The following is a 461,373-nucleotide window of genomic DNA, read 5'->3' as shown; positions in this document are numbered from 1 at the left end:
GAGCTCCTCGGGATGGAGTGCAACGTCCCCACAGACATCGTCTTTTCGTTCAACGGCCTCCGGCACCGGGGCGGCCGCACCGGTCCCCACGCTGACGGTTGGGGCCTCGCGTTCTTCGAGGGGCGCGCCGCGCGCGTGTTCCTCGATCCGAGCCCCGCCGCGGAGAGCCCGCTGGCGCGATTCCTCAGCGAGACGCCCATCAAGACGCTGCTCGCGATCGGCCACATCCGGCGCCGTACCCGCGGCGACGTGCTTCTCGCCAACACGCACCCGTTCGTGCGCGAGCTCTGGGGACGCCACTGGGTCTTCGCGCACAACGGCACGCTCCCTCGCGTCCGGCGCCGCGCGCTGGGCCGCTTCAACCCCATCGGAACGACCGACAGCGAGCACGCCTTCTGTTACCTGCTGGAGGGCCTCCGCAGCTCGTTCCCCGGCTATCCGCGCCGGCCCAGCGAGCTCTGGGAAGCGATCGCGGCGCTCGGCGGCGAGCTCGGCCAGGACGGCACGTTCAACTTCCTGCTCGGCGACGGGCGCCACCTCTTCGCCCGCTGCGCAACCCGGCTCTGTCACATCATCCGCAAGGCCCCCTTCGGCATCGCGACGCTCCTGGACGACGATGTCCGCGTCGACTTCTCGGCCGTCACGACCCCGAAGGATCGGATCGCGGTGGTCGCGACGAGCCCGCTCACCGCGAACGAGACCTGGACCACGGGACGACCGGGCGAGCTCTGGGTATTCGACGGCGGCGAGCTGCGCGCGACGCTGTCGTCGCTCGCCTGACCGACGCGCCAGCGCGGTGTCCACCCCTCGCGCGCTGTCGTGCCGCGGCCTGGAGATGGGCACGGCAGCCTGAAAAGAAAAACGCCGCGACGGACCTGGGGGGGGAAGGTCTCCGCCGCGACGCAGGTCTATCCTACGCACCCTGTGTGCCAAGTCAACTAACCGGCACGCTGGCGGGGCCGCTGCGCGGTCGCGGCGCACGTGGTTCCGCTCGGTTCCGCTCCGTTCCGCTCCGTTCCGCTCCGTTCCGCTCGGTTTCGCGCCGCTTCACGCCGTTCTGCTCGGCTTCGCTCGGTTCCGCTCCGGTGCAGCTCCGTTCCGTGCCGCTTCGCTCCGATGCAGCTCCGTTCCGTGCCGCTTCGCTCCGATGCAGCTCCGTTCCGTGCCGCTTCGCTCCGTTCCGCTTCGCACGGTTCCGGTCCGCTGCGTTCCGCTTCGCTCAGTTCAGCGTTGTGATGCGCCATGGTTTTGAGGCAGAACTCACAGAGCCTCGTCCCCGCAGAACGCGGACATGCCAGGCGAACAGACACATCGTGTTCCAGCGAACCATTCTCTCCCTTGCCGGCTCAATCGCTCGCCGGACGGGTGGCGGCGCGCTCGGGAAACGCATAGAGAGACCCGCGTCCTCGGCAGCTCGGGCTGCACAAGAGGAAAGAGATCGGGCGTCAACTGCGATAGCAGCGCACAGCGCCCCACAAGGCGCATCGGCGAGCACCGGCGGTGCGGCGCCGCGTGAGCGGCGGCAAACGGCGGCGAGGGGCGGACGGCGTGCGGGGAACAAGCCGAGAACGTGGAAGGGCGCGACGAGCGCGACGGAGCGCAGAGGGCGACGTAGGCCCTTGTCGGGTCGGGAAGGCGGAGGAAGCACTGAAGACGGCTCCGCCCGGATGGCCGTCTTGACGGGAGTCGGGGCATGTCAGTACGCTTTGACGTTGGGCGAGCTAGGGCATATCGAACCGTTGCATCGCGACCGAAGAGCCACGCCCGGGTAGGTTCCGTCTCGGGAAGAGCTCGAACAATGTCGAGGCTAGGTCGCACGACGGGTTGGGCTGAGCGCGCGTGAGTGACTTCGACGAAAAGACTCGTGTAACGCAGGTGGTCCAGCCCCCACCGGGCGGCGGCAGCAAGAACACGACCGACTGCCTGGTCGTGATCTACACGAAGGAGCCCACGCTGCTCGGCAAGCGGTTCGTGCTGGAGAACAACCCGACGAGGGTCGGTCGCGGCGCGGACAACCACATCGTGCTCGACGGCGACTCCGTGTCACGAAGGCACGCCCATTTCGAGCAGCGGCCGAACGCCTGGATGGTCGTCGACGATGGGAGCACCAACGGGACGTACTGCAACGATGAGCAGATCTCCCGCGAGGTGGTGCTGAAGAACGGAGACCGGGTGAAGATCGGTCCCACGATCTTCAAGTTCCTGTCCGGCGCCGACGTGGAGGCGCAATACCACGAAGAGATCTACCGGATGACCATCATCGATGGTCTCACGCAGATCCACAACAAGCGCTACCTCTACGAGGCGCTCGAGCGCGAGATCATCCGCGGCCGCCGCCACGAGCGGGACCTCGCGATCCTCCTGTTCGACATCGACCACTTCAAGCGCATCAACGACGTCCACGGCCACCTGGCCGGCGACTTCGTGCTGAAGGAGGTCGCGCGCATCGTGCAGAGCCGCATTCGCCGCGACGAGGTCTTCGCGCGCTACGGCGGCGAGGAGTTCGCCATCATCCTGCCGGAGACGTCCATCGAGGGCGCGGCGGCCCTCGGCGAGACCCTGCGTCAAAAGGTCGCGGAGCACCTGTTCGTGTTCCAGGCCGACAGCATCCGCGTGACGATCAGCGTCGGCGTGGCGCTCCTCCAGGAGGGTGATCGCACCGCGAACGACCTCATCAAGCGCGCGGACGAGCGCCTCTACCACGCGAAGAACAGCGGAAGAAACCGGGTGTGCGCCTGAGCAGCCGCCCGCGGGCGCGCTAGGTTCCGGCGGAGGAAGGACGATGCCGAACAGCGATCTGCCGCTGCCGGCGGCGCCGGACGCGGGCAGCGGCGCGGAGCTGCCCGCGATCCTGTCGACGCCGCCTGGTCCCCTGTCGCGGAGCGCCCTCGAGCGCCTCGAGCGCGTCGAGTGCCCGGCGTTCGGCCGGCGGCGCGAGGCGCGGGCGCAGAAGAGCGGCGCCGACATGCTGCCGATCGTGCTGTCGCACGGGCGCGGCGCGAACGTCTGCGACGTCGACGGGAACCGCTACGTCGACCTGTGCGCCGGCTTCGGCGCGCTGCTGCTCGGCCACTCGGCGGCGCCGGTGCGGCGCGCGGCGGAGGAGCAGCTGTCGCGGCTGACCCTCGCGCTCGGCGACGTGTACTCGGCCGACGTGAAGATCGCCCTGCTGGAGCGCCTCGCGGCGCTGCACCCCGGGCCCTCGCCCATGGCGCTGCTCGGCCAGAGCGGCAGCGACGCGATCACCGCGGCCGTCAAGACGGCGGCGCTCTCGACGGGACGGCCGGGGCTCGTCGCGTTCGAGGGCGCGTACCACGGGCTCGGGTACGCGCCGCTCGCGGCGTGCGGGCTGCGCGAGAGCTACCGGTCGCCCTTCGCGGAGCAGCTCAACCGGCGCGTGACGTTCGCGCCCTACCCGCGCGACGAGGCGGGCGCCGCGCGCTCGGTCGACGCCGTCGAGCTCGCGCTGCGCGGGGGCGACGTCGGCGCGGTCCTCCTCGAGCCGATCCTCGGGCGGGGCGGCTGCGTCGTCCCACCCGACGCGTTCCTGCGCGCGGTCTGCGAAGCGGCGCACCGGCACGGGGCGCTCGTGATCGCGGACGAGATCTGGACCGGCCTCGGTCGCTCGGGGGCGATGACGCGGACAGGAGAGCTCGGGGCGCCGGTCGATATCCTCTGCTTCGGCAAGGGGCTCGGCGGCGGGCTGCCCATCTCCGCGTGCGTGGCGCCCGAGCCGATCATGCGGGCGTGGGCGCGCGAGGGCGAGGTGGTCCACACGTCGACGCACTCCGGATCGCCCCTCGCGTCGAGCGCCGCGCTCGCGACGCTCGACGCCCTCGACGAAGGTCGGCTGGCCGCGCGCTCGCGCGACGTGGGCGCTCGCTTCCAGGCGATGCTGCGAGAGGCGCTCCCGCGCAGGGCAGGCGTCGTCGACGTGCGGGGCGCGGGGCTCATGGTCGGCGTCGAGCTCGAGAGCGCCGAGCTGGGGCTCCGGGCCATGCGCGGGATGCTGGCCGAAGGGTACCTGGTCCTCACGGGCGGGGTGCGCGGCGAGACGCTGACGCTGACGCCGGCGCTCACCATCCCCGAGCCGCTGCTCTCGGCCGCGGCCGGCGCGCTCGCGCGCGTGTTGACGGCCTAGCGCGCGAGCGGAGCAGGACGCGCGTGCTATCCCGGTGCCCGTGGGACCGATAGACCAGAGCGAGGCGCTGCACCGCCGCGCGCGGGCGTTCATCGAGGCGGCGGCGCTCGGCGTGGACAGGGCGGGCTCGACAGGCGCCGGCCGAGCGGCGGCCGCCTCTCCTCCGCAGGACCAGGGCGAGCGCGGGGCGCTCCCGGAGACCTTCGATGCGCTCGCGATCGCCCTCGCCCGGCACCAGGCCGCGCATTGCGCGCCGGTGGCCCGCCTCTTCGAGGCGCGCGGCGCGGACGTCGCCGCGATGGATCACGCGGCGCAGATCCCCGCTGTGCCGTGCGACGTGTTCCGGTTCGCGCGCGTCGCGGCCCACCCGCCGGAGGCGGACGAGCGCGTCTTCCGCACGAGCGGAACCTCCCTCGGCGCGGCGTCCCGCGGCGAGCACCCGTTCCGCACGACCGCCACGTACGAGCTGGCCGCGCTCGCGTGGGGGGAGCGCCTGCTGTGGCCCGACGGCGCGCGGCTCCGGGCGATCGTCCTCGCGCCGCCGCTCCACGAGGCGCCGGACTCGTCGCTCGGGTTCATGATCGACCGCTTCGCCGCGCGCCTCTCGGGGCCGGCGAGCTGGCACGTTCGTGGCGGCGAGCTCGACGCCGCGGGGTTCGCCCGCGCGTGCGCCGAGGCGCGCGCCTCGGGAGAGCCGGCGCTCGTGCTCGGCACGTCGTTCGCCTTCGTGCACCTGATCGAGCACCTGATCGGGGCGCGGCTGCCCGAGGGCGCGGCGCTGCTGCCCGAAGGGAGCCGGGTCATGCAGACCGGCGGCTACAAGGGCCGCTCGCGCGAGGTGCCCGCGGAGGAGCTGCGGGCGTCGATCGCGCGGGCGCTGGGGGTTCCGCTCTCGCACGTGGTGAGCGAGTACGGCATGACCGAGCTCTCCAGCCAGCTCTACGAGGGCACGCTCGCGGCGGCGCTCGCCGGCGCACCGGGCGCGGCGCCGGGGCTGTACCTCGCGCCTCCCTGGACGCGCGTCACCGCGGCGGACCCCGAGACGCTCACGCCGCTCCCTGCCGGGGCGATCGGGCTCGCGCGGATCGTCGATCTCGCGAATGTCGACTCGGCGGTCGCCATCCAGACCGCCGACCGCGTGCGCGTCACCGCGGAGGGCGTCGAGCTCCTGGGTCGCGCGTCCGGGGCGCCGCCGCGCGGCTGCTCGATCGCGATGGACCAGATGCTCGGCGGCGGGCCGTGATGATGGACGACGGCGCGGCGCGGCGCCTCCGGGTCGAGCGCGCGGTCGCCGCGGCGGCGCGGCTCGCGGACGCGCGCGATCCGCTGGGCGAGGAGGCGCGCCAGCGGTTGCCTTCCACGAGCGGCCTCTCGCCCGAGGGCGTGGAGCTCGCGCTCGACCGCCACCTCGAGGTCGCGCCGAGCGACGGCGAGCTCGACGCGCTCGTGGCGTCCTCGGGGCGCGCGCGCCGCTGCCACGTGGTCCTGGCGGCCAACGTCTGCACGGCGCCGCTGCGGGCCATCGCCGTCGCGACGGCCACAGCGCCGGAGGTCTTCGTGCGCCCGTCCCGCCGCGATCCCGTCGTCGCGGAGCTCCTCGTGCGCGCGCTGCAGGCCGACGAAGGCTTCCGCCGCGGCGGCGGGGCCATCGCGCTGGTCGCCGACATCACGCTCGGGGACGCCGGAGCGGCGGCCGGCGAGCGGGTTCCCGGGGATCTGCCGCACGCCGAGCTGCACGTCTACGGCTCGGACCAGACCGTGGCGACGCTGCGGGCCCAGGCCGGCCCGGGCGTGCTCGTGCGCGGGCACGGCGCCGGCCTGGGGCTCGCCGTCGTCGGCCTGGACGCGAACCTCGTCGAGGCGGCGCGGGACATCGCTGCGGACGTCGTGCCGTTCGATCAGCGCGGCTGCCTGTCGCCGCGCTTCGCGCTGGTGGAAGGCCCGGCCGAGCGCGCGGAGGCGCTCGCGCGCGGCCTGCACGAGGCGCTCGAGGAGGCGGGCGCGCGCGTCCCGCGCGGGCCGCTCGACGGCGCCGCCCGCGCGGAGGTCACCATGTACCGGGCCACGCTCGACGCCGTGGGCTCGTTCTGGGAAGGTCGAGGACACGGGGTCGGCCTGGATCCGGCGCCGCGAGCGCTTCTGCTGCCGCCGGCGGCGCGCGTCGTCCACGTGGCGGCGAGCAGCGCCGAGGCCGCTCCGGCGCTGCTCGCGCCGATCCGCGGCGCGATCACCGCGATCGGCGCGGGCGGAGGCGGGATGCTCGCGCGCGCGGCGGCCGCGGCTGCCCCGCGCGCCCGGCTCTCCGCGCTCGGGCGGATGCAGCGCCCGCCCCTCGACGGCCCCGTCGATCTGCGGACGGCCTGACGTCCAGCTGCCCGCGCTGGCGGCTCGCAGCGAGCGCGCACGTCGCGCGGCCACGCCGTCCAGACCGCGACACGATCGGGACGTGGTGGGAGCAAGGTGCGCTCGAGCGACGGTGTGTGATAGCGATCATGGCATGTCGTCGCGCACCGATCCGAAGGCGACCCATCCGCCCACGGAGCTCGAAGCGATCGCGAGCCCGTCGGCGACGCCGTCCGGCGTGGAGGGCTCACGGGACAGCCTCGTGAACCGCGCGCTGGACGAGCTCCGCCCCGACGAGGAGGACGCGTCCCTCTCGAGCGATCCGGCCGGCAGCTCGGCCCGCGTCGCGAACGCCGACGATGAGGGCGCGCCGCCGTCGGTCGCCTCCGCGAGGATCCAGGTGCGCCGCGACGAGCGCCTGGATCTCGTGATCGAGTACCTGGCCTTCGTGGCGAAGCCGATGCCGCTGTCGCTCCTCCTCGACGAGGCGCCGCAGCGGATCGCCGCGATCCTCGGCGCCGACGTGGCCTCGCTGTACCTCCTCGAGGGCGACGGCGACGAGCTGGTGCTGCGAGGCAACGTCGGCTTTCCGCGCGAGGCGCGCGGCACGGTGCGGCTCTCGGTCGGGCAGGGCATCACGGGCATGGCGGTCGAGTGCCTGCGGCCGATCTCGGTCGTCCAGGCGACCGAGCACGAGCGCTATCGAGCGTTCCCTGAGCTCCGTGAAGAGCGCTTCCCGGTCTTCCTCGCGGCGCCCATCCTCGGCAGCGGCCGCCCGCTCGGCGCCCTCGTCGTGCAACGGGCGGGCGATCGCGCCTTCACGGCGCGGGACGTCGAGCTCGTCATGGCGCTGACCGCTCCGATCGCGGCCGGCGCTCGCCACGCGCAGGTGCTCGACGAGCTGCGCGAGCGGCGGCGGCGCACGGGCGGTGGCACGCGCAAGGTCACGCTGCCGGGGTTGCCCGTCGTCGCCGGGCGCGCGCTCGGCGCCATCGCGGCCCTGCGGCGGCCGGCGACCTCATCGCTCGGCGCGCGGCAGGGCAGCGGCGATCCGAAGCTCCTGCGGCTCGCGTTCGACATCGCGGAGAAGGCGCTCCTCGACCTCAACGCCCGCGCAGCGAAGCGAGGGCTCGCGCAGGAGGCGGCGTTCCTCTCGACCTACCTCCTGATGATCGGCGACGGCCGCCTGCGCGCGCGCGCCTTCGAGCTCGCGGCCAGCGGGCGCAACGTCGCGCAGGCGCTCGGGACGGTCGCTCGCGAGGTGGCGCGGGCCGCCAACGGGATCGTCGGTGACCCGTTCCTGCAGGATCGCGCCCGTGACATCGAGGATCTCTGCGATGCGATCCTGATGCTGGCGACCCCGGATGCCCGGGCCGAGCTCCCGTCGAAGGCGGTCCTCGTGGGAGACCAGCTGACGGTCTTCGACCTCTTGATCTCCGCCCGGGCCCACCCGGTGGGCGTCGCGCTCAGCGACCGGTCCGGGCCGCGCTCGCTCGTGCTCCTCCAGCTGCTCGGCGTGCCGTCGATCGTGGATGTGGCGGGGGCGTTCCGCTGGGCGTCGCCAGGAGACGTCGCGCTCCTCGACGCGGACCACGGCTTCCTGGTGATCAACCCGTCCCGGGCCGAGGTCGCGACCGTTCGCGCGGCGCGACGCAAGGGACCCGCGTCGCCGGAACCCGACGAAGACGACGACGAAGAGGACGAGCCGGCGAACTGAGCACTGGCCGGGGCCAGTGCTCGCGGCTCAGCTGCCGGACCGCGCGGCGGCGGCCGGCTCGGCCGGCGTTCCCTGGGCGCTCTGCAGCTCCTTCTTGGCGCGCCAGTTTGCCAGGCGCTTCGTATCGCGACGCTTCTTCTTGGCTCTCACTGCGGGCTTCTGCGGCATGGCCGGCGGTATAGTCGCTCGAGCCCCTCGAGGGAACCCCGTACCTCACGCCGCCCCCTGTTCAGGCCACGGGGCGTTGACGCCCCACGGCGACCGCCCCATGACCGCTGCTCCGATGAACGTCCGTCTCATACACGAGTTCCGCTTCGAGGCCGCCCACCGCCTTCCCAAGGTGCCGCAGGGGCACAAGTGCGCGCGCCTCCACGGTCACAGCTTCAAGGTCGAGGTCGCGATCCGCGGCCCAGTGAACGAGGAGACGGGGTGGTTCATCGATTACAGCCACCTCTACGAGGCCTGGGCTCCCCTCCACGACCTGCTCGATCACCACTACCTGAACGAGGTCCCCGGGCTGGAGAACCCGACGAGCGAGGTGCTCGCACGGTGGATCTGGACCCGCCTCGCGCCGTCGCTGCCGTCCTTGAACCGGGTCACCATCTTCGAGACCTGCGACGCCCGCTGCGAGTACGAGGGCGACTAGGTCGATGAAGACGCTCGTCTGCCGCTGCGAGGACGTCACGCTGCACGAGCTCGAGGCCGCGATGGATCGCGGCTACAAGGACATCGAGTCCGTCAAGCGCTACACGGGCTTCGGCACCGGCTGGTGCCAGGGCAAGTGGTGCCTCGCGCTCTGCGCGCGGCTCATCGAGGAGCGCGGGGGCGACGCCCGGAAGCCGATCACCCCGCGGCCGCCGTACCACCCGGTCTCGCTCGCGGCGCTCGCCGGGCTCGACGAGCTCGGCCTCCGCGGCGGCGGGCGCGAGCGCTAGCCGCGCTCGCTGGCCGCGCTCCGCGCGATCCGCGCCCTGGCCCGATCGTCGACCGTGATCAGACGAGGGGGCGCCGAGCGCTCGCGCACCCGACGTTCACGGTCAGCTCGAAGACCCCTTCGGACCAGTACTTCGAGACCGCGTGGTGCAGGTACTTGAGCATCGAGTCGATGATCTGCGGCTCGACGTCGAGCATCGCCGTCGACTCCGGGATCACCATCAACCTCGAGATGGGATCCTCGAGGAACTCACGCCCGCTCTCGAACGACACGGCGATGAGCTGGACGTCGACCTCGACCTCGTCGAGCCCCGCGCCCTCGATCTCCTCGGCGATGGTCTCGATCGTGGGGCGGCTGACGGCGGCGGCGTCCACCGCGGCGCCGAGCTCCGAGAGGTCTTGCTTGAGCGCGCACTCCCGCGCGATGTCCGCGATCTCCGGGAACGAACCGCGCAACGGCAGCGCGATGAGCGCCTGGCCGCCGGGGACGAGGACCCGGCGCAGCTCGGCGAGGAGCTGCGCCCGCTCGCTCGGACGGCAGACCGGGTGCAGCGTGAACGCGTGGGAGAAGCTCGCGTCCGGCAGCGGCGTCGGAAGGGCGTCGGCGAGCACGTAGCTCGCGTTCATCCCGGAGAACAGCGCGGCCTTGTCGCGCGCGAGCTCGAGCGCGGCGGCGGAGCCGTCGACGCCCACGAGGGTCGCGCCGGGCAGCTTGTCGGCCACGATCGCGTCGGGGAAGCCGCTCCTGCAGCCGAGGTGGACGATGCGCGCCGCCTCGGAGGGCAGCAGCATCTCGACTGCCAGCGAGGCGAAGAACGAGAGGTAGCGCGGGACGACCGCGTGCTCGAACAACACGGCGTCCGCCGCGCTCAGCGGCGGGCCGATCATCAGGCGACCCCGTCCTCCTCCTCGTCGTCGTAGGGCGCGAGGAGGCTGAGCGCCTCTTCGGCGAGCTCGCCGATCGTGACCTCCGACGTCGCGTCGTCGCCGCCGTCGTCCGCGAGCTCGACCGTGCGCTTGTCGTCGAGCAGCGGCTGGATGAGCGGCGCATGCGCCGGGTCACCGATCTCGACCAGCGTCTCGATCGCCGCCGCGACCGCGTCCGGATCCTTGTGGCCCAGGAACTGGCTGAGCAGCTTCGGCACGCCCGGCTCCGGCACCTCGGCGATGAGGTACGGCAGCTCCGGGAGCGCCGACGAGCCCACCGGCAGCCGCTTCAGCGCGCGCTCGATCGCCTGCGCGACCTCCTTGAACCGATCGTAGGCCAGCGTTTCGATCTCCTCGCCCGCGGCCTGCCGCGCCTCGGGGTGCTCCGACGCGAGCACATCGATGAGCGCGTCGAGCGCGCGCGGCCCCTCGTGCTCGCCGAGCAGCGACGCGATACGCACCAGCCGGAGCGCCGCCTCGTCCTCGTCGTTCTCGCGCGTCGCGGCCGCGATCGCGTCCGTGAGGACATCCAGCAGCCCATCGCCGGGCATGGCCGTCAGGTCGTCGTGGAGCCGGCGAGCCGTGCGCTCCGCGTCGAACAGCTTGTTCAGGGTCGTCTCGATGGCTTGACGATTTTGCACGAAGAGGAGCTATCAACAGCGCGTCGCCTCCGCAAGCCGGCAGGCAACAAGGGCCTGTTCCTCGCGAATTCCCGTCCACGGCGGGCGCGGCCGCGCGTGCCCGGCGCCGCCCACGCCGGGGCCGCCGCGCGCAGGCCGGGCGGGACGAGCGCGCCGCCGCTGCATCGAGCTCGCCCGCCGCGCGCGATGCGGTAGACCGTTCATGGCATGCGTGTGTCCGGCTCATTGCAAGCCCGCCCGGCGAGGGCAGCGGTCTCCCCTTCCCCGCTGGTGCGCGGCGCCGCGGCGTCGGCGCTGGTCCTCGCGCTCGGCGGCATCGACGATCCCGAGCCGCCGCCGCCCGCGGTCGTCCCTCCGGCGGCCGCGGCGCGCGGCGCCGCGGGCGCGGCGGCGCTCTGCGGCCCGCGCACCGTGCCGGAGGGCGCCGCCTGCGTCCCGCTGCCTGCTCCGGGCGCGCCGCTCCCCGAAGGCGGCCCTGCGGCGCTTTCTGACCCTGCCGGTGCGCGCCCCGCCAGAGCGGGCACGCGCAGCCAGGCCCACGAGCACATCCCCCGCCGCCCGGAACGTCCGGCGAGCGCCGCCGCGTACACGTTCCCGATCGGCGCGCCGGACGCGCCGCCGGGGTTCCTCCTTGTCGAGGACGCTCCAGCCGGGGCGGGCGCGCTGCCTGCAGCGGGCTCCATCGCCGCGATCGGCGCGGCGCGGCCCGAGCCGCCGTCGTGGATCGGCGGGATCGACATCACCGCGACGCGCGGCGAGCGGGTGGCGGCGCTCAGGCTCGAGGGCCAGGAGGGGAAGGCCGAGGTCGTCTTCGTCGGCGCGCTGTCCGGGATCACGGTGGCCACGGCGCACGACGTGCGCGAGGCGCGCGACGTGGATCGCGTGCGCAGGTACCTCCTGCTCCATGGCCACCTCGATCGCCCTGGCCCCGGCGTCGTGGCGGGCGCGCGCCTCGACGCGGGCGACGTGGTCGGGTACGCCGGCGAGACGGGCAGCCCGGGCCTCGTCCGGCTGCGCCTCGAGGCGCGGCAGATCCGCGAGGGTGCGCGCATCGAAGAGCTCGATCCGAAGCGCATCACCGACGCCGCGGTGACGGTGCCTTGCGACCTCCGCAACGTCCTGCCGCTCCGTCAGGGAGCGAGCTTGTAACCGAAGCCGTAGACCGTGAGGATGTGCTCCGGCTTGTCGGGCGAGCGCTCGATCTTCTTGCGCAGCTTGACGATGAAGTTGTCGACCGTGCGGTTCGACGGCCCGGCCTCGATCCCCCAGATCTTCTGGAGGATCTCCTCGCGCGAGACCGGCTGGCCCACGCGCTCGTGCAGCAGGCGAAGGAGCTCGACCTCGTAGAACGACAGCTGATCCGAGCGCGAGCCCCGCGAGACCGTGTGCGCGGTCATGTTGATCTGCACGTTGCCGATGGAGAACACCTCGACGGGCGCCTCGGCCGGCCGGGCGGCGCGGCGGAAGAGGGCGCGCAGGCGGGCGATGAGCTCGCCCACGCTGAACGGCTTGGTCACGTAGTCGTCGGCGCCCGCGTCGAGGCCGCGGATCTTGTCGATCTCCTGGCCGCGGGCCGTCAGCATGATGATCGGCACGAACGCGTCCCAGCGCCGCAGATCCTCGCAGACCTTGAAGCCGTTGGTGTCGGGGAGCATGAGGTCGAGGAGGATGGCGTCCGGCTTCTCCTGCCGCGCGAGCAGCACGCCGTCCTTCCCCTTCGAGGCCGACGCCACCGAGAAGCCCTCGAACTCGAGGGCGTCCGTCAGCCCCAGCACGATGTGGGGCTCGTCCTCGATGATGAGAATCTTCTTCCGTGCCACCACGACGGAGTCCGGTCTTAGCACAAAACCGGGCAGGTCCCTCCCGGCGCTCCGCCGGCCGGCTCGCCGGAGCCGCTCTGGAGCCGCAAAGCGCCACAAAAGCGCCGCGGGGCGCGACCTCACGATCGCACCCCGCGCGCCGGGCTCAATCAGACGCTAGCTGACGCTAGCTGACGCCCGCTGACGTCGCCTACTCGCCGGAGCAGGTGATGAACAGCGTGGCCCCTTGCTGGGCTTCGCCCTTGCCCGTGAAACGGATCTTGCGCTGCTCGGTCGACGGGCAGTCGGCCACGATGGCGGCATCGCCGAGCCGGATCGACGGGTCGACGTAGCACCACCCGTGCACGTCTTCGATGTCGCCGACGTTGGTCCTGCACGCGTTGGCCCCGTCGGCCTCGAGCTGCTGGATCTCGCACACGCAGTCCCAGCCGGACGCCTTCGCGATGTCGAGCGAGAGCACCTCGTCCTTCGCCGCCGTATGAGCGCCCGTCACGTCGAGGCGCCCCGGCGTCCTCTCATCCGCGCAGTTGCACTGGCCCTGCGAGTTGCGCGCCTCGAGGATCAGGCAGGAGACCTGCTGGTCCGCGTCCGGCGTCAAGGTGCGTGGCAGGCACTGGCCGCCGAGCACCGTCTTCAGGCGATCGATGATGGCGCCGATCGCCGGCCGGTAGCCGTAGTCGGCCGCGCCGTCGTTGTTGAGCTGGCGCGGGCACACCGAGCCGACGATGCCCTGGGGGCCGAGCTCCCGGATGAGCTGCAGCTCGCGGAGGCCCGGGTAGGCCTTCGCCTTGATCTGCGTCGTCGACCTGGGCGCCGGATCCTCCTGGTTGTTCCCCGCTTCCGGCTCGCACAGCGGGTTGTCGGTCGCCTGACCCCCCACCGCTCTGCAGTCGCAGCTCTGAGCCGTCCCGTCGCAGGTCTTCACCGCGTCCACGGGGAGATCGAAGATGCAGGCATACTGGAGGTCCCCCGTGCTGTCCGGCGGGATCGTGTACTCGCGGCCGTTGATGCCGTTCCAGCCCGTCGCCTGCGGCCCGACGATCGCATCGCCCGTGATCGGGTTCATGCCCGAGCGAGGCTTCATCGACTCGATCATGAAGGGATCCTTCGGCGCCTGGTACTTCGCGGGATCGCCGAGGATGAGCTCCCAGGTGCTGGCGGCGCCGGCCACGGGCGCGCTGAGCTCGTCGGAGTTCTTGAACCCACCGACCGGCTCGCCGTCCTGGTTGAGGCCGTTCAGCAGGTCGGGCTGGCCTTCCGCGTTCTGACGCGCGATGTCCTGCCACGGCACGCCGACGATACCGGCGAAGAAGACGAGCCCGGGATCGCGGACGTTGGAGTCGAGGTCGTCCGGGTTCGGATCGCTGAAGATCGGGTTCGGGACCAGCTCGCCCCTGCGGTTCGGGATCTGCGCCTCGGTGAAGGCGCGCCGGTAGCGGTCGATCGGATAGAGGAAGTCGAAGCCGAACCGGCGCTTCTGATCCCAGCAGCGAGAGTTGACGGGGTCCTCCTCCTTGGTCAGCTGGGCGGTGTTGCCGTCCGTGCCCATGCACGCCTCATCCTTGGGGCAGTCGTCCTGTCTCTGGCTGCACGACCTGCAGCACTTGTTGCCCGGATCGGTGGCGCACTCGGTGCGCGGCCGCCACAGGCGGAAGCCTGTGGTCTCTGCCACGAGGTAGTTCTTGCCCTCCTCGCGGATCGAGCAGTCGTTCTCGTCGGTGAGCATGATGATCGCGAGGAGCGAGCTCGGCCGCAGGAAGTCGGCGCGCTGCCTCTTGACGTCGGCATCCTCGCCGGTGACGACGATGTTTTCGGTGGCCGGGTCAACGCTGATCGTCGCGTAGGGCTCCGGGTCGACGAGGAAGCGGTACACGCTCTCGAGCTGCGCCTCGAAGCCGCAGCCGGTCTGCCCCGTACCTTGGACCATCGCGGTGAGCTGCCCGACCAGCGACGTGTTGTTGAGGTCGGCGTTCGAATCGGCGGTGATATCCGCCTCGCCGTCGTTCGGATCCGGCCTCTCCGGCTCGCCGTCGAGCTTCTGATCTGGGTCCCAGGCCAGGAAGCCCAGGTTGAGGTAGGTCGGGATGTCGTTGACGTCGGAGTTCTCGTCGGTGCGCGCGAGGAGGTGCGCCATGTCCACGTTCGAGGCGCTCGTCGTCCGCTGGCAGGCGCCCGACCCGTGGCCGCCGAGGCTCGAGCTGATGATGCCGATGTGGATGTCCTTGACCGGCTCGAACTCACGCTTGTAGTCCTGCGGACAGGGCGTGTTGGGCGAGGCGACCGTGGTCGCCATCGTGCCGTCCTTGTGGATGCAGCGCGGGTTGACGAGACCCTGGACGAGGTCGGGGATCGCGGTGGCGAGGATGGCCTGCTTGTCGGCCATCGAACCCGAGTTGTCGATCGCCAGGAGGAGATCGATCTTGTCGACCGAGCTCTGCGTCAGCCGCTCGACGATCGTCGACGTCGACCGGGGCTTGTTCTCGGCGATGGGGCGGCTCAGACATCCGAAGGCGCTGCCTGTGCCCGCGATCAGCAGGCCCGCCATGGCGAACCTCACCGCGCCCCTCCACGGGCGCCTGCTCTCACGCTCTATCCGCGTCATATTCGACTTTCCTTTCGACCACCGATCCAGTTGCGCGGCGGTCAAGCCACCGAAAAGGCCCGCCGTCCACGGGCCCATGACCGACTTCCGCAGGCGATCCACGGCTCGACGGGAGCCCGATGCTAGGGACCCGACCGGAAGGCTGTCAATTCGACCCGGCCGGCCCCGCTCGACCCCGCGAAGGGGTCCCGTAGCAAACGAGATGCCGCCGCCGCAGACCCGTGCCCTCCATGCCCCGCGCGCCGCCGCGACGTCAACCTGATTGCGCGACAGCCAACGCAGTAGGCGACCCGCCCCTCAACCTGGGTCGACCTGGCTCCTCCGACCTGGTCCTCAACCTGGGTCGGCCAATAAGGAAAGTTCACTCATCACTGTATTGCAAACCACTCCTTCACGGGTCGCGGGAGCCCAGCCTCCATCGCGCGCGACCGGCGCTCGTGGGAGGCCCAACCTCGGTCGGCCGCGGCGCCGCAACCCAACCTCGGTCGATGCGGGGAGCTGGGTGGGTCGCCGGGGAGCTGGGTGGGTCGCGGGCCCGGCGCCGGTGGGGTTTGCCGCTTCCCAGCAGAGCCGAGTTGTGGTCAGTGCCCGGGCATGTTGCGCGTCGCCCTCGCCATGGTCCCGGAGGTACGGCAGCTGCTCACCGAGGATCCGGCGCAGCTCTCCGACCTGCTGGACGAGATCCACGACGAGGACCTCGCCGACCTCATCGGCCTGCTGGACGACGCCGAAGCGGCGAAGGTCCTGATGGCGCTCAGGGCCGAGGAGGCCGCGCCCATCTTCGAGCGCCTCGACGGCGAGACCCAGGAGGCGCTCGTCGAGCAGATGGGCATCGAGAGCATCGCGCCGATCGTCTCCGAGATGGCGGCCGACGACCGCACGGACCTCATCGAGGCCCTCCCGGACCAGGTCAGCGGCACGCTGCTCTCCACGCTGGAGAAGGTCGACCCCGAGGCGGCGGCCGAGGTCGAGGAGCTCGCCAAGTGGCCCGAGGACAGCGCCGGCGGCCTCATGACCACCGACTACGTGTCGGTGGGCATCCACCTCACGGTCGCCGACGTGATCGAGCGCATCCGCGCCGTCGGTGAGGACGCCGAGACGATCTACTACGTGTACATCGTCTCCGATCGCGGGCACCTCATCGGCGTCGTGTCGCTGCGCGATCTGCTGCTCGCCTCGCCGTCCGAGAAGCTCGCGGACGTGATGACCGAGAACGTCTTCGCCGTCAGCCCCGAGACCGACCAGGAAGAGGTCGCGCGGACCATGGCCAAGTACGACTTCAACGCGCTGCCCGTGCTCTCCGCGGACCGCAAGCTGCTCGGCGTCATCACCGTCGACGACGTGATGGACGTCCTCACGGAGGAGCAGTCCGAGGACATGCAGCGGCTCGGCGCGGTCGGCCCCATGGAGGACAGCTACTTCAAGACGAGCTTCTGGACGTTCATCCAGAAGCGAGCCCCGTGGCTCGCCGTGCTGTTCGTCGGCGAGTTCATGACCGGCGAGGTGCTCCGGCGTTTCGAGCACGAGCTCGAGGCCGTCGCGACGCTCGCCTACTACGTGCCCCTGCTCATCTCCACGGGCGGCAACTCCGGCTCGCAGTCGTCGTCGCTCATCATCCGCGGCCTCGCCGTCGGCGACGTGCGCGTCGGCGACTGGGCGAGCGTCCTCGTCCGCGAGCTCGGGCAGGCGGTCGTGCTCGGCCTTATCCTCTCCGCCATCGGCATGCTCCGCGTCTGGCTCTGGGGCGACGGCACCGGCTTCGTCCTGACGATCGGCGCGACGCTGATGGCGATCGTCCTCATGGGCTGCACCGTCGGCGCCATGCTCCCCCTCCTGCTCCGGCGCCTCGGCCTCGATCCGGCGACCAGCTCCACGCCGTTCATCGCGAGCCTCGTGGACGTCCTGGGGATCCTCCTCTACTTCACGATCGCCCGGCTCTTCCTGGCCGACCTCCTCGCGCAAGCCGGAGCGGGCGGGTGAGCGGAATCACGCGGAATTGCGCGGAGCCTGGCGGAATTGGACGGCCATCGGACGGCCATCGGACGGCGATCGAGCGACGCCGCGCCGCCCGTGCCGAGGCCCACGCCGGTCCCGCCGCGCGGGCGCGCCGCGTGCTTTTCGGCGCGCCACGACCCTTGACGCGTCGGCCCCCATGGGGGAGTGAAGCAGGCGACGTTCGTTCAGCGCAGCGTGCGCTGAGAGCCCCTCCTAGGGAAGGAGTGACGATGGCCGAAGGCTTGAATCGCGTAATGCTGCTCGGCAACCTGGGCGCCGACCCAGAGCTCCGGTTCACCCAGGGGGGTCAGGCCGTCTTGAACCTGCGGCTCGCGACGACCGAGTCGTACCTGGACCGCGACAAGGTCCGGAAAGAACGGACGGACTGGCACAATGTCGTGATCTGGGGCAAGCGCGCCGAGGCCTTGGGCAAGATCCTCAGCAAGGGTTCCTCGATCTTCATCGAGGGCTCGCTCCGCACGTCGAGCTACGACGACCGGGATGGCAACAAGCGCTACAAGACCGAGGTGATCGCGAACAACGTCCTGCTGACGGGCGGGGGCCGCGGTCGCGGCGCTGTCGGCGATGACGCAGGCGCGTTCGGCGCTGATCCCGGCGGTGGCTACAGCGGCGGTGGCGGTGGCTACAGCGGCGGTGGCGGCGGCGGCGGTGGTGGCGGCGGCGGCGGTTACAGCGGCGGCGCCGGCGGCGGCGGCCGCCCGGCGGGTGGCGGCTACAACCGCGGCGGCGGCGGTCGCCCCGCGCCGGCTGCGCAGGATCCCGGTCCTCCGCCCGACGATTTCGGCGGCGGCGGTTACGGCGGCGGCGGCAACGACGACGACATCCCGTTCTGATCGCTCCCCCTGCCCGGTCGAGTCATCAGCCTGGCGTACGCCTCTCTCTTCAACATCTCGCATCCACGCGATAGGCCCTCTCCGAGGGCCGGGCAGCTCTCCACGAGCCCCTCTTCCCCGTCCTAGGGCCGCGGCCGCGGCCGCCGCGCCAGCAGGATGGTCACCCCCGCCGCCGCGACCGCTCCGAGCGCCGCGGTCATGGCGAGGGGCTGCTCCGCGGCGAGGAAGATCGTCCGCACGAGCAGTCCCGGCTCAGGTGGCGCCACGAACACGCCCTCGAACGCGGTCGCGCCGAGCAGCGCGCCGCACCGAGCGCCCGTCCCCTGCGCAGGCTCCAGGCAGGCCAGGCTGCAGAGCGCCGCGTCGTGCTCGCTCCCGGCGAAGCCGAGCACGTGCTGCCCGCGGATCACCACCGCGCGCGCGCCAGCCCTCCCGGCTCCCTCGAACGCCTGCTCGAACCGATGCGACTGCGCGTGGATCGGCCCTGCCTCCCACCGCTCGATCGCTATCCCGAGGCCCCCCCGCACGAGCCCCGAGGCCCGATCGAGCACGAGCTCCTCCAGGCCGGTCACCCATTGCCGCGACGGGGCCGTCACGCACACCGCGCGCAGCGAGAGCCCGTCCGCCTCGACGCCCCGCAGGAGCGTCACCTTCGCGCCCGCGATCGCGGAGACGTCGATCGCGGGAAGCGCCTCCTCCGGCGCGCCGCTCGCCCCGGCCGGCAACACAAGGCGCAACCCGAGGCCCGGCGCCACGCCGTGGAGCTCAGACGCGCTCGAGCTCATCCATCAGCGCGATCACCTCGGTCCGGATCTCGACGAGGGCCGTGCGCATCCGCTGCACCTCCTCGTGGCTCGCGCCCGCGTCCGGCGTCGGCGGCTCGATGCCGCCCTCGCGCAGCTTGCGCCGCGCGCCCGCGATCGTGAAGCGGTGCGAGTAGAGCAGCTCCTTGACCTTGAGGAGCGTCTCGACGTCGCGCCGGCTGTAGACCCGCTGCCCCTTCGCCGACTTCTGCGGGCGGATGGAGCGGAACTCGGTCTCCCAGTACCGGAGCACGTGCGGCTCGACCCCCACGATGCCGGCCACCTCGCCGATCCGGTAGTACAGCTTCGCCGGAAGCTGCGCGCGCACCGCCAAGCAGTCTACTCCTCGGCCGCCGAGGCCGTCTCACGCGGGTTGAGGGCCTGCTTCAAGATCTGGCTCGCCTTGAAGTTCAGGACCCGGCGCTCCGTGATCAGGATGGGGTCGCCGGTCTGGGGGTTGCGACCCTGCCGCTGGCGCTTGTCGCGCAGCACGAAGTTGCCGAATCCAGAGATCTTGATCTTCTCCCCGCGACCCAGGGTTTCCTTCATGGTCTCGAACACGAGGTCCACCAGATCGGCAGATTCCTTCTTCGAGAACCCCCCAAGGCGGGAGTAGACCGCCTGAACGATTTCGGCTTTCGTCATGATACCCCCATCGCCCTTGCAGAAGGGGGGGACGCGCCGCAACCCCTGAAGACCGTTCAGGAAGCCGCGTGCGGTCCCCCGACCGGCCTGGAGGGCAGAATGCCAGCGTGCGTCGGTAAGGTCTAGGGGGTTACGCAGGCTTCGCCCGATGTGCACCAGGCACGCTTCGTGGAGCCCCCCGAGCAACGCAGCGCTCGGAGCGAACCTGCGACCCCACGAGCAGCGCCCCACACCTCGCACCCTCGATCCGGCGGCCAGGAATCCGGCAGGCTCACCGGCGCGACCACGGGCGCAGGATGGGCTCGGCGGCGACGATCCGCTCAGACGGCAAGATCGCCGAGGTGGCGTTCCTTCGTCGACTGCCGGGACCAGGCGCCGACGACGGCCGCCTCGCTCGGCCGCGCGTCGCTCCAGCCGACGACCGGCGCGCTCGATGCCACATCGCGGCGGCGCACGATCTGCTCCTGGACGACCAGGAACGCCACGTAGAGGTAGCCGACGGCGAAGAGCACCGCGAACGGCGTGGCGAAGTAGTGCCCCGTCTCCACGGACGCGACCACCGCGCCGCACGACAGCACCGCGAGCATCGCCTCGGTGATCGGCAGGTCCGTGCGGACCCTGTACCGGCCCTTGTTGTCGCCCTGCTTCGGCGTCCGGACGAACTCGCCGGACATGCTGCGGAGCCCCTCGATCACGGCCTTCGACAGGTACGGCGCGAGCCCCGTCCCGAGCGCGATGAGCATCGGCAGGCGCCTGACCGCGCCCCAGCGCGAGCGGCCCTGCGCCGTCTCGGCCAGCATGTAGAACGCCGCGAGCGACCCCGTCGTCGCCGTGCAGAGCGGCAGATCGATGGCGATCATCGTCAGCGTGTCGGCCGCGGGGAACAGGACGAGCGCCGGCAGCAAGAGGATGCTCAGCAGCACCAGCAGCGGGTAGGCGAAGTGCGGCGTGAGGTGGAAGAACGCCTCGATCCGCTGCCCGAGCGAGAGCTTGGCGCTCAGCACGGTCGCCATCAGCTTGCGCGCCGTCTGCACCGTCCCCTTGGCCCAGCGGTACTGCTGCGCGCGCAGCGCCGAGATGTCCTCGGGGAGCTCCGCGGGCGAGACGACATCCTCGCGGTAGATGAAGCGGTAGCCCGCGAGCTGCGCCCTGTACGACAGGTCGAGGTCCTCGGTCAGCGTGTCGTGCTGCCAGCCGCCCGCCTCGCGGATGGCGTCCTTGCGCCACATCCCCCCGGTGCCGGAGAAGTTGAACAGGAGGCCCGCGCCGAAGCGCGCGCGGTTCTCGACGAGGTGGTGGCCGTCGAGCATGAGCGCCTGCACCTGCGTGAGGATCGAGACGTCACGGTTCAGGTGGCCCCACCGCGTCTGCACCATGCCGACCGTCGGGTCCTCGAAGTGGCCGACGATGGACCGCACGAAGTCCGGCTGCGGGATGAAGTCGGCGTCGAAGATCGCGACCAGCTCGCCCTTCGCGATCTTGAGCCCCGCGTCGAGCGCCCCCGCCTTGTAGCCGACGCGGTCCACGCGGTGCAGGTACACCGCGTCGAGGCCCAGCGCGCGCAGCCGCTCGACGTGCGCGCGGACGAGGCCCTGCGTCTCGTCCGTCGAGTCGTCGAGCACCTGGATCTCCAGCTTGTCGCGCGGGTAGTCCATCTTCGCGACGGCATCGAGCAGCCGCGCCGCGACCGTCGACTCGTTGAAGAGCGGGAGCTGGATCGTCACCGGCGGGAGGTCGCGATCGGTCAGGGCCGCGACCTCCTGCGCGCGGGTGATCTTGGCGCGGTTCAGGCGACAGAGGACCACGAGATGCAGCCGGTGCAGGCCGTAGGCGCTGAGGCCGAGCAGCACGCCGAAGTAGAGGACACAGAGCAGCAGGGAGAGCATCGCGAGCACCTACCGCCGGCGGGTTGCCGTGCAGCCGTGGGACCGGGCGAGAACGCCGCTCTCCACCCCTGCAGGCGCCGGCAGACAACGAACGCGTACCATCCGCTGGATCCGAAGTTGTCAGGCACTTGTAATTCGTTGCAACTCTCTGTCGCGAGGTCCGCAAAGTTGACTTCGGCCCGAGTCGCTCCCCGCGGGAAATGACAATCACCGACAATCCCGCTTCGCCCGGGCGCGCGGCGCTGCCCGCAGGTGCGCCGCACGAACGCACGTACGCGAGCGGCGCGCCGACTCAGGGAGTCCCCGGATACTGGAGCTCCAAGTAAGGTGTTTTTGGTAAGGCTCCTCCGAAACCACGTTCGATGAGTAGGGTGCTCACCCGCTGGGCAGATTCACAGTACTGCGCGATTTCGGGGCCTGGGCAGGGGCCGCGCGCCGCGCGCCGCGTCGGCAGAGGCCCGGGGTCATCTGCGCCTGGCACCCGCGGGGGCTCGGGGCTATCGGTTCCCCGATGGATCGCGCCCTACTTAATGAACTGAAGGCTCGTCAGATCGCGTTCCTCGAGGCGCGGCTCATCTCGGAGGCGGCGGCGCGCGACTTCCGGGAGCGGCTGCCTGCCGGCTTCGCGGCGCTGCTCGCGACGCCGCTCGGCGAGCTCGTGGACGCGGGGGCGATCGGGCGCGCGCTCGAGGCGCTGGCGGCCGAAGAGCCGCTCCGGCGGGCGGTCCGGCCCGCGGCCGCCGCGGCGCTCGCGGCGCTCGTCGAGGCGGCGCGCGCCGAGCGGCGGAGCGCGAAGGAGCTCCTGCCGGAGGGCGCCCGCGACAAGCTCGATCGCATCCTCGAGCAGCCGAAGATCGTGCCGGAGCGGCTCGTGCGCGAGGTGCTGGAGAGCGCGGCGCTCGACGCGGTGATGCGCGACGTCCTCTACGACACGCTGATGGAGTTCACCGAGAAGGTGAACCCGTTCTTCGCCGAGTGGGGCCTGCCCGCGCTCCTCAAGCGGGTCGCCCCCTTCGGCCTCGGCGGGGTCGGAAAGACGATGGGCGCGATGCGGGGCGAGTTCGAGCGGCGGCTCGAGCCGGAGATCCGCCGGTTCTTGCAGGGGTTCTCGCGCACGGCGATGCGCCAGGTGCACGACATCCTCGTCGCCAAGGGCGACACCCCCGAGTTCGTCGGCCTGCGCAAGCAGGTCGCCGCGTGGGTGCTGGAGCAGGAGATCTGCGCGCTCGTCGGTCAGCTCGACGCGAAGAGCTCGGCGATCGCCGCGGAGCTCGGCGCCGACATCGCCGCGCAGCTGCTCCGGGATCGGCCCGTCCGGACGCGGACCAGCGAGGCGATCGCGGCGTTCGTCGCGGCGCACGCGGGCGAGCCGCTCGGCGAGGCGCTGGGGCGGCTCGGGATCGCGCCCGAGCTCGACGCCGGCGCGCTCGCGGACGCGCTCTGGCCCGTCGTGAGGAGCATGTGCGCGACCGGACCGGTGCGCGCCTGGCTCGCGTCCGTGGTGGAGGAGTTCTTCGACGGGTTGCCGGACGGGCTCGAGCCGTCCGCCTGAGGCGAGCCGATGCGAGAGGCGCCTGCCCCGGGTGGCACCCGGCCCGCGGTGAGCGCGGGCCCCCATCCGAGGCCGGCCGCGGTCAGCCCATGGCCGAGGCGTCGGCCACCGCAGACTCGATGTACGCGAGGCCGCGCGACGGGCATGCGGGCACCGTGGGCGCGAACGCCTCCATGTCCAGGATGAGCTCGGGGCCGACCGCGGGCGTGAGCACCACGACGGGCACGCGCGGCGACATGCGGCGGAGCTCCTCCATCTCGCTGTGGAGCTCCGCCTCCTCCCGGGGCACGAGCACCATCACATGAGGACGCCAGCGGGCAAGCACGTCACGCGCATGGCCGAGCCCGCAGCACGTCTCCACCGTGTAGTCCCGGGATGAGAGGAAGTGGACGAGCGGCTGGGAGTTGCTGGCGTCGTCATCGATCACCAGAACGCGGGTCGTGCGCTCAATCTCCATGGGTATCCCCCGTCAGCGGCCGGCTCTGGCCGCCGCTGTGAAAACCAGGTCTTCATGGCCTGGCTCACAGTGACCATACTCCATATTCGGCAAAGAGCGATATCAATCGCGCCTCAGCGCATCACGCGATGCGTTGATACGCGCTTGAAACACCAGCGCTCTCTGCCTGTTTCTTTTCTGATCCGCTGTGATCCGCCGTGATCCCCGATGGCCCGTCTGCGACCCGCTCGGGGCGCCGCGACGCGCAGACGAGCGCCGGCGCGGGAGCGGGATCAGCCGCCGAGGTAGGCCGCGCGGATCTCTTCGTTCGCCGCGAGATCCTTCGACTCGCCGCTCATGGCGATCTGCCCAGTACGGAGCACGTAGGCGCGCGTCGAGTACTTGAGCGCCAGTCGGGTATTCTGCTCGACGAGGAGTACGGTTGTTCCCGACGCCGCGATCTTGGCGATCGACTCGAAGATGTCCGCGACGAGCCGCGGCGCGATGCCGAGCGAGGGCTCGTCGAGGAGCAGCATGGCGGGGCGCGCCATCATGGCGCGGCCGATCGCGAGCATCTGCTGCTCGCCGCCGGAGAGCGTGCCGCCGTGCTGGTGCATGCGCTCGCCCAGCCGGGGGAAGAGCTTCACCACGTCGCCGACGGTCTCCGCCATGGTGGGGCCGTGCTTGTGGCACCACGCGCCGAGCTCGAGGTTCTCGCGGACGCTGAGGTTCGAGAAGATCGCGCGCCCCTCCGGGACGAGCGAGATGCCGGCCGCGACGAGCTCCTCCGTCGAGACGGACGCGAGGTCCTTGCCGTCGTAGCGGATGCGGCCGGAGGCGATCGGGAGGAGGCGGACGATCGTCTTCAGCGTGGTCGTCTTGCCGGCGCCGTTCGCGCCGATCATCGCCACGATCTCGCCGCGCCGCACCTCGAGGCTGACGCCCTTGAGCGCCTTGATGCCGCCGTAGCTGACCGCGAGATCGTCGACGACGAGCAGGGGGTCGCCGGGGGCCACCGAGGGGGGCTGCCGCGTCGGATGCGATGTCTTCATGCGGGCTCCTCCGCCGCCGCGCCGGCCGCCTCGTCGTCGATCTCCTCGCCGAGGTACGCGGCGAGGACCTTCGGGTCCCTGCGCACGACCTCCGGGGTGCCGTGCGAGATGGTCTCGCCGTGATCGAGGACGTGGATCTCCTCGCACACCCCCATCACGACCTGCATGTTGTGCTCGACCAGCACGACCGTGATGTCGAAGGTGTCGCGCAGCCAGCGGATCTGCTGCTTGAGCCCCTCGGCCTCGCCGTAGTTCATGCCCGCCGCCGGCTCGTCGAGCAGGAGCACCCTCGGCTTGAGCATCATCGCCCGGGCGATCTCGAGGCGGCGCTGGTTGCCGTACGAGAGCGACGTCGAGATCTCGTCGGCCATGTCCTCCAGCTTGAACACCGAGAGGAGCGAGAGGGCGCGCTCGGTCATCTCCTGCTCGTCCTTGAAGAAGAACGGCGAGCGCAGCAGGGCGGACGCGAGCGTGGATCTCCGCAGGTTCTCGCAGGCGACGAGCACGTTCTCGAGCACCGTGAGCTGACCGAAGAGGCGGATGTTCTGGAACGTGCGGGCGATGCCGAGGCGCGCGATCTGGCTCGGCCGGAGCGGCGCGAGGTCGGTCCCGCCGAAGCGGATCGCGCCCTCGTCGTGCTTGTAGACGCCGGTGATCAGGTTGAACACCGTCGTCTTGCCCGCGCCGTTCGGGCCGATGAGCCCGAAGATCGAGCGCTCGGGCACGGTGAAGGAGACGCCGCCGACGGCCCGCAGGCCGCCGAACCGCTTGGTCACGTGCTTCAGATCGAGGTTCACTCGAGCTCCCTCCCGGCCGGCTTGCCCTCGCGGCCGACGGTGATGCCGGGCGGCGGCTCATCGGGCGGCGCGCCAGGGCTCGGCAGCGCGCCCTCGTGCCCGGCGCCCGCCTCCACGCCGGTCGTGGCGGGGACGGGCTCGGCCGGGCCCACCGGGAAGCGCTTCCTGCGCGACCAGCGCCGGCCGAAGAGCTCGCGCTCGCCGAACAGCCCCTCGGGGCGGAGGACCATCAGCCCGATGAGGATGCCCGCGTAGAGCACCATCCTGAGGGCGTTCAGATCGAGCGCGGGGTAGGCCGCCTTCAGCGCGAGGACGCTGTCGAGGCCCTGCAGCTGCTCGATGAGCTTCACCGTGAAGGTCACGAACACGCCGCCGAGGATCGCCCCGGAGACGCTGCCCGAGCCGCCGAGGATCACCATCGTGATGGCGTCGAACGAGTAGTTGAACGTGAACTGGTCCGGCTGGACCGTGGGGTTGCCGTCGCGCATCGACGAGAGCAGGGCGCCGGCGATGCCGCCGCCGGCGGCGGAGATGACGAACGACGTGACCTTGTAGCGCGTCGGATCGACGCCCACCGCGGCGGAGGCGATCTCGTCCTCGCGGAGGGCGCGCAGCGCGCGGCCCCAGCCGGAGAACTTCAGCCGCCAGGCGAGGATCGTCGCGAGCACGACGGAGCCGAAGATCCAGAACGGGCCGGCGTACTGCGGCACGCCGGTGTCGTCGGGGCCGGCGTAGCCGATCGGGCCGCCGAGCGCCCCGAGGAGCTTGCCGACCGCCCCCTGGTCGGGGCCGCCGGTCGTCGCCGTCGCGATCGTCAGGCGGAAGATCTCGGCGAACCCCAGGGTCACGATGGCGAGGTAGTCGCCGCGCAGCCGGAGGCTCGGCAGGCCGACCACGAGGCCGAAGAGGGCCGCGACGAGCCCGGACGCGAGCAGCGCCGCGGGCATCACGACGAACGAGTTGCCGAAGAGCGGCTCGCCGCCGCCGAGGTGCTGGTGCAGGTTGCCGGCGACGACCGCCCCGGTGTACGCGCCGATCCCGACGAAGCCGGCGTGGCCGATCGAGAACTGGCCGGCCATTCCGTTGATGACGTTGAGCGAGAGCGCCGCGATGACGTTGACCATCGCGAACAGGGCGAGCTGACGCCAGGCAGCGTCCGGCAAGAGGGTCTCGAAGCCGAACTCGAGGGCGACGACGACGCCGAGGAGCAGGAGCGCAGTGAGGATGCGCTGCAACGGTCGAGGCATGGCCGGCCAGAGTTGGAATGGCCGAGCCGCACCGTCAAGCAGTAGCGTCAGTAGCGTTACTTGATGACCCGCAAATAGGGGGGCAGTTCGCGCTTCGGCTTGCCCGCCCCTTGGCGAGGCTTGGGCTCGGGCTCACCGGAGCCACCCGATTCGTCGTCTTCGCGCTCCTCGGTGGAGCGCACCGGCGCGAGGGCCGGCACCGGCGCGAGCGGCCTCACGGGCGCGCCGGCGTCCCGCGCCGGGGCCTCGCCCGCGCCGAGGCGCTCGCCGGCCTCCACGGACTCGAGCTGGGGGCGCGCCCTGTCGCGCGCCGGCGCCTCGTCCGCCGCCTCGTCGCTCCGCTCGTCGTCGCCGCTGGGGGGCGCGACGGCGGCGAGCCGGGGGCGCGGCCTCTTGGCGGGCTTCTGCGGCGGGGCGACGGCGGGGCGCTGCTGCTTCTGCGCGGCGAGATCGGCCGGGATGTCCTCGGGCCACACCATGCCGCGCTGGTCCTCGCTCACGAGCGCCCAGATCGCGTGCCACGGCAAGCGGCACCAGAACGGCGCGCGGTTGAACGACAGGGTGCAGCTGATCCCGTCGTCGTCCACCTTGAGGTCGGGGATGGCGATCGCCATGTTCATGCCGACCTGGAGGATCAGCTGCGGCTGTCCCGTGAACCACTTGGGGACGGAGACACCGGGCCGGCGCGGATCGAGGTGGATGAACACGCTCGGCTCTCGCTCGAGGAGGGCCAGCGCGACGTCCTTTTTCGGCGGGAGCGGTCTCTGCACGTCGGACATCGTACTGCTCTGCCCAATACCCCGGACCGCGCGGCTCCGCCAGCGCTTCGGGGAGGCCACGCGCCGAGCAGCGTGCCGGGTGAGCAGGCCGCCGCGCCCCCGCCACCAGGCGCTCCAGCAGATCTGTAGAAAACGCGCTGTGAGCGCAGCGCGCGGCGCGGCCGGCGCCGCGCGAGCTTCCCGGCAGCCCCGGCGACGCTCACGCTGCGCGCCCCCGGCCCAGCTGGACGGGGACCTCGGAGAGGGTGACCCGGTGCTTGCCGCCGCTCGTGAGGGGGATCTCGTCGACGATCTGGACGCAGACCTCCGCGCGCTCGCCCAGGTGCTGCCGGACGAGGCGCTCGATGAGCCTCGCGGTCTCGGGCTGGAAGCCCTTGCCCGGCACGAGCTTGACCGTGAGCGCGCGCCGCCGGTCCTGGTGGACCTGGTAGCGGGCGATGGTCGGCTGGTCCTTGATGAGGTGCGGGAAGAACTCCCCGGCGAGCAGCTCGCCGTCGGGGCCGACGAGCAGGTCGAGGACGCGGCCCTCGACCGAGGCGAGCATCGGCAGCCCGCGGCCGCACGCGCACGGCGCGCCGGCGGCGATCGCGACGTCCTGGTTCTTGTAGCGGATGAGCGGCATCGAGCGGCAGACGAGGTCGGTCACGACGACCTCGCCGGGCTCGCCGGGGAGGGCGTGCCGCCCGTCGCGGAGCAGCTCGACGAACACGTTCTCCATGTTGATGTGCTTGCCGGCGTGCCGCTCGCACTCGGCGGCGATCAGCATGAGCTCCCGGCAGCCGTACCGATCGAACACCGGCGCGCCGAACGCGCGCTCGATGGCCTCGCGCTGGTGCGCGAACAGCCGCTCGGCGCTGGTGACGATGCCGCGCGGCGCGGGGAGCGCGCGGCCATCCGAGAGCGCGTAGCGCGCCGCGTGGTACAGCGCGCTCGCGTACCCGACGATGAGCTGCGGCCGGTACCGCGCGATCTCGTCGAGCAACGCGGCGAGGCGCCGGTCGGACAGGTCGAAGGCGGAGATCATCTTCTTGCGGAGGATGGCCTCGTGAAGGGAGCGCTTGGCCTTCGTCGCGAGCGTCTCGCTGACCAGCACGGCGCTCCACAGGTGGAGCTCCCGGTCGCCGAGCCGGGCGCCCGCCCACCCGTCGGACCGCATGGCGGCCGCGATGCGGCGCTCGTAGGTGCGGTGGTCGAACCGGAACTGCACCGGCTCCCCCGTCGACCCGCCCGTGCCGCTCGCGTAGAGCCGGCCGACGAAGCCCTCGGCGAGGAGATCCTGCCCGTGGGCGCGGAGGTCGGCCCTCGTGAGGACGGGGAACCGCAGGAGGTCCTCCGGCGCCTTGACCGAGGCGGCGCGCACGCCGTGCTCGGCGAAGCGAGCCCGGTAGAACGGGACGTGCCGCTCGGCGAACTGGAGGGCGGCGAGCATCCGCCGGAAGCTGAGATCGCGAATCTCGTTCTCCGATCGCCACTGGGAGCGCTCTATCCGCTCCAGGTCTTTCAGGGTCTCCCTGCCCCTCAAACGGGTCTCGTAGAGCGGAAACAGGATGTTTCGAAACAGCCCACCGTACATGCGGGAGAGCGTTCTTTCGAATCATCGACCGTCAAGCGCGCGCGGGCGCCTCTCCCGTGAAATCCATGTGTTCGAGGCGCGGAGTCCGACCGGAGCGGCGCGCGCGGGCAAACTCCGTCGCAGCAGAGCCGGTGAGCGCTCGGCGCGACCGCTGCCCGGACACACGCAGTCAGGCGTTCACGCCGCGCCGGGCATCGGGCGCCAGCCGGGGGCGCGCCGGCGGGGGCGCGCGTCAGCCTGCGCTCGTGGCCGCGGACGAGCTCGACCCGAGGATCGCGACGGTGGCGCCGGCGAGGATGATCGCGGCGCCCGCGATCTCGAGCGCGGTCGGGGTGGCGTGGAGCCACAGGGCGCCGATGACGATCCCGCCGAGCGTCTCGCCGGGGGACACGAGCGCGACGATGGATGGGGACATGCGGCGCGCCGCGATCTGGACCGCGGTGTGGCCGACGACGGTGGGGACGAGCGCGAGCGCGACGATGGCGACGGCGGCGTGGGCCGGCGGCGGGGCGACGCCCTCGAGCGCGCCAGGCGCGAACGGGAGCGCCACGGCGAGGAAGACGGCGGCGCTGCCGTAGACGAGGGCGGCGTAGCTCCGCGCCGGCAGCGCGTCCCGGAGCGCGCGGGCGAAGGACACGTAGAGGCCGTAGAGGAGGGTGGCGCCGACGACCAGGAGGTCGCCCGAGAGCCGGTGATCGCCGGCGCCGGCCGAGCGCGCGACGACGAGCGCGCCGACGGTGGCGAGCAGCACGCCCGCCTGCTCGGAGCGCGTGGGGCGGACACCGAAGAACGCCCACGCGCAGAGCACGACGGCGAGCGGCTCGAGCGAGACGAGCGAGAGGGCCGCGGCGAGGGACGTGCGGTCGAGCCCCCAGAGGAAGAGCGCGAAGTGGACGGCGAGCAGGAGGCCGGCGCAGAGGACGGCGGCGCCCTGGCGCGGCGAGAGGCGGGCAGCCGAGCGGGCGATCGCGCGCAGGTCGACCAGGGAGAGCGCGATCGCGGCGAGGGCGACCCGGCCGAAGGCGATGGCGAGCGGGTGGACCGGGCGCGCATAGCGGGCGAGCGGGCCGCTCGCGGCGAAGGCGAGGCTGGCCAGGACGACGAAGAGCGCTGCGCGGCGGGCGCGACGTGCCGAGGAGCGCGGCTCGTCCGTCATGCGAGGGTGCTAGTTCAGGAGACCGGGAAAGACAACCAGCGCGGCGCGCGCGGGGTCAGCGGGGCGGGGGCGGCGGGGGCGCGATGGCGACGAGGTTGAGCCCGCCAGGGTACTGGTAGCTCGTGTAGGCGCCGTAGCCGAGCACCTGGATGCCGACGGGCGCCGAGGCGGTCAGCACGTGCGCGCCGCCGTTGCCGGGGCCGAGCCGGACACGCGCGACACCGAAGCCGGAGCCGTTGCCGATCGGGGTCGGGGCGACGTCGACCGAGCCGTCGTCGAGCGTGATCGCGGCGTCGAGCGGCTGGATGATGTCGACGTAGCTCTCATCGTAGTCGCTCGGCGCGAGGAAGACGTACTTGGAGCGGTATTGCTCGACCGCGGTGGGGTGGCTCTGCGACGGATCGCCCTTCTGGCGAGACTCGGTGTCCGCGTCGACGATCTCGGCGCCCAGCATGAACGTGCTGACCGCGAACTCGTGGTCTCCCACGACCTCGAAATCCCGCCTCACCACGTCGAGGTCGACGACCTGGCCAGCGTCGATGGTGGTCGGCGCGCCGTCCGGCTTGCCGGACGGATACGTCAGCGCCGTGCCATCGACGTTGCCGTAGAGGCGCACGATGTGGCCGATGACGCGGCCGCCCGGCGACGTCGGGAGCGTCACGAAGTACCGTTTGCCCAGCGTCTCGGCGGGGAACACGGACTCCTCGATGTGGTCGCAGGCCTGGTGGCCGACCGGCGCCTGCACGCACGGTATGCCCGTCAGCACCTGGACAGGGCGGGTCGCGGTGACGAGGCTGCCGCTGAGGTCGCTCCTCGGGTGCCCGAGGACCTCGACGACATCCCCCTCGTCGAGCTGGACGGTGAAGCTGCCGCCGCCGCTCGTCCGGGGGATGCCGTCGCCCGCGACCACCGAGCCTCCCTGGGCGACGTTCACGGTGACGCTGGTGCCGTCCTGGATCCCGCTGATGACGATGTAGCCGCCGAAGTCCGCCTCCGCCCAGCCGCGCTGGCCCGTGATGCGGTAGTTGCCTGTCATCGCGGTGCTCGGCAGGAGCAGCGACGCGTCGTTGGTGAAGGAGAAGCAGCCGAAGGGCTCCCCGTCGTTGGCCGCGCACGCCTCGTTGCCAGGGCAGGACGACCAGTCCTTCCCGGACGGGCCGCCCTCTCCCTTGTACTCGAGCGCGTTGAATTGATAGACCGTGACCGGCCGGGTCGAGACGAGGTGGTAAGCGCCGCCGTCGACGCGGACGGAGCTCGTGATCGAGTCGCCCCCGGTGCAATGGGTGGCGTCGGGCCCCTTCAGCTCGCGCACCCAGGGGAGGTAGATCTTGCTCAGGCTGTTGGGCTTGACCTCGGCGCGCGCCACCGCGGCGCCGGCGCGCGTCACCTCGACCTCGGCGATCTCGTCGCCGGCGTTCGCGACGACGACCGCGTAGTCGAAGATCGACCAGACGATGTTCGCGGTGACCGTGGGCCAGAAGTCACAGCCGATATAGGACTTGCTCGCGGCGGCCTCCGCGCACGTCTTCGGGTCGCCGACCAGCTCGGGGCCGACGTCGCCGCCCCCGGTGCCGGCGCCGATGTCGTCGCCGAAACCGCCGGAGCTCATCGACCCGACGGCGTCGCCGCCCGAGCCGCCGCCGCTGGCGGTGGTCCCAGGCCGAGGGTCGCCCGCCGACGAGCCGCTGGCGGAACACGCCGCCGCCGAGGCGGCGCCCACCCAAAGTCCTACGCCGAGAAATAGAGCATGCTTCGAGATCTGCATGGGCCCTCCCGTCAACGGATCTCGAGCGCAGGGGCCTGTACGACAGCCCCGCTGGCACGAGAACTCATGATGTTGTTCGCTGAAGGTGCTGGTCGGGTGCTCGCGCACTCCTGGACACGTTGGTGTCCATCGATCCCGGCTACGCGCTTTTGCAGCGCGGTGCAAGCCGATCGAATAAATCAGTCAAGGGCGCCACCAATGAATATCGCGCTTCTCTGAAATGGATGGTCAGCAAGAGACGCAAATCACAAACGCGTCTGTCTCAGGCGCGTCGGAGTGAGCCGTCGCAGACGTTCTCTGCCCCACTCTGCCCCAGATGATCCATCCCGCTCGGCCAGCGCCCGCACAGGACAAGAGGGCATAGGCGTTAGCCGAGCTCGTTCGGTTGCATTCAGCGCACGAGCTCGCCCCACCATCGGTCACCAACGTGAACGTGGTCGTCAACGTGAACGTCAACGTGAACGTGGTCGTCAACGTGAACGTGAACGTGAACGTGGTCGTCAACGTGAACGTGGTCGTGGTCGTTCACGGTCCAACGTTGACGACCACGACCACGACCACGACCACGTTCACGACCACGACCACGTTCGAATGTAGGAGAACGCGGCGCTAGGCTTGGTTAACGCCTAGGGGGGAGAAGGGGGCTAAGGAACTGTCCTGTGTACGAGCCCTTCACCTTCGCGACGTGCTCCGGCGTCCCCTCGGCGATGACCCGGCCGCCGCCGGCGCCGCCCTCGGGGCCGAGATCGATCACCCAGTCCGCGCACTTGATGACGTCGAGGCTGTGCTCGATCACCACCACCGTGTTCCCCGCCTCGACCAGCCGGTGGAGCACGCCGAGCAGCTTGCGGATGTCCTCGAAATGCAGGCCTGTCGTGGGCTCGTCGAGGACGTAGAGCGTTCGCCCCGTCTGGCTCTTGCCGAGCTCCCGGCTCAACTTCACGCGCTGCGCCTCGCCGCCGCTCATCGTCGGCGCGCTCTGGCCGATCTTCATGTACCCGAGGCCGACCTCGACCAGCGTCTCGAGGACGCGGCGCAGCGCGACGTGGTGCTCGAAGAGACGCAGGCAATCCTCGATGCTGGTGTCGAGGATATCCGCGATGCTCTTGCCCTTGAACCGCACCGCGAGCGTCTGCGCGCTGTACCGCTTGCCGGCGCACACCTCGCACGGGACATAGACGTCGGCGAGGAAGTGCATCTCCACCTTCACCATGCCGTCGCCGCTGCACGCCTCGCAGCGCCCGCCCTTCACGTTGAAGCTGAACCGCCCTGGACCGTAGCCGCGCGCGCGCGACTCCGGCAGCTCGGCGAAGATCTCGCGGATCTGGTCGAACGCCTTCGTGTACGTCCCCGGGTTCGAGCGCGGCGTGCGGCCGATCGGCTTCTGGTCGATCGCGATGACCTTGTCGAGCGCCTCGAGCCCCTGGATCGCGCGGTGCGCGCCGACCGGCTCGGTGCTGTGGTGAAGCGCCCGGCCCAGCGCCGGCAGGAGGATGCCGTTCACCAGCGAGCTCTTGCCGGCGCCGCTCACCCCGGTCACCGCGAGCAGCACCCCGAGCGGGAAGCGGACGTCGATGCTCCTCAGGTTGTGCTCGGCCGCGCCCAGGATCTCCAGCCATCCGCGCGGCGCGCGCCGCGCCTCGGGCACCTCGATGCGCGCGCGCCCCGCCAGGTACGCCCCGGTCACGCTCTCGGGGTCACGCGCGATCTCCTCGGGCGTCCCCGCGGCCATCACCCGGCCGCCGAGGTGCCCGGCCCCGGGGCCGAAATCCACGACGTAGTCGGCGGCCCGGATCGTCTCCTCGTCGTGCTCCACCACGAGCACCGTGTTGCCGAGATCCCTGAGGCGCCGCAGCGTCTCGATGAGGCGCTGGTTGTCCCGCTGGTGCAGGCCGATGCTCGGCTCGTCGAGCACGTACATCACCCCGGAGAGCTCGCTGCCGAGCTGGCTCGCCAGCCGGATGCGCTGCGCCTCGCCCCCGCTCAGCGTCGGCCCCGAGCGGTCGAGCGTCAGGTAGTCGAGCCCCACGTTCAGGAGAAAGCTGAGCCGGCTCGTGATCTCGCGCCGCACCCCCTCCGTGATCTTCTGCCGGTTGCCCGGCAGCTCCAGCCGGGCGAAATGCTCGTAGGCGTCCCTCACCGTCATCGCGGTGACGTCGGCGATCCCCTTGGCCGCGACGCGCACCGCGAGCGACTCGGGGCGCATCCGCCGGGAGCCGCAGGCGTCGCACGGGCGCTCGCTCATGAACTTGCGGTAAGCGTCCCGCGCCGACTCGGACGACGACTGCTGGAACCGGCGCATCAGGCTGGGGATCACGCCTTCGAACTTCATGCCCCAGGTGCCGTGCGTCTCGGTCCCCTCCTTCCCCCACGTCACCGCGATGCGCTTGCCGGAGAGGCCATGGAGCACCATCTCCTGCTTCTTCGCCCCGAGCTTGCGCCAGGGCACGTCGAGGTCGACGGAGCACGCCTTGGCCACGGCGTCGATGATGCGGAACGTCCAGCCCTCCCCGCGCGCCATGGCCGACGCCCAGGGGGCGATGGCGCCCTCCCGGATCGACAGCGCAGGATCCGGGATCACGAGGGCCGGATCGATCTCGAGGCGGGTGCCGAGGCCGTTGCAGGCGCCGCACATGCCGAGCGGGCTGTTGAAGGAGAAGCTCTGCGGCGAGAGCTCGGGGAAGCTCTGGCCGCAGCAGGAGCGCGCGGCGCTGAACAGCAGCGGAGCGTCGGGGCGACGCCGCCGCCCGGACGCCCCCTCGTCGGCCTGGAGCTCGACCCGGAGCTCGCCGCGCCCCTCCTGGAGCGCGACCTCGACCCCCTCCGTGATGCGCTGGCGCTCGTCCGCCCGCACGACCAGCCGGTCCACCACGAGCGCGATGGTGTGCTTGAGCTTCTTGTCGAGCTTCGGCAGCTCGTCGAGCCGGTGCTGCGCCCCGTCGATCTCGACCCGCACGAAGCCGCGGCCCCGGAGCTCCTCGAACAGGTCCTTGAACTCCCCCTTCCGGTGCGTCACGAGCGGCGCGAGCAGCACGAACTTCGTCCCCTCCGGCATCCCGAGGAGCTCGTCGACGATCTGCTCGGAGCTCTGCGCCTTCACCGGCTTGCCGCAGAGGTGGCAATGCTGCTCGCCGGCGCGCGCATAGAGCACGCGCAGGTAATCGTAGACCTCCGTGATCGTGCCGACCGTGGAGCGCGGGTTGCTCGACGCGCTCTTCTGCTCGATGGCAATGGTCGGCGACAGGCCGCGCAGGTGCTCGACCTGCGGGCGCTCGAGCTGACCCAAAAACTGGCGCGCGTAAGAGCTCAGCGTCTCGACGTAACGCCGCTGCCCCTCGGCGTAGAGCGTGTCGAACGCCAGGCTCGACTTGCCCGAGCCGCTCACCCCCGTGAACACCACGAGCTTCCGCTTCGGCACCTCCAGCCGATCGATGCGGAGGTTGTGCTCCCGCGATCCGAGCACCTCGATGAAATCCGGCTCGCGCGCCGCGTCGAGGAGCTTGAGCGCCGGCCGGTGGTGCTCCGCAGGATCGAGCTCCGCCGCCGCCGGGCCGGCGCGCCGCGCGCCCGATGAGCTGCCCTTCCCCGGCTTGCTCAGCGCCGCGCTCCGGGACGGGGATTCGATGGATTGCGGGTGTGTGGATCCGTTCGTTCGCGCGACCATTGGGATTCCCCACCGCCATTAACACGGTGGCGCGCTCTCTGGCACCTCCAGGCACGCCGTGTTCCATGGAAAAACTGGCGGGCTGAGCGCAATGCTCTCGCCCGCACACCGCCGGAGCGGCAGCGCGGGCGCGCGGATCAGCGCCTGGTCGGGCCGCCGGGCGAAGCGCGCCAGCGCACGACAACGCAGGTGACGTTATCGGGGCCACCGTTCTCGTTGGCGCGCTTGACGAGCCGGGACGCGATGCCGGCCAGATCGGCGTGGGTCGCCAGGATACTTGCGATATCTTGCGCCGGCACCACGCCGGACAGGCCGTCTGAGCAGAGCAGGAGGACATCCCCTCCCTCGATGGCGTCGATCCGCGTCTCGACGTCGACCGCCTCGTCGGTGCCGAGGGCGCGGGTGATCACGTGCTGGAGCGGGAACGAGCTGGCCTGCTCGGGGAGGAGGTGGCCGAGCCGGATGCACTCGTTGACCAGCGAGTGATCGCGCGTGAGCTGCTCGAGGCGATGATCGCGGAGGCGGTATACGCGGCTATCGCCCACGTGCGCGACGGCGATGAAGCCGTCGCGCGCCAGCACGGCCGCGATCGTGGTGCCCATGCCGCGCTTCTCCCGGTCGCGCCGCGCGGCGGAGAAGATGCGGCCGTTCGCGAGCTGGATGCCCGCGACGAGCAGGGGGAGCCCCTGATCGACGTAGCGCGCCTCCGAGCCCCGCGTCGTGGGCGGCCCCACGCCGACGGCGACAGGCCAGGTGGAGTCCGGGTCGTCGAAGAAATCACGCACCGTATCGATCGCCATGCGCGAGGCGACCTCCCCGGCGGCGCGCCCTCCCATGCCGTCGGCCAGGAGGAACAGCCCCCGGGGCTCGAGGATCGCGAAGCTGTCCTCGTTCGTGTCTCGGACCATGCCAGGATGGCTGATCCCGGCGGCTTCAAAAACGAGGTGACGCTGCACGGCGCTTCCCTCCAGCGTGCTCGCAGGCACGCTCTGCCGGACTGCCGGACGACGGGCGCGCGTCTTCCGTCATCGCGTCATCCACACCCTTCCGGCGCCTTCCTCGGACCGATCGCGCGACACGGGGTGCTTCGTCTGCTCATCTTGCCGCCCGCTCCGACTGCTCCTAGCGAGCCTACGCGCCAAGGATCGGTCGCGTCCACCAGATCAGGCCTCGGGGCGCGCCCGCCCGCGGCCGTCCGCGCAGGGCTCGGCACGGTGGGCGATTGCGCCTCACGCCGCGCGCCCGTCGCCGTTCCGTTTCCAACGTCTTGATTTGCCGCGGCTTCGGGGCGGCCTCCCGTCGGGCCAGCGAGCCGACCGGGCCGCCGGGACGAGCCGGGGACGCCGGCGCGCGGCGGCCTCGTCACGGGACCGCGAACCGGTCGGCGCCGCCGCCGGAGCACGCGCTCAGCGCGAAGCCGAACCGCCGGTCGTCGGTGCCCTCCTGCATGATGCGCTCGAGGTTGCGGCACTCGTGGCGGAAGACGCCCCGGAGCGCGTAGCGATCCTTGCTGTCCACGACGACCACGACGCCCGTGAGCGTGACCTCGAGGCGGTAGGTGACGGGATCGCCTTCGATGGTGTACCGCGTGGTCGTGAACTCGGACGGGTCGTGGTTCCTGTACGCCTGCCAGATGCACTCGCGCGCCGCGCCGTTGTAGCCGTCGCCGCGCTTGACCACCTCGGTGCCGCACTGCTTGAGCGGCGGCGTGAGCGGCCCGCTCTGCACCTTGTCGGGCGAGGACGAGCAGGAGCTGGCGAGCAGGAAGAGCGCGAGGGAAGCGAGCGATCGGCCTGGCGAGCAAAGCATGGGGACTACTTACCTAACGCGATCCGCGGAAAAGGGATTCTTTTTTTCGGACGGACCGGGCCGGCCGTCGGCGAGGGGCGGCGTCGCTCGTGTTCCGAGGGGCGGCTTTTTTCCGCGCTGGCTTCTCGGGCTGCGGCTCGAGCGCGGCGGCCAGGGCGCCGAGGTCCTGGAGGCCGGCCACGAGCGCGCGCAGGTAGTGCTCCGAGAGCCGCTCGGCGGCGCAGAGCGCCCGGGAGGCGAGCACCTGGGCGTTGTAGGGGCCGGCGTCCTCCGGCACGTTGTCGGCCGCGCGCGCGACGGCGAGCGTGGCGCGCGCGCTCACCAGCGACTCGTGGAACAGCGCGGTGGACAGCGCGCTGCTGAGGGCCTGGGCTTGCCGCTTCACCCGGCGCTCGACGACGTCGCCGTCGCACGGGAGCTCCGCGAGATCGCGCGCGAGCGGCCCGGGGAGGCGCACGTCGCGCGCGGCCACCTCGCCGCGAAGGCGCGCGAGCGAGGGGACGGCGGTCGTCTTCCGCTCGGCGGCGAGCGCGCGCAGGCGGCGGCGCGCGGTCCTCACGACGGCGGGGAAATCGCCGAGCGCGAGCGCCGCGGCCAGGGCGCCGTCGTGAGGGAGGCCGGCGTCGGCGAGGGCGCGGAGGTGGGCCTCGGCGTCGGCGCGGGCGCGGTGGAAGGCGGCGTCGAGCGCCGCGAGCCGCGCGGAGGCGCGGGCAGCGAGGCGCGCGCGGGCGCCGCCGTCGAGGGCGCGAGCGCGCTCGAGGAGCGCCTCGACGAGGCGGTAGCCCGCGGGGTCGAAGCGGTGGGCGCCGGCCGCCCGCAGGGCGGCGAGGCGCGCGTCGGCCGGGGGCGACCCGGGTTGAGGGGACGCGGCCGACCCAGGTTGGGGGGACGCGGCCGACCCGGGTTGGGGGCACGCGGCCGACCCAGGTTGAGGGGACGCGGCCGACCCGGGTTGGGGGCACGCGGCCGACCCAGGTTGGGGGCACGCGGCCGACCCAGGTTGGGGGGACGCCGCGGCCAACCCGGGTTGGGAGGGCATTGTTGTCGGAGAAAAATCCGACGTGGATGTCATCAGGGCGCGCCTCGCCGCGGGATCGGCGAGATCTCCACCCGGCGGTTCTTCGCCCGGTTCTCGCTCGTGTCGTTGGGCGCCACCGGGTGCCGCTCTCCGAAGCCGGCCGCGAACAGCGACGTGTCGGGGACACCCGCCGCAGCGAGCGCCCGCGTCACCGTGAGCGCTCGCTGCGCCGAGAGCTCCCAGTTGTCGGCATAACCGCGGGACGAGCTCGTGAGCGGGCGGTCGTCCGTGAAGCCGCTCACCATGATGAGCTCGTCATGATGCTCGAGGTAGGCCTTGAGCGGGTCGGCCAGCGCGCGGAGCAGCGCGATGCCCGCAGGCTGAAGCTCGGCCGAGTTGAGCTCGAACAGGATGCTGCCGCGGATCCCGATGCGCCCCTCCGTCAGGGTGATCCTTCCCTCGGCGAGCGGTCCGGCCAGGGCGCGCTCGAGCGTTTCCAGACGCGCGCGCTCCGTCGCGCGGGTGGCGCGCTCGGCGGCGAGATCGCGGGCCAGATCGACCTGAAACGAGATCGCCCAGACGAAAAAGAGCACGAAGAGGCCGAAGAGACAGGCCATGAGGTCGCCGAAGACCGGCCAGACCGCCGCCTGCTCGGGGACATCGTCTTCGGCCGGCGTCAGGGACATCGCATCGCTCTCGCGGCGGACGTCAGCAAACGCGGTGAGATCTCGCCACGATCCGCCGAGCGCACGGTCTCAGGGCGCGAGAGACCAGGGCCAGACGCACGCGAGGCGCGGCGCATCAGCTCGTCTTGCTCCTCAGCGCCCGCAGCTCGGAGAAGAGCTCGCGCTGGAACTGCAGCGAGTGATCGAAGACCTCACGGGTCTGGTCGAGGTAAGCGCCGAGGAGGTCCGTCGCCTCGCCGTGCTCCCGGCGCTCGATCGCGTCCTCGATCGCCCCCAGGCTGTTCAGCCAGCGATCGCTCGCGTCGCGGTAACGGTCAACCGCAACGGTGAACATTTCCGCCACTGACGTCATCTCGGCACCGCCGGCCCGCACGAGCTCCGAGGCCTCCCGCACCACCGCTGCGGTTGCCTCGAGGCTCTCGCCGAGGCCGCGGGCGTGGGCGCTGAGCCGCTCGGCGAGCCCGTCGGCCGCCTCCCGCCGCGCTCCGTCGAGCCGCTCCTCGAACGCCAGCAGCCGCGCCGCCTGCTCCGCCAGCTGCGCACGCGCCGCCTCGCCCAGCGCGGCCACGCGCGCCTCGGCGCGTGCCTCGCGCTCCGCGCCGCTCCGCTCCGCCGCCTCCGCAAGCGCGGCCACCCGCTCCGCCTGCTCCCGCGCGCTCCCGGCCATCCCCGCCGTCGCCTCCGACAGCTTCTCCAGCAGCGCGTCCAGCCTCACATCCCGCGCTGCGTCCGCCTCCGCACGCACCGACAGCCGCTCCGACGCCTCCCCGATCAGCCGCGACGCCGCCTCCGGCGCTGCCTGCGCCGCCCGCGCCGCCTCCGACAGCGCGCCCGACAGCGCCTCGCCCAGCGCCGTCAGGTGCGCCGCCCGCTCCGCGTCCAGCTCCGCCTGCCGCTCCGCCGCTTCCGCAGCGCGCGCCGCGTGCGCTCGCTCCAGCCGCTCGATCGCCTCTCCCACCACCGACGACAGCCGCTCCGCCTGGCCCTCCAGCCTCGACGCCGACGCCGTCTCCAGCTCGCGCCGGCGCGCGACGGCCTCCTGGTCGAGCCGCTCGAGCCGCTTCGCTGCGCCCTCTTCCATCCGCTCCAGCCGCGACGCCACGCCCCCTTCCATCCGCTCCAGCCGCGACGCCGCGCCCCCTTCCATCTGCGCCAGGCTCTCGCCGAGGCCGCGGGCGTGGGCGCTGAGCCGCTCGGCGAGCCCGTCGGCCGCCTCCCGCCGCGCTCCGTCGAGCCGCTCCTCGAACGCCAGCAGCCGCGCCGCCTGCTCCGCCAGCTGCGCCCGCGCCGCCTCGCCCAGCGCCGCCACACGCGCCTCCGCGCGCGCCTCGCGCTCCGCGCCGCTCCGCTCCGCCGCCTCCGCAAGCGCGGCCACCCGCTCCGCCTGCTCCCGCGCGCTCCCGGCCATCCCCGCCGTCGCCTCCGACAGCTTCTCCAGCAGCGCGTCCAGCCGCGCGTCCCGCGCCGCGTCCGCCTCCGCACGCACCGACAGCCGCTCCGACGCCTCCCCGATCAGCCGCGACGCCGCCTCCGGCGCTGCCTGCGCCGCCCGCGTCGCCTCCGACAGCGCGCCCGACAGCGCCTCGCCCAGCGCCGTCAGGTGCGCCGCCCGCTCCGCGTCCAGCTCCGCCTGCCGCTCCGCCGCTTCCGCAGCGCGCGCCGCGTGCGCTCGCTCCAGCCGCTCGATCGCCTCCCCCACCACCGACGACAGCCGCTCCGCCTGGCCCTCCAGCCTCGACGCCGACGCCGTCTCCAGCTCGCGCCGGCGCGCGGCGGCCTCCTGGTCGAGCCGCTCGAGCCGCTTCGCAGCGCCCTCTTCCATCCGCTCCAGCCGCGACGCCACACCCCCTTCCAGCCGCTCCAGCCGCGACGCCGCGCCCCCTTCCATCTGCGCCAGGCTCTCGCCGAGGCCGCGGGCGTGGGCGCTGAGCCGCTCGGCGAGCCCGTCGGCCGCCTCCCGCCGCGCTCCGTCGAGCCGCTCCTCGAACGCCAGCAGCCGCGCCGCCTGCTCCGCCAGCTGCGCCCGCGCCGCCTCGCCCAGCGCCACCACGCGCGCCTCCGCGCGCGCCTCGCGCTCCGCGCCGCTCCGCTCCGCCGCCTCCGCAAGCGCGGCCACCCGCTCCGCCTGCTCCCGCGCGCTCCCGGCCATCCCCGCCGTCGCCTCCGACAGCTTCTCCAGCAGCGCGTCCAGCCGCGCGTCCCGCGCTGCGTCCGCCTCCGCACGCGCCGACAGCCGCTCCGACGCCTCCCCGATCAGCCGCGACGCCGCCTCCGGCGCTGCCTGCGCCGCCCGCGTCGCCTCCGACAGCGCGCCCGACAGCGCCTCGCCCAGCGCCGTCAGGTGCGCCGCACGCTCCGCGTCCAGCTCCGCTTGCCGCTCCGCCGCTTCCGCAGCGCGCGCCGCGTGCGCTCGCTCCAGCCGCTCGATCGCCTCCCCCACCACCGACGACAGCCGCTCCGCCTGGCCCTCCAGCCTCGACGCCGACGCGACGTCCGCCTCCCGCCGCGCGCGCGCCTCCTCGTCGAGGCGCCGCTCGACCGCCTGCAGCGCGCCGCCCGCGACCGCGCCAGCGCGCTCCACCGCCTCCGCCAGGATCGGCCTGACCACGCTCGCCGCGACGTCGGCGGTCTGCCGGAGGCCCGCGGCGATGTCGCCGCGAACCTCGGCCGCGGCGGCCGCGAACGAGGCGGCGGCCTGGCGCGCGCCCTCCACCTGGACCGCGAGCAGCCGCTCCTCGAGGCGCTCGAGCCGGCCCGTCGCCTCGCGGAGCGACGCCGCCGCGGCGGGGAGCGCCTCGCCCTGCCGCGCGAGCGCCTCCAGCGCCGCGAGCTGCCGCCCCGCCACCGTGAGCGCCGCGAGCGGGCCCGACGCGTAGGCCTGGAGCGCCGCCGCGGCCCGCGCCTCGGCCCGGCGCAGGAGCACGCCGGCGAGCCCGAGCACCCCCGACGCCGCGACGCCCGCCGCCGACGTGCCGAACGCGCGCGAGAGGCCCTGCATGGGCGCGGCCAGGCTCTCCCGCAGCGCGTCGACGTCGGCGCTCAGCGTCAGCGCCTCGCGGGCCCCCCGAAGCGTCTCGAACAGGCCGAGGAACGTGCCGAGCAGCCCGATCATCACGAGCAGGCCGACGAGGTACGACGCGAACGTCGTGCTCGCCGGGGGCAGCGCCGCGCCGGCGATCCGCGCCTCGAGCATCGATCGGAGCGGGGCGCCGCTCTGGTCGATCGCCGCCCGCGTCGCCGGCCGCGGCAGCGCGCCGAGCTCGCGCTCGATCCGGGCAGCCCGCCCCGCGCGCACGAACAGCTCGAGCGTGCCGAGCGCGAGCCCCAGCGCGATGAGCTGCACGAGGCGGTACGCGAGCGGGTCCGCCCCGCGGTAGACGAGCGCCGCCCGCCCCACCAGGACGAGGCCGACCCCGCCGGTGAGGAGCACCAGGATCCGCGTCGTCCACTGCCGCGCCGTCGCGAACCGCATCGTGAAGCCCCCCGCGAGCTACGCGGGCGCGCCCGCCGCCGCCGCCCCGTCGACCAACGAGAGCAGCCGGCCCGCCTCGTGCGCGAGCACCGCCTGGACCACGAGCTCCATGCGCTGGAGCTCCCGCAGGAGCCACTGCTCCTGCCCGAACCAGCCCGCGACGTCCTCGAGCCCGGCCCCCTCCGGCAGCGCGCCCACGGCCGCGCGGAAGGCCCGCGCGAAGGCGCGCGAGAGCCCGGGGACGAGCTCGGCGAGCGCGCGCTCGCGCCGCTTCTGGGTGGCAGCGGAGATCGCGGCGTCGAGCCGCTCGAGCCGCGCCGCCTCCGGGCCGAGCGCCCGCAGCGAAGGCGCGAGCTCCTCGCGCAGCGCGCGCGTCTCGAGCCGGATGCGGCCGAGGGCGCGGCCCATGAGCTCTCCGAACGGCTCCCAGAGCTGCCCTGCCGCGGACGCGAGCGGGCGCCCCCCGCGGTCGCGGGCCGCGCGGGCAGGCAACACCCCGGTCTGCTCCAGCGTCGCGTGCACCGCCGCCGCGTCGGGGAGCTTGTTCCGCCGGTGGAACGGGGCGGCGAACACGTGGTCGAGCGCCTCCGCGAGCTCACCGAGGCGATCGGCGGCGAGCGCCCGGACCTCGGCGCGAGCGCCCTCGGACGCCGGCGGCGGCGCCGCGTGGCGGTCGAGGAGCGAGAGCTCGCGCGCGAGCGAGACGCTCCCGTGCAGGTCCATGAGCCCGGCCAGCACCGCCGCAGGATCGGCGAGGTCCGCGAGCGGCGCGCGCGGGCCCTCCGCGAGCGCCGAGACGGCGGCCGCGAGGGGGCGCGAGATCAAAGGCCCGCGGCGGGAAGCCCCGGCTACGGGGTGAAGCGTTCGCACAGCGGCGCGTTGTTAGCCGTCGCGGCGCGGAGCCGCAAGCCTGTCCGTCGCCCCGCCCGCGGCGCGCGTCCCGCGCCTCACGCGCGCCGCTCGTCGTGCGCCGCGCGCCGCGCGCCTCACGCGTCTTGCGGCGCACGAGCGTCGCCTCGACGCCTCACTGCTTGATCGCCGGCGCCTGCGCGCTCGTGGCCCACAGCGCGAACGAGATCTGGTCGGCGCCCTTCGCGACCGCCGACTTGATGAGATCCGCGCCGCCGTGCCCGGCGTTCCGCTCGATGCGGAGCAGGACGGGACCGCCCGCGCTCGCGGACTGCAGCGCGGCGGCGAACTTGCGCGCGTGCATGGGATCGACCCGATCGTCGCTGTCGGCCGAGAGCAGGAGGACCGGCGGATACCGCTTCCCCGACTGGACGTGGTGATAGGGGGAGTAGGCGTAGAGCGCCTTGAACTGCTCCGGATCGTCGGCGGAGCCATACTCGCTGATCCACGTCTTGCCGGAGCCGAACAGGTGGTATCGCACCATGTCGAGCAGGGGGACGCCGCAGAGGACGGCCCCGAACAGGTCGGGCCGCTGCGTGAGCGCGGCGCCGACGAGCAGTCCGCCGTTCGAGCCGCCCAGGATGGCGAGCCGCTCGGGCCGCGTGTACCCCTCGCCGACCAGGTGCTCGGCGGCGGCGATGAAGTCGTCGAAGACGTTCTGCTTCTTGAGCAGCATCCCGTCCCGGTGCCACGCCTCTCCGTACTCGCCGCCGCCGCGCAGGTTCGCCACCGCATACACGCCGCCCCGCTCGAGCCAGGGGTACATCGAGGAGGTGAACGCGGGGGTCTGCGACATCTGGAACCCCCCGTAGCCGTAGAGCAGCGCGCGGGAGCTCCCGTCCTTCTTCATGTCCTTGCGGCGGACGATGAACATCGAGATCTTCGTGCCGTCCTTGGAGGGGAAGAAGGCCTGCTCGACGCTGAAGGGCGACGGATCGATGGGCACCTCGATGCGCGCGTAGAGCTCGGTCCGACCCGTCTTGATCGAGGTCGCGTGGATCTCGTGAGGCGAGGTGTAGGACTCGAACGAGAAATACGCCTCGTCCTCGTCGGGCAGCCCGGAAGGGCCGCCGACGGTGCCGATGCCCGGCAGCGGGACCTCGCGGACCAGCTTGCCGTCGAGCGCGCGCACCTCGACCCGGCTCGAAGCGTCCTTGAGATAGCTCAGCGCGAGGTGCCCACCCACGATGGAGACGCTGTCCAGCGTGGCGTCGGGGCGCTCCGGGACGATCTCCTTCCATGCGGCGCGATCCGGCCTGTCCGGATCGACCTCGAAGACGCGATAATGCGGCGCGCCCTCGTCGGTGTGGACGTAGAGCCGGTCCTTGTAGACCTCGACGGTGTAGTGGGCGTCGCGCCCGACCGCGAGCGGCTTGTCCGCGGCCTGGCCGCCCGGCCTGCGGAGATCGCGAAAGTAGACGTCAGCCGAGGTCCACCCGTGAGAGACGGTGAGCACCAGGAAGCGGCCATCCTTGGAGAGGGACGCGTTAAGGAAGGTCCTTGGATCGCCCGTCCTGCCGCGCACCACGCGATCCTGCTTCGGATCCTGGCCGAGCCGGTGGAAGCGCACCTCGGCATAACCCGGCCGCTCGGCGACCGGGATGGACGGGTCCGTGGGGAGCCAGACGTAGTAGAAGCCGTCGCCGGAGGGCGTCCACGACGCATACGCGTACTTGGCCCCTTCGATGACGTCCACCTCGGAGCGCTTGCCGGACGCGACATCCATCACATAGAGCGTCGCCTCATCCGAGTTGTTCTGCTGGATCTTGTAGGCGACGTTCTTGCCGTCCCACGACACCTCCCATCCGCCCAGCGAGACGCTGCCGTCCTCGGACCAGGTATTCGGGTCGAACAGCACGCGTTCCTCGCCGCTCTTTCCCTCCTTCCAGTAGACGACCGACTTCTCCTTCGTCGCGTGCCGCCGGCTCAGGAAGTACCGGCCCCGGCGGTGGCGCGGCGCGGAGACCGCATCGATGTAGAATAGCTGCTTCAGCCTTGACGCGATCGCGTCCCGCTCGGGGAGCCGGGCGAGCTCGGCGCGCGTGAACGCGTCCTGAGCCTTCATCCACTCCTTCACCTCGGGCGCGTCGCCGTCCTCGAGCCAGCGGTACTTGTCGGTGATCTCGACCCCATGCACGGCGTTCGTCACCGGGGCCACGCGGGTGGGCGGGTACGCGGGGCGGCTGGGACCTTCGGACGCGGGCGCGGGCGCGGCGCTGGCCGCGGTGGGGAGCAGAGAGGAGCTTGCGGTCATGGTCGGACCCGATGGGTGTGCCTCGCCACCTCCGCAGGCGCCAGCGAGAAACGCCGAGAGGAGCAGGCAGGGAGAGTACTTCATGGTGCGACAAGCATACCGTGCCCCAGCCGACAGGGGCACGCGGGTTCGCGGGGCTCGCGCCGGGGCGCGAGCGGCCTGGGAGGCGGGTCGCTGGGGAGGACGGGGTCGCCGCGACGGATAGCGGGTGGGAGGTCACATGATGGGCTGGAATATCCGATAGATGCGCTTCGAGCGCGCTTCTCGTCGAGTCCTGGCCTGCTGTTCGTGGCGGGGGTGGAGGGGCGGCTGCGGCATGCCATCTCTTGATTCTCGAGGAGGCCGTAGACGGCGCGTCGATCGTTCTTCGCAGCGTTGTTCATGGCTCGATTCCTTGAGTTGAGCGTTGATGGATGCGGTGGAATGGGCCCGTGAGGCTCAGAGGACGCCGATGCCAGCCGGGCTCCCGCCGGGGCCGAAGCGCCCCTCCGGCGCCCTGTCGCCATCGATCGTCGTGGGGAGCCCGCCGTATTCGCCGATGATGGAAGCGGCCGGACTACATGTCCTGGACGACCGCGGCCCTCTGCTGCAGCGCGCGGGCATCACGCAGCGGCGAGTTGCCGAACATCCGCGAATACTCGCGGCTGAACTGCGAGGCGCTCGTGTAGCCGACGCGGAACGCCGAGACCTCGGCGCCCACGCCCTCTTCGACCATCAGGCGGCGCGCCTCGAGCAGGCGCAGGCGCTTCTGGTACTGCAGCGGGCTCATCGCGGTGGCCTCCTTGAACCGCTTGAAGAACGCCGCCCGGCTCATCCCTGCGGTGCGCGCGAGCGCGGCGATGTCGACGTCCTCGTCGAGCGACGCCTGCAGGTGATGGACCGCCTCGGCGATGCGGTGCGCCTGGCTGCCCGCGCGCACGAGCTGGCGGATCGCCGGGCCGTCGGGGCCTTTCAGCAGGTGAAAGGTCAGCTCCTTCCTCACGAGCGGCGCGAGCACGACCGCGTCGTCGGGCGTCGCGAGCAGCGCGCCCAGCCGGACCGCGGCGTCGAGCATGCGGTCGCTCGCCTTGCCGATGAAGATCACGCGCCCCGGGTTCTCGAGGCCATCCGGCCGCGCGCGGTCGAGCTGCGCCGCGACCTCGCGCAGCAGGGCCGCATCGAAGTCCATCTTCAGGCCCAGAAGCGGCTGCGCCGGCGACACGCCCATCACCCGGCTCGTCACCGGCAGGTCGATGGGGCTGACGATGTAGTGCGGCTCCCGCTCGCGAAAGACCTGCCGCTCGAGCAGGATCTCCTTCGTACCCTGGACGACGATGCAGAACGACGCGCGCCAGTGCCGCTTCGCGCGTTGCTGCTGGCGCGAGACTTTGATGCAAGAAATTCCGGGCACCGGCGAGGCGTGCACGCCGTCGCTGGGGCACCAGCGCGCGATGAGGGCCTTCAATTCGTCGCGCAATTCGTCGCGCCCAGAGCTCACGGTGGCAGCCTAGCCTCGCGTAGACGATCGGGCAAGAACCGGAGACGGCCGTGTATTTCGCGTGCGCCGCGGCGGTGACATGGTGGATCGCGAACCAAGGAGAGGTGTCCCATGCGTATCTTCCTCACGGGAGCCAGCGGCTTCATCGGATCTGCCATCGTCCCCGAGCTCGCGCGCGCCGGCCACCGCGTGCTCGGCCTCGCGCGCTCGGACGCGTCCGCCGAGAGGCTCGCCGCCGCCGGCGTCGACGTGCACCGCGGCTCGCTCACGGATCTCGATGGCCTGCGCCGCGGCGCCGCCGCCTGCGACGGGGTGATCCACTGCGCGTTCTCCCACGACGACTTCACCGACTACGCCGGCAACTGCGAGAAGGACCGCGGCGCGATCGAGGCGCTCGGCGGCGCTCTGGCCGGCTCCGAGCGCCCGCTCGTCATCGCCTCCGGCATCGCGCGCTTCACGGCGGGCCGGGTCGTCACCGAGGACGAGGCGCCCGACCCGTCGGCCGGCGGCCCGCGGGCCGCCTCCGAGCGGCTCGCCCTGTCGTTCGCGAGCCGCGGCGTGCGCGTTTCCTCGGTGCGGCTGCCGCCGTCGGTCCACGATGAGGGCGACCACGGGTTCGTCCCGATGCTGATCGAGGTCGCGCGCAAGGCCGGGCGCTCCGGGTACGTCGGAGCCGGCGAGAACCGGTGGCCCGCGGTGCATCGGCTCGACGCTGCGCGGCTGTTCGTCCTCGCGCTCGAGAAGGCGCCGGCCGGCGCGTGGCTCCACGCGGTCGGCGACGAGGGCATCCCGACCCGCGACATCGCCGGCGTGATCGGCCGCAAGCTCGGCTTGCCAGTGGAGTCGGTCCCCAAGGAGCACTTCGGCTGGCTCGGCGGGTTCTTCGCGCTCGACACCCCCGCGTCGAGCGCGATCACGCAGGCGCGGTTCGGCTGGAAGCCCGAGCAGGCGGGCCTGCTCGCCGACCTCGAGCACGGCACGTACTTCGCGCGCGCATAGCGGAGTACGCGATCCCGGCCCTCGCGGCCGAGCTCCAGGCGCGCCGAACGCCGCCCGACCTCCAGCACGAGCTCGCCGGCAGCGGCCAGGAGGAATCCGCGGAAAGACCCCCGTTTCCTCGTCCAGGCGCACGAACGCCGCGCAACGCAGCCTCCTCGGTCGTCATCTCGGAGAACGGGTGGGCCCTCCTCGGCTTGCTCCCGGCATTCCCATGGCGCGCTCCTCCGAACGGCGAAACCTCCTCATCTCGCGCGGCTGGGTCCAGGCGACGGCCCTCGTTTTCCTGCTCGGGTTCTTCGTGCTCGGCCTGCTCGCCTACCGCACCTACGCGGCACAGCCACCCATCCCCGCCCGGGTGGTCGACCCTGCGGGGCGCGTTCTGTTCACGGGCGACGACGTGCTCACGGGTCAGGAGCTGTTCCTGCGCAACGGGCTCATGGAATACGGATCCGTCTTCGGCCACGGCGCCTACCTCGGCCCGGATTTCACCGCCGATTACCTCCGCCGGGCCGCCTCCCACGCCGCCTCTCGCCACGGCGGCGCGGACTCGGCGGAGGCGCTCGCGCGCACCGTCGGCGATTTTCGTCAGAACCGCTATGATCCCGCGACAGGGACGCTGGTCTTCACCGATGCCCAGGCGGAGGCCTTCGAGCTGCTGAAGGATCACTATCGCCGCTTCTTCGCCCAGCCCAGCGCCAAGCACGGCCTGCGCACCGGCCTCTTCTCGGACGCTCGCGAGCTCTCGCAGCTCACCTCGTTCTTCGCCTGGACGGCCTGGACCGCCGCGGCGGAGCGACCCGGAGAGGCCTACTCGTACACCAACAACTGGCCTCCAGAGCCGCTCGTCCGGAACCAGCCCACGGGCGAGCTGGTGGTATGGAGCGTGCTCTCGCTCATCGCGCTCCTCGGCGGGACAGGCTTGCTCTTCGCGGCCTTCGGGCGATGGCGCTTCCTCGGTTGGCACGGGCGCGAAGGGCACCGGCTCAGCTTCCGCCAGCCGGGCGAGGTCGCCTTGACCCCAGCCCAGCGCGCGACGGCGTGGTTCTTCCTGGTCATGGCGCTGCTGTTCACCCTCCAGTCCGTGCTCGGAGGCGCCACGCAGCATTATCGCGCCGAGCTGTCCAGCTTCTTCGGCATCAACCTGGCCGGGGCCTTCCCCTTCAACCTGGTGCGCACGTGGCACCTGCAGCTCGCCATCTTCTGGGTCGCGGTCTCCTATCTCGGCGCGGGCATCTTCATCGCGCCCATGATCAGCGGGCGCGAGCCGAGAGGCCAGAGCTGGCTCGCCTATGGTCTGCTCGGGGCGCTCGTCATCGTCGTCGCGGGCAGCCTCCTCGGCGAGCTCCTCGCCATCCACGGCGCCTCGAACAGCATCTGGTTCGCGCTCCAAGGGTTCGAGTACCTCGATCTGGGCCGCTTCTGGCAGGTGCTCCTGACGCTCGGCCTGTTCTCCTGGGTGGCGCTGCTCTTCCGCGTGCTCCGGGGTCGGCTCGCCGTCGAGCACCGGGGCAACATGCCCTGGCTCTTCTTCTTCGCCGCGCTGGCCATCCCGGCCTTCTACGCCGTAGGCCTCCTCGCGCACCCGCGCGCAAACTTCACGAGCACCGACTTCTGGCGCTTCTGGGTGGTGCACCTCTGGGTGGAGGACTTCCTCGAGCTGTTCACCACGCTCATGGTGGCCTATCTCTTCGTCCTGCTCGGGGTGGTGGCCGAGGCGATCGCGCTGCGGCTCATCTACCTGGAGGTCATCCTCTATTCGGCGGGCGGGGTGATCGGCACCATGCACCATCTGTACTTCTCCGGCACGCCCGTGGAGCACATGGCGCTCGGCGCCTTCTTCTCGGCCGCGGAGGTGATCCCGTTGACCTTCCTCACGGTGGAGGCGTGGACCTTCCTCCGCCTGGGGATCGCGCAAGGCGAACAGTCGACGAAGCCCTTCCCGCATCGCTGGGCGATCATGTTCCTGGTGGCCGTGGGGTTCTGGAACTTCCTGGGGGCCGGGATCTTCGGGTTCCTGATCAACCTGCCGATCGTGTCCTATTACGAGATCGGCACCGCGCTGACCGCCAACCACGGGCACGCCTCGATGATGGGCGTCTATGGCATGCTGGCCGCCGGGCTCGCGCTCTTCGCGCTGCGCTACCTGATACCCGCCGCGCGGTGGTCCGACAGGGCGGCCAAGATCAGCTTCTGGTCGCTGAACGTCGGGCTCGCGTGGATGGTCTTTGCCACGCTGTTCCCGCTCGGGCTCATGCAGCTCCACCACGCGGTGAGCTACGGGTATTTCGAGGCTCGAGAGCTCCAGTACCTGACGAACCCCACGAACCGCCTCATGGAGTGGATGCGCCTGCCGGGCGATGTGCTCTTCATCCTCGGCGGCACCCTGCCGCTCCTCCTCCTCGCCTACCGCGGCGTCCGCCATCGCGTCCCGCAGCTCGCGGGACCAGGGGCCCAGGACAACCTCTTCACCGAGATCGAGGCGCCGCCGGACAGCGCCGGGAGGGCAGCGCCCTCGGGCGCGGGGCAGGGCGAGCTCCCGTGAGCGTCGCGCCGGAGGCGCTGCTCGGCGCCGGATATGCGGTGCTTCTCCTGGGGATCGCCGCCGGGATCCGGGCGTTCGGAGGAGCCAGGGCCGAGCCCGCGCCCGGGTGGCCGCACGACGACGCGCGCCGCTTTCACCTCGGCCTTTCGCTCGTGGTCCTTCTCGCGGGCGATTGCATCGTCGGGGCGGTCGCGCTGCGGAACCACGGCCTCGCTGATCTCGGGATCCTTGGCCTCGCCGCGGCGCTCGTGACGAGGGCGCTCGCCAGGGGCCTGGCCGCGTTCGCCCGAGGAGGCCGTCGCGCCTAGACCGGCTGTTCCAGGCGCGGTGGAGGGCGTTCTCCGAAAAGGGACCTGCTTCATAGAGAGGAAGCCGTGGAACTTTCGCCCGGCGACAGCGACCTCATCGCGCATCGCCTTTCACAACCCGTTGAGACGGCGGCGTCCGGCGCGATCCACCAGGCCGAGCGGAGACCTCCCCGCTCCGGCGGCCAGCCGTCGTTGCTGGTACGAGGCTTGCTTCGAAGCTCCTCATGAAAAAGCAGCAGAAGAATCGGTCGAGACCGCCGACGAGCCGGCAGGAGCAGGCGGACCCGGCGGCGGAGGGAGGAGCGAGGGAGTCCTCGCCGGAGGACGAGCTCGCCGGAGGCGCTGCCAAGGGGGCGCTCGCCGGAGGCCTCCTCGGAGGCGCCAGCGGCGCGGCCGTGGGCGGCGCGGCCGGCCTGATCGGCGGCGTGCTGGGCGAGGACGAGAAATCCGGCTGGTGACCGGCGTCAGCCGCCCGGTGGAATGGGCGTCAATCGGAGAGGGGGCACTGCTCGTAGCAGCGCCAGGCCTCCGTGTTGCGGTCCGTGCCGCCGGCGAAAGACGCCTTGATCTCGTCGCAGGGCGCGTCGAGCACGCACGACGCGCGACACTCCTCGTGTTCAGAGCAGCCGGTGAGGTCGTCCTCGAGCTCGAGGTCGTCGACCCCGCAGGCCTCGGCGTGCTCGACGGCATCCGCGCATGTCCCCGTTTTGCAGCCGGCCGCGAGGAGCGCGGTCGCAACGAAAATCGACGCCATGAGATAAGTCTTGCGCATGGTCCAGCCCTGCAGCTCGCAACGTGTGGATGGAGGGGAGCCGGCCGGCCCATGCAGCGCGGCGCCCCGGAAGCGGCCCGCCGTTGTCGCCGGCCCCTTCGCCCTGGGAAGAACGTGGGGGAGCCAGTCTGGGCACGGGCCGATGTCGATTTTTGAGTTCGCGTCTTGCTGGAATCCGGCGGATTTTTGAACCGGGCGCCGCACGCCGGCTCAGTAGGTCTCTGCGCACACGCCGTAGCCGCACGGATGGACCATGAAGGCGCCGGCGACGGCGCTTCGCAAGCCCGGGAAGGTCGCGAGCGCCGCCCCCGTCTCGATGTCGTAGAGGACGCCGTCGTAGCGCGAGTAGAGCGCCGTCGCCGAGACCGGCTGGATCCCGTAGTTGTCGCTCACATCCCCGGAGTCGGTGCGGATAGGGATCCTCGGCAGTGGCGGCGCGTCGACCGGGTTGCCGAGCTCGTCGTAGATCGTGGAGGCCTGATACGTCCAGGGGCTGCTTTGGAGGAAGCGGGTGTACGACTGGACGAGAACGTGGGTGTCGTCGAGCCAGCCGATCGCGCAGCCGGGCACCACGTTGACGAGCGCGCTGTCCTCGTAGAGCTGCGTGAACCCGCAGCCTTCCGAGGGGGCGGAGTCCGTGACGACAACGTGGTGACCGTCGGGGGAGACGAGCGGCGCCGGCCGGTGCCCGGTGTCCTGGAAGAGCGGCGCGCTGCCCGCCCAGTCGCTCACGACGCGCTCCGTCCTGTGCGAGTCGACGTGGTAAGTGCGGCCGACCGTGCTGCCGTCGAAGGACATCGAGAAATCTTGAATCACCTCCTCGCGCGAGAGCGAGGCGAGCTGCGCGCCGTCCGGCAGCGAGAAGAGACGGAGTGATGTGTCCGTGACCATCGGATCGAGGGCGGCGCGCGCCGCGAGCAGGCCGCCGTCCGCCGAGAGCAGCACCTTGTTGCTGTGGAACGGAACGACAGCCGAGGGTCCGGCGTCGAGCGCCGCCGTATCATAGACGAGCGTCTTCCCCGAACCCGTCGCGAGCGCCACGTGCCCCGAGGGAGCGCCTGCGACGGAGTGGAGCGCGCCGCAGCCGAGCAGCCCCGTGCTATCCGGATCGGTGAGGGTGCCCTTGTACGAGATCGCGCCGTACACGTTCGAGACCGCCAGGCGCAGCTCCTGGTCGATGTGGACGTGGGCGTTCGCGACCAGCGGCGGCACGTGTTCGCTCAGGGTCACCTCGGGGCCGTCGAGATCGATGATGTCGAGCCTCGACGCTTGCTTGTGGAGCAAGGCGAGCGCACGCTCGGTCGGCGTGAACGTGTAGCGATAGTCGGCTCGGTCAGGGTACTCGGCGACGGGGACGGCCCCGCCTCCGACGCGATAGACCATGAGCGGAGAGCCCGCTCTGTCGTCCGCGAGCATCCAGAAATAGTCGCGCGTCCCCGCGAGTTGCGTGGTCGACGGCAGGTTGACGATGCCCTCCTGGATCGCCGCCTTCGAGTACACGCGCACCGTCGTGCCGACGGTGGCTAGAAATCGCTCGCCGTCCTGGAACCAGGAGTGGAATGAGCCCGAGAGCTCGGGGGTGACCGTGGGAGGCGAGCCGTCAGCGGGGAGCACCGCGATGCTATTTTGCAGGGGAACAGGAGGCTCCGGTGCGATCCGGAGCGCATCCGGCGCCGCGTAGACGTCGCCGTGGTGGTTCACCGCTGCGGACCAGCGCTCGACCCCCGCGGTGCTCCAGAGCGTGATCGTGCTGGTGGACTGGCGGCGCGTCCAGGCGTAGCTGCCGTCGCTCGCGAGCCCCGCCTGATCGTACTCGGTGGTCACGGAGGCCAGGACGGAGCCGTCGATGGCGCTGCGCAGCTCGAAGGCGTGCTCGGGGTCCGTCTGGATCAGCACGATGTTGCCGCGGAGGACCACGCCGCCGGGCAACTCGAACGGCAGGGTCCCGAGCGTCGGGCTGCCGGGGTCGAAGCCGCCCGGCGCGTGTCCGTCGGCGATCGCAGCGCTGGAGTCGGTATCCCAGAGCATCCAGCGATCGTAGTCCCAGCTCAGCACGCGGCTTCCGGAGACGAAGAGCCGGCTGAGGCCTTTCTGGTGACCGAGATCGAGAAAGGCCTCCGGAGGGCCGAACGAGGTGCCTGCAGTGCCGCACGGCCCGAGGGCGGCACTGCCCTCTTCGCCGCCGCCGGCGCCGCCGGCTCCTTCGCCGCCGGCACCTGACGTGGAGTTCTCACCGCCCGAGCCCCCGGCGCCGCCCGAGCCCGACGTGGAGCTCTCACCGCCCGAGCCCCCGGCGCCGCCCGAGCCCGACGTGGAGCTCTCACCGCCCGAGCCCCCGGCGCCGCCGTGGCCTCCGGAGCCGGGGGTGGGATTCTCGCCGCCGGAGCCTCCGTCTCCTCCGCCTCCGCCCCCGGAGCCGCCCTCCGTGCCGGTCGTCGTTCCAGGAGCAGCTCCGCCTCCGCCGAGGTTTCCGCCCCCTGCGTCGGAGCAACCGAGGAGAGCGATGAACGACACCGCGACAATCTGGGTGGATCTCGTGTCCATGGCGCCTTCGATGCCGCCGATCCCCTGGCCATTCATTGCCAAGGCGGCTCCAGGGGGCGTCGCAGGGATCGAGTCTGCACAATCGAAGTTGTTGCGCGTCCCCTCCCCTTCTACCACCCGAGTGAGCGGGACAATGCGACCTTGAGAGTGATCTAGATACGGTCGAGCGCCTTCATCGCGTCATCGGGCAGCTCGAGATCTGCCGCCGCGAGGTTCTCGCGCAGGTGCTCGACGCTCGATGTCCCGGGAATGAGGAGGATATTGGGCGAGCGCCGCAGCAGCCACGCGAGCGCGACCTGCATCGGCGTCGCGCCGAGCTGACGCGCGACGTCGGACAGCGTCGAGGACTGGAGCGGCGAGAAGCCGCCGAGCGGGAAGAACGGCACGTACGCGATGCCCGCCGCGGCGAGGCTGTCGATCAACGCGTCGTCCTGCCGGTGCGCGAGGTTGTACAGGTTCTGCACGCACACGATCTCCGTCATCGCGCGCCCCTCTTCCACCTGCTTCGCGGTCACGTTGCTGAGACCGATGTGGCGGACCTTGCCCTCGCGCTGCAGCTTCATGAGCGCGGAGAGGGGCGCCTCGATCGAGCCTTCCGCGGGGCCCTGCGCGTCGAACAGGATGCGCAGGTTCACGACGTCGAGCGCGTCGAGGCCGAGATTCCGGAGGTTGTCGTGGACCGCGCTCGCGATGTCCTCGGCGGCGAACGCCGGCTCCCAGGATCCCTGTGGGCCGCGTCTTGCGCCGACCTTCGTGGCGATCACCAGATCCCTCGGATACGGGTGCAGCGCCTCGCGGATGATCTGATTCGTGACGTGCGGCCCGTACACGTCGCTCGTGTCGATGTGATCGACGCCGCGCTTCACCGCCTCGCGCAGCACGGCGAGCGCGGCACCGCGGTCTCTCGGCGGTCCGAACACGCCCGGCCCGGCGAGCTGCATGGCTCCGTACCCGAAGCGCTTCACCGTGCGACTGCCCATCTTGAACGTCCCGACCTTGGCTAGATCCGTCATGGCTGTCGACGGTAGGCGACGACGGGGTGTATGATAAGAGCCCCGAATCAGCACGGCCCGTGCGGAAAGGCGAACAATGGCAGTGGATCTCGACGACGTCCGGGTCTTCGCCGCGGTGGCGCGCGCCGGCGGCTTCCGCGAGGCGAGCCGCACGAGCCGCACGAGCGCGTCGAGCGCGAGCGAGGCGGTGCGCCGGCTGGAGGGCGAGCTCGGTGTTCGGCTTCTTCATCGGACGACCCGCAGCGTCGCGCCGACCGAGGCCGGCGCGCGGCTCCTCGAGCGGCTCGGTCCTGCGCTCGCCGAGATCGCAGCGGCGCTCGACGTCGTGAAGAGCTCGAGCGAAAAGCCAGCCGGCACGCTCCGGTTGAACGTCCCCGTCGTCGCCGCGCGGCTCGTGCTCCCACGGATCTTGCCGCCGTTCCTCGCCGCATATCCCGATATCCGCGTCGAGGTGACGGCGGACGACACGCTCGTCGACATCCTCGCCGCGGGCTGCGACGCAGGCATTCGTTACGAAGAGACGCTCGAGAAAGACATGATCGCGGTCCCGATCGGCCAGCGCGAGCAGCGCCTGGCGCTCGCGGCGTCGGGCGCCTACCTCGAGCGGCACGGGCGCCCGACCCATCCGCGCAAGCTCCTCGATCACGCGTGTCTGCGCGGCCGCTTCCCGAACGGCGCGCTGTGCCCGTGGGAATTCGAGCGCGACGGCGAGGTCGTGAAGGTCGACCCGACCGGCCCCCTCGTCGGCAGCCTCGGGAGCGCGACGGACCTCCTCGTGGACGCCGCGATCGCGGGCACCGGTCTCATCTACTGGTTCGAGGACTGGCTGCGCCCGCACCTCGAGAGCGGCGCCTTGAAGCCGGTCCTGGAGCGCTGGTGGTCGCGTCTCTCCGGCCCCTTTCTTTATTATCCGAGCCGCCGCCACATGCCCGCGGCGCTTCGCGCGTTCGTGGACTTCATCCGCGCGGACACCAAATAGTCATGGTGGGAGCATGGGAGATCGATTCACCGGCTATCGGGCAGGCGATGCGCTGCGGAGCTGCCTCGCGGCACCGCTCCCGACCCTCGCGGCCGAGCTCCACGTGCTCCGGGCGCCGCCTTCCGCCGCTCAGCGCGGCGTGCTGCTCGCCGCCGGCACCGCCGTGCGCTGCCCCGAGCCCGAGCGCGCGCCGCCCTTGATGCGCGCCTCCGTCACGACCTCGTCCCACTGCGCGTCGTACCCATCGAAGTGGACCCGGTAGGAGCCGGGGGCGACGACGCCGGTGATGATCGCGGGCTTGTACGAGCCCTTCCACTCGACCTCGACGCGGTCGCCGACCTTCCGCGCGCCGCCCTCGCCCGAGGCGCGCTGCTCCTCGTCGCGCAGGCGCCGGGCGCTCCCCTCGTGCAGGCATTGCTCGCGGTGGCAGGCGAGGCCTGAAGCGCAGTCGTCGTCCGCGCGGCACGGAGACCCGAGCGGCGCCTTCTTTCCGCAGGCGGCGAGCGCCGCAGGCACGGCGGCCAGGATCACGAGCGCTCTCAGGAAGGTAACGGCTCGAACGCGCACGACACGGCATCCCAGCAGAGCGGCCGCGGCCCGACAACAGGGATCGCGCGCCGGCGACCGGCGCCCCCACCGCCCCCGGCGCGCCGCGCCCCGCCACCGCCACCGGGGCCGCCCTACCCGGGCCGCCCTCTGCTATGGTCGCCCCCGCTGTGCGTCTGCTCGCCGCCCTCGCGCCCGTGGCCCTGCTCGTCGCGGCGCCGCCGCTCCTGGGCTGCGGCGGCGGCCCCGCGAAGGACGCGGGCGTGTGTGCAGGCGCGGGCGTCTGCGGCGCCGGCTACTGCGTCGCCGGGCGCTGCCGGCCGGCGAGCGCCCTCCCCGCGCCCCTCGACGCGCGCCGCGTGCTGCTCCCGCCCGAGGACCTCGCCGTCCTCGTCGAGGACGACGCCGCGGCAGCGCCGGGCGTCCCCGACGCCGTCGCGCTCGGGCGCGCCGGGGGCGGTGAAGTCGTCCTGCTGCTCCGGTTCTCGCCGACCTTCGGCGTCGGCGCCGACATCGCGAGCGCCTTCGTCGTGCTGGAGCCGGCCCCGATGGCGCCTCCCGCCGAGCGCGCGCTCACCCTGGAGGTCGCGCGCATCCTCGAGCCGTGGCGCTCCGAGACGGCGACGTGGGGGCGGCAGCCGCGGCTGTCGATCCCGGAGGCCGCCGCCATCGCGCGGCCCCGACCGGCGACGCCGCTGCGGATCGACGTCACCTCGCTCGTGCGCGACTGGGCCAGGCGGCGCAAGGACGACCACGGCATCGCCATCCTCGCGGCGGGGAGCGACGCCGTCGGGGCCGCCTACTCGATGGGCATCTCCCAGGGCGTCGGCCCCCGCCTCGAGGTGTACGTACGGTGAGCAACGGCCAGGACGACGAGGACGACGACCTCGGCGCGCGGAACTCGCTCCCGCTTCCCCTGATCCGCCACGACCTCGGCGAGAGAAGGCCGCCCGTACCCAGCGCGCCTCCCCTGCCCAGCGCCCCGGCCACACCCGACCCCTCGAGCGCGGGCGCTCTTCCCGCGCCCGCCACGCCGACCGCAGGCGCTCGTCCCGCGCCCAGCGCCTCCGCCGTCCCCCACGGCGCCCTCGCGCGCGGCCTGCTCGACGACGACGAGCCCGCCGTCACCCAGCGCTCGACGGCGAGCGGGCGCCCCCTCCCGCTGCCCCGCACCGCGCCGCCCCTCTCGCCCGAGGAGGCCCCGCCGCCCACGCTGCTCCGGGTGAGCGACCTCCGCGTCTCGTTCGCCGCCGACGGCCGCGTCACGCGCGCCCTCGACCGCGTCTCGTTCACGGTGCCGCGCGGGCGCACCGTGGCGCTCGTCGGCGAGTCGGGCTGCGGCAAGACGGTGACCGCGCTGAGCATCCTGCGGCTGCTGCCCGCGCCCTACGCGTCCATCGACGGCGGCTCGATCGAGCTCGACGGCCAGGACCTCCTCGCGCTGAGCGAGCGCGAGATGCGCGCCGTGCGCGGCGGGAAGATCGGCATGATCTTCCAGGAGCCGATGACCTCGCTGAACCCCGTGTACACGGTCAGCGCCCAGATCGCCGAGGCCATCCGGCTGCACCGGCCCATGTCCCGCGGCGACGCCCGTCTCTACGCCGTGAACCTCCTGCGCAAGGTCGGCTTCCCCGAGCCCGAGGTCCGCGCGAACAGCTACCCGCACGAGCTGTCCGGCGGGATGCGCCAGCGCGTCATGATCGCCATGGCCCTCGCGCCGGAGCCCTCGCTGCTCATCGCCGACGAGCCCACCACCGCGCTCGACACGACGACGCAGGCGCAGATCCTCGACCTCCTCGAGCGGCTCAAGGCAGAGACGTCGATGAGCCTCCTGCTCATCGCGCACGACCTCGCCGTCGTCGGCGAGCTCGCGGACGAGATCGTCGTCCTCTACGCCGGCGTCGTCGTCGAGCAAGGGCCGGCGCGCGACGTGCTCGCGGCGCCGTCGCACCCGTACACGCGCGCGCTCCTCAGGAGCATCCCGGCGCGCGGGATCCGCCCGCACCGCGTGCGCGGTGAGCGCTCGCTCCGCCTGCCGACCATCCCGGGCGCGCTGCCCGATCTGCGCGATCCTCCGCGCGGTTGCCGCTTCCAGGACCGCTGCGACGCCGTGTTCGACCGCTGCCGCGCCGAGGCGCCGGACCTGTACGCCGTCCCGCCCGGCGCGGGGCACCACGCGGCGCGCTGCTTCCTCCTCACGGGCCCGGGGCGCGCGGGCAACGAGGGCGCCTCGTGACGCGCGACAGCGGATCCCCGCCGCCCACGCAGCGCGACGAGCCCGCCGCGCCGCACCCGCACCCTGCAGCCGCGGCGCACCCGGAGGGCGTGGAGAGCGCGCCGGGCGAGCGGCCGCTCGTCCAGGCGGAGGGGCTCTCGAAGTTCTACCCGGTGCAGCGCGGCGCCTTCGCGAAGCCGTCGTTCGTGCAGGCCGTCGTCGAGGCGACCTTTCACGTCCACCGGGGCGAGACGCTCGGCCTGGTCGGCGAGTCGGGCTCCGGCAAGAGCACCCTCGGGCGCCTCGTGCTCCGGCTCATCGAGCCCACGGTCGGCCGCGTCCTCTTCGACGGCCACGACCTGAGCGCCCTGTCGAGCCGCGCGCTGAGGGCCATGCGCCGGCGGATGCAGATCGTCTTCCAGGACCCCTACGGCTCGCTCAACCCGCGCATGACGCTGCGCGAGATCGTCGGCGAGGGCATCGTCATCCACCGCCTCGCGAGGAGCCGCGACGAGGAGACCGCGATGGTCGAGGGCGCGCTCCAGAAGGTCGGCCTGCGGCCGGACATGATGGAGCGCTTCCCCCACGAGCTCTCCGGCGGCCAGCGGCAGCGGGTCGCGATCGCCCGCGCCCTCGCCGTGCGCCCGGACTTCATCGTCTGCGACGAGCCCGTGAGCGCGCTCGACCTCTCGGTGCAGGCCCAGATCGTCAACCTGCTGGAGGAGCTCCAGGACGAGCTGTCGCTCGGCCTGCTGTTCATCTCGCACGACCTCCGCGTCGTCGAGCACGTGAGCCACCGCGTCGCGGTGATGTACCTCGGCCGCATCGTGGAGATCGGCCCCACGCAGGGCGTGGCCGGGCGGCGGCACCACCCGTACACGCGCGCGCTCTTCGAGGCGACGCCGTCGCTCGAGCGGGGGAGCAAGGCGCGCCGCCTGCTGCCGGGCGCGCCCGGGAGCGCGATCAACCCGCCCGACGGCTGCGTGTTCCACCCTCGCTGCCGGAAGGCCGAAGAGGGCAAATGCGACGTCGAGATCCCGCCGCTCGAAGAGCTCGTCCCCGGCAGCGGCCACCGCGTGGCGTGCTGGTACCCCGAGATCGAGTGACGGCGGCGCGCCGGCGCGTCGCAGGATGAGCCGGGCCGGCCGCTGGTTCGTGCGCTGAGTATCGAGATGGCCTGGAACAGCTGGCCCGCCGGGAATGGCGCCCTGCGAGCGCAGCAGCTCACCTGCCCGTTACGGCTCAAATTGGCACAATCGAAGATCCGGTGTGTCACGCGCCAGAGGCGCTCCTGCGGGATCTGCGTTTGTCGCGCGAGGCATCCCTTTTGCTGCACGCCCCGCGCCGCCGCGCGCGAGGTTCGGTGGCGGAGCCACGAGGTGATGCGATGACGAGCGACGTGCTTCGCGTGCTGGCGGCAGCCCTGCTGTCCAGTGCGTGCCTGATGGGATGCAAGGACAGCGTGAATGACGGCGTTGGTGCCAGCAGCGGCAACGGCGGCAGCGGCGCCAGCAGCAGCAGCGGCGGCGAGGGCGGCACCGGCGGAAGCGGCGGCCACAACGGGGGCAGCGGCGGCGATGACAGCGGCGGCGGGGGCAACGACGACAGCGGCGAGGACGGCACCGGCGGCTGCGGCGAGGGCAGCGGCGGCGGCTGCGGCCTGTCGGACTGGCCGTGCGCGGTGCGCGACGTCGAGGGCACGATCCCCGGCGTGAAGATATCGATCGAGTCGAGCCGGTGCTCCTACCACGAACGAGAGCCGGCGGAGTTCATCTTCACGGTGACGACCGACTCGAGCGTCCCCCCGATCGACATAGCGGCCTCCACCGGCTGCGGGCGCTGCGTCGAACCGACGAGCGATCCGCTCTCGTTCGTCTCCTACAAGATCAGCGGCCTCTCGTGGGGCGCCGATCCGCAACCGCAGCTCTACTGCCTGTGCGACGTGGGCTGCTGCGCTCCCGACGAGGCGGTGACCGTGCAGGTCGACGCGACGACGGTGACGCAGACGATCCGCTGGTCCGGGCGGCAGTGGACCGGGCCGTCCGATACGAGCAACCCGGAGGGCGCCTTCTTCCAGGCGGGGAGCTACGATGTCGAGGTGACGTTCGACGGGCAGGAGCAGGGCTCCGTGACGGCGAAGCTGCCGATCGAGATCTACCCCTGAAGCACGGCTGAGGCGAAGCCGGCAGGCAGGTAGCGGCCCAGGCTGGCACAGTCGACGGCCCGGGGTGGTGCGAGCCACGGCCTGTCCCTCCGGAGCCCGCGCGCGCCTCGCGGAGCATCTCCCTTGCTGCCGATCGCGCGCCGCCGCAGACAGGCGGCGTGGCGCGAAGGAGGGAGAGGTGAGGGAATGGCAAACGACATGCTTCGAGCTCTGGCGATAGCCTTGCTGTCCGCCGCGTGCGCGACCGGATGCGGCGGCAGCAAGGAGGGCGCCGGGAGCGGCGGCGACGGCGAGAGCAGCAGCAGCAGCGGCGGCGACCGCGGGCTGCCGCCGGGGGCCGAGCCGTGCGCGGTGCGCGACGTCCAGGGCACGATCCCGGGCGTGACGATATCGATCGAGTCCAGCCGCTGCGTCTACTGGAGGGGCGAGCCAGCAGAGTTCGTCTACACGGTCACGACCGACTCGAGCGTCCCTCCGATCGAGATCGCGGCCTCGGACGGGTGCGGGCACTGCGTCGTGCCGAGCGCGGATCCGCGCTCGTTCGTCACGTACCAGATCACCGGGCTGTCGACGGCGGGGGATCCACAGCAGTACTGCCTCTGTGACACCGGATGTTGCGCTCCCGACGACGCGGCGACCGTGCAGGTCGACGCGACGGCGGCGACGCACACGATCTCCTGGTCGGGGCGGCAGTGGAGCGGGCCATCGGACACGGACAACCCGGAAGACGAGTTCTTCGCGCCGGGGACCTACGATGTCGAGGTGACGTTCGACGGGCAGGAGCAGGGCTCCGTGACGGCGAAGCTGCCGATCGAGATCGTCCGCTGATCTCGCGCGCCGGCGATCCCGCAGGGGATCCCCGGCGCGCGAGGCGGCGCCGCCGGGCCGCCCGGGCTTTCTGCTAAGGTCCGCGGGCATGCATGCCTGGCGCGGACACGCCTTCGGTCCCCCCGAGATCCTCGTCTGGGAAGAGGTCGACGACCCCCCGCTCGCCGAGGGGGAGGTCCGGATCGAGGTGGCCGCCGCCGCGATCAACTTCCCCGACGTGCTCTTCACGGCGGGCGCCCACCAGGTCAAGCCGACTCCGCCGTTCATCCCCGGCTTCGAGGTCGCCGGCCTCGTCGTCGAGAGCCGCGAGCCGTCCCTCCCGCCGGGCGCCCGCGTGGCCGCGACGCTCCCCGGCTCCGGGGGGTACGCGACGCACGCCATCGCGGGGCTGCGCACCACCTATGCGCTCCCGGACGCGATGCCGTTCGAGGACGCCGCGGCGATGACCATCACCTACCAGACAGGCTATTTCGCGCTCCACCGGCGCGCCGGCGTCCAGCCGGGCGACACGGTCCTCGTGCACGCCGGCGCGGGCGGCGTCGGCAGCGCGGCGATCCAGCTCGCCAAGGCGGCCGGCGCGACCGTCATCGCGACCGCCGGCGGCGAGGAGAAGACGGCGGTCTGCCGCGCCCTCGGGGCGGACGTCGCGATCGACTACCGGCGCGAGGACTTCGTCGCCATCGTGAAGGAGCGGACCTCGGGCCGGGGCGCCGATATCGTCTTCGACCCCGTCGGCGGCGACGTCTTCGATCAGTCGACGAAATGCGTCGCCTTCGAGGGACGCATCGTGGTGATCGGCTTCGCCTCCGGCCGCATCCCCGCGGCGCGCGCGAACCACCTGCTCGTGAAGAACTATTCGGTCGTCGGCCTCTACTGGGGCACCTACAGCCGCGCCCGGCCCGATCTCACGCGGAGGGCGCAAGACGAGCTCTACGCGCTCTACGGCCAGGGCGCGATCAAGCCGCTCGTCTCGGCTGCGCCGCCGATGGCGGAGGCGAAGGCGGCCATGACAGCGGTCGCGTCCCGCGCGACCACCGGCAAGGTCGTGCTCATGAACCGGCGATAACGGCCGGCCGCCGCCCGGGAGATCGGCAGCGGCGCAGAGCAAGGGCTCAGTTGCAGTCGGCGCCGATGGACGCCTCGGACAGCTCGCCGATCGTGTCCTGATCCGCCGTGATCAGGGCGAAGCCGTGGGGGAACAGCGCCTCCTGGCCGTCGTTGCGGTTGACGCGCTGGCGCTCGCTCCCGGGCCACTAGAACGAGAGCCTGCCCTGGAACTGCTGCTTGCCGAACAGCACGTCGGCCACGCCGCCGCCCTCGGAGCCCGGGAGCCACGCGGCCACGAAGGCGTCCGAGCGGTTCAGCTCCTTGTTGACATAGAGCGGACGGCCCGACAGAAAGACCGTCACGATCGGCAGATCCGGCTTGGCCGTGCGGATCGCCTAGAGGACCTCAAGCATGTCAGATTCTAGAGAATATGGGAAATTCCAGGTCTACGCTATAAAAACGACTGCCAACGGGGCACATGTGACAGGTCGCCTCATCGCGGGCACGTTCACACGGGGTAAATCCGTTCATTCTGCCCACCACGCCGACGAGATGGGCGTGAAACAGGGGGAGCCGGTCGAGCTCGATCTCTTGATCGATGGAATTGTCATCTACAGTAACGAGATCGACGAAATTCAGGAGGGCCTTACCGCGTTGATACGGTTCCAAGGCCACTGGCCCGGCCAGATCTCACAAGGATGGATTTTGGAGGGCGGCTGACCCTCTCACACTGCATCCGTCTGCCACGGGAAGATGCCGAAGCCGGTGGGGCTGAGAAGCCGCTCGCCGAGCCCATGCACCTTCGACCCGCCCGGTATTGTTGATGTTGAGCCTTGCCATCGACCGCTGTCCATGCGCCAGGTGAGCGGGCCGAAGATGGGGATGTCGAAGGCCCGGAGCGGATAATGGATCGGTTCCCAGCGGCGGCACCTGTTGCAAAGACCGTCGCTTTCGCCACGCCGATCGACGTCCACCCGGGGCATCGAAAGCCCCGTGATTTCCTAGCCCAGATCAGGCCACTTCCGAGGACGATTGTGGAACAGCCAGGAGGGCTCGATGGAGGGTGGTCGGGTGAACGCCGAGGGCGGCGGCGACCTCCCGGATGGATCTCCCCGCCCGTCGAAGCTCGACAGCTCGCCCGATGTCGAACTCGACCCTCGGCCTGCCGAGCTTGGCGCCACGTCTCTTCGCGGCCTGGAGCCCGGCCTTGGTCCTCTCCCGGATCAGCTCCCGTTCCAGCTCAGCCATGGCGGCGATGATGGTGAAGCTGAACCTCCCGGCCGGTGTGCTCGTGTCGATGCCGTCGTGCATGGAGATGAAGTCAATGCCCCTGGCCCGGAAGTCGTCGAGCGCGATCACGGGGTGGCGGACCGGCCGGGCGAAGCGGTCGAAGCGACAACAGGCCACGAGGTTCAGCTCGCCGTGATGGGCATCCTTCATGAGAAGGTCTGGCTCGGGCCCGCGATTCTTTGGCGCCTCTAACGCCATGGTCCACGTACTCCCCCGCGTTCGTCCAGCCTCGTTGTTCGGCTAGCCGGCGAAGGCCATCGAGCTGATCAGCAGGCGACGGCGCTGAACCTGCGCGGCAGGCCGTACCAGGTGTATGATGGCGCGGGCGTGGTGACGAGCCAGGCGTACGACTTCAAGGGCAACGTGCTGCAGGCCTCGCGCCGGCTGCGGAGCGACGTGCACGCGGACGCCGACTGGTCGGTGCTGTCGGCGCTGACGGATGTGTCCGCCATCGCGACCGCGGCCGAGCCGCTGCTGGAGGCCGAGAGCTTCGGCACGCAGACGGCGTACGATGCGCTGAACCGCCCAACCAGCCTGACCGCCCCGGACGCGAGCGAGGTCAAGCCGACGTACAACGAGGCGGGGCTGCTCGAGCGGGTCGAGGCGCGCGTTCGAGGCGCGGTGGCGTGGACGACGTTCGTCGACAACATCGATTACGACGCGAAGGGGCAGCGCGAGCGGATCGAGTATGGCAACGGCACCTCGACGGCGTACACGTATGACCCATTGACGTTCCGGCTCTCGCGCCTGAAGACGACGCGGAGCTCGGACAGCGCGGTGCTGCAGAACCTCACGTATGTGTACGACCCCGTCGGGAACATCGTGGAGATCAGGGACAGCGCGCAGCAGACGGTGTTCTTCAACAATGCCGTGGTGTCACCGAGCGCGCAGTACGTGTACGACGCGGTCTACCGGCTGATCGAAGCGACGGGGCGGGAGCATGCGGGCGGGCTGTCGGACGCGCCGCGGGACCAGAACGACGTGCCGATCCAGTCGCTGCCGCACGCGAACGACGCGCAGGCGCTGAGGAACTATACCGAGCAGTACATTTATGACGCCGTGGGCAACCTGCGGAGGATGGTGCACCAGGCGGGCACGGGGAGCTGGACGCGGTGGTATGCGTACGAGGAGACGGCGAACAACCGGCTGACGAGCACGACCGGAGACCCGGCGAACGGGCCGTTCCGCAACTATGCGCATCACGCGCACGGCAACATGACGTCGATGCCGCACATCACGGCGCTGACCTGGGACGAGAACGACCAGGTGCGGAGCACGGATCTCGACGGCGGCGGCGATGTCTATTACGACTACGACGCTGCGGGCCACCGCGTGCGCAAGGTCTGGGAGCACAACGGGCTTGTGGACGAGCGCATCTACCTCGGCGGCTACGAGGTGTACCGCAGGCGCAACAGCTCGGGGCTGGCGCTGGAGCGGCAGACGCTGCACGTGATGGATGGCGCGCGGCGGGTGGCGATGGTGGAGACCAAGACGGTCGACACGTCGGGTCCGTTCACGGTGACGCCGCGGGTGCGCTACCAGCTCGACAACCACCTCGGGTCGGCGTCGCTGGAGGTCGACGGGGCGGGGCTGGTGATCGGCTACGAGGAGTACCACTCCTTCGGGACGACGGCGTACTGGTCGACCAGCAGCGCGGTGGAGCTGAGCCGGAAGCGGTATCGCTACACGGGCAAGGAGAAGGACGAGGAGACGGGGCTGTACTACCACGGGGCGCGGTATTACGCGCCGTGGCTCGGGAGGTGGACCGCTGCGGATCCGCTTGGGCTCGTGGACGGGGTCAATTTATATGCCTATGTGTCGAACAACCCGGTCAGGTTGCGCGACCCGACGGGCACTGAGGGGCAGCCCCACGATATCCCCGTGCGCGTACGGCCGCAGGGGGCGCCGAGCAATGTGGATCGATGGGCGTACTCCCCTCATGGGGCGGGAATCGTCACCGGCAGCACCGGGGAGTTCGCCCAGAAGACGAAGGGGCTTCAGGTTTTCGTGTTCGACCCGAACGCTCCGGAGGCGAACACGGCAACAATGAAGAAGGCCGCGGCGTTGCATGAGGCGGATGTGCTGGCCGGCAAGCTGGCCGAGGCGCTGAAACCGAGCGGCGGAGCAGATGGGGGGAGCGCGCCGTCGCCGTGGGAACAGTTCGCGCAGGGCAATCAGGCGACGCAAGAGCTCGCGCTCGCGGCGGGGCTCGCGAATCTCGCGCTGGACGAGGACATCACGCCGCGCGACGGGAGCAGTCCACACGGCATCGTGGGCGGGCGCAACGAGGGGGCGGAGGCGACGCCCATCCAGCAGGCGGCAACGAGCGTTGTGCAGCTCGCTGCCGCCGTGGCGGCGCAGGCGATCGTCAAGGCGATCCGCAAGGCGACGGCGCTCAGCAAGACGCTGATGCTGCCCCCGAAGCCGGTCCCTGTCGGCACGAGCGGGCTGAGTGTCCCAAAGCTTGGACCACTGACGGCTGGGAAGAATTTCAAGGAGCATTTCGTGAACCACCGAGCGGCTGTGGAGAACGCGCTGGGGGTGAAGTTCGGGAAGCTCAAGGACGGCGGAGGTGAGGCTCTACTCAAGGCGCTGAGCGATAGAATCGAGAACGGCACTTTCAAATATGTCGGGCAGGGAACCCTAAAGAAGGGGGCTGAAGCCATGAGCATCTACCGTGGTCGTGGACTGACCATTGTCGTCAAGAGCAGCGGAGAATGGGTTACAGCGCTCAAGTCCGGCGAGGGGATGGATCTTGCGATCCGGATGCTGCCATGATGATGTCGAAGATCAAAGACGCGCTGAGCGGCGCACGGCTCACGGATGTCCTTGTGACCGGCTTTGTCGACAAGGATGAACGACCGGTGCGCTTTCACGCGCTGTGGCGTGCGGTTTACTTCGAATTCGACAATGTGCTGCTAAAGATGGCCGTCGTCGGAGATTCGGGACGGATTCGGCTGTTCCTGGCCGATGAAGTATCCAACGAGGCGGATCTGGATGACGACATGCTGCCTGCGTTGTCGTCTGTCAGGCTGCAGGTGCTTCGCGATCCCGATGGCTCAAATGTGCTCGCGACCATTCGAACCTGGAACACGATCCAGTCTTCTGAATGGATCGAATGCTCTGCGGCTCGTCTCGATTTCGTCAACGGGCAGCAGATATTCATTGACCCGCTGAATTACTTCGGCATCCAGCTCGGCGGTCGCGAGCAAGAGGAGGTCTGGAAACAAAACGCGCAGGAGTCTTGGTTGGCGAGCATGGAGATCGCGTGAAGGGGTAGTGGCCGAGCATGTCTGGGCAGGTTTTCCATCCCAGTCTGGGATCGGCCGCGAGGCGTGTGCCCTTCTCGTCGATCCACGTCAGCATCAGGTTCGCCGTGTCGTCGCGGAGCTCGAGCGGCGGCAGCTCGGCGACGGCCTGCGCCGGCGTGGTACCGTCGTCGCGCTTCTCCTTGCACGCCGGGCCGAGCGCCGCCGCAGCGAGCAGCAGTACGAGCCGTTCTTCAGCGCGACGGGGGAGTACGCGACGGCGGCCATGAAGGCAGTCGCGTCCCGCGCGACCACCGGCAAGGTGGTGCTCACGACCGCGCGAGGCGGCGGCGCGTGACGCGCTGACGCGCTGACGCGCTGATCACGAAGACCCGGCCCGCCGCGTGGCGGGCTGGGTCCTCGGCCTATCTCACGAAGGCCGCCGCCGCTGCGGAGAGCGGGGAGAGCGGCAGCGGCGCGGAGGATTTGATCAGTTGCAGCCGCTCGCGGTGGACGCCTCCGGGAGCGCCGCAGGCGTCTCCTTGTTCTCCGTCGTCAGGCCGAAGCCGTACGGGAACAGCGCGCCGTCTTCACCGCGGTTGACGCGCTGGCAATCGGTCGCAGGCCAGGAGAACGAGAGCTTGCCCTGGAACTGCTGCTTGCCGAACAGCACGTCGGCCACGCCGCCGCCCTCGGAGCCCGGGAGCCACGCGGCCACGAAGGCGTCCGAGCGGTTCAGCTCCTTGTTGACATAGAGCGGACGGCCCGACAGAAAGACCGTCACGATCGGCAGATCCGGCTTGGCCGTGCGGATCGCCTGGAGGACCTGCAGATCCTCGGGGTGGAAGACCGCGTGCTCCAGCGTCTTCGCGTGCGGGGTGTCGTCCGTCGCGAGCTGGATGTCCCCGTACATCTCGGCATAAGGCGTCTCGCCGATCACCACGATCGCCGCGTCGAAGCTCCCCGAACTGGCGGCGGAGCCGTTGGCGCTCAGCGTCGCCTGGCCGCCGCCGGCCGAAACGAGGTCCTGGATCCCCTTGAGGATCGACGTCGCGCCGGGGAAATCGGCGTTCGTCACGTCGGTGCCCTGCCACGTCCGCGACCAGCCGCCGGCCTGGTTCGGGATGCTGTCCGCGGACTTGCCCGCGACGAGCACCTTCGCCGACGCGGCGAGGGGCAGGACCCCGCCGGCGTTCTTGAGGAGGACAAGAGATTTCCGGACCGCCTCGCGCGCGAGGGCCCGGTGCTCCGCTTGCCCGAGCACCGACTGATCGCCCGCGAACATCCGCTTCGACGGCGCCTGCTTGGTCTTCTTCGGGCCGAGGAGCCCCGCCCGCATCTTGACCCGCAAGATCCTCGTCACGGCGTCGTCGACCCGCGCCATCGAGATCTGGCCCCCCTTCACCTGACTGAGCGTGTTATCGTAGAACGCCTTCCAGTCGTCCGGGACCATGATCATGTCCACACCGGCGTTGATCGAGGCGGCGCACGAGGAGTTGGTGCAGCCCGACACCTGCCCATGACCGTTCCAGTCGCCGATGACGAACCCGTCGAAGTGGAGCTTGTCCTTCAGCACCCCGGTGAGCAGATCGCCCTTCCCGTGCATCTTCTGGCCGCGGATGCTGTTGTACGACGCCATGACCGTCTGCGCGCCCGCCGGAATGGCAGACAGGTAGCCCTGCGCGTGGATCGTGCACAGCTCGGTGTCTGAGGCGAGGTTGTTCCCCTGGTCATCGCCCTTGTCGGTGCCGCCGTCACCGATGAAGTGTTTGGCTGTCGCGATGACGCGCGTCGCGCCGAGGAGATCAGGGCTGTTCGCGGCGCCCTGGATGCCCTGCACGACCCGGCCCGCATAGGCGTTCACGATCTCGGGATCCTCGGAGTAGCCCTCGTACGTGCGGCCCCAGCGGTCGTCGCGCACGGTCGCGAGCGTCGGCGCGAAGGTCCAGTCGAGCCCGGTCGCGAGGACCTCCTTGGCCGTCGCGGCGCCGATGCGCTCGAGCAGCTCGGGGTCGTGGGCGGCGCCGAGGCCGATGTTGTGCGGGAAGAGCGTGGCGCCGCGGACATTGTTGTTCCCGTGCACCGCGTCGATGCCCCAGATGATCGGGATGGCCACGCGGCCACCGCTGGTGTCCACCGAGGCGTTGTAGAAGTCGTCGGCGAGCTTCACCCAGTCCGCCGCCGTCGCGTTCTTGTTCTTCCCCGGCCAGGAGCCGCCGCCGTTCAGCACGGAGCCGATGTTGTACTGCTTCACCTCGGCCGGCGTGATCTTCTGGATCTCGGCCTGCACCATCTGGCCGACCTTCTCCTCCACCTTCATCTTGCCGAGCAGCTCGGTGATGGCCGCCTCGATCGCCGGATCCTGCGCGATCGCGCTCCGCACCTCGGGCCAGCCATTGTCGCAGGGCAGGAGGCCGACGCTGTCCCCGGCGCCGCTGCCGCCGCCTCCGGTGCTGTCGCTGCCGCCGGTGCCGCCGCCTCCGGTCCCGGAGCCGCTGCCGGAGGAGCCAGCGCCAGCGCCAGAGCCGCTTCCGGAGCCAGAGCCGCTTCCGGAGCCAGCGCCGGCGCCGGAGCCGCTTCCGGAGCCAGCGCCGGCGCCGGAGCTGGCTCCGGAGCCGGTCGCGTTGTCGGACGTGTCGTCACCGCAGGCGGCCGGCGCGAGAACGACAGCCGCCGCCATGATCCATGTTGCATACCGTGTGAGGCGCATGAGTGCTCCCCTCTCTTGTCGATGAGATGAAGGATGGGCTTTAAGGTGAACCGTGACAGTCGAGCAAAGCGTCGATCGGGACGTGTAAGAAATATAAGACAGAGAGGGAACGTTCTAATCCATGACTCCCCCCGCACGCAAGCCCCGCTCACGCTGCGGACGAGGGTTCGCTCGCGTGTTCGCGGAAGCGTCACCGCCGCGCCGTCGCCATGAGCCCGAGCCAGTCCTTCCTCGTGCCTCGTGCCTCGTGCCTCGTGCCTCGTGCCTCGTGGCGCGCCGGATGACACGGTGCGTCCTGGGCCGCCACCGGTTAACCATAGTCCGAGTCGGGCCGCAATATACAAACCCGATGGCGCGGCGCGGTAATCCACCCGTGGCATAACGCGACAACCCGTGCACGAGCGAGGACGCGACGGGCTCATCGATGAACGCGGGCTCACCGGGGTCGAGCACATCATCTCCGATCCGAGGATCGAGAGATCGCGCGAGGAGACAAGGAGGAGCGCTGGCGTCCGCGCACTGACGAGAGACGCTCGGAGCAGTTGACATTACCTGCGTTCCGTCGGTATCGCGGGAGCCGGCGCTCAACGATCCACCATGAGGAGGACGGTGAACAGCTATCATGAGCTGTGGCACCTCGGGGATACGACGCAAACGCGGCACCACGCCGTACGCGAGCGCCAGCTCGTCGAGCCCGCCCTCGCGCGGTCGTACCCCCGCAATGCTGATTCCAGCGGGGTGCGGCGCGATCGGCGCGGTCAACGGGCCAGCGGACAGAGCCATGGGCTCACGCAGCACGGGCCGACGGGCGAGCCGAAACGTCTACCGTCGCGATTCAGCGGAAGCATATTCCGTCAAGGGAACAATGATAGAATCGTGACTTCTGTGCGGCAGTATTTACCCGCGAGACTGCACGCGCTTATTCTCCGCGCATGGTCTCTATCCCGCGTACTTCCATTCGTCTCTTCATGACCACCGCTACGCTGCTCCTCGCGCTCGCCGCGTGCGGTGACGACGAGGTCGACTTTGGCGCAGGCGGCGCAGGCGGTGAGGCCGGCGGCGGCACCTCCACCAGCACCAGCGCAGGAACTGGCGGCGGCACCACCAGCGGCACCGGCGGCGAGGGCGGCAGCGGCGGCGCTCCCGGCACCGGCGGCGAGGGCGGCAGCGGCGGCGCTCCCGGCACCGGCGGCGAGGGCGGCAGCGGCGGCGCTCCCGGAACCGGCGGCGAAGGCGGCAGCGGCGGCGCTCCTGGCACGGGCGGCGAGGGCGGCACCGGCGGCGCTCCCGGCACCGGCGGCGCAGGCGGCGCAGGCGGCGCAGGCGGCGCTCCCGGCACCGGCGGCGAGGGCGGCACCGGCGGCGCTCCCGGCACCGGCGGCGCAGGCGGCGAGGGCGGCGAGGGCGGCGCAGGCGGCGAGGGCGGCGCTCCTGGCACGGGCGGCGCCGGCGGCGATGACGGCGAGCCCGTACGGTGGGCCGACGTGGAGCCGATCCTGCTGGCAAAGTGCTCGCCCTGCCACACCCGCACGGATCCCGCGCCGGCCAGCGGCTTCGCCATCACCTACGAGTCCTCGCAGCTTGCCTCGAGCTCGACCCAGTGCGCCGTGGACCCGGGTGAACCCACGAGGACGCAGGGGGAGTGCGCCACCATCCGCATCCACGACCTCGACAACGCCACCCGCATGCCGCGCAACCGCGGATGCACCGGCGACCCGGCGCTCGACGCCGCGAAGTCTGCCTGCCTGACGGCCGCGGAGCAGAAGACCCTCGAGGACTGGATCCTGGACGGCCAGCTCGACTGATCCGAGGAGGCGCGGCCCCCGCCGCGCCTCACCTCACCTCGGCTGCTCGAGGAGCGCGCCGTCCCGATACGCCTCGATGAGCCGCTCCAGGATCTCGATCTCCCGCTCGAGCTCCTCCCCCTTCTCGGTGTCTCCCACCCGGCGCTCGGCCTCGTAGACCTCCACGTCGGAGATCACGGGGATGATGTCTTCCCCCGCCTCGACGGCCTGCTCGACCGACGTGAAATGGTGGTGCTGCGCGAGCCGCGCCCCGCTCGCCTCGAGCACGAGCGTGTACCCCTTGTCGCCGTACGCCTCCGAGAACGCCCCGTCGATCGTCACCGCGCGGCGCGACGCCTTGATCGGCGACTCCCCCCGCTCGACCCGGACCGGCACGTGCCCGTTCACGATGAGCCCGCGCTCCTCGTCCACACCGAACTCGCGGCACACCCGGCCGCAGAACGCGGCGTCGTGGATCAGGTGGAAATAAGGGTTCTTCGTCTCCCTGTGCGTCCTCTCGTCGGCGACGAAATACGACTCGAACGTCGTCATCCGGTCCTTGCCGAACATGGGCGAGAGCGGCCCGGTCCAGAGGTACCAGAGCATGTCGACGTCCTCCTGCGCGCCCGCCCGGAAGGCCCGGCGCACCGTTCGCTCCAGCGCGTCGAACAGGGCCCTGCCGCGGCGAACCTCGCCGTCCACCACGAAAGGAAGGAGCTCGCCCTCGCCGTCCACCGGGACACAGCCGTGGAAGATGAGCGCCCGGTCGCGCCTGAGCCATGTCGTCCCCTGCTGCACCATCCAGCGCATCTGGCGGGACAGCGCCGGGCTCCTCAGGAAAGACTCCTTCAGAAGGGCGACGCACGCCGACTCGTCCGGCGTCAGCGCGTACGGATCGCCGGGGTCGAGCGTCGGGAAGCGCGCGTCGAGCAGCGGGAACACCTCGCCGTCGATCGCGACCGTGCCCGCGCGCGCGTCGATGCGATGGAGCAGGCAGCGGTGCTCGAGCGCGTACTCCGGGCGGCGCCGGCAGAGCTGCCCCTCCAGCTTGAACTGGAGGACGGCCGCGGCCTTCTGCATCCGCGCCATCAGGAGGGCGTCGCGCAGCCCCTCGCCCCGGACCGCGAAGCGCTCCGCCGGATCGTCGGCGTAGGCCGTGCGCGCGAGCCGATCGAGCGGCGCCACGGAGATGCCGAAGCCCTCTTCCAGCTGCGACAGGCGCCCGTACCGCAGCGAGAGCCGGACGACCGTGGCGATGAGCGCCTCCTGGCCGAGGCTCGCGCCCATCCAGCTCACGTCGTGGTTGCCCCACGCGACCCGCACGCGCGGCTGGCGCATCAGGTACTCGATCACCTTGTCGAGCCGGGGACCGCGATCGCCGAGATCGCCGGCCACCACGAGCTCGAAGACCGTCAGGTTCCGGATGGCGCGCGCCGTGGCGCGCAAGATCTCGATCTCGCGGCCGTGCTGCACGAACGGCTCGATGAGCGCGTCGAGGTAGCCGCCCTCGCCGAGGGCGGCGCGCGCCGAGACGAGCTCGCGGAGCAGGCCCCGCATGTCCTCCGGGAACGCCGCCTCGACCTGGCGGAGCGTGTAGCGCAGCGACAGCTCGCGGATGACCTCGACCTCGCGCGCGAGCGTCCAGAGCAGGAAGGCCCGCCGCTCCGCCTCGCTGCGGGACGCGACGCGGGCATACCTCTCGCGAGGGTAGTAGACGACCGAGAGCAGCGCGCGCTTCTCGGCCGCCGTGAGCCGGTCGCCGAAGACCCGCTCGACCAGCGGCCGCAGGCTCCCCGAAGCGTTGTTGATGATGTGCTTCAGCTTCCTGTGCTCGCCGTGGACGTCGCTGACCACGTGCACCGTCCCCTTCGGGAGCGACAGGATCGCCCGCAGGTGGCCGATCTCCGAGAGCGCGGCCTCGGTCGTCGGGTACCGGCCCGCGAGGGCCCGGAGGAGCGGCAACTCCCGCGTGTCAAGCATGGCGCCACAGCATAGAGCAAGGCCGCGGGTCGACGCACGCGCGCGACGTGCTCCCCGCTGAAGCGGCCGGGCAAGCGCGCAAGACGAGCACATGTGCCTGGCTCTGCCGCGTTTCTCCTTGCGGCCGCGCGGCGTCCGACTAGCAAATGCAATGGGAGCCCATGCAATGTTGTGGCAGCGAGGCAGCATCTCCGCGCCGAGCGGCCTCGACGTCGGCCCACATTCACCAGCGAACGCCCTCTTCCTACATGAGCAAGTCTGTCCTGATCATCGATGACGACGTGGATCTGGCGACGACCCTGGCCGAGACGCTGCGCGACCTCGGTTATGAGGCGACGCCTTTCTTCAGCGGGCGAGAGGCGCTCGAGCGGCTCCTCGACGGCGAGCGGCCCGGAGTGATCCTGCTCGACCTGATGATGCCGAAGATGAACGGCTGGAAGGTGTGCGACGAGCTCTGCGCGGTCCCCGCGCTGGAGGAGATCCCCGTCGTCATCATGACCGCGGCGTCGAACATCAAGCAGCCGATGCCGGCGCACGCGCGCGAGGTGCTCAGCAAGCCGTTCGAGCTCGACGCCCTGCTGAGGACGATCGACTCCGCCTGAGCGGCGCGCGCCGCCCCGAGCGTCGTGGAGGCGCGTCGCGCATCGACCGCAAGATTCTCCAAGAGCGCCAGGGCACCCCCCACTAGCGTCTCCGGCGTGGAGGCGCCCTCTCGTGGGTCCTCCTCGTGAGGAGGCAACATGTACGATCACATCGGAGTCAAGGTGAAGGACATCGAGGCGAGCGTTCGCTTCTACGCCGCAGCGCTCGGGCCGCTCGGCCACGTGCTGTGCGCCCGCGATGAGGCTTATGCGAGCTTCGGTCCCGAGGGGGCTCCGGCCCTTTATCTGCAGGTGGACCACGGCCCCCGGGGCCCCGGCGCGCACATCGCCCTGCGCGCCGCGGATCATGCCGCGGTCGATCGGTTCTACCGGGAGGGGCTTTCGGCCGGCGGCCGCGACAACGGCAAGCCCGGCGTGCGCGCGGATTACGGCCCGACGTATTATGCCGCTTTCCTGCACGACCCCGACGGCAACAACCTGGAGGCGGTCTGTATGAAATAGGGCGCAGCGCGCGGCCGTTGCGCCATCGCCGCAGAGGGCTCCGGCCGCCGCGCCGAGGCGGCCTGGGCGCCGAGCCCCGGGCTACCGCTTCTTCTTCGCCTTCGGCGGTGCGCTCGGCTTGATATCGATGCTCGTGGCCCCCTGGCACGGCACCTGCGCTGTCACACCCGCGCTGAGCCACTCGGGGAACTTCGTCTTCCCGGCCCGGCCGACGCGCACGAAGAAGCGGCCGCAGCGCACGGCCAGCGCCTGGTTCACATCCCCCGCGTACTTGCCGGTCATGTAGACGCCCCCCGGCTGCGGAAACCCCACCGTGAGCAGGCCCTGATCCTTGGGCAGCGACGCAGGATTGCCCCCCTGCCGCGCCTGGCTCGCGGCCTCCTTCGCCGCCGCGGCATCCTTTGCCGCGGCCTCCTTCGCCGCCGCGGCCTCTTTCGCGGCGGCCTCCTTCGCCGCCGCGGCCTCCTTCGCGGCAGCCTCCTTCGCCGCCGCGGCCTCCTTCGCGGCGGCCTCCCTCGCCGCCGCGGCCTCCTTCGCGGCAGCCTCCTTCGCCGCCGCGGCCTCCTTCGCGGCAGCCTCCTTCGCCGCCGCGGCCTCCTTTGCTGAAAGCGTCTTCGCCGCCTGCGCCTTCCCTGCTGGAGCCTTCTTCATGGGGGGCGACTCGCTCGCCGCGGACGCCGCCGCGGCGACGGGCTCGACGATCGCGGGCGCCAGCTCCACCGCGACAGCCGGCTCGGGCCGATCGCGCCGCGCCACGTAGATCCAGAGCCCCGCCACCACCGTCGCCGTGATCGCCGACACCGCGATCGTCCCGACAGGCGACAGCGAACGCGGCGCTTGCCATGGCAGCCCGGGCAGCCGCGGGCGCCGCGACGACGCGCCCGCTGGGGGCGACGACTCCCCGGGAGAGCCGCCGCGGCCGTCCGCGCTCGGCCTCGGGTACGGCACGCCCCCGGGCGGCGTCAGGCCCGATGAGCCATCCACTGGCACCGTCACCCCGGGCGGCGTCAGGCCCGACGCGCCCATCGGCACGGTCACGCCAGAGGGGGTCACCGGCGAGCCGGAAGGCGGCTTGGGCGGCGCACCCAGGAACGCGGGCGCGAGATCCGCCGGGAGGGCCGGCGGCGGACCGAAGCGGATCGCCTCCGGGATCACCGACGTGGTCGGCACGAAGCGGGCCGCCTCCGCGCCCGTGCCAGGCATCGTCGTGCCGTCCTCCTCGAATATCGGATCGACCTCGGTCAACGTCGGCGGCCCGCCCTCCGGCGGCCCCTCCTCGGCCGCCGCCGCGTCGCGCTCCGCCGCGCGCTTCGACGCCTCGAACAGGCGGCCGAACGTCTCGCGATCCGGCAGCGCGGGCCTTCGTCCCTCGACGCCCTTCGCGCCGTCGCCCCTCACCTCGAACGCCGCCGGCACCGGGATCGTGATCGGCTCGGGCGCGCCGATCGACGCCTTGCCGTCCTGCCGAGCCGACCCGATCAGCGCCTCGGACGCCCCCGCCGAGGGAGGCGCGGTCTTCGCCTGCGCGCCGGGAGTCCGCAGCCTCGCGGCGCCGCCGTCCCTGGCCGCCTGATCCCTGGCAAAGAGATCCTTCGCGAGCCGCTTCGCCGCGTCCGCCGCGGGCCTCGCGGTCTGACCTCCCTTGCCCTTGACCGGGATCGTCGGCCGCCGGTCCTCCTCGTGATCCGCGTCCTCGATCTCGATCGTCGCGTGCGCCGATTGCACGCGCGTCACGAGCTCGGCCTTCCCCTTCTCCGGGCGAGCGACCTTCGCGAGCGCCTGCTCGATCTCGTGAACGGTGATCTTCCGATCGTCCGGCGCCGGCGCGAGGGCCGTGTCGAGCAGCGCCACGATCGGGCGCGGGATCTCCGGCCGGATCGTGGCGATCGCCTGCGGTCGCGTGCCGTCCGCGGGCGGCCGCCGCCCCGTGAGCAACGACCAGAGCAGGAGCCCCACGCCATAGATATCGGCCTTCACCGTGACGCGCTCGGCGCGCGCCTGCTCGGGCGCCATGTAGCCCGGCGCGCCCTTGACCACGCCCGCGATCGTATCCGGCGTGCGCCCGAGGATCTTGCCGATGCCGAACCCCGTCAGCCGCACCTGCCCGTCCCACCCGATCACGATGTTCTCCGGGTGGAGGTTGCGATGGATGATCGGCGTGGGGCTGCCGTGCTCATCGACGGACCCGTGCGCGTGCGCGAGCGCCCCGGCGATGCAGTGGACCAGGTAGTAGACCGCCGCGTCGGCGAGCTTCTGCTGCCGCGCCGCGATGTGCTGGTGCAGCCGATTGAGGTTCACGCCCTCGACGTGCTCGAGCACGAGCACGAGCCGGCCGGCGTGCTCGAAGAAGTCGAACATCCGCACGATCGCCGGGTGGTTCATCGTCGCGCAGATCGACGCCTCGCGGGCGAGCTCGTCGGCGAAGCGCGGATCACCCTCGGCGGTATTCGGGACGAGCTTCAGCACGCAGACGCGGCGAAACCCGAGCGGCCCATCCAGTCGCCCGAGATAGACGCTGGTAGGCCCAGAACCGGACAGGCGCCGGAGAATCTTGTAGGCCCCAATCGTCTCGGGAGCGGGCTCCGTCGGAAACATCCGGGGCCGATCATACCCAAGCGGGGCGAAGCCCCCAAGCCAACGACCAAGACCGATCACTTCGCGGCGCCGGGAGGCGTCCCCGGGCGCCTCGGTACGAGCCCATGCTCCACGCGCCCTGTACGGCGCGTCGCTCTCCCGTTCGCCAGAGAGCGGTACAGCTGATCAGCAGATGCCCGAACAGCTGTGACGGATCACCGTGGAGAACCCTCCGGCCGCGCTCGCGCGGCCGCGCCTCTGGCCTTCGAGCGGCGCGGGGCCTGGGCTATAAGCCGCCGCGATGAAGCTCCGTGCCTGGCATCGATTGCTCGCCGTCGTGCTCCTCGCGGGCTGCGAGGCCGCCGTCCCGCCCCCTCCGCCCGCGCCGCCCCCGCCCCCGTCGCCGAACGCCGCCCCCGCCTCGGCGCCTGCGCCCGCGCCGGCCGCGCCGGCCACGCCGGCGTCGCGGTTCCCCGCCGGGTGGCCTTACCCCGAGGGCGCGCCGCCGGTGCGGGGCCCCTCGATGGTCACGAGCGACGCCGCCCTCGCCACGAAGGTGGGCGCGGAGGTCCTCGCCTCGGGCGGCAACGCCGTCGACGCGGCGGTCGCGACGGCGTTCGCGCTGGCCGTGGTGCACCCGACGGCCGGCAACCTCGGCGGCGGCGGGTTCATGGTCGCGCGCGTCGGCGACAAGGAGCACGCGCTCGACTTCCGCGAGACCGCGCCGGGCAAGGCGACCCACGACATGTACCGGGGCAAGGACGGCAAGGCCACGGAGAGCGCGCGCGTCGGCCACCTCGCGGTCGGCGTGCCCGGCAGCGTGGCGGGGCTCTGGGAAGCGTACGACAAGCTCGGCTCCAAGAAGAAGACCTGGGCCGAGCTCGTCGCGCCCGCGATCCGGCTCGCGAAGGAGGGCTTCTCGGTCGACGAGAACTTCGCGACGACGGTCAAGGCCGCGTCGAGCAAGCTCAAGCGCTTCCCGGCGTCGGTCGGGCTGTTCCTGCCGGGCGGCGCGCCCATCGAGATCGGCGCGACGTGGAAATCGCCCGAGCTCGCGGCGACGCTCGAGCGCATCGCGGAGAAGGGGCCCGCGGGCTTCTACGAGGGCAAGACCGCCGAGCTCTTCGTGGCCGAGATGCGGCGGGGCAAGGGCATCATCACGGCCGCGGACCTCAAGGGCTACAAGGCGAAGTGGCGCGAGCCCGTCGTCTTCGAGTACCGCGGGCGCCGCGTCGCCTCCATGCCGCTCCCGTCGTCGGGCGGCCTCGCCCTCGCGATGATCGCGCACCAGCTGGAGGGGCTCGACGTCGCCAAGCTCGGCTGGCACTCGCCGTCGCACGTGCACGTGGTCGCCGAGGCGATGCGGCGGGTGTTCCTCGCGCGCAACGAGGTCCTCGGGGATCCCGATTTCGTGAAGAACCCGGTGGAGGAGCTGCTCTCGGTCGCGTGGGCCGAGAAGCAGCGCGCCACGATCGCGGCGGACCGCGCGACGCCGACCGACGAGCTCGCCCGCGGCGCGGCGGTCAAGGACTCGGGCGGGCGCGGCCCGCACACGACGCATTTCTCGGTGGTCGACGCGCAGGGCAACGCCGTCGCGCTGACCACGACGCTGAACGGCTGGTACGGCTCGGGGGTGACGGTGACCGGCGCCGGATTCGTGCTGAACAACGAGATGGATGACTTCGCCGCCGTGCCCGGCACCCCGAACCAGTTCGGTCTTGTGCAGGGGGAGGCCAACTCCATCGCGCCCGGCAAGCGCATGCTCTCGTCGATGTCGCCGACGATCGTGACCGGGAAGGACGGCCGCGTGGAGCTCGTGCTCGGCGCCGCGGGCGGCCCGACGATCCTCACTGCGGTGTTCCAGATCCTCTCGAACGTTGTCGACTTCGGCTTCGACGTGACCACGGGGGTCAACGCGCCGCGCTTCCACCACCAGGACTACCCCGACAAGCTGTTCGTCGAGCAGGGCGGCTTCCCCGACGAGCTGAGGAGCGCGCTCGGCGCAATGGGCCACACCCTCGACGATCGCGGGCACATCGCCGACGCGCCGTCGATCGGCCGCGAGGGCGGCGCGTTCGCCGGCGCGCGGGAGCCTCGGCGACCCGGCTCCGAGGCGGCCGCCGGGAAGTAGCGCCGGCGGGTCGCCGCGCTCCCCACATCGGCTCACGCGACGCCCGCCCATCCCACAACGGGCGGGCTCCATGGCCTGCTCCGGACCGGCAGACCGGCGCCACGGCGCGCTCGGGAGCGCCGCCGGGTGGCGGCCCCGACAGCGAGCCACGCCCGCGTCGACCGACCCACCCGACCCACGTTGTCGCCCGCCGGGCGACGCATGTTGTCGGGACGAGATGGCAACGGTCAATCGTTCAGGCGTCTCCTTACTCCCCTGTCAGGGGCCGATCGTTGCGCATTTCAATGGCTTATCGATGAGGGAAGGCGCCGCGCGTCTCAGGCACTTCCCTAAGGAGATCCCTCTCCATCTGGCGCACCTTGGCCGTTCCCGGCACGGGCGTGTGCCCCGTGCACCGTGGCTCCTCGCCTCGTGAAGGCGTCATCGCGTGATGCACATCCGACGGCCCTCTGCGCCACGGAGCGCCGTGCATCCGGGCGGCGAGGCGACGCTGTTGTCACATTTGCTTCCGAGCGTCGGCCCAATCGTCGGAGCGAGTCGTGCGCCGCTCGCCTGACGCGCGGCGTCTCGGCGGCGGAGCCCGCCGGGAGCGCTCGATCCGCGTGCGGCGCCGCGGCGGTTCGACCTTGACACAACCCGTCCGTTTCGATTGCGTAGGGCGATGCGCCCCGCCGAGCACGTTCGCTCCCTCGGCGGAGCGCGCCACCGCCTGTCGCCGTCCTTGAGTTCAGCGCCCCGAGGAGCTGCCGTGAAGCGGGGGACTGCTGCTTGACACGGACCGAGATACCGACTGAACGCCGCGCTGGGTAAATAGCCCTGTCACTCCAGGGGGGGTCGCCGTCATGGTGGAGCTGTTGAATCACGAGTTGCTCGAGACGCTGCACGATGGTGCTCGCAGCAGCGTCTATCTCGGCCGGAAGAAGAGCACGGGCAAGATGTGCGTCATCAAGGTCGCGCGGAAGGGCGTCAATGGCACCCGCAACGTGGCGATCCTGAAGCGCCAGTACGAGATCACGAAGCACCTCGACCTCGATGGGGTCGTGCGGGTCCACGAGCTCGAGGTCCGGCTCGATTACGCCGCGCTCGTCATGGAGTACTTCGCCGGTCGTTCGCTGCGGGCGATCATCGACGGCAATGGGCAGGGCGTCGGGCTCGCGCAGGCGGTGAGGATAGCGCTCCAGCTCGCGGACACGCTCGGGGCGATCCATGAGCGGAACATCGTCCACAAGGACATCAAGCCGAGCAACATCATCGTCGACAGCGACGTGCGCACGTCGAAGCTCACGGACTTCTCCATCGCCTCGCTCCTGCGTGGGGAGCGCGCGGCGGTGGTCGACCCCTGGTCGGTCGGCGAGGGCACGCTGCAGTACATCTCGCCCGAGCAGACGGGTCGGATGAACCGGTCGATCGACTTCCGCTCGGATTATTACTCCCTCGGGGTCACGCTCTACGAGCTCACGACGCGGCGCCTCCCGTTCGAGACGACGGATCCGCTGGAGCTCGTGCACCATCACATCGCGAAGACGCCTGTCGCGCCGCACCTGATCCGGCCGGCGATCCCGGAGGCGCTCTCCCGCGTGATCATGAAGCTGCTCTCGAAGACGGCGGAAGAGCGGTATCAGAGCACCTTCGGCCTGAAGGCCGATCTGAAGGCCTGCCTCGACATGCTGGAGCAAGGAGCGCCGGCGGAGGACTTCGTGCCGGGGACGCGGGACAAGCCCACGCGGCTCCAGATCTCGCAGAAGCTGTATGGCCGGCAGGGCGAGGTCGGCGCGTTGATGGCGGCCTTCAGGGACATCAGCGGGTCTGGTCCGGAGGCGGCGGAGGGTGGCCGCTCGGAGCTCGTCCTCGTGGCCGGCTACTCCGGCGTGGGCAAGTCGGCGGTCGTCAACGAGATCCACAAGCCGATCGCGAAGGAGGCGGGCTACTTCGCCGCTGGCAAGTTCGACCAGTTCACGCGCAACGTCCCGTACGCGGCCGTGCTCGCGGCGCTGCGGGAGATCGTCCGGCAGATCCTCACCGAGAGCAGGAATGAGCTCGCCGACTGGAGGGCGAGGATCCTCGCGGCCGTCTCTCCGAACGGGCGGGTCATCGCCGAGGTGATCCCGGAGATCGAGCTCATCATCGGCGAGCAGCCGCCCGTCCCGGCGCTGGGCTCGATGGAGACGCGGAACCGCTTCAACCTGACGTTCCGGAACTTCATCGGCGCGATCGCGCTGAAGACGCGGGCGCTCGTGCTGTTCCTCGACGATCTCCAGTGGGCCGACACGGGGTCCTTGAACCTCCTCAGCGTGCTCCTGGAGGACCCGGACATCCGCCACCTCTTGCTGATCGGATCGTACCGCGACAACGAGGTCGACGACGCGCACCCGCTGACGATGATGCTGGGCGCGCTCCGGAAGAGCGAGGCCCGCGTGCGCACGATCACGCTGACGCCGCTCGGGCCCGATCACGTCAACCAGCTCGTGTCGGACACGCTCGACGCGCCTCCGGAGGAGTGTCGCGAGCTCTCGGGTGTCATCTTCGCCAAGACGCACGGGAACCCGTTCTTCACCATCCAGTACCTCGAGAGCGTCTGCCGCGAAGGCCACCTGCGCTTCAGCTCGGAGACGGGCGCCTGGCGATGGAACATCGCCGACATCCAGCGGATGAAGGTCGCGGACAACGTCGTCGACCTGATGGTCCGCCGGATACAGGGCCTGGGCGAGGCGACGCAGCGGGTCTTGAAGCTCGCCGCGTGCATCGGCAACCAGTTCGATCTGAGGATGCTCGCCCTCATCCACCAGAAGAACCGGCGCGCGACCGACGAGGACCTCTGGGGCGCGCTCGACGCAGGGCTCGTCGTGCCCGTCGACGGTGAGTACGGGATCGCGCGCTTCCTCGACGACGCGGACGAGGGCGCGGTCACGTTCAAGTTCCTCCACGACCGCGTGCAGCAGGCGGCCTACAAGCTGCTCACGGAGGGCGAGCAGGAGCGGATCCACCTGGAGCTGGGGCGGCTCATGCTCGGAGAGAGCCCTCCCGCGTCCGTCGAGGACCGGATCTACGACATCGTGATGCACCTCAACATGGGGGCAAAGAGGATCGTGGACAGGCAGGAGCGCGAGGAGGCCGCGACGCTCAACCTGAGAGCCGGACAGAAGGCGAGGCGCTCCACGGCGTACGGCCCCGGGGTGCAGTGCCTCCGCGCGGCCGCGGCGTTCTTGCCCGAGGACTCGTGGGAGACGAATTACGAGCTGTCGCTCGCCATCTACACGGATCTCGTCGAGCTGGAGTACCTGACGATCAACTTCGACCGAGCAGAGGCCTGCGCGAAGATCGTCGTGGACCATGCAAGGGACGTACTGGAGACGATCCGGGTCTACGAGACGCGTATTCAATTTTACATGTCGCAGCATCGGCTGGCGGAGGCTCTCGACATCGCCCTGGCCGTGCTCGCCATGCTCGAGGTACCGCTCTGCGAGGCGCCGCCCGCTGACATCGACATACCTCGCCTGGCGGACCTGCCGGTGCTCGTCGATCGGCGAATGCTCGCCGCGAACCGCATCCTCGTCTCTTCCTTGCCGGCCGCCCTCATGGCGAAGCCCCAGTTCGTCCCGCTGATCGCATTCACCCTGATGAACATCTGCGTACAGCACGGAATCTCACCTTCCGCGGCATACGCCTGTGCGATCTACGGCCACATCCAGTGCAGCTTCATGAACAATATAGACCAGGGGTTCGCGCTGGGACAGCTGGCGATCGATCTCATCCAGCGCTTCGGGGCGATCGAGCTCGAATCCAAGATCTATACGCTCAATTACATCGCCATTCACCACTGGAAGCGTCACCTGAAAGAGACGACCCAACCGGCGCGTCATGCGGTTCAGGTCGGACTGGAGACGGGAGACATCGAGTACGTCGGGTACAGCGCCTGTCAGCACCCCACATATTCCTTCCTTACCGGGGAAGAGCTGGGGACGACCGAGCAACGAATGACACATTCCATCGAGCTCGCGCTGAAGCTCAACCAGCAGTACCCGCTGTATTACGTGAAGATCTGGAAGCAGCTCGTGCGCAGCCTTCGAGATCCGTCCGCGGAGAAGCTGCGCCTGGTCGGCGACAGCTTCGACGAAACGACGATGATCCCTCGTCTCGAGCACAACAGTATATCGTTGTTTTCACTGCACCTCGCGAAGGGCATGCTGCTCTACCTCTTTGGCGAGCCGAAGCTCGCCTATGAGTGCCTTCGCGCCCGTGAGGAGTACCAGGACGTGGCGGGGTTCGCCACCGTCGTGCAGCAGAACTTCTACTGCTCGCTCGCCGTCCTCGCGGCCTTCGATCGACTCTCGAAGGAGGAGCAGGACGCGGCGCTCTCCAAGGTCGACGCGAACCAGCTGAAGCTCGGGATGTGGGCGCGCCACGCGCCCGAGAACAACCAGCACAAGCACGACCTGGTGAGCGCGGAGCTGGCTCGTGTGGGGCGCTCGATGATCGAGGCGATGGCCCTCTACGATCGCGCGATCGAGGGAGCCCGACAGCACGGATACATCCAGGAAGAGGCGCTGGGGTGTGAGCTTGCGTCGTCGTTCTACCGGGGAATGGGCCGGAGCGAGATCGCTCAGCACTACATGACGATGGCCTACCGGGGCTATGCGCTGTGGGGCGCTGATGCGAAGTGCCAGAGCCTCGTCGCCGCGTTCCCCCATCTGAGGCTCGAGGGGAGGCCAGACCAATCGACGTCGGTGACGGAGACGTCCACCCACGATGACGCGGTCCTGGACTTGCTCAGCGTGGTGAAGGCGTCGCAGGCCGTGGCGAGCGAGATCGTCCTGGAGAGGCTCCTGGAAAACCTCATGACGATCGTGCTCGAGAACCTCGGAGCGCAGTCCGGCATGCTGGCCCTGGCGCGTGGCGATGCCCTCTTCGTCGAGGTGGAAGGGACCTTTCAGCCAAAGCAAGTTCACGTGCTCAAGTCCGCGCCCGTCGTGTCGTTCAGCAGAGCGCCGCTCTCGATCGTGAGCTACGTGCAGCGCACCCAGAAAGGCGTCCTCCTGGACAATGCGACGGAGGAGGCCAAGTTCTCCGCCGACCCTTACATCCGGGAGAGGCGCCCGAAGTCGGTCATCTGCACCCCGATCATCCGTCAGAATCGGCTCGTCGGCGTGCTCTATCTCGAGAACAACCTGTCCACCGGCGTGTTCACGCAGAATCGCCTCGATCTCCTGAAGCTCCTCTCGACGCAGATCGCGATCTCCATCGAGAACGCAAAGCTCTATGAGAGGCTCGAGCAGGAGGTCGCCGCGCGCACGGAGGAGCTCCGGCTGTCCTACGAGCAGCTCCGCGACGTCAACGACCAGCTGCAGGTGGAGCTGGGGGAGCGGGTCCGGCTGCAGGAAGAGCGCGTCCAGATGCAGGAAGCCATCATTCAGACGCAGCGGGATCGGCTCTTCGAGCTATCAACACCCTGCATACCGATCACCGATCAGGTCATGGTGATGCCGATCATCGGGACGATCGATGAAAGACGGGCGGCGCAGATGATTGAAACCGCGATGCAAGGGGTCGCGTCCAGCGCGGCGAAGGTCGTGATCGTCGACGTCACGGGGGTCAAGAGCGTGGACACGAGCGTCGCGAGCCGGCTGATGAGCTTGGCCCAGGCGGTGGGACTGCTCGGAAGCAAGGCTATCTTGACGGGGCTCCGCCCTGCGGTGGCGCAGAGCTTGGTCGCGCTCGGCGTGGACCTCGGCTCGATAGAGACCCGCTCCAATCTCAAGGCGGGTATCGCCTACGCGATGCGGCGGACCTCGACGAGATTGCACGCCTGAGCAGCACCCTCTCTCACGGCGCCGGGCGAGGCGCCATGCAAGCGCGCGCCCGGTAGGCTCCTTCGCCTTCATCCAGCGCGCACGATCAAACTCTCTAGTCCAGAATAACGACCGGCCTCGAGCGCCCAGCGCTGATTTCCGGCGATCATGGCCTCGACCGCGTCCAGGTAGAGGCGGATCTCGTCGTCCGCCCAGAGCGCGAGCACCTTCTCCTTCACGCCTTGGTACTCCGCGACCCGGCGGTCGTGCATGTCCTTGAGCCGGTCGATCGCCTCTTCCAGCGTGCTCACGCACTCGTTCCGGAGGACGACGATCAGGTTGTGCGTCTCGCCGTTGGTCAGCTCCTTCCCGAGCGAGAAGTAGTCGTTCGTCCAGCAGAGGATGTCATTACAGATGTCTCGAACCGTCTGAATCAACGGGTGCTGGACGACCTCGAGCGGCAGCGGCCGTTCGAGCAGCAGCTCGAGCAGGTCGCAGTAGGTATAGACAGCTCCGCTGTAGCGCCGCATCATCAAATATTCTTCAAGATGCGGCACCCTCATCTGCTTCCGGTTATTCGCCTCCCACAGGTTGGCCTCGTAGTAGTACTGAAAGTGCGAGAGCCAGCGATTCAGGAAGAAGTGCGGATGACTGCGTCGGATGCGCTCACGTACATCGAGCATCCCGCGCGTCAGGGGATCGCTCATGTCCGCCTCGGTGTACCCGAAGAGCTCACCCAGGTACTTCTCATTGAGCCACTCGACGGATTCCGGGTCCGTGCTGAGCTGCCCCTCGTCGTACGCATCATCCAGGAGGAACAGCGCGGCCGTGAAGTCCGATGCCAGCTGGAGCGTCTGCGTGCTCGCGGACGGCAAGAGCCATGCCGCCAGGTGGGAGAAGTTCGTCGCCTTGAGACGCGAGAGCGACCGACCGTCTGGCACCAGCCGCAATCGACGAACCCACGCCAGGGTCCTTTGCTCAGCGATCTCTCTCCCGGGGTGACACGACGCAGAGAACGGATATTCGAATGCACCAGCATCGCGCTTGCTGACGACGACGCTAGTTCGATCGGATGACATGACGAACTCCACCACAAGACGGTTCCATGGAGTAGAGGCCTATTCGCAACGGCACATGCCCTACCAGATCCCCTGAACGACTGGCGACTCGCGTGTGGCAGGAGATGACGCTGGAACCACCTCGATGGGTAGCGCCATCGGGCAGCGGGTGTTGAGGAACACATTCCATTCAAGACGGTCAGCACCAAGCGCGACTCGGTGGCATCGGCGAAGCAGCTCCTCGAGCATCACGCGGGCCTGCGTCTTGGCCAGGAAGACCCCGAGACAGAAGTGGGCACCATGTCCGAACGCCAGGTTGGCCTGGTCGCGGCGCTCTGGGTTGAAGCGATCCGCCTCCTGGAACTTCGTCTCATCACGCAGACCGGAGCCGATGAGCAGCGCAACGACGGCGTGGGCGGGCAGACGCGTACCGCCGAGCTCCGTCTCGGCGAGGGTCAGGCGCATCGTGGCATGCACCGGCGGCTCGAAGCGCAGGACTTCGTCGATGAAGCGCGGGATGAGCGCCGGCTCCGCGCGCAGGCGATCCATCCACGTCGGGCGCTGGGCGAGGATCAGCACCATCTGGGTCATCAGCGCTATCGCCGTTTCGAGCCCTGCCACGAGGAGCAGGAAGAGGAGGGCTACGAGGTCCTGGTCCGTGGTCCCATCGTCGTCCGTCCGGGACCGGAGCAGCTCGCTGACCAGGTCGTTCTCCATCTTCCGCCGGCGGCTCGCCAGCAGGCCCAGCATGTACTGCTCCATCTCATCGATGGTCCTACGCACCTCGTCGAGCCGCGCATGATCTTCTGGAGATACGGCGCCGACGCTGACGAGGTCAGTCGTCCATCGCTTGAAGTGCCGCTCCAGCGCTGAGTCAAAGCCGATCAGCCTGGCGAGGACGCTGACCTGCGCGCGAAGCGCCAGATCGGAGAGAAAGTCGGCCGCGCGGCGCTGCACCAGCTGGTCGACGAGCTGCGCGGCCGTGGAGCGCATCTGCGGCTCCAGCGAGGCCACCGTCGCGGCGGTGAATGCGCGGTTGATGAGGCTGCGCAGCTGGCCGTGCCGCGGCGGGTCCGCGAGTAGCAACGATCTGGACAGCGGATTATCTCGCCGCAGGTAGGGCGGCTCCGACGCGACGCGCAGCCCCGCGGACGAGAACACCTGCGTGTTCTTGAACGCCGCCACGATGTCATCATACCGGGTGACCACCCACATCCCGTTGGGGTCCACCTGACACACGGGCGACTCGCGGCGCAGCGCCGCGTAGAAGGGGTACGGGTTCTCTCGGACCTCGGGGGCGAACAAATTAAGTCGAGTCATTGCGCTCTTCCTGTGGCGAAGGCAGGACGCAGCCGCAACGCCATGGCGGCACACGTCGATAAGCCTGGAGTGGGGTGCTGCGTCGGATGGCGCGCTGGGCGACGCGATGGCGTCGATTCGGTGCTGCCCTGAGACAGCTGGCCCCTAGCGCTGAAAGGAGCACGAGACGGAACCCGCAAGCCGCGTTTCCGCGATGCTCCAGCGCGTGGTCACCTGGGCGCATCTCCCGCGAGCAGGGCGCTGAACAGCCGCCACGCGGCCCGAGCCAACGCTCGGCGTCCGCAGGACACGGCTGCACTCCTCGGTCGTCGCTACGCCCGCCAGGATGCGAGCATGCGACTCACGAGCGCCTGAACTGCTTCCAGGGCATCTCCCGGTGCATCATGAGACCAGAGCAAGCGAGAGAGCCGCTAGGCTCTCTTCATGGCTGCAGGGGTCCGATGGTTCGTGGGTGCTCCTCCATCTGATGACAGCATCCTATACCATACGGACGAATGCGCAACTGTATTCTTATTTGCGGACTTCACACGACGACCTCGTCGTGCTCGAGGCACCCGGACAACGAATCTTCCAACACTTCAATCCGATGGCCGAGCCGCCACAACATGCCGCGTGAATAAAAATACATTTGAGCGTCTGCGACCCGCCGCTCCAGCAGGCGCCGAGAACATCACCTGCCCCCGAGCGACACCTCGATGGCCATCCGATAGATGATGCGTTGCGATCAATGAGCGCAACGATCTCTGGATGATCGACGTCGTCTATCGCGAGCGACTGTGCAGCAATGCAAGATGCAGTCGACTCGGGTTTCATCCGTGAAGGCATAGCGCGTGACCCGGGGCCGCCCCCGCTGCGCTCCGGATGGAGCGAGCCGTGGAGACGAGAACGCTGCAGGCGCGCGTCGGCGCGAACGCCCGCGGCGTCTGCCTGGAATGCTGACGGCGAAGGTTTTCGCCATCGATGTGACGTGCATTGCAGGAATGCACGGCCGCACGAGAGTGCGCCGGCCCGCTATGCAAAATGAACGCCTCGCTCGAGCGGAGCGCGGTCACGCTTCCCAGCGTCGTCGGCCACGATGCGGGTCGCTCGATGTCACGCTCGGCTCGATCTCGTGACCTCGAAAGAGGGGGCCTCTCCCTGGAACCACACCTCCTCCGGAGGCGCGCCGACCCACGCCGGAGGCGCGTTTGGGACGAGGCCCGTTTGGGATCGGGGTCACGCTCTGGGCACTCCCGGGTTGCGCTCAGGGATTTCCTTAGTCGTGCTCTGGGCATGCCCAGTGCTGAACCACTGAACAGCAGCCAGGGGCGCGCCCGGCCCCGCTTGACGATGCGACCGATCGGTCATATGACTGACCGGTCGCATGCCGAAGAGCACGTTCTTTGGGTTGCCCGAGGAGCGGCGGGACCGCCTCGTGCGCGAGGCGATCGCCGAGTTCGCGGATCGCCCCTACGCCGAGGCCTCGCTCTCGCAGATCGCGCGCCGCGCCCGCATCCCCAAGGGGAGCTTCTACCAGTACTTCGAGGACAAGCTCGATCTCTACCGGTGGCTCCTGACCGAGGAGGTGCCGCGACAGAAGCGCGCGTTCCTCGGCGCCGGGTGCCCGGAGGGCGACTTCTGGGCTCGCCTGGAGGTCCACATCGAGCGCGGCATGGCGTTCCTCGTGGAGCACCCGCGCCTCGCCCGCCTGTCGGCCGCGGCCACCGACCCGACCGCCACGGTCGAGGTCCGCGGCCTCCACAAGGCCATCTGCGAGGCCGGCGCCGCGGAGCTCCGGGCCCTGCTCGCGGAGGGCATCGCGAGCGGCGCCGTCCGTTCCACCGACACGAGCCTCGAGGTGGCGACCCGGCTGGTCGCCGCCGTCATCGGCCCCGGGCTCACCGAGGCGGTGCTCCAGGAGCTCGGGGCCGAGCTCCACGACGTGCTGGCCTCCGACGCGCTGCGAAAGCAGCTCGGCCCGAAGCGCCGCCGTCGCCTCGCCCAGCAGGCGGTCCAGTTCATCCAGCGCGGCCTTGGCGCGAGCACTGCGTGATTCCACCAGGAAAGGGAGCTTCATGATCACCTACGACTTCGCCGGACGGGTCGCCCTCATCACCGGGGGCACCTCGGGCATCGGCCTCGCGACCGCGCGCGCCTTCGCGCGAGGAGGGGCGCGCGTCGCCATCGCCGCGCGCGACGGCGACGCCGGACAGCGGGCCTGCGCCGCGCTCGAGCGAGAGGGCGCGCCGGCGCTGTTCGTCCAGACCGACGTGCGGGACGACGCCTCGATGAAGCGCGCCATGGAAGAGACGATGAGGCGCTTCGACCGGCTCGATTTCGCGGCGAACTGCGCGGGCATCGGCGGCGACATGGCCCGCCTCGATCGCGCCGATCAGGCGGTGTGGGACGACGTCATGGCGACCAACGCCCGCGGGATCTGGCTGGCCATGCGGCACGAGATCCCGGCCATGCTGGCGTCGGGCGGGGGCGCCATCGTCAACATGAGCTCCATCTACGGCATCGCCGGGAAGCCGGCGCACCACGCCTACGTCGCGTCCAAGCACGCGGTCCTCGGAATGACGCGCTCCGTGGCGCTCGAGGTGGCGCCGCTCGGGATCCGCGTGAACGCCCTCTGCGCCGGCGTCACCCGCACGCCCGCCATGCAACAGGCGGAGGCGTTCGCGCCCGAGCTGGTCCAGGCGCTTGTGGCGCAGCATCCGATGGCGCGGATGGCCACCGAGGACGAGATCGCCGGCGCCGCGCTGTGGCTGTGCTCCGAGGGCGCGGGCTACGTGACCGGCGGCGCGATCCCGGTCGACGGCGGCTTCCTGGCCGCGTGAGCGCGCCGAGCCGAGAGGCCGCTGGAAGAAGAAGAAGAAGGAGAGCGGAAGGGGCGACCGCGACCGCGGAGCGGCGGTTGCGTGGACCTCGACCGTCTGTTAGAGAGCACGGCTGACGCAAGAGGAGAGTGCTCCGGTGAAGATCAGCTCCTGAATCGGTCTCCGTCGCAGGTCGCGAGCGCGACAGGTGGCATCCCTGCTCCCTGGCCGCGCGAGGCAGCCTGCCCGTCCCGTGACCGGGCCATGTGGCCCTCAGGATTCAGGAGCTCCCATGTCGTTGTTGCGCGCGCAGCGCCTCTCCTTCTCTTATTCCGACGCGTCCACGATCCTCGCGGACGTCGATCTGTGCCTGACCCCGGGGTGGTACGGGATCGTCGGGCCGAACGGCGCCGGCAAGACGACGCTCCTCCGGCTCTTCGCCGGCGAGCTCGCGCCCGAGGCGGGGAGCTTGCGGCTCGAGCCGCGGGGCGCGACCGTCGCGGTTTGCCCGCAGGCCGTGGAGCACGCCGACGCGGCCATCCACGCGCTGGCCGACGCCGAGGACGGCGCCGCGCGCAGGTTGCGCGGCGAGCTCTTGCTGGATCCGGCGGAGCTCGGGCGCTGGGCCACGCTGTCGCCCGGCGAGCGCAAGCGGTGGCAGATCGGCGCGGCGCTCGCCGCGGCGCCGGACCTGCTCCTGCTCGACGAGCCGACGAACCACATCGACGCGGACGCGCGGGCGCTGCTCGCCGGCGCGCTCGCGGGGTTCCAGGGGATCGGGGCGTGCGTCTCGCACGATCGCGAGCTCCTCGACGCGCTGACCACCGGCACGATCCGGGTCGAGCGGGCCGCGGCGAGGCTCTATCCCGGCGGGTACAGCGCGGCAAAAGCGCTCTGGGAGGCCGAGGCGCGCGGGCGCGAGGAGGCGCACCAGCGGCTGCGCGCCGAGGAACGGCAGCTCCGGCGCCGCCTCGGCGACGAGCGGCGGGCGCAGGCCTCGGCCGACGCGGACCGGAGCACGAAGCGGCGGATGAAGGGCCCGCGCGACAGCGACGCCCGGGGCCTGCTCGCGGACTTCCGCGTGTCCTCGGCCGAAGCGCGGCTGTCGCGCAACGTCGGCGTGACCCGGCGCAAGCTCGAGAAGGTGTCGGCCGAGGCGGGAGAGCTCGAGCTCGAGAAGGCGGTGGGCCGCAGCGTGTTCGTCGATTACGAGCGATCGCCCGCGCCGTGGCTCTTCGTGCTCGACGCGCCCCGGATCCACGCCGGCGGCGAGAGCGAGGGGCGGATGCTGCTGCGGGACGTGCGGCTCGCGGTCGGCCGCGAGGACCGCATCCGGATCGCGGGCCCGAACGGCGCTGGCAAGACCACGCTGGTGAACGCGCTGCTCGCCGGCGCGCGCGTGCCGGCGGACAAGGTGCTCCATGTGCCGCAGGAGCTCGGCGAGGCAGAGCAGCAGGCCCTCATCGCGAGGGCGCGGCGCCTCCCTCCGGAGGAGCGCGGGCGGGTGATGTCGCTGGTGGCCGCGCTCGGGGTGGAGCCGGGGCCGCTGCTCGGGTCGGCGCGGCCGTCGCCCGGCGAGGCGCGCAAGCTGATGATCGCGCTGGGCCTCGGGCAACACGCGTGGGCGCTCGTGCTGGACGAGCCGACCAACCACCTCGACCTGCCCTCGATCGAGCGGCTGGAGCGCGCCCTCGCCGACTACCCGGGCGCGCTTCTCCTCGTCACGCACGACAGGGCGTTCGGGCGGAGCTGCACGTCGATCCTCTGGACGGTGGCCGAGGGAGAGGTGCGGGTGTCGTCCGACGACGCCGGCGCGTGACCCGCGCCGGCGTCCTCGCGATCGTGCTTTTGAGGCTGCGCCGCGCTCAGTCGATGGCCGGCTTGCCGCCCATCTCTCTCAGCACGGCGTCCGCGCCCGACACCGCGTCCATCACCCACTCCATGTAGCGGTGATCGACGTGGATGGTCCGGGTGATCGACGGCATGAACAGCCAGTCGGACGCCATCGCCTCGTAGTTGCCGTCGAAGGCGAGGCCCACGAGCTCGCCGCGCGCGTTCAGCGTGGCAGAGCCGGAGTTGCCGTTCGTGATGTCGAGATCGCTCAGGAAGCAGACCGGCACCTCGCCGAGGTCCTTGTCCACGTACGGGCCGAACCGCTCCTCGCGCGCGGCCTCGAGCAGGGTCGCCGGGGTGTTGAACGGCGCCTCGCCGGTGCTCTTCTTCACGACCTCGCTGAGCGTGGTGAACGGGCGAACCACCGCCTTGTCGGCCTCCGGGCGGTACCCCCGCACGGTGCCGTACGTGACGCGGAGCGTGCCGTTCGCGTCGGGCGCCAGGAGGCCGCCCCGGTGCGCGCGGAGCGCCTCGACGAAGCGCGGCTTCACGAGGGCCATCGCCCCGGCGTAGGCCTTGTCCCGCGCCTCGATGGCCTTGTCGACCGGCGCGAGCTCGAGCGCCAGGCGGATCATCGGATCCCGGCTCGCCTGGAGCTCCTCGAGCGTCGCCGTCTTGAGCAGCTGGATCCGGGTCGCCGCGTCCTCGAGCGCCGTCTTCTCGTAGAGCGCGTCGATCGCCGCGGCGATGCCGGCCTCCGTCTGTGCCTGCCCGCCCGCGAGGGCCCCGAGCAGCGCGGGCCTGTCCTTCGGATCGAGCTGCAGCGCGCGCCGCGTGGCCAGCTTGAAGGTGCTCCGATCGATCGCGCGGTCGTACGACTTCTGCAGCGACGCCTGCGCCTGCTCGAGGCGCTCCCAGTTGCGCTGCTGGTACTCGGCCTCGCGCTCGGCGTCGGCCTTCGGCCGCTCCTCCGCCATGCGCACGATGGTGACCGCGGCGTCGAGGAGCCTCGCCGACGAGACGATCTCCGACACGGCCGCGTCATGGTCGCGCGTCGCCCGCTGCCCGGCGTGCAGCGCGGCGATCTGCTCGATCGCGCCGCCGTAGGCCGCCTTGCGCTCCGGGTCGGCGTCGATCCAGGCCTTGAGGTCGCCCTCCTGCTTGGCCTTCTCTTTGGCCAGGCCGCCCTGGACCAGCCCGTCGAGCAGGCCGCGCGTCTTGAGCAGGTAGTTGGCGTAGCCCTGGATGGTCGGCTCCGCCTTGATCCGCAGGGCCGGGTCGTTCTTGCCGAGCTCCTCCAGGAGGGCGATCGACTCCTCGTAGAACGACACCCGCTTCGGGTACAGCCATGAGACCGCGGACTCGACCTCTGCCGCGGTCCGGAGCCGGTTCGTCGTGCCGGGGTAGCCGGCGACCATCACCAGGTCGCCCTGGCGGAGCGGCGACGACGCGAGCTTCAGGTGATGCGCCGGCCGGTAAGGCACGTTGTCCTCGGCGTGGGCGGCCGGCCGGTTGTCCTTGCCGACATAGGCCCTGAAGAAGGCGAAATCGCCGGTGTGGCGCGGCCAGCGCCAGTTGTCGATGTCCCCGCCGAAGTTGCCGATCGCCTCCTGCGGGACATAGACGATGCGAACGTCCTTGATCTCCAGCTGCTCGATCAACGAGACCTGGCCACCGCCGAAATACTCGGCGATGGAGCAGCGGATCTCGGGGCGCCCCTCCTCGCACGCGGTCACGAGCTGCTTCTTGCGCTTCTCGATCTCCTCGTAGCGCTCGAGATCGCCCTGGATCGCCTCGATGCCGCGCCGCACCTCGCCGGTGACGTCGCGGAAGGCGCGGGTCACGAGCACGCGCGCGGTGGGGCCGGCCCATCGCTCCTCGGCGCGGGATTTCGCCAGGTAGCCGTTCGTCAGGAGGTCCTGCTCCGGGGTGGAGTTGTACTGGAGCGCCCTGGTCGAACAGTGATGGTTCGTGGCGATGAGCCCATCGGGCGAGACGAACGAGGCCGAGCAGCCGCCCAGGCTCACCACCGCGCCGAGCGGGGACGCCGTGGGATCGGCGAGCGACTCGGGATCGATCTCGAGCCCGAGCGCCTTGAGCTGGTCCTTGTGCTGCCGCATCTGCTCCGGCATCCACATCCCGCCGGGGTTCTCGAAGGGCGCCCCCTGACCGGGCTCGGAGCCCGGCGGCCTGGTATCGCCCGCTTGCGGCCGCTCCGAGCCGCAACCCGGCGCGAACGCGGAGACCGCGAACAACGCCAGGAGCGTATGACTACGTAGAGAGGAGTGAGACATGCGGTGTTGTTACCATCGTCGGTAGACAGTGCAACCACACACCAACTTTCTAGTGATACGAGACACAGTAGAACGAGCCTCATGCGGGCCAGGGACGCGCGAAGATGGCGCGCGAGGCGCTCCGTGCGTGGTGATGGACACCTGAGGCATCCCCTCGAATTATTCGGAAAAATTCACAGGGAGGCGTGGAGACGAGGAGTGAAATCCCACGAATCTCCCCGTCTCCCCGTCTCCCTGTTCAATTCCCACGAAAGATGCCAACAACTGAGGGGAGTTGTCAGGGACACCAGATCTCATCAATGTTCGTAGAGGCGAGCTTCGCCTGCTTCAGCGGGCTTGTCGGGCCTTCATGGTTCTCTGCGCCTGGCGGCCGGACTGGCATCCACGGCATTCCGGACAAGGCGCGCGCGGGGGGACGCCGCGCCAGGGCGGCGCGGAGGGTCGGTCGAGCAGCGGGGGCGATGTGGCTCAGTCGACCTGGTGAGCCCGGAACCCGGCGACGGCCCCGTGGGTCTCCAGGCAGCGGTGGATCCAGGCGGCGTCACGCGCGCGCACGGCGATGAGCCGGACGTTGCCGGTGCCGTCGAGCGCCTGGAGGCCCTGGAAGCCGACCAGCGCTGCTTCCTGGAGCGTCATCACCTGCGCGCCTGTCTCGCTCAGGACCTCGTCGCTGAGCAGGCCGGCGCCGTCGGATCCCTCGGCGAGGTGCACCTCGAACACGGTCATCATGAGGCCATGGTCGCCGGGCGGCGCCGCGCCGACAAGGTCGTCGTGCGAGACAGTGCGCCCCTGCGCCCCCTGCGCCCCCTGCACCGATTGCCGCTGGCCTCGCGCTCCGTCGCGCCCGGTCAGGCCTTGCCGGCGGCCTCGCGCTTCGTCTCGAGCTCCTCCCAGCGGCTGACCAGGCGCGCCGCCTCCTGCTTGGCGCGCTCGAGCTCCGAGAGCAGCCCCGCCACGTCCGCGCCGCGGCTCGCGTAGAGCGCCGGGTCGGCGAGCTTCACCTCGAGCTCGGCGACCTTCTGCTCGGCCGCGTCGATCCGCCCCACGATGCCGTCGAGCTCCGTCCGCTCCGCGAACGTGAGCTTCGGCTTGTCGCCGGCCCGCGCGGCGGCCTTCGCCGGCGCCGCCGCCGGCCGGGCCTCCGCCGCCTGGGCCTTCGCGGCCCGCGCCTCGGCCTCCGTCTCGAGCGCGGCGTTCGCGCGCTGCTCGCGGTAGGCGTCGTAGTTGCCCGCGTACCGCACGACCCGGCCGTCGCCCTCGAACGCGAGGATCGAGGTCGCCACCCGGTTCAGGAACCAGCGGTCGTGGGTCACGACGAGCGCCGAGCCGTCGAGCTCGATGAGCATCTCCTCGAGCGCGGCGAGGGTCATCACGTCGAGATCGTTCGTGGGCTCGTCGAGGATGATCACGTTGACGCTCTGGGTGAGCATCTTCGCCAGGGCGACCCGCGCCCGCTCGCCGCCGGAGAGCGAGCCCACCGGCTGCCGCGCCTTGTTCGGATCGAACAGGAACCGCTCCAGGTAGCTGCGCACGTCCATGGATCGGCCGCCGACCTCGACGCGCGTGTGCGAGCCCGCGATGTTCTCGAAGATCGATTTGTCGAGGTCGAGCCCGCTCCTGTGCTGGTCGAAGTAGGCGACGCTCGAGTTCTTTCCGAGCACGACCTCGCCTTCCATGCGGGGCCCCTCGGCGGCCGCGCCGTCGCCTTCGGCGCCGAGCTGGCCGAGGATCGCGCGGAGCATCGTGGTCTTGCCCGTGCCGTTGCGGCCGACGACGCCGACGCGCTCGCCCTTGGTCAGGGTGAAGTCGAGGCCGCGCACGAGCCATTTGCCGTCGAGCGAGAGGCCGAGCTTCTTCAGCTCGAGGATGGTCTTGCCGGTGCGCACCGACTCCACCGAGAGCTGCGCGGTCCGCTCCGCCTTGGGCGGCGGCGCGCTCTTGGTCGTCTCGGCGCGCTGGATGCGGGCCTTCTGCTTTCCGGTGCGCGCCTTCGGCTGCCGCCGGAGCCACTCGAGCTCGGTGCGCAGGAAGTTCTGCCGGTTCGACTCGGTGCGCGCCTCGAGCGCGAGGCGCTCGGCCTTCTGCTCGAGGTACTCCTCGTAGCCGCCGTCGTAGCTGTAGACCTTGCCCTTGTCGATCTCGAGCGTGCGCTCCGCGACGCGGTCGAGCAGGTAGCGATCGTGGGTGATGAGGAGAAGCGCGCCGGGGTGCTCCTCGACGAGGTAGCGCTCGAGCCACTCGACGGTCTCGACGTCGAGGTGATTGCTGGGCTCGTCCAGCACGGCGAGGGCGGGCCGCGACACGAGCAGGCGGGCGAGCGCGACGCGTCTGCGATCGCCGCCGCTGAGCACGCTCATGGGCGCGTCGGGCCGGGTGACGCCGACGTGGCCGATGATGGCGTCGACCTGGTGCATCATGTCCCACCCGCCGAGCCGCTCGACGTCGGCCCCGGCCTCGGCCTGCTCGGCGAGGAGCGCCTCGGCATCCCCCGAGCCGGCCGCGAGCGCCCGGCTCACCTCGTCGTGGCGGGCCTTGGCGGCGTGCCACGCGGAGAGCCCGGCGAGCACCACGTCGCGCGCGGTGTCGGTCGGCTCGAAGACCGGATCCTGCGAGAGGACGCCGATCTCGGCGCCGCGGCGGCGCGCGATGGTGCCGCTGTCGGCCTGCTCGACCCCGGCGAGGATGCGGGCGAGCGTGCTCTTGCCGGAGCCGTTGACGCCGACCAGGCCCACGCGCTCGCCGGTGCGGATGTTGACCGAGACGCCGTCGAGGATCGTCTGGGGACCGAAGGATTTGTGGAGATCGTGAGCGGTGAGGACGGGCACAGGGCGCGGAGCTTAGCGCAGCCGGCGGGGCATGGGCCGGCTTTGCTGGGCCCGTGACGGATGGTCCGGGCCCCCAGGGGGCGCGGCGCCACCCCAGCCCCGATGGGGAGGGCGGGTGTGCCGTGTTCTGCGACGAGAGGCGGAAAGGCGCTCAAGGCAAGCTCTTCTGTGCTGATCCGATGAATCGTCATTTTCGGGATCGCCCGGGCGCGAGACGAAGGGTTCTCCCCGGTGGCAGAGGGCGCCCACGCGACCCATCTTCGCGATCCACGCGACCAGGCTGGCGCGATCTGTCGCGCAGCGCTGTCGCGCGGCGGAGGCGTGTTGAAGGCAGTGCTCGCAAGGAAGAAAGGAGGCGCAGGATGCGAGATCGATTCGACAGGGACACAGGCTACGGACGAAATGAGCACGGCTGGGATCGGCGCTACAGGGACGACCGGGGCCATTTCACCGAGCGCGGCTATCCTCGCGACGAGCGCCGCAGCGCGGGCCCGATCTACGATCACGGGGCCGCTCTGCGCGACGACCGCGATCGGGGCCGCGAGCACGCTCGCATGGTTGGGCCCACGACGCACCGCGACCCCATGGGCCGCGCTCTCGGCGACGGTCGCTTCGCCAACAGCGACAGTCGTCCCGGTGACCAGGAGCGCGGCTGGCCCCACGACGGCCGCGGCGGCGATTACGTCGGCGGCCGCGAGCACAGCCGCAGCTTCGGCGGCAATCCCCTTCCCGCCATGGGCAGCGCATACAACTTCAATCTCGGCGGCGCCTATTACCTCGGCATGACCCGCGTCGTGAGCCCCGATTACGGTCCCGATGCGGCCTGGCACGACGGCGCGTACCGCGGTGAGAACCACGATCTCCGCGAATCCGGCCGCTCGGCGCTCGAGGGCGTCGGCCACGCGCTCGGCGAGATCGGAGACCGCGTGCGCAGAGCGTTCGGCCGCGGACCGAAGGGCTACAAGCGCTCCGACGCGCGCATCCAGGAGGACATCTGCGAGATGCTCGCGGAGCGCGGGGACATCGACGTGAGCGACGTCACGGTCCAGGTGGAGAACAACGAGGTCATCCTCGATGGCACAGTGCCCGAGCGCTACCACAAGCGCATCATCGAGCTCGCCGCCGAGGGCGTGCGGGGCGTCGAGGACGTGCACAACAGGATCCGGGTCCAGCGAGCGATCGAGCCGGCGACCCGCTCGACCGCCACGGCGGGCACGATGGGTGACGCCGCCCTGGCGGGCACGCAGCAGGGCGCGTCACGCCCGACGGCGAGCCACACGGCCCGGATCTGAGCTCGCGCGCCGGCGCCGATCGCACGAGGAGCCGAGAGCCTCCGCGACTCCGGTAACCCACCCGTGCGCTGAGGGCTCGCTCGACGTCGCGACGTCAGTCGACTGCGATCGCGACGAACCGGACCCGCCCGAAGCGCCGCGCCCTGTGGAAGTTCCCCTCCCCCAGGATGGGCGACCACGCCGCCCCGCCGTTGTTCTGCATGGCGTAGAAGTTCATCCGCCACGCGTCCCCCGGCGCCGGCGGCGCGGCCTTCGCCTTCGTGAACGAGCTCCACGGGATCTTCGCCTCGACCACATACCCCCGGTCCTCGTCCGAGCCGTCGTCGAGCGTCCCCCGCAGCGCGACCGCGCTCGCGAGCCCCGCGCTCCACTCCTCATGGCCGAAAGGCCCGCTCGGGCCGCCCCGTGGAGCGTTGTAGTCGTCGAACTGCGAGTCGAAGACGAGGTTCTGAGGGTTGATCTGGATCTCGTAGTAGTCCTTGTTGTCCCCGTCGCCGTCCGGATCGATCATCACCTCGACGGTATCCCGCTCCCAGAGGTGCGGATCCCGCGCGCCCTCGGGGAACCCGCCGGTGATCGTCCTGTCGCTGACGTCGAATCCGACGTAGAGGAACCCGTCGTCCCAGAGCAGCCGCGCCTCGCCCTGCGTCGGCAGCGACCGATCCTCGCGGCCCGTGCCCACGTTGACGAACGGGCCTGTCGTCGCCGCCGCATGCCACGCCGGCTCGTCGAGCTGGCCGTCGATCGCGATCGCCGCGCCAGGCGCGAGCTTGCGCACCGCGAGCTCTTTCACGGAGGCGAGCTGCCTCCGCGCCTCCGCATCCGCGCCACGGCCAGCGCCCACGCCCGCGGACGCCGCCGGCGCCCGGCCGGCCGACCCGGCAGGCGCGGCCCCCTGCTCACCCCCGCCACCCCTGGAGCACGACGCCGCTGCAGCGACCGCGCCGACCATCACCAGGGCCCGCGCGACCGCGCGCGCGTCGTGCGCATCGTGCGCATCGTCGAACGAGCGCCGCCGGCAGCAGGGCCCCCGCACGCGGCCGCCGCTACTTGCGCCCCTTCTTGCGGGCGTCGCGCTCGCGCTTGCGCTGCGCCTTCTTCGCGTTGCGCTCGGAGGCGCTGAGCGTCTTCATCTTCGTCATGTTCGGGCCCCCGGCGCCGGCGCCCGGGAAGCCGCCCATGCCCGGCATCCCCATCCCGGGCATCCCCATCCCCGGGAAGCCCATCCCCGGGAAGCCCATGCCCGGCATCCCCATCCCGGGCATGCCGCCGCCGGCCATCATCTGCTTCTGCATCTCCCGCATGTTCTTGGCCATGGCCATCTGCTTCATGCCGGGGATCTTGCCCATGAGGCCCATGTTCTGGCCGAGGCCACTCATCATCTGGCGCATGAACAGGAACTTCTGGACGAGCTCGCTCACCGCCTCGGGCTTCGAGCCCGAGCCCTTCGCGATGCGCTCCACCCGCTTCGGCTCGCGGACCAGCGCGTACGGGTCGCTCTTCTCGAGGCGGGTCATCGACTGGATGATCGCCTCGATGCGGACGAGCTCCCGGTCGTCGAGGTTCACGTCCTGGGGCAGGCCGCCCGGGAACATGCCGCCGAGGGGCAGCTTGTCGACGAGATCCTTCAGCGATCCCATCTTCTGGATCATCCGCACCTGATCGAGGAAGTCCTCGAGCGTGAAGTCGCCCTGGAGCATCCGCGCGGCGTCCTTCTCGGCCTTCTTCTGGTCGACGACCTCCTCGAAGTCCTGCATGAGGCCGACGACGTCGCCCATGCCGAGGATGCGGCTCGCCATGCCGTCGGCGCGGAACGGCTCGAACTTGTCCGTCGTCTCGCCGATGCCGGTGAAGAGGACGGGCGCGCCCGTCACCTCCTTGATGCTGAGCGCCGCGCCGCCGCGGGCGTCGCCGTCGAGCTTCGTCAGCACGACGCCGCCGATCGACAGCCGCTCGTTGAAGCCGCGCGCCGTCTTCACGGCGTCCTGGCCGATCATCGCGTCGACCACGAGGAAGATGTTCTCCGGCTTGGTCGCGTCCTTGATCTGCGCGAGCTCCTGCATGAGCGGCTCGTCGATCGCGAGGCGGCCGGCGGTGTCGTAGATGATGACGTCGCGGCCGAGCCGCTTCGCCTCGCCGCGGGCCGCGGCGCAGATGGCGACCGGCGACTCGCCCGGCACGTTGAACACGGGGATCTTGAGCGACTCGCCGAGGACCTTGAGCTGCTCGACGGCCGCGGGGCGCTGCATGTCGGCCGCGACGAGCAGCGGCTTCTTCCCCTGCTTCTCGAGGTAGCGCGAGAGCTTCGCGCAGCTCGTCGTCTTCCCGGAGCCCTGGAGGCCGACCATCATGATGCCCGTGGGCCCGCCGTCGGCCCAGGCGATCTCGTCGCCCTCGTGGGTCATCATCGCCTCGAGCTCGTCGTGGCAGATCTTGATGAAGTGGTCGCTCGCCGAGACCTGGTGGACCTCGCCGGCGTGCTTCACGCGCGTCTCCAGGGTGCGGCCGACCGCGGCCTCCTTGACCCGGGCAAGGAACGCCTTGACCACCCCGATCTCGACGTCGGCCTCGAGCAGGCTGAGCCTTACCTCGCGGAGCGCGGCGTCGACGTTGCCCGCGGTGAGCTCCGTGAGCCCGGCGAGGCGGTTTCTGGCCTGACGAAAGCCCCGTGTCAGCGTGTCGAACATGGCAGGGCGGGTCTTAGCACAGGGGACCGCGAGCGCGGATCCCCTTGCCCTCTTCAACGCCGCGCGACGCGGGGCGCGGGCGCGGCCGGCGCCCCTCCCCGGGGGCGCGCGGCGCGGGCGCCACGGCCGGCGCGGACGCCGCCGGCGCGGGCGCGGACGATGCGGGCGCGGACGACGCGGGCCGTCACATCCCGCGCCGGCCCGAGCGGCGGAGGATCGCGAGCGCCTCGGCGCACCTCGGCATGACCTCGGCGCTCTCCTTGACCTTGGCGTCCGCGGCGACGAGATCCGCCAGCGCGCCGGGCCCGGCGTCCCCGTCGGGCGCCTCGAGCAGGGCGCGGACGCGCGCCTCCGCGGCCGTCGCGTCGAGCAGCAGGCGGTAGGCCCGCGCGCACGTGTCCTTGGCGCTCGCGGCGGGCGGCGTCGATGCGGGCTGGCGCTCGAGCTCCGCGAGCAGCGCCTCGCGCGCTTCGCGCGGCTCGCTCGGGGCGTCGCGGAGGACGTCGATCGCATGCAGGAGCGCGTCCGCCTCCTGCTGCTCGGCCGATCGGCCGCACCCGGGCGCCAGCTGGACCATGGCGACGGCGGCGAGCGCCGCGGCGATCCGCTTCACTGCAGCGATCCGCCGGACGGCCGTCCCTGCTGCGCCCGCCGCCCCTGCCGCCTTCGCCGCCCCTGCTGCGCCGGCCGCCCCTGCGCTGCCCGTCGCGCCGGGCCTCGTCGTCACGCTGGGCGCCCTCAGTCGGCCGGCTTCGCGGGCGGGCCCATCTGGATGCGCTCGCCGAGGTAGGAGCCGATCAGCGTGAAGAGCACGCCGATGAGCGCCATGATCACGTACATGAACAGCGGCATCGTCCGGACGGTCTGGCTGTGCAGGAGGTAGAAGACGGTCGGGATCGCGACGAGGAACGACGCGACGACCGGCTCGAGGAACGTCTTTCCGGGCGAGATCATGCCGAGGAGGACGCCGCCGATGAACCAGACGGGGATGGCGACGATCATCCCGTTCGACCCCTCGAAATCGAGCTGCTGCACGATCATGGGGAGGCCGCCGACGAGGGCCGCGGTGAGCACGCTCTGCAGGACGAGGGCGATGAGGCACCAGAGGATCGAGAAGCCCTCCTGCTGGTAGCGGCGGTGGCGGTCGAGCTCGGAGTCGCGGAAAGGCGCGAGCGAGCCCATCCTGGCGCCGCACGCGATGCAGCGCCCGCTCGCCGTCACGGAGGCGTTGTTCGCGCCGCACGACGGGCACACGATGGAGCTGTCGTTCTTCGAGGGCATCGCGGCTAGGCTAGGCAAGGCGCCGCGTGCGGGCAAGCGCGTGACGCGGCCCCCTGCACCGCGGCCGGGCGAGCGCGCGGCGAGCTCAGGGGCGGCCCGCGAGGACGGTGGGCGGGGCCGCGACCGGTCGCCCGGAGGCGGGCGGTACGAGGCTCGCGGGCCGGCGGCAGGAACACGGGCGCATGGGGGGTGCCGCCACGCGCCGCCTCCCGGCGCGCATCCGGGCGCCGGCTCGGCGATCGCGTCGCGCGGTTCCTGATGGGCGAAGGCACGGGCTAGACTCGGCGCCCCGCCGACGGACGCTCGCGCGGCGGGGATCCCGCCGGCTGCTGCGAGTTACGCAAGAGGCGCACGAATGGGCCTGGACGCGACCGTGATGTGCAGATGTTGGCTCGACGGGACGACGCGGACGCCGCCCCCGCACGCGGAGCACGTGGCGTTCGATGAAGAGGGGCAGCTCTGCCTGACGCTCCCCGAGGAGCGTCAGGACGCGCACGACGCGTTCTATGCATGGATGGAGGACTGCTGCCCGCACCCACGCATGTGGCTCGCCTCCGAGTGGATCTCGAACTGGGCAGGTCTCAGGGCGTTCCAGGCGGCGCTCGATCGGATCGGCTGGCAGCACTTCCCGACGCTTCAGGCCGAGCTGCCGGCGGTGAACGGCGGCATGATGCCGGCCGAAGCCAGCGCGCGCGCGCTGGGAGAGCTCGCGCGGTTCGCCGAGCGCGTCGCCTCCGTCCGCTCGGCCTTCCTTGTCGATTCCGAGACCGGCCATGAGCTCTATGACTTCATTCCGCAGTACGAAGGCATCTTCCCACGTGGCGCAGCGCGCGCTGGGCATCGCCGATTTCGAGCAGATCCTCGGCTCCCTGCGCCGGGTCTTCGAGGCCTCGGTGGCCACGGGCAACCCGGTGTGCTGGTGCTGAGCCCGCGTACGCACGAAGGGAGCGTGTCGCTCGCCCATGTCCTGCGCGCCCAGGTCGGCCACGCCCGAGCCCGCTCCTCCCCTCGTCCGAGGACCGGCGAGACGGCGGTGCACCGCGGCCGGCGCTCGGGCTATATACTCGATGAAGCGTGCCCACCGACCCGACCTCGACCCTGGAATCCATGACGTCCGGCCCGCGCGGCCCGGGCGGCGATGGCCTCGACGTGGCGGGGCCCGATCCGGAGCTGCTCGCGCTGCCGTCGCCGCCGAAGCAGGAGCGCACGGTCACGGTGGCGCTGATGGCGGCGACCGCGATCGCCGCGCTGTGGATGGCCGTCGCGCTCCTCGGGGAGGCGCGTTACGCGCTGTCGCCGGGCCAGCCGGCGGACGTGGGAGAGCTCGCGTCGCTGCGGCCGCAGGCGGACCTCGCGAACCGTTACGTGCGGGCCGCCGGCCTGCTCGGGACGCGCGGCGCGATCCGGTACGGGCGCGCCGCGGAGGGCGACTCGTTCCGGCTGGCGCCGGTGGCGGGCAACCCGGGGCTGTGGGTGGAGATCCGGGTGCCGGAGGGCTTCGAGGGCCCGCGCTTCGTCCCGCCGAGCACGTTCGCGGGGCGGCTCGTGCCGTTCAAGAGCGCGGGCATCCGGCACGCGCGGCTGGCCGCCGAGGTGGAGGAGCAGGCGGGGATGGCCGTGACGGACGACGCCTGGCTGCTCATCGACGGCAGCTCGCCGCGCGCGTCGCGCTGGGCGGTCGCGCTCGTGGCGCTGTTCGTGGGCTTCGCGGGCTGGAACCTGTTCGGCATCGCGCGGGTGCTCCACCGCGTGAGGGACGCGAGGGACGCGCGCCGCGCTTCTTGACGCGCTCGCGGCAGGGGAGCAGGACGCTGCCTGCCCACCGATGCCCAAGGTCACCTTCGTCAACGAGCACAGGACGGTCGAGGCCGCGCCGGGTCGTCTCCTCAGCGAGATCGCGGCCGAGCTCGGGATAGCGGTCTGCCGCGAGGCGTTCCGGGGCACCGGCATCGGCGACTACACGTGCTGGGTGAAGGGGGAGCCTGGCGCGACGTCGCCCCCGACGTTCGTGGAGAAGCTGCTCGGCGCGCGGGGCCAGCGGCGGATGGCGAACAGGACGCGCGTGCTCGGCGACGTGCAGGTGTGGACCCAGGCCGGCCCTGGCGACCGGCTGCGCGCGCCGCGGCCGATCGCGCCGCCGCCGAGCCCGGCGACGGATCCGGAGGCCCCGCGCAAGCCGATCGACGCGAGCGGCAGCGCGGCGTTCCCGTACGGCGATCCGCGCGCGGTCGGCCACGGAAAGCGCGAGCCGATCGCGGCGGGCGCGCTCGAGGCGAAGGCCGCGAAGGAGAAGAAGGCGAAGGCGGCCCCGGCGAAGGCGGCGGAGGGCGCGGCGACGGAGCCGGTGGCGAAGGCGGCGGAGGGCGCGGCGACGGAGCCGGCGGAGGCGGCCAAGGCGCCCGGGGCAGCCAAGGCGCCGAAGGCGAAGGCGCCGAAGGCGTCTGAGGCCGCACCGAAGGCGACGGAGACGGAAGCTTCGAAGAGCGCTGCGACCGAGGCAGCGACAGCACCCGAGGAAGCACCCGAGGAGACCACAGCGACCAGGGCTGCTGCGACAGCCGAGAAAACCGGTGGAGGGGAATCGCCGTAGCAGGCCCCGCGCGCTTGTACCGCTCCAGAGCACGGGCGAGCATGGGCGCGTCGAGGTCCTAATTTCTGGAACGTCCTCGCGTAGACGGGGCGACTTGCTACCAGCCGACAAGCGCGCTCGCTCGAGGTGCTCGTGCACGGTAAAGCCGGCGGCTCGGGCGTAGCCACGCGGCTGGGCAGGAATCCCGCAGGAAGGAGCTCTTCACCCTCGTCCCGGAGGATGGGAGCCCCATCTAATGGCACCATCGCCGAATCGGAGCGCGCGACGATCGGAGAAAAGCCATCGATGAGCACTTGGATCGGTCGAGCATCGTACTGCTCCTCGTCAGTCCCGACTTCAACCTCGGCCAGCTCCGGGACGAGCGATCCCTCGACGATCGTGCCGTGAGGACGTCGAGACGCCCCGCGAGCGATGGGAATCGCCTCGCGCCGATCTGCCGGGTCTCCGCTGCCCTTCCCCTCACCCCTGCCGGCAGCCGGCAGCGCCTCTCCCATTCCCTTCCGGTGCCGACGAGTGCCGGAACGCGTGGGCGAAGGCCTGGGGCGATAGATCCATGCTCACCCGCGCCGACCCAACCCTGGCGCGGAGCGGAAGTCCGGCCATCACTGGCCGACGGAGCTGGCCAGCGCTCGGCGCTCTTCAGAGATCTCCGACGTCTCCCCAGCAGCGGCCGGACCGCCCGGTTGCACGCTATAGTGGATTTCACTATCCTGTCTCCGCGAGGAGCACCGATGAGAGGGACGGGAACGGCGAAGCGTGGCCGGGATGAGGAACGCGGTCCGGCGGGACGAGGCCCGGACGAGGACAGCGGACCCGTCAGCGTGGTGCTCCCGGCCGAGCTCCGGGAGCGGGTCCAGGCCGAGGCGAAGAAGCGCGGCCTCAAGCTCTCGCCCGCGATCCGCGCGCTCCTCAGCGAGCGCGTCCAGGAGATCGACGACGCGGAGCAGCTCAGCCGGGCCGAGGAGTGGCAGCGAGCCCAGGTCTGGGCGGTCTGGGAGCGGATGAAAGCGGGAGACCACGACGAGGCCGCGCGCCAGGAGATCGACTCCATCTTCGACGAGGCGCTCCGTGACGCCCCTCGTCGCGGCGCCCGCTAGGCCAGGGCGCCGCGTGGGCCGCCGCGTCCGCTTCCGCCGGGAGTTCGCCCGCGACCTCCGCGATCAGGTGCGCTGGCTCGACGAGAACCGCGGGATCGAGCAGGTTGAGCGCCTGCGGACCGGCCTCGACGAGGCCATCGAGCTCCTCGCCCGCTTCCCCGGGATCGGTCCCGCCGAGGCAAAGGACGACGAGGACCGCGCCGTCGTCCGCAGGCTCCTCCTGCGCAAGCTCCCCTACGTCATCTGGTATCTCGTGGACGCCTCCGGCCCCGACGGTGACCTCTGGCTGCTGCGCCTCTTCCACGCGCGGCAACAGCAGCCGCTGGCCGGGGCCGGCCTCTTCTCACGGAAGCCGCGGACGAGGTGAACGGGCAATGCGTCGCGTCGCTCCTCCCGGCGCGCGCCAGCCCCCGCAGCGCTCCCGCGCAAAGCCCCCCTCGGCGCCCGGCGTGCTATGCACGCGCCGATGAGCGACGTGGTGGTGATCGGCGGCGGCGTGGCCGGGTGCGCCTCGGCGCTGGCCCTGGCGCGGCGCGGGCTGTCTGTCCGCGTCCTCGAGCGCAACCAGGGCGAGGGCGCTTCGTGGGCGGCGGCGGGGATCATCGGCCCCCAGCTCGAGGCCGCGGGCGACGGCCCCCTCGCGCGGCTCTGCCTCGCGAGCCGCGCCCTGTACGCGGAGCTCGCCGGGTCGCTCGTCGACGCGACGGGGATCGACGTCGGGTACCGGCAGAGCGGCGCCCTCCGCGTGGCGTTCACCGCGGAAGGACGCGAAGAGATCGCGCGCGAGCTCGCGTGGCAGCGGGAAGCCGGCCTCGCCGTGGAGATCTGCGACGGCGACGGGGCCCGCGCGCACGCGCCGGCGCTCTGCGACGAGGTCGCCGGCGGCGCGTGGCTCGCCGACGAGGCGCGCATCGATCCGCCGTCGCTCATGCGCGCGCTGCGCATCGCGGCGGAGCGCGCGGGCGTGCGGTTCAGCACCGGGGCGACCGTCCGGCGCATCGTGGTCGAGCGGGAGCACGCGCGCGGCGCGCAGCTCGAGGACGGCACGAAGGTCGAGGCGGGCTGGACGGTGCTCGCCGCCGGGAGCTGGTCGTCCCTGCTCGAGGCGTCGGGCCTCGCGCCCTCGGCGGTGCGCCCGGCGCGCGGGCAGATCGTCGAGCTCACGCCGGCGACGCCGGTGCTCTCGCAGGTCGTCTACGGCCCCGGCTGCTACCTGTCGCCGCGCGACGACGGGCGCGTGCTCGTCGGCGCGACCACGGAGTTCGCCGGCTACGTCACCGCGGTGACGTCGCGCGCCGTGCGCGACCTCCTGACCGCGGCGCTCCGGCTCATGCCCGCGCTCGGCGACGCGCCGATCGGCAGGACGTGGGCCGGCCTCCGGCCCCACCCGAAGGACGCGCTGCCGATCCTCGGCGAGGGGGAGATCGCGAATCTGATCTTCGCGACAGGGCACTTCCGAAACGGCGTCCTGCTCGCCCCGGTGACCGCGAAGATCGTGGCGGCGCTGATCGCCGGAGAGGAGCCGCCGGTGGATCTGTCGCCCTTCTCCGCCAGGCGGGCCGGCATCGCCGGCTGAGGGCGGCGGGTCGGCCTGCGGGTCGCCGTCTTTCGGCCACGAATATTCGATCCGGTCGAGTGCCGCGAGGCATCGCTCTCGTCGATGACGTACAAGCAGCACGGCGGCGCGCCCTTCGCGGCCGACGGGCCCCTCATCGCTAGAACATCGAGCACGTTGTTCGAACCACCCCAGGCTCGAAGGCAGTGTTCAACCGTGAATACAGGGAGTCGCACGTTTGCATGCTCACGATCACACTGAGACCGAGTAAACTCTTCTTGATGCGACCAGCATGTGGCCAATCGACAAAGAACCCCCGAACGAGGCGCGTAGCCATAGCAGCTCAGCCTTCAGGGCTGAAGAACTCCACCTCGCCGCTCCACGCAGTGGCGAAGTCGTCGCGCAACACCTGCAGGGGTTGGTGCTTCGTCGGAAAGTACGGGTCGAGAACAACGAAGAAGCTGCCGATGACGGCGATGATCACAACTGCGTGCAGGCCGTCGCCGAGATCGCCGTAGGGCGAGAGCATCTGCCGATCTCGTGCCAGAGCCATCCAGTTTGGACCGTTCACGGTCACGATCGCAAGCTCACCAAACCTCACGCGGGCCGCAAGCACGTCGAAGCTCTCTGGAAGCGACGTATCGAGCAGCTCGCCACCGAGCGCGGGGTACGTCTCCTGCTCTTCGCCTTCGCCACCGTGCCGGGCGTCGGCTATGGCGCGGCAGGCGGCCACGCACGATTCGCGCGTCTTCTGAAGACGGTGCCAGCGCTGGGCGAGCTTCCGCGCGTCCGCGCTCATGCCGAGAGCTTGGCGCGCTCGGCGGCGAGATCGAACGAGAGGACGTGCTCCCGCACGGCACGCCCCGTGGCGTCGACAACAGCCACGCACCACCCAGCGTCGCCCCGACGGACCTCCCCTGGGCGCAGGCCAGAGGCCCCGGCACGCGCGAGCGCCACGCGGACGATGTCACGCACGTCGTCGCTCACCGAGCGCAGCGGGGCGCGCAGCGACGCGGAGAGCTCAGGATGCTCGGGCAGCGGCTCGTGGAGGGCGAGGCCGAGCACGCGGTGCGCCTCCACTCGATCGATGCGACCCTGCGCGAGACCGGAGGCCACTTCGTCGAGAAGGACGCCTGCGCGAAGGCCACAACGCGTAGGTGCTAGATCGGGGTGTGTGCTGGCGTGCCGCTCCTCGTGGGGTCTGCGCAGCATCTCGAGCCGGAGAGACTCGCTGAGCCCGAACACGTGCTTGATACGCGACACGGCCGTGATGCGTCCGACACCGAAGGCCGTGCACACCATGGTGACCGAGTCCTCCGCGACGGGGTTTCGCCCGGAGAGCACGTCGCGAAGCGCGTGGTCCGGCACAAGGAAGTGCGAGGCGAACGCGCTCGCGCGTTGTTCGATCCAGGCGAAATCTTGGAACAGGCGAAGGGTACGCGCACCCGCCGCCCGGCTGCCCGCCGCCGCCTCCGCGTCGCCGGTACTCGCCGGGCTGACGAGCGCCAGGTTGCGGCGCTCGTCGGTGAAATCGCAGAGCACATGGCAGAGCTCGTGCGCCAGCGTCATCCGCGTGCGCCACCAGCACGACGAGCCCTCGACCAGGTGGACGAGCACCGTGGGCCGTGGCACGCGCAGCGAGGCGCCGTCCACGGACGGGGACATCTCCTCCTGCCGCGCCCAGACGATGCCGATGCCCAGGCGCTCGTAGATGGCGCGCATCGAGGGGATAGCTGCCGTGGTGATGTCGAGCTGCGCCCGCAGCCAGGTGGCCAGCTCGTCAGCGCGGTAGGGTGCTGCGCCCGTGCCCCACCGCGCATCCACAGGCGGCGCCGGCAGAGGCGGAACAAGCACGCCCGCATCGACCCGAAGGCGATCGAGGGCTCGGGCCACTTCGACGAACAGCGCCAGATCCGGGGAAAACTCTAGCAAGTCGCTGAGCCGGCCCCCGTGCCCGGTCGCCCGTAAGAAGAGGCTGGGCACAGACGCGTGATGAACGTCGCCGGCGAGCACCTCCTCCACCGTGAGCGCGAGAGAACGCGCGCAGCGCACGAGGGCGCTCGATCGTGCGTTCCGCGTCCCGGCCTCCCACGCCTGCACCTCGGAGAGGTCCATATCGAGGAGCGCGGCGAAGCTCGCCTGGTCGAGCCGCATCGCATCCCTAGCGGCGAGGAGCGCTCGGGTCACCGCGTTCATAAGGGAAATGTAGCTCACCTGGCGCTCGGTGGACACCACGAACCCACCGGAGGGACATTCACTACAGGGGCGTGTAAGCCGCGGAGAGCTTGTACTACTCAGCGACATGCCGCGCGGTGACCGGCATGTTGGTGACGTCCGAAGCGGTGACGGCAGAGCTCTCGCGAGTCCACCTTGGCCTCGCGTGGTTGTAAGGACGGGCTCGCCGATCCGCGTGGGGGCAGGACGCCGTAGGGCCAAACCGCACTCGGAGCCTCGTGCTCCCGGAGCATGAGGGCGCGCATCGGGTGGACCCTCGTCACAACCTGATGCGCGCGGGGGTGGCGGATGGGCAGATCGCACGCGGTAACTCGCCCCACATGACGGAAGGGCCGCACTCCGTCCCCCCGCGCCGCCCGCGACCATCAACGGGGGTCGGGGCGCCGCCGAGCTCCCGCGCGGCCAGGAACTTTTCGATGGGCTCGCCGTGTCCTGGAAGTGTCCGGGAAACGAGGCGGCGTCAGCCTTCCTCCTCCCGGCCCGGCCCATGCGCACGTCTCCCCACACCTCGTTCCTCGATCGGCTCCTCGCCGAGCTCCCGTGCCTCCTGCGGGCGGCGCGCCGCCTGACGCGCTCGGAGCAGGACGCCGAGGATCTGGCGCAGGCGACGATCGTGCGCGCGATCGAGCGGCACGCCGACCTGCGCGACGAGGGGCGCATGCGCGCGTGGCTGCTCCGCATCGAGCGGTCGATGCTGCTCAACACGACGCGCGGCGCGCGGCAGCGCCTCGAGGTGATCGAGGGCGGCCGGGGAGCCGAGTCGGTGCCGGAGCCGCAGGGCAATCTGGAGGCGGAGCTCGTCGAGCGCGGCTTCGCCGACGAGGTCGAGCGCGCGCTCGCGCGCCTGCCCCCGGAGTGGCGCGAGGCGCTGCTCCTGCGGGAGGTCGAGGAGCTCTCCTACGAGGAGATCGCCGATCTCCAGGCGTGCCCGGTGGGCACGGTGCGATCACGGCTCTCGAGGGCGCGGCTCGCGCTCGTCGAGGGCCTCTCCGAACGATGCGAGGAGACGTCATGGCAGGGTGCAACCGCGAGTGGTTCGAGAACATTTCGGCGTGGCACGACGGCGAGGTGACGCCCGAAGACGCGGCGCGGATCGAGGCGCACGTCGCCGGCTGCGCGCCCTGCCGGCGCGCAGCGGAGGTCCTCGGCGGCGTGCGGCGCGCGCTCGTCGCGAAGGCGGACGGGGAGGTCCCGGAGCGCCTGCGCGATCGGGCGGAGGCCGCCGCTCGGAACGCGCGCGCGCGGCGCCGCGGCCCCTGGGCGATCACGGCCGCCCTCGCCGCGGCCGCGGCGGCCGCCGCGCTGCTCGTCGGCAGCCCGAGCCGGGGCGTGAGCGCGGCGATGGCCGACGAGCTCGTGAGCCACCACGTGCGCGGCTTCGCGCGCGAGCGCCCGTGCGACTTCGAGTCGTCCGATCCGGGCGCCGTCGCCGGGTGGCTCGAGGGGAAGCTCGGCTACGCGGTGACCGTCCCGGCGGTGTCCGGCGCCCGGCTGCTCGGGGCGCGCCTCTGCCAGATCGGCGGCACGCGCACGGCAGCGCTCATGTACGCGAGCGGGGACAAGCCGCTCACGGTGTTCGTGCCGCCGCCCGGGTCCGGCGCCGCGACGGCGGCGCGCGCGCTCGCGGGGCGCGGCGTGGGGTGCACCCGAGGGCCGCTCGGCAACGCGATCTGCGCGAGGAGCGTGGAGCAGCCGGTGCTCGCGGTGGCTGAAGTGGACACAGCGGCGCTCGCGCCGGCGCTCTTCGGGCGCTGATCCCGTCGATCGCGAGGACCCATGACGATCGGTTCATTGCTGGCGCTCTTCGGCGCGGGGCTCCTGACGTTCGCGTCGCCCTGCGTGCTCCCCATGCTCCCCGTCTACCTGTCGGCCCTCGGCGGCGCCGGGGCGCTCGGCGGTCCGGACCCGGCGGCGGCGAAGCGCGGCGTGCGCCTCGCCGGTGTCGGCTTCGCGATCGGCCTCGCGATCGTGCTCGTCGCGCTCGGCGCCGGCGCGTCGGCGATCGCCGCGGTCCTCGCGCCCCACCGGCGCGCGTTCACCGTCGCGTCCGGCGTGCTCCTGGCGCTCTTCGGCGCGAAGCTCCTGGGCGTGCTGCGCCTCCCGTGGCTCGAGCGCGAGGCGCGCCCGCTCCTCTCCCGCCTCCCGGGCGCGGGCGGCTTCTGGGGGGGCATGCTCTTCGGGATCGCCTTCGCGGCGGGGTGGACGCCGTGCGTCGGCCCGGTGCTCGGCGCCGCGTTGACCTACGCGGCCAGCGCGGGCGCGAGCCCGCTCACCGGCGCGATCCAGCTCGGCGCTTACGCCGCGGGCCTCGCCGCGCCGCTCGTCGCCGCGGCCTTCGTCGGGCCGGCGGCCGTCGCGCTCGCGCGCCGCCTGATGCCGGCCACGCCGGCCCTCCAGCGCCTGACGGGGGCGCTGCTCGTGGCCGCCGGGATCGCCGTCGCTGACGGCCGTCTGGACGCCCTCTCGCCGGCGCCCGCGGCGGCCGTGGACGCGGGCGCGCCCTGCGAGAGCGGCCCCGCCGGCGCGTGCGCGGCCCCGGAGGGCGCGGTGGCGCAGGACGACGTCGCGCTGCCCGAGGGGATGCCTCGGCTGCTCGAGTTCGAGAGCGCGCACTGCGCGGTGTGCGAGCGCATGGCGCCGCTCGTGACCGAGCTCGAGGCGCGCTGCGCCAAGGAGGCCGGCACCGTCCTGCGCATCCAGGTCGACGATCCGCGCGGGCGGGCCCTCGCCGCCCGCTACGGCGTGCGCTTCGTGCCGACGTTCCTCAGCGTCGACGCCGCCGGGCAGGAGGTGGAGCGCGCCGTCGGCGAGCTGCCCGCCCAGCGGCTCGCGAGCCTCATCGGCGACGTCCGCGGCGAGGCGTGCTCCCCCGCCTTGTGAGCCCCCCACGGCGGGGCTCGCTGCCCCCTCATCCCGGAGGCTACCCGAGCCTCGCGGAGCGCCGTGTACCAGCTCTCAGGCGGGAGACATCGTTCCACGACGGGCTACGTCGCCGCGAGCCGCGCGCGCACCTTGGCGAGCACCGCGACGTCGGCGGGCGGGAAGAGCTCGTCCCGGAGCTCGGCCGCCTCGGCCCAGCGCACGGCGGCGACGTCGAGCGCGGCGGGCGCGGGCGAGCCCTCGGCGAGGGCCGCGGCGTAGAAGAGGAGGAGCACCGGCTTCTTCGGATAGCGGTGGTAGGTCACCTCGACGATGTCGCCGACCTGGGCCTCGACGCCGATCTCCTCGCGCAGCTCGCGGATCAGGGCGTCCCGCGGATCCTCGTCGGCCTCGACCTTGCCGCCGGGGAACTCCCACGCGCCCTCGAGGTGCGCGCCCGCCTTGCGCTGCGTGAGCAGGACGCGGCCGCGCTCGATGATGACGGCGGCGGCGACGAGGACCAGGGGCGGAGCGGGCTCGGGCGTGGCGGACATGGGCGCGTAGAATGTCGGTCGCGACGCGCAAGACAAGGGCGAACGGCCGGCTCGACGCTGCACATCCCTCCGGCGTCTTCATTGCCTTGCGCGGCTGGGATTTCTCACCCTCGGACTCGTGCGCCGGTGGCGGCGGGAGCGGGGGCGCGATCGGCAGCGGCGGCAGGACCGGGAGCACCTCCGGCAGGCCAGCGCGACCCGTCGCGTCCCCGTCATCACGGCGTGTAGCTGGGCAGCTCGATCACGTAGGCGTCGACGGTATCCCCGTTGCCCCAGTCGCTCCCGAACACGGCGCGCGTGCCGCTGGGGCTGGGCACGGTGTGCGGCTCGGCCCAGTACGGCTCGGCGAGGTGGGTGTTCTCCTTGCCCCAGCTCCGGTGACGGCCAATCCGGCAGACCTTGCCCGTGCTCGTGTCGGCGATCAGGTTTTCCATGTCGAGCACCCCTCTGCCCGACGCCTCGCCGATCGACGACACGAACACCCACCCCGGCTGCTTGTATGCCATCCCCGAGATGTGCCCTGTCGGGGGGTAGGGCCACCCGGTCTCCGGACCGATGACCACCTTCGAGGTGCCTTCGGCGAGATCCCATGTGACGAGGAGCCCGATGTCGTCATTGCCGCCGGGACCGGGATCGTAGACAGCCCCGTTCCAGGTGTCGTGACCGTTCACCATGCTCAGCGACGCGTGGCCGTACGGCTCCAGCAGGTCCAGCGTACGCACCACGTTCAGCCGCGGATCGGTCACGCCGCCGCTGTCGCTCAGGAACGCGAGCGTGCCGCTCGGCGCGACCTGGGCCGGGTTCTCGTCGAGCGCCTTCCTGGCGAGCACCGTATTCTGGCCGACATCATAGATGAACACCTGATCGTCGCACGTGAGGCCGATGCGGTTCGAATCCCACGACATGAACAGCGGGTCTCCGCCCGCGCTCGCGCCGCCCGAGCAGAAGTCGAACGTCGTCACGACCTCCTTCGTCCCGGCGCCGACGTGGTAACGGATGAAGTCCTTGCCGTCGACGTAGAACAGGACGTCGGGATCGGAGGTGTGCCAGTACACCTGCTCGATGTCCGCCGGCGAGATGTCGAGCGCCTCGATGAACTGGTATGTCTTGCCGTCGTAGAGCTGGTGCTCGCCGGCCGCGACCGAGAAGAGGATGAGCCTCGACTCGTCCGCGTTCCACGCCGAGATGGTCGAGTACATCGGCTTGATGACCGGGTCGTTCCCGCCGCCCGGCGCGACCGCCGTGATCCGGCGGATCGTGGTGCCGAACTCGGCGTCGGTGACGGCCTCGCCGAGCGCCGGCCTGGCGAGCTCGGTCATCGGGCGCGCTTCCTTGTCCTGCACGAGGCCCGCGCAGAGATCGATCGGCTCGCCCGGGCCCGCGCCGCCCGCGCCGCCTACGCCCGCCGCGCCGGCCGTCCCCGTCGCGCCGGCGGCGCCCGTCCCCGCAGCGCCGCCGGATCCGGGCGTTCCTCCGGTCCCGCCGTCTCCGGCCGAGGAGCCGCCGCCGGAGCAGGCGGCGAGGAAGGAAGAGGAGACAAGGAGGGTGACAGAGACGCCGACTCTCATGGGGTTTCCTTGGCGCGAGCCACGATGCGTGGCCGCGGCAGCATACCCCGAAGCGACGTCAGGCGTACGCGACGGTTTGCAAACCCACCGGCTGTCCCGGTCGCGGCACAGCCTGACCAGGTGTGGTGCTGTTGATATGGCGTCGCTTTTCACGCTACAGTCTCGTGCGAGCCAGGGACGCGGGCTCCACTCGCCGGAGGCGGCCGATGGGCTGGGAAGTCGATCACGTGTTCCTCGCGACGCCCGACGTGGGCATCGTCGAGCGGATGCTCGCCGAGTTCGGCCTGAACTTCAGCCGCCACGCGGTGCATGAGGGTCAGGGGACCGCGAATGCGTGCGCGGCCTTCGAGAACGCGTTCTTCGAGGTCCTCGGCGTCCATGATCTGGAGGAGCTGCAGACCGAGATCGTTCGGCCGCTGGGGCTACACGAACGCATTCATTGGGGCGAGACCGGCGCATGCCCGTTTGGCATCTGTTTCAGGACCATCGATGCCGGAGGCGCCGGCGACTGGCCCTTCGAGACCTGGGACTACAGGCCGAAATACATGCCGGCGGGCATGAGCATGCCCATCGTGACGCCGCGAGGGTCCCTGGCGGAGCCCATGATATTCGTGGCGCCCCAGACAATCAGGCGGACCACCCCGATCGAGTCGCGATCGCATCGTGGCGCGCGCCGGACGCTGACGCGTGTCCGGCTGCACCTGCCAGCGGAGGACCCGCCGCTCTCGTCGGGCGTGCGTTGGTTCGTGGACCAGGGCATGCTCTCGATCGATCGTGGGGCGACCTGCTCTCTCGAGCTGGAGTGGGACCACGGTCACGAGGGGCAATCTCACCAGTTCCCCGCAGAAGTGCCGCTCGTCGTGCGCTGGTAGAGCGGGCTTTCGCTGTACGTTGGGGGAAGCACGAGCGCTCGCCCGGCCAAGCGGTGGCGCGTCTGCCGGCGGCGGCCCCCGCGGCACGGGGAGCCCGGCCGCCCGCCGACCCGGGAGCCGCCCGGAGGCTGGAGCCGGAGAGCGAGCCCGCTTCCCTTTGCCGCCGAGGTGTGGGATGCGCCTGCCATGAGCGTCACGTACCGGGAAGCCGGGGTCGATATCGATGCAGGGGACGCGCTCGTCGAGCGCATCAAGCGGCTCGCGAAGCCGACGCGCATCCCCGAGGTGCTCGCCGACGTGGGCGGCTTCGCCGGGCTGTGCGCCCTGCCGGGCGGGCTGTCCGAGCCGGTGCTGGTCAGCGGCACGGACGGGGTCGGCACCAAGCTGAAGGTGGCGTTCGCGACGGGCGTCCACGACACCGTCGGCATTGATCTCGTCGCGATGTGCGTGAACGACGTGCTGACCGTGGGCGCGCGGCCGCTGTTCTTCCTCGACTACTTCGCGACAGGCAAGCTCGACGTCGACGTGGGCGAGGCCGTGGTCCGCGGCATCGCCGAGGGCTGCAAGCAGGCCGGCTGCGCGCTGATCGGCGGCGAGACGGCCGAGCTGCCGGGCATGTACGCGGACGGCGAGTACGACCTCGCCGGGTTCGCCGTTGGCGTCGTCGAGCGGTCGCGCATCCTCGACGGCAAGCGGATCGCGGCCGGCGATGCGGTCATCGGCGTGGCGTCGAGCGGGCTGCACTCGAACGGCTTCTCGCTCGCGCGACGCGTGCTCGAGAAGGAGATGGGCCTCACGATGAGCGACCGCGTGGCCGATCTCGGCGGCACCGTGGGCGAGGCGCTGCTGACGCCGACCCGGATCTACGCCCGCGCGATCACGGCGCTCCTCGCGGCCTGCGGCGACGCGGTCCGGGGCCTGTCGCACATCACGGGCGGCGGCCTGCCGGGGAACCTGCCGCGCGTGCTGCCGGACGGGCTGGGCGCGCGGCTCGACCTCCGCTCCTACCAGCGGCCGGCGGTGTTCCAGGTGCTCCAGCGCGGCGGCCCCGTGGAGGAGGCCGAGATGCGGCGCACGTTCAACCTCGGCGTCGGCCTGGTCGCGGTCGTGGAGAAGGGCGCCGCGGACCGGGCCATCGAGGCGTTCGCCAAGAGCGGCGAGCAGGCCTGGGTGCTCGGCGAGGTCGTGTCGGTCGGCGACGTGCCGTTCGAGGAGCGCGTGCTGTTCGGATGAGCGGGCCGGCGAGGGCGAGGGCGATGCGCGGCGCGCGGGCCGGGATGCGCCGAGCGACCGCGCGGGCCGCGCGGCGCGAGCTCAGCCGCCTTCGAGCCGCGATCGCAGGTTCTTGATCGCCTCGTCGATCGCCCGGCTCTTCTTGTAACAGGGCCTCACCGTCGTCTCGAGCACGACGAGGGTGCGCTCGTCGCCTTCGGAGACGGCGCGCTCGAGGAACGGGAGCTTCTCGCCGCACGTGGCGTCGCGCAGCTCGAAGGAGATCCGGACCGCGGGGGTCCCGCGGGCCGCGATCTCCGGATCGCGGAGCAGCTTCGCGGCCCGGGTGGCCGGCGTGGAGCGGCCGCGGGTCTCGACGATCTCGTAGAGCACGTCGATGCCCGCCGTCCCGAAGCGGCTCGAGAGCGCCTCGAAGACCTTGTCGGCGTGCTGCTCGCCCGTCTTCGCGATGGCGATGGCGACGTTGCGCGCCGCGATCGCGAGCGCGCGCTCGCGGAGCGCCGTCGGATCGCGCTCCGCGAGCTGTTGGATCGCGTCGGAGGCCTTCACCCACCGGCGCGCCCTGACAGCGTCGGTGAGCGCCTTCCGGGCCGCTTCATCGGGCGGGGGTTCGGCCGGCGCGTCGGGCGCCGCCGGCGCAGCGGCCTCGGGCGCCTGCGCCGTGGGCGCGGGCGTCTCGGGGACGGCGGCGGCGTCGGCCGGGGTCGGCTCGCTCGTGGCGAGCGCGCTCGCGGGAGGCCTCGCGGGGCCGAGCTGGGGCTCCGGCTCGGGCGGGGCGCGCCCACCGCCGGCGAGCGCCGCGATGACGGCCGCCGCGAGGATGCCGCCGCCCAGGTACGGGGCCAGCCGGCCCACGCGACCGCCGAGGCCTTCGTGGCCCAGCCGCGACGCGCGAGCTTCCCGGGCTTCGCGCTTTCTCCTGGCCTTCTCCTCGCGCTCGCGCGCGGCGCGCTCTGCCTCCTCGGCGAGCTTCCGCCTGGCCTCTTCCTCGCGCTCGCGGGCGACGCGCTCTGCCTCGGCGGCCTCCAGCTCCCGCAGCAGCGTCGGGGCGAAGGCTGGCCGCGAGCCGCTCATCCGCTCGGACGTCGGCTCCGAGACGGGCGCCGCATCCTCTGCGGGCGGCTCGTCCGGCGGTGGGGACGCGGACGCCACGGGAGCCGGCTCGTTCTGCGGCGGCTGCGCCTTCACGGACGGCGCGGGCGACGGCGACGGCTCCACGCCGGCCGCTGACGGCGGCTTCGATGACGCCGGCCTCGCGACGGATGCCGGCTCCACAGCGGATGCGGACAGCGGCTCCGATGGCGCACGCTCCGCCGCTGGCGACGACGGCGGCTTCGATGACGCACGCTCCGCTGACGGCGGCTTCGATGACGCACGCTCCGCTGATGGCGGCTTCGATGACGCACGCTCCGCTGATGGCGGCTTCGATGTCTCACGCTCCGCTACAGACGTCGGCGGCTTCGACGATGCACGCTCCGCTGACGGCGGCTTCGATGTCTCACGCTCCGCCGTTGGCGACGACGGCGGCTTCGATGTCTCACGCTCCGCCGTTGGCGACGACGGCGGCTTCGATGTCTCACGCTCCGCCGACGGCGGCTGCGACGACTCACGCTCCGCTGCGGGCGACGACGGCGGCTTCGATGACGCCGGCTCCGCAGCCGACGGCGATGGCTCCTCCACCCCCGACGGCGACGGCTTGTTCGATGAGGGCTCGGCCGCACGGCGCTCCGCCTTGCTCGACGACAGCAATAGGTCGTCCAGCGACAGCCGCAGGGAGCCCAGCCCCGCTGCCTCCGTCGCCCCAGGCGCTTCGACGGACCGCTCCGCCTCGCTCGGCGACGGAGGCAGCACCTCCGGCGACGGCGGCATCGACATCAGCGACGCCCACTCCTTCAGCTCCGGCGACTCCTGCGACCGCGCCGGCGCCTCGGACAGCGGTGACGACGCGTGCGGAGGACGCTGGTCATCGACCTCGGCAGGAGCGCCACCGCCGGCGGCCTCGCGCGCGAAAGCGGCCTGCGCGATGAGCGCCGCGCCGCCCACCGTCGTCGGGCGCGCGTCGTCCGGCACGCTCGAGTCGTCGGCCGCGGAGGCAGCGTCGGCCCTGGCGACCTCCTGCGCGAAGGCGACCTGCGCCATGAACGCGGCGCCGCCCACTGCGGTCGGCCGCGAGTCCCGCGTCATCTCGGCGACGAGGGTCGGCGTGTTGCGCACCGGCGTCGGGCGCGAGTGGCTGAGGGCGTCTTCCTCGTCCTCGTCGCCGTCCACCGCCGACGCCACCGCCTCTGCCGGCTCGGCGCCGCCCGTTCGACCCTCCGAAAGCTCGCCCGACGCGCGCGCGCTCTCCGCCTCCTTCGCGCTCGCGCCGCTCCCGGCCGGCTCACCTGCCGCCCGGTCCGCGGCAGGCGCCAGCGCGTCCGCGACATCGTTGAACGAGACGAGGCACGAATCGCCAAGGACAATCGCCGAGGAGCCGCCGGCGCTCGCGTCGGGCGCGCCCGACGGCGCGCTGGGCACGGGCGGCCGGTTGCTTGGCGCGCTGGGCACGGGCGGCCGGTTGCTCGGCACGCGCGCCGCGTCCGCGATCGCGGGCACCGATGTCATCTCCGCCCTCGAGGACATCTCCCCCCTCGAGGACATCTCCGCCCTCGGCTCGTGCACCGCGATCCCCGACGCGGCGCACGCGTCGTCGAGCGCCGCGATCAGCTCCGCCGCGGTCTCGAAGCGGGCGCGCGGATTCTTCTCTAGGAGGAGCCGCACGACCGCCTCGAGGGCAGGCGGGACCACGACGCCGGGCGAATGCGCGGCGATCGCCGGCACGGGCGCGCTCCGCTGCTGGTTGAAGAGCTCGACCGGATCCTTGGCGAGGAACGGGTGCTTGCCGGCCAGCATCTCGTAGAAGATCAGGCCCAGGGCGTAGAGATCCGCGCGCTCGTCGACGAAATCCATCCCGAGCGCCGACTCCGGGGCGAGGTAGGCGATGGTCCCGAAGATCACGCCGGCCGTGGTGAGCCGGACCGGGAGCGAGTCGGCCCCCGCCCGCGCGGACTCCGGCGACGCGACGGACCGGCGCAGCTGATCGACGCTCACCTTCGCGAGGCCGAAGTCGATGAGCTTCACGAGATCGCCCTGCGGCTCGACGACCATCACGTTGCGCGGCTTCACGTCGCGGTGGACGATGCCCATCGCGTGGGTCGCGTCGAGCGCGGCCGCGAGCTGCCTGGCGATCAGGGCGGCGCGCGCGGCGGGCACCGGCCCCCGCCGGATGATCTCGTGGAGCGTCGTGCCACGCACGTACTCGAGGACCAGGAAGAACGAGCCGTCCTCCGCCTCGCCGAAATCGGTCGCGGTCGCGACGTTCCGGTGCTGGATGTGGGCGCCGGCGATGGCCTCGCGCTCGAAGCGCTGCGCGAGCTCGGGGAGCCGCTCGGTGTCGGGGTGCAGGATCTTGATCGCGACGCGCTTGTGCATGTGCACGTGCTCGCCGCGGTAGACCGCGCCCATGCCGCCCATCGCGATGACCTCGTCGATGCGGTAGCGCTTCGAGATCACCCGCCCGAGGTAGGACCTCGCCCGGTGCTTCGCGGCCTCGTCGGCGGTAAGGGGCGGCTGGGGCGGGCGTTCCGACATCGTGGCGGCGCCACCCTACCCCGAGCGGCGCGGCATTGGTAGGTCGCCGGACCGCTCGGGGCGGCTCAGAGGGCGACGATGCGCCACGAGACGCCGGATGGCCTGCGCCGCTGCGTGCAGCACTTCAACGACGCCGTCCGTGAGCGGAGGTACACGCTTCGCGTGCAGACGCCGCAACGGGGCTCGGTCAACCTACCTGACGCAGCTCGCGCGGCCTTGGATCCGGCTCCTCGTCGTCCATACGCTGAGAAATTGGGCCTGTAGCTCCTGGTTCCGCCAGATGGTGATGCTGTGGTCATCCTGGTTGTTGCTGCTGAACTCGCCCGCGACGCGCGTCAGCATGCATTGCGTGTCGAAGTCGACCACCGGCGTCAGCATTTCGTAGGTCGGGTCGTCTTCTGCGGGGACACCGAACTCGTCCGTGAGCTCCAATTGAGTGGTTATCGACGAGACGGTGATGCAGCGCGCCCTGGCGTGTACCCCTGTGCTGCTCGAGACGCCGCTCAGGATCCAGTGGCCGAAAACCCGAAGCACCGACACGCTCTCGCTCATGCCGTTGAAATCTCCGCCCATCCGTGTGAGGAAGCACGCCCGCGGAAGGCCGGCAGACGTCGTATCCAACCCGAGATCGACGCCGGCATCGCCTTGCGACCACGAAAATTCGGCCGTTCTGCCGAGGGTCGAAGAGACACAGGTGGCCAGGGCGCGGGCGCTTCCGTGCGTGTTGTTTCCGTGGAGATACCATCGCCCACCCGAGATGTAAGCGTGCACCCATTCGTTGCCTGACTCGAAGTCCCCCATGATCCCTGTCAGAAAGCAGGTCCTGTTCGAGGCGCCGCCCATGTCCACCGGCCCGCTGCCAGCCTGCCAGACGCCCCCGCTCACCCAACCCAGGGGCTGCTCGGCAACGCTGGTCTCCTCGCTGTCATCTTCTTCCTCGCCAGCCCCCGCGACACACCCGCTGGCGCCGATCGCAACGAGGGCCAAGAGCCCGTTCATCAAGAGTTCTTTGACCATCTGTCTACCCTCCAAGCAATGAGAAGCTCGTGCGTGGCGAGCCAGCTCGGTCGAGCAAGGCGCATGCCGCCTTGTGAGCGTTCGCTTCCGTGACGGCCATGGACGGAGACGCGGTGGATAGCTACCGAAGCGGAGGGTCGGCACACGACGGGGGCGGTCGGACGGCGCGCCGGCACAGCAGGTTCAGGCCGAAATGGGCAGCTCATGGCGCGCCGGGCCAAAGAGCTCGACGGTACCGCCAGACGCGTGACCGTGACATGTCACGATCGAGGGCGTGACATGTCACGGTCGCTGTCGCGCTTTCACCGTGACATGTCACGCGAAGACCGCTCGAGAGCGATCGTCGCGATCGGGTGACCAGGGCGCGCCCCCGGAAGCATCGCTCTCCAGACAACGCCGACGTCTTCGCGAACAACGGAGTGTCGAGGGGCGCAGGTCGCGAGGCCGAGCTCGGGCGGCCGAGGCGACGCGGCGGATCCGCGCCCGCCGTCCCGCCCGAGCCCTCGCGCCCTGCCTGCTCGCGCGATGGCCCGGCGCGTCACGCGGCGCGCGCTCGGCGGACGTGGAAACGGGCCGTGCGGCGCGATCGCCGGACCCGGGCGGCCGCTTCCGCCCCGGATCTCTCCCGCGCCCGCCTCCGCCGTAGTATCTGCCCCCCATGCCCCCCCTCGATCTCGGCGTCCTCGTCTCCGGCCGCGGCTCGAACCTCCAGGCGATCCTGGACGCGATCGCCGCCGGCCACCTCGACGCCCGCGTGCGGCTCGTCCTGTCCAACCGGCCCGACGTGGAGGGCCTCGCGCGCGCCGAGCGCGCCGGGGTCCCCACGCGCGTCGTCGCGCACCGGGACTTCGCCGATCGCGACAGCTTCGACGCCGCCGTCGTCGACGCCCTCCGCGAGGCGGGCGCGACCTGGGTCGTCCTCGCGGGCTTCATGCGCCTGCTCACGACGACCTTCCTCGACGCCTTCCCGCACCGGGTCGTGAACATCCACCCGTCGCTCCTGCCCTCCTTCCCCGGCGTCGACGCCCAGCAGCAGGCGATCGATCACGGCGTGCGCGTCACCGGCTGCACCGTCCACCTCGTGGACGCCGGCACCGACACCGGGCCCATCCTCGCGCAGGCCGCCGTCCCCGTGCTCGACGGGGACGACCGCGACGCGCTCGCCGCGCGCATCCTCGTCCAGGAGCACGCCCTGCTCGTCCGCGCGCTCTCGTGGATCGCCGAGGGGCGCCTCCAGATCGCGCCGCCTGACGTGCCGGGCGGGCGAGCGCGCGCGACGCTCGCCGGCGTCGCGACCGCGCTCGGGCTCGCCCAGGGCGGCCCTGCGCGGGACAACGTCGGGGAAGTCGGAGAAGTCGGGGAAGGGGCGTGATCCACAAGCACTACGACGTCATCGTCCTCGGCCGGTCCATCGGCGCGCTCACGGCCGCGGCGCTCCTCGCGCGCCGCGACTTCACCGTGATGGTCGTCGGGCACGGCGAGCGCCCGCCCACCTACCGCCTCGACCAGCACGTCCTCCGCCGGCGCGCCTTCACGATGCTCGCCGAGCCCTCGCCCGCGTGGCGTCGCTTCCTCGTCGAGCTCGCCCAGTCGCAGACCTGGAAGCGCCGCATCGTCCCGGCCATGCCCATGCTGCAGGCCGTCGCGCCGCGCCGGCGCCTCGACGTGCCGCCCGACATGGTCCTCTTCGGCCGCGAGATCGACCGCGAGTTCCCCGAGCTCCGGCGGGTCGTCGACGAGCTCTACGCCGAGCTCGCCCACGTCAACGGCGCCGCGGACGACGCCTTCTCGCACGACGCCCTCTGGCCGCCGGGCACCTTCTGGGAGCGGCGCGAGACCGCGCGCTACGCCGGCATGCTCCCGTACGCGCGCGCCGAGCCTGACGCCGACCTGCTCGTCGAGTTCCCGCGCGGCCACCTGTTCCGCTCGATCGTCACGCAGTCCGTCCTCTTCGCCACGGACCTCTCGGCGCTCCCGCCTCCCTTCGCGGTCGCGCGCCTGCACGGGGCGTGGACGCGCGGGCTGATGATGCTGCCGCGCGGCGAGGAGGAGCTCGAGGAGTTCCTCGTCGAGCGCATCCTCGCCCACGGCGGCCGCTGCCTGCTCGACGAGCGCGCCGCGTCGGTCCACGTCCGCAGGGGCACCGCCGCGGGGGTCGTGCTCGACGGCGACGATCACCCGAACGGCAGCAGCTTCGTCATCACCGACATGGACGGCGAGACGCTCGCGAGCCTCTCGGGCGGCGAGGGCATCCACAAGCGCGCGCTGCGCGAGTGGCCGCGGATCACCTCCTCGGTCGGCCGCTTCGTCGTGTCGCTCGTCGTGCGCCGCGAGGGCTTGCCCGAGCCGCTCGGCCCCGAGGCCCTGCTGTTTCCCTTCCCGTCCGCGTCGGCGGGCCGCTCGCCCGCGCCGCCGCGCGTGTCGAGCGACGGCGCCTCCGGGGGCCGGCCGAGCCCGCCGCGGCAGACGCGGCCGACCGGACCCGGGCGCCCCGTGGTCCACCTCCAGCGCTGCGATCTGCCGGCTCCCTCGACCGACACGCTGCTCGTGGCGGAGATCCTGCTGCCCGATCGGGGCCCACTGTCGCTGCTCGAGGCGCGCCAGGCGGTGCTCGACGCGCTCACGGCCGAGCTCCCCTTCCTCGAGCGCCACCTCGTGCTCGTCGACTCGGTGCACGACGGGCTGCCCGTGTGGCTCTACGACGGCCAGCGCCGCCGCCTCATCGAGCGCGCCGCGCTGAAGGGCGCCGCTCCGGGCGCCGAGCCGATGGTGCGGCAGCTCGAGGTCGATCCGCCCGGCTACCTCGGGCTCGCGGGCGAGCCGATCCGCGGGCCGATCGAGCGCACGCTGCTCGTTGGCCGGAGCGTGCTGCCCGGCCTCGGCCAGGAGGGCCAGCTGCTCGCCGCCTGGGGCGCCGCCCGGCTCGTGACCCGGACCGACCGGCGCAAGGAGCGGATGCGGCGGGACATGTGGAGCAAGGTGGAGATCGGCTAACGACGTTGAAGCCGCCCCCTCGGCGAGCTGCGCAGCTGCATCTCTCGAAGACGCGGTGACCTGCGCGCGCCCTCGCCGGCTCACGTGCTGGCGGGGCTCCGCTCGTGCCGACATGTCACGCCGCCACCGTTACATGTCACGTGACATATCACGCCATCGCCGTGACATGTAACGGTGGCGGCCCCGCCCCTCAACCATCCGCACCGGCACCTCGAGGGCTTCCTGCTGCGCCATTTGCAGGCTCTGGAGAGGCTGATGGCCACCCTCATGGCCGAGGTGGGGCGCACCACCTACCTGGCACATCGATTGCAATAACATAGCGTGTCACTTGGCGCTGTGCCGGTACTCAGCGTGACATGGGGAGGGATCCGCTCATGAAAGCATGGCGGCCGCTCACACAGGCAAACACCGAAAATCGTCGCGCTGCGGGCCGAGCTCGGAAGCCATGCTGACTTTGAGGAGTTCTGCCATGAACCCGCCAGGACTCTTCTGCCTGCGCTCTAATCAGCATCACTTCACATCGCATCTAACTTTACAACCTCGAAGGAACACGAAATGTACAAGTCGATTCCCCTCTTCATCGTCGGCGCAGTCGTAAGCGCAGCTTTGGCCAATTCCTCCGACGCGGCGGCGCTGCACGAGCGCGTATCGGGAGCCAACTGCGTCTACGGAAGTGGAGGCACGAACGGCAATTTGATCACTGTCGGACACGGCATCTTCAACACGTCAGCGACCGAAGGAGAAGCCCTCTCTTGCCCGGTCACCGACGATGATCGCTTCCGGAAGCACGACATCGCGACAGTGAACATTCACGGCTACAACAACGGCCTTACCATCTCGGGCGTCACGCACCAGGTCGAAGCGAGCACCTGCGTGGCGTACTTCGGAGGCACGGGTGGAGCCTGCACCACGCCGGTGAAGACGACGTCGATTGGAAACTACACGCTCAGCCCGCCGACGACGTACTGGACGAGCACCAACTACGCGGACTTCGGATACATTCAAATCGGACTGCCGCCGAGCGGGTCCGGCTCCTATTCCTCCATCCGGGGCTACTACACCGCGGACTAGCAGACAAGATCTGCGATAACACGAGAAGGGGGGCGACAAGTTGCGTATCGCAAGAGGAAACGCCGAGTTGCCCCCCCTTCTATTCATCATACGTATACGTAAATTTCGAAACCCCGCGCTGGGCGCCGTTCGAGCAGGCACGTCATCTACTGAAGCGGGCGTGCTCGACCTCGCCGACCGCATCGCCTGAAACTGAACTACATGACAGGAGATGTCCGTGATCTCTCTTCGTAGCGTCATCTCGGCCGTGATGCCCATTTTGGCGGGCGCTCTCGCCGGAACGATAGCGACAGTGATTGTCTCCCGTGAAGCCGCGGATGAAAAGTCGCAAAAGGGCGCGGCCGTCGCCAGCGAATCCAGGAAGTATATTCCTCGATCTGTCGGCACCGCAAACCCGGGGATCGGCGCGACTGACCTGAAGGAGCTGAAGCAGCGTCTATCGGCGCTGGAAGAGCGAGGCGAGCAGCAAGACTCGGATCAGAAGGGATCTCACGAGCGTACCGAGATGCCCGACCCCGTGGAGTGGAAAGCCCAGAAAGAAAGTCACCATCGCGAGATCATCGCGACGCATGAGCGTGCGGTCGAGGATCCCACCTGGGCTCCCCAAGCACGGGCTTCCCTGTTGAAGGAGATACGCACCGTCGGATCGAAGAGCTTCGACGTGCGCGACGTTGATTGTCGGACCAACACTTGCGCCGCCGTCTTGGAGTGGAAGAATTACGACGAAGCGGTCAGCAGCTGGTCGACCGCCGTGGAGCACAACTACGAAGTCAACTGTAGTCGGGAGATCCTGCTGCCGGAGCCGCCCGATCGGAGCGCGCCGTACCATGCCACCATGGTCATGACCTGTCCTCGCGATTCAGGGTGAGCCATTCTGCTGACGCGCGACGAGTGGCTACCCCGCTCGCGCCGCGGGTTCCAGCGATAGACGCCCCTCAGAAGGATCGGGGAAAGACCTGGAAGAACCCGCCGCGCTCGACCACGGTGAGCGGCACGTCGAACAGGCGCGACAGGTTGTCGTCGGTCAGCACCGCGCGCTTCGGGCCATCGGCGAAGACGCGGCCACTCCGCAGCAGGACGACCCGCCCGATCTCCGGCGGGATCTCCTGCACATGGTGCGTCACCAGGATCAGCGTCTTGCCCTGCCGCGCGAGGCGCCTGAGCAGCTCGATGAGCTCGAACGCGGCCTTCAGATCGAGGCTCGTCGTCGGCTCGTCGAACACCAGCGCCTCCGGGTCGTGCACGAGGGCCCGCCCGAGCAAACAGCGCCGCTGCTCGCCGGCGGACATCTCCGCGATGGGCTTGTCGCCGAGGTGCGCGACGCCGAGGTCGCGGAGCACCTCCTCGGCGCGCCGGCGCTGCGCGGCCGTCGGCGGCTCGTGCTCGTGCAGCCCGGCGCTCGCGAAGAAGCCGGAGAGCACCACGTCGGAGCCCCGCACACCCCGGGGATAGGCCATCTGCAGCTCGTACGACACGAGCCCAAGCCTGCGCCGCAGCGCGGACACCTCCCACCTTTCGCGACCGAGTATCCGCACATGCGAGCCTTCGCGGTGGACCGGATAGATTTCCCGTGAGAGCAGCCTCAGCAGGGTCGACTTCCCGGCGCCGTTGGGCCCGAGGATCGCGGTGTTCGCGCCCTGCTCGATGCGCAGCGACAGCCCCTCGAAGACACGCGTGTCGCCGCGGAAGACCTCGGCGTCCTCGATCTCGATGAGCGCGGGCGCGCTCATCGCTTCACTCCACATTCCTGGCTCATCGGGCGCAGACTACCCGCTTGTCAGCGTCCCGCACCGAGAAATCAGGGCGTTCGCGGTGGATCGTCCGTGCCCCGGTTCGGTGATCCACTCCATCGGCCCGCTCTCCATCTCTCGCGGACAGGCACCGTTGGAATGTGCCCGTGAACCGGCGTTCTCCGCTCTGGAGAGACGATGGCCCGGCCGTTGCAACGCTCTCCAAACCTTCCTTTCAACAAGCGCCCCGTGCCAAGCCGATGCTGGCACTCGGGAGTGGAAAAATCCGATGCGGCGCGGAGCCGCTCGGTCACTTGGAGATTGACAATGACGAAGATCAAGGGTTCGCTTTTCGGTGCTGGGGCAGCTGCGTGCCTGCTCGCCGCTCTCGGCGGGTGCATCGTTGCCGCGGACGATGGTTCCAGCTCCGAAGAGGACGAGATTTTCGCCGATGAGGCGGCGGCGGCCGCGGCGGCATCGCAGATGCGCTTCGGCGTCGCTCCGCAGTGGAGCCAGACCTGGTCACCGCCCCAGTCCGGACCCGCCAACGTCGATGTGGTCGCCGTCGGGGACTGGTTGCAATCTGGCGGCTTCACCAGCACACATAAGACCAAGCTTACGCAGATCGTCAACGCGGGGAAGACCCCCTACTTCTTCGGCTACATCGCCACGGACATGACGAAGAAGGGGCTCGGGTCCGAGAACGACTGCGACGGCAACAGCGGCGCACCGCTGTGCCAGAAGGGCGCGGCGTACGTGCGCGCCAACATCGCCTCGATGGCGAGCGCCTACCAGAAGGCGGCGGCAGGGATCAACGGGGCCCTCGGAGGGCGCGAGGCGCTGATCCACATCGAGCCGGACTGGTACCAGTTCTCGCAGACGGCGCAGCAGAACGCGCTCACGGAGAACGAGTCCGACAGCTACATCAACCAGATCCTCGGCGCCATCAAGTCGGGCTGCCCCTCATGCAAGGTGGTCATCGACTTCAGCCCGTGGTTCAGCCCGTCGGCAACCAAGTGGGCGTCGTCGGTCGGCGACTTCTACGACGGCTGGGATCGCAGCGTGGTCAAGTACGTCGGCCTCACGGGCAAGCAATTCCCGTTCACCACGGGCAAGATCGACAACTTCACCTACAAGGAGATCACCACCGCGCTCAGCCTGCCGCTCGTCATCGTGGACGCGTACACGTTCGGCGGCGGCCCGATCAACGTCGACTCCACCTGGCTCAACGAGAGCAACGTCGCCAAGGCCGTCGACATGGGCGTCGCGATCGTCATGCTCTCTCAGACGGGCGACGTCGCCGGCTATGACAGCTTCATCGCCCGGGTGAAGGGCAGCAGCAGCTCGAGCTCCAGCAGCACCACATCCAGCAGCTCCAGCACCTCCGGCAGCGGTGGCGGCGGCGGCGGCACCACCACGTCCTCGTCGAGCAGCAGCAGCAGCAGCACCGGCAGCGGCGGCAGCGGCGGGAGCAACCCCGGGACCGGCGTGCGTGTGGAGGGCGGCAACATCACCGTCAGCATCACCCCCAACTCGACGTGGACGGGCGGCTACTGCAACAACGTCAAGCTGACGAAGACCGACAGCGGCGAGACCACGTGGAAGCTCTACGTGCCCTCGAACGGCGCGACGCTCCGTGACTTCTGGAACACCAGCGCCGTCAAGCAAGGCACCGACTTCGTGTTCACCGGCGTGAGCTGGAACGCGAAGATCAGGCCTGGAACGAGCGTCGAGTTCGGGTACTGCGCGAACGGCACGCGCTGAGCTCCAGTCGACTGGCGCCGCGCCAGCCGAGGAGGCCAGACAGCCCCCGGCGGCGCGGCGCGCCGGCCCGCAGGATCGGCCGAACGACACGGGAAGAGCCCATCTCGGGGCTCCCCGCGCGGCCTCCGCGCCCGGTCGCGCTCGCCCGCGGCCCGCGCCCTCTGGTACCGTGGGCGCCCCGTGCCCTCTGCCCCGCAGCGCTCCCCCTTCGCCGGCGATAGCCCGGTCGACCCCCTCCACGCCGCCGCGCTCCCTCCTCGCCGGGCGCGCCGTCCGGTCCGGGGAGCCGCATGGCGCTGAGGCTCCGGGTCACCTGGCGCAATGCGGGCAGCCCGCTTCTGCCCGACGCGCTCGCCGACGTGCAGGCGACGGCCGACGACGCGCCGCTGCCGCTCGCCGGCTCGGACCCGGGGCGGCGCGAGTTCGTGATCCCCGCCGGGGCGTCGCGCGTCGCGCTCAGCGCGCGCTTCTCGGCGGCGTTCGACGCCTTCGAGGACGTCCCCGCCCTGGAGGAAGAGGTCCTGTCGGTCGAGCAGGCGTTCGACGTGGCGAGCGGCGGGACGGCGCTCAGCCCCGCCCCTGACCCGGCGTTCGGGCAGGCTCACCCGCTCGTCGACGTGCAATCGGCGCCCGGCCTCGCGCTCGCCCAGATCAGGACGGATTTCGTCGATATCACCCCGTTCTGGATGGCCTACGCCGGGTATGCGGACGAGTACCGGCGCGAGCACCGGCCCGGGACCGAGCTCGTGGCCCTCGGCGCCACCGCGGGAGATCCGAAGATCTGGTTCGCGAGCATCCCGGAGGCCTGCAAGGCGCCGCCGGACGGCGGGATCTCGGCCCTCGTGTTCTACCGGCCGGAAGGGTACGCCTATACCCGGGTCGACCAGCGCCACGAGATGTTCGGGCTGAATCGATACCTGCTCACGCCCGACCCGTCTCCCGGCGCGTCGTTCTGGGCGCGCGACGTGTTCGAGCGCGATCCGCGCGACCAGTCCCGCTGGGTCTATGTCCGCTGCGGCTTCGAGGAGGCGCTCGCCGCGAGCGGCAGGGCGGTGGTCATGCTGCACCCGTGGCCGAGCGGGGCGAGCTTCGGCGCCGCCACGACAGCGAGCCTGCCCGGCCTCGCCGAGGCGGCGCTCCGCTTCCTCTGCGGCGCGCAGAAGATCGGTGCGGGACAGGGCGGGCCGCGGCTCGGCAAGCTCGGGCTCGCGGGCTTCAGCGCCGGCGGACTGGCCCTGTGGCAGGCGCTCGCGGCCAACAAGGACCGCGTGAGCGAGGTGTTCGCGTTCGACGCCCGCGGCATCGCCAAGAACGAGGCCTTGCTCGTGCGCTGGCTCGGCGGCGACGCCTCGCGCCGCCTGCGGATGACCGGCGGCCACCAGCTCGACGCGAACGCCGCCCTCCAGCAGAAGCTCCCCGGCCCTTCCAAGGAAGCGCGCCTGACCCGCCTGCCGCCCGACAAGAGCGGCTATCTCCCCGGGGCGAACCCGCGCTGGGATCACGTGTGCTCCTCGCTCGAGGCGAGCGAGAAAGATACCTATCTGAACGCCGGCTGGGTATGGCACCAGTTCGCGATGTTCGGGGGCTTCCCGGAGGCTGGAGAGCAAGCCGCCGTCACGTTCCTCCAGCGCTTTCTGGAGGAGTCGGAGCTCTGAGCCGTCTCTCACCACGCGATGAGCCGCGCCAGCACCCGCATGTCCTCGTCGTCGCCCATCCTCGCGAGCGCGCCGCGCGCCCTCGCGAGCGCGGGCTCGACGTAGCGCAGGTACGTAGGATCCACGCCGATGCGGTCGAGAAAGACGAAGCGGCCGGCGTCCTTCAGCTTGCGCTGGACCGTGAGCACATCGAACTCCCGGCCGAGCGCGTCGCGTGCCGGCCGATCGAGCGAGGCGGCGGCCGCATAGTCGTCCAGCCGGGCCTCGACGAAGGAGCGATCCAGATCCTGGGCGCTGTCGTTGAGGAGCGCCGCGAGATCGTAGGCGCGCGGGCCGAGGAGGGCGTCCTGGAAGTCGAGCCAGACGATCTCGAGGCCCCCGCCCGCCGCGTCCACGACCATGAGGTTCTGGCTCTGGTAATCGCGGTGAACGAAGCCCCGCGGCCACGCGGCGATGCGCCGGGCGAGGCGCTCCGAGACGGCGTCGAGCTCGGCCCGCGCGGCGTCGCCCAGCCGGAGCCCGCGCGCGTCGAGCGCCCACGCGCGGAAATGGTCGAGCTCCCAGCGCAGGAGCGTCTCGTCGAGCGCGCACGAGTCGACGATCGAGCCGCTCGGGAGCGCCGCGAGCGCCCGCTGCGCCCGGGCGAGATCGCGCGCGGCCAGCGCGTAGACCTCGGCGCGGCGGGCGGGCGCGCGCTCGACGAAGGCCGAGAGCGTCGCGTCCCCGAGATCCTCCAGGAGGAGCAGGCCGTGCTCGCAATCCTCGGCGAGCAGCGCTGGCACCCGGACGCCGCGCTCCCGGAGGAGCGCCTGCACCTCCAGGAACGGCCACCGCGGGGGAGCGGCGCCGACCGCGACGCCGTCGGCCCCCGCGCTCGGCGCGAACATCGCGACCGCCGTCCCGGCCGGCGTCACGACGCGCAGATAGCGCCGGCACGACACGCCCCCGCGCAGCGGGACCATCGACGACGGGACATGGCCCGTGGCCCGCTGGACGAGCCGGAGCAGGGCATCGGTGTCGAGCTCGCGCACTCCCTTTCCTACGCCGGTGGACGGCGCGGACGCCAGGGTTACGCCAGGGTTGTCACGACATTGCCCCACGCCGCGCTGCGGCCGTCACGCCTGGGCGCCTGTCCCCGTCAGCGCCTCGGCGCCTGTCCCCTCGACACCTCGACGCCTGTCCCGGCGGCGGAGCGAGCCAGACGCTCAGCAGGCGCCGGCGCAGCCGTCGGCGCTGTTGAACCAGAGACCGCCCGAGTCCTCGCACGCGCTGCGGTCGTACCTGCCAGAGCAGCAGCGCTCCTGGCTCTCGCACACCTTCGCGGCGCCCTCGCCGCTCCGGAAGCAGCACTTCCGGCTCTCGGGCGTCTCGGGCGCGGCGGCGGGATCCTCGGGCGCGGCGGGCTCCCCGGGCGCGGTCGCCTTCTCGATGACCACCGGCACCGCGGGCGCGACGAGCGTCGCCACCGTGTCGCAGCCGAACGAGGCAATCATGACGAGGAGGGCGAGCGCCGATCCCAGCGCACGAGCGTTTCCAGCCGGCTTCATGATCGCCGTGGGTGGCATGGGCGCAGTGCGGCGGCAAGTTCGTGACGAGAGCCGTGCTATAACGCCGCGGAATGGCGAACGGTGCGGAGAAGGGCGCGGCGAAGAGCGCGATGAACCGTGGGACGAACGGCGCGACCGGGCCCGTGAGGGTCACGCCGCTGAACGGCGCAGCCGCCGCCGCCGTCGCATGGCGCAGCCGGGGCGAGCTCCACATCACCGTCATCGTCAAGGCCACCTTCGCCTTCGCGGCGGACGCGGAGATGCCCAGGGTCGAGCCGCAGCAGGTCGTCCACGGGGAGGTCCATCACGGCAACAACCCTGGGCGGAGCGTCCGGCTCACGAGCGATCTGGCGCCGCACCTGGAGCGCGCCGACGTGCTCTTTACCGGCCACGCCCACGCGCCGCCGCCCGGCGCGCCCGTGCACGACTTGCCCGTGCGACTCGCGATCTCCGATGAGGACGGGCCCCTCCTCGACAAGGAGCTCCTGGTCAAGGACAGGGCCGGGTTCCAGCGGATGCCGCTCGTGTACGAGCGGGCGCTCCGCGGCGAGAACGACCAGGAGAACTTCCTCGGCGTGCAGGGGACGGGCGACGCGTCCGAGCCCGAGGCGAACATCGTCGATCCCCTCCAGCCGGCGCGCGCGGCCGGCTTCGGGCCCATCGCGCGCGCCTGGCCCGCGCGCAGGCGGCTGCTCGGGGCCACGCCCCGCAAGGCGCTCGACGCCGCCATCGCCGAGATCCCCGATCCCTTCGAGTGGGCCTATTACCAGGCGGCGCCCCCCGATCAGCGGACGCGTTACCTGCGCGGCGGCGAGTGGATCGAGCTCCACGGGCTCCACCCCACGCTGCCGCGCCTCCGGATGCGGCTGCCCGAGGCGCGCGGCCGAGCGCGCGTCCACGGCCTCTCGGCCTTCGGCGTGGGCGAGGGCCACCCGCTCGAGCTGAACGCGGACATGCTGCGCATCGACGGCGACGAGCAGCGCTGCACCCTCGTCTTCCGGGGCAACCTGGTCGTCCCCGACGAGGCCGCCCTCGCGGCGGCCACCCTCGTGGCGGGGGTCGAGCTCCCCGGCGAGCCGCTCGAGTGGCCCGAGCTGCCGGCGGACCAGGGCGCCGCGGGCGGACTCGCGCGAGGCCGCGCGCGCGGCGTCGACCATGACCACGACGGCGGCCTGGGGGAGACCCAGGCTGATCCGGGCGCCGGGGCGCGCACGCTGAGCCTCGCGGACGTCGGCGTGGCGGCGGCTGCCCTGGCCTCGGCGGCGGCGACGCCGTTCCGCCCCGGGTCGGCTCCCGGCGACGTCGCCGGGCCGGCCGCGGGCGCGCCCGGGCCGCGGATCGACACCGGGACCCTCTCGATCTCCTCGGTGGAAGAAGGCCCGGAGGGGTCTCCCGCCACGACGCTGGCCCTGCTGCCCGAGCAGGACGCCGAGGCGACGGACCAGCCGGCGCTCCCGTTCCAGCCGGCGCCCCCGGGCGCGGCGCTGCCTGCCTCGATGATCGCCCGGGAGCCGGTCGCGGCGGAGGAGCGCGCGGGCTCAGGCACGCTCGCCCTCTCGCTGGACGAAGACTGGACGCCGGCCGCCGGCGCGCCCGGCCCCTCCGGCGCCTCCGAGGAGGGCGCGCTCGCGGCCTCGTCGGCTCGCGTGGAAGCGGCGGAGACCGCGGCCGCGCCGCTCCCCGAGCTGGAGCGGGCCGCGCCGCCGCCGGAGCCGGAGCCCGCGCTGCAGGAGCCCCCGCCGCCGCCGAGGCCGGTGCTCAGCGCCTCGCCGGCGCGCTCCCCCGAGCCGGACGAGCCGCCGCCGGCCCCGCCGCCCCGACGGCCGCCGCCTCCACCGCCGGAGCGCCCGGCGCTGCCGACCCCTTCCCCTTCGTTGAGGAGGAGCCTTTACGAACGCTTCGATCGCAAACGGTAGCTCGCGCAAACGGTAGCTCGCCGAGCGCACCTCGACGAGCGCGAGGGGCGCCCGCGCGCGAGGCGCCCCGAGGCAGGAGATCTTCTCCCACGGCACGAAGGATGGAGCTGCGACGATGACCACCCGATCCGATTCACTCGACATTCGACTCGAGCTCTCCGGCTTCTCGTCCGAGCTCCTCCAGGTGAACAGGCTGTCCGGGCGCGAGGCGATCTCTCAGCTCTTCACGTTCGACGTCGAGGTGGCCTGTCCGAGCGACGCCGGGGTCGACGGACAGACCTTCACGGGCGAGAGCGTCGCGATCGTCTTCGAGCAGGACGGGGTCGAGCTGCGGCGCGTCCACGGGATGATCGCGGAGGTCCACGACCTCCTCGGGAACCTGCGCGATTACCGCGCGTACCGGCTGCACATCGTCCCGCGCGCCTTCCGGCTGACGCTGGTCGAGACCACCGAGATCTCGATGAACAAGGCGGTGCCGGACCTCATCCAGCAGAAGCTCGAGCTCGTGGGCCTGAGCGGGAGCGACGTGGAGCTCAGGCTTTCGGGCACCTACCCGCCGCGGGAGTTCACGGTGCAGTACCAGGAGACCGATCTCGCCTTCATCAGCCGCCTGGCCGAGCACGCCGGGATCAGCTTCTTCTTCGAGCACCAGGACGGGCAGGACACGATGGTCTTCACCGACGGCGGTGGGTTCAACCCCGCGGCCGGCGCCGAGTCCGTCCATTTCCGCGAGCGCGGCGAGACGCGGGACGTCTTCGAGCTCGAGGCGAGATCGCGGCTCGTGCCGAGCGTGTATGTGGCCCGCGACTACAACTACCGGCAACCGATGCTCGATCTGACGTCGGAGCACGTCCTCTCGACCGGGTATGCGGGCGGCGTCGTCGAGTACGGCGGCCATTACAAGACGCCGGCGGAGGGAAAGGCGCTGGCGCAGGTCCGGGCCGAGGAGCGGCAGGCGACGCAGCTCGTGTATGCGGGCAGGAGCTCGGTGTGCGCGATCGGCGCGGGCGGGCGATCGGTGCTGGAAGGGCACCCGAGCCTGGAGTCGCTCGAGCTGCTCTTCGTCGAGGTGGAGCACCGCGCGTCGCAGGCGGCCGGCGGCCAGGGCGGCGGCGACGAGCCGCGGCGCTACGTGAACACCTTCCGCGCGATCCCGGGCAAGAACACGTACCGGCCGCCGCGCGTCACGCCGACGCCCCGGATCGGCGGCGTCGTCACGGGGATCGTCGACGCCGGGCCGGGGGGCGGGGGCAACGACGCGCAGATCGACGATCAGGGCAGGTACATGGTCCGGTTCCTGTTCGATACGGGGGCTGCCGGCGGCGTGTCGTCCAGGCCGGTGCGCATGCTCCAGAACCACGCTGGAGCGAACTACGGCACGCATTTCCCGCTCAAGCCGGGGACCGAGGTGCTCATCGCCTTCGTGAACGGCGACCCGGATCGGCCGGTCATCGTGGGCGCCGCGCCCAACCCGCTGACGCCCTCTCCGGTCAACAGCGCGAACCGGTCGACTCACCGGATCAAGACGCAGGGAGGCATCGTCTTCGATCTCGTGGACGAGTGAGCCGCCTCGATGACGCCGCTCAGGGAGCTGGCTTCTTGCCGGGCGCGGGGCTCGCGGCGGAGGAGGCGCCCTGGGCGCCTGTCATGGCCCGGATGGCGTAGTTGAGCGCGGCGCGCAGGTTGCGTTGCGTGTTGAGCTGGGTGAGGTCGAGGCCGAGCGCGACCATGGTCTGGGCGACCGTCGGCTTGATGCCGGCGACGATGCCGTCCGCGCCGAGGAGGCGGATCGCGGTGATGAGCTGGATGAGGTGGCTCGCGACCCTGGTGTCGACGACCTCGACGCCGGTGAGGTCGAGGATGGCGAAGCGCGCCCGCTTCTCGACGATCTGCGCGAGCAGGCTGTCCATGACCTCGGCCGTGCGGACGCTGTCGACCGTGCCGACCATGGGGAGCGTGAGCACGCCGTCCCAGACCTCGATGATCGGCGTCGAGAGATCGCGGATCACCTTCTGCTGCGCCGCGATCTGGTCGAGCTGGATGCGCAGCTCCTTCTCGACGAGCCTGGAGTCCGACACGTCGAGCGAGACCCCGAGCACGCCGTCGATGCGGCCGCCGGGCTCGCTGCGGAGCGGGATGAGCCAGGTGTCCCAGTCGGCGCCGTGCGCCTCGCTGCGACCGCGGCGTACCTGGCCGTCGTACCATTTCCGCATCTCGGCGGCGGCCTCCGGGGTGGCCGCATAGAGGTCGTACACGCTGCGCCCGACGTACTGCCCCCGTGTCAACCCCGCCTTCGCGACCGCCTTGCCATCTTGATAGATGTAGATCCCGTCGCGGTCGAGCGCCCATATCGTCAAGGGATCCACGTGCTCGGCGAGGCCGTCGAGGATGCGTGCCTTGAGCCGGAGCGTGCTCAGCTCGCCGTCGGTCATCGGCGTCGCGGCGGCCAACGGCGCGGCCGCGGGCGCGGGGCGGAGCGAGCCGAGGACGGCGCTTCGGTCGGACGACCGGCTGGCGCTGCACGACAGCGGCCGGTACGCGCCGCCGCCGTCGCGCAGGCGCACGCTGAACGAGACGGGCTCGTCCCTGTGAAGGAGCGACGACCAGGCCGCCGAGAGCGCGGCGCGATCGTCCGGGTGCGCGAGATCCGCGAGGAGCGCGCCCCCCTCGACCCCGGGGCCCAGCGCCTCGCGGAGTCCGCCGCTCCCGTGGAGCAGCGCTCCGTCGGCCGAGGCGATGAAGAGCAGATCGGCAGAGCGGGCGAAGAGCTCGCCGAGCAACACGCTGGGGGCAGATTCCATCAGTCTCACGACTCCTCAGAGAGCAGAGAAGGATAAGTGTAGCGTGAACGGAGCAGGCTGCGAAAGAGCTCCCTGGCGGCCGTTATGCGATTGAGCCGGGAGAAACGCGCCACGACGTGGGGGCGCTAGCGCTAGCGTGGCGAGCGTTGCGCGGCAAGACGGTGAGCCGGCTCGCGGCTGAATGAGCTACGGCGAGGTGGGCGCAGGACGGCGGGGCGCTGCTTGCGTGGACCGGGGCAGGAGAGGTGGTGAGAGGTGCGGTGCTCGACGGCGGACCGCAGGTCCTCCACGATCTCTCCTGCGATCACGTCCGGCGCCGGCAGGTTCTCGGAGGTTTCCTGAATAAGGTCACCACACTATCTCCCTGTCGTGGGCGCTTGCCGCCGTGGATGCGATCGTCCTGGTCGCACCGGTGATCACCTACGCTTCGGTGCGCTAGCCTTCGCCTCTCGAGCTACCTCCTGAAACGACGGTCGTTCAGCAGCTTCTAAGCCTTCTTGTGGTCCGCTGTTGTTCCACGTCGGATCTCTCGGATCGTTGTCCACAGTAGCTGACCTGGGAACTCACGAAGAATGGATCCCTTGCAACATCTGCCGATGAACAACATCGCAATATCGTCGAGGTTTTCGTTCGTGTTGCAGCTCTGAGCCAGCGCGAGCGCGGGACCGAACAAGGGCGGAATCGGCGCAAGAATCCCCAATAGGCTTGAGAGCACAATCCCGACAATGACGGCCCTGCGCACGCTCCACCCCCTTGCAATTCATCTGTCAGTCGAACCTGCCGCCGAGCAACGGCTCGAACGCGTGGTAAGCCTCATAGCTCTTGAAGTGTCGCGCGTAGATGTCCGCGCCGTCATCAAGAGTGTCCGAAAGAACACGGCTTACATCCACAACGTGCTTCAGCTTCCAGTGAATCTCCTGCCCTAGAACATTGTTGAAGCACGTTTCATGCGCACGGCTGTGTTGCTCGGCGCGCGCGCGTGCCTGTTCCTCACTTTCGGCGCGCACCAGCGCGAAGCACTCTTCGTACATGGGGGTGTACGATGGGTCCGGCGACCAAGACTCGTAGAGTATAACGGCAACATAGAGATCGCTGTTCGGGCTGGATTCCATGGATGAACTCGCTTGTCTATGCGGCTTTGACCGGGAGTGTAACGCCGCGTGGTGCCGAGATCAGCCTGCCCTGTCGCGGGGCGCGGCGGTAGGGGCCTACCTGTCCGGACGCTTCCCTTTCCTCAAGTCGGCCACCTTCCACCGCGCAGGCGGCGGCCCCGTTGAAGCCGACCAACCAGGCGTGGCTGAGTAGAAGCCCGCGAGGTGCCGCGATCGCGCGCTCGCCGGCGTCCACCTCGACCCCGCGGCCGGTCCGCAGGCCGTGGCGCCACGCACCCCAAGCACACTCTCGTTGACGGTGCAGGACGGCGACGGCGGCAGGGTAGCTCGGCGGTCGCGAGCGGTCACACAGCGGGGACGCCCCGGGGGACGGACCGGGTGGGGTCACGAAGGGAGGTCCTCACGGCGAGGTGCTCCCGGCCGACGCTCGCGCCCTCAGATCGGCCTCCACCGTCTCGAACTGCTCGAGGGCGGCCCGCAGGTCCTCCACGATCTCTCCGGCGATCACGTCCGGCGCCGGCAGGTTCTCGGAGGCCTCCAGGCTCTCGTCCTTCAGCCAGAAGACGTCGAGGCTGCACTTGTCCCGGGCGATGAGCTCCGCATAATCGTAGGCTCGCCACTGCCCGGTTGGATGCTTCTCGGAGAACGTCGCCCGCCGCTTGTGCAGCTCACCGGCCTTGTAGCAAGCGACGAAGTCGTCGAGATCGGCGCGCGCGAGCGGGTTGGTCTTGAGCGTGAAGTGCTGGTTCGTGCGGAGGTCGTAGACCCAGAGCTTCTTCGTCCACGGCTTCTCGCTGGCGGGCTTCTTGTCGAAGAAGAGCACGTTCGCCTTCACGCCCTGCGCATAGAAGATGCCTGTGGGGAGCCGGAGCAGCGTGTGAACGTCGCAGTCGTGGAGCAGCTTGCGGCGGATCGTCTCCCCTGCCCCGCCCTCGAAGAGCACGTTGTCGGGCACGACGACGGCCGCGCGCCCATGGATGGCCAGGATGGTCTTCACGTGCTGGACGAAGTTGAGCTGCTTGTTGCTCGTCGTCGCCCAGAAGTCCTCGCGCATGACGGTGAGCGCCTCGCGGGCTTCATCGCCCTCCTCCGTGAGGACCATCACGCTCGACTTCTTCCCGAACGGCGGGTTGGTCAGGACCATGGAGTAGCGAGAGCCCGGATCGGCGGCGAGGCTGTCCCGGGTCTCGATGGGCGGCTGCCCTTCGTCGGCGCTCGGCCCGATGCCGTGGAGGAGCAGGTTCATCGCGCAGAGCCTGGTCACGCCGGGGACGAGCTCGACGCCGCGGAGCGCGCCGAGCTTCAGGTGCTTCTTCTGCTCGCGGGTGAGGCTCGTGTGCGTCCGGACGACGTGGTCGTGCGCCGCGAGCAGGAAGCCGCCCGTGCCGCAGGCCGGGTCGCAGATCGTGTCGTCGGGCCCCGGGCGCATGACCTCGACGATGGCCTGGATGAGCGGGCGCGGCGTGAAGTACTGTCCCGCGCCGCCCTTGGTGTCCTGCGCGTTCTTCTCGAGCAGCCCCTCGTAGGCGTCGCCCTTCACGTCGGCGTCGAGCGTCGTCCACTGCTCGCGGTCGATGAGATCCGCGACGAGGCGGCGCAGCTTCGCCGGGTCCTGGATCTTGTTCTGCGCCTTGCGGAAGATGACCCCGAGCATGCCCGGCTGCCGGCCGAGGTGGTCCAGCGTCTTTCTGTACTGGACCTCGAGCGCATCACCGTCCCTGGCGAGCAGCGCTGGCCAGTCGTGACCTGCCGGGATGAACGGCTTGTGGTTCCACGGCGGCTGCGTGCGCTCGTGCGCCATCTTCAGGAACAGGAGGAACGTGAGCTGCTCGACGTAGTCGCCGTAGGAGAGGCCGTCGTCGCGCAGGACGTTGCAGTAGGACCAGAGCTTCTGGACGATCTGGGCGGAGGGGTTCGACACGTTCAGGGGCCTGTTTCTTTCACTCGAAGTAGACGCGCTGGATGAACTCGCCGTGAAGCGGGTCGAAGTCCTTGTCCGTCGTGATCAGGGTAGCGGACGCCGCCCGAGCACACGCGGCGATCCAGATATCATTATCGGACAGCTTCCTTCCCTTTCGTACCAGGTACGTGTGCATCGCGGCGTAAGCTTCGAACACGGCCTCGTCGTTGATGTCGATCGGCACGAGCTGTTCGAGGTAAGCGCGTAAACGCTCGGTCTTGTCCTCCCCCCAGCCGCGGTGCTGCGCGAAGCCAAGCGCCTCGCCCACCGTGATGACCGAGATGAGCGGACGCCCAGCGTGCTCGCTGAGGCGCAGGGCCGCGTCGATCGCTCTGCCAGTCTCGTTCCCCCGCACGAGATGGAGGACGACCGCGGTATCGAGCAGGACGAGCCCGGTCATGAGAGCTCTTTGATTGCCTGGTCGAACTCCTCGTCCGTCTCGTCGCCCGGCCACTTCCCGAAGATCGCGCTGACGCCGGTGGTTGCGGTCTGCGGCCTGTAGAGAGCTCGCGGATCGATGCGACGACCGAAGATGGGTTTGGGGATCCTCGACCAGAAGCCGGAGACCCCCTCTCCATCCTCGATCTTCTCGGCGTCGAGCCGAAGGATGCGCCCCGAGGGGCGGTACACCGCCCGGCCATGGACCAGGACCCGACGGTTCAGGAGCACGCCTGCCGCGTCGACGCTCCCCGCGGTGAGCACGCCCCGGATTTCCTCTCCGTCATCGAGCTTGATCGCGAAGGACTGGGTGCTGATCCGAACCATGTCGAGGAGTCCAGCGATGCGCACGGCCTGGGCCCTCGGCGTGGAGGCGCTGAGCTTTCTCGCGGTCTCGACGGTAGCCCGGTCGAGCACGGCTTCGCCCGGAACGCCCGTCCGGTGCTCCTCGACCCGAAGCGCGTCAAAGCCGGCGTCGAGCAGCCGACCGAAGTGAGCGAGGTGCTGGAGCAGGGGTCGATCGAAGCGTTCGCTGTCCAGGTTGCCATCGCCGACGTCCTGGAGGACCCCGGCGAGGACGTCGAACCCCGTCCATCCCGGGGGAGGCCGCGTCGGCCACAGCTCCGCCTGGAGGTAGAGCTCCGCGGCGGCCTCGCCCAGCTCCGGCGCCTCGAAGTGCAGGGTCGTGTCGTCGTTGCCCTCGACGTCGACGAGCCGGATATCGCACGCGGCGTTGAACCAGGCCCGGGGCCGTCCGGCCGTGACGCTCCGCCCCTCGAAGGCCATCAGGACGGAGCGTCGCACTGCGGCATCGACCTGCTTGAGGGCGACGCCCAGCGGGGCGGGGGGCACGCGACGGCCGAAGCCCTTGGGGCTGGAGAGGCGAATGGCATGGTGGACGATGGGCACGGCGGGCTCCTTCGGGGTCATGGCTCGGCCGGAACCGGCTGCGAGAGGATAGCGCGAACTGGCGACGCCGTGCAGGGCGGGGCGTCAGGTGTCGGGCTCCTGAGTGAAGTACTCTGCCACCTTCTCGAGAAAGTTCGGCTGGAGGGACGACGCGAGCTGGAGCTTACGGATCCCCTCGACGGTTTCGCACAGTTTGTTGAACGGCAGGAAGCCACACACGTTGGGGAGCGCCTTCTCGCGCAGCGAGAACGTCGGGCGCTGTATCTCCTGCTCGACCTTGTCGCGGCGCTCCTCGGGCGCGACAAGGTAGAGTTTGATGTCGAGGTTCGGCTGGAGGGCCAGGAGATCCGACATCCGGAGCAGGCCGGAGTAGATCGACGTGGTGCACTCGACCTCGAACGCTGCGACGATCGAGTTGCCTTTGAGCCAGAGCACGTCGATGAGCTCGATGGTCCGCGTCGTGGGCTCGTTGAATTGCGTGGGGAGCTTCTGGACCACGCGAGAAAGCTCGCCGAGTTTCTTGCCCTTCCATGTTCGGGAGCGATCGTTGCGCGCGACCCAGACGTCGAGACCCATCTCGGCGCCGAGCGTGAGGAGCGTCCACTGGATCTCCGTGTGCCGCGTGGTCGCCGCGGGCCCCTCGTCCTCCGTCGTGGCCTGCACCGGGGCCGGCGGCTCCTCCGGCTCGGGCACGGTGACGTGCGCCTCGATCTTGCGACCTCCCTCGCCTTGCTCGACGTAATACCGGAGCTTCCGGGCGAGCTTCCAGGCAGGAACCGGGCGAAATACGGGCTTCTTCTGCGCGCCTTGGATCAGCTTTACGATGAGCGCGCCGTCCTCGTCGCGCTGGAAGCGGTTCGGCGACTTGCGCAGAAAGCCCTTGAACGTGCCCTTCAGCGAGGCGTCCGCGTAGAAGTCCACGCGGCCCTCCAGATCGTCGAGCGGCACGCCGTGCTCCGGCTTGAGCAGGATCCGAGGCTGCACATCGAGCCGGAGGGGAAAGTCGTCGTCCTTCCAGATCTTCGCCGTCGTCTTGCTGGGTCCGATGACATCGAGCACCGCGACCCAGCGCGCGACTCCGGTGATGTAGCCGATGAACGTATCGCCGGGCTTGATCCTCTTGAATGCTGCCTCGTTCTGCGCACCGGTGCGAAAGCCCAGGACCTTGGCTTCGGCTTTCTGGAACTCTGCGTACGTGGTACCGTTGAAACTGCCCAGCCAGTACGTCAAGGATCTACCTCCGTGTCCGAGGAACGTCGGCGTGCGGACGGGCGCCGTGGTTTCTTGAGCTCGGTCGTATTCTGGGAGCTGCGAATGCGCTCGAGCAACACGCTCGCCGGCTCGTCGTGCGGGTCCTGCGGGACGAGCTTGCCTTCGAAGGCGCGCTTAAGGACGGATTGGCGGAGACGCTGGGCGCGGGCGAGCTGAACATTGACGCTCTGCTCCATCTCGTCGATGATGGATTGCAGGCGCGCGACCTCGGTCAGAATACGCCGCTGCTCGGCAATGGGTGCGATGACCACCGGCCACTCGAGCATGCGCTCGGCTGTCAGATGAAGAATGCCGACACCAGGCGCCATCTTGGCAAATCGACCCAGCAAGGCATCGCGCATGAAGCCCAGGTGTAGCCACTCCGGGGCAAGGTCCGGGCAGTACGACCGAACTCGGAGCAATGTCTTTTGATAACAACATCCAGGAATCTCTCCTCGCCAGATCGCCGGCTTGCCTACCTCGCTCGGACTGCCCGAAGCCTCCGAAAGCAACACGTCTCCAGGTGCTAACCGGTACCGCTCCGGATCTGGGAATCCCATCTGCTTGACGTCGCTGAGGTCGAGCCCGCGCCATGTAATATTGGCGGCACGGACATAAGGGTACGTTACCTCCGCCGCAGCATGCACGGGGGCTCGCTGCTGACCTAGCTGTACATCGGCGACGCTGCCAAGCTTCGCCCAGGCCCATCCTTCCGGCAGGTTGGGAAGATCGCTCGCATCCGGCCCTTCTGGCTCCTCATACTTCACCTTCCATCTATCGTCGCTATGTATCTGCCCCTTCACCTTCATCTTCGCGAGCTGGTCCCCCTCCCAACGGGCACGGCGCTCCTCCAGGATGCGCCGGAGCAGGACGTCGCCAGGCTCGTACTCGCGCCCCTCCTTTCTCGCGAGCTCGGCCTCGGTGGGCACGAGCCGCCCCTCGCAGGCCGCCTTGAGGACGGCTGCACGGTAGCGCTTCAGGTTTGCGAGTACGCGCTCAAGGGAGGCTACCCCGGCATCGATGTCCGACAGGTACTTTTCGACTTCTTCTAGTATCCGGGTTTGCTCTCGGAGCGGCGGGACTGGAACTGGGAGCGCTCCAAGCTTCGTCATATTGATGGAAGCTAGGTTCGTGGTCTGCTTTCCGTGCTCAAGGAAGTACTGCTGGCCGCGCGTATTAGCATACCAAGACAACAGCTTTGGATGAATTACCCCAAAGCGAATCCTAGCACGGAAGACATGGTTCTGGTGTATGCAGAGGGGAAGCTCACCGTTCCAGATCCATCCTCGGCCGAGCTTGTCTCGGTCGCCTCCCTCGTTGAAAAGCACGTCACCAGGAATGAGACGAAGTTCAGAGATTTCTGCAACAGAAGCCTCGATCTCCTTAACCTCAGCAAGATCGAGATAGCCACGTTGCACGTTGGCGACACGAAGGTATGGGACTAGCTGTAGTCGCTCGCCCGACGCACGACGCTGTCCCTTCGTGATGCCTCCCTTCAAGTCCGCGATCGCAGCGAGTGACGTCCATGACCACCCACGCGGCAGCTCTCCTTCCATCACGCCGCCAGCACCTCGTTCAGCTCCTCCATCACCTTCTCCAGCTCCGCCCCAAACACCCTCGCCGCCTTCCCCACGCCGCCCATCCCAGCGAACGGCGCATACTCAAAATCCTCGACCGAGATCTCCAGGTTCGCCGCCATGTGATCCCGTATCGCCTCCAGCCACGCCCGCTGCTCCGCCGAGAACTTCCGCCCCTGGTTCGCCTGCTGCGTCATCCACCGCTCGAACCGCTCCTGCACCCGCTCGCGGAAGGGCACGAGCTCTTCCTCCTGGTGCAGCGCGAACCGCACCAGCGACACAACATCCGTCAGCAATCTCCCCGCCCCCGCCCCGCGGACCTTGTCCCGCTCCAACGTCTCGTACGCCCGCCACAGCACATCCGGCGTCCACTGCCGCGGCGGCGCCTTGATGGCGTCGGCGAGCGCCTTCACGTCCTCCGGCTTGAGCCGCTGCCGGTGCGGGCGGCTGTAGAGGATCTGGAGCGCCGTGATCTGGTCCCGGTGCTTCTGGCAGAACGCCTCGAACGTGCTCGTCAGCGCCTTCGCTCGCTCCTTCGCCTCGTCCGAGAACCCCGCCGCCGTCACCTCGTCCTTCGTGACCGCGTCGATCGTCTGCTCCAGGCTCTTCTTGACGTCGGTGAGCGCCCTGCGCAGCTCCGGGCTCGCGCGGAGCGGCTGCACCGCGTCGCGCAGCATCTCCTTGCGCACCTTCTCCAGGACGCTCGCGGGCGGCGCTTCCCCCGCGGGCAGCCCCGCGACCACGCGGGCGCGCTCGGCCTGCGCGTCGGGGTCGATCGCCTCGACGATCTTCGCGCTGAGCTCCGCCAGGCTCTGGCCCCCGGCGAGCTTCGCCAGCATGGCCCGCTCCTCCGCGCCGATCCGCCGGTCGAGGCGCGCCAGCCTCCCCGCGAGCGACGAGAGGACGTCGACCTTCGTGCTCCCCTGCGCCACGGCCTCGAGCAGCTTCTCGAACCCCACCGTGCGGTTCTTCTCGAGCGGGAGCGCGTCGATGAGATCCGTCTCGCAGACGCCGACGCAGTCGACCAGCACGAAGCGGTCCTTCGCGAGCGCGTCCGGCGTGACCGCCTGAAGATCCGTCGGGTTGATGACGCGCACGCCGCGACCCTTCATCTGCTCGAAGAAGTTCCGGCTCTTCACCGCACGCATGAACATCACGATCTCGAGCGGCTTCACGTCCGTGCCCGTGGCGATCATATCGACCGTGACGACGACACGCGGGTCGTGCCTGTTGCGGAAGGACGAGAGCAAGTTCTCTGCCTTCAGGCCGTTCGATTTGTACGTGATCTCCTCGATCTCCTTGCCATCAGGGCCCATCCGCTTCTCGACGATGCGCGCGGTGCCCGTCTTGTAGGTGATCTTCTCGCAGAACTCGTTGCCCTTGCCGAACTCCTCCCGGACCGTCTGCACGATGTCATCGGCGTGGCTGTCGTCCTTGGCGAAGATGAGCGTCTTCGGCACGACGCTCCGGCCCGGGAAGATCTCGGTGAAGAGCCGGTCGCGGAACGTGCGGACCACCGTACGGATCTGGTCGACCGCAACCACCTGGCGATCGAGCGCGGCCGCGTCGTAGGTGAGGTCGTCGTCGAGCAGCTCCCAGCGGACCCTGCGCGTCTCCCGGTCGCGCCGGCCGACGATCTCTTCTGGACCGGCCTCCACCGTGGCGCCCTTCTCCGTGATGCGCGTGCGGATCTTGTACACGTCGTAGTCGACGTTGACCCCGTCGGCCACGGCCCGCTCGTGGTCGTAATCCATGACGAGGTTCTGGCGGAAGAAGGCGAAGGTCTGCTTCGCAGGCGTCGCCGTGAGGCCGACGAGGAAGGTGTCGAAGTACTCGAGCACCTGCCGCCAGAGCGAGTAGATGCTGCGGTGGCACTCGTCGACGAAGATCGCGTCGAACGCCTCGATCGGCAGCGCCGGGTTGTAGGCGACCGGCACAGGCTCCCGGAGCATCTCGCTCAGGCTGGCCAGGCCGAGCTCCTCGGCTTCGGGCGGGAGGTCCCCGTCGCCCTTCAGCATCGAGTACAGGCGCTGGATGGTGGTGATCACGACGCGCGCGACCGGATCGAGCTTGTTCGAGGTGAGCCGCTGCACGTTGTACAGCTCCGTGAACTTTCGACCATCGTCCGGGGTCACGTACTGCTGGAACTCCTTGAGCGCCTGGCGCCCGAGGTTGTCGCGGTCGACGAGGAAGAGCACCCGGCTCGCATCGCCGAACTTGATCAGCCGGTAGATCGACGTGATCGCGGCAACGGTCTTCCCCGCGCCGGTGGCCATCTGGATGAGCGCCCGCGGCCGGTTGTCGCGCAGGGACACCTCGAGGTTGCGCACCGCGCGCACCTGCGCGACCCGCAGGCCCGCTTCGGGCACGTCCGGGAACGTGAGCAGCCGCGTGCGGAAGGACGCGGGATGCAGGCTGAGCGGATCCGGACGCCCATCGACGCGGGGCAGGTAGACCGGCTCCGAGGTGATCCAGCGGCTCAGGGTCTCCGGCTTGTGGAAGTGGAACACGGAACGGCTGCGCGGGTCGGGGTCGAGCCGGTTGGTGAAGGCCGTCTCGACCCCGGTGGACTGGTAAAGAAACGGTAGCGGCCGCACCGGCGCCGGCAGGAGGTCCGGGAGCCCAGCGGAGTACTTCTCGGTCTGCCCCTCAACACCGGTGAGCGTGGTGCCGACCTCCTTCGCCTCGATCACGCCGACTGCCTCCCCGTCGACGTAGAGCAGGTAGTCGGCGAAGCCGTGTCCGCGCTTCAGCGGGAACTCACGGACGGCGACGCCATGCGCCGCATCGAGGTTCATCGCCTGCCTGTCCTGCACGGCCCAGCCGGCAGTCCTCAGCGCGTCGTCGATGTTCTTCCGGGCAGCATCTTCGGGACGAGTCATGGGCTGGATCAGCAAGCGTAACGAAAGCAGCAGGTTGGCGTCGATACCGAGGCGTGGTGGGGGGCCATTCCACCCGGAAGCACCGGGTAGGATAACGACGCCGGAGCAGGCGGGGGCGGGGCGCCGCCGCGCCGCGGGCTGGATCGGAGCCGATGAAGGCATCGGTCGCGTGCTGGAGGGCCTCCCTAGTGCGCGCGAGGGGCTCCGCCGCCGGCACGAAGCCTTCGGTCACCGGCACGAAGGCTTCGGTCGCGCGCCGGAAGCTTCCGGCGCGGGGCGCGATGCTGAATTTGCCGGGAAATTTCGTCCTCCGGCGGACGCCGAAGGGCGCCGGGACCAGGACGGGAGCTGCAAGTCCACGAAATGTCGTGCTCAGGACCGCGCCGGAGGGCTTCGTTTTCGCGACGGAAGCTTCCGGAGCGCGCCGGAAGGTCTCGGGCGCGCTCCGGAAGCCCTGGTTGGTGTGCTGGACTACTCCAGATCGGTCGCGTCGGTCTCGTCGAGCGGTTCGCCCGGCTTGGATGGCGCGGCGGCGGGCTTCCGCTGGGGCGCCTTACGGTTTGCGAGGCCAAGGCGGATGAGGTAGCCCCGCTTCTTGACGACCGCGCGCGCCGTGGTCGACCACTCGTCGAACCAGGCGCGCAGCTTGGAGAGCGCCTCTCGCCGGCGCGCGGTCTCCGGGAGCTCGGTCGTCTCCGGCAGCGGGGAGGTCGGGCCGAGCGCCACGTCGACGAGCCCCTTCAAGCGCTTGCGCTCGTCCTTGTCGAGTCCCCGGGTCGCGAGGAACGCGACGGCCTTCTTGTCGCTCTGCTTCGTCCCGGCGCGGTCCGGGTCGGCGCCGCTCTCGAGGGCGTCGAGCCGCGCGAGGAAGGTGGCCACTCCCCGGACGGCGGCGGTGCCGGTCGAGGGCGCGAGGTCCTTGAAGACGTGAGCGTGCACGTCGGGGAAACGCCGGCGGAGCGCGGCGCCATAACGGGCGAAGTTGGGCTCATCCCACTGGTCGAGCTCCGCGGTCGCGGCGCGCTGCGCCCTGGCATCTGCGGTATCGGGCGCCGCGCTGCTCTTCCGGGGAGCGGCGAGGACGTCGAGGAGGAGCGCGCGCCCCTCCAAGATATCGTCATCGGTCATCCCCGCCTCGGCCATCAACGTGCGAATCGCGGCGACAGCGCCCATCCCCATCAAGAACTTGGTGACGCGCTCCGGCGTGGCCTCGAGGACTTCATTCGAATACTCCATGCGGATTTCCTCCCTGCCGACCGGCAAAGCCGGACGGCGGCAATGAGAGCGGAAGTTACGATGGGAGCTCCCGAGATTGGAAGAGGATTGTTGAGCTCTCGCCGTCCTCCGCGCGTCGTTTTTTTGCTGCTCGCTGCCTCGGCCCGGCCCGACCAAGATTCGAGCGTCAGCGGCTCATCGCTTCCCCTTCATCGTTCATCGAGCGCTGCCGCGGTGTCGCGCACGTGAGGAGCCTGGCCTCCCGGCGCGCAGCGCGGACTCTCATGAGCCCCCGGCGTCTGCGGGGAAGGCCCGAGCGACGGTGCGTGCGTCAAGGACGGAAGAGATGGCGCTCGGAGCGCGATCCACGGCCGAGCAATGTCCTAGCGCTTTGGTGGGGACGCTTGCTTCTGGAAAACGTGCGGGCGAGCGTGCGCGAGCGAGAAAGATCGCGGGGTGGAGACAATGAGCATGATCGAGAGAGCCAGACCGGCGCGACGGAGGGCGATCCTTGCGGTCGCCGTGGCCGCCCTGGCGCTCGGCGCGACGGCGGCCGGGTGCTTGTGGAAGTTCGGGGACGACACGTTCGGGAGCTTCTGCGCGGCCTCGGTAGGCGGCGAGGAGCACTGCGTGGGCGAGAATCATGGTCCGGGCGCCGCGTGGGCCCAGGCCGAGAAGGACGGCGCTCTGCCCATCGAGGTGTGGGCCACATGGCCGAACAACAAGACGCCGGAGGAGATCGTCGCGAGCGAAACCTCGCTCGGCGTCTGGTTCGGCCACATCGACGACGCGATCGCGTACGTGCGCGACGACGCGAGGAACGCCGAGTCGCTGCGGGCGACGCTCGCGGGCAAGCTCGCGCGGCTGCTCGACGAGGCGAGGGTCCGCCAGAGGGTGCTGCTCGCGGAGGCGCCGGTCGACGCGGCCGGCAACTTCACAGCGGCGATGCTCGACAAGGCCAGCGCCGAGAGGGAGCCGCTCGCCGCCGCGCTCGCGGCCGACAGGCAGGCCATGGCGGCCGTGCAGGCGGTCTTCGACCAGGCCCGGAGCGACGTCGCGCTGCTGCGATCGAAATACGCGGGCGTCGCGGCGCGCTTCGCCGCGTACCGCGCGACCGAGGCGGCGGCGTACGCGGCGCTCTCGGCGCAGGCGTCGCGGTCGGACATCGACGGCCTCGACGGCGTGGAGCAGGCGGTGCTCGCGACGGCGCGCGAGGCGAGCCGCTCGCCCGGCGAGCTCACCGCGGAGATCCTGAGGTGGTCGGCGACGCTCCAGGTCTTCGCGGCCTCCTTCGATGAGGCGATGGCGCCGCACAGGGAGCTGCTGGCGACGCACGGCGCGGTGCTGCCGGACATGACCTCGGGCGCGCTGCGCTCGCTGAACGCGATGCTGGGTTACGTGAAGGGTCGCGTCGCCCGGAGCGACGCGACCGCGGCGGCGCTGCTCGGCGGCATCGCGCTGCGCCGGCAGGCGCTCCGCGTGCTGCAGATGGACGAGGGGGCGCGCGAGGCCGTCGCAGGGGCGCGGACGCGCAAGGCATCGGACGCCTTCGAGCAGCGTGCGCGCGCGCAGGTCGCGGCGCTGTCGGCGGCGCCGCCGGTGAGCGAGAAGCTCGGGCTGCCGCTCTTGGCCGAGCGGTGCGGGGAGCTCCTGGCGCTGGCGCAGCTGCGACCGCTCTGCGAGGCGGCGGGGTCGTCCTGGCGCGAGGTCGGGTGCGCGGAGCTTCGAGGAAGGTTCGACGCCGCGGAGGCCGAGCTCAGGACGGGGGTGCCGCAGAAGATCGCGGCGGGTCTCGCGGCGCTGCGGGAGAAGGGCATGGCCGCGGCGGAGCTCGACACGGCTCAGGCGAGGCTCGACGCGGGGGACGTGAAGGGCGCCGCGATCGCGTATGACGCCGCCGTGCGCGGCGCGGAGGGGACATGAAAGGCTCCAAGGACGTTGCGCTGCGCGGCCGGAGCGCCGCGGTGTTCCAGAGGCTCGTCGCGCTGGTCACGGCGCTGGCGGTGGTGGCGCCCTCGTTCGCGTGGGCCGGCACGCCGTACAGGCTGGACTGGGTTAGCACGGAATCCAGCGCGTCGTGCGAGGCCCCTTTCCTCGCTCACAACGGAGGGACGTACTTCCATGTGAACGACACGCCGCTCCCCACCTACGAGGTTCCGGACACGCTGGTGACCCACGATGACGGCTCGCAAAGCCACCAGGCGGAGGCGGAGTTCGACTCGGTGCTGCTCCGGTTCGGAGCGAACGACTTCCACTTCGGTGTGCGGAACGCTGGCGGTGACGACTGGTGCACCGACGCGCACGAGCTTGTGAGCCTCGTCTCGGAGCCGCTCGGCTTGAACAAGCCGCTCTTCCATGTGCGGCGCAGCGGGACGGCGTTCTCCGGCGCCACGACCCTCGACCTGAGCCTCGCGGAGGTCAACCCGGCGCTGGCGCGCGACATCGAGATCCTGCTGGCCGAGATCGCCAAGGAGCGCGCGGCGCTCGTGGCGAACGCACGGGCGGTGGGCCTGCTCGCGGAGAAGCTGGACCTGCTCCAGCAGCTCGACACCGAGCTCAAGGACCTTGTCGGCCGGCCGCTGGACGAGATCTCGCGGACCGACCTCGACGCGATCCTGGACCGGTACGAGGACGCGGTCGCGCCGGAGACGCGCGCGGCGATGGAGCAGCTCATCGACGACCTGAAGCAGAGCGTCAGCGACCTGGAGGACGAGGTCGCGCGGCTGATGGACGAGTTCGGCGCGCAGGCCGACGAGGTGGCCGACCTGGCGACGGAAGACGCGCGCGCCGAAGGCTGGGATCCGGACGATCCGCATGCGTACGCGCTCCGGGAGAGCGAGGTGCCGTGGGTCGAGGTGCCGGACGTCGCGGAGGTGGAGGGGGCGTTCGACGAGGGGAGGGATCCCTACGCGGCGTACGCGGACGCGGTGCTCGCGGCGCTGGAGGCGGACGTGAGCGGCCGGGTGGTGGTCTTTCGGGCAGACTTCGTGGCGAACGTGCGGGCGTGGCGAGCCAACAGCGCGGCGCTGGAGATCGCGCTGCGCGACCGGATGGGGGTGTCGCTGGCGGAGACCAACGCGTTCCTGAAGGCGCAGAACCGGATCACCGGGTTCGTGCGGCAGTTCATGGATGCGTCCGACTGGTTCATCGAGACGCCGATCCCGCCGGATCTGCGGGAGCAGGTGGACACGGTGCTGAAGCCGCGGTTCGACGCGCTCGCGGACCAGATGAAGGACAACCTCAACCTGTGGACAGGGGACGGGTTCGATCTGGAGCAGACGCAGCTCTACCAGACGATCAGCGCGTTCGCGGGGGCGATGTCGACGGTCACTGAGGGGTTCGGGGCGTACGCGGAGGTGATGCAGACGCTGGTGCACGCGACGACGCGCATCGGGGTCGGCTTCGTGCCGGTGGTGGGGCCGGCGCTCGATCTGTGCGAGGCGGTGACGGGGAAGGCGTGGTGCCTGCCGTCGGGCGAGGAGCTCAGCGACGAGGAGCGGATCTTCTCGGGGATGGGGTTCGGACTCGGCGCGGTCGGGCCGATGTGGCGCGCGGTCAAGATCAGCAGCGGGCTGCGGCCGGCGGCGATCCGGGTGGCCGGGGAGATCGCCGAGATCGAGGAGGTGTTCGCCAAGATCGTGAAAACGAAACGCGTCCGGGGGTACAAGAACCTCCGCGGGGCGATCACCAAGTTCGATGTGGACATCTTCGAGAAGAAGGCGGCGAAGTTCCTGGTGGACGACGGCAGGTCGCTCGTCGGGGTCGGCGACGATGGTGTACGCACGGTGCTCGACATTCCGAGGGAATCAACCTCTGGTGGGTATGAGGGGAAGGCGCCCGACTTCCTGTCCATATCCATCGGGCACAAGCTGACGGTGAGCGAGGCCAAGGGCGGGAAGATCGAGGTCGACACGGTGCGCAAGCAGCTCACGAACGCCATGAAGGCGCTGAAGGATAAAAGGCTCGATGGAGACGTGGCCCGATACGAGCTCATCATGGAGCAGGGTGCGAAGTTTGATGACCCGAATATCACGGTTCGGGACGGCTACCTGTTCAACTGGAAGACGGGAAAGAACGTAACCTTAATAGACTCCAACAAGTTCATCATGGTGATCCGGCTATGAGCCAATCACAACCTTGGTTCTATGCGTGGTGTGACGAAGCAGAACGGCTCGACGGGTTCGCCGCGGCCCTGTCGGCCCTCGTCAACCCGGGGGCTCTCCTCAGCCTGATGATGAGCCACCAGCAAGGGTGCGAGACACGCTCCGTGGAGGAAGTGCTCGCGATGATCCGCGCTCACTTCGGAGAAACGAACAACGCTCACCTAAGCTCTGGCATGAAGCTGAACGGTTCCGAGTGCGCCATGCCGTTCGGTCTCAAGTGCTACACCGACGAAAGCGAACGTCTCCATCCTTGGGGCCCGCTCCGCTTGACTGCGGGCTCACGCAAGTGGGATTTTTACCCCTACGAGCTCGCGGTGAGCAGGGGCCCCCGCTCCGTGGAGGCCGAGGCCGCAGCCGCCTACCACGTGGTCCAGGGCGACGTCGAGGACCTCCTGCTCCGCCTCTGCGCGCCGGACGCGAGCGGGCGCGTGCCGACCGGCGCCTGCACGGACAAGGAGGACTGGCTCGCCCCGGTCGCGATGTGCGCGACCTACAACGCGAACGCCGCGGAGTTCGCGCGCGACCTCGCGCTGTCATGGGTGAGCCTCCACCACAAGGAGAGCGTCCCGCGCATCGCAGGCATGTCGCTTTCGGCGCTCCGCGCGCGCGTCGACGCCGCGCCGCACGGCGCGCGTGTGCCCATGAACAGCACGAGCGAGCTCACGGGCTCGCTCTCACGCGAGACCGTGCTCAAGGCGCTCGCGACGCCGCCGGCCACGCTGCTCGAAGCGCTCGAGGCCGCTGCGGTGCCCGACGACGCGTGGCGCGCGGCCGAGCCCCAGGCGCGCGAGCTCCTGGAGCTACGCCGCCAGCTTGACGACGAAGCCGCGGGGGAGGTCCCCCCCGCCTTCTGGGTGGACATCACGACGCGCGAGCACACCCGCTTCCTGGAAGAGCACGCCCCCTTCCACGTCCGCCGCCTCCCGAGCGGCGGGGTGGTGCTGGCCACGCACCCGTACCGCACGCTCTGGCCGCTCTGGGCCGACGCGCTCTTCGTGCTCGGCCTCCTGTCCTGACGCAGGCTATCTCATGAGGATGATCAAGCGATGAGAGAAGGGCCGTTTTTCTTCGCCTGGTGTGACGAGGCACAGCGGGTCGATGCGTTCGGCGCGGCGCTGTCGGCCCTCATCAAGGAGCAACAGTACTTTATCCGCGCGATCATGGACCGCGACACGGAATGCAACACGATCTCCGTGGACGAGGTGGTCGCGCTGCTCCGCGCCCACTTCGGGCGCACCGACGCCGAAGCCTACTTCGTCGCGTCGTTGAGCCAGGAACACTTCGTCCATTGCATCCTTCGCTGCTTCACCGACAGGAGCGAACGTCTCAAGCCGATGGGCCCCATCCACATGCACGCCCGCCAGATCGAGGACTTTTCCCCCATGCACATGGATCTCGCCCTGGGGAGGGGCCCGCGCTCCGTGCAGGCCGAGGCCGTGCTCGCGTGGCACATGGCCCTGGAGGACATCGACGACGTCCTGCTCCGCCTCTGCGCGCCGGACGCGAGCGGGCGCGTCCCGACCGGCGGCTGCACGACGGCACGGACCTGGCTCGCCCCGGTCGCCATGTGCGCGACGTACAACGCGGACGCCCGCGACATCGCGCGCGATCTCGCCCTGTCGTGGCTGTGCCTCCATGACAAGGAGAGGGTGTCGCGCATCGCCGGCCTGCCGCTGGAAGCGCTCCGCGCGCGGGTGGAAGCCGCGCCGCCTGGGGCGTGCGTCGCGCTGAGACATAGCAGCGGGCACTCGAGCTCGCTCTGCCGTGAAACCGTTCTCAAGGCGCTGGCGACGCCGCCCTCCGCCTTGCTCGAGGCGCTCGAAGCAGCGGCGGAGGTGCCTGACGGCGCGTGGCGCGCCGCCGAGCCGCGCGCGCGCGAGATCTACGAGAGGACACTCCCGTTCAGGGGACGCGACGGACAGGGCACGGAGACAGGCAACGGCTCGCCGCTCTCGCAGGTCGAGATCACCCTCGACCACTTCGAGTTCCTGGTCGATCACGCCCGGTTCCACGTCCGCCGCCTCCCGAGCGGCGGCGTGGTGCTGGCGACCCACCCGTACCGCACGCTCTGGCCGCTCTGGTCGGATGCCCTCTTCGCGCTCGGCCTGATGTCCTGACAGAGGCCGCGCATGCTCTTTGTTCTCCGGGCGTCGCACCCGGGCGCCCACGTGCTGGACGGCGCACCCCTCCCTGAGCGCGCGGAGCGCGCGATTAGGGAGGGGCGGGCCGCGCGCAGGCGCGAAGCGCCGAGCACGGACCGGGGGTGGGCATCCACTCTCTCTCAGCTGTTCTTCGCTCTTTCGGAGCCATCCTCATCGATCGAAGCCGAGGGATGGAACCCGGATGATCCGTGGGCGTACGCGCTCGGGGAGAGCGAGGTGCCGTGGGTCGAGGTGCCCGACATCGCCGAGGTAGAGGGGGCGTTCGAGGAGGGGAGAGACCCGTACGCGGCGTATGCGGACGGCGTGATCGCGGCGCTGGAGGCCGACGTGAGCGGCGACGTGGTGGTCGCGCGGGCGGACTTCGTGGCGAACGTGCGAGCGTGGCGGGCGAACAGCGCGGCGCTGGAGATCGCGCTGCGCGACCGGATGGGGGTGTCGCTGGCGGACACGAACGCGTTCCTGAAGGCGCAGAACCGGATCACGGCGGTCGTGCGGCGGTACATGGATGCGTCGGACTGGTTCGTGGACACGCCGGTGCCGGCGGACCTGCGGGCGCAGGTCGACACGGTGCTGAAGCCGCGGTTCGACGCGCTCGCCGACCAGATGAAGGACAACCTCAACCTGTGGACAGGGGACGGGCTCGACCTGGAGCAGACTCATCTCTACCAGACGATCAGCGCGTTCGCGGGGGCGATGTCGACCGTCGCCGAGGGGTTCGGGGCGTACGCGGAGGTGATGCAGACGCTCGTCCACGCGACGACGCGCATCGGGGTCGGGTTCGTGCCGGTGGTCGGGCCGGCGCTCGACCTGTGCGAGGCGGTCACCGGGAAGGCGTGGTGCTTGCCGTCGGGGGAGGAGCTCAGCGACGAGGAGCGGATCTTCTCGGGGGTGGGCTTCGGGCTCGGGGCGGTCGGGCCGGTGTGGCGCGCCGTCAGTCGCGCTGGCGGGCTGACGCCGGATGCGATTCGGGTTGCCGAGGAGATCGCGCAGATGGGCGAGGAGCTCGCGACAGCACTGCGCGCACCCCGACGCACATCATACAAGACGCTGCGCGGGGCGGTCACCACCAAGTTTATCGACGCGTTCGAGCGCAGAGCGGCCAAGTTCCTACTGGACGATGGGCGGGCCTTGATCGGCGTTGGCGACGACGGCGTGCGCACGGTGCTGGGTATACCGAGGACGGCTCCTCCCTACAGCGACATCGCGAAGGCGCCCGATTTTGTGACGGTGACCCGAGGGAACAAACTGGCAGTGAGCGAGGCGAAAAGTGGGACGCACGTCCAGGAAGCGATCAAACAGTTGACGAACGCTCTGAAGGCGCTGAAAGAGAAGGGGCTCGCCGGCGACATCACAAGAGTCGAGATGATCATCAAGAAGGGCGTGGCGTTCGACGATCACAACAAGATTATCAAGAATGGCTATTTATTCGACAAGGCCACAGGCAAGACCGTTCAGATTTCCGGAGAGGGTTTAAGCATTTTGTCAGGATCATCGAGATATGAGCGAGTCAAGCGGTCAGCGGGTTTTGAGGGAATCAACCCCTTCGTTCTTCGCGTGGTGTGACGAGTCGGATAGAATCGACGCATTTGCAGCGGCGCTGTCGGCTCTCGTTCACCCGTGGCGGTTCTGTAGCAGCCTGTCGATATTCTCGACATGGCATGATGAGATTCCTATTGACGAAGTCGCTGCGACGCTGCATGCCCAGTTCGGCACGGACGCGTACGCTTGGGCGTCCTTCGGCGTGACGCTAAGCTCCGGACGTGGGCTAGGCTTCAGCGGCCACTGCTGCGGCGACGGGCAGCTCCGCCGCGGCGCCTCAGGTCCTCTCGGCATGTCGCCGTTCGACAAGGAGGAACTGCTCCCGCTTCGCCTGCCCGTCGGCTTGCTCGCCAACGCGAGATCGGTCGAGATTGAGGCGGCCATGGCGTCACTCGTTGTCCAAGAGGACGTGGAGGATCTCCTGCTCCGCCTATGCGCGCCAGGCGCGAGCAGGCGCGTAACGACCGGAGGATGTACGAAGCTCGGGCACTGGGGCGCCCCGATCGAAATCGGCGCGACCTACCACGCGACAGCCACGGAGGTCGTGCGTGATCTAGCTCTCTCGTGGGTGCACCTGCACGACGGCGACAAGGTGGAACGCGCCGCGGGGTTGTCGATGGACGCGCTGCGTGCGCGCGTCGACGCTGCTCCGCACGGGGCGCGCATCGCAGTCAAAGGCGGCGCTGAGGTCTCGCGGGAAGCAGTGCTACGGGCCGTTGATACTGCACCGGAAGTGCTTCTCGACGCGCTTGAGGCGTCCGCGCTCCCGGACGATGAATGGTGCGCCGTGGAGCCCTATGCCCGCGAGGTCATGAAGATAATCGCAGAGGGCGCGCCCGCGCACGACGTGGACCTCACCACGCGCAAACACGTCCGGTTTCTCGAGCAACACGCCCCCTACCACGTGCGGCGCCTGCCGAGCGGCGGCGTGGTGCTGGCGACGCACCCGTACCGCACGCTGTGGCCGCTCTGGGCCGACGCCCTCTTTTTGCTGGGCATCACGTCCTGACGCGACTTGCCCGCCTGCTCTCCCTCTCAGGTTCCCACCTGGATATGCGGGACGGCGCACCCCTCCCTGAGCGCGCGGAGCGCGCGATTTGGGAGGGGCGGACCGCGCGCAGGCGCGGAGCGCCGAGCACGGGCCGGGGGTGGGCATCCGCTCACAAGGCTGCACGCTAGACCAAGACAGGACTCGACCCGAGCGCCGCGCGGTAGAGGCCCCCAGCAGCCTTCCCGCCCTCCCGCCCAGGACTCCGGATCTCTCGCGGCGACTCCACCCCTCCAGCCCCGCAGGCACCCTTCCAACCGCGGCTCCCCCCGTGTGATAGGCTCGCAGGACGCATGGCCCCCTACCGCTCCTCTCGCGAGGACCGCGCCGCGCCCCCGCCGCCGCCCCCGGGCCCGGTCGCCGACATGGTGCAGCAGTTCGCCGACCCCTACGCCTTCCTGCGGGAGCTCGTGCAGAACGGCATGGACGCCGGCGCGCGGAAGATCGCCGTGCGCGTCGAGACGCTGCCCGGCGCGTGCGCCACCTCGGTCACCGACGACGGGTGCGGCATGAGCCGCGAGGACATCGAGGGCCCGCTGCTCACCCTCTTCAACTCGTCGAAGGAAGGCGACGCGACGAAGATCGGGAAATACGGCGTCGGCTTCGTCTCCGTGTTCGCCCTCCAGCCAGAGCAGGTCGACGTCGAGACGTGGCGCGACGGAAACGCATGGCTCCTCCGGCTGCACAGCGACACGAGCTACGAGCTCGAGGACGCCGGCCCGCGCCAGGGCAGCGGCACGCGCGTGACCCTGATCCAGCGGCTCGACCGGGAGGCGTTCGTGGAGCACGCGCGCCGCGCGCACGCCGCGCTCCGCCGCTGGTGCCGCCACGCCGACCGCGAGATCACCCTGAGCATCGCAGACCACGAGGGGGGCTCCCGGACGGGCGCCCTGCGCATCGACGCGCCGCTCGCCATCGCAGCGCCCGTCTCCGTGACCTCCGTCGAGGAAGAGACCACCGTCGTGGTCGGCCCCTCCGCCGGCGCTCAGCACCTCGCACAGCCCACGAGCGGGGACCCCGCCGTCGAGCACGGCCAGAGCTTCGCCGGCTTCTACAACCGCGGGCTCACCCTGTTCGAGACCGCGGACGAGCTCTTCGGCGGGCTCTCGGGCGTGCGGTTCAAGGTGATGAGCCCCCACCTCCAGCACACCCTGAGCCGCGATAACGTGCGCCGCGACGACGCCTTCTGGGAGGCGATCGCGCGCGTGCGCGAGCTCGTCAAGGGTCCGCTCCGGCGCGAGCTCGCCGCCCGCCTCCCGCAGGCCGCGGCCGCGGCAGCCGCCGGCGAGGCCGAGGGCGCCGCCGCCTACGCGGCGATGCTGGAGGCGGCGCTGTCGCCGCCGACCGCGCTCGATCCGGACGAGATCCCGTTCCCGCTCGCGAGCCCCGTCGCAGGCGACCGGAGCCGCGCGGGGCTCCGGGCGCTCACGCCGGGGCGCGAGCCGCTGCTCGTGGCCAGGCGATCCGACGCGCTGACCGCGGCCATGGCCCGCAACGGGCTGCCCGTCGTGCTGTGCAACCACCCCGCGACCAGGGCGCTGCTGAAGCGGTGCTTCCCGGCGGCGCGCGTCGAGAAGGCGCACGCCGCCTACCTGCTCGTGCGCGAGGAGCGCGAGGAGCCGAAACGCGCCCGCGCCGCCGACGCGGTGCTCCTCCAGGTGATCGCCGACGCGCTCGCGCGCGCCCGGCACGGGGTCGCCCGGGTGAGCCTCTGCCAGGTCGAGGGCGCCCTCCGCCAGCGCAGCGGGTTCCTCCTGCCCTGGAGCGGGGAGCGCGCCGGGCCCGAGCAGAGCTGCCACGCGGCGCGCGAGGTCGTGCGCCGCGCGGCGCGCTTCCCGCCCGGACACGCCCTCTACCTCAACATCGAGAGCGACACCGTGGCCCTCGCGCGCAGGCGCGCCGCCGTCGACGCGGTGACCGCCGGCAACCTGCTCGCCCGCGCGCTGCTCGTCGAGGCCAAGGGGCCGCTCGATCCCGAGGACAGCGACCGGCTCCTCGACCTCTCGGCGAGCCCGCCGCCGCGCGCGGGGGCGGCGCGCGGCGAGAGGGCGCCCGCAGGCGGCGCGCGCCCCGCGCCGAGGGGGTCGCCGCGATGAGCCGGATCGTCGCCCGCGGCGCGATCCGCGTCGATGCCCGCCGCGCCGTCCAGAAGCTCAGGGAGCACCTGCTCGTCGACCTGGACCTCTACCTGCTCGAGCTCGTCCGCGCCGCCGCGGCCGGGGGCGCGACGCAGATCGATCTCCGCTACGACGCCGACGACGTCGTCGTGACCTTCGACGGAGAGCCGCCCGACGGGCCCGCCCTGACGCGCCTCCTCGACCACGTGCTCAACGCCGCGCCCGACGCCGCGTCCCGGAGGCTCCGCCTGCTCGCGCTCGGCGTGAACGCGGCGCTCGGGCTGCGCCCGGCGCGCGTCGACCTGCTCACGACGGGGCCGTCCAGCGAGGCCAGCGGCGCGAGCTGCACGCGCGTGCGCTTCACGCCCGCCCTGATCGAGGCGCCCGCCGAGGCCCCCGCGCCGGCCGCCGGCCCCGCCTGCGACGAGGTCCCGAGGCCGCCCGGAATGCCCGCGGCCGGCCTGCGCATCGAGGTGCGGCGGAGGCTCGGCTGGTCGGTGCTCCGCCGGGCGATCACGGGCGATAGCCCGCCCGAGCTGGCGCACCTCGCCGCGGCCACCGGCGATTTCCCGATCCCGATCGCGCTCGCCGGCGAGCCGCTGCGCCGCGCTCTCCCGAGCAGCGACCTCGCGGTGCTCGTGCGCGTGCCGTTCCACGTGCGCGGCGCGCGCCGCGCCGCGCTGGAGATCGTCGCGCCCCCCGAGCCCGAAGGAGGTCCGGCCAGCTCGGCGCCCCGCTCGCGCCCCCTCGCCGCGCCCATCTCCGCTCCCCTGCCCTCGGGCCTCCCCGCCGTCGACTACCTCGAGCGCGGCGTGCGGCTCGTCCGCGAGCGCTGGAGCTTCGATCCGCGGTTCCCCTCGGCGCCCTACCAGGGCGTCGAGCTCCCGGTCCGCGTCGTCGTCGACGCGGACGCGCTGCCCACCAACGCGTCGCGCTCGGCGGTGCGCGAGGACGCGCCCCTCCGCGCGCGGCTCCGCGAGGCGGCGGCCGGCGCGCTGCTCGACGCCATCAAGGCCCTCGCCGCGCTCGTCTACGGCGAGGGCGCGGTCCCCGACGGCGCGCTCGTCGTCGACGAGGACAGCGGCCGGCTCGCCGACGCGCTCGCGGCCTTCGCCTGCGTCGCGACGGGGGCAGCGCGGGCGGGCGCCGAGCTGCCCGCCGAGGCGCAGGCCGTGCGCGAGCTCCCGCTGCTCCGCGACGGGCGCGGGCGGCCGACGTCGCTCGCGGCGCTCGACGCGCACGATGGGCCGCGGCTCTTCCTCTTCCGCGGCGACGCGAGGCTCCCGAAGGAGCTCGCCCCCTGGGCCGACGACGTGGTCTGGAGCCCGGGGGGTCTCGTCGAGCGCGCGCTCGCCGGGCTCCCGCTCGCCGACGCCGAGGCCATGATCGAGCAAGTGAAGCTCGGCGCCGAGCGCCGCAGGGCGTTCCTCCTGCACGCGGTCGGCGATCCCGTCGTGCCGCCCTCCCCGGAGCACGCGTTCCGCGACGCCTTCCAGGTGGACGAAGGGCCGCTCGCCGGCCTCCGCGGCGAGCTCGCGGTCTTCGCCGACGCGCACGAGCCCCCGCGCGGCGCGGAGGTCCGGGTGTTCGTGGAGGGGCGGCACCTCGAGACCGTGGAGCTCGATCCCGCCGCCGTCCCCTTGCCCGTCGAGATCGCGCTCGCGTGGAAGGGGCGCGTGCGGCCGCGGTTCGCGTACGACGGGGTCGAGCGCGACGCGCGCTTCTGGCGCGCCGTCCGCCACGCGCTGAAGGTCGCGCTCGCCGCGGCCGACCGCGAGGCGAAGCGGCTCTTCGGCCCGGGGGACGCTCGGCCAGGCGCAGGCTCGACGACATCCGCGCCTGCGCCCGAGAGCGAGCTCGCGCGCGTGAGGCCCGCGCTGCGCGCCGCGATCGGCGCGGTGTTCTGCGCGCCTCCGCGCCTCGGCCCCGGCGACGGCGGCCCCGGGCGCGGAGGCGGCGCGGCGCCGGCCCCGGACGACGGCCTCGCGCCCTCGAGCTTCGAAGGCCTCCTGGACGCGCGGATCTGGCCCACGCTCACGGCGGGGTTGTTCGTCAGCCTGAACGGCCTCTCCGTGCTCTCCCGGACGACGCGCGGCCTTTGCACGGCGCCGCCCGAGGCGCGGGGGCGCGCGCCCGACCGGAGGCCGGTGCTCGCCGTCTCGCAGCGCGAGCTCGACTGGCTCGCCGCCGCGCTCCCGGAGCGCGAGTTCGTGCCCTACGCCCCGGGGCTCTTCACCGAGGACGAGCTCGCGGCGCGAGGGCCGGCGCGGCGGCGCGCGCTCGCGGCGTCCCTGGAGAGGCTCGGGGCGATCCCCGCCGGCGCGCCGGTCCTCGAGGTCAGCGGCCCCGGCTTCCTCGCGCTCGCCACGCCGAGCGACGCGATGGTGGAGGTGTGGCACCACGCGTCGCGGCCCCTCGCCACCCTGGAGGCCGCGCCGCTGTTCAGCCCCGCCGCCATCGCGATCGACGACGACGCGGCGGCGCCGAACAGCGCCTGGGACGGCCTCCTGTCGCCGCGCAACAACGCCGCCGTCCACGCGGTCGAGTGCGCGCTCTGCGAGGCGCTCGTGGCCGCGCTGGAGGGCGACGCCGCGGCGCGCGCGCGGCTCGGTCTGCGGGGCGATCCGCGCGGCAGGCCCGACGCCCGCGTGAGCGCCTACCTCCTCGACAGCGTGCAGGCGCTCCAGGCGCGCGCGCGGGCGCTCAGAAGCGCGCCCCTCGAGGCGGCCCGGAGCGAGCTCGCCGCCCGCATCCGGCGCCTGCCGCTGCTCGGGATGCTCGACGCGCGCGGCCAGGAGGTCGCGTGCTCGCTCGAGACCCTCGACGCGACGCACCCGGCGCCCGCGCCGATCCCGGTGCTCGACGCGGCGCCCGGCTTCGAGACGCTCTCCTGGCACCCCCTCGTCGCCCGCAACCCGCGAGAGCGCGCGGCCCTCATGCGGTGGGCCGGCGGGCGCGCCCTGCTGGCGCAGAGCGGGGTGCCGGCACGGCGGCAGCGCGCCGCGGCCGAGCAGGAGCGCCGCGCGTCCGCCGGCAAGGCGCTGCAGGAGCATGGCCCGCGCGGGGCCGCTGGCCCGCCGCGCGCGCCGCTCGCGCTGCCAGGCGCGCCCTCGCACCCGCTGCTGCGGGTGAGCGCCGCCGCGCTCGGCGTGCCGGGGCTCGAAGGCGAGATCGAGATCGTCGAGGGCCCGGTGTCGGACGCCCGCTTCGTCGGCCCCGACGGCGCGGAGCGGCGCGTGGAGGTGGAGCTGCCGATCCCGCTCCGCCTCCTCGTGCGCGCCGGCGCGGCGGACCCGTCGAGGGACGCCTCGCGCGCGATCCTGACGCGCCTCGCGAAGGCCGCTGGCCGCCACCTGATCGCGCTGGCGCCGCGCTTCGACGAGCTGCCGCCGTTCGCGCGGGGCCACGCGCGCCGCGCCGTCCTGAAGACGCTGGCCCAGGGCAAGCGCGTCGTCGCGGAGGCGGCGCGCGCGCAGCTCTTCCACGACATCGAGGGGAACCTCTTCTCGCTCGACGACCTCCGGCGCGAGCCGCGCGCCGAGTGGCTGTGCACCTCGACGCCGCCGCCCTACCCGAAGCAGCGCTACGAGCGGCCGGTCCTCGCGCTGAGCAGGCCCGAGCGGCTGCAGCTCGCGACCGCCGTGATCGTCAACGATATCACCGACGCGGTCGCGCGCGATCGCGCAGCCGAGGAGCGCCTCACGGCGCCGCCGCTCGCCGCCGTCGGCCTCGACGCGGCCGCGCGCGCGGCGTGCTTCGCGATCCTGCCCTTCGAGCGGCCGGCCGGCGCGCAGGAGGGCGCGCCGCCCGCGCACGGCGAGATCGGCCTGCTCGCCCCGGAGCACGCCGGGGCGGCGGGCATCGCGGTGCACGTGGGGCGCCGCCCGCTCTGCGCGCTCGACGCCGGCGACGGGTGGCCCCTGTGCGCGGCCGTCAACGACGACGCGCTCGAGCCGAACCGCGCCTTCGACGGGCTCAAGGCCCGCGGGGACGCGTCGAGGCTCCGGCAGGCGGTGCGCGACGCCGCCGCGCGGTGGCTGCGCGCCCGGCTCGCGCCGCCCGGCGACGCGCTCGCGACGCGGTGGATCGACGTCGCCATCACCTGGCCCCGGCCGCTGTTCGTGACCGGCGCGCTGTGGCTGCCCGCGCGGTGGCCGCGCGCGCCCGAGGTGCTCGTCGCCGCGCCCTCCGCGGCGATCCTCGGCGAGGGCCGCGGGGGCGGCGAGGAGCGCGACGGCGGCTTCACCCCCGTCGCGCTGCGCTGCGGGACGGGCGTGGGCTCCGGGACGACCGGCGTGGCCCCGCTCGCGCCGGTCGAGGGGAGGCTCCTCGTGTGGCCGCTGCGCGAGGGGCGCTGGGACGCCATCGCGGAGCTCGCCATGGAGGCCGCGGCCTCCATGGCGGCCGAGCTCTCGGATCAGGCGGCCGCAGCGCCGTACCTGTGGAACTTGCACCTGCTCGGCCGCCTCTCCGGCGGCAAGCTCGCGGCGCGGACCGCCTCCGGGGAGAGCGTCGGCCCGGCGGCGGTCCGCGCCGAGCTCGCGGCGAGCGGCTGCCTGTGGATCTCCGATCGCCGGGGGAGCGCGGACGGCGATTTCCCGGACGGCTCGCCGCCGTTCGTGCTGCTCGACGACGGCTCGCCGCTTGTCGAGGTGCTGCGCCACCGCGCCGCCCCCGGCGCGCTGCGCGAGCTCGGCGCCCTCGCGGCGACGCCCGCCCCGGCCGTGGCGCTCGCGGCGGAGATCGAGCCCGCCTCCGGGACGGGCCTTCCCGCCGCGAGCGCGGGCCCTCCCGCCGCGGGCGCCCGCGGCGCGGAGGCGCCCGCGGCCACGGGCGGCGCGGAGGCGCCCGCGGCGGAGGCGCCGCCCGACTCGAGCGGCGCGCGGGCCTGGGCGATCGCGCTGTGGCGCAGCGTGCTCGGCCTGCTCGGCGGCGAGGCGGCGCCGGTGCCCGGCGCCACGCCCGAGGGGGAGGAGGCGGCGGCCGGGAGCCCGCTCGCGGCCGCGCTCCACGAGGCCATCGTCCGGATGAACCTCGAGGGATCCCCGGTGCGCGCCGTCGTCGAGGGCCGCTCAGGGCGGCCGATCCGTTACGACGCGAGCCGGAGCCACATCGTCGTCAACACCGAGCACGAAGCGCTCGCGTGGCTGCGCGCGCGCGGGGCGCCCGACCCGGCGGCCGTCGCGCTGCTGGCGGCGGCCGCCGTCGGCGAGGTGAACCGGGCGCTCCAGTCGGTCACCGACGCGGAGGAGCGCCGGGCGCTCGATCATCTGCTGCGCTCGATCGGGTAGCGCGCGCGGGCGCCCCGCTCCCGGCGTTGCCCGCGCGCCGCCGGGGCGCAAAGCTCTTCCCCGTGGACACCGTCTTCACCGTCGGCCACGGCACCCGCAGCGTGGAGGAGCTCGTCGAGCTGCTCGGCGAGGGGCCGGCCGACACGCTGATCGACGTCCGGAGGTTCCCGGGATCGAGCCGCTCCCCTCACCTCGGCCGCGCTGCGCTCGCCGAGGCGCTGCCCCGGCTCGGGGTGACCTACGTCTTCCGCGGCGACGCCCTCGGCGGACGGCGGACCGGGCAGGCCGACTCGCCGCACGTCGCCTGGGAGAACGCGAGCTTCCGGGCCTACGCCGATCACATGGAGACCGCCGCGTTCCAGCGCGCGCTCTCCGAGCTCGAGGCGGAAGCGCGCGCTGGACGGCGAATGGCCCTCCTGTGCGCCGAGACGCTCTGGTGGCGGTGTCACCGCCGCCTCATCGCCGACGCCCTCGTCGCGCGCGGGCTCGCGGTCGTCCACCTGCTCGGCCCCGGCGCGCAGACCCCGCACGCGCTGAACCCCGCCGCCCGGCCCGACGGCGCCGGCCACCTCATCTACGACGTCGGCGCGCAGCGCGCGCTGCCGCTCGGCGGCGCCGGCGCGGAGCCCGCGCCCGCGCCGCGCGAGCCTGTGCGCCCACGCCGCGCGCGGTGATCCCGGCCGGCCAGGTGGCCGCCGGACCTGGATGTGCCCCTCGTCGAGCCGCTGCAGGAGCGCGTCGCATTCCTGCGGACGGCGATTGGCACGGGAGCCCGCGATCGACCTCCGGTATCGCTGGCCGCTCACCGGCGCCGGCCCGAGGGCCGTACGGTACGTGTCAAAAATCACGAAGTCCGCGTAGCGGTCCAGTCGGGTATCACCTGAAAAATAGACCATCAGTCGTCGCACTGACGTCCTGATCCCGGCCCACCTGGAGCGCCATCCGCTCCCACGGGGGCTTTCCGCGGAGCGCGACATCGAGCGCCCCCCGCCCGTCCGGTATGGCGGAGCCGAACCGATTCCGTTACCGTCCCGAGATCACATGAAGGCGCGCCCGATGTGGGCAGGGCCTCCTGGCTCGGGAGACAGTAATGAAAGTGCAACGCATTTCGGCGATCCTGCTCACCTCGGTCGCCTTCTCTGCTGGCTTCATCGGTTGCGGCGACGACGGTTCGGACGGGGGCGCAGGCGGCGGCTCTTCCTCTTCGACCACGAGCTCGTCATCGGGAGGCGCCGTGAGCACCAGCGCGGGCGGGAGCATGGCCGAGTTCCTCGGCGCCCGCTGCACGGCCGACGCCGACTGCGGGCCGGACGGCGTGTGCGCCCTGGAGTCGGACGGGGAGGCCGGTCCTGCGGGCGGGTACTGCACGATGGAGTGCGCCGACGACGGCGACTGCGAAGGAGAGGGCAGCGCCTGCCTCAATAACATCTGTTACCTGGGCTGCGTCCTCGGAGAGCCGGAGATCACGGCCCTCGACGAGGAGCTCGACCCGCTCAAGTGCCACGGCCGCGACGAGCTGCGCTGTGAGGAGGTGGATGACGGCGTGTCGGTCTGCATGCCGAACTGCGGATCCGACTCCCAGTGCTCCGACTCCGGCCGCAGCTGCGATCCCAGGCAGAACGCGTGCGTCGACACGCCCCACGAGGGTCTGCCGATGGGGGCCGCGTGCGACCCCGAAGCCGACGAGGATCCGTGCGCCGGACACTGCGTGGGCTTCCCCGGCGACGTCGGCGCCTGCACCGAGTTCTGCGGCTTCGGCGGCGATGTGTTCGAGTCCGACTGCGGCGGGTTCGAGAACGGCCTCTGCCTCTACCAGTTCACGGAGGTCGTCGGCGCCGGCGACTTCGGCGCCTGCACCAAGGCGTGCAAGGCGCACGACGATTGCCTGTTGCCGAACGCCCGCTGCGAGGACTTCGGCCTCCCGGACAACGGCATCTGCATCTTCGACAAGGTGCCGTGCGAGGACGACAGTGACTGCAAGACACCGGACGAGTGCGCCGAGACGCCTGATGGCTTCTTCTGCCTCGACCCGCTGTACCCGCTGAGCAACGAGGGCACGGGCGGCGCGGGCGGCGCCGGCGGCGCGGGCGGCAGCGGCGGCGCGGGCGGCAGCGGCGGCGCGGGCGGCAGCGACGGCGCGGGCGGCAGCGGCGGCGCGGGCGGCAGCGACGGCGCGGGCGGCAGCGGCGGCGCGGGCAGCACCAGCAGCGCGGCCAGCACCAGCAGCGCGGCCAGCACCAGCAGCGCGGCCAGCACCAGCGGCGCGGGCGGCAGCGGCGGCGCGGGCGGCAGCGGCGGCAGCGGCGGCGCGGGCGGCAGCGGCGGCGCCTGATCGCTGCGTCTCAAGACAGGCACTCATCTCATCTCCTCTCGACTCCAGGAGGTGAGATGAGCGCCTCGCGTTCCACTCCCCTTCCTCGAAGCACCCGAGACACCGCGGTGGCGGTCGCGACGACGCGTTTCCCAGGGCTCCCACGCGCCCAGGAAGCGGCGCGCGCCGCCGTCGCCATCACCGGTTCCGTCGCGAGCGCGAGGCCTGTCTATCGGCCCGCAGACGGCGCGTTCGCCCGCGGCGACAGGCCGCGGACGAGGGTCGCGAGCGTGCGCAGCACCGGGGTGTCGACCCCGGCCCGGCGCGCGCGCTCGACCACCGCGCCCTGGAGGATATCGACCTCCGTCGCGCGGCCGGCCCGCACGTCCTGCAGCATCGAGGGCTCGGTGAGCGGGAACTCGGAGCGCGTGAGGGCGAGCATCGCGTCCGCGGTCGCCTCGGAGATCTCCGCCCCTTCCGCCCGCGCGACCGCGATCACCTCGAGCATCGCCGCCCGGGTGAGGTCCTCCATCCGCTCCGCGACCACGCCGGCGCGCTGGCCGGTCAGCGCGCAGATCGCATTGAACGGGGCGTTCCAGACCATCTTCTCCCAGAGCATGGCGCGGTGGTCCGCCCCGCGGCGGACGGGGATGCCCGCGCGCTCGAGCAGCGCGGCGGTCGCCTCGACCCGCGCCTCCTGCCCGGGCCGGTAGGGCGCGAGCCCGGCGCGCGTCGGCGCGAGCGTCTCGATCTCGCCAGGCCCGGCGACGCCCGAGGACATGTACGCGATCGCGGCGATCACGCGCGGCGCGCCGACGTCGCGCGCGACAACGTCCTCGGAGTCGAGCCCGTTCAGGAGGGGCGCGGCGAGGCCGTCCGCGGCGAGCAGCCCGGCGAGCTTCGCGCTCACCGCGGCGAGCGACGGCGATTTCACGGCGATGAGCGCGAGATCGAACGGCCCGCGCGCCCCGTCGAGCGGGGCGACACGGAGCGGGGGAGTGCGCAGCTCGCCGGACGGCGTGCGGACGATGAGCCCGCGGGACCGCATCACCTCGGCGTGCGCGCCGCGCGCGACGAACGTGACGTCTTCCCCAGCGAGCGTGAGCCGCGCCCCGAAATAGCCGCCCACCGCGCCCGCGCCGACAACGAGGATCCGCATCGGCGGCGACCATAGCACGCTCGAGCCGGACCGCCGCGGACCGACGAGTGGCGACCTGCGAGGATTGCGGATATGCCTACGCCGAGATGCGCAGGCCGGAAGCCCCCGCCACGACGCACGAGAGCGGCCTCATGAGCGCAGGCGAGCCGAGCGTGAGGATGGAAGCCGATCAGCTCCAGCGCTTGCTGGACGCCCTGCCGGTGCTCATCTCGTATATCGACAGCGACGAGCGCTACGGCGTCGTCAACCGGGCCTACGAGCGCTGGTTCGGCGAAGACAGCGGCTCGATCGTCGGCCGGCAGGTGCGCGAGGTGATCGGCGACGCCGCCTACGCCGCCGTGAAGCCGCACATCACCGCCGTGCTCGCCGGACGGCCGCAGGACTTCGAGGCGCGGCTCACCTACCGGGAGGGCCGCCGGCGCCACGTGCGCATCCAGTACATCCCCCACCGCGACGCGAGCGGCGACGTGCGCGGCTTCTTCGCGCTCGTCGCGGACGTCAGCGAGCAGAAGCGCGCCGAGGACGCGCGGCGCTTCCTGGCCGACGCGTCGGCCGCGCTCGACCCGGCGCAGGGCCGCGACGCGGGCTTCCGGCGCGTCGCGGCCCTCGCGGTCGCCTCGGTGGCCGATCTGTGCGCCGTCCACACGCTCGAACCGGACGGCTCCGTCCACGCGCGGGTCGTCGCGCACGCCGATCCGGCCAAGGCGGAGCTCGCCGCCCGTCTGGCCCGGCGCAGCCACCCCCTGCCGGCGCCCGGGACGCCGCCATCGCCGTTGCACGAGGTGCTCCACGGCGGCCACGGCCGGCTCCTCCCCGACCTCGCCGGCCACGCGCAGGCCGGCGCGGACCACCTCGCCGCCCTGCGCGAGCTCGGCTGCCGCTCCGCGGTGATCGTGCCCATCCGCGGCGACGCGTGCGTCCTCGCGGCGCTCACGCTCGCGTCCGCAGAGGTGGATCGCACCTACGGCGCCGCCGATCTCGCCTTCGCCGAGGAGCTCTCGCAGCGCATCGAGGTCACCTTGCAGCGCGTGCGCCTCTACGACATGGCCCGCGACGCCGAGTCCGAGGCGCGGCGGCGCTTCCTGGCCGAGCAGGAGGCGCGCCGGGCCGCCGAGCGCGCGGCGCAGCGCATGGCCGGCCTCCAGCGGATCACGGCGGCGCTCGCCGACGCGCTCACCAGCGAGGCCGTGGCGCAGGTCGTCGTCGACATCGGCGTCGCCGCCGCGGGCGCGTACGCCGGGACCATCGTCGTGACGGCGGGCGACGAGCTCGAGTGCCTCAAGGAGGTCGGCTACGAGCGCGAGACCATCGAGCGCTTCCGGCAGATGCCCCTCGACGCCGCCCTCCCGCTCACCGACGCGCTGCGGACCGGCGCGCCCGTCTGGCTGCGCTCGCGCGAGGAGTGCTCCGCCCGCTACCCGCGCATCGCGAGCGCCGTGCTGTCCGGCGCGACCGTGTCGCTCTGCTGTCTCCCGCTCGTGGTCCAGGAGCGGCCCATCGGCGTGCTCGGGCTGAGCTTCGCGGAGCCGCGCCCGTTCGACCGGGAAGAGCAGGAGTTCCTGGTCGCGGTGTCGCGCCAGTGCGCGCAGGCCATGGAGCGCGCCCGCCTGCACGAGGAGCGCGCCGCTCTCGTCGAGCGCGAGCGGCGCGTCGCCCTCGAGAACGCCCGGCTCTACCGCGAGGCCCACGAGGCGGACCGGCGCAAGGACGAGTTCATCGCGATGCTGTCGCACGAGCTCCGCAACCCGCTGGCGCCCATCACCACCGGCCTCGAGCTCCTGCAAATGAGCGCCCAGATGAGCGCCCAGATGAGCGCCCAGATGAGCGCCGGCGAGCGCGCGGATCGCGACGACCGGCAGATCCTGGCGACCCTCGAGCGGCAGGTGAAGACGATCGTCCGGCTCGTCGACGATCTCCTCGACGTCTCCAGGATCACGCGGGGCAAGATCGAGCTGAAGCGGGAGCGGCTCGACGTCGCCTCGGTCGTCGAGACCGCGGTAGAGTCGGTCCGCCCGCTGCTCGTCCAGCGCGGGCACGATCTCGTCCTGTCGGTGGATCCGGGCGTCTTCGTGCACGGCGACCGCGTCCGGCTCGAGCAGGTCGTCGTGAACCTCCTCAACAACGCGATCAAGTACACGAACCCCGGCGGCCGCGTCTCGCTCGCCTGCGCCGCGATCGCCGGCGACGCGCGGATCCGGGTGACCGACACCGGCGTCGGCATCTCCGCCGAGCTGCTCCCGCGCGTCTTCGAGCCGTTCATGCAGGCCCGGCGCACGCTGGACCGCTCCCAGGGCGGCCTCGGGATCGGGCTCACGCTGGTCAAGCGGCTCGCCGAGCTGCACGGCGGCCGCGTCGAAGCGCTGAGCGGGGGCCCCGGCGAGGGGACGGCCATCAGCGTCTGGCTCCCGCTCGCCGGCGCGCCGAGCGCGCCCGCCGAAGCCTCCGCTCCGCCAGCGCCCGGCGCCGCCCCTCCGCGCGCCAGGACGCGCCCCCTCCACGTCCTCCTCGTCGACGACAACGTCGACGCCGCCGAGGGCCTCCGGCGCGTCCTCCAGCTCCACGGCCACGCCGTTTCGATGGCCCACGACGGCCCGGCGGCGCTCGACGCCGCGCGGGCGTCGAAGCCCGATCTCGTCCTGCTCGATATCGGCCTGCCCGGGATGGACGGCTACGAGGTCGTCCGGCGCCTGCGCGCCGAGCCCGAGCTCACGCGCTCCTACATCGCCGCCCTGTCCGGTTACGGGCAAGACCAGGACCGCCGCCGCTCGCGCGAAGCCGGCTTCGACGCGCACCTCACCAAGCCGGTCGCGACGGAGCAGCTCCTGTCCCTGCTCGCCGAAGCCGCCCCGCGCGGCTGATCGGCCCGCGCTCCATTTCAGAAGTGCAATGCAACCGCGCCGGGGCGCGATACAGCGCTGAAACAGACGATTCCAGTTCTGAACGGTGCGCCCATTTCCTTTCATTGGCGCTGTCGCGTCCCGCCTTCGCTCGGTGCCCTGTTGCGCTCGCCGATGGCCGCGAAACATGCAGGAAACATGAGGTGGCATAGGCGATTGCAAGGGGCCTAGCGCGCCGTCGGGCCGACAATTTATTCCTGCGAAACAGTTGCGAAACAGAGCCCACAGTACACAGTTTTTGGTCCGGGACTGTGGCTGATGCATGGTTCGGACGGCAGCGCGGCAGTGACGGTGAGAAGGACTCACCGGGTCCAAAGGTGGGTTTCATGAGCAAGAAGAAGGACCTCCTCGTCATCGGCAACGGCATGGTCGGGCACAAGTTCATCGAGAACATGGTTCTCGGTGGCTTCCTGCGCGAGTGGAACGTCACGACCTTCTGCGAGGAGCCGCGGCTCGCCTACGACCGGGTGAACCTGTCCGCCTTCTTCAACGGCAAATCGGCCGAGGATCTGTCGATGGTCAAGCCCGGCCTCTACGAGGAGGCGGGCATTCAGGTCCATCTCAACGACAAGGCCGTCTCGATCGATCGGCGGAAGAAGGCGGTGACGTCGGCGAAGGGGAAGACGGTCTATTACGACAAGCTCATCCTCGCCACCGGCTCGTATCCGTTCGTCCCGCCGATCAAGGGCAAAGACGCGAAGGGCTGCTTCGTCTACCGCACGATCGACGACCTCGAGGCCATGGACGCCTACGCCAAGGTCGCGAAGGTCGGCACGGTCATCGGCGGCGGCCTGCTCGGGCTGGAGGCGGCCAACGCGCTCAAGAACATGGGCCTCCAGGTCCACGTCGTGGAGTTCGCGCCGCGCCTGATGGCCCTCCAGGTCGACGACGCCGGCGGCGCGATCCTCCGGGCGAAGATCGAGTCGCTCGGCGTGAACGTGCACACGAGCAAGTCGACGACGGAGATCGTCGCGGAGCACGGCCGCGTGGCGAGGATGGTCTTCGCCGACCAGAGCGAGCTCTCGACCGACATGATCGTCTTCTCGGCCGGCATCCGCCCGAGGGACGAGCTCGCGAGGGCGTGCGATCTCGCGCTCGGGAACCGCGGCGGCGTCGCCATCAACGAGCGCTGTCAGACGTCGGACCCGGACATCTATGCCATCGGCGAGTGCGCGAGCTATAACAGCCAGCTCTACGGCCTGGTGGCGCCCGGCTACCACATGGCCAAGGTCGCGGTCGACGCCATCACCGGCGGGAAGGAGACCTTCAGCGGCTTCGACATGAGCACGAAGCTCAAGCTGATGGGCGTGGACGTCGCGAGCTTCGGCGACGCGTTCGCGACCCAGCAGGGCGCGCGCGTGCTCAGCTTCATGAACGCGACGTCGAACGTCTACAAGAAGCTCGTCGTCAGCGCGGACGGCAAGCTCCTCCTCGGCGGCATCCTGGTCGGCGACGCCGCGAACTACGGCCAGCTGCTCCAGCTCGTGCAGAACAAGATCGTCCTCCCGCCGCACCCGGAGGATCTCATCGTCACGGCGCGGGACGGCGCGAAGCCGGCGGGCCTCGGCGTCGACGCGCTGCCCGACACCGCCATGATCTGCTCGTGCCTGAACGTCACGAAGAAGGCCATCTGCTCGGCCATCTGCGACGACAAGCACGTCACGGTCGCCGGCATCAAGGCGCACACGAAGGCCGGCACGGGCTGCGGCTCGTGCACCACGCTGATCTCCGACATCCTGAAGAAGGAGCTCAAGAAGGCCGGCGTCGCGGTCAACAACTACATCTGCGAGCACTTCAACCACTCGCGCCAGGAGCTCTATCACCTCGTCCGGATCCACCAGATCAAGACGTTCGACGACCTGCTCACCCGCCACGGCCAGGGCAAGGGCTGCGAGATCTGCAAGCCCGCGGTGGCGTCGATCCTCGCGTCGACGTGGAACGAGCACATCCTGAGCAAGAAGCACCTCCCGCTGCAGGACACGAACGATCGCTACCTGGCCAACGTCCAGCGCGACGGCACCTACTCGGTGGTCCCGCGCGTGGCGGGCGGCGAGATCACGCCGGATCAGCTCATCGCCCTCGGGGTGGTCGCGAAGAAGTACAACCTGTACTCGAAGATCACCGGCGGCCAGCGCGTCGACCTGTTCGGCGCGCGGCTGGAGCAGCTGCCCGACATCTGGCGCGAGCTCATCGCCGCCGGCTTCGAGTCGGGGCACGCGTACGGCAAGGCGCTGCGCACCGTGAAGTCGTGCGTGGGCAGCACCTGGTGCCGCTACGGCGTGCAGGACTCGGTGGGCTTCGCGGTCGCGGTCGAGAACCGCTACAAGGGGCTGCGCAGCCCCCACAAGCTGAAGTCCGCGGTGTCCGGCTGCGCGCGCGAGTGCGCCGAGGCGCAGGGCAAGGACTTCGGCATCATCGCGACGGAGAAGGGCTACAACCTCTACCTCTGCGGCAACGGCGGGATGAAGCCGCAGCACGCCCAGCTCTTCGCCTCGGATCTCGACGAGGCGACGCTCATCAAGTACCTCGACCGGTTCCTGATGTTCTACATCCGCACGGCGGACCGGCTCCAGCGCACGTCGGTGTGGTTCAACAACCTCGAGGGCGGCATGGATTACCTCCGCCAGGTCATCATCGAGGACTCGCTCGGGATCTGCGATGAGCTGGAGAAGGAGATGGCCCACCTCATCGACACCTACGAGTGCGAGTGGAAGGCCGCGGTCAACGACCCCGAGAAGCTCAAGCAGTTCCGCCAGTTCGTGAACGCCGGCGAGCCCGACCGGAGCATCGTGTTCGTCAGCGAGCGCGCGCAGCACCGCCCCGCGGCGTGGCAGGAGAAGTCGAACGTCGTCGAGGAGATGATCTGACAGCGGGGCCGAGGGGCCCTGTCTGAGGGAAACCGTCATGAGCGAGCTGCACACTTCGGAAGCGCCTCGGAGCGAGACCATGACCCAGGGTTGGATCGACGTCTGCGGGGTAGAGGACATCATCCCGAACACGGGGGTCTGCGCGCTCGTCGGGAAGCGCCAGATCGCGCTGGTCCGGGTCGGCGAGGGCGAGGAGGTCTACGCCATCAGCAACTTCGACCCGTTCAGCAAGGCGTTCGTCCTCTCCCGCGGGATCGTCGGGGACAAGGGGGGCGTCCCCAAGATCGCCTCGCCGATCTACAAGCAGAACTTCGATCTGCGGTCGGGTCAGTGCCTGGACGACCCGGGCGTGAGCATCCCCGTGTATCCCCTCCGGGTCCGGGACGGGCGTGTCGAGATCCAGGCCGCGGCGGAGCCGCTCGCGGCGGCGAGCTGACGGGATGACCTGGCGAGCCAGCGCCAGGCGCTTCCGTGCGGCGGACGCGCCGCCGTTCGCGGTGTCTCTCTTGGAGTTCTCGGGGCTGGGCTTCCGCGCCGGGTAGACAGGGAATTTCGATGAGCGTTGCAAAGGTCTCGGACACTCACTTTCGCTTACCCATCGTCAACTCGGCGCCGAAGATCCACGACAACAACAAGAGCCTGCTGGACTCGCTCCTCGCCGACCAGCAGAAGCTCACGGCGGTCGAGAAGTTCTCCAGGATGCACGAGGAGCACGCGCTCCCGGCGCAGTCCAAGTACTACCGCGACCTGATCCCGCTCGAGAAGCCGAAGCCCGGCCAGCAGTACGGCTTCGAGGTCGACCTCGACGCGTGCACGGCCTGCAAGGCGTGCGTCACCGCCTGCCACAGCCTGAACGGCCTCGACGACAACGAGGTGTGGCGCTCGGTCGGGCTGCTCCACGGCGGCACACCCCAGACGCCGGCGCAGCAGAGCGTGACGACGGCGTGCCACCACTGCCTGGACCCGGCGTGCATGTCGGGGTGCCCGGTCAAGGCCTACGAGAAGGACCCGATCACCGGCATCGTCAAGCACCTCGATGACCAGTGCATCGGCTGCCAGTACTGCATCCTGATGTGCCCCTACGACGCTCCGAAGTTCAACGCGGAGCGGGGGATCGTGCGCAAGTGCGACATGTGCAGCGATCGGCTGGCCAACGACGAGGCCCCGGCGTGCGTGCAGTCGTGCCCGAACGGCGCCATCCGGATCACGATGGTCGACCAGCAGCAGGCCGTGCAAGAGAGCCAGACGAGCCTCTTCTTGCCGGGGGCGGCGGCGCCGGAGATCACGATCCCGACGACGACCTACAAGACGCAGAAGTCGCTCCCGCGCAACATGCTCCCCGCGGACTTCTACCAGGTGAGCCGGGAGCACTCCCACCCTCCGCTCGTCGCGATGCTGGTGCTGACGCAGCTCTCGGTGGGCGCGTTCTGCGTGAGCCTGGCCCTCAACGAGCTGCTCGGCGCGCAGGCGACGCGTGATTTCGGCGGCCACAGCGCCACGTTCGCGCTCGTCTTCGGGATCGCCGCGCTGAAGGCGAGCCTCTTTCACCTTGGCCGGCCGCAGTTCGCGTTCCGGGCCTTCCTGGGGCTCAAGACGTCATGGCTCAGCCGGGAGATCCTGGGGTTCTCGCTCTTCGCCGGGGCCGCGACGCTGTACGCGGCGTCCTTCTGGCTGCCCGCCCTCCCGACGCTCCCGGTGCTCTCGGCGCTGCCCCCCATCGAGCAACTGCAGACGCCGCTCTCGTATGCGGTCGCGCTGAGCGGGATCCTCGGGGTCTTCTGCTCCGTGATGGTGTACGCCGCGACGCAGCGGGAGCACTGGCGCGGGGCCCTGACGGGCTTCAAGTTCGCGACCACGGCGGCCATCCTCGGGAGCTCGACGGTCCTGATGATCGGGCTGCTCCTGAGCGCCGAGCACGCGGCGCTGCTCCTGACGCGGGGCTTCCGCGCGCTGAGCGCGTTCCTGTGCGTGACGACGGCGCTCAAGCTGCTCGTGGAGCTGTCGATGTTCCGGCACCTGCGGAAGCGGAGCCACTCGACGCTCAAGCGGAGCGCGATCCTGATGACGGGGGAGCTGAAGGGCGCGACGGGCTGGCGCTTCGCTTGCGGGGCGCTCGGCGGGATCGTCCTGCCGGCGCTCAGCCTCTTCTCGGCGCCGAACAGCGGCGTGAGCTCTGAAGTTCTGATGGCGATGGCGGTCGTGGCGTTCCTGTTCTGCCTCGCGGGCGAGTTCCTCGAGCGGTACCTCTTCTTCGCAGCGGCGCCCGCCTCCAAGATGCCCGGAGGGCTCTCCTGATGACGACCAGCGATGCAAGCGATGCGAAGAAGACGTCTCCGGCGCCCAAGCAGGCGGACAACCTCCTCTTGCAGCGCAACGGGCCGCTGACGCGCGAGCTGCTCCTCACGCCCGGCGAGTTCGGCCTCGGGAGGGTGCCTGCGCGGCTCAAGCCCGACCAGACGACGACGGTCGTGTGCGGGTTCTGCTCGACCGGGTGCGGGCTGAACGTGCACCTCAAGGACGGAGAGGCGATCAACCTCTCGCCCAACACGGACTATCCCGTGAACCTCGGGATGGCGTGCCCGAAGGGCTGGGAGGCGCTCACGCCGCTCCGCGCGACCGATCGCGCGACCGCGCCGCTCCTCAGGAACGCGCGCGGGAAGCTGGAGCGCGTGGAGTGGGACGTCGCGCTCCGCACGTTCGTCGATCGGTTCAAGGCGATCCAGGAGGCGCACGGCAAGGAGTCGGTCGCCTTCATCAGCACCGGGCAGATCGTCACCGAGGAGATGGCCTTCCTCGGGGCGCTCGCGAAGTTCGGGATGGGCATGTTGCACGGGGACGGCAACACCCGGCAATGCATGGCGACATCGGTGGTCGCGTACAAGGAGGCGTTCGGGTTCGACGCGCCGCCCTACACGTACCGCGATTTCGAGGAGTCCGACGTCGTGGTGCTCGTCGGCTCGAACCTCTGCATCGCCCACCCGATCATGTGGGAGCGGCTCTGCAAGAACAAGAACCGCCCCGAGATCCTCGTCGTGGATCCGCGCAAGACCGAGACGGCGATGGCGGCGACGGCGCACTATGCGCTCAATCCGAAGTCGGATCTGACGCTGTTCTACGGAATCGCCCACATCCTCATCCAGCGCGGGTGGATCGACCCGGGGTACATCGAGGCGCACACGGTCGATTTCGAGGCGTTCAAGGCGCACGTCGAGGATTTCACGCCGGCGCGCGTCTCCGAGGCGACGGGGCTCAGCGAGGCGCAGCTCGCGTCGTTCGCGGAGAAGATCCATAACGGGAAGCGGGTGTCGTTCTGGTGGACCATGGGCGTCAACCAGAGCCACGAGGGCGTGCGGGTCGCGCAGTCGCTCATCAACCTGGCGCTGATGACGGGGAACATCGGCCGTCCCGGCACCGGGGCGAACTCCATCACGGGCCAGTGCAACGCGATGGGCTCGCGGATGTTCAGCAACACGACGGGCCTGTTCGCCGGCCACGACTTCACGAAGGAGGAGCACCGGAAGAAGATCGCCGGGATCCTCGGCATTCCGGAGGAGGTCATCCCGACCCGGAACAGCCTGGCCTACGACCAGATCATCGAAGGCATCTTGAAGGGGAAGATCAAGGGCCTCTGGATCATCGCGACGAACCCGGCCCACTCCTGGATCAACCAGGAGGATCTGCACGAGCTCCTCGGCCGCCTGGAGTTCCTCGTGGTGCAGGACATGTACGCCACGACGGAGACGGCGGAGCGCGCCCATCTCGTCCTCCCGGCGGCCTCGTGGGCCGAGAAGGAGGGCACGTTCATCAACTCGGAGCGGCGCATCGGCCTCGTCAAGAAGGTCTCGCGGGCCCCGGGCCAGGCGCTGGCGGACTTTCACATCTTCCAGCTGGTCGCCCAGTACTGGGGCTGCGGCGAGCTGTTCAAGGAGTGGAAGAGCCCGGAGGCGGTCTTCCAGATCATGAAGCGGCTCTCGAAGGGGCAGCCGTGCGACATCACGGGCATCGACGGCTACACGATGCTCGACGAGCGCGGCGGCATCCAGTGGCCCTACCCCGAGGGGGCGGCCTTCGAGACGAACGAGCGGCGGCTGTTCGAGGACGGCCAGTACTACCGCCCGGATCAGAAGGCGAAGTTCGCCTTCCAGGCGCCCCGCCAGCTGCCGGAGCCGACCGACGAGCAGTATCCGTTCACGCTGCTCACGGGGCGAGGGAGCTCCAGCCAGTGGCACACGCAGACGCGGACCAAGAAGTCGGCGGTGCTGCAGCGGCTCTATCCGAAGGAGATCTACGTCGAGCTGAGCCCGGTCGACGCGAAGAAGATCGGTATCGAGATGAACGAGTGGGTGGTCATCGCGTCCCGCCGCGCGGAGATCAAGGCGCGGGCGTTCGTCACGAACTCGGTGAAGCCCGGGGAGATCTTCGTGCCGATGCACTACGAGATCACGAACAAGCTGACGTTCCCGGCCTTCGACCAGTACTCCCGGCAGCCGTCGTACAAGGCCTGCGCGGTGAAGGTGCGGCGGGAAGAGGATCGCGGGTAGCCCGCGCTGCCTCCGCGAGGACAGCCTCCGCGAGGAGCGCGCGGCGCGCGTGGGAGGCGCGCTCAGCCGCGCGCGCCCCGCCGCGGGCGCGGGGCGTTTGGCGATCGCTGCGGGCTGCGGGCCCTCGGCGCGGCCAGGCGCACGCCGCTCGCGGCCGGCGCCGGGGCGCGCAGGTGCCCGCTGCGCAGGTAGTAGGCCAGGAGCGTGTCCAGCAGCCGGGCGTTCATGGGGGGACACGCGATGGCCGTGCCGGCCAGCCCCTCGATCGTGTTCTGGCAGTCGCAGGCGGGCATCTGCGCGTACAGCTCCCATCGGGTCAGGTCGCCGTGGACCTTTTCGGTCAGCATCGGCAGGAGGGGAAGGAACGGGCTGTCGTCCGATCGCCGTATCCGCGCCAGCAGCTGCTCGCACCATTGCGCATAAGGCAGCCGCACCAGCGGATAGCCGCGGAAGACGAGCAGATCGAAGAAGCCGTTCAGATCGAGCCGCTGCGGCGGCGGGGGCACCAGGTGGAACGCCTTCCCCAGCGAGCCCGGCCGGCAGGACAGATGCACGATCGCCCGGCTGGCGTAGTCGACCGTCACGAGCTCCTTGCTCTGCGCGGGGAGGTCGGGGGCACAGCGCATCTCGACGCAGCCTTTGATCATCCTGCTTACGAAGTCGGTCACGTTGGCGGCGCCCGTCTGGCTGTGACCCACGATGGACCCGGGGCGGAAGACGGTGACGGGCACCCCGCGCGCGCGCGCGATCCACACGAGCTTCTCGGCGACCCACTTGCTCTGGGAATACCCCATGTCCGTGTGGAGGTGGTCCACCCAGCGATCGAGATCGTCGCTCTCCCGCACGGTCTGGGCGCCGGTGAAATAGCCGATCTGGCCGATGACCCCGATCGTCGAGACGTGGTGCACGGGCTTCGTCCGGCCCAGGCAAGCGAGCCGCAAGATCTCCTGTGTCCCCAGCACGTTCGCCGCCTTGTGGGATGCGTACGGCTTGATGTAATTGACCTCGGCGCCGGCGTGGTAGATCGCGTCGACCCGCTGCGCGAGCGCCTCGAAGCAAGCCGGGGTGAGCCCGAGCAGCGGCTCCCTCAAGTCGCCAGGCACGGCGACGATCCTCGCGCTCGCCGCGGGATCCCAGAGCGAATAGGCCGAAAGGCTCCGCCGGAGCCTCGCCAGGCCTGCGGCGGCGTCGGGAGCGCGGACCAGGCAATGGACCGTGGCGCGCGTCTGCGTGAGGAGGTCGCGCACGAGAAAGGCGCCCAGGAACCCCGTGGCGCCGGTGAGGAAGACGTGGCGAGGCGGAGCGCTCGTGTCGACGAACGAGCCGCAGGGCCGAATGTCGGGAGCGAGGGCGGCCTCCGCGCGGAGGTCGATCGCGCCCATCGACGCCGCGGCGCCGCGCGCCTTCCAGCGCCGCGCCTCCTCGACGGCGCGGGCGAGCCCGGCCACGGTGGGCGACTCGAACAGCCGGCGCGCGGGCACGTCGACCAGGAAGACCGTCCGCACCTGGAGGAGCACCTGCGCCGCCAGAAGGGAGTTTCCGCCGATCTCGAAGAAGTCATCATCGACCTCCGGGCGGTCGGTATGGAGGACGGACGCCCAGATCTCGGCCACCCGGCGCTCGATCGGAGAGCGGGTGCTCTCCGGCTCTCCGGTGTGCAGCCGGCCGGCGTCGGGCGGCGGCAGCGCCCGGCGATCGACCTTCCCGGTCACGGCGAGCGGCAGCGATGGCAGCACGACGAACGCGGCCGGGATCATGTAGTCGGGCAGCTTCTCCTGCAGAGACCGGCGCAGGCTCCTCGACAGGTCGCGGGACGCGGGGCCGCTGCTCTCCACGCCGGCCTCCGCTCCCTGCCACCGATCCGCGCCCGCGGCGCGCGACGGAGGGCCGCCCGAGCCGAAGTCCGAGACGACGTGCGCCACGAGGCGCATGTCGCCGGGCGCGTGCTCGTGGAGCACGACCACGGCCTCGCGCACGGAGGGGCACGCGCACAGCGCCGCCTCGATTTCCCCGAGCTCGACGCGGAAGCCACGGATCTTCACCTGGCAGTCGATCCGCCCCAGGAAATCGAGCGACCCATCGGCCAGATAACGGACCTGATCGCCCGTCTTGTACAGGCGCTCTCCCGGCTCCTCGGGCAAGGGGTTCTGGACGAACGCCGCGGCGGTCAGATCGGGTCGGTTCAGGTAGCCTCGGGCCAGCCCGTCTCCGGCGACGTAGAGCTCACCGGGGACGCCCACGGGCACCGGCTGGAGCCGGCGGTCCAGGACATAGGCGCGCGTGTTCGAGATGGGCCGTCCGATCGGCACGCGGGAGGCGCCCTCCGGGACCGCGCGCACGAGGTGAGCCGTGGAGAACGTCGTGTTCTCGGTCGGACCGTAGCCGTTCACGAGGTGCTTCGGGGCGCCTTTCAGGAGCACCTCTCTGGACAGCTTCGGATTGAGCACGTCGCCGCCGACGACGAGGTAGGAGAGCCCCTGAAAGGCGTCCGGGCTCACACGCGCGAGGTGGTGGAAGAGCGCCGTGGTCAGGAACAGGATGGAGATGCCTTCGCGGCGAAGGAGCGCCGGGAGGGCCTCCGGCGAGAGGAGCGTCTCGCGAGACACGACGACGAGACGTGCGCCGTTGAGCAGCGCGCCCCAGACCTCGAATGTCGACGCGTCGAACGAGAGACTGGAGGCGTGCGCCACGTGATCCGACGGCCCGAACGCAACATAGTCCGTGTCCCGGACGAGGCGGACGATCCCCCGGTGCGGGACGGCCACGCCCTTGGGCCTTCCCGTCGATCCCGACGTGAACATCACGTAGGCGAGGTCGGTGGCGGCGGCAGGGATGGCCGGGTTTGCATCGTCGCCGGGCGCGCCGTGGTCCTCGTCGAGGCACAGGACGCCTCCGCGGAAATCGAGCTGCGTCACCAGCTCTCGCTTCCCGAGCACGAGGCTCACCGCAGCGTCCTCGAGCATGAAGCGCAGCCGCTCGTCCGGATAGCTCGGATCGAGGGGGACGTAGGCGCCGCCGGCCTTGAGGACACCGAGCAGGGCGACGAGCGCGCTCGACGACCGCTCGGCGAGGACGCCCACGCGCAGGTCGGGGCCGGCACGGCGCGCGGAGATCCGATGAGCGAGCCGGTTGGCGCGGCGGTTCAGCTCGCGGTAGGTGAGCGCCTCACCGCCCTCGACGACGGCGATGGCGTCGGGCGCCCGCGCGACGTGCTCCTCGAACAGCTCATGAACGCACGCGTCGCGCGGGTAGGCGGTCCGCGTCGCGTTCCAGGCGACGGTCATCCGACGCCGCTCCTCCGGCGTGAGCAGCGGAATCTCGGAGATCGGCCGCTCGGCGTCCTCCACCACGCCCACGAGCACGAGGCCGAGGTGGTCCAAGAGCCGCTCGATGGTCCCGGGATCGAACAGCTCGGTGCTGTACGCCATGCTCGCGACGAGCCCTCGCTCGGACGCCGCGACGGACAGCGACAGATCGATCGGCGCGACGGGGCGGGCGCGCGGGCGCCGCGCAGGTGTCGCCGCCCTGATCGCGGTGCGACGCAGGACATCCCCGGGCCGCACGAGCTCGAAGGTGGTCTGGAACATCGGGTGATCGCTCGTCTCGTCCGCCTCCCCGAGCCCCGTGAGCGGCCGGTCCAGAGGCTCGCGGCCGCGGGCCTCGGTCGAGGCCACCTGCGCGGCGACCTGCGCGAGGACGTCTCGAAAGCTGAGCGCCTCGTCGAGGCGGGCGTGAACGACGAGCGGATAGCGAGGCCAGGGCGCCGCGCGCGAGCCCCACCGGCCGCCGCGGCGAGGCCAGGGCGCCCCGATCAGGATCTCGCTCTGCGCGGTATGGCGATAGAGCAGCGCCGCATAAGCAGAGAGCAGGGTGACGAAGCGCGTCGCGCCCGAGCGCCGGCGCAGGCGATCGAGCTCCAGGGCGAGCCGAGGCGGCAGCTCCCGCGACACCGACGCTCGGCGCCGCGACGGCGCGGGCGGGCGGGGGCGATCCGTGGCGAGATCGAGCACGGGCAGCTCACGCGGGAGCCCCCCGGCTGCGTGGGACGAACTAGCCTGTATCGCGCGAGCGCGCATGATCACACCTCACGTTGTATTGCCAAGGAGGACGCGTTGGTGCTCAGGCGGTCATCGGGCGCGCCCCTGCGCTTCAGCGCATAGGCGATTCCGCTCTGCAGGGTGCCGCAGGTGACGAGCCCTCGGAGCTCGGTGCCCAGGTCGACGAGCGCCTGCGCGACGACGGGGCGGACGCCGGTCAATACGACGTCGGCGCCGAGCAGCCTCGCCGCCTGCGCCACGCGGATCAGCGCGGCGGCCACCTCTCCGTCCACGGCCTTCACGCCCGTGATATCGAGTATCGCCACCGCCGCGCGCCGCTCGCCGAGCGCGTTCAGGAGCGTCTCCAGGATCTGCTGCGCGCGCTCCCGGTCGATCGCCCCGATGAGGGGCATCGCGATCACGCCGTCGGCGATCGGGATGAGCGGCGTGCCGAGCTCCCGGAGCGCCGCCTGCTGCGCCTGGATCACCCGCATCTGGGCGAGCGTCTCCTCCTCGTACCGGAGCTGCTCCGTGATGTCCCTGAAGAACGCCGCCATGCCCGTCGGCTCCCCCGCCGGGCCCAGGACCACGAAGGCGCTGGTCTGCCCCATCCACTCGCTCCCGTCGGAGCGCCGGACCTTGAGGACGCCGCGCCACGCGCCGTCCTTCATCAGGATCGGCAAGACCTCGTTGGAGAGCTGGCGGAAGCTCTCGGGTGAATAGAAGTCGTTCAGTCCGCAGCCGACCGCGCCGTCGCCGAAGCCGCTCATCGCCTTGAAGGCGGGGTTGGCATAGACGACCTGCCCGCTCATGGACGTGAGGGTTATGCCATCGAGTGCATTGTCAATCAGCCTCTTGGACACACCGAGCTCTTCGGCCTGGCGGCGCTGCTCCACCTCCGTGTCCTTTCGACCTGTGATGTCCTGGCTCACGCTCAAGACCTGGCGCGGCGCGCCAGCGCTGTCGCGCGCGAGGACGATCTCGCGCCGCGTGACCCAGCACCAGGACCCGTCCGCCCTGCGCAGCCGATACGCGAACTCCGCCGCGGCGCTCTCGACGCCATCCCCAGCGTGATCGAGCTGCTCGCGAGCCCGGGTCTGGTCGTCGGGGTGCGCCAGCGCCACGAACGCGTCGAGGCCCGCGAGGTCCGCATCGTCCGTCGGGTATCCGAGCTCACCAGCCAGAGAGCGGTTCTCGTACAGCATGCGCCGCTCGACCGGATCGTGGACGGACAGCAGGTACGGCACCGCCTTCAGCACCGCGTTCGCGCGGCCCAGCTCGTCGCGCAGATCCCGCTCGTTCTGCTCGAGCCGGGACACACGAGCGCGGAGGGCGGCTAGCTCGGCATGATGCGATTGAAGCACCGTGTCGTGAGGATCCATGATCACCCCTCATGCGGACTGCTGACGGCGGTCAGGCGGTGGCGGTGGGCACCTCGCCTCCACCAGCGACGTTACACCTGAAATGCTGCCTTGGACAGCATCAATCTACCCGTGGGCACCATCACAGTCCGGGCAGCATGGCTCGCCGATCCATCGCGTCGCCGTGAAGATGTTTTCTGCGCTACTCGATCGATTGCGCGGTCGAGCGCGGTCCATCGCTTGGTTGCCCGCGTCTTCGACGGAGCGGGCGGGCGCCTGGCGAAGCTGGGTGTGCCGCATAACCAACGTCGCAATCGTGCGCTCGTCGCGCGCACATGGTCAGAAGACGCCTGATACATAGAGCCATCCGTGTGACGCAGTCGTTCCCTGTGCGCCATTCAGCGCACCGCGCCGCCGTGCTGCGACTCCTCGTCGAGGCGAGCGTGGAGGACGAGCGGATAGCGAGGCGCTGGCGCCGCGCGCCGGCCGCCGCGGCGAGGCCAGGGCGTCCCGATCAGGATCTCGCTCTGAACGGTATGGCGGTAGAGCAGCGCCGCATAAGCAGAGAGCAGGGTGACGAAGCGCGTCGCGCCCGAGCCCCGGCGCACGCGGTCGAGCTCCAGGGCGAGCCGAGGCGGCAGCTCTCGCGACGCCGACGCGCGACATCGCGAAGGCGCGAAGGCGCGGGCGGGCGTGGGCGATCCGTGGCGAGATGGAGCGCGGAAAGCCCGCGCGGCAGCTCCCCTGGTGCGTGGGATAGACGAGCCTGTGTCGCGTGAGCGCGCATGATCGAACCTACCCGTTGAACTGCAGAGGACGATGCGTGGGAGCTCAGACGGTCATCGAGCGTGCCTTGCGCTTCAGCGCGTAGGCGATACCACTTTGCAGGGTGCCGCAGGTGACGAGCCCTCTGAGCTCGGTGCCAAGATCGACGAGCGCCTGCGCGACGACGGGGCGGACGCCGGTCAATACGACGTCGGCGCCGAGCAGCCTCGCCGCTTGCGCGACGCGGACCAGCGCGGCGGCCACCTCTCCGTCCACGGCCTTCACGCCGGTGATATCGAGTATCGCCACCGCGGCTTGCTTCTCGCCGAGGGCGTTCAGGAGCGTCTCCAGGATCTGCTGCGCGCGCTCCCGGTCGATCGTTCCGATGAGGGGCATCGCGATCACGCCGTCGGCGATCGGGATGAGCGGCGTGCCGAGCTCCCGGAGCGCCGCCTGCTGCGCCTGGATCACCCGCATCTGGGCGAGCGTCTCCTCCTCGTACCGGAGCTGCTCGGTGATGTCCCTGAAGAACGCCGCCATGCCCGTCGGCTCGCCCGCCGGGCCCACGACCACGAAGGCGCTGGTCTGCCCCATCCACTCGCTCCCGTCGGGGCGCCGGATCTTGAGGACGCCGCGCCATGCGCCGTCCTTCATCAGGGCTGGCAAGACCTCGTTGGAGAGCTGGCGGAAGCTCTCGGGAGCATAGAAGTCGGTCAGCCCGCAGCCGACCGCGCCGTCGCCGAAGCCGCTCATCGCCTTGAAGGCGGTGTTGGCGTAGACGACCTGCCCGCTCATGGACGTCAATGTGATGCCATCTAGCGCATTGTCAATCAACGTCTTCGAGACGCCGAGCTCTTCGGCCTGGCGGCGCTGTTCCACCTCCATGTCCTTTCGACCTGTGATGTCCTGGACTACACTCATGACCTGGCGCGGCTTGCCAGCGCCGTCGCGCGCGAGGACGATCTCGCGCCTCGTGACCCAGCACCACGACCCGTCGGCCTTGCGCAGCCGATACGCGAGCTCCTCCGAGTCGCTCGCCTGGCCTTCTCCCGCGTGATCGAGCTGCTCGCGAGCCCGGGTCTGGTCGTCGGGGTGCGCGAGCGTCACGAACGCATCGAGGCCGGCGAGGCCGGCGAGGCCCGCTTCGTCCGCCGCATATCCGAGCTCGCCGGCCAGCGAGCGGTTCTCGTAGAGCTTTCGCTGCTCGACCGGATCGTGGACGCAGAGCAGGTACGGAATTGCCTGTAGCACGGCGTTCGTACGGCTGAGCTCGGCACGCAGATCCCGCTCGATCTGCTCTAGCCTGGACACACGAGCGCGCAGGGCGGCAAGCTCACCATGGTGCGATTGGAGAACCGTCTCGTGAGGTTCCATCGATTTCCCCCGATGCTGGCTGCTGGCAAAGGTCAGGCGGCGGCGGTGGACACCGCGCCTCCACCAGCGACGTTACACCTGATGAGCCGCCTTAGACAGCATCAATCTCAGCAGGAATACCGTCACAGTGGGGACAGCATGGCTTGCTGCTCGATACTGTCACAGCGAGGACGTTTGCTGCCCTCATTGATTTATTGTGAGGCACGGCGCTTCGTCGAATGCTTGGCTGCGCGCGTCTCCGACGGAGCGGACGCGTGCGTGGCGCGGCTCGGTATGACGGATGCCCAGCGTCGCAATCGTGCACTCGTCGCATGCACAGGGTCAGAAGACGCCTGATTCGGAGGCCACCCGTGTGGCGCTGTCATTCCCTGTGCGCCATTCTGGGCACCGCACCGCCGTGCTGCGGGATAGCGACGATCCGCCGGGCGAGCTCGCGCCGACTCGCTACGGCGCCTCGCCACACCGCCGCGAGGCCAGGCGGGACGGTAGCGGCGACCAGGCGCTCGCCCCCGAGGTCGGCGATGGGGCGGATCACGATACCGGGCCGGCGCCTTGAGAGCGTCGCGCCTCTAATCGAGGAAGCCCATCGAGACGGCTGCGGAACCGGGCTTGCCCGAGTTCGCGTTCAGATCGCCGGCACCCCCGCCGTCACCAGGGATGCCGAATTTGATCGGAGAGTCGGGTTCGACGTTAGGGCCTTGGTCGACGGTATGTGCCACCGCGAGTGAGTGTCCTCCGTGGCCTCCACCGCCCCGGCCCCCGTTGCCGCCCTTCCCGCCATCGCCGCCACGGCAGCCTGGCTGCGATCCGGCCCTGTTGCCTCCGCCAGTGCCACCGTACCCACCCACGCCGCCGTACTGGCCATCCCCGCCCCGTCCACCGTTTCCGCCACGACCCGTGATGACGCTGGTTTTACTTACGCGGACGCTGGCGTGGTAAGACAGAATCCCGATGCTGGATCCGCCTGGGCCACCGCCCCTCCCAGGCTCGCCGCCGCAGCCGCCAGCACCGCCGGAACCGCCAGAAGCTCCGCCCTGTGCTGCTCCTGCGCCGCAGTACGCTGAACCGCCACGCGAGCCGCCTCCACCGCCGCCCCCGTAACCGTGCTTCCCTGCCTGACCATCTTCGCCTGCGCCACCTTCCAGTCCCGTGTCTGTGACCCGACCGGGCCCTGATGCGCCGTTCCCGTTCGCGCCGTCATCCCCCGCCAGCCCGCCCCTCCCCTCTGTGCAGGACAGGATGGCTTGCCCAGCTCCACCCAGACCGTGGCTCATCGGATTCGTGATTGGCAGAGGGGAACCACTTTCCCCGTCGCCACCATCATCGTTTGTGCCGATACCACCCATCCCCCCCGACGAGATGCCATCGTCACACGAGGTTGTGACTCGCGCCCCTCCCGTCACCGTATCGGCAGAGCACGCCACCTCTCCCGGGTTCCCTGGTGCCCCCTCTTGTGCTGCATCGACGCCTCCATCCGCGCCAGGAGCTCCATCTGCACCGTCCCCGGCTACGACCTCGCTCAAGCGCAGCTGTACCGTCACTCCCGGCAGGGCGCGCATGGCAATGGAGGCGCCGCCCGGCACGGTGGCATCTTGTGCGATCATACGGATTCTCGTCAGCGTCGTGATCACGCCGGCCTCGGGCGAGGGCTCCGCCGCCTGGTCCACGACGGTGAGCGGAATCCGGTTCGGACCTGGCGCAATCGTGGTGAGCTCGCCGAGTGGATGCAACGGCCAATGACTTGGCAGACCGCGGCAGTCGAGACCTCCCCACACGTCCATTCCTGCCGGCACACGGACTTCGACAGAGAATGTGTCGGCGCATGCGTACACCCGCATGCCACGCTCGCGGGCAAGCTCGAACGCCCGCGCAAACGTTTTTACCGGCAGATTCGGCGTGCCAGGCCCAACATCATCGCCTTTGTCTGCCACATACACGCCCTCGCAGTCGACCGGACGATCGGCGTTGCCGGGATCCGCGTTGCAGGACTCCACCGGCGCGCATGTGAGGGTCTCCTCGCAACGTTCCCACACCCCCGATTCGCTACCGCATCCGAGCGCCGCGCTCCCGTTGAACAAAGCGACTCCGAACAGCAAAGGCCGAGCACCCAGCGCGCGGAAGCCCGATTCCCATCTCGTCATCTCATCCCACATGGCGCCCCCTACTGCAGCTCATGAGAGTCTGGGTCGTTCGGATCGATGGCCGCAAACGGCAGGAACTCGGCCGCCACGCCATCGTCGCCCTTGCTCTCCGTGACATTCGGATCGCCGCCGTCCCCTCCCTCCCCAGCAGTTCCAAGGAGAAACGTCGCCTGGACGTTCTCGCGCGTAACCTCCGCGGTCTCCAGATACGCGATGGCTACCGAATGACCGCCGAGCCCGCCGCCTGCGCCACCGCCGGGCCCCCCGTTGCCGCCGTCGCCTCCGCGGCATCCCGCGAGCGCTCCGGGCACGCCTCCGCCTCCCTCACCGCCGGGAGCTCCGCTTCCTCCTGGCAGTCCCGCCCCTCCCGCGCCGCCCCGACCGCCGCGGCCGGTCTGAAGGGTCGATCCGCGGATGGTGACCTTCGAACCTCTTGTGACGATGCCAGCGCTCACTCCTCCGGAGAAACCGCCTGTTCCCTGCTTGCCGCCACAACCGCCGGAACCACCCGAGCCGCCGAACGCCCCCCCGACCGGCCCGGCGCCACAGGCGGTCGCACCGCCGCGCGAACCGCCACCACCGCCGCCGCCCTGACCCGGGCGTCCGAGCGTCCCGTCCTGCCCCTTGCCCAGCGTGCGGACCCATCCCACAACGCCAGGAAGCCTTGCCCCCTGACCGTGCACCCCCGCGGCACCGTCGAGGCCGCGCTGGCCGTCGGTGCACGCCATGCTTCCCTGCTGACCAACACCCCCGGTGCCGGCGCCCGTCGGGTTCGGGTCGGGGAGCGGCTCCCCATAACCTGCGTTGAAGCCCTCATCGGGCAGACCGGGACCGCCTTGGCCGCTGACCGAGGTTTCGTCGTCACACTCCGTCGTGACCTCTCGGGTTGCAGGCACGTCATCGACCGTGCACGCGTCGGCTCCCGCGTGTCCAGGCCGCCCATCGGCCGCCGCTGCGTCCTCCGCCGGAGCTCCGGGCTCACCGTCGGCTCCGTCACCTGCGACGATGCGGCTGTCGATCACCTCGATCTCGCTGCCAGCGGAGAGATAGATCCCGATCGAGTTGCCGCCCGGCATCGCGCCCCGTCCTGTGATGACTTCGCTCGCAACGAGCTTGAGCTCGGCCTCATCGCGCACAGCGACGATTCCGATCGAGCACGCTTCTGTTCGGTCCACCTCGTTACCATCGGGCGCCACGATCCGCAGGTTCGCGAGCGTGATTCCCCGCCCTCCGAACGTCACGACTTCGCGCTCGGGCTGCTTCGGGGCGATGACGGTCTTCGCATCGGCACCGAGGTGCTGCCAGCCGTTCGTGCAGTCGAACCCGCCCCAGATGCTGGTGTCGTAGAACCAGATACGTTCGTCGAAGGTTTCAGCGCAAGCGTAGACATGGTGGGGGTGACTGCCCGCCTCCACGAGCTCGAGGGCCTTGCTCAGTGTCTTCAGCGGCTTCGCGCGCGTTCCTGGATTCGCGTCGTCGCCGAGACTTGCGCTGACGAATAGGCCGCACCCATCTTGCGGAGGCTTCACCGTGGGGTCGTCGACACAGATGGGATCCTCGTGACCGGAGGAACACCCGTACACGAGAGAAGCGATTCCGAACCCGAGCGCGATAGGCACCAAGGTGGCCACAGCCACCCGGCGTCGACCTTTCGATGAGGTATCCATGCTCCGAAGCTCCACGTTCGTCACCACACACCCGCCATCATAAGCCCCATGCGCTGCCCGCTCACCGTGGGTACCACACGCACCCCATCGCTGGACGGTGAGGTTCGGTCCACGAGCAGAGACACGAGCGTCAGCGCACCGATCGCGCCTCCCGACGCCAGGGTCACCCATCCGGCTTTCGTCAGGAGATCGCGCTTCTCTTGCAGGTCGCGCAGCTCCGAGCACGCGCGCGGTGCGCTCGGGCGGGCACATCGGCTCGCGTCCTCGTCTGCGCCACGCAGCGCGGTAGCTCGATCGTGGAGATCGTCCTCGGTGTAGGCACTCCAGATCAGCAACCCGCCGCCGGCTGCCATGGTTGCCCCCGCCACCACCGCGCCGCCGATGCGCAGCGTCGACGCGGTGGTGGATGGCGCCACGGACGACGCCTGCGCTCCTCGCGCGGAGCTCTTGGTTGAGGTTCCCTTCGCAGGGGTGCCCGGCGCTGCGGCGCGCGGTACCTGCAGCGAGATGGTCGTCGGCTTCCCGGCCTGCGCGTCGAACGACGCGAACGCCTCCTCATGGCCCGCCAACCTGGCCCGCACCATGTGCTGACCGGGCTCCAGGAATAGCCTGTAGGTCCGCGCAGGCGCGCTGATGGGCTTGCCGTCGATGAGCACCTCCGCGTCCGGCGGGTCGACAGACAGGTAGAGGGTCGCGACATGCGACGCTGCCTTGCGCTGCCCGGCCTCGAACCGCAGCTGTAGTTCAAGGGGCAGGACGTTGCGCTGCTCGAGACTCCAGGCGAGATGCTCGGCAGCATCACGGTACTTGCGCAGCTCGAGCTCACAAAGGCCGAGCTCTCCGGCGATCTCCGCGCGCTCCTTCTCCGTGTTCGACGCCGGGTCTGTCGCATCGAGCGCCGCATTGTAGGCCGCGTATGCCTCGGTCCACCGACCTGCGTCACGGGCTCTCTGCGCACGGCGTACATGGTCCTTCACCGTCGAGCTGCCGCTTCGCTCCAGCGTCGAATAGATGTCCTCGGCGCTGGCGGGGCTCGTGTAGACACCAGCGGCGCCAAGCATCAGGCAGAATAACAACGAAGGCGCAACGTCACGCATGCGCGGAACGTACTTACGCCCGGCGCGCGGCGTCAACGGCGACAAATTCGAAGGGAAAGAACGTTTTGCCAGGCAAAGATCGGCCCGACGACGCAAAGGCGCCCGTCGCCCCTCCGCGCAGTGGAGTTGCCCAGGTACGCACATCACAAAGCGTACATTATCCTACCAAAGTTGACCGACCCTTCTCTTTCTTGAACCCTTCCGGCCAGCTCAGGGGTGCTACCAGCTGTGGGCAAGCCAGCACGAACTCCCCCCCACTTCGAGCGCTTCCGCCGCCTCATCAGGCGGCTCGGTGTCCCCGCGCGACACGCCGAGGACCTCGCGCAGGAAGCGCTTCTACGGGACTGGGAGGCGAGAGGGCGGCTCGAGACGGGCGTGGATCCAGCGCCGTACTCGGTCACCATCGCTCTGAACCTCGCCCGCAGGCACCTACGGGACGCGAGCCGTCGGGGTGAGATCCTGACCCCGTTCGACGAGCACGACTTCCGAGGGGACCAACCGAGCCCGGAAGCCTTGCTCCGGAGGCAGGAGCGGGAAGCCGTCATGCGCGACCTGATCGAGCAGGTCGACCCCAAGTACCACGACCTCTTGGTCGAGCACGAGCTCGAGGAGAGGTCGCTCGCCGAGCTGGGGCTCAAGCTGGACACCGTGAGGAGCCAGCACCGCAGGGCACGCGAGCAGCTGGACGAGGCGAAGCGGCGCTGGATGGCGCAGCAAGAATTCCGGGGCTGGGACAAGGTGCCCTGCGTTCCGGTGGCGTTCGGCCTGTTCCGTCGCCCGCGGTGGACGACCGCGCTGCACCTGCAGAAGGTCGGGGCGAAGGTCTTCGCGCAGGCGGCGCTCGTCGTGCTGGCAGGCGCCGTCGTCGCAACAGCTCCACGCTCGTCAAGCTCGGCCAGTACGACCCCGCGGTTACGGCCGGCAGCGATCCACGCGGGTGCGGCCACGCCCCCGCAGCAGCACACCGCGCCGCCCCTCGACGAGCCAGACGCACGCCGCGCGGTCGCCACGGCCTCGCCCCTGGTGCAGGGCGGCATCCCAGCACCCGGCGAGAATGCACCGGTCGCGATGAACGGCAAGCCTGCTTCACCGGCCGCAACAGCTGCGCGTTCCTCGCCGCCCGTCCGCGCCGTACGCACGGTCGCGAGCGAGCGCGAGAAGGACCTGATCCTCCAGGCGCGCAAGGCCATCGAAGCCTACAACGCCAGGGCTGACGTCGAGGCGCGACGCCTGCTCGACATGCACGCCATGGAGTTCCCTCGGGGTCAGCTGGCCCGGGAGCGCGAGGCGCTGCTGCTGCAACTTCGCTGAATCCGCGGCGGCCCTGGAGACAGATAGCCAGCGGTGGAGGCGGCGGGGTTCTTGAGCGACGTCAGGCCGAGATCCGCCCTGCGCCGGGCCAGGAGAATGAGCAGGTCCATGACACGCAAGGAAGCTGTGGCGGAGCATAGGCGCACGTCCCGTCGAGTCGAGATGGGTGCGCCCCCGGCAGTGCACGTTCCCTTCGAGGCCATCATGCGCCACTCGAGGATGATCCATGCGGTGTTGCGCCAGTTCGGCGTGCCCGCTCGCGACCAGCCCGATGTGATGCAGGAGATCTTCCTGTCCGCCTGGCGCAGCGTCGAAGGCGGAGGATTTCGGCCCCGTCCGGAGGTGCCGCCGAAGAAGGCTCTACAGAGCTGGCTCTTCGCTGTTAGTTGGCACCATGTCTTCCATTATCGGGAACGCCTGCACCGGTGGCACAGGGAGCTTGCGGCGTTCGCGGCTCCAGGGATAGCGAGGCATGTACCCTCGCCCTTCGGCCAGATCGAGGCCCGGATGGCGCTTCGTTGCCTGGAGCGGCTCAAGCCCGAGATCCGTGCCGTGTTCGCGGGCACCGCCGTGGGCAATACCGCTGAGGAGATCGCAGCAGAGCTTGGTGCGCATCCAGGCACGACGAACAAGCGGCTGCGCCGTGGGCGAAAGCAGTTACGGAGGCTCCTCCGCTGAACGAGGTGTGGACGTAGCGCGCCGTCGCCGCGCACGCCCGCGATGGCCATCAGTCGGACTCCTCGGCGGACCATCAGCCAGCCTGAGCGTCAACAGCGCGACGCGGCCGCGCAGTACGCGGCGAGGCGCTCGCGCGGCACCGGGGGGCGCGCGCCGAGGCGGCCGAAGTTGTCGATGAGCAGCTCGAGGCAGCTGTTGACCACCCGCTCGCCGACGCCGAGCGCCGTGGCGTGGACCCGCTCGACGCCACACGCCACGGCCCACAGCGCGGCCGCGGTTCGGGGACCGTGGCAGGGCGCACGCCCACGCCGCGGCGGACCCGACGAGCAGCCCGGTGTCGCGATGCCACGACTCCGCATCTAAATGACCGATCGTGATTCTTGAACAACATCACGCTGCCCGCTGAAGAATGGCCCCGGCGCCGGTAATGCCTCCCCGGACGGCGGCGGCGCCGATTGACCGGGGCGTGGCTCGCTCGATATTTGGATCAGGATGCGGGGTGCTCGCCGGCCCCGGCTATCGGAGCCAGGCGGCGCGGGCTCGCCCGGCAAGCCGTAGGGGGCAACCATGGCGTTCTGGGATCACATCGCGAGGGTGACGGGATCGGCGATCAACCCGGTGCTGGACAGGCTGAAGAACGTCGCCCGTGACGTGTTCCAGGATCCCGTCATCGGCCCTGTCGTCCCCCACCTGCTATTCCCTCTCAAGAACCCACCCGAGTTGTTTCAGTGGTTCGCCGATCTCGCCATCGCTTCGGTCGCGGCGGGACTGTCGCCGGCGGCGGCCGCCTTGATCGCCAGCTACTTCCAGTTCCTCGAGGTCCAGGCGAGCGGGAAGCTTAAGGCAATCCCCGAGCCGCTGCGCGGATGGCTGCAGCCGCACTACGGCGTGGACCTCGGGAACGTCTACTACGCCGAGAACATCAACACGATCCATGGGCAGGCCATCACGGTCGAGCGCCACATCTACTTCCCGCGGTCCATCGATCTGAACGACTGTGGAGACATCAAGTGGCTGATCCACGAGCTCCAGCACTGCGAGCAATATCGCGTCCTCGGCGGACATGTCCAGTTCATGGTCAAGTACATCTCCCAAGTGGCCGCCGACCTCCCCGCCATCATCGCGCGCCTGGCACAGACCGGCTCCTTCAGCTCCGAGGAGGCTCACGACCGGCTAGGGCTCGAGGCCGAGGCCATCCAGAAGGCGAGCACGATCGGCCCCGGCATCTGCCAGAAGGTCGCCGGCGGACCTCCGCTCACGCCCATCCCGGCTCCGACCACGAGGTTCTTGCTGCAGACGGGGACCGTCCTGCACGAGACCCACGTGGATTTCGACTTCCTCCTGGCCCCCAACCAGGATCTGTTCGCGATCAAGAAGCAGGGAACTGGGACGGGTACGACCGAGGTGCACGTCCTCTCCGCCGCGAGCAACTACCAGCAGTTCATCCTCCAGACCGGCACGGCGCTGCACCCCACCGACGACACCTTTGCGTTCGCCATCGCGCCGAACCGCGACATCTTCGCAATCAAGAAGCAGGGAACCGGGACGGGCACGACCGAGGTGCACGTCCTCTCCGCCGCGAGCAACTACCAGCAGTTCAGCCTGCAAACCGGGACGGCGCTGCACCCCACGGACCGCAACTGGGCCTTCGCCGTCGCCCCGAACCGCGACGTCTTCGTCATCAAGAAGCAGGCAACCGGAACGAACTCCACCGAGGTGCACGTCCTCTCCGCCGCGAGCAACTACCAGCAGTTCAGCCTGCAAACCGGGACGAGGCTCCACCCCACAGACGACAACTGGGCCTTCGCCCTCGCCGCGAACCGAGATGTCTTCGCGATTAAGAAGGAAGGCGGAGGGACCAACACGACCGAGGTCCACGTGCTGGCCGCCGCCAGCAACTACCAGGAGTTCACTCTCCAGACTGGCACGGTGCTCCACCCGACCGGGAGCAACTTCGCCTTCGCGATCGCGGCCCAGAGGGATCTGTTCGCCATCAAGAAGAACGCGACGGGCACGAATTCCACGGAGGTGCACATCGTGGATCTCCCGTAGCCGGGCCGCGAGTCCCGCCGGCCGGCGTCGCCGCTTGGCGCCGGCCACGGGCGCACTGCGGAAAGCCGTCCGCCGCGGCGGCGCACGCGGTGGTCCTTCACCGACCCGACGCGGGACACGATGATCACCGACAGACGCGTCGCCCCGCGTATCTCACGCGACCAAGCGCAGCCCTCACCTCGCCTCAAACCCCGCGCGGGAAGTCGCCCAGCGGCGGGAAGCGCGGGTCCTCCGTCGGATCGGGCGACGGCGGCTCCGGCTGCTCCGGCCCCGGATCCCCCGGGTTCGGCGGGAGCGGGGCATCCTCGTCGTCGCCGGGAATGTCCGTCTTCGCGAGCTCATCCTTGTCGTCGTTCATGACGGCCTTCCACTGCAATTTTCAAACCGCATCACACGCACGACCGCTCGACCCACCGCTTGACGCCCCCGCCCGGCCCCCCTGATCTGCGGCCAGCGTGCTCTCGATCCGCCACGACCCCTTCCCGCTGGAGGCCGCCCGCGACCTGCTCGGCATCGTGCGCGCGCTCTACGCCGAGGCGCGTACCCGCGGGGCGAGCGTGGCAGATCTCCACGCCATCGCCGCGGTCGGCGACGACCTCCGGCAAGCGATCGCCCTCGCCGAGGCCCATCCGCCCGGCACGCTCGGCTTCTCGTCGGCCTGGGCCCGCGCCGAGCGCGCGGCGGGCCGCGTCGGCGAGCTCGCGGACGCCGTCGCGCCCGCTGCGCCCATCGTCCGCGCCGCCCTGGCGCGCGTCGGCGGGGGCAACGTCACCCCCGGCGGGTGAGCGCCCCCGCGATCGGATGGTCCGGCGCGACGGGCCAGGCGAGCGCGCGCGACGCGGCCGCGCAGTACGCGGCGAGGCGCTCGCGCGGCACCGGGGGGCGCGCGCCCAGGCGGCCGAGGTTGTCGACGAGCAGCTCCAGGCAGGTGTTGCCCGTCCGCTCCCCGACGCCCAGCGCCGTGGCGTGGACCCGCTCGACGCCGCTCGCCACCGCCCAGAGCGCGGCCGCGAGGCCGAGCCCGCGATCGTTGTGGCCGTGCCAGTCGAGCTCGATCCCGGTCGCCCCCAGCGCGCCCAGCTCCCGCCGGGCGAACGCGACGAGCGCCTCGACCCCCGGCGGGGTGACATGGCCGGTCGTGTCGCAAAGGCAGAGGCGCGCCGCGCCGGCGTCGACGGCGGCGCGGAAGAGCGTGCGGAGCATGTCGGGCGGCGAGCGGGTCGCGTCCTCCGCGACGAGGCAGAAGGGCAGGCCGGCCGCCGCGGCCGCCCGCCCGGCCTCGTCCACGCTGCGGGCCAGGAAGTCAGGCCCCCACCCCTCGACGAAGTGCCGGATCGGCGAGCTGCCGATGAACGCGTAGACCATGATCGGCGCCCCGGCGCGCTCGGCCACGCGGGCGACCTCCTCGACGTCCGCGGCCAGGGTGCGCGCGGCCGCGGTCAGGCCGAGCGGCAGGCGGGACGCGACGATCTCCCGGACGAGCAGGCACGCGTCGTCGAACTGCCGCGGCCCGGCCGCCGGGATGCCGAGGTTCACGACGTCGACGCCGACGCTCGCCATCGCGTGGAGGAGCTCGATCTTGCGCGCGCGCGGCGGGTTCACCGTGGAGACGCCCTGGATGCCGTCGCGCAGCGTCTCGTCGAGCACCTCGACGGGCCGGGCTCCCCGGTCGAAGGGCAGCCACGCCTCGCCCTCGGCGCGCGCGGCGCCCCACGCGTCGGCCACCAGGCCGCCAGGGGGCGGCTGAAGGCCACCGCGGGGCGGCTGCAGGCCACCGCGGGGCGGCCGCAGCCCGCCGGTGCCGGGGGGCGACAGCTGCCCGCCGAAGCCGGGGGGCGACAGCAGCTCACCGGGGCGCGGCGGGCGCTCCCCCGGCGCGGGCTCTGCGCGGTTCCAGTCGAAGGGGGCCGCGGCGCCGGGATCCCGGCCGTCGGCGCTCATGCGCTGCATCTCATCTCGAAGGGGGCTCTCGGCGTGGCGCGGGCGCGGCGCACCGCGTCGATCCGCGCTGGGGGAAAGGTTACTTCATGTCGGCCGCCGGAGCAGGTCCCAGCAGCGCTCGGCGAGCGCCGCGCCCCGCGCCGCGAGTGCATCGAGCCCGCGCCAGGCGCCCACACCCGCAGGACCGGACCACCGCGCCCGCCGGCGGGAGCGGCTTTCCGCGCGGAGAGCGGCAGCGTAAAAAGCTGACCAAGGAGCAACTTGCTGCTCCGGGACACTTACCTGGGCAACGGCGACGGGATGCTGTCCACGCCGCCGGTCGACGTGCCCATCGACGGCGTGGCGCAGCTCGCCGGGGGGCTACCAGCACACGTGCGCGCTGAAGGCGACCGGCGAGATCCTCTGCTGGGGCGAGAACGCCGACGGGCAGCTCGGCGTGGGCCAAGGGGCCAGCGACCAGCCTTCGCCGGTCACGGTCAAGTTCGAGCCCTGAGCGAGAGCGGCGCTCGTGACAGGCGCCTTGTCGGGCGCGGCGCCCGTCGTGGCGCCGCGCCTCGAGCTCCGCTGACGGCGCGCGCCTCGCCTGGGCGGCGAGCCGCCGCGCAGCAGCCCTCTCCGCACGCTCCTCCCGAAGTTGACTGGAGCTCGCGGAGGGCCGGTCCACGGCCCGTCCTCGCGCCGGGTGAGCCCTTGTCTCCGCGCGCAGCGTGACATGTCACGGATCGACCGTGACATGTTACGAATCGATCGTGACATGTCACGGATCGATCGTGACATGTCACGCCAGCGCCGCTGCGACCGCGCCCCCGGCGCCGCCAAGCGCACGCCGCCCACGCTGCGCGACAGCCGCCTTCGCGAAGCCTGCACAAGGACCCTGGCAGGGCGACGGCCACCTCGGGGATGGCACACAGGGTGCACTGATGCGCCGATGCGCCGGCGAGCCGGAGCTCGCGAGCGCGCCTGCAGCTTCGCGGCGAGACACCTCGGCCGCGCCGGAAGCCGAACGCCGAGCTTCCATTCACGCGTCCTGTCGTGAACCAGGAGGAGCACCCAATGATCACTCGACGGAAGTTGTTGACGGGCGCCGGAGCGCTCGCCGCCGCGGCGGCATTGCCGCGTGAACCTGCCTGGGCCGATGGCCCTTCAGGAGAGGAGTGGGCCCCTTATCCTAACGTGGCCACGTGGGGCGGCCCGAAGAAGATCCTCGAAATCTTCCTCTACGGAGGGCTCTCTCCATGGGAAACGTTCCACGTCGAGCAGCGCGGCGAGGTGTATTCTGGTGGCCTGCTCGACGCGTTCAATGAGACGTCGATCTCCGGCTGCGGCGGCTCAGGGAACGGAACGAACTCCCAGACCAAGGGGGGGATGCTGTGGAGCCCCGCGACGTCCCCGCTCTGGAGTCGACCCGACCTCCTCGCCCGCACGCGCGTCGTCACGATGACGCACGAGTTCACCGCGCACCCCGTGGCGATCCCGTATGCCCTCACCGGGCGGCGCTTCGGCGATAGCCGCGCGGCCAGCCTCGGCGCGGCGATGAAGCGCCGCTACCCCGAACAGCACACCTCCTACGTCCTCATGCCCCCGAGCTCGCGCTTCTTCCCCGGGGATGCCTCCGCGTTCGACGCGTGGCTCGCGGTCGGCATGCACGGCTCCGCGACGCGGCCCGTGATCGTCCCCATGAGCGCCGCCGCGAGCGACATGGCAGCCTGGGCAGCGCGGAGCAACGTCGTTCCGGGGAGCGACGCGCTGAATCAAGTTTATGCCGGTCTCTACGAGGCCGGCCTCGACGGATCCCGGTCGCGCGGGTTCGACGCCTACGCGGCCGCGCTCGACAGCTTGCCCGGGAGCCCGGACCTCGTGCCGGTGTTCAACTCGAGCCTCCGCACCGAGGGTCCCACGGCAGTGCATTGCTCGACGAACTCCCCCAGCCCCGGACCCGCCGTGGGATCACCGCTCAACACCACGAAGGCGAGCCTCGACATGGCGGCGTGGCTCTTCAACACGAAGGGCACGCGCTACGTGGGCATGGTCGACGTCGGGATCGGCACCGACACCGCGGCGGCGTACGACGGGCACGGGCACACCGCGGGCGTGACGTTCGGCAACCTGTACAACCTCCTGAAGGAGCTGAGCCGGGTGACGAGCTCGACGACGCCGGAATCGGAACGCATCAGCATCAACGACACGCTGATCATCCTCAACACGGAGTTCGGTCGCACCATCGAGCCGGACCAGCCCGCTGGCCGCAACCACTACGGTCGAGGCTACGTGGTCGTGCTGCTCGGCGGTCCGATCCAGCCCACGGTCTCGGGGGAGCCCAGGCGGATCGGCAGCTTCGATTGGATGACCGGGGCCCCCCTCGGCAGCTACACGGCCGCCAACCTCGCGTGCGTGGCCCTGACGGCCGCAGGCATCGATCCGCACGTCACGGACAACTTCGCGGTCGGCGAGCTGCCGCCGGGGCCTCCCTACGAGGCACCGTTTTTTCAGGCGTGAGAGGAGACACCATGAACCCGAAGACCATCTCATCGAGGCGGCGCCGAGCCGCCTGGCTGCTCGCCGGCAGCTTGCTCGCGGCGTGCAGCGGGTCCGACACGCTGGAGTCTCCGCTCGGCGTGGGTCAATCGGCGCTCGCGCCGGATCCCACTCCCCCTGGAGGGGAGGACGCCGGGGACGCGGCCTGGGTCGAGCAGGTCGTCCCGGCGCTCCTCGGGAGGCCCGTCCGCAGCTTCGGCGAGCTCAAGTTCCTCACGGTGATGACCGCGCGCGTCGGCCGCGCCCGCCTCGCCGAGGCGCTCATGAACGAGCCGGCCTTCGTCGACCGCTGGACGGGCGTGCTGCTCGATCGCCTGCGCGTGGACCGCGAGGGGGATCACAGCCAGGCAGACTGCTTCTCCCAGCCGCTCTTGCCCACGGACGCCGCCAGGAAGACCGCGGCGAAGATCGTCCTCCATACGGACCGCGCCGGCGCCGACCCGGCGCTGTCCGTCGCGGGCGAGCCCAACGCGCCGGCCTCACCAGGCACGTACAACATGGCCGACGTCGTGCGCGGCTCCCTCCTCATCGACAACGTCTTCCCGGCGTACCGCGGGTTCGTCTTCGCGCTGATCCGTAACTCGGGCAACGCCGGCGAGGACGCGGTGATCGGCCAGCGCCAGGTCGCGGAGCATTTCACGCAGGTCTATTCGAACAAATCCATGACCTGCCTGAACTGCCACCGGTCGGAATTTTCCTGTTCGCCGTCGAAGTTCACGCCAGGATACAGCTGGGCGGCAGGGCAGGAGCGCCGCGTCTTCTCCGCGCTCGATCCGTGGACGAGCCCGCCGATGGACGCCGACTGGATAGAGTCGTTTCGCTACACGAGCGGCTCGATCGCCCCGTTCGCGGGCTGGAGCAAGGCGGCGTGCGGCGGTTTCGCGAGCGACACGTCGGCCGCCGCGACGAACGGGTCCGGCCTCCTGCTCCCCCCCGAGGACAACGCGACCGTGTGGTCGCTCGACGACCGGCTGAAGGAGGGCTACCTCGCGCTGCGCGAGTCGTACAAGACAGGCGCGCTCGACACGGGCTCGGGGTTCGCGAACGAGGGGCGCACGCTCGGCGCGTACTGGCTCGCGGCCGCCTTCGCCAACGACATCTGGAGGGAGATCTTCGGCGCGCCCCTCACCATCGCCAACTTCGTATCTCGCAACACCGACGAACAGAAGAGGCTCTGGAACCTCGCCGAGCACCACGTCGTCGGGCGGGACTGGTCTCTCAAGGGACTGCTCACGGAGATCGTCACGTCGCCGTATTTCAACCGCACGCCGGCCTCCGTGGAGAACATGCCCAAGGTCTTCGAGCCGTTCATCGACGCTCCGACCAACGATTACGTGGGCGACGCCGTTCATCGCCGCTCCGCTGACCTGCTCTTCCGGATGAAGGCGTCGGCGCTCGGCTGGAACCTGCCGGTCACCCACTTCCCCGCGGCGACAACGTACCCGACCCGCTCCGACGCGGCCGCGATGGGGCTCCACCTCTCGCGCCTCAGCCTGGCCAGCCCGACCTCGTCGCAGTTCTCCATGCTCGGGTGGGAGGCCTCCGGCGGCCGCTGCGAACGGCCGCCGGCGCTCACCCGCGACTGGATCGACGCGCTCTCGGATCGCGCCAGGACAGGCGGCGTCACGGTGCGCGGCGCGGTCGAGGCGCTGCGCTTCCGGCTCCTCGGACGAGGCCTCTCGACCGACGCCGCCGAGGCGACCGCGCTCGCGACGTTCCTGGGCAAGGCGCTGACCACGACGTTCACCACGGCGTACCCGACGGCGTCGGACGGCAACGAGGCCCTCAGGGATCTCTGCGAGGTGTTCGTCAAGACCCCGCAGTTCATGCTGGAGGGCGTCCCGCACGGCCTCGGCGCCGCGGCGACGGACTTCGATTCACCGCCTCAGCTCCAGGTGGGTGACATGGGGCCCGGCGGCGCGCTGGTGACGGACACGCCCAGCGACGCTTGCGAGAGCTGGCTCGACCAGGCAAACACGTTCGACGGCATCTCGGTCAACTGCGCGAACGAGTCGTTCCCTCCGGCCATCGACTGGTCGGTCATCTGCCCGAAGGGCGGCTGCATTTACATCGACAAGATCCGGTTCCGACCGCCGTGGCCGTGGCCGTGCCTCACGTGCGCGTTCCCAGGAGACTGGTACACGACACGTCCGCCGCCCATCGATCCGCGAGCGACGCACGTCCGCTCGATACCCATGCAGCCGGCGCGGGGCGGGGTGTTCCTGGCCTGGGCCAAGGACGCGCAGATCGTGGGGGTGAGCGGGCAGGCGCGGATCGTCCGCGCGAGCTCGCAGATCGAGACGGCCATTGTCGGCAAGTCGCTCCAGGTCGGCGACAGCCTGGAGCTCTGGCCGGGAGACACGTTCCAGCTCGTCACCCCGAGCGGGGAGGTGTTCAAGAGCCCCACGGGCGGCATGCCCAACATCCCGAACCAGACCACGTGGCTCTTCATGGCCACGGGGCCCGAGGGGCTGCCCGACCCCGTGGAGATGACGCCGACCACCATCGATCTGCCCGCGGCGATGAACGTCAGCAGGGCGATGCGCGACGCCGCCCGCAACGAAGAGCCGGGTTCGGTCTCGCTCATCCACGAGGTCACGTCGCCGTCGGGCAACTCGAGCTTCATCGATCATCCGGAGCTCAACGGGAAGCCGAACCGCATCGTCCTCGTGTCGCCCCTCGAGGGCACGATCACCACCAACAACCATTTCGTGGGCGCCTGGTACAGCGCGTCCCAGCAGAAATGGGCCGTGTACAACGAGGACCTCACCGTGATGCCGGCGGGCGCGCGGTTCGCCGTCCGCGCCATGTCGCCGAGCAACAGCGTGTTCGTGCACCAGGTCGCGGCCGGCAACGTCGGGGGCAACTTCACGTACATTGATCATCCGTCGCTGAACGGGCGCCCCCACGTCGCCCCTCAGGTGAGCCACATCTACAACCCGCAGGGGGCGCCGGGCGTCTACAACAACCATCCGGTGGGGGTCTATTACAACGTGGGTATCCAGCGGTGGGCCATCTACAACGAGGACCTCGCCGCGCTGCCGATGGGGGCATCGTTCGCGGTGAAGCTGGGCGGATACCACACCGTGGTATCGAGCGCGGCGACGCGGAGCGGCAGCGCCCTCGTCATCGACGATCCGAACACGAACGGCGTGCCTGACGCGCGCCTGTTCTTCACGCATGTCAACCGAGCGCCGGACGGGGTGATCAAGTACCATACGAAATGGAGCGTCCTGCGCTACAACACGACGCTCGCGAAGTGGACGATCGTCAACCTCGACGGCACCACCGTCGCAGACGACCTGGCCTTCAACGTGCACCGCGGTTACTGAGGTCCGCCTTCGCGGCGGGGCGGGCTCCCGGGCCCGCCCCGCGCGGCGCCAGGGAAGCGCGCCGCGCCCGCGGAGCCGCCGCGGGCGACGCGGCGCTCGACGCCTTCGTCTAGGCCGGGCGCCTGGCCAAGCGAGAAAAAAGAAGACGCGGCCCCGTACGTGACATACTCCGCACGTGCGCGTGCCGAGGCGCATCGGCAACGCCGTGCTCCTCCCGGAGTTCGCGATCTTCGGTGGCTACGTGGCCATGCCCAGTCCCTTCGTCGTGACCCTTCCGCAGCATTTCTCGCAGGACTCCCTGTTTTGAAACGGGCCGTCGCCTCGCCCACCCTCGTCGTGCCGCGTCGAGGGGGACGCGGTCCGATTCGAGGAGACAGCTAACAGGACGACCTCCGCGTGCGACCACCCCTCGATCGCCGCGAACAAGCCCTTCCCGGGCGCCTCCGGCTGGAACAGCGCCTCCTGGCAGCGCGCGCGTGCCACCTACCGGCGTATCTGCGACACCCGCGTCCGGTACGTCTGGCAGCGCGGCGCGCTCCGCCGCGCTCCGTGATCGGGCGCGGCAACCCCTTGCGCGGCAGCCCAGCGGCGCTGGGTCCGGACGCTGTACTGCTGGGGATCCGACGAGGAGGGCCAGATCGGCCACGGATTACCGCAGCCAGAGCAATGCCGCGAAGAGCCAGATCGCGAGCTGAACAGAGAGGATCAAGGTCAGCGCGTGCGCCGATCTTGCCCGGTCGTGCGAATCCGATCGCCCGCGGAAGCGCCTCGAGACTGCAGCGCCGAGCAGGAACCCGGGGAGGTACCCTACCGTGAGGCCCAGCGCAGCCGGCGTGAAGCAGCCGTCCAGTGAGAACAGCACGCTGGCCTCGGGGTTGCTGTCGAACTCGCAGCGTTGGCCTGCCGCCAGAGAATATGCTGCGATTCCGAGAGTGCCCAGGACACCGCAGAGGATTCCGCCGGTGATCAGGAGCGCACGCTCCGTGTCAGCCGGCCTTTGTTCCGATGACGTGATAACGCAGGGCGCGTTGAGGGCGACGCCGACGAACGCGTCCAGCATCCGGCTAGCGCGGTGGGCATCGTGTGGAGCCCGTGTGAAGTGAAGGAGCAGCGCCGAGATCTCTCCGTCTTTGTCGTCGAGGATCACGTGCTCGACGCCCTCGGCCAGGAGGGCGCGCACGCCGGCGCGCAGCTCGGGCGACGCGAGCGTCCGAAGCACGGTCTGTTCGTCGCTCGGCGAGTCGATGTAAACCTCGTCGTCGAACAGCGGATCGCCTGTCTGTGCTTCACACGCGACGCCGCGAGATCTTGCGGCCCTGTCCTCGTCCGTCTCGCGCCGCAGCTTGATCTTCATCGGGCGGATGGCGACGAGTGTGCCAGCCGGATCGCGGTAAGCGGAATGCGGACCGTGCGCGGGCGCTGCCCTACGGGATGGGTACGGCGCGCTCAGCGTGAGACTCGACACAGATCCCGGCGAGTACGTCACGCGGAGCGGACAGCCGCGCGCGCTGATGTGAAACTCATTCGAGCCCTCCAGGGCGCCTGCCAGGCTTCGAAACTGGCGCACGACCTCAGACTCGGGTTCCCCGTCCATCGGCGTCGGCTCCTTGCTCGGCGAGGGTACCACCGTTCGGGGGGGGCCAGCACGCACTTCATCGGACGGCGCTCGATCACCAGCGTAAAGTCCCGACCGGCGGACCTGGGGCGGGTGTTGAGACGCCGACACACGCCGCTGCTGGAAATGCTCGATGCCAGCATGCGCGAATCCGCAACGAACGCTCGGAGCTCGGCAGCGCAGGAGTCGCGGCGGGACCGACCTCTCAGGGCGTGCTCGCGATCGCCGAGGACGACGCGGCCGACGCGGCCGCCGTCGTGCGCCTGCCCTGAGCCTGCGAGGAGCCAGGATCACCGCGCCCAATCGACCACTATCACGCAGCCGTCGCGCGCCGGCTCGACGAGGGCAAAGGGGCGATCGCAGAGCTCTCCGCCGCCGCGCGCGTCAGGCGTCGTATCCAACATCGACCTGCCCGACATGGCGCTGGGGCAAAGAGTCGGTCATTGGTCGCCCAGAGTCGGGCCTGTCGAGACGCGTTCGCGCGGCGCGAATGTCCAGCCGCGCCCGCGGCGCTCATCGATACGGTGAGTCGCCTGGGCTCCGCGTGCCGCCACGGTGGAGCTTACGCTCGAGCGCGTCGATCTCGACCTCCCACCAGGAGCACTCGCGCTCGATCTGGCGCCGGCGGCGGGGCGCCGCGACGAACGGGCCAACGAGGAGCAAGGGGAGGAATACGAGCCCGAAATCCATCAGCACGCTCGCCCAGCGGGTGAGGCGGTAGGGCGCAAGATCCTTGTCTTCACGATCGGTAATGTCGTTCCACGTGAGGCGGTCGATGTCGACAGCGCGGTTGTGACAGATCTCTGCCGAAACATCCGCCTCATACCAGGTGCCCGACTCGCGCCATGCGACGACTCGCCCCGGGCCGCGGCACCCACGGCACACGCTCGGACAGAAGACGTGCGCCGCCACGATCGAGCGGCCGATCATGGTCTCCAGGCCCAAGGGCAACATACACCCGCCGATCAGCACGGCGACAAGGGCGAACTGGACGAGCATGCCGGAACTCGCGTACCACAGCCTGGGAACGGTGCTGAGGCTCGCGTCGCGCCTGCCGCGGAGGTACGCGAGCTGTGCTTCATCGGCGCGCCGCGCCGCGGCCTCCGCCGCATCGGCTTGGACGCGGAACGCCTCGCGTGCGGCTTCCGCCTTGCGCTGCTTCTCCGTCGCGAGGAGGGCGTGCGCCTTGTCCTCGATCGCCTTCGCGAAGACGTCGGGCACGCCGTCGCAGTCGGCGTCGACCGGCGCCCCGCAGGCGGCGCAGTGCGTCTTGGAGAAGTCGAGGGCTGCTTGACAGCGAAGGCATTTCACGTGCGGATGATCCTGCGGTGTTGGCGAGCATCGGGCATCGTTCGATGCCACCGCTTCGGGTGCGATGCCGCCCGGAGCGAGACGCTCTCCTGGTTCCCGGTGAACGTGACAGCGCGGAGATCACGTTAACGTAGAAGGCGAGCTGGGACAACGGGCCTACATCGATGAATGCCGGGCCCCACCTCGCGGACGACGGTGCCGCGCGAGCTCAGACTCGTGTTCCCCGTCCATGGGCGTCGGCTCCTCGCTCGGCCAGGGTACCACCACGGAGGCGTCACGCGACGGCGTCGTGCGACGCAATCGACGACCTTGCACGTCGGGCGCGCTTCTGTGTAGGGTTCGCGGTCGCGACATCGTCCGCGCGCGGCCGCTGCGTTCAAGGGGGCCTCGGGTGGACCACAACCTGGTGGGGAGCTCATGAGCGTGGACGTTTTTGCCATGCACTGCGCAGCGCTGCCGGCCGCCCGGGCCGTCGGCTTCAAGGGCACCGAGGCGCTGTGCCGACCGTTCGAGTTCGACGTCCTGTTCACGGTGCCAGCGGGCACCGACGTCCGCGCCGCGATCAACGCCCCGGCGACGCTCACGCTCCAGCGCGGAGCCGACTCGCCGCCGATGTGCTGGCACGGCGTGTTCGTGCGCCTCCGGCTGCTGCGCGAGTCGGCCGACCGCGCGCTCTACCATGGGTCGCTCGTGCCCAGGCTGTGGCTCCAGCGCCACTCGGTGCGCAGCTTCGTCCACACGAAGAGCAAGATCGACGCCTTCCTGACGAAGACGCTCACGCATGGCGGCCTCACGACGAGCGACTTCCGGTTCAGCGTCGATACCGACCGCTATCCGGAAGAGGAGTTCGTCTGTCAATACCGGGAGAGCCACCTCGACTTCGCCCATCGATGGCTCGAGCGCGAGGGGCTCTACTACCACTTCGAGCACCCGGTCGGCGACGGCGGCGCCGAGGTCATGGTCATCGTCGACAGCAAGGATCAGCACGAGCCGCTGAGCGGCAACGGCCGGGTTCGTTACCACCCGACCTCGAGCCACGACGTGTCGGCGGGCGAGTGCTTCCGGGAGGTGCACGTCGATCTCAGCGCGCTGCCGGCCGCGGTGCGGATCAACGATTACAACTACGCGAACCCGGCCGCCTCGGTGTCGGGAGAGCACGCCGTGTCGAAGAGCGGCCACGGCGAGGTGCGCGAGTACGGCTACCGGGTCTTCACGCAGGACGAGGCGACGCGGCTGGCCCAGGTCAAGGCGGAGTCGATGGCATGCCGTGAGCTCACCCTGCATGCGACCGGCAACGCGACAGGGCTGCGGGCCGGCTACGTCTTCGAGCTGGAGGACGGGCCTTCGGACATGCCGACCCGCTACCTGGCCGTCGAGGTGCGGCACGCGGCCGCGATCACGGGCGGCTCGTTCGACATCACGCGCTTCACGGGGATGGCCGTGAACGAGACGTACCGCGTCGAGGTGGTGGCGATCCCGGCCGACGTGCAGTTCAGGGCGGCCCAGTCGACGCCGTGGCCACGCATCTACGGCTTCGAGAACGGCGTCGTCGACGGCTCTAGCGACAGCCAGTATGCCCAGATCGACGACATGGGTCGTTACCTGCTCCGCCTCAAGTTCGACGCGAGCGACCTGCCCGACGGCGCCACGTCGACGTACCTGCGCATGATGCAGCCGCACGGCGGCACGGTCGAGGGCTGGCACTTCCCGCTGCGCAAGGGGACCGAGGTCATGGTGTCGTTCCAGGGCGGCGACCCGGACCGGCCGTTCATCGCCGGCGTGGTGCCGAACGCCCACCGGCCGAGCACGGTCACGAGCCGCAACCTGACCCAGAACGTGCTGCGCACGGGCGGCAGCAACCACATGGTCGTCGAGGATCTCGAGGGCAAGCAGCACATCGACCTGTTCACCCCGGTCGGCGCGACCAACGTCCATATGGGCGGCCCCACCCACCAGGCGTTCGTCGTGCCCCCGAAGACGCCGGACGCGAACCCCGACATGCAGCCCGTCGACTGCATGTTCTACGTTTCCACGGAGGGCAACGCCGGCTTCAACGTGTGCGGCGAGTGGTGGCAGAACGTCGGCGGCAAGTACTACGTCGACGTCAGCGACGACGCGACCATCCACTACATCGGCATCCACACGATCAACGTCGACGGCGACTCGAACGAATTCTACAACAGCCACCAGAACATCAAGGTGCGCTCGGGCCGGACCGACAAGGTCGAGAGCGGCGGCATGACGCAGGACATCCACGGCGGGTTCACCCAGACCATCGAGGCCGGCGGCAAGCAGGATGTGATGGGGAGCTGGTTGCAAAAGATCAGCGGCCATAACCACGACGACTACGGATCGTGGAAGACCGACGTCAAGCTGGGGTGGACGGCGGACATCAAGGGGGCGTGGTCGCACACCGTGAAGGGCGACATCACGGTCAACAGCACGAGCGGGACCATCCACGTGGAGAGCCCGACGAAGATCACACTCAAGGCGCCGGTGGTGGATATCAGGGCAGACGAGAAGATGCACAAGCACACAAACTTCCTTCTCGAGACCTTCTACATGAAGGAGTCCCTTGGCGCTCAGAAGTGGGACAACACCGCCGTCAACATGGCAGCCAATGGGCTGAAGATAGAGACCACGAGGTACTCGGCAAGCTATGGGGGTTTCAAGGGAGAAACCTGGGGCAACAACCAACTGAAGTTCGGAACACTCTTCGAGACATTGGGTGCCAATATGAGAAAATCCGGAACGGAAGCCTGGAACTCGGCAGCGCGAATGCTGAACGCTGCGATCACGAAGCTAGGCTAAGAGAGCCGGAAGTCAGCTGAAACAGCTCGCGACGGAGGTCTTCATGAAAGCGACGGGAACATGCCCCAAATGTCTCTGCACGGCCCTCTGGTACGTGGAGTACGTCGCGAACAACGATCCGAACCCCGGTACCCAGAATGAAGCAACCCGATTTCAGCTCGCGGTCACCGGTAAGCTAGGCCTAGACGGCACCAGCGGAAGGCTCGAAGCGTACGCCTGCCAGCAGTGCGGCTACGTCGAGCTCTACCTGAAGGAGCGCCTCCCCGTCGACGGCAAGCACATCCGCGAGCTGCGGCGCCCTCAGGGCCCGCCCTACCGCGGTTGATCGATGCAGGCGCAGACGCGCTCGACAGACCATCGTCTCTCTCAGACCCACGCTCGACAAGAGGTCCCGTGAAGATCGTCAAGCCCATGAAGGTCCCCATGCTGACCCGGGTGCTGGAGTTCCGGCGGCGGAGCTACTTCCATGTGACCGCCATGCTGGGCTTCCCGCTCACCAGCCCTCGCGCCCTGGTCGATGAGCTGTCGTTCTGGCGCACCGTCACCGGCGCCCTCGGCGAGCAAGGTGCGATCGACGAAGGCTTCGCCAAGACGCGCGGCGAGCTGCTCGTCGCGGGCAGCTTTCACGCCCCGGGCGGCGTGCCCACCCGCGCCTCGTACGTGAGGGCGCAGATCGGAAGCGTCGACAAGCGCCTCGCCGTGGTCGGCGACCGGACGTGGCGCGACGGCGTGCCGACCGAGCCCGCGCCGATGACCACCCTGCGCATCGACTGGGCGCACGCCTTCGGAGGGGCCGGCTACGACAGGAACCCTCACGGCAAAGGCTACGAGCCGCTCGATCTCGGCGGTCGTTCCGTGTACCCGATGCCCAACGTCGAGCAGTACGGCGCCATGATCCGCTCCCCGTCGGAGCGCCCGGAGCCCGCCGGCTTCCTGCCGATGGACATCACGTTCGCGCAGCGCAGGAGGCGCGCCGGCACCTACGACAAACGCTGGCTCGACGAGAACTTCCCCGGCATACCCGCCGACACGGATCCGACATTCTTCAACGTGGCACCCGAGGACCAGCGGCTCGACGGGCTCTTCCGCGGGGACGAAGAGTTCCTCATCGAGAACATGCACCCAGAGAAGCCTCGCCTCGAAGCGCGGCTGCCCGACCTCGTGACGCGATCGTTCGTCACTCACCGCACGTCGGAAGGCGATCGCTTCGTCGAGATCCCGATGCGCCCCGACACCGTCTGGGTGTTTCCCGCCGAGGAGCTCGGCGTCGTCGTCTTCCACGGCGTGCTCGCGATCGCCGAGGACGATGCGGCCGACATCGTGCACCTGGTCGGCGCCTGCGAGGAGTCAGGGTCGCCGCGCCCGCTCGAGCACTACCAGGCAGCCCTCGCGCGCCGCCTCGACAAGGACAAGGGCGCGGTCGCGGAGATCTCCGACGGCGATCTCATGCCGCCGCGCGCGTCGGGCGTCGCGCCCAACATCGACCTTGGCGACATGGGACGCTGGGTCAAGAGCGAGAACCTGGCCGCCCAGAACCTGCGTCGGGGCCAGGAGCGGAGCTTCGCCGAGGCGCGCGCACGCATCGAGGCCGAAGGGCTCGACCCGAAGGACCACGGCCTCGACGAGCTGCCTCCCCTCCCCGAGCCGCCGCCAGACGACCTCGACGGTCTCGCCGCGTATGTCGAGGCCGCGTCCCTGAGGACCGAAGAGCTGATGGAGCGAGCCCGGGCGTCGGAGACGCAGGCCCGAGAGGAAGCGAGACGAGCCTGGGCCGAGAGGGGCGAGGACTTCGATGCTGCCATGGAGAAGGCGGCCAAGGAGGGCGCAGGGCCGCCCAAGTTCTCGGCAAAGGCGCACCTGACAGCGCTGCGCTCGATGGCGGCGGAGGCGCGCGAGGCCGGCGTCGTGCTGGACGACGTGGAGCAGATGCTGGCCGACCCGGGGTATCACGCGACGATCGACGAGCAGGAGCGGGGCCTCTTCGAGATGTACCGGCGGATGGGGCACCTGCAGCCCGCAGCCGCGGCGATGGAACCCGAGGCATCGGAGCGCGCACGCGTGATCGTCAGGCTCGCCATGGAGGTCGGCGAGCCCCTGGCGAACCGCGACTTCACGGGTGCGAACCTCGCGGGGATGTCCTTGTCCGGCGTGGACCTCTCCGGCGCGTTCCTCGAGTCGGCCGATCTCTCGGGGTGCGACCTCTCCCGGGCCAATCTCGACGGCGCGGTGCTCGCCAGGGCGAACCTGGAGGGCGCGAACCTCACCGAGGCGCGGCTCCGCGGCGCGAACCTGGGAGGAGCAACGCTGCGCCGCGCCTCGCTCGAGCGCGCCGACCTGAAGGAGGCGGTGCTGAGCCACGCCGATCTCGCGGAAGCGCGCTTCTCCCGCGCAGATCTCACGGGCGCCGACTGGATCGAAGCGAAGCCGGGAGGCGCGGACTTCACGAGCGCCACGCTCGGGCAGTGCAACCTGCTGAAGGCCGACCTGTCCGGCGCCCGCTTCACAGGCGCCGATCTCTCGGACGCGAACCTCGTGGAGAGCACGCTCGATGGCGCCGATTTCTCGAGCGCCACGCTCCGGAAAACGACCTTCGTCGCCTGTCACGGAAAACGTGTGTCGTTTCGATCAGCGTGTCTTCAGCAGGGCGTCGTCGTCCACGGATCGTCCTTTCCCGAGGCCGACTTCAGCGACGCCGACATGGAGAGGGCCAACCTGCGCGGCACCATCCTCGCAGGCGCACGGCTCGACCGGGCGAACCTGCGCGGCGCCGATCTCTCCGGATGCGACGCCTCCGACGCCAGCCTGGAGCGCGCCGTCCTCAAGGGCGGCCTGCTCATCCGCACCAACCTCGGAGACGCGTCGCTGCAGGGGGCCAATCTGATGGACGCGCTCGCCTCCAAGGCCCGGCTGGCGGGCGCCGACTTCACCGGAGCCAACCTGTTCCGCGCCGATCTGTCGCGCGTCGCCGGCGACGAGCGGACCACGTTCGCCGAGGCGGAGGTCGGACACGTGCGCTTCCTTCCGAAGGCCGACGCCACGAGAGGTGGCTCGTGAACCGCGACGAGCTCCTCGACAAGCTCCGACACGGCGAGCCGATACGCCACGTCGACCTGTCGCGCCTCGCGCTCGATGGCGCCGACCTGTCGGGCGCGACCTTCGAAGCGGTGCGCTTCCCCACGGCGCTACGCGCCGTGCTCTTCAAGGAGTCGACCTTCGTCGAGTGCGATCTCGGCGGGTGCGATCTTCGCGACGCTGACCTGCGCCACGCGAGCTTCTACCGATCGCGGCTGGAAGGGGCGCGCTTCGACGGCGGCAAGCACATCGCGGCTGCCTTCGTCGAGTGCGCCGCCGATGGCGCATCGTTCGCGCTCGTCGAGGCGCCCATCGCGAGCTGGGTGAAGACCTCGCTCCGTGGGTCGTCGTTCGCGGGCTCGAACCTCGACCGAGCGAACCTCGTCGACATCGACGCAGACCGGGCGAGCTTCGCCGGGGCGAACCTCGAGAAGGCGACCCTCTACCGCGCCGATCTGCGCACGGCCGACCTCGCCGCCGCGAACCTCGCGCTGACGACGCTCGTCGAGGCCAAGCTCGGGCCGAAGGGTTTCGCCGATATAAGGCTGTTCCGCACGCAGTTCATGAAGAGCGATCTCGCCGGCGCGAGCTTCGCCGGGGCAGACTGCGCGCAGTGCAACTTCATGGGAGCCGACCTGCGCGAAGCCCGGCTGGAAGGCGCGAGGGGGCCGCAGTGCTTCTTCGGCGAGGCGAAGCTGCATGGAGCGCGCCTCTCGAACGGCCAGTTCCCCCAGGCGGTGTTCGACAAGGCCGAGCTGCTGAAAGCGGACCTCTCCGGCGCGTTCCTCGAGGAAGCATACTTTGGTCGCGCGCTGGCAGCTGGAGCGCGGTTCGTCGATGCCAGGCTCCGGGAGGCGGACTTCTCGCACGCCGACGTGTCGGCCGCCGATTTCTCCGGAGCGGGCCTGTATCGGACCAGGTTCCACCTCGCGAAGCGCGACGGCGCGGTGCTGCCGCGGCTCTCGGGGTGGCTCGGCGATGACGAGGAGCTGGCCAGGGTGGAACGATGGCAGCCGACGCACGGCGCGGCGCCCCCCGTGAAGACGTGAAGCAGGTTGCAATCGAGGCGAGGAGCAGGTCGTTCAGGAGACGCTCCCCAAGAGACAGCACAGACGACGTGGAGAAAGGGTTGATACCGTGACAGCCGTAAAGAAGCTTGCGAGGCCGGAGGCCTATCTCGAGACAGGGAGCGTTGAGCGGGTCGGCGCGACACTCCTGGTGCGCCTCGCCTCGTCGAGCTGCGAGGCACGGCGCGCCAAGAGCTGCCTCGTCGCCCCCGAGGCCGGAGACAAGGTGCTCTGCGCCATCGAGCCGGAGGGGGTCTATGTGCTGGCCGTGCTCGACGGTCGCGACGGCGCGCCTACCAAGCTCGCGACCGACGGCGACCTGGAGGTACAGGCGCGGGGCGGGCGGATCGCGGTCTGCGCGTCGGAACGCGTCGACATCGTGGGCGCCCGCGAGGTGGCCATGACGGGCGCCGAGGTGCACGTGCGCGCCAAGAAGGGTGCCATCGCGATCGATGAGCTCGGCTTCTTCGGCAGGCTCGTGCAGGCCGAGGTGACGAAGATCGCGCTCGTGGCGCAGGAGGCCGACACAATCCTCACCCGCTTGACCCAGCGCGCCAAGCGCGTGTTCCGCTTCGTGGAGGAGATCGATCAGACACGCGCGGGGACCGTCGATCTACGCGCCCAGAACCTGATCGGCATTCGCGGAGAGAACGCGATCATCTCGGCCCGTGTCCTCGCCAAGGTCGATGGCGAGCAGATCCACCTCGGCTGACCGCTACGCGAAGAGAGGAGATCCCGATATGTTGGCAAAGACGAGCGCTGGCGGCATGTGCCTGGCGTTTCCCGACGTGTGCCTCACGCCGGCCCCACCTGCGCCGGCTCCGGTCCCGGTGCCTTATCCGAACATCGCGATGGAGCCCACCGACGTGGGGTTCGTGCCGAACGTCCTCATGACGTGCACGCCGGCGCACAACATGGCCACGATGCCCATGCTCACGAACGGTGATAACGCCGGTTTGGCGACCGGCGTCGCGTCTGGCACCGTGATGGGCCCTGCACGCACGGTGACGGGGGCGTTCACCGTGGTGGTCGGGGGGATGCCGCTCGCGCGGCTCACCAGCATGACGATCCAGAACAACACCAATGCGCCAGGCGCCAAGATCGTGCCCAGCGTCACCAACGTGCTCGTTCTGGCGCCGTGAGCGTGCCAGCCGCGCGATGTGGGCCTCGGAAGGCGAGCTGCGCGCGCGGGCGTCCGGCTGGCTACGTGGCCCACATCACGGCGGCGGACAGGGCGATCGCGAGCTGGACGGCGAGGATCACCAAGATTGCATGGGCGAACGACGCGCGCTCGTGGGAGTCCGACCGGCCCCGGATGCGGCTCGACACGGCGGCTGCAAGCGCGAGCCCGACGGGGAGCCCCGCTGCGAGGCCCAGAGGAACCGGCGTGAAGCACCCATCCCACGACAGCAGCACGCTCGCGCCGCCATTGTTCTCGAAGTCGCATCGATCTCCCGCTGCGAAGAAATAGACGGGCGCGCCGAGCAAGAGAAGAACAGCGCAGAGAACGCCGCCGACGAGGAGCAGCGTGCGCCCGGTGTCCGCCGGCCGCAGCGCGGACGATCGCCCCACATGAGGGACATTGCGGGCAATCGTGGCAAATGCATCGAGCATGCGCGCGGCGCAGCCGGGCCTGCAGTGCCTGTCCGCGAACGCCTGGAGATGCGCGCAGATCTCGCCTCGTTCGTCGTCGATATCGATGCTCGAGAACCCCTCAGCCAGCAGCTCGCGGACGCTCGCGCGCAGCTCGGGCGAGCCGAGCACCCGCTGGACGATGTGAGGATCGCTCGGCGAGTGGATATAGACCTCGTGATCGAACGGCGAATCGCCCGTCTGGACCTCGGTCGAGACGAGGGCGGCCTTGGCAGCGCCGTGCTCGGACGTCTCGGGCCGCAGCTCGATGCTCATCGGTCGGACGGCAGAGAGCGGCGCGCCGGCGGGCTCGCGATAGGCCACCTGGGCGCCGTCCACGGGCCGCTGCGCGCCGGGCACGTACGGCGACCTCAGCCGGATGAAGTCTTGTACCGAGTACGTCACGCGGACCGGGTAGCCGCCGATGTTGAAGTGGAAGTCGACGGGCCACTCGGCCTCTTTGGGCGCGCCCGCGAGCTCGCGGAACTGACGCGCGAGCGCGGACTCGGGATCACCGTTCATCTCATGGCTCCTTGCAAGGCGATCGTACCCCGCCCCGCCGCGCCGGCGCGGACCGTGACCGCCGCGTTCACCGTGGTCGTCCGGGGGATGCCCCTCGCACGGCTCATTAGCATCACGGTTCAGAACAGCACGAACGCGCCAGGCGCCAAAATCGTGCCCAGCGTCACCAACGTGCTCGTCCTGGCGCCGTGAGCACGTTGCGCCAGGGGAGGTGACGGTGCGCGTCGTGCCGTCATCCAGCCGCCACGGTCAGCGGTACGGCGTGCCGACCGCACCCCCGTCGAGGTAATGAACCCTGGACCCCGGTTGCGACGCGAGCTTGGCGAGGGCCTCGTTCGCGTCGCGCGCGTACCACTCGGTGAAGCCGCAGAGCGCGCAGATCCAGGTCTCGAAGGTGCCCGCCTTGACGAGCGCGGTCGCCGCGCTTATGGGGTGCGTGATGCCGGTAAGGACATACTGGGACGTCACGTGCAGCGGGTTCGTCTGCGCGTATTCGCTGACGGGCTGCTCCACTCGCTCCACGACCCAGAGCTTCCTGGACTGGCACTTCGGGCACTGACGAGAGGTCTTCATCGCGATGGGTCTCCTTGATCCGGACGAGCCTAGCACCTCGGCTCGTGGCCGATCCTGGTGACCTGCCGAAAGACGACGCCTCCGGGACCGTCTCGGCGGCGCGGTCCCAATCCCCACATGGGAACCTCACCAAAGCCGCACGCCGCGCGCACCTGCCCTGGCGCCCCGTTCTTGCTCGCATGTCGACGTCCGAGATCACCGCGCGAGACGCTGCTCCGGCTTCCCTCGGCCGAGCGTCTGTCCCGCAGCACCCGCCACGCTCATCGATACGGTGAGTCCCCTGGCCTCCGCGTACCGCCAAGGCCGAGCTTGCGCTCGAGCGCGTCGATCTCGGCCTCCCACGCGGAGCGCTTGCGCTCGAGCTCGCGCGTGCGCAGGGCGGCAGCGACGAAGGGCCCAGCGAGGAGCAAGACGAGGAGCACGAGACCGACGTCCACCGGCACGCTCGCCCAGCGGGTGAGGCGGTAGGGCGCGAGATCCTGGTCCTCGCGACTGGACACGTCGCTCCACGTGAGGCGGTCGATGTCGACAGCGCGGTTGTGACAGAGCTCTACCGACACGTCCGCCTCGGCCCAGGTGCCCGACTCGTGCCATGTGAAGACTCGCCCCGGGCCGCGGCACCCGCGGCATACGCTCGGACAGAAGACGCTCGCAGCCATCATCGAGCGGCCGATCATGGGCTCCACGCACGCGGGGAACATGACCCCGCCGATCAGCGCCGCGAGAAGGGCGAACAGGACAAGCACGACGCGACTCGCGTACCACATCGTGCGCACTGTGCCGAGGCTCGCGTCGTGCCGGTCGCGGAGGCGCGCGAGGCGTGATTCATCGGCGATCCGCTCCTCGGCCGCCGCCTTCTCGGCCTGGGCGCGGGCCGCCTCGCGCACGGCTTCCTCCTCGCGCCGCTTCTCCATCGCGACGACCTCGCGCGCCTTGTCTTCGATCATCTTCGCGAGAACGTCGGGCACGCCGTCCCCGTCGGCGTCGACCGGCGCACCGCAGGCGGGACATCGCGGCTTGGAGAAGTCGAGGGCGGCTTGACAGCGAAGGCATCTCATGGGCGCGGGCTTTCATCCAGAGCTTACCACAACGCACCTCGTGCATACCGCGGCAGCGCCGGGTATCCGATCATCGGAACGCACGCCCTGGATCAAACGGCGGATCGCCGATCTGGCTCTCGACCGCGAGGCCGGCGGCTCTCACAGCGCCGTGATCGCAGCCTGCCCCTCGATCGCTCACGGGCCTTCGGGATCTTCCGGGCTCACCGGCGCCGTCTCGTCGATCTCCTTCATGTTGGCGCCCGCGATCTTCGCCCGCCTCCGCGAGGCCCCATGCAGATTGGCACGCTCCAGGTTGGCGCCGCGGAGATCGGTCAGATCGAGCCGCGCGTGCGCCAGCACCGCGGCGACGAGGCGCGTCTTGCAGAACGAGGCCGCGCCGAGGTCGGCGCGGTCGAACCGCGCCGACATGAAATCGGCGCGATCGGCCTTCGCGTCACGCAGGTTGGCGCCGGCGAACGACGCGCCCACGAAGCGCGCATCCTCCAGGTCGGCGCCTGCCAGGTTCGCCGCGGAGAGGGTCGCGCCGTCGCCGCGGGCACGAGCGAGCCGCGCTCGCTCCAGGTTCGCTCCGCGCAGCGAAGCGCCGTGAAGGTCTGCCTCCTCGAGCGAAGCCTCGACGAGCTCCGCGCGGTCGGCGCGCGCGTTCGTGAGATCGGCGCGAGACAGATCCGCGCCGCGGAGGTCGGCCTCGTCGAGCGTCGCCTCGACCAGGCTGGCCCCTGCGAGGCGAGCACCACGGAGCCTCGCGCCGCGGAGCGCGCACCGCGCGAGCGAGCGCCCGCTGAAGTCGAGCCCCGACAGGTCACCGCCCGACAGGTCGTCTCCATCGAAATCGCCGCCTTCGGCGAGCCTCGCCTCGGCCCGCTTTCGCGCCTCCAGCCCGGCGAGCGGCTCGATCGTCACAGGCGGCGATACGGCTGCCGGCGACACCACCTCGGGCGGCCGACTCACCCTCGCCGGCACCGCCACCTCGGCCAGCGCCGGCGGCGCCACCTCGAACTGCGGACTCACCTTTTCCGGCGGTGCCACCTCCACCGCCGGATAGACCGCCTCCTGTCTCGATGGCTCTCGCGCCACGAGCGTCGACCCGGATGACTCCGCCCGAGGAGCCGCCACGGGATGCGGCTCCAGCGGCGGCGCCGATTCCACGACACCGCTCTCAGGATCTCCCCAGTCGACCAGCGTGCGCCCGGCCTGCGAGCCCCCGGCGCCAGCGGGGCTGACGAGCCGAGGCGCGGCCATCGGGCTCCACGGCGCGCCCGGGATGGGGTCCTCCCCGCGCGACGCGCTCGTCCCCGGCGCTGCCACCGGGAACTGCGCCCGCTCTGCGCCGACCTCCGCGAGCCTGTCCTCGGGGATCGGCATCCTCTGGCCCAGCGGTCCCGTGATGCCTCCGCTCACGGCGAGATCGGCAGGAGCCTGCGGCGCGGCAGGCGCATCGCGGAAGGGGAGCACTGGCCTTTCCCTCTTCTCGAGGGGGCCTGTCTCCACCAGCCCGGCGGGCGCCACGATCGGCCTCGGAAGCGGCACCGCCGGCGCCGAGCTCCGGTGCGTCGCCGCAGGGCCCCCGGGGAGCGACGCGCCGTGCTCCGGCCACGGAATGGTCCCTTTGAGCGTCTCGACGCCCGCGAACAGGCGGATGCCCTGGAGCGCCTCCTCGCTCTCCGTCGCGAAGTTGCCCCGCCACACGAGCGAGGCGATCTGGCGATCACCGTCGATGACGAGCGTGTCGGCCGTCAGCGGGATCTCCTGCGATCCGCCCGCCCGCGCGGCGTCGATGCGGTAGCGGCGCACACGAGCGCGCGCCGCGGGGAGGCGCGTCCAGACGAAACGCCTCTCCGCGCTCAGGTTCTCCAGGAGGATGCGCTCATCGCCTTGCAGAAAGGGGATCTGCTGATCGAACGGCGCCGGGTTGAAGGCGCGAAAGTCGAAGTCCTCCGGGATGTGGAGCACCTCCGCGCGCCCCGCGGCGGCGGGGTCCGCGCCGGGCGGGCCGAGCTGCGCCGAACGCCGCGTGGCGCCTGGCTCGAAGCCGTTGAACAGCCGCTTCCGCAAGGCCCAGTGAGGCGCGATCGGCCCGAAGCACGCGGGCCGGTGGGGGCTCGCAGGATTGACCAGGTTCGGGCGCGCTCGCCTTGCGCCCATCGCTGGATCCAGCGCGTCGGCGCGCGCGCCCTCGCCGGCCTCGGAGACGCCGACCGGGTTCCACGGATGGCTGGATCCGCCCGCCGCGCGCTCGTACACGAGCGGCATCCTCTGGAACGGCGTGGGCGCGATGCTGCCGGGCGTGGCGTCCCCGAAGACGTGGATCGTCTTGTCGAGCAGCGGCCGATCACGGAAGAGCGCGAGCCTCGCCGAGAGGCCGATCACCGGCCCGGTGGCGTCCGGCGCATGCGCGTGCCCGGTGAGCACGACGCCGGCGCCGGGGAGGTACGGCGCGGTGTCGCTCGCGGAGCGCAGGCTCCGCGAGGGGTCGTCGTCGTGAAAGCGGTCCTCGCGCTCGACGGGCTCGGGCGCCACGAGATCCGCGTCGCCGTCCGCGCCGAGGGCGAACGTCGCCTTCACGAGGATCGTGACGCGCAGCACGCCGCCGATGCGCCACAGGACCGCGCCGCACGACACGGGATTCAAGGCGACGATGTCCACCGGCCAGAGCGCGCGCACGCGCCGATCCTACCCGCTCGTGGTCCGGCGCGTGCAGGGAGCGTGCGGGGAGACCAGGGAAACTTCGCGACTGTGACGCGCGTCTCCATCGCCGCCAGCCGTCGCGCCGCCGCGCCGCCTCGCACGGCAGGACGCGAGGGGCTGGAGGCGCCGGCGGACATGGTCTATCGTCACGAGTCCGCCGATCGGACGCCGCGAGGCGCCGAGAGCCGCTCCAACGTCTCGATGGCCGCTGAAGGGGGTCTTGCCATGCGGATCGCGCTGATATCCGACATCCACGGCAATGAAGTGGCGCTCAGGGCCGTGCTGGCCAGCATCCGGGCGACGGGCGTCGATCAGGTGATCTGCCTCGGCGACGTCGCGACGCTGGGGCCGCGGCCCTCGGCCATCCTGGACATGCTGCACGAGCTCGGGTGCCCGTGCATCCTCGGGAACCACGACGAGTTCATGCTGGATCCGGAGCTGATCCGCACCTACACCGAGGCCCCCATCGTCGTCGACGCGGTGGACTGGTGCCGTGATCGGCTGTCGAGAGACGAGCTCGCCTTCCTGCGCACGTTCCAGGCGCACCTTGAGATCCCGCTCGACGCGCACTCGACGCTCCTCGTGTTCCACGGCTCGCCCCGGTCTCACATGGAGGAACTCCTCGCGAACACCCCGCCGGAGGAGCTCGATCGCCGCCTCGCGGGCCACGCTGCGACGGTGATGGCCGGAGGGCATACGCACCTCCAGATGCTCCGCCAGCACCGCGGGACGCTCCTCGTGAACCCGGGGAGCGTCGGGATGCCGTTCAAGGAGTACGCGAACGGCGGGCCGCCGACGCTGCTGCACCACGCCGAGTACGCGACCGTGGAGGCGCAGGGCGGCGCGGTCAACGTCAGCCTGCACAGGGTGCCGGTCGACAGGGACGCGCTCCGCGCGGCGGTGAAGGCCTGCGACAACCCCATGCGCGGCGCGCTGCTGCAACAATACGCCTGAGCGAGCCCGGCCGGTCCCGCCGGCCGCGGCGCGCGGAGACCAGGGAGCGCGAGCGCCTCGAGGCCGCCCGCGACGCCGCGACGCCGCGCGCTGCGCCGAAGAATCCCGCGGCGTCGGCGAGGCCGAGGGGCCCGATCCGCGTGCGGCGAGGCGCGGCGATCTGGTAGCCTCGAGGGCGCGCGCCGGAGAGCGATGGAGTTCCGATGACGAAATACGAGCAGATCAAGCTGTCCTATGAGGCCTCCAAGGCGGCGATCGGCCAGGTCGCCGAGGAGCTCTTGCAATGGATAACCGAGCTCCGTGACCACATGGCCTGGCCGAGGGACAAGTGGGCGCTCAACCGGATCGCCGGAGACGCCCACGCCAACGGGCTCTTGCAGCGGTTCGTCGTCGAGAATCAGCCCGGCGTCGGCGAGGTCTTGAAGTGCCAGCTGTCCCTCACCGTCGAGGAAGAGCTGCCGTTCACCGTCGACTTCTTCGCGGTGGGCAGGACCGACAGGGGCCTCCTCGTCGTCCTCATCGGCGGAGAGCAGATCACCGTCAGCAAGACCTCCCCCGAGGCCTTCCTCGAGAAGGCCGTGGAGCACATCCGGCAGCAGGCGAGGCGCGTGGCGAAGACGCGCCGCGTAGGAGCCATCGCCGGCACGCCCCACCGCCCTGCCTAGGCGCAGCGCTCGCCTGGCTGCCCAGGCGCAGCGCTCGTCTGGCGCTCGGGCGAGCGCCACCGTGCCACCGCTCGCGGGAGATGGCGCCCCTGCGCTTCACCAACGAAATCCGCCACACCAAAAACGAAAGCCTCACCCGTACAACGCCTACGTAAATTCACGGACCCTCGTCAGGAGATCCCTGGCCTAGCTCCTGCATAGCCCTGACCCCGGAGCGCCTGAGGGACGGTTTCCCCCCCCACACCGTCGGACGGGCGCTCTTTTTTTCTTTTGTGCGACGCCTCCGCGTCGGCACCCGCGCGGGTGCCGAGGCGGGTCACCGCGAGACGCAGGGCACGCCTCTGTCGCCGGAGACGAGCTGCGTGGCACGCTCTGCCCAGGTGGTGCGTCACGCCAGCTCGGCGAGCAGCACGCGATGACCCAGGTCCAGCGACTCCAGGCGTCGCAGCGCCCTGTACTTGCGATCCCACTCCCCCGACGCGAGGTCCGCCTTCAACCACGCGAGCCCTCTCGCCACATCGCCCGATCCGCGGCGTGCCCGCGCTCGCCGCGCGCGAGGCCAGGGCTATCGCGCGCGGCGTGCTGCGTCGGAGAGGAGGCGCTTCGCCGCGCCAGCGATGGCGGAAGCATCAAGCCCCGCCGCGCGCAGGAGCTCGGCCGGGGTGCCCGAGCCGGGCATCTCCCTCACGGCGAGGTGGACGACGCGCGCGACGACGGGCTCTTCGCCAGCCAGCGCCTCGAGCACGGCGTCGCCCAGGCCGCCCTCGGCCCAGTGATCCTCCACGACGACGGCGTTTCCAGAGGTGGCCTGCACCGCCGCGCGGATGCCGGCGGCGTCGATCGGCTTGATGCCATACGCGTCGAGGACTCGAGCGGAGAGCCCGCTCGCCTCGAGCTCTGCGTGGGCCTTCAACGCCTCGTGGACGGTGATGCCCGCAGCGATGATCGTCACGCGATCGTGGGGTGTCTCGCGCAGCACCTTGCTCCCGCCGATGGGGAACGCTTCGGTCGCATCGTACAGGATAGGCGTCTTCTCGCGCGTCGTTCGGAGGTAGACGATGCCCTTCTGATCGGCCATGGCGGCGACCAACCGAGCGGTCTGATTGGCGCAGCACGGATAGAGCACGGTGCTCCCGTGGACGGCGCGCATCATGGCCAGATCCTCGAGCCCCATCTGCGACGGGCCGTCCTCGCCGATGGATACACCCGCGTGCGAGCCGCACACGCGGATATTGGCCCTCGACACCGCGGCCATCCGGAGAAAATCGTGGGCGCGCGTGAGGAAAGCCGCGAACGTCGACGCGAAGGGCGACCAGCGCCGGACGCTCAGCCCGACGGCGGCGGCCACCATCTGCTGTTCGCTGATGAACATCTCGAAATAGCGATCTGGATGAGCCTTCGCGAACTCCTCGGCAAAGGTCGAGTTGTTGACCTCGGCGTCCACGGCGACGATATCCGCGCGCGCAGCGCCGAGCGCCTCGAGCGCGTCGCCGTAGGCCCTCCGCGTCGCGACGGCCGCGGAGCGCTCGTAGATGGGGAGCCTCAGCGGCCCGGCGGTGGGCCGCGGAGCAGGCTCACCCGGCGCAGGCGCCTCTGGCGTGATGACGATGTCGCGCATGCCCCCCAGCTCGTCGATCGCCTTCGCGCACTGCGCCTTGTCGAGCGCCTTTCCATGCCAGCCGTCCTTGTCCTCGACGAGGGACACGCCCTTTCCCTTCACCGTGCGCGCGACGATCAGCGCGGGCGCGTCCGAGGCGCGGAGGGCTTCGGCATAGGCGCCGGAGATGGCGGCTGGATCGTGGCCGTCGATCTCCAGGGCACGCCAGCCGAACGCGCGGGCGCGCGCCGCATAGGCCGCGGAGTCCCAGCCGAGGGGCGTCTGGCCGCGTTGCCCGAGGCGGTTCATGTCGAGGATGGCAATGAGGTTGCCGAGCTTCGTGTGGCGCGCGTGGTCGAACGCCTCCCAGATGGATCCCTCGGACATCTCGCTGTCGCCGAGCAACACCCAGACACGGTAGGGAGCCTTCTCGAGGTACTTCCCGGAGAGCGCGATCCCGACGGCGATGGGGAGCCCCTGACCCAGGGAGCCGGTCGCCACGTCGACCCAGGGGAGCGTCGGCACCGGGTGCCCCTGCAGCGGGCTCCCGAAGCGCCGGTACGACAGGAGCTCCGCGTCGGAGATGACGCCCGCCGCCTTGAGCATCGCATAGAGCAGCGGGGAGGCGTGGCCCTTCGAGAAGATCACGTGATCGTTGTTCGGGTTCTCCGGATGGCTCAGGTCCCAGCGGAGGTAGTCGCGGAGGAGCACCGCCATGAGATCGGCCGCCGACAGGCTGGAGGTCGGGTGTCCGGAGCCGGCCATCGTCGAGCAGCGGAGGCTATCGACGCGAAGCTGCTGAGCGAGCTCACGCTGACCGTGAGCCTGCTCGGCGCTGCTTCGGCGTTGCCCCTCGGTCCGGTCGCGCCCGCCGCGCGGTTCGTGCCCACGCGTAGGCACCCCGTGGGGCGCCTGGGTCGACCGCTCGCCAGACGGCGCGGGCGAGCGATCCTTCTCGGCCTTCGGCGCTTGCTCTCGATCATCCTGCGCGGGCAGTCCCCTGGGGCGGCTCGGCGCAACGTCTTTCAGGGGGCTGCGTACATGCTTTGGCCGTCTCTTCTCGGCCGGCTTGGGGGCTTCTTGCGCCATGGCTTCACCTGACGCCGCCGTCTTGATGCAAGCAGGGCGCCACCGCGCACGAAGCTCGTGTCTGGCCACGACGACGGCAGCCAAGTCGGCCCGCATGGATGGCGCCGACCGGCCGTAGGATGCGGATGAACCTGGGCGGCGGCGCCGAGCTCTGCAGCTCATCGACAGGCATGCCGTGCTCGATCTGCGCGGATGCCCTCGAGCTCGGCGCGGTTCGCCTCTTCGACGGCCCGGAGCACGATCGCGCACGTTCCGACCAAGACGGGTGCGAGCGAGAGCGGGAGGACGCGACCGGCATGATCTGATGAATCCATGGCGACCCCCTCCCATCTTGAGGATGGCAGGGACGCTGGATACGCCCGCGACGAAATCGCCTCATCGCGCCCGGGCGCTGCGAGGTGCCGCCGCCGGGATCGTGGACACGCGAAAGCCGGGCCAGCATCCGGCGGGCGAAGCCGGCGGCCGGCGAGACGGGACATGGTTACGCCTCGGCGCGACGAGGGCGACTGAGGTAGTGTTGATGGCCGCCGTGACGAGCTCCAAGCCCATGTCTGCCACGGAGAAGGATCATGGATCGTTCCGTCTACATCACCAGCACTGGCGCTTTCTTGCCTGGCAAGCCGGTCCTCAACGAGGAGATGGAGCAGTACATCGGCGAGATCAACGACAGGCGCTCCAGGCTCGGGCGCTTCGTCCTCCGGCAGAACGGCATCAAGACACGTCATTATGCGTTGACGCCGGACGGCGTGCACCTTCACAGCAGCGCAGACATGGCGGCTCGTGCGATCCGGGACGCGCTTTCGCGCAGCGAGATCGCCGCGGAGAGGCTCTCCTTCCTGGCGGCGGCCACCACCCAGGGCGACCTCCTTGTCCCCGGTTTTGCCAGCGCGGTCCACGGCGAGCTCGGCCTGCGGCCCATGGAGATCGCGAGCTTTCAAAGCGTCTGTGCCAGCAGCATGATGGCGTTCAAGTCCGTTTACCTCCAGCTGAAGGCGGGCGAGCACGACTGCGGCGTGGCCTGCGCCGCCGAGTTCTCCAGTCGCTTCTTCCGACCTGGCTTCTACGCCGGTCGGGAGCAGGAAGGCGAAGACTCCTCCGCCTTGATGGAGACCGAGTTCCTCCGCTGGACCCTCTCCGACGGGGCCGGCGCCTGGCTCCTGGAGACCAGGCCGAACGAGGGGCGCCGCTCCCTGAGGGTGGAATGGATCGATCTCTGCTCCTACGCCGACCGCTTCGACCCCTGCATGTACGCGGGCACCTCCAGGAACCGGGCGGGTGAGAGGAAGCCCTGGAGTCACTACGACAGCCCTGCGCTCGCGGCGCAGCAGGGCGCCGTCGTCCTCAAGCAGGACTTCGATCTGCTTTACCGCATGTTCCCCGTGTGGGCGAAGCATTACCTTGAGCTCGTGGATCGGCGACGTCTGAGGCCCGGAGCCATCGACCACTTCCTCGCGCACTACTCGTCCCACTCTCTCCGCGGAGAGATGGTCAAGCTGCTCGCGAAGACCGGGGCGATGGTGCCCGAGGCTCGCTGGTTCACGAACCTCTATTCCCAGGGGAACACGGGGGCCGCATCCATTCTCCTCATGCTGCACCAGCTGATCGAGGAGCGGGATCTGCAGCCGGGCCAGCAGGTCCTCGGCTTCATCCCGGAGAGCGGCCGCTGCGTCATCGCCTTCATGCTGCTCACGGTCGTCTGACCCGCCGTCATCACCAGGGAGGTTCAGCATGCTTCCGGAACGTACATCGCCTCGAGACGAAGATTCACCGCAGGCCGTCCTGCGCGGGCTGTCGTCCATCTGGCTGGATTTCGAGTCCCAGGTGCATCACATCCCGATCGTGCGGCGCGTGATCGAGCGTCGCATTCGCCTGGCCGATTACCACGAGCTCCTGCTGAACCACCGGGCGCAGGTCATGAACGGGGCGCTCTGGATCGCGCGCGCCGCCTCCAACATCGGCCACGAGTTCGCCGAGCTGCGCTCGCGCTTCATCCGCCATGCGGCCGCGGAGCATCGCGATTACCTGATGCTGGAGGAAGACTACCTGAAGAGCGGCGGCGACCCGGCCGGGCTCGCGCGGCACGAGCTGAACATCGGCAGCGAGGCCCTGTCTGCCTGGATCTTCCATCGAGCCGATCAGCCGAACCCCTTCGATCTCCTCGGCGCCATGTACATCATCGAAGGCCTCGGCAAGCGGGTCGCGGCCCAGTGGGCCGAGCATGTGCAGTCCGCCCTTCGCCTGGAGGCGCAGGCGGTAAGCTTCTATTTCTATCACGCGAAGGCCGACGAAGATCACCTGGGCGAGCTGGAAGAGGCGCTCCACTGTGGTATCTTGAACCTCCCGCGGACGGCGCCGAGAATCCTCAAGACCGCCCGGGTCACCGCGCGACTCTACCGCCTCCAGCTCGAGGAGATCGGGAGCTACTGACATGGACTTTCAGGGCTTTTTCAGGAGAATGAAGCACGACCCCGGGGATCCCGATCCGTGGCTGGCCTTGTACCTGGACCGGTCCTTGCCGATCGACGAGAGGGCCAAAGCCGCCTTCCTGAAGAGCCAGCGCAGCACCACGCGCAGGGTCGTGATGCCGATCATCAGGCCGTTCGCCCGCCTGTCGATCTCCGGCATCAAGCTCATGAAGATACTTGTCCCGGCGAGCTGGCAATCTCCGTGGTTGTTGCACCGGTCCATTTACTGGGGCCTGAGGCTCTTCGTCGCCCCGGAGGCCAATTACCTCATCCTGCGCCACTTCACCATCGGCACGGAGATCTTGAAGTTCATCGAGGACAACGTCCCGGGCATCGATATCCGGACGACGACGCCGCTGAGGACCAGGAGGCTGGAGGACCTCTTGGACAACACGTTCACGGTCCACGATCTGATCTTCTACAACTTCATCATCGAGCTGAACGAGAAGCTTCGCGCAGAGGGGCGTGAGATCGAGCCCCGGAAAGAGATCGACTTCTCTGCCATCACAGATGACGACGCGAGCATCGACGATCTCCCGAACACCTGGCTGAACGTCGTCGACCTGCAGACCGCCATCGAGATATACACGCCGCTCTATGCGCTGTTCCTGTCGGATCACCATTTCTGGCGGGCGAGCAATTCGCTGCAGCTGGACGAGATCATCGCGCTCTACGTCGGCAAGATCCTGAACGACCCGCTTCCTGTCGCCCTGGTACACAACCATCATCCCATGGTGCCCAGCTCGACGCTCGAGGCCGGCTTCCGGTTGACGCTACATGGCCTCGACTCCGAGACCCTGCACGGACACCTGAGGAAGCTGAAGGCAGAAGCGAAGAGAGCGGCGGCCCAGGGAGCCCGCGCGCCGTGACGATCTCCTGAATCCTCCTCCTCGAACCGAGGCTTCTCCGGGCGAAATCTGGAGGAGCGTCGAGGCCGCCGGAGGGCAGAAGATCGCGCCTCGTGCCCGCTCGATCGCAGCGAGACGTGTGCCACGTGCGATCCTCTGCGCGCCGCGAGCTCGACACCTGTGCCTCGCCGGCGTGATGGCCCGCCGTTTGCTGGTCTTCGAGACGGGACGATGGGCGTCTCGAACACGATGCTGAGTGCGATTCCAGGAGGAGAGACAATGAATTGCTCCGAGCTCATGAAGACCGACGTGGCCTGCTGCAAGGCGAGCGAGCCCGTCGAGAACGTCGCCGAGCTGATGCAGGCGCGGAACATCGGTTTTGTTCCGATCTGCGGCGACGATGGCTCCGTCATCGGGACCCTGACCGATCGAGACCTCGCCATCCGGGTGCTCGGGGAGCACCGTCGCGCCTCGTCGACACGGGCGGAGGACGTCATGACCCGAGAGGTCGTCTGCTGCGGGCCGGACGAGGATCTGAACGTGGCCGCGCGCCTGATGAGCAGCCACAAGAAGTCGAGGATCATCTGTGTCGATGGTCAGAAGCATCCTGTCGGCGTCATCAGCCTGTCGGACATCGCCGACCGGGACGGCGGGGCAGGGTCGTCAGCGCTGCTGAGCTCGATCTCTCAGCGAGAGGCGCGCTCGTAGCACCGGGCGCTCCGTTCCCCGCCGTGGCCGATCACCCCGGGCTCCTGCGGGCTTGCGCACTCGGGGTGCGCCGTTGCTCCCGAGCGCGTCCATCGGGGTGGGGGCCCCGGCGCGACCCGGCCCGCCCTCGCGCGGGCCGAGCGTGCTCGGGTCCCGCCCGCCGCGCCGGCGCTACGGGGTGGCCTTGCAGAGGTCGCTCGAGCGGCACGCGACGATCCGGTCGAGGGTGTCGAACGGATTGTTGCAGTCGTCGTTGCGGATCTCCTGCAGACACTCGTTCAGCTCCTTGGAATCGGTGCCGCCCGGGCACTCCGCGAGGTTGAGATCCTCGCGCCACTCGGCCCGGACCCTGCTGCTGCAGGCCTCATTGCTCGTATACGTGCGGTCAGGGCCGATGTTGTTGCACCGGGCCTCGCGGTCGCACCGCGCCTGGACGATGCGGTCGACCGCATCGACGGTCGCCACCCGCGCTTCGATCTGCGTGCCGTCCGGGGGGCGCGTCGTCCCGAGCGCCCTCTCTTCTCGATCACACGCCGAGGCGAGCAGGGCCGCCCCCGCCGCGAGGACCAGGCCCATCACCGACTCTCCGCTGTTCGTTCGCATCGCTCTCTTCCTCCTCTCCAACCGGCTATGACGCTTCCGGCGGCTGGCTACCGAGCCACCTCGCGAGCTGCCCCATCGCTCCGGCCGCTTGCCCCTTCCGGTCCTCCCCGAGGGCCTCCCCACGTGAGTCGTCGGTCCGACAGCCGGCGATGGTCAGGAGCAGAGCGGTCCCTGACCAGAACAGCCGCACGCTGGCTTCTCGCAACATGCTCCGACGCCCTTGCGACTGGCGTGCCTCCACTCCCGCCGGGACCGGCTGTCACGGGCGCCGGGCGCCGGCTCGATCCGCCCTCGAACGGACGGCGGCCATGCGCCGCTGGCCAGGCGCGCCGCCGGAGGCTCGAATCGAGACACGCACCTCGACCCACGACGGGGTGCAAGCGTGGGCCGCGACAGACGCCCCCCGAAGCCGGAGGTCGCCGGGCACGGCCGCTCGAGCGCGGCTGCACCGAGCACCGCCGGGCGCCGTCACCGTCGTGCGCAATCGCGCCGCGATCGGGCTCGTTTTACTTACGCGCTAGTTGGCAACAACCGCTCAGTGGCGCGTCCTGAGCAGCTCGCGTTCGGTGGACACGCTTCGCGCGCCCGTCGCGCGGCTACCGCGGGGGATGCGAGCGCTCCGCGGCGCCGGGCGGGGGTCGGCCGGGCGCGCGGCCTGCGCGGAGAGGGGGCGCGGCGCGGCCGCGGGGACGGAGGCCTCCGCGGACGCGGGGACGGCGGCCCCCACCGCCGCGGCGTCACCCGATCTCGCCGCTAGGTGTGGGCTCGCTTGGGCTGCGATGCGCGCCTGCGCGGCGCGGACCACGGACGCGGCGCGCGCGTCGACGCTCGACGCCCGCAGCGCGGCGGGGACCTGTGCCTGCGCCCACAGCGCGCCGGTCGACAGCACGACGCCGAGCGCCACGACGAGGCCGGCCGCGAGGCCCAGCTTGCCCCGGCGCGCGGGCTCGGCTCGCTCGGCGCGCGCCGGCGCACCCGACGGGCCGACGGCGGCCTTGTAGGCGGCGACCATGGCCTCGATCGAGGGGAACCGCTCCGTCGGGTTCAGGGCGAAAGCGCGCGCGAACCAGGCCGAGAGCGCTGGCGCCTCCGGGTACAGCGCCGAGCGCGGCGGTTGCGCGCTGGCCAGGATCGAGGCGAGCACGTCGCTCATGGTGTGGCCCGGGAAGGGCAGCCGGCCCGTGAGCGCCTCGTACGAGACGACCGCGAGCGCCCACATGTCCGAGTGCGGGTTGGTGTCCCCGTCGCATGCGTGCTCCGGGCTCAGGTACGCCGGCGTTCCCAGCACCACGCCGTCGACGGTTCGACGGGGGAAGTCGGCTGGCAGCTCCTTTCGGATCCACTTGGCGATGCCGAAGTCCGCGACCTTGGCGCGCACCTCACCGTTGCGCTCCTCCTCGAGCAGCACGTTCGTCGGCTTGATGTCGCGGTGCACGATGCCGAGGCCATGCGCGACGGAGAGGGCCTCTCCGATCTGGCCGAGGAGCGGGGCGAACTCCGCCGGGGAGATCGGCCCCCGCTCCTGCATGAGCTGCCTCAGGGACCGACCTCGAACGTAGCCCATGACGAGGTACGGACCCACGGCAGGATCGTTGCCGACGTCGTGCACGGCGACGACGTGGTCCGTCTTCTGCGCCAGCTGCGCCGCGACCTGGGCCTCGAACCGGAAGCGCTCCAGCGCGGTGCCAGCCTGGCTCTCGCGCTGGACCGTGAGGAGCTTGAACGCGACGTCGATCCGCAGGGCCCTGTCGTGCGCGAGCCACACCTCGCCCATGGCGCCGCGTCCGACCAGCCGCGAGAGCTTGTACCGCCCGGCGACGAGCTGGTTGCGCCGCGGGTCCTGGGCTACGTCGCCCCGCCCGGCCGCAGAAGAAGCGGGACCGGCGTCGCCGGAGCGGTTCGAGCGCGCCGCAACGGTACGCGCGCTGTCCACCATCTGGAGATTGGCGTCAGATCGTCCACCAGAAGCCGATGCTTGCCACACGAGCGGTACCCTCCGTGCCGTCGCCGTGTCCAAGCTCATTGACGCGCTGATGCGACAACGCTCCTGGACACCGAGACCGGGGCATGGCGATCACGGTACCACCGGGAGGGAGAGACTGGAATCAGGATCGACGGAAGCGCCTCGCTCGGGAATCTCCGGATCCACCATAAGGTGCGCAAGGGTGGTGGATCAGCGCCATGGTGGCGCCCTCGCCCAGGTCAGAACGTGATCTTGATAGCGTCCGCCGACCTGTTCGCCGGGCCGTGAGGGAAACCATGCGGCGACGCCGGATGACGCGATGAAGGGCCGCCGCCCAGACGGCCATCCATGCCCCCAGAGCGCCCGTCGGGGCGGTCCGGCCGGCCACTCCGCAGGTGCACCCGCCGCCGTCATCGCCTTCTCCACCTGCGCTGTTCGATGTGCTGGAGCCGCCGCTGGATGCGGAGGATCCCGTGCCGCTACCGGCGCCAGCGGCCACGCACCTGCAACCGTTCGGCTGGTCGGGAGGAACGCATCCCGCGGGGCAACTCCCGCCATCGTCGCCGTCGCATTCCTCGGGAGCCTCGATCTTGCCATCACCGCATTGGCTCGCAGGCCCACAGGACTGACCCGGGCAAGAGCAGGTCTCGGAGCAGCCCCGGAAGCTGCTCCACATGCACTCACCCATCGCTCGTTCACGGTTGCCCCCGTCCTTGTTGCTCCCATCGAGCTCGGGCACTCTCCCCGAGCCGGAGATACAATCTCCGCTCCCGTCAGGACCGTGATCGGAGCCGTACTGGCCCCCGACGGGCGCGCAGGGATCCGGCTGTGTCAAGGCGCCGTGGTCGACCCAGCGATCCGCATAAGAGAGGAGGACGTCCTTGTTGACCGGCCATGCCGCCGCGAGCGCAGGCATGAGCCGCATGAGGAGCGCCGAGTATTTCGTCGGTTTGGCCGTGTTGTCTTGATACCATCCGCCAGGCTCGAAGCCGCCGTCGATGTACCCATAGGGGTCTCGAATCGTCCGGGTGGATTGGTCGGAGAAGTCGTCCCAGTACTCCTCCTCCGTACCGACGGGCTGGCCCCACAGGGCGGCGCCGTTCTTGCCGGCGTAATAGCTGGCCGTCTCGAAGAATCGGCCCGCATCGACGGCCGCGAGGTCCGCCAGCATCGCCGGGTCCGCCAGCATCGCGGCCGCGAAGGCATAAGCGAAGAGCTTGCCGCCGCCATTGCCGCCGCCGCCTCGGAACAGGCTCGCGCCCATCCTGTCGACACCCCAGATGTCGATACCGTGCTGCACGTAGCCGACGAGCACGGGGAATTTGGCGGCGAGATCCTCCTCGGGCGTGCAGGGCGGCGCGCCGCAAACATCGGCGAGATGAAGCCAAGCATAGACGTCGGTGTCGCGCGCCCAGATGTCGGTCGACCACGGCCTGCCGTCGGGGAGCGCGTCCTCCGGCGGCATGAGGTCGCACGTGACCGAGTGGCTCGTGTAATCGAGGCGGAGGTGGCGCGTCCAGGCCAGGGCCGTCTCCAGCGAGGGTGCGTCGGCGCACGCGGCCTGCAGACGGGACAGGAGCTGCGTCTGCAGCGTGGAGGTCGAGAGCACGGGCTTGTTCGTGCCCACGAAAGGAGGACGAAAGGTCGTGCTCGGGTCAGCGGGCGGCGCGTCGATCACCGTGACCACCGCCGCGAAACGCCCGCACGACTTCTCACCGGCGCCATCGCAATCGCTCGACGGGTTGTCGGACACGTACTTCACGACGGAGCTGCCGGGCGGCGCAGCGTAAGGCAGGCTGACGGGCGGTGCATGATCGTCGAGCCGGTCGTCCCACCGCTGCGGCCCGTCGGGGGAAGGATTCACGTCCACACCGTGACGGCCGCCGGCCGCCTCGGGCGTGATGGTCGTGATGCTGGCGACGCCGTTCTCGCTGATGACGAAGTACTCGCCCGTCGCATACTGACCGCAGGCATAGGCCTTATCGAAGCGGAACGTGATGTCGTTGCTCGGCCCCGATGGCGCCTCGTAGCGCAGGCAAGGGCCGCTCGAATCGGACGTGACGGTGCTCGGGCTCCCTGAACAGCCGCAGTCCGCCCTGGCCTGCGCGTCAAGGAGAACAACCGCCGCCGAAGCGGCGAGTGCGACGGTCAACAGGTTGAGCTTCATCCTGTACACGACCTAACACGGGGCACGCGCTCGAGGGGTGCCGGTCAGCCCTCTCGAGCTGTTCTGCGCGCGGCGCTGCCTCGGCGCCGCGCGGGTAGCGGTGGCGGAGGCGGCGCGCCCCGGGACGGTCACGGCGAGACGCAGGGCACGCTCGGCGCGGCGTCCGGCGAGAGGAGCGGCGGCAGCCAGCGCCGCAGCACCAGGGGCACCATGGCGTCGTGGGGCATCGGCTCCGTCGGGACGAGCGGCTCGAGCTCGCGGAGGACGCCCGGCGCCGCAGGGTGCGCCTCGACGCCGCGCTGGAAGGCGCGGCGGAAGTCGGCGATGGGGCGCTTGGCCCAGGTCATCGTCTGCCACGACACGACGACGTGCGTGGTCGGGCGCGAGCGCGCGAGGGGGAGCGCGATGTCGACGTCCATGCACGTGTCGATCACGAGCGCCGCGTGCACGGGGGTGGACGCGCTCAAAGCGGTCGCGATGCCGCCCGCCTTGTTGCAGCCGCCGCCGGAGTGGCCCGCGACGACGACGCGCGCGCGGTCGAGGGTCGCGACGCCGCGCAGCCGCGCGGCCGTGGCGTCGAGGAACGCGTCCAGATCGAAGGCAGGCCAGCTCGTCCGCGCGACGGCGACCGCCGCCGGGAGCACGGCGCTCGGCGCGGCGACCAGCATCGGCGGGATCTGGCCCGCCTCCATGAGCTGCGCCGCGATCCGGCGCACGTCGCCCTCCTGGCCGCCCCCCATCCAGCGGTGCTCGATCCGCGCCTCGTTGGTGCCGTGCAGGAACACGAGGATCGGCAGCGGCCGCGCGGGCTCGGCGGCCGCCAGGCGGTGCACGAAGGCGCGACCCCGCCAGCGCCGCTCCGGCGGCACCGGAGGCGCGGCAGCCCCGGCCTGCGCTGCGCCCTGCTCGGCGGCGCCGCTCGCCGGCGCAGACGGGTGCTCGTAGTCGTACGTTGCGCCGTCGAGCTGCGCGGGTGCCGCCGCCGACGTCGACGCCGCCGGCGCTGCGGCCGCCGGCGCAGGCTTCGGCTGCGCCCCCACGGCGCCCGGGGAGGACACGGCCGCGAGCCCCGCCGCGAGCGCGAAGGCGCGCGTCGCGGGCGCAAGACCACGCGCCGCCGCCCGCGGAGCGCGCGCGCCCCCGCGGCGCCCGACGGCCGTCACTGCGGCTCCTCCGCCGGCGCCGCGCGGCCAGCGCCGGGCGCCGGGGCCTGCGACGGGGCGGGCGAGGCGCTCGCGTCCCGCGGGATCGTGCGCTTCCGCTCGAAGGCGCGGGTCGGGTCGACCACCTTGACGTCCCCGAGGCGGCTCAGCATCGGGCCGATCGCCTGGGCGTCGCCCACCACGACGATCGCAGCGTGCGCCGGTCGCACGTTGTCGTGCGCGATCTTGCCGGCGAAGACCGGCGTGATGTCCCGGAGCTCCTTGCGGTAGCTCTCGTGGTGGTCGTCCGGCAGATCGAGCGCCTGCATGACGGCGATCTCGTCCGCGAGCCCGGTGGCCGTCCCGAGGCCGAGGCCGAGGCCGGCCGTGAGCCGCCGCGCCGCGGCGTCGACCTCCTCCTGCGAGGGCGCCGCGGCCGCGAGCTGCTCCGCGTGCTCGAGCATCGCCTGCGCGGCGAGGCCCGTGCGCGCCGCAGGGACGCGGACGTGAGCCAGGAGCGGGACGGGTCCGTGCGCGACGTCGAGCGGCGCCGCGGACACCTCGCGCGCCGGCCCGCGCGGCGCGAGCAGCTCCTGCGAGAGGCGCCCGGAGGGGCCGCCGAGGACCTCGCCCGCGACCGCGAGCGCGGGCCACTCCGAGGCGCTGCGCTCGGGGCCGAGCACGCCGAGGAAGAGCTCGCTCTCCGCGCTCTTCGGGCGATCGACGATCGTGATCTTGAGCGACGCCGGAGGCACCGGATCGGTGAACGAGAGCGCCGGCGGCTCCGCGCCGCGGCGGTCGGTGAAGGCCTTCTCCACGGCCGCGCGCGCGGCCTCGGGCGTCGTGTCGCCCGCCACCACCACCACGGTGTTCTTCGGGACGTACCACGCCGCGTGGAACGCGCGGCAGTCGGCGGCGGTGATCCGCGGGAGCTCCGCCGCTGTCGCGCCGAACGAGGCGTAGGGGTGCAGCTCGGTCGGGAGCGCGTAGAGGTCGCGGAAGAGGACCATCAGCGCTCCCCAGCGGCCGTCCGAGCGCGCGCGCTCCCTCGCCGCCTCGGCGGCCTGGGCCTTCAGCTTGGCGAGCTCCCCGGCGTCGAGGCGCGGCCGCTGCACGACGTGCCCGAGCAGCAGGGCCGCCTCCGCGAGGCGATCGCTGGGCGCGCGCAGCCCGATCACGGTCGCGTCGAGGCCGGTGTCCACCCGCAGGGAGGCGCCGAGCGACTCGACGCGCGCGAGCAGCTCGCGGCCGGGGAGCCCGCCCGCGCCCCCGCGCAGGAGGAGCTCGCCCGTGAGCGCGGCGAGCCCGGTGCGCTCGCCGTCGGCCGCGGAGCCGCCGCGGATGACCACCCGGACCTCCACGAGCGGCAGCGCGCGGCTCACCGCCGTGGCGACGCGGAGGCCGCTCGGGAGCTCGGCCCAGGTGATCGCGGGCATGCGCGCGGGCTTCGCGGGGCCGGACGGCGGCGGCTGCTCCCCGCGAGCGACCTCGGCCGGCGGCGCCGCTGGCGCAGACGTCGCCGGCGCGGGCCTCGCCGGCGCGCCCGCCTGCGCGGGCGGCTGCGGCGCCCGCCCAGCAGCGCAGCCGCACGTCACGGCGGCCGCGAGCGCCGCGGTCCAGGAGAGCCAGGGGCGCGCTGTCCGTCGCCCGCGCAGGTCGCGTCGCTCGCTTCGCTCGTTCATCGCGTCACGCGTTCTCCGTCGCTCGCCTCTTCGCGTCACTTCTTCGTGGGTTTCGCCGGCTTCGTCGGCGCCGGATCCGGCGCGGGCCGGCTCGCCGCGCCGTGCGCCTTCGCCGGGCGCTCGCCCGGCGCGGCCTTGTCCGCGCCCTTGCCCGACGCGGCCTTGCCCGGCGCGGCCTTGCCCGGCGCGGCCTTGTCCGCTCTCTTGCTCGGCGCGGCCTTGTCCGCTCTCTTGCTCGGCGCGGCCTTGCCCGCGCCCTTGCCAGGCGCCGCCTTCTCTGCGCCCTTGCCCGGCGCCGCCACCTCAGCGTCCTGCTCCGGCGCCGCGGCGCGCGCCCTGCCTCCGGCCCGCGGCGCGCCGGCCGACGCGCGCGGCGGCGGGGCGGCTCCCGGCATCGCAGGGGGATAGGTCTCGACGATCGTCCGGCGCGTCGGGCCGAGGTGGGCGCGCGCGGCGCGCTGCACGTCCTCCCGGGTCACCGCGAAGTAGCGCGCGAGCTCCCCGTTCAGGTGGGCGGCGTCCCCGAAGAGGAGCTCGTGCTCGCCGAGCGCCCGCGCCCGCGCGCTCGCGTCCGCGAGGCCCGCCAAGAACGCCGACTGGAGCAGCCGGCGCGCCCTCGTCAGCTCGGCCTGCGAGGGTCCCGCCGTCGCGAGCGCCCGGATCTCGCCCTCGATCAGCCTCTCGACGTCGCCGACCCGGGCGTCCTCGGCGAGCCGCACGTCGATGGAGAAGAGATCGGGCCCGCGGTGGCCGTCGATCGCGACCCGCACCGACCGCGCGACCGCCTTGTTCCCGACGAGGAGAGCCGGGAGCCGCGAGCTCTCGCCGCGCCCGAGCAGGGAGGCCGCGAGCGCGAGCGCGTGGTGATCCGGGTGCTCGGGCGGCGGCACGGCCCACCCGTAGAGGATCGACGGCGCGCGGGCGGCGCTGTCCCTCACGACGCCGGTGCGCTGGCTCGTCTGCTCGGGGAACGGCACGTCCTTGAAGGGCGCGGCGGAGACGGCGGGGATGCCGTCGAAGTACTCGTGCACGAGCGCCATCGCCGCGCCCGCGTCGAAGCCGCCGGCGATCGCGAGCACCGCCCTGTTCGGGCCGTAGTGGGCCGCGTGGAAGTCGCGGGCCCACGAGAGCTCGGCGCCCGCGAGGTCGTCCGCCTCGCCGAGCGCCGGGTGCTCGTGGGGCCAGTACCCCTGGAAGACCAGCTCGCGGAGCCGGATCGCGCCCTGGCCGTGGGCGGCGCCGAGGACCGCGCCGCGGCGCTCGAGCGCGCCCCTGCGCTGCGCCTCGAAGCCCTCTCCGCTCGGCGCGGGCGCCCTCATGCGATCGGCCTCGAGCCACAGCGCCAGCGCGAGCTCGTTCGCGGGCAGCGCCGCCGTGAAGGTGGTGCGATCGACGTCCGCCTCGGCGTGGAGCTCGCCGCCGCGCTCGGCCACGAGGCGCTGGGGCTCGCCCGCCGGCAGGCTGCGGCTGCTCCGGGCCATCGTGTCCATCACGAGGCGCGCCACGCCGCTCCTACCGCTCGGCTCGTCGCGCGAGCCCGCGTCGTACGTCACGGCCACCGCGACCGTGGGCGAGCTCTCGTCGGGGCTCAGCACCACGCGCATCCCGTTCTTCAGCTTGATCCGCTCGACGGGCAGCGCGAGATCGAGCGGCGCTTCCGCCGGAGCCGCCGCGGCGCTCCTCGGCGCCCCCGCCGTGTGCGCCACCTTCCCGATCGGCGCGCCCCCGCCGCGCGCCGCCTTGCCGGCGGGCACGCGCGCCGCCTTGCCGGCGGGCACGCGCGCCGCCTTGCTGGCCGGTACGCCCGCCGCCTTGCCGGACGGAGGCGCTGCCGCGGCGAGGTGGGGCGCGCCTGCGCAGAGCAGGCCGAGCGCCGCGAGCGCGGCCGTGAGGGCGCGGCGGGGCAGGGTTCGGCTCACGGTCGTGGACACCGCACGGCGATAGCACGTCGCCGCCCGGGCGCGCGCGTCGAGGAGCGACGCGGCGCAGCGACCGCGCTTCACCCTGCCGGCCGACTCGCGTAGGCTCACGCCCCGAGCCCAAGACGTCACGAGCGCGCGCCGCGCGCCGCCCCGCGCCGCCCCACGCCCAGAGAGAACCGCCGATGCCCGACGTTCAAAATTTGATCAAAGCCGTGGTCGGAACGCTCGTCTTCGTCGCCGTCGGGCTGATCGTCTTCCTGCTGGCGTTCGTGCTGATCACGAAGCTCACCCCCTTCTCCATCCGCAAGGAGATCGAGGACGACCAGAACACGGCGCTCGCGATCGTGATCGGCTCGGTGATCCTGGGCCTCGCCTGGATCATCTCCGCGGCCATCCACGGCTGACGCGCGGGTCTCGGCGTTGGCCTCGGCCGGGCCCGACCTCCTCGGCGCGCTGCCGGCCGGGCCCCGCGGCGCGGCCCGCGGCGGCTTCATGTGGAGCCGCCGCGTCGACCTCGCTGTGTTCGGCGGCTCCGCGGCGGTCGCCCTCGCCCTCGCCGCGCTCTCGACGGGGGGCGCGCTCCCGGCCTGGGGCTTCCTGCTCTTCGTGGTCGGCGTCGACGTGGCGCACGTGCACACGACGCTCTTCCGCACGTACCTCGACCCGGAGGAGCTCCGCCGCCACCCCGCGCTCTACGCCGGCGTGCCGCTCGCCTGTTACGCCGCCGGCGTCGCGCTCCACCTCGCCTCCGAGCTCACCTTCTGGCGCGCGCTCGCCTACGTGGCCGTGATCCACTTCGTCCGCCAGCAGGTCGGGTGGGTCGCGATCTACCGCGCGCTCGCGGGCGAGCGCTCGCGCCTCGATCGCCTCCTCGACGACGCGCTCGTCTACGCGGCGACGGGGTGGCCGCTCCTTTACTGGCACGCGCACGCTCACCAACCGCGCGCGTTCCAGTGGTTCGTGGACGGCGATTTCGTGAGCGCGCCCTGGCTCGCCGCCGCGGTGGGCCCGCTCGGCGCGGTGTACGCCGCGCTCGCCGCCGCGTACGTCGCCCGCGCGATCCAGCGGGCCTGCGTCGACCGCGCGCCGCTCAACCTCGGCAAGCACGTCGTCGTCGGGACGACCGCGGCGACGTGGTACGTCGGCATCGTCGCGACCGACAGCGACTTCCAGTTCACGGTCACCAACGTGATCGTCCACGGGGTCCCGTACATGGCGCTCGTCTTCGCGTACGCCCGGGAGCGGGCCCGCGAGGCGCCGCGCTCGCTGCTCGCGCGGGTCCTCGCCGCCGGGCTGCTCGCCTTCCTCGGGGTCGCGCTGGCGCTCGCGTTCGTCGAGGAGATGCTCTGGGACCGGCTCGTCTGGCACGACCGGCCGGAGCTCTTCGGCGGCGCGCGGACAGGGGACGAGCCGCTCCTCGGGCCGCGCGCGCGGGCGCTGCTCGTGCCGCTGCTCGCGCTGCCGCAGGCGACCCATTACATGCTCGACGCCGTGGTCTGGCGCCGTCGCCACACCCGCCCTGCCCAGGCGCGCGCGCTCGGGTTCCGGCCCGGAACGCCGGAGGGCGAGCAGGGCGAGAGCGGAGAGGCTTGACCCGCGGCGCAACTCCCGTAACCCTCGGCGCTTCGCATGGCTTCGCTCGCGGTGCCCGTGCTCCCGCCACGCCCCTCGCCCGCTGCTCGGCGCGGATCGGCGCCGCCCCCGCGTAGCCCGGAACCATGTCCGGAGAAGATCCGACGATGTTGAGGGCATGCAATGCGTGCGCGGTGCTCGCCTGCTATCGCTCCTGCATGCTTGCGCCGTCTGGAAGAGGTAACAGCGATGAGTGAACCCCGGCCAACCGACGGGCTCAACGGGCCGCGCGTGACGCCGATTCCCCCGAACCCGCGCGCCCCCGTCCTCCTGGTCGACGACGACGCCGAGCTCCGCGAGATGCTCCGCGAGATGCTCGAGTCGTCGGGCTACGATGTCTACTGCGCCAGCAACGGCAGGGAGGCGCTCGATCTCCTGCACCAGGCGGACCCGCCGCCCGGGCTCATCCTGCTCGATCTCATGATGCCGATCATGACCGGCGAGGAGATGCTCGCCGCGCTGAAGCAGGTGCACGCCCTCGCGGCGATCCCGGTGACCATCGTCTCCGGCCACGACGGCCCGCCCGAGGGCACGGCCTACCTGAAGAAGCCCGTCGACTTCAGCGCGCTGCTCGGCGTGGTCCAGAAGACCTGCGGTTAGCCGCTCAGGTCGAGCGCGGCGCTCCCAGAGCGTTGACCAGAGCGTCGACCGGAGCGCCGACCAGCGCGCCGACCTCGACAGGCGACGGCGACCGCGGGCTCATCGCCGCGAACGCGAGCAGCGCCACGACGGTCAGCAGGAGCGCGAGCGCGAACGCCGCGGCGAGGAACAGGATGCCGAGCGACGCGCGCTCGCTCCCGGCCTCGCCCGCGCCCTGGTCCGGGTCCTCGTCGCGCCGCTCCGGCTCATCCACGCTCCGCCCTCCGCTCGCCGGCTGTGCTTACCGCCTCGCGCCGGACGGCGCAACGGACGCAGCGAGGACCTCCGTGTCCGCCGCGCTCGACGGGCGCGGCGGCGTCCTCGGCGGACGCGCCCGTCCGGACATTGTCTGTCCGGAAGGGCCATCGCCGTCCGCCTCCAACGGCTGTAGGTTCGCCTCCTCGGAGGGCGTGAGAATGGCAGAAGGCCGCACCAGCGACGCTGCGGAGAAGAGCGGACAGGCGAGCTCCGATCGCCTGTGGATCCTTGTCAACACAAGTCTTCGTGAGTCTGCGCCAGAGCGCGTAAGTGGCCGCCCTCCCCGGGAAACCATGGTGATACGTGACGGCGATACCCTCCTCGTCAGCGTCGATGTCGGCCGGGGCCGCGGCAAGGCGCTCACGGTGCCATTCAACATGGTAGAGCTAGGTCGCCTGGAGGCGACGCTGGTGGTGCGGCTCGCGGCCACCTCCGCCCCGTGCGCCGCCTGCATCGACGAGAGCCTTGCCAGGGCGGCTCAGGAGCCCGGGGGGCTCGACACGGATCGCGTCTTCTGCGCGGTGCGCGCCGCGATCGCCGGCTGCGCGCAGCGCGCGCACGGCGAGGCCGCCCGCGGCGCGGCCGACGCCGGCGGGCCTCCGCCGGAGAGCTCGGGGCCGCGGCCGCTCGGCGCGCTCCGGCTGGCGCCGGTCAACGCGCCTCACGTGCCCGCGGGGGGCGCGCCGGGGGCGGGGGGCGCGCAGGCGAAGGAGAGCGAGCTGGATATCCTCCTGATCATCTGACCTGGGCTCGCTCTCGTTATCGCTTGTTGCATCTCCACGGTGGCACTCCTTGCTCCAACCGTTGTGCATTTGCCTCCCACCCTCTGGTGTACGGCAAGGACGCCAAACTTCTCTGCTGCCACACAAGCCAGCTCACGCAGGGGATGGCCGATTGCACCACCGTCGCGGCCGAGCAGGATCTGCGTACCTGGCTCCGCACGTCGGTACGGCGGGGCGGAGCGCGGGTGCTGAAGCGCGCGACACCGGCGCTGACGCGCCTAGAAGGCGCGCCGCTTACGCGTTCGATGTGGTAGGATGGCCCCCGACGGTATGCTCCACGGGCCGTCACGAGCGCCATCATGCCCTACTCGCTGGATCTCCCGAACTCCTGCCGCCGTCACCTTGAAGCAGCCAACCTGCTCAACCGGCCTGAACCGCGGAGCGCGAGGCCGGACGTCGCGGGTTACCTTTACGGCATCGCTGCCGAATGCGCGTTGAAGGAGATGATGCGCGACTCCGGGATGCACCCGCTCCCGCCCAACCAGCGCCGAGATGACCCCTTTTACGCGCATTTTCCGGAGCTGAAGACCCTGCTCCGTGACTGCGCTCGCGGCCGTCGGTCCGGTGAACTGCGAAAGTATGCCGAGGACGGTCAGCTCATGCAGGACTGGGACACGACAATGCGGTACGCCCCAGGCAAGGAGATCCTGCCGCGCCATGTCGAGCGATGGCGGGAGCAGGCAGAGCGGCTCAGGCAGGCGATGGAAACCCCATGAAAACGGAGAAGCTGACCGTTCACTTCGATGACAGCCTTCCCGTCCTCGTCGACGAGGTCGAGGCCCACCTTGGCCGGAGCTCCCTCGAAGGCGGGGTCGTGTTGCGGGAAGCGTCGGGGCGGCTGACCTTCTTCGTCGACGGAGAGCTCACGCCGGAGAGCCTGGCCGCGCTCACCGATGCGCTCCGGAAGGCGCTCGGTCCGTACGCACGACCGGACCGTGTTGTCGCCGATCGGCAGTCGCCCGGCGCCGCGCGCATCCTCGAAGACCCCGGTACCTGCGCGGTCCGGGTCGGCGACCGGACCGTCCGGTATCTTGATCGCAGGATCGTCGGGGCAGACTGGGTGCGCGGTCCCGAGCCCGAAGCACCGGCGCCGCCGCAGTTCGTATTTGCCAGCCTCAAGGGAGGCGTCGGCCGCTCCACAACCCTATCCGTCGTGGCCGCAGAGCAGGCCCGCAAGGGCCGGAACGTCCTGGTGATCGACATGGACCTCGAAGCCCCCGGCATCGGGTCGATCCTCCTCGACCCGGACCGCAGGCCGGCTTTCGGCGCGCTCGATTATCTCGCGGAGAGCGGCCTCGGCGGCTTCGACGAGACCGAGCTGGCTGACTTCGTGGGAACGAGCGCGCTGACCAGTGGAGCCGGCCTCGTGGATGTCATGCCAGTGAGCGGGACCTCCTCCGAGAAGCATCCGGAGAACTTCCTGGCCAAGCTCTCCCGGGCCATGCTCGAAGACGTCGAGCCCGGCGGCGGCTCAGTCTCACTGCGAGACAAGACCCGAGGGATGATCCGCCGAGTGGTCGGCCGCCGTCCGTACGATCTCGTGCTCGTGGACGCTCGCGCCGGTATGGCAGAGCTCTCGGCGGGCCCGCTCCTCGGTCTCGGCGCGACGGTCTTCCTGTTCGGCACAGCGCAGCGTCAAACCATCGACGACTACCGATATCTCTTCGCGCATCTCGCGACGCTCCCGACGCCGGAGGGAGGCTCACCGTGGCGGCAACTGCGCATGGTCCACGCGAAAGCGCCCCTCTCCGACGAGGTGAATACGACGTTCACCGACGAGATGTGGAACCTGTTCACAGAGTACCTCTATGAGGAGATCGATGGCCTGGACGGCTTCAACTTCGACGTGAATGACCCCCAAGCCCCACACTACCCGATTGCCATTCCCTTCGATGCCCGCTTCGTCCACTGGGATCCGGCCAAGAAGCCGACCGAGCTGACACGTAGTTACTACGAAGCCACCTTCGGCGCCTTCCTCACCGCGGTGGATCGCCTGCTGGGTCCATGAACCACCACCCGCCGGAGCTCGAACCGCAAACATCGCCCGTGTCCTCCAGCACATGATCGCCGAGCAGCCCACCGCCAGCGTCGACTTCAACAGCATCCGCCAAGGGCTCGCAGAGCTGCCGCGCGCGGACAATCACGCGCCTGGCCAGCCCGTCGACCCGGGCTTGGTCTACGTCGTGAGCGGGCACCGGAGCGCGCTCGACCCCGAGCGCACCCTGGTGGTTGGCAACCGGGGTATGGGGAAGAGCTTCTGGGCACACGCCCTGGCTCAGAAGGAGATCCGCGAAGAGGCGGCGCAGAGGTTCCGTCAGCCGGACCTCTACCGGACCTCTGTCGAGATTGGCTTCAATGCCTCGGAGCAAACCGGCAGGGTGGCGCCATCGCTCGATATCGTCCGGCAGATGGCCCGCGATCATCGCGACTCCGAGAGCGTCTGGCGAGCCGTGATCGCTCGTGCAGCCGTTGGTTTCACGGATCACGAGCTCCCCGCCAGCTTCATCGACCTAGTGAGTTGGGTCGAGGCGGATGCCGAGCGGTATGGCCACCTGGTTACCGCCGCGGACGCGCAGCTCGCGGCGACCGGCCGAAAGCTGCTCGTGGTGTTCGACGCGCTCGATCGTCTGGGGAAAGACTGGTCGATGACGCGCGAGCTGACTCGCGGACTTCTACGCAGAGCGCTCGCCGCCCGGTCATTTCGATCCATTCGCCTCAAGCTTTTCATGAGGCTCGACCAGTTCTCAGATCAGGCTCTCTTCGACTTCCCCGACGCGTCCAAGATCCGGAATACCCGCGTGGATCTCGACTGGACGACAAGCGATCTCTACGGCCTCCTGTTCAATCGCCTGTCCCGCTCGCCGCATTCAGGCGAGGCTTTTTCCCGGCTCGTCGAGCGTCTGAAGGCAACTTCCCCCGTTGGCCTCTTGCCCGCCGACGTGGAACAGAAGCGGATCGTCGACTCCATTGCCGGCGAATTCATGGGCGCGGACAAGAAGCGTGGGTTCGTCTTCACCTGGCTTCCCAATCATCTGTCGGATGCCAGGGGCCAGACGTCTCCTCGTACGTTCCTCACCGCCTGGCGCGAGGCAGCGCACCACGGGGCGCCGCCGGTGGGGCGCGCGGTGGACCACCTCGGTCTCCTGGAGGGCGTGCGCAAGGCTTCCGAGGACCGCCTCACGGAGCTCGGAGAGGAGTACCGCTGGGTCAGGACGGTCCTGGAGCCTCTCCGTGGCCAGATGGTCCCGATGGAGCAGGAGTTCCTCGAGTCGCTCTGGCGCAAACGCGGCACCGCGCAGACGCTCCTCGCCCAGCCGGCGACCACGGCGCTCGGTCTTGCCCCCGTCCAGCTCGCCGATCCAGGCGTAAACCCCGAGAAGGCATTGGTCGACGCGCTCCAGACGATCGGCGTCCTCGAGATTCGATCCAGCGGCAAGATCAACGTGCCAGACATCTTTCGAGTCGAGGCGGGGATCAAGCGCAAGGGCGGGGTCAAACCCCCGCGACGCACCGGGTCTGCGGATGGGTGAGCTTGCCAGTTCGCGATGGGAAGCTATCGCCCAGAACGACCGCTGACCGCCGAGCTTCACCACGCGGACGACGCCGTCGGATATTCTCCCGCCGATGCGTCGCCCTCCCCTTGTCTCCAGCGCCGCGCTCGCCGCAGCGCTCCTCTTCTTCCTGTTCCTGCCCTCCCTCCTCGCGTGCGCCGGCCCTCGCGCTCGGCCTTCCCCTCCCGCTGCGAGCGCTGGTGCGCTGCCCGCGCCGCCCGTCGGTGCGACGCGCCGGCGCGCGCGGGATCTCGGCATCGTGATCGGCCGCCTGCCGACCGGGAAGTTGAACGCGATCACCGATGTCCCCGGCGTGCGCGTCGGGCACGTCACCCACCACCGCGGCGCCGGCCGGCTCGACCCGGGCAAGGGGCCGGTGCGCACGGGCGTGACCGTCATCCTGCCGACGTCCGATGATTTCTGGCACAACAAGGTCCCCGCCGCGAGCTTCGTCCTGAACGGGAATGGGGAGATGACCGGCCTCCATTATGTGAGGGAGTTCGGCGTCCTCGAGACGCCCATCGTCTTCACCAACACCCTCGCCGTGGGCCGCGCGCTCGACGGAGCGATCCAGTACATGCTCCGACGCTATCCGGCCATCGGCGTGGACGAGCCCACGGTGACACCGATCGTCGGCGAGTGCGACGACAGCGCGCTCAACGACATCCGTGGCCTGCACGTGTCGGCGGAGGACGTCATCGAGGCGGCGGAGCGCGCCGCGGATGGCCCTGTCGAAGAAGGGGCGGTCGGCGGCGGGACGGGGATGATCTGCTACGATTTCAAGTGTGGTATCGGTACGGCGTCGCGCGTCCTGCCGGAAGCCGCGGGCGGGTTCACGGTGGGCGCCATCGTGCAGGCGAACTTCGGGGCGCGCGGCGAGCTCCGGGTCGACGGGGTGCCGGTGGGGCAGGAGATCCGCGATCTCTTGCCCGTGCCGGATGTCCACGGCGAAGGCTCGCTGCTCGCCGTGGTCGCGATCGACGCGCCCCTGTCCGCGCGGCAGCTCGAGCGGGTGGCGCGGCGCATCGCGCTCGCGGTGGGGCGCACAGGAACGATTTCGCGCGATGGAAGCGGGGACCTATTTCTGGCCTTCGCGACGGGCAACCGGGTACCGTCCAAGCCGGAGGGGCTGACACGGAGCCTCCGCGAGGTGGACGACGCGCGTCTGAACCCGATGTTCCAGGGCGCCGAAGAGGCGGTGGAAGAGGCCATTCTCAACGCGATGACCATGGCGACGACGACGTTCGGACAGGACGACCACGTCGCCCACGCCATCCCGCTCGATCGGCTCCGCGAAGCGATGGAGCGGTACGGGAGGCTCGACCCGACCGGCATCACGAAACGACGGATGCTCCACGGGACACCCCCGCAGAGCGAGTAGCGCTCGCACACCAGCATGTGCATCAGCTCGCTGGATCGGCCGATGCTTGGTCAGTTGACGCAGCTCGACCGGGCCCAGTCTGGCACCTGGCTCAAGCGCAAGACCTGGGTTAGTTCGTCATGAACGCAAGCTGTCAATGCTGGTTCGCGCCGCTGACCCTGCTCGTCGCGAGGTGTGGGTCTCATTCTGTGATGACGAGCAGGTCGGCTCGAGGAGAGATTATCAACGATGCTAGGTTGGCGTCGGGCGACGTCGGCAACGCGTGTGGCGTGGACTTTGGCCCCTGCCGCTCCGGCCTGCACTGCCTGAAGCCGAACCACGCCAGGAACGGCTGGTGCGTGGCTCCCGGTGATGTCGGCAACGCTTGTGGCGTGGACTTTGGACCCTGCCGCCCCGGCCTGAACTGCGTCATCAGCGGCGCGAGTAGAAACGGTTTTTGTAGATGACGCCAGGTGGGACAGACATTGGGCCCGCCCCGTGAGCTGGCGCCGCGTACCTCTTCGCGGGCCCAGTCGGGGTTTGCCCGCAATCTGCGCCGTCACTCCGGGCACGATCCGGATGGGCGGTCGTTATGGGCGGTCGTTAAGGAGCGATAGAAGATTCCTTATGCGATCTGCCCCGCTCCTGAAAAGCGACGCTATCTCGACCGATCGTCCACCCATGGAAGGAGCCCCCTTCACGCCACAGCCAGCGTGCGGGAGGATCTGGCGGGGAATTGCCGCGCATCCCGCTCGCCGATGCGCTCCATCTCCCGGAGCCAGGCCGCTCGTTGCTCGGGGGTCCGCGTCTTCTGATCGAAGAAGGTGGTCTCGCGGACGGGCCCAAAGCCGACGAAGCGCAATGTCGCGTTGATGAACGAGGTATGAACGGAGCGCCAGTGCCAGAATCGGTACCAAAAGCCCGGGCTATCCATCGTGGTCACGACGCGCGCGCTGCGGCCGGCGAGCAGCCCCTCGGGCAGCGCGCTCCGCTTTCGATAAGCGAACGACCATCCTGGCAAGAAGGTGCGATCGATGAAGCCCTTGACCAGCGCGGGTGGCCCTGCCCACCAGGTGGGGAAGAACCAGGCCACGTGGCTCGCGCGCTCGATGGTGGCCTGCGCCTGGCGAAGATCGGGCTCGAGCTCCTGCTGGCCGCTGAAGCCAGCGCGCAGGTGCGGATCGAAGGCGAGCGAGCGCAGGGCCAGGAGCTCGACGCGGGCTCCGCCTCTGTCGAGGCCGCTGGCGTAGGCTCGAGCGAGCGCGTCGCTCAGGCTGTCGGGGGCTGGGTGACCTTGGATGACGAGGTGCATGCGTCGATCTTGGCCATGCAGCAGCGTCTGGGTAGACGGTTCTGCGCAGGTGTGCCATGCGTGGGTGCATGGCACGCTCTCCCGCGCCGCCGCCCGCGGGCAGGCCGCTCGCCGACCTGGATTGGGCCGATCTGCGCCTCTTCCTGGAGGTGGCGCGCGCCGGCAGCTTCTCGGCCGCCGGCCGCAAGCTCGGCATCGAGCAATCGACGGTGAGCCGGCGCATGGCGACCTTCGAACGAACGCTCCGGGTGGCGGTCTTCGATCGGCTGCCGGGAGGCTCGATGCTCACCCCGCTCGGCGAGCAGCTCCGCCGCCACGTCGAGTCGATGGAGGCCGGCGCCGACCAGTTCGTGCGCGAGGCCAGCGGCCACGAGAGAGCGGCCGAGGGGATGGTCCGACTGGCGCTCACGGAGTCGATCGCCGTACACGGCGTCATCCCGCGCGTGCTCCCGGCGCTCGCCGAGAGGCACCCGCGCGTCTCGCTCCACCTGCTGACGAGCTACGAGGTGGCCGATCTGGGCCATCGTGAGGCCGAGATCGCCGTGCGTTTCTTCCGGCCGAAGAGCGGTGATCTGGTGGCCGCGCGGATCGTCACCCTGCCGACGGTGCCTATCGCCCACCGCAGGCTCTCGAAGAAGGGCCGCGACGAGCTCGACTGGGTCGGCGTCGATCTGGGCCGCACCCCCACCGTCGAGGACGACTACCAGAAGCGGCATGTAAAAAAGGCACCGAAGCTCATCGTGAGCAGCTACATCGCCCAGATCGAGGCCGTGCGCGCGGGGCTCGGCGCCGCGGTCTTGCCGTGCAGCGCGCTCGATCTGGACGACGACCTGGTGGAGCTCGATCTGGGCCTGCCCGCAGGCCCGGTGCTCGAGCTCTGGCTCGTCACGCCGCGCGGCCTGCGCCAGGTGCCGCGCATCGCCGCCGTGTGGGGCGCCCTCGAAGAGCATCTCCAGTTCTTGAGCTCGCCGCGACGCGCGCGGGCGCGCGGGCGCTCGGCTGATCCTCAGCAGCGATTGCGGCTTCGGCCGTCAGGGCATGAGCCGGATGCGAGCAGAGACCCGCCCGCCAGGTAGCCTGTCCGTAGACGAGCTTCGGCGTCGAGAACCCGTGGAAGAAAGGGTCGCGCAGGGCTTCCTGATGCCGGTGCTCTTCGGTTATGTGGACCGCGGCGCCACCCGCACCACGTTCGAGCACCCCATCGACGACTGGGCAGCGCAGCTGCGCGAGGCCGGCTTCGCGCGCGTCGACCGCCGGCTGATCCATCGCACCTGGTGGGCGCCGGCCTGGATGCTGGCGGCGCGCTGAGGCGCCTTGCGAGGTTTCTGGTGCGCGAGCCGGCTCCGGGCGCTGACGGGGCCTCTTGTGCCAGAACGGGCCAGTTTCTCGCCAGATGTCAGGGTTCGGGGGCACCCCGCGCGCAGCGGCTCGGTCGCTCCGCGCGTTCCGCCTCGGAAATAGACGAGCCCGCGATCGGAGCCGGCGCGGCACGGCCGATGCTGGACGGGGCGGCATGCAGCCAACCCTCCGAACCTGCGCTCCCTTCTTCGTCCTGTCTCTGACCGCGATCCTCGGTTGCGAGACGTCCACCGATCCCAACACGTACCCCGACCCCGACGGCGAGGATTGCAGCGACGCCGACAAGCCCTTCTGCGTGGTCGCCTCGGACAAGCAGCGCATCTCGAGCCCGGACGTCCCTCCGGAGGACAAGACCGCGCTCGTCTCGGGCAACTCCGCGTTCGCGCTCGACCTCTACCAGCAGCTCCGCCAGGAGCCGGGCAACGTCTTCTACTCGCCCTACAGCATCTCGACGGCGCTCGCGATGACGTGGGCCGGCGCGAAGGGCGAGACCGAGACGGCCATGGCCGACACGCTGCGCTTCGACCTCGGGCAGGACAAGCTCCATCCGGCGTTCAACTGGATCGACCAGGAGCTCGAGAGCCGCGGTCAGGGCGCCCAGGGCGCCGACGGAGAGGGCTTTCGCCTCAACGTCATGAACGCGCTCTGGGGGCAGATCGGCTACTCGTTCGAGGCGCCCTTCCTGGACACGCTCGGGCTGCACTACGGCGCTGGAATGCACGTCGTGAACTTCTGGGACTTCCCGCAGGAATCGGTCGATCTCATCAACGGCTGGGTCAGCGACCAGACCGAGGGCAAGATCGAAAAGCTGGTGCCCGTCGAGGCGATCACCACCGAGACGGTGCTGGTCCTCACGAACGCCATCTACTTCAACGCGGCGTGGCGCACCCCGTTCGAGCCCACCGAGACCGAGGACGGCCCGTTCGAGACGGCCGATGGGACCGAGGTAACGGTGCCCCTGATGCACGGCAACCTGGAGATGCCCTACGCCGAGGGCGACGGCTACCAGGCGATCGCGATGCCCTACGACGGGGACGAGCTGTCGATGGTGATCGTCCTGCCGGCGAAGGGCACGCTCGACGCGTTCGAGGCGTCGCTCGACGCGGCGAAGGTCGACGGCATCGCCTCCGCGATGAGCGAGCACCTGGTCGACACCACGATGCCCAAGTTCAAATTCGAATACGAGCTGAGCCTCAAGAAGACGCTGGAGGCGATGGGGATGGAGATCGCGTTCAAGTCCGGGGTCGCGGACTTCACCGGCATCAACTCCAGCGGACGGCCCTTCATCCAGGACGTCATCCACAAGGCGTTCGTCGGCGTGAACGAGGCCGGCACCGAGGCAGCGGCGGCGACCGCGGTCATCGTCGGCGACGAGTCGGCGCCCCAGCCGGCGTCGCTCGCGCTCGTGAATCCCTTCCTGTTCCTCATCCGCGACAACGCGACGGGCAGCATCCTGTTCGTCGGCCGCGTCGCCGACCCCAGCGCGAGCTGACCCGCTGCGCCCGGTTCTGCGACGGACGCGGACGCATCCCCATGCGTGCGCCGATGTACGTGGCAGAGCGCCTGTACTGACAATGTCAGGCCTCGCCACGCTGAGCGCAGCGTGCCACAGCAGAGGGCGCTCGCGCCTGTCGAGGGTCCGCCTTCACGCCAAACGCGGCGATGGTGAACACCGACATGATGGCACCGAAGACATCGAGCCTCATGAAGACGGCGATCCCGACGTGCAATCCGACCGTGGCCGCCACCCAGAGCCGCCGGGTCCGACGTGGCCAGATGAAGAACGGGTACCCGATCTCCACGAGCAGCACGAGCCACCCCGCGGCCACTGCGATCCAGGCGTGGTGCGCGAGCCACGAAAAATCGAACCGCCGGTACTCGGGCAGCATGAGCGAATGCCACATCGCGTCGCCGTCCCACCACGCTGGGCCCAATGCCTTCTCCACACCACTCGAGAGGTAGACGAGACAAAGGTGCAGCTGCACCACCCGCAGCGCGAGGCGCGCTGTCGCGCTCGGCTCAGGCGGCGCTCGCCCAAAGGCACGATCGAGCGACAGCACAGCGCCAGAAGGCATGAAGACGAGGTAAAACAGGAAGATGTTCGCGAACTGATCTGCTCCGTAGTTCGTCCTCTCCGCGGTCATCATCAACGTGAAATGCACGAGCCATGTGCACGCCGCGGAGAACCTCGTCCTCCAGCCGAGCAGGAGGCCAACCAGCGACAGCGCGTAGAGCACACCCACGCCAGCGATCACCGAGCTCTCACCGACCCCGAAGCGCGAAAATGCGTTCACGAGGTGGCCGATCCGGGGGAAACCGATCGCGCCGGCCCCGTCGAGGAGCTGTCCCTGCACGATGCCCGAACGCGAGTACAGCTCGGAAGCGATGGGCGCGATCAGCGCTGCCTGCATCAAGAGAACCGACGCGAGCCCTATCCGGAGCGCTGCCAGGGGCCGGGCCGACGCGGGTGCGAACGCGAATCGCCCCATCGAGCCCCACAGGCGCGCAGCTGCCTCTCTAGCCTTCGGCAGGAGCAGGGTATGGGTCCGCTGCCTCATGGCGTCGCCTCTTTGTTGATCTCGCCGGTAGCGAGCTGCGTCTTCAGGGTGAACTTGGCCTGATATTCGACATACCACCGCGGCTGTTTGCCCGCGCGATACTCCGCCATCGAGGGCAGGTCGTAGCTTTCGATTCGGACAACAACGTTGTCCGCCTCTGGGTGCCTGGCGAACACCTTCGCTACCCAGGACGCAATCAGGGAGCGCCTCGCGGCCGGGTCCTGCTCATCCCAGTACATGCCGATGATATTCTTGACGCGGAGGTCCGCTTCGCGGCTCGCGCCTGTCTCCAGCACCTCGGTCGTCAGCGTTCCCGCGCGATCCCTGACCTGGAAGGTGGCCCAGGGCAGGGGCCCGACGCTCGGAGCAAAGAAGGAATACGCGCTGCTGGCCCCGGAGAGCGCGCCATAATAGCCCACCGCACGCTCCGCCCAGCCCCCGTACGGCAAGCGCACATGCAGCACCCCCAGCACGATCACCAGCCCGAGGTGGATCGCCGCGGCGGGAAGCACGAAGAGCACGCGCTTTCCTATGTTTCCTGTTCCGTCCATGGAGCTCACCCCTGTGGAGCCGTATTGCGCGCGGCGTGCCACCCGCTTTCGCCACCCACGTTTCCAACGCGTCGTCATTCGGCCGCAGCGCAGGCCGCGGCCGGATGGCGACGCTTGACGTGCGATGTCTCAGCGCGATCGCCCGTAATGTTCGACTTCGCGCTCGGCAAAGCGGACCCGGCATTCCGTGATGGCCGCGCCCAACTCCGTGCCCATCACGGCAGGGCCCAACCCTGTCCTAGCGCCAATAGGGCCGATAGTAGCCAGTAGCCGGCCGATAGTAGCCGACAGCCGGCCGGTAGCCGCCGACAGCCGGCCGGTAGCCGCCGACAGCCGGCCGGTAGCCGCCGACAGCCGGCCGGTAGCCGCCGACAGCCGGCCGGTAGCCGCCGACAGCCGGCCGGTAGCCGCCGACAGCCGGCCGATAGCCGCCGACAGCCGGCCGATAGCCGCCGACAGCCGGCCGGTAGCCGCCGACAGCCGGCCGGTAGTTGTAACGCACGCTGTCGGGTGACGGTGGCGTTGATGTCTCCTCGACGAGGTTCAGGTTGTCGATCGGCACCGTATTCGCCGCAGAAGCAAGCGCAGAGATCCCGCACACTCCTGCGCAGACGGCGATGAGGCCAAGAATTTTCACATGGTTCATTTGTCGGCTCCTTCCCTCTTCGGTTGCGCCCGTGGGCGCGACGTTGCGCCCATGACGATGCAGGAAACGAGCCGAGTTCGACCGGTGCGGCAGGTGGCAGGCTGCTGATCGCAGCGCACCAATCATCCCTGAAATGTGGGCTGGCCAGGTGAAGGTGCGCGATGCGTGAGCAGCGCGCTGCGGCGCTGGAGCATCCGCGGCATGACAGCCATTCATGGCAGTCAAGAACCTACCGCAGCAGGGAGCATCTAGATGCGACAAACGGGTTGAAACCTCGAGAAAAGCATGAATTTCACAGGGAGGCGGAGAGGCGGGGAGCGAGAGGCGGCGGGAGGGAGAGATTCATTTTTTCTCCCTCCCCGCCTCCCCGTGAAAATTCTCCGGGTTTCAACGCGATCGGTGTTCTAGGATCTTGGGAGACCATGTTCAGGAACATGCGGAGGTCCTGGCGAGACGGCTTGAATTTGGCGTGTGACGCGGCAGCCGCGGCAGATGAAGCAGTTCAAGCATTCGTCCTCCCCGCGAAGGACGTCGCCCGCGCCCGCGACGCGGGCAAGGTCGTCGCCATCCCCCACCTCGAAGCCGGGGACGAACGTGCCCCCCCCCTTCCACCGCCTCCACGACGCCATCTGCGCCGGAGCCGATCGCCTCTCCCATATCCCACAACGGCGTCGTTTTCCCTTGCGATCACGGCCTGTACGTCATGAAGCTCGACGCGGCAGGCACCACCTCTGGAACAAGACGTTCGGCAGCCCCGAGGACGATTGGAGCCTGGTCTGCACCGGCGACCCTGAAGGCAACGTCATCGCAGGCGGAACCTTCACGGTCCGCATGAACCATTCCCCCGCCGAAGTACCCACCTGTCCGGTATCATGGAGTGTCTGCACCCCATGCGAAGCGCCGGCAAATCAGGGGGCGGTTCGCAGGAAAGGATGTACTGCTGTGCCGACATGGGCCATTGCTGCGGCGGGAATCCCGCGTGCGCCGTGGCACATGATGCGCTCACATCACCGAAATCACGCGCAAGTCTCGTGAATGCGCCTGGCCCGCCGCTTGCTGATTGTGCCAGCGCGCGACGAGATCGCTGCGCTTTGCACAGGCGCTGCGTCCTGCGTCTTGCTGTCAAGGAGAGGTAACCGTGTCCATCCCGTTCAGCGCCTGCGCCAGCTGGATCGTCCTCGCTGCGACCACTGCATCGGTCGGACTACCTCTCCGACCCGCTGAACCCGCGGCACAGCTCGGTGGAGCTCCCGGACGGCGCCGGCCGCGCGGGCCTTCAGCTCGACGGTACCACGGTGCTCGTCTCGCGCTGGACGCCGCTGCCCGACGATCCCTCCAGGGCGCGCTTCTATCTCGATCGCATCGACGTCGCGGACCCGTCCGCGCCGGTGGTGCGGGCGCCGGTCAACGTGCCCGGCTCGCTGCTCGCGTTCGATGGCGCGTCGAGCAGGCTGCTCACGACGGATTACGAGACCGTCGAGACGCCGGTGGCGGGGAGGGAGGCGTGTGCTCACGGCTTCGCGTCGAACGCGGCGTTCACGCCGGCAGCCGCCGGCGATGACGCCGGTCCGGGCGTGTGCAGGGGCACGCGGAGGACGCTCAAGCTCCTCGATCTCGGCGACACGAGCGCGCGACTCCTGGATGAGAGTCCAGTGGACGACGCCGTGGCGGTCATGAAGGCGCTCGCCGGCGAGGGCCGCGCCTTCCTGTCGGTGGAGGGCGCCGCCCACGGCGGAAGGTCCTCGATCCTCGTGGCCGGCGGGCTGCAGGAGGGCAGCCTGAAGACCGCGACGCAAGAGGTCGCGGGTTTCAGCCATGGCTCTGGCTCGCTGCTCCTCGCGGACGGAGCGCGCCTCCTCGTCGTCGACAACTACCTGTCCACGCTCTCCGTCCTCGACGCGACCGATCTCACCGCGCTTTCGTTCGAGAAGAAGAGCGAGCTCCCGGGGCATGTGTACCACGCGACGCTCTCCGGCGACCGCGCGCTCTGCTCCTGGGGCTACGGCCGCGAGGCCGTGGACGTCGGCCCTTGATCCACGTCGCGCGGCCCGCGGCCGAACCGCGCCCGCGTCCGCCACACGAGAATCCGCGCCCTCCGACCAAGCCGCGTCGACCAGCGCTGGTTTTCTTGAATGACCGTCCCAGTGGCATGCCTGGTGGCAAGCCGAAGTGCATCGCGAGGAGGCGAACGATCATGCGCAGGGAATTGGAGTGTCTCAGGCCCGTGAATGGACTTGCACAGATGCGAACGTTGGCGATGGGTTGCATCGCCGCGAGCGTCCTCGGCCTCGCCGCGTGCGGCGACGAGGGGCAAACGAGCAGCAACGCTGGAGGCGCGGGCGGGCAAGGCGGTGTCGGAGGCGCGGGCGGGCAAGGCGGTGTCGGAGGCGCGGGCGGGCAAGGCGGTGTCGGAGGCGCGGGCGGAGGGGGATCGAGCGCGTGCGAGCCCGGCGTTTCGGGGACGGCCACGCCCGTGACGATCCGCTTCCGAAACACAGGGGCGACCGAGCTCCTGGTCGGCGACACCCAGTGCATCTCGACGTGGATCGTGACCTCGTCGAGCGGCGCCGAGGCCCCGAAGAACCTGGCGAGGCCGCTGTGCGACGACGGGAACCCGATCTGCCCCGCAGATTGCCTCGACGCTGGCTATAAGCCGCTCCCGCCTCAAGGCGAGGTGACGTTCACCTGGAACGGCGTCATCTTCGAGAGCGTCGACGCCATGGAGGCGGGGTGCCCCGCGGCTCAGGCGGGCGAGCTGTGCCCCGCGATGTGCGCGCGGCCCGTAGACGCCGCGCCGGGCAGCTATACGCTCAAGGCATACGCGTACGACGGATCGACGCCGATTGAAGAGACCGTCACGTTCACCTACCCCGAGTCGGCCGAGGTCGAGGCGGTGTTCCCATAGATCGAACAGCTCGCCGGCGCTCGTCGCGGACCTCGGCGCGGCGCGCTCGCCCTCGTCCCCGCCTTTGCGCTCCTGGCTTGCGGCGCGCGCACCAGCCTACTGGAGCTCGATACTCTGAGCGAGGGTGGCGCGTCGTCAGCGTCGTCCTCTGCCGCATGCCCCTCCCGCGCGGGGGCAGAGCTCTATCCTCGTACAAACCTGGGCTCGAACCCGAAGCCCCTTCACGAGGACCCGATGAAGAGCTGCACCCTCCTCCTCTCCCTGCTCGCCGCGGCGAGCTTCGCCTCCGCGTGCGGCGGCGACGACACCGGCAACGGCGGCGGCGGCGATGGGAACGGCGCGCTCCTGTTCGGCCCCTACAAGGACACCAGCGTCCACATGAACTGGGACACCAGCGTGATCTCCACGAAAGTGTCGGGGACCCAGACCGTGTTCGCCGACGACCTCAGCGCCGCCGGCGGCAACGTCGTCAGCCTGGCCTTCGCCACCGGCGAGTGCGGCAACGAGCGCTGGGGCGACGTGCCCGGCGCGGCGATGGCCGCCGCCAACGTCCCGGTGCTCGAGGCCGCCGGCGTCGGCTACATCCTGTCGACCGGCGGCGCGGCGGGCTCGTTCACCTGCGGCTCCGACGCCGGCTTTGCGGCCTTCCTCGATCGCTGGGCCGGACCGCGCCTCATCGGCGTCGACCTCGACATCGAGGCCAGCCAGTCGCCCCAGGTGATCGCGGCGCTGGTGCAGCGCCTCGGGACCGCGCACGCCGCGTACCCGAACCTGCGCTTCAGCCTGACCCTGGCGACCCTCGCCAGCAACGAGGGCGCGTCGACCGCGCGCTCCCTCGGCAGCAACATCGGCTCGAGCCTCAACGTCGTCGGCGACACCGCCATGGCCGCGGTCGCTGACGTCTTCGGCTTCGACGGCAGCGCGGCGACCTGGCCCAGCTACGTCACCGTCAACCTGATGACCATGAACTACGGCTCGCCCGGTCCCGGCGCGTGCGTCGTCTCCGGCGGCCAGTGCGACATGGGCCAGTCGGCGATCCAGGCCGCGTACAACCTGCACGATCACTTCGGCGTGCCCTACGCCAACATCGAGCTCACCCCGATGCTCGGCGGCAACGACGTCCAGGGCGAGCTCTACACGCTGACCGACGTCGACGAGACCGCCGCCTTCGCCAGGTCCCAGGGCCTCGCCGGCGTCCACTACTGGTCCTACGACCGCGACGTCGACTGCCCGATCGGCGCCGCCTCGCCGGTGTGCAACTCCCTCGGCAACGCCGGCACCCGCGGCTTCCTCGCCCGGTTCCTCGCCGCGGGGCTCTGACCACAGCGCGACCGCGCGCGGCGGAGCGGCCGGAGTACGGGGTGAAGCGGCCCTGCGCCCCGGACGCCGCCCGGCCGTGGGGCCAGAGCGCCCTCCCGGTCCCGAAGAACGGGTGATGGCGGCGACGAGGTGCGGCCACACAGCCTCGACCATCACCTCGGAGGTACCGGATGCGATGTAGGACATGGCTGGCGCCCTTCGCTCTCCCTGCGCTCGCGGCGTGCTCGGCGGTTCCAGACGAGCTGCCCGGCGCGCTCCCGGTGGAGGAACCGCCCGTGGCCTCCGACGCCGGCGAGGCAGCCGCCTGCGGCGCCCTCGCGGCCGCGGGGCCCTCGCTGAGCCTCGCGCTGCCGGGCACGGACCTGCTCGATCCTCAGTGGGTCCTCGGGGCCAAGGACGCGCCGGTCTATCTCTACACCTCGGCGGCGACCCCGACGGGGGATCGGGTACTCCAGCGCGTCACCCTGGATCCCTGGTCGGCGCAGCCGCCCGCCTTCAGCGAGCCGGCGCTGGTGCTGGACGCAAAACACCAGGCCATCCCGGGCGAGGCCTTCGCGGTGGCACAGCTCTATCCGCTCGACGAGGATGACAACTTCGAGTCCGTGGTCGTTTACCGAGAGCGCTATACGACCCCCTTCCCGGATCCCCTGCCGCCAGGCGGCTTTTTCAGGACCGCGCGCGCCTGGAGCGAGGGCAACGAGCCCTTCTCTTCATGGTCGCAGCACGTCGGCACGCACTACGGCGAACGCATGGTGTCGTTTCGTTCCTCAGGGGCGGAACAGCTCGCGATCACCGAGCTCCACGAGCCCGGCCCGCGGTACTGGATGGTGGTCGGCACCGTGTCGGAAGGGGTGGGCCACTCGATGGGCGGGATGCACGTCGGGTGCGCAACAACGCCCATCGCCTTCGATGCGGCATGGTGGAAGCGAGTGGATGAAGACGATACGGGATGGGTGCTGCACTACTGGCTCTTCGGCGCCGCGCTGGGCGCGCCCACCGATTGGAAGCCCAAGGGGCCCCTCTGCGACGTCAGGTTTCCGGGCGTCGGACCGGCGACGACCATTTACCTGGGGCGGTACTCCGCAGACGGCATCAGCATCGGCTACAATGGCAGCGCGATGGCCTCGAAGGAGGCAATCCACGAGGCCGCGCCGGTCGCGCGCCTCCGCATGGCCCCCCGCCCGGACGGCGCGTGGCTCGCCTGGACCCTCGCGCCGCTCGAGGACGCGCCGGGCGCGCTGCGCGTCGCGCGCATGACCCCGTCGGGCGGGATCGCGCTGCCCCCCACCACCGTCCCCTCATGCTCCACGCCCGTCGCGGAATCGCTGGCCGCCGAGCAGGTGGACGGAGACCTGGTGGTCGCGGTCGTCGAGACGAACACGCGCGGCAAGGACCGGATCGTGCTCCGCCGCCTCGACGCGGAGGGCACGTTGACCTGGATGACCACCCTTTTCCCGGGAGGGAAGGTGGAAGGCAGCCTGTCGATGCTCGCGCAGGGCGGTCGCGGGCTCTTGATCGCGTGGGCGGAGCGGCCGTCGAGCTCGTCCGCCTCGCAGCTGCGCGCGGTGCGCCTGGGTTGCGCCGAGGGGTTCGCCGCCGGCGCGCCCGTCTGCGAGACCGAGGACGTGATCCCTCAGTGACGCGGCACGCGTCCGCCGGCCTCCGAAACTTGGCCCGCCCTCGCCCGGCGTGCGAACCCCGAGCCCGGAGACCTCTGCAAGGATGACCAGCCCTCGCTCCCACGCCGAGCTCGTCACGCTGCGTAAGCTCGCGCAGGACCTCGCCGCCCAGCGCAAGGAGCGCCTGTCGAGCGTGCACCTCCTCGCGGCCATCGCCCTGAGCGGAGGCCCCGCCGCGGATCTGCTCCGCGATCGGCGGCTCGACGACGAGGCCCTGCTCAAGGCGACCCGCTCGGTCGACGACGAGGGCCCCGACCCGATCGGCCGGGCGATGGGGGGCGCGCGCGACGTCGCGAAGCGAGCGACCGCGAAGGAGCCCGCGGCGCTCCACCTGCTGCTCGCGCTCCTGTCCGACCGCAGCTCGGCCGCGCACCGCGCGCTCACCCAGTCGGGGGTCGATCTGGCGCGGCTGCGGACCGCGGCGCTCCAGATCGCGCTCGGCGTGGTGCAGGCGCGGCGGACGCCCTCGCGGCTGCTCCACGACGGCGGCGCGCCGGAGACGCCGCCCGCGCCGGCCGCGGCGACCACGGCGCGCCGCGCCCGCGGCGAGGCCGCCGATCCGGCGCGCACGCCGCGCTCGCCGCGCACGTCCCAGGAGCTGCGGCCCGCCAAGGGCGCAGGCGTCGCCGTCCCGGAGCTGCGGCCTGCCAGGGGCGCCGGCGTCGGTATCCCGGAGCTGCGGCCCGCCAGGGGCGCCGGCGCGCCGGAGTCACGGCCCGCCAAGGGCGCCGGCCCGGGCGTCACGGTGCCGCTGTTCCCGCCGACGCCGCTGTTCCCGCCGGGGCGCCCCCGCCCCGCCGCGGCCCCGGCCGGAGCCGACGCGCTGATCTCCGCCGAGCCGATCGCCCTCACGCCCACCCCCTCCCCGGCGTCCTCGGCCTCCCCTGCCCCCGCTTCCGCCGCCTCCCCCGCCGCGCCCGCGCCGGGGCGGCCGTTCCCGCCGCTCGCGCCGCCGACCGCCACGAGCGCCGCCGCGAGCGCCGCCCTCGCGGCGCGCTTCACCCTCGACCGCGCGCGCTTCCCGGCCCTCGCCTCGCTCGGGCACAACCTCTCGCTCGCGGCGGTGCAGGGGGAGCTCGAGCCGATCGTCGGCCGCGAGCACGAGATCGAGCAGGCGCTCGACGTCCTGGCCAAGCGCCACGCGAACAACCCCTGCCTCCTCGGCCCGGCGGGCGTCGGCAAGACCTCCGTCGCGCGCGGCGTGGCGCACCGGCTCGCGTTCGACGAGCGGGAGCCGCGCGTCGTGGTCGAGCTCGTGCCCTCGGAGCTCCTCGCCGGCACCGGCGCGCGCGGCGCGCTGAGCGAGCGCCTGTCCGCGCTCCGGTCCGAGCTCCGCGAGGCGGGCGGGCGGGTCATCCTGTTCATCGACGGCCTGTCGGAGCTCTTCGGCAGCGGCGCGCTCGACGAGGCGATGGCCGAGATCAAGCTCGCGCTCGCCCGCGGCGAGCTCACGCTGATCGGCACCGCCACGCCCGAGGAGTACAGGAAGAGCATCGAGGTCGACCCGGCGCTCGCGCGGCGCTTCACGATCGTCGAGATCGACGAGCCCGAGGAGGACGAGGCGTTCCTGCTGCTCCAGAGCGTCGCGGTCGGGCTCGGCGCGCACCACGGGCTCGCGTTCACGGACGAGGCGCTGGCCTCGGCCGTCGCCTGGTCCGTGCGCTACCTGCCCGGGCGCGCGCTGCCCGACAAGGCGCTCTCGATCCTCGATCTCGCGGGCGCGCGCACGCGGCGGCGCGCGTCGTCGACGTCGCGCGCGTCGCGCGCGGCGCTCCGTGAACCTGCGCAGCCCGCGCGGCAGGTGGGCCCCGCCGAGGTCGCCGAGGTGGTCTCCGAGCTCGCCGATCTGCCGGTCGAGCGGCTGCTCGAGACCGACCGCGAGCGGATGCTCTCGCTGGAGGCGCTGCTCGCCGAGAACGTCGTCGGCCACGGCGAGGCGCTGGCGCGCATCGCGCGGGTGCTCCGCCGGAACGCGGCCGGCCTGCGCGCGCGCCGCCCGATCGGGTCGTTCCTGCTGCTGGGGCCGACCGGCGTGGGCAAGACGGAGACGGCGAAGGCGATCGCCGAGGCGCTGTTCCACTCGCCCGACGCGATGACGCGGCTGGATTTCTCCGAGTACGCGGAGTCGCACGCGGTCGCGCGCCTCGTCGGCGCGCCGCCCGGCTACGTCGGCCACGAGGCGGGCGGCCAGCTCACCGAGGCGGTGCGGCGGAGGCCGTACCAGGTGGTGCTGCTCGACGAGATCGAGAAGGCGCACCGCGACGTGCTCGAGGCGTTCCTCCAGGTCTTCGACGAGGGCCGCCTGACCGACGGCCGAGGCCGGCGGGTGGACTTCACGAACACGGTCCTCGTGATGACCTCGAACCTCGGCGCGGCGGAGGCCGGCGCGCTCCGGTCCGAGCGCTCCGTGGGCTTCGCCCGCGCCTCCGCGGCCGTGTCGCCCGAGCGCCTCGGCGAGGCGATGCTCGCCGCGACCCGCGCCGCGCTCCCGCCCGAGCTCTACAACCGCATCGACGAGGTCCTCTGCTTCGCGCCGCTCACGCGGGCGGACGTCGCCGAGATCACGCGGCGGCTGCTCGGCGGCCTGGAGCGCGAGCTCGAGGCGCGCGGCGTGGAGCTCGAGGTCGAGCCCGAGGCGATCGACGCGCTGCTCGACGCCGGGGGGTTCGACCCGGAGCTCGGCGCCCGGCCGATGAAGCGCACGATCGCGCGCCTCGTCGAGGCGCCGCTCGCGGAGCTCATCCTGCGCGGCCAGCTCGAGGAAGGGTCGGCGGCGCTCGTGGGCGTCGAGCAGGGCGAGGTCGTGGTGGACGCGATCGCGCGGGCCGGCACGCGGCGCTACGCCGCGTGCTCCAGCTGAAGCCCGAGGGCCCTCGGATCGAAGTACGCCTTGAACCTCCTGATGGTGCCGGCCGGGTGCTCGATGACGCTCACGCCGTCGTACGAGAACTCCCCTCCATTGACTAGCTTTCCACGGCTCGTCCACTCGAGGATGGCGGCCTCGTCCGACTCGACGACGCACCGGAACTCGGACCGCACCTCGACGAAGGTGTGCCGGTAGCTGCGCCAGAAGTTGCGGGCGCCGTCGGGGCCGTGGAGCGGCCTCGTGATCGTCGAGTTGCTGAGCTCGGCGTCGGGCGCGAACAGCCGCGCCATGGGCTCGACGTCGCCGCTCTCCTCGATCCGACGCAGGGCTTCGATGAACTCGCTCGCCTTGGACATGGTGCCTCCTGCGGTGCTGGCGCGTGCAAGGGGCGGACCTCTCTCAGTGCGCGGCGGAGCGCTCAGTGCGCGGTGGAGCGCTCGTGCCGCCGCGTGACGACCGCGATGGCGACGGCGAGCAGCGCGGCGAGCAGGAACCCCCCGCCGAACGCGAGGCCGATGATCCAGGGATGGATCGCCCTCCCCAGGCCGTCCGCGAAGCCCGTGGCGGCGGCGCGGCTCGCGCGCTCGATCGCGGCGCTCGAGCAGCCCGGGTCGCCGGCGGGGCACCCGGCGAGCTGCTCCATGAGCTCTGCCGTCCCCTCGCGCGCCGCGGCCCTCGCCGCGGCGCCCGTGCCCTGCTCGACGAGGGTGACGAGCGCCCGATCGTGCTGGAGAGCGCCCTCGACCACGGCGCTGCTGACCGCCTCGCTCGTCTGCGCGATGACCGGCTCCAGGCCCCCGGCCTGCCGCCCGATCTCCGCCGCGCCGGCCCGGACCGCGTCGTGGACGATGGCCCCCACGAGCGGCCGCTCGCGCTCGCGCGCGCCCTCGGCCGATCCGCCGGCGGGCCCGGCCCGGTCCTGCGCGCTGCGATCGAGCGCCTCGAGCGTGCCGTGGGTCGCCTCCTTCGCCGCCTCGCGGACGCACCCCGGGGCGAGCACGAGGGCGGCGATCAGCGCCGCCGCGGCCGATCGACCGGAGCGCGTCGGCCCGCCCGCGCGCGGCGCCGCCGGCGCCCTTGGTCCGGGAGAGAGCGGGCATTGCACAGCCGCGCCGGCCTTCATCAACCGTGCCCGCCGCGCGCCGTACGGAGCGCGCGCTGCCCCGGTCCCCGCTACGGCGGCCCCGCCTCGATCGCCCGCCGGTACCGCTCGCGCCTGTGCGGCTCGCGCAGGATCTCGTAGGCCTCGTCGAGCACCTCGATGACGAGCCGCACGTCGTCGAGCAGGTCCACGGTCGCGGCGGTGAGCAGGGTGGACGGCTCGAAGGCCTTCCTCAGCGCGAGGTACGCGCGGCGGATCTCGTAGTTCGTCGCGTCGCGCGGGATGCCGAGGATCGAGAAATAGTCCCCGTCCTCCACCAGCGCGAGCCGCGCCCGGACGCGCTGCCGGATCGCCTCCTCGTCGAGCGGATCCTCCACCGGCGGGGGCGGCGCCTCGGTGATCGACGGCGGGATGAGGACGTCGAGCACCTCCAGGCAGACGAGCGCGTAGAGCACGCTCGCGTTCTCGGGCTCCGCCACGCTCACGAGCTCGCCGACGCTGCGGCCGCGCGCGGTGCGCACGAGCTCCTCCTCCTCGCGCCGCAGCGCGCACTCGCCGAGCAGGTTGCGCCGGACGCCGTCGTCGAGGCGCGCCCCCGGGCCGCCGAGGCGGCGCAGGGCGACCTCGGGGGCGATCACGCGGCGGATCGTCTCGACGAAGACCTCGGCGCCGGTGGCGCCGCCGAAGACGTTCGGCTCCGCCTTGAGGCGGCCCGGCGGCTCGGGCTCGAGGTCGCACGTGCCGGCCTCGACGAGCACGACGTGGCCGATGACCCACTCGGCGTGCGCGCGCAGCACCGGCCAGAGGTCGTCCTGGCCGAGGTGGCCGTGCGCGATGAGCGCCGCGCCGGCGTGCCGGCCCGAGGCGGGGAGCTTGCCCGCGAGCCGCGCCGCGACCTCGCGCTCGAGGTCGCCGCGCCCGACCAGGAAGGCGAGCAGCGTCTCCTCGGGGATGCTCGAGCCGGCGGTGACGAGATCGCCCTCGTGCAGGACGATGCGCCGCGCGCCCTCCTCGGTCGTGATCGCGAGGGCGCCGGAGGAGCGGCTGCCCACCGCGCGGGCCAGCGCGCGCGGCGCGTCGCCCGGGCCGAGCACCGTGGCCGACGAGGCCCCGCCGGAGCTCGGCGCCTCGTCGATCGGCTCAAGCGCCATGGCGCGGCCGAGCCCGGCCGCGGTGACCGTGGCGGGCGCGGGCGGCACGAGCGGCAGCGCAGGCGGCGCGGGCCCACGCAGGGCCGCGCCGGAGATGGCCATGGACGGCGGAGCTGGCAGGGGCCCGCGGCCGAACGCGGCCGTGCTCGGCGCGGCAGGCGGGCTCGGCGCCAGGAGGCCGCGCCCGAGCGAGCCGGCGCCCGCGCTCGCCGGGACGGGCCCGCCAGGAGGCGCCGCGGCGCGCCCCGCCGGGGCGGAGCGGGCCGGGGACGGCACGGGCGGCAGCGGCTCGGGCTCGGCCCTTCCGACCGACGGCAACAGCGCGGTCCTCACCTCGACCGAGGGAGGCGAAACGAACGCGACGCCCGGAGACGGCGGCGACGGAAAGCCAGGCGCGCGGGCGTCGCGGGCCTCGCGCGACCGGGGCGGCGGCGGCTCGGTGATGCGCTGGCGCAGGCTCGGCTCGACGCGGCCCGACGGAGCGCGCGCCCAGTCGACGTCCTCGCCGCCGCGCGCAGGGCCGGCGCGGTCCCACGCGGGCTCCTCTCGCGGCGCGGGCGATGGCGACCGATCCCACGCGGGCTCGGGGCGCGGCGGCGGCGACGCGAAGGCGTAGGGCCGGCCCGCGTCGCGCGGGGTCGGCGGCGCGGCGTCGCGGCCGCCGCTCCGGCGCGCGGGACCGCCGTGATCGCGCTCCTCCCTGCCGTGCAGGTGCGCCTCCCTGCCGAGCGAGAGCGCCGCGAGCTCGGGGCCTGCGCGCTTCGTCGCGTGCGCCCCGTCGAACGCGGGCTCGGAGGCGCGGTCGTCCTCGTGCTCGTCGCCCGGCTCCGCGAGCTCGACGAGGGAGTCGCCGGGCCCTGTGTGCTCGGCGCGGGTGGCCGCCGGCTGCGGAGCGGGCGCGACGCCGTACGGCTCGGAGCTCGTCCTCGGCTGCGAGGGCAACCCGGTGGGCACCGGGGCGACGGCCGCGCTCGCGCCGGTCCGCGGCTCGTCCTCCTCCGGATCCAGGGGCTCGTCGAGCGCGGAGAGCAGCTCCGGCGACAGCATCAGGTCGACCTCCTCCTCGGCCGCCGGGATGCTCGACGGGTGCGCCTTCGCCGTGACCCGCTGCTCGGCGGCGACGAGGATCTCCTCGAGCTCCGGGCTGATCCGCGCCGGCAGGAGGCGCGGACCGACCTCGTCGCCGTCCTCCTCCGGGGGCGGCAGCACCGAGCCGACGTCGAGCGGGTCGAGATCGCTCGAGAAGTCCGGGTTCGACGGGACGTCGTTGTCGAGCGGCCCCGGAAGGCCGGCCGCGAGGCGCGCCTCGACGGCGTGCTCCCCGCGGAACCGCCCGGGCTCCGCGACCGCGCTCACGTGCGCGGCGAGCTCGGCGGTGTCGACCGGGCGCTCGAACACCTGCCCGAAGAGCTGGGGATCGAGCTCCGCCGAGCGGACCGGATCCCCCACGAGGAGCACGGACGCGGCGACGCCGCCCGGCCGCAGGTAGAGGCGCTCGAGCGCCTCGATCGCGCCGGGCTCGTCGATGTCGACGATCACGACGCGCGGCGCGTCGCTCGCGAGGCGCGCCTCGAGCTCGGCGATGGGCGCCGCGATCACCTCGAAGCCCCGGCCCCGCAGCGCCGCGCCGATCGCCTCCCCGTCCGCCGACGCGTCGGCCAGCAGGATGGCGCCTTCGCGCGGGCGCGCCTGCACTGCTTCGTAGTCGTCGCGGGGCTCGGACACGGCGGTCATCTTGTGGCGGCGGCCCGGCGGAGCAGCGCCCAGGGGCCCGCATCGACTGGACTCTCGACGGTCGTCGGCGGGCTGTCAAACGCGATCGCGGCCCGCTCGCGTTCCCGCCGCGCAGCGCAGCTCCCTCCACGACCGCCCGCCGGCGCGGCGAGGTCTCCACCCCTGCCGCGCTGGGAGCGCCCGGCCGACATCGCCTCCGCGACGCGAGCGCGAGGTCGACGTCGCCGCGCGTCGCCCCCCGCTGTGTGCGCCGCGTGGTAGACGTCGATGCATGGTGCTCGGCGCTTCCCACAACGAGATCGCCCTGACGGCTTTCCTGCTCATCGTCGTGCTGCTCGCCGCGAAGATCGGCCGCATCGGCGAGGCGATCGGCGGGCTGTTCGAGCGGGAAGCGCCAGCGACGGACGGCGGCGCGCCCGGGGACGGCGCGAAACAGGCGGAACAGAAGGAAGAACGCCAGGAAAGCTGAGCACGCCCCCTCGCCGGCGGCCTCGCCCGCGCTTGCGTTCTGTTTTTTTGGAATTCATAGTTTCCGATGCTCGTGAACGGGCCGGCCTCGCCGCGGTCGCGGCGGCGCGCGGAGATCGCGGCGCGGATCCCGCGCGGGTACCGCCCGGCGCTCCACCTCGCGGCGCCCACGCTGCTCGGCGCGCTCGTGCTCGCGGCGGCGGTGCGCCTCCTCGACGCCGTCGATGCCGTCGAGCTCGTCGCGGTGCCGGCGACCCTGCTGCTCGGCTTCGCCTTCGAGTGGTGGGCGCACAGGTCGGTGCTGCACCGGCGGGCGCCGCTGCTCGGCGCGCTGTGCGAGCGGCACGAGCGCGAGCACCACCTCGCCTTCACCGCCGACGACATGGCGCTGCGGAGCGCCCGCGAGCTCTGGCTGGTGCTGACGCCGCCGACCTCGGCGCTCCTCGTCCTCGCCTCGCTGCTGCCGCTCGCCGCGGCGGCGGGCGCGCTGTTCTCGCTGGACGCGGCGCTGCTCGGCCTCGCGACGGCGATGGTGTTCTTCGTCAGCTACGAGTGGCTGCACCTCGCGTATCACCTGCCGGCGGACAGCCCGGTGTACCGGATCCCGGGGCTCGCGCGGCTCCGCGAGCACCACCGCAGGCACCATGACCCCCGGCTCATGAAGCGCTGGAATTTCAACGTGACCGTGCCCGTGTTCGATCTCGTCCGCGGGACGCTCTGGTCGCCGCCGCGCAAGGGCGTGTAGCCGCCGCGCAAGGGCGCGCCCTTGCGCAGCGCCATGCTCCGCCCCGCCGGGACGCGCGCGACGCGCCCGCCGGGGCGTCCGCCGCGGCCGTGTGCTAACGGGTCGCGCGTGCAGCCGCGGACCAGAGACGGCCTCGTCCTCCTGCTCGTCGGGGTCCTGCTCGGCGGCGGCGTCGCCTGGCTCCTCGGCCGCCGGCGGGAGAGCCCCCCCGCGGCGCCGCGCGCGCTCGACGCCGTGCCCGCCGGCGCGATGCTCGTCGCGACGCTCGATCTCCCGGCCCTGCGCGCCTCTCCCGCGTTCGCCTCGTTCCTGCGCGAGGAGCGCGAGATCCCGGGGCTCGGCAAGGTGCGCGACGTGTGCGGCTTCGACCCGGTGGCCGCGTTGACCGAGGTCGCGATCGCCATCCCGGCGGCGGGCGAGGGCGGCGACTTCGGGCTGGTCGCGGCCGGCGCCGTGCAGGACGAGGCGCTGCTCGCGTGCGCCTCCAAGGTCATCGAGGCCCGCGGCGGGCGGCCGGTCGTCTCCGGGATCGGCAGCTTCCGCGCGGTGCGGGACTCGAGCGCCGAGGGCCACGGCGAGATCGCCGTGCGCCCCGGGGGGCCGATCCTGCTCGGCGGGGGCGCGTACCTGCGCGCCATGATCGACGCCGCCGAAGGCCGCGGCGGGAACGTTGGAGGGAGCGTCGGCGCGAGCGCCGCGCACGACGACATCGCCCGCGCCGTGGGCGAGGGGGCGGCGCGCGTCACGGTGGTGCTCACGCCCGAGCAGCGCGCCGAGATCGGGCGCGAGCTCGCGCTGAGCGGCTCCAGCCGATCGCCCGCGGCGTCCCTGCTCTCCGGCGGCGCCAGCGTCGCGCTCGGCCCGGAGATCGCCGTCCACGCCGCCGTGCTCTGCGACGCGGAGGCCCCCTGCGCCGCGCTCGGCGCGGAGCTGCGCGCGGCGCGAGACACGCGCGCGGCGGACTTCGCGACGCGGCTCATCGGCTTCGGCGCCGTGCTCGAGCGCATCGCGATCGCGGCCGAGGGCAAGGCGCTCCACGCGCGCGTCAAGCTGTCGGCCGAGGAGGCCGGCGTCCTCGTCGATCGGCTCGCCTCGCTGCGCGGCCTCCGCCAGCCCGCGCTCGCGCCCAGGCGGCCGCCGGCGCAGGCAGACAGCGAGGCGCCGCCGCGCGGAGACGCCGCCCCGCCGCCGCGCGGAGACGCCGCCCCGCCGCCGCGCGGAGACGCCGCCCCGCCGCCGACCGATGAGGTTGTCACACCCCCGCGGCGAGCGAAGCCGGACGGCGGCGCGCCATAGCGCGTGAACGCGCTGGGGAGAACCGACCGCCGCGTCGCGCTGCCGCGGCGCGGCTCCGTCGATTCCGTGGTCTGCCTGACGAGCGCGCCGCTCCGCCGCCCAAAGCCGCGCGGCGCGCCCGATCGGGCCCCCACGGGCTGCCCCGAACTCCTGTAACCTGATCGGTGCCTTCCGACGGGATCGGCGCTCCGGTCTTTCCCGCCGCGCAGGAGGCGGGTGGGGCACATCGCATGCAGGTCGTCGGGATCTCCGCCTCCGTGGTCGTCGGGACCCTCCTTCTGGTCGCCCTCTGGGCGCTCCGCCGGCGGCTCCACGCCCGCGAGCTCGAGCTCGAGCGGAAGGCGCAGGAGCTCGCGGTGAGCCGCGCCGCTTCGCTGCGGCTCTGCGAGGAGCTCGCCGAGGCGCGGCGGGCCGAGGAGGAGGCGCGCAGGGCGAGGGAGGAGGCCGTGACCGCGAGCCGGTCGAAGAGCGCGTTCCTCGCCAACATGAGCCACGAGCTCAGGACCCCGCTCAACTCGATCCTCGGCTTCGCGCAGCTCGTGGAGCGCGACCCCTCGCTCGCCGACCGGCACCGCGAGAACCTCGCGGTCATCTGCAAGAGCGGCGAGCACCTGCTCGGCCTCGTCAACGACATCCTCGAGATGGCGAAGATCGAGGCCGGCCGCATGACGCTCGTCGACGCCGAGTTCGACCTCCACGACACGCTCTCGGGGCTCTCGGAGATGTTCGCGGTCGAGGCCCAGAAGCGGGGCCTCACGCTCAGGGTCGAGCGGGCGCAGGACGTGCCGCGGCACGTCCACGGCGATGAAGGGAAGCTGCGGCAGGTGCTGATCAACCTGCTCGGCAACGCGCTGAAGTTCACGCCGCGCGGGTCGGTCACGCTGCGCGCCTCGGCGCGGCGCGCGACAGGCGCGCACGACGGCGCGGCGGCGGGGCGGGTGCGGGTGTCGTTCGAGGTGACGGACACCGGCCGGGGCATGGCCAAGGCGGAGCTCGCGGAGCTCTTCGAGGCGTTCGCGCAGACCGCGACCGGGCGGCAGTCGCGCGAGGGCACGGGCCTCGGCCTGCACATCAGCCGGCGCATCGTGCGGATGATGGGGGGCGACATCCGGGTGGAGAGCCAGGTCGGCCGCGGGACGACGCTCCGTTTCGACGTGCGCCTGTCGCTGGCCGACGCGCCCGACGCGCGCGCCGGCGGCGCGACGCCGCGGGCACTCCGGGCCGTGGGCCTCTCGCCGGGCCAGCCGAGGTACCGCGTGCTCGTGGTCGACGACCGGTGGGACGTGCGCCACTGCCTGCTCAAGCTGCTCGACTCGGTGGGCGTCGAGGCGCGCAGCGCGACCAACGGGCTCGGCGCCGTGGCGCAGTGGGAGACGTGGGCGCCGCACCTCGTCCTGCTCGACCTCCGCATGCCGCTGCTCGACGGCTACGAGGCGGCGAGCCGCATCAAGGCGAGCGCGCGGGGGCACGAGGCGGTCGTCGTGGCGATGACCGCGAGCGCGTTCGAGCAGAACCGTGCGCTCGCGGCGGAGGCGGGGTGCGACGACTTCGTGAGCAAGCCGTTCCGCGACGCGGACATCCTCGGCCTCCTGACGAAGCACCTCGGGGCCCGCTTCGAGTACGAGGAGCGCGCCGCCGAGCCCGGCGCTGCCCAGGGGGCGCCGGCGGTCGACCTCGCCCGGGCGGCGGCCGGGCTGCCCGCCGCGCTCCGCAAGGACCTCCGGCGGGCGGCGACGCGGCTCGACGCGAAGGCCGTCCAGGCGACGCTCGATCGGTTCCGGCCGGAGGACGCGGATCTCGCGGGGGCTGTGGCCGAGCTCGCGCGGGGGTATCGCTTCGACAGCATCTTGGCGCTATCGAGCGCCGACGAGGAGGAGCCGTCATGACGGACACCGACGCAAAGCCAGCCCCCCGCGGAGCGGCCCCGGGCGCGCGGCCGGAGCGCCCCAGGGAAGAGCCCCCGAGCATCCTGATCGTGGACGACATGCCGGCGAACCTGTCGCTCCTGACCTCGATGCTGACGGCGCAGGGCTACGAGGTGCGGGCGGCGATCAGCGGCGCGATGGCGCTGATGTCGGCGGCGGCGGCGCCTCCGGACCTCATCCTGCTCGACGTGAGCATGCCCCACATGGACGGCTACGAGGTGTGCCGCCGGCTCAAGGGGGATCCCGGGACGGCGGACATCCCGGTCATCTTCCTGAGCGCGATGACCGGCATCGGCGACAAGGTGATGGCGTTCGACGCGGGCGGCGTCGATTACGTCACGAAGCCGTTCGAGCTGCGCGAGGTGCTGGCCAGGGTGGGGACGCAGCTGCTCTTGCACCGGCAGCGCCGGGAGCTCGAGCGGCAGCGGAGGGAGCTCGAGGAGCGCTACGCGCAGGTGCGCCAGATGCAGGCGGCGCTGCGTGGTTACCTGTCCGACCGGGCGTGGGAGAGCATCGAGGAGAGCGTGTCGTCGAACCGGCCGAGCCCGCCGGCGCGCGAGGTGCTGACGGTGCTGGTCAGCGACATCGAGGAGTTCGTGCGGCTCTCGGAGAGCGAGGAGCCTGGGCCGCTGATCGCGGATCTCAGCCTCTACATGGCCACGGTGGCGCAGATCGTCTACGACCACGCGGGCGAGGTCGACAAGTACGTTGGCGACGGCATGCTCGCGTTCTTCCGGGGCGCGAGTGACGCGCTCGCGGCGGCGCAGCGGATCCAGCGGAGCATCGCGGCCTTCAACGAACACCAGCGCTCGCAGGGCCGGCCCGCCTTCCCGACGCGGCTCGGGCTCTCGACAGGGCCCGTCCTGCTGGCGAGCATCGGGTCGAGCGGCAGGCGGGAGTTCACCATCATCGGCGATCGTGTGAACACCGCGTTTCGGATTCAGGCGCAGGCGAGGGCCGGCGGCCTGCTGATGGATGAGGCGACGTTCACCGCGGCCGGGAGCCCGGGAGAAGCGATGCCCGCGCTGGTGCGGATCCGGGGAAAGCAGGGAGAGGAGAGGCTCTATGCGATCTCGCCGGAGGCGATGTTGGCGGGCGCAGGCGCAGAGGGTAGCGGGGAGGACGGCGGTTGAACGTTCACGCTCGCTCCCGGCCCGATAGGCTGGCTGTTCAAGGCTGCTCCCGGGCCTTTTCGTGTTGCCCCGCACCGCCGGGGCCATTCGAGTTCGAGCGCCTGGATCGTGCGATCCGCCGAAAACGTTCGTTCTTGAACCACGCGATGACCTCGTGCAATAGTCGCAGCGGAGGATGGAAACGAACATGAAGCTTCGAGTTAGCGTTACTTTGCTTGGCCTGCTCGCGACCTTTGCGGCGGGCGCGACTGCGTGCTCGGATGACGATGGTGGCACGACGTCGGCGTCGTCCTCGACCACCGGCACGGGCGGCGGCGCCACCAGCGGCGGCGCCACCGGCGGCGGCGGCGCTGGCGAGGGCGGCGGCGCCACCACCACCAGCAGCGGCGCCACGGGCGGCGGCGGCGCCGGCGAGGGCGGGGGGAACGGCGGCGGCTCGGCCTGCGCGGCGCTGCTCTGCGACGACTTCGAGTCGTACGAGGGCCAGGGCGCGAACGGCGAGAAGCTGGGCGCGTGGACGGTCTACACGGCCATGGCGGGCTCCACCGTGTCGGTCGACACGACGAAGCATTACAGCGGCGCCAAGTCCATCAAGGTGACCACGCCCGCGAGCACGGGAGACAGCAACTACAAGTCGGCCATGATCAAGTTCACGGACGCCGACGCCCTGCCCACCGAGGCGAACGTCATCCATGGTCGCATGATGTTCTTCCTCGAGGCTGCGCCGACGGGGGATGTGCACTGGACCATCATCGACGGTTCGGGGACCATTCCTGGCAGCGATTTCGAGGGAATGCCCTACGCGGCACAGTATCGCTACGGCGGGCAGCACCCGGTCACGGCGGGCAGCCAGCTCATGGCGAACTACGATACGCCCGGGTACTGGAGCGACCCGAAGACCGGACCGCAGACGGACTGCTGGCACCACGCGGAGGAGACGACGGTGGTCCCGACCGGCGCATGGACCTGCGTCGAGTTCAGCTTCGACGGGCCGAAGAACGAGATGCGCTTCTGGCTCAATGGCGCGGAGTTGCCCGATCTCAAGGTGTCCGGGACCGGCCAGGGCTGCGCCAACAACGAGGCGAACTACACGTGGAAGGCGCCGGCGTTCGACAGCATCGCCCTCGGCTGGGAGTCCTATCAGGCGGATTCCGCCCGCTCGATGTGGATCGATGACGTCGTGATCGGCACCGGGCCCATCGGCTGCCCGCCCGCGCAGTGAGCGCGCGCCGCTGAGCTCGGCGAGGCGCGGCGGCGGACTCCGCGCCTCGCTCGTCGCTGTCGAAGGGTCGGGCGCGCGCTGCCCATGGCGCCGAGGGCCGGCGCGAGCGGCGCTGGCCGCGCGCCGGCGCGCCTCAAGCCGGCGCACCTGACGAATGTCGGGTTCGCCGATTGATCGCTCGCCAGGACCGCTCTACGAGACGGCGGAGGTCCAACGCTTCACGAACCTGGAGGTCTCCGCTGTGATGAAACCGGCCTATCGTCTCTCGCTGCTCGCCTCGTTCGTCCTGGGCGCCACCGCTTGTGGCGGCGCGCCCGAGCCGGCCCCTGCGGTCCCCGACGTCCCCGCCCAGCCGCAGCCTGCGCCGGAGACGCCCGCGGCGCCCGCGGCCGTGGCGCCCGAGGCCAGCCCGCCGGCGGGCGCCGCGGCGCCGGAGGCCGCTGCGCCGCCGGCCGCGCCGCCTGCACCGCCGGTGAGCGTCTCAGTGCCCATCGAGGCGCGGACCAAGTCGAAGCTCAAGGGCACGGCGACCTTCACCGAGGTCGAGGGCGGCGTGAAGGTCGCCGTCCAGGTCTCGGGCGCTCCCAAGGGCAAGATCGCCGTCCACGTGCACGAGACCGGCGATTGCAGCGCGCCGGACGCGAAGAGCGCGGGCGCGCACTACAACCCCGAGAACCACCCGCACGGCCTCCCCGACGCCGCGGCTCGCCACCTCGGCGATCTCGGCAATATCGAGGTCAAGGCCGATGGGACCGGCACCCATGAGATCATCGCCGCGGGCGCGAATCTCAAGCAGGGCGCTCCGAACACCTTCCTCGGCCGCGCCATCATCGTCCACGAGAAGGCGGATGACGGCGGCCAGCCCGCCGGAAACGCCGGTGGCCGCATCGGTTGCGGCGTCATCTCGCAGGGCAAGTGACGCGCGCGCGGCGCGGCCCGCCGCTCCGCGCTCACGACACGTCGACTCCACCTCACCGCCTGTCCCGAGAGGGCCTCTCCCCGAGCGCCCGCAGGGCGGGAGTCTCCCTCTCCGGTGTCACCGGGGCGGAGCGCTGACCGGAACGCCCTTTCCCCCCGGGGGCGAGCCCGGGCTCGGGAGGCTCCCGCTCGCGGGCCGCTCCTCGGGCCGCGTTCCGCTGGCCAGCAGCGCGACGACGATCGCCGCCGCCACCGCCGCCAGGACGAAGCCCGCCCTGAAGGGCGAGCGCAGCCGCCGGAGCGTGTCCGCGAGCGTCGTCTCGTCGGCGTCCTCCTCGACGCGCGCCCTCTCCGGAGCTGAACCGGCCGCGCCGAGCCCGACACGGCCGGCTTCCACCCGGGGCTGCGGCCGGTCCGAGACCGTCGCCGCCTCGCTCCGCTCCGCAGGGCTGGCCTCCGCCCGGGCGCGAGGGCGCTCCGAGACCGTGACGGCCTCGCTCCGCTCCACCGGATCCGCCTCCGCCGGGGCGCGCGAGCGGTCCGACACCGTGATGGCCTCGTTCCGCTCCACCAGGTCGGTCTCCTCCCGGGCGCGCGAGCGGTCCGACACCGTGATGGCCTCGCTCCGCTCCACCGGATCCGCCTCCTCGGGAGCCGCGGGGAACACGGGAGGTGGCAGCTCCGGGCGAAGCTCGATCGCCATGCCGCCGGTGGATGGGCCGGAGCCCATGGTGGTGGGGATCGAGCCGCGCTCCCCCGCGTCGACGCCGTCCACGCCGGGGCGCACCCCGGACAGCGAGTCGCGCAGGCTCCCGCGCAGGATGCGCTGGATGCGGTCGACGAGCGGCTGCGCTGCGGGCGGCGCGAACGGACGGAGCGCCAGCGTGAGCTCCGCCAGGTCGGGCCAGCGCCTGTCGCGATCCCGCTCGAGGCACCGCATGATGATCGGATCGATGTCCGGCGAGAGCCCGCGGCAGACCTTCGACGGCAGCTGCGGCACGAACTTGCCCCCGAGCACGAGCGAGACCGTCTGGACGGAGCGCGCGTGCATGGGATACCGGCCGGTGAGCAGCACGTAGAGGAGCGACCCGACCGCCCAGATGTCCGCGCGCGCGTCGACGTCGCGCTGCCCGCGCATCTGCTCGGGGGGCATGTAGTGGGGCGTCCCCAGCATCTGGCCGGTGCTCGTCCGCATCTCGGCGACGCCGAGGAGCGCCGCCTGCGACACCTTGGAGACGCCGAAGTCGAGCACCTTGATGCACGGCGTCCCCTCGCGCGTGTGCGTCAGGAAGAGGTTGGCCGGCTTCACGTCGCGGTGCACGAGCCCGAGCGCGTGCGCCTCCGCGAGCGCGTCGCACGCCTGGATGACGTAGAGCGTCGCCTCCTCCACCGGCAGCGGGCCCCGCTGCTTGCGGATGACCCGGAGATCGCGGCCGTCGAGGAACTCCATCACCATGTACGGCAGCCCGTTCTCGAGCCGCCCGACGTCGTGCACCTTGACCGCGTGCTCGCTCCTGAGCCGCGACGCGATCCGCGCCTCCTGCAGGAAGCGCCCGCACATCTCCGGATCGGCCGCGGTCGCCGGCAGCAGCACCTTGATCGCCCGGAGCTCGTCGAGATCGACGTGGGTCGCGGCGACGACGGCGCCCATCGCGCCCTTGTCGAGCAGCCGGTCCACGCGGTACTTGCCGGCGATCAGGGTTCCGGCCTCCAGCCCTTCGATCTCTTCCAGGCCGCGCATGTTCGAAACCTCCGACCGAGAGCGCCGCGCCGCGGCAGCCAGCATAGCGCAGCCGATCGCCGGCCGGACAGCCGATGCCGAGGAAGCGACGCTCCTCTGCCCCTCTGCTGGCCGGCGCGGCGTTCGCGTGCCGGCGCGGCGCGATGTCGCGGACGCCCTCACCGCGCGCCGCGCCGCTCGCGGGAGCGCACCACGGCGGCGCGGCCCGCCCTGCCTCAGCCCCCTTCCCGCGCCCCGCTCGGCCTCTTGATCGCGATCGTCCGCCGCGCGCCGCCCGACTCGAGCGTGAGCTCGAGGGTGGCGCCCTCCTGCGCGCTCGGCAGCGCATGACGCATCGCTTCAAAGCTGACGAGCGGCCGGCCATTGATCGCGACCACCGCGTCGCCGACGCGGACGCCCGCGGCCGCGGCGGGGCCGCGGTCTTCCACGGCGACCACGACGGCGTCTCCGCTCGTCTTCAGCGCGCCTTCGAGCAGCGGAAAGAGGGGCGCCGCGGTCAGCCCGAGCGCGCTGACCGTCCTCCGGTAGCTCTGCACGGCCGCGTCGAAGCTCTCCTTGCGCATGCGGTAGCGCGCGACGGCCGCCACCGCGCCGCCGCGCTCCTGGAAGCGCGCGTCGACGCGCTCGGGGGTGGCGAACGCGCCGACCTGCTTCAGGTAGCGGCTCGCCTCGGCCTCCGCCATGCCGGCGCGGCGCGCGCCGCCGCCGTGCGCCTGGATGAAGCCGTAGGCCTGCGACCCCGCGAGCGCGGGCACGACGTTGCTCGCGAGCCGGGAGATCGCGTCGGCGCGCGCGACCGCGAGCGCTGCCTCTCGGCTGGCGCCCGAGCCCTCGCCGACCACGAAGATCGCGTCGCCCTCGGCGGTGAACGGCCGGTCCATCCACGGAGGGCTCTCCTCGGCCGGCGGCGCCGCGCGCCACCCCGAGCTCGGCGCGGGCGGCGGGTCCGCCCCGGCGGCGGTGCGCGGGCGTCCCCGGCCCTGGTAGGCGAAGGCCACGGCGAGGACGAGCAGCGCTCCCGCCGCGAACGCCGCGAGCACCCCGCGCGAGCTGGAGCCACGGGCCGCCGAGACGGCCGCGGCAGGCGGAGACGCCCCCGCCGGCGCCGCTGCGCCCGCGCGCGCCGCTGCCGGCGCCGCTGCGCCCGCGCCCGCCCCCGCCGCTGCGCCTGCGGGCGCCCCTGCCCCTGCGCCCGCCCCCGCCGTCGTCACGTGCCCCCCCGCGGCAGAGCGCTTCGTCGCCGGCTCGGGCGCTCCGGCGAGCGTGGGCGTCGGCTCCGGCGCGGCGCCGAGGCGCCTCAGCGCCGGCCGGAGCCACGGGAACGCGAGCGGCGCGTTGCACCGCTTGCACGGCACGTACGGCTCCCGGTCCTCGCGGGCGGCGTGCGCGGCCTCGTTCACGTCGAGCAGCGTCTGCCGGGGCGCGTTGCACCGCTCGCAGGTGCCCTCGACGATCGCCGAGACCACCTCCGCTCGCAGCGGGGGGCTCTCGGAGGCGAGGTGCTCGAGCAGCACCACGGGACAGCCCTCGATCTGGATCGACGTCACCTCGCCGCCCAGCGCGCGGAGCGACAGCGCGAGCGCCCTCGCGCCCTCGGACGTCACCCCCGCCGCGCCCGCGAGATCGAGCACCAGCGCCCCCTCGATCCCGTCGAGCGCGCGCTTCCACCGCACGTGCGCGTCGAGCTTGCAGCGCACGCGGATGCGCGTCCCGCGCTCGTCGACCGTCTTCTCGATCGCCTCGTGGGTCCCCGCGTCGAGCCGCGCGAGCTCGTCGAGCGCCGCCCGCACGTCCGCCGGCAGATCGATCCCCGCTTGGCTCGCCGCGAACGCGAAGTAGCTCTCGGCGTCGTCGTCGAACACCGCCGCCGCGCCGCAGCGCGGGCAGGGGCTCGCGGGCGGCTCGTGCGTCCTGACGAGGTGCGCGTCCCTGTCGCAGTCGAACAGCCGATCGAAGGCGGCGCCGCAGCGCTCGCACCGGTACGGGCCGTAGAACGACACGACGCGCCCGTCCCCGAAGAAGCGGCGGATCATGCTGATCTGGTTCACGATCGGCTCGGTGCAGCGGCCGATGTAGATCTCGGACGCGCTCCGCGACACCTCGGCCAGCATCGCCATCCACTCGCGCACGCCGAACGACGTGACCCGCTGCACCCCGCCCAGATCGAAGAGCACGCGGCCGGAGATGCCGCGCGCGACCGCGAGGCCCTGGAGCTCCTCGGTCATCCGCCCCGACAGCGAGACGATCAGCAGGCTGCCCAGCCTCCGCTTGGTCACCGTGAGGGCCCGCGGCCCGTGCCCGTGCGCCCCCTCGGGCTCCGCCCCGGGGCCGGCGTCCGCGAGCGACAGCGCGGGGAGCCTCCTGGATCGCGGCGGCGTGTCCAGATCCCCCGCGGCGTCGGGACGCGACGCCGCGAAGAGCGGCGCCGAGAGCTTCGTGGCGACCCCGCCCGGGCGGCCGGTCTCGGCGGCCTGCGGCGCCCCGCCCACGGCGTCGAGCGCGCCCGCGAAGGAGTCCTCGTTCTGTATCGCCTCCTGCTTCTCGACGATGTGCGATTCGAGGTCCGCCCCCGAGGCGAGCGCGCCCCGCCACACCTCCACGCGCTGGCCGAACAGCTCCGACATGAACGACGACAGGGCGAGCGCCGAGGTGGCGAGCCGCTCCTCCCGGGCGAACGCCTCGAGGTCGATCTGGAGATCCCTCGCGGTCGCGTACCGCTTCTCCCGATCCCGCTCCAGGCACTTGAGCAGGATGCGCTCCAGCCCCGGCGGGTAGTCGGCGCAGACCTCGCTCGGCGGCAGCACGGGGTCCTCGACGATCGCCCGCATCAGCTCGAACTCGGTGGCGCCGCGCCGGAACATCCGGCTCCCCGTCGACATCTCGTAGAGCAGGAGGCCGACCGAGTAGATGTCGCTCCGGCGATCGAGGTGCTCGCTCGTGCACTGCTCGGGCGACATGTACGGGACCTTGCCCTTGAGCGCGCCGTCGCGCGTCTCGTTGACGCGGTTCGCCGCCTTCGCGATCCCGAAGTCGAGGATCTTCACGGCCCCGTCGTAGGTGACGATCACGTTGTGCGGGGACACGTCGCGGTGGACGATGTCGAGCGGCTTGCCGTCGAAGCCGACCTTCTCGTGCGCGTAGTGGAGCCCCGCCGCGATGCCCGCCGCGATGGTGATCGCGTGCTCGATCGGCATCCGCCGGTTCGCCGACCGGAGCGACTTCCGGACGGTCCTGAGATCCTCGCCGTGGAGGTACTCCATCGCGATGACCGGCACGCCGTCGACGTCCTCGATGTCGTACATCTGGACGAGGTTGGGGTGGTCCAGGGTGGCGGCGATGCGCGCCTCGTCGAGGAACATCCGCACGAACTCGGGGCTGTCGACGAGGTGCGGGAGGATGCGCTTGACCACGCAGATCTTCCTCACGCCCGAGATGCCCGCGACGGAGGCCACCCAGATCTCGGCCATGCCGCCCATCCCGATCTTCTTGATCAGGCTGTACCTGCCGAGCGTGGTGGGGTGGCGCGAGCCGACGCTCATGGGGCCAGCGGCGTGGCGCTCGGTCATTCGACCACCTCCATCGCTCGGGCCGGCGGCGTCACTTCTCCAGGAGCGCGGCGGGCGGTCATGGTGCTCATCGAGGGCCTTCGGCCTGGGATTTCGCGAAGCTCACGCTGCGGCGCTCACCGCGCGACTCGATCTGGAGGGTCATCGTACCACCGGCCGGCGCGCGCGCCCACGCGTCCGCCGCGGCCTTCCCGAAGATCTCGACCGAATGGACGGGGCGATCGTTGACCGAGAGCACGACGTCCCCCGCGACGATCCCTGGATCCGCGCCGCGCTGCGAGCGCTCCGCCGCGACGACGACGAGCTCGCCGGAGGTGCGTACCCGCGCCTCGAGCTGCGGGAAGAAGCGCGCCACGGTGAGCCCCTGGAACGTGGCCGTCTGGCGGTAGAGCTCCGCGGCCGCGTCGAAGCTCTGCCGGGACAGCCTGTACCGCGCAAAGGCGAGCACGCCGTCGCCTTCCCGCCGCACGACGGCGTCCACGCGCTCGGGCGTCGCGAACGCGCCGACCTGCGCGAGGAAGCGCCCGGCGATGCGCTCGACGATCTCCGCGCGCTGCGCCGCCCTGGCCTCGGCCGGCGGCTGCGCGACGAGGAGCTCGGCCGCGGGAGAGCCCGCGAGCTCCGCGGCGAGGCCGGACGTGAGGCGCTCGATCGCGCCGTTGCGCGCCGCCGCGAGCGCGCCCGACTCGCTGGCCGCGGGGCCGCCGCGGCCGACGACGAGCACGCTCTCGCCCTCGACGACGAACGGCCGCTCCACCCACGCGGGCGGGAGGTCGTCCATGACCGACCAGCCCGCCGTGCCGGGGCCGCTCGCGGGCGGCCCCGGCGCGCGCGCCTCCCCCGCGGGTGCTGCCGAGGCCGCTGGGGCCGCCGAGGCCGCTGGGGCCGCCGAGGCCGCTGAGGCCGCGGGCGCTGCCGAAGCAGCGGGCCCCGCCGAGGCCCCTGGCGCGGCGGGGCCGACGCCGCCGCGCCACGCCGCGAAGCCGGCGGCCGCGAGCGCCACCCCGCCGAGCAGCGCGAGGAACGCCGCGTTGCCGCCCGCGCCGCGCTGCTGCGGCGCGGCGGCGCCCGCGCCGTGCTGCTGCGCCTCGGGCGCCGCGGCCGGCTGCTGCTGCGGGCTCGCCGCAGGCAGGGCGGGCGGCGGCGGGACCGAGGGGGCGCGCGTCGCGTGGGCGCCGAGGACGTAGAGCAGCGAGCGGGAGCCGTCGAAGGCGAGCGGCGTGTTGCAGCGCTTGCAGGTGACGCTCGGGTCGTGGCCGCCGCGGAGCAGGGGGGCGTGCCGATCGACCTCGACGAGCACCGTCCGGGTCGCGCTGCAGGACGCGCAGCGGCCCTCGACGACCGCGGACTCGATCCGCGCGAGCTCGGGCCACGAGGGGCCCGCCGTGCGCTCGGCGAGCAGCCGGGGACAGCCCTCGATGCGGATCGCCTCGACGGCGCCGTCGAGCTTGCGGAGCGCCGACTCGAAGCGCGCCGCGCCGTCGGCGGTGACCGCGGGGACGTTGCTCAGATCGAAGACGACCTGGCCCTCGAGGCCGTCGATGATGCGGCTCCAGCGGATCGTCGCGGTCAGCTTGCTGCCCACCTTGAAGCGGGTGACGCGCCCCTCGACGGACTTCTCCACCACGTCGCCGACGGCGGGCTCGTCGGCCCTCTCGAGCTCGTGGAGGATCTCGCGCACCTCCGGCGGGATCGCGCCGGCGCCGTGCTGGGCGACGAACCCGAAATACGTCTCCGCGTCGTCGTCGAAGGCGCCGGCGCCGTCGCAGCGGGGGCACACCGCGTCGGGCGGCTTGCCCTCGGCGAGCGAGGCCGCGTCGTGGGCGCAGTCGACGAGGCGCTCGAACTGGGCGCCGCACGACTCGCAGCAGTACGGCGCATAGAACGAGACGACCCGCCCGTTGCCGGCGAACCGCCGGATCATGCTGAGCTGGTTGATGACCGGCTCGGAGCAGCGCGCGAGGTAGAGAGCGCGGAGGCGCGGCTGGGCCGCATGGATCATCTGGAGCCACTCGCGGACGCCGAACGACGTGATCCGCTCGACGCCGGCGAGGTCGAGCAGGACCTTGCCCTCGAGCTCCCGCGCGAGCGCCGCCCCCTTGAACGCCTCGGTCATGCGCCCGGCGAGCCGGACGACGAGGACGTCGCCGATCGTGCGCCGATCGAACGCGAGGCTGTCGAGGCGGCCGGCGGCGCCGGCGGGCGGCACGCTCCGCGTCGGCGCGGCGCGGGGCGCCCAGGCGGCGGGCGGCGGCCGGTCCACGGTGGTGGGGCTGTGCCCCGACGAGACCGGCCCCGAGGCGGGCTCGGCGCTTTGCGGGCGCGACGCCCTGCGGCCGTTCGGCGGCACCCGGATGGTCGGCCGCGGCTCCTCGCCCTCGCGCCCCGGCGACAGCGGCGACGGCCCCGGCGTCGCGCTCGACGCCGACGCCGGCGCGTCGAAGGAGGTCTCGGACGTGAACGTCGAGTCCGACGCGATCTCGAGCTCCTCGAACTCCGCCATCCCGCCGGCCGGCTGCGCGACGACGCGCGCCGCCACGGCCGGCGCCCGCTTCGCGGCGCGCGGCCTTCGCTCCCGCGGGCCTTCGCTCCTGGCGAGCGGCGTGGGCGCCTCGGAGAGCACGGTGAGGGTCATGGTCTGGTTGTGCAGGTCGCAGTGGCCGGTCGCGTACGGCGAGATCTCCCCGTACGAATAGAACCCCGTCACCTGCGTGCCCTTCGGCAGCACGTCCGCCACCGCCTCGACCTCTTCCTCGGTCCGGTCGCCCAGCACGATCCGGCGCCCCACGCAGCTGATCGCGATCGCCAGCGCGCTGTCCCCGCCCGCCCTTCCCGCCTCGCTCGCCGCCCTCGCCGCCAGCTCCGCGCCCCCGATCAGCCGCTCGAAGTCCGCCTTCATCAGCTGCACCAGGTGCCCTCTCGGCACGTCCCCCGCGAACGTCAGCGACTGCGCGTCGTGGTCCACCGCCAGCACCGTCCGCACCAGCGCCTTCTCGTCCTGCGCCGTCGCGCGCAACGCCAGCGGGAACAGGAGCGCCGACGCCGGCAGCTCCGCCGCCTTGTCCCCGAGGTACTCCTTGTACAGCGAGAGCGCCGGGCGGCCGTCGACCTCGTAGAGCACGTTGCCCTCCGAGCGCGTCACCACGCGCTCCGGCCCGAACTTGTCCCAGCCCCCCTTGGACCCGTGCTGGATCACCACGTGCTCGCCGTACAGCCCCACGGCCGCCACGAGCCCGCTGCGCACCACGTCCCCCGCGCACACCCACGTCCGCTTGAACTGCGTCCCGTCCCCGGACAGGCCCCCGGTCACCACCACCGACTCCGGCAGCACCGCGTTCAGCCCGCGCACCAGCTGGCTGCCGTTCACCCCGAGCCCCTCCGACAGCACCAGCACCCCGCGCAGCCCCGGCCGCTCCAGCTTGCGCGCCAGCGCCTGCCCCGCGGCGAACGACGCAGACGCGCTCGCCACCTCGACCTGCGCCGTCGCGAGCGTCGTCCGCTCGAACCGCGCCACCGCCACCGTCAGCGTCCCGTCGCGCACCGACGTGCCCGCGATCTCCCCCGCGCTCGAGCACCCCACCATGTGCGACCGCGGGTACGCCCGCCGCAGCTCGCGGATCGCCCCGGGGTCGTCGAGGAGCTCCGGCGCCCCGAACGCCAGCACCAGCGTCCGCTCGCTGTCGAGCACCGGCAGCACCCGCACGGACCACTTCTTGGTGTCCCGATCGTAGTGGAAGGTCTCGAGGATCATGGATCTCCTCGCTCTCAGGCTACTACAGCACGCGGGCGACGACGGGCGTCGTGTCGCGACGGGCGGGCGTCATGACGCGGCGGTCGAGCTCGCTCGTACGCCCCTGGCCCTCTACAAAATCCTCACGACACGCGGGCCACGACGAGCGTCACGTCGTCGTCGAGGGCGCGCTCGCCGCGGAACCTGGACACCGCCGCGACGATCGCGTCCCTCGCCTCCTCGGGCGCGCAGGCGGCCACGCTCTGGAAGAGCGATCGCAGCCGCTTCTCGCTGAACTGCTCGCTCGACTCGTTCTCGCACTCGGTCACGCCGTCGGTGAACCAGAGGAGCGCGTCGCCGCCCTCCAGGGCGACGGTGCTCGACGTGTACTCGGCCGAGCTCGCCGCGCCGAGCGGCTCGCCCTGCGCGGCGAGCTGCCGGATCGCGTTGTTCCTGACCAGGTAGGGGAACGGGTGCCCGGCGTTCGCGAGGGTCATCGAGCCGGCGCCGGGGTCGAAGATGCACGCCGCGCAGGTCATCAGGAACTTCTGCTGCCCCGCCTCGAAGATCGAGCAGTTCATGACCCGCAGCAGCTGCGCCGGGCTGATCGCCTCGCGCGCGAACGTGCGCACGACGTCGCAGGCGGCCTTCGCCGCCCCCGTGATGATCGCGGACGAGATGCCGTGCCCGGTCACGTCGCCGACGACGGTGAGCAGCCTGCCGTCCGGCAGATCGTGGAACGTCCACCAGTCGCCGCCGCACTCCGCCGCGGGCTGGAAGTGGCTGGCGAGCCGCAGGGAGGGCCGCTCGATGACGTCCTCGCTCGGCACGAGCATCTGCTGGACGGCGCGCGCGACCTCGAGCTGCTTCTTCAGCGACGCCTTCTCCGCCGTGTCGTAGAGCAGCTGCACCAGCCGGTCCCCGAGCGCGACGAGCTGGACGCGGACCTCGTTGATGGCCTCGTCCGAGCCGCTCGCGCCTGCGGCGTCCTGGCCGGCGGGGGCCTGGGTCGCGCTGCCAGGCGCGGCCTGGGTCGCGCCGCCGGGCGCCGCGCTGCTCAGGGAGAAGAGCTCGCCGAGCTTCGACGCGAAGCGCCGCTTGGCCGTGGAGATCGTCGAGCCGACCTCGATCGGCCGCGACGGCTCGACCTGCGAGCTCGCGGCGTCGTGGAAGATGGTCAGCGCGTCCCCGATGGCCACGACGACGCTGCGCAGGCGGTCCCGCTCGGCCAGGAGCTGCCGGTGCAGCGCGCCCATCTCGTTCGTGGAGAGGTCGAGCGAGCGGGTGAGCAGGCTCCGATCGTCGGCGACGTGGCGGTAGTGCTCGCTGATGCGCGCGACCACCTTGTGCCAGGTCTCCCTGTCGGGCGGCGCGTCAAGGTCCTCGAGCCCGAGGCGCCTGAGCTGCCGCGCGAGGAGCGGATCGATCTCAGCCATGGCGCCCGCCTCGGCCGGCTCGTCGTCCTCTTGCGCCGCGCGCGGCGAGCGCGGGCGTCACCACCCGGTCCGCTCCAGCGTCTCCATCGCCGGCGTGGAGCGCTCGAAGAAGTGGAGGGACGCCGGGAGCGAGCGGAACTCGCGCGGGTTGACGTCGAGGTCCCAGAAGGACGTGACCATGGTCGAGGCCATGGGCGAGACGTCGACGACCAGCACGGCGCCGGCCGCGTAGATCTTGAGCATGCCGAGCCCGGCGCCGCCGCGCGACGTGTCGAGCACGGGGGCGCTGGTCGAGTCGGCGCCGCGGGCGCTCAGGCCGCGGGTGATGCCCTCGAAGACGTGGTGTCGCCGGAGGCCGCCGAACGGATCGTGGGCCTGGAGGGCGAGGTACGCGCCGTCGGTGCCGAGGCGCAGGGTGGGGATCTCGTTCTCCTCGAGCACGAGGTCGCGCCGCCTGTCGTGCGCGTAGCGGGGGCGGCCGCGGCGGTCGACGGGGGCGTCATACATGGCGTTCATGAGCAGCTCGTGCGCGAGGGCGGCGATCCGCTCGGCGACCCGCGCGGGGGCGCCGGAGCGCTCGGCCCAGTGCGCGACCTCGGCGACGGTGCGGTCGCGGTCGTCGCTCGTGCGGGGGCGCCATTTCACGATGGTGGCGCCCCAGGAGAGCAGGTCGGAGAGCCGAGGCGGCAGGGCGAGCGGCTTGAGGATGCGGCGGGCGGCGAGGGCGATCTCCCAGGGCCGCGGCATGGAGGCGAAGCTCGGCCAGCCGACGATGCTGGAGAGGCGGGGCTCCTTCAGGGCGGCGTGGAGGATCGCGTCGGTGCTGCCCGAGGTCCACACGAGCAGGTGCATGCTGGGGTATCGCTCGGCCGCCCACTCGAGCGCGAGGTCGAGATCGGCGGCGTCGCAGCCGAGCAGGAGGGGTCGCTCGGACAGCCGGGCGCGCAGCTCGGCGGGATCGCTGGCGACGGGGACGTCCTGCAGGCCGGAGGCAGCGGACATCGCGCGGGCGATGCGCTGGCCGACGACGCGGTTCCGCTCGAGGACGGCGATCGTCGCTTTGGGAGGAGAGGCGCTCAAGGGCTCACCGCGGGTTATCCCCCGGGCAGCCGCTGCCCTGGGGGGTGGACACGGCCCATTACATCACAGCGCGCGTCCGAGAGGCGCCGTGAAGACGCCGAGCCGCCGCGTGGGCGTGGAGGCGCGGGGGACGCTCGCCCCCGCAGACGACCGCACATGCAGGGGCGGCGGCGCCGCCGTGCCGGTCACCGGACGCACTGAGACCAGGCCGTCTTGTTGTTGACGGTGTGCTGCTCCCAGTCGAGCGTCGTTGGATTGTACTCGAGCCAGACGCCATCGGTCCAGTTGTTCGACGTGAAGGGCCCGCCCAGCCCTGTCATGCCGCACGCCACCCCGCCGACCGAATTGCTCGCCAGAGGATCGATGCGATGGTTGTTGCCGGCGAGCCACTGCCATGCACCGTAGTTTTGCGGCACGTCCACGCAGATGGCCTTCACCGTGGCCGTCACCGGGGTATCCACGCCCGTGGTGCTGACGCCCTCGAGGAACCACTCGCCCGAGGCATCCTTTCGCACCCTCGCGTAGTCCGTGATCCAGTTGTTGAACCTGAACGCGCCGTCGCTGATCACCTGCGTGAGGAAGCACCGCCGTGACGACGTGCCGAATCCCAGGCTCGTCGGCAGGCCCTCCCCCGGTCCCCAGGTCCAGGTGAATTGAGCCGTCCTGTTCTCCGCCGTGTTGACGCACACGGCGTTGGCGCCCAGGTTCTGGCCGCTGGCGGCATCGACGTTGAGGATCCAGTCCCCGCCGGACCGCTGCACGCGCACCGCGGCCTGAGAGCTGGCTCCGAGCTTGCCCCAGACGCCTGCGAGGAAACACGTCCGGTCGACGTCCGTCCCCAGGTTGAGCTCGCAGCTCCCGCCGCATCCCCAGCTGTACCCCGACCAGCCGATCGCCGCCTGGGCCTCCCCGACGGGCTCGTCCAGGGTCCCCTCGTCCTCATCACCCATCTCGCTCACACAGCCCAGCGCCAGGGGAGCGACGATCAGCGCCAACGCCGAGCCGAGATGAGCGCTCCAGGGCTTGTTCACCAGCGGATTCGATCTCATGGGAGGAGCTCCTTGGCAGAGGGGAAGTGAATCGATTTCAAGTTCAGGGCAACACTACGACATCTATCTTTTCCGACGGCGCTTTGTCAACATGGTTAACTTTCAGTCAGCGCCTTCTCTCCGACATGAAGCATGAAGGCGGAGGGCTCGCCTGTCCGGGGAGCGCGGGCGCGCGACCCGCTCGGACAGGCGTCCACATCCAGCTCCAGTTCCAGTTCCAGTCCAGTTCCAGTCCAGGCGTCCCTCGCCGGACGGCGGCGGAGCGCGCGGCGCCTGCCAGATCTGCACATTGACACCCACACGGCTTAACCGGTAAAGTGCGCCTTGCCATGCCGAGCACGGCGTGGAGGACCTCGCGCGCTCGTCCGTCGTCCCTTGTTTGCCGGGCTTCGGCGCCGCGCGCTGTCACGGGGATGGAGCGTCGCGGGGACCCGACGTCGCCCGCGCGGAGAGGCTTGTCATGAAGACTGGACTTATGTCGCGTCGCATCTTCTTTCTATCGGCGCTGATGCTTTCCGCCAGCGCCGCAGCGGGCTGTTCTTCCAAGGAGAAAGCCGAGGCGGCTCGTGGCGCTCCGGACGCGTCGGCGGCGCCCGCGCCGAAGCCTGCGGCGAAGGGCGCCTCGATGGTCACGATCTCGAGGGAGCAGCAGGCTTCCTGGGTGCGGAGCTTCAACCCCCTGCTCGCCGAGGGGAGCGTGCGGTTCCCGACGGTCGCCGGCATCTACGAGCCGATGCTCATCTTCAACACGATGAAGGGCGAGTACACGCCGTGGCTCGCCACGAAATACGCGTGGAGCGACGGGAACAAGAGGCTCACCTTGACGACCCGCTCCGGCGTCCAGTGGTCGGATGGACAAGCGTTCTCGGCGAAGGACGTGGTGTTCACGTTCGAGCTCCTGAAGAAGCACCCCGCGCTCGACCTCTCGGGGGTGTGGAAGTTCGTCGAGTCCGTGAAGGCGACGGACGACACGACGGTCGAGTTCGCGTTGAAGCGGCCGTACGTCCCGGGGCTCAGCTACATCGGCCACCAGCCGATCGTGCCGGAGCACAAATGGAAGGACGTCGCCGATCCGGTCACGTACGCGAACGAGAACCCCGTGGCGACGGGGCCGTTCACCGAGATCAAGACCTTCCAGAACCAGGTGTACGAGCTCGGCAAGAACCCGAACTACTGGCAGAAGGGGAAGCCGGCCGTCGATGGGCTGCGCTTCCCGGCGTACCCGGGCAACGACCAGGTAAACCTGGCGATCATCAACGGCGAGGTCGACTGGGCGGGCGCGTTCGTCCCCGAGATCGAGAAGGTCTATGTCGCCAAGGACCCGGCGAACCACCATTACTGGTTCCCGCTCGTCGGCGGCATGGCCACGCTCTACCCGAACAGCACGAAGAAGCCGTTCGACGACGTGCGCGTGCGCAAGGCGATCAGCATGGGCATCGATCGGGCGCAGATCGTGAAGATCGCGTCCAACGACTACACCCAGCCGGCGGACGCGACGGGGCTCGACGACTCCTACGAGCGCTGGCGCAACCCGAAGGCCGTGGCGGCGGGCGACTGGGTGAAGCTCGACGTGGCGAGGGCGAAGCAGCTCCTCGACGAGGCCGGGTACGCGCCGGGCCCGGACGGGATCCGGGTGAAGGACGGCAAGCCCATGCGCTTCGAGATCAACGTCGTCACCGGCTGGTCCGACTGGGTCCGCGCGGTCCAGATCATGACGCAGAACCTCAAGCAGCTCGGCATCGACGCCTCGCTCAAGGCGTACGATTTCAGCGCGTTCTTCGAGGCGCTCCAGAAGGGCACGTTCGACATGTCGATGGGGTGGACCACCGTCGAGCCGACGCCCTACAACTACTACCGAGATCTCATGTCCGCGGAGCTCGTGAAGCCCGTCGGCGAGGCGAGCGCGCGCAACTGGCACCGCTACGGCGACAAGGAGGCCGACAAGCTGCTCCAGCAGTTCGAGGCAGCGACGGAGTCAGCCGAGCAGAAGCGCATCCTCGACGAGGTGCAGATGCTCTATGCGCAGAACGCGCCGGTGATCCCGCTCTTCAAGAACCCGTCCTGGGGCGAGTACAGCACGAAGCGCTTCACCGGCTTCCCCACCAAGGAGAACCCGTACGCCAAGCTGTCGCCGAACAACCCGCCGGAGTACCTGCTCGTCCTCACGGAGCTCAGGCCGAAGTGACGCGCCGCGGGCCTCCGCGGGGGATACCCCGCCGGCCGCGTCGACGGTGATCCCCCCCTTGACAACTCCTCTCATTTTGTTGGCATTTTTAGCGAGAAATTGAACAGGGAGGCGGGGAGACGGGGAGATTCATGAGATCTCACTCCCCGTCTCCCCGCCGCCCTGTAAATTCCACCCCACGTGCGAGCGCCTCCACCCAAATCTCTTCTGCGTTGGCCGTGCGTCAGGCGGCGGCCCCGAACCCGAGGGCGAGGTCCTTGCGCCGGACCGCCCGGATCACCTCCGGAACGACCGAGGTGGCGATCCCGATGGCGAGCGGTAGCCACTTCTCTTCGCCCTCGGCGCCGCCAGCGGGCAGCGGGCTCGCCCCCGGCGGCGCCAGCTCGAAGGAGACGTCTTTGCCTCGGATCGCGCTGATCATGCCAGGCACCGCGCTGATCGCAGCCGGGACAGCCGCCCGCGCCAGCGCCGCGACCCACTTCTCCTCGGCGTCTGCGGTATCGCCGTTCCCGGCGTACACACCGTTGGCGGCCCCGGCTTCGGGCGCGAAGTCCTTGCGCCGGACCGCCCGGATCACCTCAGGAACGACCGAGGTGGCGATCCCGATGGCGAGCGGCAGCCACTTCTCTTCGCCTTCGGCGCCGCCAGCGGGCGGCCGGGTCGCAGCCGGCGGGGTCTGCTCGAAGGAGGCGTCTTTGCCTCGGATCGCGCTGATCATGCCAGGCACCGCGCTGATCGCGGCTGGCACAGCCGCGCGCGCGAGCGCCGCCACCCACTTCTCTTCCGCGCCTGCGAACTCGCCGTCACCGGTGTTGTACCCACCGTCCGTGGCCGGCGCTTCGGGCGCGAACTGCTTGCGCCGGACCGCCCGGATCACCTCGGGGACGAGCGATGCGGTGACGCTGGCAGCGAGGCCTATCCACTTCTCTTCACTCATTTGCGTGGCATCCGCCGGCGCTCCCGCCTGCGCTCTCATGCCCGTGTTGGCCTGTGGCGCCCCGGCGCCTGTCGCCTGGGACGTCGCGCCTTGCTGCCGCGGCGCCCCGCCCGCGGCGATGGCCGGCGAGGCCTGCTCGAAGGAGGCGTCTTTGCCTCGGATTGCGTTGATCATTCCCGGCACCGCGCTGATCGCGGCTGGCACAGCCACCCGCGCGAGCGCCGCCACCCACTTCTCTTCCGCGCCTGCGAACTCGCCGTTGCCGGCGTACCCACCGTTCGCGGCCCCGGCTTCGGGCGCGAAGTCCTTGCGCCGGACCGCCCGGATCACCTCCGGGACGAGCGATGCGGTGACGCTGGCGGCAAGGCCTATCCACTTCTCTTCGCTCATTTGCATGGTATCCATCGAAGCGCCCTCCTGTTCTCTCCTGTCCGTGTTCACCGGTGGTGCGGCCGCCGTGCCTGTCGCCTGGGACGTCGCACCTTGCTGCCGCTGCTGTCCGCCCGCCGCGGCGGCCGGCGGCGTCGCGGGCCGCGCTCCTGTCGCGCCCGCGGGCGCTGCCTCGGCCGGGCGCTGCTGCTGCGTCGCGGGCCGCGCTGTGGCGCCCTCAGGGGCTGCCTCGGCCGGGCGCTGCTGCTGCGTCGCGGGCCGCGCTGCTGTTGCGCCCGCGGGGGTCGGCTCGGCCTGGGGCTGCCGTGGCTGCCCCTCCGCCGGCGTGGTCGGCGACATCGCGGCGCCACCGGTCGCCGGCCTGGCGTTCGGCGGCGAGCCGGGCGCTGCGCTGCCGGCCGTGGTCCTCGTGGGCTGGGCGCTCTTCGCGGCGCCCTTCGCGGGCTGGCCGGGTGCCTCGGCCGGCGCGGCGGCTGCGCCAGGAGCCAGCGTCAGGAAGCTCGACTCAGCGAGGCCGGCCGGCTCCGCCGGCACCTTCAAGAGCGGAGTCTGCCGGAACCCCATCTCCTGGAGCTTGGCGCGGACGCCCTCGTGCACCTCGGCGATCGACGGCTCGTCGCCCGCAGCGCCGAGCACTTGCTGCAGCGCGGACGAGAAGGCCGACAGGCCCTCGGTCGCCGAGGTCGAGGCCGCCGCCGTCTCGTTCTCGGAGCAGGCCGAGAGCAGCAGTCCATTGAAGGTGAGCTGATCGGTCTCGTCCCCACCGCCTTCGCCCGGCGCGGCCGCCTTCCCCGCGGCGATCGCCTCCCGGCCCAGCACCAGCCGCTTGACGCCCGCGTCGCTCGCGATCTGCACGCTGCCGAAGGGCCGCGGGACGAGCGGCCTGCCGATGAGGCTCTTTTGCTCCTGCTGCACGTCCGGCGGCGGTGACCACGCCTTGCTGCGCACGAGCTCGATGCGCCCGCCCATCGCGACCTGCTTCTGCATCCCGCCGGAGAAACAAGAATCGAGCACCACCGTGAGCACGCCAGGCGGGGCCGTCTGGCTGAGCTCGCTCAGGCGGTTGTCGAACAGGAACTGCATGTCGCCGAGGACCAGGCACTCTTCGAGGTTCTCGCCACGCGGCTGCTGAAAGCCATGGCCAGAGTAGAAGAAGACCAGCCGGTCATCAGGGCCGACATTCTCGAATAGCCAGGCGAGCCCCGCCTCCACGTTGGCGACGGTAGCGTCGCCGTCGTAGAGCTCCTTGAACTCACTGAAGCCGTAGCGCTCGCTCAGCAGCGAACGGAACTTGGCTGCATCCTCGAGGCAGCTCGGGAGGTTGTTGTCCTCGCTACCGTAGTTGTTGATCGCCGTCAATAACGCTCTCTTCGATGCCATGTGAATACCTCCTGTCAAAAGCGGGGCGAGGCCGAGACCGCCCCGCGTGACCGTCAGGCGCTCTCGATAGGGTTGCCGGGCACGCTGGTGGACCTCGCTTCGCTCAACCGGTGAGGGCCCCGCCCCTGCCGCCGTATCGAGACCGGGGAGACAAGGGAGCGAGCGAGCGCCCAGACGGCCTGCTTTCGGGCCGCCTGGACACGGTGTCATCAGGCATTTCCAGGGTCGCGAACGAGTACGTCGCCACCCTCAAACGGATGCGCTCGAGGCGGCCGACACATCAGGACGCGTCGGCCTGGGTGCACCTGAAATGACCGCACACCTCGAGGCGACCCTCGTTATGTCCAATCGAGATCCGGGTTCACGATCCGATTTTCGCAAGCCCTGCTCGTCGTCCGCCGTACGGATCGACACAGGGAGCGGGACGATCGACGAGCACTCGACATGCCAAGCTTCGAGGCTGCACGTGCTCGAGAGGGCCCCTCCGGACGATGACAGACGCGCTACGCCTCGTCGCATTGCTCGAATGTTTCACGAGCGCTGCCGTCGCCTCCGGTTCGTCGTGCGCCTTACGGTGCGCACGGGGCAAAGAGCCTCAGTGTGGCGTTCCTGAGTGCTGTCTGGCGCGACGCCCTCGCGAGCGGGGGCTTCTCCTGTTCGTCGCAGCAGGGGCGGGCGCACCGAGATAAGAAGAGCTCGTCAAGCGCGAGGGAGCTCATCTGCAGGAAGCGAGCTAGAGTGGCGGCTGGCGAGGGGGGGGTGCGTCACAGGTGGCGGGGTCACCACGCCCCGAGCGCCACAACGCCGATCTGCTGGGCCGTCGTCACCGGCAAGACATGGAGGGCGGCCGGCGCCGCCTTCGCTCGCGGGGACGAGGAGCCCGCGAAGAAGGACACCACGGTCGCAGCGCCAACGACGACCCCCGTCGCGACAAGGGCGGCCCCGAGGACGCGGGACGTGTCGCGCTGGACGCGCAAGCGGTGGAGCTCGGGGCAGGCGGAGGGCTGCGGCACCTGGCGACACGCGTCCCAGGTCGATGCTGGATCGCGGTTGAGGCCGCCGCCGCGCTCGTCGATGTCTCGATCGAGGACGTTCGCCCGGAGCATGAAGACAGTCCCCGAGGAGATGGCGGCCGTCGTGACGGCGATCCCCGCGATCCGCAGTGTTCCCGGCCACGACGCCCAGGGCCCAGGCGCCGGGGCCGCGGCCGGTCCGACCGGGCCGCGCTTCGTCGCGCTTGGCTCGGGGGTGCGCGGGGGCGCCGGGGCCACGCGCGACAGCGTCAGCGTCGCGCCGATCGTCGCCCCGCCGGCGATCTCGACCCGATGAGAGAGCTCCTCGTATCCCGACAGGCGGGCCCGGAGCGTGTGTTTCCCCGGATCGACGAACAGCTCGAGGACCGTGGCTCCCGTCCCGATCGGCTCGTCGTCCAGGAGAACCTCGGCGTCGGGCGGAGCGGCAGCCACGTAGATCCTTCCGACGTGCTCCAGCGCCTTGTTGAACCCGGCCGTGAACCGGCGGACGAGCGGCTCCTTCAGGGCGGCATCGTGTTCGAGGCTCTCCCCCAGGTGCTCGGCGGCCTCCCGGTGCTTGCCCTGCTCCAGCTCGGAGAGCCCGAGATACCCGAGGACCTCGGCCTGCTGCACCTCGGTCATCCCGGCGGCGTCGGGCGCCGCCAGGGCGGCCTCGAAGCTCGCCTCGGCGTCCGCCCACCGCTTCGAGAAGAAGGAGATCCGGGCCTTCTGGCGCAGCGCCGCGGCCGCCGGCGGCGAGCCCCCGGGCGGCGGCGCCGCGCGCGAGGGCCCCGTGGCGCTGATCAACGCGCCGAGAAGGCAGCACCGCAACAGGACCGACCGCAAGCGCAAGCGCGTCATGGATAGCCCACCTTATCAACGACGTCCCCAGCCCGGCAACGGCGCGCGCCCGCGCCGCTGCATGCGTTTTCACGACGATTTGACGTCGTCTCGACGTGCCCGTCGACCGCGCGCGCACCTGAACGTCCGCTCCTTACGCGAGACCGCCCAGCACGATGGCGTTCCACTTCCATCGGCACCCCGGGCTGGTGTTCCATGGAACGGTCCCCCCACCCACGCGCGAGCTCGATCCCATGCCCCCTGCCGCCTCGCCCAACTTCGCGTTTCTCGCCCACCACGACCCGCGCCTCGTCGTGCTCGGGACGCAGGCGGAGCGCTACTTCGCCGAGGACCCGAACACCTGCCTGGTGAAGCTGCGGCAGTTCGGCGAGATCCTCGCTCAGCGCGCCGCCGCGCGCCTCGGGCTCTACATGTCGCCCGAAGACAACCAGGCCACGCTGATCGGCCGGCTCCGCGACCGGGGCGCGCTCGACGCGACGACACGGCAGCTCTTCCACGATCTGCGCGTCGCCGGAAACAAGGCGACCCACGAGCTCCGCGGCGACCATCACGAGGCGCTTCACCAGCTCAAGATGGCGCGCGAGCTCGCCGTCTGGTTCCAGCGCTCGTTCGGGAACAACAGGAAGTTCGACCCCGGGCCCTTCGTGCCGCCCCCGGATCCCGCGAAGGAAGACGCCGCGCTCGCCGCCGAGCTCGAGCGGCTGCGCGGAGAGCTGGCCAGGAGCAAGGTCGACATCGAGGCCGTCCGAGCCGCCGCCGAGGAGGAGGCAAGGAAGCGCCTCACGGCCGAGGAGCGCGCCCGGAAGGAGGCCGAGGACCGGGCGCTCTGGGAAGCGCTCGCCACCGAGGCCGAGCAGAAGCGGTCGAAGGACGTCGAGGCCTTCGAGCGCCAGAAGGCGCAGCTCGCCGCGGAGCTCGCCGCCCTCCAGGCCCAGGCCGCGGCTGCGCCCGCCGCAGAGGTTCAAGCCTTTGTCGACCGCGCCGCGGAAGCAGCGCAGGCGATCCACCTCGACGAGGCCGCGACCCGCCGGCTCATCGACAAGCAGCTCCGCGACGCCGGATGGGAAGCGGACTCCGAGCAGCTTCACTACAGGCGGGGAACGAGGCCGCAGAAGGGAAAGAACCTCGCCATCGCCGAGTGGCCGACGGAGACTGGCCCTGTCGACTACGCGCTGTTCGTCGGGCTCGAGGCGTTCGCCGTCGTCGAGGCCAAGAAGATGAGCGTGGACGTGGCCAACGTGCTCAAGCAGCAGACCACGCGTTATAGCCGCGGCTTCAAGGTGGAGGGCGACGCCAGGTTCGCGGGTGGTCCGTGGGGTGGGGCGCACAAAGTGCCGTTCCTCTTCGCCACGAACGGGCGGGCGTATCTCAAGCAGCTCGAAACCAAGAGCGGTATCTGGTTCCGCGACGCGCGGCGGCCAGCCCACCTCGCGCGCCCGCTCCAGGGCTGGTACACGCCCGAGGGGCTCGTCGCGCTCTTCAAGCAGGACATCGACGCCGCCCACGCGAAGCTGGGGAGCGAGCCCACGGGCTACCTCGATCTGCGCGACTACCAGATCAGCGCCATCCGGGCCGTGGAGGCGGCGATCGAGAACGGGCAACGGGCGTGCCTCGTGGCGATGGCCACGGGGACAGGGAAGACGCGCACCGCCATCGGGCTCGTCTACCGGCTGATCAAGGCCCAGCGATTCCGGCGCGTGCTCTTCCTCGTCGACCGGAGCGCGCTCGGGGAGCAGACGGTGGACGCGCTCAAGGACGCGCGGCTCGAGAACCTGCAGACGTTCGCGGAGATCTACAACATCAAGGGTCTCGACGACGTGCGGCCCGACGCGGGCACCAAGCTGCATGTCGCGACCATTCAGGGCATGGTCAAGCGCGTCCTCTCGCCGAAAGAGGAGGGCGACAACGACAAGAGCGACGTGCCGCCGGTCGACCAGTACGACTGCATCGTCGTCGACGAATGTCATCGCGGGTACACGCTCGACCAGGAGATGAGCGACGTCGAGCTGAGCTTCCGCAGCCTCGACGACTACGTCTCCAGGTACCGGCGCGTCCTCGATCACTTCGACGCGGTGAAGATCGGCCTCACGGCCACGCCCGCGGCGCACACCGCGGAGATCTTCGGCAAGCCGGTCTTCCTCTACTCGTACCGGGAGGCGGTGATCGACGGTTGCCTCGTCGACCACGAGCCGCCGGTGTCCATCGTCACCGAGCTCGCGAGGAAGGGGATGATCTGGAAGAAGGGCGAGAAGATGCGGCGCATCGACCCGCGCACCGCCGCCATGGAGCTCGTCGACGTCAAGGACGAGGTGAAGATCGACATCGACGGATTCAACAGCAAGGTCATCACCGAGAGCTTCAATGAGGTCGTGTGCGCCGAGCTCGCCAGGCACATCGACCCCACGCTCCCAGGGAAGACCCTTATCTTCTGCGTCAACGACGCTCACGCCGATCTGGTCGTCAGGTTCCTGGAGGCGGCGTTCGCCGCTCAATACGGCAGGATCGACGAGGGGGCGGTGGCCAAGATCACCGGCCACCCCAGCGTCGATCGCCCGCTCCAGCTCATCCGGCACTTCAAGAACGAGCGCCTCCCCAACGTGGTGGTCACCGTGGATCTCCTGACCACCGGCGTCGATGTCCCGGCGATCTGCAACCTCGTCTTTCTGCGGCAGGTCAAGAGCCGCATCCTGTACGAGCAGATGCTCGGCCGGGCCACGCGCCTGTGCCCGCAGATTGATAAGGCGAGCTTCCGCATCTTCGACGCGGTGGCGCTGTACGAGAACTTCGAGCGGCTCACCTCGATGACGCCGGTGGTGAACGACGTGAGCTTCTCGTTCGAGGCGCTCGTGGGCGAGCTCCGGACGGTGAAGGACGCCGAGGCGCGGGCGGCGGTGCTCGAGCAGCTCATCGCCAAGCTCCAGCGCAAGCGGCAGGTGCTCAAGGGGGATCGCCTCTCCCGGTTCGAGAACATCGCAGGGATGTCGCCGGCCGAGGTCGCGCGCTTGCTCAAGGCGGGGACGCCGGAGGCTGCGGTGGAGTTCTTCGCCCAGCACGGGTATCTCGTCTCGTTCCTCGACAAGAAGATCGAGGCTGGCCGGCCGCTGATCGTCTCGGAGCACCCCGACTGGGTGATCGAGGTGGGGCCCGGCCACGGCAAGCTGGCGCGGCCGGACGATTACCTGGAAGGCTTCGCGGCCTATCTTCGCGACCACGGCAACGCGCTCCCCGCGCTGATGCTCGTCACACAGCGGCCGCGCGACCTCACCCGCGAGCAGCTCCGGGAGCTCAAGCTCGCGCTCGACGGGGCCGGCTACAGCGAGGCGGGGCTGCGGGCCGCGTGGCGGTACAAGACCAACGCCGACATCGCCGCCTCCGTCATGGGCTTCATCCGGCGCGCTTCGCTCGGCGATCCGCTCGTGCCTTATGGCGAGCGGGTGGACCGGGCGGTGGCGAAGATCGGCCAGAGCCGCGCGTGGACGGCCGTGCAGCGAAAGTGGCTCGAGCGCATCGGCAAGCAGATCAAGGCGGACGAGGTCGTGGACCGGGCGGCGCTCGATCGCGGGCAGTTCCAGGCCGACGGCGGCTTCCAGCGGATCGACAAGATCTTCGACGGGCAGCTCGAGCAGGTGCTGGGCGACCTGAAGGAGGCGATCTGGGAGAAGGCGGCGGGCTGACTATGGTAGGTAGAGCGCGCCGACCATGACGACCGCCGATATCGTCCGCAAGCTCTGGGATCTGTGCCACGTCCTGCGGGACGATGGCATCACCTACCACGAATACCTCACCGAGCTGACGTACCTGCTCTTCCTCAAGATGGCGAAGGAGACGGGCACGGAGAGGGAGCTCCCGAAGGGGTATCGCTGGGACGACCTCGCTGCGAAAGATGGTGTCGGGCTGCTCACCTTCTACCGCGCCACGCTGCTCCACCTGGGCACCGAGGCGTCAGGGCGCGTGCAGGCGATCTTCGTCAACGCCAAGACGTCGATCAAGCAACCGAAGAACCTCGGAACGCTGGTGAAGGAGATCGAGCGACTCGACTGGTACTCGGCGCGCGAGGAGGGCCTCGGCAAGATGTACGAGGATCTGCTCGAGCGGAACGCGAGCGAGAAGAAGTCGGGCGCAGGGCAGTACTTCACGCCGCGGCCGCTCATCGACTGCATGGTGCAGCTGGTCCAGCCGAAGGCGGGGGAGCTGGTGCAGGACCCGGCGGCGGGGACGGCGGGGTTTCTGATTGCGGCGGATCGGTTCATCAGGGCGGATGACAAGATCTATGAGCTGAGCCAGCGCGACCAGGAGTTTCAGAAGAAGAAGGCCTTCTACGGGATCGAGCTGGTGGAGGACGCGCACCGGCTGGCGCTGATGAACCTGATGCTGCACAACATCGAGGGGAATCTGCTGCGCGGGGACACGCTCTCGTCCGATGGCGAGCGGCTCGCTCCTGCAGATGTGATCCTGACGAATCCGCCCTTCGGGACGAAGAAGGGGGGCGGGCTGCCGTCGCGCAAGGACTTCACGTATCCGACGTCGAACAAGCAGCTCGCGTTCTTGCAGCACATCTACCGAGGACTGAAGCCGGGCGGGCGGGCCGCGGTGGTGCTGCCCGACAATGTGCTCTTCGAGGAGAACACCGGGGCGCAGATCCGGGCAGATTTAATGGACAAGTGCGATCTGCACACGATCCTGCGACTGCCGACGGGAATCTTTTACGCGCAGGGGGTGAAGACCAACGTACTGTTCTTCACGCGCGGGGAGGAGCGGAAGGATAAGGGGAACACCAAGGCGGTGTGGGTCTATGACTTGCGGGCGAACATGCCGTCGTTTGGAAAGCGGACGCCGCTCGGGCAGGAGCACTTCTCGGAGTTCGAGAAGGCGTTTGGGAGCGACCCGTACGGGAAGAGCCGGCGGAAGGACCAGGGGGAGGAGGGGCGGTTCCGGAAGTTTACCCGGGAGGAGATCAAGGGGCGGGGGGATAACCTCGATATCGCGTGGCTCAAGGACGAGAGCGTGCATGGGGCGGATGATCTGCCCGAACCGGAGGAAATCGCGGCGGAGATCCTAGCGAAGCTGCGATTGGCGACTGAGGAGCTCGAGAACCTCCGGGCAGCGCTGGGAGTGGAAACGTGATTGGCGATGACATGCCCGCCGGTTGGTGTACCGCGCGAGTAGCAGATCTCGCGCGACCAGACGAACAGCCAGTCCTGACTGGACCATTTGGTACCAACCTGGGACGCGAGGACTTTGTTAACAAGGGTACGCCGGTCCTGACGATCGGGTGCCTAACGGACTCCGGAGTCTGCCTTGATAAGGCCAACTATGTAATCCCCGACAAAGCGAAAGACCTGGATAGATATAGGTTGCGCGAGGGAGACATCCTGTTCTCGCGCATGGCATCCGTTGGGCGTGCGAGCATTGTACCCAGGGCGTTAAACGGCAGCCTGTTTAATTACCATATCATGAGGCTTCGCCTTGCGGACGCAACGTACATGCCGCAGCTATTCATGTACTATGTACGCGGGGCCTCGATCGTTCGTGATTACCTTGATGAGGTGAACCACGGAGCCACACGGGACGGCGTCAATACAGCACAGTTGCTGGATATGCCCGTTCTGCTGCCACCGGCCGCTGAGCAGCGCCGCATCGTCGCCAAGCTCGAAGACCTCACCACCAAGAGCCGCCGCGCCAAGGAGGCGCTCGACGCCATCCCCGCGCTCCTCGAGCGCTTCCGCCAGTCCGTGCTCGCAGCCGCCTTCCGCGGCGATCTCACGGCAGACTGGCGGGAGAAGAACCCCGACGTGGAGCCGGCCGAGGAGCTGCTCAAGCGGATCCGCGCCGAGCGGCGGCGGCGGTGGGAGGAAGCGGAGCTCGCCAAGATGCGGGCGAAGGGGAAGGTGCCGGGGGACGATCGGTGGAAGGAGCGGTATAAGGAGCCGGAGCCGGCGGATGCGAGCGAGTTACCGGAGCTGCCAGAAGGGTGGTGCTGGACGACTCTGGGCGAGTTAGCATGGTCCGTCAAAGACGGCCCTCATTACAGCCCAAAGTACGAGGATAGCGGAGTTCCGTTCTTGTCCGGAGGCAACATCCGACCGGAAGGTATTGACTTCAAGAACGTGAAGTACATCAGCGAGAAACTTCACGCAGAGCTCGCCGAACGATGCTTACCGGAGATCGGTGACATACTCTACACCAAGGGTGGCACTACCGGAATCGCTCGTGTTAATACTTACGATCGCATCTTCAATGTGTGGGTGCATGTTGCGGTGCTGAAGCTCGTGTCCGGTGCTCGCCCGTTCTTTGTGCAGCACATGTTGAACTCGCCGGCCTGCTATGCCGAGTCGCAGGTGCTCACGCATGGCGTAGGGAATCAGGATCTAGGTCTCACCAGAATGGTCAACATAGCCCTGCCGCTGGCGCCAGTGGCAGAACAGGACCGCTGCGTCGAGCGCATAGATGCCATAATAAGCCGTTCGCGAGCGCTTGCTGAGGTTGCGGGGCGAGCGACCGAGCTTGCGAATGGCATTGACCGCGCCATCCTCGCGAAAGCCTTCCGCGGCGAGCTCGTCCCCCAGGACCCGAACGACGAGCCCGCCTCCGTCCTCCTCGAGCGCCTCCGCGCCGAGCGCGAGCAGAACGGCAAGACCACCAACGGCGCCGGCCACCGCCGCACCGCCGCATCCCCGCCCCCAGCCCCATCCGACCCCACGGTTCCAGGAAGGAAACCCCACGCAAGCCGCCGAAGCCAAGCGCCGGCGCGTTCTCGAGGGTAGCAAGCAGTTCCCGGTGCCGCACTACCGGCGGCCGTACTCCTCCCCCTGGCAGCGGGCGCAGTGAGAGGCATCTGGTAGCCTCGCCTGCCGAATGGACTCACCGTCACCGCCGCGACCGGGAGCGCTCAGCCTTCGCAATGGCCAGCAAGTAGCCCGCGCGCGGAATGCGGCCGACCGCGCCAGATCCGTACGCACTACCGCATGGACATCGTCGTGATGTAGACAACCTGTTGACGTCGCCTTCCAGTGGGAGAACGGTGCGCGCATCCGGAAAGGGAGGAAAACATGGGAGACGGCTTGAAGAAGGTGAGCGCGCTCGTGTCGTGCGGCGGGCTCGCAGCGGTGCTCGTGTCGGCATGCGACTTGTCCTACACTTGCGACACAGTGGAGCCGGGAAGCGCGGGTGCTGGATACCCGACAGAATCCGCAGGGGCGGGAGATTTCCCAAGTAACGGCGAAGAAGACGAAGGTGGAAGCGAAGACGTGGGCAGCGACTCGTCCGCGTTAATGGCAGGGTGCACGCCAGTTCACGAATGTACCGAGATGTACGAGAAATGCAGGGACATGGGGCGGCGGTGCACGCGTCCGATTGGCCACAGGAGTCTTTGTGATTACTGCCGCGAAGATTGCCAGGATAAACGGCCCTACAAATACAGTGAATGCTACGAGTGTGGGTTTAATTGAGCATGACGGACGTCCCTATGCTTCTTGATGCGACGCACGTCGCCTTTGATCCGCCAACAGCAGACCGCCTGGTTCAGCTCGGTGCTACCAACGTTGTGCGCGCGTCAGACTGTCTTGTCATCGGACCGAGCCGTCGGGATGCCGCAGAACATAACCGGCTCCGCGAGACGTGGTTGTCCCTCTCTGAGGCCCACTCCGATAGGGATGATTCTGGCGAAAAGTGGGATCGGCTCTACTCTACGGATGTTCGCTGGGAGCTGCCCGTCGTCTTGTGGGTATCAGTGAGCCTCCACGAACGAGTGAACCTATGGAGGACCTGTAGCTGGTTGAGGCACATTGGTATCGCATGCAGTGACATCATTGTCGCCGAGTTCGAGTTTGTGTACGGCACAAGAACAAGTCCTCCAGAGCCGCCGATCGTTCCGCGGTTCAACTGCTCCGCCTCGGTGGCCGACCATCTGGACAAGGCTCTTCTGGATCGTCTCGTCGAGTCGCGCCCTTGGCCAGTGGAACGCTACGATCGTGCCGTTCGCCTCTGGGAAAGCTACGCCGATGAGGATCCCTTGGCCTTCGTCGAGAGCTGCATGGCTGGTGTCGAAGGGTTCCCGGAGCTTGCCCCCTTGTGGGAGCTTCTGTCATGCTTCTTTCCGAGAAGGACCACGGAAGGCGCCCTGCGCCTCAGCCGATTCGACGAGCTCATCCTGACCATCCTCTCGGGAAAGGATTACAAAACTGACGTGTCCGTGTTCTGCGACAAGTCGCAATCGGGACTGGACTTGCGAGGAATTATTACCTGTACAGGCGACCTGTTCCTGGAAGCTCGTCTGTCCCAATGGGCGAGGCACGATTCGAGCGCATTCGTGGAGCGCGCGCCTGGCCCGAATCCTGGCGAGGTGATGAAGTCGTTCGTCTACCGCCTCACCGAACGTGGCATCCGACTCCGCGACGAGGGGCTCGAACAGCTCACGGATGCGCCAAGCCTGCCCATCGCCGGGACCGAGGCGTATGCACCTTCATCCCCCTGGATATTGCTCGAAGACGGACGGCTCGCTCGGCTGTGAGGGGTAGCAGCGGCTCCGGCCAGCGCGGCCCAGATCGGCGCAGGCGCCAGCGGTGAACGGTGAACACCAGCGAACACGTGGCCGCGATCTTCACCGGCCCGACGCGGGACGCGATGATCACCGACACTGCACACCGGCGGCCGTGCTCCCACTCCTGGCCCCGGGCGCAGTGAGATGCCTTATGCAGCCTCGGCTGCAAGAGGGGCCGGCCATCATGACCGCGACCGGGCGCGCCCATCGACCTGGCGATGGTCAGCGGGCAAAGCCCATCTGATTCATCGCCAGCCTGGCGGGCGGCATCGGCCAACCGTCACGAGAGCACTTCGATGGCCGTCGTCGCCCCAAGGACGTTATCGATCCAGCGGTCGAGGGTCGCCATGTCCGTGCATGCCTGGACGCGCTCTCTCTCGCTCTCGCTGAGCACGATCCCGGCCCGCGCGAGCAACCGAAGCAGGGTGTCCCTCTTGCCTTCGAGCTTGCCCTCGAGCTTGCTGCGATCCATGAGCTCCCGCACGAACGGAAAAGTCGTCTCGCCTTCGATCTGCCGTTCCATCACCAACGCCTCCAGAGCCCGCCGCATGGGCTCACGCAACCCGCTCCAGATGACCTGAAAGTAGACCATGGCGTGCTCCTGGTCGAGCCGGCCAAGGGCAACGAGCGCCGCCCGGACCACGGTGAGCCCGTTCGGCCCGTTGCCGTGCGCCACCGCCGAGAGCACGGCGAGCTCCGCCTCCTTCCCGGCCTCGTCAGGGTCGGTGATCTCGGGGACGACGGCCGGACCGAGCACCAGCGGCTCGACGTTGCCGCGGCCCAGGCCGAGATCGATGGTCTCCGCCGCCCAGGCGGCCACGCCGGCGTCCGGTGCGACCACGAGGACGACCGTGCCGCAGCGCTTCCTGGCGCGTACGACCGTCACGTACGTCGGCCACGAGAACTTCTTGTCCGGGTCCACGTCGCGCTGGACCTCGACGACGATCGCCAGAACGAGCGTGCCGCTCGTCTCTCGAAGCTCGAGCACGAGGTCAGCGCGGAACTCCACCGGGATGAGCTGCTCGAGCGACGACTCGACCACCGCGACCGAGGCGTGCGGCGGCACCTCGACGTGGAAGAGCGTCGCGAGCAAGTGGGGCGCGAGCTCCGGGTGCTCACGGAACATCTCGACGAGGGCGTTGTGCTCGAGCGTCGGCATGATGTTCGACCTTGAGCACCCCCCATGCCGGCACGAAACGACGAGAAAGCTCGGTGACAGTGCCGACTCAGGGGTGGCGGCGCCATGGCGGGTGGCGGCCACCACTCCCCCTCCACGGCGGTGGCCCATGCGCCAGCCAACCGCTCCGCGCTCGCCTCCCTGAGCACCGGCGGCAACGGCCTGATTCCGCTCGTGTATCCGAGGGCCCCCACGTGCAGCCGCCCCGTGCCCTGACCGCCGCGGGGCACGCGCTGGCCACACGCCGTGACGAATCCGAGGAGCTCCCCGGAATTCATGAGTGGGAGAGCGCAGCTCGGCCCCTGCGGGCCCCACGGCACGAGCCTGGCGCGCCGCGCAATCCAGCATGACCGCAACCACTCTAGAGACGCCCCGATGCCCTCAGTGACCCATGAAGCCCTGGTGGAGCTGTTCAAGAACCGGCCGACGCTGGCCGCCGAGATGCTGCACGACGCGCTCGGCCATCCGGTCCCGACCTTCACGGAGGCGCGCGTCGAGTCCTCCGATTTCACCGAGCTCGTGCCCTCCGATCGCCGCGCGGACGTCGTCGTTGTGCTGCTGGTCGGCGAGCAGCAGCAGCCCGCGATGGCCATCGTGGTCGAGGTCCAGCTCGGCGTGGACCCGGACAAGCCCTACGTCTGGCCGGTGTACGTCACCCAGACGCGCGCCCGGCACCGCTGCCCAACCCGGCTGCTGGTCGTGACGATCGGCGCGGCGATAGCGCGGTGGAGCGCGCGGCCGATCGACACCGGCCACCCTGGCTGGACGCTGACGCCGCTGGTGCTCGGGCCCCAGCGCGTCCCGGTCGTCACCGACGTCGAGCAGGCGAAGGCGGCGCCCGAGGTCGCCGTGCTCTCCGCGATGGCGCACGGACAAAGCGAGGCGGCGGAGGCGATCGGCGAGGCATTCTTCGCGGCGGCGGCCGGGCTCGATGAGGAGCGCCGGGCCGTCTACGGGGATCGGGTGCTATCCTCGCTGAACGCAGCGGCGAGGCGGAAGTTGGAGGCGATGATGAAGAGCGGTTATGAATTTCAGAGCGAGTTCGCGCGCAGCTACGTAGCAAAGGGCCGACAGGAAGGCCGGAAGGAGGGAATCCTCGAAGCCAAGGCGCACGACGTGCTCGCCTTCCTCGAGGCCCGCGGGCTAGAGGTCCCCGCCGAGGTCCGGGAACGCGTCCTCGCGAGCACCGACCTCGACGAGCTGGATCGCTGGATCCGCCGCGCCGCCGTGATCAGCGACGCCAGGGAGCTCCTCGCCACGACCGGCTCCTGAACCGACGCCTCGGGCTTCAGGAGCAGACGAGCGCGCTGCTCCTGTCGCCTGAAGGCGACGGCAGGTGGCCCATGCGCCAGGCTGCTTCTCCGCGCTCGGCTCCTTCGGCGCCAGCGGTAACGCCGGCGGCCCCGGACATGACGGTACCCGGGCTTCCGGTACGACAGGTTCGGAGTCGCCTCGGTTTTCGGAACGAAAATCCACGGCTCTCGCCATGTCGTCCGGGTGGAGGCGCCGGGAATCGATCCCGGAGCTGACTCGGAGGGCCAGCTGCGCACGAAACACGGAGCACCCCCTCTCGTGCAGCCCCGTGCTCTGACCGTCGCTGCACACGCGGATCACACGGCGTAATGACCTCGCGGAGCCACCCGGAATTCATGAGTGGGAGGACGCTGCTCGGCTCCTGTGGACCGACCGCAGGAGCCCGGCACGTCACGCAAGTCAATCATGACTGTAACCACCAGGACCCGCACGACGAGCCCGCCTCCGTGCTCCTTGAGCGCCTCCGTGCTGCGCGCGAGCAGAACGTCAAGACCACCAACGGCGCCGGCCGCCGCCGCACCGCCGCATCCCCGCCCGCCGCCCCGACTGTTCCAGAGAGGAAATCCCCTGCAAACCGCCGAAGCCAAGCTCTAGCGCGTTCTCGAGGGTAGCAAGCAATTCCCGGTGCCGCACTACCGGCGGCCGTACTCCTACTCCTGGCAGTGGGCGCAGTAAAAGGCATCTGGCAGCCCCGGCTGCCGGAGGGGCCGACCATGATGGCCGCGACCGGGAGCGCTCATCGCGCCTGGCGATCGTCAGCGGGCAAAGTCCATCTGATTCATCACCACGCCGATGGGCCGCATCCGTCAACTGTCACGAGAGCACCTCGGCGTTCCGCTCCCAGCGGACGCGCAGGGGCGGGTCGTGCGAGCCCACGAGATCGATCTACTCGGTCTCGCTCGCGGACAGCTCTATTCCTAGCACTTCACAAGCCAGGCGAGTACAGGAGGCGCAGATGTTGGCTTCTGGCCCGGCTACAAGCTTCGATTCTGTATCGGCCTTTCCGCAGAACGAGCATGACCTGGGTACCGCAGTTTCTGTTACGTGCGCGATCTCGCCTTGACGTGCGTTGAGGTGGCGTCCGGTTCCGGCAAGTTCTTCGATGACGGCCATTGCCGTATACATCAATCTGATGGACTCGCGTGTTACTGCAAGGAGGCCTTGCGCGATGGTCGTGGACGCTTGAGCCAAAGCGGCCGGACTTGACACCGCCTCCCTACAGTGTTTCAGCGCTGAATCCGCATTGTCAATAGTGACGCTCAAGAAATCCTGGTAGCGACTCAGTGCCTTGCGTCCAAGATGCAGATCCTTTGTCGCGCGTTCAAGATGCTCGGCCGCTGCACTTCGCGCGAACTGAACCAGGTCTTTAACCGCCGTGATCTCGTCATCGAGCGTCATGTTACGGACATCCTGAACTACTGCGCCTTTTTGAGGCATGCGGTGAGCAGTGCTGAAGCAGCCGCCCAGCACGCGAGTCGGAGGTTTGGTGGAGACGCGTTACACAGCTTCATGTTGTGCTTCCATGCCGTGTAGCATTGCTTCTTCGTCCATTCCGGCGATATAGGCTCGTTGCTTGTCTCGTTCTCGTCGAGGGAGTACGGCCCTTCCGCGATCGCTGCGCTCGTCTGAAAATTGTAATTGCCAACACCAACCGCGTCAACGTAATTGGTAGCTGGGCTCGCCGTCTCGGCCATCGACTCTGTATGTATTCCCATTGTGCCCAGGAATCCGAGCGCAAGACACCAGCGTGTCAGCAGAAATCCTTTTGTTCCCATGGCACGGATCCATGCACGGCATTGTTTCCTCGTACACGCAGTTGACTGTCACGCGAGCGAGCGGTTTCAGCGATTGGGTTCGGGACGTAGTCGAGCATCGGGAGGCGCACGTCAGCGAGCTCAGGAAGAGCGCCGGAGCTGACTCGGCCAGCTCGGTCGCGGTAGGGACGGCCCTTCGCCCCGTCGAGCTCGGACCGCCCCCCGCACGGATCCCAGCGAGCGGAATTGCCGCACTGGGCTCCTGCCTCGGGTTCGGACGTCAAAGCGCTCGTCAGGCCAGGGATGCAGCACGCGGGCCGGAGGGATCCACCGCTGTTCAAGCTCCTTCATCCGCCCCCAGTCCGTCCGGTCACGTTGGCCCCGACGCCGCAGGGCGCGGTGCCACATACGGACGATCTGCGTACGGAACGACGACAGCGTATGGATGTTCGTCGGCACGGCGTGGTACGCAAAGTATCCGCGCACCACCTGCGCTGGATCCACAGGTCGAAGACGTAGTGCAAGTAGACATTCGCCAGCAGGGGCAACACCGTCGCCCCCTGGGAGGATCCCTGCTCGCTTTCAGTCCAGCGACTCCTGGCGCGGACCTCTTCTTCAGCGAGAGGTAGGCATCCCGAAGCCGATCCACGGTGAGGTGGTGGAAGAGCGCCGTGAATCTTGCTTTCCTGTCCTGTCGTGCCCTCTGGCGTATACGGTCGAGCGCACTGGGCGCACCTTCGATCCGGCTCTGCGTCCGGAGTGCGTTTTGCGTCGGCGCCCGGGACTGCCTGATTTCGCGGCTCAATACCCTGCCCTTGCGTACCCCTGTCAACGCTTCGCGGGCCCCCTTGCGGGTGCAGGCGCATGACTCGGGGCCGTTGTGGGTCGCTACTCCTTCAACGTAAGGCTCTTTCATCCTCATCTTCCTGCCGGTTTATCCCGGCGCACTATCCGTTCGGTAGAGCCCATCCTGACGTCGAGCCGGTCAGGGACATAGGCTTGCCGTGCGATGCGAGAGCGACGGCAGGGCGCCGGCAACGGCGGCGAGACCGGACCGAGGGGCCCCGAAGCGACGCCCGAGGAGCGCACGGCCGGTGACGGCGGCGTGCGAAGGCGGCGCCCCAGCAAGTCGAGCGCATTGGCCGCGGAGACCGAGCCGCAGAGGAGCGGCCGCAAGCGGCGCGCGCCGAGTCCTCCGATTTCACCGAGATCGTGCCCTCCGATCGCCGGGCGGATGTCGTCGTCGTGCTGCTGGTCGGCGAGCAGCAGCGGCCCGCGATGGCCATCGTGGTCGAGGTCCAGCTCGGCGTGGACCCGGACAAGCCCTACGTATGGCCGGTGTACGTCACCCAGACGCGCGCCCGGCACCGCTGCCCGACCGGGCTGCTGGTCGTGACCATCGACGCGGTGATGGCGCGCTGGAGCGCGCGGCCGATCGACACTGGCCACCCTGGCTGGACGCTGACGCCGCTGGTGCTCGGGCCCCAAGGCGTTCCGGTCGTCACCGACGCCGAGCAGGCGAAGGCGGCGCCCGAGGTGGCCGTGCTCTCGGCCATGGCGCACGGACAGAGCGAGGTGGCGGAGGCGATCGGCTTGGCCTTTTTCTCGGGGGCGGCGGACGAGCTCGATGAGGAGCGCCGAGCCGTCTACGGGGACCTGGTGCTATCCTCGCTGAACGCAGCGGCGAGGCGGAAGTTGGAGGCGATGATGAAGAGCGGTTACCAGTTTCAGAGCGAATTCGCGCGCGGCTACGTAGCGAAAGGTCGGCAGGAGGGAATCGTCGAAGCCAAAGCGCACGACGTGCTCGCCATCCTCGAGGCCCGCGGGCTGGAGGTCCCCGCCGAGGTGCGGGAACGCGTCCTCGCGAGCACCGACATCGACGAGCTGGATCGCTGGATCCGCCGCGCCGCCGTGATCAGCGACGCCCAGGAGCTCCTCGCCACGACCGGCTCCTGAACCGACGCCCCGGGCCCCAGGAGCAGCCGAGCGCGCTGCCCCTGTCGCCAGACGGCGATGCGGGGTGTCCCCTGCACCCCTCCTACTTCTCCGCGCTCGCCTCCTTGAGCGGCGGCGGCAGCGCCGGCAGCCCCGGACGCGGACGATACCCCGGCTTCCGGTACGACATGATCGGGATCGCCTCGTTCTTGTACGGCGCGCTCTCCCCCGGCTTCGGGCACTGATCTCGCACCCAGTACACGTCGAACGCCACGATCTCGTCCTCCGGCCGCCCGGTCCGCTCATGGTACCTGAGCAGGTAGTCCTGGAGGCCCGGCTTGCGAAATGCCTTGTTCCGATCGAGCCGGATCCGGTTGAAATAGTCCTGCTGGATCTGCCCGAGCCCCAGCCCCCGCGCGTCGGAGAGGTTCAGATCCGGCGGGAGCCCCGTGAACGGATCCACATGCCGGCCGTCGACCGTGATCGCGTCCACGCTGATCGACCCGTCGTCCGTGATCGGGTTCGGCGCGAACATCCCCCACCCCTGGAGGATGCGCGGATACACGATCGTCGCCTGCACGAACTTCGGCTGAGTGTGCTTGAGGAACGCCGGAACGCTCTTGTTCTCGTTGATGGCCTGGCTCACCGCGCAGAGCCCTAGGTACGCGACCAGCGCCTCCCGCGCGATCGTCCTTCCGCGGGCGAAGCGCTCCGCGAGCGGCGACGGGCTCTCCACCACGCCCGCCCCCCGCCCGCGCGGCGCCCGATCCAGCCCGAAATACCGCGCGATCCCGTCGCGCCGCCTCGAGACGACCCCGAGCAGCGCGCCCGGCGCGCCGAGGGCCAGCGCCCAGACGAACGGCCAGGCAAAGCGACCTCCAGGGAGCGCCTGCACGATCTCGCGCAGCGCCGCCGCGCCGCGGAACACCCGCCCATCCGCCAGGTCGGTCGCGTCGCGCACCTCGAAGAGCTCCGGCCGGAGCTCCCCTCCCCCGGCCGCCTCCGCGCCGTCCGCCGGGACAGCGCGCGCCTCCTCGAACCGGAGCAGCTCCAGCGCGTCGAGCCGGACAAGGAAGCGCATGAGCGCGAACGCGATCGGCGAATCGCCGTCATAGACGACGACCCGGGGCGCCGCGCGGCGGCGGTACCAGCGCTCGAGCGCGTCCCAGTGCTGCGCCGTCGGCAGCAGGAACGACCAGGCGATCATGAACCACGAGAACGGGCCGAGGCGCATCATCACCCCGAACGAGCCGTGCAGGGCCCACATCCCCCCCATCGCGAGCGCCCGCGTGAAGCGGCGGCCATAGGGCGAGAGGATCCACGTGATGAGCAGCGCCTCGAGCACCAGCACGCCCCAGGTGAGCCCCTTCATCGCCCAGAAAGGGATGAGCTCCCGCGCGAGGACGGCGATCCCGGTCACCATGCGATCGAGGTGCAAGACGTAGTGCACCGTCTCGCCGCGACGCCAGATCTGGCCCGACTTGTTGACGACGTTGAAATAATAGATGGTCGCCAGGTTCAGGATCGCGAGGAGCACGATCCCCGAGACGTACGGCCGCTCGGCCCACTCGGGACGCCTCCGATCCGCGAGATCGGCGGCCGTCCGCTCCCGCCGCTCACGGTACGAGCGAATCAGCGCGTCGACGGAGAAGCGCCTGCCGGTCGGCATGAACATGGCCCAGCAGGTGATGATGTTCACGACGACATAGCCGCCGTTCTCGATCATGACGATCCGGTTGTCCCTGCTCGCCACGAGCACGAACGCCAGGATCGAGAACAGCCGCGTGTTCCATCCGACGAAGAAGCAGAGAAAGCAGAAGAGCGAGAGCGCGAACGCGACGTGGACCTCTCCCGTCGACGAGAACGCGTGATACAGGCTGAAGTTGTATCCGCTGCTCGGGTGGAAGAGGTGATAGTGGTTGGTGAGCACCCCTTCGTTGCTGTAGATCCAGCTCGCCTCGGCCCAGTGGCGCACGCAGTCGGCCGAGAGGAGGAAGCCGAGCACCAGCCTGAACAGGCCGAGCGTGCGGACGTCGATGGTGCAGTAATGCTCCTTGATCCATCGCCCCACGCGCCGGAGGCGCCCCTCGGCCGGACGCCTCGGAGCCCCGCCCTCGGGCGCTCGCGGCGCGCCCTCACCGCGCGGCGCGCTCTCCCGCGGCTCGCCCTCGCCGGGCGGAACATCCCCTGTCGACGCGCCCTCACCGGGCGGCGCGCCCGCGCCACTTCCGAGCGCCGCGTCGGGTTCCGCGGCGCTCGGGTCCTCGTCAGGCCGACCCATCCGAGCGCCTCAGTTCGGCTTGCCGTGCCGGCGGAGGGTCGGCACGAGGGGTAGGCCCCCCTCGCCCAGCTTTCCCGTGCCACCCCGCGAGTGCGAGAACAGCTTGTCCCGCTCGAAGCTGCTCGGCGCGGGCTCGCCCGGCGCGGGGATCGACGCCGAGACCCAGTACGCATCGAAGCCCGACAGCGACGCCTCGCGCCCTTTTCCGGACGCCTGGGGCCCGCCCTTCGCGAGGTAGTCGCGGAAGGCGCGCTGGTAATCGGACCACTCCGGCCGCCGGATGCGATCGAGGTAATCGGACCAGAGCTGGCCGAGCCGCGCCCCGGAATGCCCCGCAGGCTGGAGCCGCGGCTCCTCCCCGGTCAGCGGATCGATCGGCTCCGACGCGCGCGTCTGGCCGTCGATCACCATCAGCGCGTTGTCCCGCGGCGGCTCGGGCGCCATCACGTTCCACCTCGCCAGCATGCGCGGCCACGACGCCACGCCCGCGAGCACCGCCCCCTGCGGGACGGCCGCCGCGCCGGGCAGCGGGTTCTCCTTCGCCGTCTGCGCCAGCACCGCGGCGAGCACCACGAGCACCGCCGCCTCCCGCAGCGACCCCAGCGCGAGCCGCGCCGTCCGCACCGCCGGCGCAGGGACGTCCGGAGCGGGGCCCGCGTCGCCGCCGTCCGCTTCGCCCTCGTCGGGCAGCGGCATCCCGCACGCCTGCCGCCCCAGGAGCTCGCTGATGCGGTGCCGGCGGGCCGCGACCACGTCGTAGAGCGCGTTCAGGAGGTGCGAGATGCCCGGCAGCTTGAGCGGCCAGGCGAGCCAGCCGAGCGGCAACGCCAGGAGCCCCTCGGTCACCGCGGCGCCCCGCATGTACACGCGCCCCTTCCGGTCGATCGCGAGCGCCGTCCGCTCCACGAGATCCGGCGTGACCTCCTTCGGCATCGGCACGCGCTCCTCGGCCCCCGTCTGGTTGCGGACGTAGAGCTCGTCGAGCGTCACATTGCCCTGGAACGTCAGGTGCTCGCGCAGATCGAGCCGCTTGACAAGGCGCGCCAGGAGGAGGCAAACGCCGCAATCCGCGTCGTACACGAGCGTGCGCGCGCGCCCCTCGCTCCAGGAGCGCTCGTACACGTCCCAGAGCTCGCCGGGCAGCACGAGCGGCGCCGCGGCGGCGAGCGCCCAGCCGAACAGCCCGAGATCGAAGAAGACCCCGAGGATCAGCCCGTGCAGGACCATCAGCGCGGCCGCGACCCCGCGCGTCCAGCGGAAGAGCGCCGGGACGAAGAGCAGCGCCGGGATCGCGAGCTGCATGGCCCACGTGCCGAACGTGAGCCCGCGCAGCGTGCCGAGCGGCAGGACGTCGCGGAGCCAGACGCCCGCGTCGCTCGCCAGGCGCTCGGCGTGGAGCGCATAGTAGAACGCCGTCCCGTCGCGCCACGCCTCGCCGCGCTGCTGGAGCGCCGTACAGAGGTAGATGAGGGCGAGCTGCAGCAGCACGGCCAGCGCGGCGAGCGACGTCGGCGACCACCCGGGCAGGCGCTCGGCCGCGATCTCGGCCTCCGAGGCCCTCGACCTGTCGTTCAGCTCCGTGTCGCGCTTCTCGTCCCGCAGGGCGAGCGAGGCGCGGAGGCTGTCGAGCGAGAAGCGGCTCCCGCACGGCAGGAACGCCGTGAGCGCGAGGATCGCGATCGCCGCGTAGTTGCCGGCGTTCTCCAGCAGGACGTTCCTCGACGTCAGGCTCACCAGCACGAGCAGCGAGAGCACATGGAAGACGCGCGTCCGGTGGCCGATGAGGAACAGGGCGTAGACGACGAGCGCCAGCGAGAAGGCGAAGTGGGCCTCTCCCTCCGTCGAGATGGCGTGGAACAGGCTGAAGACCTGCTGTTTGCCCCGGAGGTTGAAGAGGTGGTTGTGGTTCGGGAGGACGCCCTCGTTCGAGTAGAAGTCCCGCACCCATCGCCACCGCCCGAAGAGGTCGGCGATAAGGACCAGCCCGAAGGTGATGCGAAACAACCCGAGCGAACGGGCATCAAGACGCAAGAAGTGATCGCGAAGTGATTTCACGGAGAGTCCTCGACACGGAATCCGTAATCCGATGCGTGCTCGAGCTCAGGGACGCTCGGCTTACGCAAGAGCAGGGAGCGCACCGTCCAGAGATCGCCGAAGACGCGGTAGCGCAGCGCGGTCTGGTCGAGGTAATCGACGCCCGCGGAGCCGCCCGTGCCGGTGCGCCGGCCGATCACCCGCTCGACCATCCGCGCGTGGCGCTGCCGCCAGATGAGCATGGCCTGCTCCATCTCCAGGATGCGGTCGAGCACCTCGCGCGGCCACGCGAGCCGGGGCAGCTCGCGGTAGCTCTCGATGAAGACGATCGCCGCGCGGACCGCCCGGCGCTTCTCGCGCGTGGCCGCGTCGGCCGCCGGATCGTCCTCGGCGAGCAGGAACGCCTCGGCGGCCGCGCTCTCCGCCTCGTAGCGCGCGCGGAGCCGCTCGACGTCCGGCGGGGTGAGCGCCTTGTCGATCGCCATCTGGACGCGGCGCTCGTTCTCCTGGCGCATCGAGCGCGTGTAGCTGCGCAGGAAGCTCACGACGCCTTCCGGCTCGCTCGATCCGTCGATCGGCGTCCGCGAGAGCCACTCGTCCAGGAAGTGCTTGAGGCTCGGCCCGCTCGCGAGCCTCGCCTCCACGCGGCGCGTGGCCGCCGAGGGCGCGCCGTCCGCGGTCTTGAGCGCCTCCTTGTAGCTGCCCTCCCGGCCGAGCGGGATCCGGAGCGCGTCGTCGAGGCCCAGCAGGAGCTCGATCTCGCGCAGCTGCGCCGACTGGAAGCCGCTCGCAGGGATGAGGCGATCGCGGAAATCGAGATAATCGCGGGTCGTGAGCGTCTCCATGACCCGGAAGTGCTCGATCGCCTGCTCGAAGATGGTGACGACCCGCCGGAACGAGCGCGCCGCGGAGGCGAGCTTCTGATCGGGCACGGGGTTCTGGCGGAAGAGCTCGCGCGCCGAGGTGAGCTCCCGGAGGATGAGCTTGAACCAGAGCTCGTAGATCTGGTGGACGACGATGAACAGGGCCTCGTCGTTGCCGACCTTCTGCTCGTCGTCGTCGAATCCACCCTGGAGGGCGAGCAGCTCCTCGACGTGGATGTAATCCCAGTAATTCATGTCCTTGGTGATTCGAGAGGCGCCGCCAGCGGCGTTCGTGCGGCGTGTTCGCAGCAAGCGGTGCGCCCGCGCCACGAGCGGCGCCGGGAGTCTACTTCCCGCCCCCCAGGAAACGGAAGGGCCTGGCACGGGTCGCACGGATTGCGCGTCTGCGCAAAAAGCAGCGGGATGCGCCGCCGGGCGAGCGCGCGCGGCGAGGCGGGGCGCGCGCGGGCGGCCTCCACCGCGGAGCGCGCGCGGCGCGCTCAGGGCGCGCTCGCGGCGCCGGGAGGCGGATCGGCCGGGGCGCGCCGCACGCCGTCGGGGCCCATGTCGACGGGCGGCGCGTAGCTCTTGAGCTCGGCCCGCTCGTGGCTCGCCCCGCCCGCGGCCTCGATCACGACCACGCCGACGTCCGGGCAGAACGTCGACACGTAGCGAGCGGGCCTGTCGCCGAGGCGCTCCTCCACGGTCTGCACGCACCCCGTGAACCGCCCCGCGGGCACCTCGATCGCCACGTCGACCGCGGTGATCCGCGCGCGGCCGCCGTGCTCGCCGGTCCACGTGGTCCCGGGCGCGATCGGCTCCTTGAGCACGAAGACGCCCGTGTCGCCGCGGATCACGCCCTCGCCGGTGAACTCGAAGCGCTTCACGCCCGAGGGGAACCGGAGCTCGCCGCGGCGCGCGTCCGCGCGGTGCACGCGCGCGACGAGGAGGCCCTGCTCGCCGCCCTCGCTCATGGTCGCGTAGTGGTAGATGTGCCCGTCGACGAGCGGGAAGTAGCGCTCGGCCCGCGTGCCCGAGGCGGCGCCCCGCTGCCCGTCGGGCGCCGCGTCCCACGCCGCGGGCCGACCCGGGCTCGGGGCGCCACCGCAGGCGATCAGCGCGAGCGCGAGCGCGGCGAGCCAGCGCGCCGGGGGGCGGCGTGAGGGACGTCCGGGCTCGGCGTTCACCGCGCTGCCTCCTCGGGGATCACGGGGCCGCGTGGCCGTGGGACCAGTACCAGAGCGCGAGGAACGCGAGCAGCGCCATGGCCGCGACGAGCAGGACGACGGCCAGCGGGTCGGGGTCGATCCGGCGCAGCAGCGCCCGCGCCGCGCGGCGGAGCTCGTCGCGCTCGGCCTCCTTCGCGAGCCGCCCCGCCTCCGCGCGGACCAGCGCGTAGTCGCCGCGCTCGAACGCCTGCTCGAGGCGCTCGATCTCGGGATCGCGAGGGCGCGCCGGCGCGTCGTTGCCGGGGGGCGGCGCCGCCTTCTCGTCGCGCCGCTTCCCGCGCTTCTTCGGCGGGCGCCGCGGCTCGGCGTCGGCCTGCGCGTCCGGCGGCGAGCTCGGATCCGGCTCGGGCCGGGCGTCGGTGTCGGCCTGCTCCGTGTCCGTCACGTACAGCTCTCGGTGGTGATGTAGGCCATGGCCGAACCCGCGGCAGATCCCCGGGACGGCGCAGGCTACCTCAGGCCCGGCCGCGCGTGCCCGAAAAAGGCCCGAAAAGCCGCGGTCCGCCGGTGGCAAGCGCCGGGGCCCCGGCCTACTCGAACGGCAGCCGGTCCCGCTGCCGATCGACCTCGGCCGGATCCGGGCGGTCTCGCCACGGGACCATCGCCTCGCCCTCGCCGCTCACCACGCACCGGAGCGCCTCGCAGGCGGCCCGGTAGTACGCCTTGCGACCGCAGCCGACAGCCTTGAAATGACCGCCGAGCTGCTCCTCGATGCGGACGTCCTTGTCGGCGCAATCGAGGTCGGAGGTGGCACGCGCCCGGATCATCGGCATCGCGTTCGACGGCACGTTGGACACGCTGCACGCCGGCGAGAGCGCGCCGGCGAGGAGGACGGCGAGGGGGGCGAGGGCGGCGAGACGGGGCGGGCGCACGGCGGGAGCGTAATGCACCGTTCGGCTCGAAATCCCGAGAAATGAACCGCGGCGGGCCGGCGAGCACACCGCGTTCGCCCTTGATCCCGGCGCCCTCCGCCTCTCGCGCGGCCTGGCCCGCCCGCTCCCTCCGCCCCGTCGCGCACGCTCTGCACACGCGCCGCAGAGCGGCGGTCACCCGCACAGGAGACGGGTCCAGATCGGCGTTTTCGGCGCGGAAGCGCACTCCAGTGCGCTGAGCACCGAAAACGCCGAGATGGGCCCGTATCCGAAGCGGGTGACCGCCGCTCTCAGAACTGGAAGTACACGAACGGCACCGCGGCCGCGCTCGCCGCCTCGTGGAGCCCGATCGCCACCAGGAACAGCAGCGCGCCCTGCACCGGCGCGGGCGCCGCGATGAAGGCGCCGCGGGCGCGCTCGTAGAGGCGCTCCGGCACGTAATGGGACAGGAGCGCGACCCCGAGCAGCGCGACCAGCACGGGCGGGAGGTTCGGGTGGAAGGTCGTCAGCGTGCCGATCTGCCGCAGGATGAGCACGGCCTGCGAGAACGTCGGCACGCGGAAGAAGATCCACGCGAAGCAGACGTAGTGGAACGTCAGCAGCACACACAGCGCGCGGAGGGGAACGCGGGAGAGGGGCGAGCTCGCGGTCGCGCCACCGCGCTCGCCCTCGCCGGCCGGTCGCCGGCGCTGGACCGCGCGCTGGAAGGCGCGCGTCACGGCGAGGCCGAGGCCGTGGAGGAAGCCCCAGAAGACGAAGTTCCACGATGCCCCGTGCCAGAGGCCGCCGAGCAGCATCGTGATCATCAGGTTGCGGTACGTCGCCAGCTCGGAGCCGCGGTTGCCGCCGAGCGGGATGTACAGGTAGTCGCGGAGCCAGGTGGAGAGCGAGATGTGCCAGCGGCGCCAGAAATCGGCGAGGTTGTGCGCCTTGTACGGCGCGTCGAAGTTCTTCGGGAACCGCACGCCGAGCAGGAGCGCCGAGCCGATCGCGATGTCGGTGTAGCCGGAGAAATCGCAGTAGATCTGCGCGGCGTAGCCGTAGACGCCCGCGAGGACCTCCAGGGCCGAGTAGTTCTCCGGGCGCTCGAACACGCGGTCGACGAGGTTGAGCGCGAGCTGGTCGGAGAGGACGACCTTCTTCACGAGGCCGATCGCGACGAGGAACAGGCCCTCCCCGCCCTCCTCGAGGGTGAGGCTCGGGGCGCGCTCGAACTGCGGGAGCAGGTCCCGCGGGCGAACGATCGGCCCGGCGACGAGGTGGGGGAAGAAGGCGACGAAGAGCAGGTAGCGGAGGTAGCTCTTGTGGGGCGGGAGCTCGCCCCGGTACACGTCGACGACGTAGCTCATCGACTCGAACGTGAAGAACGAGATGCCGACCGGCGGCAGGAGCACCCGGAACGCGTGGCCCACGCTCGCCGGCTCGCCCGTGAGCAGGGCGCGGAGCGCCGCGGCGTTCTCGAGCGCGAAGTTCCAGTACTTGAAGAACCCCAGGAACCCGAGGTTCAGCGCCACGGTGGCGATGAGCATCGCGCGCCGCGCCCGGGGCCGCTCCTCGCGGGCGATCGCGCGGGCGAGCAGGAAGTCGACCGTGGACGAGGCGAAGATGAGCGGCAGGTAGCGCCAGTCCCAGGCCGCGTAGAACCCGTAGCTCACGAGCAGCAGGAACACGAGGCGCGGCCAGGCGCCGGCGTACCGCACGAGCGCCCACGATCCGACGAAGACGGCGGCGAAGAACTCGGCGTAACGGAGGGTATTGAAGAGCACGGCCGGTCGGACCCCGGGTCAGGCTGCGGCGAGGGGCGCGGCGCGCGGCGGGGCCGAGCGCGTTGTCGAGGAGGAGCGGGCTACCCGGGCGGTGGGGGGCCGTCTACCACAGGGAGCGCGGCGCGGTCGCGCTCCTGGCGCGGCCCGATGGCGCCGCGCGGTCGCGCTCACAGCGCGGCGCCCTGCGGAACGTCGCGGAACGGCGCGGAACGGCGCGGAATGGTACGCAACGGCGCGGAACGGTACGGAACGGCGCGGAACGGCGCCGGGAACGCGACCGCGCGGGGCCGCGTTTGAACGGCGCCATGGCGCTGCGCCATGTTGAACGGCGCCCCGCGTCGTGCCAAGGATGGAGCTGATGCTGGGTCGCCTGATCCTCGGGGTTGTGAAGGGGCTCATCGTGGGGGGCCTGCTGGGCTTCGCGCTGGCGAAGCTCGGCTTCGCCGCGCCCATGGCGATCGTCGCCTACCTGGCCGCGGCGCTCGCCGGGGTCCTCGTGGGGCTGGTCGCGGGCAAGCCCATCTGGGCGAAGGACGCGAAGATCGAGGCGGGGATGAAGGCCTTCGTCGGGGCGCTGCTCGGCGCCGGCCTGATGTACGCCGCGCGCAGGTGGCTCACGGTGCCGGTGCCGCTGCCGCTCGGCGAGCTCGGGGGCGCGAACCTGTCGCTCGGCGAGGCCGCGGGGAGCACCGGGACGTTCGGCGGCCTGGCGATCACGTCGCTCGCCGCGATCGCCGCGCTGCTCGGCGGCTTCTACGAGGCCGACAACGACCCCTCGGACGAGGAGAAGCCGGGCGCGAAGCCGGCGGTGAAGGCGGCGGCCGGGGGCAACAACAAGCGCATCGCCGCCTCCGCCGCGGCGGACGAGCTCGACGACGACCTCGAGCTCGAGCCCGAGAAGAAGCGCGCGAAGAAGTAGCCGGTGCCGTTCGCGCGGGCCCTCCTCTACGCGGCGTCGCTCGGCGCGCTCGCGCTGGTCGCGCGCTCGCTGCTCGTCGCGCCGGTGCCCATGGCGGTCGCGGGCGCGGCCATCGCCGGCTACCTCGCGCTCGTCCTGTGCGGGGTCTTCTTCCTCGGGCTCGGGATGTTCGTCGACGTCGTGAAGCGCGGCCCGCCCGGCGCGCGGGGCGTGGCGCTGACCTTCGACGACGGGCCGAGCCCGGAGCACACGCCGGCGGTCCTCGCGCTCCTCGACGAGGCGGGCGTGAAGGCGACGTTCTTCGTCATCGGCCGCAAGGCCGAGGCCCACCCGGAGCTCGTCCGCGAGATCGCGGCGCGCGGCCACGCCATCGCCCTGCACAGCCACGCGCACGACCGGCTCTTCTCGCTGCGCTCGGCCCGCCGGGTCGAGCGCGACCTCCGGCAGAACCTCGACGTCATCGAGCGGATCACCGGCGCCCGCCCCACCCTCTTCAGGCCGCCGGTCGGCCATACGAGCCCGCGCATCGCCCGCGTGGTGGACGCGCTCGACCTCGACGTAATCGGCTGGTCGGCGCGGGGGTTCGACGGGCTCGCCGGGGCGGACCCCGGGCGGGTGGCGGCGCGGATCATCCCGGGGCTCCGCGACGGGGCGATCGTGCTGCTCCACGACGCGGCCGAGCGCGACGACCACGCGCCCGCGGGGCCCCTGGCGCTCCCGCGCATCCTGGCGGCGATGGAGAAGCGCAACCTGGTCGGGGTCCGCGTCGACGCGTGGCTCGACGACGGCGCGCGGGACGCCTAGACCACCTCTGTCGGGTGGCGCTACGCTCGGTTCGATGGCCGCGCCGGTGAGTCTGACGCTCTTTGCGCATATCGCCGGGAGACCGGAGGATGAGCTCGACCTCGCCGAGGCGGCGCTCCTCATCGACGACGCCGCGTACCCGGGCCTCGACATCCCGCACTACCTCGGCGTGCTCGACCGGCTCGGCGGCGAGGCGCGGCGCGCGGTCGATCGCCCCCTGCGCGCCGCGGAGGCGACGCCGGGCAGCGGCCCCATCGAGCAGCTGCTCCGCTGGTTCTACGGCGACCTCGGGTTCCACGGGAACTCCGGGGACTACTACGACCCGAAGAACAGCTACCTCCACGAGGTCCTGGATCGCCGGACGGGCATCCCCATCACGCTGGCCGTCGTCCTCCTCGAGGTGTGCTGGCGCGCGGGCCTCGAGGCCCAGGGCGTCTCGTTCCCGGGCCATTTCCTCGTGAGGACGCCGGTCCGCGGCGGCGTGCTGCTCATCGACCCGTTCGAGGGCCGCCTGCTCGGCCGGGACGATCTGCGCGCGCTGCACACCCGCGCCACGGGCGCCACGCGCGATCCGGAGCCGCGGCTGCTCGTGCCCGCGCAGAAGCGGCAGATCCTGGTGCGCATGCTGAACAACCTGCGGTCGATCTACTCGAGCCGCTCGGACGCGTCGCGGCTGCGCAGCGTGCTCGAGCGGATGCAGGTGCTCGCGCCGACCGACGAGCTCCGGAAGGAGCTCGATCAGCTCGGCGGCGAGCGCCCGTGGCCGTCCGCGGGGCGGGACGTGAACTGACGCGGCCCGATCGCCGCTCGCGCACCGCGCGCGATCGGATACGCTCGTCGGCATGGGTCAACCCGCCACGACCCCCCCGACCTTCGAGGAGCTCTACCGGAGCATCCGCGCCCTGCCCGAGCACCTGACGGGCGAGATCCTGGAGCCCGGCGTCCTCCGCACGATGTCGCGGCCCGGGAAGCGCCACCGCCGCGCGGCCAGGCTCTGCCTGCACGGCCTCGTCCCGTTCGACGCGAACGTCGGCGGCGTCGGCTGGTGGATCGAGCCCGAGACGGAGATCCGTTTCCCCGGCGGCCGGCTCGCCGTGCCTGACCTGTGCGGCTTCCGGGTCGAGCGGGTCCCCGAGCTGCCGGACGAGAACCCGCTGACCATCCTCCCCGACTGGTGCTGCGAGGTCCTGTCGCCGCGGACCGCCCGCGACGACGTGGCGGTGAAGCTGCCGCTCTACGCGCGCTCCGGCGTCGGCTGGAGCTGGATCGTGGACCCGATGCGCCGGCTGGTCGAGGTCTTCGAGACGGTCGGTGGGAGGCCGGCGCTCACGGCGACCGCGCAGGACGACGAGCGCGCTGTGCTACCGCCCTTCAACGGAGAGCTCGCGGTCGCCTCGTGGTGGATTCCGGGCGCCGCCGAGGAGTAGAGCGCTCCCGCCCAGGGGAGGGCGGGGGCTCGCCGCCAGACGGGAGAAGCGAGGGCCACTGCCGATCGCTCCGTTCGCGTGGAATCGAGCCTGGGATCGCGCGTTGGCCCTCCCATCACCCATGCCCGTCGGCCGCCCCCGGCAGCAGCACCACGAACCGCGCCCCGCCGTCCGCGCCTCGCTCGACCCCGATCGTCCCGCCGGCCGCCTCCACGAGCCCCCGGCACACAGCGAGCCCGAGCCCCGTCCCCTCGCCGACCTCCTTGGTCGTGATGAACGGCTCGAACAGCGTCTCGCGGACCGCCTCCGCGATCCCCGGCCCGTTGTCCTCGACCTCGATCCGCGCGCCCCCGCCCGCGCCCCGCGACGCGCGCACCGCCACGCGCCCCCCGACGCGCGGCACCGCGTCGGCCGCGTTCAGGAGCAGGTTCAGGAGCACCTGCACGAGCTGCCCGTGCGCGAGCGGCACGGCCGGCACGTCGGGCGCGACGTCCCGCTCGAGCTCGATCGCGCGGAACGCCTTCTGCGGCGTGACGAGCGAGACGACGTCGCCGATCGCCTCCGCGACCGACCCCGAGGGGAGGTGCCCTGCCTCTCCGTCGTCGCCGGCCTCGGCCGCGCCCCGCGCCGCGGGCCGGGCGAAGTCGAGCAGGTCGCGCAGGATCTTGTGGATCCGCTCCGTCTCCCGCTTCATCCGCTCGACGAAGTCGCGCTCCTCGGCCGGCGTGAGGCCCCCGGCGAGCAGCAGATCCTGCAGGCCGAGGATCGCCGCGAGCGGGTTGCCGATCTCGTGCGCGAGCCCCGCCGCCAGGCGCCCCACGGACGCGAGCCGCTCCGAGCGGACAAGCCGCTCCTGCGCGCTCTTCAGGTCCGCCGCGTAGCGCTCGATCTCGGCGATCTTCGCCCGCAGCGACTCCTCGTCGGCGCGGAGGCGGCCCGTCATGAGCGCGAGGCTCGCGCCGAGCTCCGCGAGCTCCCGCGCGCCGGCCCGCGGCACTTCCAGGTCGCGCGCCCCGCCGGCCACGCGGCGCGCGGCCTCCGACACCGCGTCGATCGGCCGCACCACGAGGTGCGTCATCGAGATGTACGCGAACACGAGCAGCGCCAGCGCCACGATGCCCGTGTAGAGCGCCACGATCCGCACGAGCGGCGCGGCGGCCACCGTCGACGGGTCGGTCGGCACCAGCACGGCCACGGAGCCCGTCGACGTCGCGGGCGCCGGCTCCGCGAGAGACGCCGCCTCGCGCGCAGGCTCCGGGACGACCACCAGGAGCGCATCGCCGCGCGCCGTCCGCACCGTCTTCAGCACCTCCGTGCCGGCCTCCACCGAGGCGGGCAGCGCCGCCGCGATCTCCGGCTCCCCGGCGCGGCCCGAGAGCGCCCCGGCCGCGTCGTAGACGCCGATCGCCGACGCCCCGTCCGGGCCGAGCTGCGCCTCTAGCAGGAGCGAGAGCTCCGGGGCGGAGCGGGTCGTCCGCGCCGCGGCCACGTGCCCGGCGATGGCGCGGCCGATCGCGCGGGCGCTCGACGCGCGCGCGCCGCTCATCGTGGCCCGCGTGAGGCTCGCCACGGCGAAGAAGAGCGGCACGAACGCCAGGAGGAGCAGCGCGCCGAGCGCGAACAAGAGTTGAAGCCGGATCCCGAGCCGCACGGTGTGGTCTGCCCCCTGTCGTACCGTCCTCGCCCAGCTCGGCGCCCGCTCGTCCGCGGCATCGCGCTGGGCTCGGAGGAACGACCTCTCTGATAGCGGCATGCGCGCCCATGGCAAAGCTCGCGAAGCTCGCAACGCGCGCAACGCTCGCAACGCTCCGACGAACGGCTGGGCCTGGTGCCCGCCGCGCCGGCCTGGTACCCGCCGCGCCGCGCTGGTACCCGCCGCGGCAACCAGACGTGAACGACGTAAACAACGTGAACGACGCGAACCACGCTGGCTGTTACAACGGCGAACCTCTTACGCGCTTGATCGCTCGCCCAGAGGCGTGACATCATGGCTGGTTCAATGGGGATAGTCTTATGAGCTTGCTCGAATCCTCCTCCGACGTGATCGACCCACACCATGTTCCTTTCCTCGCCGGCTCCGCCGCCCGCGACGCGCGCCCGTCGACCGGCCGGCGCGACCGCTCGACCGAGCGCGCTGGGCTGGCTGCGGCGAGCGACGCCGATCACGACCTGCTCCGCCTCGAGATCGAGCTCCTCCGCCGCGGCGGTCGGGACGCCCTGGAGCTGCGCCGGGAGCTCGCGGCGTTCTTCTTCGTCGTCATCGCCCTCTTCGGCGTCGCGCAGCTCGTCCGGGATCTCATCCGCGCCGATCTGCCGCCGCTGCTCCAGATGGGCTATTCGTGGGGTTTCTTGCTGCTGCTCCTCGTGCCGATCGGGTGGTTCGTCCGGCGGCAGCCGCTGCCGCTCGCGCGGCTCGGCGTGACGCTCTCGGGCGCGCGGCATAGCCTCCGCGAAGCGCTCGTCATCGCCGCCATGGCCTTCGCCGCGTGCCTCGCGCTCCGCGCGGGGCCGGCCCTGCGCGGCGAGCCGTGGCTCGACTGGGGCTCGGTCGCGGGGTATTCGGGCCTCGAGTTCGCGATCTTCCTCGCGAGTTATGGGCCGCACTGCCTGCTCCAGGAGTTCATCGCGCGCGGCGTGATCCAGACCTCGCTCGAGCGGCTCCTGCCCGACGCCGGGCGCCTCGCGCCCATCGTCGTCACCTCGGTGCTCTTCGGCGTGTTCCACCTGTATGTCTCGCTGGCCTTCGCGGTCATCACCTTCGCCGCGAGCGTCCTCTTCGGCCTCTTTTACGCGCGCCACCGCACCCTCGTCGGCGTCACCGCCGTCCATCTCACGGTCGGCCTCGCCAGCGTCGCCGCCGGCCTCAACTGACGCTCTCCGCGACAGGCACCCTTCCGCGCAACGGCCCGAACGGATTGTCTCCCTCGACGTCACGGTGTCCCGAAAGGCCTTTTCTTCCGAAGGCGGCGACCAGCGGCCGGAAGCGAGATCAACCGACGTGGTGCGCGCCCAGCGCCCTGGAGGGCGCCCTGCTCGATGAGCAGAGAAGACCTATGACGCCCTCGATGCAGGAAGCGAGGAATGGCCTGATGAGGCAACATGGGGTGACCACGCCGAGATCGGGCGCACAACATGGTCTCGATGGCCTTGCGCTTGCTATCGGCCGGCGTACGTGCTCGGCGTGCTCAGGATCGTGGACCGGATCGGATCTCCCGTGCCGGCGTCGGCGCCCGCGCCCGAGCCGCAAGCGAGGCGAGTGTGAGGAGGTCTGCGGCTACAGGGGCTGCGCTGTGCGCGATCGCCGCGATTCACCCCATGCCGGCCTGCACGCCGGGCATCGAGCCGGACCACGACCGCTCGTCCGCCGAGCCGGCGGCGTCGTCCCTGGGACGCGCGACGCAGCGGGCGAGCAGGTACGGGTGGAAGGCCGTTCGTATGAATGACTTCAGCCGCGACGAGATGGTGGATGTGCTCTGGGAGCATCCCGAGAAGAGCCTGGCGGCGATCTGGCTGATGGAGGGGACCCAGCTGGTCGCGCCGGGGCCGGTCATCCCGGGGCCGATCGGCCAGGGCTGGGAGGCGGTCAACGCGGGTGACTTCAACTCCGACGGCATGGCGGATGTGCTCTGGCGCAACATCGACCAGAACCTGGTGGCCATATGGCTGATGGAAGGGAGCCAGCTGCTCTCGCCGGGGCCGATCCTCCCGGGGCCGCTCGGACAGGGCTGGAAGGTGGTCGCGGTGTCCGATCTGAACCGCGACGGCATGGGGGATGTGATCTGGAACAACAAAGATCAGAACGTGATGACGACATGGACGATGAATGGACCGCAGCTGCTCGCGCCGGGGCCGGTCATCCCGGGGCCGCTCGGCCAGGGCTGGGTGGCGCGCAGCGCGCGCGACTTCAACCGCGACGGCATGGCGGACGTGATCTGGGACAACGAAGAGCAGAGCCTGATGGCCGTCTGGCTGATGGAGGGCGCCCAGCTGCTCGCGCCGGGGCCGATCCTCCCGGGGCTCGGCCCCGGCTTTCACGTCGTCACCGCGCAGGACTACGACGGAGACGGCATGGCGGACGTGCTCTGGAACGACACGGAGCGGAACCTCATGGCCGTCTGGCTGATGGCGGGCGCCTCCCTGGTGATCGCGGCAGGGCCGGTGATCCCGGGGCCGCTCGGCCGCGGCTGGGAGGCGCGCCCCGCCTCCGACAGCAATTTCGACGGCATGGCGGACGTGCTCTGGTACGCCAAAGGAACGAACCAGGCGGCTGTCTGGTTGATGGACGGCACTCAGCTGCTCGCGCCGGGGCCGGTGTTTCCGGGGCCCTACGACGGCGGGTGACAGGGCGCCGTCCCACGTCCGCGGCTCTGTCTCGGCGCCGGCGGCGCTGGCGGCGGCGCTGGCGCCATCGACGCGGAGGCAGAGGGGGGCGGAGGCGCTCAACACAGCCGTGGTTAGGCAACAATTTCGGGCACTTGCGTCCGTGTCCCGCCGTCCCCCGCGACGATCCCTCCGGAGCGCGCAGAAATGATGGATACAGCGTGGCTGTCCAGGAGGCGCGGGCGGGCAGGCGATTCTTGTCACCTCGGATCAGCGCCGTGATTTGTCATTGACAGCCGCGAATCGCTTTGCTCTTCATTTTAATGCTGCCCTTCTGAACCGACCGGGACGTACATGACCGCCGCATGCTCCGCGACAGCCCTCTCGTACGAGTCCATCCGCGTTTCGGTCCAGCGTGGCGTTCGTCGGGACGGAGGCCGCCTTGGCTCGCGGGATTGAGCTGGATCGTTCGCGCTATCCGCTGGTCGTGATGCGGGCCGGCGAGCACTACACCCAGGACGATTGGGACGTGCTGATGCGCGGCATGATCCAGCTCATCGTGTCGGGGCCGTTCGGCCTGATCAACGACACGCGCGGCAGCAGCATGCCGAACGCCGTGCAGCGGCGAGCCGTCGCGCAGATGTACGCCGACTACGAGCGGCAAGCGCGCGCGCACCTGCTCGCGTCCGGCATCGTGGGCGACTCCAGCCTGGTGAACGGCATCCTGACCGCGCTCAACTGGCTGAAGCCGCCGCCGCATCCCGTCAGGGTCTTCTCGTCGATGACCGACGCGGAGCGCTGGGTGCTCCAGCATTTCAACGTCGAGCTCCGCCGGCAGGCCCAGGCGCCTAGCGTCGAGCACCGGGTCGGCTGACCCGCGCACGAGCGCACGCGAGCTACCGGCGCGGCGCGAGCGTGGCGCCCTGGGCGGCGATGATCGCGCGCCGCCTGTTCATCGAGCATCTGCGCTCCGCCCGGCGCGAGCGGCTCGGCGCGCCCGACACGCTGGACGGCGCCACGCCCGCGCGCGCCGCGGTCCCGCCCGACGAGAAGCTCGCCGCGCGCCGGATGGCGGGCGCGGTCGAGCAGGTGCTCGGGGGGCTCCCGGCACGCCAGGTCGAGGCGTTCCGGCTGGTGCCGAGGAGGGGAACAGCCTCGACGAGGTCGCGGCGCGGCTCGGGTGTACCGAGATGGCGACCCGCCTCTGGGCCTACCGGGCGCGGGCAAGCATCCGCCGCCACCTCGGCGAGGTGTTGGAGGTCGCGGGGTGAGCGAGGGGAGACGGGAGAACGATGAGGATCTCGCAGGGCGGGAGATCTGGCGACCGTTCGCGTGAACACGTCGCAACCATGGTAAGGCGCCAGTACCGTGTGCCCGACGTCCGAGCCCAAGCCCGCTCCCCGCGGGGAAACACTGCCGACCAGAGGCCGCGCGCGCCGCTCGGGGAACGACAAGCTGCCCGAGCTGCTCCGGCCGTTCTTCTGGGAGTACGATTTCGACGAGCTGACGTGGCAAGCCGACCGCGCGATGATCATCGAACGGCTCCTCAGTCGCGGCTCCTGGTCCACGTGGCGGTGGCTCAGGGACGAGCTGGGAGACGGCTCGCTATGCGACTTTCTGACCAAAACCAGGGGGCGCGCGCTCGCCCCGCGTCAACTCCGGTTCTGGCAGCTCATCCTGGAGCTTCCGGAGAAGAGCGTTCGTTCTTGGATGGACGACAAGAAGAAGTCCATTTGGTTCTCGAGGACCGGTCATGAAGCTACACCGAGGAATCCTCACCGCAGCACAACGGAAGGCCCTGGATCTGCTCGGTCCTCCGGCAACGTCTCGCGGCCTTTACCTCGGCGGCGGCACCGCCCTGGCGCTGCGCCTGGGCCATAGGTCTTCGATTGACTTCGATTGGTTCTCAGATGCGCAGCTCGATCAACAACGCTTCCAGACGGCCGATGTTGGCCATGTGCTCGTCGCTCTCAGCTACTTCGACGACGCCGAGCGGACACGGATGCCACGAATGAACTGGGATATCGACTGGAAGACGATCAGGCGAAGTGTCGAGGGCTCGATCCGCGATGCTGCCAGAAGACTATGAGGAACGGCCGTCAGGATGCTTGCGCATTCCGACGAACGTGAGGGTTCGTTCCGGTCGCTGGGGTCCATCAACGTTCGCGGTGATGCTGGGCGCACGGTGTTCACGCCAGCGCCGCGGGCTGCCTCGCGCCAGGAGATGACGGCGGGGCGCGCCAGTGGAGAGTAGGCGAGCTCGAACGCTCAGCGTGAATGCTGACAACGACCCATCGGGGCAGTTGGGAAGTCAGGGTAGGTGGTGAAATGGGCGGCGGGCGGGCGGGAGAGATGGCCGGGCAACGCCTGGCGCAGCGCGCCGCACTGAGGAAGCGGATGTGGTCAGCGAGGCGGCCCGACGTCGCTCATGTCCGGGGCGACCCCCTCCCGGTCGCTGGATCGACGCGCACGCCCATCACATCGCCTGTGTACACGTCATCTCTGGACATCTTCCGTCCCTCCGTCCGCAGGCACCGCTCCTCCAGCTGCCAGCAGCAGTTGTCGTCGGCGAAGGCCTGGATGCCATACTCCCATCCACCGTCGCCGCAGGCTCGCCCCACGACGACCCCGCACGTGCCCCACAGCCGCCCCGGCGCTGCGTCGCAGGGGAGAATGGATACAACCTCGTAAAAATCGAACTTCGGCTCCATACCCGTGCGTGTTCTCCCCTTTCAAACATATCAACCCGCTGGCCGCATGACCGCCAAACCATTTTCCTTTATCCTCTTCAAATACGCAAAAGACCTCATCTCGGGACAATCTAGAACAGCCTCCTGGAAGACCGCGGGCGGACAATAGTCGTGAGCATCAATGTAGTGCGCGATCAAGCTCGGAGCGATGTACACCACAGCTTCGTCACGCGCAGGAACAAACAGATTATTCACCCCGACAGAGATCTCCACATCTTCAAACCGAAGCTGGGCTGACCCTCCAGTGAAGCGGCAGTAGGGGCATGGCTGAGGTCCCGCAAGAGCAACAGGCTGCCATGGATTGGAGAGAAGACGCATCAGCGCCCCAAAAAACTCCTTTGACACAGGACCTGTTGTAAACGAATGCCCTGACTCATGCCACCCGACCGCCCGCAGGACATCTTGCCAGCGACCAAAGTAGTTACATGGACTCAAATCTGGATAGTAAACCACAACCCCTCCACCTCTCACGGCTCGGACTCAAGCAGCTCCCATTTGCCGTAAGCACGATAGACTCCATACATAGCGCTCCAGATCGGCGACGTATAGCACGTGAGGGTGACCTCATCAGCAGTCGTGTACGATCACGCAACCCCGACAAACCCGTTCAGTCAAGCTCCGTCTCCTCTGGCAGGGTCGCCCCGGTCTGCAGGATCCGGGTCAAAGTTGCCTCGTTCCACATGACCAACCACGAGATCCGGTGGCGAAGGTTGGTCACTGGGTCCGTCGCCCCGAACACGATGGATCCACCGGTCGAGGACGCCACCAGCCCTAAAACCCGCACCGCCTCCCAGCCCGGGTTCTGGCGCACCCACCACAACCAGTCGTCCGCACTCATCGTTCCGAGTCCAGAGTCGAACTCGAATTTGTCGGCGAGTGCCACCGGCAACGGATTTTCCGGAGCCATCCACCACTCGAACAACGATCGCATCCGCGCCACTGCTTCCGTCTCCGTCATTGCCATACCTATAACCTCACCGGGCATGCGGCGAAGCTGCTGAAGTCTACCCTTTCGCTCACGTGCGCGGTCCACGTCAACGTGGCGGAGGGCTCGTTCGACGTGCGGTTCGTCAAAGGCCAGTGTGGCTCACCGGCACGGGAAGGCGTCGAAGTGGCCGCAAACGGACAGGTCGGTGCGTCCAGCGTCCACGGATAGATCCCACGCGATCGCCGAAGGCGTACCGACGTAGGGCTCGATCGTGAGCGTGCCGGTGATGGGATCGGGCTGCGAGACCATGCCGGCCTGCGCCATGCCGTGCGGCGTCTCGACACCGAGCGTGAACGTTCCCGGTTGCCCGTCCCACCTCAGGATCCCGAAGACGAGCACATCGTCCACGATGGTCGCCGGGGCCAGACAGCCGGAGCCCGCCGGCCAGATCTCCACGAAGAGCGTCGGGTCGGCGGGGTCGTCGTCGCAATCGATGTGGCTGTAGGTCCGATCCGGCGGCACCGTCCAACCGGGTGAGGAGGACGAACTGCTGGCGTCGCCGCCTCCGGCGCCTGGTGCTGACGTTCCGCCGCCGTCGCTCGCGTCATTGCCGTCTTCGGGAACGATGACGGTGCTGTCGCAAGCGCTCGCGAAGAGGAGCGCACCCAGGAGGACCACCCACACCATGCGGGCGATGCTAACACGCGCGAAAGATCTCAGCGAGGGTCCCCCCGCAGTCTGTGGCTGTGGAGTGAAGATGGAGCCTTTAATTCGTGGACAAATAGTTGATATAGCGTCGCTTTTCCCGGAGGTGGTGGATCGCATAAGCCGTTTACGGTCCCGTGGAGTAGCTCAGTTGCGCCCGCAAGGGTCGTTCACGGTGCCCGCTGGCGATCGTCGAGCCGCGCACGTCGCGACAAGCATCGTTGCCCCGCCTCAGCGTATCCGAGCCAGGCCCCTCGACTCTCCTCCCTCCATAACTCCAGGTCACACCCCCTCCTCCACTCTCGCCCCTTTCCTTCCCACCGGCCAGCCTGCTCCCTGCGCCGGCAGAGAACTGGGCCCCGGCGATCGACCTCTGGTACCGGCATCCGAGCCGATGGCCAACCTGGTGCTCGCCGTGCTCACCGCCCGCCGTATCGCGCGCAATGCGGCGCCGCTCGCCTGCGCGCTGGCCCTCGGGGCGCTCGTGGTCCTCGACGCGGCCGCGCCGCTCCCGCCGCTCGCGGCCGCGACCGCGCTGCTCGTGCTGCTCGTTGCGCTCGTCCAGCGGGCGCGGCGGCGCGCCGCCGCCATCGAGGCGAGCGCCCTGCTCGACCTCGAGGTCGGCGCCCTGCTCCTCGTCGGCACGTTCGCCGCGGTCCTCCGCCTCGACGGCTCGCTCGACGGCGACGCCCACGCCGCCCTCTACGTCGTCATCGCCCTCGTGAGCGCGTTCGCCCGCCCAGGGGCGTCGCTCCTCGTCGCGCTCGCCGCCGCTGCCCTCGAGATCGCCGTCCGCTCGGCCGCGGCCCAGCGCGGCGCGCCGAGCCTCCTCGACGTCACGCGCGCGGCCGCGCCGCACATCGGCTTCATGGCCGTCTTCTCGCTGCTGAACGCCACCATCCTCCGCGCGGAGCTCGGCCGCGTCAGGAAGGCCTCGCATACCCGCCTCCAGGCCGAGATCGAGCGGCTCCGCGACGACGCGCGCAGCTACCGCCTGCTCTCGGCCCCGGCCCAGGCGCGCGGCGCGGGCGCGTGCCAGAAAGGCGACGACGAGCGGCTCGCCCGCTCCGGCGTCGAGGAGATCCACCAGTCGGTGCTCTTCGCCCTGCGCCTGCTGCGCGAGTCGCTCGACCTCTACACCGCCGTGCTCCTCTGGCAGAACGACGCGGGCACGCACCTGCGCATCAGCGAGCTCGCGAGCGACGCGCCGAACCTCTCCGAGGGCCCGTTCCTCTCCGGCGACGGCGTCTTCGGCGCGGCGATCACCCAGCGCGCGCCGGTCGTCCTCGGGGGCCTCAAGCCCGGCTACAAGCTCCCCTACTACGTCGGCCCCTCCCCGGTGCGCGCCGTGTGCGCGCTGCCGGTGTTCGAGCACGGCCAGCTCCGCGGCGTGCTCGTCGTCGATCGCGTCGAGGACCGGCCGTTCTCGCCGCGCGAGCTCGAGCTCATCGACGAGGCGTGCCGCTACGCCGTGCGGGCCATCCAGAACGAGCGCGTCTTCGTCCAGCTCGAGCGCGCGAAGATCGAGCAGGGCAAGCTCTACCGCGCCGCCGAGGGGCTCGGCGCCGCCACGACCGAGCCCGGCGTCATCGAGGCCGGCGTCACGAGCGCCCGCGAGATCACGTCCGTCGATTTCGCGGCCGTCACGCTGTACGACGAGGCGCAGAAGGTCCACGAGATCCGCGCCGTCAGCGGCGACGGCGTCGCCGAGCTCACCGGGCAGCGCTTCCGCCACAACGCGGGGCTCGTCTCGATGGTGCTGCAGAACCGGCACCCGCTGCCGTACCGCGGCGAGTACGACGAGAAGCGGCAGGTCGTCTTCACCCGCCGCGTCACGCCGCCGTCGATGCCGTCGATCATCGTGCTCCCGCTCGTCGTGCACGACCGGCCGCTCGGCACGCTGGTCCTCGGCTCGCGGCGGCGCGCGGCATTCACCGACTCGGTGCGCAGCACGCTCGAGGTCCTCGCCAGCCACATGGCCGTGTCGCTCTCGAACGCGCGCATGGTGCGGCGCCTCGAGGAGCTCGCGACGATGGACGGGCTCACCGGGCTGCTCAACAAGCGCGCGATGCTCGAGGTGGCGGACCAGAAGATCACCGCGGCGCGGCGGTTCTCGCGGCGGCTCTCGGTGCTCGTCACCGACATCGACCACTTCAAGAAGGTGAACGACACGTACGGCCACGACGTGGGCGACGTGATCATCAAGGGGCTCGGCGACGTCCTCCGGCGCGCGAAGCGGACGACCGACGCGGTCGCGCGCTTCGGCGGGGAGGAGTTCGTCGTGATCTGCGAGGAGACGGACGCGCGCGGCGCGATGCTGCTCGCAGAGCGCGTGCGCGAGGAGCTCGGCAGGACGACGTTCCACGCGGCCGGGAGCAACGGGCCTGTGCAGTGCCAGGTGACCTGCTCGATCGGGATCGCCACCTACCCCGAGGCGGGCAGCACGTGGGAGGAGCTCTTCAAGGCCGCGGACGAGTCGCTCTACGTGTCGAAGCGGTCGGGCCGGAACCGCTCCACGGCGTGGTCGCCGGCGGTGCGCTCGAACAGCGCGCATCCGCCCGCGGTGGAGGCGGGCGCTCCGGCGAAGCACGCGGCGGACGCGACCGGCGCGGCGAAGCAGGCAGCGGAGGCGGCGGCCACGGCGAGGCACGCGGCAGAGGCGGCCGCCGCGGCGAGGCACGCGGCGCCCGCGACGGCGCGGTCCCCGGCGACGGCCGCGGCGGCCAGGGCTGCGGCGGCGAAGCCCGCGGCAGGGGCGCCCGCGCCGCAGCGCAGGCCGGCCGTGACGGGCGGCGCAGGCGGCGCCCCGGCGGCCCCGGGACAGGACGGCGCGCCGTCCGCCGGGAAGCGCGCCTCGGTCGCCGCGCAGGCCCCGGGGAAGGCGCCCGGCGAGGCCGAGCCTCGGAGCAAGCCGAGGCGCCCGCCGGACGTCGATCCCACGAGCAAGCCGAAGACGGCCGCCTGAGGTCTGCGCGCCGCTTGCGGCGCAGGCGCGGCGGGAACATAAGCCTCCTCGGCGAAACCGAAGCCAAGGAGGCGCGATGAGCTCGGACCCCGATCGAGACGACCCCAGGGAGGATCTCAAGCAGGGGCTGAGCCTGCTCTGGCGCGCGGCGCGCAAGACGGCCGTGGACCTGCGCAAGGACCTCGACAGCACGAACGTCGGCAGGGCGATCGACGACGCCGGGCGCGAGCTCGTCCGGGCCGCGACGAACGTGGTCGGCCGGATCGGCGCCGAGCTGAGCAAGGGCCCGGCGCAGGCGCCCCCGCGGGACGAGCGCTCCGAGGGCCGCGGGGAGGCCGAGGGGCCCGAGACGCGGCCCGCCGGGCCCACGCCGGAAGACCCGGGGTTCCGCATCGCGGTCGACCCGGAGGACAAGGACACGAAGCCCCGCTAGAGCGACAAGCGGATTGTCACTGAATACGAAGGACCGCCTGACTCGCGAGCTCTCCGTTTGCCACCGTCACCTGATAGTCGCCGGGCGGATACTCCTGGGTGATCAGGATCCTGCGGATGTTGCAGGCGTCGATGGGCGCGAGCTCGTCGATGCCGTTCCCGGTGATGCGCACGGTCGTCCAGCCTTCGACGAAATTGTCCCCGATGATGTAGATGGGATACCAGACGAGGCTGTCGAACTGGTCCGACGCAAAGCGCTGGATGCTCGGCGGGAGGCCCGGATCGGGCGTGGGCTCCGGCTCGGCGCAGGGGCCCCACGGCGGACAGTCGCCGAGGACCCGGTACGGATCGCGCCCGAGGATCTCCTGAACTCGCCATTCGGTCAGGAGCCGGTTGTACATGCTGCCATAGGGGTTCAGGTTGGGCGGCGGCGGCTCCAGGGGCACAGCGTCGAAGCACCCCTCCCCCAGGGCGTGGTCGCGGCACAACGCGACGTCGATGTCGTCGGCGACGCTGAATTGAGAGAGCCACTCCGCGATCGGGAGGGGCCGCGACGGATCGATGGCGACATCCAGGATCATGAGCTGCCCACCGACCCGGACCACGGGCGCGACGTGGCCGGACCACGTCACGCTTCCGGAGGGCTCGTTGGCTGTCGGGAAGACCAGCCGCTTGCGCGGCTTTGCCTTGACCCTGGCGAAGTAGGGCGTCGGATAGTCCCATTGCTGGAAGAAGTAGATCGCCGCCTCGGCCCGCTCCTCGCAGCCGTTGTCGGCCGCGAGCCACGGGAGCCGCCGCAGAAACTCGGGTTGCTCCGGCATGGTGAGCAGCCGGCTGTCGCGGATCGCGGCGAACCCGGAGCTCAGCTGCTCCTCGGTCCACGTGGGAACGCAATCGGCCGCCAGGCTCCCGGGCGGGCCCTTGAGCTCATCGAACGAGCGCGGACCGTCGGGCAGCTGGCAGGCCGCGCTCGCGCCGCCTCCGGGGGATCCTTCGTCACCCGGCGAGCCCGCGCCGGACGGCGGGGAGTCGGCGGCGTCCTCCAGCAGCGCTCCCGTGTCGGAGCGCTCGATGTCGGGAGCCCGATCGGAATAAGCGCCTTCGTCGCCTCCACAGGCCGAGGCGGCCAGGGCCGCCGACGCGACACACAACGCTTTCGCAAGAGCAATATAGGACTGTCGCATGAATCTGATCTCCCTGCGTAAGATATGATGCACCCCGAGAGGAGCCGTCACGCTCGGAGCATGTCGGGGACCGCGGGGCGCGGCGCACCATAGCACCGCTCGCGGTCCCCGCACGGCGGACATCGGCGATCCTCGAGGGCGGCGCGAGACGCAGGGCAGGCGCAGTCCCGCAATCGCCTATTCGTTCGCCCCAGGTTGGGCCCATGCCGTCCGAGGGATTGCAATCCGTGGTCACGCCCTCCGCGAATCTCCGCGGATGCTACGGTTCGCCCCCACGGAACCTTCCCGCCAGAAAACCGATCGACGTGGTGGGCGGTCAGGAGCGGTGGCCTCGCCGCACGCGCGCTCGCCTCTCGCCGCGCGACACGTCCGATGTTCGCGCGGTGAGGCGAGGAGGGAGCAGGACCTCTCGCGCGACCCTGGCGCCCGCCAGCATTTCAAGGAGCAGCCGGACCGCTTCGCGTCCTATCGCGCCGACGTCCTGATCGACTGTCGCGACGGGATAACGCAGGAGATCGGCCATCAGGATGTCGTCGAATCCGACGACGTCGATCTCGTCGGGCACGGAGAGGCCGGCGGCGCGGATGGCGCGCAGGGTCCCGACAGTGCTCCAGAAATTTGCCGCGTAGACGGCCAGAGGTCGACGCAGCCGCTGGAGAAGCTCGACCATGCGCGTCTCGGCCGCTTCCGGGGTGGCCTCCTTCAACTCCTCGATGGCCGCCGCCGTGACGCCGCTCCGCGTCAACTCCGCCTGGAACCCGTCGAGACGAACTCTGTAGGTGGGGATGTCGAGCGGGCCGCCGATGTAGACGAGCGACCGATCCTCGTGCCTCAGAAGGTGGCGGAGCGCCAGCACCGAGCCGGCGGCGTGATCGGTGCGCACGCACGCCACGCCGAGGTCCGGGACCGCCCGGTCGATCTGCACGAAGGGAAGTCCCTGCCTGTGCGCCTCGATGAGATCGCAATCCCCTCCGGAAACCGGGGACACGATGAGCCCATCCACCCGGGACTCGTGCACGAGCTGCAACGCGCGACGCTGGCGCCCCGCGTTACCGGCCAGGTGGCTCACCACGAGCGCGTAGCCGTGGAGCTCGGCCTCGCGCTCGGCGCCGACGGCTATCCCGGCCCAGAACGGGTTCGCCAGGTCCTCGACGGCGAGCGAGATCGCGTACGATTTCTGCTCCCGGAACGCCTGGGCCATGGCGTTGGTCCGGTACCCCAGCTTCTGGGCCAGCGCCCAGACCCGCTCCACCGTGGCGGCGCTGATGCGAAACTTCGCATGCTTGCCCGTCAGCACGTGAGACACCGTGGTCTGGGACAACCCCAGCTGTTCGGCGATGTCCTTCATACGGACCGGACGCAGGCCGGGCACGTGCGGCGGGTCGGGGTCGGGGGGATCGTTCAAGCGCGCGCTCCGTTCAGCTAATTCGGATTAGCTGTTGACGGTAGCACGCACAGGCATAGTATTGAAGCGGAATACGCGGTCGGTGGTTGCGGTCCCTCGCGCGCGAGGTGGCCATGGCAGCGGTCTACGGATCCGCCAGATGGCGCCGACGCGACGACGACCTTGACGTTCCGGCGGGCTGGAGCGGCAAGGCCATACTTGCTCAAGCCCGCCTGCTCCAGGAGACAGCAATGGCACAGAGTGAACCGGTGATCTTGGGCTTCATGGGCAACCGGGGCTTCTTTCCGACGGAGTTCGCGAAGGAGGGAGCGAAAGCCACCCGATCGGCCGTGGGCCATGTGCTCGGCCAGCGCGTGCGCTACGTCGATCTCGGCAACGTCGAGACCTACGCCGACGCGCGCGCGGCCGCGGGCGTCGCCCAGCAGTACCGCCGCGCTCCCGACGGCGGCGGGGCCATTGGCGTCATCTGCTCGATGTACAATTTCTCCGATGAAAACGGGATTCGGGACTTTCTGCGGCTGGCCGACCTCGACGTGCCGGTGCTGCTGCACACCGAGCCTGACGTGCGCGGGTTGGGACGCATGGGACAGAAGGGCCGGCGGGACGGGGCGTGCGGGCGCTTCTCGGCCGCCAACGCGCTCCGCCACATCGGCTACCCGTACACCCTCACGTCCAGGCATTGCGAAGCCGTGAGCTCGGCAGCCTTCGCGGACGATCTCCACGCCTTCTACGCGAGCTGCGTCCTGGCATCGAAGTTCCGTCGCCGGGGCCGCGGCGTGCGCCTCGGGCTGGTGGGCTCGGGGCCCGACGCGTTCCAGACGGTCACCAACGTCTCCACCGAGCTCTTGGGGCACATGGGCCTGAGCACGGTCGGCCTGGAGCTCATCGCGCTCGATCGACAGATGCGCAAGGTCTCGCCGCGCGAGCTATCCACCCAGCTGGAAGCCGTCTCCGGCTACATGGCGGCGGCTGACGTCCCGCGCGCCTCGCTGGAGGCGATCGCCCGGATGGGCGTCGTCTTCGATCGCTTCGTGAAAGAGAATGACCTCGACGGCATCGCGGTGCGCTGCTGGACGGAGATGCAGAAGTACCAGATCGGCGGAGAGGTGGGCGTGATGCCCTGCACCTGCATGAGCATGCTCTCGGACAAGCTCATCCCCGCCGCCTGCGAGACCGACATCGCGGGCTGGATGGGGATGTACATGCTGCAGTGTGCTTCCGGGCTCGTGCCGCTGCTGGGCGACTGGAACAACATGTACGATGACGAGCGCGAGGAGGTGGATCTCTTCCACTGCGGCGTCTGGGCCAGGAGCGTGATGCGCCCCGGCGCCCGCATCACCCGCCAGGAGATCCTGGCCACCCAGGCCGACATCGGCGCGGAGAACACCTGGGGCGCGGTCGACGGCGAGCTCAAGGCGGGCACCTGCGCCTTTCTGAGACCTTGCACCAACGCGCGCGAAGGAAGCGTGTTCCTCTACGGCGGGGTGGGCCGGGTCAGCGAAGAAGGCGTCGACACCTTCGGCACGCGCGGCCGCATCCAGATCCCGCGCATTCAGGAGCTCTTTCGCTATTTGACGCAGCCCGAGCGGGCGGTGGAGCACCACACCGCCCTCGTGGTCGGGACGCAGAAGAACATCGAGCTGACGATGAAGGCGATTCGAGACGCGGTGCCCTACATCAATGCCCAGGCGGGCCTCGGCCGCGGCGGCCAGGCGCTGGTCGATTTCTACGAGCACAGCCAGGTCGGCGAGCTCTGAGGCGACGGTCGGCTCGCTGCAACGTAGCTCGACGTGGGCTCGGGCGCGTTCCGCCTATACCATGCCGCTCCCGGGCGGCGTTCCGGCGGGCGGGAGCGCGATGAGGGGCTCGTCGTCGGGGAGGCGGAGGGGGTTCGGCAGGTAGGGATCGAGCTCGCCGGGCTCGAAGCGGCAGAGGCCGATCACGTGCCAGAAGGAACCTGCGATGTCGCCGCCGAACCTGTAACGACCGTCGGGGGTGAAGGCGGCCCATCCCTCGGCGCAGGGCAGGAGGATCGCGAGACATCGGCCGGTGGCAACCCGCCAGAGGCGGAGGGTGCCGTCGGTCGAGGCAGAAGCGAGGAGCGTGCCGTCAGGGCTGAAGGCGACGCTCACCACAGGGGCAGTGTGGCCCTTGAGAGCGCCGAGGGCTCGATTGCTTCCGGCCTCCCACAACCTCACGATCGTGTCGTACGAACCCGAGGCCAACGTTCGGCCGTCAGGGCTGAACGCCACGCTCGTCGCCCCCTTGCCATGGTCCTCGAAGACACGGAGCGCTCGCCCGCTTTCGACCTCCCACAACCTCACGGTCGTGTCATTCGACCCCGAGGCCAGCATCCGGCCATCGGGGCTGAACACCACGCTCGTCACCACCTTGCCATGACCCCCAAAGGTGCGGAGGACTCGGCCGCTTTCGACCTCCCACAATTTCGTGGTCGTGTCATTCGACCCCGAGGCCAGCGTCCGGCCGTCAGGACTGAACACCACGCTCGTCGCCGCTTTGCCATGGCCCTCGAAGACGCGGAGGGCTCGCCCGCTTTCGACCTCCCACAACCTCACGGTCGTGTCATTCGACCCCGAGGCCAGCATCCGGCCATCGGGGCTGAATCCCACGCTCGTCACCGCCTTGCCATGATCGCCCAAGGTGCCGAGGGCTCGCCCGCTTTCGACCTCCCACAACCTCACGTTCGTGTCATGCGACCCCGAGGCCAGCGTCCGGCCATCAGGGCTGAACGCCACGCTCATCACGTGATGGCTGTGGCTCTCGAAGACGCGGAGGACTCGGCCGCTCTCGACCTCCCACAACCTCACGTTCGTGTCATGCGACCCCGAGGCCAGCGTCCGGCCGCCGGGGCTGAACGCCACGCTCGTCACCGCCTTGCCATGACCGCCCAAGGTGCGAAGGACTCGACCGCTCTCGACCTCCCACAACCTCACGGTCGTATCATTCGGCTCCAAGGCCAGCGTCCGGCCATCAGGGCTGAACGCCACGCTCATCACGTCATGGCTGTGGCTCTCGAAGACGCGGAGGACCTGCCCGCTGTCGACCTCCCACAACCTCACGGATGTATCGTTCGACCCCGAGGCCAGCGTCCGGCCGTCAGGGCTGAATACGACGCTGTTCACCCGGGCGCCATGGCCCTCGAAGACACGGAGGACCTGCCCGCTCTCGACCTCCCACAACCTCACGGTCATGTCCCGCGACCCCGAAGCAAGCGTTCGGCCATCAGGCCTGAACGCCACGCTCGTCACCATCAGGCCATGGCCCTCGAAGACACGGAGGGCTCGCCCGCTCTCGACCTCCCACAACCTCACGGTCATGTCATCCGACGCCGAAGCAAGCGTCCGGCCATCAGGGCTGAACACAACGCTGTTCACCCAGTTGCCATGACCCTCGAAGACGCGGAGGACGTGCCCGCTGTCGACCTTCCACAAGCGCATTGCGCGCCCCGCCCCCGAGGCCAGCGTTCGGCCGTCAGCGCTGAACACGACGCTCCTCACCCCGACGCCATGGCCCTCGAAGACGCGGAGGACTCGCCCGCTTTCGACCTTCCACAACCTCACGCTCGAGTCATCCGACCCCGAGGCCAGCGTCCGGCCATCAGGGCTGAACGCCACGCTGTTCACCGGACCGAGGTGTCCAGCTATCCCCCGGATGGCTCGCCCGGAGACCACATCCCAGAGCCGGACCGAGCCGTCGCCATGGCCCGTCGCGAGGAGATCTCCCGAGGGATTCCAGGCCACCGCGTTGCACGATGACGCCGGTATCCACATCAGGTCAGCCCCGGAAGGCCGAGGTGGTGCCGCCCCTTCCGCCACGAGCGACGCGACGGCCACCCCCCGGGCGCCGACCAGCTTGGCGCCGCGCAGCGTCGCCCCAGCGAAATCCGCACCGGTCAAATCCGCGTCCACGAGGCGAGCAAACGACAGGTCCGCGCCCCGGAGATCGGCGCCCGTCAGCGAAGCGCCGCGCAGATCCGCCCGTCCAAGCCGCGCCGAGAGGAGCGAGGCGCCGGCCAGCCTGGCCTCGACCAGCGCGGCGTTCGTGAGGTTGGCGCTCGCCAGATTGGCGCTCCGAAGATCCGCGCGGTTGAGGTTCTGCCCGCTCAGGTCCTGGCCGGCGAGGTTCACGCCCTCGACCACCTCGATCTCGTCCTCCCCGACGACCGCCGCCCCCTGCTCGCTCTTCTCCAGCAAGCGCACGATCCGCAGCCCGTTGTCCTTCGCATGCCCCTTGGCCGCCCCGTGCAGCACCCGCGCCGCCCACGCCGCCGCCTGCTCGCGCCCCGCGAGCGACACGAAGAAGTCCACCATCAGCTCGCTCATCTCGTCGGCCGCGAGCGCCGCGCTGTCCCCTGTGTCATTCACCTCCCGCGCCGCCGCCTCGGCCACGAGCCACTCGAGGACCGAGCGGTGGACGAACGAGAAGGCCCCCTCCGCGTCCCGCACGAGCAGCGATCCCGAGCCGATCAGGAACTCGACCATCGCCCGCTCCAGCGGCGGCCCGTCCTTCGGCTGTACGCCCTTCACGAGGCTCTCCGGCAGCTCGGCGATTCCGACCGCGCGCGCCCGCCGGTCCCACAGCAGCCGCGCGAGCTCGGTCATCGCGCCCCGGAGCGCCTCGCGCGAGATGCCGCGCGGCGCTCCCCGCGGGTTGGCACGCCGGTGCTCGTGGTCGAGCCACTGCTCCACGAGCAGCTCGTACAGCTTGGCCGCGGTGATCTCCCCCGTCCCCTCCTTGGCTTCGAGGAGCTTTCTCTCCTCGATCTTCGCGATGAACCCGAGCATGCGCGGGTTCTCCGAGAGCCCGAGCAGATCGCTGACCTCGTGGAGCAGCCGGTACCGGGCCTCGGCCTCCGCGGGCTCGGGGATCAGGTTGCCCAGGAACCGCCGGATCTGTGGCTGCCCGAACCCCTCCAGCTGCACGAGCCGGTAGCCCTGCACCTGCTCCGCCCGCCGGGCGAGCTCCTGCTCGATCTGCCGGTCATCGAGGAAGTGCTGCGTCCGGCTGGTCACCACCACCTTCGCGATCCCCTCGGCCGCCTGCATCACGGTCTCGAAGTGCTCGAGCACCCGGTCGTACGTCAGCCGCAGGGCGAGCTCGTCGAAGCCGTCGAAGAGCAGCGCGATCCGCCCCTCGGCCAGCATGTAGCCGAAGGCGCGCGGGTCGATCGGCTCGTCCGCGAGCGCGAAGTGCTGCGCGACAAGCACGCTCAGCGAGCGCTGCTTCTCGAGCCGGCTCATCTCGATGAGCACCGGCACGAGCGGGTGCTCCTCCCTCACCATCCGCCGCGCGAGCTCGTGCAAGAGGAACGTCTTGCCCGCGCCGAAGTCGCCGAGCACCAGCACGAAGCGCCGGCGGGGCGCGTCGAGCAGCTCCCACAGCGACGCGAGCGCGCTCTCCGTGACGCTCTTCTCGCGGTCGCCGAGGCTCACCACGGCCGGCTGCTCGACGTAGAGCCACGGCGGGTAGATCGGGTCCGCCTCGAGCCGGTCCGTCTGCCGCACGAGGTACCGGCCGAAGTCGATGAGCCCCTGGTACTCCGAGAAGCTCTTGAGCACGACGCCGCGGCGCCATGCGCGCTCGATCAGCGCCGGCGGCGCCTGCGGGCCCGCGTGGATCAGCGTCGATCGGAGCAGCGGATCCTGCTCCCGGAACGGGCGCTCCACCTCGGTCACGTAGCGCGCGACGAGCTCCTCCGTGATCGGCTGATCGAGCGCGCCGATCACCCGCAGGTCGACGAGCGATCCGTCCCGCGCCGCCAGCTCGAGCACGCCCGCGAACGGGGGCGGCGTCCGGTGCCTCGTGACGGTCGCGCCGGGCGTGCGCAGCAGCGCCACGCGCTCGATGCGCTGGAGGAAGCCGTCGTGCCGCTCCTCGAACGCGCGCTCGCCGCGCTCACCGTCGCCCGAGGTGCAATCCACCTCTCCGGCCGGCCCCCGCCGCCCCGGCAGCTCGCGCTCCGGCCGCGGCGCCGGCGCGAGGTGCTTCTGCAGGAACGCGACAAGCACCGCCGCCGAGGCGCGGCACGCGAACGCGCGGAAGCTGTCGTCCTTGGCGAGGTCGGCGTGATCACTCACCGCCTTCACGAAGATCGACCGCTTCTGGCAGCGGCCCGCGAGGTCGCCGATCGCCGCGCCCTCCATCTCCAGGCCCAGCGTGCCCCGCACCACGCGCTGGAGGTCGCGCCAGACGCCCGGATCCTGCACCACCGCCGTGAGCGTGGCGACGGCCCCGACATGCACGCAGAGCGGCGGATCGGACGGCGGACCGTCCGGGTGGAGCAGCCGCTCCTCCAGCGCCTTCTCCCGCCCGGCCTCGGTGAGGCGCAGCGCGCCGCCCTTCATCGCGGCGAGCCCGTCCTTCACGGCCTCCTTGACCCGCGCCGTCCACCCCGGGCAGGCGCGCCTCCGGCCGGGGTGCGCCACCGGCGAGGGCCCGCCCTCCGCCTCGTGCGCGTGGAGGGCGTCGAGGAGCCACCGCTGCTGGGACTCCCGGGAGGGCGGGCGCTCGCGGGAGAGCGCCGCGAGGTCGAGCTCGCGCGCGAGGAAGGCGGCGTCCATCTTCCACGTGGCCGCGAGATCGAAGGTGCGCACGTCGTGGAGGCGCTCCGCCTCCTTGCCCGGCGGCGCGAGGCGTTTGCCCTCATCGAAGCTGTAGAGCCGGTCGGCCACGATCACGTCGCCGAGCGCCACCTTGCGGGGGTCGCCCGCGCAGATGCCGCACATCGCGAGGCACGCAGGATCGAGCTCGGCGAGGAGCTGCTGCCCCCGGATCGCCGCCGTGCGCTGGCCCGCCTCGCCGATCCACGCCGCGGCCACCGCGAGCGACCCGCCATGAGCGCTCGGAAGGGCGCGCCGGTAGTAGCGAAAGCCGCCGAGGTCCCGCAGCTCGCGCCACCCCGCGGCGCCGCCATCGCCCTGCGCGAGCACCCCCTCGAGCTCGTCCTGGAGCGCCACGACCACGAGCACGTCGATCGGCCCGACGTCGACCTCCGCGCCTGCGTCCGCGCCTCCCCGGCCCCCGTCCCGCGCCTCCGCCGTGTCGTGCTGCGCCTTCGCCACGCAAGGCATGGTGCAGCCGGAGCGAGAGGCGCCGCAATAGAGTGAGCGACGTCGCCTTCGCCTGGGAGGGCGCTTCGGAGAGAATCGGGCCGTGGCGACACCCGCAGGTGCTCGAGCTCCGCGGCGCCGAGGCGATCTCGAGCCTGTACCGCGATGAGCTGGTGCTGGTCGCCCACGACCCGGCGCCCGCGGTGGACCCAATGCACGCGTTTCCCCCAGGGCAGGTCGAGGTGCCCCGGAAGACGCCGCGGGGAAAGCTCGGTTCGGCCCGACGCCGGAGCTCGTCGGGCTCGGCGAGGTGGCGCGACCGCAGCGATCTATCTACGCATTGCCATCCTCTGCGTCCGGAGCTCTTCGAAGCCTCGACTCCGTGAGCGCACCGATGTTCTCCGGGCTCGGCACCAAGGGGACCCATTGCTCATGCGAGAACATCACGATCTCAGCGACCCGCTTGGCGAGCAGGCGATCGCGGTCGGCCGCCCTTTCGAAGCCTGCGAATCCGAACGAATGTGCCGCCTGCAGATCCTCGATACGCCGCTGACAGGTGCGGTACAGCGCCCAAAGCTGCTGAGGCTTCCTCAGCTGGAGCCATGTCGTCATTCCCGCTGCCAGCAGCGAGAGCAGCGACGGCACCAGCTTGCTCAGCCAGAACCCCTCTCCGAGCATGACGAAGACCGGTGCCACCAGCGTGCATGCGACAGTGGCGGTGAAGCAGATCAACGCCTCGGCCTTGTTGTGATCCGCCTTTCTTTCGAAGTGCAGGCGCCACTTCCCCGCATAGCTTACCGCGTCAATCTCGTCGGCCATGGTGATTCGAACTTTGCTGTCTCTCCAGGAGAGCGCGCTTCCAGTTCGCCGCTGCGTATCGCGCCTGAGGCGTGCAGGTCGAGGCTACGCGCACCTCTGACGGTGGATCAAGTCGGCCGGGATGTCGTAGGGAGCCAACCGGGAGCCATCCTCGGCCCATCATCAGCCGCAGGCGAACCCTACGCGCAGGAGTTCCGTCCATGCCGCTCACGAAGACCTCCGCAGCTCGACGGCTGCCCCCACATCATCGCACCCGGCCGAGGGGCCAGCGAATCCAGATGTCGGCAGCAAACGCCGATCGCGCCGGGAGCCTGGCAGCTCTATTTGCCGCTCAGAGCTTTCCAGCTCCGGCCGACGCGGGCACGAGCGTCTTCACGGCGTTCGCGTCGCTCGTCAGCGCGGAGGAGTACGCGTACGGGATGTCCGCCGCGCAATTGGCGGGATAGGCGCGCGACGTGCGGCTCACCTCGACGTTCGAGATGCGCTCTGCCTTCCCGGGTGAAGGGCCCGGGCCGGATCCCCGGCGCGGCGATCACCTGATGGTGGCGAACGGCTTGATCTGCGCCTCGATGGCTGCCCGATCCCCGGCGATCACGATCGTCATCCGCGAGTCGTCGAGGTACTTCTGCGCCACACGTCGCACGTCCTCCGGGGTCACCGCGAGGACGCGCTCCACGTAGGTGTCCAGGTGATCGTCCGGCAGCCCCTGGAGGTCCACGTCCTCGAGCGCGTTGATGAGGCTGCCTCGCGAAGACATCTGCAGCGCGAACGCGCCGGCCATGTAGCGCTTGATCGAGGACAGCTCCTCCTGCGAAGGCGGCTCGGCCTGGAGCCGGTCGATCTCGGCGAAGATCTCCTTGAGCGCGGGACCCGTGACAGCCGTCGTGATCTCGGCGGCCTCTACCCAGTACGCCGTCCTCCGGTGGTCCACGAGCACGCTCACGGGCGAGTACGTATACCCCTTCTGCTCGCGGATGTTGCTTATGATGCGGGACGAGAAGGCCCCGCCGAGCAGCGTGTTCGTCACCTCGAGAGCGATGCTGTCGGGGTGACGGCGCTCGATCACCGGCAGGGCCAGGCGCACGACCGACTGCGGCGCGCCGGGCCGGTCGATGACGTGGATCTCCCGGGCGCTCCGGCCGACCGGAGGCGTGCGTTTGGGCTCCGCGCCGCGCTTCCAGCTGCCGAAGGCGTCGCGGATCGCAGCCTCCACCGCGGCCGCGTCGAACCGCCCAGCCACATAGAGGTGCGCGCGCGCCGCCGCGAAGTTCGCCTCGTGGAAGGCGCGGGCGTGCGCGGCCGAGTACCCTTTCAGCATGGCCGGCTCGGGGAACAGGCGGCCATAGGGGTGCCCGGGATAGAGCAGGGCGCCGAGCTTCTCCCGGGCGAGCTGCGCGGGATCGGACTTCGCGATCGACAGGGCGCGGAGCAGGTCCGCCCGGATCCGGGGCACATCGGCCTCCGGCAGCCTCGGCCGCTGCGCCACGTCGGCGATGAGCTTCACCAGCTCCGGGCCGCACTCGGAGAGCGCGTCGCCCTCGATCTCCGTCGTATCGAAGCCGACGTCGACCGCGAGCTGCCCGCCCATGCGGGCCGCGGCCAGCGCGATCTCCTCCGCGCTCCGGGCGGTGGTGCCCTCCTCCATCAGCTCGCCGGTCAGGCCAGACAGCCAGACCTGATCGGCGGCCTCATCGATGTTGCCCGTGCGCACCGAGAGCTCCACCGTCACCTTCGGCAAGGTGCCAAAGGGGATCAGGGTGGCCCGCATCCCGTTCGGCAACGTGAGCTCCGTGGTCGATGGGACGTCGACGTCCCTGGGGGGGCCTGGTCGGGGCGGCCCTTCGGCGCGCGCCGCAGCGCCGAGGAGGGTGAGCGAGGCGAGCGTGGTGAGCACAGCGCGTTTCATGAGGGCCTTTCTCCGTCTACCTACCTGTCGGCCCTCTTCGGGCTCTTCGTCTCGGTTTGCCCCTGCGGCAGGCTGCCCGCGGCCGGCTCCTCCGCAGCGGCCGGCTCCTCCGCGGCCCCGGGGGCGACGGTGAGCACCGTCCGGTTCGTCGGCCTCAGGTACTCGCGCGCGGTCGCATGCAGGAGCTCTGGCGTGATCCGGGCGAGCTCCCCCTCGATCCGGTTGAGCCGCTGCGGATCGTCGTCGAAGAGCGCAAAGCAGGCGAGCAGGTCCGCCCGGCCGAGGCCGTGCTCCGAGTCGACAAGGTCGTAGAGCTCGGAGCGAGCCTTCAGCACGGCGAGCTCCAGGGTCGCCCGATCGACGGGCTCGCGCCGGACCCGCTCGATCTCCTCGTCGATCGCCGCGAGGATCACGTCTGCGGGCTTGTCGGCGTCGTGGATGAGATAGGCGGTCCACAGCGCCGGGCCGTTGATGTTGAACATGTTCCCGAGCCCCACATTGATGCCCCCACCCACGCCGCCGGTGAGGCCGCGCCGCCGCACGAGGGCCTGATGCAGGCGGCTGTCATCGCCTCGGAGCAGGATCTGATGGAGCAGGCCCATCGCGTAGTACTCGGGCGTGTTGCGCGGCGGGGCGTGGTAAGCGACAGCGAGGGCGGGGCGGGTGGCGAGCGCGTCGGTCCTGCTGGCGCGCTTCTCCTCCTCCTGGCGCGGCTCGGCGGTGTCGGGCCGCTCCGGCTGCGGGGACCGCGGGATGTCGCCGAGGTGCTCCTTGACCCACGCGAGCGTCTGCGCCGGATCGAACTCGCCGACGACCGCCACGACCGCGTTGTTCGGCGCGTAGTAGGTGCGGAAGAACGCCGTCACGTCCTCGAGCGTCGCGGCGTCGAGATCCCTGAACTCGCCGTAGAAGTTGTGCGCGTTGTGCCAGTTCTCGTTGGCGAACTGCGGCATGTCGAGCCACGGGAAGCCGCCGTACGGGGTGTTGAGGATGCCGCCCTTCACCTCGTTCTTCACGACGTCCTTCTGATTCGCGAGGTTCTCCTCGGTGATGTCGAGGCCCCGCATCCGGTCGGCCTCGGCCCAGAGCATGATCTCCACGGTGTTGGAAGGAACGGTCTCCCAGTAGTTGGTAAGGTCGAACCGGGTCGAGCCGTTGAGGACTCCGCCGTGCGCGTTGACGAGCCGGATGAACCCCATCTTTCCCAGGTTCTGCGAGCCCTGGAACATCATGTGCTCGAACAGGTGGGCGAACCCGGTCCGATCTTTGGGCTCGTTGCGGAAGCCGATGCCGTAATAGACGGCGACTGTCGCGATGGGGGCCGTCGTATCGCGCGAGAGGACGACCTTCAGGCCGTTGTCGAGCTTGTGGTACGCGACGTCGACCTGGAGCCGGGCCGGGGCGCCGGGCAGCGCGGGCGCGTCAGGCGCGGCGGCGGGCGGCGGCGAAGCAGAGCTGGGCGCGTCGCTGGTACAGGCCGCGCCAGCGCAGAGCGAGGTGGCGAGCGCGAGGGCGAGAAGGCGGATCCGGATCGAGGGCAGGAGCATCGTGGGCGCCTTGGCAAGGACTGCGGATCAAAGGCGGGCCAGAGGAGCGGCCGGCCAGGGCGGCTATGCACCGTGGGATGATGCCAGCGCGATGTCGATCACCTGATGCTGCGCAGAGACATGGCAATGGGGTCGTCGTCGCCGTCGCGATCGCGCCCGTTCGCAGGTCGCCGCGGCCTCCTCCTTCCGAGGCGCCAAGGACGAACTCGACCGGTCAGGCCTCCGCCGACACGGCGCTTCAGTCTGCGCGGGTCTCCACAGGCCTCCCGCCGATCGACGCAGCGGTGAGCCCGTCGGCCTGCACCACGCACGCCTGGACCGGCCGGCCGAGCGACGCGCGCCCCGCCACGGCCCCGCGCTGCGCGTCGAGGAACGAGATCCCGCCGCGCGCGTCGCACAGCGCGAAGCCGCCCGCGTAGGCGGCGCCGCCGAGGAAGTCGGCCTCGCCGGCGTGCGCCCAGGCGAGCGCGCCGGAGCGCGCGTCGAGGCCGACCGCGGCCCGGTAGTACGTCGCCACGTAGCGCTCCGCCTCGATGCCCGGCGGGCCGGCCGGCCTGGGGCGGGCGTAGAGCCGCGCCCTGTCCTCGGCCGAGGCGGCCGGCGCGAGCACCTCGGTCCCGGCGGTCATCCAGACCGGCGCCCCGGGCAGCTCGCGCGCCGGCAGCCGCGCGGTCGACGCGCGCCCGGCCGCGCCGAGCCCAATGAAGGCGTCGAACCGCGTCGCCGCCTCGCCGCCGAAGAAGACCGCCCCGCCGAGCAGGAAGGCGCGGCTCACCTCGGTGCGGAGCAGCGCCCGCGCCACCTCGCCGCCGGTCTGCAGGTCGAACACCGTGACGTAGCGCCCCTGCCAGGGCAGGAACGCGTAGCGCCCCACGACCGCGGGCACGCCGATGGCGGCGGAGTCCTCGATCTGGCGCAGCACGAGGCCCTCGCGGCTCACCGCGAGCACGACGCTCGTGGTGCCGGTGGTCGACACGAGCGAGACCACGGTGGTCTCGCCGTCGTCGCCCGCGCCGCGGAGCCTGCCGCCGGCGCGCCGCGTCCAGAGCAGCTCCCCGGTGCGCGCGTCGAGGGCGAACAGCTCGCCCCGGCCGAGCCCGACGACGACGCTCCCCGCGACGGCCGGGCGCGCGTCGAGCGGGTGCGCGAAGGTCCACGCCGGGCCGCCGTCGAGCGGCACCCCGACGAGCTCGGGCGCGCCCGCGCCCGCGACGACGCCGACCGCCACGTCGGCGCCGAGGGGGATGCGCCTGCCCGCGAACCGCCGCTGGAAGGCCGCGATGCCCGCACCGCCATCGTCCTTCCAGCGCGGGTCGAACGCCTCGCCCTGCGTCTGGCCGCCGCCGCAGGCGACGGACAGGGCCCCGAGCGCGACGCATACAGCGAGGAGGAGCGCGCGGGCGCGGGCGGCGGCGCGGGGCGAGCGCGGGCGCGGGGCTCGTCCGCGGGCCGTGGCCGGAATAGCCCTGTTCGAATCCATGATCTCGGGCACCTGCGTCCACGTTCCGGCGATCCCCCGCATGCGGTGTGTTCCTGCGCCGGTCGTAGCGTGGCTTCGGCTCACCGAGCAAGTGAGGGGGGTGTCTGCGAGCAGCGCTCTGGCAGCTCACGCCGAGAAGGCGCCGTCGATCGTCAGGCTCACGCCGTTGATGTAGGTCGACTCGGGCCGGGCCAGGTACGTGACGAACCGCGCGATCTCGTCGGGGTCGGCGATGCGCTTCTCGGGGCTCATGTTGCGCACCCAGTCGACGTGCGGGCCGTCGGCCGGCATCATGTCGGTCGTCGTCGGGCCAGGCTGGACGTTGATGACCGAGATCCCGCGCGGGGCGAGATCCAGCGCCAGCCCGCGCACCAGCCGGGCGACCGCTGCCTTCGTCATCCCGTACACGGCCGAGCCGGCGAGCATCGCGCGCTCGGCGATGTTGCTGCCGATGACGAGGATCTTCCCGCCGCGCGATAGGTGATTCGCCGCGGCCTTGGCGGCGACGAACACGCCGCGCACGTTGACGGCGAGCATCCTGTCGAAGTCCTCGAGACTGTATTCCTCCACGTTGCCGAAGATCAGGATGCCGGCGTTGTTCACGAGGACGTCGAGCCCGCCGAGCGCCCTCGCGCCCTCGGCGATCGCGCGCTCGAGCGCGCTCGCATCGGCGCTGTCGGCCTGAAGGGCGATGGCGCGCCCACCCTCGGATTCGACGGCCGCGACGAGCTCTCGCGCCCGGTCCGGCCTGCTCACGTAGGTGAAGGCGACCGCCGCGCCCTCCCGCGCGAGGCGCTTCACGATGGCCGCGCCGATGCCGCGCGATCCGCCGATGACGATCGCCTTCTTCCCCGCGAGCGGCCCGATGTCGTTGTTCATGTTGAGCTCCTTTGCGTCGTTGGCTGTTGTGCTTCGGTTTACTTGAACGATCAGTCAAAAATAGCGCGCGGCGAGGGCGGGGCCCGGAGCGGCCGCCGCGCGATCAGCGCGGGCGCAGGCTCTGGACCGCGAAGGCCGCGACGTCGCGGAGGGCTTCGGTCGATGCGCCGGCCTTGGCCTGCACCTTCATCCCGCTGAGCGTGGTCGCGAGGAAGCGAGCGGCCGCGCGGCTGTCGACCGCGCGGCCGATGTCACCCTTCACCTTGCCGTCGTCGATGACGTCCTTGAGCACGGTCTCCAGCAGCGCGGCGCTGGTCGCGGTGAGCGCGCGCACCTCGTCGTCCTCGCGGGCGAGCTCGCAGACGGCGTTCACGCCCATGCAGCCGAGGGAGCGCGCCGCGCCGTGCTCCTCGGCGAGGTCGACGAGGACACGCTCGAGCGCCGCGAGCGCGCTCGGTCCGGCCCGGAGCTCCTTGATCACCGAGGCGATGCTGTCGGCGTTGTAGGCGCGGAGCGCCTCGAGGAACAGGCGTCGCTTGTCGCCGAACGTGTCGTAGAGGCTCTGTCGGCCGATCCCCATGGCACGGACGAGATCTTCGGTCGAGGTGCCGGCGAAGCCCTTCTCCCAGAAGACCGGGATGGCGCGCCGGAGCACCTCGTCGCGATCGAACTCCTTGGGACGGGCCACGGAGAGAGCATGATCGTTCTGGACTATTGAGTCCAGAAAAAAGAGCAGGGCACCGGGCCTGCTTTCCTGCGGCTCTGGCCATCGGGGCGCCGGGAGCGCCGTGTGCTCGACCGCGGGGCGGCAGCGCACCAGCCGAGGGCGCCCCATGGGCGTCCAGCTGGGGACGGGGGCCGCGATAGAGCCCGCGTCCCTGGATGAAGCGCTGCGTCCCTGGGTGACGAGCACGCTGCCGCAGTTGCCCCCTGCACGGAGGCGGAACAATCCCGTCCCTGGAGCGGCGCTCACCTGCGCGCGGTACGGGCTCAGCCGAGGAGCTCGGCCTGCGGCTAGGTGGCGCAGATCTGAAGCTTGAAAGGTCAGGCACGCTCGTTGCTCATGACGCCCGCACCCCGCGCGACCCCCGCGAGAATCGGAGCGCGATGAGGGGCTATCCGGAAGCTCTGAGCTTTCGGCGGCGAGGAACGCGCGCTCGTCGAGGACCGGCGGCGTCAAGGCCGGGCGCGCGACCTCACACAGGCTGGGTAGTACGGGGGCCACCAGCAAAGAGAATGAAACATCGGTTTCTCCCAGCCTCAGGGCCATTTCGAGTTCGCATCATTCACTGCGAGGTTCAATCATGAAACGATTTCATTGTGAGACGCTCTCCGTGTGCATCCTGGCAGCGGGCGTCGCCGCTTGCAGCGGCTCGACCGGCGATCCTCTGCCGGTGGGCTCGACGAGAGGCCCCCAGCCCGACCAGGCTGCGCCGATCTCCTCCGGGGACGACGGCTCCGGAGCGGAGGGGGATGATCTCGCCCCCGCCGGGGAGCTGAACGACGATACCAGCGCGACCGAGGAGGAGCTGAGGCCCAAGGAGGACGACTCCCCCCTGTCCACCCTCCCGTTCGACCCCACGGGGAGGGAGAGCCCGAAGGGCCTCTCGCTCCCCTTGCAAAACGTGACCTGCCCCAGCTTCGAGGGGTTCACGTGGCATGACGAGACTCCCACGACCGGCGCGGACCTCGGGAACGCGGTCGCCGCGTCCTGCGACGCCGTCTACCAGGTCGGGTCCACCACCGGGGCCATCTCGGGCGAGGTGAACAGCGGCGCGAGTGACGCCTTCATCCGCAAGGTCGGGCAGGACGGGAACCTGTTGTGGGGCGCGCAGGTCGGCACGTCGGCGAGCGACCAGGCGACGAGCGTCGCCGTCTCCTCGGCCCAGTGCCCCACGAGCGGCAACGAGTCGCTCTACGTGGTCGGCCACACGAGCGGCGCGATCGAAGCCGGCCAGCACAAGGGATCGTCGGACGCCTTCCTCGTCAAGCTGAACGCAAACGGGACCGAGGCGTGGCGGCGCCAGTTCGGTACGGCTGTGGTGGATCAAGCGTGGTCCGTGGCCCACGCACCTGACGGCAGCGTCTACGTGGTGGGCTCCACAGGCGGGAATCTCGCCGGGGTGAACCCGCCGCCGACGAGCGGCACGACGTCGCTGTTCGTGGCGAAGTATTCGGCGAGCGGCAATCCTGTCTGGACCAGGCAGCTCGGAGTGAACAACAGGACGACCATCGCGCGCAGCGTGTCCGTCGGAGCCGATGGGCAGGTCTACGTCGCCGGTTACACCACCGGCGCGCTGGCAGGCCAACCGTACGCGGGCGGCAGCGCTGACGCCTTCGTCGCCCGCTACAGCGACAGCGGTGCTCTGGGCGGGGTGGCTCTCCTCGGCACGAACCTCCAGGACCAGGCGTTCAGCCTGACCACTGCGGTGGAGTCGGGTCAAACCGTCGTCTACGTCTCCGGCACGACGAACGGGAACTTCCCCCCTTATGCCTCTTCGACGGCGTATGACGCCTTCCTCGCCAAGCTGGACGCGAGCCTCACGACGCAATGGATCCGGCAGACAACGGCGAGCGAGAACGTCTCCGCTACGTCGGTGGCCGTCATCGGTGGATCTGTCGTGTTGACCGGCCAGACCCCCCGCGACCTCGACTCCGACGCGTCCCTCGGGAGCGCGGACATGTACCTGCGCGAGTACAGCACGGCGGGGGCACACCTGCGCACCGAGTACATCGGCACGAACGCGACGGAGGCGGGACAAGGCGTCGCCGTCGATCCGAGGGGCAACGTCTTCCTGACGGGCAGGACGGACGCGCCGTTCTGCGGTCACTCCTTCGGCGGCGGTGGTAGCGACGCCCTCCTCGTCAAGGTCATGAAGGGGTGCCGGGTGGACACCGCTGATTCGTCCTGCAAGCCCGCCGTGTGCTGGGGAGACCCCCATTACGTCAGCTTCGATAATGTCGCCTTCGACTTCCAGGGGGAGGGCGACTTCGTGATGGCGACCAGCACGGCCACTCCCGATCTGGAGATCCAGATCCGGCAGTGCCCCGTGTCGCCGGGCGTCTCGACCGGCCGGGCCGTGGGCGCGCGCATCGCGGGTGATCTCGTGGAGTTCCACGCGAACGGCGCGCTCTACTTGAACGGGCAACAGGCGACGGTGCCGTCGAGCGGCGCGCTCGCGCTCGCCGGCGGCGGGAGCGTCTACCAGTCCGCGAGCGGCAGGACCGTGCTGGCCTGGCCGACGGGAGAGCGGCTGGCGGTGCATCCAAGGAGCTATGTCCTCGGCTTGTACCTGGACATGCTCTTCCTCGTCCCGCCGGCCAGCGTGGGCAACATGGTCGGCCTCTTCGGGAACGCCGATAACGACCCCACCAACGAGTTCATGATGGCGCGGGACGGCAGCGTGCTGAGCAGCGCGCTGACGTTCTTCGAGATGTACCAGGACACGAACAGCTACGCGGACGTCTGGCGGGTGGGCGCCGCCCAGGGCGACGTCGCGCTCATCCAACAGGGCACGCCGTGCGGCGATCCGGCCGGTCCCGGACAGCCAGCGTGGCTCAACAACCTGACCCCCGCGCAGAGGGCCGCGGGCGAGCAGGCCTGCGCCGGCATCACCGACGAGGCCGTCAAGCAGACGTGCATCCTCGACGTGGGCCTCACCGGCGACGCGAGCTTCGCGGACTCGGCCCAGGAGGTCGCCACGGATCTCGCGAGCCACGGGCAGGGCGGGCCGGTCATCAACAGCCCCCGCAGCGTCTACTTCAACCAATTCACCGGATCCATCGGCCAGGAGTGGGCGTCCATCGTCACCAGCGTCACCCCGCTCGGAGACCGCACCTTCCTGGGGCAGTTCGGCAACGAGACGGCGCACCTGACGCTCAACGATCTCGCCCCCCACACCGAGCTGACCGTCAGCTTCGACCTCTACCTCATCAACGCTTGGGATGGCGATGGCCCCTTTGGCCCCAGCGTCTGGGCCGCCTCCGCGGACGGCGTCGAGCTGCTCAGCGAGTCCTTCTCCAACACCATGAGCTCCCAGAGCTATCCGCTGGACGGGAGCCTGGCCGGGGCGGGAGCGCTCGAGGTGAACACCCTCGCCTATCCGTACGGCGATTCCGTGTACCGCATGAAGCTGGTCTTCCCGCACTCCGCGCCCGACCTCGCGCTCGACCTGTCCGCGACTGGGCTGACCGGCCTCTTCGATGAGGGCTGGGGCGTGACCAACTTCGAGGTCCAGGGGCGCTGACGTTCGCCGAAATCGCCGTGAAATAGTGAGGGGGGGTTGAGATGAACGAGGATGCGGCGCACCGCCTCTGGGTCCGTGATCGTGGAGAGCGCGCGCATCCTCCGTTCGCACCTCGGGCATCGCAAAGCATCGAACCCGAAGGTGCCTTTCATGAGCACGGCCCACTCGACGTGGCGCGACGTTGCGAACAGCTCCCCGTCGAGCAGCCGCCCCCAGTGCAAGACCGAGATCAGGGTCGGCTCAACTCGCACCGTAGGCTCGGCATGCGCGAGCGACTTCGCTGAGGGCGCCGACGGAGCGCACGACGACGCAGGGCCAGGCGCAGGCGACGCAGGCGCAGGCGCAGGCGCAGGCGCAGGCGCAGGCGACGCAGGCGCAGGCGCAGGCGCAGGCGACGCAGGCGCAGGCGCAGGCGACGCAGGTGCAGCGGGCCGAGGCACGTGGCCCGGGCACGGTTCAGGCTTCGCGGCGCGGGCCAGCGGTTTGGGCGTCACGAGAGAGCGCCACGACGAGCGAGGCGCGAACACGCCATGGGAGCAGCGGCGAGCGTTTCCGCCGGCTGCGACGCCTGGGAGGACTTTCGTGCTGTGCGCGTCACGCCGCGGGAGGATGCCGCGGGTGAGCTCCGGCCGCGGCGCCGAGGCCATGCTCCCAGCGGGTGCCGGTGGAGAGGCACACGACGTCGATGTCGGGCGCATCACGCGCGAGCAGGAGCAAGTCTCGATCCGAGAACGGCGTCTGGAGCAGGAACGATCTCCCCTTGAGCGCGTAGTGGATCGGAACCAGCGTCTTCGCGCCGAGGATGCGGGTCGCCTCGATCGCGTCGCGCGGGTCCATGACCAGCTTGTGGCCCATCAAGCTCGCGCTGTCGATCGGCAAGAGGGCCACGTCCACGCCGGGCCGGCTCGCCCGGTATCGACGCAACGGCTCCAGATCGCGCGCCTCGGTGCCGATGAAGATGCGACGGCCGGCGGAGGAGATCACATAGCTGTTCGTCTTCATGCCGGTCACGATCTGCGAGGGCGCGACCTCCACCTCCAGCCCTCCGGGGAGCGCGCGAACGTCGCCCCAGTCGACGACCGAGACCTGCTCGAATCCGGCCGATCGCGCCTTGGCTGCCATCGACCTCGTGGCGACGAAGACGGGCGTCTCTGCCTTGAACGGGTACGACGCCATGGACCCAGGCTGCCAGTGGTCGAACACGCCGTGGCCTCCGAGGATTGCGGCCAGTCGAGGGAGCTCCGCCACCTTCAGCCCGATCGGCTCGCGAAGACCGATGAACCAGTGGCTGTCGAAGTACGGATCGGTCAGCACCGCGCCCCCGTCGAGCTCGAGGACGACGCACGCGTTGACGACCCGCGTGATGGCGATCCGGGCGCTCACGACGCAGCTCGCAGGCCGAGCGAGGTCCCACCAAGGGACGCGCGGTCCGGATCGAGATCCTCCACGCTGGTCAGCCAGGCTCGCGGATCCCGGATCGCGTGCCTGTCCTCGGCGCGTCGCAGCCGCAGCCAGGCTTCCTGCACGCAGTCTTCCGCCTCGGCGAGCGAGCCGGTGATCGCGTACGCCACGCGCCGCAGGCGCGGCCGCTGCCCCTCGAACGCGCGCGTGAGCGCGCCCTCGTCCGCCGCCGCGCGCTCGTCGGCGCCGGGGACGCGATCCTTGTTTTCGTCAATTGTACGGTTCACGGCAACTGCTCCCCTGCCTTCAACCAGGCAGCAAACGAATCCAGATCCACCCCCGGCGATCACCGCAGCGCAGAGAGCACGGAAGCTTTATGTCGTGATCTCCTCCGTCTCCTCCCCCGTCCGCCGTATCGAGGTGTCGGAGCCAACGCATTCCCGTCCTCGGCCTCCTGCCGTGCGCCTGCTGCACCTCGGGATCAGGCGGCGGCGCGGAGGGCGCTGCGGCTGCGGGCGCGCAGGGCGAGCGGGACGCCGCCCGCGGGGCCCAGCATAACCAGGTTGCGCCGCACGGACCGGGGCGGGCGCTCGTCGAGCAGGCGGAACTGCCACGCCGACAGCGCCACGCCGAGCACGATCTTCATCTCGAACATCGCGAAGGCCGCGCCGATGCAGCGGCGGTTCCCGCCGCCGAACGGCAGGTACTCGAACGGGGAGTGCTTGCGCTCCAGGAAGCGCTCGGGCCTGAACCGCGACGGCTCGGGGTAGAGCTCGGGGTGGTGGTGCACGAGCAGGATGCACGGCGCCACCCCGGTTCCCGGCGGGAGCATGTGCTCGCCGAGGCGGAACGGCTGCGCCGCCACGCGCGGGACCTCGGTGACGATCGGATGCAGGCGCAGCGCCTCCTTGCACACCGCGTCCAGGTAGGGCAGGGCGGCGAGGCGCTCGGGGTCGGGCTCCGGGCCGAGGGCGTCGATCTCGTCGCGCAGCCGCGCGAGGACGCCGGGGTGGCGGTGCGCATGGTCCAGGGCCCACGCGAGGGCGAGCGCGGTGGTGTCGTGCCCGGCGAAGAGCAGCATCCGGAGCTCGTCGAAGATGGCCTGGTCGCTCATGCTCGAGCCGTCGTCGTAGCGGGCCGAGACCAGGAGGCTCAGGATGTCGTCGCCCGGCGCCGCGCGCGCCCGCTCGATCTGCTCGCGGAACAGGGCCTCCAGGTGGTCGACGCGCCGGCGGAAGCGCGCGTAGGGGCCGAAGCCCCCGAGCTCCCGCTGCAGGAACGGCAGGAAGGTCAGCGCCGGGGTCAGCGCGTCGGTCATCGCGACGACCGCGCGCGCGAAGGCGCTCGTTCGAGACGGCTCCTCCACCCCGAAGACGGCGCGGATGATGACGTCGAGCGAGATCGCCTGCGTGATCTCCTGGGCGACGGCGCGGGGCGCGCGCGCCGCCTCGGCGAAGCGGCGGGCGGCGACGTCCGCCATCGTGGCGGCGTAGGCGCGCATGCGGTCGCCGTGGAACGGCGGTGTCAGCAGCTTCCGCTCGCGCCTGTGACGCTCGCCCGACAGAATGATGAGCGAGTGCTCCCCCAGGAGCCGGGCGATCGCCTTGGTGGCATACGGAACGAACGTGTCGGGCGGCGCCGTCATCACGTCCTGGACCGACGCGGGGCTGCCGGCCATCACGAAGTCGCCGGTGTACATCGGGACATTGAAGACGTCGCCGTATGTGGCGGCGCACCGGAACAGGAACTCGGTCGGACGCGTGAGGAACTGGGTTGTCGTCAGCAATCGACCCTGCGGGCCTCGGGGCAATTGGCTCATGGCACACCTCGGCAGGAGCTCGATCCCGGTGGCGCGCGGCGCCTCGCCGGGATCGATGCAACGATGGGCTCGGCGCGGCGCCGCGGCAGCGGCGTCGGGCGCCAACGTTGCGACGGATCGCGCCAGGGGCGCGCGCGGGGAGCTACCCGGCGTCGCTAGCGGACGCGGGTGCGCCGGTACTCGCCCGGGGTGGTGCCTGTCCAGCGACGGAAGCTGCGGTAGAAGTGGCGCGGCTCGCCGTAGCCGAGCAGGAAGGCGATCTCCTGGAGCGCGAGGTCGCGCCGGCGGAGGAGATCGAGCGCCTTGCCACGCCGGACCTCGTCGAGCTGCGCCGTGAACGACGTGCCGAGGTCCTTGAGGGCGCGCTGGAGCGAGCGCGTGCTCATGCCCAGCGAGCGCGCGATCCGCTCCTGGTCCACGTCGCCGCGATCGAGCCGCTCGTCGATGCGGGCGCGCACGCGCACGTCGAGCGGCGGGGGGCTGGCCGGCGCCGCGCGCGCGGCGAGGAGCTGCTCGGCGTGGCGCACGAGGTAATCGCGAACCGAGGGATCCGCGCCGACGAGGGGCGCGTCGAGCACGCGCGCGTCGTAGAGGAGGCCGGTCGCGTCCGCCTCGAAGCGGGCCGGGGCGCCGAGCACCTCCTCGTAGAGCGGGGGCGGGTGCCGGCGGGGGTGGCGGAACACGGCCTCGATCGGTCGCGCGGCGCCGTCGAGGTAGAGCGCGATGAAGCGCGCCGACGTCGCGACCATCATCTCGATCGGCTCGGCCATCGCGACGATCCGCGGCTCGTGATCGAGCGCGAGGTGGACGACCTCGCCGCGCTCCTCGATGACGACGCGGAGGTGCGGGTCCATGAGGCGGCAGAAGCGGCCGTAGACGGCGACCCCCTCCCGCAGGGTCTCGCTGTGGCGGACGACGTGCCCGACGAGGCCGACGACCGATACCGGGGCCCAGCGCGCGTAGCTCAGCCCGAGCGGCTCGCCGGGGAAGCGCTCGATCAGGAGCTCCCACAGCGAGTTGAGCGATGCATACGGCACGAGCTCGTCGGGCGCGGCGAGCACCTCGGGCGTGACGCCGGCTGCGCGGAGGAGATCGTCGCGAGGGACGCCGCGCGACAACGCGAACGTGATGAGCGCGGCAGGCATGGATGCGAAGACGAGCTCGCCGTCGGACATGGCGTGCGTCGAGGATAGCGCACGCGCGCGGCGGCCTCCGTGGAGGCGCTCCTCCCTGCGCCGGGTCGCCCCGGTTCACGGCCGTGGTCACGAATCCCACGGGAGCGGCATGTCCTCCGGATCGGCGCGCCCCACGCTGCAATCGCCCGCTGTCCGCCCGGAACAGCGTTCTCGGTGCGATGCGGCAATACCGGGTAGCATCGCATCGATGCTTGGATTCGAGCGCTCTCCGGGGTCGATCGCCCCTTGTGCAAGGCCACGCACCTCCACCGCTGCGGTGTTTTCGCTGCGCGCCATCTCGGCCTGCTGCGGCGCTGCCGATCGTGCGGAGTCACCCGCCCAGAATGCGACCACGAGCGAGGCGTCGTCGTCTGCCGGCGCGGGCGGGGCGGGCGCGGGCGGCGCTGGCGTGGCCGGAGCGGGCGCTGGCGAAGCGGGCGCTGGCGGAGCGGGCGACGCGGACGTGGCCCCGCTCGCCGACCTCCAGGGCTGTCACGGCGAGAAGAGGCCTCTCGTGGTCTCCAGCCAGATGCCTTATGCCGTCGCGCGGATCGGCGCCGCCGAGGGCCACTTCCTCCTCGATTTCGGCGCCACCGCCAGCCTCATGTCCGCCAAGGTCCGCGCCTTCTTGGCGTTCGTCGTCGCACTGACGCGCGAGTAGCGTCAGCGCCATCGGCGCCGCGCGGCCAAGGGTCGCTGCCCATCAGGAGGGAGAAGGGAACCCAGACGTCTCGGCGCCGTCAGGCCCCGACCGAGGGCTCCGCCCGGTCCAGGACGTGGGTGGCGCGGTACCTCGTCGATGCTTCGCAGAACACCGAACGACGAAGAGAACAGTGGATCTCCATACGGACACACCCCGATTGCAAGGAGAAGCTGGCGAAGCTCCGTATCCGCGCGGCACGTGTCGTCCTTGACATACACCAACGCATCACGGACGAACGATATGCACACGCGGCAAACATGCTGTACACCGCGACCGCGGTCCGAGGCACGGGAGGATGAGCTCTGCCGTGATCCCCGGCGGTTCCACGGTTGACCGCGCGGGGGATGGCCTTAGGGTATATCAAGGGGCCAGAGGCGGGGTGAGCGAGCCCGCCACCGGGAGACGATATGGAGTTCACCTGTGCGCGAGGACCCGACGCCAAGGGCTCCACGGAGCACTTCAAGGGGCTCGGGCGGCAGTTCGAGATCGATTTCGAAAACATCCTCCAGCACGAGATCGCGAGCGACACGGAGCTCGTCGAGCATCTGGTGAACAATACGAGGAGGTACGATCAGAAGGCCGCCGCCCTCCTCTCCGCCGCCTCCACGTGGGCCTACTCGGATGCAGACACCATGGCCAGGATGATGTGCCTCCGTGGCATCCCGAACAATGAGACTGTATCCATGCATCTAAAGAATGACGCGCTCTTCCTGGACACCACCGTGCACGTCATCCAGAGCCAGTGCGGAGAGCTGGTGATCGTCTGCTTCGGGGGGACACTGCCGACCAACACCATCCAGCTGCTCCTGGATGCCAGTGTAAAGGCGGACCCCTTTTTCTCCACGGGGATCGTGCACGGCGGCATTTTCCGCGCCTTCCTGGGGTTGTGGCCCGGTATCAGGGTACAGCTCAAGGGCGCGCTGCTCGGATACTCGAACTGTTTCATCAACGCCATCAACGAGATCAGCCATCGCGACTACACGGATCTGAAGCCGCTCGACTTGAAGAGCTTGACGATGGAGAACTCGACGCTGCCTGGCGCCGAGGACGGCTGCCCCGCGACGGTCGGCAGAGCCAAGATGAAGGCGCTCTACCTGACCGGGCACAGCCTGGGCGGAGCGCTGGCCGTCCTGGCCACGGCGGCCATGCACATGGATCCGGTCCTCGCTCCGATCAGGGATAGGCTGTGCGGCGTGTATACGTTCGGGCAGCCGATGGTCGGTGACGAGGTATTCGCCAAGGCATTCGGATCCATGTTCGGGGACCGGCTCTTCCGGCATGTTTACCGGAACGACCTGGTGCCGCACCTGCCGCCGCAGACGGTGGGGCGGTTCACGCACTTCGGACAGGAGTATACGTCGCCGCTGGCCACATGGGAATTCAGGAACACGCGCGCATCTCAGACGTGGCTCGGGCTGTACGCCCTCGCAATCGGCGCGGCGGCCTGGATCAAGGACCAGTTCCCGCTCTTGTCCAAGGTGTCCCTGCCCTACTCGCTGGGCGATCACAGCCCGCTCAACTACCTGCGCACCTCGCTGCAGTCTTTCCCCGGCGCCGAGTTCCTCCCCTGAGCAAGGCTGCCCCACGCCAGACGGATAGTGAGCCGAGTGCGACAGGCCAGCCGGGTCCGAGAGGAGCGAGAGCTCGTTGAGCCGAGAAATCCCTCAGGGTTCCGGGCAAGCACCTGCGCAGGTACGCGGCCGCGATGGTGCGCACGGGCACCGGCAGCCGCCCCGGGCTCCTGTACCCGTGCACGGCGAGGCAAACACCATCTCCTGGCTCGGGGCGTCCTCGCGGTGGAACCGACCTACTGCCGCGGGAACCACTCGGCCATCCAGGCCTGCCACAACGGCTCGTCGCGCGCGGCTGCGGCCTGGGCCCCCTCGCCGTAAAGATAGATGCGTATCGGCAGGAAGATCTGTCCCGCCATGGGCAGCGCGAACAGGTGCGCGATGCCGGGCGCCGGCTCCTCGAGCCGGAGGAGCAGCTCCGGGTACTCGCTCGGGCCGACACGCTCGACCACGCCGGCGAGGGGCGGCGCGCCGGCAGCGGTGCGCACCCGCTGGCCCTCGGCGGCGCCCGCGAGCCCGAGCGGGCCGACCAGCGCATCCCATGCCCTGGCGGCGGGCGCGGGCCCGGCGCCCATCAACTGGAATGGCACGCAAGGCCGGCCGTGGAAATCTCACTGGCATGATGGCTCCTTTCGGGATGTCTCGTTGGGTGTGGGGTGCGCGACGATCACCAGGCGATGCGGCCGCCCGCCAGGCGCTGATTCATCGTGGTAGCGCGCGACGAGCTTGGACGAGCTCCTGCAGGCTGTGGTGAAAACGGCCCCTCGATGTATGGATAAGTTGCTGATACAGCATCACTTTCCAGGAGGGATGCGGATCGCGTAAGGTTCTCTATGTCAACCAGCGCGTGCAGCGTGGCCGTACGGTGGGACCGGTGATGCCGCGAGCCCTTAACCGCGGGCGACGCGGCGGCGCAGGGCGCCCCGTTGGGCCACACCGGAGCCACCCTCGTCGGCGAAACAGGCGTAAACAATGGAAATCGCTACTGTTTCCGGCACCCGCTCGTCATCGACCGGTTTTTCTGGCGGCGCGTCCACCGGGAGACGGGCGGCACCCGTCTTTTGCTGGTGGCGCGTCCACCCCGGAGATGGGTGCGACCCGACTTTTGCGTGAGGCACGTCCACCGGGAGACGGGTGGCACCCATCTTTGGCTGGAGGCACGTCCACCCCGGAGGGGGGTGCGACCCGTCTTTTTCTGGAGGCCCGTCCACCGAGAGACGGGTGCCACCCATCTCCCGCGTGGACGAGCCGGATCACCCGGACGGGTTCACGGCGTGCCGACAGCCCCGGCCGGGGGCGCCGGGACGGCTTCGGGCTTCCTGGCGGGGGCCCTTCGACGGGGCCTCGCGAGGTCGTCGACCATCTCGACGTAGGGCGCCAGCAGGAACGCGGCCAGCGCCTCGCTCCCCGGGATCTCCGGATCGGCGTGGCTCTCGATCTTCTGGATCAGGCTCCGCAGCGCATCCCGGGCGGCGCTCCACTGCGGCCGGCCATCGGTCGGCCCGCCCTCCTTGGCGAGGGCCACCGTCGTGAAGCCGAAGGCGTCGCCGAAGCGCGCGTGGGCGGCGACGAGCTGCCGGTGGTGCCGGGTCCCGCCGAACCCCTCGATCACCGCCTGCGCGCGCTCCTCCTCCAGCGTCTTCATCCGCTGCACCATCGCGGCCCACTGGAGCCGCGGCCGGCGCGTGATGAAGCGAAGCCCCTCGGGCGCCGGGAAGAGCTGCGCATAGAGCCAGCGCGCCTCGGACGGCGCCGGCCTCTCCCCATCGTCGGAGAGCCCGGCGGCTCCCGCGTTCCACTGCTCGAACGCGCGCCACCGGTCGTCGCTGTCGGTGTTCGCCGCGCTCCGCTCGGCCTCGCTCGCCGCCGAGTGGCGCTGGTCCGCCTGCGCGCTCGCCCGCAGCTCGCGGAACCCCTGAAGCTCCGTCGCGGCCGCGTCGAAGCGCCTCCACGGCCTGTCGATGTGCGGCGGCAGCGCCGCGAGCGGCTCGACCCCCTTGGGCAGCGGCGCGTCGCCCTCCTTGCGCTTGCCGCCCCTCGGCCGGAGCACCGCCGCGATCCGCGCGCTCACCTGATCTCGGAGACCGAACACGTCGTCGGCGACGAGATCCGGGGGGAGGACGATGGTCGAAAACATCGGTGATTCACTCACGGGGAAAACCTCCTGTGATGTCTGATGGGATCCGGCCTGCCGCCGTGGCGACACGCCGTGGTTTCGTTGCGGCGTGGCGGCATGGCAACACGTGTGCCGGCGCGAGGTGCGCTCATGTCTCGGCGCTGCCGCGCAGGACGGAGAGGAAGCGGAGAGGAGGGGAGCGCAACGCCCTGCCGCTCACCGCAATGGATTGCGCCGTTGCGCAACGCGCTCGCCGGCGCGTCACCCACGGGGTGCAGGACCGCGGGCGGGAGGCGAGCAAGAGACCGGAAGATCCGGGCCAGATGGCCGAGTCCAAGGAGCGCGTCGCCACGAATGTTCGGGGACGGGTGCCCCGCTAACCGGACATGGCCCTCATCGCGCCGCGAGATGGGTCTCGAGCAGGTGCGCGAGCACGCGCCGCCGCTCGTACATCGACGCGCGCGAAGGAAAGGATCTCCCCGATTGGGCCAGAGGACGAAGCTCCGCGTAGATGGCGTCCTTGGCTATCGGCTCGGCCTTGAGCGCCGAGCTTGTGGCCGGCAACAGGTAGCGCGGCACCGCGGTCGGGCCGGAGCGGATAGGAAACGGTAGAACTTTCGCCCGTGTCAAGCCCCGCGGGGACGGCGCCTGGCGAGCCCGTTTTTGGCCCATCAGACACCCGCTTGCCCCGTCGCAGGGCTAGAACACCGATCACGTTGATCAAGCGAGAAATGAACCGCCAAGACGCCATAAGACGCTAAAAAAAACACAAGAATCTTGGCGTCTTGGCGGTTCGAAATTCTGCGCTTTTCAGGCAGTTTCAACCCGTTTGTCGCTCTAGGGCGGCGTGCTCCGGGCGCAGCTGTGCCTCGAGGACGGCGGCGTGCGCTCGCCATGACGGGGGCGGGTCGTGGGCCCAGCTATGCGGCGTCGAACCCGAACGCCATCGGTTCCCACGTTGGGTCGCGTGCGGGTGCTGCCGTTCGCGGGTGTGAGGGGGGGTTGAGATGAACGAGGATGCGGCGCACCGCCTCTGGGTCCGTGATCGTGGAGAGCGCGCGCATCCTCCGTTCGCACCTCGGGCATCGCAAAGCATCGAACCCGAAGGTGTGTTTCATGAGCACGGCCCCCCGCACGCATCCTCTCCTCTCGGTCAGCCGCTGCTCTTCAGCCCCTCCCTCGCCGGGCCCGCGCCGCTCAGCCAGCCTCCGCGAGGAAGGCTGCGAGCTTCTCCGGGTTGCGGTGGGCATAGATCCCTCGAATCACGCCCTCGTCGACGCTCACGCTCACGGCGGCGATCAGCCGATCTTCGTCGTGGACCAGGAGCCCCGGGGAGCCGTTGAACCACCGCAGCACGAAGCGGTAGCGGCCATCGGGGTGCGCCGTGGCGCTCCAGACGCGGGCGAAGAAGGTGCTCACCGCGTCCGCGCCGCGGAGCACGTGGGTCACCGTCTCGGCCTTGCCGCCCCCGTCCGCGTGGAGCTCCACGCCCTCCGCGAGCAGGCTGCGGAGCTCGTCGATCCGGCCGGCGCGGGCGGCGTTCAGGAACGCGGTCAGGAGGCGCTGGTGCTCGGTGGACGACGCCGCGAACTTCGGCCGCGCGTCGCGGACCCGCGCGCGGGCGCGGGAGGCGAGCTTCCGGCACGCCGCGCTCTCTTTGCCGAGCAGGGTGGAGATATCGTCGAAGCTGTAGCCGAACACGTCGTGCAGCAGGAACGCGGCGCGCTCCTTCGGCGTCAACCTCTCGAGGGCGTGCATCAACGCCACCGAGACCGTCTCGTCGATCTGCGGCTCCTCGTCAGGGCTCCGCGTATCCTCCATCAACGGCTCCGGCAGCCATGTGCCCACGTACGTCTCTCTCCGGGAACGCGCCGATTGCAGCGTGTTCAACGCGATGCGGCTGCACACCGTGACGAGCCACGCGCGCGCGTCGCGGATCTGGTCGATGTCTGTCTGGCTCCACTTCAGGAACGTCTCCTGCACGATGTCGAGAGCGTCGGCGCGCGTGCCGAGCATCCGGTAAGCGAGCCCCTCGAGGAGGGGGCGGTGGCTCTCGAAAAGACGCGTTCGGTGATCCATGACGGTTACTCGATGGCGTTGGACATCAGCACGGCGAAGCGCCAGCCCTGCGCCGTCCGCCGGAAAACATGCGTGTACTTCTGCCGCGCCGCGAAGACGCCCGCGGCCCCGCCGCGCCGCATGGCCACCTCTTGCCGGCCCACCTCGACGGCCAGGTCGCCGCTCCGCTCGATCCGCTCCGGCGTCTTCCTGAACGACGCGAAGCTCGCGCTCCGGAAGAGCTCCGCTTCGCACGCGAGGAACCGCTCGCGGCCGGAGACGACATCGTGCCCCGGGATCAGGAGCTGGATGTCGTCGGTGCAAAGCGCCGCGTAGGCCTCCGCGTCGCCCCGCTGGATGGCAGCGGCCTGCGCAGCCCGCAGCCCGCCGATCTCCCGGCGATCTTCCTCGGTGAGCGGCCCGAGCCACACCGGCTCTCCAGGAGAGGCGAAGAGATGGTCGATCTCGGCCCGCGCGCACGCGACGCGACGCGACCGAGAGGCCTCGTCTCCGCTCATCCCATCCAGTGAGATCACGTCGACCTTCGTGACGCCGATGAAGGCCAGTATCGCCCGCAGCGTGCGGGTCTGAAGCTCGTCCTCGGCGGCGGGCGAGGCGACGCCGCCGCGCGCCGTCACGATGGACGCCGACTTGCTTGTAAGGAGGCCCACATAGCGCCCTTCTACCTGTGCAAACGTACGGTCATTGCGGATGACGTGATCGAAGTAGGCCTTGAGGGTCGATGGCAGCGTGAGGTTGTACAGCGGGCTGCTGATCAGCAAGTGATCGGCCGAGCTCAGCTCATCGATCAAGGCGTCGGACAGCACGAGGCCCTCGGGCGGCGGCCCCCCGGAAGGCGGCGGGGGCGCGAGAAACGCAGCGATGGTCACGGCGTCGAGGTGCGGCACCGGATACCGGGCGAGGTCGCGAACGATGACGCGGCCGCCCGGATTCGATTCTGTCCAGCGTACCTGGAAATAGTCCGCCACGCTCCGCGAGATCGACCCTTGCGTACGGGCGCTTGCATCGATTCTGAGCAGTCTCTTCATGTCCTCTCCGGGTGGGGTCCGCTCCCAGGACAAGGCAGCCCCCCGGAATGTGACCGCCGGCGCAGCACGGACGCAGGCGCTCACGCCCGAGCGCTGCGGCGATGGACTGTCGAAGGGGGCCAGCGGGCGATGTCACGTCGAGCCGCTGCTGCCGCCGGGCGCCGCGCGGGCGCCGGCTTCTTGCCCCGAGATCTCCCCGGAACGCGCTCCAGAAGAAAAAAGATGTGCCCGTCTTCGAATCCATGAAGGCCGGCCGGGCTCGGCGGCATTCAAAGGGCACAGGTTGACGATCGCGCAGAGGATGGTCCCAGGACGGGCTCGCGCTCGAGCGGGCATCGCCGTGTCTCTCGAGGTCCTCCCGCAGGGAAACCTCCGCGGACGCGACGAGGGTGACGACCGATGATCCGCGGCCAGCGCCGCAGGCCTCCGTGGGCACCTCCGGGCTCGCCGGAGCGCCGCTCGGATCCGAGGGCCGGGACGACGTGGCTGCGCGAGGGCGGAGATCTCTCGATCTCGGCGCATCGCTCGCCCATGGAGGAAGACTCATGATCATGCGGAACAGGTTCGGTGTTCAGGCGATATTTGGTCTCGGGCTCGCGCTCCTCCCGGGGTGCGTCGGAGAGCCCGGCGCGGACGGGGAGGGCGCCGGGAGCTCCTTCGACGCGCGCACGGAGCTCGCGTTTCCCGGCGTGCGCGGCCGCGTCGAGGAGCGCATCGTCGATCTCCCCGGCCTGGGGCCGCAGAAGGTGGTTTACGAGCGGATCGGCGGCGTGGCGGTGTTCGAGGGCGATATCCTCCTCGACGAGCGGGACCGGCAGGCGCGCTCCGCGGCGCGGCTCGTCGGCGCCTCGCGGTGGCCGGGCGGGGTCGTCCCGTACACGATCGACGCGAGCCTGCCCAACCAGGCCCGGGTGAACGACGCCATCGCTCACATGCAGTCCGCGACGCCGCTCCGGTTCAAGCTCCGCACGACCGAGGTCGATTACGTGACGTTCCGGCCGAGCACCGGGTGCTCGTCCCTCGTGGGGCGGAGCGGCGGCCAGCAGTTCATCGACCTGGCCTCCGGCTGCTTGACCGGCAGCACCATCCACGAGATCGGGCACGCCGTCGGCCTGTACCATGAGCAGTCGAGGGCCGATCGCGACGAGACGATCACGGTGCACTTCGAGAACATCGATCCAGGCCACCAGCACAACTTCTTCAGGTACGTCGATAGCAACAAGGACGGCGTGGACCTCGGGCCATACGATCTCGGCTCGATCATGCACTACGACGCCTTCACGTTCTCCGCCAACGGCCAGCCCACGATCACGAAGAAGGACGGGACGACCTTCACGTCGCAGCGCGTGGGGCTGTCGAACGGCGACATCAGGGCGCTGGAGGCGATGTACGGCCGCCGCGTGCGGCTCCGGACCGGGGTCGCCTCGAACCGCTGCCTCGACGTGTCGAACAGCAGCACGGAGGAGGGGGCGACGGTGCAGACCTGGGAGTGCAACGGCACGAGCGCCCAGGAGTGGCTGCTCACGCCGAGCGGCGAGCTGCGGAGCAGCGTGGCCCCGAACCGCTGCCTCGACGTGTCGGGCGGCGACACGACGCCCGGCGCGCAGGTGCAGACCTGGGAGTGCAACGGCACGGACGCCCAGAAGTGGACCCGGAGCGCGAGCGGCGAGCTGCGGAGCGCGCTGGCCGCGAACCTCTGCCTCGACGTCGCCGGCGGCAGCACCGCGGAGGGCGCGGCCGTGCAGACCGGGACCTGCAGCGGCTCGAACGCCCAGAAGTGGAGCGACTACGTCGAGATCCAGAGCGACCTGAGCTGGAACCGCTGTCTCCACGTCGCCGGGGCCAGCTCGACCCCGGGGACCAACGTGGCCATCTGGGATTGCGACGAGAGCAACGGGCAGCAATGGTTCTACTCGCCGAGCTTCGAGCTGCGGAGCGCCATCGCCGACGACCGCTGCCTCGAGGTCGACGCCACGGGCGCCGTCCAGTCCGGCACCAACGTCCAGATCGGCGTGTGCAACGGCAGCAACGCCCAGAAGTGGCTCTGGACGGCGGCGGGCAAGGTGCTGACCTTCCTCAACAGCGGGCTCTGCCTCGACGTGAGCGGCGGCGCGATCGATCCCGGGACGAACGTCCAGATCTTGCAATGCAACGACACGCGCGCGCAGCGCTGGATGAGGCCCAGCATCAGCTTCTGAGACGGTGAGAGGCGGTGAGGTGCCGAGGCGGCGAGAGGCGGTGCGGTTCATGATGTCGCGAAGGCGCCTTCGGCCCGTGTCGCTCCTCGCCCTCGCCGCCCTCTCCGGCTGCGCTCCCCGGGACGCGCTCGAGGGCGCGGCGGAGCGCGTCGGCGAGCATCGGGCCGCGATCCTCGGCGGCGCGCTCGACGCGGCGCGCGACTACGCGGTCGGCGTCGGGGACGAGGGCGGCGCCTCCTGCTCCGGCGTCCTCGTCTCGCGCCGCGTGGTGCTCACCGCCGCGCATTGCCTCGATCCCTCCGCCGGGCCCGGCGGAGGGATCACCCGGATCTACTTCGGCGAGGATCTCCGCCCGGGCGCGGCGCCGCTGCCGGCGGTCGTCCGCGCGGTCGAGGCGGTGCGGCACCCGGGCTTCGACGAGGCGACCTTCTCCAGCGACCTCGCGATCGTCGAGCTCGCCGCCGCGGCGCCGGTCGCCCCGGCGCCGCTCCTGCGCGAGGCCATGGACGGCGGCCCGCGGTACGTGGGCCCGCGCCTCGCGTTCGTGGGGCACGGCATCGACGAGGCGGGCACCTCGCTCGCGCGCCGCGTCGCCGTGTTCCCGATCGCCGCCGTGGGGCCCGCGGACGACGTCGGCCTGGACACGGACAGCGGCCCCATCGACGCGACCCAGCTCTACGCGCGGAGCGCCGGCGGCAACACCTGCTTCGGCGACTCCGGCGGCCCCGCGCTCCTCGCGCGGGGGGGCGTCGAGCGCGTCGCCGGCGTGAGCTCCTACGGCGACCCCCACTGCGAGATCGACGGCGTGAGCGCCCGCGCGGACGCCCCGGCGATCGAGGCGTTCATCCAGCCCGAGATCGACCGCATCGAGGCGGGCGATCCGTGCCGCGGCGACGGGATCTGCGGCGCGTCGTGCGATGTCGGCCCGACGCTGACCGATCCGGACTGCGCGGAGGCGCATTGCGGCAAGGATGGGATCTGCGCGGTCGCGTGCGTCGATCCCGTCGATCCCGACTGCGCCGGCCCGGACCGCTGCGGCCCCGACGGGGCCTGCGACCCAAGTTGCCCGGACATCGACGCGGATTGCGTGCCGCCGCCGGACGGCGAGGCCGCGGCGGGCGGGCCTGAGTCTGGCGCGGCCGGGGAGCCCGGTGGATGCGCGCTCCGGCCGTCCGATCGCGACGGCGAGGCCGCGCGCCGGCGGCGCGGATGGCTCGTCGTGGCGGCGCTCGGGGCGTGGGCGAGGCGGGCGGCCGGCCGACAGCGCCGCTGCCTCTTCTTGTTGTGCCTTCTCCCTGACAGCCTCTCGCTCAGGGCACCGTCGTGTTGAGCAGGAGCTGATTTGCCTGGCTGTAATTCCCCAGCATGAGATCCAGGTCCCCGTCGCCATCCATGTCGCCGACGTCCCCGTCGGCCGTCAAGAGGAGGGTCTGGGTGAGCCAGGGGGCGTCGATCTGGGCGAAGTAGCCGCCGGCGTTCGTGTACAGCGAGTGCTTGCGCGATAACATCGAGGGGATGTTGCCCCGCAGCATGACGATGTCCACGTCGCCGTCCATGTCGAAGTCGCCGAGCTCGACCTCGCGAGCGTCGGCGTCGTAGGCGTGCGCGCTGATCCGGCTCGCCGTCACGTTGGCGAAGTACCCGGTCCCGTTGTTCGAGAGCAGGACAATCTGAGCTCCGCTTGCGGGGGCGAACACCAGATCCAGGTCCCCATCGGTGTCGAGGTCCGCAGCCTCGACGTCGACCGACCCGAACGTCGTCAGCGGCAAACTAGCGCCCAGACGACCGCTGGCGTTGACGAACGGGCCTCCCTGGGTGTTGCGCAAGAACATCGTCGTGGTGCCGGCCAGGATGAGCTCGGGGTAGATGGCTTGACGGATCGCGAGGCAATCCGCCTGCTGGGCCGGCGTCACCGCGCCGCTCGCCACGAGCCCGGCGACCGATCGCTTGGGATCCGAGCAGATCCCACACAGGGCAGCAGGGCGGCCAGCGCACGCGGAAGCGTTGACGTCCGCGATCTCGACGCACAGCGCCTTCTCCACCGTGATGTTCTGCGTCGTGGTGCCGAACCAGAAGCTGCTCTGGTCGGTGAACACGCCGTTGCCCCCGTTGATGAGCAGCGTCGAGTTGCCCGGCGAAACGTTCCCGAAGAACGCGTCGAGATCGCCGTCGGCGTCCACGTCGCAGAGCTCGACCGCGCGATCCGACATCGTGGTCGATGGCAGGCGCCCGGTCGTGGCCACCGTGAAGGTGCCGCCGGAGTTGAGGTACAGGGCGGCCTGCTTCGACGCCGTCGTGCCCGTGGCGGAATCAGCTGCCGCGATGATGTCCATGTCGCCGTCGCCGTCCACATCGCCGGAATCCACATCGGTGTGAATGACCAGCACGCTGGGGAACTGCAGCGCCGTGACGTCCACGAGGTGGCCGCCGTCGTTCCTGAGCAGGCGCGGCTGCATGAGAGCGACCGAGTAGGGCGTGATGAACACGTCGAGATCACCGTCGTTGTCGATGTCGATCAGGTCGATGTCGCTGGTCGCGGTCGTCGTGCCCAGCGGGACGCGCCCCACCGTGCCGTCGGTGAACAGCGGCTGCGGAGGCAGCGGCGCGGTGAGCGCGGCGTGCGCGTCGACGATGCCGCCGGTGCGGGTGAGGCCGGCGAACGCGGGCAGCGGCGCGGCGGTCTGCTCGATCATCTTCACCACGCGCACGGGGTCACCCCGCAGCTCGCTGTGCTGGGACAGGAGCAGCCCGGCAACGCCGCTGACCATCGGGGTGGCGAGGGACGTGCCGTTGGCGCCGAGGAACGTGTTCGTGCCAGGCGCCGCGACCGAGACCGTCTTCGCGCCATAGGCGGACGATTGGCCGCCCGTCCAGACGGAGCGGTTGCCGGACTGGTCGCTCGCCGCGACCACGATCTTGTTGGGCAGCCCGAGATGAGCGGGGAAGTCGGCGACGAGCGGATTCCCAAACGAATCGACCGCGTCGAGGTTGGTCCCCCAGTTGCCCGCGGCGGTCACGAACAAGAGGTGGGCGACGCCGAGGTCCCAGACGGCCTCCGTCAGGTGACGAAGGGCGTCCTCGGGAGTGTACGAGATGCCCGTCCAGCTGTTGAAGCTACCGCCGAACGAGCTGTTGACGATGTGCGCACCGTTGCGCGCGGCGTACTGGTACGCCTCGAGGATGGCGTCGTACGTCGGGGCGGCGACGGTCGTCGGTGTGCCGTTCACGATGCGCGTCTCCAGGCGCCCGTTGCCCAGGGGCATGATCTTGACCCGCTGCATCACGCCGGTGTAACCGGCGCAGTCGTCTCCGATCTCGCCGAGAGCCCCCGCCACGATGTCTCCGTGCGTGTTTCCGGTGTCCACGGGCGACGGGTCGTTCGGCCTGAGCGGGCTGCCGCCGAGGTCTTGCCCCGGGCGCGCGAACTGGAAGCCGCGGCAGTCGTCCGGATAGCCGTTCTCGTCATCGTCTCGCGCGGCTCCGTCGCAGTCCTGTCCTTCGGGCGCGCCCAGCAGCGCGCCCGGGGGCAGGGCGTTGCAGGCGACGCCGCCGGGGCCGATCTCGTCGGCGATCGAGCCGTCGCCGTCGTCGTCCAGGTCGTTCGTGTAGATGCGCGCGACGTCGGGATCGAGCAGATCCGTCGCGCCGTCGCCGTCATCGTCCACCCCGCAGCCGCCGGGGCAGCCGTCGCTGTTCAGGTCCGACCGCGGGCAGGTCCCGCCCGTCGTGAGTGGCATGCAGTCGCTGCTGCACGGGGGCGCGGCGCAGCACTCGTCCGCGTTGAGGTAGATGTTGTCGACCAGCGGATGAGGGCCCGGGCCGCCGCAATTGTCCGTGCCGTAGTACGCCGCCTGATAGTAAATCACGCCGCTGTCGACCACCGCGACGACGACATCGTGGGATCCTCGCTGGATATCCCAGGCGGCGTCCACGTTCATCGCCTCGATGTACCAGTCCTGCGTATAATAGAATGGATCGTTCGGCACATAGGTCGGCACGGCGATCAGGTTGGGCAGGGCGAGCCGCACCGGCTCGCCGCCCGCGAGGAGCGCCGAGAGCGCCTCCCTCTCCGTCCCCTTCGGCACGGTGACCACGCCCATGTCCGGAGTGATCTGCCGCGCGAGCGCGCCCTGTACACCGGAGAGGACCCTCCCGCGCTCCTCCGTCGACGTGCCGGAGCTGAACTTCACGATGAGCTCGCCCGGCACCATGGACGCGAGGGACACGACCACGATGTCAGAAGCGCTCTCGTTGCCGTCGATGTCGGTCGCGACGATGTGGACCCGGTTGGGCGTCAGGAACTCACCCGGGTCGTTCCGGAGCGGCAGGTCGATGGAGAACTCTCCTGCCGGCGTGAGCGCCGACGCCTGCGCTGGCGCATCGCCGATGCTGACGCTGACCGATCGCGCCAGCGTGTTGTCCTCGACGCGGCCTCGCAGGGTGAATGTCCCCTGAGCCACGATGTCCCCCTTCGCCGAGGACCTCGCGTAGTCCTCGGCGACGCGGAGCCTCGGGGCCTCGTCCGTCGCGCCGAGGCGGATGGCGTCGAGCCGGCAAGGGCCCGTGGCGCCCCGCGGGAGATCCAGCGCGATCGTGAGCCGCAGGTCGTCGTACTCTGTCTTGAGCGCCGCCACCAGCTCGGCAGGCAGCTCGAAATCGACGCGTGTGAACTGACCCGCCGCTCCCTGGGGGAGCGCGACCTCCTGGACGAACCGGCGCTCGATCCCCTGGGAGGGCAGCTCCACGAACAGGTGGACGTGCCCCAGCGGCTCCGCGCCGGGCGGCGCCTCCGGGAGCGACAGGCTGATGGAGAGGGTGGAGTGGACCGCCGCGAGGGTGCTGAGCGGCGCGCTCACCAGCTCGTGGTACCCGCTGCCGGGCACCTCGAGGCTCTTCTCGCCGTGCGCGCGCTGGTCGCTCGCCTGCGCGGCGCCGCCATCGAGCGTCCACGCGCCCGCGTCCTCGAACCCGAGGATGCTCTCGTTCGACGGTCGCGCCGCGCCGGCGCTCGGGGCGCCGCCCGGAGCGACGCTCGTGCCATCGCAGCTGCATATCAATGCTGCGGCGACGACCCATCGTCCACGTTTCATATCATTCTCTCGCTGATGCCCGAAGATTGAACCAAGATGGAAGTCGGCAGGTCCACGATGGAGGACCTTCAGGGGGCGCGCTGCATGACGTGCCTGTCGCCGGCCCGTTGGACGCCGGCCCGCGTGTCGGGCGTGCACCGGGCGCCAGGCAGGCATGGCAATGCTCATGCCCGCCGGTTCTGCACGCGCGGCCATGTCTTTCGGCCGGCTTCTCTCGCGAGGGCGGGCGTGAGGTGGCGCGATGTCACGGTGCGACGGCCCGCTGTCACGTGACAATGTCACGTGACAGTCACGGGACACGAGCCGGCCCGCCGCTCCGGCCCCCGGCTGGCCTCGACGAAGCACGTCTCCGGCTTCGGCCTCGGATTGTGGATGACGCGGCGCATCTCCGTCCCAGCCGCAGCCTCCGCCGATCGCCCGGATCCGCCTTACGCCGCGCGTGCCCCTGCCGCACGAGTCGGTCGATCAGGGGTGTGGGGTCGTGCTCGGCTGGGCTCCATCGGCATCTGACACACGAGGCTATGCCCGCTGTCCGGCGTAGCCCACACGAAGGGGGACCCCATGTCCGTGTGCATCACCGATGTCATCGCCCGCGACATCCGCTTTCCGACCTCGCGCTCTCTCGCCGGCTCGGACGCCATGAACCCGAGGCCGGACTACTCGGCGGCCTACGTCGTGCTCGAGACCGATGGCCCGGAGCGGATCGAGGGGCATGGCCTGACCTTCACGATCGGCCGTGGAAACGAGCTCTGCGTGGCGGCGATCGACGCGCTCCGCCCCCTGCTCGTGGGCAGGCGCGTCGACGCCATGACGGCCGACATGGGCGCTTTCTGGGACGAGATCACCGGCGACAGCCAGCTCCGCTGGGTCGGCCCGGAGAAGGGGATCCTCCACCTGGCGACGGCCGCCGTCGTCAACGCCGCCTGGGATCTGTGGGCGAAGACCGCGGGCAAACCGCTCTGGAAGCTGCTCGTGGACATGACCCCGGAGGAGCTCGTCCGCTGCGTCAGCTTCCGCTACATCACGGACGTGCTGAGCCCCGAGGAGGCGCTCGAGATCCTTCGCCGGAACGCGCCTACCCGCGCGGCGCGGGAAGACGAGATGCGGCAGCACGGCTTTCCCGCCTACACGACGTCGGCAGGGTGGATCGGCTATTCCGACGACAAGCTGCGCCAGCTCTGCCGCGAGGCGCTCGCGCGCGGCTTCTCGCATTTCAAGATCAAGGTCGGCGCGAGCATCGATGACGACGTCCGCCGGGCGCAGATCATCCGGGAGGAGATCGGGGCGCAGCGCCGGCTCATGATGGATGCCAACCAGGTGTGGGACGTGGGCCAGGCCATCGCCAGCATGCGGCGCCTCGCCGCGTTCGATCCGTGGTGGATCGAGGAGCCCACGAGCCCCGACGACATCCTCGGCCACGCCGCGATCGCCAGGGCGATCGCGCCGATCGGCGTGGCGACGGGGGAGCACACCCACAATCGCGTCATGTTCAAGCAGATGTTCCAGGCGGACGCGATCCGGTTCTGCCAGGCGGACGGCGCCCGGCTGGGCGGCGTCAACGAGGTGCTCGCCGTGCTGCTCATGGCGGCCAAGTTCGGCGTCCCGGTCTGCCCTCACACCGGCGGGGTCGGCCTCTCGGAGATCATGCAGCACATCTCGCTCTTCGACTACATCTCCGTGAGCGCGTCGCTCGAGGATCGCATCCTGGAGCATGTGGATCACCTCCACGAGCACTTCGTCGATCCGGTCGTCGTCCAGGCTGGCCGGTACATGCCGCCCACCGCGCCGGGGTACAGCACCACCATGCGGCCCGAGTCGCTCGATCGGTTCGAGTTTCCGACCGGCGCGGCGTGGGCGAGGTGAGGCAGGCTGACGACCTGCCGTGCGCCTGCCAGAGCAGCCGAGCGCTCGGGAGGCTAGGACCGGGCCCTTTGTCTCGACGCGATCACGGCTCTTCGAGCCGCGAGCGGACGACCTCGCCGTCGAGCGTGCTGCCGTCGGCCTCGATATAGAGGTGATCGCCCACGATCGTGACCGCCCATTGGCGCCGCAAACCCGTGTTCTCCGCGAGCGCGGCGACGAGCCGGTGGTCGACGGTGGAGAGCGAGATCGCGCCGGTGACCTTGCTCGCGCGCGAGGCGGCCTCACGCGCGCCGGACACGAGCTCGTCGCGCCGGCGCGCGTCCGAAAAGAGCGCGTGAACGGCCACGCCCGCGTTGTGCTGCACGACTCTCTTGAGCTTCTCGAAGGGCGCCGCGCCGCACTCGATCCAGGTGAGGACGCGGCCCGCGGGATCGCGCGTCCAGAGGTCCGCCCCCTCGGCGTCGGCGAGCCCTGGGCCGAAGGCGAGGCCCTCCTCGTGAAAGAGGCAATACGCGAGCACCCGCAGCATGACGTGCTCGGCGCTCTCCGACGGGTGGCGGGCGACGATCACCCGCTCGCTCGCCTCGCGACCGCGATCGACGTGCGAGAGGTCGATGCGGAAGTCCATTCGCGTCGAGGGGAGTGCCATCGATGCTCCCGCTAGCCTCGATGCGCCGCGCCGCCGTCGCCGAACGCGGCTTCGGGCAGCGCCGCTGCCGCTTCTTGTTGCTCTCGCCGCAGGCGGGCATCGAGCACGACAACCCCTGTGTTCAACATCGATGACCTCCGGAGCGCGCCGCTGTTCGCATCGCGCAGGACCGTGCTCCAGCCGAGTACCACGCGAGCGAAGGAGAGCCTATCTGGAACGTGCCTCACGGTCACGTGCTTCGCGCGGGTCTCCCTCGCACGGCTTCGCGATCGTCGGCCGGTGATGGTACAGGGCCTTGTCCATGATCTCCCGCCGCGCCGTGATCGCCGCAGCCGGCCTGTTCTCCGCCGGCGCGCTCGCCCCGGGCCTGGCCCGCGCGGCGGGGCGCGTGCCCGCGCCCCTCCCGGCGTTTCCCCTCTCGATCGCTGTGACCGAGGAGGAGGCGGGGAAGCCGGTGCGCGACGACGCCTGGATCGACGCGCAGATCGCCGAGGCGGTCCGGCTGTTCGAGCCCGCCGGTGTGGCGTCGCCCCCTCCGGGGCTCCTCCGTGCCCCCGCCCCGCGCGGCATCCTACCTACTCATCGCGAACCATCCGACACGAGCGGGAAAGGCCTGGATTTCGGCTCGATTCGAGGAGGACGCGAGACCCATCACGCGCTCGTTCGAAATCACGAGCGACCCGAGTAAACTGTGCGGGAATGTTCTACGTGTCGAAGCTCGCAGCGCTGCGGATCGCGGGGGTGTTCGTGCTGGCCTCGCTCGGGGGCTGCTCGAGCGAGGCAAGCAAGGCGAGCGAGGCGAGCGGGGCGAGCGATGACGGGAAACCGCCTGCGCCTGCCCCGAAGTCGCTGGCCGTCGTGTTCACGCCGAAGGGAGGCACCTTCCAGGCGTCCGAGCCCGTGGAGCTCACGGTCGAGGACGAGCGCGCCGCGGTGCACTTCACGACCGACGGCTCGCTGCCCACCGCGAGCTCGCCGGTCTACGTCGAGCCGCTCGTGCTCACCGCGTCCACGCGGGTGCGCGCCCTCGCCGTCGTCCCTCACGCCGCGCCTTCCGGGGCGGGGGGCAACGGGGGAGCGGGGGGCAACGGGGCGGCGGGCAGCGACGGGGCCGACCTCCTCGGGCCGATCGCGAGCGAGGCGTATTTCAAGGTCGCCGCCGATAGCGCGGAGTTCAGCTCGGAGCTGCCGATCGTCGTGATCCACACCTTCGAGTCGAAGCAGCTCGACCCGCTCGAAACCGAGTTCGTCCCGGCCACGTTCATGCTGCTCGAGCCCAACGCCGGGCAAACCAGGCTCCTGGGCCGCGCGAGCTTCGATGGCCGCATCGGCATCCACGTCCGCGGCGCGACGTCCCGCGAGTTTCCGAAGAAGCAATACGCCGTCGAATTTCGTGACGACGCTCTGGACACCGATCTCGACCGGGAGTTCCTGGGGATGCCGGCGGACTCCGACTGGGTGCTCAGCGATCCGGTGAGCTTCGACCGCTCGCTGATCCGCAATGCGCTCGCCTTCGAGATGAGCAACCGCATCGGCCGGTACGCGCCGCGCACGAGCTTCGTCGAGGTGTTCCTCGTCGACTCGGGGGCCGACGTGGCGAAGAAGAGCTTCCTCGGGTTCTACACGGCGATCGAGAAGATCAAGCGCGGTCGGGATCGTGTCCCGGTGGCCAAGCTCTCGGCCGACGATCTCACGGAGCCGAACGTGACCGGCGGCTTCCTCTTGCGCATCGACAAGGGCGACGATCAATTCAAGGCCGCCGGCCAGGACCTCCAGTTCGTGTACCCCGACCCGGAGGACATGCTGGCCCCCGCGCGAAGGCCGCAGCTCGACTACATTCGCGGTTACATCGACGACTTCGGTCAGGCCGTCGACGCGGATGACTTCAAGCAGCCCAGCAGCGGCAAGCACTATTCGAGCTTCATCGATCAAGACGCCTTCATCGACCACAACATCATCAACGCCCTGACGAAGAACGTCGATGCCCTGCGGATCAGCACGTACTTCTTCAAAGATCGACAGGGCCTCCTCTCGGCCGGTCCCGTGTGGGACTTCGACCGGAGCCTCGGAACGCCCTACGATGAACGCGCGTTCGAGCCGGAGGAGTGGAAGCTCGAGGGCTCCGACGGGACCGACTACTTCACGGAGGGCTGGTGGGGGTCGCTGTTCCGCGATCCGGCGTTCAAGGCGCGGTACAAGGCACGTTTTCTGGCGCTGCTCCAGGGCGAGCTCGCGCCCGACAAGCTCGACGCCATGGTGGACGGCCTGGTGCGCAAGGCGGGAGCTCCGGCCGTGGAGAGGAACTTCGCGCGCTGGCCGGATTCCCCGCCTCTCAATGGGTCCCACGACGCCGAGATCAGCCTGCTCAAGGACTTTCTCCGCAGGCGGGCCAGCTGGATTCGCGACGAGCTCATGACGTGGTGAACGTGCGTTTCATGAGCGCGGCCCACGCGACGTAGCGCGACGTTGCGAACAACTCCCCGTCGAGCAGCCGCCCGAGGGCAAGACCGAGATCAGGATGAGCAACGACCTTGAGAAATGGATGCGCCTGGCGATCGAGGAGGCCGAGCGGGCGCGCGGAGGAACGGGCGACAACCCTTGGGTCGGCTGCGCGATCGTGAGCGCCGCCGGGGAGCTCCTCGGCAGCGGGCATACCCTGGGGCCGGGTGAAGATCACGCGGAGATCGCCGCGGCACGCGCGGCGCACGCGCGCGGACTCAGCGTGGTCGGAGCGACGCTCTATTCGACCCTCGAGCCCTGCTCGTTCCACGGCCGCACGCCGGCGTGCTCGCGATCGATCATCGAGCGCGGCGTGGCCCGCGTCGTGATCGGGATGAACGACCCGAACCCGCGCGTCGACGGCGAAGGCGTTCGCATCCTGCGCGGAGGGGGCGTCGAGGTCGTGGAGGGCGTATGCGAAGCAGAAATCCGCCGGCAGCTCGGGGGTTGGGTGCTCGATCACCATCCTCACGAGCCGCTGCGGCGCGCGCTGACCTTGCCGGCATCGGACCGCGTCCCGCGGCTCGCGGAGATCTACGGCGTCGATCAGCCCCGCATCGAGGCGCTGCTCGCGAAGGGGTAGAGATCGCACAGAGACCGAGCAGAGCAGGGTCGTGACGCTCCGCGCTTCCCCGAAGGCGCTTCTGTCGATGGCGGGGCTCGCGCTCCTCGGCGCCGCTGCGCTCGCGTCGCGGCGCCCCGCGCCGAGCGCGCCCGCTCTCCCGGGGGCGAGCGTGATCGCTCCAGCTGCGCCGAGCGCGCCCGCTCCTCCGGAGCCCCCGCCGCCCGCTCCCGCGACGCTTCCCCCCGCGGAGGGCCCGGCGGCCGGCGCCCCCGTCCAGCCCGAGGTGATGACCGTCGAGGGAGAGGACTACCGCGTCCATGTCTTCGCGTTCCGCCTCGCGAACGCCCATTTCGAGGTCGTCGACGTCGAGATGTCGCGCGACGTGGCAGGGGTGCTCGAACGCACCCGCGCGTCGTTCGTCATCAACGGTGGCTTCTTCGATCGACAGAGGAGACCCGAGGGGCTCGTCGTGGTCGATGGCCGGGAGCTCGCGCCGCTCGCGCCCTCGCTCGGGGGCGGCGTGCTGGTGGTCTCCGGCGGCCGCGCCGCCCTGCACGACGCCGCCGGGTTCGTCCTTTCGCCGGGCGCTCACCTCGCGGTGCAGGGGCTGCCGCGGCTGGTGCTCTCCGGCAGCCGGAACGTGCGCAGCGACGGCGGCCCGCGGGCGGAGCGGACCGCGCTGTGCGTGCTCGACAGGGGGCGGCGCATGGAGGCCATCGTCGCGCGCGGGGACATGGCGCAGAGCGGGCCCACGCTGGGGCTGCTCGCCGACATGCTGGTGGCGCGCGGATGCGAGCAGGCCCTCAACCTGGACGGCGGACCCTCGACCGGCGTGGCGTGGCGCGAGGACGGCGGCGCGCGCGAGATGACGCCGCGAGGGCCGATCCGGCACGCGATCGCGGTGCGGCTGGATCCCTGACAGGGGAATCGCAGGAGGAGCGCGGCTCGTGGCGGCTGCGCGCCCGCCGCTCGCTCGTATGCCGCTCGGGCCTACTCGCTTCGGTCCAGCTTCACGACGCGGGTGCCCGCGATGTGATCATGCACGCAGCGCCGATCCTTGCGAAAGATGAACAGCACGTCGACGAGGACGAGGAAGGTGCCCACGTACGGTATCTGAGCCACTGCCGCCTCTGGCAGGAGCCGTCGCAAGACGATCGTGCCGAAGGCCGCGGGCTTGCCGTCGCTGGCGTTGACGATCTGTATGTTCATCGTCTTCTTGCCGATCGTCTGCGCGCTGCGGGCGAGGAACGTGCCGTGAAGCACCAGGGTGAGCGCGAACCCCGCCAGCGCCCACAGCAACGACTGCAGAAACGGCAGCGCGGAGACCTTCGGAAAGTCGCGATAGACACCGCCCCAATACTGCAGCGGGACGAAGATGATGAGGGCCAGAACCGCGTCGATCATCGCCGCCCAGAAGCGCGACATGCGCGACGCGCTGCCATCGTAGGCTCGCTCCGAGTCAGTCTTCGGCTCGAGCGCGGTCGGCGGTTGATACGGGTTGGGAGCGGATTGAGCCATGGCTCATGCAACGCCGACCGCAGCCGCGCGTCAATTGGCTACCGGGGTTGCGTCCGTCACTGGTAATGAAACGCAACCCCCATCCCGCAGACCTCGCCGACGCCGGCCGCGCGAATCGAAGCTAGGTGTCCGCCAGCAGCAAGCGCTCGGCGGCGTCAGCGTGCATCGCGCGGATGGCGTCGAGCCGAGCGCGCCATGCGGGGCTGTCTCGGAGTTGCTTCTCGACCTGCAGCGACAGCTCGGCGGCCGACAGCGCGGCCGCCAGTCCGCCATGCTGGATGAGCCAATCGATCAGGGAGGCGGCGAGCCCGGAGTCCTTCAGCTTGCCGGTGGAGGGGCTCCGGCGCGCAGGCTGTTCGTCTACAAGGGCCAGGTACACCGACCATAGCTCCTTGGCGAACCTGACCTCGACGAGATCGACGTCGAGGATCTCCTTCAGCGAGGCGGCGGCGATGAGGCGCAGGCCGGCAGCCTTCTGGGCCAGGCCGAGCGCGATCCGGAACGCCCGTGGCCTGGGCGCGAGCCGTGCCAGTCGGGCCGCGGCCCAGGTCCGACTGCCGCTCGCTGCGGCGACGAGCCGGGCCAGCGCCGCCTGCCAGTGGGGTAATCCGGCGTCGTCGGGAAGGCGGCTCAATGAGTCGACAGTCTGGACCAGGACGCGGCCGGAGGTGCGCGCCTCGGCGAGGAGCCTGGTAGCCAGACCGAGCCCCTCCGAGCACAGGTCATGCTGGGCAATGCAGACGCCCGCTGCCGTCGAAGCGATGCGCTCGTCGCCGCATTCGACCAGCGCCTCGGCCAGGGCCACGAAGCCGCGAGCCACCGCGGGTCGCGCCTGCGACTCGTTCGGGAACAGGAGTCTCGACCCGGGGTTGAGCAGCGGCCACGTATCCGGCACCGTCGTGATGCCGTCGATCAGCACCTGTCGGACGTCGGCCTGGTCGACGAAGCGCAGCAACCCCGCCAGGATGTCCGGCCGGATGCTGGGGTGCAGGTCCTCGGACCGCCACGCCTCCATCAGGAGGTCGCGAGCCTCCACGGTCGCGGCGGCTGAGACCCTGCCGGCGGCGTTCTTGCGGTTGACCACCGCGCAGTCCTTCGACAGCAGCAGCTCACGGTACGGCGCCAGATCGAGCGGGCCGGGCATGCGCTCGGACAGCACGTTGAGGGCGCTCATCGCCGCGCGACCCACCACGCCGGATCTTCGCGCGCGCTCCAGGAACAGCCGCCGGAGCTCGGCGGTCGGCGGAGCGATCCGGGCGCACCGCGCCAGGATCGCGGCGGCGACCGGCCCGGCCGCTCCCGGCAGCAGCTCGAGCAGCAGCAGCGCGTCCTCGACGCGGCCGATGGCCTTGACGCGCCTCGAGAGATCGAGGCTGGCGTCCCGCGCCACCCGCAGGAGATGCTGCGTGAAGCGCCTGCGCTGGGAGGGCGTCCACCGCCCGGGGGCCGATCGTGAGATCGCCGCCACCAGATCGGTCTTGTGGGGATCGGTCGTGTCGTCCCGATCCAGCAGCTCGTCGACCAGGGCAGTCTCCTTCAAGCTGATCTCCGGGACGTACCCCATCACCTCGTCCAGCGGCCCGCCGCACGTGACGGGCTTGCGCGGAGGCCGCGGCGTCTTCGGTGTTCTTCCGAGGAGCAGGTCCAGGATGAGCCGCTCCGCCTCGGGCTCGTAGCGACCGACCGCCACCGGTCCCAGCATGGGTGTGGTGCCGTCGAGGCGCACGCCCTCGTAGGCCGCATGGAGCTGGGCGGCGAGACCTTCGGCGATGCGCAGCGGGCTCGGCAGATACTCCTCCATGGACGGCTTCTGGCCGGGCGCCGGCGCCTTGTCGGCGCGCCAGCGCACCCGGGGATCCAGGCGAATTTGAACCAGGAGCCCGAGCAGCTGCGCCGCGCGCGTGATGCTGTCCCGGAGGATCGCTTCGCCGATGGCCTTGTGCACGGCCCGCTCGGCCTGGGCCAGGGTGGTTGCGTTCGAATCGCGCGACTGGACTGTGGTGAGCAGGGCGTCCCTGTACGTCTGCACGGGGATCTCCGAGACCTGGCGATCGGACAGCTGGGCCAGCTCGGACATGACCAGATGGCGGCTCGAGCCATGCCATGCGGGCTCCACCTCGGCGAGGACGGACGCGCAGGTCGCCGGGTCGGCGCCGCGGCGGAGCGAACGCACCAGCGCAACCATCCGCGCCGCGCGCTCGCCCCGGTCCCTGGCGGCGCCCAGCGCCTCGTGCTCGGATCGCAGCTGGGCAAGGTCGAGGTGCTTCTCGATGGCCTGAAGCCGCTTGCGCCGGGTGTCCGGATCGACGGGAGGAATCAGGGCCGCCGCCGTGAGCCGCGTGACGCTCGCCGGTGGCATCGTGGCCAGCCGCGCCTCCATGCCAGGACGGGGCGACCATGCCGCCGCCGCGGCCTGTTCCAGCTCGGCGCCAAGAAGACGTTCGCGCTCGGTCAGGGGCAGGAAGCGGAAGAGCGGATCGGCGGAGGCGTCGAGGGGCTTGCACCGGTTCCGGAGCTCCAGCACATCCTCGGCCGGCAGCGTCGAGATCGGCGGCGATCCGGAGGGAAGCGGACCGCTTGCGAGAGAGACAGTCCAGTCGTTCCGGCGCAGGACCTCGAGCAGCTCGGCCGGGCAAGCCATCGCCAGGGCGTGGATCGCCCTCGCATGCAAGGCATCCCGCCGCACGAGCAGCGCCACGGCCTCCCTGGGATATCGGGTGCAGAACAGCGTGCCCTCGTCCGCCGTGATCTTGCGCCTCGTCGCCAGCGCCACCCGAAGGCCCCGCTCCGGCGCGCGCGCCAAAAGCTCGCGCCACGCGGCCTCGTGCTCGGCCGCGTGATGTTCCAGCGTGTCGAGATCGCATGTCGCGAAGAGGCGTGTCGCGAGCCCCACACCATGCCTCGCGACGACCAGGGGAATGACCGCCGTCGCCTGGGCGACGAGGCGGTGCCTTTGCATGATCAAGACCACCCCGCGGGCCTCGCGGCGATTCCCCTCGCGCAGCACCTCTAGCAACGCTTCGTCCGACACCGGCACCCGGCGCGCCGAGGAAAGCGCGGCCCGGCGCATCATGGGGTCGCGTAGCGCCTCCTCGATGCGCGCCACGTCCCGGCGATAGGTCGCCAGGTCCAGCGCCAGCCGCCGCTCGTCGCCGTCGCCGCCATCCAGCGCAGCCATGACCCGATCGGCCGTGGCCTGATCCCAGCCGCGGGCGAGCAGGGCAAGCGCCCGCCCCCGCCTCACGAAGCTCAGGCTTCCGAGTCGACGGACCTCCGACAGCGGTTCCAGCATGCGCCGAGTCTAGACGAACGCGACGCCGACGACGACCACGTGTGGGGCGTCGCGGCTCCCGCTGATGCCAGCAGGGGCGGGCGGCGTAGCCCGGGGCAGTCGCGTACTCTCTTCAAAAGAGCCGCACGGCGCTCGCCGCCGAAATCCGAGGCGGCACGCCGGCCCGAACTGGGCGCGCTCTCGGCCATGGCGCACGGCGAGGGCGAGCAGGGAACGACCATCGCGGCGGCGGTGCTGCCGCGGTCGCCAGGCTCAGGGACGATCGGGCCAGGGTCTACGGCGATCTCGTGGTAAATTCGCTGAACGATGCGGCCCGGCGGGCGCTGGAGACGATGATGAAGGACAATGAGCTCCGGGGCGATTTCGCGAAGAAGGCGGCGCAATGGAAACCACTTCACTGCCCATGACACCTCGAATAGCATCCTGCAGCTGCGGCCAACTACAAGCGAGAACTGCTCGCGAACCTGTTCGCGTTTCGGTGTGCCACTGTCTAGCGTGCCAGCGCCGTACCGGCAGCGTCTTCGGTGCTCAGGCTCGCTTCTCAAGCGAAGCAGTCACCATCGTCGGCGAGAGCGTCGAGTACGTTCGCGTCGGAGACGAAGGCACAAGAAGCATTTTCAGATTCTGTCCTCGCTGCGGTGCCACCGTCTACTACACCCTCGAAGGCCATCCAGAGTCCGTGGCAATACCCGTTGGTGCATTCGCCGATCCTGAGTTTCCAGCCCCGACGTTCTCGGTCTACGAGGAGCGCATGCACTCCTGGGTCAACATGCCCGCTGGCATCGAGCACATGGCATGAGGCTCACAGCACCTCCTAACCCCTCCATCGAGCGGACATGCTCCGGCTGGCTTCGCCCCGCAGGCTGCTTCGTTCAGGCGGCCCCCCAGAGCGACTTCGGCGGCGCTCGTCGGGGTGTTGTGGTCGCTAGCTAGTCACTGCCCGCAGGCGCAGTGCCGCTGCGGCTCGTAGGCGAGCGTGGCGGGGTTGGTCCCGCAAAACGTGAGATACCAGGGAGATTGCAGCGGGCCGCCGGCCTCGGCGAGGAGAGTATAGGTCTCGGGCTCCGTCCCGAGGTTGTAGACGCGGAGTTGACCCGTCGTCGTGGGGTCGCCGCCCGCGATTGACACGTACAGACCGTTCGGGCCGAAGACCAGCGCCTGAGCAAAAGCGCGGGGCTGACCGATCTGCCATAGAGGGATCGAATCCACGAGCACGGCCTGCGTCCGGCCGAGCACGTCGAAGACGAGGATTTGGTCGATGGTGGTTGCGGTATTGGTGTTGTCGCGAAAGCTCGTGACGTACAGCTTCCCATCGGGGCCGAAGGCGAGGCCTTCCGGGCGGCGGAGCGTGGGGAACATGGCGCTGTCCGCGACAATCCCGAGGAAGGCGCCCGTATCCGGGTCGAAGCGTACGATTCGGCCCAGGTCCGAATCCGTGTAGCTGAAGACGGAGGCATAAAGCAACCCGTCCGGTCCAATGAGGAGACTGCGCGGGCCGAGGACCTGTGGGGGAGCCGTGTTCGGGTCCGACGGGAAGGCCGCGCCGTTGAGGACCCCGCGGAAATCTCCCGTCTTGGCGTCGTACATGCGGATCCCGCCGGGGTGGAAGTCCGGTGCGTTGTCGCCCGCGTCGGCTACGAATAGAATGCCCTTGTAGATGATGGTGCCCCGTGGCGCGAAAGCCCCGTTCGGATCAGTCGAAGGGATGAAGACATCGCGGAGCTTGCCGTTGTTTTTTCGGTAACGGAAGATCTCTCCATTGATGCCCTGGACGTCGGTCGCGTCCTGATCCACGACGTAAAGATTGGGGTTCGCGCCATTCTGTCGATTGAAGACCATTCCGCGTATCGAGTTTGGGACGACCTCACCCGGCCGAATGAACGAGCCTTCATACGTGCCCGAGTACGGGTCGAACATCTCGATCTGGTCGGCCGCGCCCTCATCGTCGCCGACATAAAGGCAATCCGGCAGAGGACCTCGATCACGAGCAGCGCTCTGCGCTTCGCCCGTCACCGGTTCCTCGACGCCCTCCTGCGCGCAGGACGCCATCGCGCCCGCGGCAACGGCAATCACAATCGGAAACAATCGTCCAATGTACAAAGAAGAACGCATATCCACCCCCGTCCGCAGCCGCACGCGAAAACAGCGAATATGTGAGGGGTCTCATGCTAGCGGTGATGGATGGAATGGCAATGAAGAGTTCGCCGAAGTATTCATCCGTGGGGAAAAAGCGCCCGCGTCGATCGCCGCGCGTTCGGGACGTTCTCGTTCCGGAGATTCAATCATCCCATCGCACGAGCTGGCCAATGTGAGCATAACCGCGAGAATTGAGGGACCCCCGCGTATCATTAGTTTATCTATGCATCGAAGGGGCCGCCTGAACGAAGCAGCCTGCGCCGGGTCGCGCGATCGAGCCGCGCCGGGCGCGACACAGCGGGGCCCAGCCCGAGCGCCGGCGGGAGCACGACCCCATCGGCCGTGCGCAGCGGCCGGCCGACCATGGGCATGAACCGCACTCCGAAGGGCGGGAGGACGCGGAGGCCCATGCCGACCGTCCCCTCGGGGACGAACGGCTCGCTCGAGAGCGGGATGGCCGCGCGCACCGAGAAATCGAGGCCCACCCCGCTGACCAGGGTGGTCATCGCGCCGACGTGGGAGCCGTGTTGCCCGGGGAGCTCGTCGCTATAGCGGGTGCGGTACGTCCATCCGAGCTCGCCGTCGATGCTGGAAGCGACATCCTCGAGGTTGTCCGGGATATCGCTGCCGCCGTGCAGGCCGGCCGCGAAGCGGCCCGCGGAGAAGTTGAGCCATGTCGCCTGCACGAACGGACCGAATCCCATATTCCCCGAGCTGTACCCTCCGGCCAGACTGCCCTCCATGAGGATCGCCGCGCGGAGGTCAGCGCCCAGGCCGAAGGCGAGCTGCTGGCCAAACGAGAGCGACAGGGAGACCCCGCCCGAGAGGGCGTGAGGCTCGTTGGACCGGGGCGTTGTTCGCGCTGAAAATGGAGGCTGAGAACGTCAGCGTCGATCCGGGCCCCGCGCGCGTGAGCGCGGGACGCCGCGGCAACGCGCGCGTCCCTCAGCGGAGCGCCCCTCCGCCGTCGCCCACGCTACCGTGCAGGCGCCGCGCGGAGCGCGGATCCAAGCCGCCGCAGGCGCCCGCGCAGCGGGGCGAAGCGCCTGGAGGCGCGCGAGCACGGTGCCACCCTCGCCAGGCGACGGCGGAGCTCCTCCGACGTGTCCGGTTGCGCGGCCTCGTGCGGCAAGTGCGGGAACCAGCAGGATCGACCTTGCGGACGCCATGTTTCTCCCAGAGAGGGAAGTGTCTCCGGCGGTTCACCGGCGCTTTCGCGATCGTCGGCCGGTGATGGTATAGGGCCTTGTCCATGATCTCCCGCCGCGCCGTGATCGCCGCAGCCGGCCTGTTCTCCGCCGGCGCGCTCGCCCCGCGCCTGGCCCGCGCGGCGGGGCGCGTGCCCGCGCCCCTCCCGGCGTTTCCCCTCTCGATCGCTGTGACCGAGGAGGACGCGGGGAAGCCGGTGCGCGACGACGCGTGGATCGACGCGCAGATCGCCGAGGCGGTCCGGCTGTTCGAGCCCGCCGGTGTGGCGCTGCGCAAGGTCGGCTCGCGCGCGCTCGCCCCGCGGTTTTCGCGGATCGAGACGCGCGAGGACCGGGACGCGCTCGCCTCGGCGATCGAGGCGCGCCGGATCAACGTGATGGTGGTCGCGTCGCTGCGGGACGTCGACGATCCGCGGCGCTTCCGGATGGGCGTGCACTGGCGGCGCCGGGCGACGCCGGAGCGGCGCTTCGTCATCCTCGCGGCGAACGCGCGGCCCACCGTGCTCGCGCACGAGCTCGGGCACTTCTTCGGCCTCGGGCACAGCGGCGTCGACGACAACGTGATGAGCTACGCGCGCACCGGAGCGCCCGTCTCCTTCGACGCGGCGCAGATCGCGAAGATCCGGTCCGCCGCCCGCGGGTACGCGTCGAGCAAGGCGTTCGAGCCCGCTTAAAACGGGACCTCCGCTCAAGCGCGCCGGGGCGCGGCCCCGCTGCTCCCGCGCCTGTTCGTCTGCTACGCTGCCGGGGAGAAAAGAAGGGTAGTTTACGATGAAACCGATGATGACCCACGTCGCGCTCCACGTAGGCAGCCTCGACGCGACGATCGCCTTTTATCGCGAGTTCTGCGGGCTCAAGGTGGTTCACGAGCGCAGCGACGCCGGCACGCGGGTCGCCTGGCTCGCCGAGGAAGGGAAGGAGCGGACGTTCGTCCTGGTGATGATCGAGGGCGGCCAGCGCTCGCCGCAGGCGCCGGAGGACATGAGTCATTTCGGGTTTGCGCTCGAGAGCCGCGCCGCGGTCGACGAGATCGCGCGCCGCGGCGGAGCGCACCTCGTCTGGCCGCCCAAGGAGCTGCCCTATCCGGTGGCTTATTTCTGCGCGCTCAAGGACCCGGACGGCAACTACGTCGAGTTCTCCTACGGCCAGCCGCTCGGGCCCGGCGCCGAGGCGCACGACGCGGCGTTGCTGGAGGCTTCGGGCTGAACCAACCAGGGTCGACCCCACATCGACCCCTCCGGGGCCCCTTCATGCCCCCGCCGCTCAGCCCCCGGCCCGCGCGGCGCGCCTTGGCCGGCCGGGCTCACGCCGCCCCTCCAGGGCGCCGTGCGCCTGCGAGAAGATCGCCGGCCAGCCCCGGCTATGCGCCGCACCGTCGTTGTAGGTTGGCGCGATGGGGCGGATAGGAAACCGTAGAACTTTCGCCCGTGTCAAGCCCCGCGGGGACGGCGCCCGGCGAGCCGTTGTTGTTATGGCCCATCAGACACCCGCTTGCCCCGTCGCAGGGCTGGCAGCGTGCTCCAGGCCTCGTGGACCGCGGCGTGAGCCGCGCCTCGTTGTGCCAGATGGAAACGGGCTCCGCGTACTCGTCGCTCGTGACGTGCGTGACGCGATACACCATGGTGAAGCGGCCCGGGCGCGCCGGAGCTTCGAGCATGACCCGGAACGCCTCGGCCCTCGTGCTATTCTCGAGCGCGTGGGGCAGCCTACCCGCGTCGCACCCGCTCTGATCCTGGTCGGGGTCTCCGCGTTTCTCGTCCTCACCGCGCTCGCCGCGGCCGCGTATCCGGGCGGCACCTTCTGCGACGCGAACGCGCCCAGCTACGAATTCTGGGGCAACTTCTTCTGCGACCTCATTCAGCCCGTGACCCAGCGCGGGGTGGACAACACGCGCGCGCGCTCGCTCGCGCAGGCCTCGTTCGCCTGCTTTTCCCTCGCGCTCGTCCCGTTCTGGTGGGTTCACGGCGCCCTGCTCGGCGGCCGGCTCGGCGGCACGGTTCGCGTGTTCGGACTGCTCTCCGCCGCCGGCACGAACCTGATCGCGTGGCTGCCGTCCGTGGTCTCGCCGCTGCTCCACGAAGTGTCGGTATTCGTCGCGACGCTCCCCGGGCTGCTGGCGACGCTCCTGGGCGTGACCGGCGCGTTTGCACGGCGCAATGCGGGCGAAAGCCGCTCGTCACCGTTGCGCTTTTCGGCGTGGCTCGGTGCGCTTTCGCTCGCGCTCGGCAGCGCGGACGCCGCGTACTACGCGTATGCGATTGCGGTGCCGGGCTGCCACGTCTTTTTGCCAGCGCTTCAGAAGCTCGCGGCGCTCTCGGTGATCGGATGGATGGGCACGATTGCGCGCGTGGGTGCCGCGCGTGGGGCGCGCTAGCGCGTCGGCGTCAAGCCGCGCGGGGACGGCGCCTGGCGAGCCGTTTTTGGCCCATCAGACCCCCGCTTGCCCCGTCGCAGGGCTGGGGCGGCGTGCTCCGGGCGCAGCCGTGCCTCGACGACGGCGGCCGGGGGTTTGGGCGTCACGAGAGAGCGCCACGACGAGCAAGGCGCGATCACGCCATGGTACCTCACAAGCGGGAGCTTCGGCGTAGGAAACAAAGCCGCGGGCCGGGCCATGAACTCCATTGGACTCATGACGCGGTGAGTGCGTCCCCGCCGAGGTGTCTTCATCAAGTGCGCTATGCCCCCGTCGGGCAGGAGCTCGATTCGATCGAGTGCGAAGGCCGGGCGGATGCAGCACCGCACGAGCCTCTCGCGCCCCTGATCGTCATCCGCGGCGATGGCCAGACTGTTTCGTCATCGGCCGTCACCTTGAGGCAGGCGCGGTTCTTGCATCAGGCTCGCTGGCCCGCATTGTTGGGTACGACTCACGACTGAAGTGAGCGAGGTGCGCGTTTCTTTATGTCTCGATCCACCGGCCGGCCATGTGCCGAGCGGCGCTCGCGAAAGGTGTGTAAACGCGGACGACTTTCGAGGTAATGTGGCTCGAGCAGGAAGACCTGCCTATCGACTTCGTACGATAGGCGGCTCTCCGATGGGCAGAAAACCACGAAAAAAAAGGGTGAGAGCAGCGATGCGTGCTTTGTACAGGGTGTTGGCGCTGGTGCTCGTGACGGCGGGCGCTCCCGCCTGCAAGAAGATCGCGGGCATGGCCACCGACGCCGTGCAGGGGAACTCGAACGATCCAGCGAAGAGCTCCACGGCGGTAGAGGCGATGGGTCACTACGCGACTGGCTTCAACGCGCTGATCGGCGACCCGCAGGACATGATCAAGAACTACTACCGGGAGTTCCCGGAGAGTGGGCCGGTGGAAGGCAAGAAGCATCACCTGTTCCCCAAGCACACGTCGGCCGAGGGCAAGATCGCCGAAGCGAAGAAGGAGTTCGCGGCGGCCGCGAAGATCGCGCCCGATTCACTCAAGCACCTGGAACCGCTCGCGAGCGCGACGGTCACGGACATCGAGAAGGTCGCCGTCACCTACAAGTCCGTGCACGGCTACTTCCAGGCCGAGGACTTCAAGGACGACAAGGGCGCCAAGGGCAAGACGCTGCACACCCAGTTCCTGCAGGAGGCCGCTGCGTTTCGCGAGGACATCAACAAGTTCGAAACGGCGCTTTCCGAGATCGCGCTCAAGCAGGCCGAGGAGGAGCTCAAGGAACACACCGACAAGAACACGTACAGCTACCAGTTTCGCTACTTCAATCATCAGGCGAACAAGCTCGTGAGCGTGAAGCGTGACGGCTTCCTGGCGCTCTATCCGACGGTCGAAACCGCGTACAACGAGCTCCAGGCCTTCACCAAGGGGAAGGGCACGCCGCAGGCGACGTTCAAGGCCTACGCGGACGCCGCCGACCGCTTCTTCGCCGAGGCGAAGAAGCTGAAGCGCGGCATCGAGGGCAAGGAAAAGGAAGAGCAGCTCGACTCGATCAGCGAGAGCATGACCTCGAACTACAACAACCTGGTCAGCCTCTCGAACTCGCTCCGAAGCCTCGAAGCGAACAACCTGCTGAAATAGCGCTGGATCCGGCACGCGCCCTGGCCGGCACCGTGAAACACGGTTCTCGTCCGGGGCGTGACTGTGTAGCGTGTCCAAAAAAAGAGCGGGCGAGCGCTCACGGGAGGGAAGGGGCCCAGATTGTGGTCATGCCGCTGATTGGCAAGCTGGGCGGGGGGTTTGGGCGTCACGAGAGAGCGCCACGACGAGCGAGGCGCGATCACGCCATGGTACCTCACAAGCGGGATCTTCGGCGTAGGAGCGCGTCCGCCGCCCCCTCCACGCGCCCCCGGCCCCCTGGAAAGGCAGCGACTGCCGCCGGTGTTCGACGGGTCTACCCTATGGCGCGGGACAGCATTTGAGCCTTGCGGCGCAGAGCCGATCCGTGAGACTTTCCGTGGGGGGAGGTTACAAAAGGCGACGAGCTAGACGGACCTGGTCCGGCGGTCTCGGTTGACCAATCGACTGATAGTCAGGCGGCGCAATGGAAACCACTTCACTGCCCATGACACCTCGAATAGCATCCTGCAGCTGCGGCCAGCTACAAGCGAGAACTGCTCGCGAGCCTGTTCGCGTTTCGGTGTGCCACTGTCTAGCGTGCCAGCGCCGTACCGGCAGCGTCTTCGGTGCTCAGGCTCGCTTCTCAAGCGAAGCAGTCACCATCGTCGGCGAGAGCCTCGAGTACGTCCGCGTCGGAGACGAAGGCACAAGAAGCACATTCAGATTCTGTCCTCGCTGCGGTGCCACCGTCTACTACACCCTCGAAGGTCATCCAGCGTTCGTGGCAATACCCGTTGGTGCATTCGCCGATCCTGAGTTTCCAGCCCCAACGTTCTCGGTCTACGAGGAGCGCATGCACTCTTGGGTCAATATGCCCGCTGGCATCGAGCACATGGCATGATCCAAGGAGCAGCTGGCTTCTGAAAGAACGAATCTCTCCTGATCGCGGAGCAGGTGGCCGCTCCAGAGCGACGTTGGCGGCGCTCGTCGGGGTGTCGTGGTCGCTGGCGTTGCTCGCGCATGCTGCCGCCGCGATTGCAGCTTGGGTGCTGCTTCCCGGCGGTTTTCCCCTCCTTCACGCGCGTTTCTTCGCGAACCGCGCTCTGCCGGCGGTCGCGGTCGGGAGCGTGATCGCCGTCGGTGTTCTGGCCGCGCGACGGTCGACGGGTGCGCGTGTGTTGCTGTTGCTCTTTCCGGCGGCGTGGCTCGGGGTTGCTCTCGCTGCGGGGACCATGTTTTCGGAGAGCGGCGGGACGGTCGCGTTCGGTGCGGGTTGTCTGGCGGTGGTCCTGTCGCTGGGCCTCGCGATGGCGTGGTGGCGGTTCGGGGTCCCGCCGCGGCTGACCTGGCTCGCTGCGCTGCCCGGTGTCGTTTTCGGTGCGGGCTTCGTGGCCGCGCAGCGGGCGCCGGAGCCTTCGACAGCTCCGTTTGCCGCGCCCGAAGTCGAGCTCGGCGGCGATCGTTGGACGCGATCACTCGCTGGGCCCGCTTCGTTCGACGTGGCTCCGTGGCTTCGGGTGGTACCGAGCTCGGGTGAGGTTTCGGTGCAGGCGGGTGCGGTGGGCATCGTCGTCGAGCCGCGGCTCGAGTTCATTTCGCGCTCGCCGGATCGTTTCTGGACGGTGTTCGCGCCCCTGCAATGGCGCGGCGACTCGCCCGTTCGTCGTCTCGAGCGCGCCGATCGCGAGCTCGCGGTGGACTACTCGGACGAGGGGAGCCTGCGCGTGAGGGCCACTTCGGATCAATCTGCCGCCATCGACGCACGAACCGCGCTTCAGGCGCCCGTGTTCTCGCACCTGAACTCCTTCACGCGCGTCTCGATCACCGGCCATCGCCGGCTCGGCTTGCGGTTCTCGCCTTGCCCCGAGGTCGTTGTCGAGGTGATCCACTTCGACTATCCGTTCGGCGCGCCCGCGCGCTTCGCGTACCTCGACGCCGGCGGCGCGTTTCGCGTCGTCCAGGCGAGCGACGCCGAGAAGGGGCCGTTCACGACGCTCGGCGAAGGCCGGCTCGCCCGCGGCGAACCCCTGAGCGTCGTGCTCGTCGAGAAGGGAGATTCGCCACCCCGCGAGCTCGCGACGATCGTCTTCCACGACTGGTCACGGCAGCTCTCGACGGAGCTCTCGCCCACCGCCGGCTGGGGCCTGCCGCAGAATGCGTTCGAGTTCGGGCTCGCCTCGAACGCCCCTTCGTCCGCGGCCTACCTCACGCTCACGCTGGCCGGGACGAGCGTGGGGCGCGGCTGGGACAGCGTGGGTCACGCCGCCGGCAGCTACACGAATCGGATCGAGATCCGGCTGCCGCCATCCAGGTGAAAGAAACGGTACGCTCGCTCGTTCTACAGCGGTTTCCGCCCGCCTCTGCACCATGCAGAGCAGAGCGGCGGTCACCCGCACAGGAGACGGGCCCAGATCGGCGTTTTCGGCGCGCAAGCGCACTCCGGTGCGCTGAGCACCGAAAACGTCGAGGTGGGCCCGTATCCGAAGCGGGTGACCGTCGCTCTAGGGTTTACGCCGTCGGCGCTTCGGGTCGAAGATGGCGGCCATGAAGGTCATCGTTACCGGAACGACCGGCATGGTCGGCGAAGGCGTGATGCTCGCTTGTCTCGCGGATCCCACGGTCGAGCGGGTCCTGTCGGTGGCACGCCGGCCGTCGGGGCACGCGCACCCGAAGCTCGAGGAGTGCTTGATCCCCGACTTTCGCGAGCTCGGCGCCTTCGAAGCGCGGCTCTCGGGCTACGACGCGTGCTTCTACTGCGCCGGCGTGAGCTCGGTCGGCATGAGCGAGGCGGACTACACGGCGATCACGTACGATACGGTGCTCGCCTTCGCGACGGCGCTCGCGCGCCTCAATCCCGGCATGGTGCTCACGCACGTTTCGGGCGCGCACACCGACTCGAGCGAGCAGGGCCGGGTGATGTGGGCGCGCGTGAAGGGCAAGGCCGAGAACGCGCTGATGCGCCTGCCCTTTCGCGGCGTTTACAACTTCCGGCCGGGCTTGATGACGCCGGTGCCGGGACAGAAGAACCTGAAGCGAGCCTACCGCTTCCTGCTTCCGCTCGTCCCGCTCATGAAGCTCGTGTTCCCGGCCCTGAAGCTCGAAGAAGTGGAGCGCGCGATGGTGCGTTCCGTGACGAGCGGGACGCCGAAGCAGGTGCTCGAGGTCGCCGACATCAAGGCGCTCGCTTCGGCGTAGCTCGCGCGCCCCTCACCGGGATCAGCCGACCACGGCGAGCGTCCGGTTGAGCATCCGTTCCCCGTCGCGCCGCGCCGCCGCCCACGTCTCGTCCCACGCGGCGTCGGCCTCGGCGCGCGGGAGCTGGCCGAAGGCCTGCAGCTCCTTCCGCTCGCCCTCGACCTCGGCGTCGTCCGCCGGCGGCGCCGGCGCCGGCCCGGTCATCGCGTCGCCGACCGCCTCGCGCACCTCGCGCCCACCCTCGGCCAGGCAGTGGGCGAGCACGCGCCACCCGAGCTCGGCGTGCAGCGCCTCGTCGCGCGCGATCTCGCCGAGCGCCGCGCCGGAGCCGACACCGTGGGGCCCAGCCCGAGCGCCGGCGACGACTCCCATGTTCCCCGTGCTGTACCCTCCGGGCTGACTGCCATCCAGGAGGACCGCCGCGCGGAGGTCGGCGCCCAGGCCGAAGGCGAGCTTCTGGCCGAACGAGAGCGACACGGAGACCCCGCCCGAGAAAGTGTATTGCCCGTCGGCGCGCGCCTGGCCGGGGCGCGAACCAGCACGACCGCGGCGGATGACGGAAAGCGGCTCTGGACGGCGGGCTGAAGCATCCGCTCGAACTCTTCGGGACAATTCACAGGGAGGCGAGGAGACGAGGAATAAAATCTCACCAATCTCCCCGTCTCCCTGTTCAATTTCCCGCTAAAAATGCCAACAAAGCTGACGGCGAACGGTCGAGCTCTCGCTTTGGGCCACGCGCTCCGGCGCCCGGTGATAGAACGACCGCCGTGAATCCGCACACCGACGCTGGCCCAGCGAGCAGCGACTACCTGGATCGCCTGATGCGTCGAGGGTCGTTCGAAGCCCTGTGGCCGCTCTTCGCCAAAGCCACGCGCCCCGCCAAGGAAATGACCGAGAGCTATTCGGCGCTCGAGCACCTGCGGCCCTTCATGTCCGGCGCGCCGTGCCGGGTCATCCACGTCGGCGACGGCGCCCACGCCCGCACCGGGGCGTTGTTCGCGCTGAAGACGGAGGCTGAGAACGTCAGCGTCGATCCGGTGCTCAACGAGCCGCTGGTCGAGGCCTGGCGCACCAGATTCGGCGTCCGCCGCTTCGCCTGGCAACGCGCCGACGTCTTCACGGCCATCGAACGGCTCAACGCGTTGCCCGACATGCCCGTGCTCGTCACGTTCGTGCACGCCCACGTCCCCATCGACGATGTCCTCGCCCGGCTGCGCTGGAACGTCGCTTACACGCTCGCCTGCTGCCAGCCGGGTCATCAGCTGAGCCAGCGGCACGACGTGCTCGCAACGGGCGAGGACCCGTACGTGTTATCCAGCGGACGGCGCTTTCAGGTGCTCGCCCCGCGCGCGTGAGCGCGGCCGTCACACGTTGCACGCGCCGTCTTGACGGACGAGCGCACCCGCGCATTCTTGCAGCCATGTCGCTACGCCGCGCGCCCGCTCCGCTCGCCCTGCTCACCTCCCTCCTCGTCGCCGCCCCCGCCGCGGCGGCCGTCGTGCCGGTCGGCACCACCGACGAGCTCGTCGCCGCGATCGGCGCGGCCAAGGCCGGCGACGAGATCGTCCTCGCCTCGGGCACCTACGCCTTCGACGGCGTCTCCTGCGCGGCCGCAGGCACCGAGGCCGCGCCGATCGTCGTGCGCGCCGCCGAGCCGCTCGGCGCGATCGTCGAGCTTTCGGGCCTCGAAGGCTTCAAGGTCAGCGGCCCGAACTGGCACTTCGAAGATCTCGATATCCGCGGCGTCTGCGCCGACGACTCGGACTGCGAGCATGCCTTCCACGTGTTCGGCGCTGCCAGCCGCTTCACCCTCCGCCGCTCGAAGGTGCGGGACTTCAACGCCCAGCTCAAGATCAACGCCGCGCAGGTGGACGGCGTCTGGACGGCCCCCGACGACGGGCTGATCGAGCGATCGGAGCTGTTCGACACCCATCCGCGCAGGACCAGCAGGCCCGTCACCAAGATCAACATCGACGGCGGCAAGCGCTGGACCGTGCGCGACAGCTACCTGCACGACTTCCAGAAAGACGGCGGCGACACCGTGAGCTACGCCGCGTTCATGAAGAGCGGCGGCTCGGACGGGCTCTTCGAGCGCAACCTCGTCGTCTGCACCACCGCCGGCTCGCCGGACGGGGCGCGCATCGGGCTGTCGTTCGGCGGCGGCGGCACGGGGGCGCAGTACTGCGCCCCGGCCTACGACCCCGACGTGCCCTGCGAGGTCGAGCACACCGGCGGAACGATGCGGAACAACATCATCGCGAGCTGCTCGGACGTCGGGATCTATCTGAACCGCGCGACGGATACGCGGCTTCATTTCAATACGCTGATCGCGACGAGCGGGATCGACTTCCGCTTCGCGACGACCAGCGGCGTCGCGCGCGGCAACGTGCTCACGGGCAAGATCCGGGACCGCGACGGGGCCACGCATCAGGAGAGTGATAACCTGGCCGAGGTGGGACTCGCGACGTTCCAAACGTGGTACGAAGATCCGAGTCTCGGCGACCTGCACCTCAAAGGGGATGTGGCGTCGCTCGTCGGCGAAGCGCCCGCCGAGGTCGCGGTGACCGACGATTACTGCGCGCGCGGGCGGCCGGGCAGCGGGAGCTTCACGCTCGGCGCGCTCGAACATTCGCTCGGCGACTGCGCGACGGTGCCGCCGCCGGGGCCCTCCGGCGACGGGGGCGCGGGCGGCGGCACCGCCGGCTCGGGCGGGATGGGCGGCGGCACCACCGGCCCGGGCGGGATGGGCGGCGGCACGACCGGCTCGGGCGGGGGTGAGGCAGGCGGCACGGGCGTGGGCGCAGGCAGCGGCACCGGCGCGGCCGGCGGGGGCGGCGACACCTCCAGTGACGGCGGGGGCTGCAGCTGCCGCACCGCGGGCGTCGGCGGGAATCACACCCTTGGCCTCCTGACGGCGGTCTTCGCCGCGTTCGCCCTCCGGCGACGACAGGCCTCCTCATCGCTGAGCGACGCCAGCTAGCTGGAGAGGGGCGACTGCGATCCACCCGGGCTCGCGGTGGACCGCAGCCGCCCGCGCCCGGCGTGGGAGTTCGCCTTGCGGCGCGGGTCGGCCATACTGCGCAGCATGACGAAGGGAAGCTGCCCATGAGGACCACGCACTCCATCCGCGGCAGCGACCATGCGCTGGTGCAGCGGATCTCGCACGTCGCCTACGGCGACGACGCGCAGGACCAGTCCCTGCCCGACGGCTGCTGGGACCTGGTGTTCATGAAGCGCCGCGGCCGGCTGCAGGTGCTGCATACCGGTCTCATCACGCACCCGGTGACGCTGGGCTACGAGACCGGCGACGAGTATCTGAGCATCGCCTTCCGGCCAGGCGTGTTCATGCCGGGGGTGCCCGCGACGGGCATGCTGGACCAGGGCGTGCTGCGCCCGCTGGCGAACCCGCGCTCGTTCCTGCTGGGGCCGCGAGCCTTCGAGGTGCCCGACCTCGAGAACGCCGACGATCTGGTGGCACGCCTCATCGGGGCCGGCCTGCTGGTGGCGGATCCGGTGGTGTTCCGCGTGCTGCAAGGCGATCCCGCCGGCACCAGCCTGCGCTCGGTGCAGCGCCGGTTCCTGAGCGCCACCGGCCTCACGGCGAAGCAGCTGTCGCAGATCCACCGTGCGCAGGCGGCGCTGCAGCAGCTGATGCATGGCGATGCGCCGGCCGACGTGGCTCTCGCCTGCGGCTACGCCGACCAGGCGCACCTGGGCAATTCGCTGAAGCGAATCATGGGCAGGACGCCCGGCGAAGTGGCGCGGGCTGCGGCCCGGCCCGGGCCTGGGCGCTGAGGACCCAGACGGTCCGGCGAGGCCTGAGCCTGTCGTTTTCTTCCAAGACCGGGCCCACCCCGGTGGATACGGTCGCGTCGCCGGCTCGCACCGGCGATATCGACCAACCCGAGGACGCCTATGCACCGCGACTCCGAGATCCACCCCTTCCGCATCGACATTCCGCAAGCCGACATCGACGACCTGCGCGAACGCCTGGCGCGCACGCGCTGGCCGGCGCAACTGCCGGGCGGCGACTGGGTGAGGGGCGTGCCGGTGGCCTACCTGCAGCGGCTGGCGGCGCACTGGCAGCACCAGTACGACTGGCGGCGCTGTGAGGCCCATTGGAACAGCCGCCCGCAGTTCACCACCCGGATCGATGGCCAGACGATCCACTTCGTGCACCTGCGCTCGCCCGAGCCGGACGCGCAGCCCCTGCTCTTGCTGCACGGCTGGCCCGGCAGCTTTGCCGAGTTCGACCGCGTGGTGGACGCGCTGTCCGACCCGCGCCGCCACGGTTGCGACCCATCGCAGGCTTTCCACCTGGTGATCCCGTCGATCCCGGGCCACGGGTTCTCGATGCCGCTGGCCGACGCCGGCTGGAACCACGGCCGCTGTGCCCGTGCGCTGGCGGCGCTGATGCAGCGCCTGGGCTACACACGCTACGGCGTGCAAGGCGGCGACGTGGGCGCGTTCATCGCGGCGGAGCTGGGCCGCATCGACAGCGAGCATGTCAGAGGCGTGCACTGCAATGCGCTGGTGACGTTTCCCTCCGGCGACCCCGCCGAGCTGGAAGGCCTGACGGCCTCGGAGCAGCAGCGCCTGGAACGGCTACAGAACTTCCGCGACCGGATGATGGGCTTCGCGCACATCCAGGGCACGCGGCCGCAGACGCTCAGCTACGGGCTGCATGATTCGCCGGTGGGCCAGCTGGCCTGGATCGTCGAGAAGTTCAAGGAATGGACCGATCCCGCGGCCGCGCTGCCGGAGGACGCGGTGGGCCTGGACGCGCTGCTGGACAACGTGAGCCTGTACTGGTTCACCGGCACCAGCGGCCCCTCGGCCAACCTGTACTATGAAGCCTTCAACGACCCGTCCGGCTGGGCGCCCAAGCCGCACGGCACCGTGCCCATGGCCGTGGCCGTGTCGCTGACGCAGGACGTGGCGGTGCGCCGGCTGGCCGAGCGCGACCACCACATCGTGCGCTGGACCGAGCTGGCGCGCGGCGGGCATTTCCTGGCGACGGAGACGCCGACGGCGCTGGCCGCCGATCTGCGGGAGTTCTTCGGTTCGCTGTCCTAGGGCCTGCCTGTCCACACGACTTGCGCGCCCACGCCGGCGGGGGGAGCCGGGCCGCCCGCCCTGCCATCACGGCTGCGCGTCATGTCGCGCAGGGCGGTCCGGCCTTGCGGGCCTGTGGACGACCATCACGATCCGCGGGTTCCGGACGCGATCTCGCCGCCGGCTGACGAGATCGCGCCCGGGCTCCGGGTCGTCACCGCCGCGGCCTGGCCGCGCTGCGGCTCGGCCGGCTCCTGTCACGGGTGCTCGAGGGGGTGCATGCCGCTGGCGTGATGCACAGGACATCGAGCCGCAAAGCGGATAAGAAACCGTAGAACTTTCGCCCGAGTCAAGCCCCGCGGAGGCGGCGCCTGGCGAGCCGCTTTTGTTTTGGCCCATCAGACCCCCGCATGCGCCGTTGCAGAGCTGGGGCGGCGTGCTCCGGGCGCAGCCGTGCCTCGACGACGGCGGCGTGCGCTCGCAATGACGGGGGCGGGTCGGGTGCTCAGCTACGCGGCGTCGAACCCGAACGCCATCGGTTCCCACCTTGGGTCGCGTGCGGGTGCTGCCGTTCGCGGGTGTTGACGCTCAGGCTGATTGATGGCGTTGCGCGCCGTCTGGTTGATGGCCATCACGAGCCTGCGCGGGCGAGGTCGAGGAGGGCGATGGCCATCACCCGCCTGCACGGGCCGCGCCGCTGGGCGATGGCCATCTCCGGCGCACGTGGGCGCTCAACGCGCGATGGCCATCGCGTCGGATGACCCGTAGGCGCCGACGGCGCGATGGCTGCCGGCGCCTGCCACGCGTGAGCGTAGACGCCGTTCAGTCGGCGTCACTCCTGACGTCGCCGATCACCCGGGCCATGACGTCCCGCTCGACGAGCTTCTTTTTCCGCCGAGCCGACTCGCGCAGCGCGGCGGTGGCCACGCGGTCGATCTCGCGCAGGCTCGAGCCGGCGGCCTCGTGCAGCGAGGTCAGCGCCTCGGAGGTAAAGAGATCGCGATCGCAGCCGGCACGGCCGAGCCGCAGGCGGACATACTCGCTCGTATCGTCCGCCGTCATCGGTCCGATCGACAGGCGCCGGTCGATCCGCGAGTACAGGGAGCGGTTCTTGCGCAGCTCAAGCCGGTCCTTGAGGTCGGGCAGCCCCACCAGAATCAGACTCAGCAGCGCCCGGCTGTCCCATTCGTAATTTGCCAAGATGTGAAGATGGTCCAACGTGTCCTGATGAAGCAGGTGCGCCTCGTCGAGCAGAAAGACCGGGTGAATCCGTTCTCGTCCGAGGTTCTCGACGTGCGCGCTGATCGCGTAGAAGACGGCGGCCGCGGTCGCAGCAGGGGTCAGGCCGAGGGCCTGGCAGAGCTGCCGGTAGAAGTCGCGGCGTCCGAGCGTGGCGTTGTGGCAGTAGGTCAGGCGGAATCCGGCCTGCGGCAAGCGATGGCGCAGCGCGCGCAGCACGCACGTCTTGCCGGCGCCCGGCTCGCCGACGAGCAGCACCTGGGAGCGCTCGTGGACCGCGTCGCACAGCTCCTCGACGAGCTCATGTTTCGAGGGCGGCAGCCAGAGGTCGCTGTCCGGGATCTCCTTGGAGAAGGGCGACTCGGAGAGCCCGAAGAATCGGATGAAAGACTCGCTCATCGAGCACCTCCCTCGGAGCTGTCGTCGGGATCCGAGGCCTCCGGCCTTTCGCTTCCAGCCCGCAGCAGCGCCCTCGTCGGAGCGAAGTCGGTGGGGCGGCTCGGCCCTTGTGAGAGCGGACCGCCGCGTGGCGGCCGCCGGCGCCGCGCGTTCTTCGCCGGATCGAGGAGGCGGAGCGGCAGGCGCTTGCCCTCGTGCTCGACCCACGGGGTCGCGTCCGGGGCGACGTGACAATGAGCGACCGTGACGAGCTGGCCAGCCAGGTAGCCCTGATCGAGCTCCCACGCTTCGCCGTCGATGGAGATCACATTGTCGCTGGACACGCGCCGCCGGCTGCGTTCTGTCAGCGCGGCGCGCAGCGCCCGCTCCTCGACCGCGCCCTCGCCGGCGGGCTTTTGCGCGTACAGCTTCGAGGGGCTCTTGCCCATCAGCCCGGCGTGCGGTGCCGCGTGATAACGCCGTTCGAGGAAGGCCTTGAGCCGTGCGTCGATGTCCTTGAGCGACGCGACCTCGCCGAGGAAGCTCAGGCACCCCTCGCGCAACGTCCGCCAGAAGCGCTCCATCTTGCCGCGCGCCTGCGGGTCATAGGGCTTCGCATGCAGCAGGGTGATACCGAGTCGCGAGCACGCCGTCCGGAGGACTTCGCCCCGGTAGGTGGAGCCATTGTCCAGGTAAAGGGCATCCGGTTTGCCGTGGCGGCGAAGCGCGTCCACGAGCAGCCCGAGCATGTCGACCTCCCTCTCGGTCGAGTGCGCCTCGAGCGCGACGACGTAGCGAGAGGCATCGTCGAGCAAGCCATGGATGCGGACAGGCACCGTCCGACCGCCCATCTTGCACTGCGGCAGGTGGCAGACGTCACCGTGCCAGAGCGCTCCGGGCCGCTCGGCCTGCCAGCGCAGCCGTGTGCTCGGCTGTTGTTCCGAGCGAGCCGCCCGACGCGACAGACCCGCCGCCGCATACAACCGTCGCACTGTCGGCTCCGAGACCTGGCCCGGATCGATGCGCCCCTCGTCGACGAGGGTGCTCAGGATGAGCGACACCGATGCCGCGGGATGCTCGCGCCGGATGTCGAGCAAGAGCTCGCGCAGCTCGGCGCGCAGCTCCTGCGCGAAGCCGCGATCGGAGCGCGGCTCGGGACGAAGGCCGGCGAGGCCTGTGGCGCGGTACGCGTACAGCCAGCGCTCGAGCGTGGGGACCGAATAGGTGCGCGTGCTGTCGGCGCCCGGCGGCCGGAAGCGCTGGGCGCTCAAGGCGCGCAGCTCGGTGGCGAGCCGTCCGCGGCCGAGCTCGCGGTGCATGACGGGGCCGATGACCGAAGCGCGAAAGATCGCGACGGCCTCGGCGTGATCGGCAGGTCCGAGATCCATATCGAAGGGTCCTTTCTGCGCCCTGCGGCGCGGGGCCCTTGTGCGCCACCGAGGCTCGTCGAGGGAGGGATCCTCTCGGGTGGGCCTTGTTCTCTGGGCTCGTCGCTGACAGCCGCCCTCACGCTGCGTGCGCGGCGCCGAGGAACGCTCGGTGCTCCAGCGCTTCGCCCCGGGAGGTCGGATCCGCGTAGGCGGCGAGCGAGGCCGCCGCGCTCGCTGCCACGCGGCGCAGCATCGCGCCGGGATCAGACGACGGCAGTGCGGGAAAGAGGCGTCGATGCGCGACGTCGCGCGTCCAGCGGCGGAGCGTGGCCCAGCCGGTGAAGGCCGTGGCGCCCAGGATCGTCTGCGGGCTGATCCGCCGGCGCACCTCGCGGGCGGTCGCCAGCACGAGCCCGTAGAGCGCAAGAGCGAAGCCGATCGCCGCGGCGCTGTAGTGCCGCCGCGGCAGCAGCTCGCGTGGACCGACGAGGATCACCGCCCCGCAGGGCAGGCAGCGGTAGCGGCGCAGCTGGAGCACGAGAAGAACGGCGGGCGCGTTCGGGCCGGCCGGGCCACGCACCTGCCGCTCGCGAAGGCCATGGCCGTGGAGGCCAAGAGGTCCCCCGACGGGGTGGCTTGCCGCTCCGCACGCAGGGCAGCGAGCGGGGCGCACGGCCTCGACCGTGGGCAACTGCTGCTGCCAGCTCTTGATATCGAGCGCGCTGTGGACGAGACTGTGACCGCTTCGATTCCTCGACACGCGAACCGGAGCACGACGAGGAGGTTGTCCGCCAAGACTGGGCCTCCTCGTCGCCTTTTGTGGCTGGCACCGCGCCGATGCTCCGCTCCCACTCCGCGGCCGCTCCTACACCCGTGGGCGGCGGGAAAAGCGACGATGAGCATGACAATTTCGGTCGGCACGAAGCAATGCCTCTCGGCGTGGCGAGCCCGGGCGGCGACGCGGACGTCCGCGTTCCCCATGATCTGAGAAAAAGCGCAGGGAGGAGCAGACGGCGTGAGAATTTGAGATAGGTCACGGGAATGCATCCGGCGGGCACGAGGAGGCGCCCCTGCACTCACGGTGGACGATGCCTCGTGCGGGGATGCGTACCCTCCTCCATCAAGGAGCTTGAGCGAGATGTCGGCCTGAAGCCTTATTGAGGCTGGGCGCTAACAGCGGGTCTCAGGGGAGGTTGAGATGAACGAGATGCGGCGCACGGCCTTTGACTCCGTGCTCGTAGAAAGCGCGCGCATCTTCCGTTCGCATCTCGGGCATCGCAAAGCATCCAAGCCGAAGGTGCGTTTCATGAGCACGGCCCACTCGACGTGGCGCGGCGTTGCGAACAACTCCCCGTCGAGCAGCCGCCCCCCAGTGCAAGACCGAAATCAGGCGATCGTTCTCAGGTTCCACGCGATCTCCTTCTGGCGTGCGGAACTGCTGCTCCATCGCGCCCGCGAAGACGAGGACGCTTTCCTCGAGCTCGACCGGCCCGTGGCGGAGGCGTCGCCTCGCCTCGAGCTGCGGCGGCGTGCGCGAGTGACCGACATCGTGCCGTTCCTCCGGGCCCCTAGGGCTGGACAGTAGAGATCCGCCACGAGGACGAACTCGCAGAGCTCGGCGTTCCCCAGGTCGAGCTCTGCGAGGCTCGAGCTCGGCATTCGCCCCGCAGCGAGCTCCCCCTACTTTGAACGTTTAGAGCTTGGGGCCTCCGGAGCGGCGTCCAATTGCTTGAGCACTGTCTCGACGTCCTCCCATTCGAATCCGCTGACGACGGGGGAGTCCGCGTTCACTGCCTTCCGGAGCGCAGTTGCCACGACATCTCTTGAAACCGACAGCGGTTCAGCTGAGTGCTTCGCCCAAAGAGCCAACGCGTATGGGACGAGGTATACGGCGTCGACTCTCTCGTCCAATTCCTCGCCTGACGCGCCCAGGCCTTTTGAGAACGAGTCGTAGGCTGCGATTTTGCTGCCTGAAACATACTCTACTGTTCCTCGATTGAACCATGCATATGTGTTATGCGGATCTTTCTCCGTTGCGCGCCTTGCTGTTTCGAGTGCAAATTCCAGGTCTGGATCGGGGGACCCATTCTGCATTGCGCAGATGGATACCGTGCTGCTCATCACCGAGCTTTCGATTCCAATTTCGCGCAGTCGCCTGTAGTCGCTAATGGCGTTCTGCGCCTTCCCGGAGAGGTAAAGTCCTCCAAGTAGTCGCTCGGCACAATCAATGTTGAATCGGGAAATTTTACTTCTATCGTCGATGTAAGGGGACGCTGCATAACGTGCCAATTCAAAGGCATGCCTGGCGTCGTATTCGGAATGCTGTCCGTAGGCTACGCCGATACAGACTGTGCCCGGCGTAGGAACGCGTACCTGTAGTTCTGTTGATATGTGCTCAAGCTCGTCGTCTAGGTGATCCGCATACTCGTATGACAGGGACCGCTTTATGTCAGATGAATCGAGGTGGCTATCCTCTACGACAATCGCGAACTGCGAGGGTCGGATCTGCGACACGAGCGGCTTCGGTCCTAGGTTGTTTCGAATAATCTCATAGACCTGCGCCAGCATTTGATTAATTGCTGCGTTTCCGTGCCGTTGGCCGAGTTCGTATAAATTGTCAATGCCAATGACGATAACGGCGAAATTCTTGTCCGATTTTGCAAGCTGGGCGATGCTTGCTTCTATGAACTCTGACGTCGTGAGAGGGGCGGCCGTCGTCAAGGTCGAGACTGGAAGGAGGTGTGCAATTGATCCAATTGGAACTGCTTCGAGGGCGCAGCCAGGAGGGAATCGGCTGACAGTTCTTTCCCCTGCAACGTGACAGAACGACATCTCTTCTTGAGCTTCGAATACTATAATTCGGCCGCACGAGCGCTTCGGATAAGATCCCCTTCTTCTCTTGGTCCGACCATCGGACACGTAGAAGTCCTTCTTTCCGGTAAAGTCTGGATGGTAGACGTGAAACTCTTGGCCGACATCGACAGCGTCCTGCCTCCCGAGATCGATGGCGACCGCGTCTGTGTCTGGATGGTGCTCTAGGATACGGCCGTACTCGTTTGCAATGTTAGAGAAAACGCAAACGTGGTTTCGTCCCGCCGACTTCGCTCTGTAGAGGGCCATGTCGGCCCTCATTTTTACGCTATTGAATTTGGCGTCCAAGTCCTGCTTCTGTGGCCACTGGTTGATAGTTGATCCGGATAACCCGACGCTGACTGTGACACGTCGAGCGCTTGCTAACGGAACGTTTGCGCTGATGTTCGCGTAAATGTTTGGTTCGGCACGCAATTCGGAGTCACTGGGAAGCTCCGACGTGCCGATGGTTTCTCGGATTCGTGTCGCAAAGGCTTCTACCCAGCCTTTTTCGAACGTTCCCAGTACGACGACCAGAAACTCTTCCCCCCCGTCGCGCGATGTTAGAATGTTGCGGAGCGAGGTGGGAGCAGTACGGGATTCGTCCTCTGTCAACCGCTGTAGACGGACGGCGATGCACTTGAGAACCACGTCGCCGTAGATGTGGCCATAGCTGTCGTTGATCTGCTTGAAGTGGTCAGCGTCCACAACGATTGTCACTAGTGACAGTGGCCCACTTTTTGCTCTTGGAAGCATCGGATTGGTGTGATGTTGTCCGATGCCGGTGGGTGGTTGCCAGTTGTGGAGTGCAGCGTATAAACCGGCCCTGTTGAGGAGTCCGGTGAGTCTATCGTGGTGCGCCTCTAGAGTTCGGTCGACGCTGGAGGCTACAAGCTCAATTCGCCGCGCAAAGTGCCGAACGCATGTGGCGTCAGGTTCCTTGGTGAGGGAAACCCGCGCGACGAGTTGCTTGTTGACGATTGGGACGTAGAGTGAGCTGGTGCTTCCGATCCATAAGCTTTTTCTTTCGGCTAACGTGCCTTCCAGGGTAGACCGTTGCTCTTCGCTGATCTTCTCGGCTGCGAGTGCGTTGTGCCACTCGTTCTCGATCTTTGCGAATGTAGCAACCGCGTCGGTTCCGTCTTCCGCTGTCAGCTCAACTAGTAGCTCCTTAGCAAGAAGCTTGACGTGGGTTAATGAGGCTAGTGGGTCGACTGTGTAGGTTGGCTCTGGGCGAATCATCGGGGGCGTGTCTGGTCTCGACGTCATCTAAGCGGGCTACCTACTTGGGGAAGTTCCCGTGCGTAGGGCCAGCGGGGGTCGCGCGCTGGTATTACCGCGAAGTCGCTTGATTTTCTAGCAGTTCGGTGTCAGGCCCACCCGGGCGCGGGCCGCGGACTGGTGCTCCTTCGGCGCAGACGCCTAGCCGGGCGCTCGGTCGTGCTGCGCGCGGGCGTGCCGAGGAGTTACGTCCGAACGCGCGACGAGAACCAGGGCGCGTCCGAAGGTGCGCCGAAACTCCGCGTCCCTCCGTCGAGTTCACGAAGGCGGGTGGTGCTGACACTGTTCGCCCCGTTGGCTTACCTGCGCTGCTCGGCCGCGACCCGATGCTCCAGACGCAGGCGCCCAGGTCGAGCGCGCGGAGCTCGGCGCTACCAGTATTTGGCACGTGGATTGCGCTAGAGAAAACCCTTGTGAGCCTAAAGATACGCTAGGCCACTTTCAGCACCGGCAACCTTACAAATCCCGCTCGGGGTTCGTACCCGCATACGGCCAATCATCTGATCGGTCCACGAGAACCCAATTCCGCCGTCCCGGTGCCCGCACCTGAGCTCCGGACGCTGCTCGGGACCGACGACTGGGCGTTGGGGGATCGCCCCTGCTGCTCAGCGCGCAGGACGGGCTCCTGGCGCGCTACCCCTTCCCGACATCCCCGGGCGCGAGCACCTTCTTCCTGAGGGCCCGGATGAGCTTCTGCAACCCGGCCTGGAACTTCGCCTCGTCTGCCTCGGCGCCCTCGAAGTCGGTCACAACGCGGTCGCGCACGGCCTGGGCGACGGCCGCGTTCGGCGGCTTACAGCCGGTGAACACATAGTCATTGAGCCGGGTCGGAATTGAGGTATGAGGCGCCGCCGTCCCGTGCCTGGCGGGTTGTTGACGCTCCCGTTAGATGATGGGTGGGGGCCGCTTTTCGCTCACGCAGGATGATGGCTCGCTCACGCACGCGATGGCCATCGCCCGCCCATCCGGTGCCCGGAGCCCCCGCCGGAGGCTCCGTCCGCCCATCGCCCGTGCGACGTGGCCGCCGGGGCGCGCAGGGCGCGTCAAGGACGGCGCAGCCGCCGAGCCCTGCGAGGGAACCCTTGACGCGTCCGAGCACCCCGGCACGCTCATGACGCGATGGGCCGACCATCACGCCCGTGACCGGGCCCGCTCACCGTCGCGATGGTCATCAGCCAGCCCGAGCGAGAAAGCATCAACCAGCTTGATTCTCAACACCAGTGCAAGACCGAGATCAGGGTCGGCTTAACTCGCACCGTAGGCTCGGCATGCGCGAGCGACTTCGCTGAGGGCGCCGGCGAAGCGCACGACGACGCAGGGCCAGGCGACGCAGACGCGGGCGACGCGGGTGCAGCGGGCCAAGGCGCATGCCCCGCGCGCTCGATCACGACAGGCGTGCTCGCGCTCGGCTCACCCGGCCGCGACGCGCAGCACGTCGGACCGGAGGTGGAGAAACGACGCGTGCACATAGCGCACGAACGGCGCCTTCAGGCCGAAGAACTCCGCCAGATCGACCTCGGCCGCCGCGCGGAACATCCCCTGATCCAGCACGGGAGCCTCGGTGCGGAGCGCCCCGCTCGCGAGGCTCCGGCAGGCGGGAGACGCCGACGCGGGGTGGATGACGACCACGAGCGTGGCGGCCCACGGGGCGGCAGCGAGCCGCGCGCCAATGGATCTCGGATACCGATAGCGGAGCGCGAGCACGCCGCCCCGCAGCGCGGCCTCAATGACGGGTGCCGCCGCCGCGGCCCGGGCCGTTGGCGCGGCCTTCTTCGCCGCAGCCGCGCCCCTCGCCCCCGCAGGCGCACCCGCCGCCCCGGGCGCGCCGCCGCACCCGCCGAGCACCACGAGGCCAGCCCCCGCGGTCACCTGCGCGATGAACGCGCGCCGCCCCTCACTCGCCATGCGACGGCCCCTGGAGCCTGCGCCTGCGCGCCTGCCCCACCAGCATCCGCGCCGGCGTGATGCGGCCCAGCACCGCGGCGCTCTCCTCCGCCGTCGGCCGCACGGGGTGCCCCGGCGGGAGCTCGGCGACCATGCTCTGCCACAGCGCGAGCGCCCGGTGCTGGTAGATCTGCGCCAGGCTCGATCGCGGCGAGAGGAAGCGCTGGCCGAGCACCATGGCCCTCTCCAGGAAGGCTATCGCCTCGTCGTCGCGGCCGTCGTTCAGGAGGTGGAGCCCCTCGTTGTACCAGGGCATCGGATCCGCCGGATCCTCCTCGCGCATGCGCTGGTTCGCCTCGAGGTAGCGCGACAGCTTCTCTTCCATGACGCCGTCGTCCTTCAGGAAGCCATAGTGCTGGATCTCCACGCCGGCCGGGCGGACGACGAGCTCCGGGTGCCGATCGAGGCTCGGCTGCACCGTCTCGTGCACGGCGCGCCCGTACCGGATCCGCGCGTCGTTGCGGAACAGCCGCACGGCGATCGTCATGACGGGCGGGCCGTCCTTCTGGTGATTGGCGATCTCGAAGGAATAGGCGTGGACGTCGAGGTCGTCCATGAGCCGCACGACGCGCGGCAGATCCCAGTGCGCGAGCTCCTCGTCCGGGTCGAGGCTCAAGATCCAGGGCCGCGTGGCCATCTCGAGGCCCACGTTGCGCACCTCGGCCAGGTCCAGCCGGTCCGTCCGGTGGGCGCACACCCGGTCGGTGAACCTCCGCGCGATCTCGACCGTCGCGTCGTCGCTGCCGTTGTCGACGATGCAGATCTCGTCGACGAACGGCTCCAGAAACGCGAGGAACCGCTCCAGCCGCTCCGCCTCGTTCCTCGCGATGATGCAGAGCGATACGCCGGACGCGGGCGCATACCTGCGCAGCGTCACCGTGTTGCTCGCGAGATCGGCCAGCTCGGGGGGAGCGCCCGCGCGCGGCGGCGTGTACGGGTCCGGCCGCCCGTGGAGCGCGAGCCGCGCCTGCCGCGACGCCTCGGTGTCGTAGCCGAGCCGCCGCACGCGGACGTCGGTGAAGCGCCCGCACCCGTCCGGCATCTCGGGGATGCCGCCGCCGGGCAGGCCGCCCTCGGCCCCCCGGGCGACGCGCAGGCCCGGCTCGCTCCGGTACATGCGGTACCCCGACATGGCCCCGAGCGCGCCGTCCGCCCGGAAGTACGTGCGCGTCGGCTCCCAGAACGTGTACCAGTGGAAGCCGAGCGCCTTGATGTGCGGATCGGCGAGCTGCATGAGGCGCTCGGCGCGCGCGCGGTCCATCTCGAACACCTCGTCCCCGTCGACCGCGAGGATCCAGTCCGGGGCGAGCTCCGCCGCCATCTGCAGGGCGCGGTCGCGATCGCGCCGATCGTCGACGCCCGGCGGCAGCTCCGTCCGCTCGTACCTGGCCACGGCGGGGTGCGACCGGGCGATCGCCCCCGTCCCGTCCGTCGATCCGTCGTCGAGCACGACGATCGCGTCGGCGAACCGCGCCGTCGCGTCGAGGCTCTCGCGCAGCGTCGCCTCCGCGTCCCTGACGCGGTACGCGGCCACGAGCCGCGTCTTCCCGGCGCGGCGGGCGCGCCACTTCTCGAAGAAGAGCTCCGCGCCCCCGAGGCCGCCCTGCGCGCCGGGGAATGCCTTGCTCAGCGTGGCGCTCCCCTCGTGGTGCACGTACACGTCGCTCGCGATCATGCACTCGAAGCCGCGCTCCTGCGCCCGCAAGGCGAGGTCGGCGCCCTCGTGGCCCACCGGGAAGAAGCGCTCGTCGAGCCCGCCGATCTCGGCGTAGACCTCGCGGCGCATCATCAGGCAGAAGGTCGAGAGGGCGAACGACGGCGCCCACCGCCGGCGGAACGCCTCGCGGTGCTCGGCCGCGAGCTCGTTCAGCGCCTCCGGCTGGAACGGCGGCGGGTTCTGCACCTTCTGCGGGCCGCGCGCGCTGTTCGTCACGGGCCCGACGAGCCCGACGCGCCGCGCGCCGGGCACGGCCCGCGGCGCCTCCTCCATGCACTCCCGCAGCCCCTCCAGCCACCTCGGGGTCACCACGACATCGTTGTCGAGCAGCACCAGGTACTCCCCGGCCGCGACCTCGATTCCCCGGTTCGCGCCGCCGGCCAGGCCGAGGTTCTCGTCCAGGAAGACCGTCTTGGCGGCGTCCCCGAGCCGGCGCGCGACGTCGGTGAGGTAAGCGGGCGTGCCGTCCTCCGAGCCGTTGTCGACGAAGACCACCTCCGCGTCCGAGGGGAGCGTGCGGAGGAGGGCGTCCACACATCGCGCCGTGTACTGGAGGTTGTTCCACGTGACGACGATAACGGAATAAACAGGCGTCATCGGGCACCGGGCGGGGCCATGAGGCGAACCACGTTGGAGACGTACTGGCGATACGCCGCGTGCAGATAGAACGCCCCGACCCGGGGTGCCAGGACGATCTCGCACCGGAAGCTGCCCACGAGGTCCGCGCCCACGTCGTCGATGTCGTCGGGGAAGACCAGCCTCGGCCCGAGCAGAGGCACGGTGACGCCGCCCTGCGCGGGGGCGTAGATCAGCGTGAGAAAGACGCCGCGGAGCACCTCGGCGCGCTCGACCTCGATATCGACGGCGGGCACCCGCGCGCTGCCGTGGACGACGTGGACGAGGGCGCCGCCCTCGACGGTGGGCGGGCCCGGCTCGGCGAGGACGACGCCCGCGCCGGAGGTCGCGGGCGTCTCCGCGGTCAGGCCGAAAGAGACGGATCGGACGAGCATGGGTTCACCGCCGGTCAGAATTCGATGGCCTTCTTGTCGACGAGATCGATGCCTATCACGTTCGACACGTAGTTCTCGAGGACGAGGTACACATAGACGCTCGGCCGGTAACGGGGCACCGCCACGGCGCAGGGGAACGCGACGGTGACGTTGAGCCAGGCGCCCTGGTACCCCTCGGACGCCAGGCTGCCGCGGCCCGGCATCGGCAGCGCGGGCTCGGCGAGCTGGTTCGGGCCGTCGCGCTCGCCGGCCGGGAACTCGATGAACGTGTTGCGCGCGAGCAGGGCGCCGCCGTCCGCCTGCTCGATGTCGTGGACGACGAGGACCATCGACTCCTCGACGTCGCGGTAGCGGCTCGCGACGGCGTCCGGGAACAGGAACGAGGCCGAGACGTCGAGCTCCACCGTGCCCGCCGCGAAGGACACCCGCGAGATCGCGAGTCGGATGGCCTCCTTGCCGGCCGCGATCTCGGGCGAGCCCGCGTGGGGGGCGAAACCAAAGGGTGTCCGGGGTTCGATCTCCATGGGGTCCTCTCGACGTGGGCGCGGCGCGGGGCGCGGGGTCGAGAGAGCAGCGCGCCCCCGCCCCGCCCGCGAGGTTCAGCCAAAGTGGTTCCAGTTGCGGGAGGTCTGCGCCGGCGTGTCGAGGCGCACGCGGCGGATGCGCGGGGCGCACACGGGGCAGAAGACGCCATCGTCGCGGTTGTTGTGGCCGGCGTGGTAGATGGTGCAGAGCCGCCCGCCGAGCGCGGGCCACCAGTCGTACCGCTGGCCCGACGTGGTGGACGGGTCCGGCGTGAGGCCTGCGTTCGTGTTGCAGTGCGGGCCCTGCCCGCCGAACTGGTCGGTGTACCAGCGGGGGTTGGCGAGCTGCGTGGCGAGCGCCACGCCGGTCGCGCTGTACTGCGGCTCCTGCCGGACGGTCTGCCCGATGCCGTGCCCCATCTCGTGGACGAAGGTTCCGAGGACCGCCGTCTCGCTCCGGCCGGGGCCCGTGCACCCGACGACGCAGAAATTGCCCCAGCTGTAGCCGTTGATCGAGCTCTTCCAGATGAACGAGAACGTGAGGTTGTACGTGTTGCCCGGCGTGGCGAGGTGGGCCGTGAGGCCCGGCAGCGTGGTGAGGTTCCAGTTCACGCGGTTCGGCGACCCGGGCGTGAAGGTGAAGTACGCCCGCACGTCGGTGGCGCCGGCCGCCGGCCACGACGCCTGCGCCGTCCACATGAAGTTGTTGCCGTTCGTGGGGTCGCGCCACACGGTGCGGAACGTGGTGATGCTCCCGACCGCGTTGTTCGCCGTGGGCAACGCGCGCCGCTCCAGCTGCGTGTAATAGCAGTTCGGCACCAGCAGGAAGGCCATGTGAAGCGGCTTGTCGGTCAGCGTGCCTCCCCCGGGGGGCAGGCCGCCGACGCGCAGGTTGAGCAGCGCGTTCGGGCCGCCGTTCATGAACGGCCAGTCGAAGGTCGGCGAGCTGACCGCCTGCTGCGACAGGCTCTGGAAGTCGACGCGGGCCGAGTCCACGGTCGCGAGCGCGGGGAGGACCGCCCTGCGCTCCAGCTCGATGAAGTGCCGCGCGAACTCGCCCACGAACCGCGGATCGATGTTGTTGTACGTCGCGAGCGTCTGCGCGCCGGAGTACCAGACCGTATAATAGAGCTTTCGCCACGTCTGGAACTCGTCGGTGGCGAGGAACTGCGCCCGCTGCCCGTCGCGCGACGCCTTGATCGTGTACTTGTCGCCGCCGATGTGCGTGAACGTGAGCGTGTTGTCGAAGTGGTGCCCGGCGCCGACCGTCACCCCGGGGGCCGCGCCGTGCGCGAGCCGCGTGCGCTCGGTCAGCGACTGGAATGCGAGGTTCTCGTTGCCCGGGTCGGGCTCGATCCACCAGTCCACCCGATCGCCGGGCGCGACGTTGGGCACCTGGTTGGGCGTGACGCGCAGCTGCCGCACGGGGCCGTTCACGCCGGTCGCGGCGGCAGGGAGGTTCACGTATTGCTTGATCGTCGGCATGCGAGAGCTCCAGGACGAATCAGCGGGGAGTCCGGTCCATCAGCGCGGCGCGGGTCGAGGCTCGCTCCGCGGCCGCCCCCTCAGAACACCTCGATCTTGTCGACGCCCCAGTCCTTGGGGTTCTCGGGCGCGGGCGGGGGCTCCTCCATGACGATGACGATGAGCGGCGGCTGGACGAGCGGCGTGGGCGGGGTGTTCTTGCTGTTGTGGAGCATGAGATCGAGCGCGCGGGCGCAGCCCTTCCCCTCGACCTTGACGTCGAACGAGTAGCTGATGAACTCGGCCTTGTTCATGTTCACGCCGGAGACGACGCCCCCGTTCGTGCCCGCCTCGTCGCCGCTGCTGCGCGAGAAGTTGCTGTCCTGATGGCAGACGGGGTTGCCGTCGGCCTTGACGTTCTTCGCGGTGCTCGCGGCGTCGGACGACATGGCGATGTTGGGATAGGGGATGGGGACCGGCGGCGCGGGCGGCGCGGGGGTGAGGCACACGTCCGGAAAAGCGATGGTCATTCCATTGCTCGCGGCGTGGACGACCGTGCGTGAGTTGACTCCTACGGTGACAGGCATATCGCTCCTCCTTCACGCCCTCTTCGCTGCAGCCGAGACGAGGCACACGGCGGCGCGCGTCCCGTCGCCGGAGCCCGCGAAGAGCGCGGCGCGCGCCTCGGGGGACGCGCCGCGCTCGAACGATCGCACGCACGCGGCCGCGAGGCACCCGCCGGTCGCGGCGCCGACGTCGCCGTAGCCGTCGGCGGGGTGCCACAGCGCCCGGACGCCCCCGAGGAGCGCGGGCGCGCGGACGCGCGCGAGCCCCCACTCCTTGGCCCGGTAGCTCTCGCCGTTGAGATCGCAGAGGACCCACGCGGGCGGGCCGCCCGCGGCGCACGCGGCGGCGAGCGCCGCGGCGAGGGCCTCGCCCGAGGGGGGATCGCCGCTCTCGATGGGGCTCTGCTCCTCCCCGGCGCCCGAGCCCTCGATCTCGGCCAGGATGGGGGCGCCGCGGGCCTCGGCGCGGCGGCGGTGCTCGACGAGCAGCGCGGCCGCGGCCTCGCCCGGGATGAACCCGTCGAGGTTGCGGCGGCTCTTGAGCCGGCGCGCGTGGTCGAGCGCCTCGAGCAGCCCCACGTCGACCTGGGAGTCGGCGCCGGCCACGATCCAGGGCGTGCCGGGGTCGGCCTCGACGGCGCGCGCCGCGTGGGCCAGGCCGAGGAGCATCGCCGCGTGCCCGTCGGGGGCGAGGAGGCCGCGGGTCACGGCGTCGACCCCGGCGGCGTCGGCGAGCCGCTCCCGGAAGGCGTCGCGCAGCTCGTGGTGGTGCGCGGCGGGGCCGGGCGAGGGGCGCGCGAGGAAGAACGAGGCGTCCTCCAGGTCGGCGCGCGCGAGGTCGCCGGAGGTGGCGAGGTCCTGGAGCGCCAGCGCGAGCAAGCGGACCGGGAGGTCGAGCGCGCGGGGGAGATCGGTGTACGCCGCGACCACGGAGAAGGGCTCCTCCGGGCGGGGCGGGTCGGCGGGGAGGCAGGGGTAGCTCGGCCACTCGCGGAAGCGCGTGAGGCGAGCGCGGACCGCGGCGGTGGTGGACGCGGCGGTGTCGCCGAGGGCGGTGACCATGCCGGCGGCGGTGATGACGGCTCCGGTGCTCATGCGGGCGCGGGCTCCACCTCGATGCGGCGCACGCGGAAGAGATCGCGACCGACGGGCATGGCGCCGCGGTACACGAGCACGGCGCGGAGGTCGTCGGGCTCGAGGACCACGGTGTCGAGGACCAGCGGGAGCGGGCGGCGCTCGGAGTCGATCAGGACCACGGCGCGAGGCGCCGCGGGGGGCAGCGAGAAGCGCTGCGGGCCGAGGGGGCTCAGGTGCACGAGCTCGACCGGCTCGCCGCCGCGCAGGTGCGGCGTGGCCACGAGGCGCGGGTGCGCGCCCTGGTGGTAGCGAGGGTCGAAGGCGGCAGGCAGGAACGGCGACGGGGCGGGAGGCGGCGACCCGGCAGGAGGCGGCGACGCGGGGTCGGGCGCCGTGGCGGCGTAGCGCAGGCGCGGCTGCCAGCTGCGCCCGATGAAGCCGAGGCCGACGGGCTCGGGGCGATCGTCCGGCGAGCGGAGCGGCTTCCTGGGATCTTCGAGGTTCGGCATGGCGAGCTGCGCGAGGTCGACGAGCGAGCGGCGGGCCCGGAACCCGCGCCCGACGGGGTTGCGCGGCTCGACCTCGTGGTCGGCGGCGGACTCGGCGGACTCGTCCCGCCCGCCGAACGCGCGCTCGTACACGAGCGGCATCCGCTCGAAGGGCGCGGGGGACGCGGGGCGCGCCCAGGTGCGGTCGCCGAAGACGGCGAGGGTCGTGCGGATCGGGCCGACGCGCACGGAGACCTGGACCTCGGCGTCGCGGCGGCCGGGAGGGTACGCGTGGCCGAGGACGACGACGTCCGTGCCGACCTTGTGTGGCGCGAGGTCGCTCTCGTAGCGCACGCTCGAGAGGCCCGGCTCGCCGTGGAAGGCGTCGGCGAGCTGGAGCGGCACCTGCTCGGCCGCGGGCGCGAGGCGGCCGCCGGCGTGGATGGCGAACGTCGCCTTGACGAGGACGACGAGCACCTCGGCGCCGGCGGCGTCGACGTGGACGATGCGCTCGGCGACGAAGGGGGTTCGATTGCGGAGATCCATGTTCAGCTGGGCGTGGGCGCGGCGTCGGGCACCGAGCGGAGGAACGAGGCGCCGAGGCCGTCGGCCGCGACCTTCGCGGGGCGGCGCTTGCGCGGGGGGATGAGCGGCTCCGACGAGGGGCGCGCGTCCGGGGCGAGGCGCTGCCGGCGCGGGCGCGCGGGGCGCCGGGCAGGGGCGGCGGCTGCCGCGGCGGGCCAGGGTGGGGCGGCGGGCGACGATCCCAGGGCGTACGACGGCGCGATGCGCGGCTGGGCGAGGGTGTACGACGGCGCGACGGGCGGCGGCGAGGCGACGTGCGCCGAGGCCGCAGCCGCGCCCGACGCCCACGGCGAGCGCGGCTCCGAGGCGGCGTGGGGCGCCGCGCCCGACACCCATGGCGAGGAGCGCTCCGGCGCGGACGGCGCGGGAGGGGGCGCGGACGGCGCCTGGGGAGCAGCGGGGACGGGCGCGGACGGCGCTGGCGCGAACGGCAGCGCGCCGGACGCTGCCGCCGGCGATACGAACGGCAGCACGCCGGACGCCGCCGGCGCTCGGACCGGCGCCGCAGGCGACGCCGCGGCCGGGGCGGCGAACGGCAGCGCCCACGCCGCCGCGCCATCGCGGGCGCCCGGGGGAGACGGGGCAGCGGGCGCGAACGGCAGCGCCTTGGAAGCTGCGCCCGCCGCCGGCGCCACGAAGGGCAGGCCGCCGCGCCGCGGCTCCGCGGGCGGTGTCCCCGCTGCGGGCATCTCCGCCGTGCCAGACCTCGCGAGGTGCGGTCCTCCCACGGAGGCCGCGGGCGACCGGAACGGCAAGGCGGGGTTCGGCTGGACGTCGTCCGGATCGACCGACACGGTCCCGGACAGCGGATGGTCGGTCGCCCCGCGCGCCGCCCGCTGCGGGCTCGCCGCCGCCGACGCCTCCTCCGGATCGAGCGCCACCGTCCCCGCCAGCGGATGCTCCGCCGCCCCGCGCGCCGCCCGCTGCGGGCTCGCCGCAGCCGGCGCCTGCGCCCGCTCCGCGCGGACCGGCGGCGCTGCCGCGACGTCCCACGGCACCGCCTCGCCCGGGAGCGCGACCCTGGCCGTGACCCGGACGCTGGCGAGGGCCTCCTCGCCCGGCAGCAGCGCGCTGGCGCGCCACACGAGCGAGCAAAGCCAGCGATCGGCGTCGATCACGAGCATGTCGGCGACCAGCGGCAACACCTGCGGCTGCGCCGCCCCCCCGAACGCGACCCGCGCCTCGGCGACGGGGCCCGGCAACCAGGCCTCGATGCGGTCGAGATCCGGGTGCATCCCCTCGATCAGGATCCACTCGTTTCCCCGGAGGTACGGCGTCTGCTGATCGGCCGGCGCCGCCTGGAAATACGCCCAGTCGAAGCCGTCCGGGACCACGGGCCACGGGGCCTGCACGCCGCGCGGATCGGCGTTGCCCAGCCGGCGCTGCCGCGCGGGCCAGTGCGCCGCGATCGGCCCGAGGCCGGCGGCGCGCGTCGGCTGCCGGGGGTCGATGATGTTGGGCGCGCGGCCGGCGCGCGGATCGACGCCGGCCGGGTTGTCGGGGTCGGCCGCCCCGCCGAGGGCGCGCTCGTAGCCGAGCGGCATGGCGAGGAACGGCTGCGGGGCGCCGCGGCCGTTGCCGCCGCGGTCGCCGTAGACGTGCAGGGCCTTGTCGAGGAGGACGGCCGCGTCGAGGCCGACCCGCAGGCGGACGGGGACGAGCGGCGCCGGGCTCCGCCCGCGGGCCCAGGCGTGGCCGCCGAGGAGGATGTCCGCGCGCGGAAGGAACGGGGCCATCTCCGCGGCCGCCGAGATGGCGGCGCGCGGGTCGGCCGCGGCGCGCGCCGCGCGCACGTCCGCCGCGACGATCGGCGCGGGCGGGAGCGGCGACATGGCGCGCTTGTGCTCGAGCTGGAAGGTCGCCTTGACGACCACCGCGAGCATCACCCGCCCCCGGGAGCGGAAGGGGCGCACCGCGGCCGCGGCGTGCCCGAGGGCGCGCGGCGCGGGCGGCGCCCTCACGGCGACGCCCCGAGCGCGGCCCTCTGCCGCTCGACCCGCGCGGCCACGTCGAACAGCGGGCGGCCGGGCGCGCGCGCCGCCCGCTCGAACGCAGCGCCCGCGCGGCGCCGCTGGCCGCCGAGCCGGAGCACGCGATCGAGCGCCCCCTCGTCCAGCGGGCGGCCGTCCACGTGGCGCACCCCCGACGCGAAGCGCCCGCGATGCGCCGCCCAGAGCGCCCGCGCGTTCGCCCCGTGCGGCCACGGCAGCTGCGTGTCCGGATCCATCTTCACGCTCGTGTCGCGCGGATCGTCGCTCGGCCCGGCGTCGAAGCCGGGCGCCGGGGCCCCGCGCAGCGCCCCCTCGATCGGCGCGCCGGTGATGCGCGAGAGCGCCTCGCCGGCGAGCCGCGCGAGCGGCGCGACGTCCAGCCGGTCGAGCACCCACGGCAGCAGCGCCGGATCGCCCAGCGCCCCCGCCGCGACAAGGCAGACCCGCCCGAGCCCGGGCGACCGCATCAGCGCCTCGATCCGGCGGCGGGCCTCGCCCGGCGGGCTCACGCGGGCGGCGCAGTCGGCCGCCTCCTCGGCGAACGCGCCGCTCCGCCCGGCGACGCTCCACAGCGCCTCGTCCGCGCCGCGCGCCCCGAGCAGCGCGCCGGCCCACGCCGACCAGAAGCGCTCGGCCTCGTCGTCCGAGCCCCACGCGCCGCGGAGCTCGCCCGCCAGATCGGCGCGGCCGAGCGCGCCGGCCGCGCGGAAGGCCAGCGCGCGGACGGCCGCGTCGCCGTCGCAGAGCGCGTAGCCAAGGAATTGCCCGGGATCGCGGCGGTGCGCCACGCACGCGGCCAGCGCCAGGCGGCGCAGCGCCGGCGGCTGCGCCCCCGACAGCATCGGCGCCACGATCGCGAACGCGTCGGCCGGCGACGCCCACGCGAGGGCGCCCGCGACGCCGGCGGCGGGCTCGTCCGCCTCCTCCGTCGCGTCGAGCACGGCCGCGAAGCCCGGGTAGTCGCGCGCCTCGACCGCCGCGATGGCCGCGGCGAAGAACGCGCCTGGATCCTTCGTCGAGAGGGCGGCCAGCGTGAGCTCCCAGCCGGGCTCCCCCGCGATCCGGAGCCCATCGAGGTGGGCCTCGACGCGCTCCTCGAGCTCCGCGAGATCGGCCAGCGTGTAGTGGTGCGACCTCACGGCCATCTCGCGGAGCTCCCAGAGGAACGACGCCATCTCCGCGTGATCAGCCACCACCTCGTGAACCATCCGCCTCGGCTCCGATCCTGCGCGACGCCGCTCAGTTGATGTCGACCCCGCTGCCCGAGAGCTTGATGTTCGAGCCCGCCTTGACGCTCACGTCGCCGTCGCTCTTCACCTCGACCTTGGCGCCCTCGACCTTGACGGTGCCCGAGCCCTTCACGGTGATGTCCGACCCCTCGACCGTGATCTTGCCGGAGCTGTCGACGATGATCTTGCCGCTCCCGCACTCCAGCGTGAACTTCTCGCCGACCTTGACCGTCTTCTTCGCGCCGACGGACTCGGTCGCGTCCACGTCGATGTTCCGGGTCTCGGTCCCGCCGACCGAAAGCGAGTCGTCGGCGCCGATGGTGGTGTTGCGCTTCGAGCCGACCTCCAGCGTCGCGCGATCACCCACCTTGACGGTCTCCTCGCCGCCCACCGAGAGCTCGCGCTTGCCGCCCACCGACTCGATGTCGTCCTTCCCGACATCGGTCTTCCGGCCCTGCCCGATCTTCAGGCTCGCGTCCTCGCCGATGTCCACGCTCTCGCTCTTTACGACGCCGAGCGTGCGGTTCGCGCCGATCTTCTCGTTGTGATCCTCGCCGACCTCGGTGGTCTTGAAGGCGCCGATCGACTCCCACTGGCTGTTGTCGATGCGCTTCTTCCGGTCGTGGCCGACGGTCAGGCGCTCGTCGTGGCCGACGGACTGGGTCTTGTCGTTCTCGACCTCGATGTTCCAGTCCTTCTGCGCGTGCAGGTAGATCTCCTCCGCGCCTCTCCTGTCCTCGAACCTGAGCTCGTTCGACCCGCCGCCGCCCGGCGAGGTGTCCGACTTGATGGTGCTCTTCGTCTTCTCGGCCGGCAGCGCGTAGGGCGGAACGTTCGCGCCGTGGTAGACGCGCCCGACGATCAGCGGGCGATCCGGGTCGCCCTCGAGGAAGTCGATGACGACCTCGTGGCCGATGCGCGGGATGTACATCGAGCCCCACGCGGCGCCCGCCCAGATCTGGCTCACCCGCATCCAGCACGAGCTCTGCTCGTTGCGGCGCCCCTTCCGGTCCCAGTGGAACTGCACCTTCACCCGGCCATAGATGTCCGTGTGGATCTCCTCGCCCGCAGGGCCCACGACGATCGCCGTCTGGATGCCGCGGGGCGTCGGCTTGGGCGTCTGCACGGGCGTGCGGTAGGGCACGTCGTCCGGGATGCACTGGAATCGATTGGAGTACCCCACGACGGTCTCCTGCGATTCCCCCCCGACGGCCCGCGAGCCGAAATGGTCGACGCGCGTGATCAGGTATCCGCGGTTGAAGCTCTCGCGGCCGTGGTCCTCGAGCGTGAAGGTGGCCCCGGGCATGAACCGGAGCACGCTCCCCTGCCCCTCCGCGGTGCGGCGCACGAGCTGGAGCTGCTCGAGCCGGAGCTTCGCGAGCTGCGTGCCCTCCTCGGGCAGATCGTGCTCGGTGGCATACACGTACACCTCGAGATCGGTGTCGCGGTCGGCCTCCGCCTCCCCCTCGAGGCTCAGGCTGGGCTTCTGGAAGTTGTAGTCGCGGACGGTGACCTTGCCGGGCCGGACCTCCTCGGCCATCGAGAAGCGGGAGACGGCCTCCTGCCAGGCGAGCGCCCCGCCGCCGGTCCGGTACGGCACGACGGCCGGCCCGTCGATGGGCTCGTGGACGAACGGCGCGTCGCCGAAGACGAGCACGTGGTTGTCGGCCTTGTGCTCGAAGAAACAGAACATGCCTGTCTCTTCCATCAGGCGGCTGATGAACGCCCAGTCCGTCTCGGCGTACTGCACGCTGTACTCTCGCCGATCGTGGGTCATCGCCGTCGAGATGCGGAAATCGTCGGAGGACAGGCCCGCCGCGCGGAGCACCTTGTCGATGATCTCCGGCGCCGTCGCCTCCTGGAAGATGCGGTAGTCGTGCCGGTGCTGCAGGCGCCACGCCCGCGGGACGACCGTCGCCAGGTACGTGGTGACCGAGCGCCCCTCCTCGTGCTGCTCGAAGCGCGCGACGATGCCGTGGATGTACCGAGTCGACGCGTCGTTCCGGATCGTGAGCAGGCACGTTTGCCCGACCAGCCCGTCGAACGCCAGCGCGGCGTCCGTCGACGCGAGGGTCACGCGGAAGTGGAACAGCCGCGATATGCCCTCATGGCCCTCGATCCGCGCGACGCGCCACGGATCGGTCGCGCCTTCCACAGCGAAATCAAACTCGATCGCACCGTCCGCCATCGGTCGCCTCGCCCTCGCACGTCCCGGAGCCCGAGCCGTCGAGCCTACCATCGCTCGCCGGCCGGGTGGGCACATTCACGCGCGCCGACGTCGTCGACATGCCGGCGCACATGCCGTCGACATGCCGGCGCTGCTTGACGAACGGTTGACGCACGGCGAGGACGGGCCTAGTCAGATCGGGCGCCGGGGGAACAGCGGACAGCGGATCGCGCGGATTCATGGGCAACGTCTGGCAGGTCGTCGATGCGTACGGAGACGTCGGCTTCGTCCGCGCAGCCGGCGCGGTCCTGCCCGAGGGCGCGGAGCCGATCGAGCCGCACCTGGCCGCCCTCGAGGTGCCCGCGTGGTTCCCTTTGGAGGAGCCGGACCGCGAGCGCGTCGATCTCCTGAGCGAGCTGTGCGCCGCGGGCGCCGGCATCGTGTCGCTCGACGCGGCGCGCGAGCTCGACCTGCTCCGCGAGCGCGTCGCCGAGCTGCTCCGGACGGGGTGCATCCTCGCCTTCCGCGGCCCGCCGCCGCGCGCCCCCGAGGCGCGCAGGCCGCTCGAGGTGCCGCCGCCGGTGCAGCCGTCGCCGAAGGCGCCCGACATCGTCCACGCGCTGGTCGGCGTGATCCAGGTCGACTTCGCGGCGAACCACGCGGTGGAGCGGGACTCTCTCGGGAACTTCGCCTCCCCCGAGTGGCTGAGCACCCGGCAGGCAACGGATCAATCGCCGGTCTGCTACGTCCGCGGCGCGCGTGTCCCGCTCGCCGTGGTGCTGCGCGTGCTCCGGCCGCCCACCGGGACCGAGTCCGTGCAGCTGCGCGGCCGCGCCATGGCCGGCGGCGTGACGCTCGAATGGACGTGCACGGTCAGCGTGTCGCCCGGGTCGGTCGACGTCTCCACGCCCTCGATGACGAGCAGCGCGCCGCTGCCGAACGTCATCGCCTGCTACGATCCGCTGACGATCGCGTGGGAGGCGAACGCCGCCGGCACCGGCTGGGTCGGCGCGGGCACGACGGCGCACCTGGTCTACGCGGTTCTCGGCGCGCCGGCCGGCACGGTTTACTGGACGCTCGTGGACATCTCGTGCCGCGCGGCCCAGGGCGAGACGACCGAGGGGCGCGTCGTGTCCCAGAGCTTCGCGCCCTTCGCGACGCGGGCGCTCACGCGCAAGCGCGACGGCGTGGGCCTCACGTACTGGAACCCGAACACGACAACGTGCACGAACACCCGCCTGCTCCTCGCGAGCGCCGACGGCAGCGGGCAGTGCGGCTCGTGGGCCGAGTTCTTCATCGACATGCTCAAGGTCCACGGCATCACCAGCGCCGACAAGGTGGTGGTCGTCGTCACCGTGACGGCGTGGACCTCGGGATCCCAGGGGTTCCTCGTGAAGAACTGGCAGTGGAACGCGGCCACGCAGCCCGCCCCGTGGACCCACCGCATGTGGACCGACGTTGTCAACCTGCCGGGGATCCCCGGCCAGCGGAACCCCGAGCCCCCGCCCGCGTTCTTCAACCATTTCATCGTCGTGCACGGCGGCCAGCTCTACGACCCCTCGTATGGCGGCGGGCCGTTCGCCGACGCGGCCACGTGGGAGACCGGCGCGATCGACGGGCTCTTCGCGGCCGCGCTCGCCGGCTATCCGAAATCGTCGAACCCGCAGGCCCTCGTGCAGCTGTGGAACATGCGCACGAACGCCCGCATCTAGCGAGGCGCGGAGGTCGAACGGCATGCCCTCGCCCCTCTCGACCGCCGCGCCCCGCTCGACCAGCGCTCCCAGGAGGCCGCGCCGCGGGCCTCCCGCGCCCGCGCTCCTCGTCTGTCTCGCCGCCGCCGCGTGCCGCCCCGCCCCCGGATCTGCGCCCATGAACGAAACGCCCCCTCCGCCTCTCGCGCTCTCTCCCGCCGCGCTGCCCGACGCCCCGCTCGCGGACACCCTGCGCCTCGTCGCGCTCGACGGGGCGCCCGTGCTGCTCGCGTCGTCGACGCACAGCGCGGCTCCGCCGCACCGCACCGACATCTGGGCCTTGCCGCTCGCGGGCCGCGGTCCGTCGGGCGCCGTCGCCACGATCCCGCAGCTCTTGCCCGCGCTGCCCCGCTGGGACGCCGCGGCGGCGGACGGCGGCGCGCTGTCGTTCGTGGTGGAGGTCGCCGGCGGCGCGGTGAACGCGCTGGTCCGGCTCGACGGCGCCTCCGGTGCCCGCGCCTCGCTCACCGCGCACCGGCCGTTCGCGAGCTTCAGCGGGCCTCGGTTCGTGCGCGGCGCGGGCGCCGGCTCGCTCCCCGCGCCCTCCCCCGGCGTCCCGGGCGCCGTGTCCGCCGTCGTCGACAACGCGACGGCGGTCGTGCTGGAGGCCGCGGCGGCCGGCGGCGCCTCGGTGGACCACCCGATCGGCGAGTGCATCGATGTCGTGGTCCTCGCCGGGTCACCGGGCCCGACCGCGGTGTGCAAGCGCGTCGCCCCCGGCGCCTCGCGCGGCGGCGCGCTGCCCGGCACCGTGCGCGTCTCGGCCCGCGACGCGGCGTACGGCCCTGCCGGCGCCGAGGAAGCGCCGTTCGGCGACCGCCGCGTCTTCGAGCTCGACGCCGACCGCGCGGGCGGCGGGCTCGTGATCGTCGCGACGTCCGCCGCCCATCTCCTCGTCGCGCACCGGCCGGCCCCGGGCGCCGCGTTCCGCGTGCTCCCCGTGGACGCTGGCGGCGCCGATCCAGCGACGTTCTCGGCGCCGTGTGTGCTGGTCACGGATCGCACCGTGACGCTCGCGGTGCTCTCGAAGGCGCGCACGCCCGACGCGCGCGCGCTCGTGGCCACGTGGCCGCTGGACCCGCCGCCCTGACGGGCGCCGCCGTCGTGGCCCCCTCCCCCATGCGCCGTCGCGTCCTGTACATCGGTAATTTCGGCCCGTCGTTCTCGACCGAGAACCACGTCGGCGAGAGCCTGCGAGCGCTCGGCGTCGAGGTCGTCCAGGCCCAGGAGAACGCGTTCACCCTGGGCGAGCTCGACGGCATGGCGCGCGACGTCGATCTGCTGCTCTACACCCGCACCTGGGGCCTGCGCGGCGACGCGCTGCGCTGGATCACCCAGCTGCCCATCCCGACGGCCTCGTACCACCTCGACCTGTACGCCGGCCTCTCGCGCGGCCGCGATCTCCGGCTCGACCCGTTCTGGCGCACGCAGCACGTGTTCACGCCCGACGGCGGGAGCGAGGCGTTCTTCCGGGCGCAGGGGATACGCCACCATTACATCAAGCCCGGCGTGTACGGCGCCGAGTGTTATCTCGCGGAGGTCGATCCCGGCGTCGCGTCCGACGTCTGCTTCGTGGGCTCGTACGATTATCATCCGGAGTGGCCTTATCGGAGGCGGCTCGTGGATTTCCTGTCGGAGACGTACGGCCGCCGCTTCGTGAAGCACGGAGCGCCGGAGAGCTGCGTGCGCGGCGACGCCCTCAACCGCCTGTACGCGTCGGCGAAGGTCGTCGTGGGCGACAGCCTGTGTGTCGGCTTCGATCACCCGCATTACTGGTCCGATCGCATCTACGAGACGCTCGGCCGGGGGGGCTTCATGATCCACCCCTACATCTTCGGCCTGGAGGACGAGTTCCGGGATCGCGAGCACGTGGTCTACTATCCGTTCGGCGACTTCGCGGCCTTGCGGCGCCTCATCGACTATTATGTGACGCACGACGACGAGCGCGAGGTGATCCGGCGGGCCGGGCACGCGCGCGTCAAGGCGAGCTTCACGTATGTGCACCGCATGCGCCAGATGCTCGGCATCCTCGGCGAGCACCACGCGGCGCTGAGGGGCTGGGTGTGACCCTGGCCTGGTGGAGGGCCCTCCCGGCGCCGGCAGAGCCGGGGCTGCGGCTGGATCGGGCGGTATCGAGCTGAGATGCGGATCCACATCGTCACCAACATCGACAACGGCAAGGGGCTCGAGCGCGACTACCGCCTTCTCGGCAGCCTCCTGGAGAGCTGGGGTCATCGGGTCACCGGCCTTCACTTCCAGCACCCCGAGAGCGCGGGCGGCGCGGGAGGCGCCGATCTCGTCATCTTCCTCGAGGTCTACGAGCCGCGCCTCGCCGAGGGCGCGCCGCGCCGCTGGCTGATCCCGAACGCCGAGTGGTGGCGGCCGGAGGCCCGGCCCGCGCTCGACGATTTCGAGCTCGTCCTGTGCAAGACCCGGGACGCGCTGTCGCACTTCGCCCCGCTCACGCCGCGGGCCCGCCACCTCGGCTTCTTCTCGGAGGACCGCTGGGACCCGGCCGTTCCTCGGGCGCGGCGCTTCCTGCACGTCCCTGGCGGCTCCGACGCGAAGGGCACGGACTCCGTGCTTCTGGCCTGGGAGCGCCACCGCATCCCGTATCCGCTGACGGTCGTGTCCTCGCTCGGCTGGCCGCTCAGGCCGCGGAACGTCGAGTTCGCGGGGCGCGTCGACGAGCGGCGGCTTCGCTTTTATCAGAACGCGTCTCGGTTCCACCTCTGTCCGTCTCGTTACGAGGGCTGGGGCCACGCGCTCCATGAGGGCCTGTCGGTCGGCGCCGCGGTCCTCGTGCCCGACACCGAGGCGATGAGCGAGATCGACGGCTGCGCGCTGCGCATGCCGGCCGCGCCGCACGGCGCGCAGGGCCTTGTGCGCACGCACGCGGTGGCGCCGGAGGACGTGCGCGATGCGGTCGAGCGCTGCATGGCGTTCACGGAGGCGGATCTCCGGCGCATCCAGGAAGCGGCGCGCGACGCGTACCTGACCGAGCGCGAGCGGTGCCTCGCCAGCTTGTGGGAGGTGCTCGGCGAGCGGCCGGCGCTGAGGGGCGGCTCCGCGGCAGGCGCGGGCCGCAGCGGCGCGTCCGCGGGTGATGCGGCCGTCGGAGGCGGCGCTGCGGGCGATGCGGCCGGCTCCGCGGCCGGCACGCCCGGCTCGGCTGCGGAGGCTCACGCGACGGGCGCCGCGCCGCCGCGCATCGCCCTCGTGATCCCGTGCCACCCCTCGACCGCGCCCCTCCTGCGGCGCGCCGTGCTCGCGCTGCGCGCGCAGACCGCCGCCCCGTCGTCCTTCGAGGTCGTGGTGGTGTGCGACGGCGGCGACCCGGGCGGCGCGATCCGCGCCGCGGCGGAGCCGGGCTCTCAGCCCTTCCGGGTCGAGATCGTCGACAGCCCGCGCCCGCGCGGGCAGTTCCCGCACTGCAGCCACGCCAGGAACGCGGGCTTCCGCGCCGCCCGGGCGCCCTTGATCTGGTTTCTGGACGCCGATGTCCTGCTCCCGCCCGAGGCGGTCGAGCACGCGCTCTCGGAGCACGACGCGGCGCTCGCGCGCGGCGTGCCGGCCGTGCTCACGCCGGCGCTGGCCCGCGTCGCATTGCCGCCGGCCGCGTGGATCGAGCGCTCGGCCGCGTGGGCGGCCTCGGGTGCGGTCGAGGGGCTCGCCCCGCTCCTCGCGGCCACGCCGCTCGACGGCGGCGTGCCCGGCGCCCAGGGCGATCGGCTCGGCCCCGGCGCCCCGAGCTCCGAGTCGCTCTGCGATGTGCGCGACGGGCTGCCCATCGTCTGGCGAGGCCTTGTCGATGCGCTCGGCGGCTTCGACGAGTGGTTCATCGGCGGTGGCGCCGAGAAGGGAGCCTTCGTCGACCTCCTGGAGGGCGTACGGCGCGCGGACCTCATCGATATGCGCCTGCTCACGAGCGTTCGCGCCCTGCGTCAGCCGCAGAAGGCCGCCACGGAGGCGTTTCAGGTCCACGTCCATCGAGGGCGGGAAGAGCGCGAGCGCCGCGCCCGGGAGATCGGGCATGGCGCGCGGTGGTGGCGGGCGCGGCTCGCCGCGATCCGGGCGGCGCTGTCGCCGGCCGTCATGGCGGCTGCCCCCGACGCGCCGGCGGCGGAGCGCCTGCCGGACTGCTCGCCCGACGCGATCGAGGCGCGCGCGCGGCTCGTGCGCGGCGTGAGGGCGGTCGCCGCCCCCGCCTTGCGCGGTCTGTACGGCGGCGTCGTCGTGGTCGGCGAGGCGGCCGAGCTGCTCGCGCGCGACGTGGCGCAGGTGTGCGGCCTCGCGGCCCGCGTGGCGAGCGTCACAGGGCTCGCCGCGCTGCCGGCGAACCGCGCCTGCGGGGTCCTCCTCAGCGGTGTCCTCGCCGGCGCGACGGAGGAAGAGAGGGCGCGCGTGCTGGACCAGGCCCGCCGCATCGTGAAGGCGACGGGGCCGCTCCTCATCGCGGAGATCGCGGGCGGCTCGGTGGAGCGCGGCGCAGGGACAGCGGGCGGCGATGCGGCGCTGGCGGCCGCCGAGGTGCGGGTACGCGTCGAGCGCGTCGGCGTGTGAGCCTCCCAGCGCTGCTCTTCCTCGTTTGCAGCTCGGGACTCGATCGGACAGCGCTGCGTCGCTGGCCGGAGCCCCGGCGCGCTCGAGCGCATGCGGGGTTGCGCCCGAACCATCGGGGCGCGGCTTCGCGCAGGCGGATCGAAAGACATCGCGATCGCTTGGAACAATTCGCGCATTTTTCGTAGATTGTCCCACCCATGGACCCTCGCCTACCCAACGTCGCTCTCGACGAGATCGTCCTCTTCACGAGGGTCGTTCAGGGAGGCAGCTTCACGGCGGCGGCGACCGCCGCCGGGATGCCGAAGTCGACCGTGAGCCGGAAGATCTCCGATCTCGAGTCGCGCGTCGGCGCCCGGCTGCTCCAGCGGACCACGCGAACCTTGAGCCTCACGGACGTCGGTCGCGTCTACTACGAGCACTGCGTTCGCATCGTCGCCGCGCTCGAGGAGGCAGAGCTCGCGGTCTCGCAGCTCCAGTCGACGCCCCGGGGGCTCTTGCGGGTGACGGCCCCGCTCGCGTTCTCCGTTCTCGGGCCGATCTTCGCCGAATACCTGCGTCTTTTCCCCGATGTCCAGGTCGACCTGGTGTGCACCGATCGCAGGGTCGACGTCGTCGAGGAGCGCTTCGACCTCGCGCTGCGGGCCGGTACCACGCCGGACACGAGCCTCGTCGCCCGGCGTCTCGGCGCCGTGCGGCGCCGTCTGGTCGCTGCGCCCGAGGTCAAAAGGGCGCTCGGCGAGCCAAACGACATTGCCGAGCTCGCGGACCACCCGTGCATCGTGTTCGCACCGGAGGGAAGCTCCTGGGAGCTCAGGTCGGGGCCCAGGATCGCCGAGATCACGGTTCACCCGCGGCTCGTCGTCAACGACTACGAGATGCTTCGCTCGGTCGTTCGCGCGGGTTTCGGCGTCGCCCTCTTGCCGGAGTACCTGTGCGCGGAAGACCTCGCCGAGGGACGGCTGATGCCGGTGCTCGCGTCCTGGTCGGCGCCCGAAGTGCCCGTGTTCGCGCTTTATCCGAGCACACGGCACCTCTCGCCGAAGGTGGTGGCGTTCCTCGACCTGCTCCGCCAGCGCCTCGTGTTGTCCACCACGCCGAGCGCGGCCGCGAGCGTGTGACAAGATTGTTCCAAAAATTGGATCAGTTCTTCCTGTTCTTGCACATTGTTCTATGAGCTCGGCATGTCTATTCCTCCTCGTGTCAGGAGAACGCAGCCATGACCACCACGCTCTGGGTGAACCTGCCGAAGGCGCACAAGATGTCGCCGCCTCGGTATCAAAGCATCACCAGCGATCGGATGGGCATCGTGACGCTCCCCGAGAATGCGGGCTCCGTCCGGGTCGTCGCAGGCGAATACCAGGGCGTGAAGGGCCCCGCGCAGACCTTCACGAAGATCGATGTCCTCGACGTCCGCCTGAATGCGCGAGGCAGGGTCGATTTCACCTTCCCGGCGCGCCATAACCTGGGCCTGCTCGTCATGAAAGGCGACATTGCGATCAACGGAACGCACGCTGCGGCGCACGACCTCGCGGTGTTCGAGAACGCCGGCGAGCGCTTGCTCATCGAGGCCGAATCGGAGGCCCACCTGCTCGTCCTGAGCGGCGAGCCGGTCGACGAACCCATCGTCCAGTACGGCCCGTTCGTCATGAACAGCGCGCAAGAGATCCAGCAGGCGTTCGCCGACTTCGCGAGCGGCAAGTTCGGCCACCTGGACGATTGACCGACTTCCATGCTCGGGCGTCGAGCCACACAGACGCATACCCACGACAAGAGAAGAGGAGACAGCCCATGACCAAGCCGTACGTTCGACTCGACAAGAACAACGCCGCCGTGTTGCTGGTCGATCATCAGGCGGGACTCTTGTCGCTCGTGCGCGACATCCAGCCGGACACGTTCAAGAACAACGTGCTCGCGCTCTCCGATCTCGCGAAGTACTTCAAGCTGCCGACGATCCTCACGACCAGCTTCGAGTCCGGCCCCAATGGCCCGCTCATGCCGGAGCTGAAAGAGCAGTTCCCGGACGCGCCGTACATCGCGCGCCCCGGCAACATCAACGCGTGGGACAACGAGGACTTCGTCAAAGCCGTCAAGGCCACGGGCAAACAGCAGCTCATCATCGCGGGCGTCGTGACCGAAGTCTGCGTGGCCTTCCCCGCGCTGTCGGCGATCGAGGAGGGTTTCCAGGTCTTCGTCGTCACGGACGCGTCCGGGACCTTCAACGAGATCACCCGGCACTCCGCCTGGGATCGCATGTCGCAAGCCGGCGCGCAGCTCATGACGTGGTTCGGCGTCGCCTGCGAGCTGCACCGCGATTGGCGCAACGACATCGAGGGACTGGCGACGCTGTTCTCGAGCCACATCCCCGACTATCGCAACCTCATCACCAGCTACAACGCGCTGACGAAGAAGTGACGGCGAGCGTCCTGCCCGTCCACCCTGCTGCCGTCGCGATGGCCTCCTTCCAGCAGGCCAGGTCACCGAGCCCGACCGCCGCGTGCCGCGTCCAGGCCGACGTCCTCCAGCCGCATTCGGCGGCGTCGCCTCGACGCGGAGCGCGTTCCTGCTCGACGCGGCCCGGACGCGTGGCTATCCATGCGCCATGGAACGCTCACCGCGCGTGCTCCGGTGTGGACTCGCCCTGATCAGCTCGCTCGCCCTCGCCTGTGTGTCGGGTTGTGGGAGGGATGTCGAGCGCACCGCGCCGGAGCACACGCCCGGCGCTGCTCAGGAAGGAAAGGCCATGTCGCTCTACGACTTCACCATGAAGACCATCGACGGACAGGACCGCTCCCTCGGCGATTACCGAGGCAAGGTGCTGCTCGTGGTGAACACCGCATCGGAATGCGGCTATACGCCCCAGTACGCGGGGCTCGAGGAGCTCCATGATCGGCTCAAGGATCGCGGCTTCGCCGTCCTCGGCTTCCCGTCGAACGATTTCGGCGCGCAGGAGCCGGGAACCGACGCCGAGATCGCCGCCTTCTGCTCCACGAAGTACGGCGTCAGCTTCCCCATGTTCTCGAAGATCCCGGTCAAGGGGGGCAGCAAGCACCCCCTCTATGCCTTCCTCACGCAAGCCGCGCCTGCCGGTGAGGTGAAGTGGAACTTCACCAAGTTCCTGATCGGCAAGGACGGGTCGGTGATCGCGCGGTTCGAGTCGTCCGTGGCGCCGGACGACCCGAAGCTCACGCAGGCGATCGACAAGGCGCTCGGCGGGTGAGCAAGGCGGCGCCCGAGCCACCGGCCCGACGAGGCGGCCATCAATTGCAGTCGAGGCACCTCCACTCGACCTGTCCAGACGCCGAGACCCCGAACCGCTGAGCGGTGTATTTCTCGATATCGATCAGGTACCCCGACGGCTGCGCGTTCCGCGTGCAGCACCCGCTGCAATCGGCGTCGGAGCACATGTCGTACACCTTGACGTCGATCTCCTTGCCATTCTTCCGAAGGCGCAGGGTCTTGAGCTTGTACCTCTCGAAATCCTTCGAGTGCACCGCGGCGATGTTGTTCTCTCTGACCCAGCTCTCCGGCTGCTTTCCGTCGAGCGCCGCGAACTGACCGGCCCACGTGCACCCGTTGTACTCGATGCACTCCTCGCTGCCGGGGTCGGGGTAAGACTCGAACTCCGTCAGGCTGGCCGTCTGCCACACCACGCCCGAGCCGCCGCTACCGCCGCCACCCGTGGTGCTGCCGCCGCCCGTCGTGCTGCTACCGTCCGTCGTGCTGCCGCCGCCCGTGCCCGTGGTGCCGCCGCCACCCGTCGTGCTGCCGCCGCTGGAGCAGCTGGTGTCGCGGAGCTCGACGCGGGACGGGGTGAACGAGGACACCGAGTCGGTGGAAAAATTGAGTGTGAATGACGCGCCGCGGGCGATGGACACGTTCGATGTCCTCGAATAGGTGCATCGGGAGCCGGCTTGTGTGTGAGTCCAGCCCGGCTCGTGATGATCGCACGTGACACCGCCGGGCACGTCGAAGGCGACAGTCGGCTTCTTCAGCGCGCTCGCGCCCGTGTTCTTCACCTTGATCGTCCCCCAGTACTCCGGGGCTCCTTCGTACGCGTTCGTCGTGACCGCATACGAACAGGCTGCAAGATTCTGGTCCTGCTCGCCCATGTCTTCGGCCGTGGGGCCCGTGTCGGCCGAGCACGCTGCGAAGCAGAAGGCTGCTCCCGCAGACGCGGACGCGAACGCGAACGCAAGCTGAGCTGCCCGCAGACCTCGGATTCGATTGATGCGCATACGGCGATCCTTTCCTGCGTGCATCGGCGACAGGCCATGATGTAATGACATGTCCTCCCCTCAACGCCGGACACGTGAGATGGGTAGCACTGCCGCGTTGGGCTGTCGAGACGAGGAGGCCGGGATTTGCAGCCAGGCGCCGCGTGAGCCTTGGATACCCGCGACAGGGACCTTCGCTCGTCACCCCATCGCGTCGTCGCATGGAGGGGCTCAACCCACGTTCTCTGCCATGCAGCCTGCGCCGCCAGCATCGGATCGCTCAATCGATCTGCCGGGGTTTATTTTATATGGTCTCGCTGCACTCGGATCGTCCACCCATCGCCGGTTCGCCCACAACCACCCGGGACACGCTGTGCATTCAGGGCTGAAGGCGCAGCCTGGCGGTGACGGGAAAGTGATCCGACGGATAGAGGCCGTCGCGGTGTTCGCGGATGATCCGGGCCATCTGCACCTCGCCGAGATCATCGAGCTGCGACCTGAGCGCCTCCTGAAGCCCGAGCACATCGGGGTGTGCGTCACGGATGACCTGATAGAGCATGTCGCGGCGATTCGGCCAAGCGTTGTCGCCGTCCGCGCGGTTTGCGTAACGGATGTTGAACGTCATCAGGTCGAGCTCCATCGGCGGCACCGCGACGGCGCCACCCGCGCCGCCTACCCCCGGCGATACCGCCTGTGCCGCCCGCTCCGCCTGCGCCATCCGCACCGCCCTGTCCACCCATACCGTCCCCGCTGCCTGTGCTGCCCGTTGCGCCGTGCTGCTCTCCACCTACGGGCTCGCTGCTGCATCCGGCCAGAAAGAGGACTGCCCCCGCTGCGAGGATCAGCGCTCCCTTCGAGGCGAGAGCGCGGTGGTGCCGGCGATCAACCAGGTCGAGCTCAGCCCGTTCCTCGGGCAGGCCGAGCTGCGCGCGTTCTGCGCAAAGCACCGGATCCTCGTGCAGGCGTACAGCCCGCTCACGCAGGGCGTGAAGCTCGGGCACAAAGACATCGTCTCCGCGGCGACAAAGGCCGGGCGCACACCAGCGCAGGTGATGCTGCGCTGGGCCGTGCAGCACGGCTTGATCGTTCTGCCGAAGTCGGTGACGCCCGCGCGTATCGCCGAGAACGGCGCGATCTTCGACTTCGCGCTCGACGCCGACACGATGCGCACGCTCGACGGGCTCGATGTCGGCTTCCGCGCGAGCTGGGACCCGACAGACGTCCCCTGATCCACACCGTCAGCGAAAGGCGCTCAGCGGAAGGCCGCATGGGAGCCGGCGTTCTTCAGCGTGGTGCCGAGGGCAGAGATGCGGCGGCCTTCTCGTCTGGTTCGTGACGGATCGGCAAGCCCTCGCGCAACTGCGTGTGATGCAATTCCGAATCCGACCACCTCCCCTCCCGGGAAGGCGACGCTAGCCGCTCACGGACACGTCTTCGGGCGGACCACCGCATAGACGAAATCGTGGAATCCGGCCGCCACGAACCCGCCGCCCGGGAGTGATGTGATTCCATTGATCCGGCTCGGCGTGCCAACATCCCCTTCGTACTCCCAGCGCAGCTCCCCGTCGGTGTCGACGGAGAGCAGCCAGATCCGCTGCGTTCCTCCGTCCGTTCCCCGCGTCGCCCCGCCGAGGTGCAAGAGCCCCGTGCTCGGATCGTGCGAGATGGCGTGAAGCTCGGTGTCGAGCTCAGGGTGATAGGTCCTGGCCCAGATCACCGCTCCCTCGGCGTCCAGCAGGATGACATGACTCTGACCGAGGCTGATCGCGGCGATCGCGATGCGGCCATCGGGCAGGGCCGCGATGTCCTGTGGCCACGCTCCGCCGACCTCCTCCAGCACACGGTCGAACACCGGCGCCGTCTGCTCGGTGCTGCGGACGACGCGCAGGTAACCGGCGTGCGCGGTCAGCTGAACCACGTCACCTCCGGGCAGCAGCGCGGCCCCGCCCCGACTCCAGGACTCCGTGATCGCGGACCCGGGAGCGATCGGCATGAACCGTTCGTGGACGATCTCGCCCGCGTCGTCCAGCCGCACCAGGCGCAGCCGAGGCGCCGCGCCCTGGGCCTCGCTGTCGTGGGTGGAGAGCACGTACCCCCCGGTCGGGTGCCGGAGCAGCTCGATGTCGACGTGCGCGCTGAAGGCCGATGGTCCGAGCCGCCGGCTCGCCAGCAGCTGACCGGCTCCGTCGAGCCGACCGAGCCACAACCCCGTGCGGGAGGGAGACGTCGAATCATCCACCTGGCCCGCGACCATGAGGCCCCCGTCCTCGGTCTTGGCGCCGGTCTTCAGAAATCCACCGGGCAGGGGGATCGAGCTCCACACCACGTGGCCCGCCTCGTCGAGCTCCGCAACCCCCCCGTTCGCTGGTGCTCCAACCGCGATGAGCCGTTCCCCATCGACCGGAAGAAGCCAGTCGGCGTCCATTCCCGAGGGCGCAAAGAACGATACATCCGTGCCTTCAACGCAGCTCTCGGGCTCGCTATCGACAGGGGCCGGTGGCTCGACGTCCTCGGAGCCCGGTGGCTCGACGTCCTCGGAGCCCGGTGGCTCGACGTCCTCGGAGCCCGGTGGCTCGACATCCTCGGAGCCCGGTGGCTCGGCATCCACAGAGCCCGGTGGCTCGACATCCACAGAGCCCGGTAGTTCGATCGTGACTTTGCCACAGCCCGCAATCATCGCGAGCGCGACGAGGGAACCCGCAGGGAAACCAGTGCGTCCCGAGTTGGTCTTCATGAAGCGCCTCCTGCAACCAGCGTGCCCTACATTCAAGGATGGCGTGAACCTCGATGACATCGAGCTGTTCTGAGCCAAAGCGCCCGGCGGGCGATCATGCCGGGCGCGCGAGCGGAGCGAGCCCCTCGTGGACAGCTTCTATGCGGCGTCGCGAGGGGATCGCGCTCGGCGGGCTCGCCGGCGGCGCGCGCTGAGGAGCAGCGCGAGCCCGGCGGCGGCAGGCTGCCAGTCGGAGCCCGAGCCGGCCGCGCTGCAGCCGCTGCTGGAGGGCGGGGTCGTGGCGGGACTCACGTCGCTCGCGCCGGCGCTCCCCGCGCTCGTGACAGCTCCGCCGTTGCCGGTTCCGGCGCCCCCCTCGCCAGCATCAGCGCCTCCTGCGCCAGCGTTAGCGCCACCATCGCCGGCGCCAGCGCCTCCCGCGCCGGGGCCGCCATTGCCGGTGTCTCCAGCGCCGGCGCCTCCCTCGCCAGCATCGGCGCCGCCGTTGCCTGCGCCTCCTGCTCCAGCGCCAGCGCCGGCGCCGCCGTCGCCACCGCCGGCGCCGCCGTCGCTCGCGCCTCCTGCTCCAGCGCCACCACCTCCAGCGACTCCTGCTCCAGCACCGGCGCCGCCATTGCCGTCGCCAGCGCCTCCCGCGCCAGCGACGGCGCCCCCCTCGCCAGCGCCTCCTGCACCAGCGTTAGCGCCGCCATTGCCGTCGCCAGCGCCTCCAGCGCCACCGCCGGCACCCCCCTCGCCAGCGCCAGCGCCTCCTGCACCAGCGTTAGCGCCGCCATTGCCGGCGCTAGCGCCTCCAGCTCCAGCGCCGGCGCCGCCCTCGCCACCGCCGGCGCCGCCCTCTCCAGCGCCGCACTCCGCGCTGCTCGATAGAGCTCCGGCGCACACCCCGGCGTCGCAGGAATCGCCGAGCGTGCACGCGTCGCCGTCGTCACACGGGACGCCGTGGGCACGCGTGCACACCCCGTCCACCGTGCCCCCCGCCGCGATGGAGCAGGCGATGCACTCAGCATCCCTGCACGGCGACGCGCAGCACACGCCGTCCACGCAGATCCCGCTCGCGCATTGTGTGGCGGTCGAGCAGGGCGCGCCGTTCGTCAAGGGGTTGCTGGCATACACGACGGCGCTGTCTGTGCTGAGGCCCTCGCGCGTCGACCAGAGCCACGTGTACCCACCCGCCACGAGGACGTCGCCGCCATCGAGCGACGTGGCGGAGTGATAGCCTCGCGCAGCTGGGATATTGCCGCCCGGCGACCACGCGTCCGTGACCGGGTCGTAGAGCTGGACTCGATCGTAGGTGTCGTGGGCGTGCGCAAGATAGAGCGAACTGCAGATGGTCCCTCCCCAGGGGTCCGCATAGTAGATCGCCTCGATGCCTCCGCTGATCATGACCTGGCCGCCGGGGAGCCGCGCCGCCGCCTCGCCGAGCACGCCGAGCCCGGTCACGTAGGTCCCGTCATCCAACGAGCCCGTCGCGGGCGTGTCGCCCCACTTGCCCGGGGCCGCGGTCCAGGCGTCCACAGCAGGATCGTAGACCTCGGCGGCGCCTGCGAGGCCCGTGACCAGCACGCGTCCGTCGAGGAGCAGCGTCGCCGTCAGCCACGGAGTGCCGCCGCCGAGCGGCGCCGCGGCCGACCAGGCCGCTGTCGCCGGGTCGAAGATCTCGACGGCGCCCGCGGCCGCCCCGTGGGTGCCGCCCGTGACGAGCACGCGTCCATCGAGCAGCCGCGTGGCCTTGTGAGCGGCGCGGGCATTCCGCATGGAGGGTCCCGGGGCCCACGTGTCGGTCGCCGGGTCGTAGATCTCGGTGCTCTCCGTATCCGCTGACCCGACCCTTCCGCCGGTGAGGAGGACCCGCCCGTCGTCGAGCAGCGTGACCGTGGGTCTCGACCGCGACACCGATGGCGACGAGGCCGCTCGCCATGCATCGAGCGCGTCGTCGTAGATCTCGGCGCTCGTGCCCCCGGCCTCTTCGCCGATGACCAGCACCCTCCCGTCCGCGAGGCGTGTCGCGGTGTGACCGCCGTTCACAGCAGCCATCGGCGCGGCCGCCAGGAACGCGCCCGTCGCGGGATCGTAGATCTCCGCGCTGCCGAGCGGCGTCGTCGAGAACATCGGATCGCAAATGATCCCCTCGTCCCAGCTCAGGAATCCCCCTGCGATGAGGACCCTGCCGTCGTCCAGCAAGGTCGCCGTGTGCTCGGCGCGCGGCGTGATCATCCTCCCGGTCGCCACCCACAGCGGGTCCACGAGCACGGCCTCCTCCGGCGGGGCGTCGACCCAGAGCGAGAGCGTCGAGCCCTCGGCGTCGAGGCGCGTCGAGACCCTCCGGCCCCCGCGCGCGTACGCCGACGGCGCCGTCACGGCGAGGCGCGCGACGCCGGCCTCGTCGGCGAGCTCGATCGCCGCGCCGCGCCGCCGCAGCGTCGCGCCCTGAACGGACCAGGCGGCGACCGGCGCGTCCGCCCGGAAGGTGCCCGGCCGGAGGAGGAGCCACTCTTCGTATCCCCCGTGCGCCGCCGTCCAGAAGGAATACCCACCTTCGTGTGCATAGGCGACGGCATCTCCGCCGGCGATCTCCTGAGTCCCCACGAGCCGTCCGGCGCCAAGCCCCCTGCGCTCGCGGACGCGCACGTGAAAGCCGTCCGGCAGCTCGATCCGGATCTCATCGCTCCCGTGCTCGGGCAGATGGACGACGAGCCCCCGCGACGACGAGCCGCTGCCCGGCGCGGCCTCGCCGCGCGCCGCCGTCACGGAATAGCCGCGCTCGCCGCGCGCCAGGGCGCCGTCGGCGGCGAGCACCAGCCCGGCCTGCTCCGGGAAGAGGGCGCGCAGCTCGGCCTCGGCGGGGTCGAGTTCGTCCTGCATGCCGCTCGCGCAACCGGCGGAAAACACGGCGGTGAACGCCATGAGGCAGAGCCCGAGCGCGGTCGAGGGCCCCGCGCCGCTGCGGCGAGTCGGCGCGGCGCAGGGCCGCCGCAGCGCGCGCGCCGCGGGCTCGCGGGAGCGGGGCGGGCGCCGCGCACCGCCAGGTGACGGGCCGTCGGTGGGAGATGGAGACGGTCGCACGGCGGGCGTGGGATCATCGAAGCGATGCATACGGCTGCTTCGATGCGCCCGCTCGGCCGGCATTCACGCCGGGCACGGGCTCGACGTCACGGCACGCTCCACGCGCGCGCCGGCCACGCGCTCGATCGCGGCGCCGCCGCACGCGCGCTTAACTGCTGCATGCAGTGCGTGAGGCCGGCCCGCAGGTTGGCCTGGGTCACGATGACGCTGAGTCGAGTCCTGGCGCCAAGCTGCGCCTGGTTGCCGACCTGCCCGCGACCGGCCTCCGCCGCGTGATAGAAGGGCCGCGTGCACTTCACCATCTCGCACGAGCTCGACGCGCCCCTCGACGCCGTGGAGCTCGCCGTGCTCTCGCCGGACCTCGGGCCTCGGCTCGCCACGCGGGTCGCCTCCCTCGAGAGCGTCGTGACCGTCGAGCACGCGCTCCGCGACGGCGAGCTGCTCCGCGTCCTGCGCTTCCAGGCGAGCGCGCCGCTGCCGATCTTCCGGAGCTACCCCGTGGCGAAGGACGCCATGTCCTGGGAGGAGCGCTCGACGTACCGCCTCTCGGACCACGCCTCCACGTGGCAGGTCAGCCCGAAGGAGCAATGGCGCAGCTACTTCCGCTCCGCGGGGACGTACCGGCTCGAGCGCCTGCCACAGGGCCGCACCCGCCGCCGCGTCGATGGCGACATCCAGATCCGGCTGCACCTGCTCGGCCCGCTCGTCGAGCGCCTCGCCCTCGCCGAGGTCCAGCGGACGTACGACGCGGAAGCAGATACGCTCAGGGAGCTCATCCGCGCATGAACAACCTACCCCGCCCCCAAAGCCCCGCCCGCTCCCCGCGCCCCGCCCGGCCGGGGCGGCTCGCCAGCATCACGCACCCCGCCATCGCCGCTCGCTCGGCCAGCGCCGCTCGCCCCGCCAGCGCTGCCGCCGCGCTGCTCGGCCTGTGCGCGGGCCTCTGCGCGCTCGCCGGCCCGACCGCCGCGCTCGCCGCGCCGGGCGACGGCCCCTCGCAGCCGCTCCCGGATCCCGGCAAGCCCGTCGCCAGCAGCGACGACACCTCGGCGATCGCGGTGAACCCCGCGAACCTCTCCTTCCTCCCGGGCACCGAGCTCCGGTGGACCTGGGTCCACACGGGCTCCGCCTCGCCGCTGCCGGCGCGTGGCCACTCGATCGCGCTCGGCGTGCCGCTCTGGTACGTGTCGACCGGGCTGCGCTTCGACTTCCTCGACCCGCCCGACGCCGCGCCGGCGCCGTTCGACAGCCCGTCGCGCTGGGTCCGCTGGGGGCTCGCCCTCGACACCGGCCCCACCTTCGCCTTCGGCACGACGCTCGGCTGGGGCAGCTCCGACGCGCCCGCGCTCGACGGGTACTTCTCGCTCACGAGCGGCGTCACGCTCCGGCCCTCCACCTGGCTCTCGCTCTCGGCCGTCGCGCGCGACTGGAACCGCCCCGAGAACCGCCTCCGCGAGGCCATCGAGCGCAGCTACGACTTCGGCGTCGCCGTGCGGCCCGCGGGCGGCAGGCGCGCGCTCGAGATCGGGCTCGAGACCTCCTACGTCGAGAACAGCGACCCCGACGAGAGCGGCACCTGGACGCCCCGGGCGACCCTCGGCCTGCGCGTGCCCTACGTGGGCACGCTCCGGGGCGACGTGGCGCTGCGCGACCTCACGGCCGACGGCGGCCCGAAGATCGCCGCCATGGCCGGCCTCGACGTCAACGTCGACGAGCTGCAGGTCTCCGCCGGCGGCGTCTTCGGCAACGCCATCACGAAGAGCGGCACCGGCTTCTACACAGGCGTCGCGCTCCGCAGCTTCTCCGAGCCGGGCGTCCGGCTGCCGGCCCGCGTCGTCCGCGTGCGCCTCGACTCGACCCCGGGCGTGCGCAGGCACACGCGGCTCCTCCAGCAGCTCTGGCGCCTCGCCGAGGACCCGGAGGTCTCCGGCGTCGCGCTCGTGCTCCGCGCGGAGCCCGCCAGCTCGCTCGCCCACGCCGAGGAGGTCTCCGACGCGATCCGCAACCTGAGGAGCCACGGCAAGAAGGTCCTCTGCCACCTCGAGGACGCCGGCGGGCGCTCGCTCCACGTGTGCTCGAGCGCCGACGCCATCGCCATGAACCCCGCGGGCGGGCTGCGCTTCGCCGGCATGTCGTCGAGCTACTTCTACTTCGGCGGCCTCCTGAAGAAGCTCGGCGTGCAGGCCGACATCGTCCGCATCGGCGCCCACAAGCTCGCCGCCGAGCAGTTCGCGCGCGAGACCAGCACCCGGGTCGGCAAGGACGACCACCAGGCGCTGCTCGATCAGCTGAGCGGCGCCTTCCTCGCCGAGGTGAGCGCCGGGCGCCGCATCCCCGTCCCGGAGCTCGAGCGGCGGATCGCGCGCGGGCCGTTCCTCGCCCAGGAAGCGCGGCAGAGCGGCCTCGTCGACCAGCTCGCCTACGACGACGAGCTCGGCCGCGTCGTCGACGAGGTCATGGGGCGCGCCTCCCGCGTCGTCGACGACGACCCGGGCGACGAGGCGCCCGAGCGCTGGGGCCGCTCGCCCAAGGTCGCGCTCGTCTACCTCGACGGCGACATGATCGACGGCGAGAGCCGGTCGATCCCGTTCGTCGGCGTCAAGCTCGCCGGCTCGTACACCGTCGCGGGCGCGCTGCGCCGCGCGCGCGAGGACCAGAGCGTCCGCGCCGTCGTGCTCCGGGTCGAGACCGGCGGCGGCTCGACGCTCGCGGCGGACGTCATCCTGCGCGAGGCGATCCTCACGGCGCGCGTGAAGCCGCTCGTCGTCTCGATGGGCTCGTCGGCCGCGAGCGGCGGCTATTATGCATCCGTCGCCGGCGCCCCGATCTTCGCGAGCCGCTCCTCGATCACCGGATCCATCGGCGTCTTCTACGGGAAGGTCGACGTCACGGGGCTGCTGCAGAAGCTCGGCGTCAGCATCGAGACGTTCCGCTCGTCGCCCCGCGCCGACGCCGAGTCGCTCTATAGGCCGTACACCGACGACGAGCGCGAGCAGCTCGGCGTCAAGGTGAAGCAGTTCTACGATCGGTTCGTCGCCCGCATCGTCGAGAACCGGCACATGAAGGCCGAGGAGGTCGACGCGCTCGGGCGCGGGCAGGTGTGGACCGGCGCCCAGGCCCTCGAGCGCCGGCTCATCGATCGCCTCGGCGGGCTCCGGCAGGCGATCGCCGAGGCGCGCCGGCTGGGCCAGCTGCCCGACGACGCGCCCATCCAGTCGCTCCCCGAGGAGGACACGTCGCTCCTCGGCTACGCGCTCAGCCTGGTCGGCTTCTCGGCGCAGGCCCAGGGCGAGCTGGCGAGGGCGACCATCCCGCCCGTGATGCTCGACGCCGCGCGCGCCCTCTCGCCGTTCTTCGTGTTCGGCGCGGACAGGCCGCTCGCGCGCAGCGAGTTCGCCGGCGAGATCTCGTTCGGCGCCCCCGCCACGGCCCGGGAAGACGAGCCCGGAGGATCCGCGCCGCCGGCGTCGCCTGCGTCGAAGGAACGCTGAGCCCATGGAGCAGCTCGAGCCCGCGTCGCCCAGGACCGCCGAGCCCGCGGAGCAGGCCGGGCCCGCGTCGCCCAGGACCGCCGAGCCCGCGGAGCAGGCCGGGCCCGCCGCGCCGCCGCTGCTCCACGCCCGCGCGGCGCGCATCGCCGTGGACGACGTGGTCGCCATCGACGCGCTCACCGCTGCGACGCGCGGCGATCGCGTGCTCTGCGCCGGCGACGCGGGCGCGCTCTTCGCGGCGCTCACGGGCGTCCCGTTCTCGTCGCTCCGGAGGCCGGCGCAGGCCGGCGCGGCGGACGACGCGAGCGGGGGGGCGCCCGGGGAGGCGCGCGTCGTCGCCGGGCGCCTCGAGGTCGCGGGCCGCGACGTGGCGCGCACCGCGCACCGCGCGGCGAGCGGGGCGGCGCCGCTCGATCCGCCGCTGCCGCTCGCGTGGACCGCGGACGCCTACGTCGGCTGGGGCGCGCGCCTCGCGGGGGCCTCGCCGCGCGCGGCGGCCGAGATGGTGGCCCCCGCCCTGGCCCGGGTCGGCCTCGCGGCCTCGCGGAAGCGCGCGCTGAGCGCGCTCGCGCTGCCCGAGCGCCGCGCGCTCGTCCTCGCCCAGGCGATCGTGACCGCGCCCGCCGTGCTGATCGCCGAGGATCCGCTCGTCGGCCTCGACGGCGCCGCGGCCGCCTTCGTCCTGGCCGCGCTCGCGGGCGCCACCGAGGGCCGCGGCGCGCTGCTCACGGCCGCGCGGCTCGACGTCGAGGGCCCGCGGGGCGCCCTGGTCCGCGGCGCCACCGACGTCCTCGTGCTCGCGGGCGGCGAGCTCGCCTTCTCGGGCACGTTCGCGGAGATCGCCGCCGGGAGCCGCCTCTACGCCGTCACCGTCCGCACCAACGCGGCGCTCCTCCGCGAGGAGCTCGCCGCCCGGGGGATCGCGCTGCGGGGCGGGCCGGTGCGCTTCGCCGCCGCGCTGCCCGAGGGCGCGACCACCCGCGACGTCGTCCTCGCCGCGACGCGCTGCCGCGCCGCGATCGTCGAGCTCACCCCCCTCTTCTGACCTGCCGCCCGCCGTAGTACCGTGCGCGCGATGTCATCCGAACCCGCCGCGAACAAGCCGACCGCCGCTCAGGTCACCCCGGGCGGCCCGCCTCCCGGAGGTCGACTCGCCGTGCTCACCGCCTTCGCGGTGGGCGCCTCGTGGATCCCGGTCCCGGTGCTCCCCGCGCGGATGCTGCTGCGCATCCGCGGGGCCATCGTGCAGGACACCGTCGCCCGCCACGGCCTCAGCCTCACCACCGACGCGCGCGCGCTCCTCGTCGAGCCCGGGTCGGAGCAGACCACGCTCCGCAAGGCCGCGCAGCTCGTCACGAAGGAGGTCCTCCGGCGGCTCAACCCGGCCCTGGCCCTCGCGGCGGCCGCGCGCGGCCTGGAGGTCTACGCCCTCGGCCACCTCCTCGACCGCTACATCACGCGCTTCCGCCGGAGCACCGCCGTGCGCGTCCACGCCGAGGAGGCGCGCTGGGTCCGCGACGCCGTCGATCGCGCCGTGCGCCGCGCGCTGTCCCCCTCCCTCCAGGCGAGCTTCACCGTCCTGCCGAGCGGCACCGAGGACCTGCGCGACGAGTTCACGCGCTGGATCGACGCCTTCCTGCTCGCTGGCGCCTCGGTCCCGGAGTACATCGAGCGCCGCCTCGACGCGGCGTTCGACGAGATCGCCGCCGCCGGCATCCCCCATGACTGACACCGAGGACCGCACCGCCACGAAGGGCGGCGCCGCGGCCGACGCCGCGCCGGAGCTCGATCCGCAGGCCGCGCGCGCCGCGCTCCGGCGCTGCCGCCGCATCATCATCAAGATCGGCTCGAAGAGCCTCTCCGGCGACGCCTGGGACCGGCTCGCCGCCGAGGTGGCCGCGCTCCGCGGCCGCTCCGGCCGGAGCCTCGTCATCGTGTCGAGCGGCGCCATCGCCCTCGGCGTGGCGAAGCTCGGGCTGAAGTCGCGCCCGAAGGACATGGCCTGGCTCCAGGCCGCCGCCGCCGCCGGCCAGAGCGTGCTGATGCAGCGCTACGAGGAGGCCTTCGGCAAGGTCGGCCTGCTCGTCGCGCAGGTGCTCCTCACGCACGCCGACCTCGCGGACCGCACCCGCACCAACAACGCGAGGAACGCCCTGGCCGCGCTGCTCGAGGCGGGCGCGATCCCGATCATCAACGAGAACGACGCCGTCGCGGTCGAGGAGATCAAGTTCGGCGACAACGACCAGCTCGCGGCGATGGTGACCCCGCTCTGCGAGGCCGATCTCCTCATCCTGCTCTCGGACGTCGAGGGCCTGCTCGACGGCGACGGGCGCCGGGTGCCGTTCGTGCGCAGCGTCGCCCGCGAGGCGCGGCACCTCGCGGGCGCGTCGACCTCCGGCGTCGGCACCGGCGGCATGGCCAGCAAGGTGGAGGCCGCGCGGCGCGCGACGCTCGCGGGCTCGCACGTGGTCATCGGCGCCGCCCGCGAGGCGGGCATCATCACGCGCATCGTCTCGGGCGAGGACGTCGGCACCCTCTTCGCCGCCGTCCCGCAGCGGCTCAGCGCGCGCAAGCACTGGATCGCGTACACGCTGCGCCCGCGCGGCGCCATCCTCGTCGACCGGGGCGCCGCCGAGGCGATCGGCTCGAAGAACCGGAGCATCCTCGCCGTCGGCGTCCTCGGCGTGCGCGGCACCTTCCTCCCTGGCGACGCCGTGGCCGTCGTCGACCCGGACGGCGCCGAGATCGCGCGCGGGCTCGCGCGGATGTCGGCGAGCGACGCCGCGCGCACCGCGCGGAAGAAGCGCGAGGAGGCCGGCGATGACGACGTCGTCGTCCACCGCGACGACCTGGTGGTGCTCCCGAGCGAGTAGCCCCGCGGCCCCGGCCGCCCTGTAGGTGCGTCGGCCCTCCCGGCCAACCACGATGGCGCGCCGCTCGCGGGTGGTGGCCGGATTTGAACATGAAGGCGGGAAGGCGGGAAGAAAAGATCAATGATCTTCCCGCCTTCCCGCCTTCATGTGAATCACTCCGGGGCAAATCAGGCCACCACCCGCTCGCGCTTCGCGGGAACCTTCGCGCCGCCCCGCTGTCGCTTCGTTCACCGCATGTTACCGCACGCGACTGCCCGTCGCCGCCGGCCGCCGCCGACGGCCGGGGGTCCCTGCCGGTTCCTGGAGGTCGTGTGATGCGCTTCGGGTTGTTCGTCGCGAACGGCTTGGTTCTCGCGGGGGTCGTCTGGACGATCGGGCTCGGGCCGAGCGTCCGGGCGTCGCAGCTCCTGCCGTCGCGCGCCGCGGCGGGGGCCGACGAGCTCGCGGCGCTCGAGGCCCGCTACGCCGAGGGCAGGACGCCGGCCAGCGTCACCGCGCTCGCCGCGGCCTACCTGGAGCGCGATCAGCCAGGACTCGCCTCCTCGGCCCTCGACGCGGCGCCCGGCGAGGTGCGCGCGCTCCCGGAGGCGGCGCTCCTCTCGGCGCGGGCGCTCCTCCGCCGAGGCCGCGTCCAGGACGCCCTCGCCGCGTCCGAGCAGGCGTCGGCGGCCTGCGCGGCCGGCGCCTGCCCCGCGTGGCTCGCGGCGAAGTCCGAGCACCAGCGCGCCTTCCTCGAGCAGCTCGTCGCCGCGGGCGTCGAGGATCCGCAGGTCGACGCGGCAGCCGCCCGCGCCGCGCTCGACGCCTACGCGCGCAGCGCGAGCCAGGTGCGCCTCGTCGCGGTGCGCTAGCGCGGCGCGGGGAACATCGACGCACGCGCGAACGTAAACGCAGGCGTAAATGTACAGAGCAACTACAAACGAGGCGGCGAGACGGCGAGACGCGCAACGTGATCTGCGATCGTCGAGGCCGTATCCAAGCTTGGAAACCCTGTCGTTGTCGAATGACGGTCACCGCCTTATGTCGTAGTCTTTGGCATTGCTCGGCGCGTTCGTACCGGGGGCGCTGTCCGAGAGAACAACCGGTTGCGCTTGGGAGGGTCTCCCTCAGGTGGAACAGCCGCAAGCTCGCACGCTGGGCGCCCTGGCGACCGCATGGACAGGGTTGTACCGACGCGGCGCCGCCGTGGCGGCCGCGCTCGCCCTCACCGTCGCCGCGGGCTGTGCGCGGCCGATCACCAACGCGGGGCTGCCGATCCCCGCGGCGAAGCCGGGCATGGAGCAGCGCCCGTTCGAGCTCCGGCCGCCGTTCGAGCTGGCGACGAACGAGGACGCGATCGTCCGGATCGTCACCGACGTGACGTGCACGGGGACGCTCATCACCGAGGACCTGGTGCTCACCGCGCACCACTGCGTCGCGGCGCGGGACGACAACGGAAGGACGCTGCGCCGCGATCAGGATCCCGAGGTGATCTCGATCGAGCTCGGGGGCGACCACCTGCCGTGGGGCGACGTGAAGGTCCGCGCGGTGGTGTCGCCGGACTGCGGGTACACGTCGGGCGAGGGCGACATCGCCATCCTCGTGCTGTCGCGGCGCCTCGTCGGGATCCCGACGCTCCCGCCGCGGATCGAGGCCGAGCCGGTCTCCAGGGAGCAGGTGACGCCCTATGGCTTCGGCCGCTGCGCGCTCTCGCGCGACCCGATCCACCTCGCGCCGCGGCCGGGCGGCGCGATCGACGCCGTGAGCCCGGGGCACTTCGTCGCGATCGCCTCGATCTGCCCCGGCGACTCGGGCGGGCCGGCGCGCAGCGATCGGGGGGGCGACGTCGTCGGCGTCATCTCGTCGAGCGTGATGGACGGTGACGAGCACACCACCGGGACCTCGTATTTCAGCCGCCTCGACGTGTGGCCCGAGCTCTTCTCCGCCGCCCGCGAGATCGCGGCGGGCGCGAGCCCGAGCGAGCTGCCGCCGTACAGGGGGTGCCTGCGTTGACGGCGCCGCGGCGCCTTCGCGCGGTGCTTGCCCGCCGCCCGCGACCGGAGCTGCGCTAGGCTGCGCTGCTGCATGCGGAAGCTGTTCAACGGGCTGCTCTGGATCGTGGGGACCCTGCTGTTGCTCGGCGTCGTGCTCCGCGCGCTCGTCCTCGACGTCTGGGTGGTGCCGAACGACCCGATGCTCGGCGCCGCGCTCGCGCCGAGCCTCGCCCCGGGCGACGCGGTCGTCGTGCTGACGCGGGGCACGCCCGGCTTCGGCGAGCTGGTGCGGTGCCCGGATCCCGAGGCCCCCGGCAGCCACATCGTCGGCCGGATCGCGGGCTTGCCGGGCGACACGGTCGACGTCGACCACAACGTCCTCCTCGTGAACGGGCAGCGCTACGACGCCGAGACGGCGTGCGCCGAGCCCAAGGTGAGCATCACCGACCCGGCCACGGGCAACCCGGTGCAGCTCTCGTGCGACATGGTGATGATGGGCCCCGGCCTCCACCCCCGGGCGACGGGGCGCAGGCCCCCGCTCGAGCGCCGCTACCACGTCGAGGTGCGGCCCGACACGGTCTTCCTGCTGAGCGACAACCGGAGCTACCACGACGACTCGCGCGACTTCGGCCTGCAGCCGCGCGCCGCGTGCAACCAGCGGATCGTCTTCCGGCTCTGGGGCGGCGCCGGCTGGAGCGACGACCGGCGCCGCTTCACCTTCGTGCGCTGAGCAGGGCCGGCCGTCGCCCCCACCGGCGTCACCTCAGAGCTTGACCCCTCCGCTCATCGACGTCTAGAACCGTGTCTCTCTCCACCCGGGTCAGGGACCCCGCGCGAGCAGCGGCCCGGGTTCCCCGTCCTGGCTCGCTTCATCGGTCGGAGGTCCGCCACGGCGGCCTTCCACTGGCGCGGGTCGGAGAACCGCGATCCGCGGTCCTCCAATGCACCGAGGAGACGTTTGCACACCGAGCAGAACGAGATTGGCATCGTCTGTGGCCAGTGCGACCTGTGGAGCCCGATGGGCACCGCGCGTTGCTCTGAGTGCGCGAACGACTTGGCCCTGTTCACGACGCGCCGGGCGAGCTCGACGACCACGCCGGCCCGGCGCTCCCCCACGCCCGCGGCCGGCAGCGCGAGCGCCCGGCTCGACCCGACGAGCGCGCGCGGTCAGGGCCGGGGCCCCAAGACCACCTCGTCCAAGAGCGAATTCGCCGAACTCTCCCAGGAGGAGCTGATGGAGCAAGCCCGTAACTACGTCTGCCGTTCCTGCTCGAGCGGTGTCCCCTCGGGCCACAAGTTCTGTGGGAGGTGCGGAACGGCGGTCCCGCCCGAGATCCTCAACGCGCAGACGCTGTTCTTCGGGGACATGCAGAACCCGGCGAAGGCGAAGCTGATCCTCATCCGCGGCGAGGGCATGGACGGCCTCTCGTTCCACCTCAAGGCGGAGCAGCACATCGTCGGCCGCAACGGGCAGCTCGTCTTCCCGGACGACCCGTTCGTCTCGCCGAAGCACGCGAACTTCTTCTACCGCGACGGCAAGCTGGTGGTGCGCGACGAGGGCTCGCTGAACGGCGTGTACATCCGCGTGCGCGGCACGATCGACATCACGCCGGGCGACACGTTCCTCGCGGGCGAGCAGCTCTTCCGGCTCGATCCGACGCCGCGCGCCTCCGACGGCCAGGATCCGGACGGGACCTTCTTCTACTCCTCGCCGAAGCACCCGAGCCCGTTCCGCCTGACGCAGGTGCTCCAGGGCGGCGCGGTCGGCATGACCGTCTGCGCGCGCGGCACCTCGCTGCAGATCGGGCGCGAGGGCGGCGACCTGAACTTCCCCGTCGACCTGTACATGTCGGGCTCGCACTGCCGCCTCGAGGAGCACAACGGCAAGTTCACGCTGACCGATCTCAACAGCCGCAACGGGACCTACGTGCGCATCAAGAGCGAGCGCGAGCTCGCCCACGGCGACTACCTCTTCATCGGCCGCAAGCTCCTGCGCGTCGAGCTCAACACGAACTAACGCTGGCCCGCGGGCGCGGCGCCCCTCGCCATGACCACCGCGCGTCTTGCCCTCGATGTCCTCCGCGCCGGCCCGGTCGCGGCGGGCGCGACGCTGTGGCGCAGCCGCGGCCAGCTCCACGTGACCCTCGTCGCCAAGGCGACCTTCGCGCTGGTCCCCGGCGGCGAGGCGCGGCGGATCGAGCCGCTGGAGCTGGTGCGGAGCGAGGTCTACACGCGGGGCAACCCGATGAAGCCGCTGCTCGCGGCGAGCGATCTCGCGCCCTGGCTAGCGCGCGCCGAGGTGGTGCTCACCGGGCACGCGTGGGCGCCCGGCGGGGCGCCGGTCCGGGGAATGGCGGTGCGGCTCGCGATCCTGCGCGCGGGGGCGGCGCTGGTGGACAAGCGCCTCGAGGTCGTGGGCGATCGGGCGGGCGGCGCGGCGGCGGCGGGGGCGCTGCCCGAGCCGTTCGTGAAGATGCCGATCGAGTACCAGCGCGCGTATGGCGGCCCCGGTGAGCCGGAGAACCCGCTCGGCGTCGGGGCCGGCGCCGACGAGCGCGTGGGCGGCGGCGGCGCGCTGCCCAACCTGCTGCCGCCGGGCGGGGGGCGCGCGCCGGTCGGCCTCGGGCCGATCCCGCCGATCGTGCCGAGCCGGGCGCGGCTGCTGCGCGGGCTCGCGCGCGCCGAGCTGGAGGGGATCGCGTCGATCCCGGACGATTTCGACTGGTCGTACTTCCAGTCCGCGCCGGCGGATCAGCGGTTCGATCGGGTGCTCGGCGGCGAGGAGATCGTGCTGGAGGGCCTGAGCCGGCACCACCCGGCGCTGGCGACGCGCCTGCCGGCGCTGCGGGCGCTCGCGACGATCCTCCTGCCGAACGGCGCGGCGCGGTGGCTGCCGCTCGTGGGCGACACGCTGATCGTGCAGCCCGACGCCGAGCGCTGCGCGGTGGTCTTCCGCGGGAGCTTCCAGGTGGCCTCGGAGGAGGTGCTCCCGGCGCTGCGCGCCGCGGTGGGCGTGGAGGTCGGGGACGAGCCCGTGCCGTGGCCGGACCTCAGCGAGGCGCCTGCAGGCGCGGCGGGCGCGGCGGGCGCGGCTGCGGGGGAGAGCGCGAAGCGGACGGACTGGAGCTCCACGGTGCGGCTCGGCGAGGGCGACGTCGTGGATGCGCCTGTGAGCGTCGCGGGCGTCGCGACGGGGCGAGAGCCGGCGCGCGAGGGGGCGCACCCGCTCGAGGGCACGTTCCCGCTCGATGACACGTTGCCCCCGGCGGGGAGCGAGCGGAGGCCGCGCGAGGCGCGCACCGTGCCGCTGCCGCCCGTGAGGGTCCGAGGCCCGGGCCAGGACGACGCGGTGAGCGCGCCGTTTCCGATCGCGCCTGCCGGGGCGCGTGGCGAGCGGGAGGGCGGCGAGCGCCCGAGCGCGCCGTGGGCGGCGGGCAGCGCGGCGGCGGTCCCGGCGATCGCGTCGCCGCTGGAGGGCACGGTCGATCTGAGCGAGCCGGAGGCCGCGCCTGCGCAGACGGCACCGTCGCCCGCGCAAGACGTCGCGCCTGCGCCTACGCCCGTGCAGATCGCAACGCCTGCACCTGCGCCAACGCAGGCCGCCGCGCCTGCATCTGCGCCAACGCAAGCCGCCGCGCCTGCGCCGGTCGCCACACCCACGCCCGCGCGCGCCTCCGAGCCGCTGCCCGCGCCGGAGCGCGATCCGCAGGTCGAGCGTTCACCCGAGCCGCGCGCGCCGACTCCGGCGCCGTCCGCGTCGAAGCAAGAGCGGCCCAACCTCCTCGGCAGCCTGTACAAGCGCTTCCGCAAGGACTGAGCCGGAACAAGGATGGAGGGACCAACCATGTCGGAGGGAGCCGTGGTTCGGGAGCGCGCCACGTCCGCGCGCGCCGAGGAATACCTGGGGCCGGCGCACGTGCTGGAAGCCCGCGGACAGGCGGCGGTGGTCGAGCTGCCGGACGGGGAGAGCGCTGAGGCGACGATGGCGCTGGCGATCCCCTATGCGCCGGCGGTGGGCGACGTGCTGCTCGTGATCGGCCGAGGCGCGCGCCTCTATGTCATCGGCGTCCTGCACGGGACCGGCAAGGTGACGCTGGAGCTCCAGGGCGACGTCGACGTCCGGGCCGCGGGCGGCGCGCTGCGCCTCTCTGGGGACCGGGGCGTGGAGCTCCGGGGTCCGGAGGTGGACCTGCACGGCGACAAGGTGCGGGTGTTCGCGGGGTCGCTCGTGCAGAAGGCGGCGTCGCTCGTCCAGCGCGTGACGGACCTGTTCAGCCTGCACGCGCGCGAGAGCCACACGGTGGTGGACGGGTCGGCGACGACGAAGGCGAAGAGCGCGACGGTGCTGACCGAGGAGACGATGACGATCAACGGGAAGGAGATCCACCTCGGGTAACAGGGAGGACGCGCATGAAAAAAGCCAGGCGGTTGAGCCACAACGGGCACAAGCTCGGGACGGACGCCGCGACCGAGACGGAGGGCGGCGCGGCGACCCTCCGCAATTCACAATCGATCCAGGCGCAAACCGAGACCCGGACCGACGCCCCCGATGCGAAGGAAACCGGCGAGACGAAGGACGAAGAGAGCGAGCCCGAGCCGCCGAACCGGAGCACGCCAGGCTCCGTGCTGGATCTGGCCCAGAAGACGGCGATCGAGGCGTACCATGCCTCGTCGAACAGCCGCGGAACCGGGCTCGAGCTCGCGGTGCTCGACCTTCGGGCCGATCGGAGCGGCGCTCTCCTCGACGTGGCAGAGCGCATCATGAAGGCTGCGCGCAAGACGATCTCCGAACCGACCGCTCCGCCCATCGCGGAGCTCACGTGGTGGCCCTTCAAGTCCATCAACAAGCGAGAGGACACGAGGGACAAGGCACGTCAGAAAGAGCTCTCTTATGCGGCCTGGGTCAACGCAAGGCAGATGGCGTATACAAGGGCCAAGACGGGCACGTCGCCGCTGCACATGAGCATGGACCAGGTGCGGGCCTTTGGAGCGCGGGTCGCGCAGGAGAGGGTCGGCAATTGCCTCGAGCTCTCCGCGTTGACGATCTGGCTCCTCTCCCATCCAGAGGAAGCCCACGGCGCGGAGGTGGACATGGTGCGCCTCGGCAAGCGGCTGCCCACCGCGGATAACGGCGGCTTCGCGAGCGGAGATCACGCCTTCGTCGTCCTGAACCCGCCGGAGGCCGACGAGAACGGCGGATATCCGGGCGACTTCGACGACTGGGGCGAGGCGATCATCATCGACCCCTGGGCGAACATCGCCTGCAAGGCGCGTGACTTCCCGGAGCGATGGCAAGAGAAGATGCGGAAATGGAAGCGCAAGGGGAAGGAGATCGACACCGTGACGAAGGACGGCGCGGGCACGAGGCCGCCTGACCAAGAGCCCTGGATCGACGGCATCGTCGTGTTCGAGAAGATCTCGGTCACGAAGTCGCCGCCGCCCGAGCCGACCCCCGGCGGCGAGGCGAAGGACGAGCACGACGCGGAGGCAGACGACCATCACGGTCAGAAGTGCGCTATCTGCAGTGTCATGTGAGAGCGCGGCGAAGCTGACCGAGGAGACGATGACGGTCGACGGGGAGGAACTCCTCCTCGGTAGCTTCCCGGGCGCCGATCGCCCTGGCCACCAGCCGCCTCAGGGGCCTGGGTAGCTCGGGTGGTGCTGGATGATGTGATCGGTGTGACCGGAGTGCTTCTGGTCATCGTAGTAGTTCTGGAAGTCCGTCCAGGGGCGGTCCGGCCTCTCGAAGCCCGGCGCGAACCGGTTCAAGAGCGCGTAGCCGCGATCCAGCTGCTCCATCTCCTTCATGATCTGGTAATGGCGCTGCGCCGCCTCCCACTCCGAGCGCTCGACCGCCCTCCCGTAGGCTTCGGGATCGACGAAGCTGCTCATGCCGGGCTTCAGGCCCGTCGCGTCGGCCCATGCATTGCACATCTCGAAGATGATATCGGAGTCGGTGCGATGCTCGCCTCCGGGAAGATTGAGGCCGATGGAGATGATGCGCCGATTCCCGGCTCGATCGTAGAAAGACACGTTGTCGTTGGTGATGATGTATTCGACGTCGCCGTCCTGGAGAACCCGGTCGACCATCGCCCGGAAGATGGCTGAGCCATGGTAGACCGCGTCGAAGACGCCCTGGGGTCTTCCCGGCGGGATCGTGACACGCCCGGGCTGCTGAGTCGGAGGAGGAGGCGGTGGCGGATTCGGAGGCGGCGGTGACGGCTGAACGATCGGAGGATTGCTCGGGGTGCCATTGTGGTACTGGGCGACGAGCGCCGAGTCCACGCGTTGCTGATTGCGTTTCCGGTACCCAGGCTCCGGATCGGAGAAGCCGAACGTCTGTGCGAGCGCCGACCTGCGCCAGGTGCCGTCCTCCGCCTTCGTCAACCGTTGGCGGCGTGCTGCGGGCCCGGCAGGCTGGTCGCCGGTGCGTTTCTTCGGGCTTCTGGTGACGGATAGGGTCTTGGTGCCAGACTTTCCCCGACCGCCGGTCGCGTTGTTCCGCGGTCTCGACGTACCCCCGGGGCTCTGCTGCTTCTTCTTCCTGTTCGTCACGGCCACCACCCGCGACGACCAGCGCCGCGCCGACCTGTCGGATCCTACAGACCGCCTGGACGGGGGGGCACATAGCCTGTCCCCCCATGATCCCACCGGTACGTGTTGTCGGGCAGCTTGTCACCCAGATCCACCACGTACGGCGTGACCGTTCCGTCCGGCTGCTGGACGTAGATGAACCCTATGCCGCGCGATCCGGTCGAGAGGTGCTGGTGCGACATCCTGCCCTCGGCGGCGCGATGGTGCCGATCGTTGAGCTGGCCGCGCCCGAGGTCTCTCAGGATCCGATCGCCCTCGGGTGACGCCCGGATATCACCTTCGGTGATGCCGTTCAGGTACTGCACCGGGTTCATCTCCCAGGTGCCGGAGTCATTCGGTTCGAACCGCGCGCGCCGGAGGGCGACGGCGTGCGCGCGCGCGTCCGCCGCGTTTTGCTGGTGCATGAGGTGGTTTCGCAGCTGCTCTAGCTCTCCCCTGGCAGTCGCCTGCTGCCCCGTACCCCAGAAGTAGGCGTCGGGAGCGGTGCTGAGGATGGCGAGCCTGCCCTTGGCCCATGCGCTCAGCGCAGGATCAGCGGATCGCGACGCCGACTCGAGCTCACGTTTCAAGTAGTTGGCCAATCCAACCAGAGCGTGATGCTCGACCTCTTCCGGCGACGGCGGCGGCGGCGCTGTCGGCGGCGGTGCCGCCGTCGTCGGCGGTACCAGCGGCACTGTCGTCGGCGGCGGCGGTGGCAGCGGGGCCGGCGCCGCCGGCGGCGATGCCGGCGGAGGTGGCAGCGGGGCCGGTGCCGCCGGCGGCGGCGCCGGCGGAGGCGGCAGCGGGGCCGGCGCTGGCGGAGGCGGCGCGGGCGGAGGCGGCAGCGGGGCCGGCGCTGGCGGAGGCGGCGGCTGGGAAGCCGCCCCTCCCCGATACCATCGGACCAATGCCCCGCCGACCCCGCCGGCCAGGATGCCCAGGCCCGCGCCAACCGGGCCTGCAACCATCGCCCCCACGGTCGCCAGGACCGTCGCGGGGGCTCCCAGGGTTATCGCCGTCTGCGTGGTGGGGAGGTACGCGGTGACTGAAAGCGTTCTGGTGGCAGCATTTCCCCCACCGGCCGTCGCGTTGTTGAGCGGTATCGAGGTGCCGCCGGGGCTATTCTGCTTCTTTTTCTTGTTCTTTTTCTTCACCCCGGCCACCCCCTGGCGGCCGTCTCGCCAGGATCCGGGTCCACACCCACCCCCTGCACCTCCGCCCCGCCCGGCAAGGTCACCCGCACCGCCGCCGCCATCCGCGCGCCCCCCTCGCCCGCGCAGAGCGCCTGCCCCACGCCTTTGCCGTGAGTCCTCTCGCCCGCGATCCCCGCCCGCCCGTGCACCTTGAGGCACCCCGCGAACAGCTCCGACGCCGACGCCGTCCCTCGGTTCACCAGGATCGTCACAGGCACCGTATACGGCTCCTCCTGCCGCGAGCGATAGACCACCTCATCACCGTCGCCGTCCGTCACCGTCGCCACGACGCTCCCCGCCGGCAGGAAATCCCCCGCGAGCTCCACGAACGCCCGCAGCTCTCCTCCAGGGTTGTCCCGTAAATCGATGACCAGCTCCCGCATCCCCTCCGCCTCGAGCGCCCGCATCGCCCGGTACACCAGCGCCGGCACGTCCAGCGAGAACACCCGGATCCGGATCACCCCGACACCATCGCTCAGCAGCGCGTGCTCCACGTTCCCCGCGCCCGGGAGCACCTCCGCCGGCGCCGCCGCGCACGTGTAGAACACGTTCACCGCGCTCGGCACCAGCACCGCGCCCACCGCGTTGTTCCCGGCGTTCCCGGTCGTCGGACAGGTGAGGTTGATCGCCGGCAACCCCTCGATGATCACCTTGGGATTGCCCGCCACGTAGGCGCCGAAATCCATGTAGAGCGGGTGCGCCACCCCGGGCTCCATCCCGAAGGTCATCGGGATGGTCGTGCCGAGGTTCAGCGCGTTCATCATCGACACCTTCACCTTCACCGAGAAATTCACCGCCATCGCGTTGAGCGCGAAGTTCGGGTACGGAATCGGCACCACCACCGGCCCCACCGGCGTCAGGCACACGTCCGGAAACCCGATGTTCATCCCGGCGCCGTTGTTGCTCGCAGGCAGCACGCGTCCGCTCCTTCCGCTCTTATCGCGGCGGACGCGGGGGCGTGTACGCCTCCGCCTCCAGCCGGTCGACGTCCGTCCGGCGCGCGCCGAGCAGCCTCGCGCCGGAGAAGCGCGCGCCCTTGTCGTGGAGGGCGTGCAGGTTGGCGCCGCCGAGATCGGCCTCGCTGAAGTCGGCCTCCTCGACCCGCGCGTGCGACAGGTCGGCGCGCTCGAGGCGGGCCGAGAGGAAGAGCGCGCCGCGGGCGTCGGCATGATCGAGCATGGCGTCTCGAAGATCCGCGGCGGCGAGGTTCGCGCCGTCGAGATCCGCCCGGGTGAACGTGGCGTACCGGAGCATCGCCCGCGAGAGCTTCGCCCCGCGCAGCGAGGCGCCGCCGAAATAGGCGGCCTTCGCCACGACATGCGGCAGGCTCGCCCCGTCCAGCGCGGCCTCGCGGAGCCTGGCCTGGGTCAGGATGGATCCCTCGAGATCGGCGCCGCGCAGGTTCGCCTTCGAGAAATCGCTGCCCATGAAATCGCAGTCGCGGAGGCTCATCCGCTCGAGGTTCGCCTCCATGAAGGCGCAGCGGTGCACCGTGAGGCCGGCGAACGAGACGGCGCGCAGATCCACGCCGGTGAAATCGACGCGATCGAAGATCGTCTTGCCGAGCACGGCGCTCTCCAGCGCGGCCCCGCGGAGGAGCGCCTGCTGGAGCACAGCGCGCGTCAGGTTCGCGCGGGAGAGCCGCGCCCTGTCGAGGATGCAGCGGACGAGGCGCGCGGCCGTGAGATCGGCGCCCTCGAGATCGGCCTCGATGAGGATCACCGACTCGAGATCGCGGCCCGAGAGGTCCACGCCGCGGAGGATCGAGCGCGAGAGGTCGCAGCCGAGGAGGCTCGCGCCCCGGAGGTCCGCGCCGGTGAGATCGCAGTCCGAGAGGATCGAGCGCTCGAGGCGGGCGCCGCGGAGGCTCACGCCGCGCAGGTCGGCGCCGCGCAGCGAGCAGAGGGAGAGATCCGCGCCCGTGAGGTCGAGGCCGGAGAGATCCGCGCCCGTGAGGTCGGTCCCGGCGAGGTCCTTGCCCGCGAGCTCGGGCCGGCCGAGCTTTGCCTCGTCGAGGACCACGCCGTGCATGCGCTTCGGGAAGCGGGCGCCGCGCAGGTCCGCCTTGACGAAGACCGCGCGATCGAGCTCCGCGCCGTCGAGGTCCGCGCCGGTGAGATCGGCCCCCACGAAGGCGCCGGCCTCGACGCGGGCGCGGGCGAGGCGCGCGCCGCGGAGGTTCGCGCGGGTGAACGAGGCGCGCGCGACGCGGGCCTCCGTGAGATCCGCGCCCTCGAGGTTCGCGAGGTCGAGGCGCGAGCCCGAGAGGGTCGCGCCGGCGAGCCGGGCGCCAGACCAGTCCGAGCCCACCGCCTCGACCTCGACGATCGTCGCGCCGGAGAGATCGGCGCGGGCGAGGCGCTGGTACGAGAGCTTCGCGCGGGTGAGCGTCGCGCCGGCGAGGCGCGCGCCCTCGAGGTTCGAGCCGAGCACGAGCGCGCCGTCCAGCGCGCAGCCCGCGAGGTCCGCGTCGCGCAGGTCGCACTCGACGAAGTGCGCGCCCGAGAGCGCGCTGCCCGCGAGCCGCGCGCCGCGCAGGCTGGTGCGGAGGAACTTGACGCGGGCGAGATCGAGGTTCGTGAGATCCCGGCCCGAGAGATCGAGGCCGTCGAGGCGGGCGCCGTGGAGCGGCGCGCCGGAGCGGATGCGGTCGAGAAGCTCCTCGACGCTCTTCACGCGCCCTCCAGGCTGGAGCGCCGCAGGTTCGCCCCCTTGAAATCGCAGCCGGCGGCGCTCGCGCCCTCGAGGCGGGCGCCGTACAGGCTGGCCCCGGCGAAGGAGGCGCCGTCGAGGCGCGCCTTGCACAGGTCGGCGCCGAAGAGGTCGGCCTGCGCGAGGTCGGCGCGCTCCAGCGAGGCGCGGTAGAAGCGGCTCCCGCGCAGGACCGCGCACGCGAAGCGCGCGCCCCGGGCCGAGGCCCAGGAGAGGTGCGCCCGCGGGAGGGACGCATACCGGAGATCGGCGCCGTCGAGCTTCGCCCGGAGCAGCGCCGCGCCCTCGCCGCGCGCTTCCACGAGCGTCGCGCGCTCGAGATCGGCGTCGGTGAAGCTCGTGCGCGGCAGGGACGCGCCCGTGAGATCCGCGTCCTTCGCGGAGGATCCGGCGCACATGCACCCGAGGAGCGACGCGCCCCGCAAGGAGGCCCGATCGAGCTTCGCCCCCTGGAGGACGGCGCCGTCGAGGTGGAGCTCCTCCCCGTCGATCTCGCGGAGGTCGGCCTCGTCGAGCAGCGCGCCGCGCCCCCGCGCCCTCGCCAGGCGGGCGCGTGCGAGATCGGCGCGGGTGAAGATGGCCTGGTCGAGCGTCGCGCCGCGCAGATCGGCGCCCGCGGCGCGCGCGCCGGTGAGGTTCGCCTGGGAGAGGTCGGCGCCCGGGAGCGCGGCGCCCTCGAGGTTCGCCTCGAACAGCACGGCCCGCGAGAGATCCGCGTTCGAGAGGTTCGCCCCCGCGAGGTTCGCCCCCGAGAGGAGCGCGCCGGAGAGCTTCGCCCCGGAGAGGTCCCGGCCCGAGAGGTCCTGCCCGGAGAGATCGCGCCCCGAGAGGTCGGCGCCGGGGCCGGGCTCGGGCGGCGGCGCCGCGGCCTCGCCGGGGAGCCGGTAGCCGGGGACGATCTCGCGGAGGCGGGCATCGCGGAGCAGCGCGTCGAGGCGCTCGACGCCCTCGAGCGCCGTCCCGCGCGCGGCCGCGTCCCGCCGGAGCTTCTCGACGCGCGCGACGAGCGCGTCGAGCGCGCCGCCCATGGGGACCCGCGGCGCGCCCGCGGGCGCGGCCGGGAGGTACGCGGCCTGCCGCTGCGCCGGGAGCCGCGCGAGCGCCTGGGCGACGGTGCGCTCGAGGTCGACGCCCTCGGGGGTGCGCAGGGCCCGGAGCTTCGCGACGAGCTGCCGCACGCGGTCCTGCTCCGGCGCGTGGAGGCCGCCGAGCCGCTCCGCGAGGAGCTTCGACACCGGATCCGCCTCGTCTGCGGCGGCGCGCGGCGGCCGCGGCGCGCCGTCGCGGACGAGGTCGTAGGCCTCGCGCACCTCCGGCGGGAGGTCCTCGAGGCCGCGCGGATCGCGGGCGAGCTGGGCGAGTGTCTCCCGGTAATCGTCGAGCGGCAGCGGCGCAGCCGAGAGCGGCTCGGCCGCGATGACGACGGCGCGCACGTCGGCGAGATCGTCCTCGGCCACCTCGGCGTGGCCGCGCCAGGTCAGCGTCACGAGGCCCGCGTCCGGCTCGACGAAGAGGGTGTCGAGGCTCATGCGGGCGTCCTGCACGCGGCCCTGGGCGTCCTCGACGACCGCGCGGATCCGGAGGCCCGGCAGGCGGAAGGAGGCGGTCTGCGCGGCGGGGTGGAGGTTCAGGAGCGTGACCTCCTCGTCGCCGCGCAGGTGGCCGGCGAGGCGCTGATCCGGCGGGGCGGCCTGGAAATAGGCCCAGTCGAAGTCCTCGGCGTACCAGGGGGCGCGTGCCTTCCGGTACGAGGGGCCGTACTCCTTGCCGAGCATCCGGCGGTGCTCGGGCGAGTCCGGGTGGATCGGCCCGAAGGGCGCGGGCACCTGGCGGCCCTCGCGCGGCGCCGGAACGAGCAGCGATTTCGACCAGCTCCCGACCGCGAACCCCACGGGGTGCTCGCGCTGCGGCTCGCCCGGCGGCGGGTGGCAGGCGCCGCGGAGCAGGAGATCCGCGGCCGGCTTCCAGTCGGCGAAATCGCCGGGGTACGTGCGCTCGCCGTCGCGCTCGCCGTCGCCTCCCTCGAAGGTCTCGGCGGTCAGCGCCCCCTGCGCGAGCTGCCCTTCCAGCGGCGCGAGCGGCTCGCCCAGGCGGAGCGAGAACCGGCCGCGGACGACGAGGACGACCTCGGGCTGCGGCGGCCTGCGCGAGCAGACCTTGGCGCCGAAGGGGAAGGGCGTGAGGTTCCGGGTCTGCATCAGAACAGGTTGATGACGCCGGACATCACGCTGTACGCCCCGGTGCTCACCGACTCGGCCGACGAGACGCTCGCGCAGATGTTCTTCACGTTGGTGCGGAACTGGGAGAGCTCCTGCCGGTTGGTCAGGTTGAGCTCGGCCTTGGGGCCCATGTTGATCGAGACCCCCGCCGTGAGCGAGACCTCGAGCATGGCCGCGATCGTCAGCTCGACCAGGCCGCCGATCGTGACCTCCTCGGTGGCGCCGACGGTGATCGACGCCGCATTGCCGATGGTGACGTCGCTCGTATTGCCGAGGGTCACCGACTGGACCTCGCCGATGGTGGTATCCGACACGAGCGAGGCGGTCGTCGTGCTGGACACGGTGCTGGCGGCGGTCTCGTCGCTGATCGACGTGGCGCTCGTGGTGCTGGAGATGGTCTGCGCGGTGGTCTCGTCGCTGATCGCGATCGCCGTCGTCTTGCTGGCGATCTGATCGGCCCAGGTCTCGTCGGAGATCAGCGGCACAGGGCAGGCCGCCGAGCCGGTGTACGACTCGATCCGCTGCGCCCAGGTGGAGCTCAGGCAGGTGGGGTTCGGTCGCTCGGCCGTGGGGGCCTCGGAGCCGGTGATGCTCGTTTGCTTGTTGCCATAAAAGCGATCGAACGTGTCGCCGTGATAGGTGGTGTCGACGTCGCCCTTCTCGGTCTTCTCGGTGACCTTCCAGGTGCCGTTGTAGTTCTGGACCCATTCGATGGTGGTGGCGGCGGTCCAGAGATCGGTGGCGTCCTGGATATGGCCGCCGGAGACGTCCCAGCCGGCGGTGTCCTCCTGCCGGCCGAGGACGAGCATGCGGTAATTGCCCTTGATGACCTCGACCTTGTCGCCGCGCGTGGTGGTGATGCGGTTGCCGTCGGAGTGGTCGCGCCAGCCGCCCTTGGTGTGGAGCTTTGCGGTCTCGGCCTGCCGCTCGGCCTCGGGGAGGAAATCGGGGCAGCCGTCGCGCTTGCGGGTGTCGTCGATGAACGAGGTGACCCGGGCGGCGAGGTCCTCGCCGGTCGCCCTCGGCGCGCCCGGGCTTCCGGCGAGGCTCGGGTCCTTGACCGCGCCGAGGCGCAGATACGAGCCCATCGCCTCGGCGTCGGACGCCGCGTCGTTGAAATTCGGGACCTCGATGAGGAGGTATTTCCCGTTGATACCCTCACCCTCGCGCGTACCCATGCGTGCCTCCGCGTCGGGTACAGTACCAGGCGAGCCGCGGAGGAGGCGCGACGATGAACCGAGAGCCGACGGAACCCCTGAGGTGCAGCGAGCCGTCCCCACCCGCCGCCGCCCCGCCGTGCGGTGAGCCCACGGCCGCGACGGCGCACCGCGCGCCCAGCGCCGTGACGATGGCCGCGGCATCCCCCGCCGCGCGCATCCGCGAGGCCCCGGACGCAGGGCCCCCGTGCAGCGAGCCGATCGCGCGCGCGGCGTGCGCCGAGAGCCCGGCGGAGGCGGCCGGGCCGGTGGAGGATCCCCCGCCAGCGCCGTCTCCGGACGACCGAGAGCTCCTCGAGGCGCCGGTGCGAGCGAGCGCCGGAGGGCCTCGCGAGGTGCCGCCATTGCCGCCGCGGGCGAGCGCCGGAGGGCCGCGGGAGCTCCCGCCGTTGCGCCCGGGGGCGAGCGCCGGAGGGCCGCGGGAGCTCCCGCCGTCCCAGGGCGGCCCAGGGGCGCCCGATCACCTGCCGTTCCGCGGGCTCGGCGCAGCGGAATCCGTGCTGCGCCCGCCGCGCGCGGCGCCGATGGAAGCGCTTCAGGAGGCGAAGGCCGCGCTCCGGGACCGGGCACGGCAGGCGCCGATCCTGCGGCTCGACTCCAGCGATTTCTCCTGCGACCTCCTCCGGGTGCGCGGGGTCCACGGCAAAGAGGCCATCGGCCAGCTCTTCTCGTTCGACATCGATGTCGTGTGCAGCGACGGCGCCGAGCTCTCGATCGAACAGGTGCTGGGGGCGGCGGCGTCGCTCGTGTTCGAGGTCGAGGGCGCGGACGAGCGGACCGTACACGGCATGATCGCCGAGGTGGAGGACCGGCACGAGACGGAGACGGCTCTCCGCTCCTACCGGCTTCGGCTCGCGCCGCGGGCGTTCCGCGCGACGCTGGTGGAGCTCCAGCAGGTCTTCCTCGACATCAGCGTGCCAGAGCTCATCCAGCACAAGCTCGCGATGGTGGGGCTCGGGCCCGAGGACGTGGTGATGCGCCTCTACCGCGATCACCCCCAGCGGGAGATGATCGTCCAGTACAAGGAGACGGATCTGGCCTTCATCTCGCGGCTCGCCGAGCACCTCGGGATCTCGTTCTTCTTCGAGCACGAGTCGGGCCGCGACGTGATGGTGTTCACCGACGAGCCGACGGGCTTCCAGCCGCTGCCGGGGGGAGACGCGGTGGTGTTCCGGCCGCGGGGCGAGCGGCGCGACATGTTCGAGCTCAGGGAGCAGGCCAGGGCCTTCCCCGCGACGTACGTCATGCAGGAGTACAATTACCGGACGCCAAGGCTCGACATGACGGCGGCGCACGAGTCGCCGGCGGGCCTCGGGGGCGGCGTCGTCGAGTACGGCGCCCACCACAAGACGCCGGAGGAGGGCCAGCAGCTGGCGCGGATCCGCGCGGAGGAGCGGGCCTCGTCGAGCCGCTATTTCGAGTGCCAGAGCGACGAGCTCCGGCTGATCCCGGGGGCCGTCTTCGCGCTCGAGGGCCACCCGCGGCTCGACGGCGAGCGGTTCCTGGCCGTCGAGGTCGAGCACCGCGCGGTGCAGCCGGTGGCCATCGAGGGCGGGGCCGGCGGCGAGCAGGAGTACGTCAACCGCGCGCGCCTGGTGCGCGCCGGGCAAGCCTACCGCCCGCCGCGGACGGCGCCGCGGCCGAAGATCCACGGGGTGGTGACGGCGCTGGTGGAGCCGCTCCCGGACGGCGAGATCGGGGAGGTCTCGCCGATCGACGAGCAGGGGCGCTACCGGGTGCGCTTCCACTTCGACGCGGGGGATCCCGCGTCGCGCGCCTTCCCCTCGCGGCTCGTGCGGATGATCCAGCCGCACGCCGGGCCGAACTACGGGATCCACTTCCCGCTCAAGCCCGGCATCGAGGTGCTGATGGTCTTCGTCGACGGCGACCCTGACCGGCCGATGATCGTGGGCGCCGCGCCGAGCCCGATCACGCCGTCGCCGGTGGCGCGGGAGGTGAACCTGATGCACCGGATCGAGACGTCGACCGGCATCCTCATCGAGATGCGGGACTGCCCGCCGCGCGGGTGACGCGGGCCGCCGCTACTTCTTGCGCCCCGATCGGCCGCTCAGGCGGCTGATCGCGTCGCCTGCGGCCCAGGCGACGCGGGCCGCCGCGTTCAGGGAGCGGACCATCGCCTCGGGCACCTGCGCGATCAGCCGCTCCAGATCGACCGGGCCGTCGATCGACGGCAGGAGCTGCTCCATCAGGTCGGCGAACAGGTCGTACTTGCGCGACAGGTCGTCGAGCCGCGAGCGCATCGCGTCGGCCTCCGCGCCCTGCGCGTCGCCGAGCAGCGAGAGCGCGCGCCGCGCGAGGGCGCGCTTGTCCTGCACCACGCGGCGCAGGCGGCCGAGGTACGCGCCGACGATCACGTCGGGGTACTTGCCGCGCAGCGCGAACGAGTCGTGCCGCGCGCCCGACTCCCGCCGGCGCTCGATGATCCCGGCCGCCTCGAGGCCGCGCAGGTTGGCGAAGATGTTGCTCTTGGAGCGGCCGAGCTCCTGGCTGAGCTCGTCCATCGAGCGCGGCTCGTCCGCCAGGTAGAGCGCCGCCACGACCTGCCCACCCAGCCGGGTGATGCCGGGGAACGACGCGGCGATCTCGGCGCCGACCCCCTCGAGCAGCGCCTGCCGCGCCGCCGCGACCCGCTCGTCCGAGGCGCTCCCGTCGCCCCCCTCGCCCGTTGCGGGCGGCTGCGGCGGGTGCGCTGTCGGCGACGTCGGCCTCCGGGCGGTCATGATGGGTGACTCACATAACGATCTTTCACGAATGCGCCAAGCGGCGAGCGCGCCCACACCCCGTATGCCTGGCCTGATCGCCCCGGCGCGGGAAGCCCGCTCAGGAATCGTCGGTGCAGACGTCGACGGACCCGGCGCGCGGCTTGCTCTTGTAGATATCAGCCGGGCAGCTGCCCCAGCGCGAGACCATCTCGCCCACCTCGATGGCCAGGCTGCTCGACCAGTCCCGCGCGCCGTCGAAGCGGGCCCGGATGATCCCGTTCGGGTCGATGATCCACGTCTCCGGGTAGAGCTGCGTGCCGTACTGGTCCATCACGACCTTGGACTCCGGGTCGAAGAGGACCGGGAACGGCGGGTCTCCATTCAGGGCCACCTTGAGCGCGTCGCGCACGTCGTCCGGCCCCTCGTCGGTCGAGACGGTGAGGACGACGATGTCCTTCCGCGACTGGGCGATCCGGCCGAGCTCCGCGAGCGCCGGCATCTCCTGCAGGCACGGGGCGCAGGTCTTGGTCCAGAAGTTCAGGAAGACCGTCTTGCCCCGGAAGGACGACAGCCGGACGGGCTTGCCGTTCATGTCCGGCAGCTCGAAGTCCGGCGCGAGCCGGTTCCGGCCGGCGTACGCAGGGCGCAGGGCGCAGATGGCCTCGCAGCCGGTGGTGCGCTGGTCATTCTGCGCGGCGTGCACGAAGCCGTAGACGGCGACGGCAGCGACGAGGATGAAGGCGAGCTGCGCGATGGTCGTCCACTTCACGGGGGTTCGCATAGCGTAGCGCGGCGCAGGGCGAAAGCGGGCCGAAACGCCCCGCCCCCGCTCTTCGACGCGGCTCTTCACTCCGGGCCGGAGAGCAGCCGCTCGAGCCGCCGCTCGTCGACGCGGTACTTCATGATCTTCCGCCCATCGAGCTCGACCACGGGGACCTCCCAGTCGTACAGCGCTCGCTTCTCCGGGCCGGCCTCCCGGTCGAGGTCGACGACGGCGAGCTCGAACGGCAGCCGGGCGCGCACGCGCTCGAGCGCGGCGTGGGCCTCCTCGCAGAGGTGGCAGCGCTCGCGCGTGAAGAGGGTCAGCGTCTTCATCGTCACGTGGCACCCTCCGGGCCGGGCTGCCGCGCCGCTCACCCCGCCGCGAGCAGCGGCAGGCTCTGGCGGCGCGGCGGCTCCGGCCGCTTGATCTTCTCGAACGCGCGCTCGTAGTCCCGGAACGAGCCGCCCGCGTGCACCGCCTGCAGCACGGCGTGCCCCTCGGCCTCGCCGCCGGCGGCGAGCACCGCCTCGACCCACGCCCAGCGCGCGCTCGTGGCCCGCACGTCCGCGCGGCCCCGCAGCCCGCGGCGGAGCCGGTCGAGCCGCTTGTTCACGACGTCGATCCCGGCGAAGCGCGCGCCGTGGAGCGGCGTGTTGCGCTTCGGGCAGAACGGCGCGATCCCGAGCGCGACCGGCACGATCCGGGACAGCTCCGTGACGAAGGAGACGCACTCGTCGACGTCGGCGTCGGTCTCGCCGGGGACGCCC

The 461,373-nt window shown here is 70.8% G+C and carries 354 protein-coding genes and 1 pseudogene (2 of these 355 cut by a window edge); 181 read left to right on the top strand and 174 right to left on the bottom strand.

Features of this window, described 5'->3' with window-relative positions; all coding sequences use genetic code 11:
- The 6 genes from WMF39_RS46750 to WMF39_RS46725 form a co-directional block, all read left to right on the top strand.
- A protein-coding gene (locus WMF39_RS46750; protein WP_272096333.1) for a class II glutamine amidotransferase crosses the window boundary here: on the top strand, positions 1 to 780 show its 3' portion. 6 nt of this gene lie to the left of the window's left edge; the window shows 780 of its 786 coding nt (coding positions 7-786); its start codon lies beyond the left edge, outside the window; the stop codon is at positions 778 to 780.
- A gap of 1,059 nt (positions 781 to 1,839) precedes the next feature.
- Entirely contained in the window at positions 1,840 to 2,739 is a 900-nt protein-coding gene (locus WMF39_RS46745) for a diguanylate cyclase (RefSeq protein ID WP_437742902.1), read from the top strand.
- A gap of 43 nt (positions 2,740 to 2,782) precedes the next feature.
- Positions 2,783 to 4,141, top strand: a complete 1,359-nt coding sequence (locus WMF39_RS46740) for an aspartate aminotransferase family protein (protein ID WP_437742901.1) — start codon at positions 2,783 to 2,785, stop codon at positions 4,139 to 4,141.
- Between the two features lie 40 nt (positions 4,142 to 4,181).
- Entirely contained in the window at positions 4,182 to 5,384 is a 1,203-nt protein-coding gene (locus tag WMF39_RS46735) for an acyl-protein synthetase (protein WP_437742900.1), read from the top strand.
- The gene (locus WMF39_RS46730; RefSeq protein WP_437748124.1) at positions 5,384 to 6,505 is read left to right on the top strand and encodes an acyl-CoA reductase; all 1,122 of its coding nucleotides are present in this window, start codon (positions 5,384 to 5,386) and stop codon (positions 6,503 to 6,505) included. Before WMF39_RS46735 ends, WMF39_RS46730 begins: the two co-directional genes overlap by 1 nt.
- A 133-nt stretch (positions 6,506 to 6,638) precedes the next feature.
- Complete coding sequence (locus WMF39_RS46725; protein ID WP_437742899.1) at positions 6,639 to 8,201, top strand: GAF domain-containing protein; 1,563 nt, start codon at positions 6,639 to 6,641, stop codon at positions 8,199 to 8,201.
- Between the two features lie 27 nt (positions 8,202 to 8,228).
- On the opposite strand, the gene WMF39_RS46720 is transcribed toward WMF39_RS46725, so the two are convergent.
- The gene (locus WMF39_RS46720) at positions 8,229 to 8,369 is read right to left on the bottom strand and encodes a hypothetical protein (protein ID WP_012241230.1); all 141 of its coding nucleotides are present in this window, start codon (positions 8,367 to 8,369) and stop codon (positions 8,229 to 8,231) included.
- A gap of 115 nt (positions 8,370 to 8,484) precedes the next feature.
- Here WMF39_RS46720 and queD point away from each other — a divergent pair, with 115 nt between their 5' ends.
- Positions 8,485 to 8,847 carry a 6-carboxytetrahydropterin synthase QueD gene (gene queD, locus WMF39_RS46715; RefSeq protein ID WP_437742898.1) on the top strand — a complete coding sequence of 121 codons (363 nt, stop codon included), beginning with the start codon at positions 8,485 to 8,487 and terminating at the stop codon, positions 8,845 to 8,847.
- A gap of 4 nt (positions 8,848 to 8,851) precedes the next feature.
- Positions 8,852 to 9,136 carry a (2Fe-2S)-binding protein gene (locus WMF39_RS46710; protein WP_272096324.1) on the top strand — a complete coding sequence of 95 codons (285 nt, stop codon included), beginning with the start codon at positions 8,852 to 8,854 and terminating at the stop codon, positions 9,134 to 9,136.
- Positions 9,137 to 9,194: 58 nt separating this feature from the next.
- Here WMF39_RS46710 and WMF39_RS46705 read toward each other — a convergent pair whose 3' ends face one another.
- Both WMF39_RS46705 and WMF39_RS46700 read right to left on the bottom strand, forming a co-directional pair.
- On the bottom strand, positions 9,195 to 10,022 hold the full coding sequence (locus tag WMF39_RS46705; RefSeq protein ID WP_012241227.1) for a class I SAM-dependent methyltransferase: 828 nt from the start codon (positions 10,020 to 10,022) through the stop codon (positions 9,195 to 9,197).
- Positions 10,022 to 10,702 carry a HEAT repeat domain-containing protein gene (locus WMF39_RS46700; RefSeq protein WP_437742897.1) on the bottom strand — a complete coding sequence of 227 codons (681 nt, stop codon included), beginning with the start codon at positions 10,700 to 10,702 and terminating at the stop codon, positions 10,022 to 10,024. The genes WMF39_RS46705 and WMF39_RS46700 overlap by 1 nt, the downstream gene beginning before the upstream one ends.
- Positions 10,703 to 10,909: 207 nt before the next feature.
- Between WMF39_RS46700 and WMF39_RS46695 the strand changes: the two genes are divergently transcribed.
- Positions 10,910 to 11,851, top strand: a complete 942-nt coding sequence (locus WMF39_RS46695; protein ID WP_437742896.1) for a hypothetical protein — start codon at positions 10,910 to 10,912, stop codon at positions 11,849 to 11,851.
- Here WMF39_RS46695 and WMF39_RS46690 read toward each other — a convergent pair.
- Entirely contained in the window at positions 11,833 to 12,522 is a 690-nt protein-coding gene (locus WMF39_RS46690; protein ID WP_437713728.1) for a response regulator transcription factor, read from the bottom strand. The genes WMF39_RS46695 and WMF39_RS46690 overlap by 19 nt on opposite strands.
- A 190-nt stretch (positions 12,523 to 12,712) precedes the next feature.
- Positions 12,713 to 15,067 carry a hypothetical protein gene (locus tag WMF39_RS46685; protein ID WP_437742895.1) on the bottom strand — a complete coding sequence of 785 codons (2,355 nt, stop codon included), beginning with the start codon at positions 15,065 to 15,067 and terminating at the stop codon, positions 12,713 to 12,715.
- A gap of 651 nt (positions 15,068 to 15,718) precedes the next feature.
- Between WMF39_RS46685 and mgtE the strand changes: the two genes are divergently transcribed.
- Positions 15,719 to 17,104, top strand: a complete 1,386-nt coding sequence (gene mgtE, locus WMF39_RS46680; RefSeq protein WP_437742894.1) for a magnesium transporter — start codon at positions 15,719 to 15,721, stop codon at positions 17,102 to 17,104.
- Between the two features lie 245 nt (positions 17,105 to 17,349).
- Positions 17,350 to 17,973: a single-stranded DNA-binding protein gene (locus WMF39_RS46675; RefSeq protein ID WP_437742893.1), complete on the top strand. Its 624-nt coding sequence runs from the start codon at positions 17,350 to 17,352 to the stop codon at positions 17,971 to 17,973.
- A 122-nt stretch (positions 17,974 to 18,095) separates the two neighbouring features.
- On the opposite strand, the gene WMF39_RS46670 is transcribed toward WMF39_RS46675, so the two are convergent.
- The 4 genes from WMF39_RS46670 to WMF39_RS46655 all read right to left on the bottom strand — a co-directional run bounded on the left by WMF39_RS46670 (position 18,096) and on the right by WMF39_RS46655 (position 21,307).
- Positions 18,096 to 18,758 carry a hypothetical protein gene (locus WMF39_RS46670; RefSeq protein WP_437742892.1) on the bottom strand — a complete coding sequence of 221 codons (663 nt, stop codon included), beginning with the start codon at positions 18,756 to 18,758 and terminating at the stop codon, positions 18,096 to 18,098.
- On the bottom strand, positions 18,739 to 19,104 hold the full coding sequence (locus WMF39_RS46665) for a MerR family transcriptional regulator (protein ID WP_437742891.1): 366 nt from the start codon (positions 19,102 to 19,104) through the stop codon (positions 18,739 to 18,741). Before WMF39_RS46665 ends, WMF39_RS46670 begins: the two co-directional genes overlap by 20 nt.
- An 11-nt stretch (positions 19,105 to 19,115) precedes the next feature.
- The gene (locus WMF39_RS46660) at positions 19,116 to 19,421 is read right to left on the bottom strand and encodes an integration host factor subunit alpha (protein ID WP_012241218.1); all 306 of its coding nucleotides are present in this window, start codon (positions 19,419 to 19,421) and stop codon (positions 19,116 to 19,118) included.
- Positions 19,422 to 19,741: 320 nt separating this feature from the next.
- Entirely contained in the window at positions 19,742 to 21,307 is a 1,566-nt protein-coding gene (locus WMF39_RS46655) for a glycosyltransferase family 2 protein (protein WP_437742890.1), read from the bottom strand.
- A 511-nt stretch (positions 21,308 to 21,818) separates the two neighbouring features.
- Here WMF39_RS46655 and WMF39_RS46650 point away from each other — a divergent pair.
- Positions 21,819 to 22,859: a hypothetical protein gene (locus WMF39_RS46650; RefSeq protein ID WP_437742889.1), complete on the top strand. Its 1,041-nt coding sequence runs from the start codon at positions 21,819 to 21,821 to the stop codon at positions 22,857 to 22,859.
- Between the two features lie 82 nt (positions 22,860 to 22,941).
- Here WMF39_RS46650 and WMF39_RS46645 read toward each other — a convergent pair whose 3' ends face one another.
- The 8 genes from WMF39_RS46645 to WMF39_RS46610 form a co-directional block, all read right to left on the bottom strand.
- Positions 22,942 to 23,316, bottom strand: coding sequence for a response regulator (locus WMF39_RS46645; RefSeq protein ID WP_437742888.1), 375 nt, complete (start codon positions 23,314 to 23,316; stop codon positions 22,942 to 22,944).
- A gap of 272 nt (positions 23,317 to 23,588) precedes the next feature.
- Complete coding sequence (locus tag WMF39_RS46640) at positions 23,589 to 24,347, bottom strand: ABC transporter ATP-binding protein (protein ID WP_437742887.1); 759 nt, start codon at positions 24,345 to 24,347, stop codon at positions 23,589 to 23,591.
- The gene (locus tag WMF39_RS46635; RefSeq protein ID WP_437742886.1) at positions 24,344 to 25,144 is read right to left on the bottom strand and encodes an ABC transporter ATP-binding protein; all 801 of its coding nucleotides are present in this window, start codon (positions 25,142 to 25,144) and stop codon (positions 24,344 to 24,346) included. The genes WMF39_RS46640 and WMF39_RS46635 overlap by 4 nt, the downstream gene beginning before the upstream one ends.
- Positions 25,141 to 26,391, bottom strand: coding sequence for a branched-chain amino acid ABC transporter permease (locus tag WMF39_RS46630; RefSeq protein ID WP_437742885.1), 1,251 nt, complete (start codon positions 26,389 to 26,391; stop codon positions 25,141 to 25,143). The genes WMF39_RS46635 and WMF39_RS46630 overlap by 4 nt, the downstream gene beginning before the upstream one ends.
- Positions 26,392 to 26,447: 56 nt before the next feature.
- Positions 26,448 to 27,170 carry a ClpXP protease specificity-enhancing factor SspB gene (locus WMF39_RS46625; RefSeq protein WP_437742884.1) on the bottom strand — a complete coding sequence of 241 codons (723 nt, stop codon included), beginning with the start codon at positions 27,168 to 27,170 and terminating at the stop codon, positions 26,448 to 26,450.
- A 199-nt stretch (positions 27,171 to 27,369) separates the two neighbouring features.
- Entirely contained in the window at positions 27,370 to 28,692 is a 1,323-nt protein-coding gene (locus WMF39_RS46620) for a phenylacetate--CoA ligase family protein (RefSeq protein WP_437742883.1), read from the bottom strand.
- A gap of 283 nt (positions 28,693 to 28,975) precedes the next feature.
- Positions 28,976 to 29,899: a DMT family transporter gene (locus WMF39_RS46615; RefSeq protein WP_437742882.1), complete on the bottom strand. Its 924-nt coding sequence runs from the start codon at positions 29,897 to 29,899 to the stop codon at positions 28,976 to 28,978.
- Between the two features lie 55 nt (positions 29,900 to 29,954).
- Positions 29,955 to 31,664, bottom strand: a complete 1,710-nt coding sequence (locus WMF39_RS46610) for an IgGFc-binding protein (protein WP_437742881.1) — start codon at positions 31,662 to 31,664, stop codon at positions 29,955 to 29,957.
- 385 nt (positions 31,665 to 32,049) lie between these two features.
- On the opposite strand from WMF39_RS46610, the gene WMF39_RS46605 reads away from it, so the two are divergent.
- Positions 32,050 to 32,277, top strand: a complete 228-nt coding sequence (locus WMF39_RS46605) for a hypothetical protein (protein ID WP_437742880.1) — start codon at positions 32,050 to 32,052, stop codon at positions 32,275 to 32,277.
- Positions 32,278 to 32,283: 6 nt separating this feature from the next.
- On the opposite strand, the gene uvrA is transcribed toward WMF39_RS46605, so the two are convergent.
- The 9 genes from uvrA to WMF39_RS46560 form a co-directional block, all read right to left on the bottom strand.
- The gene (gene uvrA / locus WMF39_RS46600; protein WP_437742879.1) at positions 32,284 to 35,328 is read right to left on the bottom strand and encodes an excinuclease ABC subunit UvrA; all 3,045 of its coding nucleotides are present in this window, start codon (positions 35,326 to 35,328) and stop codon (positions 32,284 to 32,286) included.
- Between the two features lie 137 nt (positions 35,329 to 35,465).
- On the bottom strand, positions 35,466 to 36,236 hold the full coding sequence (locus WMF39_RS46595; RefSeq protein ID WP_437742878.1) for a PP2C family protein-serine/threonine phosphatase: 771 nt from the start codon (positions 36,234 to 36,236) through the stop codon (positions 35,466 to 35,468).
- A 454-nt stretch (positions 36,237 to 36,690) separates the two neighbouring features.
- Positions 36,691 to 37,137 (bottom strand): hypothetical protein, encoded by a 447-nt coding sequence (locus tag WMF39_RS46590; RefSeq protein ID WP_437742877.1) that lies wholly within the window; start codon positions 37,135 to 37,137, stop codon positions 36,691 to 36,693.
- Between the two features lie 13 nt (positions 37,138 to 37,150).
- A complete protein-coding gene (locus tag WMF39_RS46585) occupies positions 37,151 to 38,176 on the bottom strand; it encodes a DUF2894 domain-containing protein (RefSeq protein WP_437742876.1) in 1,026 nt (341 codons plus the stop codon).
- Between the two features lie 32 nt (positions 38,177 to 38,208).
- A complete protein-coding gene (locus WMF39_RS46580) occupies positions 38,209 to 38,841 on the bottom strand; it encodes an OmpA family protein (protein ID WP_437742875.1) in 633 nt (210 codons plus the stop codon).
- A 115-nt stretch (positions 38,842 to 38,956) separates the two neighbouring features.
- Positions 38,957 to 42,313 (bottom strand): hypothetical protein, encoded by a 3,357-nt coding sequence (locus WMF39_RS46575; RefSeq protein WP_437742874.1) that lies wholly within the window; start codon positions 42,311 to 42,313, stop codon positions 38,957 to 38,959.
- Positions 42,314 to 42,331: 18 nt separating this feature from the next.
- On the bottom strand, positions 42,332 to 43,138 hold the full coding sequence (locus WMF39_RS46570) for a hypothetical protein (RefSeq protein ID WP_437742873.1): 807 nt from the start codon (positions 43,136 to 43,138) through the stop codon (positions 42,332 to 42,334).
- Between the two features lie 199 nt (positions 43,139 to 43,337).
- Entirely contained in the window at positions 43,338 to 45,476 is a 2,139-nt protein-coding gene (locus WMF39_RS46565) for a prolyl oligopeptidase family serine peptidase (protein WP_437742872.1), read from the bottom strand.
- A gap of 556 nt (positions 45,477 to 46,032) precedes the next feature.
- The gene (locus WMF39_RS46560; protein WP_437742871.1) at positions 46,033 to 46,953 is read right to left on the bottom strand and encodes an AraC family transcriptional regulator N-terminal domain-containing protein; all 921 of its coding nucleotides are present in this window, start codon (positions 46,951 to 46,953) and stop codon (positions 46,033 to 46,035) included.
- Positions 46,954 to 47,064: 111 nt separating this feature from the next.
- On the opposite strand from WMF39_RS46560, the gene WMF39_RS46555 reads away from it, so the two are divergent.
- From WMF39_RS46555 to WMF39_RS46540, 4 genes are all read left to right on the top strand, one after another.
- Positions 47,065 to 47,952 (top strand): SDR family oxidoreductase, encoded by an 888-nt coding sequence (locus WMF39_RS46555; protein ID WP_437742870.1) that lies wholly within the window; start codon positions 47,065 to 47,067, stop codon positions 47,950 to 47,952.
- 211 nt (positions 47,953 to 48,163) lie between these two features.
- Positions 48,164 to 50,494: a nitric-oxide reductase large subunit gene (locus tag WMF39_RS46550; RefSeq protein WP_437742869.1), complete on the top strand. Its 2,331-nt coding sequence runs from the start codon at positions 48,164 to 48,166 to the stop codon at positions 50,492 to 50,494.
- Positions 50,491 to 50,802: a hypothetical protein gene (locus WMF39_RS46545; RefSeq protein ID WP_437742868.1), complete on the top strand. Its 312-nt coding sequence runs from the start codon at positions 50,491 to 50,493 to the stop codon at positions 50,800 to 50,802. The genes WMF39_RS46550 and WMF39_RS46545 overlap by 4 nt, the downstream gene beginning before the upstream one ends.
- A 224-nt stretch (positions 50,803 to 51,026) precedes the next feature.
- Complete coding sequence (locus tag WMF39_RS46540; RefSeq protein ID WP_437742867.1) at positions 51,027 to 51,260, top strand: hypothetical protein; 234 nt, start codon at positions 51,027 to 51,029, stop codon at positions 51,258 to 51,260.
- Between the two features lie 29 nt (positions 51,261 to 51,289).
- On the opposite strand, the gene WMF39_RS46535 is transcribed toward WMF39_RS46540, so the two are convergent.
- The 3 genes from WMF39_RS46535 to WMF39_RS46525 form a co-directional block, all read right to left on the bottom strand.
- Positions 51,290 to 51,556 carry a hypothetical protein gene (locus tag WMF39_RS46535; RefSeq protein ID WP_437742866.1) on the bottom strand — a complete coding sequence of 89 codons (267 nt, stop codon included), beginning with the start codon at positions 51,554 to 51,556 and terminating at the stop codon, positions 51,290 to 51,292.
- A gap of 228 nt (positions 51,557 to 51,784) precedes the next feature.
- Entirely contained in the window at positions 51,785 to 54,160 is a 2,376-nt protein-coding gene (locus WMF39_RS46530) for a hypothetical protein (protein WP_437742865.1), read from the bottom strand.
- A gap of 110 nt (positions 54,161 to 54,270) precedes the next feature.
- Positions 54,271 to 55,131, bottom strand: a complete 861-nt coding sequence (locus tag WMF39_RS46525; RefSeq protein WP_437742864.1) for an aldo/keto reductase family oxidoreductase — start codon at positions 55,129 to 55,131, stop codon at positions 54,271 to 54,273.
- A 76-nt stretch (positions 55,132 to 55,207) separates the two neighbouring features.
- Here WMF39_RS46525 and WMF39_RS46520 point away from each other — a divergent pair, with 76 nt between their 5' ends.
- Entirely contained in the window at positions 55,208 to 56,110 is a 903-nt protein-coding gene (locus WMF39_RS46520) for a LysR substrate-binding domain-containing protein (protein WP_437742863.1), read from the top strand.
- Positions 56,111 to 56,239: 129 nt separating this feature from the next.
- On the opposite strand, the gene WMF39_RS46515 is transcribed toward WMF39_RS46520, so the two are convergent.
- Positions 56,240 to 56,677 carry a hypothetical protein gene (locus tag WMF39_RS46515; RefSeq protein WP_437742862.1) on the bottom strand — a complete coding sequence of 146 codons (438 nt, stop codon included), beginning with the start codon at positions 56,675 to 56,677 and terminating at the stop codon, positions 56,240 to 56,242.
- 134 nt (positions 56,678 to 56,811) lie between these two features.
- Between WMF39_RS46515 and WMF39_RS46510 the strand changes: the two genes are divergently transcribed.
- The 6 genes from WMF39_RS46510 to WMF39_RS46485 all read left to right on the top strand — a co-directional run bounded on the left by WMF39_RS46510 (position 56,812) and on the right by WMF39_RS46485 (position 62,929).
- On the top strand, positions 56,812 to 57,513 hold the full coding sequence (locus WMF39_RS46510; protein WP_437742861.1) for a DNRLRE domain-containing protein: 702 nt from the start codon (positions 56,812 to 56,814) through the stop codon (positions 57,511 to 57,513).
- A complete protein-coding gene (locus WMF39_RS46505; protein WP_437742860.1) occupies positions 57,510 to 58,892 on the top strand; it encodes an ABC transporter ATP-binding protein in 1,383 nt (460 codons plus the stop codon). Before WMF39_RS46510 ends, WMF39_RS46505 begins: the two co-directional genes overlap by 4 nt.
- Positions 58,889 to 59,977 carry an ABC transporter ATP-binding protein gene (locus tag WMF39_RS46500; protein WP_437742859.1) on the top strand — a complete coding sequence of 363 codons (1,089 nt, stop codon included), beginning with the start codon at positions 58,889 to 58,891 and terminating at the stop codon, positions 59,975 to 59,977. Before WMF39_RS46505 ends, WMF39_RS46500 begins: the two co-directional genes overlap by 4 nt.
- A 281-nt stretch (positions 59,978 to 60,258) precedes the next feature.
- A complete protein-coding gene (locus WMF39_RS46495) occupies positions 60,259 to 61,035 on the top strand; it encodes a hypothetical protein (RefSeq protein ID WP_437742858.1) in 777 nt (258 codons plus the stop codon).
- Between the two features lie 198 nt (positions 61,036 to 61,233).
- A complete protein-coding gene (locus WMF39_RS46490) occupies positions 61,234 to 61,863 on the top strand; it encodes a hypothetical protein (RefSeq protein ID WP_437742857.1) in 630 nt (209 codons plus the stop codon).
- A gap of 88 nt (positions 61,864 to 61,951) precedes the next feature.
- The gene (locus WMF39_RS46485; RefSeq protein ID WP_437742856.1) at positions 61,952 to 62,929 is read left to right on the top strand and encodes an NADPH:quinone oxidoreductase family protein; all 978 of its coding nucleotides are present in this window, start codon (positions 61,952 to 61,954) and stop codon (positions 62,927 to 62,929) included.
- A gap of 187 nt (positions 62,930 to 63,116) precedes the next feature.
- Here WMF39_RS46485 and WMF39_RS46480 read toward each other — a convergent pair whose 3' ends face one another.
- Entirely contained in the window at positions 63,117 to 63,272 is a 156-nt protein-coding gene (locus WMF39_RS46480) for a glycoside hydrolase family 3 C-terminal domain-containing protein (protein ID WP_437742855.1), read from the bottom strand.
- 49 nt (positions 63,273 to 63,321) lie between these two features.
- Between WMF39_RS46480 and WMF39_RS46475 the strand changes: the two genes are divergently transcribed.
- Entirely contained in the window at positions 63,322 to 63,630 is a 309-nt protein-coding gene (locus WMF39_RS46475) for a hypothetical protein (RefSeq protein WP_437742854.1), read from the top strand.
- A 5-nt stretch (positions 63,631 to 63,635) separates the two neighbouring features.
- Here WMF39_RS46475 and WMF39_RS46470 read toward each other — a convergent pair whose 3' ends face one another.
- On the bottom strand, positions 63,636 to 63,884 hold the full coding sequence (locus WMF39_RS46470; protein ID WP_437742853.1) for a hypothetical protein: 249 nt from the start codon (positions 63,882 to 63,884) through the stop codon (positions 63,636 to 63,638).
- A gap of 37 nt (positions 63,885 to 63,921) precedes the next feature.
- Positions 63,922 to 64,398 (bottom strand): recombinase family protein, encoded by a 477-nt coding sequence (locus tag WMF39_RS46465; protein ID WP_437742852.1) that lies wholly within the window; start codon positions 64,396 to 64,398, stop codon positions 63,922 to 63,924.
- Positions 64,399 to 64,527: 129 nt separating this feature from the next.
- Here WMF39_RS46465 and WMF39_RS46460 point away from each other — a divergent pair, with 129 nt between their 5' ends.
- The 3 genes from WMF39_RS46460 to WMF39_RS46450 are packed head-to-tail and all read left to right on the top strand — an operon-like array spanning position 64,528 to position 67,806.
- A complete protein-coding gene (locus WMF39_RS46460; RefSeq protein ID WP_437742851.1) occupies positions 64,528 to 66,978 on the top strand; it encodes an RHS repeat domain-containing protein in 2,451 nt (816 codons plus the stop codon).
- Complete coding sequence (locus tag WMF39_RS46455) at positions 66,978 to 67,472, top strand: hypothetical protein (protein WP_437742850.1); 495 nt, start codon at positions 66,978 to 66,980, stop codon at positions 67,470 to 67,472. The genes WMF39_RS46460 and WMF39_RS46455 overlap by 1 nt, the downstream gene beginning before the upstream one ends.
- Before the next feature lie 7 nt (positions 67,473 to 67,479).
- Positions 67,480 to 67,806, top strand: coding sequence for a hypothetical protein (locus tag WMF39_RS46450; RefSeq protein ID WP_437742849.1), 327 nt, complete (start codon positions 67,480 to 67,482; stop codon positions 67,804 to 67,806).
- Between the two features lie 132 nt (positions 67,807 to 67,938).
- On the opposite strand, the gene WMF39_RS46445 is transcribed toward WMF39_RS46450, so the two are convergent.
- A complete protein-coding gene (locus tag WMF39_RS46445; RefSeq protein ID WP_437742848.1) occupies positions 67,939 to 70,158 on the bottom strand; it encodes a glycoside hydrolase family 3 protein in 2,220 nt (739 codons plus the stop codon).
- Positions 70,159 to 71,126: 968 nt separating this feature from the next.
- Between WMF39_RS46445 and WMF39_RS46440 the strand changes: the two genes are divergently transcribed.
- Complete coding sequence (locus WMF39_RS46440) at positions 71,127 to 71,963, top strand: hypothetical protein (protein ID WP_437742847.1); 837 nt, start codon at positions 71,127 to 71,129, stop codon at positions 71,961 to 71,963.
- A gap of 33 nt (positions 71,964 to 71,996) precedes the next feature.
- Here the strand turns inward: WMF39_RS46440 and WMF39_RS46435 are convergent, their stop codons facing one another.
- Complete coding sequence (locus WMF39_RS46435) at positions 71,997 to 73,922, bottom strand: fructose-bisphosphatase class III (RefSeq protein ID WP_437742846.1); 1,926 nt, start codon at positions 73,920 to 73,922, stop codon at positions 71,997 to 71,999.
- A 248-nt stretch (positions 73,923 to 74,170) separates the two neighbouring features.
- On the opposite strand from WMF39_RS46435, the gene WMF39_RS46430 reads away from it, so the two are divergent.
- Positions 74,171 to 74,524 carry a response regulator gene (locus tag WMF39_RS46430; protein WP_437742845.1) on the top strand — a complete coding sequence of 118 codons (354 nt, stop codon included), beginning with the start codon at positions 74,171 to 74,173 and terminating at the stop codon, positions 74,522 to 74,524.
- A gap of 138 nt (positions 74,525 to 74,662) precedes the next feature.
- Complete coding sequence (locus WMF39_RS46425) at positions 74,663 to 75,025, top strand: VOC family protein (protein WP_437742844.1); 363 nt, start codon at positions 74,663 to 74,665, stop codon at positions 75,023 to 75,025.
- 81 nt (positions 75,026 to 75,106) lie between these two features.
- Here the strand turns inward: WMF39_RS46425 and WMF39_RS46420 are convergent, their stop codons facing one another.
- Positions 75,107 to 77,620: a protein kinase domain-containing protein gene (locus WMF39_RS46420; RefSeq protein ID WP_437742843.1), complete on the bottom strand. Its 2,514-nt coding sequence runs from the start codon at positions 77,618 to 77,620 to the stop codon at positions 75,107 to 75,109.
- Positions 77,621 to 77,900: 280 nt separating this feature from the next.
- Here WMF39_RS46420 and ggt point away from each other — a divergent pair, with 280 nt between their 5' ends.
- Positions 77,901 to 79,730, top strand: a complete 1,830-nt coding sequence (ggt, locus tag WMF39_RS46415; RefSeq protein ID WP_437742842.1) for a gamma-glutamyltransferase — start codon at positions 77,901 to 77,903, stop codon at positions 79,728 to 79,730.
- A gap of 842 nt (positions 79,731 to 80,572) precedes the next feature.
- Positions 80,573 to 85,537 (top strand): AAA family ATPase, encoded by a 4,965-nt coding sequence (locus tag WMF39_RS46410; RefSeq protein ID WP_437742841.1) that lies wholly within the window; start codon positions 80,573 to 80,575, stop codon positions 85,535 to 85,537.
- Between the two features lie 68 nt (positions 85,538 to 85,605).
- Here WMF39_RS46410 and WMF39_RS46405 read toward each other — a convergent pair whose 3' ends face one another.
- Both WMF39_RS46405 and WMF39_RS46400 read right to left on the bottom strand, forming a co-directional pair.
- The gene (locus tag WMF39_RS46405; protein WP_437742840.1) at positions 85,606 to 86,457 is read right to left on the bottom strand and encodes a terpene synthase family protein; all 852 of its coding nucleotides are present in this window, start codon (positions 86,455 to 86,457) and stop codon (positions 85,606 to 85,608) included.
- Between the two features lie 198 nt (positions 86,458 to 86,655).
- Entirely contained in the window at positions 86,656 to 87,894 is a 1,239-nt protein-coding gene (locus WMF39_RS46400) for a cytochrome P450 (protein ID WP_437748123.1), read from the bottom strand.
- Between the two features lie 1,363 nt (positions 87,895 to 89,257).
- Between WMF39_RS46400 and WMF39_RS46395 the strand changes: the two genes are divergently transcribed.
- The 3 genes from WMF39_RS46395 to WMF39_RS46385 all read left to right on the top strand — a co-directional run bounded on the left by WMF39_RS46395 (position 89,258) and on the right by WMF39_RS46385 (position 92,511).
- Complete coding sequence (locus WMF39_RS46395) at positions 89,258 to 89,926, top strand: TetR/AcrR family transcriptional regulator (protein ID WP_437742839.1); 669 nt, start codon at positions 89,258 to 89,260, stop codon at positions 89,924 to 89,926.
- Between the two features lie 22 nt (positions 89,927 to 89,948).
- On the top strand, positions 89,949 to 90,713 hold the full coding sequence (locus tag WMF39_RS46390; protein WP_437742838.1) for an SDR family NAD(P)-dependent oxidoreductase: 765 nt from the start codon (positions 89,949 to 89,951) through the stop codon (positions 90,711 to 90,713).
- A 271-nt stretch (positions 90,714 to 90,984) separates the two neighbouring features.
- Positions 90,985 to 92,511, top strand: coding sequence for an ATP-binding cassette domain-containing protein (locus WMF39_RS46385; protein ID WP_437742837.1), 1,527 nt, complete (start codon positions 90,985 to 90,987; stop codon positions 92,509 to 92,511).
- A gap of 46 nt (positions 92,512 to 92,557) precedes the next feature.
- On the opposite strand, the gene WMF39_RS46380 is transcribed toward WMF39_RS46385, so the two are convergent.
- The 3 genes from WMF39_RS46380 to WMF39_RS46370 all read right to left on the bottom strand — a co-directional run bounded on the left by WMF39_RS46380 (position 92,558) and on the right by WMF39_RS46370 (position 97,644).
- Positions 92,558 to 94,819: a S46 family peptidase gene (locus tag WMF39_RS46380; RefSeq protein ID WP_437742836.1), complete on the bottom strand. Its 2,262-nt coding sequence runs from the start codon at positions 94,817 to 94,819 to the stop codon at positions 92,558 to 92,560.
- Positions 94,820 to 95,287: 468 nt separating this feature from the next.
- Complete coding sequence (locus tag WMF39_RS46375; RefSeq protein WP_437742835.1) at positions 95,288 to 95,632, bottom strand: hypothetical protein; 345 nt, start codon at positions 95,630 to 95,632, stop codon at positions 95,288 to 95,290.
- A gap of 35 nt (positions 95,633 to 95,667) precedes the next feature.
- Complete coding sequence (locus WMF39_RS46370; protein WP_437742834.1) at positions 95,668 to 97,644, bottom strand: ABC-F family ATP-binding cassette domain-containing protein; 1,977 nt, start codon at positions 97,642 to 97,644, stop codon at positions 95,668 to 95,670.
- A 362-nt stretch (positions 97,645 to 98,006) separates the two neighbouring features.
- On the opposite strand from WMF39_RS46370, the gene WMF39_RS46365 reads away from it, so the two are divergent.
- A complete protein-coding gene (locus WMF39_RS46365) occupies positions 98,007 to 98,936 on the top strand; it encodes a BON domain-containing protein (RefSeq protein ID WP_437742833.1) in 930 nt (309 codons plus the stop codon).
- A gap of 94 nt (positions 98,937 to 99,030) precedes the next feature.
- On the opposite strand, the gene WMF39_RS46360 is transcribed toward WMF39_RS46365, so the two are convergent.
- The 4 genes from WMF39_RS46360 to WMF39_RS46345 form a co-directional block, all read right to left on the bottom strand.
- Positions 99,031 to 99,972, bottom strand: coding sequence for a carbohydrate-binding family 9-like protein (locus WMF39_RS46360; RefSeq protein ID WP_437742832.1), 942 nt, complete (start codon positions 99,970 to 99,972; stop codon positions 99,031 to 99,033).
- Between the two features lie 10 nt (positions 99,973 to 99,982).
- On the bottom strand, positions 99,983 to 101,623 hold the full coding sequence (gene ffh, locus WMF39_RS46355) for a signal recognition particle protein (RefSeq protein WP_437742831.1): 1,641 nt from the start codon (positions 101,621 to 101,623) through the stop codon (positions 99,983 to 99,985).
- Between the two features lie 184 nt (positions 101,624 to 101,807).
- Positions 101,808 to 102,350 (bottom strand): hypothetical protein, encoded by a 543-nt coding sequence (locus WMF39_RS46350; protein WP_437742830.1) that lies wholly within the window; start codon positions 102,348 to 102,350, stop codon positions 101,808 to 101,810.
- Positions 102,351 to 102,361: 11 nt separating this feature from the next.
- Positions 102,362 to 102,904, bottom strand: coding sequence for a hypothetical protein (locus tag WMF39_RS46345; RefSeq protein WP_044967211.1), 543 nt, complete (start codon positions 102,902 to 102,904; stop codon positions 102,362 to 102,364).
- 373 nt (positions 102,905 to 103,277) lie between these two features.
- On the opposite strand from WMF39_RS46345, the gene WMF39_RS46340 reads away from it, so the two are divergent.
- From WMF39_RS46340 to thiO, 6 genes are all read left to right on the top strand, one after another.
- Complete coding sequence (locus WMF39_RS46340; protein ID WP_437742829.1) at positions 103,278 to 104,015, top strand: hypothetical protein; 738 nt, start codon at positions 103,278 to 103,280, stop codon at positions 104,013 to 104,015.
- Positions 104,012 to 104,689 carry a hypothetical protein gene (locus tag WMF39_RS46335; protein ID WP_437742828.1) on the top strand — a complete coding sequence of 226 codons (678 nt, stop codon included), beginning with the start codon at positions 104,012 to 104,014 and terminating at the stop codon, positions 104,687 to 104,689. The genes WMF39_RS46340 and WMF39_RS46335 overlap by 4 nt, the downstream gene beginning before the upstream one ends.
- 40 nt (positions 104,690 to 104,729) lie before the next feature.
- The gene (locus tag WMF39_RS46330; RefSeq protein WP_437742827.1) at positions 104,730 to 105,494 is read left to right on the top strand and encodes a hypothetical protein; all 765 of its coding nucleotides are present in this window, start codon (positions 104,730 to 104,732) and stop codon (positions 105,492 to 105,494) included.
- 821 nt (positions 105,495 to 106,315) lie between these two features.
- The gene (locus WMF39_RS46325; RefSeq protein ID WP_437742826.1) at positions 106,316 to 106,591 is read left to right on the top strand and encodes a hypothetical protein; all 276 of its coding nucleotides are present in this window, start codon (positions 106,316 to 106,318) and stop codon (positions 106,589 to 106,591) included.
- Positions 106,592 to 106,604: 13 nt separating this feature from the next.
- A complete protein-coding gene (locus WMF39_RS46320; RefSeq protein WP_437742825.1) occupies positions 106,605 to 106,958 on the top strand; it encodes a type II toxin-antitoxin system RelE/ParE family toxin in 354 nt (117 codons plus the stop codon).
- A 99-nt stretch (positions 106,959 to 107,057) separates the two neighbouring features.
- Positions 107,058 to 108,167 carry a glycine oxidase ThiO gene (gene thiO, locus WMF39_RS46315; RefSeq protein ID WP_437742824.1) on the top strand — a complete coding sequence of 370 codons (1,110 nt, stop codon included), beginning with the start codon at positions 107,058 to 107,060 and terminating at the stop codon, positions 108,165 to 108,167.
- A gap of 322 nt (positions 108,168 to 108,489) precedes the next feature.
- On the opposite strand, the gene WMF39_RS46310 is transcribed toward thiO, so the two are convergent.
- Positions 108,490 to 108,945 carry a hypothetical protein gene (locus tag WMF39_RS46310; protein WP_437742823.1) on the bottom strand — a complete coding sequence of 152 codons (456 nt, stop codon included), beginning with the start codon at positions 108,943 to 108,945 and terminating at the stop codon, positions 108,490 to 108,492.
- Positions 108,942 to 110,342 carry a helix-turn-helix domain-containing protein gene (locus WMF39_RS46305; RefSeq protein WP_437742822.1) on the bottom strand — a complete coding sequence of 467 codons (1,401 nt, stop codon included), beginning with the start codon at positions 110,340 to 110,342 and terminating at the stop codon, positions 108,942 to 108,944. The genes WMF39_RS46310 and WMF39_RS46305 overlap by 4 nt, the downstream gene beginning before the upstream one ends.
- Positions 110,343 to 110,868: 526 nt before the next feature.
- On the opposite strand from WMF39_RS46305, the gene WMF39_RS46300 reads away from it, so the two are divergent.
- Genes WMF39_RS46300 through WMF39_RS46290 form a run of 3 tightly spaced genes read left to right on the top strand, consistent with a single transcriptional unit; the run spans position 110,869 to position 113,261 of the window.
- Entirely contained in the window at positions 110,869 to 111,453 is a 585-nt protein-coding gene (locus WMF39_RS46300) for an RNA polymerase sigma factor (RefSeq protein ID WP_437742821.1), read from the top strand.
- Positions 111,393 to 112,136: a zf-HC2 domain-containing protein gene (locus tag WMF39_RS46295; protein ID WP_437742820.1), complete on the top strand. Its 744-nt coding sequence runs from the start codon at positions 111,393 to 111,395 to the stop codon at positions 112,134 to 112,136. The genes WMF39_RS46300 and WMF39_RS46295 overlap by 61 nt, the downstream gene beginning before the upstream one ends.
- Positions 112,137 to 112,157: 21 nt before the next feature.
- Positions 112,158 to 113,261: a cytochrome c biogenesis protein/redoxin gene (locus WMF39_RS46290; RefSeq protein WP_437742819.1), complete on the top strand. Its 1,104-nt coding sequence runs from the start codon at positions 112,158 to 112,160 to the stop codon at positions 113,259 to 113,261.
- A 104-nt stretch (positions 113,262 to 113,365) separates the two neighbouring features.
- Here the strand turns inward: WMF39_RS46290 and WMF39_RS46285 are convergent, their stop codons facing one another.
- Positions 113,366 to 113,794 carry a (deoxy)nucleoside triphosphate pyrophosphohydrolase gene (locus WMF39_RS46285; RefSeq protein WP_437742818.1) on the bottom strand — a complete coding sequence of 143 codons (429 nt, stop codon included), beginning with the start codon at positions 113,792 to 113,794 and terminating at the stop codon, positions 113,366 to 113,368.
- A gap of 215 nt (positions 113,795 to 114,009) precedes the next feature.
- Positions 114,010 to 115,362, bottom strand: a complete 1,353-nt coding sequence (locus WMF39_RS46280; RefSeq protein WP_437742817.1) for a hypothetical protein — start codon at positions 115,360 to 115,362, stop codon at positions 114,010 to 114,012.
- A gap of 206 nt (positions 115,363 to 115,568) precedes the next feature.
- Here WMF39_RS46280 and WMF39_RS46275 point away from each other — a divergent pair, with 206 nt between their 5' ends.
- Together WMF39_RS46275 and purM are read left to right on the top strand one after the other, a co-directional pair.
- The gene (locus WMF39_RS46275; RefSeq protein WP_437742816.1) at positions 115,569 to 116,234 is read left to right on the top strand and encodes a VOC family protein; all 666 of its coding nucleotides are present in this window, start codon (positions 115,569 to 115,571) and stop codon (positions 116,232 to 116,234) included.
- Positions 116,235 to 116,420: 186 nt separating this feature from the next.
- Positions 116,421 to 117,467 carry a phosphoribosylformylglycinamidine cyclo-ligase gene (purM, locus tag WMF39_RS46270; protein ID WP_437547396.1) on the top strand — a complete coding sequence of 349 codons (1,047 nt, stop codon included), beginning with the start codon at positions 116,421 to 116,423 and terminating at the stop codon, positions 117,465 to 117,467.
- Between the two features lie 81 nt (positions 117,468 to 117,548).
- Here the strand turns inward: purM and WMF39_RS46265 are convergent, their stop codons facing one another.
- Positions 117,549 to 121,097 (bottom strand): protein kinase domain-containing protein, encoded by a 3,549-nt coding sequence (locus tag WMF39_RS46265; RefSeq protein WP_437742815.1) that lies wholly within the window; start codon positions 121,095 to 121,097, stop codon positions 117,549 to 117,551.
- 192 nt (positions 121,098 to 121,289) lie between these two features.
- Positions 121,290 to 122,114: a hypothetical protein gene (locus WMF39_RS46260; RefSeq protein ID WP_437742814.1), complete on the bottom strand. Its 825-nt coding sequence runs from the start codon at positions 122,112 to 122,114 to the stop codon at positions 121,290 to 121,292.
- Positions 122,115 to 122,772: 658 nt separating this feature from the next.
- On the opposite strand from WMF39_RS46260, the gene purN reads away from it, so the two are divergent.
- From purN to WMF39_RS46240, 4 genes are all read left to right on the top strand, one after another.
- A complete protein-coding gene (gene purN / locus WMF39_RS46255; RefSeq protein ID WP_437742813.1) occupies positions 122,773 to 123,486 on the top strand; it encodes a phosphoribosylglycinamide formyltransferase in 714 nt (237 codons plus the stop codon).
- Positions 123,483 to 125,108, top strand: a complete 1,626-nt coding sequence (locus WMF39_RS46250; protein WP_437742812.1) for an NAD(P)-binding protein — start codon at positions 123,483 to 123,485, stop codon at positions 125,106 to 125,108. The genes purN and WMF39_RS46250 overlap by 4 nt, the downstream gene beginning before the upstream one ends.
- 555 nt (positions 125,109 to 125,663) lie before the next feature.
- Entirely contained in the window at positions 125,664 to 126,179 is a 516-nt protein-coding gene (locus WMF39_RS46245; protein WP_437742811.1) for a hypothetical protein, read from the top strand.
- Between the two features lie 217 nt (positions 126,180 to 126,396).
- Positions 126,397 to 127,047 (top strand): hypothetical protein, encoded by a 651-nt coding sequence (locus WMF39_RS46240; protein ID WP_437742810.1) that lies wholly within the window; start codon positions 126,397 to 126,399, stop codon positions 127,045 to 127,047.
- Positions 127,048 to 127,114: 67 nt separating this feature from the next.
- Here the strand turns inward: WMF39_RS46240 and WMF39_RS46235 are convergent, their stop codons facing one another.
- Entirely contained in the window at positions 127,115 to 127,909 is a 795-nt protein-coding gene (locus tag WMF39_RS46235) for an ABC transporter ATP-binding protein (RefSeq protein ID WP_437742809.1), read from the bottom strand.
- A gap of 327 nt (positions 127,910 to 128,236) precedes the next feature.
- Here WMF39_RS46235 and WMF39_RS46230 point away from each other — a divergent pair, with 327 nt between their 5' ends.
- Both WMF39_RS46230 and WMF39_RS46225 read left to right on the top strand, forming a co-directional pair.
- Positions 128,237 to 129,673, top strand: a complete 1,437-nt coding sequence (locus tag WMF39_RS46230; RefSeq protein ID WP_437742808.1) for a cellulose binding domain-containing protein — start codon at positions 128,237 to 128,239, stop codon at positions 129,671 to 129,673.
- A gap of 290 nt (positions 129,674 to 129,963) precedes the next feature.
- Positions 129,964 to 131,328: a hypothetical protein gene (locus tag WMF39_RS46225; RefSeq protein ID WP_437742807.1), complete on the top strand. Its 1,365-nt coding sequence runs from the start codon at positions 129,964 to 129,966 to the stop codon at positions 131,326 to 131,328.
- Positions 131,329 to 131,336: 8 nt separating this feature from the next.
- Here the strand turns inward: WMF39_RS46225 and WMF39_RS46220 are convergent, their stop codons facing one another.
- Positions 131,337 to 132,359 carry an aminoglycoside phosphotransferase family protein gene (locus WMF39_RS46220; protein ID WP_437742806.1) on the bottom strand — a complete coding sequence of 341 codons (1,023 nt, stop codon included), beginning with the start codon at positions 132,357 to 132,359 and terminating at the stop codon, positions 131,337 to 131,339.
- Between the two features lie 174 nt (positions 132,360 to 132,533).
- Positions 132,534 to 132,875, bottom strand: a complete 342-nt coding sequence (locus tag WMF39_RS46215) for a hypothetical protein (RefSeq protein WP_437742805.1) — start codon at positions 132,873 to 132,875, stop codon at positions 132,534 to 132,536.
- Positions 132,876 to 132,946: 71 nt separating this feature from the next.
- On the opposite strand from WMF39_RS46215, the gene WMF39_RS46210 reads away from it, so the two are divergent.
- Positions 132,947 to 134,791: a DUF2169 family type VI secretion system accessory protein gene (locus WMF39_RS46210; RefSeq protein WP_437742804.1), complete on the top strand. Its 1,845-nt coding sequence runs from the start codon at positions 132,947 to 132,949 to the stop codon at positions 134,789 to 134,791.
- A gap of 115 nt (positions 134,792 to 134,906) precedes the next feature.
- A complete protein-coding gene (locus WMF39_RS46205; protein ID WP_437742803.1) occupies positions 134,907 to 136,355 on the top strand; it encodes a type VI secretion system Vgr family protein in 1,449 nt (482 codons plus the stop codon).
- Between the two features lie 19 nt (positions 136,356 to 136,374).
- Here the strand turns inward: WMF39_RS46205 and WMF39_RS46200 are convergent, their stop codons facing one another.
- From WMF39_RS46200 to WMF39_RS46160, 9 genes are all read right to left on the bottom strand, one after another.
- Positions 136,375 to 137,592, bottom strand: a complete 1,218-nt coding sequence (locus WMF39_RS46200; RefSeq protein ID WP_437742802.1) for an STAS domain-containing protein — start codon at positions 137,590 to 137,592, stop codon at positions 136,375 to 136,377.
- A 767-nt stretch (positions 137,593 to 138,359) separates the two neighbouring features.
- Positions 138,360 to 138,704 (bottom strand): DUF4288 domain-containing protein, encoded by a 345-nt coding sequence (locus WMF39_RS46195; protein WP_437742801.1) that lies wholly within the window; start codon positions 138,702 to 138,704, stop codon positions 138,360 to 138,362.
- A gap of 400 nt (positions 138,705 to 139,104) precedes the next feature.
- Positions 139,105 to 140,625, bottom strand: coding sequence for an N-6 DNA methylase (locus WMF39_RS46190; RefSeq protein WP_437742800.1), 1,521 nt, complete (start codon positions 140,623 to 140,625; stop codon positions 139,105 to 139,107).
- Positions 140,626 to 140,644: 19 nt separating this feature from the next.
- Positions 140,645 to 141,064, bottom strand: coding sequence for a type II toxin-antitoxin system VapC family toxin (locus WMF39_RS46185; protein WP_437742799.1), 420 nt, complete (start codon positions 141,062 to 141,064; stop codon positions 140,645 to 140,647).
- Complete coding sequence (locus WMF39_RS46180) at positions 141,061 to 142,032, bottom strand: hypothetical protein (RefSeq protein WP_437742798.1); 972 nt, start codon at positions 142,030 to 142,032, stop codon at positions 141,061 to 141,063. Before WMF39_RS46180 ends, WMF39_RS46185 begins: the two co-directional genes overlap by 4 nt.
- Positions 142,033 to 142,095: 63 nt before the next feature.
- Positions 142,096 to 143,241: a hypothetical protein gene (locus tag WMF39_RS46175; protein ID WP_437742797.1), complete on the bottom strand. Its 1,146-nt coding sequence runs from the start codon at positions 143,239 to 143,241 to the stop codon at positions 142,096 to 142,098.
- Positions 143,238 to 144,821, bottom strand: a complete 1,584-nt coding sequence (locus tag WMF39_RS46170) for a hypothetical protein (RefSeq protein ID WP_437742796.1) — start codon at positions 144,819 to 144,821, stop codon at positions 143,238 to 143,240. The genes WMF39_RS46175 and WMF39_RS46170 overlap by 4 nt, the downstream gene beginning before the upstream one ends.
- Positions 144,818 to 147,721, bottom strand: coding sequence for a type I restriction endonuclease subunit R (locus WMF39_RS46165; protein ID WP_437742795.1), 2,904 nt, complete (start codon positions 147,719 to 147,721; stop codon positions 144,818 to 144,820). Before WMF39_RS46165 ends, WMF39_RS46170 begins: the two co-directional genes overlap by 4 nt.
- 471 nt (positions 147,722 to 148,192) lie before the next feature.
- Complete coding sequence (locus WMF39_RS46160; RefSeq protein WP_437742794.1) at positions 148,193 to 148,957, bottom strand: hypothetical protein; 765 nt, start codon at positions 148,955 to 148,957, stop codon at positions 148,193 to 148,195.
- 450 nt (positions 148,958 to 149,407) lie between these two features.
- Between WMF39_RS46160 and WMF39_RS46155 the strand changes: the two genes are divergently transcribed.
- The 10 genes from WMF39_RS46155 to WMF39_RS46110 all read left to right on the top strand — a co-directional run bounded on the left by WMF39_RS46155 (position 149,408) and on the right by WMF39_RS46110 (position 167,588).
- A complete protein-coding gene (locus WMF39_RS46155; protein ID WP_437742793.1) occupies positions 149,408 to 150,859 on the top strand; it encodes a hypothetical protein in 1,452 nt (483 codons plus the stop codon).
- Positions 150,856 to 153,060 carry a hypothetical protein gene (locus tag WMF39_RS46150; RefSeq protein WP_437742792.1) on the top strand — a complete coding sequence of 735 codons (2,205 nt, stop codon included), beginning with the start codon at positions 150,856 to 150,858 and terminating at the stop codon, positions 153,058 to 153,060. Before WMF39_RS46155 ends, WMF39_RS46150 begins: the two co-directional genes overlap by 4 nt.
- A 353-nt stretch (positions 153,061 to 153,413) precedes the next feature.
- Complete coding sequence (locus tag WMF39_RS46145) at positions 153,414 to 154,115, top strand: hypothetical protein (RefSeq protein ID WP_437742791.1); 702 nt, start codon at positions 153,414 to 153,416, stop codon at positions 154,113 to 154,115.
- A 30-nt stretch (positions 154,116 to 154,145) separates the two neighbouring features.
- Entirely contained in the window at positions 154,146 to 155,216 is a 1,071-nt protein-coding gene (locus WMF39_RS46140; protein ID WP_437742790.1) for a hypothetical protein, read from the top strand.
- Between the two features lie 12 nt (positions 155,217 to 155,228).
- Entirely contained in the window at positions 155,229 to 156,824 is a 1,596-nt protein-coding gene (locus WMF39_RS46135) for a hypothetical protein (RefSeq protein ID WP_437742789.1), read from the top strand.
- The gene (locus tag WMF39_RS46130; protein ID WP_437742788.1) at positions 156,760 to 157,809 is read left to right on the top strand and encodes a hypothetical protein; all 1,050 of its coding nucleotides are present in this window, start codon (positions 156,760 to 156,762) and stop codon (positions 157,807 to 157,809) included. Before WMF39_RS46135 ends, WMF39_RS46130 begins: the two co-directional genes overlap by 65 nt.
- 332 nt (positions 157,810 to 158,141) lie before the next feature.
- Positions 158,142 to 159,944 (top strand): ATP-binding protein, encoded by a 1,803-nt coding sequence (locus WMF39_RS46125; protein ID WP_437742787.1) that lies wholly within the window; start codon positions 158,142 to 158,144, stop codon positions 159,942 to 159,944.
- Entirely contained in the window at positions 159,941 to 165,256 is a 5,316-nt protein-coding gene (locus tag WMF39_RS46120) for a hypothetical protein (protein WP_437742786.1), read from the top strand. The genes WMF39_RS46125 and WMF39_RS46120 overlap by 4 nt, the downstream gene beginning before the upstream one ends.
- Before the next feature lie 62 nt (positions 165,257 to 165,318).
- On the top strand, positions 165,319 to 165,930 hold the full coding sequence (locus tag WMF39_RS46115; protein WP_437742785.1) for a DUF488 domain-containing protein: 612 nt from the start codon (positions 165,319 to 165,321) through the stop codon (positions 165,928 to 165,930).
- A gap of 416 nt (positions 165,931 to 166,346) precedes the next feature.
- Entirely contained in the window at positions 166,347 to 167,588 is a 1,242-nt protein-coding gene (locus WMF39_RS46110; RefSeq protein WP_437742784.1) for a hypothetical protein, read from the top strand.
- A 208-nt stretch (positions 167,589 to 167,796) separates the two neighbouring features.
- Here WMF39_RS46110 and WMF39_RS46105 read toward each other — a convergent pair whose 3' ends face one another.
- The gene (locus WMF39_RS46105) at positions 167,797 to 168,726 is read right to left on the bottom strand and encodes a ketopantoate reductase family protein (protein ID WP_437742783.1); all 930 of its coding nucleotides are present in this window, start codon (positions 168,724 to 168,726) and stop codon (positions 167,797 to 167,799) included.
- 47 nt (positions 168,727 to 168,773) lie between these two features.
- Here WMF39_RS46105 and WMF39_RS46100 point away from each other — a divergent pair, with 47 nt between their 5' ends.
- From WMF39_RS46100 to WMF39_RS46080, 5 genes are all read left to right on the top strand, one after another.
- The gene (locus WMF39_RS46100) at positions 168,774 to 171,584 is read left to right on the top strand and encodes an ATP-binding protein (RefSeq protein WP_437742782.1); all 2,811 of its coding nucleotides are present in this window, start codon (positions 168,774 to 168,776) and stop codon (positions 171,582 to 171,584) included.
- A gap of 365 nt (positions 171,585 to 171,949) precedes the next feature.
- Positions 171,950 to 174,490, top strand: a complete 2,541-nt coding sequence (gene nirB, locus WMF39_RS46095) for a nitrite reductase large subunit NirB (RefSeq protein WP_437742781.1) — start codon at positions 171,950 to 171,952, stop codon at positions 174,488 to 174,490.
- Between the two features lie 37 nt (positions 174,491 to 174,527).
- Complete coding sequence (gene nirD, locus WMF39_RS46090; RefSeq protein ID WP_437742780.1) at positions 174,528 to 174,926, top strand: nitrite reductase small subunit NirD; 399 nt, start codon at positions 174,528 to 174,530, stop codon at positions 174,924 to 174,926.
- 119 nt (positions 174,927 to 175,045) lie between these two features.
- Entirely contained in the window at positions 175,046 to 176,785 is a 1,740-nt protein-coding gene (locus tag WMF39_RS46085) for a DmsC/YnfH family molybdoenzyme membrane anchor subunit (RefSeq protein WP_437742779.1), read from the top strand.
- The gene (locus WMF39_RS46080) at positions 176,785 to 179,031 is read left to right on the top strand and encodes a molybdopterin oxidoreductase family protein (RefSeq protein WP_437742778.1); all 2,247 of its coding nucleotides are present in this window, start codon (positions 176,785 to 176,787) and stop codon (positions 179,029 to 179,031) included. The genes WMF39_RS46085 and WMF39_RS46080 overlap by 1 nt, the downstream gene beginning before the upstream one ends.
- 62 nt (positions 179,032 to 179,093) lie before the next feature.
- Here WMF39_RS46080 and WMF39_RS46075 read toward each other — a convergent pair whose 3' ends face one another.
- From WMF39_RS46075 to WMF39_RS46050, 6 genes are all read right to left on the bottom strand, one after another.
- Complete coding sequence (locus WMF39_RS46075; RefSeq protein WP_437742777.1) at positions 179,094 to 183,107, bottom strand: non-ribosomal peptide synthetase; 4,014 nt, start codon at positions 183,105 to 183,107, stop codon at positions 179,094 to 179,096.
- A gap of 2 nt (positions 183,108 to 183,109) precedes the next feature.
- Positions 183,110 to 184,450, bottom strand: coding sequence for a PAS domain S-box protein (locus tag WMF39_RS46070; RefSeq protein WP_437742776.1), 1,341 nt, complete (start codon positions 184,448 to 184,450; stop codon positions 183,110 to 183,112).
- A gap of 377 nt (positions 184,451 to 184,827) precedes the next feature.
- Entirely contained in the window at positions 184,828 to 185,037 is a 210-nt protein-coding gene (locus WMF39_RS46065; protein ID WP_437742775.1) for a hypothetical protein, read from the bottom strand.
- Positions 185,038 to 185,260: 223 nt separating this feature from the next.
- Entirely contained in the window at positions 185,261 to 186,445 is a 1,185-nt protein-coding gene (locus WMF39_RS46060) for a PAS domain S-box protein (RefSeq protein WP_437742774.1), read from the bottom strand.
- A gap of 2,284 nt (positions 186,446 to 188,729) precedes the next feature.
- The gene (locus tag WMF39_RS46055) at positions 188,730 to 190,400 is read right to left on the bottom strand and encodes a hypothetical protein (protein WP_437742773.1); all 1,671 of its coding nucleotides are present in this window, start codon (positions 190,398 to 190,400) and stop codon (positions 188,730 to 188,732) included.
- Positions 190,397 to 191,473, bottom strand: a complete 1,077-nt coding sequence (locus tag WMF39_RS46050) for a hypothetical protein (protein ID WP_437742772.1) — start codon at positions 191,471 to 191,473, stop codon at positions 190,397 to 190,399. Before WMF39_RS46050 ends, WMF39_RS46055 begins: the two co-directional genes overlap by 4 nt.
- A gap of 216 nt (positions 191,474 to 191,689) precedes the next feature.
- Here WMF39_RS46050 and WMF39_RS46045 point away from each other — a divergent pair, with 216 nt between their 5' ends.
- On the top strand, positions 191,690 to 192,784 hold the full coding sequence (locus tag WMF39_RS46045; protein WP_437742771.1) for a sigma-70 family RNA polymerase sigma factor: 1,095 nt from the start codon (positions 191,690 to 191,692) through the stop codon (positions 192,782 to 192,784).
- A gap of 108 nt (positions 192,785 to 192,892) precedes the next feature.
- Entirely contained in the window at positions 192,893 to 193,462 is a 570-nt protein-coding gene (locus WMF39_RS46040) for an RNA polymerase sigma factor (RefSeq protein WP_437742770.1), read from the top strand.
- Between the two features lie 89 nt (positions 193,463 to 193,551).
- Here WMF39_RS46040 and WMF39_RS46035 read toward each other — a convergent pair whose 3' ends face one another.
- A complete protein-coding gene (locus WMF39_RS46035) occupies positions 193,552 to 193,719 on the bottom strand; it encodes a hypothetical protein (protein ID WP_437742769.1) in 168 nt (55 codons plus the stop codon).
- A gap of 310 nt (positions 193,720 to 194,029) precedes the next feature.
- Between WMF39_RS46035 and WMF39_RS46030 the strand changes: the two genes are divergently transcribed.
- Positions 194,030 to 195,514 carry an eCIS core domain-containing protein gene (locus WMF39_RS46030; protein ID WP_437742768.1) on the top strand — a complete coding sequence of 495 codons (1,485 nt, stop codon included), beginning with the start codon at positions 194,030 to 194,032 and terminating at the stop codon, positions 195,512 to 195,514.
- A gap of 184 nt (positions 195,515 to 195,698) precedes the next feature.
- On the opposite strand, the gene WMF39_RS46025 is transcribed toward WMF39_RS46030, so the two are convergent.
- Complete coding sequence (locus WMF39_RS46025; protein WP_437547347.1) at positions 195,699 to 195,872, bottom strand: hypothetical protein; 174 nt, start codon at positions 195,870 to 195,872, stop codon at positions 195,699 to 195,701.
- Between the two features lie 97 nt (positions 195,873 to 195,969).
- Between WMF39_RS46025 and WMF39_RS46020 the strand changes: the two genes are divergently transcribed.
- Positions 195,970 to 196,299 (top strand): hypothetical protein, encoded by a 330-nt coding sequence (locus tag WMF39_RS46020; RefSeq protein WP_437742767.1) that lies wholly within the window; start codon positions 195,970 to 195,972, stop codon positions 196,297 to 196,299.
- Here the strand turns inward: WMF39_RS46020 and WMF39_RS46015 are convergent.
- The gene (locus tag WMF39_RS46015; protein WP_437742766.1) at positions 196,283 to 197,455 is read right to left on the bottom strand and encodes a 2-isopropylmalate synthase; all 1,173 of its coding nucleotides are present in this window, start codon (positions 197,453 to 197,455) and stop codon (positions 196,283 to 196,285) included. The two genes, WMF39_RS46020 and WMF39_RS46015, sit on opposite strands and share 17 nt — an antisense overlap.
- Positions 197,456 to 197,834: 379 nt before the next feature.
- Here WMF39_RS46015 and WMF39_RS46010 point away from each other — a divergent pair, with 379 nt between their 5' ends.
- From WMF39_RS46010 to WMF39_RS45995, 4 genes are all read left to right on the top strand, one after another.
- Positions 197,835 to 197,948, top strand: coding sequence for a hypothetical protein (locus WMF39_RS46010; protein WP_437748122.1), 114 nt, complete (start codon positions 197,835 to 197,837; stop codon positions 197,946 to 197,948).
- Between the two features lie 560 nt (positions 197,949 to 198,508).
- Positions 198,509 to 199,951 carry a DUF1501 domain-containing protein gene (locus WMF39_RS46005; RefSeq protein ID WP_437742765.1) on the top strand — a complete coding sequence of 481 codons (1,443 nt, stop codon included), beginning with the start codon at positions 198,509 to 198,511 and terminating at the stop codon, positions 199,949 to 199,951.
- Between the two features lie 11 nt (positions 199,952 to 199,962).
- A complete protein-coding gene (locus WMF39_RS46000; RefSeq protein WP_437742764.1) occupies positions 199,963 to 203,322 on the top strand; it encodes a DUF7452 domain-containing protein in 3,360 nt (1,119 codons plus the stop codon).
- Positions 203,323 to 203,497: 175 nt separating this feature from the next.
- A complete protein-coding gene (locus WMF39_RS45995; protein ID WP_437742763.1) occupies positions 203,498 to 203,629 on the top strand; it encodes a hypothetical protein in 132 nt (43 codons plus the stop codon).
- Between the two features lie 342 nt (positions 203,630 to 203,971).
- Here WMF39_RS45995 and WMF39_RS45990 read toward each other — a convergent pair whose 3' ends face one another.
- Positions 203,972 to 204,676 (bottom strand): hypothetical protein, encoded by a 705-nt coding sequence (locus tag WMF39_RS45990; RefSeq protein WP_437742762.1) that lies wholly within the window; start codon positions 204,674 to 204,676, stop codon positions 203,972 to 203,974.
- A 774-nt stretch (positions 204,677 to 205,450) separates the two neighbouring features.
- Positions 205,451 to 206,248 carry a hypothetical protein gene (locus WMF39_RS45985; RefSeq protein ID WP_437742761.1) on the bottom strand — a complete coding sequence of 266 codons (798 nt, stop codon included), beginning with the start codon at positions 206,246 to 206,248 and terminating at the stop codon, positions 205,451 to 205,453.
- A 417-nt stretch (positions 206,249 to 206,665) separates the two neighbouring features.
- On the opposite strand from WMF39_RS45985, the gene WMF39_RS45980 reads away from it, so the two are divergent.
- The 6 genes from WMF39_RS45980 to WMF39_RS45955 all read left to right on the top strand — a co-directional run bounded on the left by WMF39_RS45980 (position 206,666) and on the right by WMF39_RS45955 (position 214,340).
- Positions 206,666 to 209,059: a type VI secretion system Vgr family protein gene (locus tag WMF39_RS45980; protein WP_437742760.1), complete on the top strand. Its 2,394-nt coding sequence runs from the start codon at positions 206,666 to 206,668 to the stop codon at positions 209,057 to 209,059.
- A gap of 43 nt (positions 209,060 to 209,102) precedes the next feature.
- Complete coding sequence (locus tag WMF39_RS45975; RefSeq protein WP_437742759.1) at positions 209,103 to 209,384, top strand: hypothetical protein; 282 nt, start codon at positions 209,103 to 209,105, stop codon at positions 209,382 to 209,384.
- A 68-nt stretch (positions 209,385 to 209,452) separates the two neighbouring features.
- Positions 209,453 to 212,113, top strand: coding sequence for a DUF2169 domain-containing protein (locus WMF39_RS45970; RefSeq protein WP_437742758.1), 2,661 nt, complete (start codon positions 209,453 to 209,455; stop codon positions 212,111 to 212,113).
- Positions 212,110 to 213,180, top strand: coding sequence for a pentapeptide repeat-containing protein (locus tag WMF39_RS45965; RefSeq protein ID WP_437742757.1), 1,071 nt, complete (start codon positions 212,110 to 212,112; stop codon positions 213,178 to 213,180). Before WMF39_RS45970 ends, WMF39_RS45965 begins: the two co-directional genes overlap by 4 nt.
- 88 nt (positions 213,181 to 213,268) lie before the next feature.
- Positions 213,269 to 213,910, top strand: coding sequence for a DUF3540 domain-containing protein (locus tag WMF39_RS45960; protein WP_437742756.1), 642 nt, complete (start codon positions 213,269 to 213,271; stop codon positions 213,908 to 213,910).
- 28 nt (positions 213,911 to 213,938) lie between these two features.
- Entirely contained in the window at positions 213,939 to 214,340 is a 402-nt protein-coding gene (locus WMF39_RS45955; protein ID WP_012241080.1) for a DUF4150 domain-containing protein, read from the top strand.
- 61 nt (positions 214,341 to 214,401) lie between these two features.
- On the opposite strand, the gene WMF39_RS45950 is transcribed toward WMF39_RS45955, so the two are convergent.
- Positions 214,402 to 215,352 carry a hypothetical protein gene (locus tag WMF39_RS45950; protein WP_437742755.1) on the bottom strand — a complete coding sequence of 317 codons (951 nt, stop codon included), beginning with the start codon at positions 215,350 to 215,352 and terminating at the stop codon, positions 214,402 to 214,404.
- Positions 215,353 to 215,355: 3 nt separating this feature from the next.
- On the opposite strand from WMF39_RS45950, the gene WMF39_RS45945 reads away from it, so the two are divergent.
- On the top strand, positions 215,356 to 215,544 hold the full coding sequence (locus WMF39_RS45945; protein ID WP_437742754.1) for a hypothetical protein: 189 nt from the start codon (positions 215,356 to 215,358) through the stop codon (positions 215,542 to 215,544).
- A 57-nt stretch (positions 215,545 to 215,601) separates the two neighbouring features.
- Here WMF39_RS45945 and WMF39_RS45940 read toward each other — a convergent pair whose 3' ends face one another.
- The 3 genes from WMF39_RS45940 to WMF39_RS45930 all read right to left on the bottom strand — a co-directional run bounded on the left by WMF39_RS45940 (position 215,602) and on the right by WMF39_RS45930 (position 219,650).
- Positions 215,602 to 215,925: a hypothetical protein gene (locus WMF39_RS45940; protein ID WP_437742753.1), complete on the bottom strand. Its 324-nt coding sequence runs from the start codon at positions 215,923 to 215,925 to the stop codon at positions 215,602 to 215,604.
- 260 nt (positions 215,926 to 216,185) lie between these two features.
- A complete protein-coding gene (locus WMF39_RS45935; RefSeq protein WP_437742752.1) occupies positions 216,186 to 216,893 on the bottom strand; it encodes a hypothetical protein in 708 nt (235 codons plus the stop codon).
- Between the two features lie 267 nt (positions 216,894 to 217,160).
- The gene (locus WMF39_RS45930) at positions 217,161 to 219,650 is read right to left on the bottom strand and encodes a DUF2169 domain-containing protein (protein WP_437742751.1); all 2,490 of its coding nucleotides are present in this window, start codon (positions 219,648 to 219,650) and stop codon (positions 217,161 to 217,163) included.
- 159 nt (positions 219,651 to 219,809) lie between these two features.
- On the opposite strand from WMF39_RS45930, the gene WMF39_RS45925 reads away from it, so the two are divergent.
- Positions 219,810 to 220,628, top strand: coding sequence for a metallophosphoesterase family protein (locus WMF39_RS45925; RefSeq protein ID WP_437742750.1), 819 nt, complete (start codon positions 219,810 to 219,812; stop codon positions 220,626 to 220,628).
- Positions 220,629 to 220,831: 203 nt separating this feature from the next.
- Positions 220,832 to 221,293 carry a hypothetical protein gene (locus tag WMF39_RS45920; protein ID WP_437742749.1) on the top strand — a complete coding sequence of 154 codons (462 nt, stop codon included), beginning with the start codon at positions 220,832 to 220,834 and terminating at the stop codon, positions 221,291 to 221,293.
- A 388-nt stretch (positions 221,294 to 221,681) separates the two neighbouring features.
- Here the strand turns inward: WMF39_RS45920 and WMF39_RS45915 are convergent, their stop codons facing one another.
- Positions 221,682 to 221,810: a hypothetical protein gene (locus WMF39_RS45915; protein ID WP_437742748.1), complete on the bottom strand. Its 129-nt coding sequence runs from the start codon at positions 221,808 to 221,810 to the stop codon at positions 221,682 to 221,684.
- A gap of 48 nt (positions 221,811 to 221,858) precedes the next feature.
- The gene (locus tag WMF39_RS45910) at positions 221,859 to 223,790 is read right to left on the bottom strand and encodes a transketolase (RefSeq protein ID WP_437742747.1); all 1,932 of its coding nucleotides are present in this window, start codon (positions 223,788 to 223,790) and stop codon (positions 221,859 to 221,861) included.
- Positions 223,791 to 224,104: 314 nt separating this feature from the next.
- Here WMF39_RS45910 and WMF39_RS45905 point away from each other — a divergent pair, with 314 nt between their 5' ends.
- The 5 genes from WMF39_RS45905 to WMF39_RS45885 all read left to right on the top strand — a co-directional run bounded on the left by WMF39_RS45905 (position 224,105) and on the right by WMF39_RS45885 (position 228,000).
- Entirely contained in the window at positions 224,105 to 224,284 is a 180-nt protein-coding gene (locus tag WMF39_RS45905; protein WP_437742746.1) for a hypothetical protein, read from the top strand.
- Between the two features lie 264 nt (positions 224,285 to 224,548).
- Positions 224,549 to 225,679 carry a beta-ketoacyl-ACP synthase III gene (locus WMF39_RS45900; protein WP_437742745.1) on the top strand — a complete coding sequence of 377 codons (1,131 nt, stop codon included), beginning with the start codon at positions 224,549 to 224,551 and terminating at the stop codon, positions 225,677 to 225,679.
- A 28-nt stretch (positions 225,680 to 225,707) separates the two neighbouring features.
- On the top strand, positions 225,708 to 226,406 hold the full coding sequence (locus tag WMF39_RS45895; RefSeq protein WP_437742744.1) for an iron-containing redox enzyme family protein: 699 nt from the start codon (positions 225,708 to 225,710) through the stop codon (positions 226,404 to 226,406).
- A 28-nt stretch (positions 226,407 to 226,434) separates the two neighbouring features.
- Positions 226,435 to 227,313 (top strand): DUF6999 family protein, encoded by an 879-nt coding sequence (locus WMF39_RS45890; protein ID WP_437742743.1) that lies wholly within the window; start codon positions 226,435 to 226,437, stop codon positions 227,311 to 227,313.
- Positions 227,314 to 227,571: 258 nt separating this feature from the next.
- The gene (locus WMF39_RS45885) at positions 227,572 to 228,000 is read left to right on the top strand and encodes a CBS domain-containing protein (protein WP_437742742.1); all 429 of its coding nucleotides are present in this window, start codon (positions 227,572 to 227,574) and stop codon (positions 227,998 to 228,000) included.
- Between the two features lie 171 nt (positions 228,001 to 228,171).
- On the opposite strand, the gene WMF39_RS45880 is transcribed toward WMF39_RS45885, so the two are convergent.
- The 6 genes from WMF39_RS45880 to WMF39_RS45855 all read right to left on the bottom strand — a co-directional run bounded on the left by WMF39_RS45880 (position 228,172) and on the right by WMF39_RS45855 (position 237,476).
- The gene (locus tag WMF39_RS45880) at positions 228,172 to 228,603 is read right to left on the bottom strand and encodes a DUF6184 family natural product biosynthesis lipoprotein (RefSeq protein ID WP_437742741.1); all 432 of its coding nucleotides are present in this window, start codon (positions 228,601 to 228,603) and stop codon (positions 228,172 to 228,174) included.
- Positions 228,604 to 229,138: 535 nt separating this feature from the next.
- Positions 229,139 to 230,539: a protein kinase domain-containing protein gene (locus tag WMF39_RS45875; RefSeq protein WP_437742740.1), complete on the bottom strand. Its 1,401-nt coding sequence runs from the start codon at positions 230,537 to 230,539 to the stop codon at positions 229,139 to 229,141.
- A gap of 169 nt (positions 230,540 to 230,708) precedes the next feature.
- A complete protein-coding gene (locus WMF39_RS45870; RefSeq protein ID WP_437742739.1) occupies positions 230,709 to 232,733 on the bottom strand; it encodes a hypothetical protein in 2,025 nt (674 codons plus the stop codon).
- A gap of 128 nt (positions 232,734 to 232,861) precedes the next feature.
- Complete coding sequence (locus tag WMF39_RS45865; RefSeq protein ID WP_437742738.1) at positions 232,862 to 233,896, bottom strand: hypothetical protein; 1,035 nt, start codon at positions 233,894 to 233,896, stop codon at positions 232,862 to 232,864.
- Positions 233,893 to 235,557 (bottom strand): M16 family metallopeptidase, encoded by a 1,665-nt coding sequence (locus WMF39_RS45860; RefSeq protein ID WP_437742737.1) that lies wholly within the window; start codon positions 235,555 to 235,557, stop codon positions 233,893 to 233,895. The genes WMF39_RS45865 and WMF39_RS45860 overlap by 4 nt, the downstream gene beginning before the upstream one ends.
- Positions 235,558 to 235,592: 35 nt before the next feature.
- Entirely contained in the window at positions 235,593 to 237,476 is a 1,884-nt protein-coding gene (locus WMF39_RS45855) for an insulinase family protein (RefSeq protein WP_437742736.1), read from the bottom strand.
- A 185-nt stretch (positions 237,477 to 237,661) separates the two neighbouring features.
- Here WMF39_RS45855 and WMF39_RS45850 point away from each other — a divergent pair, with 185 nt between their 5' ends.
- The 3 genes from WMF39_RS45850 to WMF39_RS45840 all read left to right on the top strand — a co-directional run bounded on the left by WMF39_RS45850 (position 237,662) and on the right by WMF39_RS45840 (position 239,711).
- A complete protein-coding gene (locus WMF39_RS45850; protein ID WP_437742735.1) occupies positions 237,662 to 237,883 on the top strand; it encodes a DUF350 domain-containing protein in 222 nt (73 codons plus the stop codon).
- A gap of 16 nt (positions 237,884 to 237,899) precedes the next feature.
- A complete protein-coding gene (locus WMF39_RS45845; RefSeq protein WP_437742734.1) occupies positions 237,900 to 239,072 on the top strand; it encodes a hypothetical protein in 1,173 nt (390 codons plus the stop codon).
- 228 nt (positions 239,073 to 239,300) lie between these two features.
- The gene (locus tag WMF39_RS45840) at positions 239,301 to 239,711 is read left to right on the top strand and encodes a response regulator (RefSeq protein ID WP_437742733.1); all 411 of its coding nucleotides are present in this window, start codon (positions 239,301 to 239,303) and stop codon (positions 239,709 to 239,711) included.
- Between the two features lie 4 nt (positions 239,712 to 239,715).
- Here the strand turns inward: WMF39_RS45840 and WMF39_RS45835 are convergent, their stop codons facing one another.
- A complete protein-coding gene (locus tag WMF39_RS45835) occupies positions 239,716 to 239,964 on the bottom strand; it encodes a hypothetical protein (protein WP_437742732.1) in 249 nt (82 codons plus the stop codon).
- 337 nt (positions 239,965 to 240,301) lie between these two features.
- On the opposite strand from WMF39_RS45835, the gene WMF39_RS45830 reads away from it, so the two are divergent.
- The 5 genes from WMF39_RS45830 to WMF39_RS45810 all read left to right on the top strand — a co-directional run bounded on the left by WMF39_RS45830 (position 240,302) and on the right by WMF39_RS45810 (position 245,722).
- The gene (locus WMF39_RS45830; RefSeq protein WP_437742731.1) at positions 240,302 to 240,751 is read left to right on the top strand and encodes a hypothetical protein; all 450 of its coding nucleotides are present in this window, start codon (positions 240,302 to 240,304) and stop codon (positions 240,749 to 240,751) included.
- A gap of 338 nt (positions 240,752 to 241,089) precedes the next feature.
- The gene (locus tag WMF39_RS45825) at positions 241,090 to 241,506 is read left to right on the top strand and encodes a hypothetical protein (protein WP_437742730.1); all 417 of its coding nucleotides are present in this window, start codon (positions 241,090 to 241,092) and stop codon (positions 241,504 to 241,506) included.
- Positions 241,503 to 242,798 carry a KGGVGR-motif variant AAA ATPase gene (locus WMF39_RS45820; protein WP_437742729.1) on the top strand — a complete coding sequence of 432 codons (1,296 nt, stop codon included), beginning with the start codon at positions 241,503 to 241,505 and terminating at the stop codon, positions 242,796 to 242,798. The genes WMF39_RS45825 and WMF39_RS45820 overlap by 4 nt, the downstream gene beginning before the upstream one ends.
- 52 nt (positions 242,799 to 242,850) lie before the next feature.
- Positions 242,851 to 244,320, top strand: a complete 1,470-nt coding sequence (locus tag WMF39_RS45815) for a hypothetical protein (RefSeq protein ID WP_437742728.1) — start codon at positions 242,851 to 242,853, stop codon at positions 244,318 to 244,320.
- Between the two features lie 94 nt (positions 244,321 to 244,414).
- Positions 244,415 to 245,722 carry a P1 family peptidase gene (locus tag WMF39_RS45810; protein WP_437742727.1) on the top strand — a complete coding sequence of 436 codons (1,308 nt, stop codon included), beginning with the start codon at positions 244,415 to 244,417 and terminating at the stop codon, positions 245,720 to 245,722.
- A 676-nt stretch (positions 245,723 to 246,398) separates the two neighbouring features.
- Here the strand turns inward: WMF39_RS45810 and WMF39_RS45805 are convergent.
- On the bottom strand, positions 246,399 to 247,013 hold the full coding sequence (locus WMF39_RS45805) for an NAD(P)H-dependent oxidoreductase (protein WP_437742726.1): 615 nt from the start codon (positions 247,011 to 247,013) through the stop codon (positions 246,399 to 246,401).
- Between the two features lie 68 nt (positions 247,014 to 247,081).
- Here WMF39_RS45805 and WMF39_RS45800 point away from each other — a divergent pair, with 68 nt between their 5' ends.
- The 3 genes from WMF39_RS45800 (at position 247,082) to WMF39_RS45790 (ending at position 249,864) form a co-directional block, all read left to right on the top strand.
- The gene (locus WMF39_RS45800; protein ID WP_437742725.1) at positions 247,082 to 248,089 is read left to right on the top strand and encodes a LysR family transcriptional regulator; all 1,008 of its coding nucleotides are present in this window, start codon (positions 247,082 to 247,084) and stop codon (positions 248,087 to 248,089) included.
- A 34-nt stretch (positions 248,090 to 248,123) separates the two neighbouring features.
- Positions 248,124 to 248,321, top strand: coding sequence for a hypothetical protein (locus tag WMF39_RS45795; protein ID WP_437742724.1), 198 nt, complete (start codon positions 248,124 to 248,126; stop codon positions 248,319 to 248,321).
- A gap of 205 nt (positions 248,322 to 248,526) precedes the next feature.
- Positions 248,527 to 249,864 (top strand): serpin family protein, encoded by a 1,338-nt coding sequence (locus tag WMF39_RS45790; protein ID WP_437742723.1) that lies wholly within the window; start codon positions 248,527 to 248,529, stop codon positions 249,862 to 249,864.
- 85 nt (positions 249,865 to 249,949) lie between these two features.
- Here WMF39_RS45790 and WMF39_RS45785 read toward each other — a convergent pair whose 3' ends face one another.
- The 3 genes from WMF39_RS45785 to WMF39_RS45775 form a co-directional block, all read right to left on the bottom strand.
- Positions 249,950 to 250,930: an HTTM domain-containing protein gene (locus WMF39_RS45785; protein ID WP_437742722.1), complete on the bottom strand. Its 981-nt coding sequence runs from the start codon at positions 250,928 to 250,930 to the stop codon at positions 249,950 to 249,952.
- Positions 250,927 to 251,451 carry a hypothetical protein gene (locus tag WMF39_RS45780; protein ID WP_437742721.1) on the bottom strand — a complete coding sequence of 175 codons (525 nt, stop codon included), beginning with the start codon at positions 251,449 to 251,451 and terminating at the stop codon, positions 250,927 to 250,929. Before WMF39_RS45780 ends, WMF39_RS45785 begins: the two co-directional genes overlap by 4 nt.
- Positions 251,452 to 251,719: 268 nt before the next feature.
- On the bottom strand, positions 251,720 to 252,127 hold the full coding sequence (locus WMF39_RS45775) for a hypothetical protein (protein WP_437742720.1): 408 nt from the start codon (positions 252,125 to 252,127) through the stop codon (positions 251,720 to 251,722).
- A gap of 1,241 nt (positions 252,128 to 253,368) precedes the next feature.
- Here WMF39_RS45775 and WMF39_RS45770 point away from each other — a divergent pair.
- The 5 genes from WMF39_RS45770 to WMF39_RS45750 all read left to right on the top strand — a co-directional run bounded on the left by WMF39_RS45770 (position 253,369) and on the right by WMF39_RS45750 (position 260,891).
- Entirely contained in the window at positions 253,369 to 254,160 is a 792-nt protein-coding gene (locus WMF39_RS45770; RefSeq protein ID WP_437742719.1) for a hypothetical protein, read from the top strand.
- Between the two features lie 209 nt (positions 254,161 to 254,369).
- The gene (locus WMF39_RS45765; protein ID WP_437742718.1) at positions 254,370 to 255,032 is read left to right on the top strand and encodes a hypothetical protein; all 663 of its coding nucleotides are present in this window, start codon (positions 254,370 to 254,372) and stop codon (positions 255,030 to 255,032) included.
- Between the two features lie 234 nt (positions 255,033 to 255,266).
- On the top strand, positions 255,267 to 256,352 hold the full coding sequence (locus tag WMF39_RS45760) for a glycosyl hydrolase (RefSeq protein WP_437742717.1): 1,086 nt from the start codon (positions 255,267 to 255,269) through the stop codon (positions 256,350 to 256,352).
- Positions 256,353 to 256,522: 170 nt separating this feature from the next.
- The gene (locus WMF39_RS45755; RefSeq protein ID WP_437742716.1) at positions 256,523 to 257,992 is read left to right on the top strand and encodes a hypothetical protein; all 1,470 of its coding nucleotides are present in this window, start codon (positions 256,523 to 256,525) and stop codon (positions 257,990 to 257,992) included.
- An 82-nt stretch (positions 257,993 to 258,074) separates the two neighbouring features.
- Entirely contained in the window at positions 258,075 to 260,891 is a 2,817-nt protein-coding gene (locus WMF39_RS45750) for an AAA family ATPase (protein WP_437742715.1), read from the top strand.
- Here the strand turns inward: WMF39_RS45750 and WMF39_RS45745 are convergent.
- From WMF39_RS45745 to WMF39_RS45735, 3 genes are all read right to left on the bottom strand, one after another.
- A complete protein-coding gene (locus WMF39_RS45745; protein WP_437742714.1) occupies positions 260,870 to 261,253 on the bottom strand; it encodes a nuclear transport factor 2 family protein in 384 nt (127 codons plus the stop codon). The two genes, WMF39_RS45750 and WMF39_RS45745, sit on opposite strands and share 22 nt — an antisense overlap.
- A gap of 62 nt (positions 261,254 to 261,315) precedes the next feature.
- Positions 261,316 to 262,020 carry a hypothetical protein gene (locus WMF39_RS45740; protein WP_437742713.1) on the bottom strand — a complete coding sequence of 235 codons (705 nt, stop codon included), beginning with the start codon at positions 262,018 to 262,020 and terminating at the stop codon, positions 261,316 to 261,318.
- Positions 262,021 to 262,070: 50 nt separating this feature from the next.
- Positions 262,071 to 264,875, bottom strand: coding sequence for a DUF4388 domain-containing protein (locus WMF39_RS45735; protein ID WP_437742712.1), 2,805 nt, complete (start codon positions 264,873 to 264,875; stop codon positions 262,071 to 262,073).
- A 280-nt stretch (positions 264,876 to 265,155) separates the two neighbouring features.
- On the opposite strand from WMF39_RS45735, the gene WMF39_RS45730 reads away from it, so the two are divergent.
- The 7 genes from WMF39_RS45730 (at position 265,156) to WMF39_RS45700 (ending at position 272,592) form a co-directional block, all read left to right on the top strand.
- Positions 265,156 to 265,353 (top strand): hypothetical protein, encoded by a 198-nt coding sequence (locus WMF39_RS45730; protein WP_437742711.1) that lies wholly within the window; start codon positions 265,156 to 265,158, stop codon positions 265,351 to 265,353.
- Between the two features lie 66 nt (positions 265,354 to 265,419).
- On the top strand, positions 265,420 to 266,097 hold the full coding sequence (locus WMF39_RS45725; RefSeq protein ID WP_437742710.1) for a sterol desaturase family protein: 678 nt from the start codon (positions 265,420 to 265,422) through the stop codon (positions 266,095 to 266,097).
- Between the two features lie 108 nt (positions 266,098 to 266,205).
- Positions 266,206 to 267,393, top strand: coding sequence for a hypothetical protein (locus tag WMF39_RS45720; RefSeq protein ID WP_437742709.1), 1,188 nt, complete (start codon positions 266,206 to 266,208; stop codon positions 267,391 to 267,393).
- Positions 267,394 to 267,623: 230 nt separating this feature from the next.
- Complete coding sequence (locus WMF39_RS45715; RefSeq protein WP_437742708.1) at positions 267,624 to 269,279, top strand: ATP-binding protein; 1,656 nt, start codon at positions 267,624 to 267,626, stop codon at positions 269,277 to 269,279.
- Positions 269,276 to 270,451, top strand: a complete 1,176-nt coding sequence (locus WMF39_RS45710) for a response regulator (RefSeq protein WP_437742707.1) — start codon at positions 269,276 to 269,278, stop codon at positions 270,449 to 270,451. The genes WMF39_RS45715 and WMF39_RS45710 overlap by 4 nt, the downstream gene beginning before the upstream one ends.
- A gap of 187 nt (positions 270,452 to 270,638) precedes the next feature.
- A complete protein-coding gene (locus WMF39_RS45705) occupies positions 270,639 to 271,673 on the top strand; it encodes a hypothetical protein (protein ID WP_437742706.1) in 1,035 nt (344 codons plus the stop codon).
- A gap of 244 nt (positions 271,674 to 271,917) precedes the next feature.
- Positions 271,918 to 272,592 (top strand): superoxide dismutase family protein, encoded by a 675-nt coding sequence (locus tag WMF39_RS45700; RefSeq protein WP_437742705.1) that lies wholly within the window; start codon positions 271,918 to 271,920, stop codon positions 272,590 to 272,592.
- A gap of 117 nt (positions 272,593 to 272,709) precedes the next feature.
- On the opposite strand, the gene WMF39_RS45695 is transcribed toward WMF39_RS45700, so the two are convergent.
- The 6 genes from WMF39_RS45695 to WMF39_RS45670 form a co-directional block, all read right to left on the bottom strand.
- Positions 272,710 to 274,332, bottom strand: a complete 1,623-nt coding sequence (locus WMF39_RS45695; protein ID WP_437742704.1) for a protein kinase domain-containing protein — start codon at positions 274,330 to 274,332, stop codon at positions 272,710 to 272,712.
- Positions 274,333 to 274,547: 215 nt separating this feature from the next.
- Positions 274,548 to 277,898: a protein kinase domain-containing protein gene (locus WMF39_RS45690; protein ID WP_437742703.1), complete on the bottom strand. Its 3,351-nt coding sequence runs from the start codon at positions 277,896 to 277,898 to the stop codon at positions 274,548 to 274,550.
- A 67-nt stretch (positions 277,899 to 277,965) separates the two neighbouring features.
- A complete protein-coding gene (locus WMF39_RS45685; protein ID WP_437742702.1) occupies positions 277,966 to 281,649 on the bottom strand; it encodes an FIST N-terminal domain-containing protein in 3,684 nt (1,227 codons plus the stop codon).
- Between the two features lie 122 nt (positions 281,650 to 281,771).
- Positions 281,772 to 283,064: a PP2C family protein-serine/threonine phosphatase gene (locus WMF39_RS45680; RefSeq protein WP_437742701.1), complete on the bottom strand. Its 1,293-nt coding sequence runs from the start codon at positions 283,062 to 283,064 to the stop codon at positions 281,772 to 281,774.
- A 57-nt stretch (positions 283,065 to 283,121) separates the two neighbouring features.
- The gene (locus tag WMF39_RS45675; RefSeq protein WP_437742700.1) at positions 283,122 to 284,144 is read right to left on the bottom strand and encodes a hypothetical protein; all 1,023 of its coding nucleotides are present in this window, start codon (positions 284,142 to 284,144) and stop codon (positions 283,122 to 283,124) included.
- A 185-nt stretch (positions 284,145 to 284,329) separates the two neighbouring features.
- Positions 284,330 to 285,193, bottom strand: a complete 864-nt coding sequence (locus WMF39_RS45670) for a hypothetical protein (RefSeq protein WP_437742699.1) — start codon at positions 285,191 to 285,193, stop codon at positions 284,330 to 284,332.
- 460 nt (positions 285,194 to 285,653) lie between these two features.
- Here WMF39_RS45670 and WMF39_RS45665 point away from each other — a divergent pair, with 460 nt between their 5' ends.
- On the top strand, positions 285,654 to 287,378 hold the full coding sequence (locus WMF39_RS45665; protein ID WP_437742698.1) for an ABC transporter substrate-binding protein: 1,725 nt from the start codon (positions 285,654 to 285,656) through the stop codon (positions 287,376 to 287,378).
- A gap of 223 nt (positions 287,379 to 287,601) precedes the next feature.
- Here WMF39_RS45665 and WMF39_RS45660 read toward each other — a convergent pair whose 3' ends face one another.
- Complete coding sequence (locus WMF39_RS45660) at positions 287,602 to 290,085, bottom strand: caspase family protein (protein WP_437742697.1); 2,484 nt, start codon at positions 290,083 to 290,085, stop codon at positions 287,602 to 287,604.
- Between the two features lie 779 nt (positions 290,086 to 290,864).
- Positions 290,865 to 291,959: a PEGA domain-containing protein gene (locus WMF39_RS45655; protein ID WP_437742696.1), complete on the bottom strand. Its 1,095-nt coding sequence runs from the start codon at positions 291,957 to 291,959 to the stop codon at positions 290,865 to 290,867.
- A gap of 233 nt (positions 291,960 to 292,192) precedes the next feature.
- Here WMF39_RS45655 and hsdR point away from each other — a divergent pair, with 233 nt between their 5' ends.
- The 4 genes from hsdR (at position 292,193) to WMF39_RS45635 (ending at position 300,468) form a co-directional block, all read left to right on the top strand.
- Complete coding sequence (gene hsdR / locus WMF39_RS45650; protein ID WP_437742695.1) at positions 292,193 to 295,633, top strand: type I restriction-modification system endonuclease; 3,441 nt, start codon at positions 292,193 to 292,195, stop codon at positions 295,631 to 295,633.
- Positions 295,634 to 295,658: 25 nt separating this feature from the next.
- Entirely contained in the window at positions 295,659 to 297,083 is a 1,425-nt protein-coding gene (locus tag WMF39_RS45645; protein ID WP_437742694.1) for an N-6 DNA methylase, read from the top strand.
- 11 nt (positions 297,084 to 297,094) lie between these two features.
- Complete coding sequence (locus WMF39_RS45640) at positions 297,095 to 298,723, top strand: restriction endonuclease subunit S (RefSeq protein WP_437748121.1); 1,629 nt, start codon at positions 297,095 to 297,097, stop codon at positions 298,721 to 298,723.
- Between the two features lie 1,010 nt (positions 298,724 to 299,733).
- Positions 299,734 to 300,468 carry a hypothetical protein gene (locus WMF39_RS45635; protein WP_437742693.1) on the top strand — a complete coding sequence of 245 codons (735 nt, stop codon included), beginning with the start codon at positions 299,734 to 299,736 and terminating at the stop codon, positions 300,466 to 300,468.
- A 310-nt stretch (positions 300,469 to 300,778) separates the two neighbouring features.
- Here the strand turns inward: WMF39_RS45635 and WMF39_RS45630 are convergent, their stop codons facing one another.
- The gene (locus WMF39_RS45630) at positions 300,779 to 301,657 is read right to left on the bottom strand and encodes a hypothetical protein (protein WP_437742692.1); all 879 of its coding nucleotides are present in this window, start codon (positions 301,655 to 301,657) and stop codon (positions 300,779 to 300,781) included.
- Positions 301,658 to 302,050: 393 nt separating this feature from the next.
- Here WMF39_RS45630 and WMF39_RS45625 point away from each other — a divergent pair, with 393 nt between their 5' ends.
- Positions 302,051 to 302,947, top strand: coding sequence for a hypothetical protein (locus tag WMF39_RS45625; RefSeq protein ID WP_437742691.1), 897 nt, complete (start codon positions 302,051 to 302,053; stop codon positions 302,945 to 302,947).
- A 927-nt stretch (positions 302,948 to 303,874) separates the two neighbouring features.
- Here the strand turns inward: WMF39_RS45625 and WMF39_RS45620 are convergent.
- Positions 303,875 to 304,387: a ClpX C4-type zinc finger protein gene (locus WMF39_RS45620; protein WP_437742690.1), complete on the bottom strand. Its 513-nt coding sequence runs from the start codon at positions 304,385 to 304,387 to the stop codon at positions 303,875 to 303,877.
- A 1,493-nt stretch (positions 304,388 to 305,880) separates the two neighbouring features.
- Between WMF39_RS45620 and WMF39_RS45615 the strand changes: the two genes are divergently transcribed.
- The gene (locus tag WMF39_RS45615; RefSeq protein WP_437748120.1) at positions 305,881 to 306,699 is read left to right on the top strand and encodes a hypothetical protein; all 819 of its coding nucleotides are present in this window, start codon (positions 305,881 to 305,883) and stop codon (positions 306,697 to 306,699) included.
- A gap of 82 nt (positions 306,700 to 306,781) precedes the next feature.
- Here WMF39_RS45615 and WMF39_RS45610 read toward each other — a convergent pair whose 3' ends face one another.
- From WMF39_RS45610 to WMF39_RS45580, 7 genes are all read right to left on the bottom strand, one after another.
- Complete coding sequence (locus WMF39_RS45610; RefSeq protein WP_437742689.1) at positions 306,782 to 308,959, bottom strand: hypothetical protein; 2,178 nt, start codon at positions 308,957 to 308,959, stop codon at positions 306,782 to 306,784.
- A 9-nt stretch (positions 308,960 to 308,968) separates the two neighbouring features.
- The gene (locus WMF39_RS45605; RefSeq protein WP_437742688.1) at positions 308,969 to 311,014 is read right to left on the bottom strand and encodes a DCC1-like thiol-disulfide oxidoreductase family protein; all 2,046 of its coding nucleotides are present in this window, start codon (positions 311,012 to 311,014) and stop codon (positions 308,969 to 308,971) included.
- Entirely contained in the window at positions 311,011 to 312,123 is a 1,113-nt protein-coding gene (locus WMF39_RS45600; protein WP_437748119.1) for a tryptophan 2,3-dioxygenase family protein, read from the bottom strand. The genes WMF39_RS45605 and WMF39_RS45600 overlap by 4 nt, the downstream gene beginning before the upstream one ends.
- A gap of 233 nt (positions 312,124 to 312,356) precedes the next feature.
- Positions 312,357 to 313,043, bottom strand: a complete 687-nt coding sequence (locus tag WMF39_RS45595) for a hypothetical protein (protein WP_437742687.1) — start codon at positions 313,041 to 313,043, stop codon at positions 312,357 to 312,359.
- 19 nt (positions 313,044 to 313,062) lie between these two features.
- Complete coding sequence (locus WMF39_RS45590; RefSeq protein WP_437742686.1) at positions 313,063 to 313,470, bottom strand: hypothetical protein; 408 nt, start codon at positions 313,468 to 313,470, stop codon at positions 313,063 to 313,065.
- Positions 313,471 to 313,615: 145 nt separating this feature from the next.
- A complete protein-coding gene (locus WMF39_RS45585) occupies positions 313,616 to 313,957 on the bottom strand; it encodes a hypothetical protein (protein WP_437742685.1) in 342 nt (113 codons plus the stop codon).
- Between the two features lie 290 nt (positions 313,958 to 314,247).
- Positions 314,248 to 315,723 (bottom strand): MBOAT family O-acyltransferase, encoded by a 1,476-nt coding sequence (locus WMF39_RS45580; protein ID WP_437742684.1) that lies wholly within the window; start codon positions 315,721 to 315,723, stop codon positions 314,248 to 314,250.
- Between the two features lie 358 nt (positions 315,724 to 316,081).
- On the opposite strand from WMF39_RS45580, the gene WMF39_RS45575 reads away from it, so the two are divergent.
- The 4 genes from WMF39_RS45575 to WMF39_RS45560 are packed head-to-tail and all read left to right on the top strand — an operon-like array spanning position 316,082 to position 318,873.
- Entirely contained in the window at positions 316,082 to 316,642 is a 561-nt protein-coding gene (locus WMF39_RS45575; RefSeq protein ID WP_437742683.1) for a hypothetical protein, read from the top strand.
- Positions 316,643 to 316,645: 3 nt separating this feature from the next.
- Complete coding sequence (locus tag WMF39_RS45570; protein WP_437742682.1) at positions 316,646 to 317,446, top strand: polysaccharide deacetylase family protein; 801 nt, start codon at positions 316,646 to 316,648, stop codon at positions 317,444 to 317,446.
- Positions 317,447 to 317,480: 34 nt separating this feature from the next.
- The gene (locus tag WMF39_RS45565) at positions 317,481 to 318,236 is read left to right on the top strand and encodes a SirB1 family protein (protein ID WP_437742681.1); all 756 of its coding nucleotides are present in this window, start codon (positions 317,481 to 317,483) and stop codon (positions 318,234 to 318,236) included.
- A gap of 52 nt (positions 318,237 to 318,288) precedes the next feature.
- Complete coding sequence (locus WMF39_RS45560) at positions 318,289 to 318,873, top strand: Uma2 family endonuclease (RefSeq protein WP_437742680.1); 585 nt, start codon at positions 318,289 to 318,291, stop codon at positions 318,871 to 318,873.
- Between the two features lie 115 nt (positions 318,874 to 318,988).
- Here WMF39_RS45560 and WMF39_RS45555 read toward each other — a convergent pair whose 3' ends face one another.
- Complete coding sequence (locus WMF39_RS45555; RefSeq protein ID WP_437742679.1) at positions 318,989 to 320,626, bottom strand: ATP-binding protein; 1,638 nt, start codon at positions 320,624 to 320,626, stop codon at positions 318,989 to 318,991.
- A 260-nt stretch (positions 320,627 to 320,886) separates the two neighbouring features.
- On the opposite strand from WMF39_RS45555, the gene WMF39_RS45550 reads away from it, so the two are divergent.
- From WMF39_RS45550 to WMF39_RS45530, 5 genes and pseudogenes are all read left to right on the top strand, one after another.
- Positions 320,887 to 321,744 carry a CPBP family intramembrane glutamic endopeptidase gene (locus WMF39_RS45550; RefSeq protein WP_437713292.1) on the top strand — a complete coding sequence of 286 codons (858 nt, stop codon included), beginning with the start codon at positions 320,887 to 320,889 and terminating at the stop codon, positions 321,742 to 321,744.
- Between the two features lie 444 nt (positions 321,745 to 322,188).
- Positions 322,189 to 323,214: an FG-GAP repeat domain-containing protein gene (locus WMF39_RS45545; protein ID WP_437742678.1), complete on the top strand. Its 1,026-nt coding sequence runs from the start codon at positions 322,189 to 322,191 to the stop codon at positions 323,212 to 323,214.
- Between the two features lie 394 nt (positions 323,215 to 323,608).
- Positions 323,609 to 324,067 carry a hypothetical protein gene (locus WMF39_RS45540; RefSeq protein WP_437742677.1) on the top strand — a complete coding sequence of 153 codons (459 nt, stop codon included), beginning with the start codon at positions 323,609 to 323,611 and terminating at the stop codon, positions 324,065 to 324,067.
- 494 nt (positions 324,068 to 324,561) lie between these two features.
- Positions 324,562 to 324,768, top strand: a pseudogene (locus WMF39_RS45535) (DUF6922 domain-containing protein); the annotation flags it as partial.
- Between the two features lie 178 nt (positions 324,769 to 324,946).
- A complete protein-coding gene (locus tag WMF39_RS45530) occupies positions 324,947 to 325,282 on the top strand; it encodes a hypothetical protein (RefSeq protein WP_437748157.1) in 336 nt (111 codons plus the stop codon).
- A gap of 337 nt (positions 325,283 to 325,619) precedes the next feature.
- Here the strand turns inward: WMF39_RS45530 and imm31 are convergent, their stop codons facing one another.
- The 4 genes from imm31 to WMF39_RS45510 all read right to left on the bottom strand — a co-directional run bounded on the left by imm31 (position 325,620) and on the right by WMF39_RS45510 (position 327,558).
- The gene (gene imm31 / locus WMF39_RS45525) at positions 325,620 to 325,904 is read right to left on the bottom strand and encodes an Imm31 family immunity protein (RefSeq protein WP_437742676.1); all 285 of its coding nucleotides are present in this window, start codon (positions 325,902 to 325,904) and stop codon (positions 325,620 to 325,622) included.
- Positions 325,905 to 325,934: 30 nt separating this feature from the next.
- Positions 325,935 to 326,288 (bottom strand): hypothetical protein, encoded by a 354-nt coding sequence (locus WMF39_RS45520; RefSeq protein ID WP_437742675.1) that lies wholly within the window; start codon positions 326,286 to 326,288, stop codon positions 325,935 to 325,937.
- Positions 326,289 to 326,550: 262 nt separating this feature from the next.
- The gene (locus WMF39_RS45515; RefSeq protein ID WP_437742674.1) at positions 326,551 to 326,901 is read right to left on the bottom strand and encodes a hypothetical protein; all 351 of its coding nucleotides are present in this window, start codon (positions 326,899 to 326,901) and stop codon (positions 326,551 to 326,553) included.
- A gap of 129 nt (positions 326,902 to 327,030) precedes the next feature.
- Positions 327,031 to 327,558, bottom strand: coding sequence for a hypothetical protein (locus WMF39_RS45510; RefSeq protein WP_437742673.1), 528 nt, complete (start codon positions 327,556 to 327,558; stop codon positions 327,031 to 327,033).
- A gap of 412 nt (positions 327,559 to 327,970) precedes the next feature.
- On the opposite strand from WMF39_RS45510, the gene WMF39_RS45505 reads away from it, so the two are divergent.
- Positions 327,971 to 330,541 carry a diguanylate cyclase gene (locus tag WMF39_RS45505; protein WP_437742672.1) on the top strand — a complete coding sequence of 857 codons (2,571 nt, stop codon included), beginning with the start codon at positions 327,971 to 327,973 and terminating at the stop codon, positions 330,539 to 330,541.
- 76 nt (positions 330,542 to 330,617) lie between these two features.
- Positions 330,618 to 330,974, top strand: a complete 357-nt coding sequence (locus WMF39_RS45500) for a hypothetical protein (RefSeq protein WP_437742671.1) — start codon at positions 330,618 to 330,620, stop codon at positions 330,972 to 330,974.
- A gap of 16 nt (positions 330,975 to 330,990) precedes the next feature.
- Here WMF39_RS45500 and WMF39_RS45495 read toward each other — a convergent pair whose 3' ends face one another.
- Both WMF39_RS45495 and WMF39_RS45490 read right to left on the bottom strand, forming a co-directional pair.
- Positions 330,991 to 332,157, bottom strand: coding sequence for a protein-glutamine glutaminase family protein (locus WMF39_RS45495; protein ID WP_437742670.1), 1,167 nt, complete (start codon positions 332,155 to 332,157; stop codon positions 330,991 to 330,993).
- Between the two features lie 316 nt (positions 332,158 to 332,473).
- Positions 332,474 to 333,562 (bottom strand): LacI family DNA-binding transcriptional regulator, encoded by a 1,089-nt coding sequence (locus WMF39_RS45490; protein ID WP_437742669.1) that lies wholly within the window; start codon positions 333,560 to 333,562, stop codon positions 332,474 to 332,476.
- Positions 333,563 to 333,792: 230 nt separating this feature from the next.
- Between WMF39_RS45490 and WMF39_RS45485 the strand changes: the two genes are divergently transcribed.
- Positions 333,793 to 335,319: an L-fucose/L-arabinose isomerase family protein gene (locus WMF39_RS45485; RefSeq protein WP_437742668.1), complete on the top strand. Its 1,527-nt coding sequence runs from the start codon at positions 333,793 to 333,795 to the stop codon at positions 335,317 to 335,319.
- Positions 335,320 to 335,373: 54 nt separating this feature from the next.
- Here the strand turns inward: WMF39_RS45485 and WMF39_RS45480 are convergent, their stop codons facing one another.
- From WMF39_RS45480 to WMF39_RS45445, 8 genes are all read right to left on the bottom strand, one after another.
- Positions 335,374 to 340,653, bottom strand: coding sequence for a pentapeptide repeat-containing protein (locus WMF39_RS45480; protein WP_437742667.1), 5,280 nt, complete (start codon positions 340,651 to 340,653; stop codon positions 335,374 to 335,376).
- Between the two features lie 312 nt (positions 340,654 to 340,965).
- The gene (locus WMF39_RS45475) at positions 340,966 to 341,451 is read right to left on the bottom strand and encodes an SLATT domain-containing protein (RefSeq protein ID WP_437742666.1); all 486 of its coding nucleotides are present in this window, start codon (positions 341,449 to 341,451) and stop codon (positions 340,966 to 340,968) included.
- Between the two features lie 331 nt (positions 341,452 to 341,782).
- A complete protein-coding gene (locus WMF39_RS45470; protein ID WP_437742665.1) occupies positions 341,783 to 341,917 on the bottom strand; it encodes a hypothetical protein in 135 nt (44 codons plus the stop codon).
- Between the two features lie 66 nt (positions 341,918 to 341,983).
- Positions 341,984 to 343,357, bottom strand: a complete 1,374-nt coding sequence (locus WMF39_RS45465; protein WP_437742664.1) for a M16 family metallopeptidase — start codon at positions 343,355 to 343,357, stop codon at positions 341,984 to 341,986.
- 20 nt (positions 343,358 to 343,377) lie between these two features.
- Positions 343,378 to 344,904 carry a M16 family metallopeptidase gene (locus WMF39_RS45460; protein WP_437742663.1) on the bottom strand — a complete coding sequence of 509 codons (1,527 nt, stop codon included), beginning with the start codon at positions 344,902 to 344,904 and terminating at the stop codon, positions 343,378 to 343,380.
- A gap of 238 nt (positions 344,905 to 345,142) precedes the next feature.
- Positions 345,143 to 346,384: an outer membrane protein assembly factor BamB family protein gene (locus WMF39_RS45455; protein ID WP_437742662.1), complete on the bottom strand. Its 1,242-nt coding sequence runs from the start codon at positions 346,382 to 346,384 to the stop codon at positions 345,143 to 345,145.
- Positions 346,385 to 346,510: 126 nt separating this feature from the next.
- A complete protein-coding gene (locus tag WMF39_RS45450) occupies positions 346,511 to 347,263 on the bottom strand; it encodes an SDR family oxidoreductase (RefSeq protein ID WP_437742661.1) in 753 nt (250 codons plus the stop codon).
- Between the two features lie 103 nt (positions 347,264 to 347,366).
- Positions 347,367 to 347,951, bottom strand: a complete 585-nt coding sequence (locus WMF39_RS45445; RefSeq protein ID WP_437742660.1) for a TetR/AcrR family transcriptional regulator — start codon at positions 347,949 to 347,951, stop codon at positions 347,367 to 347,369.
- A 616-nt stretch (positions 347,952 to 348,567) separates the two neighbouring features.
- Between WMF39_RS45445 and WMF39_RS45440 the strand changes: the two genes are divergently transcribed.
- A complete protein-coding gene (locus WMF39_RS45440; protein ID WP_437742659.1) occupies positions 348,568 to 351,510 on the top strand; it encodes an SBBP repeat-containing protein in 2,943 nt (980 codons plus the stop codon).
- Positions 351,511 to 352,104: 594 nt separating this feature from the next.
- Here WMF39_RS45440 and WMF39_RS45435 read toward each other — a convergent pair.
- The 4 genes from WMF39_RS45435 to WMF39_RS45420 form a co-directional block, all read right to left on the bottom strand.
- On the bottom strand, positions 352,105 to 352,893 hold the full coding sequence (locus WMF39_RS45435; protein WP_437742658.1) for an MBL fold metallo-hydrolase: 789 nt from the start codon (positions 352,891 to 352,893) through the stop codon (positions 352,105 to 352,107).
- Positions 352,890 to 353,198 carry a sigma factor gene (locus WMF39_RS45430; protein ID WP_437742657.1) on the bottom strand — a complete coding sequence of 103 codons (309 nt, stop codon included), beginning with the start codon at positions 353,196 to 353,198 and terminating at the stop codon, positions 352,890 to 352,892. The genes WMF39_RS45435 and WMF39_RS45430 overlap by 4 nt, the downstream gene beginning before the upstream one ends.
- Before the next feature lie 194 nt (positions 353,199 to 353,392).
- Positions 353,393 to 354,730 carry a cytochrome P450 gene (locus WMF39_RS45425; RefSeq protein WP_437742656.1) on the bottom strand — a complete coding sequence of 446 codons (1,338 nt, stop codon included), beginning with the start codon at positions 354,728 to 354,730 and terminating at the stop codon, positions 353,393 to 353,395.
- Positions 354,731 to 354,885: 155 nt separating this feature from the next.
- Complete coding sequence (locus WMF39_RS45420) at positions 354,886 to 355,905, bottom strand: AraC family transcriptional regulator (protein ID WP_437742655.1); 1,020 nt, start codon at positions 355,903 to 355,905, stop codon at positions 354,886 to 354,888.
- Positions 355,906 to 356,182: 277 nt separating this feature from the next.
- Between WMF39_RS45420 and WMF39_RS45415 the strand changes: the two genes are divergently transcribed.
- A complete protein-coding gene (locus WMF39_RS45415) occupies positions 356,183 to 356,566 on the top strand; it encodes a hypothetical protein (RefSeq protein ID WP_437742654.1) in 384 nt (127 codons plus the stop codon).
- Positions 356,567 to 357,015: 449 nt separating this feature from the next.
- A complete protein-coding gene (locus tag WMF39_RS45410; RefSeq protein WP_437742653.1) occupies positions 357,016 to 358,179 on the top strand; it encodes a lipase family protein in 1,164 nt (387 codons plus the stop codon).
- Positions 358,180 to 358,415: 236 nt separating this feature from the next.
- Here the strand turns inward: WMF39_RS45410 and WMF39_RS45405 are convergent, their stop codons facing one another.
- The 4 genes from WMF39_RS45405 to WMF39_RS45390 all read right to left on the bottom strand — a co-directional run bounded on the left by WMF39_RS45405 (position 358,416) and on the right by WMF39_RS45390 (position 363,402).
- A complete protein-coding gene (locus tag WMF39_RS45405; RefSeq protein ID WP_437742652.1) occupies positions 358,416 to 358,754 on the bottom strand; it encodes a hypothetical protein in 339 nt (112 codons plus the stop codon).
- Positions 358,755 to 359,446: 692 nt separating this feature from the next.
- Complete coding sequence (locus WMF39_RS45400) at positions 359,447 to 360,316, bottom strand: hypothetical protein (protein WP_437742651.1); 870 nt, start codon at positions 360,314 to 360,316, stop codon at positions 359,447 to 359,449.
- Positions 360,317 to 361,492: 1,176 nt separating this feature from the next.
- Positions 361,493 to 362,374 carry an RNA polymerase sigma factor SigJ gene (gene sigJ / locus WMF39_RS45395; protein WP_437742650.1) on the bottom strand — a complete coding sequence of 294 codons (882 nt, stop codon included), beginning with the start codon at positions 362,372 to 362,374 and terminating at the stop codon, positions 361,493 to 361,495.
- Between the two features lie 5 nt (positions 362,375 to 362,379).
- The gene (locus WMF39_RS45390; RefSeq protein ID WP_437742649.1) at positions 362,380 to 363,402 is read right to left on the bottom strand and encodes an NAD(P)H-dependent oxidoreductase; all 1,023 of its coding nucleotides are present in this window, start codon (positions 363,400 to 363,402) and stop codon (positions 362,380 to 362,382) included.
- A 545-nt stretch (positions 363,403 to 363,947) separates the two neighbouring features.
- Between WMF39_RS45390 and WMF39_RS45385 the strand changes: the two genes are divergently transcribed.
- Together WMF39_RS45385 and WMF39_RS45380 are read left to right on the top strand one after the other, a co-directional pair.
- A complete protein-coding gene (locus WMF39_RS45385) occupies positions 363,948 to 365,600 on the top strand; it encodes a ricin-type beta-trefoil lectin domain protein (RefSeq protein ID WP_437742648.1) in 1,653 nt (550 codons plus the stop codon).
- Between the two features lie 49 nt (positions 365,601 to 365,649).
- Complete coding sequence (locus WMF39_RS45380; protein ID WP_437742647.1) at positions 365,650 to 366,930, top strand: S1 family peptidase; 1,281 nt, start codon at positions 365,650 to 365,652, stop codon at positions 366,928 to 366,930.
- On the opposite strand, the gene WMF39_RS45375 is transcribed toward WMF39_RS45380, so the two are convergent.
- On the bottom strand, positions 366,911 to 370,690 hold the full coding sequence (locus tag WMF39_RS45375) for a S8 family serine peptidase (protein WP_437742646.1): 3,780 nt from the start codon (positions 370,688 to 370,690) through the stop codon (positions 366,911 to 366,913). The two genes, WMF39_RS45380 and WMF39_RS45375, sit on opposite strands and share 20 nt — an antisense overlap.
- Before the next feature lie 561 nt (positions 370,691 to 371,251).
- Between WMF39_RS45375 and WMF39_RS45370 the strand changes: the two genes are divergently transcribed.
- Positions 371,252 to 372,553 carry an L-fuconate dehydratase gene (locus tag WMF39_RS45370; RefSeq protein ID WP_437742645.1) on the top strand — a complete coding sequence of 434 codons (1,302 nt, stop codon included), beginning with the start codon at positions 371,252 to 371,254 and terminating at the stop codon, positions 372,551 to 372,553.
- Between the two features lie 82 nt (positions 372,554 to 372,635).
- Here WMF39_RS45370 and WMF39_RS45365 read toward each other — a convergent pair whose 3' ends face one another.
- A complete protein-coding gene (locus WMF39_RS45365) occupies positions 372,636 to 373,202 on the bottom strand; it encodes a YaeQ family protein (protein WP_437326062.1) in 567 nt (188 codons plus the stop codon).
- Between the two features lie 2 nt (positions 373,203 to 373,204).
- On the opposite strand from WMF39_RS45365, the gene WMF39_RS45360 reads away from it, so the two are divergent.
- The 5 genes from WMF39_RS45360 to WMF39_RS45340 all read left to right on the top strand — a co-directional run bounded on the left by WMF39_RS45360 (position 373,205) and on the right by WMF39_RS45340 (position 377,185).
- Positions 373,205 to 373,336 carry a hypothetical protein gene (locus WMF39_RS45360; RefSeq protein ID WP_437742644.1) on the top strand — a complete coding sequence of 44 codons (132 nt, stop codon included), beginning with the start codon at positions 373,205 to 373,207 and terminating at the stop codon, positions 373,334 to 373,336.
- A 167-nt stretch (positions 373,337 to 373,503) separates the two neighbouring features.
- Positions 373,504 to 373,890, top strand: coding sequence for a hypothetical protein (locus tag WMF39_RS45355; RefSeq protein ID WP_437742643.1), 387 nt, complete (start codon positions 373,504 to 373,506; stop codon positions 373,888 to 373,890).
- Positions 373,891 to 373,901: 11 nt separating this feature from the next.
- Positions 373,902 to 375,626: a CotH kinase family protein gene (locus tag WMF39_RS45350; protein WP_437742642.1), complete on the top strand. Its 1,725-nt coding sequence runs from the start codon at positions 373,902 to 373,904 to the stop codon at positions 375,624 to 375,626.
- Between the two features lie 94 nt (positions 375,627 to 375,720).
- Complete coding sequence (locus WMF39_RS45345; protein ID WP_437742641.1) at positions 375,721 to 376,284, top strand: deaminase; 564 nt, start codon at positions 375,721 to 375,723, stop codon at positions 376,282 to 376,284.
- Positions 376,285 to 376,315: 31 nt separating this feature from the next.
- Positions 376,316 to 377,185, top strand: coding sequence for a phosphodiester glycosidase family protein (locus tag WMF39_RS45340; RefSeq protein ID WP_437742640.1), 870 nt, complete (start codon positions 376,316 to 376,318; stop codon positions 377,183 to 377,185).
- Positions 377,186 to 377,256: 71 nt separating this feature from the next.
- Here the strand turns inward: WMF39_RS45340 and WMF39_RS45335 are convergent, their stop codons facing one another.
- Positions 377,257 to 377,784 (bottom strand): RDD family protein, encoded by a 528-nt coding sequence (locus tag WMF39_RS45335; protein WP_437742639.1) that lies wholly within the window; start codon positions 377,782 to 377,784, stop codon positions 377,257 to 377,259.
- Positions 377,785 to 377,905: 121 nt separating this feature from the next.
- Entirely contained in the window at positions 377,906 to 381,076 is a 3,171-nt protein-coding gene (locus tag WMF39_RS45330) for a hypothetical protein (RefSeq protein ID WP_437742638.1), read from the bottom strand.
- 403 nt (positions 381,077 to 381,479) lie between these two features.
- Here WMF39_RS45330 and WMF39_RS45325 point away from each other — a divergent pair, with 403 nt between their 5' ends.
- Positions 381,480 to 381,875 (top strand): GFA family protein, encoded by a 396-nt coding sequence (locus tag WMF39_RS45325; protein ID WP_437748118.1) that lies wholly within the window; start codon positions 381,480 to 381,482, stop codon positions 381,873 to 381,875.
- A gap of 134 nt (positions 381,876 to 382,009) precedes the next feature.
- Here WMF39_RS45325 and WMF39_RS45320 read toward each other — a convergent pair whose 3' ends face one another.
- Together WMF39_RS45320 and WMF39_RS45315 are read right to left on the bottom strand one after the other, a co-directional pair.
- Positions 382,010 to 383,188 carry a hypothetical protein gene (locus tag WMF39_RS45320; protein WP_437742637.1) on the bottom strand — a complete coding sequence of 393 codons (1,179 nt, stop codon included), beginning with the start codon at positions 383,186 to 383,188 and terminating at the stop codon, positions 382,010 to 382,012.
- Between the two features lie 245 nt (positions 383,189 to 383,433).
- Positions 383,434 to 383,916, bottom strand: a complete 483-nt coding sequence (locus WMF39_RS45315; RefSeq protein ID WP_437742636.1) for a hypothetical protein — start codon at positions 383,914 to 383,916, stop codon at positions 383,434 to 383,436.
- Positions 383,917 to 384,464: 548 nt separating this feature from the next.
- On the opposite strand from WMF39_RS45315, the gene WMF39_RS45310 reads away from it, so the two are divergent.
- The 3 genes from WMF39_RS45310 (at position 384,465) to WMF39_RS45300 (ending at position 386,794) form a co-directional block, all read left to right on the top strand.
- Complete coding sequence (locus tag WMF39_RS45310) at positions 384,465 to 385,094, top strand: hypothetical protein (protein ID WP_437742635.1); 630 nt, start codon at positions 384,465 to 384,467, stop codon at positions 385,092 to 385,094.
- 97 nt (positions 385,095 to 385,191) lie between these two features.
- Positions 385,192 to 385,626 (top strand): VOC family protein, encoded by a 435-nt coding sequence (locus tag WMF39_RS45305; RefSeq protein WP_437742634.1) that lies wholly within the window; start codon positions 385,192 to 385,194, stop codon positions 385,624 to 385,626.
- A gap of 490 nt (positions 385,627 to 386,116) precedes the next feature.
- Positions 386,117 to 386,794 (top strand): hypothetical protein, encoded by a 678-nt coding sequence (locus WMF39_RS45300; protein WP_437742633.1) that lies wholly within the window; start codon positions 386,117 to 386,119, stop codon positions 386,792 to 386,794.
- Here WMF39_RS45300 and WMF39_RS45295 read toward each other — a convergent pair.
- Positions 386,791 to 387,198, bottom strand: a complete 408-nt coding sequence (locus tag WMF39_RS45295) for a transposase (RefSeq protein WP_437748117.1) — start codon at positions 387,196 to 387,198, stop codon at positions 386,791 to 386,793. The two genes, WMF39_RS45300 and WMF39_RS45295, sit on opposite strands and share 4 nt — an antisense overlap.
- A gap of 292 nt (positions 387,199 to 387,490) precedes the next feature.
- Between WMF39_RS45295 and WMF39_RS45290 the strand changes: the two genes are divergently transcribed.
- From WMF39_RS45290 to WMF39_RS45275, 4 genes are all read left to right on the top strand, one after another.
- Positions 387,491 to 388,432 (top strand): DUF3829 domain-containing protein, encoded by a 942-nt coding sequence (locus tag WMF39_RS45290; protein WP_437742632.1) that lies wholly within the window; start codon positions 387,491 to 387,493, stop codon positions 388,430 to 388,432.
- 484 nt (positions 388,433 to 388,916) lie between these two features.
- Entirely contained in the window at positions 388,917 to 389,312 is a 396-nt protein-coding gene (locus WMF39_RS45285; protein ID WP_437748116.1) for a GFA family protein, read from the top strand.
- Positions 389,313 to 389,385: 73 nt separating this feature from the next.
- The gene (locus tag WMF39_RS45280) at positions 389,386 to 390,726 is read left to right on the top strand and encodes a hypothetical protein (RefSeq protein ID WP_437742631.1); all 1,341 of its coding nucleotides are present in this window, start codon (positions 389,386 to 389,388) and stop codon (positions 390,724 to 390,726) included.
- 229 nt (positions 390,727 to 390,955) lie between these two features.
- Positions 390,956 to 391,606 (top strand): NAD-dependent epimerase/dehydratase family protein, encoded by a 651-nt coding sequence (locus WMF39_RS45275; RefSeq protein WP_437742630.1) that lies wholly within the window; start codon positions 390,956 to 390,958, stop codon positions 391,604 to 391,606.
- A gap of 21 nt (positions 391,607 to 391,627) precedes the next feature.
- On the opposite strand, the gene WMF39_RS45270 is transcribed toward WMF39_RS45275, so the two are convergent.
- Positions 391,628 to 392,083, bottom strand: a complete 456-nt coding sequence (locus tag WMF39_RS45270; protein WP_437742629.1) for a hypothetical protein — start codon at positions 392,081 to 392,083, stop codon at positions 391,628 to 391,630.
- Positions 392,084 to 392,373: 290 nt separating this feature from the next.
- Between WMF39_RS45270 and WMF39_RS45265 the strand changes: the two genes are divergently transcribed.
- The 4 genes from WMF39_RS45265 to WMF39_RS45250 all read left to right on the top strand — a co-directional run bounded on the left by WMF39_RS45265 (position 392,374) and on the right by WMF39_RS45250 (position 396,682).
- On the top strand, positions 392,374 to 392,961 hold the full coding sequence (locus tag WMF39_RS45265; protein WP_437742628.1) for a hypothetical protein: 588 nt from the start codon (positions 392,374 to 392,376) through the stop codon (positions 392,959 to 392,961).
- Positions 392,962 to 393,026: 65 nt separating this feature from the next.
- Positions 393,027 to 394,586, top strand: coding sequence for an MYXO-CTERM sorting domain-containing protein (locus tag WMF39_RS45260; RefSeq protein WP_437742627.1), 1,560 nt, complete (start codon positions 393,027 to 393,029; stop codon positions 394,584 to 394,586).
- 125 nt (positions 394,587 to 394,711) lie between these two features.
- A complete protein-coding gene (locus WMF39_RS45255; RefSeq protein ID WP_437742626.1) occupies positions 394,712 to 395,401 on the top strand; it encodes a helix-turn-helix domain-containing protein in 690 nt (229 codons plus the stop codon).
- Between the two features lie 120 nt (positions 395,402 to 395,521).
- Positions 395,522 to 396,682, top strand: coding sequence for an epoxide hydrolase family protein (locus tag WMF39_RS45250; protein ID WP_437742625.1), 1,161 nt, complete (start codon positions 395,522 to 395,524; stop codon positions 396,680 to 396,682).
- Positions 396,683 to 397,483: 801 nt separating this feature from the next.
- Here WMF39_RS45250 and WMF39_RS45245 read toward each other — a convergent pair.
- The 3 genes from WMF39_RS45245 to WMF39_RS45235 all read right to left on the bottom strand — a co-directional run bounded on the left by WMF39_RS45245 (position 397,484) and on the right by WMF39_RS45235 (position 400,186).
- Positions 397,484 to 398,299 (bottom strand): ExeA family protein, encoded by an 816-nt coding sequence (locus WMF39_RS45245; protein WP_437742624.1) that lies wholly within the window; start codon positions 398,297 to 398,299, stop codon positions 397,484 to 397,486.
- Positions 398,296 to 399,666: a DDE-type integrase/transposase/recombinase gene (locus tag WMF39_RS45240; protein WP_437742623.1), complete on the bottom strand. Its 1,371-nt coding sequence runs from the start codon at positions 399,664 to 399,666 to the stop codon at positions 398,296 to 398,298. Before WMF39_RS45240 ends, WMF39_RS45245 begins: the two co-directional genes overlap by 4 nt.
- Positions 399,667 to 399,784: 118 nt before the next feature.
- Positions 399,785 to 400,186, bottom strand: coding sequence for a hypothetical protein (locus WMF39_RS45235; RefSeq protein WP_437742622.1), 402 nt, complete (start codon positions 400,184 to 400,186; stop codon positions 399,785 to 399,787).
- 660 nt (positions 400,187 to 400,846) lie between these two features.
- On the opposite strand from WMF39_RS45235, the gene WMF39_RS45230 reads away from it, so the two are divergent.
- A complete protein-coding gene (locus WMF39_RS45230) occupies positions 400,847 to 401,233 on the top strand; it encodes a hypothetical protein (RefSeq protein ID WP_437742621.1) in 387 nt (128 codons plus the stop codon).
- 95 nt (positions 401,234 to 401,328) lie between these two features.
- On the opposite strand, the gene WMF39_RS45225 is transcribed toward WMF39_RS45230, so the two are convergent.
- From WMF39_RS45225 to WMF39_RS45165, 13 genes are all read right to left on the bottom strand, one after another.
- A complete protein-coding gene (locus WMF39_RS45225) occupies positions 401,329 to 403,767 on the bottom strand; it encodes a diguanylate cyclase (RefSeq protein ID WP_437742620.1) in 2,439 nt (812 codons plus the stop codon).
- A 645-nt stretch (positions 403,768 to 404,412) separates the two neighbouring features.
- A complete protein-coding gene (locus tag WMF39_RS45220) occupies positions 404,413 to 404,589 on the bottom strand; it encodes a hypothetical protein (protein WP_437742619.1) in 177 nt (58 codons plus the stop codon).
- A 600-nt stretch (positions 404,590 to 405,189) separates the two neighbouring features.
- Positions 405,190 to 405,684, bottom strand: a complete 495-nt coding sequence (locus tag WMF39_RS45215) for a hypothetical protein (protein ID WP_437742618.1) — start codon at positions 405,682 to 405,684, stop codon at positions 405,190 to 405,192.
- Positions 405,674 to 408,037, bottom strand: coding sequence for a glycosyltransferase (locus WMF39_RS45210; RefSeq protein ID WP_437742617.1), 2,364 nt, complete (start codon positions 408,035 to 408,037; stop codon positions 405,674 to 405,676). The genes WMF39_RS45215 and WMF39_RS45210 overlap by 11 nt, the downstream gene beginning before the upstream one ends.
- The gene (locus WMF39_RS45205) at positions 408,034 to 408,450 is read right to left on the bottom strand and encodes a hypothetical protein (protein ID WP_437742616.1); all 417 of its coding nucleotides are present in this window, start codon (positions 408,448 to 408,450) and stop codon (positions 408,034 to 408,036) included. Before WMF39_RS45205 ends, WMF39_RS45210 begins: the two co-directional genes overlap by 4 nt.
- A gap of 14 nt (positions 408,451 to 408,464) precedes the next feature.
- A complete protein-coding gene (locus tag WMF39_RS45200; RefSeq protein ID WP_437742615.1) occupies positions 408,465 to 408,974 on the bottom strand; it encodes a hypothetical protein in 510 nt (169 codons plus the stop codon).
- A gap of 75 nt (positions 408,975 to 409,049) precedes the next feature.
- Entirely contained in the window at positions 409,050 to 410,459 is a 1,410-nt protein-coding gene (locus WMF39_RS45195) for a hypothetical protein (protein WP_437742614.1), read from the bottom strand.
- Positions 410,460 to 410,539: 80 nt separating this feature from the next.
- Entirely contained in the window at positions 410,540 to 411,025 is a 486-nt protein-coding gene (locus WMF39_RS45190; RefSeq protein ID WP_437547197.1) for a DUF4150 domain-containing protein, read from the bottom strand.
- Positions 411,026 to 411,037: 12 nt separating this feature from the next.
- Positions 411,038 to 412,099 (bottom strand): hypothetical protein, encoded by a 1,062-nt coding sequence (locus tag WMF39_RS45185; RefSeq protein WP_437742613.1) that lies wholly within the window; start codon positions 412,097 to 412,099, stop codon positions 411,038 to 411,040.
- A complete protein-coding gene (locus WMF39_RS45180) occupies positions 412,096 to 413,115 on the bottom strand; it encodes a DUF2169 family type VI secretion system accessory protein (RefSeq protein ID WP_437742612.1) in 1,020 nt (339 codons plus the stop codon). Before WMF39_RS45180 ends, WMF39_RS45185 begins: the two co-directional genes overlap by 4 nt.
- Positions 413,116 to 413,117: 2 nt before the next feature.
- Complete coding sequence (locus WMF39_RS45175) at positions 413,118 to 415,115, bottom strand: DUF2169 family type VI secretion system accessory protein (protein ID WP_437742611.1); 1,998 nt, start codon at positions 415,113 to 415,115, stop codon at positions 413,118 to 413,120.
- Complete coding sequence (locus tag WMF39_RS45170) at positions 415,112 to 416,341, bottom strand: TIGR02270 family protein (protein ID WP_437742610.1); 1,230 nt, start codon at positions 416,339 to 416,341, stop codon at positions 415,112 to 415,114. The genes WMF39_RS45175 and WMF39_RS45170 overlap by 4 nt, the downstream gene beginning before the upstream one ends.
- A gap of 43 nt (positions 416,342 to 416,384) precedes the next feature.
- The gene (locus WMF39_RS45165; RefSeq protein WP_437742609.1) at positions 416,385 to 418,562 is read right to left on the bottom strand and encodes a type VI secretion system Vgr family protein; all 2,178 of its coding nucleotides are present in this window, start codon (positions 418,560 to 418,562) and stop codon (positions 416,385 to 416,387) included.
- Positions 418,563 to 418,780: 218 nt separating this feature from the next.
- Between WMF39_RS45165 and WMF39_RS45160 the strand changes: the two genes are divergently transcribed.
- The 8 genes from WMF39_RS45160 (at position 418,781) to WMF39_RS45125 (ending at position 428,072) form a co-directional block, all read left to right on the top strand.
- Positions 418,781 to 420,253: a hypothetical protein gene (locus WMF39_RS45160; protein WP_437742608.1), complete on the top strand. Its 1,473-nt coding sequence runs from the start codon at positions 418,781 to 418,783 to the stop codon at positions 420,251 to 420,253.
- Positions 420,254 to 420,410: 157 nt separating this feature from the next.
- Entirely contained in the window at positions 420,411 to 421,382 is a 972-nt protein-coding gene (locus WMF39_RS45155) for a hypothetical protein (protein ID WP_437742607.1), read from the top strand.
- Between the two features lie 29 nt (positions 421,383 to 421,411).
- Positions 421,412 to 422,359, top strand: coding sequence for a glycosyltransferase family protein (locus WMF39_RS45150; protein ID WP_437742606.1), 948 nt, complete (start codon positions 421,412 to 421,414; stop codon positions 422,357 to 422,359).
- A 75-nt stretch (positions 422,360 to 422,434) separates the two neighbouring features.
- On the top strand, positions 422,435 to 424,855 hold the full coding sequence (locus tag WMF39_RS45145) for a glycosyltransferase (RefSeq protein ID WP_437742605.1): 2,421 nt from the start codon (positions 422,435 to 422,437) through the stop codon (positions 424,853 to 424,855).
- Between the two features lie 197 nt (positions 424,856 to 425,052).
- Entirely contained in the window at positions 425,053 to 425,973 is a 921-nt protein-coding gene (locus tag WMF39_RS45140; RefSeq protein WP_437742604.1) for a LysR family transcriptional regulator, read from the top strand.
- Positions 425,974 to 426,071: 98 nt separating this feature from the next.
- Positions 426,072 to 426,575: a pirin family protein gene (locus WMF39_RS45135; RefSeq protein ID WP_437742603.1), complete on the top strand. Its 504-nt coding sequence runs from the start codon at positions 426,072 to 426,074 to the stop codon at positions 426,573 to 426,575.
- A 68-nt stretch (positions 426,576 to 426,643) separates the two neighbouring features.
- Complete coding sequence (gene ycaC / locus WMF39_RS45130; protein ID WP_437742602.1) at positions 426,644 to 427,267, top strand: isochorismate family cysteine hydrolase YcaC; 624 nt, start codon at positions 426,644 to 426,646, stop codon at positions 427,265 to 427,267.
- 328 nt (positions 427,268 to 427,595) lie between these two features.
- Positions 427,596 to 428,072 carry a glutathione peroxidase gene (locus tag WMF39_RS45125; RefSeq protein WP_437748115.1) on the top strand — a complete coding sequence of 159 codons (477 nt, stop codon included), beginning with the start codon at positions 427,596 to 427,598 and terminating at the stop codon, positions 428,070 to 428,072.
- Positions 428,073 to 428,112: 40 nt separating this feature from the next.
- Here the strand turns inward: WMF39_RS45125 and WMF39_RS45120 are convergent, their stop codons facing one another.
- Together WMF39_RS45120 and WMF39_RS45115 are read right to left on the bottom strand one after the other, a co-directional pair.
- A complete protein-coding gene (locus WMF39_RS45120) occupies positions 428,113 to 429,090 on the bottom strand; it encodes a hypothetical protein (protein WP_437742601.1) in 978 nt (325 codons plus the stop codon).
- A gap of 358 nt (positions 429,091 to 429,448) precedes the next feature.
- Positions 429,449 to 429,787 carry an endonuclease/exonuclease/phosphatase family protein gene (locus WMF39_RS45115; protein ID WP_437742600.1) on the bottom strand — a complete coding sequence of 113 codons (339 nt, stop codon included), beginning with the start codon at positions 429,785 to 429,787 and terminating at the stop codon, positions 429,449 to 429,451.
- Between the two features lie 55 nt (positions 429,788 to 429,842).
- Between WMF39_RS45115 and WMF39_RS45110 the strand changes: the two genes are divergently transcribed.
- Positions 429,843 to 430,298 (top strand): aldo/keto reductase, encoded by a 456-nt coding sequence (locus tag WMF39_RS45110; protein WP_437742599.1) that lies wholly within the window; start codon positions 429,843 to 429,845, stop codon positions 430,296 to 430,298.
- A 191-nt stretch (positions 430,299 to 430,489) separates the two neighbouring features.
- Here the strand turns inward: WMF39_RS45110 and WMF39_RS45105 are convergent, their stop codons facing one another.
- The 3 genes from WMF39_RS45105 to WMF39_RS45095 form a co-directional block, all read right to left on the bottom strand.
- The gene (locus WMF39_RS45105) at positions 430,490 to 431,395 is read right to left on the bottom strand and encodes a hypothetical protein (RefSeq protein WP_437742598.1); all 906 of its coding nucleotides are present in this window, start codon (positions 431,393 to 431,395) and stop codon (positions 430,490 to 430,492) included.
- Positions 431,396 to 431,941: 546 nt separating this feature from the next.
- Positions 431,942 to 434,668, bottom strand: a complete 2,727-nt coding sequence (locus WMF39_RS45100) for a Kelch repeat-containing protein (protein WP_437742597.1) — start codon at positions 434,666 to 434,668, stop codon at positions 431,942 to 431,944.
- Positions 434,669 to 434,955: 287 nt separating this feature from the next.
- On the bottom strand, positions 434,956 to 435,171 hold the full coding sequence (locus WMF39_RS45095; RefSeq protein WP_437742596.1) for a hypothetical protein: 216 nt from the start codon (positions 435,169 to 435,171) through the stop codon (positions 434,956 to 434,958).
- Here WMF39_RS45095 and WMF39_RS45090 point away from each other — a divergent pair.
- From WMF39_RS45090 to WMF39_RS45035, 12 genes are all read left to right on the top strand, one after another.
- Complete coding sequence (locus tag WMF39_RS45090) at positions 435,158 to 435,655, top strand: DUF2505 domain-containing protein (protein ID WP_012240946.1); 498 nt, start codon at positions 435,158 to 435,160, stop codon at positions 435,653 to 435,655. The two genes, WMF39_RS45095 and WMF39_RS45090, sit on opposite strands and share 14 nt — an antisense overlap.
- Complete coding sequence (gene sppA, locus WMF39_RS45085; RefSeq protein ID WP_437742595.1) at positions 435,652 to 438,360, top strand: signal peptide peptidase SppA; 2,709 nt, start codon at positions 435,652 to 435,654, stop codon at positions 438,358 to 438,360. The genes WMF39_RS45090 and sppA overlap by 4 nt, the downstream gene beginning before the upstream one ends.
- A gap of 4 nt (positions 438,361 to 438,364) precedes the next feature.
- A complete protein-coding gene (locus tag WMF39_RS45080; protein WP_437742594.1) occupies positions 438,365 to 439,405 on the top strand; it encodes an ABC transporter ATP-binding protein in 1,041 nt (346 codons plus the stop codon).
- 30 nt (positions 439,406 to 439,435) lie between these two features.
- Positions 439,436 to 440,089: a hypothetical protein gene (locus WMF39_RS45075; protein ID WP_437296130.1), complete on the top strand. Its 654-nt coding sequence runs from the start codon at positions 439,436 to 439,438 to the stop codon at positions 440,087 to 440,089.
- Positions 440,082 to 441,233: a glutamate 5-kinase gene (gene proB, locus WMF39_RS45070; RefSeq protein ID WP_437742593.1), complete on the top strand. Its 1,152-nt coding sequence runs from the start codon at positions 440,082 to 440,084 to the stop codon at positions 441,231 to 441,233. Before WMF39_RS45075 ends, proB begins: the two co-directional genes overlap by 8 nt.
- Before the next feature lie 314 nt (positions 441,234 to 441,547).
- Positions 441,548 to 442,084, top strand: a complete 537-nt coding sequence (locus WMF39_RS45065; protein WP_437742592.1) for a hypothetical protein — start codon at positions 441,548 to 441,550, stop codon at positions 442,082 to 442,084.
- A 259-nt stretch (positions 442,085 to 442,343) separates the two neighbouring features.
- A complete protein-coding gene (locus WMF39_RS45060; RefSeq protein WP_437742591.1) occupies positions 442,344 to 443,225 on the top strand; it encodes a trypsin-like serine peptidase in 882 nt (293 codons plus the stop codon).
- Positions 443,226 to 443,297: 72 nt separating this feature from the next.
- Entirely contained in the window at positions 443,298 to 443,936 is a 639-nt protein-coding gene (gene lepB / locus WMF39_RS45055; RefSeq protein WP_437742590.1) for a signal peptidase I, read from the top strand.
- Positions 443,937 to 444,164: 228 nt separating this feature from the next.
- Positions 444,165 to 445,223: an FHA domain-containing protein gene (locus WMF39_RS45050; RefSeq protein WP_437742589.1), complete on the top strand. Its 1,059-nt coding sequence runs from the start codon at positions 444,165 to 444,167 to the stop codon at positions 445,221 to 445,223.
- Positions 445,224 to 445,253: 30 nt separating this feature from the next.
- A complete protein-coding gene (locus WMF39_RS45045) occupies positions 445,254 to 447,023 on the top strand; it encodes a DUF2169 family type VI secretion system accessory protein (protein WP_437742588.1) in 1,770 nt (589 codons plus the stop codon).
- Positions 447,024 to 447,050: 27 nt separating this feature from the next.
- Positions 447,051 to 447,602 carry a DUF3540 domain-containing protein gene (locus tag WMF39_RS45040; RefSeq protein WP_437742587.1) on the top strand — a complete coding sequence of 184 codons (552 nt, stop codon included), beginning with the start codon at positions 447,051 to 447,053 and terminating at the stop codon, positions 447,600 to 447,602.
- 14 nt (positions 447,603 to 447,616) lie between these two features.
- Entirely contained in the window at positions 447,617 to 448,741 is a 1,125-nt protein-coding gene (locus WMF39_RS45035; protein WP_437742586.1) for a hypothetical protein, read from the top strand.
- A gap of 99 nt (positions 448,742 to 448,840) precedes the next feature.
- Here the strand turns inward: WMF39_RS45035 and WMF39_RS45030 are convergent, their stop codons facing one another.
- The 6 genes from WMF39_RS45030 to WMF39_RS45005 all read right to left on the bottom strand — a co-directional run bounded on the left by WMF39_RS45030 (position 448,841) and on the right by WMF39_RS45005 (position 457,081).
- A complete protein-coding gene (locus tag WMF39_RS45030) occupies positions 448,841 to 449,296 on the bottom strand; it encodes a hypothetical protein (RefSeq protein ID WP_437742585.1) in 456 nt (151 codons plus the stop codon).
- A 509-nt stretch (positions 449,297 to 449,805) separates the two neighbouring features.
- Entirely contained in the window at positions 449,806 to 450,369 is a 564-nt protein-coding gene (locus tag WMF39_RS45025) for a hypothetical protein (protein ID WP_437742584.1), read from the bottom strand.
- A gap of 560 nt (positions 450,370 to 450,929) precedes the next feature.
- Entirely contained in the window at positions 450,930 to 451,889 is a 960-nt protein-coding gene (locus WMF39_RS45020) for a S41 family peptidase (RefSeq protein WP_437742583.1), read from the bottom strand.
- A gap of 19 nt (positions 451,890 to 451,908) precedes the next feature.
- A complete protein-coding gene (locus WMF39_RS45015) occupies positions 451,909 to 453,648 on the bottom strand; it encodes a pentapeptide repeat-containing protein (protein ID WP_437742582.1) in 1,740 nt (579 codons plus the stop codon).
- Positions 453,645 to 455,882 (bottom strand): DUF2169 family type VI secretion system accessory protein, encoded by a 2,238-nt coding sequence (locus tag WMF39_RS45010; RefSeq protein WP_437742581.1) that lies wholly within the window; start codon positions 455,880 to 455,882, stop codon positions 453,645 to 453,647. Before WMF39_RS45010 ends, WMF39_RS45015 begins: the two co-directional genes overlap by 4 nt.
- Positions 455,882 to 457,081: a hypothetical protein gene (locus WMF39_RS45005; protein WP_437742580.1), complete on the bottom strand. Its 1,200-nt coding sequence runs from the start codon at positions 457,079 to 457,081 to the stop codon at positions 455,882 to 455,884. The genes WMF39_RS45010 and WMF39_RS45005 overlap by 1 nt, the downstream gene beginning before the upstream one ends.
- A gap of 53 nt (positions 457,082 to 457,134) precedes the next feature.
- Between WMF39_RS45005 and tssI the strand changes: the two genes are divergently transcribed.
- Positions 457,135 to 459,150: a type VI secretion system tip protein TssI/VgrG gene (tssI, locus tag WMF39_RS45000; protein WP_437742579.1), complete on the top strand. Its 2,016-nt coding sequence runs from the start codon at positions 457,135 to 457,137 to the stop codon at positions 459,148 to 459,150.
- A 12-nt stretch (positions 459,151 to 459,162) separates the two neighbouring features.
- On the opposite strand, the gene WMF39_RS44995 is transcribed toward tssI, so the two are convergent.
- From WMF39_RS44995 to WMF39_RS44980, 4 genes are all read right to left on the bottom strand, one after another.
- Positions 459,163 to 459,861, bottom strand: coding sequence for a GbsR/MarR family transcriptional regulator (locus WMF39_RS44995; RefSeq protein ID WP_437742578.1), 699 nt, complete (start codon positions 459,859 to 459,861; stop codon positions 459,163 to 459,165).
- 100 nt (positions 459,862 to 459,961) lie between these two features.
- Entirely contained in the window at positions 459,962 to 460,612 is a 651-nt protein-coding gene (locus WMF39_RS44990; protein WP_437713126.1) for a TlpA family protein disulfide reductase, read from the bottom strand.
- Between the two features lie 77 nt (positions 460,613 to 460,689).
- Positions 460,690 to 460,938, bottom strand: coding sequence for a glutaredoxin family protein (locus WMF39_RS44985; RefSeq protein WP_272101817.1), 249 nt, complete (start codon positions 460,936 to 460,938; stop codon positions 460,690 to 460,692).
- Between the two features lie 38 nt (positions 460,939 to 460,976).
- A protein-coding gene (locus WMF39_RS44980) for a B12-binding domain-containing radical SAM protein (protein WP_437742577.1) crosses the window boundary here: on the bottom strand, positions 460,977 to 461,373 show its 3' portion. It continues 1,079 nt past the right edge of the window; only the last 397 of its 1,476 coding nucleotides appear in the window; the start codon falls outside the window, past its right edge — the gene reads right to left on this strand; it ends in the stop codon at positions 460,977 to 460,979.

Source organism: Sorangium sp. So ce1504 (genome assembly GCF_051521635.1).
Classification (GTDB): Bacteria; Myxococcota_A; Polyangia; order Polyangiales; family Polyangiaceae; genus Sorangium; species Sorangium cellulosum_B.
The sequence above is the reverse complement of the archived record's forward strand: the minus strand, read 5'-3'. Positions and strand labels throughout refer to the sequence as shown.

Bases quoted from the DNA above. Each gene is read 5' to 3' on its own strand.
- WMF39_RS46475 (WP_437742854.1), top strand. From the start codon at position 63,322: ATGTCAGATTCTAGAGAATATGGGAAATTCCAGGTCTACGCTATAAAA.
- WMF39_RS46180 (WP_437742798.1), bottom strand. From the start codon at position 142,032: ATGACCCCGAAGGAGCCCGCCGTGCCCATCGTCCACCATGCCATTCGC.
- WMF39_RS45950 (WP_437742755.1), bottom strand. From the start codon at position 215,352: ATGAACGGTGATCCCGAGTCCGCGCTCGCGCGTCAGTTCCGCGAGCTC.
- nirB (WP_437742781.1), top strand. From the start codon at position 171,950: ATGAGCAAGAAGAAGGACCTCCTCGTCATCGGCAACGGCATGGTCGGG.
- WMF39_RS45575 (WP_437742683.1), top strand. From the start codon at position 316,082: ATGCTGGGTCGCCTGATCCTCGGGGTTGTGAAGGGGCTCATCGTGGGG.
- WMF39_RS46085 (WP_437742779.1), top strand. From the start codon at position 175,046: ATGAGCGTTGCAAAGGTCTCGGACACTCACTTTCGCTTACCCATCGTC.
- WMF39_RS45850 (WP_437742735.1), top strand. From the start codon at position 237,662: ATGCCCGACGTTCAAAATTTGATCAAAGCCGTGGTCGGAACGCTCGTC.
- WMF39_RS46285 (WP_437742818.1), bottom strand. From the start codon at position 113,794: ATGTCCGCCACGCCCGAGCCCGCTCCGCCCCTGGTCCTCGTCGCCGCC.
- WMF39_RS45075 (WP_437296130.1), top strand. From the start codon at position 439,436: ATGTCATCCGAACCCGCCGCGAACAAGCCGACCGCCGCTCAGGTCACC.
- WMF39_RS45230 (WP_437742621.1), top strand. From the start codon at position 400,847: ATGAACGAGATGCGGCGCACGGCCTTTGACTCCGTGCTCGTAGAAAGC.
- WMF39_RS45260 (WP_437742627.1), top strand. From the start codon at position 393,027: ATGTCGCTACGCCGCGCGCCCGCTCCGCTCGCCCTGCTCACCTCCCTC.
- WMF39_RS45035 (WP_437742586.1), top strand. From the start codon at position 447,617: ATGAAAAAAGCCAGGCGGTTGAGCCACAACGGGCACAAGCTCGGGACG.
- WMF39_RS46445 (WP_437742848.1), bottom strand. From the start codon at position 70,158: ATGCGCCTCACACGGTATGCAACATGGATCATGGCGGCGGCTGTCGTT.
- WMF39_RS45760 (WP_437742717.1), top strand. From the start codon at position 255,267: ATGAAGAGCTGCACCCTCCTCCTCTCCCTGCTCGCCGCGGCGAGCTTC.
- WMF39_RS45245 (WP_437742624.1), bottom strand. From the start codon at position 398,299: ATGAGCGAGTCTTTCATCCGATTCTTCGGGCTCTCCGAGTCGCCCTTC.
- WMF39_RS46525 (WP_437742864.1), bottom strand. From the start codon at position 55,131: ATGACGGATCTAGCCAAGGTCGGGACGTTCAAGATGGGCAGTCGCACG.
- WMF39_RS45200 (WP_437742615.1), bottom strand. From the start codon at position 408,974: ATGGAGATCGAACCCCGGACACCCTTTGGTTTCGCCCCCCACGCGGGC.
- WMF39_RS45545 (WP_437742678.1), top strand. From the start codon at position 322,189: ATGCCGGCCTGCACGCCGGGCATCGAGCCGGACCACGACCGCTCGTCC.
- WMF39_RS46430 (WP_437742845.1), top strand. From the start codon at position 74,171: ATGAGCAAGTCTGTCCTGATCATCGATGACGACGTGGATCTGGCGACG.
- WMF39_RS45420 (WP_437742655.1), bottom strand. From the start codon at position 355,905: ATGTCCGACGGCGAGCTCGTCTTCGCATCCATGCCTGCCGCGCTCATC.
- WMF39_RS46135 (WP_437742789.1), top strand. From the start codon at position 155,229: ATGCTCTTTGTTCTCCGGGCGTCGCACCCGGGCGCCCACGTGCTGGAC.
- WMF39_RS46300 (WP_437742821.1), top strand. From the start codon at position 110,869: ATGCGCACGTCTCCCCACACCTCGTTCCTCGATCGGCTCCTCGCCGAG.
- WMF39_RS46110 (WP_437742784.1), top strand. From the start codon at position 166,347: ATGAAAGTGCAACGCATTTCGGCGATCCTGCTCACCTCGGTCGCCTTC.
- WMF39_RS46660 (WP_012241218.1), bottom strand. From the start codon at position 19,421: ATGACGAAAGCCGAAATCGTTCAGGCGGTCTACTCCCGCCTTGGGGGG.
- WMF39_RS45045 (WP_437742588.1), top strand. From the start codon at position 445,254: ATGACCACCGCGCGTCTTGCCCTCGATGTCCTCCGCGCCGGCCCGGTC.
- WMF39_RS45385 (WP_437742648.1), top strand. From the start codon at position 363,948: ATGATCATGCGGAACAGGTTCGGTGTTCAGGCGATATTTGGTCTCGGG.
- WMF39_RS45890 (WP_437742743.1), top strand. From the start codon at position 226,435: ATGAAGCACGACCCCGGGGATCCCGATCCGTGGCTGGCCTTGTACCTG.
- WMF39_RS45775 (WP_437742720.1), bottom strand. From the start codon at position 252,127: ATGAACCATGTGAAAATTCTTGGCCTCATCGCCGTCTGCGCAGGAGTG.
- WMF39_RS45620 (WP_437742690.1), bottom strand. From the start codon at position 304,387: ATGACGCTCGATGACGAGATCACGGCGGTTAAAGACCTGGTTCAGTTC.
- WMF39_RS45480 (WP_437742667.1), bottom strand. From the start codon at position 340,653: ATGCCTTGCGTGGCGAAGGCGCAGCACGACACGGCGGAGGCGCGGGAC.
- WMF39_RS45065 (WP_437742592.1), top strand. From the start codon at position 441,548: ATGCGCTTCGGGTTGTTCGTCGCGAACGGCTTGGTTCTCGCGGGGGTC.
- WMF39_RS46580 (WP_437742875.1), bottom strand. From the start codon at position 38,841: ATGTCCCTGACGCCGGCCGAAGACGATGTCCCCGAGCAGGCGGCGGTC.
- WMF39_RS45685 (WP_437742702.1), bottom strand. From the start codon at position 281,649: ATGATCCTCGAGACCTTCCACTACGATCGGGACACCAAGAAGTGGTCC.
- WMF39_RS46260 (WP_437742814.1), bottom strand. From the start codon at position 122,114: ATGGTCAAAGAACTCTTGATGAACGGGCTCTTGGCCCTCGTTGCGATC.
- uvrA (WP_437742879.1), bottom strand. From the start codon at position 35,328: ATGGTCGCGCGAACGAACGGATCCACACACCCGCAATCCATCGAATCC.
- WMF39_RS45425 (WP_437742656.1), bottom strand. From the start codon at position 354,730: ATGAGCCAATTGCCCCGAGGCCCGCAGGGTCGATTGCTGACGACAACC.
- WMF39_RS46705 (WP_012241227.1), bottom strand. From the start codon at position 10,022: ATGATCGGCCCGCCGCTGAGCGCGGCGGACGCCGTGTTGTTCGAGCAC.
- WMF39_RS45885 (WP_437742742.1), top strand. From the start codon at position 227,572: ATGAATTGCTCCGAGCTCATGAAGACCGACGTGGCCTGCTGCAAGGCG.
- WMF39_RS45825 (WP_437742730.1), top strand. From the start codon at position 241,090: ATGCCCTACTCGCTGGATCTCCCGAACTCCTGCCGCCGTCACCTTGAA.
- WMF39_RS46640 (WP_437742887.1), bottom strand. From the start codon at position 24,347: ATGAAGACATCGCATCCGACGCGGCAGCCCCCCTCGGTGGCCCCCGGC.
- WMF39_RS46535 (WP_437742866.1), bottom strand. From the start codon at position 51,556: ATGGCGTCGATTTTCGTTGCGACCGCGCTCCTCGCGGCCGGCTGCAAA.
- WMF39_RS45375 (WP_437742646.1), bottom strand. From the start codon at position 370,690: ATGAAACGTGGACGATGGGTCGTCGCCGCAGCATTGATATGCAGCTGC.
- WMF39_RS45495 (WP_437742670.1), bottom strand. From the start codon at position 332,157: ATGCGACAGTCCTATATTGCTCTTGCGAAAGCGTTGTGTGTCGCGTCG.
- WMF39_RS45750 (WP_437742715.1), top strand. From the start codon at position 258,075: ATGACCAGCCCTCGCTCCCACGCCGAGCTCGTCACGCTGCGTAAGCTC.
- mgtE (WP_437742894.1), top strand. From the start codon at position 15,719: ATGTTGCGCGTCGCCCTCGCCATGGTCCCGGAGGTACGGCAGCTGCTC.
- WMF39_RS45725 (WP_437742710.1), top strand. From the start codon at position 265,420: ATGCTCGTGAACGGGCCGGCCTCGCCGCGGTCGCGGCGGCGCGCGGAG.
- WMF39_RS45010 (WP_437742581.1), bottom strand. From the start codon at position 455,882: ATGCAGACCCGGAACCTCACGCCCTTCCCCTTCGGCGCCAAGGTCTGC.
- WMF39_RS45485 (WP_437742668.1), top strand. From the start codon at position 333,793: ATGGCACAGAGTGAACCGGTGATCTTGGGCTTCATGGGCAACCGGGGC.
- WMF39_RS45660 (WP_437742697.1), bottom strand. From the start codon at position 290,085: ATGGCATCGAAGAGAGCGTTATTGACGGCGATCAACAACTACGGTAGC.
- WMF39_RS46050 (WP_437742772.1), bottom strand. From the start codon at position 191,473: ATGCGTGACGTTGCGCCTTCGTTGTTATTCTGCCTGATGCTTGGCGCC.
- WMF39_RS45160 (WP_437742608.1), top strand. From the start codon at position 418,781: ATGGGCAACGTCTGGCAGGTCGTCGATGCGTACGGAGACGTCGGCTTC.
- WMF39_RS46105 (WP_437742783.1), bottom strand. From the start codon at position 168,726: ATGCGGATCCTCGTTGTCGGCGCGGGCGCGGTGGGCGGCTATTTCGGG.
- WMF39_RS45475 (WP_437742666.1), bottom strand. From the start codon at position 341,451: ATGGCCGACGAGATTGACGCGGTAAGCTATGCGGGGAAGTGGCGCCTG.
- WMF39_RS45630 (WP_437742692.1), bottom strand. From the start codon at position 301,657: ATGCCGACGCTCGAGCACAACGCCCTCGTCGAGATGTTCCGTGAGCAC.
- WMF39_RS45900 (WP_437742745.1), top strand. From the start codon at position 224,549: ATGGATCGTTCCGTCTACATCACCAGCACTGGCGCTTTCTTGCCTGGC.
- WMF39_RS45355 (WP_437742643.1), top strand. From the start codon at position 373,504: ATGATCTCCCGCCGCGCCGTGATCGCCGCAGCCGGCCTGTTCTCCGCC.
- WMF39_RS45550 (WP_437713292.1), top strand. From the start codon at position 320,887: ATGAGCTTGCTCGAATCCTCCTCCGACGTGATCGACCCACACCATGTT.
- WMF39_RS45505 (WP_437742672.1), top strand. From the start codon at position 327,971: ATGGCCAACCTGGTGCTCGCCGTGCTCACCGCCCGCCGTATCGCGCGC.
- WMF39_RS46005 (WP_437742765.1), top strand. From the start codon at position 198,509: ATGATCACTCGACGGAAGTTGTTGACGGGCGCCGGAGCGCTCGCCGCC.
- WMF39_RS45895 (WP_437742744.1), top strand. From the start codon at position 225,708: ATGCTTCCGGAACGTACATCGCCTCGAGACGAAGATTCACCGCAGGCC.
- WMF39_RS45860 (WP_437742737.1), bottom strand. From the start codon at position 235,557: ATGAACGAGCGAAGCGAGCGACGCGACCTGCGCGGGCGACGGACAGCG.
- WMF39_RS45945 (WP_437742754.1), top strand. From the start codon at position 215,356: ATGGCTCCTTGCAAGGCGATCGTACCCCGCCCCGCCGCGCCGGCGCGG.
- WMF39_RS45210 (WP_437742617.1), bottom strand. From the start codon at position 408,037: ATGACGCCTGTTTATTCCGTTATCGTCGTCACGTGGAACAACCTCCAG.
- WMF39_RS45145 (WP_437742605.1), top strand. From the start codon at position 422,435: ATGCGGATCCACATCGTCACCAACATCGACAACGGCAAGGGGCTCGAG.
- WMF39_RS46155 (WP_437742793.1), top strand. From the start codon at position 149,408: ATGATCGAGAGAGCCAGACCGGCGCGACGGAGGGCGATCCTTGCGGTC.
- purM (WP_437547396.1), top strand. From the start codon at position 116,421: ATGAGCGTCACGTACCGGGAAGCCGGGGTCGATATCGATGCAGGGGAC.
- WMF39_RS45700 (WP_437742705.1), top strand. From the start codon at position 271,918: ATGAAACCGGCCTATCGTCTCTCGCTGCTCGCCTCGTTCGTCCTGGGC.
- ffh (WP_437742831.1), bottom strand. From the start codon at position 101,623: ATGTTCGACACGCTGACACGGGGCTTTCGTCAGGCCAGAAACCGCCTC.
- WMF39_RS45155 (WP_437742607.1), top strand. From the start codon at position 420,411: ATGAACGAAACGCCCCCTCCGCCTCTCGCGCTCTCTCCCGCCGCGCTG.
- WMF39_RS45980 (WP_437742760.1), top strand. From the start codon at position 206,666: ATGAGCGTGGACGTTTTTGCCATGCACTGCGCAGCGCTGCCGGCCGCC.
- WMF39_RS46625 (WP_437742884.1), bottom strand. From the start codon at position 27,170: ATGTCCGACGTGCAGAGACCGCTCCCGCCGAAAAAGGACGTCGCGCTG.
- lepB (WP_437742590.1), top strand. From the start codon at position 443,298: ATGCGGAAGCTGTTCAACGGGCTGCTCTGGATCGTGGGGACCCTGCTG.
- WMF39_RS45870 (WP_437742739.1), bottom strand. From the start codon at position 232,733: ATGAAGCTCAACCTGTTGACCGTCGCACTCGCCGCTTCGGCGGCGGTT.
- WMF39_RS45730 (WP_437742711.1), top strand. From the start codon at position 265,156: ATGGTGCTCGGCGCTTCCCACAACGAGATCGCCCTGACGGCTTTCCTG.
- WMF39_RS45410 (WP_437742653.1), top strand. From the start codon at position 357,016: ATGGAGTTCACCTGTGCGCGAGGACCCGACGCCAAGGGCTCCACGGAG.
- WMF39_RS46425 (WP_437742844.1), top strand. From the start codon at position 74,663: ATGTACGATCACATCGGAGTCAAGGTGAAGGACATCGAGGCGAGCGTT.
- WMF39_RS46490 (WP_437742857.1), top strand. From the start codon at position 61,234: ATGCTTCGAGCTCTGGCGATAGCCTTGCTGTCCGCCGCGTGCGCGACC.
- WMF39_RS46435 (WP_437742846.1), bottom strand. From the start codon at position 73,922: ATGCTTGACACGCGGGAGTTGCCGCTCCTCCGGGCCCTCGCGGGCCGG.
- WMF39_RS45225 (WP_437742620.1), bottom strand. From the start codon at position 403,767: ATGACGTCGAGACCAGACACGCCCCCGATGATTCGCCCAGAGCCAACC.
- WMF39_RS45115 (WP_437742600.1), bottom strand. From the start codon at position 429,787: ATGGCGCAGGCGGAGCGGGCGGCACAGGCGGTATCGCCGGGGGTAGGC.
- WMF39_RS45680 (WP_437742701.1), bottom strand. From the start codon at position 283,064: ATGGCTGAGATCGATCCGCTCCTCGCGCGGCAGCTCAGGCGCCTCGGG.
- WMF39_RS45330 (WP_437742638.1), bottom strand. From the start codon at position 381,076: ATGCTGGAACCGCTGTCGGAGGTCCGTCGACTCGGAAGCCTGAGCTTC.
- WMF39_RS46695 (WP_437742896.1), top strand. From the start codon at position 10,910: ATGCGTGTGTCCGGCTCATTGCAAGCCCGCCCGGCGAGGGCAGCGGTC.
- WMF39_RS45370 (WP_437742645.1), top strand. From the start codon at position 371,252: ATGTCCGTGTGCATCACCGATGTCATCGCCCGCGACATCCGCTTTCCG.
- WMF39_RS46730 (WP_437748124.1), top strand. From the start codon at position 5,384: ATGATGGACGACGGCGCGGCGCGGCGCCTCCGGGTCGAGCGCGCGGTC.
- WMF39_RS45940 (WP_437742753.1), bottom strand. From the start codon at position 215,925: ATGAAGACCTCTCGTCAGTGCCCGAAGTGCCAGTCCAGGAAGCTCTGG.
- WMF39_RS45315 (WP_437742636.1), bottom strand. From the start codon at position 383,916: ATGGGATTCGGTCCGTTCGTGCAGGCGACATGGCTCAACTTCTCCGCG.
- WMF39_RS45645 (WP_437742694.1), top strand. From the start codon at position 295,659: ATGACGACCGCCGATATCGTCCGCAAGCTCTGGGATCTGTGCCACGTC.
- WMF39_RS45360 (WP_437742644.1), top strand. From the start codon at position 373,205: ATGCTCCCGCTAGCCTCGATGCGCCGCGCCGCCGTCGCCGAACGCGGC.
- WMF39_RS45610 (WP_437742689.1), bottom strand. From the start codon at position 308,959: ATGGGTCGGCCTGACGAGGACCCGAGCGCCGCGGAACCCGACGCGGCG.
- WMF39_RS46585 (WP_437742876.1), bottom strand. From the start codon at position 38,176: ATGCCCTCCCAACCCGGGTTGGCCGCGGCGTCCCCCCAACCTGGGTCG.
- WMF39_RS46595 (WP_437742878.1), bottom strand. From the start codon at position 36,236: ATGGTCCGAGACACGAACGAGGACAGCTTCGCGATCCTCGAGCCCCGG.
- WMF39_RS46080 (WP_437742778.1), top strand. From the start codon at position 176,785: ATGACGACCAGCGATGCAAGCGATGCGAAGAAGACGTCTCCGGCGCCC.
- WMF39_RS46125 (WP_437742787.1), top strand. From the start codon at position 158,142: ATGGCCCCCTACCGCTCCTCTCGCGAGGACCGCGCCGCGCCCCCGCCG.
- WMF39_RS46280 (WP_437742817.1), bottom strand. From the start codon at position 115,362: ATGAGAGTCGGCGTCTCTGTCACCCTCCTTGTCTCCTCTTCCTTCCTC.
- purN (WP_437742813.1), top strand. From the start codon at position 122,773: ATGCCCCCCCTCGATCTCGGCGTCCTCGTCTCCGGCCGCGGCTCGAAC.
- WMF39_RS45765 (WP_437742718.1), top strand. From the start codon at position 254,370: ATGCGAACGTTGGCGATGGGTTGCATCGCCGCGAGCGTCCTCGGCCTC.
- WMF39_RS45095 (WP_437742596.1), bottom strand. From the start codon at position 435,171: ATGGTGAAGTGCACGCGGCCCTTCTATCACGCGGCGGAGGCCGGTCGC.
- tssI (WP_437742579.1), top strand. From the start codon at position 457,135: ATGAACCGAGAGCCGACGGAACCCCTGAGGTGCAGCGAGCCGTCCCCA.
- WMF39_RS46565 (WP_437742872.1), bottom strand. From the start codon at position 45,476: ATGACCGCAAGCTCCTCTCTGCTCCCCACCGCGGCCAGCGCCGCGCCC.
- WMF39_RS45875 (WP_437742740.1), bottom strand. From the start codon at position 230,539: ATGGTGGACAGCGCGCGTACCGTTGCGGCGCGCTCGAACCGCTCCGGC.
- WMF39_RS46225 (WP_437742807.1), top strand. From the start codon at position 129,964: ATGGCGCTGAGGCTCCGGGTCACCTGGCGCAATGCGGGCAGCCCGCTT.
- WMF39_RS45255 (WP_437742626.1), top strand. From the start codon at position 394,712: ATGAGGACCACGCACTCCATCCGCGGCAGCGACCATGCGCTGGTGCAG.
- nirD (WP_437742780.1), top strand. From the start codon at position 174,528: ATGAGCGAGCTGCACACTTCGGAAGCGCCTCGGAGCGAGACCATGACC.
- WMF39_RS46295 (WP_437742820.1), top strand. From the start codon at position 111,393: ATGGCAGGGTGCAACCGCGAGTGGTTCGAGAACATTTCGGCGTGGCAC.
- WMF39_RS46275 (WP_437742816.1), top strand. From the start codon at position 115,569: ATGGGCTGGGAAGTCGATCACGTGTTCCTCGCGACGCCCGACGTGGGC.
- WMF39_RS45165 (WP_437742609.1), bottom strand. From the start codon at position 418,562: ATGGCGGACGGTGCGATCGAGTTTGATTTCGCTGTGGAAGGCGCGACC.
- WMF39_RS46245 (WP_437742811.1), top strand. From the start codon at position 125,664: ATGTACAAGTCGATTCCCCTCTTCATCGTCGGCGCAGTCGTAAGCGCA.
- WMF39_RS46070 (WP_437742776.1), bottom strand. From the start codon at position 184,450: ATGGATCCTCACGACACGGTGCTTCAATCGCATCATGCCGAGCTAGCC.
- WMF39_RS45500 (WP_437742671.1), top strand. From the start codon at position 330,618: ATGAGCTCGGACCCCGATCGAGACGACCCCAGGGAGGATCTCAAGCAG.
- WMF39_RS45840 (WP_437742733.1), top strand. From the start codon at position 239,301: ATGAGTGAACCCCGGCCAACCGACGGGCTCAACGGGCCGCGCGTGACG.
- WMF39_RS45140 (WP_437742604.1), top strand. From the start codon at position 425,053: ATGGACCCTCGCCTACCCAACGTCGCTCTCGACGAGATCGTCCTCTTC.
- WMF39_RS45975 (WP_437742759.1), top strand. From the start codon at position 209,103: ATGAAAGCGACGGGAACATGCCCCAAATGTCTCTGCACGGCCCTCTGG.
- hsdR (WP_437742695.1), top strand. From the start codon at position 292,193: ATGCCCCCTGCCGCCTCGCCCAACTTCGCGTTTCTCGCCCACCACGAC.
- WMF39_RS45285 (WP_437748116.1), top strand. From the start codon at position 388,917: ATGACACCTCGAATAGCATCCTGCAGCTGCGGCCAGCTACAAGCGAGA.
- WMF39_RS45655 (WP_437742696.1), bottom strand. From the start codon at position 291,959: ATGACGCGCTTGCGCTTGCGGTCGGTCCTGTTGCGGTGCTGCCTTCTC.
- WMF39_RS46740 (WP_437742901.1), top strand. From the start codon at position 2,783: ATGCCGAACAGCGATCTGCCGCTGCCGGCGGCGCCGGACGCGGGCAGC.
- WMF39_RS46265 (WP_437742815.1), bottom strand. From the start codon at position 121,097: ATGTCGGAACGCCCGCCCCAGCCGCCCCTTACCGCCGACGAGGCCGCG.
- sppA (WP_437742595.1), top strand. From the start codon at position 435,652: ATGAACAACCTACCCCGCCCCCAAAGCCCCGCCCGCTCCCCGCGCCCC.
- WMF39_RS46420 (WP_437742843.1), bottom strand. From the start codon at position 77,620: ATGTTTCCGACGGAGCCCGCTCCCGAGACGATTGGGGCCTACAAGATT.
- WMF39_RS45135 (WP_437742603.1), top strand. From the start codon at position 426,072: ATGACCACCACGCTCTGGGTGAACCTGCCGAAGGCGCACAAGATGTCG.
- WMF39_RS45320 (WP_437742637.1), bottom strand. From the start codon at position 383,188: ATGCGTTCTTCTTTGTACATTGGACGATTGTTTCCGATTGTGATTGCC.
- WMF39_RS45925 (WP_437742750.1), top strand. From the start codon at position 219,810: ATGGTCTATCGTCACGAGTCCGCCGATCGGACGCCGCGAGGCGCCGAG.
- WMF39_RS46710 (WP_272096324.1), top strand. From the start codon at position 8,852: ATGAAGACGCTCGTCTGCCGCTGCGAGGACGTCACGCTGCACGAGCTC.
- WMF39_RS46330 (WP_437742827.1), top strand. From the start codon at position 104,730: ATGCCCAAGGTCACCTTCGTCAACGAGCACAGGACGGTCGAGGCCGCG.
- WMF39_RS45450 (WP_437742661.1), bottom strand. From the start codon at position 347,263: ATGAACAACGACATCGGGCCGCTCGCGGGGAAGAAGGCGATCGTCATC.
- WMF39_RS45310 (WP_437742635.1), top strand. From the start codon at position 384,465: ATGATCTCCCGCCGCGCCGTGATCGCCGCAGCCGGCCTGTTCTCCGCC.
- WMF39_RS46185 (WP_437742799.1), bottom strand. From the start codon at position 141,064: ATGACCGGGCTCGTCCTGCTCGATACCGCGGTCGTCCTCCATCTCGTG.
- WMF39_RS46630 (WP_437742885.1), bottom strand. From the start codon at position 26,391: ATGCCTCGACCGTTGCAGCGCATCCTCACTGCGCTCCTGCTCCTCGGC.
- ggt (WP_437742842.1), top strand. From the start codon at position 77,901: ATGAAGCTCCGTGCCTGGCATCGATTGCTCGCCGTCGTGCTCCTCGCG.
- WMF39_RS45710 (WP_437742707.1), top strand. From the start codon at position 269,276: ATGACGGACACCGACGCAAAGCCAGCCCCCCGCGGAGCGGCCCCGGGC.
- WMF39_RS46670 (WP_437742892.1), bottom strand. From the start codon at position 18,758: ATGAGCTCGAGCGCGTCTGAGCTCCACGGCGTGGCGCCGGGCCTCGGG.
- WMF39_RS46465 (WP_437742852.1), bottom strand. From the start codon at position 64,398: ATGGCGTTAGAGGCGCCAAAGAATCGCGGGCCCGAGCCAGACCTTCTC.
- WMF39_RS45325 (WP_437748118.1), top strand. From the start codon at position 381,480: ATGACACCTCGAATAGCATCCTGCAGCTGCGGCCAACTACAAGCGAGA.
- WMF39_RS46075 (WP_437742777.1), bottom strand. From the start codon at position 183,107: ATGCGCGCTCGCGCGATACAGGCTAGTTCGTCCCACGCAGCCGGGGGG.
- WMF39_RS46685 (WP_437742895.1), bottom strand. From the start codon at position 15,067: ATGGCGGGCCTGCTGATCGCGGGCACAGGCAGCGCCTTCGGATGTCTG.
- thiO (WP_437742824.1), top strand. From the start codon at position 107,058: ATGAGCGACGTGGTGGTGATCGGCGGCGGCGTGGCCGGGTGCGCCTCG.
- WMF39_RS45690 (WP_437742703.1), bottom strand. From the start codon at position 277,898: ATGACCGAGCGCCACGCCGCTGGCCCCATGAGCGTCGGCTCGCGCCAC.
- WMF39_RS45460 (WP_437742663.1), bottom strand. From the start codon at position 344,904: ATGCTCCTGCCCTCGATCCGGATCCGCCTTCTCGCCCTCGCGCTCGCC.
- WMF39_RS46550 (WP_437742869.1), top strand. From the start codon at position 48,164: ATGGCGCGCTCCTCCGAACGGCGAAACCTCCTCATCTCGCGCGGCTGG.
- WMF39_RS45745 (WP_437742714.1), bottom strand. From the start codon at position 261,253: ATGTCCAAGGCGAGCGAGTTCATCGAAGCCCTGCGTCGGATCGAGGAG.
- WMF39_RS46410 (WP_437742841.1), top strand. From the start codon at position 80,573: ATGGTGGAGCTGTTGAATCACGAGTTGCTCGAGACGCTGCACGATGGT.
- WMF39_RS46555 (WP_437742870.1), top strand. From the start codon at position 47,065: ATGCGTATCTTCCTCACGGGAGCCAGCGGCTTCATCGGATCTGCCATC.
- WMF39_RS46040 (WP_437742770.1), top strand. From the start codon at position 192,893: ATGACACGCAAGGAAGCTGTGGCGGAGCATAGGCGCACGTCCCGTCGA.
- WMF39_RS45405 (WP_437742652.1), bottom strand. From the start codon at position 358,754: ATGGGCGCCGGGCCCGCGCCCGCCGCCAGGGCATGGGATGCGCTGGTC.
- WMF39_RS46675 (WP_437742893.1), top strand. From the start codon at position 17,350: ATGGCCGAAGGCTTGAATCGCGTAATGCTGCTCGGCAACCTGGGCGCC.
- WMF39_RS46495 (WP_437742858.1), top strand. From the start codon at position 60,259: ATGACGAGCGACGTGCTTCGCGTGCTGGCGGCAGCCCTGCTGTCCAGT.
- WMF39_RS45005 (WP_437742580.1), bottom strand. From the start codon at position 457,081: ATGGGTACGCGCGAGGGTGAGGGTATCAACGGGAAATACCTCCTCATC.
- WMF39_RS45640 (WP_437748121.1), top strand. From the start codon at position 297,095: ATGCCCGCCGGTTGGTGTACCGCGCGAGTAGCAGATCTCGCGCGACCA.
- WMF39_RS46335 (WP_437742828.1), top strand. From the start codon at position 104,012: ATGACGTCCGGCCCGCGCGGCCCGGGCGGCGATGGCCTCGACGTGGCG.
- WMF39_RS45180 (WP_437742612.1), bottom strand. From the start codon at position 413,115: ATGGATCTCCGCAATCGAACCCCCTTCGTCGCCGAGCGCATCGTCCAC.
- WMF39_RS46610 (WP_437742881.1), bottom strand. From the start codon at position 31,664: ATGCAGATCTCGAAGCATGCTCTATTTCTCGGCGTAGGACTTTGGGTG.
- WMF39_RS45705 (WP_437742706.1), top strand. From the start codon at position 270,639: ATGAAGCTTCGAGTTAGCGTTACTTTGCTTGGCCTGCTCGCGACCTTT.
- WMF39_RS46130 (WP_437742788.1), top strand. From the start codon at position 156,760: ATGAGCGAGTCAAGCGGTCAGCGGGTTTTGAGGGAATCAACCCCTTCG.
- WMF39_RS46120 (WP_437742786.1), top strand. From the start codon at position 159,941: ATGAGCCGGATCGTCGCCCGCGGCGCGATCCGCGTCGATGCCCGCCGC.
- WMF39_RS45365 (WP_437326062.1), bottom strand. From the start codon at position 373,202: ATGGCACTCCCCTCGACGCGAATGGACTTCCGCATCGACCTCTCGCAC.
- WMF39_RS45990 (WP_437742762.1), bottom strand. From the start codon at position 204,676: ATGAAGATCAAGCTGCGGCGCGAGACGGACGAGGACAGGGCCGCAAGA.
- WMF39_RS46440 (WP_437742847.1), top strand. From the start codon at position 71,127: ATGACCACCGCTACGCTGCTCCTCGCGCTCGCCGCGTGCGGTGACGAC.
- WMF39_RS46025 (WP_437547347.1), bottom strand. From the start codon at position 195,872: ATGAACGACGACAAGGATGAGCTCGCGAAGACGGACATTCCCGGCGAC.
- WMF39_RS46615 (WP_437742882.1), bottom strand. From the start codon at position 29,899: ATGACGGACGAGCCGCGCTCCTCGGCACGTCGCGCCCGCCGCGCAGCG.
- WMF39_RS46390 (WP_437742838.1), top strand. From the start codon at position 89,949: ATGATCACCTACGACTTCGCCGGACGGGTCGCCCTCATCACCGGGGGC.
- WMF39_RS45455 (WP_437742662.1), bottom strand. From the start codon at position 346,384: ATGGATTCGAACAGGGCTATTCCGGCCACGGCCCGCGGACGAGCCCCG.
- WMF39_RS45100 (WP_437742597.1), bottom strand. From the start codon at position 434,668: ATGCAGGACGAACTCGACCCCGCCGAGGCCGAGCTGCGCGCCCTCTTC.
- queD (WP_437742898.1), top strand. From the start codon at position 8,485: ATGAACGTCCGTCTCATACACGAGTTCCGCTTCGAGGCCGCCCACCGC.
- WMF39_RS45125 (WP_437748115.1), top strand. From the start codon at position 427,596: ATGTCGCTCTACGACTTCACCATGAAGACCATCGACGGACAGGACCGC.
- WMF39_RS45290 (WP_437742632.1), top strand. From the start codon at position 387,491: ATGCGTGCTTTGTACAGGGTGTTGGCGCTGGTGCTCGTGACGGCGGGC.
- WMF39_RS45800 (WP_437742725.1), top strand. From the start codon at position 247,082: ATGGCACGCTCTCCCGCGCCGCCGCCCGCGGGCAGGCCGCTCGCCGAC.
- WMF39_RS45040 (WP_437742587.1), top strand. From the start codon at position 447,051: ATGTCGGAGGGAGCCGTGGTTCGGGAGCGCGCCACGTCCGCGCGCGCC.
- imm31 (WP_437742676.1), bottom strand. From the start codon at position 325,904: ATGGAGCCGAAGTTCGATTTTTACGAGGTTGTATCCATTCTCCCCTGC.
- WMF39_RS45740 (WP_437742713.1), bottom strand. From the start codon at position 262,020: ATGAAGGCCGGCGCGGCTGTGCAATGCCCGCTCTCTCCCGGACCAAGG.
- WMF39_RS46195 (WP_437742801.1), bottom strand. From the start codon at position 138,704: ATGGAATCCAGCCCGAACAGCGATCTCTATGTTGCCGTTATACTCTAC.
- WMF39_RS46290 (WP_437742819.1), top strand. From the start codon at position 112,158: ATGACGATCGGTTCATTGCTGGCGCTCTTCGGCGCGGGGCTCCTGACG.
- WMF39_RS46345 (WP_044967211.1), bottom strand. From the start codon at position 102,904: ATGCCCTCGAAGAACGACAGCTCCATCGTGTGCCCGTCGTGCGGCGCG.
- WMF39_RS45920 (WP_437742749.1), top strand. From the start codon at position 220,832: ATGACGAAATACGAGCAGATCAAGCTGTCCTATGAGGCCTCCAAGGCG.
- WMF39_RS44995 (WP_437742578.1), bottom strand. From the start codon at position 459,861: ATGACCGCCCGGAGGCCGACGTCGCCGACAGCGCACCCGCCGCAGCCG.
- WMF39_RS45195 (WP_437742614.1), bottom strand. From the start codon at position 410,459: ATGCCGACGATCAAGCAATACGTGAACCTCCCTGCCGCCGCGACCGGC.
- WMF39_RS45380 (WP_437742647.1), top strand. From the start codon at position 365,650: ATGATGTCGCGAAGGCGCCTTCGGCCCGTGTCGCTCCTCGCCCTCGCC.
- WMF39_RS46305 (WP_437742822.1), bottom strand. From the start codon at position 110,342: ATGAACGCGGTGACCCGAGCGCTCCTCGCCGCTAGGGATGCGATGCGG.
- WMF39_RS45565 (WP_437742681.1), top strand. From the start codon at position 317,481: ATGGCCGCGCCGGTGAGTCTGACGCTCTTTGCGCATATCGCCGGGAGA.
- WMF39_RS45400 (WP_437742651.1), bottom strand. From the start codon at position 360,316: ATGTTTTCGACCATCGTCCTCCCCCCGGATCTCGTCGCCGACGACGTG.
- WMF39_RS46510 (WP_437742861.1), top strand. From the start codon at position 56,812: ATGGTCGCCCCCGCTGTGCGTCTGCTCGCCGCCCTCGCGCCCGTGGCC.
- WMF39_RS45790 (WP_437742723.1), top strand. From the start codon at position 248,527: ATGCAGCCAACCCTCCGAACCTGCGCTCCCTTCTTCGTCCTGTCTCTG.
- WMF39_RS46150 (WP_437742792.1), top strand. From the start codon at position 150,856: ATGAAAGGCTCCAAGGACGTTGCGCTGCGCGGCCGGAGCGCCGCGGTG.
- WMF39_RS45240 (WP_437742623.1), bottom strand. From the start codon at position 399,666: ATGGATCTCGGACCTGCCGATCACGCCGAGGCCGTCGCGATCTTTCGC.
- WMF39_RS46235 (WP_437742809.1), bottom strand. From the start codon at position 127,909: ATGAGCGCGCCCGCGCTCATCGAGATCGAGGACGCCGAGGTCTTCCGC.
- WMF39_RS46650 (WP_437742889.1), top strand. From the start codon at position 21,819: ATGGATCGCGCCCTACTTAATGAACTGAAGGCTCGTCAGATCGCGTTC.
- WMF39_RS45810 (WP_437742727.1), top strand. From the start codon at position 244,415: ATGCGTCGCCCTCCCCTTGTCTCCAGCGCCGCGCTCGCCGCAGCGCTC.
- WMF39_RS46210 (WP_437742804.1), top strand. From the start codon at position 132,947: ATGGCGAACGGTGCGGAGAAGGGCGCGGCGAAGAGCGCGATGAACCGT.
- ycaC (WP_437742602.1), top strand. From the start codon at position 426,644: ATGACCAAGCCGTACGTTCGACTCGACAAGAACAACGCCGCCGTGTTG.
- WMF39_RS45510 (WP_437742673.1), bottom strand. From the start codon at position 327,558: ATGGTGTGGGTGGTCCTCCTGGGTGCGCTCCTCTTCGCGAGCGCTTGC.
- WMF39_RS46395 (WP_437742839.1), top strand. From the start codon at position 89,258: ATGCCGAAGAGCACGTTCTTTGGGTTGCCCGAGGAGCGGCGGGACCGC.
- WMF39_RS46520 (WP_437742863.1), top strand. From the start codon at position 55,208: ATGGCAGTGGATCTCGACGACGTCCGGGTCTTCGCCGCGGTGGCGCGC.
- WMF39_RS45275 (WP_437742630.1), top strand. From the start codon at position 390,956: ATGAAGGTCATCGTTACCGGAACGACCGGCATGGTCGGCGAAGGCGTG.
- WMF39_RS46655 (WP_437742890.1), bottom strand. From the start codon at position 21,307: ATGCTCTCCCTGCTGCTCTGTGTCCTCTACTTCGGCGTGCTGCTCGGC.
- WMF39_RS46000 (WP_437742764.1), top strand. From the start codon at position 199,963: ATGAACCCGAAGACCATCTCATCGAGGCGGCGCCGAGCCGCCTGGCTG.
- WMF39_RS46030 (WP_437742768.1), top strand. From the start codon at position 194,030: ATGGCGTTCTGGGATCACATCGCGAGGGTGACGGGATCGGCGATCAAC.
- WMF39_RS45190 (WP_437547197.1), bottom strand. From the start codon at position 411,025: ATGCCTGTCACCGTAGGAGTCAACTCACGCACGGTCGTCCACGCCGCG.
- WMF39_RS46380 (WP_437742836.1), bottom strand. From the start codon at position 94,819: ATGTCTCACTCCTCTCTACGTAGTCATACGCTCCTGGCGTTGTTCGCG.
- WMF39_RS45030 (WP_437742585.1), bottom strand. From the start codon at position 449,296: ATGGTCGACCGGGTTCTCCAGGACGGCGACGTCGAATACATCATCACC.
- WMF39_RS46540 (WP_437742867.1), top strand. From the start codon at position 51,027: ATGAAAAAGCAGCAGAAGAATCGGTCGAGACCGCCGACGAGCCGGCAG.
- WMF39_RS46575 (WP_437742874.1), bottom strand. From the start codon at position 42,313: ATGCGGTTCGCGACGGCGCGGCAGTGGACGACGCGGATCCTGGTGCTC.
- WMF39_RS45530 (WP_437748157.1), top strand. From the start codon at position 324,947: ATGAAGCTACACCGAGGAATCCTCACCGCAGCACAACGGAAGGCCCTG.
- WMF39_RS45465 (WP_437742664.1), bottom strand. From the start codon at position 343,357: ATGAAACGCGCTGTGCTCACCACGCTCGCCTCGCTCACCCTCCTCGGC.
- WMF39_RS45955 (WP_012241080.1), top strand. From the start codon at position 213,939: ATGTTGGCAAAGACGAGCGCTGGCGGCATGTGCCTGGCGTTTCCCGAC.
- WMF39_RS46140 (WP_437742790.1), top strand. From the start codon at position 154,146: ATGAGAGAAGGGCCGTTTTTCTTCGCCTGGTGTGACGAGGCACAGCGG.
- WMF39_RS45440 (WP_437742659.1), top strand. From the start codon at position 348,568: ATGAAACGATTTCATTGTGAGACGCTCTCCGTGTGCATCCTGGCAGCG.
- WMF39_RS46215 (WP_437742805.1), bottom strand. From the start codon at position 132,875: ATGAAGCCGGCTGGAAACGCTCGTGCGCTGGGATCGGCGCTCGCCCTC.
- WMF39_RS45205 (WP_437742616.1), bottom strand. From the start codon at position 408,450: ATGCTCGTCCGATCCGTCTCTTTCGGCCTGACCGCGGAGACGCCCGCG.
- WMF39_RS46200 (WP_437742802.1), bottom strand. From the start codon at position 137,592: ATGGAATCTGCCCCCAGCGTGTTGCTCGGCGAGCTCTTCGCCCGCTCT.
- WMF39_RS45150 (WP_437742606.1), top strand. From the start codon at position 421,412: ATGCGCCGTCGCGTCCTGTACATCGGTAATTTCGGCCCGTCGTTCTCG.
- WMF39_RS45080 (WP_437742594.1), top strand. From the start codon at position 438,365: ATGGAGCAGCTCGAGCCCGCGTCGCCCAGGACCGCCGAGCCCGCGGAG.
- WMF39_RS46385 (WP_437742837.1), top strand. From the start codon at position 90,985: ATGTCGTTGTTGCGCGCGCAGCGCCTCTCCTTCTCTTATTCCGACGCG.
- WMF39_RS45555 (WP_437742679.1), bottom strand. From the start codon at position 320,626: ATGCCGCTATCAGAGAGGTCGTTCCTCCGAGCCCAGCGCGATGCCGCG.
- WMF39_RS46455 (WP_437742850.1), top strand. From the start codon at position 66,978: ATGATGTCGAAGATCAAAGACGCGCTGAGCGGCGCACGGCTCACGGAT.
- WMF39_RS44985 (WP_272101817.1), bottom strand. From the start codon at position 460,938: ATGAAGACGCTGACCCTCTTCACGCGCGAGCGCTGCCACCTCTGCGAG.
- WMF39_RS46160 (WP_437742794.1), bottom strand. From the start codon at position 148,957: ATGGAGTATTCGAATGAAGTCCTCGAGGCCACGCCGGAGCGCGTCACC.
- WMF39_RS45755 (WP_437742716.1), top strand. From the start codon at position 256,523: ATGCGATGTAGGACATGGCTGGCGCCCTTCGCTCTCCCTGCGCTCGCG.
- WMF39_RS45785 (WP_437742722.1), bottom strand. From the start codon at position 250,930: ATGAGGCAGCGGACCCATACCCTGCTCCTGCCGAAGGCTAGAGAGGCA.
- WMF39_RS45350 (WP_437742642.1), top strand. From the start codon at position 373,902: ATGTTCTACGTGTCGAAGCTCGCAGCGCTGCGGATCGCGGGGGTGTTC.
- WMF39_RS45695 (WP_437742704.1), bottom strand. From the start codon at position 274,332: ATGCGCGGCCTGGAAGAGATCGAAGGGCTGGAGGCCGGAACCCTGATC.
- sigJ (WP_437742650.1), bottom strand. From the start codon at position 362,374: ATGGATCACCGAACGCGTCTTTTCGAGAGCCACCGCCCCCTCCTCGAG.
- WMF39_RS45665 (WP_437742698.1), top strand. From the start codon at position 285,654: ATGAAGACTGGACTTATGTCGCGTCGCATCTTCTTTCTATCGGCGCTG.
- WMF39_RS46720 (WP_012241230.1), bottom strand. From the start codon at position 8,369: ATGCCGCAGAAGCCCGCAGTGAGAGCCAAGAAGAAGCGTCGCGATACG.
- WMF39_RS46400 (WP_437748123.1), bottom strand. From the start codon at position 87,894: ATGACTCGACTTAATTTGTTCGCCCCCGAGGTCCGAGAGAACCCGTAC.
- WMF39_RS45305 (WP_437742634.1), top strand. From the start codon at position 385,192: ATGAAACCGATGATGACCCACGTCGCGCTCCACGTAGGCAGCCTCGAC.
- WMF39_RS45820 (WP_437742729.1), top strand. From the start codon at position 241,503: ATGAAAACGGAGAAGCTGACCGTTCACTTCGATGACAGCCTTCCCGTC.
- WMF39_RS46365 (WP_437742833.1), top strand. From the start codon at position 98,007: ATGCGAGATCGATTCGACAGGGACACAGGCTACGGACGAAATGAGCAC.
- WMF39_RS45905 (WP_437742746.1), top strand. From the start codon at position 224,105: ATGAACCTGGGCGGCGGCGCCGAGCTCTGCAGCTCATCGACAGGCATG.
- WMF39_RS45670 (WP_437742699.1), bottom strand. From the start codon at position 285,193: ATGAGATCGAATCCGCTGGTGAACAAGCCCTGGAGCGCTCATCTCGGC.
- WMF39_RS46015 (WP_437742766.1), bottom strand. From the start codon at position 197,455: ATGAGCGCCGACGGCCGGGATCCCGGCGCCGCGGCCCCCTTCGACTGG.
- WMF39_RS45120 (WP_437742601.1), bottom strand. From the start codon at position 429,090: ATGCGCATCAATCGAATCCGAGGTCTGCGGGCAGCTCAGCTTGCGTTC.
- WMF39_RS45815 (WP_437742728.1), top strand. From the start codon at position 242,851: ATGATCGCCGAGCAGCCCACCGCCAGCGTCGACTTCAACAGCATCCGC.
- WMF39_RS46230 (WP_437742808.1), top strand. From the start codon at position 128,237: ATGACGAAGATCAAGGGTTCGCTTTTCGGTGCTGGGGCAGCTGCGTGC.
- WMF39_RS45250 (WP_437742625.1), top strand. From the start codon at position 395,522: ATGCACCGCGACTCCGAGATCCACCCCTTCCGCATCGACATTCCGCAA.
- WMF39_RS45185 (WP_437742613.1), bottom strand. From the start codon at position 412,099: ATGAGCACCGGAGCCGTCATCACCGCCGCCGGCATGGTCACCGCCCTC.
- WMF39_RS46205 (WP_437742803.1), top strand. From the start codon at position 134,907: ATGACCACCCGATCCGATTCACTCGACATTCGACTCGAGCTCTCCGGC.
- WMF39_RS45805 (WP_437742726.1), bottom strand. From the start codon at position 247,013: ATGCACCTCGTCATCCAAGGTCACCCAGCCCCCGACAGCCTGAGCGAC.
- WMF39_RS45715 (WP_437742708.1), top strand. From the start codon at position 267,624: ATGCAGGTCGTCGGGATCTCCGCCTCCGTGGTCGTCGGGACCCTCCTT.
- WMF39_RS45215 (WP_437742618.1), bottom strand. From the start codon at position 405,684: ATGGCGAGTGAGGGGCGGCGCGCGTTCATCGCGCAGGTGACCGCGGGG.
- WMF39_RS45560 (WP_437742680.1), top strand. From the start codon at position 318,289: ATGGGTCAACCCGCCACGACCCCCCCGACCTTCGAGGAGCTCTACCGG.
- WMF39_RS45345 (WP_437742641.1), top strand. From the start codon at position 375,721: ATGAGCAACGACCTTGAGAAATGGATGCGCCTGGCGATCGAGGAGGCC.
- WMF39_RS46725 (WP_437742899.1), top strand. From the start codon at position 6,639: ATGTCGTCGCGCACCGATCCGAAGGCGACCCATCCGCCCACGGAGCTC.
- WMF39_RS46485 (WP_437742856.1), top strand. From the start codon at position 61,952: ATGCATGCCTGGCGCGGACACGCCTTCGGTCCCCCCGAGATCCTCGTC.
- proB (WP_437742593.1), top strand. From the start codon at position 440,082: ATGACTGACACCGAGGACCGCACCGCCACGAAGGGCGGCGCCGCGGCC.
- WMF39_RS45880 (WP_437742741.1), bottom strand. From the start codon at position 228,603: ATGCGAACGAACAGCGGAGAGTCGGTGATGGGCCTGGTCCTCGCGGCG.
- WMF39_RS46310 (WP_437742823.1), bottom strand. From the start codon at position 108,945: ATGAGCGCGGACGCGCGGAAGCTCGCCCAGCGCTGGCACCGTCTTCAG.
- WMF39_RS46165 (WP_437742795.1), bottom strand. From the start codon at position 147,721: ATGACTCGTCCCGAAGATGCTGCCCGGAAGAACATCGACGACGCGCTG.
- WMF39_RS46645 (WP_437742888.1), bottom strand. From the start codon at position 23,316: ATGGAGATTGAGCGCACGACCCGCGTTCTGGTGATCGATGACGACGCC.
- WMF39_RS45625 (WP_437742691.1), top strand. From the start codon at position 302,051: ATGCCCTCAGTGACCCATGAAGCCCTGGTGGAGCTGTTCAAGAACCGG.
- WMF39_RS45335 (WP_437742639.1), bottom strand. From the start codon at position 377,784: ATGGCTCAATCCGCTCCCAACCCGTATCAACCGCCGACCGCGCTCGAG.
- WMF39_RS45830 (WP_437742731.1), top strand. From the start codon at position 240,302: ATGGTGATACGTGACGGCGATACCCTCCTCGTCAGCGTCGATGTCGGC.
- WMF39_RS45390 (WP_437742649.1), bottom strand. From the start codon at position 363,402: ATGAAGAGACTGCTCAGAATCGATGCAAGCGCCCGTACGCAAGGGTCG.
- WMF39_RS45515 (WP_437742674.1), bottom strand. From the start codon at position 326,901: ATGACGGAGACGGAAGCAGTGGCGCGGATGCGATCGTTGTTCGAGTGG.
- WMF39_RS46590 (WP_437742877.1), bottom strand. From the start codon at position 37,137: ATGCTTTGCTCGCCAGGCCGATCGCTCGCTTCCCTCGCGCTCTTCCTG.